418 protein-coding genes, 6 tRNA genes, 1 other RNA gene, 12 pseudogenes and 1 riboswitch (2 of these 438 cut by a window edge) are annotated in these 456,649 nt (G+C 70.0%); of the genes and pseudogenes, 198 read left to right on the plus strand and 239 right to left on the minus strand.

Going from position 1 to position 456,649, the window contains the following annotated elements:
• The 7 genes from OHB49_RS27880 to OHB49_RS27910 form a co-directional block, all read left to right on the plus strand.
• Window positions 1-524: the final stretch of an Rne/Rng family ribonuclease gene (locus OHB49_RS27880; protein WP_329163822.1), read on the plus strand. 3,505 nt of this gene lie to the left of the window's left edge; only the last 524 of its 4,029 coding nucleotides appear in the window; the start codon falls outside the window, past its left edge; its stop codon occupies window positions 522-524.
• Between the two features lie 270 nt (window positions 525-794).
• Window positions 795-1,547: a phosphocholine cytidylyltransferase family protein gene (locus tag OHB49_RS27885; protein WP_329163823.1), complete on the plus strand. Its 753-nt coding sequence runs from the start codon at window positions 795-797 to the stop codon at window positions 1,545-1,547.
• A complete protein-coding gene (locus OHB49_RS27890) occupies window positions 1,535-2,596 on the plus strand; it encodes an iron-containing alcohol dehydrogenase family protein (RefSeq protein WP_329163824.1) in 1,062 nt (353 codons plus the stop codon). Before OHB49_RS27885 ends, OHB49_RS27890 begins: the two co-directional genes overlap by 13 nt.
• A gap of 195 nt (window positions 2,597-2,791) precedes the next feature.
• Complete coding sequence (gene rplU, locus OHB49_RS27895) at window positions 2,792-3,112, plus strand: 50S ribosomal protein L21 (protein ID WP_030921216.1); 321 nt, start codon at window positions 2,792-2,794, stop codon at window positions 3,110-3,112.
• A 14-nt stretch (window positions 3,113-3,126) separates the two neighbouring features.
• On the plus strand, window positions 3,127-3,384 hold the full coding sequence (rpmA, locus tag OHB49_RS27900) for a 50S ribosomal protein L27 (protein WP_028813462.1): 258 nt from the start codon (window positions 3,127-3,129) through the stop codon (window positions 3,382-3,384).
• Window positions 3,385-3,526: 142 nt separating this feature from the next.
• On the plus strand, window positions 3,527-4,966 hold the full coding sequence (gene obgE / locus OHB49_RS27905) for a GTPase ObgE (protein WP_030970117.1): 1,440 nt from the start codon (window positions 3,527-3,529) through the stop codon (window positions 4,964-4,966).
• Window positions 4,967-5,280: 314 nt separating this feature from the next.
• The gene (locus OHB49_RS27910) at window positions 5,281-7,314 is read left to right on the plus strand and encodes a glycosyltransferase family 4 protein (RefSeq protein ID WP_329163825.1); all 2,034 of its coding nucleotides are present in this window, start codon (window positions 5,281-5,283) and stop codon (window positions 7,312-7,314) included.
• A 106-nt stretch (window positions 7,315-7,420) separates the two neighbouring features.
• On the opposite strand, the gene OHB49_RS27915 is transcribed toward OHB49_RS27910, so the two are convergent.
• Window positions 7,421-10,996 carry a bifunctional glycosyltransferase/CDP-glycerol:glycerophosphate glycerophosphotransferase gene (locus OHB49_RS27915; protein WP_329163826.1) on the minus strand — a complete coding sequence of 1,192 codons (3,576 nt, stop codon included), beginning with the start codon at window positions 10,994-10,996 and terminating at the stop codon, window positions 7,421-7,423.
• A gap of 22 nt (window positions 10,997-11,018) precedes the next feature.
• Entirely contained in the window at window positions 11,019-13,250 is a 2,232-nt protein-coding gene (locus OHB49_RS27920) for a bifunctional glycosyltransferase/CDP-glycerol:glycerophosphate glycerophosphotransferase (RefSeq protein WP_329163827.1), read from the minus strand.
• 281 nt (window positions 13,251-13,531) lie between these two features.
• On the opposite strand from OHB49_RS27920, the gene galE reads away from it, so the two are divergent.
• Window positions 13,532-14,503 (plus strand): UDP-glucose 4-epimerase GalE, encoded by a 972-nt coding sequence (gene galE / locus OHB49_RS27925; RefSeq protein WP_329163828.1) that lies wholly within the window; start codon window positions 13,532-13,534, stop codon window positions 14,501-14,503.
• A gap of 68 nt (window positions 14,504-14,571) precedes the next feature.
• On the opposite strand, the gene OHB49_RS27930 is transcribed toward galE, so the two are convergent.
• Window positions 14,572-16,635: a hypothetical protein gene (locus tag OHB49_RS27930; RefSeq protein ID WP_329166644.1), complete on the minus strand. Its 2,064-nt coding sequence runs from the start codon at window positions 16,633-16,635 to the stop codon at window positions 14,572-14,574.
• A 549-nt stretch (window positions 16,636-17,184) separates the two neighbouring features.
• Here OHB49_RS27930 and OHB49_RS27935 point away from each other — a divergent pair.
• The 3 genes from OHB49_RS27935 to rfbD are packed head-to-tail and all read left to right on the plus strand — an operon-like array spanning window position 17,185 to window position 20,131.
• Complete coding sequence (locus tag OHB49_RS27935; protein ID WP_329163829.1) at window positions 17,185-18,255, plus strand: glucose-1-phosphate thymidylyltransferase; 1,071 nt, start codon at window positions 17,185-17,187, stop codon at window positions 18,253-18,255.
• Window positions 18,252-19,238, plus strand: coding sequence for a dTDP-glucose 4,6-dehydratase (gene rfbB, locus OHB49_RS27940; RefSeq protein ID WP_329163830.1), 987 nt, complete (start codon window positions 18,252-18,254; stop codon window positions 19,236-19,238). Before OHB49_RS27935 ends, rfbB begins: the two co-directional genes overlap by 4 nt.
• Before the next feature lie 32 nt (window positions 19,239-19,270).
• Complete coding sequence (gene rfbD / locus OHB49_RS27945; RefSeq protein WP_443079673.1) at window positions 19,271-20,131, plus strand: dTDP-4-dehydrorhamnose reductase; 861 nt, start codon at window positions 19,271-19,273, stop codon at window positions 20,129-20,131.
• 66 nt (window positions 20,132-20,197) lie between these two features.
• On the opposite strand, the gene OHB49_RS27950 is transcribed toward rfbD, so the two are convergent.
• Complete coding sequence (locus tag OHB49_RS27950) at window positions 20,198-20,797, minus strand: dTDP-4-dehydrorhamnose 3,5-epimerase family protein (protein ID WP_030970133.1); 600 nt, start codon at window positions 20,795-20,797, stop codon at window positions 20,198-20,200.
• 377 nt (window positions 20,798-21,174) lie between these two features.
• Between OHB49_RS27950 and proB the strand changes: the two genes are divergently transcribed.
• The 5 genes from proB to OHB49_RS27975 all read left to right on the plus strand — a co-directional run bounded on the left by proB (window position 21,175) and on the right by OHB49_RS27975 (window position 26,327).
• Window positions 21,175-22,281, plus strand: coding sequence for a glutamate 5-kinase (gene proB / locus OHB49_RS27955; RefSeq protein WP_030921183.1), 1,107 nt, complete (start codon window positions 21,175-21,177; stop codon window positions 22,279-22,281).
• Between the two features lie 144 nt (window positions 22,282-22,425).
• On the plus strand, window positions 22,426-22,929 hold the full coding sequence (locus tag OHB49_RS27960; protein WP_030970137.1) for a hypothetical protein: 504 nt from the start codon (window positions 22,426-22,428) through the stop codon (window positions 22,927-22,929).
• 82 nt (window positions 22,930-23,011) lie between these two features.
• A complete protein-coding gene (locus OHB49_RS27965) occupies window positions 23,012-24,295 on the plus strand; it encodes a glutamate-5-semialdehyde dehydrogenase (RefSeq protein ID WP_329163832.1) in 1,284 nt (427 codons plus the stop codon).
• Window positions 24,296-24,361: 66 nt separating this feature from the next.
• Window positions 24,362-24,961 (plus strand): SCO2584 family spore wall biosynthesis protein, encoded by a 600-nt coding sequence (locus OHB49_RS27970; RefSeq protein WP_329163833.1) that lies wholly within the window; start codon window positions 24,362-24,364, stop codon window positions 24,959-24,961.
• Between the two features lie 229 nt (window positions 24,962-25,190).
• Window positions 25,191-26,327, plus strand: coding sequence for an SCO2583 family membrane protein (locus OHB49_RS27975; RefSeq protein WP_030970143.1), 1,137 nt, complete (start codon window positions 25,191-25,193; stop codon window positions 26,325-26,327).
• Here the strand turns inward: OHB49_RS27975 and OHB49_RS27980 are convergent.
• A complete protein-coding gene (locus OHB49_RS27980; RefSeq protein WP_030970145.1) occupies window positions 26,245-27,390 on the minus strand; it encodes a M48 family metallopeptidase in 1,146 nt (381 codons plus the stop codon). The two genes, OHB49_RS27975 and OHB49_RS27980, sit on opposite strands and share 83 nt — an antisense overlap.
• A gap of 111 nt (window positions 27,391-27,501) precedes the next feature.
• Here OHB49_RS27980 and OHB49_RS27985 point away from each other — a divergent pair, with 111 nt between their 5' ends.
• The 10 genes from OHB49_RS27985 (at window position 27,502) to OHB49_RS28030 (ending at window position 33,046) form a co-directional block, all read left to right on the plus strand.
• Entirely contained in the window at window positions 27,502-27,654 is a 153-nt protein-coding gene (locus OHB49_RS27985; RefSeq protein ID WP_037822282.1) for a hypothetical protein, read from the plus strand.
• Window positions 27,655-27,738: 84 nt separating this feature from the next.
• Window positions 27,739-27,903 (plus strand): hypothetical protein, encoded by a 165-nt coding sequence (locus OHB49_RS27990; protein ID WP_030921167.1) that lies wholly within the window; start codon window positions 27,739-27,741, stop codon window positions 27,901-27,903.
• A gap of 38 nt (window positions 27,904-27,941) precedes the next feature.
• Window positions 27,942-28,559: a nicotinate-nucleotide adenylyltransferase gene (gene nadD / locus OHB49_RS27995; RefSeq protein ID WP_030970147.1), complete on the plus strand. Its 618-nt coding sequence runs from the start codon at window positions 27,942-27,944 to the stop codon at window positions 28,557-28,559.
• Window positions 28,560-28,578: 19 nt separating this feature from the next.
• The gene (locus OHB49_RS28000) at window positions 28,579-30,282 is read left to right on the plus strand and encodes an LCP family protein (RefSeq protein ID WP_329163834.1); all 1,704 of its coding nucleotides are present in this window, start codon (window positions 28,579-28,581) and stop codon (window positions 30,280-30,282) included.
• 116 nt (window positions 30,283-30,398) lie between these two features.
• On the plus strand, window positions 30,399-30,830 hold the full coding sequence (gene rsfS / locus OHB49_RS28005; protein WP_030970151.1) for a ribosome silencing factor: 432 nt from the start codon (window positions 30,399-30,401) through the stop codon (window positions 30,828-30,830).
• The gene (locus OHB49_RS28010) at window positions 30,827-31,480 is read left to right on the plus strand and encodes a histidine phosphatase family protein (protein WP_329166645.1); all 654 of its coding nucleotides are present in this window, start codon (window positions 30,827-30,829) and stop codon (window positions 31,478-31,480) included. The genes rsfS and OHB49_RS28010 overlap by 4 nt, the downstream gene beginning before the upstream one ends.
• Before the next feature lie 140 nt (window positions 31,481-31,620).
• A tRNA-Ala gene (locus tag OHB49_RS28015) sits at window positions 31,621-31,693 on the plus strand.
• A 375-nt stretch (window positions 31,694-32,068) separates the two neighbouring features.
• Window positions 32,069-32,611, plus strand: coding sequence for a hypothetical protein (locus OHB49_RS28020; RefSeq protein WP_329163835.1), 543 nt, complete (start codon window positions 32,069-32,071; stop codon window positions 32,609-32,611).
• A 3-nt stretch (window positions 32,612-32,614) separates the two neighbouring features.
• Window positions 32,615-32,848 carry a hypothetical protein gene (locus OHB49_RS28025; RefSeq protein WP_030921150.1) on the plus strand — a complete coding sequence of 78 codons (234 nt, stop codon included), beginning with the start codon at window positions 32,615-32,617 and terminating at the stop codon, window positions 32,846-32,848.
• A 125-nt stretch (window positions 32,849-32,973) separates the two neighbouring features.
• Window positions 32,974-33,046, plus strand: a tRNA-Ala gene (locus OHB49_RS28030).
• Window positions 33,047-33,120: 74 nt separating this feature from the next.
• On the opposite strand, the gene OHB49_RS28035 is transcribed toward OHB49_RS28030, so the two are convergent.
• Complete coding sequence (locus OHB49_RS28035; protein WP_030970156.1) at window positions 33,121-34,698, minus strand: NADH-quinone oxidoreductase subunit NuoF family protein; 1,578 nt, start codon at window positions 34,696-34,698, stop codon at window positions 33,121-33,123.
• A complete protein-coding gene (locus tag OHB49_RS28040) occupies window positions 34,695-36,023 on the minus strand; it encodes a hypothetical protein (protein ID WP_443079570.1) in 1,329 nt (442 codons plus the stop codon). The genes OHB49_RS28035 and OHB49_RS28040 overlap by 4 nt, the downstream gene beginning before the upstream one ends.
• A gap of 519 nt (window positions 36,024-36,542) precedes the next feature.
• On the opposite strand from OHB49_RS28040, the gene leuS reads away from it, so the two are divergent.
• The 5 genes from leuS (at window position 36,543) to OHB49_RS28065 (ending at window position 45,076) form a co-directional block, all read left to right on the plus strand.
• Window positions 36,543-39,410 carry a leucine--tRNA ligase gene (gene leuS / locus OHB49_RS28045; RefSeq protein ID WP_329163837.1) on the plus strand — a complete coding sequence of 956 codons (2,868 nt, stop codon included), beginning with the start codon at window positions 36,543-36,545 and terminating at the stop codon, window positions 39,408-39,410.
• A 152-nt stretch (window positions 39,411-39,562) separates the two neighbouring features.
• Window positions 39,563-40,297: a hypothetical protein gene (locus OHB49_RS28050; protein ID WP_329163838.1), complete on the plus strand. Its 735-nt coding sequence runs from the start codon at window positions 39,563-39,565 to the stop codon at window positions 40,295-40,297.
• Window positions 40,298-40,433: 136 nt separating this feature from the next.
• Window positions 40,434-41,279, plus strand: coding sequence for a DegV family protein (locus tag OHB49_RS28055; protein ID WP_030970164.1), 846 nt, complete (start codon window positions 40,434-40,436; stop codon window positions 41,277-41,279).
• Window positions 41,280-41,720: 441 nt separating this feature from the next.
• The gene (locus OHB49_RS28060; protein ID WP_329163839.1) at window positions 41,721-42,491 is read left to right on the plus strand and encodes a ComEA family DNA-binding protein; all 771 of its coding nucleotides are present in this window, start codon (window positions 41,721-41,723) and stop codon (window positions 42,489-42,491) included.
• Window positions 42,488-45,076, plus strand: a complete 2,589-nt coding sequence (locus tag OHB49_RS28065) for a ComEC/Rec2 family competence protein (RefSeq protein WP_329163840.1) — start codon at window positions 42,488-42,490, stop codon at window positions 45,074-45,076. The genes OHB49_RS28060 and OHB49_RS28065 overlap by 4 nt, the downstream gene beginning before the upstream one ends.
• A 26-nt stretch (window positions 45,077-45,102) precedes the next feature.
• Here OHB49_RS28065 and OHB49_RS28070 read toward each other — a convergent pair whose 3' ends face one another.
• Entirely contained in the window at window positions 45,103-45,558 is a 456-nt protein-coding gene (locus tag OHB49_RS28070; RefSeq protein WP_329163841.1) for a pyridoxamine 5'-phosphate oxidase family protein, read from the minus strand.
• Between the two features lie 101 nt (window positions 45,559-45,659).
• Between OHB49_RS28070 and OHB49_RS28075 the strand changes: the two genes are divergently transcribed.
• Window positions 45,660-46,493 (plus strand): arylamine N-acetyltransferase family protein, encoded by an 834-nt coding sequence (locus OHB49_RS28075; RefSeq protein ID WP_329163842.1) that lies wholly within the window; start codon window positions 45,660-45,662, stop codon window positions 46,491-46,493.
• A gap of 184 nt (window positions 46,494-46,677) precedes the next feature.
• Complete coding sequence (locus OHB49_RS28080) at window positions 46,678-47,562, plus strand: YceI family protein (RefSeq protein ID WP_030970174.1); 885 nt, start codon at window positions 46,678-46,680, stop codon at window positions 47,560-47,562.
• Between the two features lie 33 nt (window positions 47,563-47,595).
• On the opposite strand, the gene OHB49_RS28085 is transcribed toward OHB49_RS28080, so the two are convergent.
• On the minus strand, window positions 47,596-47,841 hold the full coding sequence (locus OHB49_RS28085) for a hypothetical protein (protein WP_030970176.1): 246 nt from the start codon (window positions 47,839-47,841) through the stop codon (window positions 47,596-47,598).
• An 83-nt stretch (window positions 47,842-47,924) separates the two neighbouring features.
• Between OHB49_RS28085 and holA the strand changes: the two genes are divergently transcribed.
• Window positions 47,925-48,911: a DNA polymerase III subunit delta gene (holA, locus tag OHB49_RS28090; protein WP_329163843.1), complete on the plus strand. Its 987-nt coding sequence runs from the start codon at window positions 47,925-47,927 to the stop codon at window positions 48,909-48,911.
• Between the two features lie 223 nt (window positions 48,912-49,134).
• Here the strand turns inward: holA and rpsT are convergent, their stop codons facing one another.
• Window positions 49,135-49,401, minus strand: coding sequence for a 30S ribosomal protein S20 (gene rpsT, locus OHB49_RS28095; RefSeq protein WP_030921110.1), 267 nt, complete (start codon window positions 49,399-49,401; stop codon window positions 49,135-49,137).
• Window positions 49,402-49,616: 215 nt separating this feature from the next.
• On the opposite strand from rpsT, the gene lepA reads away from it, so the two are divergent.
• From lepA to hemW, 4 genes are all read left to right on the plus strand, one after another.
• Complete coding sequence (gene lepA, locus OHB49_RS28100) at window positions 49,617-51,491, plus strand: translation elongation factor 4 (RefSeq protein WP_078852645.1); 1,875 nt, start codon at window positions 49,617-49,619, stop codon at window positions 51,489-51,491.
• A gap of 315 nt (window positions 51,492-51,806) precedes the next feature.
• Complete coding sequence (locus tag OHB49_RS28105; RefSeq protein ID WP_329163844.1) at window positions 51,807-53,696, plus strand: AMP-dependent synthetase/ligase; 1,890 nt, start codon at window positions 51,807-51,809, stop codon at window positions 53,694-53,696.
• A gap of 203 nt (window positions 53,697-53,899) precedes the next feature.
• Window positions 53,900-55,873: an ATP-binding SpoIIE family protein phosphatase gene (locus tag OHB49_RS28110; RefSeq protein ID WP_329163845.1), complete on the plus strand. Its 1,974-nt coding sequence runs from the start codon at window positions 53,900-53,902 to the stop codon at window positions 55,871-55,873.
• 33 nt (window positions 55,874-55,906) lie between these two features.
• Window positions 55,907-57,148: a radical SAM family heme chaperone HemW gene (hemW, locus tag OHB49_RS28115; protein WP_313937220.1), complete on the plus strand. Its 1,242-nt coding sequence runs from the start codon at window positions 55,907-55,909 to the stop codon at window positions 57,146-57,148.
• Window positions 57,149-57,271: 123 nt separating this feature from the next.
• Here hemW and OHB49_RS28120 read toward each other — a convergent pair whose 3' ends face one another.
• Window positions 57,272-58,093 carry a DUF3097 domain-containing protein gene (locus OHB49_RS28120; protein ID WP_030970188.1) on the minus strand — a complete coding sequence of 274 codons (822 nt, stop codon included), beginning with the start codon at window positions 58,091-58,093 and terminating at the stop codon, window positions 57,272-57,274.
• A 25-nt stretch (window positions 58,094-58,118) separates the two neighbouring features.
• A complete protein-coding gene (locus tag OHB49_RS28125; protein WP_329163846.1) occupies window positions 58,119-58,841 on the minus strand; it encodes an MBL fold metallo-hydrolase in 723 nt (240 codons plus the stop codon).
• Window positions 58,842-59,032: 191 nt separating this feature from the next.
• Between OHB49_RS28125 and hrcA the strand changes: the two genes are divergently transcribed.
• The 9 genes from hrcA to OHB49_RS28170 all read left to right on the plus strand — a co-directional run bounded on the left by hrcA (window position 59,033) and on the right by OHB49_RS28170 (window position 69,620).
• A complete protein-coding gene (hrcA, locus tag OHB49_RS28130) occupies window positions 59,033-60,049 on the plus strand; it encodes a heat-inducible transcriptional repressor HrcA (RefSeq protein WP_030921092.1) in 1,017 nt (338 codons plus the stop codon).
• On the plus strand, window positions 60,050-61,186 hold the full coding sequence (gene dnaJ, locus OHB49_RS28135; RefSeq protein WP_030921089.1) for a molecular chaperone DnaJ: 1,137 nt from the start codon (window positions 60,050-60,052) through the stop codon (window positions 61,184-61,186). It abuts the gene before it with no gap.
• A gap of 189 nt (window positions 61,187-61,375) precedes the next feature.
• Entirely contained in the window at window positions 61,376-62,449 is a 1,074-nt protein-coding gene (locus tag OHB49_RS28140; RefSeq protein ID WP_329163847.1) for a nitronate monooxygenase, read from the plus strand.
• Window positions 62,446-63,192: a 16S rRNA (uracil(1498)-N(3))-methyltransferase gene (locus tag OHB49_RS28145; protein WP_329163848.1), complete on the plus strand. Its 747-nt coding sequence runs from the start codon at window positions 62,446-62,448 to the stop codon at window positions 63,190-63,192. The genes OHB49_RS28140 and OHB49_RS28145 overlap by 4 nt, the downstream gene beginning before the upstream one ends.
• Window positions 63,193-63,388: 196 nt before the next feature.
• Entirely contained in the window at window positions 63,389-63,853 is a 465-nt protein-coding gene (locus OHB49_RS28150; RefSeq protein ID WP_329163849.1) for a hypothetical protein, read from the plus strand.
• Window positions 63,854-63,932: 79 nt separating this feature from the next.
• Window positions 63,933-67,175, plus strand: a complete 3,243-nt coding sequence (locus OHB49_RS28155; protein WP_329163850.1) for a S41 family peptidase — start codon at window positions 63,933-63,935, stop codon at window positions 67,173-67,175.
• Window positions 67,176-67,304: 129 nt separating this feature from the next.
• A complete protein-coding gene (locus OHB49_RS28160) occupies window positions 67,305-67,664 on the plus strand; it encodes a histidine triad nucleotide-binding protein (protein ID WP_030970198.1) in 360 nt (119 codons plus the stop codon).
• Window positions 67,665-67,678: 14 nt separating this feature from the next.
• Window positions 67,679-68,590, plus strand: a complete 912-nt coding sequence (locus OHB49_RS28165; RefSeq protein ID WP_329163851.1) for a ribonuclease Z — start codon at window positions 67,679-67,681, stop codon at window positions 68,588-68,590.
• 37 nt (window positions 68,591-68,627) lie between these two features.
• The gene (locus OHB49_RS28170; protein WP_329163852.1) at window positions 68,628-69,620 is read left to right on the plus strand and encodes an adenosine deaminase; all 993 of its coding nucleotides are present in this window, start codon (window positions 68,628-68,630) and stop codon (window positions 69,618-69,620) included.
• Here OHB49_RS28170 and OHB49_RS28175 read toward each other — a convergent pair.
• A complete protein-coding gene (locus OHB49_RS28175; protein WP_329163853.1) occupies window positions 69,584-70,942 on the minus strand; it encodes an MFS transporter in 1,359 nt (452 codons plus the stop codon). The genes OHB49_RS28170 and OHB49_RS28175 overlap by 37 nt on opposite strands.
• A gap of 331 nt (window positions 70,943-71,273) precedes the next feature.
• Here OHB49_RS28175 and OHB49_RS28180 point away from each other — a divergent pair, with 331 nt between their 5' ends.
• From OHB49_RS28180 to era, 7 genes are all read left to right on the plus strand, one after another.
• On the plus strand, window positions 71,274-72,377 hold the full coding sequence (locus tag OHB49_RS28180) for a carbohydrate kinase family protein (RefSeq protein ID WP_329163854.1): 1,104 nt from the start codon (window positions 71,274-71,276) through the stop codon (window positions 72,375-72,377).
• A 148-nt stretch (window positions 72,378-72,525) separates the two neighbouring features.
• Window positions 72,526-73,542, plus strand: a complete 1,017-nt coding sequence (locus tag OHB49_RS28185) for a PhoH family protein (RefSeq protein ID WP_329163855.1) — start codon at window positions 72,526-72,528, stop codon at window positions 73,540-73,542.
• 12 nt (window positions 73,543-73,554) lie between these two features.
• Window positions 73,555-74,052, plus strand: a complete 498-nt coding sequence (ybeY, locus tag OHB49_RS28190; protein WP_030921061.1) for an rRNA maturation RNase YbeY — start codon at window positions 73,555-73,557, stop codon at window positions 74,050-74,052.
• Window positions 74,049-75,341: a hemolysin family protein gene (locus OHB49_RS28195; RefSeq protein WP_329163856.1), complete on the plus strand. Its 1,293-nt coding sequence runs from the start codon at window positions 74,049-74,051 to the stop codon at window positions 75,339-75,341. Before ybeY ends, OHB49_RS28195 begins: the two co-directional genes overlap by 4 nt.
• A complete protein-coding gene (locus OHB49_RS28200) occupies window positions 75,338-75,691 on the plus strand; it encodes an MmcQ/YjbR family DNA-binding protein (RefSeq protein WP_030970205.1) in 354 nt (117 codons plus the stop codon). Before OHB49_RS28195 ends, OHB49_RS28200 begins: the two co-directional genes overlap by 4 nt.
• Before the next feature lie 53 nt (window positions 75,692-75,744).
• Window positions 75,745-76,098, plus strand: a complete 354-nt coding sequence (locus OHB49_RS28205; RefSeq protein WP_329163857.1) for a cytidine deaminase — start codon at window positions 75,745-75,747, stop codon at window positions 76,096-76,098.
• Between the two features lie 173 nt (window positions 76,099-76,271).
• Window positions 76,272-77,246: a GTPase Era gene (gene era / locus OHB49_RS28210; RefSeq protein ID WP_030970207.1), complete on the plus strand. Its 975-nt coding sequence runs from the start codon at window positions 76,272-76,274 to the stop codon at window positions 77,244-77,246.
• Window positions 77,247-77,269: 23 nt separating this feature from the next.
• Here the strand turns inward: era and OHB49_RS28215 are convergent, their stop codons facing one another.
• Both OHB49_RS28215 and OHB49_RS28220 read right to left on the minus strand, forming a co-directional pair.
• Window positions 77,270-77,536: a protealysin inhibitor emfourin gene (locus OHB49_RS28215; RefSeq protein WP_329163858.1), complete on the minus strand. Its 267-nt coding sequence runs from the start codon at window positions 77,534-77,536 to the stop codon at window positions 77,270-77,272.
• A gap of 108 nt (window positions 77,537-77,644) precedes the next feature.
• Complete coding sequence (locus OHB49_RS28220; RefSeq protein WP_329163859.1) at window positions 77,645-78,718, minus strand: M4 family metallopeptidase; 1,074 nt, start codon at window positions 78,716-78,718, stop codon at window positions 77,645-77,647.
• A 293-nt stretch (window positions 78,719-79,011) separates the two neighbouring features.
• Here OHB49_RS28220 and leuA point away from each other — a divergent pair, with 293 nt between their 5' ends.
• From leuA to OHB49_RS28240, 4 genes are all read left to right on the plus strand, one after another.
• Window positions 79,012-80,799, plus strand: coding sequence for a 2-isopropylmalate synthase (gene leuA, locus OHB49_RS28225; protein ID WP_030970210.1), 1,788 nt, complete (start codon window positions 79,012-79,014; stop codon window positions 80,797-80,799).
• A 207-nt stretch (window positions 80,800-81,006) separates the two neighbouring features.
• Entirely contained in the window at window positions 81,007-81,684 is a 678-nt protein-coding gene (locus OHB49_RS28230) for a TerB family tellurite resistance protein (RefSeq protein ID WP_329163860.1), read from the plus strand.
• Between the two features lie 158 nt (window positions 81,685-81,842).
• On the plus strand, window positions 81,843-82,589 hold the full coding sequence (gene recO / locus OHB49_RS28235; RefSeq protein ID WP_030921040.1) for a DNA repair protein RecO: 747 nt from the start codon (window positions 81,843-81,845) through the stop codon (window positions 82,587-82,589).
• 40 nt (window positions 82,590-82,629) lie between these two features.
• Entirely contained in the window at window positions 82,630-83,457 is an 828-nt protein-coding gene (locus tag OHB49_RS28240; RefSeq protein ID WP_329163861.1) for an isoprenyl transferase, read from the plus strand.
• Between the two features lie 267 nt (window positions 83,458-83,724).
• Here OHB49_RS28240 and OHB49_RS28245 read toward each other — a convergent pair whose 3' ends face one another.
• The 4 genes from OHB49_RS28245 to OHB49_RS28260 all read right to left on the minus strand — a co-directional run bounded on the left by OHB49_RS28245 (window position 83,725) and on the right by OHB49_RS28260 (window position 86,916).
• Entirely contained in the window at window positions 83,725-84,165 is a 441-nt protein-coding gene (locus tag OHB49_RS28245; protein ID WP_030921032.1) for a Fur family transcriptional regulator, read from the minus strand.
• Window positions 84,166-84,230: 65 nt separating this feature from the next.
• The gene (locus OHB49_RS28250; RefSeq protein WP_329166646.1) at window positions 84,231-85,145 is read right to left on the minus strand and encodes a metal ABC transporter permease; all 915 of its coding nucleotides are present in this window, start codon (window positions 85,143-85,145) and stop codon (window positions 84,231-84,233) included.
• Entirely contained in the window at window positions 85,142-85,924 is a 783-nt protein-coding gene (locus tag OHB49_RS28255) for a metal ABC transporter ATP-binding protein (protein ID WP_329163862.1), read from the minus strand. Before OHB49_RS28255 ends, OHB49_RS28250 begins: the two co-directional genes overlap by 4 nt.
• Before the next feature lie 38 nt (window positions 85,925-85,962).
• Window positions 85,963-86,916 carry a metal ABC transporter substrate-binding protein gene (locus tag OHB49_RS28260; RefSeq protein ID WP_329163863.1) on the minus strand — a complete coding sequence of 318 codons (954 nt, stop codon included), beginning with the start codon at window positions 86,914-86,916 and terminating at the stop codon, window positions 85,963-85,965.
• Between the two features lie 155 nt (window positions 86,917-87,071).
• Here OHB49_RS28260 and OHB49_RS28265 point away from each other — a divergent pair, with 155 nt between their 5' ends.
• Window positions 87,072-88,454 (plus strand): glycine--tRNA ligase, encoded by a 1,383-nt coding sequence (locus OHB49_RS28265; protein ID WP_030970217.1) that lies wholly within the window; start codon window positions 87,072-87,074, stop codon window positions 88,452-88,454.
• Between the two features lie 89 nt (window positions 88,455-88,543).
• Entirely contained in the window at window positions 88,544-88,747 is a 204-nt protein-coding gene (locus OHB49_RS28270) for a hypothetical protein (RefSeq protein WP_030970219.1), read from the plus strand.
• A 53-nt stretch (window positions 88,748-88,800) separates the two neighbouring features.
• Here the strand turns inward: OHB49_RS28270 and OHB49_RS28275 are convergent, their stop codons facing one another.
• Entirely contained in the window at window positions 88,801-89,385 is a 585-nt protein-coding gene (locus tag OHB49_RS28275; protein ID WP_329163864.1) for a TetR family transcriptional regulator, read from the minus strand.
• 81 nt (window positions 89,386-89,466) lie between these two features.
• A complete protein-coding gene (locus tag OHB49_RS28280) occupies window positions 89,467-90,474 on the minus strand; it encodes an aldo/keto reductase (protein WP_030970223.1) in 1,008 nt (335 codons plus the stop codon).
• Window positions 90,475-90,754: 280 nt separating this feature from the next.
• On the opposite strand from OHB49_RS28280, the gene OHB49_RS28285 reads away from it, so the two are divergent.
• Entirely contained in the window at window positions 90,755-90,973 is a 219-nt protein-coding gene (locus OHB49_RS28285) for a DUF6243 family protein (RefSeq protein ID WP_030921008.1), read from the plus strand.
• 84 nt (window positions 90,974-91,057) lie between these two features.
• Here the strand turns inward: OHB49_RS28285 and OHB49_RS28290 are convergent, their stop codons facing one another.
• Window positions 91,058-92,527, minus strand: coding sequence for an MFS transporter (locus tag OHB49_RS28290; protein WP_443079573.1), 1,470 nt, complete (start codon window positions 92,525-92,527; stop codon window positions 91,058-91,060).
• A 100-nt stretch (window positions 92,528-92,627) separates the two neighbouring features.
• On the opposite strand from OHB49_RS28290, the gene OHB49_RS28295 reads away from it, so the two are divergent.
• Entirely contained in the window at window positions 92,628-93,536 is a 909-nt protein-coding gene (locus tag OHB49_RS28295; protein WP_443079574.1) for an MmyB family transcriptional regulator, read from the plus strand.
• On the opposite strand, the gene OHB49_RS28300 is transcribed toward OHB49_RS28295, so the two are convergent.
• Window positions 93,509-94,999, minus strand: a complete 1,491-nt coding sequence (locus OHB49_RS28300) for an MFS transporter (RefSeq protein ID WP_329163865.1) — start codon at window positions 94,997-94,999, stop codon at window positions 93,509-93,511. The genes OHB49_RS28295 and OHB49_RS28300 overlap by 28 nt on opposite strands.
• Window positions 95,000-95,160: 161 nt before the next feature.
• Between OHB49_RS28300 and dusB the strand changes: the two genes are divergently transcribed.
• The 4 genes from dusB (at window position 95,161) to OHB49_RS28320 (ending at window position 101,962) form a co-directional block, all read left to right on the plus strand.
• On the plus strand, window positions 95,161-96,309 hold the full coding sequence (gene dusB / locus OHB49_RS28305; RefSeq protein WP_030970231.1) for a tRNA dihydrouridine synthase DusB: 1,149 nt from the start codon (window positions 95,161-95,163) through the stop codon (window positions 96,307-96,309).
• Window positions 96,310-96,933: 624 nt separating this feature from the next.
• Complete coding sequence (ppdK, locus tag OHB49_RS28310; protein ID WP_329163866.1) at window positions 96,934-99,672, plus strand: pyruvate, phosphate dikinase; 2,739 nt, start codon at window positions 96,934-96,936, stop codon at window positions 99,670-99,672.
• 607 nt (window positions 99,673-100,279) lie between these two features.
• Complete coding sequence (locus OHB49_RS28315; protein ID WP_329163867.1) at window positions 100,280-101,389, plus strand: ArsR/SmtB family transcription factor; 1,110 nt, start codon at window positions 100,280-100,282, stop codon at window positions 101,387-101,389.
• Between the two features lie 162 nt (window positions 101,390-101,551).
• A complete protein-coding gene (locus OHB49_RS28320) occupies window positions 101,552-101,962 on the plus strand; it encodes a VOC family protein (RefSeq protein WP_030970237.1) in 411 nt (136 codons plus the stop codon).
• 40 nt (window positions 101,963-102,002) lie between these two features.
• On the opposite strand, the gene OHB49_RS28325 is transcribed toward OHB49_RS28320, so the two are convergent.
• The 4 genes from OHB49_RS28325 to OHB49_RS28340 all read right to left on the minus strand — a co-directional run bounded on the left by OHB49_RS28325 (window position 102,003) and on the right by OHB49_RS28340 (window position 107,178).
• Window positions 102,003-102,932, minus strand: a complete 930-nt coding sequence (locus tag OHB49_RS28325; protein WP_329163868.1) for an oxidoreductase — start codon at window positions 102,930-102,932, stop codon at window positions 102,003-102,005.
• 76 nt (window positions 102,933-103,008) lie between these two features.
• A complete protein-coding gene (gene nirD, locus OHB49_RS28330) occupies window positions 103,009-103,368 on the minus strand; it encodes a nitrite reductase small subunit NirD (protein WP_030970240.1) in 360 nt (119 codons plus the stop codon).
• Window positions 103,365-105,953 (minus strand): nitrite reductase large subunit NirB, encoded by a 2,589-nt coding sequence (nirB, locus tag OHB49_RS28335; protein WP_329163869.1) that lies wholly within the window; start codon window positions 105,951-105,953, stop codon window positions 103,365-103,367. Before nirB ends, nirD begins: the two co-directional genes overlap by 4 nt.
• A 1-nt stretch (window position 105,954) precedes the next feature.
• The gene (locus OHB49_RS28340; protein ID WP_329163870.1) at window positions 105,955-107,178 is read right to left on the minus strand and encodes an NAD(P)/FAD-dependent oxidoreductase; all 1,224 of its coding nucleotides are present in this window, start codon (window positions 107,176-107,178) and stop codon (window positions 105,955-105,957) included.
• A gap of 193 nt (window positions 107,179-107,371) precedes the next feature.
• Here OHB49_RS28340 and OHB49_RS28345 point away from each other — a divergent pair, with 193 nt between their 5' ends.
• A complete protein-coding gene (locus OHB49_RS28345) occupies window positions 107,372-108,157 on the plus strand; it encodes a sulfite exporter TauE/SafE family protein (protein ID WP_030970245.1) in 786 nt (261 codons plus the stop codon).
• Window positions 108,158-108,172: 15 nt separating this feature from the next.
• Here OHB49_RS28345 and OHB49_RS28350 read toward each other — a convergent pair whose 3' ends face one another.
• The 3 genes from OHB49_RS28350 to OHB49_RS28360 all read right to left on the minus strand — a co-directional run bounded on the left by OHB49_RS28350 (window position 108,173) and on the right by OHB49_RS28360 (window position 111,043).
• The gene (locus tag OHB49_RS28350; protein WP_030970246.1) at window positions 108,173-108,796 is read right to left on the minus strand and encodes a class F sortase; all 624 of its coding nucleotides are present in this window, start codon (window positions 108,794-108,796) and stop codon (window positions 108,173-108,175) included.
• A 103-nt stretch (window positions 108,797-108,899) separates the two neighbouring features.
• Window positions 108,900-109,808: a hypothetical protein gene (locus OHB49_RS28355; RefSeq protein ID WP_329166833.1), complete on the minus strand. Its 909-nt coding sequence runs from the start codon at window positions 109,806-109,808 to the stop codon at window positions 108,900-108,902.
• A 443-nt stretch (window positions 109,809-110,251) separates the two neighbouring features.
• Window positions 110,252-111,043: an aminotransferase class IV family protein gene (locus OHB49_RS28360; protein WP_030970250.1), complete on the minus strand. Its 792-nt coding sequence runs from the start codon at window positions 111,041-111,043 to the stop codon at window positions 110,252-110,254.
• A gap of 74 nt (window positions 111,044-111,117) precedes the next feature.
• On the opposite strand from OHB49_RS28360, the gene OHB49_RS28365 reads away from it, so the two are divergent.
• Window positions 111,118-111,735, plus strand: coding sequence for an NADPH-dependent FMN reductase (locus OHB49_RS28365; RefSeq protein ID WP_329163871.1), 618 nt, complete (start codon window positions 111,118-111,120; stop codon window positions 111,733-111,735).
• Window positions 111,736-111,794: 59 nt separating this feature from the next.
• On the opposite strand, the gene OHB49_RS28370 is transcribed toward OHB49_RS28365, so the two are convergent.
• Complete coding sequence (locus OHB49_RS28370; RefSeq protein WP_329163872.1) at window positions 111,795-113,444, minus strand: M4 family metallopeptidase; 1,650 nt, start codon at window positions 113,442-113,444, stop codon at window positions 111,795-111,797.
• A gap of 206 nt (window positions 113,445-113,650) precedes the next feature.
• Between OHB49_RS28370 and cutA the strand changes: the two genes are divergently transcribed.
• Window positions 113,651-113,989, plus strand: a complete 339-nt coding sequence (cutA, locus tag OHB49_RS28375; protein ID WP_030970255.1) for a divalent-cation tolerance protein CutA — start codon at window positions 113,651-113,653, stop codon at window positions 113,987-113,989.
• Between the two features lie 2 nt (window positions 113,990-113,991).
• Window positions 113,992-114,459: a gamma-glutamylcyclotransferase family protein gene (locus OHB49_RS28380; RefSeq protein ID WP_329163873.1), complete on the plus strand. Its 468-nt coding sequence runs from the start codon at window positions 113,992-113,994 to the stop codon at window positions 114,457-114,459.
• Here the strand turns inward: OHB49_RS28380 and OHB49_RS28385 are convergent.
• A complete protein-coding gene (locus OHB49_RS28385) occupies window positions 114,419-116,509 on the minus strand; it encodes a molybdopterin oxidoreductase family protein (RefSeq protein WP_329163874.1) in 2,091 nt (696 codons plus the stop codon). The genes OHB49_RS28380 and OHB49_RS28385 overlap by 41 nt on opposite strands.
• Before the next feature lie 133 nt (window positions 116,510-116,642).
• Window positions 116,643-117,356, minus strand: a complete 714-nt coding sequence (locus OHB49_RS28390) for a SanA/YdcF family protein (protein ID WP_329163875.1) — start codon at window positions 117,354-117,356, stop codon at window positions 116,643-116,645.
• Window positions 117,357-117,564: 208 nt separating this feature from the next.
• Between OHB49_RS28390 and OHB49_RS28395 the strand changes: the two genes are divergently transcribed.
• The 6 genes from OHB49_RS28395 (at window position 117,565) to OHB49_RS28420 (ending at window position 125,832) form a co-directional block, all read left to right on the plus strand.
• Window positions 117,565-118,377, plus strand: coding sequence for a Cof-type HAD-IIB family hydrolase (locus tag OHB49_RS28395; RefSeq protein WP_329166650.1), 813 nt, complete (start codon window positions 117,565-117,567; stop codon window positions 118,375-118,377).
• Between the two features lie 66 nt (window positions 118,378-118,443).
• The gene (locus OHB49_RS28400) at window positions 118,444-119,379 is read left to right on the plus strand and encodes a sirohydrochlorin chelatase (protein ID WP_329163876.1); all 936 of its coding nucleotides are present in this window, start codon (window positions 118,444-118,446) and stop codon (window positions 119,377-119,379) included.
• A 36-nt stretch (window positions 119,380-119,415) separates the two neighbouring features.
• Window positions 119,416-120,726, plus strand: a complete 1,311-nt coding sequence (locus tag OHB49_RS28405) for a deoxyguanosinetriphosphate triphosphohydrolase (RefSeq protein ID WP_329163877.1) — start codon at window positions 119,416-119,418, stop codon at window positions 120,724-120,726.
• 446 nt (window positions 120,727-121,172) lie between these two features.
• Complete coding sequence (locus OHB49_RS28410) at window positions 121,173-122,432, plus strand: NAD(P)/FAD-dependent oxidoreductase (protein WP_030970267.1); 1,260 nt, start codon at window positions 121,173-121,175, stop codon at window positions 122,430-122,432.
• Between the two features lie 151 nt (window positions 122,433-122,583).
• A complete protein-coding gene (gene dnaG, locus OHB49_RS28415; protein WP_329163878.1) occupies window positions 122,584-124,488 on the plus strand; it encodes a DNA primase in 1,905 nt (634 codons plus the stop codon).
• A gap of 225 nt (window positions 124,489-124,713) precedes the next feature.
• Window positions 124,714-125,832: an RNA polymerase sigma factor gene (locus OHB49_RS28420; protein ID WP_329163879.1), complete on the plus strand. Its 1,119-nt coding sequence runs from the start codon at window positions 124,714-124,716 to the stop codon at window positions 125,830-125,832.
• Window positions 125,833-125,848: 16 nt separating this feature from the next.
• On the opposite strand, the gene OHB49_RS28425 is transcribed toward OHB49_RS28420, so the two are convergent.
• From OHB49_RS28425 to OHB49_RS28440, 4 genes are all read right to left on the minus strand, one after another.
• Window positions 125,849-127,774 carry an ABC transporter ATP-binding protein gene (locus OHB49_RS28425; protein WP_030970271.1) on the minus strand — a complete coding sequence of 642 codons (1,926 nt, stop codon included), beginning with the start codon at window positions 127,772-127,774 and terminating at the stop codon, window positions 125,849-125,851.
• Entirely contained in the window at window positions 127,774-129,507 is a 1,734-nt protein-coding gene (locus OHB49_RS28430; protein WP_329163880.1) for an ABC transporter ATP-binding protein, read from the minus strand. Before OHB49_RS28430 ends, OHB49_RS28425 begins: the two co-directional genes overlap by 1 nt.
• A 227-nt stretch (window positions 129,508-129,734) precedes the next feature.
• Window positions 129,735-131,180, minus strand: a complete 1,446-nt coding sequence (locus tag OHB49_RS28435; RefSeq protein ID WP_329163881.1) for an FGGY family carbohydrate kinase — start codon at window positions 131,178-131,180, stop codon at window positions 129,735-129,737.
• A 60-nt stretch (window positions 131,181-131,240) separates the two neighbouring features.
• Entirely contained in the window at window positions 131,241-131,546 is a 306-nt protein-coding gene (locus OHB49_RS28440; RefSeq protein WP_329166651.1) for a YtxH domain-containing protein, read from the minus strand.
• 204 nt (window positions 131,547-131,750) lie between these two features.
• On the opposite strand from OHB49_RS28440, the gene OHB49_RS28445 reads away from it, so the two are divergent.
• The 6 genes from OHB49_RS28445 to OHB49_RS28470 all read left to right on the plus strand — a co-directional run bounded on the left by OHB49_RS28445 (window position 131,751) and on the right by OHB49_RS28470 (window position 136,581).
• Window positions 131,751-131,823: transfer RNA gene (locus OHB49_RS28445), tRNA-Asn, on the plus strand.
• Between the two features lie 5 nt (window positions 131,824-131,828).
• Window positions 131,829-131,901, plus strand: a tRNA-Asn gene (locus OHB49_RS28450).
• Window positions 131,902-132,126: 225 nt separating this feature from the next.
• Window positions 132,127-132,203: transfer RNA gene (locus OHB49_RS28455), tRNA-Ile, on the plus strand.
• A gap of 722 nt (window positions 132,204-132,925) precedes the next feature.
• Entirely contained in the window at window positions 132,926-133,120 is a 195-nt protein-coding gene (locus tag OHB49_RS28460) for a hypothetical protein (protein ID WP_329163882.1), read from the plus strand.
• A 264-nt stretch (window positions 133,121-133,384) separates the two neighbouring features.
• On the plus strand, window positions 133,385-135,268 hold the full coding sequence (locus OHB49_RS28465; protein WP_329163883.1) for an ABC transporter ATP-binding protein: 1,884 nt from the start codon (window positions 133,385-133,387) through the stop codon (window positions 135,266-135,268).
• A 44-nt stretch (window positions 135,269-135,312) separates the two neighbouring features.
• Window positions 135,313-136,581 carry an MFS transporter gene (locus OHB49_RS28470; protein ID WP_329163884.1) on the plus strand — a complete coding sequence of 423 codons (1,269 nt, stop codon included), beginning with the start codon at window positions 135,313-135,315 and terminating at the stop codon, window positions 136,579-136,581.
• A gap of 57 nt (window positions 136,582-136,638) precedes the next feature.
• On the opposite strand, the gene OHB49_RS28475 is transcribed toward OHB49_RS28470, so the two are convergent.
• From OHB49_RS28475 to OHB49_RS28490, 4 genes are all read right to left on the minus strand, one after another.
• The gene (locus OHB49_RS28475; RefSeq protein ID WP_329163885.1) at window positions 136,639-137,439 is read right to left on the minus strand and encodes a VOC family protein; all 801 of its coding nucleotides are present in this window, start codon (window positions 137,437-137,439) and stop codon (window positions 136,639-136,641) included.
• A 238-nt stretch (window positions 137,440-137,677) separates the two neighbouring features.
• A complete protein-coding gene (locus OHB49_RS28480) occupies window positions 137,678-139,042 on the minus strand; it encodes a carboxyl transferase domain-containing protein (protein ID WP_329163886.1) in 1,365 nt (454 codons plus the stop codon).
• Entirely contained in the window at window positions 139,035-140,504 is a 1,470-nt protein-coding gene (locus OHB49_RS28485) for an acyl-CoA synthetase (RefSeq protein ID WP_329163887.1), read from the minus strand. The genes OHB49_RS28480 and OHB49_RS28485 overlap by 8 nt, the downstream gene beginning before the upstream one ends.
• Before the next feature lie 175 nt (window positions 140,505-140,679).
• Window positions 140,680-141,909, minus strand: a complete 1,230-nt coding sequence (locus tag OHB49_RS28490; protein WP_329163888.1) for a nitrate/nitrite transporter — start codon at window positions 141,907-141,909, stop codon at window positions 140,680-140,682.
• A gap of 126 nt (window positions 141,910-142,035) precedes the next feature.
• Between OHB49_RS28490 and OHB49_RS28495 the strand changes: the two genes are divergently transcribed.
• A complete protein-coding gene (locus OHB49_RS28495; RefSeq protein ID WP_030925866.1) occupies window positions 142,036-142,467 on the plus strand; it encodes an Lrp/AsnC family transcriptional regulator in 432 nt (143 codons plus the stop codon).
• On the opposite strand, the gene OHB49_RS28500 is transcribed toward OHB49_RS28495, so the two are convergent.
• The 3 genes from OHB49_RS28500 to OHB49_RS28510 form a co-directional block, all read right to left on the minus strand.
• Window positions 142,445-144,034 carry a GAF domain-containing protein gene (locus OHB49_RS28500; protein WP_329163889.1) on the minus strand — a complete coding sequence of 530 codons (1,590 nt, stop codon included), beginning with the start codon at window positions 144,032-144,034 and terminating at the stop codon, window positions 142,445-142,447. The two genes, OHB49_RS28495 and OHB49_RS28500, sit on opposite strands and share 23 nt — an antisense overlap.
• Window positions 144,035-144,052: 18 nt before the next feature.
• Window positions 144,053-145,090, minus strand: coding sequence for a rod shape-determining protein (locus OHB49_RS28505; protein ID WP_030925869.1), 1,038 nt, complete (start codon window positions 145,088-145,090; stop codon window positions 144,053-144,055).
• 130 nt (window positions 145,091-145,220) lie between these two features.
• Window positions 145,221-145,796: a hypothetical protein gene (locus OHB49_RS28510; protein ID WP_329163890.1), complete on the minus strand. Its 576-nt coding sequence runs from the start codon at window positions 145,794-145,796 to the stop codon at window positions 145,221-145,223.
• A gap of 78 nt (window positions 145,797-145,874) precedes the next feature.
• On the opposite strand from OHB49_RS28510, the gene OHB49_RS28515 reads away from it, so the two are divergent.
• On the plus strand, window positions 145,875-146,825 hold the full coding sequence (locus OHB49_RS28515) for an SCO2400 family protein (RefSeq protein WP_329163891.1): 951 nt from the start codon (window positions 145,875-145,877) through the stop codon (window positions 146,823-146,825).
• Between the two features lie 175 nt (window positions 146,826-147,000).
• On the opposite strand, the gene OHB49_RS28520 is transcribed toward OHB49_RS28515, so the two are convergent.
• Window positions 147,001-147,438 (minus strand): MarR family winged helix-turn-helix transcriptional regulator, encoded by a 438-nt coding sequence (locus OHB49_RS28520; protein WP_329163892.1) that lies wholly within the window; start codon window positions 147,436-147,438, stop codon window positions 147,001-147,003.
• Window positions 147,439-147,598: 160 nt separating this feature from the next.
• On the opposite strand from OHB49_RS28520, the gene OHB49_RS28525 reads away from it, so the two are divergent.
• The 5 genes and pseudogenes from OHB49_RS28525 to OHB49_RS28545 all read left to right on the plus strand — a co-directional run bounded on the left by OHB49_RS28525 (window position 147,599) and on the right by OHB49_RS28545 (window position 151,097).
• Entirely contained in the window at window positions 147,599-148,618 is a 1,020-nt protein-coding gene (locus tag OHB49_RS28525) for an NADP-dependent oxidoreductase (RefSeq protein ID WP_329163893.1), read from the plus strand.
• A gap of 88 nt (window positions 148,619-148,706) precedes the next feature.
• The gene (locus OHB49_RS28530) at window positions 148,707-149,135 is read left to right on the plus strand and encodes an organic hydroperoxide resistance protein (RefSeq protein ID WP_030970296.1); all 429 of its coding nucleotides are present in this window, start codon (window positions 148,707-148,709) and stop codon (window positions 149,133-149,135) included.
• 92 nt (window positions 149,136-149,227) lie between these two features.
• Window positions 149,228-149,569, plus strand: a pseudogene (locus OHB49_RS28535) (alpha-L-arabinofuranosidase C-terminal domain-containing protein); the annotation flags it as partial.
• A 109-nt stretch (window positions 149,570-149,678) separates the two neighbouring features.
• On the plus strand, window positions 149,679-150,467 hold the full coding sequence (locus tag OHB49_RS28540; protein WP_329163894.1) for an EI24 domain-containing protein: 789 nt from the start codon (window positions 149,679-149,681) through the stop codon (window positions 150,465-150,467).
• A gap of 21 nt (window positions 150,468-150,488) precedes the next feature.
• Window positions 150,489-151,097 (plus strand): LysE family translocator, encoded by a 609-nt coding sequence (locus OHB49_RS28545; RefSeq protein ID WP_267005318.1) that lies wholly within the window; start codon window positions 150,489-150,491, stop codon window positions 151,095-151,097.
• Here the strand turns inward: OHB49_RS28545 and OHB49_RS28550 are convergent.
• The 3 genes and pseudogenes from OHB49_RS28550 to OHB49_RS28560 all read right to left on the minus strand — a co-directional run.
• Window positions 151,060-151,233: pseudogene (locus OHB49_RS28550) on the minus strand (TetR family transcriptional regulator); the annotation flags it as partial. The gene OHB49_RS28545 and the pseudogene OHB49_RS28550 overlap by 38 nt on opposite strands.
• A gap of 147 nt (window positions 151,234-151,380) precedes the next feature.
• Window positions 151,381-152,379: an aldose epimerase family protein gene (locus tag OHB49_RS28555; RefSeq protein WP_329163895.1), complete on the minus strand. Its 999-nt coding sequence runs from the start codon at window positions 152,377-152,379 to the stop codon at window positions 151,381-151,383.
• A gap of 30 nt (window positions 152,380-152,409) precedes the next feature.
• Window positions 152,410-153,327, minus strand: coding sequence for an SGNH/GDSL hydrolase family protein (locus OHB49_RS28560; RefSeq protein WP_329163896.1), 918 nt, complete (start codon window positions 153,325-153,327; stop codon window positions 152,410-152,412).
• Between the two features lie 349 nt (window positions 153,328-153,676).
• Here OHB49_RS28560 and OHB49_RS28565 point away from each other — a divergent pair, with 349 nt between their 5' ends.
• Entirely contained in the window at window positions 153,677-154,171 is a 495-nt protein-coding gene (locus OHB49_RS28565; protein WP_030970308.1) for a DUF3145 domain-containing protein, read from the plus strand.
• Window positions 154,172-154,327: 156 nt separating this feature from the next.
• Here the strand turns inward: OHB49_RS28565 and fabF are convergent, their stop codons facing one another.
• The 5 genes from fabF to OHB49_RS28590 form a co-directional block, all read right to left on the minus strand.
• Complete coding sequence (gene fabF / locus OHB49_RS28570) at window positions 154,328-155,590, minus strand: beta-ketoacyl-ACP synthase II (protein ID WP_030925891.1); 1,263 nt, start codon at window positions 155,588-155,590, stop codon at window positions 154,328-154,330.
• A 77-nt stretch (window positions 155,591-155,667) separates the two neighbouring features.
• Complete coding sequence (locus tag OHB49_RS28575; protein ID WP_030925892.1) at window positions 155,668-155,916, minus strand: acyl carrier protein; 249 nt, start codon at window positions 155,914-155,916, stop codon at window positions 155,668-155,670.
• A gap of 63 nt (window positions 155,917-155,979) precedes the next feature.
• Complete coding sequence (locus OHB49_RS28580) at window positions 155,980-156,981, minus strand: ketoacyl-ACP synthase III (RefSeq protein WP_030970311.1); 1,002 nt, start codon at window positions 156,979-156,981, stop codon at window positions 155,980-155,982.
• Between the two features lie 13 nt (window positions 156,982-156,994).
• Entirely contained in the window at window positions 156,995-157,909 is a 915-nt protein-coding gene (locus tag OHB49_RS28585) for an ACP S-malonyltransferase (RefSeq protein WP_030970312.1), read from the minus strand.
• An 89-nt stretch (window positions 157,910-157,998) separates the two neighbouring features.
• The gene (locus OHB49_RS28590) at window positions 157,999-159,198 is read right to left on the minus strand and encodes a PucR family transcriptional regulator (protein WP_030970314.1); all 1,200 of its coding nucleotides are present in this window, start codon (window positions 159,196-159,198) and stop codon (window positions 157,999-158,001) included.
• A gap of 193 nt (window positions 159,199-159,391) precedes the next feature.
• On the opposite strand from OHB49_RS28590, the gene OHB49_RS28595 reads away from it, so the two are divergent.
• Window positions 159,392-160,048: a pirin family protein gene (locus tag OHB49_RS28595; RefSeq protein ID WP_329163897.1), complete on the plus strand. Its 657-nt coding sequence runs from the start codon at window positions 159,392-159,394 to the stop codon at window positions 160,046-160,048.
• A gap of 31 nt (window positions 160,049-160,079) precedes the next feature.
• On the opposite strand, the gene OHB49_RS28600 is transcribed toward OHB49_RS28595, so the two are convergent.
• Window positions 160,080-160,904: a serine hydrolase domain-containing protein gene (locus tag OHB49_RS28600; RefSeq protein WP_329163898.1), complete on the minus strand. Its 825-nt coding sequence runs from the start codon at window positions 160,902-160,904 to the stop codon at window positions 160,080-160,082.
• Window positions 160,905-161,016: 112 nt separating this feature from the next.
• Here OHB49_RS28600 and OHB49_RS28605 point away from each other — a divergent pair, with 112 nt between their 5' ends.
• Together OHB49_RS28605 and OHB49_RS28610 are read left to right on the plus strand one after the other, a co-directional pair.
• Window positions 161,017-161,472, plus strand: coding sequence for a MerR family transcriptional regulator (locus OHB49_RS28605; RefSeq protein WP_030970319.1), 456 nt, complete (start codon window positions 161,017-161,019; stop codon window positions 161,470-161,472).
• Window positions 161,473-161,477: 5 nt separating this feature from the next.
• Complete coding sequence (locus OHB49_RS28610) at window positions 161,478-162,494, plus strand: aldo/keto reductase (RefSeq protein WP_329163899.1); 1,017 nt, start codon at window positions 161,478-161,480, stop codon at window positions 162,492-162,494.
• Window positions 162,495-162,777: 283 nt separating this feature from the next.
• Here the strand turns inward: OHB49_RS28610 and OHB49_RS28615 are convergent, their stop codons facing one another.
• The 3 genes from OHB49_RS28615 to OHB49_RS28625 form a co-directional block, all read right to left on the minus strand.
• Window positions 162,778-163,737, minus strand: a complete 960-nt coding sequence (locus OHB49_RS28615; RefSeq protein WP_329163900.1) for a DUF4429 domain-containing protein — start codon at window positions 163,735-163,737, stop codon at window positions 162,778-162,780.
• A gap of 76 nt (window positions 163,738-163,813) precedes the next feature.
• Window positions 163,814-165,034 (minus strand): alpha/beta hydrolase, encoded by a 1,221-nt coding sequence (locus OHB49_RS28620; RefSeq protein ID WP_030970326.1) that lies wholly within the window; start codon window positions 165,032-165,034, stop codon window positions 163,814-163,816.
• 224 nt (window positions 165,035-165,258) lie between these two features.
• Entirely contained in the window at window positions 165,259-165,954 is a 696-nt protein-coding gene (locus OHB49_RS28625; protein WP_052189425.1) for a TetR family transcriptional regulator, read from the minus strand.
• A gap of 240 nt (window positions 165,955-166,194) precedes the next feature.
• On the opposite strand from OHB49_RS28625, the gene OHB49_RS28630 reads away from it, so the two are divergent.
• Together OHB49_RS28630 and OHB49_RS28635 are read left to right on the plus strand one after the other, a co-directional pair.
• The gene (locus OHB49_RS28630) at window positions 166,195-167,682 is read left to right on the plus strand and encodes an MFS transporter (protein ID WP_443079674.1); all 1,488 of its coding nucleotides are present in this window, start codon (window positions 166,195-166,197) and stop codon (window positions 167,680-167,682) included.
• A 197-nt stretch (window positions 167,683-167,879) separates the two neighbouring features.
• Window positions 167,880-168,266: a peptidase inhibitor family I36 protein gene (locus tag OHB49_RS28635; protein WP_030970330.1), complete on the plus strand. Its 387-nt coding sequence runs from the start codon at window positions 167,880-167,882 to the stop codon at window positions 168,264-168,266.
• Between the two features lie 84 nt (window positions 168,267-168,350).
• On the opposite strand, the gene aceE is transcribed toward OHB49_RS28635, so the two are convergent.
• Complete coding sequence (gene aceE, locus OHB49_RS28640; RefSeq protein ID WP_030970332.1) at window positions 168,351-171,083, minus strand: pyruvate dehydrogenase (acetyl-transferring), homodimeric type; 2,733 nt, start codon at window positions 171,081-171,083, stop codon at window positions 168,351-168,353.
• A gap of 499 nt (window positions 171,084-171,582) precedes the next feature.
• Between aceE and OHB49_RS28645 the strand changes: the two genes are divergently transcribed.
• From OHB49_RS28645 to OHB49_RS28655, 3 genes are all read left to right on the plus strand, one after another.
• Window positions 171,583-172,020, plus strand: a complete 438-nt coding sequence (locus OHB49_RS28645) for a DUF3052 domain-containing protein (protein ID WP_030925917.1) — start codon at window positions 171,583-171,585, stop codon at window positions 172,018-172,020.
• 188 nt (window positions 172,021-172,208) lie between these two features.
• A complete protein-coding gene (locus OHB49_RS28650; protein ID WP_030925918.1) occupies window positions 172,209-172,667 on the plus strand; it encodes a peroxiredoxin in 459 nt (152 codons plus the stop codon).
• A 170-nt stretch (window positions 172,668-172,837) separates the two neighbouring features.
• Window positions 172,838-173,413: a TerD family protein gene (locus OHB49_RS28655; RefSeq protein ID WP_030925919.1), complete on the plus strand. Its 576-nt coding sequence runs from the start codon at window positions 172,838-172,840 to the stop codon at window positions 173,411-173,413.
• Here OHB49_RS28655 and OHB49_RS28660 read toward each other — a convergent pair.
• On the minus strand, window positions 173,403-173,549 hold the full coding sequence (locus tag OHB49_RS28660; RefSeq protein ID WP_329163902.1) for a hypothetical protein: 147 nt from the start codon (window positions 173,547-173,549) through the stop codon (window positions 173,403-173,405). The two genes, OHB49_RS28655 and OHB49_RS28660, sit on opposite strands and share 11 nt — an antisense overlap.
• 51 nt (window positions 173,550-173,600) lie before the next feature.
• Here OHB49_RS28660 and OHB49_RS28665 point away from each other — a divergent pair, with 51 nt between their 5' ends.
• From OHB49_RS28665 to OHB49_RS28675, 3 genes are all read left to right on the plus strand, one after another.
• On the plus strand, window positions 173,601-174,176 hold the full coding sequence (locus tag OHB49_RS28665) for a TerD family protein (protein WP_030970334.1): 576 nt from the start codon (window positions 173,601-173,603) through the stop codon (window positions 174,174-174,176).
• A gap of 70 nt (window positions 174,177-174,246) precedes the next feature.
• Window positions 174,247-175,392, plus strand: a complete 1,146-nt coding sequence (locus OHB49_RS28670; RefSeq protein WP_030970336.1) for a DUF475 domain-containing protein — start codon at window positions 174,247-174,249, stop codon at window positions 175,390-175,392.
• Window positions 175,393-175,532: 140 nt separating this feature from the next.
• Window positions 175,533-176,267 (plus strand): TerD family protein, encoded by a 735-nt coding sequence (locus OHB49_RS28675; RefSeq protein ID WP_030925925.1) that lies wholly within the window; start codon window positions 175,533-175,535, stop codon window positions 176,265-176,267.
• A 110-nt stretch (window positions 176,268-176,377) separates the two neighbouring features.
• On the opposite strand, the gene OHB49_RS28680 is transcribed toward OHB49_RS28675, so the two are convergent.
• A complete protein-coding gene (locus OHB49_RS28680) occupies window positions 176,378-177,253 on the minus strand; it encodes a TerD family protein (RefSeq protein WP_329163903.1) in 876 nt (291 codons plus the stop codon).
• A gap of 219 nt (window positions 177,254-177,472) precedes the next feature.
• Here OHB49_RS28680 and OHB49_RS28685 point away from each other — a divergent pair, with 219 nt between their 5' ends.
• The 4 genes from OHB49_RS28685 to OHB49_RS28700 all read left to right on the plus strand — a co-directional run bounded on the left by OHB49_RS28685 (window position 177,473) and on the right by OHB49_RS28700 (window position 182,859).
• Window positions 177,473-178,636: an HpcH/HpaI aldolase/citrate lyase family protein gene (locus OHB49_RS28685; protein ID WP_329163904.1), complete on the plus strand. Its 1,164-nt coding sequence runs from the start codon at window positions 177,473-177,475 to the stop codon at window positions 178,634-178,636.
• 10 nt (window positions 178,637-178,646) lie between these two features.
• A complete protein-coding gene (locus tag OHB49_RS28690) occupies window positions 178,647-181,184 on the plus strand; it encodes a phosphoribosyltransferase (protein ID WP_329163905.1) in 2,538 nt (845 codons plus the stop codon).
• 68 nt (window positions 181,185-181,252) lie between these two features.
• On the plus strand, window positions 181,253-182,146 hold the full coding sequence (locus OHB49_RS28695) for an HAD family hydrolase (RefSeq protein ID WP_329166653.1): 894 nt from the start codon (window positions 181,253-181,255) through the stop codon (window positions 182,144-182,146).
• Between the two features lie 53 nt (window positions 182,147-182,199).
• Window positions 182,200-182,859 (plus strand): O-methyltransferase, encoded by a 660-nt coding sequence (locus tag OHB49_RS28700; protein WP_030970344.1) that lies wholly within the window; start codon window positions 182,200-182,202, stop codon window positions 182,857-182,859.
• Between the two features lie 20 nt (window positions 182,860-182,879).
• Here OHB49_RS28700 and OHB49_RS28705 read toward each other — a convergent pair whose 3' ends face one another.
• From OHB49_RS28705 to OHB49_RS28720, 4 genes are all read right to left on the minus strand, one after another.
• Window positions 182,880-183,095, minus strand: a complete 216-nt coding sequence (locus OHB49_RS28705; protein WP_329163906.1) for an FmdB family zinc ribbon protein — start codon at window positions 183,093-183,095, stop codon at window positions 182,880-182,882.
• A 29-nt stretch (window positions 183,096-183,124) separates the two neighbouring features.
• Window positions 183,125-183,724 carry a DUF4383 domain-containing protein gene (locus OHB49_RS28710; RefSeq protein WP_329163907.1) on the minus strand — a complete coding sequence of 200 codons (600 nt, stop codon included), beginning with the start codon at window positions 183,722-183,724 and terminating at the stop codon, window positions 183,125-183,127.
• Between the two features lie 59 nt (window positions 183,725-183,783).
• Entirely contained in the window at window positions 183,784-185,151 is a 1,368-nt protein-coding gene (locus OHB49_RS28715; RefSeq protein WP_329163908.1) for a hypothetical protein, read from the minus strand.
• Window positions 185,152-185,222: 71 nt separating this feature from the next.
• Window positions 185,223-185,993, minus strand: a complete 771-nt coding sequence (locus tag OHB49_RS28720) for a DUF4097 family beta strand repeat-containing protein (RefSeq protein ID WP_329163909.1) — start codon at window positions 185,991-185,993, stop codon at window positions 185,223-185,225.
• Window positions 185,994-186,193: 200 nt separating this feature from the next.
• Here OHB49_RS28720 and OHB49_RS28725 point away from each other — a divergent pair.
• Window positions 186,194-186,265 (plus strand) — tRNA-Val (locus OHB49_RS28725).
• A gap of 1,114 nt (window positions 186,266-187,379) precedes the next feature.
• Here OHB49_RS28725 and OHB49_RS28730 read toward each other — a convergent pair.
• Window positions 187,380-188,561, minus strand: coding sequence for a helix-turn-helix domain-containing protein (locus OHB49_RS28730; protein ID WP_329163910.1), 1,182 nt, complete (start codon window positions 188,559-188,561; stop codon window positions 187,380-187,382).
• Window positions 188,562-188,693: 132 nt separating this feature from the next.
• Here OHB49_RS28730 and OHB49_RS28735 point away from each other — a divergent pair, with 132 nt between their 5' ends.
• Entirely contained in the window at window positions 188,694-189,221 is a 528-nt protein-coding gene (locus OHB49_RS28735) for a flavoprotein (RefSeq protein WP_329163911.1), read from the plus strand.
• A gap of 11 nt (window positions 189,222-189,232) precedes the next feature.
• On the opposite strand, the gene OHB49_RS28740 is transcribed toward OHB49_RS28735, so the two are convergent.
• The 24 genes from OHB49_RS28740 to OHB49_RS28850 form a co-directional block, all read right to left on the minus strand.
• Window positions 189,233-189,589, minus strand: coding sequence for a hypothetical protein (locus OHB49_RS28740; protein ID WP_329163912.1), 357 nt, complete (start codon window positions 189,587-189,589; stop codon window positions 189,233-189,235).
• Window positions 189,586-189,945: a hypothetical protein gene (locus tag OHB49_RS28745; RefSeq protein WP_329163913.1), complete on the minus strand. Its 360-nt coding sequence runs from the start codon at window positions 189,943-189,945 to the stop codon at window positions 189,586-189,588. The genes OHB49_RS28740 and OHB49_RS28745 overlap by 4 nt, the downstream gene beginning before the upstream one ends.
• A 68-nt stretch (window positions 189,946-190,013) precedes the next feature.
• Window positions 190,014-190,280 carry a hypothetical protein gene (locus OHB49_RS28750; protein WP_329163914.1) on the minus strand — a complete coding sequence of 89 codons (267 nt, stop codon included), beginning with the start codon at window positions 190,278-190,280 and terminating at the stop codon, window positions 190,014-190,016.
• Window positions 190,281-190,282: 2 nt separating this feature from the next.
• Window positions 190,283-191,104, minus strand: a complete 822-nt coding sequence (locus OHB49_RS28755) for a peptidoglycan recognition protein family protein (protein ID WP_329163915.1) — start codon at window positions 191,102-191,104, stop codon at window positions 190,283-190,285.
• Window positions 191,105-191,116: 12 nt separating this feature from the next.
• Window positions 191,117-191,599 (minus strand): hypothetical protein, encoded by a 483-nt coding sequence (locus OHB49_RS28760; RefSeq protein WP_329163916.1) that lies wholly within the window; start codon window positions 191,597-191,599, stop codon window positions 191,117-191,119.
• A gap of 1 nt (window position 191,600) precedes the next feature.
• On the minus strand, window positions 191,601-192,794 hold the full coding sequence (locus tag OHB49_RS28765; protein ID WP_329163917.1) for a hypothetical protein: 1,194 nt from the start codon (window positions 192,792-192,794) through the stop codon (window positions 191,601-191,603).
• Between the two features lie 11 nt (window positions 192,795-192,805).
• A complete protein-coding gene (locus tag OHB49_RS28770) occupies window positions 192,806-193,900 on the minus strand; it encodes a hypothetical protein (protein ID WP_329163918.1) in 1,095 nt (364 codons plus the stop codon).
• A 16-nt stretch (window positions 193,901-193,916) separates the two neighbouring features.
• A complete protein-coding gene (locus OHB49_RS28775; protein ID WP_329163919.1) occupies window positions 193,917-195,335 on the minus strand; it encodes a phage distal tail protein in 1,419 nt (472 codons plus the stop codon).
• A 1-nt stretch (window position 195,336) separates the two neighbouring features.
• Window positions 195,337-198,492, minus strand: a complete 3,156-nt coding sequence (locus tag OHB49_RS28780) for a phage tail protein (RefSeq protein WP_329163920.1) — start codon at window positions 198,490-198,492, stop codon at window positions 195,337-195,339.
• A gap of 13 nt (window positions 198,493-198,505) precedes the next feature.
• On the minus strand, window positions 198,506-198,649 hold the full coding sequence (locus tag OHB49_RS45870; protein WP_383919733.1) for a hypothetical protein: 144 nt from the start codon (window positions 198,647-198,649) through the stop codon (window positions 198,506-198,508).
• The gene (locus OHB49_RS28785; protein WP_329163921.1) at window positions 198,622-199,140 is read right to left on the minus strand and encodes a hypothetical protein; all 519 of its coding nucleotides are present in this window, start codon (window positions 199,138-199,140) and stop codon (window positions 198,622-198,624) included. Before OHB49_RS28785 ends, OHB49_RS45870 begins: the two co-directional genes overlap by 28 nt.
• Window positions 199,141-199,239: 99 nt before the next feature.
• Window positions 199,240-199,806 (minus strand): phage tail protein, encoded by a 567-nt coding sequence (locus OHB49_RS28790; RefSeq protein ID WP_329163922.1) that lies wholly within the window; start codon window positions 199,804-199,806, stop codon window positions 199,240-199,242.
• Between the two features lie 41 nt (window positions 199,807-199,847).
• Window positions 199,848-200,150: a hypothetical protein gene (locus OHB49_RS28795; protein WP_329163923.1), complete on the minus strand. Its 303-nt coding sequence runs from the start codon at window positions 200,148-200,150 to the stop codon at window positions 199,848-199,850.
• The gene (locus tag OHB49_RS28800) at window positions 200,147-200,596 is read right to left on the minus strand and encodes a hypothetical protein (protein WP_329163924.1); all 450 of its coding nucleotides are present in this window, start codon (window positions 200,594-200,596) and stop codon (window positions 200,147-200,149) included. Before OHB49_RS28800 ends, OHB49_RS28795 begins: the two co-directional genes overlap by 4 nt.
• A complete protein-coding gene (locus tag OHB49_RS28805; RefSeq protein ID WP_329163925.1) occupies window positions 200,596-201,051 on the minus strand; it encodes an HK97 gp10 family phage protein in 456 nt (151 codons plus the stop codon). Before OHB49_RS28805 ends, OHB49_RS28800 begins: the two co-directional genes overlap by 1 nt.
• Complete coding sequence (locus OHB49_RS28810; RefSeq protein ID WP_329163926.1) at window positions 201,051-201,731, minus strand: hypothetical protein; 681 nt, start codon at window positions 201,729-201,731, stop codon at window positions 201,051-201,053. The genes OHB49_RS28805 and OHB49_RS28810 overlap by 1 nt, the downstream gene beginning before the upstream one ends.
• Window positions 201,732-201,734: 3 nt before the next feature.
• A complete protein-coding gene (locus OHB49_RS28815; protein ID WP_329163927.1) occupies window positions 201,735-201,995 on the minus strand; it encodes a hypothetical protein in 261 nt (86 codons plus the stop codon).
• Between the two features lies 1 nt (window position 201,996).
• On the minus strand, window positions 201,997-202,227 hold the full coding sequence (locus tag OHB49_RS28820; RefSeq protein WP_329163928.1) for a hypothetical protein: 231 nt from the start codon (window positions 202,225-202,227) through the stop codon (window positions 201,997-201,999).
• Window positions 202,227-203,528: a phage major capsid protein gene (locus tag OHB49_RS28825; protein ID WP_329163929.1), complete on the minus strand. Its 1,302-nt coding sequence runs from the start codon at window positions 203,526-203,528 to the stop codon at window positions 202,227-202,229. The genes OHB49_RS28820 and OHB49_RS28825 overlap by 1 nt, the downstream gene beginning before the upstream one ends.
• 216 nt (window positions 203,529-203,744) lie before the next feature.
• Entirely contained in the window at window positions 203,745-204,371 is a 627-nt protein-coding gene (locus OHB49_RS28830; RefSeq protein WP_329163930.1) for an HK97 family phage prohead protease, read from the minus strand.
• Entirely contained in the window at window positions 204,368-204,712 is a 345-nt protein-coding gene (locus OHB49_RS28835; protein ID WP_329163931.1) for a hypothetical protein, read from the minus strand. Before OHB49_RS28835 ends, OHB49_RS28830 begins: the two co-directional genes overlap by 4 nt.
• A gap of 2 nt (window positions 204,713-204,714) precedes the next feature.
• Entirely contained in the window at window positions 204,715-207,027 is a 2,313-nt protein-coding gene (locus OHB49_RS28840; protein ID WP_329163932.1) for a phage portal protein, read from the minus strand.
• A gap of 11 nt (window positions 207,028-207,038) precedes the next feature.
• Window positions 207,039-208,385 carry a phage terminase large subunit family protein gene (locus OHB49_RS28845; RefSeq protein WP_329163933.1) on the minus strand — a complete coding sequence of 449 codons (1,347 nt, stop codon included), beginning with the start codon at window positions 208,383-208,385 and terminating at the stop codon, window positions 207,039-207,041.
• Entirely contained in the window at window positions 208,382-208,882 is a 501-nt protein-coding gene (locus OHB49_RS28850) for a hypothetical protein (RefSeq protein ID WP_329163934.1), read from the minus strand. The genes OHB49_RS28845 and OHB49_RS28850 overlap by 4 nt, the downstream gene beginning before the upstream one ends.
• Window positions 208,883-209,053: 171 nt before the next feature.
• Here OHB49_RS28850 and OHB49_RS28855 point away from each other — a divergent pair, with 171 nt between their 5' ends.
• On the plus strand, window positions 209,054-209,587 hold the full coding sequence (locus OHB49_RS28855) for a hypothetical protein (RefSeq protein ID WP_329163935.1): 534 nt from the start codon (window positions 209,054-209,056) through the stop codon (window positions 209,585-209,587).
• Window positions 209,588-209,801: 214 nt separating this feature from the next.
• On the opposite strand, the gene OHB49_RS28860 is transcribed toward OHB49_RS28855, so the two are convergent.
• Genes OHB49_RS28860 through OHB49_RS28875 form a run of 4 tightly spaced genes read right to left on the minus strand, consistent with a single transcriptional unit; the run spans window position 209,802 to window position 211,927 of the window.
• The gene (locus tag OHB49_RS28860) at window positions 209,802-210,431 is read right to left on the minus strand and encodes a hypothetical protein (protein ID WP_329163936.1); all 630 of its coding nucleotides are present in this window, start codon (window positions 210,429-210,431) and stop codon (window positions 209,802-209,804) included.
• Entirely contained in the window at window positions 210,428-210,973 is a 546-nt protein-coding gene (locus OHB49_RS28865; RefSeq protein WP_329163937.1) for a hypothetical protein, read from the minus strand. Before OHB49_RS28865 ends, OHB49_RS28860 begins: the two co-directional genes overlap by 4 nt.
• A gap of 7 nt (window positions 210,974-210,980) precedes the next feature.
• A complete protein-coding gene (locus tag OHB49_RS28870; RefSeq protein WP_327246565.1) occupies window positions 210,981-211,115 on the minus strand; it encodes a hypothetical protein in 135 nt (44 codons plus the stop codon).
• A 17-nt stretch (window positions 211,116-211,132) separates the two neighbouring features.
• The gene (locus OHB49_RS28875) at window positions 211,133-211,927 is read right to left on the minus strand and encodes a DUF2637 domain-containing protein (protein WP_329163938.1); all 795 of its coding nucleotides are present in this window, start codon (window positions 211,925-211,927) and stop codon (window positions 211,133-211,135) included.
• Between the two features lie 191 nt (window positions 211,928-212,118).
• Here OHB49_RS28875 and OHB49_RS28880 point away from each other — a divergent pair, with 191 nt between their 5' ends.
• Both OHB49_RS28880 and OHB49_RS28885 read left to right on the plus strand, forming a co-directional pair.
• Complete coding sequence (locus tag OHB49_RS28880; RefSeq protein WP_329163939.1) at window positions 212,119-212,382, plus strand: hypothetical protein; 264 nt, start codon at window positions 212,119-212,121, stop codon at window positions 212,380-212,382.
• 41 nt (window positions 212,383-212,423) lie between these two features.
• On the plus strand, window positions 212,424-212,645 hold the full coding sequence (locus OHB49_RS28885) for a hypothetical protein (protein WP_329163940.1): 222 nt from the start codon (window positions 212,424-212,426) through the stop codon (window positions 212,643-212,645).
• Window position 212,646: 1 nt separating this feature from the next.
• On the opposite strand, the gene OHB49_RS28890 is transcribed toward OHB49_RS28885, so the two are convergent.
• From OHB49_RS28890 to OHB49_RS29020, 27 genes are all read right to left on the minus strand, one after another.
• Entirely contained in the window at window positions 212,647-213,225 is a 579-nt protein-coding gene (locus tag OHB49_RS28890) for a hypothetical protein (RefSeq protein ID WP_329163941.1), read from the minus strand.
• Window positions 213,226-213,257: 32 nt separating this feature from the next.
• On the minus strand, window positions 213,258-213,560 hold the full coding sequence (locus OHB49_RS28895) for a hypothetical protein (protein WP_329163942.1): 303 nt from the start codon (window positions 213,558-213,560) through the stop codon (window positions 213,258-213,260).
• 147 nt (window positions 213,561-213,707) lie between these two features.
• Window positions 213,708-213,854: a hypothetical protein gene (locus tag OHB49_RS28900; RefSeq protein WP_329163943.1), complete on the minus strand. Its 147-nt coding sequence runs from the start codon at window positions 213,852-213,854 to the stop codon at window positions 213,708-213,710.
• 2 nt (window positions 213,855-213,856) lie between these two features.
• Window positions 213,857-214,189 (minus strand): hypothetical protein, encoded by a 333-nt coding sequence (locus OHB49_RS28905; protein ID WP_329163944.1) that lies wholly within the window; start codon window positions 214,187-214,189, stop codon window positions 213,857-213,859.
• Window positions 214,190-214,216: 27 nt separating this feature from the next.
• Window positions 214,217-214,771 (minus strand): WhiB family transcriptional regulator, encoded by a 555-nt coding sequence (locus OHB49_RS28910; RefSeq protein ID WP_329163945.1) that lies wholly within the window; start codon window positions 214,769-214,771, stop codon window positions 214,217-214,219.
• Window positions 214,772-214,809: 38 nt separating this feature from the next.
• Complete coding sequence (locus OHB49_RS28915) at window positions 214,810-215,169, minus strand: hypothetical protein (protein WP_329163946.1); 360 nt, start codon at window positions 215,167-215,169, stop codon at window positions 214,810-214,812.
• Window positions 215,166-215,336, minus strand: a complete 171-nt coding sequence (locus OHB49_RS28920) for a hypothetical protein (protein ID WP_329163947.1) — start codon at window positions 215,334-215,336, stop codon at window positions 215,166-215,168. The genes OHB49_RS28915 and OHB49_RS28920 overlap by 4 nt, the downstream gene beginning before the upstream one ends.
• Window positions 215,337-215,363: 27 nt before the next feature.
• Entirely contained in the window at window positions 215,364-217,166 is a 1,803-nt protein-coding gene (locus OHB49_RS28925; protein WP_329163948.1) for an AAA family ATPase, read from the minus strand.
• 319 nt (window positions 217,167-217,485) lie between these two features.
• Window positions 217,486-218,313 (minus strand): YfdQ family protein, encoded by an 828-nt coding sequence (locus OHB49_RS28930; RefSeq protein ID WP_329163949.1) that lies wholly within the window; start codon window positions 218,311-218,313, stop codon window positions 217,486-217,488.
• A gap of 2 nt (window positions 218,314-218,315) precedes the next feature.
• A complete protein-coding gene (locus tag OHB49_RS28935) occupies window positions 218,316-218,690 on the minus strand; it encodes a hypothetical protein (RefSeq protein WP_329163950.1) in 375 nt (124 codons plus the stop codon).
• On the minus strand, window positions 218,687-218,941 hold the full coding sequence (locus tag OHB49_RS28940; RefSeq protein WP_329163951.1) for a hypothetical protein: 255 nt from the start codon (window positions 218,939-218,941) through the stop codon (window positions 218,687-218,689). Before OHB49_RS28940 ends, OHB49_RS28935 begins: the two co-directional genes overlap by 4 nt.
• Window positions 218,938-219,579 carry a hypothetical protein gene (locus OHB49_RS28945; protein WP_329163952.1) on the minus strand — a complete coding sequence of 214 codons (642 nt, stop codon included), beginning with the start codon at window positions 219,577-219,579 and terminating at the stop codon, window positions 218,938-218,940. The genes OHB49_RS28940 and OHB49_RS28945 overlap by 4 nt, the downstream gene beginning before the upstream one ends.
• A complete protein-coding gene (locus OHB49_RS28950; protein ID WP_329163953.1) occupies window positions 219,576-220,280 on the minus strand; it encodes a 3'-5' exonuclease in 705 nt (234 codons plus the stop codon). The genes OHB49_RS28945 and OHB49_RS28950 overlap by 4 nt, the downstream gene beginning before the upstream one ends.
• Complete coding sequence (locus tag OHB49_RS28955; protein ID WP_329163954.1) at window positions 220,277-221,419, minus strand: recombination directionality factor; 1,143 nt, start codon at window positions 221,417-221,419, stop codon at window positions 220,277-220,279. Before OHB49_RS28955 ends, OHB49_RS28950 begins: the two co-directional genes overlap by 4 nt.
• Window positions 221,419-222,339 carry a hypothetical protein gene (locus OHB49_RS28960; RefSeq protein ID WP_329163955.1) on the minus strand — a complete coding sequence of 307 codons (921 nt, stop codon included), beginning with the start codon at window positions 222,337-222,339 and terminating at the stop codon, window positions 221,419-221,421. The genes OHB49_RS28955 and OHB49_RS28960 overlap by 1 nt, the downstream gene beginning before the upstream one ends.
• A complete protein-coding gene (locus tag OHB49_RS28965) occupies window positions 222,336-222,542 on the minus strand; it encodes a hypothetical protein (RefSeq protein ID WP_327246582.1) in 207 nt (68 codons plus the stop codon). The genes OHB49_RS28960 and OHB49_RS28965 overlap by 4 nt, the downstream gene beginning before the upstream one ends.
• Window positions 222,543-222,595: 53 nt before the next feature.
• Window positions 222,596-222,799 carry a hypothetical protein gene (locus OHB49_RS28970; RefSeq protein WP_329163956.1) on the minus strand — a complete coding sequence of 68 codons (204 nt, stop codon included), beginning with the start codon at window positions 222,797-222,799 and terminating at the stop codon, window positions 222,596-222,598.
• Window positions 222,796-223,029, minus strand: coding sequence for a hypothetical protein (locus tag OHB49_RS28975; protein ID WP_329163957.1), 234 nt, complete (start codon window positions 223,027-223,029; stop codon window positions 222,796-222,798). Before OHB49_RS28975 ends, OHB49_RS28970 begins: the two co-directional genes overlap by 4 nt.
• The gene (locus OHB49_RS28980; protein WP_329163958.1) at window positions 223,026-223,262 is read right to left on the minus strand and encodes a hypothetical protein; all 237 of its coding nucleotides are present in this window, start codon (window positions 223,260-223,262) and stop codon (window positions 223,026-223,028) included. The genes OHB49_RS28975 and OHB49_RS28980 overlap by 4 nt, the downstream gene beginning before the upstream one ends.
• On the minus strand, window positions 223,259-223,513 hold the full coding sequence (locus OHB49_RS28985; RefSeq protein ID WP_329163959.1) for a hypothetical protein: 255 nt from the start codon (window positions 223,511-223,513) through the stop codon (window positions 223,259-223,261). Before OHB49_RS28985 ends, OHB49_RS28980 begins: the two co-directional genes overlap by 4 nt.
• Window positions 223,510-223,932: a hypothetical protein gene (locus OHB49_RS28990; protein WP_329163960.1), complete on the minus strand. Its 423-nt coding sequence runs from the start codon at window positions 223,930-223,932 to the stop codon at window positions 223,510-223,512. Before OHB49_RS28990 ends, OHB49_RS28985 begins: the two co-directional genes overlap by 4 nt.
• On the minus strand, window positions 223,929-224,090 hold the full coding sequence (locus OHB49_RS28995) for a hypothetical protein (RefSeq protein WP_329163961.1): 162 nt from the start codon (window positions 224,088-224,090) through the stop codon (window positions 223,929-223,931). Before OHB49_RS28995 ends, OHB49_RS28990 begins: the two co-directional genes overlap by 4 nt.
• A complete protein-coding gene (locus OHB49_RS29000; protein WP_329163962.1) occupies window positions 224,087-224,467 on the minus strand; it encodes a hypothetical protein in 381 nt (126 codons plus the stop codon). The genes OHB49_RS28995 and OHB49_RS29000 overlap by 4 nt, the downstream gene beginning before the upstream one ends.
• Window positions 224,464-224,865 (minus strand): hypothetical protein, encoded by a 402-nt coding sequence (locus OHB49_RS29005; protein WP_329163963.1) that lies wholly within the window; start codon window positions 224,863-224,865, stop codon window positions 224,464-224,466. The genes OHB49_RS29000 and OHB49_RS29005 overlap by 4 nt, the downstream gene beginning before the upstream one ends.
• Complete coding sequence (locus OHB49_RS29010) at window positions 224,862-225,230, minus strand: hypothetical protein (protein ID WP_329163964.1); 369 nt, start codon at window positions 225,228-225,230, stop codon at window positions 224,862-224,864. The genes OHB49_RS29005 and OHB49_RS29010 overlap by 4 nt, the downstream gene beginning before the upstream one ends.
• 86 nt (window positions 225,231-225,316) lie before the next feature.
• Window positions 225,317-225,544, minus strand: coding sequence for a helix-turn-helix transcriptional regulator (locus tag OHB49_RS29015; RefSeq protein WP_327246590.1), 228 nt, complete (start codon window positions 225,542-225,544; stop codon window positions 225,317-225,319).
• Complete coding sequence (locus OHB49_RS29020; protein WP_327246591.1) at window positions 225,528-225,830, minus strand: XRE family transcriptional regulator; 303 nt, start codon at window positions 225,828-225,830, stop codon at window positions 225,528-225,530. The genes OHB49_RS29015 and OHB49_RS29020 overlap by 17 nt, the downstream gene beginning before the upstream one ends.
• A 265-nt stretch (window positions 225,831-226,095) precedes the next feature.
• On the opposite strand from OHB49_RS29020, the gene OHB49_RS29025 reads away from it, so the two are divergent.
• Window positions 226,096-226,476, plus strand: coding sequence for a helix-turn-helix domain-containing protein (locus OHB49_RS29025; RefSeq protein ID WP_329163965.1), 381 nt, complete (start codon window positions 226,096-226,098; stop codon window positions 226,474-226,476).
• A gap of 722 nt (window positions 226,477-227,198) precedes the next feature.
• The gene (locus OHB49_RS29030; RefSeq protein ID WP_329163966.1) at window positions 227,199-228,134 is read left to right on the plus strand and encodes a tyrosine-type recombinase/integrase; all 936 of its coding nucleotides are present in this window, start codon (window positions 227,199-227,201) and stop codon (window positions 228,132-228,134) included.
• 271 nt (window positions 228,135-228,405) lie between these two features.
• On the opposite strand, the gene OHB49_RS29035 is transcribed toward OHB49_RS29030, so the two are convergent.
• The 11 genes from OHB49_RS29035 to OHB49_RS29085 form a co-directional block, all read right to left on the minus strand.
• Window positions 228,406-229,560 carry a tyrosine-type recombinase/integrase gene (locus OHB49_RS29035; RefSeq protein ID WP_329163967.1) on the minus strand — a complete coding sequence of 385 codons (1,155 nt, stop codon included), beginning with the start codon at window positions 229,558-229,560 and terminating at the stop codon, window positions 228,406-228,408.
• Entirely contained in the window at window positions 229,560-229,748 is a 189-nt protein-coding gene (locus OHB49_RS29040; protein WP_328627921.1) for a helix-turn-helix domain-containing protein, read from the minus strand. The genes OHB49_RS29035 and OHB49_RS29040 overlap by 1 nt, the downstream gene beginning before the upstream one ends.
• On the minus strand, window positions 229,745-231,025 hold the full coding sequence (locus tag OHB49_RS29045; RefSeq protein ID WP_329166655.1) for a replication initiator: 1,281 nt from the start codon (window positions 231,023-231,025) through the stop codon (window positions 229,745-229,747). Before OHB49_RS29045 ends, OHB49_RS29040 begins: the two co-directional genes overlap by 4 nt.
• Window positions 231,026-231,162: 137 nt before the next feature.
• Window positions 231,163-231,375 (minus strand): hypothetical protein, encoded by a 213-nt coding sequence (locus OHB49_RS29050; RefSeq protein WP_329163968.1) that lies wholly within the window; start codon window positions 231,373-231,375, stop codon window positions 231,163-231,165.
• A gap of 89 nt (window positions 231,376-231,464) precedes the next feature.
• Window positions 231,465-231,800: a SpdD-like protein gene (locus OHB49_RS29055; protein WP_329163969.1), complete on the minus strand. Its 336-nt coding sequence runs from the start codon at window positions 231,798-231,800 to the stop codon at window positions 231,465-231,467.
• Between the two features lie 23 nt (window positions 231,801-231,823).
• The gene (locus OHB49_RS29060) at window positions 231,824-231,979 is read right to left on the minus strand and encodes a hypothetical protein (RefSeq protein WP_328920780.1); all 156 of its coding nucleotides are present in this window, start codon (window positions 231,977-231,979) and stop codon (window positions 231,824-231,826) included.
• An 18-nt stretch (window positions 231,980-231,997) separates the two neighbouring features.
• Window positions 231,998-232,189, minus strand: coding sequence for a mobile element transfer protein (locus OHB49_RS29065; protein WP_329163970.1), 192 nt, complete (start codon window positions 232,187-232,189; stop codon window positions 231,998-232,000).
• Window positions 232,190-232,203: 14 nt separating this feature from the next.
• Window positions 232,204-232,881: a DUF2637 domain-containing protein gene (locus tag OHB49_RS29070; RefSeq protein WP_329163971.1), complete on the minus strand. Its 678-nt coding sequence runs from the start codon at window positions 232,879-232,881 to the stop codon at window positions 232,204-232,206.
• Between the two features lie 79 nt (window positions 232,882-232,960).
• Window positions 232,961-233,134 carry a hypothetical protein gene (locus OHB49_RS29075; RefSeq protein WP_329163972.1) on the minus strand — a complete coding sequence of 58 codons (174 nt, stop codon included), beginning with the start codon at window positions 233,132-233,134 and terminating at the stop codon, window positions 232,961-232,963.
• Between the two features lie 78 nt (window positions 233,135-233,212).
• Window positions 233,213-234,493, minus strand: coding sequence for an FtsK/SpoIIIE domain-containing protein (locus OHB49_RS29080; RefSeq protein WP_443079675.1), 1,281 nt, complete (start codon window positions 234,491-234,493; stop codon window positions 233,213-233,215).
• 91 nt (window positions 234,494-234,584) lie between these two features.
• The gene (locus OHB49_RS29085) at window positions 234,585-234,926 is read right to left on the minus strand and encodes an SCO3933 family regulatory protein (protein ID WP_329163973.1); all 342 of its coding nucleotides are present in this window, start codon (window positions 234,924-234,926) and stop codon (window positions 234,585-234,587) included.
• Between the two features lie 359 nt (window positions 234,927-235,285).
• On the opposite strand from OHB49_RS29085, the gene OHB49_RS29090 reads away from it, so the two are divergent.
• Window positions 235,286-236,419 (plus strand): helix-turn-helix transcriptional regulator, encoded by a 1,134-nt coding sequence (locus OHB49_RS29090; protein ID WP_329166657.1) that lies wholly within the window; start codon window positions 235,286-235,288, stop codon window positions 236,417-236,419.
• On the opposite strand, the gene OHB49_RS29095 is transcribed toward OHB49_RS29090, so the two are convergent.
• From OHB49_RS29095 to OHB49_RS29105, 3 genes are all read right to left on the minus strand, one after another.
• Window positions 236,403-237,194, minus strand: coding sequence for an NUDIX domain-containing protein (locus OHB49_RS29095; protein ID WP_329166658.1), 792 nt, complete (start codon window positions 237,192-237,194; stop codon window positions 236,403-236,405). The genes OHB49_RS29090 and OHB49_RS29095 overlap by 17 nt on opposite strands.
• A gap of 792 nt (window positions 237,195-237,986) precedes the next feature.
• Entirely contained in the window at window positions 237,987-239,015 is a 1,029-nt protein-coding gene (locus tag OHB49_RS29100; RefSeq protein WP_329163974.1) for a S66 family peptidase, read from the minus strand.
• A 503-nt stretch (window positions 239,016-239,518) separates the two neighbouring features.
• The gene (locus OHB49_RS29105) at window positions 239,519-240,106 is read right to left on the minus strand and encodes a flavoprotein (protein ID WP_329163975.1); all 588 of its coding nucleotides are present in this window, start codon (window positions 240,104-240,106) and stop codon (window positions 239,519-239,521) included.
• Between the two features lie 142 nt (window positions 240,107-240,248).
• On the opposite strand from OHB49_RS29105, the gene OHB49_RS29110 reads away from it, so the two are divergent.
• Window positions 240,249-241,598, plus strand: coding sequence for an IS630 family transposase (locus OHB49_RS29110; protein ID WP_329163976.1), 1,350 nt, complete (start codon window positions 240,249-240,251; stop codon window positions 241,596-241,598).
• 171 nt (window positions 241,599-241,769) lie between these two features.
• Here the strand turns inward: OHB49_RS29110 and OHB49_RS29115 are convergent, their stop codons facing one another.
• Window positions 241,770-242,498, minus strand: a complete 729-nt coding sequence (locus tag OHB49_RS29115) for a class I SAM-dependent methyltransferase (RefSeq protein WP_329163977.1) — start codon at window positions 242,496-242,498, stop codon at window positions 241,770-241,772.
• A 147-nt stretch (window positions 242,499-242,645) separates the two neighbouring features.
• On the opposite strand from OHB49_RS29115, the gene OHB49_RS29120 reads away from it, so the two are divergent.
• Entirely contained in the window at window positions 242,646-243,995 is a 1,350-nt protein-coding gene (locus OHB49_RS29120; RefSeq protein ID WP_329163978.1) for an IS630 family transposase, read from the plus strand.
• Between the two features lie 62 nt (window positions 243,996-244,057).
• Complete coding sequence (locus OHB49_RS29125) at window positions 244,058-245,179, plus strand: IS630 family transposase (RefSeq protein ID WP_329163979.1); 1,122 nt, start codon at window positions 244,058-244,060, stop codon at window positions 245,177-245,179.
• A gap of 24 nt (window positions 245,180-245,203) precedes the next feature.
• On the opposite strand, the gene OHB49_RS29130 is transcribed toward OHB49_RS29125, so the two are convergent.
• The 11 genes and pseudogenes from OHB49_RS29130 to OHB49_RS29190 form a co-directional block, all read right to left on the minus strand.
• A complete protein-coding gene (locus OHB49_RS29130) occupies window positions 245,204-246,553 on the minus strand; it encodes an IS630 family transposase (protein WP_329163978.1) in 1,350 nt (449 codons plus the stop codon).
• A 160-nt stretch (window positions 246,554-246,713) separates the two neighbouring features.
• Window positions 246,714-247,979 (minus strand): IS701 family transposase, encoded by a 1,266-nt coding sequence (locus tag OHB49_RS29135; RefSeq protein WP_329163980.1) that lies wholly within the window; start codon window positions 247,977-247,979, stop codon window positions 246,714-246,716.
• 80 nt (window positions 247,980-248,059) lie between these two features.
• The gene (locus OHB49_RS29140; RefSeq protein ID WP_329166298.1) at window positions 248,060-248,698 is read right to left on the minus strand and encodes an IS630 family transposase; all 639 of its coding nucleotides are present in this window, start codon (window positions 248,696-248,698) and stop codon (window positions 248,060-248,062) included.
• The gene (locus OHB49_RS29145) at window positions 248,584-249,093 is read right to left on the minus strand and encodes a helix-turn-helix domain-containing protein (RefSeq protein ID WP_329166297.1); all 510 of its coding nucleotides are present in this window, start codon (window positions 249,091-249,093) and stop codon (window positions 248,584-248,586) included. The genes OHB49_RS29140 and OHB49_RS29145 overlap by 115 nt, the downstream gene beginning before the upstream one ends.
• Before the next feature lie 547 nt (window positions 249,094-249,640).
• Window positions 249,641-250,123, minus strand: coding sequence for a 2'-5' RNA ligase family protein (locus OHB49_RS29150; protein WP_329163981.1), 483 nt, complete (start codon window positions 250,121-250,123; stop codon window positions 249,641-249,643).
• A gap of 864 nt (window positions 250,124-250,987) precedes the next feature.
• Window positions 250,988-251,089, minus strand: a complete 102-nt coding sequence (locus OHB49_RS29165; RefSeq protein WP_329163982.1) for a GntR family transcriptional regulator — start codon at window positions 251,087-251,089, stop codon at window positions 250,988-250,990.
• A gap of 528 nt (window positions 251,090-251,617) precedes the next feature.
• Entirely contained in the window at window positions 251,618-252,382 is a 765-nt protein-coding gene (gene snpA / locus OHB49_RS29170; protein WP_329163983.1) for a snapalysin, read from the minus strand.
• Between the two features lie 1,821 nt (window positions 252,383-254,203).
• A complete protein-coding gene (locus OHB49_RS29175) occupies window positions 254,204-254,533 on the minus strand; it encodes a hypothetical protein (RefSeq protein WP_329163984.1) in 330 nt (109 codons plus the stop codon).
• Window positions 254,534-254,867: 334 nt separating this feature from the next.
• Window positions 254,868-255,926 carry a zinc-dependent alcohol dehydrogenase family protein gene (locus tag OHB49_RS29180; protein WP_329163985.1) on the minus strand — a complete coding sequence of 353 codons (1,059 nt, stop codon included), beginning with the start codon at window positions 255,924-255,926 and terminating at the stop codon, window positions 254,868-254,870.
• 377 nt (window positions 255,927-256,303) lie between these two features.
• Window positions 256,304-256,675: pseudogene (locus OHB49_RS29185) on the minus strand (nuclear transport factor 2 family protein); the annotation flags it as partial.
• A 90-nt stretch (window positions 256,676-256,765) separates the two neighbouring features.
• The gene (locus OHB49_RS29190; RefSeq protein ID WP_329163986.1) at window positions 256,766-257,227 is read right to left on the minus strand and encodes a hypothetical protein; all 462 of its coding nucleotides are present in this window, start codon (window positions 257,225-257,227) and stop codon (window positions 256,766-256,768) included.
• Window positions 257,228-257,359: 132 nt separating this feature from the next.
• Between OHB49_RS29190 and OHB49_RS29195 the strand changes: the two genes are divergently transcribed.
• Both OHB49_RS29195 and OHB49_RS29200 read left to right on the plus strand, forming a co-directional pair.
• The gene (locus OHB49_RS29195; protein WP_329163987.1) at window positions 257,360-258,250 is read left to right on the plus strand and encodes a LysR family transcriptional regulator; all 891 of its coding nucleotides are present in this window, start codon (window positions 257,360-257,362) and stop codon (window positions 258,248-258,250) included.
• Between the two features lie 370 nt (window positions 258,251-258,620).
• Window positions 258,621-259,229: a hypothetical protein gene (locus OHB49_RS29200; protein ID WP_329163988.1), complete on the plus strand. Its 609-nt coding sequence runs from the start codon at window positions 258,621-258,623 to the stop codon at window positions 259,227-259,229.
• Between the two features lie 1,017 nt (window positions 259,230-260,246).
• Here the strand turns inward: OHB49_RS29200 and OHB49_RS29205 are convergent.
• Window positions 260,247-261,218 carry a GlxA family transcriptional regulator gene (locus OHB49_RS29205; RefSeq protein WP_329163989.1) on the minus strand — a complete coding sequence of 324 codons (972 nt, stop codon included), beginning with the start codon at window positions 261,216-261,218 and terminating at the stop codon, window positions 260,247-260,249.
• Between the two features lie 137 nt (window positions 261,219-261,355).
• Here OHB49_RS29205 and OHB49_RS29210 point away from each other — a divergent pair, with 137 nt between their 5' ends.
• Both OHB49_RS29210 and OHB49_RS29215 read left to right on the plus strand, forming a co-directional pair.
• Window positions 261,356-261,994: an HD domain-containing protein gene (locus OHB49_RS29210; RefSeq protein WP_329163990.1), complete on the plus strand. Its 639-nt coding sequence runs from the start codon at window positions 261,356-261,358 to the stop codon at window positions 261,992-261,994.
• Window positions 261,995-262,132: 138 nt separating this feature from the next.
• Window positions 262,133-263,056, plus strand: a complete 924-nt coding sequence (locus tag OHB49_RS29215) for an NADP-dependent oxidoreductase (protein WP_030970397.1) — start codon at window positions 262,133-262,135, stop codon at window positions 263,054-263,056.
• A 47-nt stretch (window positions 263,057-263,103) separates the two neighbouring features.
• On the opposite strand, the gene OHB49_RS29220 is transcribed toward OHB49_RS29215, so the two are convergent.
• The gene (locus OHB49_RS29220; protein WP_329163991.1) at window positions 263,104-264,009 is read right to left on the minus strand and encodes a YhjD/YihY/BrkB family envelope integrity protein; all 906 of its coding nucleotides are present in this window, start codon (window positions 264,007-264,009) and stop codon (window positions 263,104-263,106) included.
• Between the two features lie 285 nt (window positions 264,010-264,294).
• Between OHB49_RS29220 and OHB49_RS29225 the strand changes: the two genes are divergently transcribed.
• A complete protein-coding gene (locus tag OHB49_RS29225) occupies window positions 264,295-265,014 on the plus strand; it encodes a hypothetical protein (RefSeq protein WP_329163992.1) in 720 nt (239 codons plus the stop codon).
• 215 nt (window positions 265,015-265,229) lie between these two features.
• On the opposite strand, the gene OHB49_RS29230 is transcribed toward OHB49_RS29225, so the two are convergent.
• On the minus strand, window positions 265,230-265,775 hold the full coding sequence (locus OHB49_RS29230; protein ID WP_329163993.1) for a GNAT family N-acetyltransferase: 546 nt from the start codon (window positions 265,773-265,775) through the stop codon (window positions 265,230-265,232).
• 553 nt (window positions 265,776-266,328) lie between these two features.
• On the opposite strand from OHB49_RS29230, the gene OHB49_RS29235 reads away from it, so the two are divergent.
• The 3 genes from OHB49_RS29235 to OHB49_RS29245 all read left to right on the plus strand — a co-directional run bounded on the left by OHB49_RS29235 (window position 266,329) and on the right by OHB49_RS29245 (window position 268,444).
• Complete coding sequence (locus OHB49_RS29235; RefSeq protein ID WP_030970405.1) at window positions 266,329-266,769, plus strand: DUF7144 family membrane protein; 441 nt, start codon at window positions 266,329-266,331, stop codon at window positions 266,767-266,769.
• Window positions 266,770-266,798: 29 nt separating this feature from the next.
• Window positions 266,799-268,148 carry a DUF1254 domain-containing protein gene (locus OHB49_RS29240; RefSeq protein WP_329163994.1) on the plus strand — a complete coding sequence of 450 codons (1,350 nt, stop codon included), beginning with the start codon at window positions 266,799-266,801 and terminating at the stop codon, window positions 268,146-268,148.
• Between the two features lie 68 nt (window positions 268,149-268,216).
• Window positions 268,217-268,444: a DUF2277 domain-containing protein gene (locus OHB49_RS29245; protein ID WP_030970409.1), complete on the plus strand. Its 228-nt coding sequence runs from the start codon at window positions 268,217-268,219 to the stop codon at window positions 268,442-268,444.
• Here the strand turns inward: OHB49_RS29245 and OHB49_RS29250 are convergent.
• From OHB49_RS29250 to OHB49_RS29265, 4 genes are all read right to left on the minus strand, one after another.
• Window positions 268,431-269,105, minus strand: a complete 675-nt coding sequence (locus tag OHB49_RS29250) for a DedA family protein (protein ID WP_329163995.1) — start codon at window positions 269,103-269,105, stop codon at window positions 268,431-268,433. The genes OHB49_RS29245 and OHB49_RS29250 overlap by 14 nt on opposite strands.
• Window positions 269,106-269,310: 205 nt before the next feature.
• Window positions 269,311-269,769 (minus strand): DoxX family protein, encoded by a 459-nt coding sequence (locus tag OHB49_RS29255; RefSeq protein WP_329163996.1) that lies wholly within the window; start codon window positions 269,767-269,769, stop codon window positions 269,311-269,313.
• 114 nt (window positions 269,770-269,883) lie between these two features.
• Window positions 269,884-271,590: an alkaline phosphatase D family protein gene (locus OHB49_RS29260; RefSeq protein ID WP_329163997.1), complete on the minus strand. Its 1,707-nt coding sequence runs from the start codon at window positions 271,588-271,590 to the stop codon at window positions 269,884-269,886.
• A gap of 120 nt (window positions 271,591-271,710) precedes the next feature.
• A complete protein-coding gene (locus OHB49_RS29265; protein ID WP_329163998.1) occupies window positions 271,711-272,355 on the minus strand; it encodes an HNH endonuclease family protein in 645 nt (214 codons plus the stop codon).
• 216 nt (window positions 272,356-272,571) lie between these two features.
• Between OHB49_RS29265 and OHB49_RS29270 the strand changes: the two genes are divergently transcribed.
• A complete protein-coding gene (locus OHB49_RS29270) occupies window positions 272,572-273,306 on the plus strand; it encodes an ABC transporter permease (RefSeq protein WP_329163999.1) in 735 nt (244 codons plus the stop codon).
• A 52-nt stretch (window positions 273,307-273,358) separates the two neighbouring features.
• Here the strand turns inward: OHB49_RS29270 and OHB49_RS29275 are convergent, their stop codons facing one another.
• Together OHB49_RS29275 and OHB49_RS29280 are read right to left on the minus strand one after the other, a co-directional pair.
• Window positions 273,359-274,024 carry an HAD-IA family hydrolase gene (locus tag OHB49_RS29275; RefSeq protein ID WP_329164000.1) on the minus strand — a complete coding sequence of 222 codons (666 nt, stop codon included), beginning with the start codon at window positions 274,022-274,024 and terminating at the stop codon, window positions 273,359-273,361.
• Window positions 274,025-274,199: 175 nt separating this feature from the next.
• The gene (locus OHB49_RS29280) at window positions 274,200-275,222 is read right to left on the minus strand and encodes a peptidoglycan-binding domain-containing protein (protein WP_329164001.1); all 1,023 of its coding nucleotides are present in this window, start codon (window positions 275,220-275,222) and stop codon (window positions 274,200-274,202) included.
• A gap of 122 nt (window positions 275,223-275,344) precedes the next feature.
• On the opposite strand from OHB49_RS29280, the gene OHB49_RS29285 reads away from it, so the two are divergent.
• On the plus strand, window positions 275,345-277,387 hold the full coding sequence (locus OHB49_RS29285) for an MFS transporter (RefSeq protein ID WP_329164002.1): 2,043 nt from the start codon (window positions 275,345-275,347) through the stop codon (window positions 277,385-277,387).
• 35 nt (window positions 277,388-277,422) lie between these two features.
• Here the strand turns inward: OHB49_RS29285 and OHB49_RS29290 are convergent, their stop codons facing one another.
• The gene (locus OHB49_RS29290; protein ID WP_329164003.1) at window positions 277,423-277,899 is read right to left on the minus strand and encodes a GNAT family N-acetyltransferase; all 477 of its coding nucleotides are present in this window, start codon (window positions 277,897-277,899) and stop codon (window positions 277,423-277,425) included.
• A gap of 426 nt (window positions 277,900-278,325) precedes the next feature.
• Here OHB49_RS29290 and OHB49_RS29295 point away from each other — a divergent pair, with 426 nt between their 5' ends.
• Window positions 278,326-280,305 (plus strand): bifunctional glycosyltransferase 87/phosphatase PAP2 family protein, encoded by a 1,980-nt coding sequence (locus tag OHB49_RS29295; RefSeq protein WP_329166660.1) that lies wholly within the window; start codon window positions 278,326-278,328, stop codon window positions 280,303-280,305.
• Between the two features lie 139 nt (window positions 280,306-280,444).
• Here the strand turns inward: OHB49_RS29295 and OHB49_RS29300 are convergent, their stop codons facing one another.
• Both OHB49_RS29300 and OHB49_RS29305 read right to left on the minus strand, forming a co-directional pair.
• Complete coding sequence (locus tag OHB49_RS29300) at window positions 280,445-281,419, minus strand: AEC family transporter (protein ID WP_329164004.1); 975 nt, start codon at window positions 281,417-281,419, stop codon at window positions 280,445-280,447.
• Between the two features lie 160 nt (window positions 281,420-281,579).
• The gene (locus OHB49_RS29305) at window positions 281,580-282,857 is read right to left on the minus strand and encodes a cytochrome P450 (protein ID WP_329164005.1); all 1,278 of its coding nucleotides are present in this window, start codon (window positions 282,855-282,857) and stop codon (window positions 281,580-281,582) included.
• A 282-nt stretch (window positions 282,858-283,139) separates the two neighbouring features.
• Between OHB49_RS29305 and OHB49_RS29310 the strand changes: the two genes are divergently transcribed.
• Window positions 283,140-284,309, plus strand: coding sequence for a steroid 3-ketoacyl-CoA thiolase (locus OHB49_RS29310; protein ID WP_329164006.1), 1,170 nt, complete (start codon window positions 283,140-283,142; stop codon window positions 284,307-284,309).
• Between the two features lie 121 nt (window positions 284,310-284,430).
• Here OHB49_RS29310 and OHB49_RS29315 read toward each other — a convergent pair whose 3' ends face one another.
• The 8 genes and pseudogenes from OHB49_RS29315 to OHB49_RS29350 form a co-directional block, all read right to left on the minus strand.
• Complete coding sequence (locus OHB49_RS29315) at window positions 284,431-284,859, minus strand: transglycosylase SLT domain-containing protein (RefSeq protein WP_030970437.1); 429 nt, start codon at window positions 284,857-284,859, stop codon at window positions 284,431-284,433.
• A gap of 284 nt (window positions 284,860-285,143) precedes the next feature.
• Window positions 285,144-285,983, minus strand: a complete 840-nt coding sequence (locus OHB49_RS29320) for an ECF transporter S component (protein ID WP_030970439.1) — start codon at window positions 285,981-285,983, stop codon at window positions 285,144-285,146.
• Window positions 285,980-287,689 carry an ABC transporter ATP-binding protein gene (locus OHB49_RS29325; RefSeq protein WP_329164007.1) on the minus strand — a complete coding sequence of 570 codons (1,710 nt, stop codon included), beginning with the start codon at window positions 287,687-287,689 and terminating at the stop codon, window positions 285,980-285,982. Before OHB49_RS29325 ends, OHB49_RS29320 begins: the two co-directional genes overlap by 4 nt.
• Window positions 287,686-288,837, minus strand: coding sequence for an energy-coupling factor transporter transmembrane component T (locus tag OHB49_RS29330; RefSeq protein ID WP_030970443.1), 1,152 nt, complete (start codon window positions 288,835-288,837; stop codon window positions 287,686-287,688). The genes OHB49_RS29325 and OHB49_RS29330 overlap by 4 nt, the downstream gene beginning before the upstream one ends.
• The gene (locus OHB49_RS29335) at window positions 288,834-289,481 is read right to left on the minus strand and encodes an SCO2322 family protein (RefSeq protein WP_329166661.1); all 648 of its coding nucleotides are present in this window, start codon (window positions 289,479-289,481) and stop codon (window positions 288,834-288,836) included. The genes OHB49_RS29330 and OHB49_RS29335 overlap by 4 nt, the downstream gene beginning before the upstream one ends.
• Before the next feature lie 41 nt (window positions 289,482-289,522).
• Window positions 289,523-290,788, minus strand: a complete 1,266-nt coding sequence (locus OHB49_RS29340) for a prenyltransferase/squalene oxidase repeat-containing protein (RefSeq protein WP_329164008.1) — start codon at window positions 290,786-290,788, stop codon at window positions 289,523-289,525.
• 64 nt (window positions 290,789-290,852) lie between these two features.
• Window positions 290,853-291,039: riboswitch (cobalamin riboswitch) on the minus strand.
• A gap of 92 nt (window positions 291,040-291,131) precedes the next feature.
• A pseudogene (locus OHB49_RS29345) lies at window positions 291,132-291,233 on the minus strand (hypothetical protein); the annotation flags it as partial.
• Window positions 291,234-291,251: 18 nt separating this feature from the next.
• Window positions 291,252-292,289 carry an MBL fold metallo-hydrolase gene (locus OHB49_RS29350; protein ID WP_030970449.1) on the minus strand — a complete coding sequence of 346 codons (1,038 nt, stop codon included), beginning with the start codon at window positions 292,287-292,289 and terminating at the stop codon, window positions 291,252-291,254.
• A gap of 219 nt (window positions 292,290-292,508) precedes the next feature.
• On the opposite strand from OHB49_RS29350, the gene OHB49_RS29355 reads away from it, so the two are divergent.
• Together OHB49_RS29355 and OHB49_RS29360 are read left to right on the plus strand one after the other, a co-directional pair.
• Window positions 292,509-293,990 carry an aldehyde dehydrogenase gene (locus OHB49_RS29355; RefSeq protein ID WP_030970451.1) on the plus strand — a complete coding sequence of 494 codons (1,482 nt, stop codon included), beginning with the start codon at window positions 292,509-292,511 and terminating at the stop codon, window positions 293,988-293,990.
• Window positions 293,990-294,223: a ferredoxin gene (locus OHB49_RS29360; RefSeq protein ID WP_030970453.1), complete on the plus strand. Its 234-nt coding sequence runs from the start codon at window positions 293,990-293,992 to the stop codon at window positions 294,221-294,223. The genes OHB49_RS29355 and OHB49_RS29360 overlap by 1 nt, the downstream gene beginning before the upstream one ends.
• Before the next feature lie 79 nt (window positions 294,224-294,302).
• Here the strand turns inward: OHB49_RS29360 and OHB49_RS29365 are convergent, their stop codons facing one another.
• A complete protein-coding gene (locus OHB49_RS29365; RefSeq protein ID WP_329164009.1) occupies window positions 294,303-295,778 on the minus strand; it encodes an extracellular catalytic domain type 1 short-chain-length polyhydroxyalkanoate depolymerase in 1,476 nt (491 codons plus the stop codon).
• Between the two features lie 235 nt (window positions 295,779-296,013).
• Here OHB49_RS29365 and OHB49_RS29370 point away from each other — a divergent pair, with 235 nt between their 5' ends.
• The 3 genes from OHB49_RS29370 to OHB49_RS29380 all read left to right on the plus strand — a co-directional run bounded on the left by OHB49_RS29370 (window position 296,014) and on the right by OHB49_RS29380 (window position 299,954).
• Window positions 296,014-297,000 carry an aldo/keto reductase gene (locus OHB49_RS29370; RefSeq protein ID WP_329164010.1) on the plus strand — a complete coding sequence of 329 codons (987 nt, stop codon included), beginning with the start codon at window positions 296,014-296,016 and terminating at the stop codon, window positions 296,998-297,000.
• Between the two features lie 96 nt (window positions 297,001-297,096).
• Window positions 297,097-297,930: a 3-hydroxybutyrate dehydrogenase gene (locus tag OHB49_RS29375; protein WP_329164011.1), complete on the plus strand. Its 834-nt coding sequence runs from the start codon at window positions 297,097-297,099 to the stop codon at window positions 297,928-297,930.
• 44 nt (window positions 297,931-297,974) lie between these two features.
• Window positions 297,975-299,954, plus strand: coding sequence for a helix-turn-helix domain-containing protein (locus OHB49_RS29380; protein WP_329164012.1), 1,980 nt, complete (start codon window positions 297,975-297,977; stop codon window positions 299,952-299,954).
• 110 nt (window positions 299,955-300,064) lie between these two features.
• Here OHB49_RS29380 and OHB49_RS29385 read toward each other — a convergent pair whose 3' ends face one another.
• The 8 genes from OHB49_RS29385 to OHB49_RS29420 all read right to left on the minus strand — a co-directional run bounded on the left by OHB49_RS29385 (window position 300,065) and on the right by OHB49_RS29420 (window position 307,042).
• Window positions 300,065-300,970, minus strand: a complete 906-nt coding sequence (locus OHB49_RS29385) for an alpha/beta fold hydrolase (protein WP_329164013.1) — start codon at window positions 300,968-300,970, stop codon at window positions 300,065-300,067.
• Entirely contained in the window at window positions 300,967-302,124 is a 1,158-nt protein-coding gene (locus tag OHB49_RS29390; protein WP_030970463.1) for a branched-chain amino acid ABC transporter permease, read from the minus strand. Before OHB49_RS29390 ends, OHB49_RS29385 begins: the two co-directional genes overlap by 4 nt.
• Window positions 302,121-303,008, minus strand: a complete 888-nt coding sequence (locus tag OHB49_RS29395; RefSeq protein WP_030970464.1) for a branched-chain amino acid ABC transporter permease — start codon at window positions 303,006-303,008, stop codon at window positions 302,121-302,123. The genes OHB49_RS29390 and OHB49_RS29395 overlap by 4 nt, the downstream gene beginning before the upstream one ends.
• Window positions 303,008-303,754 (minus strand): ABC transporter ATP-binding protein, encoded by a 747-nt coding sequence (locus tag OHB49_RS29400; protein WP_329164014.1) that lies wholly within the window; start codon window positions 303,752-303,754, stop codon window positions 303,008-303,010. The genes OHB49_RS29395 and OHB49_RS29400 overlap by 1 nt, the downstream gene beginning before the upstream one ends.
• The gene (locus OHB49_RS29405) at window positions 303,751-304,542 is read right to left on the minus strand and encodes an ABC transporter ATP-binding protein (RefSeq protein WP_329164015.1); all 792 of its coding nucleotides are present in this window, start codon (window positions 304,540-304,542) and stop codon (window positions 303,751-303,753) included. Before OHB49_RS29405 ends, OHB49_RS29400 begins: the two co-directional genes overlap by 4 nt.
• A gap of 3 nt (window positions 304,543-304,545) precedes the next feature.
• Window positions 304,546-305,793 (minus strand): substrate-binding domain-containing protein, encoded by a 1,248-nt coding sequence (locus tag OHB49_RS29410; protein WP_030970471.1) that lies wholly within the window; start codon window positions 305,791-305,793, stop codon window positions 304,546-304,548.
• A 208-nt stretch (window positions 305,794-306,001) separates the two neighbouring features.
• Entirely contained in the window at window positions 306,002-306,349 is a 348-nt protein-coding gene (locus OHB49_RS29415) for a DUF4190 domain-containing protein (RefSeq protein WP_329164016.1), read from the minus strand.
• An 81-nt stretch (window positions 306,350-306,430) separates the two neighbouring features.
• Window positions 306,431-307,042 carry a TetR family transcriptional regulator gene (locus tag OHB49_RS29420; RefSeq protein ID WP_030970475.1) on the minus strand — a complete coding sequence of 204 codons (612 nt, stop codon included), beginning with the start codon at window positions 307,040-307,042 and terminating at the stop codon, window positions 306,431-306,433.
• Between the two features lie 228 nt (window positions 307,043-307,270).
• Between OHB49_RS29420 and OHB49_RS29425 the strand changes: the two genes are divergently transcribed.
• The 3 genes from OHB49_RS29425 to OHB49_RS29435 all read left to right on the plus strand — a co-directional run bounded on the left by OHB49_RS29425 (window position 307,271) and on the right by OHB49_RS29435 (window position 310,517).
• Complete coding sequence (locus OHB49_RS29425) at window positions 307,271-308,605, plus strand: glycosyltransferase family 4 protein (RefSeq protein WP_329164017.1); 1,335 nt, start codon at window positions 307,271-307,273, stop codon at window positions 308,603-308,605.
• 62 nt (window positions 308,606-308,667) lie between these two features.
• The gene (locus OHB49_RS29430) at window positions 308,668-309,441 is read left to right on the plus strand and encodes a class I SAM-dependent methyltransferase (RefSeq protein ID WP_030970479.1); all 774 of its coding nucleotides are present in this window, start codon (window positions 308,668-308,670) and stop codon (window positions 309,439-309,441) included.
• Window positions 309,438-310,517 carry a prenyltransferase gene (locus tag OHB49_RS29435; RefSeq protein ID WP_329164018.1) on the plus strand — a complete coding sequence of 360 codons (1,080 nt, stop codon included), beginning with the start codon at window positions 309,438-309,440 and terminating at the stop codon, window positions 310,515-310,517. The genes OHB49_RS29430 and OHB49_RS29435 overlap by 4 nt, the downstream gene beginning before the upstream one ends.
• A 28-nt stretch (window positions 310,518-310,545) precedes the next feature.
• Here OHB49_RS29435 and OHB49_RS29440 read toward each other — a convergent pair whose 3' ends face one another.
• Complete coding sequence (locus tag OHB49_RS29440) at window positions 310,546-310,839, minus strand: hypothetical protein (RefSeq protein ID WP_030970483.1); 294 nt, start codon at window positions 310,837-310,839, stop codon at window positions 310,546-310,548.
• Window positions 310,840-310,992: 153 nt separating this feature from the next.
• On the opposite strand from OHB49_RS29440, the gene OHB49_RS29445 reads away from it, so the two are divergent.
• Both OHB49_RS29445 and OHB49_RS29450 read left to right on the plus strand, forming a co-directional pair.
• On the plus strand, window positions 310,993-311,544 hold the full coding sequence (locus OHB49_RS29445; RefSeq protein WP_329164019.1) for a hypothetical protein: 552 nt from the start codon (window positions 310,993-310,995) through the stop codon (window positions 311,542-311,544).
• Window positions 311,545-311,584: 40 nt separating this feature from the next.
• Window positions 311,585-312,361, plus strand: a complete 777-nt coding sequence (locus tag OHB49_RS29450) for a maleylpyruvate isomerase family mycothiol-dependent enzyme (RefSeq protein ID WP_329164020.1) — start codon at window positions 311,585-311,587, stop codon at window positions 312,359-312,361.
• Between the two features lie 9 nt (window positions 312,362-312,370).
• On the opposite strand, the gene OHB49_RS29455 is transcribed toward OHB49_RS29450, so the two are convergent.
• From OHB49_RS29455 to OHB49_RS29470, 4 genes are all read right to left on the minus strand, one after another.
• Window positions 312,371-313,384, minus strand: coding sequence for an LLM class F420-dependent oxidoreductase (locus OHB49_RS29455; protein WP_030970487.1), 1,014 nt, complete (start codon window positions 313,382-313,384; stop codon window positions 312,371-312,373).
• A gap of 113 nt (window positions 313,385-313,497) precedes the next feature.
• Window positions 313,498-314,337: a DUF5336 domain-containing protein gene (locus OHB49_RS29460; protein ID WP_329164021.1), complete on the minus strand. Its 840-nt coding sequence runs from the start codon at window positions 314,335-314,337 to the stop codon at window positions 313,498-313,500.
• Between the two features lie 198 nt (window positions 314,338-314,535).
• Window positions 314,536-315,477, minus strand: coding sequence for an N-acetylmuramoyl-L-alanine amidase (locus OHB49_RS29465; protein WP_329164022.1), 942 nt, complete (start codon window positions 315,475-315,477; stop codon window positions 314,536-314,538).
• 22 nt (window positions 315,478-315,499) lie between these two features.
• Complete coding sequence (locus tag OHB49_RS29470; RefSeq protein WP_030970492.1) at window positions 315,500-316,144, minus strand: class I SAM-dependent methyltransferase; 645 nt, start codon at window positions 316,142-316,144, stop codon at window positions 315,500-315,502.
• Between the two features lie 244 nt (window positions 316,145-316,388).
• Here OHB49_RS29470 and OHB49_RS29475 point away from each other — a divergent pair.
• A pseudogene (locus tag OHB49_RS29475) lies at window positions 316,389-316,538 on the plus strand (dipeptidase PepE); the annotation flags it as partial.
• On the opposite strand, the gene OHB49_RS29480 reads toward OHB49_RS29475, so the two are convergent.
• Window positions 316,501-318,300, minus strand: a complete 1,800-nt coding sequence (locus tag OHB49_RS29480; RefSeq protein WP_329164023.1) for an MFS transporter — start codon at window positions 318,298-318,300, stop codon at window positions 316,501-316,503. The pseudogene OHB49_RS29475 and the gene OHB49_RS29480 overlap by 38 nt on opposite strands.
• Window positions 318,301-318,549: 249 nt before the next feature.
• Between OHB49_RS29480 and OHB49_RS29485 the strand changes: the two genes are divergently transcribed.
• The 4 genes and pseudogenes from OHB49_RS29485 (at window position 318,550) to OHB49_RS29500 (ending at window position 323,893) form a co-directional block, all read left to right on the plus strand.
• Entirely contained in the window at window positions 318,550-320,724 is a 2,175-nt protein-coding gene (locus OHB49_RS29485; RefSeq protein WP_329164024.1) for an acyl-CoA dehydrogenase, read from the plus strand.
• Window positions 320,721-320,849: pseudogene (locus OHB49_RS29490) on the plus strand (acyl-CoA dehydrogenase); the annotation flags it as partial. The gene OHB49_RS29485 and the pseudogene OHB49_RS29490, both read left to right, overlap by 4 nt.
• Window positions 320,850-320,921: 72 nt before the next feature.
• A complete protein-coding gene (locus tag OHB49_RS29495; RefSeq protein WP_329164025.1) occupies window positions 320,922-322,115 on the plus strand; it encodes a lipid-transfer protein in 1,194 nt (397 codons plus the stop codon).
• Between the two features lie 251 nt (window positions 322,116-322,366).
• Window positions 322,367-323,893 (plus strand): MFS transporter, encoded by a 1,527-nt coding sequence (locus OHB49_RS29500; RefSeq protein ID WP_329164026.1) that lies wholly within the window; start codon window positions 322,367-322,369, stop codon window positions 323,891-323,893.
• A 28-nt stretch (window positions 323,894-323,921) separates the two neighbouring features.
• On the opposite strand, the gene OHB49_RS29505 is transcribed toward OHB49_RS29500, so the two are convergent.
• The 4 genes from OHB49_RS29505 to OHB49_RS29520 are packed head-to-tail and all read right to left on the minus strand — an operon-like array spanning window position 323,922 to window position 327,452.
• Window positions 323,922-324,554 (minus strand): response regulator transcription factor, encoded by a 633-nt coding sequence (locus OHB49_RS29505; RefSeq protein WP_030970500.1) that lies wholly within the window; start codon window positions 324,552-324,554, stop codon window positions 323,922-323,924.
• A 5-nt stretch (window positions 324,555-324,559) separates the two neighbouring features.
• Window positions 324,560-325,780, minus strand: a complete 1,221-nt coding sequence (locus OHB49_RS29510; RefSeq protein WP_329164027.1) for a sensor histidine kinase — start codon at window positions 325,778-325,780, stop codon at window positions 324,560-324,562.
• Between the two features lie 11 nt (window positions 325,781-325,791).
• Window positions 325,792-326,517, minus strand: a complete 726-nt coding sequence (locus OHB49_RS29515) for an ABC transporter permease (protein ID WP_329164028.1) — start codon at window positions 326,515-326,517, stop codon at window positions 325,792-325,794.
• On the minus strand, window positions 326,517-327,452 hold the full coding sequence (locus OHB49_RS29520) for an ABC transporter ATP-binding protein (protein WP_329164029.1): 936 nt from the start codon (window positions 327,450-327,452) through the stop codon (window positions 326,517-326,519). The genes OHB49_RS29515 and OHB49_RS29520 overlap by 1 nt, the downstream gene beginning before the upstream one ends.
• A 283-nt stretch (window positions 327,453-327,735) precedes the next feature.
• On the opposite strand from OHB49_RS29520, the gene OHB49_RS29525 reads away from it, so the two are divergent.
• Genes OHB49_RS29525 through OHB49_RS29535 form a run of 3 tightly spaced genes read left to right on the plus strand, consistent with a single transcriptional unit; the run spans window position 327,736 to window position 330,704 of the window.
• Complete coding sequence (locus OHB49_RS29525; protein ID WP_329164030.1) at window positions 327,736-328,590, plus strand: MaoC/PaaZ C-terminal domain-containing protein; 855 nt, start codon at window positions 327,736-327,738, stop codon at window positions 328,588-328,590.
• Between the two features lie 46 nt (window positions 328,591-328,636).
• Window positions 328,637-329,713, plus strand: a complete 1,077-nt coding sequence (locus OHB49_RS29530) for a Zn-dependent alcohol dehydrogenase (RefSeq protein WP_329164031.1) — start codon at window positions 328,637-328,639, stop codon at window positions 329,711-329,713.
• A 43-nt stretch (window positions 329,714-329,756) separates the two neighbouring features.
• Window positions 329,757-330,704, plus strand: a complete 948-nt coding sequence (locus OHB49_RS29535; protein ID WP_329164032.1) for a 3-oxoacyl-ACP reductase — start codon at window positions 329,757-329,759, stop codon at window positions 330,702-330,704.
• 386 nt (window positions 330,705-331,090) lie between these two features.
• On the opposite strand, the gene OHB49_RS29540 is transcribed toward OHB49_RS29535, so the two are convergent.
• Entirely contained in the window at window positions 331,091-332,473 is a 1,383-nt protein-coding gene (locus OHB49_RS29540) for a hypothetical protein (protein WP_329164033.1), read from the minus strand.
• A gap of 212 nt (window positions 332,474-332,685) precedes the next feature.
• Here OHB49_RS29540 and OHB49_RS29545 point away from each other — a divergent pair, with 212 nt between their 5' ends.
• The 4 genes from OHB49_RS29545 (at window position 332,686) to OHB49_RS29560 (ending at window position 336,684) form a co-directional block, all read left to right on the plus strand.
• Window positions 332,686-333,723: an ABC transporter substrate-binding protein gene (locus tag OHB49_RS29545; RefSeq protein ID WP_329164034.1), complete on the plus strand. Its 1,038-nt coding sequence runs from the start codon at window positions 332,686-332,688 to the stop codon at window positions 333,721-333,723.
• 152 nt (window positions 333,724-333,875) lie between these two features.
• On the plus strand, window positions 333,876-334,721 hold the full coding sequence (locus OHB49_RS29550; protein WP_030970515.1) for a Nif3-like dinuclear metal center hexameric protein: 846 nt from the start codon (window positions 333,876-333,878) through the stop codon (window positions 334,719-334,721).
• Window positions 334,718-335,461: a zinc ribbon domain-containing protein gene (locus tag OHB49_RS29555; RefSeq protein WP_329166662.1), complete on the plus strand. Its 744-nt coding sequence runs from the start codon at window positions 334,718-334,720 to the stop codon at window positions 335,459-335,461. Before OHB49_RS29550 ends, OHB49_RS29555 begins: the two co-directional genes overlap by 4 nt.
• A complete protein-coding gene (locus tag OHB49_RS29560; protein WP_329164035.1) occupies window positions 335,461-336,684 on the plus strand; it encodes a bifunctional RNase H/acid phosphatase in 1,224 nt (407 codons plus the stop codon). The genes OHB49_RS29555 and OHB49_RS29560 overlap by 1 nt, the downstream gene beginning before the upstream one ends.
• A gap of 24 nt (window positions 336,685-336,708) precedes the next feature.
• On the opposite strand, the gene eda is transcribed toward OHB49_RS29560, so the two are convergent.
• Window positions 336,709-337,332: a bifunctional 4-hydroxy-2-oxoglutarate aldolase/2-dehydro-3-deoxy-phosphogluconate aldolase gene (gene eda, locus OHB49_RS29565; protein WP_030970520.1), complete on the minus strand. Its 624-nt coding sequence runs from the start codon at window positions 337,330-337,332 to the stop codon at window positions 336,709-336,711.
• Between the two features lie 66 nt (window positions 337,333-337,398).
• Entirely contained in the window at window positions 337,399-338,199 is an 801-nt protein-coding gene (yaaA, locus tag OHB49_RS29570; RefSeq protein ID WP_329164036.1) for a peroxide stress protein YaaA, read from the minus strand.
• Window positions 338,200-338,385: 186 nt separating this feature from the next.
• On the opposite strand from yaaA, the gene OHB49_RS29575 reads away from it, so the two are divergent.
• The 5 genes from OHB49_RS29575 to OHB49_RS29595 all read left to right on the plus strand — a co-directional run bounded on the left by OHB49_RS29575 (window position 338,386) and on the right by OHB49_RS29595 (window position 344,159).
• Window positions 338,386-339,828, plus strand: a complete 1,443-nt coding sequence (locus tag OHB49_RS29575) for an RNB domain-containing ribonuclease (protein ID WP_329164037.1) — start codon at window positions 338,386-338,388, stop codon at window positions 339,826-339,828.
• Window positions 339,825-339,965: a hypothetical protein gene (locus OHB49_RS29580; RefSeq protein WP_329164038.1), complete on the plus strand. Its 141-nt coding sequence runs from the start codon at window positions 339,825-339,827 to the stop codon at window positions 339,963-339,965. Before OHB49_RS29575 ends, OHB49_RS29580 begins: the two co-directional genes overlap by 4 nt.
• A gap of 194 nt (window positions 339,966-340,159) precedes the next feature.
• Entirely contained in the window at window positions 340,160-340,678 is a 519-nt protein-coding gene (locus OHB49_RS29585; RefSeq protein WP_329166663.1) for a TetR/AcrR family transcriptional regulator, read from the plus strand.
• A gap of 67 nt (window positions 340,679-340,745) precedes the next feature.
• An RNA gene (gene rnpB / locus OHB49_RS29590) (RNase P RNA component class A) lies at window positions 340,746-341,147 on the plus strand.
• A gap of 963 nt (window positions 341,148-342,110) precedes the next feature.
• Window positions 342,111-344,159: a glycoside hydrolase domain-containing protein gene (locus tag OHB49_RS29595; protein WP_329164039.1), complete on the plus strand. Its 2,049-nt coding sequence runs from the start codon at window positions 342,111-342,113 to the stop codon at window positions 344,157-344,159.
• Window positions 344,160-344,290: 131 nt separating this feature from the next.
• Here the strand turns inward: OHB49_RS29595 and OHB49_RS29600 are convergent, their stop codons facing one another.
• The 7 genes and pseudogenes from OHB49_RS29600 to OHB49_RS29630 all read right to left on the minus strand — a co-directional run bounded on the left by OHB49_RS29600 (window position 344,291) and on the right by OHB49_RS29630 (window position 350,348).
• The gene (locus OHB49_RS29600; protein WP_329164040.1) at window positions 344,291-345,190 is read right to left on the minus strand and encodes a MauE/DoxX family redox-associated membrane protein; all 900 of its coding nucleotides are present in this window, start codon (window positions 345,188-345,190) and stop codon (window positions 344,291-344,293) included.
• A 31-nt stretch (window positions 345,191-345,221) separates the two neighbouring features.
• Window positions 345,222-345,836 carry a cell wall protein gene (locus OHB49_RS29605; protein WP_078852651.1) on the minus strand — a complete coding sequence of 205 codons (615 nt, stop codon included), beginning with the start codon at window positions 345,834-345,836 and terminating at the stop codon, window positions 345,222-345,224.
• Between the two features lie 11 nt (window positions 345,837-345,847).
• Window positions 345,848-346,303, minus strand: a complete 456-nt coding sequence (locus OHB49_RS29610; RefSeq protein ID WP_329166664.1) for a hypothetical protein — start codon at window positions 346,301-346,303, stop codon at window positions 345,848-345,850.
• Window positions 346,304-346,477: 174 nt separating this feature from the next.
• Window positions 346,478-347,170: pseudogene (locus tag OHB49_RS29615) on the minus strand (dienelactone hydrolase family protein); the annotation flags it as partial.
• Between the two features lie 241 nt (window positions 347,171-347,411).
• Window positions 347,412-348,839, minus strand: coding sequence for an RtcB family protein (locus OHB49_RS29620; protein ID WP_329164041.1), 1,428 nt, complete (start codon window positions 348,837-348,839; stop codon window positions 347,412-347,414).
• A gap of 4 nt (window positions 348,840-348,843) precedes the next feature.
• Entirely contained in the window at window positions 348,844-349,827 is a 984-nt protein-coding gene (locus tag OHB49_RS29625; RefSeq protein WP_329164042.1) for a CapA family protein, read from the minus strand.
• A gap of 26 nt (window positions 349,828-349,853) precedes the next feature.
• Window positions 349,854-350,348 (minus strand): archease, encoded by a 495-nt coding sequence (locus OHB49_RS29630; RefSeq protein ID WP_324608683.1) that lies wholly within the window; start codon window positions 350,346-350,348, stop codon window positions 349,854-349,856.
• Between the two features lie 278 nt (window positions 350,349-350,626).
• On the opposite strand from OHB49_RS29630, the gene OHB49_RS29635 reads away from it, so the two are divergent.
• Window positions 350,627-351,556: an LLM class F420-dependent oxidoreductase gene (locus OHB49_RS29635; protein WP_329164043.1), complete on the plus strand. Its 930-nt coding sequence runs from the start codon at window positions 350,627-350,629 to the stop codon at window positions 351,554-351,556.
• A gap of 166 nt (window positions 351,557-351,722) precedes the next feature.
• On the opposite strand, the pseudogene OHB49_RS29640 reads toward OHB49_RS29635, so the two are convergent.
• Window positions 351,723-352,181 (minus strand): annotated as a pseudogene (locus OHB49_RS29640) (DNA glycosylase AlkZ-like family protein); the annotation flags it as partial.
• A gap of 649 nt (window positions 352,182-352,830) precedes the next feature.
• Here OHB49_RS29640 and OHB49_RS29645 point away from each other — a divergent pair.
• The 6 genes and pseudogenes from OHB49_RS29645 (at window position 352,831) to OHB49_RS29665 (ending at window position 361,514) form a co-directional block, all read left to right on the plus strand.
• Complete coding sequence (locus OHB49_RS29645) at window positions 352,831-353,310, plus strand: cellulose binding domain-containing protein (protein ID WP_329164044.1); 480 nt, start codon at window positions 352,831-352,833, stop codon at window positions 353,308-353,310.
• A 119-nt stretch (window positions 353,311-353,429) separates the two neighbouring features.
• Window positions 353,430-356,174 (plus strand): glycoside hydrolase family 48 protein, encoded by a 2,745-nt coding sequence (locus OHB49_RS29650; RefSeq protein WP_329166666.1) that lies wholly within the window; start codon window positions 353,430-353,432, stop codon window positions 356,172-356,174.
• A 95-nt stretch (window positions 356,175-356,269) separates the two neighbouring features.
• Window positions 356,270-356,962 (plus strand): annotated as a pseudogene (locus tag OHB49_RS45875) (GH12 family glycosyl hydrolase domain-containing protein); the annotation flags it as partial.
• 27 nt (window positions 356,963-356,989) lie between these two features.
• A pseudogene (locus tag OHB49_RS45880) lies at window positions 356,990-357,745 on the plus strand (cellulose binding domain-containing protein); the annotation flags it as partial.
• A gap of 237 nt (window positions 357,746-357,982) precedes the next feature.
• Complete coding sequence (locus OHB49_RS29660; protein ID WP_329164046.1) at window positions 357,983-360,100, plus strand: glycoside hydrolase family 6 protein; 2,118 nt, start codon at window positions 357,983-357,985, stop codon at window positions 360,098-360,100.
• Between the two features lie 604 nt (window positions 360,101-360,704).
• On the plus strand, window positions 360,705-361,514 hold the full coding sequence (locus tag OHB49_RS29665; RefSeq protein WP_158711161.1) for a hypothetical protein: 810 nt from the start codon (window positions 360,705-360,707) through the stop codon (window positions 361,512-361,514).
• Between the two features lie 131 nt (window positions 361,515-361,645).
• Here OHB49_RS29665 and OHB49_RS29670 read toward each other — a convergent pair whose 3' ends face one another.
• The 3 genes from OHB49_RS29670 to OHB49_RS29680 all read right to left on the minus strand — a co-directional run bounded on the left by OHB49_RS29670 (window position 361,646) and on the right by OHB49_RS29680 (window position 364,754).
• Window positions 361,646-362,548 (minus strand): glycosyltransferase family 2 protein, encoded by a 903-nt coding sequence (locus OHB49_RS29670; RefSeq protein WP_329164047.1) that lies wholly within the window; start codon window positions 362,546-362,548, stop codon window positions 361,646-361,648.
• A gap of 201 nt (window positions 362,549-362,749) precedes the next feature.
• Complete coding sequence (locus tag OHB49_RS29675; protein WP_329164048.1) at window positions 362,750-363,898, minus strand: serine hydrolase domain-containing protein; 1,149 nt, start codon at window positions 363,896-363,898, stop codon at window positions 362,750-362,752.
• A gap of 193 nt (window positions 363,899-364,091) precedes the next feature.
• Entirely contained in the window at window positions 364,092-364,754 is a 663-nt protein-coding gene (locus tag OHB49_RS29680) for a ScbR family autoregulator-binding transcription factor (protein ID WP_329164049.1), read from the minus strand.
• Between the two features lie 131 nt (window positions 364,755-364,885).
• Here OHB49_RS29680 and OHB49_RS29685 point away from each other — a divergent pair, with 131 nt between their 5' ends.
• Both OHB49_RS29685 and OHB49_RS29690 read left to right on the plus strand, forming a co-directional pair.
• A complete protein-coding gene (locus OHB49_RS29685; RefSeq protein ID WP_329164050.1) occupies window positions 364,886-365,869 on the plus strand; it encodes a ScbA/BarX family gamma-butyrolactone biosynthesis protein in 984 nt (327 codons plus the stop codon).
• Window positions 365,866-366,891 (plus strand): NAD-dependent epimerase/dehydratase family protein, encoded by a 1,026-nt coding sequence (locus tag OHB49_RS29690; protein ID WP_329164051.1) that lies wholly within the window; start codon window positions 365,866-365,868, stop codon window positions 366,889-366,891. The genes OHB49_RS29685 and OHB49_RS29690 overlap by 4 nt, the downstream gene beginning before the upstream one ends.
• Here OHB49_RS29690 and OHB49_RS29695 read toward each other — a convergent pair.
• Window positions 366,818-367,693, minus strand: coding sequence for a PhzF family phenazine biosynthesis protein (locus tag OHB49_RS29695; RefSeq protein ID WP_329164052.1), 876 nt, complete (start codon window positions 367,691-367,693; stop codon window positions 366,818-366,820). The two genes, OHB49_RS29690 and OHB49_RS29695, sit on opposite strands and share 74 nt — an antisense overlap.
• Before the next feature lie 217 nt (window positions 367,694-367,910).
• Window positions 367,911-368,684 carry an SDR family oxidoreductase gene (locus OHB49_RS29700; protein WP_329164053.1) on the minus strand — a complete coding sequence of 258 codons (774 nt, stop codon included), beginning with the start codon at window positions 368,682-368,684 and terminating at the stop codon, window positions 367,911-367,913.
• Between the two features lie 318 nt (window positions 368,685-369,002).
• Here OHB49_RS29700 and OHB49_RS29705 point away from each other — a divergent pair, with 318 nt between their 5' ends.
• Window positions 369,003-370,631, plus strand: a complete 1,629-nt coding sequence (locus OHB49_RS29705) for an alkaline phosphatase D family protein (protein ID WP_329164054.1) — start codon at window positions 369,003-369,005, stop codon at window positions 370,629-370,631.
• Window positions 370,632-370,650: 19 nt separating this feature from the next.
• Here OHB49_RS29705 and OHB49_RS29710 read toward each other — a convergent pair whose 3' ends face one another.
• Entirely contained in the window at window positions 370,651-371,652 is a 1,002-nt protein-coding gene (locus OHB49_RS29710) for a Gfo/Idh/MocA family protein (RefSeq protein WP_030970566.1), read from the minus strand.
• Window positions 371,653-371,731: 79 nt separating this feature from the next.
• Between OHB49_RS29710 and OHB49_RS29715 the strand changes: the two genes are divergently transcribed.
• On the plus strand, window positions 371,732-373,036 hold the full coding sequence (locus OHB49_RS29715) for a multidrug effflux MFS transporter (protein WP_030970568.1): 1,305 nt from the start codon (window positions 371,732-371,734) through the stop codon (window positions 373,034-373,036).
• A 52-nt stretch (window positions 373,037-373,088) separates the two neighbouring features.
• Here OHB49_RS29715 and OHB49_RS29720 read toward each other — a convergent pair whose 3' ends face one another.
• On the minus strand, window positions 373,089-374,423 hold the full coding sequence (locus OHB49_RS29720) for a hypothetical protein (RefSeq protein WP_329164055.1): 1,335 nt from the start codon (window positions 374,421-374,423) through the stop codon (window positions 373,089-373,091).
• Window positions 374,424-374,628: 205 nt separating this feature from the next.
• Here OHB49_RS29720 and OHB49_RS29725 point away from each other — a divergent pair, with 205 nt between their 5' ends.
• On the plus strand, window positions 374,629-375,627 hold the full coding sequence (locus OHB49_RS29725) for a small ribosomal subunit Rsm22 family protein (RefSeq protein ID WP_329164056.1): 999 nt from the start codon (window positions 374,629-374,631) through the stop codon (window positions 375,625-375,627).
• Window positions 375,628-375,647: 20 nt separating this feature from the next.
• Here OHB49_RS29725 and ddaH read toward each other — a convergent pair whose 3' ends face one another.
• On the minus strand, window positions 375,648-376,493 hold the full coding sequence (gene ddaH / locus OHB49_RS29730) for a dimethylargininase (protein ID WP_376262961.1): 846 nt from the start codon (window positions 376,491-376,493) through the stop codon (window positions 375,648-375,650).
• Between the two features lie 341 nt (window positions 376,494-376,834).
• Between ddaH and OHB49_RS29735 the strand changes: the two genes are divergently transcribed.
• Window positions 376,835-377,581, plus strand: coding sequence for a bifunctional DNA primase/polymerase (locus OHB49_RS29735; RefSeq protein WP_030970575.1), 747 nt, complete (start codon window positions 376,835-376,837; stop codon window positions 377,579-377,581).
• A gap of 136 nt (window positions 377,582-377,717) precedes the next feature.
• Here the strand turns inward: OHB49_RS29735 and OHB49_RS29740 are convergent, their stop codons facing one another.
• The 4 genes from OHB49_RS29740 to efeO are packed head-to-tail and all read right to left on the minus strand — an operon-like array spanning window position 377,718 to window position 382,052.
• On the minus strand, window positions 377,718-378,653 hold the full coding sequence (locus OHB49_RS29740) for a hypothetical protein (RefSeq protein WP_329164057.1): 936 nt from the start codon (window positions 378,651-378,653) through the stop codon (window positions 377,718-377,720).
• On the minus strand, window positions 378,586-379,557 hold the full coding sequence (efeU, locus tag OHB49_RS29745; RefSeq protein WP_030970579.1) for an iron uptake transporter permease EfeU: 972 nt from the start codon (window positions 379,555-379,557) through the stop codon (window positions 378,586-378,588). Before efeU ends, OHB49_RS29740 begins: the two co-directional genes overlap by 68 nt.
• Before the next feature lie 33 nt (window positions 379,558-379,590).
• Window positions 379,591-380,895, minus strand: a complete 1,305-nt coding sequence (gene efeB / locus OHB49_RS29750; protein WP_329164058.1) for an iron uptake transporter deferrochelatase/peroxidase subunit — start codon at window positions 380,893-380,895, stop codon at window positions 379,591-379,593.
• A 20-nt stretch (window positions 380,896-380,915) separates the two neighbouring features.
• Complete coding sequence (gene efeO / locus OHB49_RS29755; protein WP_329164059.1) at window positions 380,916-382,052, minus strand: iron uptake system protein EfeO; 1,137 nt, start codon at window positions 382,050-382,052, stop codon at window positions 380,916-380,918.
• Between the two features lie 312 nt (window positions 382,053-382,364).
• On the opposite strand from efeO, the gene OHB49_RS29760 reads away from it, so the two are divergent.
• Window positions 382,365-383,051 carry a PhzF family phenazine biosynthesis protein gene (locus OHB49_RS29760; protein WP_329164060.1) on the plus strand — a complete coding sequence of 229 codons (687 nt, stop codon included), beginning with the start codon at window positions 382,365-382,367 and terminating at the stop codon, window positions 383,049-383,051.
• 115 nt (window positions 383,052-383,166) lie between these two features.
• On the opposite strand, the gene OHB49_RS29765 is transcribed toward OHB49_RS29760, so the two are convergent.
• A complete protein-coding gene (locus OHB49_RS29765) occupies window positions 383,167-383,832 on the minus strand; it encodes a biliverdin-producing heme oxygenase (protein ID WP_329164061.1) in 666 nt (221 codons plus the stop codon).
• A gap of 202 nt (window positions 383,833-384,034) precedes the next feature.
• Window positions 384,035-384,892 (minus strand): type I methionyl aminopeptidase, encoded by an 858-nt coding sequence (map, locus tag OHB49_RS29770; protein WP_329164062.1) that lies wholly within the window; start codon window positions 384,890-384,892, stop codon window positions 384,035-384,037.
• Between the two features lie 58 nt (window positions 384,893-384,950).
• Between map and OHB49_RS29775 the strand changes: the two genes are divergently transcribed.
• Window positions 384,951-385,181 carry a hypothetical protein gene (locus OHB49_RS29775; protein WP_030970591.1) on the plus strand — a complete coding sequence of 77 codons (231 nt, stop codon included), beginning with the start codon at window positions 384,951-384,953 and terminating at the stop codon, window positions 385,179-385,181.
• A 53-nt stretch (window positions 385,182-385,234) separates the two neighbouring features.
• On the opposite strand, the gene OHB49_RS29780 is transcribed toward OHB49_RS29775, so the two are convergent.
• Together OHB49_RS29780 and OHB49_RS29785 are read right to left on the minus strand one after the other, a co-directional pair.
• Window positions 385,235-386,527: an MFS transporter gene (locus OHB49_RS29780; protein WP_030970593.1), complete on the minus strand. Its 1,293-nt coding sequence runs from the start codon at window positions 386,525-386,527 to the stop codon at window positions 385,235-385,237.
• A 74-nt stretch (window positions 386,528-386,601) separates the two neighbouring features.
• On the minus strand, window positions 386,602-387,204 hold the full coding sequence (locus OHB49_RS29785; RefSeq protein WP_030970595.1) for a hypothetical protein: 603 nt from the start codon (window positions 387,202-387,204) through the stop codon (window positions 386,602-386,604).
• Window positions 387,205-387,344: 140 nt separating this feature from the next.
• Between OHB49_RS29785 and npdG the strand changes: the two genes are divergently transcribed.
• Together npdG and OHB49_RS29795 are read left to right on the plus strand one after the other, a co-directional pair.
• Window positions 387,345-388,055, plus strand: a complete 711-nt coding sequence (npdG, locus tag OHB49_RS29790; RefSeq protein WP_329164063.1) for an NADPH-dependent F420 reductase — start codon at window positions 387,345-387,347, stop codon at window positions 388,053-388,055.
• A gap of 98 nt (window positions 388,056-388,153) precedes the next feature.
• Window positions 388,154-388,336, plus strand: a complete 183-nt coding sequence (locus tag OHB49_RS29795; protein ID WP_030970600.1) for a hypothetical protein — start codon at window positions 388,154-388,156, stop codon at window positions 388,334-388,336.
• Here OHB49_RS29795 and OHB49_RS29800 read toward each other — a convergent pair.
• On the minus strand, window positions 388,333-389,127 hold the full coding sequence (locus OHB49_RS29800) for a site-2 protease family protein (protein ID WP_030970602.1): 795 nt from the start codon (window positions 389,125-389,127) through the stop codon (window positions 388,333-388,335). The genes OHB49_RS29795 and OHB49_RS29800 overlap by 4 nt on opposite strands.
• 232 nt (window positions 389,128-389,359) lie before the next feature.
• On the opposite strand from OHB49_RS29800, the gene OHB49_RS29805 reads away from it, so the two are divergent.
• Complete coding sequence (locus OHB49_RS29805; RefSeq protein ID WP_329164064.1) at window positions 389,360-392,872, plus strand: AfsR/SARP family transcriptional regulator; 3,513 nt, start codon at window positions 389,360-389,362, stop codon at window positions 392,870-392,872.
• A 13-nt stretch (window positions 392,873-392,885) separates the two neighbouring features.
• Here the strand turns inward: OHB49_RS29805 and OHB49_RS29810 are convergent, their stop codons facing one another.
• The 3 genes from OHB49_RS29810 to panB all read right to left on the minus strand — a co-directional run bounded on the left by OHB49_RS29810 (window position 392,886) and on the right by panB (window position 395,803).
• The gene (locus OHB49_RS29810; RefSeq protein WP_030970607.1) at window positions 392,886-393,737 is read right to left on the minus strand and encodes an ABC transporter permease; all 852 of its coding nucleotides are present in this window, start codon (window positions 393,735-393,737) and stop codon (window positions 392,886-392,888) included.
• Window positions 393,734-394,759, minus strand: coding sequence for an ATP-binding cassette domain-containing protein (locus OHB49_RS29815; RefSeq protein ID WP_030970609.1), 1,026 nt, complete (start codon window positions 394,757-394,759; stop codon window positions 393,734-393,736). Before OHB49_RS29815 ends, OHB49_RS29810 begins: the two co-directional genes overlap by 4 nt.
• A 159-nt stretch (window positions 394,760-394,918) precedes the next feature.
• The gene (panB, locus tag OHB49_RS29820; RefSeq protein ID WP_329164065.1) at window positions 394,919-395,803 is read right to left on the minus strand and encodes a 3-methyl-2-oxobutanoate hydroxymethyltransferase; all 885 of its coding nucleotides are present in this window, start codon (window positions 395,801-395,803) and stop codon (window positions 394,919-394,921) included.
• A 156-nt stretch (window positions 395,804-395,959) separates the two neighbouring features.
• On the opposite strand from panB, the gene OHB49_RS29825 reads away from it, so the two are divergent.
• The 4 genes from OHB49_RS29825 (at window position 395,960) to OHB49_RS29840 (ending at window position 400,941) form a co-directional block, all read left to right on the plus strand.
• Window positions 395,960-397,600, plus strand: a complete 1,641-nt coding sequence (locus tag OHB49_RS29825; protein ID WP_329164066.1) for a DHA2 family efflux MFS transporter permease subunit — start codon at window positions 395,960-395,962, stop codon at window positions 397,598-397,600.
• Between the two features lie 127 nt (window positions 397,601-397,727).
• Complete coding sequence (locus OHB49_RS29830) at window positions 397,728-398,390, plus strand: TetR/AcrR family transcriptional regulator (protein WP_052189474.1); 663 nt, start codon at window positions 397,728-397,730, stop codon at window positions 398,388-398,390.
• 295 nt (window positions 398,391-398,685) lie between these two features.
• A complete protein-coding gene (locus OHB49_RS29835; protein ID WP_443079676.1) occupies window positions 398,686-399,603 on the plus strand; it encodes an endonuclease/exonuclease/phosphatase family protein in 918 nt (305 codons plus the stop codon).
• A gap of 120 nt (window positions 399,604-399,723) precedes the next feature.
• On the plus strand, window positions 399,724-400,941 hold the full coding sequence (locus OHB49_RS29840; protein WP_329164068.1) for an MFS transporter: 1,218 nt from the start codon (window positions 399,724-399,726) through the stop codon (window positions 400,939-400,941).
• A gap of 117 nt (window positions 400,942-401,058) precedes the next feature.
• On the opposite strand, the gene OHB49_RS29845 is transcribed toward OHB49_RS29840, so the two are convergent.
• The 6 genes from OHB49_RS29845 to OHB49_RS29870 all read right to left on the minus strand — a co-directional run bounded on the left by OHB49_RS29845 (window position 401,059) and on the right by OHB49_RS29870 (window position 407,093).
• On the minus strand, window positions 401,059-402,813 hold the full coding sequence (locus tag OHB49_RS29845) for an NAD+ synthase (RefSeq protein ID WP_329164069.1): 1,755 nt from the start codon (window positions 402,811-402,813) through the stop codon (window positions 401,059-401,061).
• Window positions 402,814-402,891: 78 nt separating this feature from the next.
• Entirely contained in the window at window positions 402,892-404,529 is a 1,638-nt protein-coding gene (locus tag OHB49_RS29850) for a multicopper oxidase family protein (RefSeq protein WP_329164070.1), read from the minus strand.
• Between the two features lie 61 nt (window positions 404,530-404,590).
• The gene (locus OHB49_RS29855) at window positions 404,591-405,004 is read right to left on the minus strand and encodes a hypothetical protein (RefSeq protein ID WP_030970623.1); all 414 of its coding nucleotides are present in this window, start codon (window positions 405,002-405,004) and stop codon (window positions 404,591-404,593) included.
• Window positions 405,005-405,085: 81 nt separating this feature from the next.
• Window positions 405,086-405,511: a CBS domain-containing protein gene (locus OHB49_RS29860; protein ID WP_030970625.1), complete on the minus strand. Its 426-nt coding sequence runs from the start codon at window positions 405,509-405,511 to the stop codon at window positions 405,086-405,088.
• 137 nt (window positions 405,512-405,648) lie between these two features.
• Complete coding sequence (locus OHB49_RS29865) at window positions 405,649-406,419, minus strand: DUF305 domain-containing protein (RefSeq protein WP_329164071.1); 771 nt, start codon at window positions 406,417-406,419, stop codon at window positions 405,649-405,651.
• Window positions 406,416-407,093 (minus strand): DUF3105 domain-containing protein, encoded by a 678-nt coding sequence (locus tag OHB49_RS29870; RefSeq protein WP_329164072.1) that lies wholly within the window; start codon window positions 407,091-407,093, stop codon window positions 406,416-406,418. The genes OHB49_RS29865 and OHB49_RS29870 overlap by 4 nt, the downstream gene beginning before the upstream one ends.
• Window positions 407,094-407,333: 240 nt before the next feature.
• Here OHB49_RS29870 and glnA point away from each other — a divergent pair, with 240 nt between their 5' ends.
• A complete protein-coding gene (gene glnA / locus OHB49_RS29875) occupies window positions 407,334-408,695 on the plus strand; it encodes a type I glutamate--ammonia ligase (RefSeq protein WP_030926187.1) in 1,362 nt (453 codons plus the stop codon).
• Between the two features lie 436 nt (window positions 408,696-409,131).
• Here glnA and OHB49_RS29880 read toward each other — a convergent pair.
• Window positions 409,132-409,329: pseudogene (locus OHB49_RS29880) on the minus strand (tyrosine-type recombinase/integrase); the annotation flags it as partial.
• Window positions 409,330-409,404: 75 nt separating this feature from the next.
• Between OHB49_RS29880 and OHB49_RS29885 the strand changes: the two are divergent.
• The 6 genes and pseudogenes from OHB49_RS29885 (at window position 409,405) to OHB49_RS29905 (ending at window position 413,847) form a co-directional block, all read left to right on the plus strand.
• On the plus strand, window positions 409,405-409,662 hold the full coding sequence (locus tag OHB49_RS29885) for a hypothetical protein (protein WP_329164073.1): 258 nt from the start codon (window positions 409,405-409,407) through the stop codon (window positions 409,660-409,662).
• A 49-nt stretch (window positions 409,663-409,711) separates the two neighbouring features.
• Window positions 409,712-410,728 carry an alpha/beta fold hydrolase gene (locus OHB49_RS29890; protein WP_329164074.1) on the plus strand — a complete coding sequence of 339 codons (1,017 nt, stop codon included), beginning with the start codon at window positions 409,712-409,714 and terminating at the stop codon, window positions 410,726-410,728.
• 346 nt (window positions 410,729-411,074) lie between these two features.
• Window positions 411,075-411,162 (plus strand): annotated as a pseudogene (locus OHB49_RS45885) (glutamine synthetase); the annotation flags it as partial.
• 686 nt (window positions 411,163-411,848) lie between these two features.
• Window positions 411,849-412,346 carry a hypothetical protein gene (locus tag OHB49_RS29895; protein ID WP_158711163.1) on the plus strand — a complete coding sequence of 166 codons (498 nt, stop codon included), beginning with the start codon at window positions 411,849-411,851 and terminating at the stop codon, window positions 412,344-412,346.
• Between the two features lie 271 nt (window positions 412,347-412,617).
• Complete coding sequence (locus OHB49_RS29900; protein WP_329164075.1) at window positions 412,618-412,833, plus strand: hypothetical protein; 216 nt, start codon at window positions 412,618-412,620, stop codon at window positions 412,831-412,833.
• Between the two features lie 201 nt (window positions 412,834-413,034).
• A complete protein-coding gene (locus tag OHB49_RS29905) occupies window positions 413,035-413,847 on the plus strand; it encodes a putative protein N(5)-glutamine methyltransferase (protein WP_329164076.1) in 813 nt (270 codons plus the stop codon).
• Between the two features lie 113 nt (window positions 413,848-413,960).
• Here the strand turns inward: OHB49_RS29905 and OHB49_RS29910 are convergent, their stop codons facing one another.
• Window positions 413,961-414,476, minus strand: coding sequence for a pyridoxamine 5'-phosphate oxidase family protein (locus tag OHB49_RS29910; protein ID WP_329164077.1), 516 nt, complete (start codon window positions 414,474-414,476; stop codon window positions 413,961-413,963).
• A gap of 137 nt (window positions 414,477-414,613) precedes the next feature.
• On the opposite strand from OHB49_RS29910, the gene OHB49_RS29915 reads away from it, so the two are divergent.
• The gene (locus OHB49_RS29915) at window positions 414,614-417,604 is read left to right on the plus strand and encodes a bifunctional [glutamine synthetase] adenylyltransferase/[glutamine synthetase]-adenylyl-L-tyrosine phosphorylase (RefSeq protein WP_329164078.1); all 2,991 of its coding nucleotides are present in this window, start codon (window positions 414,614-414,616) and stop codon (window positions 417,602-417,604) included.
• Window positions 417,605-417,686: 82 nt separating this feature from the next.
• On the opposite strand, the gene OHB49_RS29920 is transcribed toward OHB49_RS29915, so the two are convergent.
• Together OHB49_RS29920 and OHB49_RS29925 are read right to left on the minus strand one after the other, a co-directional pair.
• Window positions 417,687-418,619, minus strand: coding sequence for a phosphatase PAP2 family protein (locus tag OHB49_RS29920; protein ID WP_329164079.1), 933 nt, complete (start codon window positions 418,617-418,619; stop codon window positions 417,687-417,689).
• Between the two features lie 72 nt (window positions 418,620-418,691).
• Window positions 418,692-419,759, minus strand: a complete 1,068-nt coding sequence (locus tag OHB49_RS29925) for a LacI family DNA-binding transcriptional regulator (RefSeq protein WP_030970640.1) — start codon at window positions 419,757-419,759, stop codon at window positions 418,692-418,694.
• A gap of 405 nt (window positions 419,760-420,164) precedes the next feature.
• On the opposite strand from OHB49_RS29925, the gene OHB49_RS29930 reads away from it, so the two are divergent.
• The 9 genes from OHB49_RS29930 (at window position 420,165) to OHB49_RS29970 (ending at window position 436,798) form a co-directional block, all read left to right on the plus strand.
• Window positions 420,165-421,439 carry an extracellular solute-binding protein gene (locus OHB49_RS29930; protein ID WP_313936987.1) on the plus strand — a complete coding sequence of 425 codons (1,275 nt, stop codon included), beginning with the start codon at window positions 420,165-420,167 and terminating at the stop codon, window positions 421,437-421,439.
• A gap of 22 nt (window positions 421,440-421,461) precedes the next feature.
• Window positions 421,462-422,475, plus strand: a complete 1,014-nt coding sequence (locus tag OHB49_RS29935) for a carbohydrate ABC transporter permease (RefSeq protein WP_030970645.1) — start codon at window positions 421,462-421,464, stop codon at window positions 422,473-422,475.
• Window positions 422,472-423,377, plus strand: coding sequence for a sugar ABC transporter permease (locus OHB49_RS29940; RefSeq protein WP_443079579.1), 906 nt, complete (start codon window positions 422,472-422,474; stop codon window positions 423,375-423,377). Before OHB49_RS29935 ends, OHB49_RS29940 begins: the two co-directional genes overlap by 4 nt.
• 99 nt (window positions 423,378-423,476) lie before the next feature.
• The gene (locus OHB49_RS29945; RefSeq protein WP_030970649.1) at window positions 423,477-425,153 is read left to right on the plus strand and encodes a glycoside hydrolase family 13 protein; all 1,677 of its coding nucleotides are present in this window, start codon (window positions 423,477-423,479) and stop codon (window positions 425,151-425,153) included.
• Window positions 425,138-426,196, plus strand: a complete 1,059-nt coding sequence (locus OHB49_RS29950) for a LacI family DNA-binding transcriptional regulator (RefSeq protein WP_030970651.1) — start codon at window positions 425,138-425,140, stop codon at window positions 426,194-426,196. The genes OHB49_RS29945 and OHB49_RS29950 overlap by 16 nt, the downstream gene beginning before the upstream one ends.
• Before the next feature lie 419 nt (window positions 426,197-426,615).
• A complete protein-coding gene (locus tag OHB49_RS29955; protein ID WP_329164080.1) occupies window positions 426,616-428,322 on the plus strand; it encodes a carbohydrate-binding module family 20 domain-containing protein in 1,707 nt (568 codons plus the stop codon).
• Window positions 428,323-428,727: 405 nt separating this feature from the next.
• The gene (pulA, locus tag OHB49_RS29960) at window positions 428,728-434,040 is read left to right on the plus strand and encodes a pullulanase-type alpha-1,6-glucosidase (protein ID WP_329164081.1); all 5,313 of its coding nucleotides are present in this window, start codon (window positions 428,728-428,730) and stop codon (window positions 434,038-434,040) included.
• Window positions 434,041-434,304: 264 nt separating this feature from the next.
• On the plus strand, window positions 434,305-436,341 hold the full coding sequence (locus tag OHB49_RS29965) for an ATP-binding protein (RefSeq protein WP_329164082.1): 2,037 nt from the start codon (window positions 434,305-434,307) through the stop codon (window positions 436,339-436,341).
• A 106-nt stretch (window positions 436,342-436,447) separates the two neighbouring features.
• On the plus strand, window positions 436,448-436,798 hold the full coding sequence (locus OHB49_RS29970) for a 5-carboxymethyl-2-hydroxymuconate Delta-isomerase (RefSeq protein WP_030970659.1): 351 nt from the start codon (window positions 436,448-436,450) through the stop codon (window positions 436,796-436,798).
• A gap of 12 nt (window positions 436,799-436,810) precedes the next feature.
• On the opposite strand, the gene OHB49_RS29975 is transcribed toward OHB49_RS29970, so the two are convergent.
• From OHB49_RS29975 to OHB49_RS29995, 5 genes are all read right to left on the minus strand, one after another.
• Window positions 436,811-437,533: a TetR/AcrR family transcriptional regulator gene (locus OHB49_RS29975; protein ID WP_329164083.1), complete on the minus strand. Its 723-nt coding sequence runs from the start codon at window positions 437,531-437,533 to the stop codon at window positions 436,811-436,813.
• A 69-nt stretch (window positions 437,534-437,602) separates the two neighbouring features.
• Window positions 437,603-438,682, minus strand: a complete 1,080-nt coding sequence (locus OHB49_RS29980) for a PDR/VanB family oxidoreductase (protein ID WP_329164084.1) — start codon at window positions 438,680-438,682, stop codon at window positions 437,603-437,605.
• Between the two features lie 3 nt (window positions 438,683-438,685).
• The gene (locus OHB49_RS29985) at window positions 438,686-439,591 is read right to left on the minus strand and encodes a metal-dependent hydrolase (protein WP_030970665.1); all 906 of its coding nucleotides are present in this window, start codon (window positions 439,589-439,591) and stop codon (window positions 438,686-438,688) included.
• A gap of 243 nt (window positions 439,592-439,834) precedes the next feature.
• Complete coding sequence (locus OHB49_RS29990; RefSeq protein WP_329164085.1) at window positions 439,835-440,155, minus strand: hypothetical protein; 321 nt, start codon at window positions 440,153-440,155, stop codon at window positions 439,835-439,837.
• Between the two features lie 378 nt (window positions 440,156-440,533).
• Entirely contained in the window at window positions 440,534-442,504 is a 1,971-nt protein-coding gene (locus tag OHB49_RS29995; RefSeq protein WP_443079580.1) for a hypothetical protein, read from the minus strand.
• A 108-nt stretch (window positions 442,505-442,612) separates the two neighbouring features.
• Between OHB49_RS29995 and OHB49_RS30000 the strand changes: the two genes are divergently transcribed.
• The gene (locus OHB49_RS30000) at window positions 442,613-443,125 is read left to right on the plus strand and encodes a hypothetical protein (protein WP_329164086.1); all 513 of its coding nucleotides are present in this window, start codon (window positions 442,613-442,615) and stop codon (window positions 443,123-443,125) included.
• Between the two features lie 40 nt (window positions 443,126-443,165).
• Here OHB49_RS30000 and OHB49_RS30005 read toward each other — a convergent pair whose 3' ends face one another.
• Window positions 443,166-444,719, minus strand: coding sequence for a DUF1996 domain-containing protein (locus OHB49_RS30005; RefSeq protein WP_329164087.1), 1,554 nt, complete (start codon window positions 444,717-444,719; stop codon window positions 443,166-443,168).
• Between the two features lie 107 nt (window positions 444,720-444,826).
• Window positions 444,827-445,333: a carboxymuconolactone decarboxylase family protein gene (locus tag OHB49_RS30010; RefSeq protein ID WP_329164088.1), complete on the minus strand. Its 507-nt coding sequence runs from the start codon at window positions 445,331-445,333 to the stop codon at window positions 444,827-444,829.
• A 68-nt stretch (window positions 445,334-445,401) separates the two neighbouring features.
• Between OHB49_RS30010 and OHB49_RS30015 the strand changes: the two genes are divergently transcribed.
• Complete coding sequence (locus tag OHB49_RS30015) at window positions 445,402-447,093, plus strand: alpha-L-fucosidase (protein ID WP_329164089.1); 1,692 nt, start codon at window positions 445,402-445,404, stop codon at window positions 447,091-447,093.
• Between the two features lie 22 nt (window positions 447,094-447,115).
• On the opposite strand, the gene OHB49_RS30020 is transcribed toward OHB49_RS30015, so the two are convergent.
• Window positions 447,116-447,763 (minus strand): response regulator transcription factor, encoded by a 648-nt coding sequence (locus OHB49_RS30020; RefSeq protein WP_329164090.1) that lies wholly within the window; start codon window positions 447,761-447,763, stop codon window positions 447,116-447,118.
• The gene (locus OHB49_RS30025) at window positions 447,748-449,016 is read right to left on the minus strand and encodes a sensor histidine kinase (protein ID WP_329164091.1); all 1,269 of its coding nucleotides are present in this window, start codon (window positions 449,014-449,016) and stop codon (window positions 447,748-447,750) included. The genes OHB49_RS30020 and OHB49_RS30025 overlap by 16 nt, the downstream gene beginning before the upstream one ends.
• Window positions 449,017-449,255: 239 nt before the next feature.
• On the opposite strand from OHB49_RS30025, the gene OHB49_RS30030 reads away from it, so the two are divergent.
• On the plus strand, window positions 449,256-451,403 hold the full coding sequence (locus tag OHB49_RS30030; protein WP_329166673.1) for an MMPL family transporter: 2,148 nt from the start codon (window positions 449,256-449,258) through the stop codon (window positions 451,401-451,403).
• Window positions 451,404-451,473: 70 nt separating this feature from the next.
• Here the strand turns inward: OHB49_RS30030 and OHB49_RS30035 are convergent, their stop codons facing one another.
• The 4 genes from OHB49_RS30035 to OHB49_RS30050 all read right to left on the minus strand — a co-directional run bounded on the left by OHB49_RS30035 (window position 451,474) and on the right by OHB49_RS30050 (window position 456,353).
• Window positions 451,474-452,088 carry a winged helix-turn-helix domain-containing protein gene (locus tag OHB49_RS30035; RefSeq protein WP_329164092.1) on the minus strand — a complete coding sequence of 205 codons (615 nt, stop codon included), beginning with the start codon at window positions 452,086-452,088 and terminating at the stop codon, window positions 451,474-451,476.
• Between the two features lie 426 nt (window positions 452,089-452,514).
• Complete coding sequence (gene glnII, locus OHB49_RS30040; RefSeq protein WP_030970687.1) at window positions 452,515-453,549, minus strand: glutamine synthetase; 1,035 nt, start codon at window positions 453,547-453,549, stop codon at window positions 452,515-452,517.
• A gap of 150 nt (window positions 453,550-453,699) precedes the next feature.
• Complete coding sequence (locus tag OHB49_RS30045; RefSeq protein ID WP_329164093.1) at window positions 453,700-454,869, minus strand: ARPP-2 domain-containing protein; 1,170 nt, start codon at window positions 454,867-454,869, stop codon at window positions 453,700-453,702.
• On the minus strand, window positions 454,866-456,353 hold the full coding sequence (locus OHB49_RS30050; RefSeq protein ID WP_329164094.1) for a hypothetical protein: 1,488 nt from the start codon (window positions 456,351-456,353) through the stop codon (window positions 454,866-454,868). Before OHB49_RS30050 ends, OHB49_RS30045 begins: the two co-directional genes overlap by 4 nt.
• Before the next feature lie 199 nt (window positions 456,354-456,552).
• On the opposite strand from OHB49_RS30050, the gene OHB49_RS30055 reads away from it, so the two are divergent.
• Window positions 456,553-456,649: the beginning of a Gfo/Idh/MocA family protein gene (locus OHB49_RS30055; RefSeq protein ID WP_030970694.1), read on the plus strand. 815 nt of this gene lie beyond the right edge of the window; 97 of the gene's 912 nt are visible here — the first part of the coding sequence; the start codon lies at window positions 456,553-456,555; its stop codon lies beyond the right edge, outside the window.

Here is a 456,649-nt window from a genome sequence, read left to right on the forward strand (position 1 = left end):
CCGTGCCGGTCGTCGAGGCCCCGGTGGCCGAGGCTCCGCAGGGCCGTACGCGCCGTCGGGCGACCCGCAAGGCGACCGCTCCGGCGGGCTCGCCGGCCGCGGCCGAGCCGGTCGAGGCGCCGCTGCCCGTAGCGGACGTGGTTGCCGCCGAGGCCGTGGTCGTCGAGGCCCCGGTGGCCGAGGCCGCGCCCGAGGAAGCGGCCGCCCCGCCGCGTGCCCGGCGCCGGGTGACCCGCAAGGTCACCGCCCCCGCGGGCTCGCCCGCAGGTGCGGACGGTGCGGAGGTCGTCGTGGTGACGGGCTCCATCGAGTCCGAGGCCGAACCGGTCCCGGCCGACGCCACCGCGGTCGCCGCGGAGACCGCGGAGGCCGAGGCCCCGGCCAAGAAGACGGCCCGCAAGACCGCCAAGAAGGTCACCGCCAAGAAGGCAGCCACCAAGAAGACGGCTGCCAAGAAGACCGTCGCGAAGAAGACGACGGCCAAGAAGGCGGCGGCGAAGAAGACGGCGGCAGCGGAGCAGTAGTCGCCGCAGGGCATTCAGAGGTCGGGCCTGACCAAGGCCCGACCTCTGCAGCAGCCGACGCAACCGGACCGGCCCCGTACGAGTGGCCGGTCGGCATGCGTTCGGTGCACTGCCGCACCCGCCCCGGTCCACGGAGACTGCGCGGGACCGGACCCGGCCGGGGCGGCTTCGCTCAAGTGACCGAGGCAACTGTCCTCGGGCCGTCGTCGGACGCGCCGCGACCGGACAATGAACTCGTAGAGCACGACCCAGGAAGCAAGGAGAACCTTCATGATCGGCCTGATACTCGCAGCCGGTGCCGGACGGCGTCTGCGCCCGTACACCGACACCCTTCCGAAGGCCCTGGTGCCGGTGGGCCCCGAGGGCGACGAGGAAACCCTCACCGTCATCGATCTGACGCTGGGCAACTTCGCCGAGGTGGGGCTGACCGAGGTCGCGATCATCGTGGGCTACCGCAAGGAGGCCGTGTACGCCCGCAAGGAGGCTCTTGAGGCGAAGTACGGCGTCTCGATCACGCTGATCGACAACGACAAGGCCGAGGAGTGGAACAACGCGTACTCCCTCTGGTGCGGCCGCGACTCGATCAAGCACAGCGTGATCCTCGCCAACGGCGACACCGTTCACCCGGTCTCCGTCGAGAAGACGCTGCTGGCCGCCCGCGGTGACGGCAAGAGGATCATCCTCGCCCTCGACACGGTGAAGCAGCTCGCCGACGAGGAGATGAAGGTCGTCGTGGACGCCGAGAAGGGCGTCCAGCGGATCACCAAGCTGATGGACCCGGCGGACGCGACGGGCGAGTACATCGGCGTCACCCTCATCGAGGGCGAAGCGGCCGACGAGCTCGCGGACGCACTGCGGACGACCTTCGAGCGCGACCCGGACCTGTACTACGAGGACGGCTACCAGGAGCTCGTCAACCGCGACTTCAAGATCGACGTGGCGCCGATCGGCGACGTCCAGTGGGTCGAGATCGACAACCACGAGGACCTCGCCAAGGGCAGGAGGATCGCGTGCCAGTACTGACCCGCCTCATACCGGCGCCGATCGTCGTCGATATCCGCGCGGGTGCCCTGGCCGACCTCGCGAGCGTCCTCGCGGACCAGAGGATCTCCAGCTCGGGCAAGCTGGCGGTCGCGATCAGTGCAGGGTCCGGTCAGGCGCTGCGCGAGCGGCTGTCGGCGAGCCTGCCGAGCGCTTCCTGGTTCGAGGTCGGTGGCGGCTCCCTGGGGGACGCGATCAAGCTCGCCGAGGCCATGAAGTCCGGGCGTTACGACGCCGTGGTCGGCCTCGGCGGCGGCAAGATCATCGACTGTGCGAAGTTCGCCGCGGCGCGAGTCGGGCTGCCGCTGGTCGCGGTGGCGACGAACCTCTCCCACGACGGTCTCTGCTCGCCGGTCGCGACGTTGGACAACGACGCGGGCCGCGGTTCGTACGGTGTCCCGAACCCGATCGCGGTCCTGATCGACCTCGACATCATCCGCGAGGCCCCGGCCCGGTTCGTGCGCTCCGGGATCGGCGACGCGCTGTCCAACATCTCCGCGGTCGCGGACTGGGAGCTGGCCCATGAGGTCAAGGGCGAGGACATCGACGGCCTCGCTGCCGCGATGGCCCGCCAGGCCGGTGAGGCGGTGCTGCGCCACCCCGGCGGCATCGGGGACGACAGCTTCCTGCAGGTGCTGGCCGAAGGCCTGGTGATCACCGGTATCTCGATGTCGGTCGCGGGCGACAGCCGCCCCGCTTCCGGCGCGTGCCACGAGATCAACCACGCCTTCGATCTCCTTTTCCCGCAGCGTGCCGCCAGCCACGGCGAGCAGTGCGGTCTGGGTGCGGCGTTCGCCATGCATCTGCGCGGTGCCCGCGAGGAGTCCGTACAGATGGCCCGGACGCTGCGGAGCCACGGCCTGCCCGTGCTGGCCGAGGAGATCGGCTTCACTGCGGACGAGTTCGTCTCGGTGGTCGAATTCGCTCCCCAGACCAGGCCCGGGCGCTACACGATCCTGGAACACCTGAACCTGTCCGTGGACGGGATCCGGGATGCCTACGCCGAGTACGTGAAGGCTGTCGAGGCCTGAATCAGGGGCCCGGTTTGACCGGCTGTCCAAGGCCCCGTAGCCTTGACCGTCGGCGTTTGTTCGCCACACCTCTGAGCACTGACCTCCCGCTCGTACGGGAGAGGCCGCTCGTCCAATCCGGATCGTCGCGGGTCTTCGGACCCGTGTGAGCGGCTGGCATCAGGGGTTTCCGTTCCGAGCGAGAGTGAGATCCGCGTGTACGCCATCGTGCGCAGCGGTGGCCGCCAGCACAAGGTTGCTGTCGGTGACATCGTTGAGGTTGACAAGATTTCCACTGCCCAGGTTGGTGACACGGTCGAGCTCTCGACCCTGCTCGTGGTCGACGGCGACGCCGTGACCAGCGACCCGTGGGTGCTGGCCGGGATCAAGGTCCAGGCCGAGGTCGTGGACCACCACAAGGGCGCGAAGATCGACATCCTTCGCTACAAGAACAAGACCGGCTACCGCCGTCGCCAGGGTCACCGTCAGCAGTACACGGCGATCAAGGTCACCGGTATCCCCGCGGCTGCGAAGTAAGGGACTGAGAAAAGATGGCACACAAGAAGGGCGCATCGTCCACCCGGAACGGGCGCGATTCCAACGCTCAGCGGCTCGGCGTCAAGCGCTTCGGCGGCCAGGCCGTCAACGCCGGTGAGATCCTGGTCCGCCAGCGTGGCACCCACTTCCACCCGGGCACGGGCGTCGGCCGTGGCGGCGACGACACGCTGTTCGCGCTCGCCGCTGGTGCGGTCGAGTTCGGCACCCACCGTGGCCGCAAGGTCGTGAACATCGTTCCGATCGCCGAGTAATTTCGGCGCTCGTCGAGCGGTTTCTGCGGAGGCGGACCTCACTTCCCGTATGGGAAGCGGGTCCGCCTTTCGCGTGTTTCTCCTAGGAGAGACAGCATGAGCTTGAAACATTTCTGCATGTATGTAACTGGAGGTTTCCACCATGACCACCTTCGTGGACCGCGTCGAGCTGCATGTCGCCGCGGGTAACGGAGGCCACGGCTGTGCCTCCGTTCACCGTGAGAAGTTCAAGCCGCTCGGCGGCCCGGACGGCGGCAACGGCGGCCGTGGCGGCGATGTGACCCTGGTCGTCGACCAGGACATCACCACACTCCTCGACTACCACCACAGTCCGCACCGCAAGGCCACCAACGGCCAGCCCGGCGCGGGCGACCACCGCACCGGCAAGGAGGGCCAGGACCTCGTCCTGCCGGTCCCCGACGGCACGGTCGTGCTCGACAGGAACGGCAACGTGCTGGCCGACCTGGTCGGTCAGGGCACCACGTTCGTGGCCGGCCAGGGCGGCCGCGGCGGCCTCGGCAACGCGGCACTCGCCTCCGCCCGCCGCAAGGCCCCCGGCTTCGCGCTGCTCGGCGAGCCGGGCGAAGCCCGGGACATCGTCCTGGAGCTCAAGACCGTCGCCGACGTGGCTCTGGTGGGCTACCCGAGTGCCGGCAAGTCCTCGCTGATCTCGGTCCTGTCCGCGGCCAAGCCGAAGATCGCCGACTACCCGTTCACCACGCTCGTCCCGAACCTGGGCGTGGTCACGGCGGGCAGCACCGTCTACACCATCGCCGACGTGCCGGGCCTGATCCCGGGTGCCAGCCAGGGCAGGGGCCTCGGCCTGGAGTTCCTGCGGCACGTCGAGCGCTGCTCGGTCCTCGTACACGTGCTGGACACGGCGACGCTGGAGTCCGACCGCGACCCGGTCTCCGACCTCGACATGATCGAGGAGGAGCTGAAGCAGTACGGCGGTCTGGACGACCGGCCCCGCATCGTCGTCCTCAACAAGATCGACATCCCGGACGGCCAGGACCTCGCCGACTTGATCCGACCGGAACTGGAGGAGCGCGGTTACCGCGTCTTCGAGGTGTCCGCCGTCGCCCGTACCGGCCTCAAGGAACTCTCCTACGCGCTCGCCGGTGTGATCGCCGAGGCGCGTGCCGCCAAGCCCGTGGAGGAGGCGACCCGCATCGTCATCCGCCCGAAGGCCGTGGACGACGCGGGCTTCACCGTCACGCTGGAGGAGGACGGCATCTACCGGGTGCGCGGCGAGAAGCCGGAGCGCTGGGTGCGGCAGACCGACTTCAACAACGACGAGGCCGTCGGCTATCTGGCGGACCGGCTCAACCGTCTCGGTGTCGAGGACGAGCTGATGAAGGCCGGCGCCCGGGCGGGCGACGGTGTGGCCATCGGCGCCGAGGACAACGCGGTCGTCTTCGACTGGGAGCCGACCGTGGCGGCGGGTGCGGAGATGCTCGGGCGCCGTGGCGAGGACCACCGTCTCGAAGCGCCGCGTCCGGCCGCTCAGCGCCGTCGCGACCGCGAGTCGGAGCGGGACGAAGCCAGCAAGGAATACCAGGAGTTCGACCCGTTCGCGTAGCGCGGGATGCCGAGGGGCCTGTCCCCGGACCAGGGAAATCCCTGGTCCGGGGACAGGCCCCTCTGTCGTTCCGGGAGCTTTCCGACCGGGTTCCGGCTTGAATCCATACCGGGTCGTGGCAAATAGAGCGTTTTGTCCAAAGAATGGATAAACTTTCGCCCGGTGTGCAGCCTTTTAGAGCTTCTGCGTGTCTACCTCGATGCGAGGACAGAGGCCTGCCCTCGCGCCGACTGAGGGGGTAGGGGGCGCGTGATGACAGTCGCGCGAGGCTGCCCGGGGATTGCTGCGAGCTGCGGCCCGGCCGAAAGACGCTGTTGAAGATTTCATTCCTGGTACGCGACCTGTGCCATATGGGCGGGGTGGTCAGCGCGACGCAGAACCTTGCGGGCGCGCTCGCCTCCCGGCACGAGGTGGAGATCGTCGCCCTGCGCAAGGTGCGGGACACGTCGTACTTCCCGCTCGACCCGCGGGTGTCTGTGCGTGTCCTCACCGACCTGCGGGGGCATTCCCCCGCCTCCGACCTGGAGCACCCGTTGATCGAGGCCTTCCCGAAGGTCTACCCGGTCGACCCGGCAGAGAAGAAGCCGGTGGTCAGCAGACTGGCCGAGCTGCGGCTGCTGGAATTCCTCGCGACCACCGACTCCGACGTCGTGGTGAGCTCCAGCCCGCGGAACACGATCATGCTCTCGTACGCCGAGGGCGACTACCTGCGGGTCACGCAGGAGCACTCGATGCCCTCGATCTACGCGAAGTACTACCAGGGCCGGCTGTTCAAGGCGTACCACTCGCTGGACGCGCTCACCGCTCCCACGCCCGAAGAGGCCGAGAGCATCGGCAAGCAGGTGCCCGGCGTCCGTAACCGGCTGGCCGTCATGCCGAACTGCGTGCCTGCCGCCCCGGTGCAGTCCAAGAGCACCAACAAGGTCATCATCGCGGCGGGTCTCCTCAAGGAGAACAAGAACTTCGCGGCGGTCGTCGAAGCCTTCGCCACCGTCGTACGCAAGCATCCCGACTGGCGGCTGCGCATCTACGGCGAGGGCACGGAGAAGGCCGGTCTGCGCAAGCAGATCGAGAACCTCGGCCTGCACAACACCGTGGCGCTGATGGGACCGGTCGCCCCGGTCGCCCCCGAATTCAGCAAGGGTTCGATCTTCGTGCTCCCGTCCAAGCGGGAGGCGTTCGGCAATGTGATCGTCGAGGCGCTGGCCGCCGGTCTGCCCGTGGTCAGCACCGACGCCGACCACGGACCGCGCAACATCATCACCCACGGCGAGGACGGTTTCATCGTCCCGTGCGGCAACACCGACGCCATGGCCGAGGCCGTCCTCCAACTGGTCGAGAACGACGAGCGCCGCAAACGGATGGGTGAGGCCGCGGTACGCAATGCCGTGCGCTTCCACGAGCCCGCGAGCTGCGAGCGCTTCGAGGCGATCCTGAACGACGCGTTCGCCCGCCGGGCACTGCTGACGACGGCCAGCGCCCAGGTGGACCCGGAGGGCTCGGTCCGGATCGAGGTCGGCGCGCTGCCCCCGGAGGCGCACGGCGCCGAGATCGCCTGCCGCCTGGTCGGCAGGCAGGACCAGGAGGAGCGGTTCGCGATCGACGCCGGAGGCACCGCGGTGGTGCCGTGGCGCGGCGGACTGTCCGAGGGGACCTGGGAGCTGTCGGTACGCACCCCCGCGGGCAACGAGGTGCCGCTGACGGTGGACGGTTACGGCTGCGACTTACGTGATGTGTTCAATGTGCGGTTGCCCCGGGAGGACGGCGCCCCGGCCCTGGAGTTGCTGCTGCCGCACCGGGGCGAGATGGACCGCCTCCGGATCCGCAGCGTGGTGCGCGACGCCCATGTGGAGATCGACGCGCTGGTGGTCAGCACCGAGACCATCGAGGTGGAAGCGGCAGGCTGGGGTGTGGAGTTGGGCCGGGGTGCGGTCCTGGAGGCCGTGCAACGCAAGGACAAGGAACGGGTGCTGACCTTCCCGGTGGCGGCCGTGGAGGGCCGCCGGATCACCGCCCGGGTCGACTGCGCCGCGCTGGTGCGTGCGCACGAGGGACCAGAGCTGATCTGGGACATGTGGCTGCGGCCCGCGGAGGAAGCGGACCGGGTCCAGGTCGGCAAGCTGGCCACCGACGTCCTGGAACCGATCGGGGTGTTCACCTTCCCCCGTCCGGTGGTCCGGGTGCTGCCCGAGCCCAGCAGGACAGTGCTGGCCAAGGTGGCGCGCCGGGTGACCAGGGTGCTGAACGGCGGCAAGCCCGTACCGTCTCCGGTCACCAGGATCGAGATCAGGCCGTACTTCACGGCCCGGTCGCAGCTCGCCTTCAAGACGGTGGACGTACAGCCGTAGGACGGCACCGGCAGGGGACTGAAGGGCGGGCCCGCGGAGAAGATCTCCGCGGGCCCGCCCTTCTGGGTGTGGATCAGGCTGGATCAGCATGATCCGGACGAGAGGCCTAGTTCCCGTCGGAGAGCTCCGCGGTCTGCTCCAGCATGCGGTCCACGACCCGCTGCGAGGCCCGGCCGTCGTCCAGGTCGCAGAACAGGTGGTGGAAGCGGTCGAAGCGCTCGCGGTACTCGGGCCAGACGCTGTCGATGTTCCGGATGGAATCGATCAGTTCACCGGAGGTGCGGATCAGCGGGCCGGGGGAGTCCTCCTCGAAGTCGAAGTAGAACCCGCGCAGGGTGTCGCGGTAGTGCTCCAGGTCGTATGTGAAGAAGAGCATCGGCCGCTTGAGGTGGGCGTAGTCGAACATCACGGACGAGTAGTCGGTGATCATGATGTCGGAGGCCAGATACAGATCGGCGATGTCCGGGTACTCGGAGACGTCCCAGACGAAGCCGTTCCCGGCCCCCGGCACGGCGTCGACCACGTTGGAGTGGCGGCGGATCAGCAGCACGTGGTCGTCCCCGAGCCGACGGCGCGCGTCCTCCAGGTCCAGCCGCAGGTCGAACAGGTACTGGCCGGCGCTGTGTGACTGGTCGTCGCGCCAGGTCGGCGCGTAGAGGACGACCTTCTTCCCGGCGGGCAGACCGAGCTTCGCCTTGACCTGCTCGACGATCTTCTCCTGGTCGGGGGAGTAGAGGTAGTCGTTGCGCGGGTAGCCGGCCTCGAAGATCTCGCCGTCGTACGAGAAGGCGCGCTTCAGGATGGGCGTGCTGAACCGGTTGGACGAGACGAGCAGGCTCCAGTTGTTCGCCTCGAGCGCCAGCCGGTTCTGGTACTCGCGGTCGAAGTACAGCGTCTCGATGTCATGGCCGATCTTCTTCAGCATCGTGCCGTGCCAGGTCTGCACGATCACCTGGCCGGGGCGGCGCACCAGCCACTCGGGCAGGTGCCCGTTCGTGACGATGTACCGGGACCTGGACAGGGCCTCGAACCACTCGCGGCCCCACATGCGGACCTTCTCCGTGGCCGGCGGCAGGACGACCTGCCCGTCCCGGACAGCCCACAGGTGCTTGAGGTCACTGCCGCGGCGCAGCAGCTCCTCGTGGATGGCACGGGGGCTGTCGGAGTATTGCTTGCCGTTGTAGCTCAGGTAGAAGACCTGGTCGAGCAGCGGCTGCTCGCGGCCGGGCTCGTACACCTCGCGGCGCATCTGCAGCTGCCGGTACGGGCCGAGCTCCATGTCGCTCAGCTCGGAACGGCAGTTGAGCTGCGGGAAGTCGCCCCAACGGTGCTCGAACCAGTAGCGGCGGCCGCCCATTTCGGTGTGCAGCGGGAACTGGGAGGTGGCGAGCCGGTCGATGACGAAGGCCGCGTCCGGGACGTCCTCCTCCCCCGACCGCAGGAAGAGGTTCCACCGTCCCGCCTTGAGCGGAACCTGGCCGGAGCCGCCCATGACCGACGGGTCGAAGGAGGTGGTGAAGGTCCCGTCCGCGGCCCATTCGACGGCCGCCACCCGCTCGTCGAAGCGGCTGCGGGCCTTGAGGACCAGCTCGGCGCCGACGAGCCGAGGGCTCGTGCGGCCGCTGACGACGATCCGGCCGTCGCGCTCGGAGATGTCGGTGATCACGGCGCGCCGCGCCCGGCCGATGATCTTCAGATAGCCGTTGTGGCCCGAGACCAGGGCCAGCTCCTGATGGGTGCCCTCCTCGCCGAAGCTCTCCGGCAGGTCGAGGCGGAGGTCGGCCAGGCCCTCCTGGACGACGCTGCTGAACTGGCGCTCCGTGCCGTCGGAAGCCGTGGCGAGCAGGGCCGTGCTCCACAGCCGGCGCTCGGGCTGGGCCTTGTCGTCCACCGCTTCGGCGGCGAGCAGGGCCACCTCGGCGACGGGTACGCGTACGCGGAACGTGGAGGTGTCGCCGGTCCGCTCCACAGTCGCCGGGAACTTCTTGATCTCACCGCTCTTGGGGTTGGCCAGCCGCAGGTCGAGCGTCTCGCCCTGCTTCAGCGTGACCCGAAGCTCACCCCGGATCTCCAGCTGGTCGCCGTCCAGCCGGCGGTCGGTGACGAGGGCGAGGACCTTCTCGATGCGGAGCTTGAGCGCGCTGCGCTCGACGCTGGGCAGCAGCCGGAAGTCCTTGTCGAGCCACTGGTAGGGCGGGAAGTTGGCCGCCGACCCGCCGCGCGCCCACACACCGCTGCGCCGCACCAGGCCCGAGGAGTAGACGTTGATGCCGACGTGCCACAGACCCTCCTGCCAGGCGCCGCCCTTGCGGAACTTGGCGGGGTCGAGTTCGAGCTCCCAGCCGGCCCAGTCGTAGTTGTAGCGCTTCTGGCCGGAGCTGGTGGTGGCCTCGGGACGGTGGACGTTCCTCGCGGGCAGGAACAGCCGGCGCCGCGAGTTGTCCCGCTTGAGCTGGACGACCTTGATGCTGCTGCGCTTCGTCGACATGTCGATCTTGTCGATCCAGGCGTCGCCGGACAGCACCAGCCGGCCGTTCCTCCACTCGACCGAGCGCAGCGGTGCGCGCAGGTCCAGGTCCCGGTCGATGCGCAGCGCGGCCTTGGGCAGCTCGACGGAGCTCGACTCCAGCGGTGCGAAGCTCGCGTACTTGCGGAAGCCGCCGGAGACCTCGACGGGCTCCTTGCGGCGCTGCGAGGCCAGCAGCGCGATCAGCTCGGGCATGGCGTGCTTGCGCACGAGCAGCCACTGCACCCGCAGGTCCGCAGGCAGGGCCATGACGATCTGCGGGTCGATCGTGTCGAGGTAGCGGTTGGCGGCCTCGAGGAACGCCTCGTGGAACTCCGCGGTCGCGTCGGGCAGCACCCGCAGGAACAGCCGCAGGTCGTCACGGAGTACGCGGTCGTCGTACTGCCGCTTGTACTCGGCGAACTCGGGGCCCTGCTGCTGGGAGAGGAAATCGCTGACCAGGCTCACCGCGGTGACCCGGTCCCTGATCGCCTGGGGCTCCCGGCGGCGCTGGGTGATCGACGGGGCGGACTCGCCCTCGCGCAGCCGCCAGAAATACGTCGGCTCACCGATGATGTCGACGGCTTCGGCCCGGTAGTGGGCAGGGAGGACGACGGGGATGTCCTCGTGCAGGATGCCCTCGGGGAAGGCGAACCCGTGCTTCTCCCAGAAGGTGCGCCGGAACACCTTGTTGCAGGCGATGCGGTCGGCGACGAGCTTGGGGTTCTTCGAGATGTGCGTCCGCTTGCGGGCCTCGCCCGCCAGCATCTTGAGCAGCGGCACCTGCCAGGACTTCTCGCCCTTGAGGTGGAAGACGTTCCCGGTGGCGAAGTCGGAGCCGCTTTCGTCGAGGCTCGCGGTCATCAGCCGGTAGGCGTCCGGCGGGATGATGTCGTCGCTGTCGACGAAGGTCAGGAACTCCGCGTCGGGCGATATGTGTGAGATGCCCGTGTTGCGGGCCGCGCCGAGGCCACCGTTCTCCTTGCGTATGAGAGTGAACCGCGAATCGCGGGCCGCGTATTCGGCGGCTATCGCCGCGGAGCCGTCCGGGGATCCGTCGTCCACCATCAGGACTTCGATCTCACGCAGCGTCTGCGACGCCAGCGAGTCGAGGCAGGCCGGGAGATAGCGCTCCACGTTGTAGATGGGAACGATGACACTGAGCCGAGGGGCCATGTCTTTCAGAATTCCTTTCGGGTCAGACCCGCTCGACCGGTTCGAGCGCCTGAGCTGGGGAGGGTGCCGGCTTGCGTTCGGCAAGCGGTACGACGGGAAGGAGGCTCTCCTCGCCCAGGAAGACTTTGCGGACGACGCGCTCCGCCGCGTGACCGTCGTCGTAGTCGCAGTATCGTTCGCGGAACTCGCTGCGGAAGGCGGCGGACTTCTCGCTCCGCCACTCGCCGGATCCGAGGATCTCGGTGAGCTGTGCCTGACTGGTCGCAACGGCGCCGGGAGGCTCGGTCATCAGGTCGAAGTACGTACCCCGGACCGCCTTGTAGGTGTCCCAGTCGTCGGCGAAGATCACGATCGGCCGATCAAGATTCGCATAGTCGAACATTGCTGACGAGTAGTCGGTGATCAGGGCGTCCGAGGCGAGGTAGAGGTCCTCGACACGCTGGTGTGCCGACACATCGATGATGCGGCCGCTGGTCTGGAGCTCGGCCATCCGCCCGTTCGGCTTGTAGAAGTAGTGACCGCGCACCAGAAGGGTGACGTCCTCGCCCAGTTCATCGGCCAGCCGTGGAAGGTCGAGCCGCGGGGTGAAGTCCTTCTGGTACTCGCGGTGGGTCGGCATGTAGAGGAAGACGCTGGAGCCGTCCTTCAGTCCGAGCTCCCGGCGAACCCTTGCCACGTCCGCGGCAGTTGAGTTGATCAGGACGTCGTTGCGCGGGTAGCCGGTCTCCAGGGAGGTGTAGCGGCACGGGTACACCCGCTCCCACACAGTGGTCGAGAACCGGTTGGAGGAGAGACTGTAGTCCCAGCGGTCACAGCGTTTGAGCAGGTCCTCGAAGTCCATGCTGGTGGAAGCCGGGAAGTTCATCTGGTCGAGCCCCATGGTCTTCAACGGGGTGCCGTGATGGGTCTGCAGATGGATCTGGCCCTCGCGCTTGACCACCGCGTTGGCGAAGTTCACGTTGTTGACCAGGTACTTGGCGCGGGCCACCGCCGTCCAGTACGAACGGGAGCCCACGACCGCCACCTCGACGCCCTTGGGCACCCGGTCGACCTGGTCGGCCCTGACCGCCCACACCCGGCGGATGTGCGGGGCCAGGCGGGCCAGTTCGGCGTCGATGGCCGCGGGGTTGCAGGAGTAGCCGCGGCTCCAGTAGGCGGAGAACACCGCCAGGTTGTCGTCCAGTCCCATCCTCAGCTGGGACTGGTAGAACATCCCCATGGCGGCGCGCTTGGCACGGATGACGCGTTCGCGACTGCGAAGGCTGGACCGGTTGCGCAGCCGACGGGCCCGGGTGGCGGCGGCCAGCGCCGGATAGGAGCCCATGCCGAGCAGCGCGTACTTGTAGCCACGTACGCCCGGGGGGCGTACGAAGCCGTCCGGCAGCCTGCGTCTGTACTCCGCGGATGCCCGCCGGAAGAACTCGGACCGTGCGTTGCGCGGCAGCCGGCCCGGCTTTTCCATGATGGTCAGATAGTGGTCGGCCATCTTCCGGAAGACCGCCGTGCGCCAGTGGTCGAGCTCGGGGTGGTTGTCCAGATAGGCGAAGACGCGGTCGTACTGGTCGAAGACGTCGAAGTGCTTGCGGCTGACGGTACGGAGGATGTTGCCGCCCTCACGTCGCTGCCGGTAGAAGACGCACGTGCGGTCGAGCACCGCAAGGCGGTCCGCAGCTATCAGGGTGGAGTACGTCCAGGGGGCGTCCTCGTAATAACCGGGCGGGAACTGGAAGCCGTGCCGGGTGATGAAGTCGCGACGGTATGCCTTGTTCCATACGATCTGCAGCAGGTCCAGCAGCTCGGGCCGGTCCGCCAACGAGAAGACCGCGGGGCCGGTCTCGGCGAGCAGGTCGGCGCGCTGGTTCGGCAGGCGTCGGCCGTCCCAGTAGGTGCGCGTGTAGTCGAAGAGCAGGACGTCGGGATCGTCCGTCGTGTCGAGCCGCCGGGCGATGGCACTGAGGGAGCCGGGCGCAAGGGTGTCGTCGCTGTCCAGGAACAGCAGATAGTCGCCGGTCGCCTGTTCGATGCCGACGTTGCGGGCGCGGCCCAGGCCCACATTCTCACCGAGGTGCAGGACGCGCACACGGGTGTCGCGACGGGCGAACTCGTCCATGATCTCGCCGGAACCGTCCGGCGAGCAGTCGTCGACGGCGACGATCTCGAAGTCGGTGAAGTCCTGCTGCAGTACGGAGTCGATGCACTCCCGGATGTATCCCTGCACGTTGTAGGCAGGAACGATGAGTGTCAGTCGAGGCATCCTTCACCAGTCCAGAGAGCTGTCGAGGGTCCGTGTGGGCACCGATTCATACCGGTCGACCGACAGGGCGGCGCCGAAGTACCCGGACAGAGTAATTGATCGTCATTGGCTCGCTGTCGCACCGCGTTGGCCCGGACTTCACCCGGAGGTGTCTGTCCTGGCACCTCCTCCGCAAGGGAGCATATTGAACGATAGTGCTGATTGGCCCTATTTGCTCGACTCCACTTTTCCCACACGTAGAGTGAAGCCGACGGTAAGACCTCGTACAGGGAGACGCGCAAATGGCCTGGATGGTTACAGGTGGGGCGGGATATATCGGTGCACATGTCGTGCGTGCGATGGTCGCGGGCGGTCAGTCGGTGGTCGTCTACGACGACCTGTCGACGGGAAGCGCCGAGAAGGTTCCCGCAGGGGTTCCCCTGGTGATCGGCAGCGTGCTCGACCGGCAGCGGCTCGACGCGGCGATCCGTGACCACGGTGTGACAGGCGTGGTGCACGTCGCAGCGAAGAAGCAGGTCGGTGAGTCCGTCGAGCGGCCGCTCCACTACTACCGGGAGAACGTGACCGGGCTGGAGACACTCCTGGAGAGCATGGTCGCGTCGGGTGTCGACCGGCTGGTGTTCTCCTCGTCGGCCGCCGTCTACGGCATGCCGGATGTGGATCTGGTCACGGAGGACACTCCGTGTCTGCCGATGAGCCCGTACGGCGAGACGAAGCTCGTCGGTGAATGGCTGATCCATGCAGCCGCTCGGGCCCACGGACTGCGCTGCGCGTCGCTCCGTTACTTCAATGTCGCCGGTGCCGCCTCACCCGAGCTCGCCGACGCCGGGGTGTTCAATCTCATCCCGATGGTCTTCGAGCGGCTGGCGGCCGGTGAGGGACCGAGGATCTTCGGCGACGACTACGAGACGCCCGACGGCACATGCATCCGTGACTACATCCACGTGGAGGACATAGCCTCCGCGCATCTTGCCGCCGTGCGCAGGCTCGACGAGGCCGAGAGCGGTACCGACCTCACGCTCAATATCGGCCGTGGTGAGGGCAGTTCCGTGAACGAGATGGTCGACCGGATCCTCAAGGTGACCGGCCGCGGCGACCTCACCCCTGAGGTGACGGCCCGCCGTCCCGGTGACCCGGCGCGCGTGGTCGCCGGGGCCGACCGGATCCGGACGGAGCTGGGCTGGTCGGCCACATACGGAGTGGACGAGATGATCGACTCCGCGTGGCAGGGCTGGCTCCACCACCACCCGTGACGAAGAGCAACGGCGAAGGGGCCCGCATACCTGCGGGCCCCTTCGCCGTTGTTCCGGTGCGCCGGGCGCTACACCTCGGGCGTTGCCTTCAGCAGGGACTTCGAAGCCTCCGCCGACGTCGTCGTTTCCTCGGTCACCGCCGCACGCGGTGCCGGAATCATGGACAGCAGCCGCTGCGCCATGCGTGCACGGTGACTGTCCGCCGTCGCGCAGAGACTGCGTGCCGCCTCGTTGAAGCGCTCCAGCGACGGCGGATCCGAGGGGCCGAGCAGATGAAGCTTCAGCTCAGCGCGGCTGCGGACCAGCGTGTCGTGCTCGGGATTGCGTACGGAGTGCAGCAGTGCCGTCACACCCTCGGCGTCCGGGGTGAGGATCGTCGCCGCGCGGACCGTCGGGAACGCTTCTCGGAAGGCGTCCTCCGGCAGCTCGGTGGTGTTCGCGACGGCGTACGGCTTCTCGCTCGCCAGGTAGTCGGTGACCACGCTCGACACATCGCTGATCAGCAGATCCGCCTGGTTGAAGCAGGCGTACAGCGCGGGCTGCGGGGTCGTGATGATCTGGTGCTCCCAGTCGGGCAGGGATTCCCAGTAGGCGTCTTCCCAGGCGGCCGTGGCCGCGGCGACCGCTTCGGCGCGGCCCGCAGGCGGTGTGCTCTGGGCCAGCATCCGCTCCGCGTCGTCCGAACCCTTCCGGAAGGAGGAGGCGGTGATCCCTTGCAGCTCCGTGGTCCGCAGGGCAAGCGCGGCCGCGGCCTCGGGGCCGGGGCGGGGGCCGGTGCGCCGGCGGTTGGCCTCGCGGATCAGCTCCTGCATGCGCTCGTTCGCGGCTCCCGCACGCGGATCGACCGAACCCGTCATCGGGTGCGGCTTGTAGAGGAGCCGTACCCCGGGGTCGGCGAGCAGCGCACGGACGATGTTCTCGCCGGCCAGGATCACCGACGTGTTACCGGGGTTGCCGTCCCAGCCTTCCCAGGTCGGGGCGTAGAGCACGGTGGTGTGCGGGCCGGTGGGCGGGCCCGCGTACGGGGCGATCGGCGCCAGCTGAGGGCGGCCGATCTCCACCACGTCACGGTCGTCGATACCGACCTCGGCCTGGGCGTAGCGCTCCCGGGCGGCCGGTCCCGCTACCCAGACCTCGTCGTACGCCTTCGCGTAGGGATTGCAGCTGGAGAGCTTGTCGCTCTCACCGTGGTTGACGAAGGCGTGCTTGATCGTCGGGATGCGCAGGACCTGCGAGGTCTTGCCCGAGTTCGCGGGGTGGATCAGCATCTTGAGCGTCGAGTGCTCGAGGCGCATCAGCTGAGCGACCCTGGGGATGCACACGATGGGGATGTCCGTCGCGCCGATCTTCTGCATCATGAAGCGCTCGCGCAGCACGATGAGCGGGCGGCCGTCGGTCCGGGCCAGCGTGTCGAGCCACATGTTCGCCTGGTAGGCGGACGAGGAGCCGCCCGAGAAGTACATGCCGACGGTCGGCTGGTACTCGGCGAGCCAGGCGTCGAACCAGGCGAGAACCTCTTCCTGCGAGGCGGGACGGCGACGGACGAGCCGCCACAGCAGCACGGCCGGCCCGGCGCAGGCGAGCAGGACCGAAAGGCCGATGCCGACGGCGGCGAACTCCGGCTCGTCGCTCGCCGCCGTCGTCAGCAGGCCCGCGGTCGCGGGCAGACCGAACAGCAGCAGCCGCGGTCCGGGCCCGCCCATCAGCAGCGCGGGGGGTGCCGGGGTGATCCGCAGGGCGGAGGCGTCGATGTTGCGCGTCAGCAGGGGCATGGTGCGGCTGGAGCGCACAAGGATCGCCGTGGCGTGGCCGGCGAAGTGGAGCGCGTAGAAGAAGAGCAGAGCGCAGACGAGGGGGAGGTAGGCCGTCTCCCGCTGCTGGCTGTCCAGTTCGAGCACGCCCACGACGAGCAGCAGGTCGCGTATGACCTGCCGTACCGTGACATCGGCTCTGACCTTGGTGAACTGCGAGTTCAGGCCTGGCTGCCAGCGGTGCAGGGCGGCTTCCGTCGCGAGACCGGTCGCCGTTGCCGCGATGAGCAGGGGGACGTTCGGAAGAAGCGCGGCGGTGGCCTGGGCGACGAACGACGCGGCCAGCACGAATATCAGGAAGGGCTTCGCGGCAGGCCGCATGGTGAGGGGAAGAGGTTGCACTCGGGGGACTCCAAGCAGCTCGAGCTCGCGCAGGGCGCGATTGCGGCCGGATGGCACGGTGATCGGGCCGACTGGTATAGCCAGGGCCGGGGCCCCGGAAGCGGGTGTGATCCGACCCCACCGTAGAGAAACCACGTCATCCACTTGTGTGGCTCAGGTGAGGACTGTGTAACAATATGCAGCTTCGTACAACCATTCTAAATGATGATCATGCGGCTGTGCACATCCCGTCAGTCGGCTGTGTGCTGACAGTCGCGGGCCGGTCCGCACAGATGGGCGCGTATCGGCATCCGGGGATGCCCCGGGTGGCCTCGGGCGGTCGGAAACGCGGTCGGTGCGGAAGGTAATTCCCGCATCCTCTGTCGCGGTGGAAGGAATGTACGAAACAGGAAAATGTTTCCGAGTGTCAATCGGGCGCATCTCGATTCCGTGGGCCCATTCGCGACGGATCGGACAGTGGATCTCAGTAAAATCGCCCCGAAGGTCGCGGTCGCGACATGACCGGAATCTCACCATCGGGCAGGGAAAATGAAAGCTCTCGTACTTTCCGGTGGGGCCGGCACCCGGCTCCGTCCCATTACGCACACCTCTGCCAAACAGCTGGTCCCGGTCGCGAACAAGCCGGTGCTGTTCTACGGCCTGGAAGCCATTGCGGAAGCGGGCATCACCGAGGTCGGCATCATTGTGGGCGACACTGCCGCAGAGATTCGCGCGGCTGTCGGCGACGGTTCCCGGTTCGGCATCGAGGTTACGTACATCCCGCAGGACGAGCCGCTCGGGCTCGCGCACGCGGTGCTGATCGCCCGGCGCTTCCTGGGGGACGACGACTTCGTCATGTACCTCGGTGACAACTTCATCGTCGGCGGGATCGCCGGCCTGGTCGAGGAGTTCCGCGCCGACCGGCCCGATGCGCAGATCCTGCTGACCCAGGTGCCCGACCCGAGCGCCTTCGGCGTCGCCGAACTCGACGGCGACGGCCGGGTGGCGGCGCTGGAGGAGAAACCGAAGGAGCCGAAGAGCGATCTGGCGCTGGTCGGTGTCTACCTCTTCACCCCCGTCATCCATGAGGCGGTGCGCTCCATCGCACCCTCCTGGCGGGGCGAGCTGGAGATCACGCACGCCATCCAGTGGCTGATCGACCAGAAGCGCGACGTCCGCTCCACCACGATCCGCGGGTACTGGAAGGACACCGGCAATGTCACCGACATGCTGGAGGTCAACCGGACGGTGCTGGAGACCGTCGAGCCCTCCGTCGAGGGCGCCGACGTCGACGACGAGAGCGAGATCATCGGCCGGGTCCGGATCGAGGCGGGCGCCAAGGTCAGCGGCAGCCGGATCGTAGGTCCCGCGATCATCGGCGCCCGCTCGGTGATCCGCGGCGCGTATGTCGGTCCGTTCACCTCCGTCTCGGAGGACTGCCGGATCGAGGACAGTGAGATCGAGTACTCGATCGTCCTGCGGGGTGCCTCGATCGACGGTGTCCGCCGCGTCGAGGCGTCACTCATCGGCCATGACGTCGAAGTGACCCCCGCGCCCCGCTCCCCGTCCGCCCATCGACTCGTGCTCGGTGACCACAGCAAGGTGCAGATCTCCTCATGACCACTCGCATCCTGGTGACCGGCGGGGCCGGCTTCATCGGCTCGCACTACGTCCGTACGGTGCTCGGCCCGCAGGGGCCCGGGGGCGTCGCCGTCACCGTGCTCGACAAGCTCACCTACGCCGGCAACCCGGCCAACCTCGACGAGGTCCGCGACCATCCCGGATTCGCCTTCGAGCAGGGCGACATCTGCGACGCGGAGCTGGTCGCCAAGCTGATGGCCGAGCACGACCAGGTGGTGCACTTCGCCGCCGAGTCCCATGTGGACCGGTCCATCGACGGCGGCGCCGAGTTCGTCCGTACGAATGTGGTGGGCACGCACACCCTGGTCCATGCCGCGCATCTGGCGGACATCGAGACCTTCGTGCACATCTCCACCGACGAGGTCTACGGCTCGATCGACGAGGGCTCCTGGCCCGAGACCGACCCGCTGGCACCCAACTCGCCGTACGCCGCGGCCAAGGCGTCCAGCGACCTGATCGCCCTCTCGTACCACCGCACGCACGGCCTCGACGTGCGCGTGACCCGCTGCTCCAACAACTACGGGCACCACCACTTCCCCGAGAAGGTCATCCCGCTGTTCGTCACGAACCTGCTGGACGGCAAGCCGGTACCGCTGTACGGCGACGGCGCCAACGTCCGCGACTGGCTGCACATCGACGACCATGTGCAGGGCATCGAACTGGTCCGCACGAAGGGCCGCGCCGGTGAGGTCTACAACATCGGCGGCGGCACCGAACTGTCCAACAAGGAGCTCACCGGCCTGTTGTTGAACGCCTGCGGCGCCGACTGGGAGACCGGCGTCATCCATGTCGAGGACCGCAAGGGCCACGACCGCCGCTACTCCGTCGACTGCACGAAGATCCGCGACGAGCTCGGCTACGAGCCCCGCAAGGACTTCCGCACCGGTCTCGCCGAGACCGTGCAGTGGTACCGCGACAACCGCGCCTGGTGGGAGCCGCTGAAGGACAGGGCCGCGCTGTGAGCCCCGTCTGGCTGGTCACCGGAGCCGCCGGAATGCTCGGCCGGGACGTCCTGGCCCGGCTCGCCGGCGAGTCCGTCACCGCGGTCGCCGCGAACCGCGTGGCCCTCGACATCGCCGACCCCGCCTTGGTGCATGCCGCCCTGGAGTTCCACCGCCCCGCCGTCGTGGTGAACTGCGCCGCCTGGACCGCCGTCGACGACGCCGAGTCGCAGGAGGAGGCGGCGCTGCGGGTCAACGGCACGGGCCCCGAGGTCCTCGCCGCGGCCTGCCGTGAGCACGGCGTCGTGCTTCTCCAGGTCTCCACCGACTACGTCTTCGCCGGGGACGCCCAGAAGCCGTACCCGGAGGACGCCGCCGCCGGCCCGCGCAGCGCCTACGGCCGGACCAAACTGGCCGGGGAACGCGCCGTGCTGGACACCCTCCCGGACACCGGTTACGTCGTCCGTACCGCCTGGCTGTACGGCGCGTACGGCCCCAACTTCGTCCGTACGATGATCGAACTCGAGGGCGTCAAGGACGCCCTCGATGTGGTCGACGACCAGCGTGGGCAGCCCACTTGGACCGCAGATCTGGCCGACCGGCTCGTCCGGCTCGGACAGGCCGCCCTGGCCGGCGCCGTCCCCGCGGGCATCTACCACGGCACCAGCGGCGGGCAGACGACCTGGTTCGGCTTCACCCGGGAGATCTTCCGGCTGCTCGGGGCCGACCCGGCGCGTGTCCGCCCCACCACCAGCGGCGCCTTCGTCCGGCCTGCACCCAGGCCCGCGTTCAGTGTGCTCGGGCACGACCGCTGGGCGGCGGCCGGAATGGAACCGATCCGCGACTGGCGGGTGGCGCTGGCGGAGGCGTTCCCCGCCCTGCTCGCAGCGGAACGGCACAGCTCGCAGCGATGACCTCGCCCTCCGAGCCCCGCTGAATTCCGCCGGGGCCGCCCGTACCTCCCGCGGTCCCGGCCGGGCTCAGCCTCGGGCGCGCAGCTCCGCGTAGTACGCCTGACAGGCCTCGTACGACGGCAGCAGCCCCTGCTCCTCGGCCTCGGCCAGCGAGGGTGCGGCGGCATCCTTGTCGGAGAGGAGCGGCGTGACGCCCTCGGGCCATTCGATGCCCAGCTCGGGGTCGAGCGGATTGATGCCGCGTTCACGACCGGGCGCGTAACCCTCGGAACACAGGTAGACGACCGCTGTGTCATCGGTCAGCGCCATGAAGGAGTGACCGAGTCCCTCGGCGACGTAGACGGCGTGATGGACCACGTCATCGAGGCGTACCGCTTCCCACTGCTTGTACGTGGGGGAGCCGACCCGGATGTCCACGATGACGTCGAGCACCACGCCCCGTACACATGTCACGTACTTGGCCTGGCTCGGCGGCACATCGGCGAAGTGGATGCCGCGCAGGGTGCCCCGGCTGGAGATCGAGTAGTTGGCCTGCGCCAGCTGCAGACCGTGTCCGGTGGCGTCATCGAGGTCGGACCTCTTGAACCACTCGTGGAAGCTGCCGCGACTGTCCGGGAAGAGCTTGGGTTCATGCACCCAGGCCCCTGGGAAGGAGAGCTGCCGCATGCGATCACATCCTTGTTCTGGCGTTCGAGACAGACCGGAATGGCGAAAGCCAATTTAACGGGAATTGTCGCCGTCCATGGCTCCGGTGAATGAGATGTCCCGATGGCCAATTGGATTGATGCGCAATGATTGAGACCGACCATGTCGGTACGGAGTATGTGAATCATTTGATGTGACTTTCGTTGCCACGCCGCCCGCAGGCTGTGCGGTCATCAATCCGTGGCCGGAAGATGGAAAGCGGGAGTCCGATTATCGGGAACGCCTGTTCGGTCCGGTGTTCCACCCCGCTCGCGTACCCTGACGGCCAGGCAGACGCAGCCGATGGCGATGAAGACGACGAGGGCAGGAACGTGCACGTGGCAGGGGCAAGGCAGGGTGTGACCGAAGCGCGCAGGATCGTGATCAAGGTCGGTTCCTCGTCCCTGACCACCGCGGCCGGCGGCCTCGACGCCGACCGGGTCGACGCGCTCGTCGATGTCCTCGCCAAGGTCAGGAGCGGCGGGGAGAAGGAGATAGTCCTCGTCTCCTCCGGAGCCATCGCCGCCGGACTCGCCCCGCTCGGCCTGCACCGCCGGCCCCGGGACCTGGCCAGGCAGCAGGCCGCGGCCAGCGTCGGCCAGGGGCTGCTCGTCGCCCGCTACACCGCCTCCTTCGCGCGCTACGGCGTACGCGTCGGCCAGGTGCTGCTCACCAGCAACGACACCAGCCGCCGCGCTCACTACCGCAACGCCTACCGCACCCTGGACCAGCTCCTGGCGATGGGCGCGCTCCCGATCGTCAACGAGAACGACACCGTCGCCACCGACGAGATCCGGTTCGGCGACAACGACCGGCTCGCCGCGCTCGTCGCCCATCTCGTCCGCGCCGATCTGCTGGTCCTCCTCTCCGACGTGGACGGCCTCTACGACGGCGACCCCAGCACCCCCGGCACCTCACGCATCGCCGAAGTGACCGGCCCGGCCGATCTGGCCGATGTCACCATCGGCAGCGCGGGAAAGGCGGGCGTCGGTACCGGCGGCATGGTCACCAAGGTCGAAGCCGCCCGAATCGCCACGGCCGCCGGGGTGCCGGTCGTCCTGACCTCCGCGAGCCGCGCCGCCGACGCCCTGGCCGGCCGCGACACCGGTACGTACTTCCGCCGCACCGGACGCCGTTCGGCGGACCGGCTGCTCTGGCTGGCCCACGCCTCCACCCCGCAGGGGTCGCTGACCCTCGACGACGGGGCGGTGCAGGCCGTCGTCGAACGCCACAGCTCGCTTCTGCCGGCCGGAATCGCCGCCGTCGAGGGCGAATTCACCGCGGGGGACCCGGTGGAACTGCGTGACCTCCAGGGCCGCCCCGTGGCCCGCGGGCTCGTCAACTTCGATGCCAAGGAGATTCCGCAACTGCTCGGCCGGTCCACCCGGGACCTGGCGCGCGAACTCGGCCCGGCGTACGAACGCGAGGTCGTACACAGGGACGATCTGGTCATCCTGCACCCCTGACCGGCCCCCTGAAACGGCTGAAAGTCCGGACTTCGGGCAGGGACCTTCATGAAAACCGCCCCACGCCAGGCCCCGGACTGGTCAACTTTGTAACGGGGACACAGCGGGGGTACAGCACAGCAACGCATTCACAGGAGGCCGCCGGTGAGACGAGCTCGCCCGGGGGCGCCGCCCCGAGGAACGGGTGGCCGCGCCTTGACCAGCGTCGGAGCAGGTGTCGGCTTCGACGAGGTCCGGTCCGTCGACCGGACCACCGACGGGACCACCACCGACCCCGAGCCGGTGGTGGCGCAGGAGGAACACACCCGGTCGAAGCTGTGGCACATCACGCTCAGCGTCTCGGGTGCCGAGACACCGCTGAAGGAGGTCAGACGCGGTCTCGAACAGCTCGCCAACGACCATCCCTTCCTGCTGACCAGCCGATACGCCAACGACCACGCGGAGATCCGCTACTGGGAAGAGGCACGGGACCTGCACGACGCAGCGGCGGTCGCACTGCGGCTGTGGGGCGAGCACCGCTCCAGCGCCAAGCTGCCGCCCTGGGAGATCGTCGGCCTGGAGGTCATCGACCGGGAGACGTACCACCAGCGCATCGCGGAAGGATACGGACCGCCCCCGGCGGCCCCGGTCGGCGTGCACCCGTACTGACCGGTCGGCCCCGCTCGGGACGGCCGTCTCGCATCACGGGATACCTGCGGAATGCCCGCAGTGTGCGCACTACTCTGCGGGCATGACCACGCTTTCGCCGTACGACAACATGTCCCCGGTCGCCCAGGCCGCCTACCGGGCCCGCTCCGCCGCCGCCGACATCGCGCCACTGCCGCGCGCGGCGAAGGACGACGCCCTGCTGGCGATCGCGGACGCGCTGGAAGTGCGGACGGCCGAGATCGTCGCGGCCAACGCCGAGGACGTGGCCCGCGCCCGCGAGGCCGGGACCAGCGAATCGATCGTCGACCGGCTCACCCTCACTCCCGAGCGGATCCGGGCCATCGCCGCCGATGTGCGGGACGTGGCGGCGCTGCCCGACCCGGTCGGCGAAGTGGTGCGCGGCTCGACCCTGCCCAACGGCATCGACCTGCGCCAGGTCCGGGTGCCGCTCGGCGTGGTCGGGATCATCTACGAGGCCCGGCCCAATGTCACGGTGGACGCGGCGGCGCTCTGTCTGAAGTCCGGCAATGCCGTTCTGCTGCGCGGTTCGTCCTCCGCGTACGCCTCCAACACCGCACTCGTCCGGGTGCTGCGTGACGCGGTCGGCGGCTCCGGTCTGCCGGCCGACGCGGTGCAGCTGGTGCCGGGCGAGAACCGCGACTCGGTACGGGAACTGATGCGGGCCCGTGGTCTCGTCGACGTGCTGATCCCGCGCGGCGGTGCGTCCCTGATCCGCACGGTCGTCGAGGAGTCCACCGTTCCGGTCATCGAGACCGGTACCGGCAACTGCCATGTGTACGTGGACGCGCAGACCGACCTCGGCATGGCCGTAGACATCCTCATCAACTCCAAGGCCCAGCGGCCGAGTGTCTGCAACGCCGCCGAGACGCTGCTGGTCCACAAGGACATCGCCGCGGAGTTCCTGCCCCGGGCGCTGGACGCGCTGGCCGACGCAGGGGTGACGGTGCACGGCGACGAGCGGGTGCTGGAGTTCGCCGAGGGGTCCAAGGCCACCGTCGTGCCGGCGACGCCGGAGGACTGGGAGACCGAGTACCTCTCGTACGACATCGCGGCCGCCGTCGTCGAATCGCTGGACGCGGCCGTCGCCCACATCCGGCTCTGGTCCTCCGGTCACACCGAGGCGATCGTCACCACGTCGCAGGCTGCCGCCCGCCGGTTCACTCAACTGGTGGATTCCACGACGGTCGCCGTGAACGCGTCCACCCGGTTCACCGACGGGGGGCAGTTCGGGTTCGGCGCGGAGATCGGAATCTCCACCCAGAAGCTGCACGCCAGGGGCCCGATGGGCCTGCCGGAGCTGACCTCGACGAAGTACATCGTGACCGGGGACGGTCACGTACGGTGATCTTCGGTGCCCGGCGAGTTTGCAGTCTCCCTGCCCAAAACGACTCGCCGGGGCTACGCTGAAGCTGTGCCGGACGACGTGGGGGGCAGGCCGTTTCCGGACGGCTGGGAGCCCGACGACGACCGCGGGGGCGCGGACGAGGACTTCGCCTCCGTGGTGTTCGACGAGGACTTCGTCCGGGCTGCCGAGTTCCATGAAGCCACCGCGGTCGAGCGGCTGTTGGCGGCCGCCCAGGCGCGTGCCGAGGCCGAGGCCGCCCGGGCCCGCGCCGGTGGCGGCCCGGCCGACGACGAGCTGTACGACGACGGATACGGGCAGGGCGGCGCATACGGCCGCGGGAGCCCCTACGGCGACCCGCTGGACCACGACGGGCTCGACGACTACGACAACGGCCCGTACGGGCGCCATGGCGGCTCCTTGCGCCCCTACCGGGGTGCCGCGCGATGGCACCGTCCGGTGGCCTGGCTGCTCGCGCTGCTGATGGGTATCGGCATGGTCGCGCTGGCCTTCAGCGCCGTCTACCGGGGCGCCTCGGCCAACCGCCAGGACCAGATCCCACCACCCGCCACGACCGGGGTGGACAGCGCGCCCGGCTCCGGCGTCGCCCCATCCGCTTCCGCCGACCTTTTCCGCCCCACGGTGTCCGCGGTCCCGCGCACGCCCTGATACGCGCAACGCCCTGGCGTGTGAGAACTCGGATCGAGTTCTCACACGCCAGGGCGTTTACGTTCGAGGCAATCGACCTACCCTGAAGGTGTGACCCCTCCCCCGGAGGGGGCTTCTCACTCGTCCGCACACGCGAACTCGTGACGGACAGGCCCTGCCCGAGGCCCTTTCGGCCGAAGCAGAGCGTAGCGTGTCGGCTTCGGCCGGTGACGTGGAGTCGGGAGAAGTCATGACAGGCCGTGGAGAACCGCCAGAAGGAGCACCCGAGGGGCTCCCCGGTGGTGGTGAGGACGAGTACCGGTCCGTCGTCTTCGACGAGTCGTTCGTCCGTGCTGCCCGGCTCCAGGAATTCTCCGCCCAGGAACGCATGGGCGAGCACGCCCGCGCCGTACGCAGCCTCCCGGCCCGGCACTTCCGCACCGGATCCCGGGCCGTCATCGCCCTGATCGTCCTGATAGCCATCGCCTTCGCCACGGCCGTCTACATGGGCCTCAGCAACCCGTACCAGCCACCCGTCGGCAGACGAGCCGAGCCGCTCCGGTCGACCGTCATACCCCTGGCGCCCCGCGTAGCCGTCCCCGGCGGCAAGGCCGCCGACCTCTTCGCCACGAGCCCCGCCGCCCACTTCCGGACAGGTGCCGCAGGCATCAACCTTCCGATGACCCGGCGGACCGAAAACTTCTCGGACAGCCAGGTGACCACTGCCCTGACCACGGTGAAGGACTATCTGGTGGCGTCCTCCCTCGACCCCGACGTCCTCACCGGCGGCTCGGTACGGCCGGTGGGGCTGCTGCTCGACCCGGACCAGGCGAACCAGTTCGACCGGAGCATGACCCGATCGGCCGACGACGGGCAGCATGCCGCGACCGGCTGGCTGGTGCGGTTCGACCCGGCGAAGGTGGCGCTGGCCGACCCGGACATCCGGGTCCAGGGGACTCTGGCCTACTCCGAGGCGGGGTCCGACACCCTTGAGGTGGTGTCGGACCACACCTTCACGTACGCCCTGCGTCCGGCCGTCTCAGGCCCCCAAAAAGCGGGCGGCGTCTCGCTGTTCACCGTACGGCGCGAGCTGCACTTCCGCTTCGACCGGGAGGACCTGCGGCTGCACCGGCTGGAGCTGCGGACCAGCTACGTCCAGGCCGGACCGCAGGCCTGCTCGACGGACACGACCGGCACCCTGCACCCGCTGCTCGCCGGAGAGCGGGCGGCCTCCCGCGGGCCGGCGGGCACCGACCCGTATGCGACGGGCCGACCGACGACGGCGCTCTGCGGGACGCTGGAGGTCAGCTCCCGGCTGTCCCGGGCCCCTGAGGGCTCTCCGGGTCCTCCGTCCCCGACTGCCGGGGCGCCCCGGAGTCATCCGTAGCGCCACCCTTGCCTGCCGCACCACTGCCATGGCTGCCGCCGGTGAACTTGTCGCGGAGCTTGCCGCCCAGGTCGCCGGCGCCACCGGCTATGTCGCCCACGAGCTTCATCAGCGGGTCCTTGCTGGTGCGCACCGAGTCGGCGTAGTGCGAGGCGGACTCCCGGAACGAGTCCGTCACCGACGTGTCCTTGTCGTCTTCGCGCCGCGGGTAGTGGCCGTCCATGATCCGCTGGTAGTCGCGGCTCTCGGACCACTTCTTCAACTCGGCCGCGCGCACCGTGGTGAACGGGTGGGAGCGGGGCAGCACATTGAGGATCTTGAGTACGGAATCGCGCAGGTCGCCACCCTTCTCGTACTCGTCCGCCTGGGCGAGGAAGGCGTCCACATTCATCTCGTGCAGATGATTGCCACCGGCAATCTTCATCAGACCGCGCATGGAGGCCTGCGAATCCTGGCCGACCAGCAGCCCCGCCCGGTCCGCGGACAGCTCCGACTTGCGGAACCACTCGCGCAGCGCCATCACGATCGTCATGATCGCCACATTGCCGAGCGGGATCCAGGCGACCTTCAGTGCGAGATTGGTGAGGAACAGCAGAATCGTGCGGTAGACGGCGTGACCGGAGAGGGCATGCCCCACCTCATGGCCGACGACCGCTCGCATCTCCTCCTCGTCGAGCAGCTCCACCAGCCCCGTCGTCACCACGATGATCGGCTCGTCGAGACCGATGCACATGGCATTCGGCTGCGGGTCCTGGTTCACATACATCGGCGGGACCTTCTCCAGGTCCAGGATGTAACAGGCGTCGCGCAGCATGTCGTTGAGATGGGCGAACTGGGCGTCACTCACCCGTACGGAGTCGGAGAGGAAGAGCAACCGCAGACTGCGCTCGGGCAGCAGGCCGCTCAGTGCCTTGAACACCGTGTCGAAACCGCTCAGCTTGCGGAGGGCCACCAGAGCCGACCGGTCCGCCGGGTGTTCGTACGCCCGGGACGAGATGCCCGCGAAACGCCTGCGCTGCCTGCTCGGCACGTGCTCGTGACTCGCGTGGCTGTTGTCGGTCATGAACTGGGCCCCCTGTTCGTACGAGACGTCGCTCGCCCCCTGACAAGTCCCAGCGTAGGTGCTGGGGCTACGGTGTGTGGGGGGCTGTGGATAACTTAGGAGACGCCCAACATGCCGCACACCGTTGCTCTGCTCGCCGCCGCATCCGACGACCAGGGCCCGGGCAACACCCTTCGGATCGTGCTGCTCGCCGCGCTCATCGGCGCGGCGCTGCTCGCCTGGTTCCTGCTGCGCGGATACCGCAACGACGACAACAACGACTGAGTCGGCGTGAGCGTGCCCGGGGCCCCCGCATACGATGTCCGCGACGTCTTCCTTCCGACTCCCGATCGATAGGTCCTGCCGAAGATGAGCCTCACGAGCACCGCACACCAGCTGGTCACTCTCGCCTCCGAGGGTGGCGAGCACGGTGGTAACCACGAAAGCCTCAGCCCGTACCTCACCGGAGGCGGTGCGTTCGTCACGCTTCTGCTCCTGCTGTGGATCACCACCCGCTTCAACCGCGACCGCTGAGGCGGAGGCGTACAGCTGTGCCAGTAGGCTCTGCACGCATGGGAGAGCAGGAAGTGCCTACCGGCCGCGGCAAACGCCGACTCGGTGTGATGGGCGGGACGTTTGACCCGATTCATCATGGACACCTGGTGGCGGCCAGCGAAGTGGCCGCCCAGTTCCACCTCGACGAGGTGGTCTTCGTTCCGACCGGGCAGCCGTGGCAGAAGAGCCACAAGGAGGTTTCCCCGGCCGAGGACCGCTATCTGATGACGGTCATCGCGACGGCGTCCAATCCGCAGTTCTCGGTCAGCCGCAGTGACATCGACCGTGGCGGACCGACGTACACGATCGATACGCTGCGGGACCTGCGCGCGGTCCATGGCGACGCGGACCTCTTCTTCATCACCGGCGCCGACGCGCTCTCGCAGATTCTCACCTGGCGGGACGCCGAGGAACTGTTCTCGCTGTCCCACTTCATCGGTGTGACACGGCCTGGGCACGTGCTCACGGACGACGGGCTGCCGGAGGGCGGTGTCTCCCTAGTGGAGGTCCCGGCGCTCGCGATCTCGTCCACGGACTGTCGTGCGAGAGTCGCGCAGGGGGAACCCGTCTGGTACTTGGTACCGGACGGTGTGGTCCGCTACATCGACAAGCGCCAGCTGTACCGCGGCGAATGAGCCACGGAGAGGGGCACCGGTGAACGACCGACAGAACCCGTACGACCCGTACTACCAGCAGCCGCAGATCGTCGGCTACGACGAGTACGGGCAGCCGGTGTATCAGCAGCCTGGGCAGCAGCAGCAACACCAGCAGCCCCAGCGGCAGTACGACCCGTATGGACAGCAGGGGCAGGGGCAGGGGCAGGGACAGGGACAGGGGCAGCCGGGGTACGGATACGACCCGTACACCCAGCAGCAGCCTCAGCAGTCCCAGCAGTACGACCCATACGCCTCCCAGCAGCCTCAGCAGCAGTCCTACGGCTACGACGGATACGGCTACGACACCGGCCAGCAACCGGCCGCGGTCGACACCACGGCGCAGTGGAACATCCCGCAGCAGGCCCCCATACCGGCGTCTGCCCCGCAGCAGCGGGAGCCGGAGTTCGAGCCGGAGCCGGTCGTTCCCGAGCAGCGCCGCGCGGACCGTGACTACGGCACCGGGCAGTTCTCCTTCATCGAGGAGCCCGACGAGGACTCCGAAGACGTCATCGACTGGCTGAAGTTCACCGAGAGCCGCAGCGAGCGGCGCGAAGAGGCGCGCCGCCGCGGCCGCAACCGGATGGTCGCGCTGATCGTCGTGGTGGCCCTGGTCGTGGTCGGCGGTGTCGGCTACCTCTGGTCCGCGGGCAAGATCCCGGGCCTCGGCGGCTCGGAGAAGGAGAACACCGCGACGACGGGTCCGCAGAAGCGAGACGTCATCGTGGTCCATCTGCACAACACCAAGAAGGGCGGCACCTCCACGGCGCTGCTCGTCGACAACGTGACCACCAAGCAGGGGACCACGGTCCTGCTGCCCAACTCGCTCGCGGTCTCCGACGACGAGGGCAACACGACCACCCTCGGCAAGTCCGTCGACGACGACGGTTCCAACGGCACCCGCGAGTCCATCGACACGCTGCTCGGCACCGACATCAGCGGCACATGGCGGCTCGACACCCCGTACCTGGAGAACCTCGTCGACCTGGTCGGCAACATCGAGGTCGACACGGACACCGATGTGCCGGACACCAAGAAGGGCGCGTCGCCCTTGGTCAAGAAGGGCGCGTCGCAGACCCTGAGCGGCCGGATGGCCGTCGCGTACGCCACCTACCGGGGCCCCGGTGAGGCCGAGACGAAACAGCTCATGCGGTTCGGGCAGGTCATGCGCGGAGTGCTGCGGAAGATCTCGGACGATCCGAAGGCCGCCACGGTCACCGTGCAGACGCTGGCGCAGATCCTGGACCCGTCACTGCCCGAGAGGGACCTCGGCGCCTCCCTGGCGAAGCTCGCCGAGCACGCCAAGATCGGCGACTACAAGACGGCACTGCTGCCGGTGCAGCCCGACGGCACCCTCACCGACGCGGCCACCGAGAGCGTCGTCAAGGACATCCTGGGTGGCACGGTGAAGGCCCCGGATCAGGACGCGGCCGTGCGGGTCGGCGTCAAGAACGGCACCGGGGACGAGGACGGCACGGAGTCCGCCCGGATCAGGCTGGTCAACGGCGGATATGCCTTCGTCGGCGGCGGGAACACCGACACCGCGGTGTCGTCCGAGGTCGTCTACAAGGCGGCGGCCGACAAGGAGAAGGCGACCCAGGTCGCCAAGACCCTGGGCCTGCCGGCGAGCGCGGTGAAGCAGGGCAAACCTGCCGCGAACGCCGATGTGTCCGTTGTCCTCGGCCAGGACTACAAGATCAAATAGTTGGGGCTCCGTGCCCTGAACGATCTTCGAGATGGATCTTCGAAAGATCGCTGCGTGGGCTGTCGGCGGTCCGTGAGACCCTAGAGGTTGATCTGACCGCCGACGAAAGCCTGCTTGTGACCGCCACGGACCGCTCCATCGAGCTCATCAACGCCGCCGCTCAGGCGGCCGCCGACCGGCTCGCGCACGACATCATTGCGTACGACGTCAGCGACGTGCTGTCGATCACGGACGCCTTCCTGCTGGCCTCGGCCCCCAACGACCGCCAGGTCAAGTCGATCGTCGACGAGATCGAGGAGCGGCTCCAGAAGGAGCTCGGTGCCAAGCCGGTGCGCCGCGAGGGCGACCGCGACGCCCGCTGGATCCTCCTCGACTACGTCGACATCGTGATCCACGTCCAGCACAGCGAGGAGCGTGTCTTCTACGCGCTCGAGCGCCTCTGGAAGGACTGCCCCGAGATCGCGCTCCCCGAGGACGCCGTCAAGACTCGGGGCAAGGCCGAGGAGCACGCCCAGCTCACCGGCAGCACGGAAGGTGACCTGAGCTGAACGGCAGCAACAGCGGCAGGGGCCGCAGGATCGTCCTCTGGCGACACGGTCAGACGGCGTGGAACCTGGAGCGCCGGTTCCAGGGGTCCACGGACATCGAGCTGACCGACACCGGAGTCGGGCAGGCCCACCGGGCCGCCCGGCTGCTCGCCTCGCTGAAGCCGGACGCGATCGTCGCCTCCGATCTGCGACGGGCGGCGGCCACGGCCGCCGAGCTCGCCGCGATCACCGGGCTGGAGATCGCCCATGACGCGGGGCTGCGTGAGACCTACGCAGGTGCCTGGCAGGGCCTCACCCATGAGGAGATCGTCCGGCAGTACGGCGAGCAGTACGCCGCGTGGAAGCGCGGCGAGCCCGTGCGGCGCGGCGGCGGCGAGCTGGAGACCGAGGTCGCCGACCGGGCCGCCCCTGTCGTGCTCGATCACGCCGACAAGCTGCCCGACGGCGGCACGCTCGTCGTGGTCAGCCACGGAGGCACGATCCGCACGACCATCGGGCGGCTGCTCGGCCTGGAAGCGCACCACTGGGAAGGGCTCGGCGGACTCTCCAACTGCTGTTGGTCGGTGCTGGGCGAGGGCGCGCGCGGCTGGCGCCTGCTGGAGCACAACGCCGGCACGCTGCCCGAGCCCGTGCTCGGAGACGATGCCTAGCGCGCCTCTTCGGGGCGCGCCGGTTCCGTGGCCGGAGGCCGCCTCCGGGCGGCGTCGGCCGGATTTCACTTTCTGGCTGGTCACAGGCTAAAGTTCTTCTTGTTCGCAGCGCGAAAACGCAGGGAAACACAGCGAACAGCGGGGCTATAGCTCAGTTGGTAGAGCGCCTGCATGGCATGCAGGAGGTCAGGAGTTCAATTCTCCTTAGCTCCACAATCAGGATCCCGTCCCCACCAGGGGGCGGGATCTTCGCGTTCCCGGGTCAACCCTCGCGGCATGGATGCAGCGCCGCCACCTGCCCCCGCTTTCCTTGTCGGTCGGCGTGTACGCCACGATCCGGCACTCCGGCGGCCCGTGACGGACAGTGACACGGGATGATCACCGGTACCAGACCCGGCAGCCTGCGCGGACCCGGCCAGGCGCGCTTTGCCCGGCTCGCCGTCTGCACCACGTCTCGCTCGCTTGCGGACTGGCTGTGGGCGCCGGGCAGTTGATCGCTTTCCGGCCGCTTCAGGGCGTGGCTGCGGCGGTGATGACTCCCAAAAGGTCCTGGTTCCGGGCGGGTTCGTCCCGGCGGCTGCCGCTTCAGTGGCTGTCGGCCTCGTGATGCGCGACGGCGGGGAGGCCGGAATCAAGCCGTATGCGGCTTTGGTGGTCATGGGTGCCGGGCGGGCGCTGGGCTGCACTCCCACCCTCACGGGCGCGCCGGCCGCCGTACGGCCGGAGGGCGCCGCCGATGCGAGTGATGCGCTGATGACCGTGACCCGACTCGGCCGGTTGATCGGGGCCGCGGCCTTCGGCACGCTCCTCCTCAACCGCCTTGATGCGTCAGGGGCGCACGGGTCCGCGGACGCGCTGTGGGTGTGCGCCCTCGCGCTCCTGGTGGCCGCGATCGAGGTGCGTCGGCAGGTCTCGTGCGACGTCGGTGGCCGGTCGATTCTCCGCAGGGCTGACCCCCTTGCGGGGCCATGGCAGAATCGGACCGCCGGAGGGGGCGACGGACCGAACGGGAGGGAGCGCGCGATGCCTGCGAGCCGCCACGAGGTCGCGGACCTGCCCCTTGTTCCCGAAGTTTCCCGAGTGTCCGAAGCCCTTGAGGCCTCCGAGTTCCCCGAAGGCGGCGTCGGCTGACCCATGGGTGCACACAGGCGGAAGTGCGACTGGTGCGGCAGCGGTACGCCCATCGTCAGGGACATGGACCCGATCAACCTCGAGTACCAGTACTGGTGCGAGGAGTGTGCGCGGGCGCTGATCATAAAGGGCGACCCGATCGAGACATATCGGGAACTGGAGGGGGAGCCGATCTACGGGCGGCTCCTGGAGGAGCACTGCACCCTCAAGCGCTTCTACTCCTTCGCCACTGCCTGAGCGCCACGTCGGCGAGCCTCCCGGATCGGGTCATATCGGCACCGAGGGGAATCGATTTGGTGGTGGGCCGGGGTGACCGTGTAATGTTCTCGATGTCGCCAGGGAGACCGGGCGGAAAACAGCACGGGGCTATAGCTCAGTTGGTAGAGCGCCTGCATGGCATGCAGGAGGTCAGGAGTTCAATTCTCCTTAGCTCCACAGTGAAGTAACAGGAAGCGGGTCATCCGAATCGGATGACCCGCTTCCTGTTTGTCAGGGCTTGTTTGCGCAGGTCAACTACGACCGCTGCCAAGAGCCTTGCGGGCGGATCCCGGCGGCAGTGCGGGACGTTCCGCCGGTGCCTGCTCGACACGGAGGGCCAGCGCGGGGCACCGGCGGACAGCGCGCTGCGCACGTCCCCGCAGATGTACCGGAACCGCGGCGTCCGCGAGCGCGGGGTAGCCGTCGGGGCCCAGCCTGATCAGCTCCGGGACGATGTCCGCGCAGAGCCCGTGGCCCTTGCAGAGCGTCCAGTCCACCGCCAGCTTCTCGCCGCTCGGAATGGACTCCTCCAGGTCCTGGTAGCCGGGCGCGGGCAGGGGCAGGACCCCGACCGTCTCCCGGCCGCAGCCGCCGTCCAGGACGTGCGCGGCCAGATCGTCCGTGAACGCGGACAGGGTCGAGGTCAGGAAGCGGGCCGAGCCGTCCGGATGTTTGCAGGCTCCCCGGCCCTTCACCGCCTGCGTCACCTCGCGCAGCGCCTCCAGGGCCGCGGGACCTCCGCCGTTCAGCAAGTCGGACAGTCCGCCGGCCGCGGCCGGCAGCCCCAGCTTGCAGGGGCCGCACTGGCCCGCGGTCTCGGCGGCCAGCCAGTTCGCGATCCGCAGCGACTCGCCGAGCGGGCAGGTCTCGGGCCCGATCGGCAGGATCGCCCCCGCGCCCAGCGCGCCGCCCGCCGCCGCCAGGGAAGCCCGGGAGACGACGGCGTCGTGCGTGGCCATCGCGTCGATCCAGTTGCCGTGATAGCCGCCGGTCAGCACGCCCTGGGGCAGCGGCGGCGCGCCGGCGAGCTGGAGCACGTACCGCAGGGGCACACCGGTGGGCACCTCGATGACCATCGGGCGCGAGACGGCACCGGAGAGGGTGAGCAGCACCGTGCCGGGCTCGTCGGGCAGTCCGGTGTGCCCGTAGCGGCGGGCGCCGATCCGGGCGGCGACGGCCAGCTGCGCGTACGTCTCGGCGTTCGACAGCAGGGTGGGGGCCCCGCCGACGCCCGACTCGGCCGCCCGCTCGCGGCGGCCCGGCGGCAGCGCGGGGCCACCGCCCGCCGCCCTGATGACCGCGGATGCCTCGCCGGAGACCATCCGCTCGGGGGTGCGCACGACCCGGGCGCGCAACTGCTGTCCGCGCCGGTCGGACAGGCCACGCTCGGCGAGAGCCTCGCGTATGGAGATCTCCGTGGAGTTACGGGTGACCGCGACGATCAGCGTGCGGGCGCCGAGCGCCTCCGCCGCCAGCAGGGCGCCGTCCAGGATCAGGTGCGGTGCGCGGTTCAGCAGGACGGTGTCCTTGCGACAGGCCGGCTCGCCCTCGCTGCCGTTGATCACGACGACGGGGCGTACCCCGCGCCGGATGGATGCCTTGGCGACGGCCCGCAGCTTCTTCCCGAAGGGGAAGCCCGCACCGCCCCGGCCACGCAGCGAGATGGTTTCGGCCAGTTCGGCCAGGCGCTCTCCGGTCATCGGCTCGAGCGGTCCGTGCACCTTCAGATGCATGGCGAGGTCGAGCCGCTCCACCAGGTCGAACCCGGTGGTCAACTGAGGTAGGCCGACGACACGGACTTCGGGCACGTCGGGGAGGGGGAGGTTCACGGTCGGTCTCCTGCGGGTGCCTGCCAGGGTTCTCCGGCAGGGGGCGGATAGAGCGGCCCCGGCAGCGGTGCGGTCTCGTCGACGGCGGGCAGCGGGCCGGTCGGCACGTCGGTTGCGTACGGGTCGTACGGGTGCTCCTGAGCGGGCTCGTACGGGGGGCGGAACGTCTGGGTCTGCGCCTGGGCCGGTGGTGCGGGTGAGGGAGCGGGCCAACGGCCGGCCGGTTGCTGGGGGCCGGGCCCGGGGACCGGGACCGCGTTCTCGGCGGCCCGCGAGACGGCGCGGTAGGCGGCGGAGATCCCGGGGTCGGGGCCTGTACGGGTGGGTCCGGTGCCCCCGACGGGTCCGGTGTCGTGGCTCGTGGTCAGACGGTCGGAGTAGCGGGGCGGAGCCTCGTACGAAGTCTCGTACGGGGCCTCGTACAGCGGTGGGGCGGGTGCGGAGAGAGGCGCGCGCGGGCGGTCGAAGGACGACGGCAGCGGGGTGCCTCGCAGCTCCCGCGCGAGCTCGTCGCGACCCAGCTCGTCCCGGCCGAGCCCGCCGTAGGCGCGTTCCCGGCCCAGGTCCTCCCGGCCCAGTTCCTCCCGCCCGAGCGGAAGTACGCGCTCCGCGCCAGGCAGCGGAGCCTCGCGGAGCGCCGGATCCGGTTCGGAGAGGAGAGCGTCCGGCTTGATCAGAGCGGCGATCAGTTCGGTGATCCGGCGTTTCGTCGGCGGCGGCAGCAGCCGCAGGCACAGGGCGGCGGCCACAGCGACCAGACAGAGGCTGTACATCACGACGACCCAGGTCGCGGGCGGCCTGCCCGCGTACAGACCGTGGACCAGCGCCGCACACCAGGCCGGATAGGACAGTGCGTGCAGCGCGCGCCAGCGGCCCGCTACGCGGCCCGGGGTGGCGAAGGCACTGCGCAGCGCGCCGGTCGCGGCGGCGACGACCATCAGCAGCCCGGCCAGCGAGCCGAAGCCGATCAGCCCGGCCGTGCCACGCATACCGAGGCCGAAAGGTATGAGGGCGCCGAGCAGCGCCACATGCCCGAGCGCGACCTTCACGGTGACGTGCAGGAGCAGGAAGCCGAGCGAGGCGGCGGCAGCGGCCCGGTGGATGCCCTGGCCGAGCAGGCGCTGTCGCGAGGACAGGAACAGCCGGTCGGTGGCGATCAGGCCCCAGGCCACTGCGGCGGTGAGCGAGACCAGTGACAGCACACCGGTGGTGAAATCGAGTGCGGCGCGCAAGTCGTCGCTCCCTGCGACGGCGAGCAGAGGGATGAGAACCAGCACGGCGACGGTGAGCCCGGCCTGTACCGAGCGGTTCGGTCCGGCGCTCAAGGTGGGGGATGAGCGGATCTTGCGATGAGGGTTCATTGGGGCAACTCCGAATTGTTCGGCAAAGCGGTCCCGTTGCGGCATGCTAAGTCGCTCCATACCGGCCAGTACGGGGTTTGAGCGGTTGCCCCAGTAGAGGGCGGTACGCGGAGTAACCCCCGCTTCCCGGACGTTCCGCCGCTGCCTCGCGAAGGCCCGGCAGGGTTCTTCCGGACGATCCGCTGCCGCTTCCTGGTGCTCCTCCCGGGCTTTCCCCAGGCCTTCCTCGGGCTTTCCCGGAGGCTTTCCGGGGCCCCCGCCGTCCGTCGTCGTCCACGGAGCGGTAGCGTCCGGATGCGCTCCGGGCCTGTGCGGTACCCTGACGCCATGCGTGCCGTACGCCTTCTGCTTAGCGAGCCGCGCTGATCAGTCCCGACCGGTGTGAATGCCTGGTTGGAATCGGCGCGGCGTCCCCTCCTGTGCGAGGGGCTTTTTCGTTTCCGTAAGCGCTGGCAGATGACGATCGATGGAGCTTTGAGGATCATGAGCGAGACGAATTCCGCAGCCGAGGCGGCTGCGCCGCACCGCTATACGGCGGCAATGGCTGCCGACATCGAGGCACGCTGGCAGGACTTCTGGGACGCCCACGGCACGTACGAGGCGCCGAACCCGACCGGCGATCTGGCGGACAATCCGGAACTGGCCGCCAAGCCGAAGAAGTTCATCATGGACATGTTCCCGTACCCCTCCGGTGCGGGCCTGCACGTCGGTCACCCGCTGGGCTACATCGCCACCGATGTCTTCGCCCGTCACCAGCGCATGACCGGGCACAACGTGCTGCACACCCTGGGTTTCGACGCCTTCGGCCTGCCGGCGGAGCAGTACGCCGTACAGACGGGTACGCACCCGCGCGCCTCCACCGAGGCCAACATGGAGAACATGAAGTCCCAGCTGCGCCGGCTGGGCCTGGGCCACGACAAGCGCCGCTCGTTCGCGACGATCGAGGCGGACTACTACAAGTGGACCCAGTGGATCTTCCTGCAGATCTTCAACTCCTGGTACGACACCGAGGCGGACCGCGCCCGGCCGATCGCCGACCTGGTCGCGCAGTTCGAGAGCGGTGAGCGCCCGACCCCGGACGGCCGTGACTGGAGCGCCCTGAGCGCCGTCGAGCACGCCGAGGTCCTGAGTCAGTACCGCCTGGCGTACGCCTCCGACGCGCCCGTCAACTGGTCGCCCGGGCTGGGCACCGTACTGGCCAACGAAGAGGTGACTGCCGACGGCCGTTCCGAGCGCGGCAACTTCCCCGTCTTCAAGGCCAAGCTGCGCCAGTGGAACATGCGCATCACCGCCTACGCCGACCGGCTGCTGAACGACCTGGACGGGCTGGACTGGCCCGAGGCGATCAAACTGCAGCAGCGCAACTGGATCGGGCGTTCCGAAGGCGCGCGTGTCGACTTCCCGGTCGACGGCGCAGGGGACATCACCGTCTTCACCACCCGCCAGGACACCCTGTTCGGCGCCACCTACATGGTGCTGGCGCCCGAGCACGACCTGGTGGAGCGGATCATTCCGGCCGCCTGGCCCGAGGGTACCCACCCGGTGTGGACCGGCGGACACGCGTCCCCGGCCGAGGCCGTCACCGCCTACCGCAAGCAGGCCGCCGCCAAGTCCGACGTGGAGCGGCAGGCCGAGGCCAAGGACAAGACCGGCGTCTTCACCGGCGCGTACGCGACCAACCCGGTCAGCGGCGAAAAGGTGCCCGTCTTCATCGCCGACTACGTCCTGATGGGCTACGGCACCGGCGCGATCATGGCCGTCCCGGCGCACGACGCGCGCGACTTCGCCTTCGCGCGCGCCTTCGAGCTGCCGATGCGCTGTGTCGTCGAGCCGTCGGACGACCGCGGCACGGACCCCTCCACCTGGGACGACGCATTCGCCTCGTACGAAGCGAAGCTGGTCAACTCCGCGAGCGACGAGATCTCACTGGACGGCCTGGGTGTCGTCGAGGCCAAGGCGAAGATCACCGCATGGCTGCAGACGAAGGGCCTGGGCGAGGGAACCGTCAACTTCCGGCTGCGCGACTGGCTGTTCAGCCGTCAGCGCTACTGGGGTGAGCCCTTCCCGATCGTGTACGACGAGGACGGCATCGCCCACTCGCTGCCCGAGTCGATGCTGCCGCTGGAGCTGCCGGAGGGCGACGACTACTCGCCGCGCACCTTCGATCCGGACGACGCCGACACCAAGCCCGAGACCCCGCTGTCGCGGAACGCCGACTGGGTCAACGTCACGCTGGACCTGGGCGACGGCCCGAAGAAGTACCGCCGCGAGACCAACACCATGCCCAACTGGGCAGGTTCCTGCTGGTACGAGCTGCGCTACCTGGACCCGAACAACGACGGGCAGCTGGTCGACCCGGCGATCGAGCAGTACTGGATGGGTCCGCGCGAGGGCCTGCCGACCGGTGGCGTAGACCTGTACGTGGGCGGCGCCGAGCACGCCGTACTGCACCTGCTGTACGCACGGTTCTGGTCCAAGGTGCTGCACGACCTGGGGTACATCTCCTCGGCTGAGCCGTTCCACAAGCTGTACAACCAGGGCATGATCCAGGCGTTCGTCTACCGGGACAGCCGCGGCATCGCGGTTCCGGCAGCCGAGGTCGAGGAGCGCGACGGCGCCTTCTACCACCAGGGCGAGAAGGTCAGCCGCGTCCTGGGCAAGATGGGCAAGTCCCTGAAGAACGCGGTCACGCCCGACGAGATCTGCGCCGAGTACGGGGCGGACACGCTGCGTCTGTACGAGATGGCCATGGGCCCCCTGGACGTGTCGCGGCCGTGGGACACCCGTGCCGTCGTGGGTCAGTACCGGCTGCTGCAGCGGCTGTGGCGCAACGTCGTCGACGAGGAGACCGGTGAGGTCACCGTCGTGGACACCGAGCCCGGCGAGGACACGCTGCGCGCGCTGCACAAGGCCATCGACGGCGTCGGCCAGGACATGGCCGGGATGCGCTTCAACACCGCCATCGCCAAGGTCACCGAGCTGAACAACCACCTGACCAAGGTGGGCGGCCCGCTGTCGCGGTCCGTCGCCGAGCGGCTGGTGCTGCTGGTCGCGCCGCTGGCGCCGCACATCGCCGAGGAGCTGTGGCGCCGGCTGGGCCACACCGATTCGGTCGTGCACCAGGACTTCCCGGTCGCCGACCCGGCCTACGTCGTGGACGAGACCGTGACCTGCGTGGTGCAGGTCAAGGGCAAGGTCAAGGCACGGCTGGAGATCTCCCCGTCGATCACGGACGAGGAGCTGGAGGCGCTGGCCCTGGCCGACCCGGCAGTGGTCGCGGCGCTGGACGGGGCCGGGATCCGCAAGGTGATCGTGCGGGCGCCGAAGCTGGTCAACATCGTCCCTGCGTGACGGTCTCCGGCTAGCCGCCGATCGGCTCACGACGGTGTGAGGGCTTTCCCTTACGGGCAGGTTAGGGGTTCCGAAGGAACCCTCGGCCTGCCCGTTCCGTTTACGGTGGAGGGGCCGGTAGTCGGCAGCCGAATCGACATCCAAGGGGCGTCATGGAAGCCGTGATCCTGATTTTGGGGCTGCTCTTCGTCGCGTTCATGGCCCTGGGCGTCTATGTGAGCGTCAAGGTCATCGGCGCGGCGAAGCGTGGCGTGGACCGCACGATCACGCAGGCGCGCCGCACGGTCGAGGAGACCACGCTGCGGGCGAAGAGCATCGGCCAGGTGGGAGTGGCCGGAGAGCTGGCCCAGCTACGGCTGTCGCTGCGGACGTCGATGCGGGCCACCCAGGAGGCCCTGCAGGCGGGCGTCGCCGAGGACGCCTCGCTGTCGGAGTCGCTGGGACTGTTCCAGCGACTCAGCGTGCACGGGCGGGAGCTCGACGACGAGCTGAAGAGGCTGGAGCGCGAGCCCGACCGGGCTACGGTCGCGTCGCTGCTGCCGGGCCTGAAGCAGCGCACGGAGCGGATCACGCACTCGGCGGAGTCGCTGCGGTGGGCCGCACGCGACCGGGCGCGGCAGTTCGCCGACGACGATCTGGCGGCCCTGAACACGCAGATCGATGTGGAGGCGGGGGCGCTGCGGCACTGGACGGTGGAGGAGCCTTCGGCCGGTGCCGGTGCCGGTGCCGGTGCCGGTGCCGGTGCCGGTGCCGCTGGGCGTGGGGGCGACCGGGCGCGGGGTGCGCAGGCCGGCGAGGAAGGCCCGGAGGCGCTCACGGCTCGGGACCCCAGGGCGCAGACCGGTTACCCCTGGCAGAAGGCCGTGCGGCCCGAGACGACCAACTGAGCGGGACGGGGGCCGAAGGCCCAGGCTCGAACCGATGTGATCGGTCGTGGCAGGATGCGGACCGAAGCGATCGGAAGTGATCACTCGGTCGGGGTCGGACTGCCGAGACAGCGCCCCGGCAGGTAACCTCCCGCTCATGTCCCGCCATGTCGCGATCGTCACCGATTCCACGGCCTACCTGCCGCCCCAGGCGATGGAGCGGCATGGCATCACCGCAGTGCCGCTGACCGTTGTCCTCGGCGATCAGGCGTTGGAGGAGGGCACCGAGATCTCGGCCCGCTCCCTCGCGCTGGCCCTCCAGAAGCGGCGCCCCGTGACGACGTCCCGGCCCAGTCCCGAGGTCTTCGCCGCCACGTACCGGGCTGCGGCCGAAGCCGGCGCCGTCGGCATCGTCTCGCTGCACCTCTCGGCCGAGTTCTCGGGCACGTACGACGCCGCGCTGCTCGCCGCGAAGGATGCTCCGGTGCCGGTACGGGTGGTGGACACCGGCATGGTCGCCATGGCCCTGGGATTCTGCGCTCTGGCTGCGGCCGAGGCGGTGGAGGCGGGCGGCAGCCTGGACGAGGCGGTCGTGGCCGCCGAGAAGCGGGCCGCGGGCACCTCCGCCTACTTCTACGTCGACACGCTGGACTATCTGCGTCGCGGGGGACGCATCGGCGCGGCCCAGGCCCTGCTGGGATCGGCGCTCGCGGTGAAGCCCCTGCTCCAGTTGGACGGAGGCAGGATCGAGCTGCTGGAGAAGGTGCGGACGGCCTCGAAGGCGATCGCGCGGCTGGAGGAGATCGTCGCCGAGCGGGCGGGCACCGGCCGGGTGGACATCGCCGTGCACCACCTGGCGGCGTCCGAGCGGGCCGAGCGGCTGGCCGAGAGGTTGCGTGTGCGTGTTCCGGGGCTCGTCGATCTGCATGTCAGCGAGGTCGGCGCGGTGATCGGCGCGCACACCGGTCCCGGTCTGCTCGGAGCAGTGGTTTCGCCTCGCTGATCTCCCTCGTGAGGGTGAGGGAGTTATCCACAACTGGTCGGTTTTCCACCGGAATTGGGCCTGCTCCGCGGGTTCGGCCGAATGTGCCTAGCGTCGTGAGGCATGGCTCCCCGATCAGATCGAGCACATCGAACCCACCGTGCAACCAGTGGAAGTGGACCCGGCCGCGCTGCGGCGTCGGACGTGCGTGCCCGGCGCGGGTCCGGTGCGGGCTCCGGACACGGTCCCGGCTCGGGACCTGCGCCCAGCTCCGGCCCCGGCCCCGGCCCCGGGCGACGACGGTTGTCGCGTGGGCGTGACGACGGGGTCGCGGCGGCTTCGCGGCAGCGCGCGGACGCACTCATGGCCGGTGCGTACGGAGGGCGCGTCGCCCGGCCGGTAGTGGGCCTTGCGCCGCCTCCGGTACCGCAGCCGGCTCCGGCAGAGGAGAACGCGCGGGCGGTGGCGACGGCTCCGGCCGCGCCAGGGCGGTGGGAGCGGCTGGTCCCGGCGGTGCGGGAGCGGCTCCCGATGTGGTTGCAGCTCAGGTGCGGTCTGGAGCCGAGAACCCTCGCCGCGCTCGCAGTCGTCCTGGTCGCTGCCGCGGTCTTCGCCGTCGTCCACTTCTGGTCCGCACGCCCGCAGTCCGTCCGCGCCCCCGATCCGGTCAGCGAGGGCGCGCATGCCCCGGAATCGGACCTGCGCATGGATCGGGGCGTGGATCGGGCCGGCACCCCCGATCCGTCACCCGGACCGCCGCCCACCGGAGGACCGGGCGGACGGATCGTCGTCGATGTGAGCGGCAAGGTGCGCCGGCCGGGCATCTACCCCTTACCGTCCGGTGCGCGGGTCGCCGACGCGCTGCAGGCGGCGGGCGGAGTCCGGACCGGCGTGGATCTCACCGGGCTCAACCGGGCGCGGGTGCTCATGGACGGGGAGCAGGTCGTGGTGGGCGCGCCACCCGGACCGCAGGCCTTCGGCGCCACTGGAGGAGCTGCCGTGGGAGGTGCCGCAGCGGGCGCCGGTGCCGGCGCCACGACCGGGCCGGTCAGCCTCAACAGCGCGACGGTGGAACAGCTGGACACCCTGCCCGGGGTCGGCCCTGTTCTCGCCCAGCACATTGTCGACTACCGCACACAGCACGGCGGCTTCCGGTCCGTCGGTGAACTCCGTGAGGTCAATGGGATCGGCGACCGCCGGTTCGCCGACCTCCAACCGCTGGTGCGGCCATGAGCCGCCCGGATGACCCCCGACCGGAAGGCCGTCCGGATGTCCACCCGGACACCCATCAGGACGTCCATGCGGTGTCGGGCCGGCGGTTGGGTGTCTCCGACCCGCAGCAGGAGGGTCCGGTCGATCTGCGGCTCGTCCCGCCCGCACTGGCGACCTGGGCAGCCGCGGCCCTCGCTGTGGGGGCGCCCGGGCGCTGGACGGCCGTGGGGACAGTGCTCTGTCTCGTCGCAGGGCTGGTACTTCTGGGTGTGTCACGGGCATCGGCGGCCCGGGTCACGTGCGCCCGGCCGGCCGGCGAGGGGGACGCTCGGGACGGCGGGGAGAGCGCCGTACGGAGGCGGCGGCTGAACGCCACCGCGGCCGCCGCCGCTCTGCTGTGCGCGGCGGCCGGGGCGACGGCCGCCGGGCTGCACAGCGCGTACCTGCGGCAGCAGCCGGTTCACGGTCTCGCGCAGCGCTTCGCGAAGGTCGAGGCGGAGGTGACCGTCACGTCCGACGCACGGCAGACCCGGACCCAGGTCCGCGGTGACCGCAGTACCCCGGTCGCCCTTCTCCTGGACGCCGAGATCATCCGGGTGACGGCGCCCGACGGTGCCGTCACCCGGCTCCGTGTCCCGGTGCTGGTGATCGTGTCCCCCGACCGTTCGGCGGCGCAGTGGCAGCGGCTGCTGCCCTCCACGCGGCTACGCCTGAGCGGCCGCCTCTCGCCGCCTCTGCACAGCGGGGAGCGCAACGCCGCCGTCCTGCGGCCGGACGGCAACGGCCCGCCCCGCGTCATCGAGACTCCCACCCTTCTCCAGCGCGCGGCGGGTGGTCTGCGCGCCGGGCTGCGCACGGCGACCGAGGGGCTGGAGCCCGATGCGCGTGCGCTGTTGCCGGGGCTGGTCGTCGGTGACACCTCACGGGTCACCCCCGAATTGCACGATGTGTTCCAGGCAGCGGATCTCACGCACCTGATGGCGGTCTCCGGCGCCAATCTGGCGATTCTGCTCGTGCTGTTAATCGGGCCGCCCGGCACCGCGCTTCGGGTCGAACGCCGTGGTCTGGCACCTCGGTTGGGTCTGTCGCTGCGGATGACCGCGCTGCTCGGCGGGGGACTCACTCTCGCCTTCGTCCTCGTCTGCCGGCCGGAGCCGAGTGTGCTGCGGGCCGCCGTCTGCGGCCTGATCACACTGCTGGCCATCGGTACGGGGCGCCGCCGATCGCTGATTCCCGCACTGGCGGCCGCCGTTCTGCTTCTTGTGCTGTACGACCCGTGGCTGGCCCGTAGTTATGGCTTCGTGCTCTCCGTCCTGGCCACCGGGGCACTGCTCACCGTCGCACCGCTATGGAGTGCCGCGCTGCGGCGGCGCAGGGTGCCGCCCCGGCTCGCGGAGGCGCTGGGTGCAGCTGCCGCGGCGCAGGCGGTATGCGCGCCAGTGGTCGTGGTGCTCGCCTCGCGGGTCAGCCTGGTGGCGATTCCGTGCAATCTGCTGGCCGAGTTCGCGGTGGCACCGGCCACCGTCCTCGGGTTCGCCGCGCTCGCCCTGGCGCCGGTATCCATGCCGGTGGCCCAGCTGCTCGCCAGGATTGCGGGCTGGCCGGCCGGGTGGATCGCCTCCGTGGCCCGCACCGGAGCGGCCCTCCCCGGGGCGGAGGTCGACTGGCCCGACGGCCGGCAGGGAGCGTTGCTGCTTGCCGTCCTCACGGCGCTCGCGGTGCTGTCCGCCCGCCGCATCGCGCGCCACCCCTGGGTGTGTTCGGCCGCGGCGCTGCTGCTGATCCTCGCGGTGCTGCGACCGGTGCCGCTGACCCGGGTGCTGACGGGGTGGCCACCGCCGGACTGGGTGTTCGCGATGTGCGACGTGGGCCAGGGGGACGCCATGGTGCTGGCGGCTGGGGCCGGCGAAGGCGTGGTCATCGACGCCGGACCTGATCCGCGGCTCGCCGACCGATGCCTGCACGACCTGGGCGTCACCCGGGTGCCACTTCTGCTGCTCACGCACTTCCACGCGGATCATGTCCGGGGCCTGCCCGGCGTGTTGCGAGGCAGAGCGGTGGGCGCGATCCAGACGACGAGCCTGGACGAACCGCCGGAGCAGGCCGCGTTCGTACGCGGAACGGCCGCCGTCGCACGGGTCCCTCTGATGCGGGCGACCCCGGGAGAGCGGCGCCGCATCGGTCCGCTCGACTGGCGGGTCCTGTGGCCCGTCGGCGGTGTCACAGCAGCCCCCGAACCGGAGGAGCCCAACGACGCCAGTGTCACGCTGTTCGTCCGGACCGGCGGACTGACCCTGTTGCTCCTCGGAGATCTCGAACCACCCGCCCAGCAGGGGTTGCTGCGCCAGTACCCGGCGCTGCCGCGGGTGGACGTCCTCAAGGTCGCCCATCACGGGTCCGCCCACCAGGACCCCGCGTTGCTGCGCAGTGCCCACCCGCGACTCGCGCTGGTGAGCGTGGGCAAGGACAACCCGTACGGGCACCCGGCGGCCCGTACCGTCGACGCACTCAGGGCCGGGGGAGCTGTGGTGCTGCGCACGGACCTGGACGGCGCGATCGCGGTGACGGGTTCCGGGCCGGGGCTGCGGGCGGTCGGACGCTCATGACTCATGTCCGGCCGATCGCACCCGCCTCAGACCAGCCACTTGCCGTCGGTCATCAGCTCGCGCCCGGTCAGTTCGTTCTCCTCCCGCCATGCCCTGACCGCGTACGGAGTGAAGCGGAGGTACACCCAGGACGTGCGGCCACGCGGGTCCCAGTCGAGTTTCGTCGCGAAGGCGTCGCCCGATTCCGCGGAGAGTTCCGCGCCCTCCGCGACATCGGCGGTCGCGTCGATGAGAACCACATCGCGGGTGTGGCCCAGGCTGATCCTGGCCTGTCCGGTCGGAGTCACATTGTGCGCGGTCGGATTGGTGCGCCGAGTGGCCATCAGGAGCGTCCCCCGGTCCCACACGAACGACAGGGGTACCAGCGTCGGCACGCCGTCGGCCGAAGCGGTCGCCACCCAGGCGTCGGCGTCCTTCTCCAAGCGGTTGAGCACATCCTGCTTGCGCTGTTCCCGGCTGCGCGCCGGCTCCGCATTCGTCATGCTCCGTACGCTAGCGAGTGCGCGCAACCGCGCACCTCGGTCGGCGGTCCTAGGACCACCGGATCATGGCGCAGGGCGGCGCACCGGGGCAGACTGTGGCCATGGACCCGCAATCGCCGCAGACGGTCGACGCCTACCTGGACCGCATCGGCGCCGTCCGTCCCGCGCGCCCCGACGCAGCTGCCCTGCGCGATCTGCAGGTGCGGCACCTCACGACCGTGCCCTTCGAGAATCTGTCGATCCATCTCGGCGAAAACATCGTGCTGGAGGAGAAGGCGCTCCTGGACAAGGTGGTGGGCGCCCGGCGGGGCGGCTTCTGCTACGAACTGGGCGGCGCCTTCGCGGCCCTGCTGCGGGCCCTCGGCTTCCGCGTCACTCTGCTCCAGGCCCGCGTCTACGGGGACGGCGGACAACTCGGAATTCCGTACGACCATCTCGTGCTGCGCGTCGAGACCGACGACGGCACCGGACCCTGGCTCGCCGATGTCGGCTTCGGTGACCACGCCCACTTTCCGCTCGTGTTCGACGACCGTACGGACCAGGAGGACCCGCGGGGTACGTACCGGATCCGGGAGACGCCCGACGCCGCGGACTGTGCCGGGGCCGGGGATCTCGATGTGCTGCGTGACGGGGTGCCCCAATACCGCCTCGATCCACGACCGCGGGCTCTTGCGGACTTCCGGTCCGGTGCCTGGTACCACCGCACCTCGCCCGATTCGCACTTCACCCGTTCTCTGGTCTGCTCCCGGCTCACCGGCGTTGGCCGGGTCACCCTCAGCGGGCGCACCCTCATCACGACGGTGGGTGGCGAGCGACATGAGGTTCCGCTGGCCACCGACGCCGAGGTGCTCGCCGCCTACCGTGAGCACTTCGGGCTGCGGCTCGACCGGCTGCCCACAGTCCGCAAGGCGGGCGTTCAAGGACCGAACGGTTGACGCACACAAGCGGAACGTTCAATTCGGACCTTCGGTAACACCTCACCCCAAGCCCTGTCCAGACCCTCCGTTTGCCTCGAACGCCTCAAGAATGATCGAATGCATGCTCGTCGGCGGGCCGCTGCTCCGACAACGACGTCCAGCCGTCAGGCCCCATGGTGAATCTCCCCCGGGGGTACTGAAGATGCTCGGCCGTTGGCTGGCAAGCAAGAAGGCGACGCACGCGGCGGGCGGCAGCCCGCTCGCCGGACTCGCGGTGCCGCGCACTGCGGGAATGCTGAGCTGCCGTGTGCTCGATCCGGTCAACGTGGCTGTTCAGCAGGCCGAGTTCGTGGTCACGGACAGCGCGGGTCGCAAGGTCGTCGGCGGGGAGACGGACCCGTACGGGAACGTCCTCGCCACCGTCCCGGCGGGCGAATACCGGCTGGCCGTCACGGCGGAGGGCTTCACTCCGTTCCATGGTTCGGCCACCGTCGGCGAGAGCGGCCACGCGAGCCTCGGCGACGTGATGCTCCAGGTCTCCGCGCCCCCGCAGCTGCCCGCCCCCGGTGACTGGGAGATCGAGCCGAACCACACGCAGATCGGGTTCACCGCCCGCCACATCGGGCTGGCCCGGATCCACGGCCGGTTCAACACGTTCGCCGGTGCGGTACGGATCGCCGACCGCATGGAGGACTCCGCCATGCACGTCATCATCGATGCCGCGTCGATCGACACGAACGTGCAGATGCGCGACGACCATCTGCGCTCCAGCGACTTCCTGGACGTCGGGCGCTACCCGACGCTCGAGTTCTACAGCGACCGTTTCGTCCACCGGGGCGGCAGCCGCTGGGGCGTCAGCGGCGCGCTGACCCTGCACGGCGTCAGCCGTACGGTGACGCTGGACACCCAGTACCTCGGCCTGGGCAACGGCCTCGAGGGCGAGACCCGGGCGGCGTGCCGGGCCACCACCGAGCTGCACCGCGAGGACTTCACGCTGACCTGGCAGACCATGCTGGCCCGGGGTATCGCCGTCGTCGGGCCCAGTATCGCCATCGACATGGACATCCAGATCGTCCCCAAGAGCTGAGCCCTGGGGAGTCCTGCCGGCGGGGCGCCGCCGCTAAGGCGCTTCCAGCCAACCCTCGTACTCCGCCGCGAACGCGTCGAGCACCGCGGAGTCCAGCCGGCCGGCCGGGTCCTCGACGACCACCAGCCACTGGGCGTCCTCGGCGTCGTCCTCGCCGGCCAGCGCGTCGCGTACGAGCTGGGGCTCCTCGGCGACACCGAAACGGTCGGCGAGCTCCCCGGCCACCTCCTCCGCCGTATCGCGGTCGGGCAGCACCAGCACATGTCTCACATCGCTCACCTGCCCATTCTCCGGTACGGCGTCGGGTGCGGGGACCGGCGGTCGAGCCGTGCTGTCAGTGGGGCGTGGGATGCTGGACGGCGATGGCCACCAGAAGGAATTCCACCGACGATCCGCTCGTCCCCCTCACGCTCGCCGTGGGCCAGGAGGACCTCCTCCTCGACCGTGCGGTGCAGCAGGTGGTGGCGGCGGCCCGGGCGTCCGACGCCGACACGGACGTCCGCGACCTCACCTCCGACCAGCTCCAGCCGGGCACCCTTGCCGAGCTGACGAGCCCTTCGCTCTTCGCCGAGCGCAAGGTGGTGATCGTGCGCAATGCGCAGGATCTCTCCGCCGACACGGTGAAGGACGTCAAGGCGTACCTCGGTGCGCCGGTCGAGGAGATCACGCTCGTGCTGCTCCATGCGGGCGGCGCCAAGGGCAAGGCGCTGCTGGACGCGGCGCGCAAGGCGGGTGCGCGGGAGGTTGCCTGCCCGAAGACGACCAAGCCCGCCGAGCGACTGTCGTTCGTACGGTCGGAGTTCCGGGCGCTGGGGCGATCCGCGAGCCCCGAGGCCTGCCAGGCGCTCGTCGACTCCATCGGCAGCGATCTGCGGGAGCTGGCGAGTGCGGTGTCGCAGCTGGTCGCGGATGTCGAGGGCACGATCGACGAGGTGGTGGTCGGGCGCTACTACACCGGTCGTGCGGAGGCGTCCAGCTTCACCGTCGCCGACCGGGCGGTGGAGGGGCGGGCGGCGGAGGCACTGGAGGCGTTGCGCTGGTCGCTGTCGACCGGGGTGGCGCCCGTGCTGATCACCAGTGCGCTCGCGCAGGGCGTACGGGCCATCGGCAAGTTGTCCTCGGCACGCGGGGGGCGTCCTGCGGATCTTGCGCGTGAGCTGGGGATGCCGCCGTGGAAGATCGACCGGGTGCGGCAGCAGATGCGGGGGTGGACGCCGGACGGGGTGGCGGTGGCGCTGCGGGCGGTCGCGGATGCGGACGCGGGGGTGAAGGGTGGCGGGGACGACCCCGAGTACGCCCTTGAGAAGGCCGTCGTCGCTGTTGCGCGGGCGGCGCGGAGCGGCCGGTGACCGTGGGACGGCGAGGTGGGTGCCGGTCGTGACCGGCTGAGCTCGAGCGGGTATGCCGAAGGCCCCGGTTCGCCGCCCTGGGGAGGGTGGCGAACCGGGGCCTCGGTTCCAGCTCGGTGCGCCGCACCCGCGTGGCGAACGCAGGTTCGGTGTGCGGCGCGGGGGCCGGGCAGGGGCGGGAGAGAGGGCCCGCTGGTCCGTTCCGGCAGTTACATCAGAAAGCTCAGCCCTGGAGGGCGGCAACCTTGGAGGCCAGCGCCGACTTCTTGTTGGCGGCGGCGTTCTTGTGGATGACGCCCTTCGAGACAGCCTTGTCGAGTGCGCGCGAAGCGTCGCGAACGGCCGTGGTGGCCTTCTCGACGTCGCCCGCTGCGGCAGCCTCACGGGCCTTGCGGATCGCGGTCTTGAGCGAGGACTTGACGGCCTTGTTGCGCAGGCGCGCCTTCTCGTTCGTCTTGTTCCGCTTGATCTGGGACTTGATGTTCGCCACGAAAGAGCCTTTTCAGGTTCGTTGGATCTTCGATGTGCGCCCCGCCGCCCATAGGAGCCACGAGGCACAGCTGTCAACGGTACCAGCCGCGCTCCGACCGGCCCAAACCGGTCTCTGTCCCGCAGCCGTGGGACGATGGAAGCTACGTATCGATCCGACCGACCCGACATCGACCCGAGACACGGCGTTCGGCGTCTCAAGAATCAGGACCCTGCGTGCCCGCGACTCCTACCAACGTGCCCGAGCCGAGCCGTACCGACCCGGCGCTGATCCGCAATTTCTGCATCATCGCTCACATCGACCACGGCAAGTCGACCCTTGCCGACCGGATGCTCCAGCTGACGGGCGTGGTCGACCAGCGGCAGATGCGCGCTCAGTACCTCGACCGGATGGACATCGAGCGCGAGCGCGGCATCACCATCAAGTCCCAGGCGGTCCGTCTGCCGTGGGCGCCCACCACGGGCGAGGGCGAGGGCAGCACCCACATCCTCAACATGATCGACACCCCGGGCCACGTGGACTTCACGTACGAGGTCTCCCGTTCGCTCGCCGCCTGCGAGGGCACGGTCCTGCTGGTCGACGCCGCGCAGGGCATCGAGGCCCAGACGCTGGCCAACCTCTACCTGGCGATGGAGAACGACCTCACCATCGTTCCGGTACTCAACAAGATCGACCTGCCGGCCGCGCAGCCCGAGAAGTTCTCCGAGGAGCTGGCCAACCTCATCGGCTGCCAGCCCGAGGACGTCCTCAAGGTCTCCGCGAAGACCGGTGTCGGCGTGGACGCCCTGCTGAACCGGGTGGTCAAGGACGTCCCGGCGCCGATCGGCAAGGCCGATGCCCCGGCCCGCGCGATGATCTTCGACTCGGTCTACGACTCGTACCGCGGCGTCGTCACGTACGTCCGTGTCGTCGACGGTCAGCTCAACAGGCGCGAGCGCATCAGGATGATGTCCACCGGTGCCACCCACGAGCTGCTGGAGATCGGTGTCTCCTCCCCGGAGATGACCCCGGCCGACGGCCTCGGTGTGGGCGAGGTGGGCTACATCATCACCGGTGTGAAGGACGTCCGGCAGTCCAAGGTCGGTGACACGATCACCTCCCTGAGCAAGGGCGCGACCGAGGCGCTGGGCGGTTACAAGGACCCCAAGCCGATGGTGTTCTCGGGTCTGTATCCGCTGGACGGCTCCGACTACCCGGACCTGCGCGAGGCCCTCGACAAGCTCCAGCTCAACGACGCCGCCCTGGTGTACGAGCCGGAGACCTCCGCGGCCCTCGGCTTCGGCTTCCGTGTCGGCTTCCTCGGGCTGCTGCATCTCGACGTGATCCGCGAGCGCCTGGAGCGCGAGTTCGGTCTGGAGCTCATCGCCACCGCCCCCAACGTGGTCTACCGCGTCGAGATGGAGGACGGCAGCGAGCACATCGTCACCAACCCGAGCGAGTTCCCCGAGGGCAAGATCGACAAGGTGCACGAGCCGGTCGTACGTGCCACCGTCCTCGCCCCCAGCGAGTTCATCGGCGCGATCATGGAGCTCTGCCAGAACCGGCGCGGCACCCTGCTCGGCATGGACTACCTCTCCGAGGACCGGGTCGAGATCCGGTACACCCTGCCCCTCGCCGAGATCGTCTTCGACTTCTTCGACCAGCTGAAGTCCAAGACCCGCGGCTACGCCTCGCTCGACTACGAGCCCACCGGCGAGCAGTCCGCCCAGCTCGTCAAGGTCGACATCCTGCTGCACGGCGACAAGGTCGACGCGTTCTCCGCGGTCACGCACAAGGACAAGGCGTACGCGTACGGCGTGCGGCTCGTCGCCAAGCTGCGCGAGCTCATCCCGCGGCAGAACTTCGAGGTGCCGATCCAGGCGGCAATCGGCTCCCGGGTCATCGCCCGTGAGACCGTCCGCGCCATCCGCAAGGACGTTCTCGCCAAGTGCTACGGCGGTGACATCTCCCGTAAGCGGAAGCTGCTGGAGAAGCAGAAGGAAGGCAAGAAGCGGATGAAGATGGTCGGCAACGTCGAGGTGCCGCAGGAGGCCTTCATCGCCGTGCTGTCCACCGACGAGTCGGGCGGGGAGAGCAAGGGCAAGAAGTAGTTCCCGTGGCGGATTTCCGCTTCTGTCCCGGCTTGAGCCAGGCTGCCCCTACTCGGCGGTAGCCCCAACGGACCCCTGCGTCGCAGCACCCTGCGGCGTGGGGGTCCGTTTGTTATGAAGCGGCGTCCCATTGCCTCTTACGCGGCGGACGCGCGCGCTCTACCCTGATCACGGCTCGTAGTTACTCGCGAGTTAAACAAGCGGAATCACGCACGCAGGATCAGCACGCAGACGGACGCGTAAGCAGGAACAAGCAGCAGCACGCAGCAACCAAACAACCGGTCGTGAAGCACTGCCGCAGGCCCGGAGGATGTCGTGAGCGACACACAGACCCTGATCGAGAACCGACCGCCCTCCGTGGCGACCCTCTTCATCGACCGCGTTGCGGCCACTCCGGACGGGGAGGCCTACCGCTACCCGGTCGCCTCGGCCACCGGACAGGGCGCCGACGAGTGGAAGTCGCTGAGCTGGGCACAGGCCGCGGAGCGCGTGTACGCGATCGCCGCAGGGCTCATCGGTCTGGGGGTGGAGCCGGAGGAGCGGGTCGCGCTCTCCTCCGCCACCCGCGTCGAGTGGATCCTCGCCGACCTCGGCGTGATGTGCGCCGGCGCCGCGACCACCACGATCTACCCGTCGACCAACGCCGAGGAATCGTCGTTCATCCTCGCCGACTCCGAGAGCCGGGTGCTGATCGCCGAGGACGCCGGCCAGCTGGCCAAGGCGCGCGAGCGCCGCGGTGACCTCCCGAACCTCGCCCATGTCGTCGTCATCGACCCGGACGGTGTCGAGCCCGACGCGGCCGACCCCGAGGGCTGGGTGCTCTCAATGGCCGATCTGGAGGCCCGTGGCGCCGATCTCCTGGCGAAGAACCCGGGCGCGGTCAAGGAGCGGGTCGAGGCGATCACCGCCGAACAGCTGGCCACCCTGATCTACACCTCGGGCACCACCGGCCGTCCCAAGGGCGTACGGCTGCCGCACGACAACTGGTCGTACATGGCCAAGGCCACCGTGGCGACCGGCCTGATCACCAAGGACGACGTCCAGTACCTCTGGCTGCCGCTCGCGCACGTCTTCGGCAAGGTCCTCACCTCGGGCCAGATCGAGGTCGGCCACGTCACCGCCGTCGACGGCCGGATCGACAAGATCATCGAGAATCTGCCGGTGGTCCAGCCGACATACATGGCCGCCGTTCCCCGAATCTTCGAGAAGGTCTACAACGGGGTCGCGTCCAAGGCGCGGGCCGGTGGCGGCGCCAAGTACAAGATCTTCCAGTGGGCGGCCGGGGTCGCCCGCGAGCACGCGAAGGTGTCCCAGGACAACTTCCGGCGCACCGGCACGGCCTCCGTCCCGTTCGGCCTCGGCGCCAAGCACAAGGTCGCCGACGCCCTCGTCTTCGCCAAGATCCGTGAGGCCTTCGGCGGCCGGCTGCGCGCCTGTGTCTCCGGCTCCGCGGCGCTCGCCCCCGACATCGGCTACTTCTTCGCAGGTGCCGGCATCCACATCCTGGAGGGCTACGGACTCACCGAGTCCAGCGCCGCCTCCTTCGTCAACCCCGGCGAGGCCTACCGCACCGGCACGGTCGGCAAGCCGCTCCCCGGCACCGAGGTACGGATCGCCGACGACGGCGAGATCATGCTGCGCGGCCCCGGCATCATGCAGGGCTACCACCGGCAGCCGGAGAAGACCGCCGAGGTGCTGGAGGCCGACGGCTGGCTGCACAGCGGTGACATCGGCGAGCTGTCCGTGGACGGCTACCTGCGGATCACCGACCGCAAGAAGGACCTGATCAAGACGTCGGGCGGCAAGTACGTCGCCCCGGCGGAGGTCGAGGGACAGTTCAAGGCGGTGTGCCCGTTCGTCTCCAACATCCTGGTGCACGGCGCGGACCGTAACTACTGCACCGCGCTGATCGCCCTCGACGAGCCGACCATCCTCGGCTGGGCCGCCGAGAACGGCCTGGAAGGCAGGCCGTACGCCGAAGTGGTGGCGTCCCCGAAGGCCGTGGAGCTCATCGACGGCTATGTGAAGCGGCTCAACGGGGGGTTGCAGCGCTGGCAGACCATCAAGCAGTTCCGGCTGCTGCCGCGCGACCTCGATGTCGAGCACGGCGAGCTGACGCCGAGCCTCAAGCTCAAGCGGCCGGTCGTCGAGCGCGAGTACAAGGGCCTCATCGACGAGATGTACGTGGGCGCCCGCGAGGCGTAGGCACGGCACATGGTGCGGACGGGGCGGTCCGCCCCGTCCGCACCGCTGTTCCTGATGCCCGTTCCTGCTCGTCGTTCCTGTGTGTTCTCCTCCCACTTCGGTAACTCGGTGCTTCTGCGGAGGGTCGGTCTGTCACTCTGTCCGTGTCGTCAGCGGCACACGGCGCCAAACAGGCCGTGCGAGAACAGGTCAGGAGCGGCGCCATGGGGCCCATTCCCTTGCAGCGGGACACCGTTCAGCGTCCCGACAACCACGTCGGACGGGCGGACGCGCAGCCGGTCGCCCGGACGAGCCTGCCGGGGAATCTCCTCGCCCCGGCCGCCGCGCGCCGGTTCGTCCGGGCCGCCCTCGCCGAGTGGACCGGGCTCGGGCTGCCCGCGGCGGTGGGCTTCAGCGACCGGCTGGCCGACGACGCGGTGATCGTCGCCGATGAGCTCGTCACCAACGCCGTCGTGCACGCCGGAACCACCGTCGAGCTGCTCTTCCGGCTGGAGGAGGCGGCCGAGGACGAGGCCGCAGCCCTGGTGCTGGAGGTCGCCGACCACCACCCCGCCCGGTCCGTACGCAGCGAACGCCCCGACCCGGTGCCCGCGGCGGACCCGGACGACCCGGCCGAGGTCGGGCGCGGGCTGCAGATCGTCGCCGCACTCGCCGAGCGCTGGGGCATCACGTACCGCACCGGCCTCAAGACCGTCTGGGCCCGGCTGCCCGTCGACGACTGGACCGCGTTGCCCGAGCCGGCCGCGGGGCCGGAACTCCGAAGCGGGCTGCGCACCGCCGAGCTGCTCGCCCCCACCGCCCGGCGCGCTCTGCGCGACGACGCGGACTGGGCGGGCCGCGGTGCGCTCTCGTTCCTCGCCGAGGCATCGGACCTGCTCGCCGGCCAGCTCGACGAGGACATCGTGGCGGCACTCGCCGGGCAGTTACTTGTGCCCAGACTCGCCGACTGGTGCGCGATCTGGCTGGAACCGGAGAACGGCGGGCCCTCGGCCGTCCCCCGGCTCGCGAGCGTCTGGCACCGTGACGAGGCCGAGACCGGGCAGCTGCGCACCGTGTTGGAGCAGGACCCGATCCGGCTGCCGGAGCGGGTGGGCACGGGGCCCGTCTCCATGCCGTGGCCCGGGGCCGACGAGGACGGGGCCGATCCGGGCGCCGACGGGCGCTCCAAGGGCCGTGCGGGGGCCGCGCTCGCCTATCGGATAACCGCCGGCGGCCGCACGCTCGGAGCCGTCCTCCTGGGACGGGAGGGCATCGCCCGTGTCCCCGACGGGGTGACCGCGCTGATCGAGGACTTCGTACGCCGTGTCGGCCTCGCCGTCGGCGCCGCCCGGGCCTACACGCGACAGGCCACCATCAGCCGCATCCTGCAGCGCGGACTGCTGCCCAGCAAGGTCGCCGACATCCCCGGCGTCACCAGCTCACTGGTGTACGAGCCCAGTGACGACGGCGTCGTCGGTGGTGACTTCTACGACATCTTCGCGTGCCCCGGCGACCGCTGGTGCTTCATCCTCGGCGATGTGCAGGGCAGCGGTCCCGAGGCCGCAGTCGTCACCGGCCTCGCCCGGCCCTGGCTGCGGTTGCTGGCCCGGGAGGGCTTCCGCGTCGGCGAAGTGCTGGACCGGCTCAACCGCCTCCTCCTCGACGACGCGATGGAGACCGCCGAGGCCGCCGCTCTCATGGTCGCTGCGGCGGGCGGGCAGCACCTGACGGAGGGCGGCCAGCATCTGCGGGAGGACGGCCAGCAGCTGCCGGACGGCGGGCAGCCCCGGTTCCTCTCCCTGCTGTACGGGGAGATGGTGCCGCTGCCCGGCGGCGGCGTGCGCTGCACGCTGGCCAGCGCGGGCCATCCGCTGCCGCTGCTGCTGCGCCCGGACGGCACCGTGCGGCCCGCCGCCGAGCCGCAGGTGCTGCTCGGGGTCGTCGAGGACGTCGCGTACGAGAGCCAGAGCTTCGACCTGGCGCCGGGCGACAGCCTGCTGTGCGTCACGGACGGCGTGACGGAGCGGCGCTCCGGGCCGCTGATGTTCGACGACGGGGACGGTCTGGCCCGGGCACTGGCCGGCTGCGCCGGGCTGACCGCGGAAGGGATCGCGGACCGGATCAAACGGGCCGTCCACGAGTTCGCCGAGCGACCGCCGGACGACGATCTGGCGCTGGTCGTGCTGCAGGCCCAGTGAGCGTGGGCCGGGAACGGCCGGCGGCGAGTGACAATGGACGGTATGCCTTCCGTACTGCCCGATGGTGAACCCGTGCCCGACGACGGGGCCCTGCCCCGCCATGCCCTGGAAGGCGCCGCCGACCGCCCGCTCGGCTTCTACCTGCATGTGCCGTACTGCGCGACCCGCTGCGGCTACTGCGACTTCAACACGTACACCGCGACCGAGCTGCGCGGCTCCGGCGGTGCGCTGGCATCCCGCGACAACTACGCCGCCCACCTGATCGGCGAGGTCCGGCAGGCCCGCAAGGTGCTCGGCGACGACCCGCGGCCGGTCCGTACGGTGTTCGTCGGCGGCGGCACGCCCACGTTGCTGGCCGCCGGGGATCTCGTACGGATGCTGGCGGCGATCCGCGACGAGTTCGGACTCGCCGACGACGCGGAGATCACCACCGAGGCCAATCCTGAGTCCGTCGATCCGGCATATCTGGCGGAGCTGCGGGAAGGCGGCTTCAACCGGATCTCGTTCGGGATGCAGAGTGCGCGGCAGCACGTGCTGAAGATCCTGGACCGTACGCATACGCCGGGGCGGCCCGAGGCGTGCGTCGCGGAGGCGCGGGCCGCCGGCTTCGAGCACGTCAACCTCGACCTGATCTACGGCACCCCCGGGGAGTCCGACGACGACTGGCGGGCCTCGCTGGACGCGGCGATCGGGGCGGGGCCGGACCACGTGTCCGCCTACGCGCTGATCGTCGAGGAGGGGACGCAGCTGGCGCGGCGGATCCGGCGCGGCGAGGTTCCGATGACGGACGACGACGTCCACGCCGACCGCTATCTGATCGCCGACGAGGCGATGGCCGCGGCGGGCTTCTCCTGGTACGAGGTGTCGAACTGGGCCCGGACGCCGGAGGGGCGGTGCCTGCACAACGAGCTGTACTGGCGGGGCGCCGACTGGTGGGGGGCCGGGCCGGGCGCGCACAGCCATGTGGGCGGGGTGCGGTGGTGGAACGTCAAGCATCCCGGTGCGTACGCGCAGGCGCTGGCGGAAGGGCGGTCGCCGGGCGCGGGACGCGAGGTGCTCTCCGAGGAGGACCGTCGCGTCGAACGGATCCTGCTGGAGCTGCGGCTGGTCGACGGCTGTCCGCTGTCCCTGCTGGCGCCGGCCGGGCTGGCCGCGGCGGGACGAGCTGTGGCGGACGGGTTGCTGGAGGAGGCGCCGTATGCGGAGGGGCGGGCCGTGCTGACTCTGCGTGGTCGGCTGCTTGCGGACGCGGTGGTCAGGGACCTGGTGGACTGATGGGGACGGGTGGAGGCGTCGGCGCGCCCGCACCCCTGCTACCCGAAACCGGGGGCCTCGCCCCCGGTCCCCGAACCCCGGCCGGGCCGAAGGCGCCCGGCCACGGTGGGCACATCGGACCGCCTACCCCGTCGGCGCCGTGACGAAGTCGATCAGCTCCTCCACCCGGCCCAGCAGCGCCGGCTCCAGGTCGCGGTACGAGCGGACCGTGGACAGGATGCGCTGCCACGCCGCCCCGGTGTTCTCCGGCCAGCCCAGCGACCGGCACACGCCCGTCTTCCAGTCCTGGCCGCGCGGGACCACCGGCCAGCTCGCGATGCCGACCGACGACGGCTTCACCGCCTCCCAGACGTCGATGTAGGGGTGGCCCACCACCAGCACGTTCGCGTCCGTGACCTCGCTCGCGATCCTCGACTCCTTGGAGCCGGGGACCAGGTGGTCGACCAGGACGCCCAGTCGCGCGTCCGGGCCGGGGGAGAAGTCGCGGACGATGGCCGGGAGGTCGTCGATGCCCTCCAGGTACTCGACGACCACGCCCTCGATGCGCAGGTCGTCGCCCCAGACCCGTTCGACCAGCTCGGCGTCGTGTCGGCCCTCGACATAGATCCGGCCCGCCCGTGCCACCCGCGCCCGCGCCCCGGGGACCGCGAGCGAGCCGGAGGCCGTGCGGACGGGGCGCACGGGACCGGGCGCGGACGGGCGTACGAGGGTGACGACCCGGCCCTCCAGCAGGAAGCCGCGAGGCTCCATCGGGAACACCCGGTGCTTGCCGAACCGGTCCTCCAGGGTCACTGTCGGGCCCTGGGCCGTCTTCTCGCAGCGGATCACGGCGCCGCAGAAGCCGCTGGAGACCTCCTCCACGACCAGATCGGGCTCGGCGGGGACCTCGGGGACGGGGGCGGACTTCTTCCACGGTGGGGTCAGATCCGGGTGGTAGCTGCGCATCGGACGACGATAGGACGTGAACGGGTCACGACACGCCGAAGGCAGTGGACAGTTGGTCACGTTGCGCACGTACGAACGAGGCGTCCACGAGCGCACCGTGCCCCGGCACGTACACCGCGTCCTCGCCGCCCAGCGCCAGCAGCCGGTCGAGCGCGGCGGGCCAGCGCGACGGGATCGCGTCCGGGCCCGCCTGCGGTTCGCCGGACTCCTCGACCAGGTCGCCGCAGAGCACGACGGCGGGGGAGCCGGGCACCAGGACCGCGAGATCGTGGCCGCTGTGGCCGGGGCCCACGTTCGCCAGCAGCACCTGGTGGCCACCGCCCAGGTCGAGGGTCCACTCGTCGTGCACCTGGTGGTGCGGCGCCACCAGCACATCGGCCGACTGCGCCGCGTCCCCCTCGGGCACCCCGTGGCGCACGGCGTCGGCGCGCAGCTCGTCCGCTCCGCGGGCCAGGAGATCCGTCACTCCGACCGCCCCGTACACCTCGGCCCCGGAGAAGGCCGCGGTGCCGAGCACATGGTCGAAGTGGGGGTGGCTGAGTGCGATATGCGTCACCCTCCGGCCGATCAGTGCCTCGACCTGGGCCCGGATCTCCGCGCCTTCGCGCAGCGTCGATCCGGTGTCGAAGAGCAGCGCCCCGTCCGTTCCGACCACCAGTGCGACCGTCGCGTCCCACCCGGGAAGCCGTCGTCGGCCCACACCGTTGCCGAGTCGCTCCCAGCCGAACTCTTCCCAAGAGGCGTCCATGCGGCGACGCTATCGGCAACGACCTGCGCAGTCTCGGGGTAGCGTGGCCGGTCGCCCTTGCTAGGGCCCTACCCGGCCGCCGTACACTGGCGGGGGATTACTGGCACTCGTACGCATCGAGTGCCAGGGCTCTTCGAGGAACGACGGAAACGACCGGGATCCACCGAGTGACACAGCTGGAGGTGTGCGCCATGCTCAGCGAACGCAGACTCGAAGTGCTGCGCGCCATCGTCCAGGACTATGTCGGCACCGAGGAGCCCGTCGGTTCCAAGGCGCTCACCGAGCGGCACAAACTGGGGGTCTCCCCGGCCACGGTCCGCAACGACATGGCAGTGCTGGAGGACGAGGGCTTCATCGCCCAGCCCCACACCAGCGCGGGGCGCATCCCGACGGACAAGGGCTACCGGCTCTTCGTCGACAAGCTCGCGGGGGTCAAGCCCCTGTCGTCGCCTGAGCGCAGGGCCATTCAGAACTTCCTCGACGGCGCGGTCGACCTCGACGACGTCGTGGGCCGCACCGTACGGCTGCTCGCGCAGCTGACCCGGCAGGTCGCCGTCGTGCAGTACCCCTCGCTGACCCGGTCGACGGTGCGGCATGTGGAGCTGCTGTCGCTGGCGCCCGCCCGGCTGATGCTCGTGCTGATCACGGACACCGGCCGGGTCGAGCAGCGCATGATCGACTGCCCCGCGCCGTTCGGTGAGACTTCTCTCGCCGATCTGCGGGCCCGGCTCAACAGCCGGGTCGTCGGACGCCGTTTCGCGGACGTCCCGCAACTGGTGCAGGATCTGCCGGAATCCTTCGAGAGCGAGGACCGGGGAACCGTGTCCACCGTGCTCTCGATCCTGCTCGAAACCCTCGTCGAGGAGACGGAGGAGCGGCTGATGATCGGCGGCACCTCCAACCTCACCCGCTTCGGGCACGACTTCCCCCTGATGATCCGGCCGGTGCTGGAGGCGTTGGAGGAGCAGGTCGTGCTGCTGAAGCTGCTCGGCGAGGCCAAGGACTCGGGCATGACCGTACGTATCGGGCACGAGAACGCCCACGAGGGGCTCAACTCCACGTCCGTCGTCGCGGTCGGCTACGGTTCGGGCGACGAGGCAGTCGCCAAACTCGGCGTGGTCGGACCGACCCGCATGGACTACCCCGGAACGATGGGAGCGGTACGCGCAGTGGCACGTTACGTCGGACAGATCCTGGCGGAGTCGTAAGTGGCCACGGACTACTACGCCGTACTCGGCGTGCGCCGCGACGCATCTCAGGACGAGATCAAGAAGGCCTTCCGGCGGCTCGCACGCGAGCTGCATCCGGATGTCAATCCCGATCCGAAGACGCAGGAGCGGTTCAAGGAGATCAACGCCGCCTACGAGGTGTTGTCGGACCCGCAGAAGAAGCAGGTCTACGACCTCGGCGGTGACCCGCTGTCCGCCTCCGGCGGCGGTGGCGCGGGCGGATTCGGACAGGGTGGCTTCGGCAACTTCTCCGACATCATGGACGCGTTCTTCGGTACGGCGTCGCAGCGCGGACCCCGTTCGCGCACCCGGCGCGGCCAGGACGCGATGATCCGGCTGGAGATCGATCTCGGCGAGGCCGCGTTCGGCACCACCAAGGACATCCAGGTCGACACGGCTGTCGTCTGTACGACCTGCAGCGGCGAGGGCGCCGCACCCGGCACCTCCGCCCAGACCTGTGACATGTGCCGCGGTCGCGGTGAGGTCTCGCAGGTCACCCGGTCGTTCCTCGGCCAGGTCATGACCTCGCGGCCCTGCCCGCAGTGCCAGGGCTTCGGTACGGTCGTGCCGACCCCGTGCCCGGAGTGCGCCGGTGACGGTCGCATCCGTTCGCGGCGCACGCTCACCGTGAAGATCCCCGCCGGTGTCGACAACGGCACCCGCATCCAGCTTGCGGGCGAGGGCGAGGTCGGCCCCGGCGGCGGCCCGGCCGGCGACCTGTACGTCGAGATCCACGAGCTGCCGCACGCGGTGTTCCAGCGCCGCGGCGACGATCTGCACTGCACTGTCACGATCCCCATGACGGCGGGCGCGCTCGGCACCAAGGTGCCGTTGGAGACGCTCGACGGCCTGGAGGAGGTCGACATCCGGCCGGGCACCCAGTCCGGTCAGTCGGTCCCGCTGCACGGCCGCGGCATCACCCACCTGCGCGGTGGCGGGCGCGGCGATCTGATCGTGCACGTCGAGGTGATGACCCCGTCGAAGCTGGACCCGGAGCAGGAGCGACTGCTGCGTGAGCTGGCGAAGCTGCGCGGCGAGGAGCGGCCCACCGGTCAGTTCCAGCCGGGACAGCAGGGGTTGTTCTCCCGGCTCAAGGACGCGTTCAACGGCCGCTGAGCGCCGTCCGTCGCGTCACCGCCCTCTGCAACGCACCGCCCGCCGGTCCTGGACCGGCGGGCGGTTGGCATATGGCGGTACCCCTTCCGGTCACCTTTCGGATCCCCCTCGGGGCTCGCGCTTCGGATATCTTTCCGGCCGCCTCATGGCTGATTCGGCAGGGTGCAGGCGACGTGGCACGATGCGGTCATGTCATCCGCGTTGACCGATCTCTGCCGGTATCCGATCGTGCAGGCCCCGATGGCGGGCGGTGTGTCCTGTCCACAGCTGGTCGCAGCCGTCGCCGAAGCGGGCGGGCTCGGTTTCCTCGCTGCCGGGTACAAGACGGCGGACGGCATGTACAACGAGATCAAACAGCTGCGCCGGCTGACCGGTCAGCCGTTCGGCGTCAACCTCTTCATGCCGCAGCCGAACCTCGCGGACCCGAGCGCCGTCGAGGTGTACCGGCATCAGCTGGCCGGTGAGGTCGCCTGGTACGAGACCCCGCTCGGTGACCCGGACCCGTGCGGCGACGACGGATACGAAGCCAAGCTCGCCATCCTTGTGGAGGACCCGGTTCCGGCGGTTTCCTTCACGTTCGGCTGCCCCACCCGCGACACCTTCGACGCGCTCGCCGGAGTCGGCACGTACACCGTCGTGACGGTCACCACGCCGGAGGAGGCGCAGACCGCCCAGTGGGCCGGTGCCGACGCGGTCTGTGTCCAGGGCATCGAGGCGGGCGGCCACCAGTCCACCTACCGCGACGACCCGCAGACCGACGGCACCGGCATCGGACTGCTCTCCCTGGTGGCCGAGGTCCGCGAGACGGTCCAGGTGCCGGTCATCGCGGCGGGCGGCATCATGCGTGGCTCCCAGATCGCGGCGGTGATCGCAGCGGGCGCCGAGGCGGCGCAGCTCGGCACGGCCTTCCTGGCCTGCCCCGAGTCCGGTGCCCATCTGCTGCACAAGCAGGCGCTGACCAACCCGCTGTTCGCTCGGACGGCGCTGACCCGGGCGTTCTCCGGGCGCCCGGCCCGCGGCCTCGTCAACCGCTTCATGCGCGAGCACGGGCCGTACGCCCCCGCCGCCTACCCGCAGGTGCACCATGTCACCAGCGGGCTGCGCAAGGCCGCAGCCAAGGCCGGGGACGCCCAGGGCATGGCCCTGTGGGCGGGCCAGGGTCACCGGATGGCACGCGAGCTGCCGGCCGGCCGGCTGACCGAACTGCTCGCCGAGGAACTGGATGCCGCGCGCGCGGCAGTGAGCACAAGGAGCACGCAGTGACCGCACCGGTCTTCGTCGTCGAGCAGGTCCCCAGCGGCCCGCGGTTCGTCCTGGACGGGCCGGAGGGGCGGCACGCCGTATCGGTGAAACGGCTGCACGCCGGTGAGGACGTCGTCCTGACGGACGGTCACGGCCGGTGGGTGGAAGGCGTCGTGGAGGCCGCCGAGGGCAAGGACCGGCTCGTCCTGACGGGCCTCGGCACGGTCCACGAGGAGCCCCGGCCCGCGCCCCGTATCACCGTGATCCAGGCGCTCCCCAAGGGCGACCGCGGCGAGGTCGCCGTCGAGACGCTCACGGAGACCGGTGTCGACGCGATCGTGCCGTGGCAGGCCTCGCGCTGCATCACCCAATGGAAGGGTGATCGTGGCCTCAAATCCCTGGCGAAATGGCGGAACACGGCCCGCGAGGCGGGCAAGCAGTCGCGCCGGGTGCTGTTCCCGGAGGTGACGGACGCCATGACGACCAATCAGGTTGCCGCTCTTCTGGCCACAGCGGACTTCGCGGCCGTCCTGCACGAGGAGCGGGAGTACGACAGCGAGCCGCTGGCCACCGTCGGACTCCCGGTCGGGGGCGAGATCATGCTGGTCGTGGGGCCCGAGGGCGGTGTCTCGCCGGCCGAGCTGGAAGCCTTCGCCGAGGCCGGCGCCCGGACCTGCCGGCTCGGCCGGAGCGTGCTGCGCACCTCCACGGCGGGCACCGCGGCGACGGCGCTGCTGCTGGGGCGTACCGGCCGCTGGGCCTAACCACCTCATACAGCAAGTCCGGTGTGGCCGCAAGCGGTCTACCGCGCGACGGGGGAGTAGTGGGACGCTTCCACGTATGGGGACATTGAGGGCATCAAGTCCATGGGGGCGCGGCCGGACCCGTCGCATTCCGGCCGTACTGTGCCTCGTCGGTGCGACGGTTGCGGGGGCCGTCGCCTGTGAGCCGATCGACGGAATGAACTCCGCGTCCGTCGCCCTGACCACGGACCGGGCGGGCACCGGGGCGCTGGAGGGCAAAGGGGTCGATGTGCGGTGGCTGAACTGCACGGCCGAGGTCGAGGGCGTCGGTGCGACGCCGTCCTCGCCCTCACCCTCCGCGTCCGTGCAGCAGGTGGCGCAGGTCGACTGCCGCGGCCGGACCGTGGGCGGCAAGGACATCACGCTCGCCGGCAAGGTCACGAAGGAGGTCAACGGGACCTGTGTGCGGGGGGACTTGACCGGAAGGGTCAGCGACAGGACCGTCCTGCGGGCCGATGTGCTCGGCAACTGCGACGCCGCCCCCTCGACCCGCGTCGTGACGCCGCCGACGGGAGGCGGAGGTGGCGGGAACGGCGGGGGTGGCGGAAACGGCGGTGTTGGCGGTGCCCGGCCGACGGTCACCGTGACCGTCACGGTGATCGAATATCCCCGGGGCAAGTGAGTGCGTCCGGCACGCAGGTGTGGGCGGACTCCGGCCAACCCCGTTCCCCGGAGCACGACCGCGGCCTAGGGTGATCGATGTGACACAGCCTGCCTATCTCCGGTACCCCCATGTCCAGGGCGAATTGATCGCCTTCACCGCTGAGGACGACGTCTGGCTGGCGCCGCTCGACGGCGGCCGGGCCTGGCGGGTCAGCGCCGACAACCGGCCCGTCAGCCAGCCGCGCATATCGCCCGACGGCACCCACGTCGCCTGGACGTCCACCCGGGACGGTGCCCCCGAGGTGCACCTCGCGCCCGTCGACGGCGGTCCTTCGAAGCGGCTGACCTACTGGGGCGACGCCCGGACGTCCGTACGCGGCTGGACCCCCGAAGGCGACGTCCTGGTCATCAGCACCCAGGGGCAGGTGTCGCTGCGCCGCAGCTGGGCCCGGGCCGTCCCGGTCGACGGCGGGCCCGCCCGGATCCTGCCGTACGGACCGGTCGGCTCCCTCGCGTACGGGCCCGGCGGACGGGTCCTGCTGCTCTCCGCCACCATGGGGCGCGAGGCCGCCACCTGGAAGCGCTACCGGGGCGGCACGGCGGGCAAGTTGTGGCTCGCGCAAGCACCCGGGGAAGTCCAGGGACCGGACGGCGTCGCGGACTTCGTACGGATCCACGAGGGCCTCGACGGCAACATCGAATGCCCGATGTGGGTCGGCGACCGTCTCGCCTTCCTCTCCGACCACGAAGGCGTCGGCGCGCTCTACTCCTCGCTCCCCGACGGCTCCGACCTGCGCCGGTACACCGAGGTCGACGGCTTCTACGCCCGCCACGCGACGACCGACGGCACCCGCGTCAGCTACGCCTCGGCCGGTGAGCTGTGGCTGCTCGACGACCTCGAAGGCGCCGGACCGCGCCGTATCGACATCCGCCTCGGCGGCCAGCGCGCCGACCTCCAGCCGCACCCCGTGCACGCCGGGAGCCACCTCGACTCGGCGTCCCCGGACCGTACCGGCCGCGGCAGCGCCGTCGGGACGCGCGGCGCCGTCCACTGGGTCACCCACCGCGAGGGCCCGGCCCGCGCACTGGCCGTCGAACCCGGGGTGCGGGCCAGGCTGCCCCGTACCTTCCAGGCCGACGGCGATCAGCATGTCGTCTGGGTCACCGACGCGCAGGGCGACGACGCCCTCGAGTGCGCACCCGCCACCGGGATCGCTCCTGGCACCGCACCGCGCCGACTGGCCGCCGGCCGGCTCGGCAGGGTGCTCGACCTGGCGGCGGCCCCCGACGGCAGCCGGTTCGCTGTCGCCTCGCACGACGGCCGGATCCTCATCGTCGAGCGGGAGAGGGGCGAGGTCCACGAGGTCGACCGCAGTGAACACGGCGACGCCTCCGGGCTCGTCTTCTCGCCCGACTCCGCATGGCTCGCCTGGTCCCACCCCGGGCCCGAGCCGCTGAGCCAGCTCAAGCTCGCGCACCTCGCCGACCTGTCGGTCGCCGAGGCCACGCCGCTCCGTTTCCGGGACTACGCCCCCGCGTTCACCGTCGACGGCAAGCACCTCGCCTTCCTCTCCGAGCGGGCCTTCGACCCGGTCTACGACGCGCACGTCTTCGACCTGGCCTTCGTCGGCGCCTGCCGCCCGCACCTGCTGACGCTCGCCGCCACCACACCCTCCCCGTTCGGGCCGCAGCGCCACGGCCGCCCGACCGAGAAGGAGAAGAACTCCGGCGACGGCGACCAGGACAACCCCACCGCGCTGCCCGTCACCCGGATCGACCTGGAAGGGCTCGCCGACCGGATCGTGCCGCTGCCCGTCGAGGCCGCCCGCTACTCCTCGCTGCGCGCGGCGAAGGACGGACTGCTGTGGCTGCGGCACCCGGTGACGGGCGTGCTCGGAACGGCAGGGGCGACGCCGGACTCCCGGGGGCCGGAGACCGTCCTGGAGCGGTACGACCTGGAGAAGCTGCACAGCGACGAACTCGCCTCCGACGTCAGCCGGTTCGCCGTCAGCGGCGACGGCAGGCGGCTGGTCCTGCACACCCGGGGCAAGCTGCGCGTCGTGCCCGCCGACAGCCGTGTCCCGGCGGGCTCCGACGACGACCACGACGGCGGCAGCGACACCGTCGACCTCTCCCGGATCCGCCGGACCGTCGAACCGGCCGCCGAGTGGCGCCAGATGTACGACGAGGCCGGCCGCATCATGCGCGACAACTTCTGGCGGCCCGACATGGGCGGCGTGGACTGGGACGGGGTCCTCGACCGCTACCGGCCGGTGCTGGCGCGCGTCGCCACCCATGACGACCTCGTCGACCTGCTCTGGGAGGTGCAGGGGGAGCTCGGCACCTCGCATGCGTATGTGACGCCGTCGGGTGGCCGGCACGACGACACGAGCCGGCAGGGGCTGCTCGGGGCCGATATCTCCCGTACGGACGACGGCCATTGGCGCATCGACCGGATCCTGCCCTCCGAGACGTCCGACCCGGCGGCCCGCTCGCCGCTCGCCGCGCCCGGCGTCGCGGTCCGCGCCGGGGACGCGATCCTTGCCGTCGACGGGCAGGAGATCGACCCCCTGACCGGGCCCGGACCGCTGCTCACCGGCTCGGCGGGCAAGCCGGTCGAGCTGACCGTCGAGCCGGCGGACGGCGGCAATCTGCGCCATGTCGTCGTCGTGCCCACCGCGGACGAGGAGGCGTTGCGGTACCACGCGTGGGTGGCGGACCGACGGGCGTACGTGCACGAGCAGTCCGGCGGCCGCCTCGGCTACCTCCACGTGCCCGACATGGTCGGCTCCGGCTGGGCCCAGCTGCACCGGGACCTGCGGGTCGAAGTGGCGCGTGAAGGGCTGGTGGTGGACGTACGGGAGAACCGGGGTGGCCACACGTCGCAGCTGGTCGTGGAGAAGCTGGCCCGGCGCATCGTCGGCTGGGATCTGCCGCGCGGCATGCAGCCGTACAGCTACCCCGGGGACGCGCCGCGCGGTCCGGTGGTGGCCGTGGCGAACGAGTTCTCCGGCTCGGACGGCGACATCGTCAACGCGGCGATCAAGGCGCTCGGGATCGGGCCGGTGGTCGGTACCCGGACGTGGGGCGGTGTGGTGGGCATCGACAGCCGGTACCGGCTGGTCGACGGCACGCTGGTCACACAGCCCAAGTACGCGTTCTGGCTGGAGGGGTACGGCTGGGGTGTGGAGAACCACGGGGTGGATCCCGATGTGGAGGTCGTGATGACGCCGCAGGACCATGCGGTGGGACGGGATCCGCAGCTGGATGCGGCGATCCGGATCGCGCTCGAGGGGCTCGCGGAGAGTCCGGCGAAGACGGCACCGGGTCTGCCGGGGTAGCAGGCGGGGGCTCGTTCCCCTGCTCGTCCGTTCTCGAAGCCGGGGCCCCGCCCCGGCTTCGAGAACGGGGCAACCACGCCCGATAGCATGCCCGTGTACGGATCAACCACGCGACCGAGGAGCCCGGCCATGGCGGGAGAACCGCAGCCCGACTGCCTGTTCTGCAAGATCGTCTCGGGAGACGTCCCGGCAACCATCGTCCGCGAGACCGAGACGACCGTAGCCTTCCGCGACATCAACCCCCAGGCCCCCACCCACATCCTCGTCATCCCGCGCGTCCACCACCGCGACGCGGCCACCCTCGCCGCCGCCGAACCGCAGATCGCCGCCGACATACTGCGCGAGGCCGGGCACGTCGCCGCCGACGAGAAGATCACCGACACCGGTTACCGGGTCGTCTTCAATACCGGCGCCGGTGCCGGGCAGACCGTCTTCCACGCGCACGCCCACGTCCTGGGCGGCCGCGGAATGCAGTGGCCTCCCGGATAACAGGCCGCCGCATCATGTCCGTACGAGAACTCGTCGTCCTCGGCACCGCCAGCCAGGTCCCCACCCGACACCGCAACCACAACGGCTATCTGCTGCGCTGGGACGGCGAGGGCATCCTCTTCGACCCGGGCGAGGGCACCCAGCGCCAGATGCTGCGGGCCGGGGTCGCCGCGCACGACATCAACCGCATCTGCATCACTCACTTCCACGGTGACCACTCGCTCGGCCTGGCCGGGGTGATCCAGCGGATCAACCTCGACCAGGTACCGCACCCCGTCACCGCGCACTACCCGGCGAGCGGCCGGCACTTCTTCGAGCGGCTGCGGTACGCGACCGCCTACCGCGAGTCCGTCCAGCTGACCGAGGCCCCGGTCGCCGCCGACGGGATCCTCGCCGAGACGGACGCGTACACCCTGCACAGCCACAGGCTCTCGCACCCCGTCGAGTCGTACGGCTACCGCCTCGTCGAGCCCGACCGGCGGCGCATGCTCCCCGAGCGGCTCGCCGAGCACGGGATCAGCGGGCCGGACGTCGGACGGATCCAGCGCGAGGGCTCGTTGGGCGGCGTAGGACTCGACGAGGTGTCCGAGAGCAGGCGCGGACAGCGCTTCGCGTTCATCATGGACACAAGGCTCTGCGACGGCGTGTACGCGCTCGCCGAGGGGTGCGACATGCTGGTCATCGAGTCGACCTTCCTCGACGAGGACGAACGTCTCGCCACCGACCACGGTCATCTCACCGCCGGACAGGCGGCCCGGGTGGCCCGGGAGGCGGGCGTACGGCATCTCGTGCTCACGCACTTCTCACAGCGGTACGCGGACCCGGAGCTCTTCGCCACCCAGGCCCGTGCCGCCGGGTTCGAGGGCGAACTGACCATCGCCCAGGACCTGATAAGCGTTCCCGTTCCCACCCGCCATCAGCAGTAGTGACAGCAACAGCAACACCATTCGTTAGCGAGAAACCGTGCAACTCCCCAAGGCCGAACTCCACCTCCACATCGAAGGAACCCTCGAACCCGAGCTGGCCTTCGTCCTCGCCGCGCGCAACGGCGTGGAGCTGCCGTACGCGAACACCGAAGAGCTGCGCACCGCCTACCTCTTCGACGATCTGCAGACCTTCCTCGACCTGTACTACGCGCTGATGGCCGTCCTGCGCACCGAGCAGGACTTCGAGGAACTCGCCGACGCCTATCTCACCCGCGCCGCCGCCCAGGGCGTCCGCCACGCGGAGATCTTCTTCGACCCGCAGGCGCACACCGCCCGTGGTGTCCCGATCGGCACCGTCGTCGAGGGACTCGGCCGGGCGCTCGATCGCAGCGAGGAGGAGCACGGCATCTCCACCCAGCTGATCATGTGCTTCCTGCGCGACCAGTCCGCTGCGTCGGCCCTGGAGACCCTCGACGCCGCGAAGCCCTATCTGCACCGGATCAGCGCCGTCGGCCTCGACTCGGCGGAGGTCGGGCATCCGCCCGCGAAGTTCCGTGAGGTGTACGAGGCGGCCGAGGCGCTCGGGCTGCGGAAGGTCGCACACGCCGGCGAGGAGGGCCCGCCCGAGTACATCCGGGAGGCGCTCGACGTCCTCGGGGTCGAGCGCATCGATCACGGGCTGCGCTGCATGGAGGATCCGGAGCTGGTGAAGCGGCTCGTCGCCGAGCGGGTGCCGCTCACGCTCTGCCCGCTGTCCAACGTGCGGCTGCGTGCCGTCGACATACTGGAGGACCACCCGCTGCGGGCCATGCTGGACGCCGGGCTGGTCTGCACGGTGAACTCCGACGACCCCGCCTACTTCGGCGGATACGTCGGAGACACCTTCCACGCCGTCCATGAGGCGCTCGGCCTGGAGCGTGAGCAGTTGCGCACGCTGGCCCGCAACTCGTTCGAGGCGGCCTTCCTCGACCACGACGAGGAGCGCAGGTCGCGCTATCTGTCGGAGGTCGAGGCGTACGCGTTCGACTGACCGCCCGCACCCGACGGACCGGCCGTCCGGAACGCGTTCCTGCCGAGGCGCCTGCGGCGCAGCGCGGGCACGCTGATCTCCGTGACGGCCTGTTCGGGCGACCCCAGCTTCGGCACCGCACCGGACAGCGTGCCGGTGGTGGCGGCGAGCAGAGCCGCGGGAGCGCCGCCCCGACGGCGGACCGAACCGGGCACCAGCGGACGGCCACCGGTGTGCAGCGCGACGGCCGTGACCGGGGCGGCGACCAGCAGCGTCACGGCGCCCAGGAGCAGGCCCATCACCGGATAGCCGGCCACCTCGGACAGCACACTGCCGAGGACCGGGCCGCAGGCCACGCCGACGGACGACGCGGATCCCGCGAGGACCGCCCAGCGGCCGCGTACGTCCAGGGCCGCGGCCAGACCGATCAGATACGAGAGGACCACCGGGTAGACGGTGTTCCACGTGATCTCGCCGGCGGCGAACGAACCGAGGCCGCCCGCCGATGAGCTGAGCACGATGCTGGCCGCGATGATCATCGTGCCGAGGCCGATCGGTACGGCCCGGCCGAGCCGTGCGCCCAGCACCCCGGCACCCATCACACCGAGCAGCCCGGCGCCGAGCGCGGCGGCGAACACCGCGCCGACGGTGACCTCGGAGAGCCCGGCCTGGACCACACCGATCCGGCTGCTGACCCCCCACAGCGCGTTCTGTGCCATGGACCAGACGAGCATGCCGCCCGCCAGCACCAGACCGGAGCGGCGGTGCGGCAGCCGCCCGGAGGCGGGCGCGCCGGCACCGGTGGCCGCCGAGCCGCCGAGCCGTGCGGTGGCGGGCCAGACGAGCAGGGCGACCAGCGCGATCGAGGCGAACGGAAGTCGGTGGCCGCCGCCCAGGTGCGGCATCGTCAGATAGAGGACGCCCGCGGTCGCGGAGACGCTGAGCAGTCCCAGGGACGAGGTGCGGTGCGGATCGCGCTGCGCGGCGATGCCGGCCGCGGCCACCGCCGTCGCCGTACCGGAGCCGAAGCCGCCGATCATCGCGCCCATGACCACCAGCGGCACGGAGGCCGTCAGCGCGGCGCAGCCGTACCCGGCCACGGCCAGGAGCAGCCCGATCCGTGCCGGTCTCTGCAGTCCGTACACCTCGACCCGGCCGGCCAGCGAGAACCCGGCACCGGCGGAACTCAGCAGCAGGGCGCTGCCGACCAGACCGGCCTGGGCCGCGCTGAGGCCCAGATGGGTGGAGAGCCTGGCGACGAGGGTGGGGAGCAGATAGGCGGCGAGGTAACCGGCGGTGAACACGGCGACCAGGGGCCACGCGGCGCGCGGGCGCGAGGACATGGGAGTTCCTGAAGACATGCCGAAGAAGGCAGGGGAGGGCAATGAGGGAAAATGCGGGGGGAAAGCGGCGCACCCGTCCGTGACGCCGACGGCGATGCTCGCGCGCCAATTTGTATCAAGTGCGCACAGCCGACCGAAAGGCACACTCATGTGATCTGAGTCACATTTGTGTTTACAGCCCTGCAGGCCGGGTATCAGCGAATGTTTACGCAGGTCAGCGTGCGTACGCGCAGGCCGGCCGCACGCCCTCCCGGCGCGGCGGCGCGGACCCTCCGGATGTGTACGCGTATCGGGCACACTGGCGGGATCTGCCACGACCGGGGAGTGCAAGGTGAGCACAGACAATCCAGGCATCGACCCACTGGACGGACTGCGCGCCCCGCAGGACCCGGCCTGCGATGTGTTCCTCACCGGCACGGTCTTCCTCGACATCGTCTTCACCGGCCTGGACAGCGCCCCGGTCCGCGGCACCGAGTCCTGGGCACGCGGCATGGGTTCCAGTCCCGGCGGGGTCGCCAACATGGCCACCGCACTCGCCAGACTCGGACTGCACACCTCGCTCGCCGCGGCATTCGGTGACGACCACTACGGGGAGTACTGCTGGGACGCCCTCGAGCAGGGCGAGGGCATCGACCTCTCGATGTCGCACACCGTCCGCGGCTGGCATTCGCCGGTGACCGTGTCGATGGCGTACGAGGGCGAGCGGACGATGGTCTCGCACGGCCACGAGGCCCCGCCGCCCGCCACCCGGGCGAACCGGACCTTCCCGCACTGCCCGCCGCGCGCCCGTGCCGCCGTCGCCTCACTGGCCCCCGGCCGCAGCGAACCGTGGGTGGCCACCGCGGCCCGGCACGGCGCCCGGATTTTCGCCGATGTCGGCTGGGACGAGACCGGCCGGTGGGACCTGGACGCACTGCCCGACCTGGAGCACTGCCAGGCCTTTCTGCCAAACGCGGAGGAGGCGATGCGCTACACCCGCACCGACTGCCCGCGCGCCGCCGCCCGCGCCCTGGCCGAGCGGGTGCCGCTCGCCGTCGTCACGCTCGGTGCGGAGGGCGCGTACGCGGTGGACGCGGCGACCGGCGTCACCGCCGAGGTGCCCGCGATCGAGGTCGAGGCGCTCGATCCGACCGGGGCGGGCGACGTCTTCGTCGCCGGTTTCGTCACCGGCACCCTGGCGGACTGGCCGCTGGCCGACCGGCTGGCCTTCGCCGGACTGACCGCGGCGCTCTCCGTGCAGGAGTTCGGCGGGTCCCTGTCGGCGCCGGGCTGGGCGGAGATCGCCGCCTGGTGGCAGCGGGTCCGCACCTGCGACGGCCAGGATCCGGCGGCGCTGCAGCGGTACGCGTTCCTGGAGGACCTGCTGCCCGCGGCCGCCCGGCCCTGGCCGCTGCGCCGGGCCGTGCCGACGATCGGCTTCCGCAGCCCGGCGTGACACAGGGGTATCGGGGCACGCGTGTTCGCCATGCGTACGAAAAAGCCCTCGGTGTTGTCCGTGCGGAGTCGTACGCTTGGTAATCCAGAGGTTGTCGAGCAGCGAGAACCCTGCAACGGGAGGTATGTGCAGGCCCGAGGGCCGGCCCATGACTCAGACACCCACACAGCCGCAGGCGCGTGCCCAGATCAGGATCCCGGCCGCACACCCCATGGTGATGCTCCTGGGATCGGGTGACTCGCTGCTGCGCGTGATCGAAACGGCGTTCCCGGCCGCCGATATCCATGTCCGGGGCAATGAGATCAGCGCTATCGGGGATGCGGTCGATGTCGCCCTGATCCAGCGCTTGTTCGACGAGATGATGCTCGTGCTCCGCACCGGGCAGCCGATGACGGAGGACGCAGTGGAACGCTCGATCGCCATGCTCCGGGCGAGCGGCAACGGTCAGGGGGAGCCGCAGGGCGAGACTCCCGCCGAGGTGCTCACCCAGAACATCCTTTCCAGCCGCGGTCGCACGATCCGCCCCAAGACGCTCAACCAGAAGCGCTACGTGGACGCGATCGACAAGCACACGATCGTCTTCGGCATCGGACCCGCCGGTACCGGCAAGACCTACCTCGCGATGGCGAAGGCGGTCCAGGCCCTGCAGTCCAAGCAGGTCAGCCGGATCATCCTGACCCGGCCCGCCGTCGAAGCGGGGGAGCGGCTCGGCTTCCTGCCCGGCACGCTCTTCGACAAGATCGACCCGTATCTGCGCCCGCTCTACGACGCGCTGCACGACATGCTCGACGCCGACTCGATCCCGCGGCTGATGGCGGCGGGCACGATCGAGGTGGCGCCGCTGGCATACATGCGCGGCCGCACGCTCAATGACGCGTTCATCATTCTCGACGAGGCGCAGAACACCAGCGCCGAGCAGATGAAGATGTTCCTGACCCGCCTCGGCTTCGACTCGAAGATCGTCGTCACCGGTGACGTCACCCAGGTGGACCTGCCGAACGGCACGAAGAGCGGCCTGCGCCAGGTCCAGGACATCCTCGACGGTGTCCAGGACGTGCACTTCTCCCGGCTCACCTCCCAGGATGTCGTCCGGCACAAGCTGGTCGGCCGTATCGTCGACGCGTACGAGAAGTACGACAACAGAGTCAGCCACAACGGGAAGTAGTCGCAGCGCACCATGTCGATCGACGTCAACAACGAGTCCGGAACCGAGGTCGACGAGCAGGCGATCCTCGACATCGCCCGCTACGCGCTCGCGCGGATGCGGATCCACCCGCTCTCCGAACTCTCGGTGATCGTGGTGGACACCGACGCCATGGAGCAGCTCCACATCCAGTGGATGGACCTGCCGGGTCCGACGGATGTCATGTCCTTCCCGATGGACGAACTGCGTCCGCCGGCCAAGGACGACGAGGAGCCCCCGCAAGGCCTCCTCGGTGACATCGTGCTCTGCCCCGAGGTGGCGAAGAAGCAGGGCGAGGACGCGGAGACCCAGCACTCCATGGACGAGGAGCTCCAGCTCCTCACCGTCCACGGAGTGCTGCATCTCCTCGGGTACGACCACGAGGAGCCGGACGAGAAGGCCGAGATGTTCGGTCTCCAGGCGGCGATCGTCGACGGCTGGCGCGCCGAGCACGGCCTGACCGGTCCGTCACCCGCCCCGACCGTGTCGTGAGCGTCCCCCTCATCACCGGAGCCGTCCTGCTGGTCGTCGTCGGCTGGCTGGCGGCCTGCGCCGAGGCGGGCATCGCCCGGATGTCGAGCTTCCGGGCCGCCGAGGCCGTCCGGTCCGGGCGGCGCGGCAGCGACAAGCTGGAACAGGTCGCGGCCGACCCGACCCGCTATCTCAATGTCGCCCTGCTGGTGCGGGTCGCCTGCGAGATGGCGGCCGGGGTGCTCGTCACGTACGCCTGCCTGAAGGAGTTCGCGGAGACCTGGGAGGCGCTGGCCGTGGCGATGGGCGTGATGGTCCTCGTCTCCTACGTAGCCATCGGGGTCTCGCCGCGGACCATCGGCCGGCAGCACCCGCTGAACACGGCGACGGCCGCGGCGTACGTCCTGCTGCCACTGGCCAGGATCATGGGCCCGATCCCACAACTGCTGATCCTGCTGGGCAACGCGCTCACACCCGGCAAGGGTTTCCGCAAGGGCCCGTTCGCGAGCGAGGCCGAACTGCGGGCGATGGTCGACCTCGCCGAGCAGGAGTCGCTGATCGAGGACGAGGAGCGGCGCATGGTGCACTCCGTCTTCGAGCTCGGCGACACGCTCGTACGCGAGGTGATGGTGCCGCGGACGGACCTGGTCTGCATCGAGCGGTACAAGACGATCCGGCAGGCGCTGACCCTGGCCCTGCGCTCCGGATTCTCGCGGATCCCGGTCACCGGGGAGAACGAGGACGACATCGTCGGGATCGTCTACCTCAAGGACCTCGTCCGCAAGACGCACATCAACCGGGAGTCGGAAGCCGATCTGGTCTCCACGGCGATGCGGCCGGCCGCGTTCGTGCCGGACACGAAGAACGCCGGCGATCTGCTGCGCGAGATGCAGCAGGAGCGCAGCCATGTCGCCGTCGTCATCGACGAGTACGGCGGTACGGCGGGGATCGTCACGATCGAGGACATCCTGGAGGAGATCGTCGGCGAGATCACCGACGAGTACGACCGCGAACTGCCGCCCGTCCAGGCGCTGGAGAACGACTGCTTCCGGGTGACCGCCCGGCTCGACATCGGCGACCTCGGAGACCTGTTCGACCTCGACGAGTACGACGACGAGGACGTGGAAACGGTCGGCGGGCTGCTCGCGAAAGCGCTGGGCCGGGTGCCGATCGCCGGGGCGTCGGCGGTCGTCGACCTGCCCGACGGGCGTCGGCTGCGGCTGACGGCGGAGTCTCCGGCGGGACGCCGGAACAAGATTGTCACGGTGCTGGTGGAGCCGGTGGGGCCGGAGGAGGCGAAGGCGGGATGACTCCGCAGGAGCTGAGGGCGTTCTGCCTGGAGTTCAACGCGAGCGTCGAGGAGTTTCCGTTCGGACCGGAGACCTCGGTGTTCAAGGTGCTCGGCAAGATGTTCGCGCTCAGCACCCTGGACGGGCGGCCGCTGACGGTCAATCTGAAGTGCGATCCGGATGACGCGGTGCGGTTGCGGGAGGAGTACGCGGCGATCGTGCCGGGCTGGCACATGAACAAACGGCACTGGAACACGGTGACGGTGTCCGGGGTGCCGGGACGGTTGCTGCGGGAGCTGATCGAGGACTCGTACGACTTGGTGGTGGCGGGGCTGCCTCGGGCGGAACGGTTGCGGCTGGACCGGGCGTAGTTCTCCGCGGGGGCGGAGCGGGGAACAAGCCACCCGGTTCGTATGCTCGGCACATGACTGAGAGCACCGACCTCGGCCCCGAGGACCGCAAGATCGTCACCCTGGCGCGCAGCGCCCGCGCCCGCAACGGTGTGCCGGAGGGCGCGGCCGTACGGGACGAGACCGGGCGTACGTATGTCGCGGGGACCGTACAACTGGAGTCGCTGAGGCTCAGCGCGCTGCAGACCGCGGTCGCGATGGCGGTGGCCAGCGGCGCGACCTCCCTGGAGGCGGCCGCGATCGTCTCCGAGGCCGACACCCCGTCGGACGCGGACCGTGCGGCGGTACGGGACCTGGGCGGGCCGGCGACCCCGGTGCTGCTGGCCGGGCCGGACGGTGTGCTCCGGCTCAGCGTGACGGCCGGCTGACGCCGCGCCGACATACCGCCGAGCACACCGGGCCGCGGGTTCCGGGAACCGGAAAGCGCCGGGCCTTCATCCCGTATCGGGGCCCGTCGGAGCCGCACCCGTACGGCCTGGGACGACGCCCGGGAAGCCATGCGGCGGCCCGCTGTGCGGCAGGGCCGCCCGGATCGGGGACAATGGGCGCCATGAGCGCTCGACCTAACCCAGAAGCTGCTGCGCAGCAGGCTGAGAACAACGCCCCCCACCGGGCCGGCTTCGCCTGCTTCGTGGGCCGCCCCAACGCGGGCAAGTCCACCCTTACGAACGCTCTGGTCGGCCAGAAGGTGGCGATCACCTCCAACCGGCCCCAGACCACACGGCACACGGTGCGCGGCATCGTGCACCGCGAGGATGCGCAGCTGATCCTGGTCGACACCCCCGGCCTCCACAAGCCGCGCACCCTGCTGGGCGAGCGGCTCAACGACGTCGTTCGCACCACCTGGGCCGAGGTCGACGTCATCGGCTTCTGCCTGCCCGCCGACCAGAAGCTCGGCCCCGGCGACAAGTTCATCATCAAGGAACTCGCGGGCATCAAGAAGACCCCGAAGATCGCGATCATCACCAAGACCGACCTGGTCGATTCCAAGCAGCTCGCCGAACAGCTGCTCGCCGTCTCCCGCCTCGGCGAGGAGCTCGGCTTCGAGTGGGCCGAGATCATCCCGGTCTCCGCCGTGAAGGACAGCCAGGTCGACCTGCTCGCCGACCTGATCGCCCCGCTGCTCCCCGAGAGCCCGCCGCTGTACCCGGAGGGCGACCTCACCGACGAGCCCGAGATGGTCATGGTCGCGGAGCTGATCCGGGAGGCGGCACTCGAAGGCGTACGCGACGAGCTGCCGCACTCCATCGCGGTCGTCGTCGAGGAGATGCTGCCGCGCGAGGACCGTCCCGCGGACAGGCCGCTGCTCGACATCCACGCGAACGTCTACATCGAGCGGCCCAGCCAGAAGGGCATCATCATCGGCCCGAAGGGCAAGCGGCTCAAGGAGGTCGGCATGAAGTCGCGCAAGCACATCGAGGCGCTGCTCGGTACGCCGGTCTTCCTGGACCTGCATGTGAAGGTCGCCAAGGACTGGCAGCGCGATCCCAAGCAGCTGCGCAAGCTCGGATTCTGAGTCGGGTCAGCCGCGCACCGGTCTCACGCGCCCTCCTTGAGGACGCGTGAGACCAGTGCGCGCTGTGCGTCGGTCAGATGCGGATCCGCGCAGTGGACGGTGCGGTCCCCGACCGTGATCCGGTACCGGAAGCCGTCCGGCACCCCGGGCGGCGGGGTACCCCGGCCGTCCGCGAGCGCGGATTCGGCCAGGGCCTCCCAGTCGGCGGCATCGGCCAGTCCCGAGGTGTCGACCTCGCGGTGGCGAGCGATGCCGGCGAAACCGCCGGTGCGACTTACCTGGATGCGCAAGGTCCGACTCCTCTCGGGTTTGTTCCCCGGGCTCTGCCCCGGACTCCGCTCCTCAATCCCCCATGGCCTCAAAGGCGTGGGGGACCTCCGAGGGGCTTGCTCCCGGGGCTACGCAGACGGCACGCCGACCTCCGACCAGGCCTTCCGTACCGCCTCCAGTTCGTCGCCCTCGCCGTAGCGGTCCTTCGCCGCCTCGACCGTCAGGCGCGCGAAGTCCGCGAAGTCCGCGTCCCCGGCCAGTCCGTCGCCCGTGAGCACGTCGAACCAGAGCCGGCCCGCCCGCTCCCACGCGTTGCCGCCGAGCGCCGTGGCCAGCAGGTAGAAGGCGCGGTTCGGGATGCCGGAGTTCAGATGTACACCGCCGTTGTCCTCGGTGGTGTGGATGTAGTCCTCCATCGACGCGGGCTGCGGGTCCTTGCCGAGCACATCGTCGTCGTACGCCGTTCCCGGCGACTTCATCGAGCGCAGCGCCTCCCCCTGGACCCGGGGGGCCAGCAGTCCGGCGCCGATCAGCCAGTCGGCCTGGTCCGCGGTCTGGCCCAGCGAGTACTGCTTGACCAGGGAGCCGAAGACGTCCGACATCGACTCGTTGAGCGCGCCGGACTGGCCGAAATAGCTCAGGTTGGCCGTGTACTGGGTGAGGCCGTGCGTCAGTTCGTGGCCGATCACATCGATGGCGACGGTGAAGTCGAGGAAGATCTCACCGTCCCCGTCGCCGAAGACCATCTGCTCGCCGTCGAAGAACGCGTTGTTGTACTGCTCGTCGTAGTGCACGGAGCCGATCAGCGGCAGCCCGTTGCCGTCGATCGAACGGCGGCCGTACGCCGTGAGCAGCAGTTCGAAGGTGGCGCCGAGCCCCGCGTACGCGCGGTTGACGCTCGCGTCCTGCGTCGGCTGCTCCCCTTCGGAGCGGACCTTGAAGCCCGGCAGCTGCGTGCCGTGCCGGCAGTCGTACAGGATGCGCTCGGGCTTGTCGGACTCCGTCCCCGTCGCCACGGTGGGCACGGAGGGGACGAGGGTGTTCATCTGGCGGCGGGTGCGCCGGGCGGCGTCGCCCTCCAGGGTGCGGCGGGCCGGACCGGAGAGACCGGGGTCGTCGGCCTGCGACAGCTTGTCGAGAACATGGGGCGGCACGATCGTGCAGAAGACGGGGTGGAACCCGTGCTGAGGTCGAGGCTGCATGGGTTCGACTGTTGCACCGCGTCACCGTCATGTCACTGGTTGCCATCCGGATTGACGAAATGGAGTGATTGATCACTGTTTACCCGTTACCGGCACCCGGTCCCGCATACTGATACGGACCGACGTCCCAGGCTCCCCTCGGTTAGTCTCGTTGCATCATGCGTTACGGGCTGCTTCTTCTTAGCTGCCGCGGCGAGGGCCTGTAGTCGTAGGCCGACCCCCTCCCCGCGGAGTCTGGTGCTGCAGCGACACAGTCGGCCGTCCCATTGCTGGACCCCGAGGAGCCGTACGCCATGACCGCCGTGAATTCCGCCCGGACCTCCGCCGAGAACTCCGTAGGCCGCCCCACGCCGATCACCAACGCCACCGCGCTGCAGAAGCCGTCCGGGATGCCGATTCACAAGTACGGCCAGTACGAGGCCGTCGAAATCCCCGACCGCACCTGGCCGGACAACCGGATCACCGTGGCGCCCCGCTGGCTGTCCACCGATCTGCGTGACGGCAACCAGGCGCTGATCGACCCGATGTCGCCGGCCCGCAAGCGCGAGATGTTCGACCTGCTCGTGCGCATGGGCTACAAGGAGATCGAGGTCGGTTTCCCGTCCTCCGGCGAGACCGACTTCGCGTTCGTCCGCTCCATCATCGAAGAGGGTGCGATCCCCGAGGACGTGACGATCTCCGTCCTCACCCAGGCCCGCGAGGAGCTGATCGAGCGAACTGTTGAATCACTGGTCGGTGCGCGACGCGCCACCGTGCACCTGTACAACGCCACCGCCCCCACCTTCCGCCGCGTGGTCTTCCGCGGTTCGAAGGAGGAGGTCAAGCAGATCGCGGTGGACGGCACCCGGCTGGTCATGGAGTACGCGGAGAAGATCCTCGGCGACGAGACGATCTTCGGCTACCAGTACAGCCCGGAGATCTTCACCGACACCGAGCTGGACTTCGCCCTGGAGGTCTGCGAGGCCGTCTGTGACGTCTGGCAGCCCGAGGAGGGCCGCGAGATCATCCTCAACCTGCCCGCCACCGTGGAGCGTTCGACGCCGTCCACGCACGCGGACCGGTTCGAGTGGATGTCGCGCAACCTGTCGCGCCGCGAGCACATCTGCCTGTCGGTCCACCCGCACAACGACCGCGGCACCGCCGTCGCCGCCGCCGAACTGGCCATCATGGCCGGCGCGGACCGGATCGAGGGCTGTCTGTTCGGCCAGGGTGAGCGCACCGGCAACGTCGACCTGGTGACGCTGGGCATGAACCTGTTCTCGCAGGGCGTCGACCCGCAGATCGACTTCTCGCAGATCGACGAGATCCGCCGCACCAGCGAGTACTGCAATCAGATGGAGGTCCACCCGCGCCACCCCTACGCGGGCGACCTGGTCTACACCGCCTTCTCCGGCTCCCACCAGGACGCCATCAAGAAGGGCTTCGACGCCATGGAGGCCGACGCAGCCGCCCAGGGCAGGACCGTCGACGAGATCGAGTGGGCGGTGCCGTACCTGCCGATCGACCCCAAGGACGTCGGCCGCTCGTACGAGGCCGTCATCCGGGTCAACTCGCAGTCCGGCAAGGGCGGAATCGCCTACGTCCTGAAGAACGACCACAAGCTGGATCTGCCGCGCCGGATGCAGATCGAGTTCTCCCGGATCATTCAGGCCAAGACCGACGCCGAGGGCGGCGAGGTCACGCCGACGCAGATCTGGTCCACGTTCCAGGACGAGTACCTGCCCAACCCGGAGAACGCCTGGGGTCGCGTACAGATCCGCTCGGGTCAGACGACGACCGGTTCCGACGGCCGGGACACGATCACCGTCGACGCGACCGTGGACGGCGCGGACACCGTGCTGACCGGTTCCGGCAACGGTCCGATCTCCGCGTTCTTCGAAGCGCTGCAGGCCATCGGCATCGACGCCCGTCTGCTGGACTACACCGAGCACACGATGAGCGAGGGCGCGAGCGCCCAGGCCGCCTCGTACATCGAGTGCGCGATCGACGGAAAGGTCCTGTGGGGCATCGGCATCGACGCCAACACCACGCGGGCCTCGCTGAAGGCGGTCGTCTCCGCGGTCAACCGCGCGACCCGCTGACCCGACGCCCGAAAGGGCGCACACGCGCGTGATCGCCGAACCCTGTCCACCGGTTCCCGGGGGCGGGGTTCGGCCATCTCCCGACGGTTGTGACGATCGAGGTGCTGACGCCACATCGTGACTGTGGTTAACATCACGTCGACACGGCAATGTTGCCGGAGCGTTACGGAGGTGTGCGACGTGCGGTCAGCCCTGGGACAACGCGCCATGAAGCTGCGTATCTGCGGCATCCGCACCATCTGGGACGCCGTCGCCGACGGCGAGTTCTTCTGCCCCGGCTGCGGCGGCGACCGCAACTACCGCCGTCTCACCGGCCGTCGGCGCTTCACCGTGCTCGGGGTGCCGCTGCTGCGCCGCGGCACCGTGGGCCCCGTCGTCGAATGCGCCGCCTGCCGCACGCACTTCGACACGGACGCGCTGGACCACCCCACCACCACCCGGTTCTCCGCGATGCTCCGGGACGCCGTCCACACCGTCGCCCTCGGCGTCCTCGCCGCCGGTGGCACCACATCCCGTACGGTCCTGGAGACCGCGGTGGCCACCGTGCGCAGCGCCGGGTTCGACGACTGCACGGAGGAGCAGCTCTCCACCGTCGTCGAGGTGCTCGCCGCCGACATCGGCCACGGCTCCGCCTTCGACGCCGCGGCCGAGGCGTGCGGCGCCGCCCTCGCCATCGAGCTCCACGAGGCGCTGGAACCTCTCGCCCCGCATCTGGCGCCCGCCGGACGTGAATCGATCCTGCTGCAGGGTGCCAGGATCGCGCTCGCCGACGGCCCGTACGGCCAGGCCGAGCGCGAGGTGCTGACCACGGTCGGTGCGGCGCTGCAGCTCTGCGCGGACGACACCGCCCGGCTGCTCGCCGCGGCAGCGCGTACCCCGTCCTAGCGCCTGCTCCCTGTGCCCCCGGCGCGCCGCCCCGACCGAACGCTCCGCGTGCTCCGGGCGGCGCAGTACGCGGTACCGGCCGGGGGCGCGGCAAAGCCGAACCGTACGGTCTTCGGGGGCGGGCCCGCTCCGGTGCGCGCGTACAGGACAATGGACGCATGAGCTTGTTCCGGGACGACGGCGTGGTGCTGCGCACGCAGAAACTGGGCGAGGCCGACCGGATCATCACGATCCTGACCCGTGGCCACGGCCGGGTACGGGCCGTCGCCCGCGGTGTGCGGCGTACGAAGTCGAAGTTCGGCGCCCGTCTCGAACCGTTCTCCCATGTGGACGTGCAGTTCTTCGCGCGCGGCAGCGAACTGATCGGCCGCGGTCTGCCGCTGTGCACCCAGAGCGAGACGATCGCGCCGTACGGGGGCGGCATCGTCACCGACTACGCCCGGTACACCGCGGGCACCGCGATGCTGGAGACCGCCGAGCGCTTCACCGACCACGAGGGCGAGCCCGCGGTCCAGCAGTACCTGCTGCTCGTCGGCGGGCTGCGCACCCTCGCCCGGGGGGAACACGCGCCGAACCTGATCCTCGACGCCTTCCTGCTGCGTTCCCTTGCCGTCAACGGTTACGCACCCAGCTTCGAGGACTGCGCGAAGTGCGGAATGCCCGGACCGAACCGATTCTTCTCCGTCGCGGCGGGCGGTGCCATATGCGGCGACTGCCGGGTGCCCGGCAGCGTCGTACCCTCAGCAGAGGCCGTCGCCCTGCTGAGCGCGCTGCTCACCGGTGACTGGGAGACGGCCGACGCGTGCGAGGCGCGGCATGTCAGGGAGGGGAGCGGGCTGGTGTCCGCCTATCTGCACTGGCATCTGGAGCGCGGACTGCGCTCGCTGCGTTACGTAGAGAAGTAACCGACACCGGCACAGCAGGCACAGGGAGACGAGACAGCTCATGGCAGTACGCGGGATCCTCGGTGGCCGTAACAGGCGCGTATACAAGACCCCCGAGCCGCACCCCTCCGGGGCCACACCCCCGAAGATCCCCGGAGAGCTGGTGCCCAAGCACGTCGCCGTCGTGATGGACGGCAACGGCCGCTGGGCCAAGGAACGGGGCCTCCCGCGCACCGAGGGCCACAAGGTCGGCGAGGGCGTCGTCATGGACGTTCTCAAGGGCTGCATCGAGATGGGCGTCAAGAACCTCTCGCTGTACGCCTTCTCCACCGAGAACTGGAAGCGTTCGCCGGAAGAAGTGAAGTTCCTGATGAACTTCAACCGAGACGTCATCCGCCGCCGTCGCGACGAGATGGACGAACTGGGCATCCGTATCCGCTGGGTGGGCCGGATGCCGAAGCTGTGGAAGTCCGTCGTCCAGGAGCTCCAGGTCGCCCAGGAGCAGACGAAGGACAACGACAAGATGACGCTGTACTTCTGCGTCAACTACGGCGGCCGGGCCGAGATCGCCGATGCCGCGCAGCGCATCGCCGAGGACGTCGCGGCCGGAAAGCTGGACCCGGCCAAGGTCAACGAGAAGACCTTCGCCAAGTACATCTACTACCCGGACATGCCGGACGTGGACCTCTTCGTGCGCCCCAGCGGTGAACAGCGCACCTCCAACTACCTGATCTGGCAGAGCGCGTACGCCGAGATGGTCTTCCAGGACGTGCTGTGGCCGGACTTCGACCGACGCGACCTGTGGCGGGCCTGCCTGGAGTACGCCCAGCGCGACCGGCGCTTCGGCGGCGCGGTGGAAGCGTCGGAAAAGACGGAACCGACGGCCTGACCCTGCGGGTACGACCACGGCTCCGGCCGGTGCTGCAGGATTGCTCGGCGGCGCTCAACGAGCGCAACCGGACGAGTGCGGCGGGCCGGCGGCAGCAGGTCCTGGGCGCGTGCGCGGGGGCCCGTCCGCCGTGCTCACCCTGGTGGCGGACGGCGACGTCCGCCACCCCTGCTGGTGGCGTCGCTGTCCTGCGGCCCGGCGCTGCTCGCCGGAAAGCTCATCCGGTGAATGAGGAAAGGGGTCCGGGGGCCGAGCCCCTGGAAGCGGTCACCCCGCCGTCGGGCACTCCGCGCACTCCGCACACGTACCGAAGACCTCCACCGTGTGCGCCACGTTCACGAACCCGTGCTGCGAGGCAATCGTCGCCGCCCACTGCTCCACCGCCGGCCCCTCGACCTCGACGGCCTTGCCGCAGACCCGGCACACCAGATGGTGGTGGTGCTCCCCGGTCGAGCACCGCCGGTACACGGACTCGCCGTCGGTGGTGCGCAGAACGTCCACCTCGCCCGCGTCGGCGAGGGACTGCAGGGTGCGGTAGACCGTGGTCAGCCCGACCGAGTCACCGCGGTGCTTGAGTACGTCGTGCAGCTCCTGGGCGCTGCGGAACTCGTCCACCTCGTCGAGCGCCGCCGCCACCGCGGCGCGCTGCCGGGTCGACCGGCCGCGTACCGGGGATGCGTTCGTCCCACTGATCGGCGCCGTCGCCACAGGTGCCTCCTCGTGTCGCCCGTACATGTGTCGGGCCATTGTGCCAGTCCGCCCGCGTGCCGGGGTCAAACCCGGACGTCGTCCGAGGCCGGTCGGGAAGCCGGTACGTCCGGAGCCTTCCCTTCCAGGGTGCACTGCGCCGTGGCCGTTTCGCTGCGGCGGGCGCGCCGTGCGGCCAGCGGTGCGGCGAGCAGGGTCAGGGCGACGAAGACGCCGATGGCCAGCAGCACGATCGTCGCGCCGGGCGGCACGTCCTGGTAGTACGAGGTCACGGTGCCGGCCAGGGTCACCGCCGTGCCGATGACGACGGACAGCACGAACGTCACCTTGAAGGACTTCGAGATCTGCTGCGCGGCCGCGACCGGCACCACCATCAGCGCGCTGACCAGCAGCAGACCGACGACGCGCATCGCGATGGTGACGGTCACCGCCGCCGTGACCGCGATCAGCAGATTCAGTGCGCGCACCGGCAGCCCGGTGACCCGGGCGAACTCCTCGTCCTGACTGACCGCGAACAGCTGGCGACGCAGCCCCAGCGTCACCAGCAGCACGAAGGCGGCCAGCAGACAGATCGCGGTGATGTCCTCGGACGAGACCGTGGACAGCGAGCCGAAGAGGTACGAGGTGAGGTTGGCGTTGGAGCCGGTGTCGGAGAGGTTGATCAGCAGCACACCGCCCGCCATGCCTCCGTAGAACAGCATGGCCAGCGCGATGTCGCCGCGGGTACGCCCGTACCAGCGGACCAGCTCCATGACGACCGAGCCGACGACGGCGACGGCCGTGGCCATCCAGACCGGGCTGGTGGAGAGCAGGAAGCCGAGGCCGACACCGGTCATCGCGATATGGCCGATTCCGTCGCCCATCAGGGCCTGGCGGCGCTGGACGAGGTAGATGCCGACGGCGGGGGCGATGACGCCGACGAGTACGGCGGCGAGCAGGGCCCGCTGCATGAAGGGGGGCTGGAGGAATTCCGTCATCAGGTCAGCAGTCCCGTCCGGGCGGGCTCGGAAGCCGCGTGGGGGTGTACGTGGTCGTGGCCGGGCAGCGCGTGCTGGCCCAGGGCCTTCGGGGGCGGGCCGTCATGCATCACACAGCCGTCGCGCAGCACGATCGCGCGGTCGATGAGAGGCTCCAGCGGGCCCAGTTCGTGCAGCACGAGCAGCACGGTGGTGCCCGTGGCGACCTGCTCGCGCAGAGTCTCGGCGAGGATCTCCTGGCTGGCCAGGTCGACGCCCGCCATCGGCTCGTCCATGATCAGCAGCTCGGGTTCGGCGGCGAGCGCGCGGGCGATGAGCACGCGCTGGTGCTGCCCGCCGGAGAGCGCGCTCACCGAATCCTTCGCCCGGTCGCCGAGGCCGACGAGCTCGATGGCCCGGTCGACGGCGTCCCGATCCGCCTTGCGCAGCAGCCCCAGCTTCGTACGGGACAGCCGCCCGGCGGAGACGACCTCGCGGATCGTGGCGGGAACGCCGCTCGCCGCTGTCGTGCGCTGCGGTACGTAGCCGATCCGCGCCCAGTTGCGGAAGCGGCGCAGGGGGGTGCCGAAGAGCTCGACCGAGCCGCTGGTGAGCGGGACCTGGCCGATGACGGACCGGACGGCGGTCGACTTGCCGGAGCCGTTGGCGCCGAGCAGGGCGGCGACCTCACCGCGGCGCACGGTGAGGTCGATGCCGCGCAGTACAGGGCGCGCGCCGAGCGTGGCCGTGGCTCCGCGCAGGGTGATCACGGGGTCGGGCTTGGTGCTCCGGGGCTCGGACATGAGCGTCTCCGATACTGCTGTGGCGGGTGTTGCGTGGGTCACTTCGCGCCGAGCGCCTTCTGCAGCGCGGCGAGATTGGACTGCATGACCTCGATGTAGTTATCGCCCTTGGACTTGGCGGTGATTCCCTCGAGGGGGTCGAGGACGTCGGTCTTCAGGCCGGTGTCCCTGGCGACGGTCTTCGCGGTCTTGTCGCTGGCGAGCGTCTCGAAGAAGACGGTGGTGGCCTTGCTCTTCTCCGCGATGGTGTGGATGTCCTTGATCCGGGCGGGGCTCGGCTCGGCCTCGGGGTCGATGCCGGCGATGCCCTCCTGGACGAGCCCGTAGCGCTCGGCGAGGTACCCGAAGGCGGAGTGGGTGGTGATGAACGTCTTGGTGGTGGTGGTCCGCAGGCCCGCCTTGTACGACGTGTTCAGCGCGTCGAGCTTCTTGACCAGGGCGTCCGTGTTGGTGCGGTAGGCCGCGGCGTGGTTCGGGTCGGCCTTCTCCAGGGACTTTCCGACCCCCTTGGCGACCTCGGCGTACTTCACCGGGTCCAGCCAGATGTGCGGGTCGGCCCCGGCCCCCTCGCCCTCGTGCGCATGGCCGTGCTCGTCGCCGCCGGTCTCCGTGCCGTGGTCCTCCAGCGTGGTGAGCTTCGCCGCGTCCACGGAGTTCCTGATCCCGGACTGCGCGATCGCGTCGTCGATGGCGGGCTGGATCCCCTTGAGATACAGGATGTAATCGGCGTCGCCGAGCCCGCCGATCTGCCGCGGGCTGAGCTCCAGGTCGTGCGGCTCGACGCCCGGCTTGGTCAGCGTGGTGACCGAGACATGGTTCCCGCCGATCTCCTCGGCCAGGAACTGCATGGGATAGAACGAGGCCACCACATCCAGCTTGTCCCCGTTCTTGCTCTCGGCGGCGTCGGAGGTGGAGCAGGCGGAGAGCGTGGTGAGACCGAGGGCCACGGCCCCGGCGACAGCGGCGGTGGGTATGAGTCGGCGTACGTTCATGACACTCATTTTCAACAAAAGTGGAAACGATTGTCAACAAGCTCGGTGAGAGGCCCTGCTCACCATCTGTCCGCGCACCGATTTGATCCAGGGGGCGTGCCCGCCGGTAATCTGAAGCATTCGCCGTTCGTCGTCGTCGTAATGAAGAGAGCACCGTGGCCGCCGACAAGATCGACTCCATCGTCAGCCTGAGCAAGCGCCGTGGCTTCGTTTACCCCTGCAGTGAGATCTACGGCGGCCAGAAGGCCGCCTGGGACTACGGGCCGCTGGGCGTTGAGCTCAAGGAGAACCTCAAGCGCCAGTGGTGGCGCTACATGGTCACTTCGCGCGAGGACGTGGTCGGTCTCGACTCGTCGGTCATCCTCGCCCCCGAGGTGTGGGTCGCCTCCGGCCACGTCGCCACGTTCACCGACCCGCTGACCGAGTGCACCTCCTGCCACAAGCGCTTCCGCGCGGACCACCTGGAGGAGGCGTACGAGGAGAAGCACGGCAAGCCGCCCGTCAACGGCCTCGCCGACCTCAACTGCCCGAACTGTGGCAACAAGGGCACCTTCACCGAGCCCAAGCAGTTCTCGGGTCTGCTCTCCACGCACCTCGGCCCGACCCAGGACTCCGGCTCGGTCGCCTACCTGCGCCCCGAGACCGCGCAGGGCATCTTCACCAACTTCGGTCAGGTGCAGCAGACCTCGCGCAAGAAGCCGCCGTTCGGCATCGCGCAGATGGGCAAGTCCTTCCGGAACGAGATCACTCCGGGCAACTTCATCTTCCGCACCCGCGAGTTCGAGCAGATGGAGATGGAGTTCTTCGTCAAGCCGGGCGAGGACGAGCAGTGGCACGAGTACTGGATGGAGCAGCGCTGGAACTGGTACACGGACCTGGGCCTGCGCGAGGAGAACATGCGGTGGTTCGAGCACCCGAAGGAGAAGCTCTCCCACTACTCCAAGCGCACCGCTGACATCGAGTACCGCTTCCGCTTCGGCGGCAGCGAGTGGGGCGAGCTGGAGGGCGTCGCCAACCGCACGGACTACGACCTCAAGGCCCACTCCGCCGCTTCCGGCACGGACCTGTCGTTCTTCGACCAGGAGGCCGGCGAGCGCTGGACTCCGTACGTCATCGAGCCGGCGGCCGGTGTCGGCCGTTCGATGCTCGCCTTCCTCCTCGACGCCTACATCGAGGACGAGGCGCCCAACGCCAAGGGCGTCATGGAGAAGCGCACCGTGATGCGCCTCGACCCGCGCCTCGCGCCGGTCAAGGTCGCGGTGCTGCCGCTGTCCCGCAACCCGCAGCTGTCGCCGAAGGCCAAGGGCCTCGCCACCGACCTGCGGAAGAACTGGAACATCGAGTTCGACGACGCGGGCGCCATCGGCCGCCGCTACCGTCGTCAGGACGAGATCGGTACGCCGTTCTGCGTCACCGTCGACTTCGACACCCTCGACGACAACGCGGTGACGGTGCGCGAGCGCGACACCATGAAGCAGGAGCGTGTCTCGCTGGACCAGATCCAGGCCTACCTCGGCGCCCGACTGCTGGGCTGCTGACCCATGGCGAAGCCCCCGGTTCCTTGTACGGAACCGGGGGCTTCGTTGCACACTGGGCACACGCGACAACGCGTCAACAGGAGGCTCGGATGCCGTCCATGACCACCAGCAAGGTCAGCAGATGGGATCAGCATGGCCGTGAACACGTCGTCCATGTACGGAAGTCGGGGATCCAGCGGCAGCTGAGCTGCGACACCTGCGACTGGCGCAGGGGCGTGCAGTTCCTGCCCTGGCTCAAGGCCGAGGAACACCTCGCCGAGGCCCACCAGGCCACGGTCGACCCGACGGCCTGAGCCCGACGGCTGTCCGGCGGCCTGCCCCGTGGCCGGCTCCGTGCGCAGCGCTGCTACGCGCGCAGGCCGCGAAGCAGCAGGTCCGAGACGGCGGTGAACTCGGCCCCGATCGCGGGGTTCTGCCACTCGGCCGCGTACGCCGGGTCGTGGAAGCGCGCCGTCGCGTCGAAGACCGCCTGCGCGGCTACCGCCGGATCGTCGACCGCGAACTGCCCGCCGCGCACGCCCTCCTCGACGATCTCCCGCAGCTGGCCGACCAGTTCGCGGATGTGCGCCTCGACGACCGTGCTCTCGCCGATCAGCACGATGTAGGTGGCGAACAGCTCGGGGTCGTCACCGGCCTTGTGGCGCTTGGCCTCGAACAGCGCCGTCAGCCAGTGCTGCAGTTTCACCGGGGCGGGCTCCGCCGACGTGTTGATGATCTCCGTGAGGGCCACCTCGGTCCGGGTCAGCCAGCGAGCGGTCACCGCCTCGCGCAGCTCCGACTTCGTACGGAAATGGCGGTAGACGCTGCCGTGGCTGACGCCGAGCGCGCGCGCCACGTCGACCACCGTCGCCTTGGCGGGGCCGTAGCGGCGCAGCACGTCCTCGGTGGCCTCGAGAATGCGCTCGGGGGTCAGTGGGTCGGCTGACGGCATGGTGTCTGTGCTGCCTTTCGGACGGCGGCCGGTCGGGGAGCTGCCCGACGGGGGCCGCACCCCGACGACCGTACCCGGAGCTCAGCGCTCGCTGTCGAGGTGGGCCATCTGGTTGTCCGGGTAGCGCGCACCGGCGGCCGCACCCGCCGGGACAGCCTCCTCGATCGCGGCGAGGTCGGCGGCGTCCAGCGTGACATCCAGGGCACCGAGAGCCTCGGTGAGCCGGTCGCGGCGGCGGGCGCCGACGAGCGGCACGATGTCCGTACCCCGGCCGAGCACCCAGGCGATGGCGATCTGGGCGACCGAGACCCCCTTCTGCTCGGCGATCTTGCGCAGGGCATCGACCAGGTCGAGGTTGTGCTGGAGGTTCCCGCCCTGGAAGCGGGGGCTCATGGCGCGGAAGTCGCCGGGGGCCAGCTCGCGGTCACGGCTGAAGTGCCCGCTGATCAGGCCGCGCGACAGCACCCCGTATGCCGTGACGCCGATGCCCAGCTCGCGGCAGACCGGCAGGATCGCGTCCTCGACGGACCGGGAGATCAGCGAGTACTCGATCTGCAGATCGGAGATGGGGGCCACCGACGCCGCGCGGCGGATCGTGTCCGCGCCGACCTCGGACAGGCCGATGTGGCGCACATGGCCGGCCTCGACCAGCTCGGCGATGGCACCGATGGTCTCCTCGACCGGCACATCGGGATCGACACGGGCGATCCGGTAGATGTCGATGTGGTCGGTGCCGAGTCGCTGGAGCGAATACGCGGCGAAGTTCTTCACGGCGGCAGGGCGGCCGTCGTACCCCGTGAAGGCGCCTTCGACCGTACGCAGCGCGCCGAACTTCACGCTGGTCAGCGCCTGTTCGCGAGCGGTGCCGGAAGCGGTGCGCAGCGCCTCGTTGATCAGCAGTTCGTTGTGACCCATGCCGTAGAAGTCGCCGGTGTCCAGCAGGGTGATGCCCGCGTCGAGCGCGGCGTGGATGGTGGCGATCGACTCGGTGCGGTCGCTCTCGCCGTACAGCGCGGACATGCCCATGCAGCCGAGGCCCAGTGCGGAGACCTGTGGGCCGGTGGAGCCGAGCGTGCGGGTGGTGGTCATGAGGGACTCCCATGGGAAAGAGAGGGCGGGTCGTACGCAACTGTGACACGAGGGCTGACAGATTTCAATATCTGTCAGCCCATTGTTGTGATGCTTCACCCGGACGGGCCGAAAACCGGGTGCTGGGCCCGGCGCGGCCGGGGTACCGTTCCCGTATGTATTCGTTCTTCCAGATCTACGAGTGAGAGCGCGGCGGGCCCGGAATCTCTCCGCCCGCCGCCCATCGGATCGATCCCAGGTCGCTCACGACCTCACGACTCACCACGAATGGGAGAACCCCGTGGCCAAGAGCCGCAACAACCTCCTCGGCGTCGGCGGACAGCGCAAGAAGCTGTCCCGCGCCGAGCAGCAGGGCGCGGGCACCGCGCGCAACGCCGACCGCAAGACGGCTGCCGACCAGAAGCAGGAGCTGCTGCGCAAGATGCGGGAGCGTGCGCAGTCCGCCGAGTCCGCACAGTCGGACGACTCCCCGGAGCAGGAGCAGCAAGCCCAGAGCTGACGCCTTCTCATCACCCGTACGAGCGTGGGCCCGGATCACATCGAGTGATCCGGGCCCACGCTCGTTCCTGAACCGTCCCCGCACTCACGCCACCGCGCGCGGCAGCCGCAGGCTCAGCAGCGTCGTCAGCGCCACCGCCGCCAGCTGCACGAGCAGCGCCACGATCAGTGCGTCCCGCATGCCCGAACCGGGGACCAGGGCGAGGAACAGCGTCCCGAGGGTGGCCACCCCCAGGGCCAGCGCGGCCTGCTGTGTCGTCGTCATCACTCCGCCGCCCACCCCGGCCCGCTCGGCCGGCACGTCGGAGAGCACGATGCGGAACAGGACCGGCAGTTGCAGCCCCTGGCCGAGGCCGGCGATCGCGACGCCCGGCAGCAGGGCCGGGAGCCCCAGGTCGGGCCAGCCGAGCCACACGGTGAGCGCGAGCACCGTGACGCCCGCGCCCTGGATCAGCCCGCCCGCCGTCACGACTCGGCTGCCGAACCGCCGGACCAGCCGCGGACCTGCCAGCGAGGCCGCGAAGAAGGCCACCGCCATCGGCGCCAATGCCAGCCCGGCGGCCGCCGGACCCATCTTCAGGCCCTGCTGCAGCGCCACCGCGATGACGAACATGAAGCCGCCGAAGCCGAGCGAGAACGGCAGCACCAGCGCCAGACCGCGCCGCAGCGAGTCCAGCCGCAGCAGGCTAGGCGGGATCAGCGGGATCTGTCCGCGCCGGTCGGCGCGCTGTTCGACCCGGTAGAAGGCGGCCGCGGCGATCGGGAACAGCGCGAGGGAGATCCAGGTCCACACCGGCCAGCCCGCGGCCCGTCCCTCCGTCAGCGGCGCCAGCAGCGTCACCAGCGAAACGGCCAGCAGCAGCGTCCCCGGTACGTCGATGGGCGCGGGCCGGTCCGAGCGGGTCTCCGGCACCGCACGCGCGGCCAGGACCAGCCCCACCGCCGCCACCGGCACGTTCACCAGGAAGACCGACCGCCAGCCCGCGCTCTCGCCGAACACCGACGACAGCGGAGCGGCGGCGACCAGTACGCCGCCGAGGATCTGGCCGGCGACCATCGACAACCCGGCCGTCGCCCCGTAGAGGCTCATCGCACGCGCCCGCCGGTGTCCGGAGGTGGCGGCCTGGATGGTGGCGAGCACCTGAGGCAGCATCAGCGCCGCCGAGGCGCCCTGCGCCACCCGTGCCCCGACGAGCGTCCAGGCATCCGGGGCGAGCCCGCAGGCCAGTGAGGTGAGCGCGAAGGCCGCCATGCCGGTGAGGAAGAGCCGGCGCCGCCCGGCCATGTCGCCGAGCCGGCCGCCGAGGACGAGCAGGACGGCGTACGCGAGTCCGTAGCCCGCCACGACCAGTTCGAGCAGTGCGGGGCCCGCGGCCAGATCCTTGTCGATCGTCGGCAGGGCGACATTGACGATGAAGAAGTCGATGAGCGGCAGGGCCGCACCGATCAGCACGGTGAACAGTCCGAGCGTGCCGAGTACCGGGATGGGATGGTCGTGCCGCACCACACCGGTGGTGAGGGCGGCTGTCTGCGTCCGTACGGTGGATTCACTCACGGTATGACGATCGCCGGAATCGCAGCCTGGTACCAGAGTGTCTTTATCCTGGTACAAGCGGCACCTGGCACAGGGCCGGGTCATTCGGCACGCTGGGAGCATGACGACGATGGTGACCGATGTGCAGCAGATGCCCCACGGTCCCGGGCCGGCCCGTTCGGCCGAGCCGCCGGAGACCGAGGTCCGGCGGCATGAACTCGCGGGCTTCCTGCGCAGTCGGCGCGAGCGCATCACCCCCGAGCAGGTGGGTCTGCCGCGCGGCCGCCGCAGGCGTACCCCCGGGCTGCGCCGCGAGGAGGTCGCCCAGCTCTCCGCCGTCGGCGTCACCTGGTACACCTGGCTCGAACAGGCACGGGACATCCAGGTCTCGCCGCAGGTCCTGGACGCCCTCGCCCGCGCCCTGCTGCTCGACCGGAGCGAGCGCACGCATCTCTTCTCCCTGGCGGGCGCCGTCGACCCCGCTCCGGGTACGGAGTGCCCGAGCATCACCCCGGCGCTGCGCGAGATGCTGTGGCAGCTGGACCCGATCCCGGCCTGTGTGCAGAACAGCCGGTACGACATCCTCGCCTACAACAGGACCTACGGGCGGCTGCTCTGCGACCTGGACGCCGTCGCCCCCGAGAACCGCAACTGCATGCTGCTGTCGTACACCGACGAGAACTGGCGCGCGTCCGTCGTCGACCTCCCCGAGACGAACCGGGTGATGGCCGCCAAGTTCCGCGCCTCGATGGCCGAGCATCTCGCCGAGCCCGCCTGGAAGGCCCTGCTCAAGCGGCTGGAGACGGCCTCACCGGAATTCCGGGAGATCTGGGCGCGCCACGAGGTGGTCGGCCCCGGCGGCCGGACCAAGCTCTTCCGCAACGCCCGGGTCGGACTGGTGCGCCTGGACCACACCGACCTCTGGCTCGGCCCGTCGACGGGTCCGCGCATGGTGACGTACGTCCCCGCCGACGAGGAGTCCCGGGAGCGGCTCGAGCGCCTTCACGCCTTGGCGCTCGCCGAAGCCTGACCTCCGTACCCGGCCCCCGCCCCGGCTGGGGCCTCCAGCCGTGCGGCGGTGCGCCGCGCCGTCTCGCGGGCCCACCGCCCACTGGTCAGCGCCCCCACCACCAGAACGGCCAGACCGCAGCCGGTGATGATCCACCAGGCGGGCTTGCTCGCGTCCACGAAGGCGGTGGCATACCCGGCGCCGTGCGGGGAACCGCTGCCCGCCACCCCCGCCGCCAGCACCGCGCCGATCACGGCGACGCCCAGCGTCCCGCCGATCTGCCGGCTGGTCGAGGCGACCGCCGCCGCCACGCCCGCCTGAGAGCGCGGCATCCCGGAGACGGCGGTGTTGGTGATCGGCGCGTTCACCATGCCGAAGCCGAGACCGAACAGCACATAGCCGGTGAACAGCAGCACGTTCTGCGTCTCCGCGTCGAACGCCGCGAACATCAGCCCGCACGCGGTCATGGCCGCACCCGCCACCAGCAGCGAGAGCCGCGGCCCCCGGCTGCCGACGAGCCGTCCCGACAGCGGGGCGCAGACAAAGGTGAGAGCGGCCATCGGCAGCATGTACAGACCGGCGTGCAGGGCGCTCAGACCGCGCACGTTCTGCAGATACAGCGTGTTGAGGAAGAGGAAGCCGCTCAGGGCGGCGAAGGCGCAGACCGCGATGGCGGTGGCGCCGCTGAACGGGGCGCTGCGGAAGAACCGGAGGTCGATGAGGGGCTCGGCGCGCCGGGGCTCGTACAGCAGGAGCCCGATCAGGGCGCACGCGGCGAGCGCCACGAAGCCCAGGATCCGCGGGGAGGCCCAGCCGGCCGAGGGCGCCTCGATGATCGCGTACGTCAGTGAACCGAGCAGCGCGATCACCAGCAGCTGCCCGACGGGGTCGGGGCGGCGTGGCTTCGGGGCGCGGGACTCGGGGACGTACCGCCAGGTGAGCAGCAGCGCGGCCAGACCGACCGGCAGATTGATCCAGAAGATCGACCGCCAGCCGACCGTGTCCACCAGCAGGCCGCCGACCACCGGTCCCGCCGCCATGGAGATGCCGACGACACCGCCCCACACACCGATGGCCCGGGCGCGCTCGCGCGGGTCGGTGAAGGTGTTGGTGATGATCGACATCGCGACGGGGTTGAGCATCGAGCCGCCGACCGCCTGCACCATCCGGAAGGCGACCAGCGACTCCAGGTTCGGCGCGACGGAGCAGAGCACCGAGCCGAGGGTGAAGAGGACGAGCCCGATCTTGAAGACCTTCGCCCGTCCGATCCGGTCGGCGGTGGAGCCCGCCAGCATCAGCAGTGAGGCGAGGACGAGGGTGTAGGCATCGATCGTCCACTGCATGCCGGCGACGGTCGCGTGCAGCTCCCGCTGCATGGAGGGCAGAGCGACATTGAGGACGGTGTTGTCGAGACTGACGATCAGCAGACTCATGCAGCAGATCGCCAGAACCAACTGCCGTCGGCGGTGGGTGAGCTCAGGCATACATAGATAGTACGGTTAACTAACGACTGCTGCCGCAGGGAGACCCCGACCGGCGCCCCCGGTGCATCCGTCCGGCGTCATCGCGGGTACGGACTGCCCCGCCCGTCGTCCGTACCGCAGTGCCTGCCGAAGCTGCTTCCGCCGTACGCGACAATGGAGCAATGACCACGCTCGCCCCCTCGCCCCCGCTGCTCCGGATCGGCCCGCACACCGTGCAGCCACCGGTGGTGCTCGCACCCATGGCCGGCATCACCAACGCGCCGTTCCGCACCCTGTGCCGGGAGTTCTCCGGCGGCAAGGGGCTGTTCGTCAGCGAGATGATCACGACGCGGGCGCTGGTCGAGCGCAACGAGAAGACCATGCAGCTCATCCACTTCGACGCGAGCGAGACCCCGCGCTCGATCCAGCTGTATGGAGTGGACCCGGTCACGGTCGGCAAGGCCGTCCGCATGATCGTCGACGAGAACCTCGCCGACCACATCGACCTGAACTTCGGCTGCCCGGTCCCCAAGGTGACCCGCAAGGGCGGTGGCTCGGCGCTCCCGTTCAAGCGGCCCCTGCTGCGCGCGATCCTGAACCAGGCGGTCTCCAATGCGGGCGACCTGCCGGTCACCATCAAGATGCGCAAGGGCATCAACGACGACCACCTCACCTACCTAGACGCGGGCCGGATAGCGGTGGAGGAGGGCGTCACGGCCGTCGCGCTGCACGGCAGGACCGCCGCCCAGCACTACGGCGGCACCGCCGACTGGGACGCGATCGCCCGCCTCAAGGAGCACGTCCCGGAGATCCCCGTCCTCGGGAACGGCGACATCTGGTGCGCGGACGACGCCCGTCGGATGATGCGCGAGACCGGCTGCGACGGCGTGGTCGTGGGCCGCGGCTGTCTGGGGCGCCCGTGGCTCTTCGGCGACCTGGTGAGCGCCTTCGAGGGTACGCAGACGCGGCAGGCGCCGACGCTGCGGGAGGTCGCCACCGTCATGCTGCGGCACGCGACGCTGCTGGGGGAGTGGATCGGCGACGAGACCCGTGGCGTGATCGACTTCCGTAAGCACGTGGCCTGGTACCTCAAGGGCTTCTCGGTCGGCTCCGAGATGCGCAAGAAGCTCGCGGTCACCTCGTCGCTGGACGAGCTGGGCGCGCAGCTGCACGAGCTCGACCTGGACCAGGCGTGGCCGGACGGGGCCGACGGGCCGCGCGGGCGCACCTCGGGCAACAACCGCGTGGTGCTGCCGGACGGCTGGCTGAAGGACCCCTACGACTGCTCGGGCGTGAGCGCGGACGCGGAGCTCGACACGTCGGGCGGCTGAGGCGACGGCTCCGGTTCGGACGGGGCCCCGCGGGGGTGTCACTCCACCCCCGCGGGGCCCTTTCGCATCTCCGGTTTTCAGGCACCGGGTGCCCTCGCCTCGCCCCTGCTCATCTGAGCGCAGATCGAGTGCGGGTTGTAGGCGAACCGAGCGGTGCGGGGTGCCGTGTCAGGCGATCGAGGCGCCCTGATCCCAATTTGCTCGCCCTGCGCGGTCGCTCCGTGACCATATGTAGCTCTCGGGGTGTCCGGATGATGACATCTGAGCGCCCGGTGCGGCGTGATTCTCGCCACCCCTGAGGCACTCATTGCTCAGATGAGCGAGATTTTGGGTACTGCATTTCTCAAATGATGGCACTCGGTGCCACTTGACTTTACTTTGATCGATCGACGCATCCACTACACAGCGTGCCGAATATCCATCTTCTTCGGCGCCCTGAGTAATTATGAGTTCAAGAGTCGAATGACTGTGTCCGGGAGGCGGAACCGTACGCAACTTTCGATCTGCTGGCGGACGAGTGGTTAAGGCCGCATGACGCGCAAGTGGACGTACCCAGGCACCTTCGATCTGGGTATGTTCCTGGCCGTCAGGGCAGCCACCCGCGTCCTCGAGGAGTCGAGACCCGTGTCGGAAAACAAAGATCCCCACGTATCCACCCCGGAGCTCCAGGGTCAGAAGTTCGTTTATGACTTCACCGAGGGCAACAAGGATCTGAAGGACCTGCTCGGCGGGAAGGGCGCCAACCTCGCCGAGATGACCAACCTCGGGCTGCCCGTCCCTCCGGGCTTCACCATCACCACCGAGGCGTGCAAGGTCTACCTCGACAGCGGCGATGAGCCGAGGGCGCTGCGCGACGAGGTCAGTGCGCACCTCGACGCCCTCGAGACGCAGATGGGCAAGAAGCTCGGCCAGGCCGACGACCCGCTGCTGGTCTCCGTCCGCTCCGGTGCGAAGTTCTCGATGCCCGGCATGATGGACACGGTTCTCAACATCGGCCTCTCCGACGCGTCCGTCGTCGGCCTCGCCGCCCAGGCAGGCGACGAGCGGTTCGCGTGGGACTCGTACCGCCGCCTCATCCAGATGTTCGGCAAGACCGTCCTCGGCGTCGACGGCGACCTCTTCGAGGAGGCGCTGGAGGCCGCGAAGGAGGCCAAGGGCGTCACCGTCGACGTGGATCTCGACGCGGCCGACCTGAAGAAGCTGGTCAAGCAGTTCAAGAAGATCGTCACGCGGGACGCCGGGCGCGACTTCCCGCAGGACCCGCGCGAGCAGATGGACCTGGCCATAAAGGCCGTCTTCGACTCGTGGAACACCGACCGGGCCAAGCTCTACCGCCGCCAGGAGCGCATCCCCGGCGACCTCGGCACGGCCGTCAACGTCTGCTCCATGGTCTTCGGCAACCTCGGCCCGGACTCCGGTACGGGGGTCGCGTTCACCCGCGACCCGGCCAGCGGCCACGCCGGCGTGTACGGCGACTACCTGCAGAACGCGCAGGGCGAGGACGTCGTCGCCGGTATCCGCAACACCGTCCCGCTCGCCGAGCTCGAGTCGATCGACAAGAAGTCGTACGACCAGCTGATGCAGATCATGAAGACGCTCGAGACGCACTACAAGGACCTGTGCGACATCGAGTTCACCATCGAGCGCGGCCAGCTGTGGATGCTCCAGACCCGGGTCGGCAAGCGCACCGCGGGTGCCGCCTTCCGGATCGCCACGCAGCTGGTCGACCAGGGGCTCATCGACGAGGCCGAGGCGCTGCAGCGGGTGACCGGGGCGCAGCTGGCGCAGCTGATGTTCCCGCGCTTCGACGAGGACGCCAAGACGCAGCTGCTCGGCCGTGGCATCGCCGCGTCGCCGGGAGCCGCGGTCGGCAAGGCGGTCTTCGACTCGTACACCGCCGTCAAGTGGTCCCGCTCCGGCGAGAAGGTCATCCTGATCCGCCGGGAGACCAACCCCGACGACCTCGACGGCATGATCGCCGCCGAGGGCATCCTGACCTCCCGCGGCGGCAAGACCTCGCACGCCGCCGTCGTCGCCCGCGGCATGGGCAAGACGTGTGTCTGCGGCGCCGAGGAGATCGAGGTCGACACCAAGCGGCGTCGGCTGACCGTCGGCGGGACCGTCGTCGAGGAGGGCGACATCGTCTCCGTGGACGGCTCCACCGGCAAGGTGTACCTCGGTGAGGTCCCCGTCGTCCCGTCCCCGGTCGTCGAGTACTTCGAGGGCCGGATGCACGCGGGTGCCGACGACGCCGACGAACTGGTCGCCGCCGTGCACCGGATCATGGCGTACGCCGACCGGGTCCGCAGGCTGCGGGTGCGGGCGAACGCCGACAACGCCGAGGACGCGCTGCGGGCCCGCCGCTTCGGTGCCCAGGGCATCGGCCTGTGCCGCACCGAGCACATGTTCCTCGGCGAGCGCCGCGAGATGGTCGAGAAGCTGATCCTCGCGGACACGGACGAGGAGCGCGAGACCGCCCTGGCCGCGCTGCTGCCGCTGCAGAAGGCCGACTTCATCGAGCTGTTCGAGTCGATGGACGGACTGCCCGTCACCGTACGGCTGCTCGACCCGCCGCTGCACGAGTTCCTGCCGGACATCACCGAACTGTCGGTACGTGTCGCGCTCGCCGAGTCCCGCAAGGACGCCAACGAGAACGACCTGCGTCTTCTGCAGGCGGTGCACAAGCTGCACGAGCAGAACCCGATGCTCGGTCTGCGCGGCGTACGGCTCGGTCTGGTCATCCCCGGCCTGTTCGCGATGCAGGTCCGGGCGATCGCGGAGGCGGCCGCGCACCGCAAGAACGCCAAGGGCGACCCGCGCGCCGAGATCATGATTCCGCTGGTCGGCACGGTCCAGGAGCTGGAGATCGTCCGCGATGAGGCCGACCAGGTCATCGCCGAGGTCGAGGCGGCCACCGGCACCGCGCTGAAGCTGACCATCGGCACGATGATCGAGCTGCCGCGCGCCGCGCTGACCGCCGGTCAGATCGCCGAGGCCGCACAGTTCTTCTCCTTCGGTACGAACGACCTGACCCAGACGGTGTGGGGCTTCTCCCGGGACGACGTGGAGGCCTCGTTCTTCACCGCGTACCTGGAGAAGGGCATCTTCGGGGTGTCGCCGTTCGAGACGATCGACAGGGACGGTGTGGGCTCCCTGGTCCGCAGCGCGGTCGCGGCCGGCCGGGCAACCCGCCCGGACCTCAAGCTCGGCGTCTGCGGCGAGCACGGCGGCGACCCGGAGTCGGTGCACTTCTTCCACGAGGTGGGCCTCGACTACGTCTCCTGCTCGCCGTTCCGGATCCCGGTCGCGCGTCTGGAGGCGGGCAGGGCTGCCGCGGAGTCGAAGGGCAGCGACAGCCGCTGACCTGAACCCACCCCGGACTCCAGGGCTGTCGCCGGCTCACCCGGACCCTCACCGACTCGACGACAACCCCGGACGACCCGGAAGCGGCGGCACCCTGTGCGGGGGGTGCCGCCGCTTCGCCATGTCCGGCAGCCGCCACGGCGGGTGCCGGGTTCGGTAGGGCGGATGGTGTGCGGAAACGGTCGGTCGTGAGTGGCCGTGGGTGAATGGGTCACCCGGCCTCGCACAAAGAAAAAGGCGCGTAAGCGCTTTCGGTGTTCACCGTTCGCTCATCGGCCCATTGCATCGTTCAATACGCAAAGATATAGGCGCTGAACGGACCGGGGTGCGGCCCCTGGATCCCCATCCATGGGCCGCACCCGGCTTACCCCCGTCGGACACGGAGCCGCACCGTCCGCCGACCGCCGCCGAACGAGCAAAACCCCCCACGGCCTTCACTCGCTCTTCCGGTCGGCTCAGGTTTCGTGCCCGACGTCGTACAGCTTTTCCGGTGACGGTGGGGTTCGGCGAGACGTTTCACCTCTGGCCGAAACCCCGTGGTGACGTCCTGTGACGGTGCGCATACCCTTGGGCGGGGGAAATTGCGGATGCAACAGATGGGGGTTCGGTGCTGCGTATCCATGTGTCCGGGATGGACCTTTCCAAGGTGCGGATGGCCACACGGCCGGACGCATTGTGGGAAACCATTCTGAGTTTTCACCGGCTGAGGGACCGGCGCGCTTCCACGGTGTTCGGGAAATGGCGTACGGAAACCCGGCCCCGGTTGAACGGTGAGACACGCCTGCTGGCAGCCCTCGTGCCACCCCGCGGCTATTTCCCGGACTTTCTGACGCCCTCCCGGGACGGCAGTGAGCCGCACGGCTTCGATGCCGGAATGGAGGCGCTGCGCGACACCCCTGCCGAGCGGCTCCACGCCGAACTGGGCCTGCTGCGCGCCGACCGCCGTGAGCCCGGACGGCCGTTGTCGCTGGGCGGGCGACACGGCGGCGGGCACGGCTCCGGGCGCGGGGCGCGGTCCGGTGGCGTACGGCCCGCGGGCGGACGGCCGGGGGACGGCCGGCCGGTGCCGCCCGTCCGGCTGGACGCGCTCTCCGAAGGGCGGACCCAACCTCTCGGGCGGCTCATCACCACCCTGCGCGGCTACCACCGCGCCGCCGTCGAGCCGTACTGGCCGCACATCCAGGCCAGCATCGAGGCCGACCGGGCCGTCCGTGGCCGCGCCCTCCTCGACGGTGGCGCCGACGAACTCCTCGCCTCCCTCCCGTCCATGATCCGCTGGCGGGCCCCGGTGCTGGAGGCGGACTATCCCGTCGACCGCGAACTGCACCTGGACGGGCGGGGGTTACTGCTCCAGCCATCGTTCTTCTGCCGGTCCACCCCGGTCGTCTACCGCAACTCCAAGCTCACACCCGTCCTCGTGTACCCGGTCACCCACTCCGCCGCCCCGGTCTTCGCCGAGCCGGGCCCGGGCCCCTGGCTCGGCAGGCTCCTGGGCAACACCCGGTCGACGGTCCTCCAGGCCATCGGCACGGGCTGCACGACCAGCGAGCTCGCCCGCCGGGCCGGGGTGTCCCTCGCCTCGGCCAGTCAGCATGCGTGCGTGCTGCGCGAGGCGGGGCTCGTACGCACCCTGCGGCACGGCAGCTCGGTCCTGCACACGCTCACCCCGCTGGGCGGCTCGCTCCTCAGGGGAGGCGCACCGCTCGCGCTCTCATGACGGGTGGAGGCGGGCGGCTCGGCGGGTGGGGACACTCCGCCCAACGGGTGGGGCGGAGTGCTCCGGATGATTTCCTCGCCCGTCGCGATGAGTTCCGCGCCGACCCGCCGTCTACCCTTCGACCGCGCTCACATGGAGCGCCGCCGAGGAGGAGAGACGGACATGACCCAGATGATCTTCGTGAACCTGCCGGTCAAGGACCTGGAGAGGACCAAGGGCTTCTTCGGAAAGCTCGGCTTCTCGTTCAACCCGCAGTTCTCCGACGAGACCACCGCCTGCCTGGTCATCAGCGACACCATCTTCGCCATGCTCATCACCGAGCCGCGCTTCAAGGAGTTCACCAAGAAGGAGATCGCCGATGCCTCGAAGACCACCGAGGCGATCATCGCGCTCAGTGCCGAGAGCCGCGAGGAGGTCGACGAGCTGGCCGATACGGCGCTCGCCTCCGGGGGCTCGCCCGCCAACGAGCCCATGGACCACGGGTTCATGTACGGCCGGTCGTTCCAGGACCCCGACCACCACATCTGGGAGGTCGTGTGGATGGACCCGGCCGCAGTCCAGAGCCAGGACTGAGCCGTCCGGGGCCGAGCCGCGGCGCTCGCCCCGGGACCGCTCAGGACTTGAGGCCCGGCCAGGTCACTCCGGTGAGCTGCTCGGACGCCACCCACAGTCGTTCGCCCGCCACGTCGTTCAGCGTCCAGCGCGCCCGCCAGGACGGGGCGGGCGCACCCCGCCAGCCCAGCAGCTTCGGGCCGGTGAACGAGTCGGGACGCACGCCGGGCGCGGTGGCCGCGTACAGCGTCGGCAGCGCACCGGACGACGCGGGCTGGGCAACGATCCGGTTGCCCAGTTCGAAGACCCGTTCCGCCGCCTTGCGGTTCTCCATCCGTACGCCCGCGGTCTGCAGATTGGTCGCCGCGTAGCCGGGGTGTGCGGCGGCGGCCACGATGCCCGAGCCGGACGCCGCGAGCCGGCGCGCCAGCTCATGGACGAAGAGCAGGTTCGCGGTCTTCGAACGGCCGTATGCGATCCAACGGCGGTAGTTGCGCTCGCTGTTGAGATCGCCGATGTCGATGTTGGACGCGGCGTGCATCGCGCTGGACACGCTCACCACCCGGGCCCCGGGGGTGTCGAGCAGCTTGGGCAGGAGCAGGCCGGCCAGAGCGAAGTGCCCGAGGTGATTGACGCCGAACTGGGTCTCGAAGCCGTCGGCCGTCCTCCCGTACGGCAGGGCCATCACACCCGCGTTGTTGATCAGTAGGTCCAGCCGGTCGGACGGGTACGCCGCCGCGAACTCCCGTACGGAGGACAGGTCGGCCAGATCCAGGGCTGCGAACTCCACCCGTGCGCCCGGCACTGCAGCCAGGATGCGCGACTCGGCCTCCTTGCCGCGGCTCTCGTCCCGGCACGCCAGCAGCACCCGCGCGCCGCGGCGCGCCAGCTCCCGTGCGGTGACGAGTCCGATACCGCTGTTGGCTCCGGTGACCACGGCCGTGCGGCCGCTCTGGTCGGGGATGTCGCTCGCGTTCCAGCCCTGGGTCATGGATCAAGCGTACGGCCGGGATCTGTTGGCCGGAATCGGCTGGGGCGCGTTCCTGGCCCGGTCTTCGCGGAACCCGTCAGGCGGCGCGCACCGCGAAGACCGGGACGCGTACCTCGTCGTCGTCCAGGCAGGCGCCCGTCGCCAGGTCGAAGCGCTGCTTCAGCAGCGGCGAGGCGACGAACGGGCGCCCCTCGACGGACCCGACCAGGCCGCGCGAGAGAACGTACGCCCCGGTGAACGGATCGCGGTTGTCGATCGCGTACGCGCGCCCTGCGCGGTCGACGAAGAGCGCGACCTGCCGGCCGTCCGGAAGGAGTGCGGCGATGCCGCGCCCGGGAATCAGCCGCGACAGCTCACAGACCGTGAACCAGTCGGTCCCGTCGGTGAGTTGAAGCACCGGAGTCTGCTGTGCCGTCTCCATCGTCCGTGCGGTCATCGGGAAGAGGTCCCTTCGAGAGTGCGGACAGCGAGCACCGGACCGGCGAGGATCTCCAGGTCGGGCTTGACCTGGTCGCGTTCCGGGACGAACTGCACCGACGGGTCGGGTGCATCGGGTGCGTTGACGAAGGTGACGAACCGCCGCAGCCGCTCCGGGTCGTTGATGGTCTCGGCCCACTCGTCGCGGTAGCCGGCGACATGGTCGGCCATCATCCGCTCCAGCTCCGCGCAGAGCCCCAGTGAGTCGTGGACGACGACGTCCCGTACGTGGTCGAGGCCGCCCTGGATGCGGTCCAGCCAGGTCGAGGTGCGCTCCAGACGGTCGGCGGTCCGGATGTAGAACATCAGGAACCGGTCGATGAGGCGCACCAGTTCGGCGTCGGAGAGGTCCTGGGCGAGCAGGTCCGCGTGGCGCGGTTCGGCGCCGCCGTTGCCGCCCACGTACAGGTTCCAGCCGCCCGCGGTGGCGATGATCCCGAAGTCCTTGCCCCGAGCCTCCGCGCATTCCCGGGCGCAGCCGGACACCGCCGACTTCAGCTTGTGCGGCGAGCGCAGCCCGCGGTAGCGCAGCTCCAGGTCGATCGCCATCCGCACCGAGTCCTGCACGCCGTACCGGCACCAGGTCCGGCCCACGCAGGACTTGACCGTGCGCAGCGACTTTCCGTACGCGTGCCCGGACTCGAATCCGGCGTCCACCAGACGCGTCCAGATCAGCGGCAGCTGGTCGACACGGGCGCCGAACATGTCGATCCGCTGGCCCCCGGTGATCTTCGTGTAGAGGCCGAAGTCGCGGGCGACCTCCCCGATCACGATCAGCTTCTCCGGGGTGATCTCGCCTCCCGGGATCCGCGGCACGATCGAGTACGAGCCGTTGCGCTGGAGGTTGGCCAGGAAATGGTCGTTGGTGTCCTGCAGGGCCGCCTGCTCGCCGTCCAGCACATAGCCGCTCGCGCCGAGCGTCGGAGCCAGCGACGCGATGATCGAGCCGACCGTCGGCTTGCAGATCTCGCAGCCGTCCCCGCCGCGCGCGGCCTCACGGCCGTGCGAGTCGAGCAGTTCCGCGTACGAGGTGATACCGAGGGTGCGGACGATCTCGTACAACTCGCTGCGCATGTGCGAGAAGCAGCCGCACAGGCCCTTGTCCTGGCTCTGCGGCAGCAGCTGCCCGATCACCTTCACACAACTGCCGCAGCCGGTACCCGCCTTGGTGCACTTCTTCACCTCGGACAGTGTGGTGTGCTCGCAGATCGAGCCCTTGGTGACGTTGTGGCAGGAACAGATCACCGCGTCGTCCGGCAGCGCGGACGGGCCGAGTGTGACCGGACCGCCCGCACCGGCCGGCAGCACCAGCTGCTCCGGGGCGACCGGCAGGACCGTCCCGGTCATCGGCCGCAGCGTGCCGTACTGCTCGGCGTCCCCGACCAGCACCCCGCCGAGCAGGGTGCCGTCCCGGCCGATCACCAACTTCTTGTAGACGCCGGTGCGGGAGTCCGCGTACACCACGTCGAGGCAGCCCTCGGCCGTGCCGTGCGCGTCGCCGAACGACGCCACGTCCACCCCGAGCAGCTTCAGCTTCGTCGACAGATCGGCGCCGGTGAACGCCGCCGTCCCGCCCGTGATCACCTCGGCGGCCGTCTGCGCCATCTCGTAACCGGGCGCGACGAGTCCGTACACCCGGCCGTCCGCGGCCAGTGCGCACTCGCCGATCGCGAAGACCGCCGGGTCGGAGGTGCGGCACTCCTCGTCGACGATGATGCCGCCGCGCGGTCCGACCGCCAGACCGCAGTCGCGGGCCAGCTGGTCCCGGGGGCGGACCCCCGCCGAGAAGACCACCAGGTCGGTGGCGAGCGACGAACCGTCGGAGAGTGCCATGCCGGTCACCGCGCCGTCCTCGCCCGCGGTGACCTCCTGCGTACCGACACCCGCGTGCACGGTGAGGCCCATGGACTCGATGGTGCGCAGCAGCGCCGCGCCACCGCCCTCGTCGACCTGCACCGGCATCAGCCGGGGCGCGAACTCCACGACGTGCGTGTCGAGCCCGAGCCCCTTCAGAGCGCCCGCCGCCTCCAGCCCGAGCAGCCCGCCGCCGACCACCGCACCGGTGGTCGCCGTCCTCGCGTACTCCTCGATGGCGAGGAGGTCCTCGATGGTGCGGTAGACGAAGCAGCCCGCGGCGTCCTTGCCGGGGACCGGCGGCACGAAGGGGTACGAGCCGGTGGCCAGCACCAGCGTGTCGTACGTGAAGGTCTCCCCGGAGCGTGCCGTGACCGTACGGGTCTCGCGATCCACGCTCTCGGCAGGGTCACCGAGACGCAGCTCGAAGCCGTGCCGGTCCATGAAGTCGGGTTCGGCGAGCGACAGCTCGTCCGGGGTCCGCCCGGTGAAGTACGAGGTGAGCTGGACCCGGTCGTAGGCGGCGCGAGGCTCCTCGCAGAGCACGACGACCCGGGCGGTGCCTGAGGTCGCGGTCAGTCCGCGGTCGGCAAGCGCCTCCAGGAACCGCTGGCCGACCATGCCGTGTCCGACGACCACGATCGTGGGCACCGGGGCGGTGTGGTCGGTCGGGGGAGTGGACACCGGCATGTCAGTAGCCTCCGTCGTTGGTGAGCAGATGGAGCAGGGACGTTTCGGCGGGGAGCGGTTCGTCGTCCTCCCAGGTCCGGGCGAGGGTGCCGACCGCGGCGAGATCGCCGAGCAGCACACCGCCCGCCAGCCGGTCGCCGCGCACGACGACCGAGCGGTACGCGCCCCGCGTGGCGTCGGCGAGCCGGACGACGTCGTCGCCGGGCAGTGGCCGGGACTCCCCGAACGCGGCCAGATCGAAGGGGCCCGCGGGGCCGGCGGCCGGACCGTGCAGAGTGAGCCGGGTCAGGGCGCGGGTCCCCTCGTAGCGGGCGGGCCGCCCGGCCAGCACCTGGGCGAGCACATCGGCCTGCTCCTGCGCCGGGCCCGCCAGGCCGTACACGGTGCCGCGGTGCTCGGCACAGTCGCCGACCGCATGGATGTACGGATCGGAGGTACGCAGCTCGTCGTCGACGACGATGCCCCGGCGCACGTCCAGGCCGGCCGCCTGCGCGAGCCCGGTCCTGGGACGTACCCCGCAGGCCAGCACCGTGATCTCGGCCGCCAGCTCGTAGCCGTCGGCGAGCTCCACCGCCCGCACCGCGCCGTCGGCGCAGCGCAGCCCGCGCACCCGGCACTCGGTGTGCACCTCCACGCCGAGACTCTCCAGATGGCGCCGGAGCAGCCCGGCCGATTCGGCGTCCAGCTGCCGTTCCATGAGGTGCTCGCCCTGCTGGGCCAGCACCACCTGCGCACCGCCTGCGGCGAGCGCCCGGGCGGCGGACACACCGAGCAGTCCGCCGCCGATGACGACGGCGCGCACACCCCGGGTGTCGGCACGCACCGCTTCCCGCAGCGCAAAGCAGTCGTCGAGCGTACGGAACGCATGCACCCCGTCCGGCATCGTGGTGCCGAGTCCGCGGAGCGGCGGCAGCACCGGGTTCGACCCGGTGGCCAGCACCAGCCGCCCGTACCGCACGACGCTTCCGTCGTCGCAGTGCACCAGCCGGTCCGCCCGGTCGATCCGTACCACCCGCACCCCGCGCCGCACCTCGGCCGGGGGCAGGGCGATGACCTCGGCCGCGTACCGCCCCGCCAGCACCTCCGCCAGCAGCACCCGGTTGTACGGGGCGTGCGTCTCCTCGCCGATGACGGTGACGCCGGGCACCCGGGCGGCGAGCCGCGCGCCCGCCATCCCGGCGCCGATCACCACCACACGTGCCGCGTCCGCCGTCTCTGTCGTCATGGTGAGCAGCCTGTGCGGCGGGTGTTACCCGACCGGATCCTCGCTGTTTCCCGGGAGGAACCTTGCGCTCAGCGTCTCCGGAAGCCGTCTGTGAGGGTGCTGCGGTGCGGGAACCTCAGAGTTGGCTCAACTTTCCGCGGATCCGGACGGGAAAGTTGGACGGGACACGTATCTCGTCCTTACAGTCGCGACCATGCCCGACATCACCCTGACCACCCTTGTCGTCCTCTGCCTCGCCGCTGCCGCCGCGGGCTGGATCGATGCGGTGGTCGGCGGCGGCGGACTGCTCCTGCTGCCCGCGCTGCTGCTGGGCCTGCCGCACGTCCCGGCCGCGCATGTACTCGGCACCAACAAGGCGGTCGCGATCGTCGGTACCTCGGGCGCCGCCGTGACCTACGCGCGCAAGGCGCCGGTGAAGGTCGGGACGGCCGTCCGGATCGGGCTCATGGCGCTGGCCGGATCGATGACCGGCGCCTTCTTCGCTGCCGGGATCAGCAGTGACGTGCTGCGTCCGGTCATCATGGTGGTGCTGCTGGCGGTCGCGGCGTTCGTGATGCTGCGGCCCCAGTTCGGCAAGGAGGCCGCCGGGGCCACGGACCGCAAGGTCACCCGGGCCCGTACCGTCACCGCGATCGTGCTGGTCGGCGGCGGTATCGGCTTCTACGACGGGCTGTTCGGGCCCGGTACCGGTACGTTCCTGGTGCTCGCGCTGACCGCCGTGCTCCACCTCGATCTGGTGACGGCGTCCGCCACCGCCAAGATCGTCAACGTCTGCACCAACGGTGGCGCCCTCGCGATGTTCGCCTACCAGGGCAATGTGATGTGGCAGCTGGCCGCGCTGATGGCGGTGTTCAACCTGGTGGGCGGGCTGCTGGGCGCACGGACGGCGCTCCGGAAAGGGAGTGAGTTCGTCCGGGGCGTACTGCTGGTCGTGGTGTTCTCACTGGTCGCGCGACTCGCCTTCGACCAGTGGTCGTGAGGGTGCGGGCGGGGGTCACCGCACGCCGGTGAGGTGCGCGTACGCCACCACATTGCCCTGGTAGCCGGTGGTCTTCGAGAAGCCGCCGCCGCAGGTGATCAGCCGCAGCGAGGCGTTCTGCGAGGGGCCGTACACCCTCTGGTCGGGGAAGTCCTTGTTCGCGTACACCTCGATGGCGTCGAGCGAGAAGACGGCGGTGTGCCCGTCCCGGCGGTCCACCTCGATGGTGCTGCCCTTCGCCAGGGATCCCAGGTTGTAGAAGACCGATCGCCCCTGCGCGTTGTCGACATGACCGGCGACGAGCGCGGTGCCCTTGGCGCCGGGCGGGGTGCCGTCCTTGTACCAGCTCACGACGTTACGGTTCTCGGCCGGCGGCACGGCGAGACTGCCGTCGGACCTGAGCCCGAGCCGGATCATCGGGGCGTCCACCCTGATGCTGGGGATGCGGAGGCGGACGGGTGTCGAAGGTCGCAGCGGTTCGGCGACCGGTGAGCCGGGCTGCACTTCGGGACCGGCCGCGAAGGCCTGGGCCGCGGTCGGCTGCGGCGGCATCAGCTGGGTTTCGGAGCCGTTCCGGATCAGCCAGATGCCGACGAGCACTGCGGCGGCGACCAGCCAGCCCTTGGCCTTCTGGGGCACAGTTGTCCTCCGGGGTGGAGAAGGTGGGAATGGGTCCCGTCCCGGTGGCGCGAGGCCACCGGGACGGAATCCTGGCGGTGACGGGGGCGTGGATACGCCCCCGTCAGCTGCCGGCCTGCGTGCCGCTCGCCCGACGACGCAGGAGCCAGGCTCCGCCGACGGCGGATGCGGCGAGAACGCCGACGCCCGCCGCGATCTGGGTGGTGTCCGGGCGGACGGAGCCGCCTACACCAGTTTTGACGTGCCCGGAAGGACCGCTGGGCGAGTCGTAGCTGTCGCCGCCACCGTCCCCGTTCCCCGTGTCGCGTCCGCCGTTTCCGTTTCCGTTCCCGGTGTCGCGTCCGCCGTTTCCGTTTCCGTTCCCGGTGTCGCGTCCGCCGTTTCCGTTTCCGTTCCCGGTGTCGCGTCCGCCGTTCCCGTTTCCGTTCCCGTTTCCGTTCCCGGTGTCGCGTCCGCCGTTCCCGTTCCCGTTTCCGTTCCCGTTCCCGGTGTCGCGTCCGCCGTTCCCGTTCCCGTTCCCGGTGTCACGTCCGGTGTCGCCCCCGGTATCGGATTGCCCGCTGGAGGTGCCGAGCCCGAAGGGGTTCGCGTTCCCGAGGAGGTTCTCGCCCCTGGCGGCAAGGTCGTCCAGGGAAGGCACGCTGGACCCGCTGCCCGGGTCGTCACCGGAGGCGTCGTCCTGCCCGGTGTCCGTACTGTCGTCCTGTCCGGTGACCTTTTCCGCACCGGTCTTCTCCGGCACCCTGAACGTGTCGGCGAGCACGTCCTTCTCGGTGGCCGGTGCCAGTGTGAGTACCCCTGCCTTCAGGGAGTTCGCATGCCCGGTGGCCCTTGCGTCGCTCCCGGAGGGCATGGTTCCGACCGGGTCCCCCGAAGCCGCGGCGGCCGGAGATATCTCCGGTGAACCGAGCTCTCCTGCGTACGCTGACGGCGCGGCGGTGAAGAGGCCGATCGCAGCAACGGTGAGAGCTGCGGCGGCGGTGCCGGTCACGAGGCGGGCAGGACGGGGCATGGGGGGTTCCTCCGAGCGAAGGCGCTGGCTGGTGTCTCCTGACTCCGAGCTAACGGGCGGCCCGCCGTCCACGCCTGCTGACGTCGAGTCAGCTTTCACTCGATCGGCCCGGCCCTGCCTCCTTGCCGGGCGGTATATCTGCAGGTCAAATCCCTGTTTGAGGAGGGGGCGACCCGTCCCGCGACACGCCGTGCCGATTGGGTGACGACCTTCGGGACATGAGTGGTGTACGTCACATGCATGACCTCGTCGGCCCCGGGCACACGCACATCACCCCCCACGGGACGGCTTCTTCGGCCGCCCGGCCGCCGTCCCCATCGGACCCACTCCCCCCTGGGTCCGATGGGGACGGCCTCCTTTTCGGGGTGAAGCCGAGCGGCCCGGCGGCCGCAATTGCAGTCGGCCGGGTGGTCGAGCGCCCTGGAGCCGCCGCGTGGGCGACCTCAGACGGTGTCCCAGGGGGCGCCCTCGTACGCCAGCCCCACCTGCTTCATCAGTTCCTCGTCGACGGTGAACTCCGCGTCGTCGATCCGCCGGATCGGTGCGATGCCCTGCGAGTTGGTGAGGAACGCCGATCGGAAGGCGCCGATCCCGTCCAGCGTCACCGGTCGCCGTACGGACGCCAGTCCGGCCCCCGGAAGTTCCTGTTCCAGCAAGGCCATGGTGACGCCGCGCAGCGACGGTGCGGCGGGCCAGACGACCGAAGCGCCGTCCCAGAAGGCGATGTTGGTGATCGCGCCCTCGGTCACCGCTCCGTCCGGCGCGGTCAGCAGTGCCTCGTCGAAGCCGGCGCGTGCGGCGAGCCGACCGTAATACGTCTGGCCGAACTCGCCGGGGCGCTTGATGTGTGGCGCGGTGCGGACGTACGGAACGGACATCAGGCTGTGCGGTTCGGGGGACTTCTGCGCCGGTCCGCGCACCGTGACCATGACCGTCGCCTCCGTGTCGCCGGGCGGCAGGAAGGCGTACACCCGGGTCGAGGCGTCCCGTGCCCCCGCACCGTCGAGTGCGTGCCGGATCAGCTCGCGGATCCGTTCGCCGTCCAGGCGGTGGTCGAACAGTTCCTGGTTCGCGGCGTCCAGCCGGGCCAGGTGGAAGGCGAGGCCACGCACCCTTCCGTCCCTGACCTGCATGGCCGTGAAGTGGCCGTAGTTGGAGAAGGCGGGGATCAGGAGATCCGCCTCCGTTGCTGCGTGTCCGTTGAACTCGGCGTACAGGGGTGCGGCGGTCGTCATGTGTTCCACCGTATGCCGAAGGGGTGGACGATGCGGCTTGACCTCAACCTTGGTTGACGTACGAGTCTCGCTGCATGGACCTCATGACACCTGCCCCGGTCGCATCCGCCACCACCGCACCCCTGAAGGTCGCGGTCATCCTGGCCAGCAACCGCGAGGGCCGCTTCGCCCCCGTGATCGCCGACTGGTTCCTCTCCCGTACCGCGGACCGCCCGGACATCGAGACCGACCTCATCGACGTCGCCGACCTCGTTCTCCCGTACACCCTCTCCCGCCGCCCCGGCCCCGACGTGACCGCGCAACTGGCCGGGGTCTCGCCCCGGTTGGCTGCCGCCGACGCCTTCGTCGTCGTCACCCCCGAGTACAACCACTCGTTCCCTGCCCCGCTGAAGAACCTCATCGACTGGCATCACGCCGAATGGCAGGCCAAGCCCGTCGCCTTCGTCTCGTACGGGGGAGTGTCCGGCGGTCTGCGGGCTGTCGAGCACCTCCGTCAGGTCTTCGCCGAACTGCACGCCGTCTCCATCCGCGACACGGTGTCGTTCCACAACGCGGGCGTCCTGTTCGACGACGACCGCAGGCACAGGGATCCGGCGGCCGTGGACGCGGCGGCGAAGACACTGCTCGATCAGCTCGTCTGGTGGGGGCAGGCGCTGCGCGAAGCCAAGGCGGTGCGCCCATACGGTAATTGACGGTAGATCAAGCCGGTGCAGGTCCCGGAGCGGGCAGCCGCTCCGGGACCTGCGCCAGGTCAGCCGACCGACACTGCCGACCAGGCCGTGGCCACCGCGTTCTGCTCCGCGCTGCCGGCTCCGTACAGGTCCTTCGCCGCGTTGAGCGTCGCGGTGCGGGCGCCCGCGTACTTGGTGGAGGACGTCATGTAGACGGTCAGTGCCCGGTACCAGATCTTGCCGAGCTTGTCCTTGCCGATGCCGCTCAGCGTCGCCCCGTTGCACGTGGTGCCGTTGTGCTGGACGCCGCCGATGGCCTTCGGGCCGCTGCCCTCGGCCAGCAGATACGCGAAGTGGTTGGCGACACCGGATGAGTAGTGCACATCCAGATTGCCGACCGAGGAGCTCCAGCAGTCCGCCGAGTTGCCGTCCTTGGAGGGCTGGTCCATGAACCGCAACGCGGCCTTCCCGAAGCCGGGCTTCACGATTTTCTCGCCGATGAGGTAGTCGCCCGGGTCCTGCGCGTTGTTCGCGTGGAACTCCACCAGTGTGCCGAAGATGTCGGAGGTGGCCTCGTTGAGACCGCCCGACTCACCGGAGTAGGTGAGGGCCGCCGTCTTGGATGTCACGCCGTGCGACATCTCGTGCCCGGCCACGTCCAGCGCGACCAGCGGTCCGAACGTCGAACCGTCGCCGTCCCCGTACGTCATGCAGAAGCAGGTGTCGTCCCAGAAGGCGTTGTTGTAGCCATTGCCGTAGTGCACCCGGTTGTACGAGCCCTTGCCGTCCCCGGCGATGCCGTTCCGGCCGTGCACGTTCTTGTAGTAGTCCCAGGTGGTGTCCGTGCCGTACTGGGCGTCGACCGCCGCCGATGCGCGGTCGGAGGTGCTGCCGTTGCCCCAGTGGTTGTCGGCGTCGGTGAACAGCACCGCGGGCGCCCGGCTCCAGCAGATGGTGAGGATGCAGCCGTCGGTCTTGTTCTGGGCGTCGCCGGAGTAGGTGTTGCCGCGCGTCGCGTCCTTGAGCTGGTACGTGGATCCCGACTGGGTCGTCTGCAGCGGGACCGTACCGCTGTACAGCGACCGGCCGTCGCCGGACGCCGTCTCCAGGCTGTCCCAGGCGTCGATCTGCCGGCCCGTGCGCGCGTCGGTGAGTACCACGCGGGCGACCGGGTTGCCCAGTGAGTCCTTGCCTGCCGCCTCGGTGCGCCAGGCCAGCTTGGGCGCGCCGTGCAGGGCGTCCACGACGAGCTGCGGCTGTGCGGCGACCTTGCTGAGCTTCAGGCCGCGGTTGGCCGAGCGCAGTGCGGCCGCGCCCAGGTCGGCGGCGCCCGACGCGGAGAGGGCCGGGGTCACGGTCGGCACGGCGAGATCGCCGCGGACAGCCCGGTCGGCGCTCCGGTACGCGCCGTCGGGTGCGAGGTGGACGACGAAGTCGCCGCCGAGGACCGGCAGGTTGCGGTAGGTGCGGTCGTAACGCACATGCTGGCTGCCGTCCTTGTCGACGACCACATCGCGCACCGCGGTGTCCTGGGAGCCGGTGAGGCCCAGTGCGGTGGCGTGCCCGGTGAGCGCGGCCTCGGCGTGACGGACGGCGGCGGCGGGGCTCGGGGCCGGGTGACCGGCCGCGGCGGCGCCCGTGGTCGCGGTGAGGGCGGAAGCAAGCAGGGTGGCGCCGACGGCGGCTATGCCGAGCGGGGTGAGGCGCGATGCATGCCGAATCGATCTCATCGGACTCCTCGGAGTGCGGGGGGAAGGGGCGATCTGAGCGGTGCTTCTGAGCTCGCCTCAGATTTAAGGGTTCATGACATGTCATGTCCATACCGCAACGGTGATGAAGGAGGACACGGCACCGAACCGCCCCGACAATCGACGAGAAGGACACGCCACAGGCACAAGATCCGAAGAGCAGATCCGAAGAGCTGAGGAGACCGACGGTGACGACGCCGGCATGGCTGACCGTTCTGACCACCACGGACAGCGAGGAGAAGGCCCACGCCCTCGCCCAGGGCGCGGTGGAGGCGCGGCTCGCGGCATGCGCGCAGATCTCCGCGCCCGTCACCTCCGTCTACCGGTGGCGGAACGCCATCGAGACCACGGAGGAGTGGCAGGTGCTGTTCAAGACGGTGGCCGGGCGCTATGACGAACTGGAGGAACACCTCCGGGCGGCGCACGACTACGAGACCCCGGAGATCATCGCGACGCCGGTGGTACGGGGAAGCGACCGCTACCTCGCCTGGGTGACTGCGGAGACGGCCCCGGTCACGGCCCTCTGACCATGCCGCGGACCGACCCCGAACTGCCCTTCTTCGTCTACGGCACGCTGCTCCCCGGCGAACACAACCATGACCTGTTCCTCCGGGGCCGGGTGATCGCGGAACAGCCGGCCCTGCTGCCGGGCGCCCTGTTGTACGAAGGCCCCGGCTACCCGTACGCGATCGAGGGCCATGGCACCGTGCGCGGCACACTCGTCACGGCAGCGCCCGCCATGTACGCGGAGCTGCTCGTCCTCCTCGACCGGCTGGAGGAGTACCTCGGACCGGGGCACCCGCGCAATCTCTACGAGCGGGTCGCCCTCGAAGTCCGCCTCCCGGGCGCGGTCCCGCCCGCCACCGGAACCGCCCGCGCCTGGGTCTACCTCGCCGCCGCCCCCGTCACCCGCACCCTCCGTACCGGCGGCATCCCCATCCCCGGAGGCGATTGGCTCACCCGGCGGCCGCCTCCACCCGCACCGCGCACACCTTGAACTCCGGCATCCGCGACACCGGGTCCAGCGCCGGGTTCGTCAGCGTGTTGGCCCGGCCCTCACCCGCCCAGTGGAACGGCATGAAGACGGTGTCCTGCCGGATCGCACCGGTGATCCGGGCGGGCGCCACCGCCCGCCCGCGCCGCGAGGTGACCGCCACCGGATCGCCCTCCGCCACGCCGATCCGCTCGGCGAGCCGAGGATGCAGTTCCACGAACGGGCCGGGGGCCGCGGCGTTCAGCTCGTCGACCCGGCGGGTCTGCGCACCCGACTGGTACTGGGCGACCACCCGACCGGTCGTCAGCACCACCGGATACTCCCGGTCGGTCTCCTCGGCGGCGGGACGGTGCGTCACGGGCACGAACCGCGCCCGCCCGTCGTCCGTGGCGAACCGGTCCAGGAACAGCCGCGGTGTACCGGCATGCTGCTCGTCCGGGCACGGCCAGAACACCCCGTTCTCCGCCGCGATCCGCCCGTACGTGATCCCCGCGTAGTCGGCGGGACCGCCCGCAGAGGCGCGCCGGAGCTCGTCGAAGACCTCCTCGGGGTCGGTGGGGAATCCCTTGCCGTGCCCGAGGAGCGCGGCCAGCCCGTGCAGCACCTCCAGATCGCTGCGGACGCCGTCCGGCGGGGTGACTGCCCGCTGCCTCAGCAGCACCCTGCCCTCCAGGCTGGTCGTCGTCCCGGTCTCCTCCGCCCACTGCGTCACCGGCAGCACCACGTCGGCCAGTGCCGCCGTCTCCGACAGCACCACGTCCGCGACCGCGAGGAAGTCCAGCGACCGCAGCCGTTCCTCCACATGAGTGGCGTGCGGCGCCGACACCACCGGGTTGGACCCCATCACCAACAGCGACCGCACGTCCGTACCCAGCGCGTCGAGGAGCTCGTACGCACTGCGTCCCGGCCCTGGCAGCGAGTCCGGGTCGACCCCCCACACCTGCGCCACATGGCGGCGCGCCGCCGGGTCCGTGAGCTTGCGGTAGCCGGGCAACTGGTCGGCCTTCTGGCCGTGTTCGCGCCCACCCTGACCGTTGCCCTGCCCGGTAAGACAGCCGTACCCGGACAGCGGTCTGCCGGCCCGGCCGGTGGCCAGACAGAGGTTGATCCAGGCGCCGACCGTGTCCGTGCCCTTGGACTGCTGCTCAGGTCCGCGAGCGGTCAGCACCATTGCGTCCTGTGCATCGCAGAACATCTCGACGGCCTCGCGCAGTTGCGGCACCGGCACCCCGGTCAGCCGCTCCACCAGCTCCGGCCAGTGCGCCATGACTCCGGCCCTGGCCTCGTCCCAGCCGTTCGTACGCTCGCGTACGAACTCCTCGTCCACCCGGCCGGCCGCCACCACCAGATGCAGCATTCCGAGTGCGAGCGCGAGATCTGTGCCGGGCCGGGGCGCCAGATGCAGATCGGCCTGCTCGGCGGTGCGGGTCCGGCGCGGATCGATGACGATCAACCGGCCGCCGTTCTCCCGCAGTTCGGTCAGAAAGCGCAGCGCGGGCGGCATCGTCTCGGCGAGGTTCGACCCGACGAGGATCACGCATCCGGTGCGCGCGATGTCCTCCAGGGGGAACGGCAGCCCGCGGTCGAGGCCGAAGGCCCGCTGATGCGCGGCGGCCGCCGACGACATGCAGAACCGCCCGTTGTAGTCGATCTGCGAGGTCGACAGGACGACCCGGGCGAACTTCCCGAGCGCGTACGCCTTCTCGTTGGTGAGCCCGCCACCGCCGAACACCCCCACGGCATCCGGCCCGTGCACGGCCCGGGTGCGCCGGAGTCCGTCGGCGACCGCGGCCAGCGCCTCGTCCCAGCCGGCCGGCTCCAGCTCGCCACTGACCGCGTCGCGCACGAGCGGTCCGGTCAGCCGTACCCGTGAGGAGAGAACGGCCGGCGCGGTCCGGCCCTTGCCGCACAGGGCGCCGCGGTTGACGGGGAAATCGGTACGCTCCACGACCTCGACCACCGGGCCGCCGGTGACCGGTCGCAGATTCATCCCGCACTGCAGCGAGCAGTACGGGCAGTGGGTCGCGGTGGGGGCGATCTCGGTGCGGGCCATGGGCTCCAGCGTGCGAGCCAGGTGTTACGCGGACGCCCGCGACCGGTTACGCCGCCGGAACGTGGACCTCAGCCCACCTCCGCCGAGCCCGTGAGGTCGGCCTCCACCGGGCCGGTGAGACCGGTCGGCGTCCTCACCGCCCGCCGGTCGCCAGGGCCTCCCCGACCCCGGGCTCCTCGGGCCCCAGGAAGTGCGGATCCGGCTCGAACATCGCGTCCAGTGCCGCCTTCCCCGCCGCGAACACCTCCCGCGTCCCGCCGTAGTACCAGGTCGCGTCGTGCTTGGCGTCGACCCCGACCCCGTAGGCGTCGATGCCCGCCGCCCGGCACAGCGCGATCGCCCGCCGGATATGGAACCCCTGGCTCACCAGCACGGCCCGGTCGACCCCGAAGATCTTCTTGGCCCGCACACAGGAGTCCCACGTGTCGAACCCGGCGAAGTCGCTGACGATCCGCTTGTCCGGCACCCCGTGCGCCACGAGATACGCCCGCATGGCATCCGGCTCGTCGTACTCCTCCCGGCTGTTGTCACCGGTCACCAGCACGACCTTCACCTTGCCGTCCCGGTACAGCTCGGCGGCCGTGTTCAGCCGGTTCGCGAGATACGGCGAAGGCTTCCCGTCCCACAGCCCGGCCCCGAACACCACGGCGACCTGCTGCGCGGGCGCGTCCGCGGTCGTCCGGACACGGGCGTCGGCGACGGAGTACATCCAGGTCGCGGGAGCCAGGCCCAGCACACAGGCTGCCATCACCCCCTGCACGGCCCACCGCTGACCACGCCGCGTGAGCGGCCGGCGCGGCCGCAGCCGCGCGAGCCACCCCGGCCAATTCGGCCGCTTTCCTCGCATCGGAGTCCCTCGGTCGGTGTCGTTGCGTCAACTGATCGGACGAGTATCAGGTCAAAAGGGTTCTCCACGCCGCGACATTCTTCATCCGGACCGGTCGCGGCCCGGCACGCCTTCGCCGCCGCGCCGGTGGCATGCGGTGGCAACGCGCGCCGTGCGCACACCGGGCGCGGACCCCGCCCAATAACATCGGCCGATGTTGCTTCCCCGGCTGATCGCCTCCGACCTCGACGGCACTCTTCTGCGCCGCGACGGCACCCTCTCCTCCCGCACCCTCCGCGCCCTGCGCTCGGCCGAGAGCGCCGGTGCGGAGATCGTCCTCGTCACCGCCAGACCGCCCAGGTTCGTCGACCGGCTCGCCGAGGCGACGGGGCTGACGGGGACGGCGGTGTGCAGCAACGGAGCGCTGGTCTACGACATCAGGACGCGTACGGTCGTCGCCTCCCGCGTCCTGGCCGTCACCGTCGCCCAGCGCGTGGCCACCGCACTCGCCGCCGTCCTGCCGGAGGTGGGCTTCGCCCTGGAGACCGGCAACCAGATCCTGTACGAACCGGCGTACCGGTTGCGCCTGTCCGAGGACATCGACGCCGAACTGCCCGTGGGGTCCCTGGCGGACCTGTGGCTGACCGACGTACCCGTCACCAAACTCCTCGCCTGGTCCGACCGGCTCGACGCGGACACCCTGCTGGCCGCGGCCCGGCAAGGGGCGGGCCCGGCAGGCAGCGAAGTCCAGTTCACCCACTCCGGCGGGCACGGGCTCCTGGAGATCAGCGCGTTCGGGGTCACCAAGGCGGGCACTCTCGCGGAGCTCTGCGCCGGGCGCGGCATCGACGCCACGGAGGTCATCGCCTTCGGCGACATGCCCAACGACCTGACCGTCCTCGACTGGGCGGGCACCGGATACGCCATGGGCAACGCCCACCCGGCGGTGCTCGCCGCCGTACCGTCCCACACGGTGTCCAACGAGGAGGACGGGGTGGCCCACGTCCTGGAGCGCCTCTTCGGGCCGCCGACCGCGCGGTGAGCCCGTGGCAAAGACCCGTCACCCCTGCGCAACGACCTGGCAACCTGCGCCCGCCACCATCGGTCCATGACGGAGTCGGCATCGGCACAACCCCGTGAGTCCCTGCCTCTCGACAGCACAGCGCAACTGTTGACCCGCATCACCGCCCAGCTCGGCGCCCAGCTCAGCCATGTCTCCCTGAACGGAACGCGCAGACCCATGCCCCACCGCACCGGCGGCTCGGCACCGGGCTCGGCGGCCACCACCCGTGCCCCCGCCCTCGTCGCGGTGGCGCACGGCAGCCGCGACCCGCAGGCGCTGCGCACGGTCATGAAGCTGCTGGACCGGGTGCGGGAACTGCGCCCGGGGCTGGACGTCCGGCTCGGCCACATCGAGCTGAACGAGCCGCTCCTGCCGGCATCCCTGTCCGGCCTGGGGTCCGCTGACGCCGTTCTCGTACCGCTGCTGCTCGGCCGCGGCCACCACGTCAAGCGGGACATACCTGCGGCAGCCGCCGCCGCACCGGCCCTGCGGGCCACGATCGCCGCGCCGCTCGGGCCGCACCCCCTGCTCGTCGAGGCGCTGTACGGGCGGCTCGTCGAAGCGGGCTGGCCGACCGAAGAGGGCGACAGCTGCGGCTCCGCCGTGGTCCTCGCCGCTGCCGGTTCGCGCGACCCCGATTCGGCCGCCGACACCCGCCGCACCGCACGGATGCTCAGCGAACGGCTCGGCGGGGTGCCCGTCGTCCCCGCGTACGCCTCCGCCACCGCGCCCACCGTCCCGGTCGCGGTGCGCGCCCTCGCCGCCCGTGGCCGGCACCGGGTCGCCGTCGCCTCGTACTTCACCGCACCCGGCCGTTTCGCGACGGCCGCCGCCGCTGCCGCCCCCGGCACCGCCGCGGCCCCGCTCGGCGCGCATCCCGCGATGGCGCGGCTGCTCCTGCACCGGTACGACCAGGCGCTGACCGGCGCGCTCCCGGCACATGAAGTCGCGAAGAACGACCATCTCCTGGCGTCCGCCTGAGCCTTCTTGTCGGTTTGGCCGTTTACTGTCGGGACCATGGACGGTACGCGGGGCACACAGGAACACGGCATCACGCCCTATGGCGCGGCCGACACCGAGCGCTGGGACACCGAGCCCGACAAACGACCGGGCCGCACCGCCTTTCAGCGGGACCGCGCCCGCGTGCTGCACTCCGCCGCGCTGCGCAGACTCGCCGGGAAGACCCAGGTCGTCACGCCCGGCACCCGCAGCCTCGCCTGGGACGCCAGCCCCCGGACCAGACTCACGCACTCCCTGGAATGTGCCCAGGTCGGCCGGGAGCTAGGGGCCGCGCTCGGCTGCGACCCCGATCTGGTCGAGACGGCCTGTCTGGCGCACGACATGGGCCACCCGCCGTTCGGGCACAACGGTGAGCAGGCGCTCAACGACTTCGCCTCCGACTGCGGCGGCTTCGAGGGCAACGCCCAGTCGCTGCGGCTGCTGACCCGGCTGGAGCCGAAGCGGTTCGTGCGCGATGTGCGGACCGGTGAACTGGTCAGCGTCGGGCTCAATCTGACCCGGGCGGCGCTGGACGCCGCCACCAAGTATCCGTGGCCGCGCGGTGGCCACCCCACCGAACCCGGCTCCCGGAAATTCGGGGTGTACGAGGACGACCTGCCGGTCTTCGAGTGGGCCCGCAAGGGCGCCCCGTCGCACCGCAAGTGCTTCGAGGCCCAGGTGATGGACTGGTCCGACGACGTCGCCTACTCGGTGCACGACTTCGAGGACGGTCTGCACGCCGGCCACATCGACCCCAACTGTCTCTTCGCGGAGCCGGAGCGGCGCGAGATCTGGGACGTGGCGATCGGGCGTTACGTCCCGCCCGACACCGACCCGCAGGAGCTGGCCGACGCCCTCGACCGGCTCGTCGGCCAGGAGTGGTGGCCGCACAACTACGACGGATCCGCCGTCGCCCAGGCCCGGCTGAAGGACGCGACGAGCCAGCTGATCGGCCGGCTCTGCCTCGCCGCCGAGACCGCCACCCGCCAGGCGTACGGAGCCGGTCGCCTCCGCAGGTACGCGGCCGAACTCGTCGTCCCGCGCGAGGCACGCAATGAATGCGCCGTCCTGAAAGCGGTGGCCGACCGCTATGTGATGCAGCGCGCCGAACAGGAAGCGATCCGTGCCGAACAGCGGATCGTCATCGCGGAACTCGCCGCGGCGCTGACCGCGCGCGGCCCGGACGGCCTGGAACCACAGTTCCGCGCGCTGTACGAGCACGCCTGCGACGACCGGTCCCGCAAGCGCGTCCTGGTCGACCAGATCGCGGCCCTCACGGACGCCTCGGCCCGCTCACTGCACACCTCGCTCACCTCCCCGGGGCGGTGAGCGACCGGCCCCGGGCGGGTGCCCCGGGTACGCCCCGGCCCTGAGCGCCCCGCCATCGCGCGTCCTGCCCGGACGCGGACCGGCCGCCCGCGCGCCGGGCCACTTGTGCGTCGTGGGCGACAGGCGCCCCGATGAGCCGCCGCCCGGGATACGGGTGGTGGCCCCCACACGCGAATTCTCGCCTGGCTGTTCGGCGCCCCGGGCAAGTCCTGCGGCCGTGGGGGCGCGGCGATGACGGTCAGCAACGGTGCAGGTGATGTGCTGGGAGCACATGCCACGCCGGGCGGCCGCGCGGCTCCGCCAGGGGCCCGTTCCGCGCGGCGTCGGCCCCGGCCTGCGGCCACCGGGCGTGACCTGATCGGGGTACACCCTCTTTCGCCATCACGCTGCGTGCGGGACGCTCGCAGGTGGCGGCGGAGCGAAGCAAGCACCGAGGAGGCACCAAAGTGGTCGACGCACATCGGACGTTCGTCATCGTCGGGGGAGGACTGGCAGGAGCGAAGGCAGCCGAGACACTCCGTTCGGAGGGTTTCAGCGGCCGGGTGATCCTGGTCGGCGATGAGCGTGACCATCCGTACGAACGACCTCCCCTCTCCAAGGGCTATCTGGCCGGCAAGGAGGCCCGGGAAAGCGTCTTCGTCCATGAGACGGCCTGGTACGCGGGCGCCGACGTGGAGCTCCACCTCGGCCAGCCCGTCACCGCCATCGACCGTGGCGCGCGCTCCGTGGAGCTCGGCGACGGCACCGTCATCCACTACGACAAGCTGCTGCTCGCCACCGGCGCCGAACCACGCCGCCTCGACATCCCCGGTACGGACCTGGCCGGCGTCCACCATCTGCGCCGCCTCGCCCACGCAGACCGGCTGAAGAACGTGCTGTCCGCGCTCGGCCGCGACAACGGCCATCTGGTGATCGCCGGGGCCGGCTGGATCGGCCTGGAGGTCGCGGCGGCGGCCCGGGGATACGGTGCCGAGGTCACCGTCGTCGAGCCGGAGGCGACCCCGCTGCTCCGGGTCATCGGCCCCGAGCTCGGCCAGATCTTCACCGAACTCCACAGCGACCACGGCGTCCGCTTCCACTTCGGCACCAGGCTCACCGAGATCATCGGTCAGGACGGCATGGTCCTCGCCGCCCGCACCGACGACGGCGAGGAACACCCCGCCCACGACGTCCTCGCCGCGATCGGCGCCGCCCCGCGCGCCGCCCTCGCCGAAGCCGCCGGTCTCGCGATCGCCGCCCGCGGCGACGGCGGCGGCATCGCGGTCGACGCCTCGCTGCGCACCTCCGACCCGGACATCTACGCCGCCGGGGACGTGGCCAACATGCCGCACCCCCTGTTCGGCACCCGTCTGCGGGTGGAGCACTGGGCGAACGCGCTGAACAGCGGCCCGGCCGCGGCCCGCGCCATGCTCGGCCGGGACGTCGGCTACGACCGCGTGCCGTACTTCTTCTCCGACCAGTACGACCTGGGGCTCGAATACTCGGGCTGGGCGCCGCCGGGCTCGTACGACCAGGTCGTCATCCGCGGCGACGCGGGCAAGCGGGAGTTCATCGCGTTCTGGCTGAAGGACCGCAGGGTGCTGGCCGGGATGAACGTCAATGTGTGGGATGTCACCGAGACCGTGCAGGAGCTGATCCGGACCGGCCGGCAGATCGACCCGGACGCGCTCGCGGACCCGTCGGTGCCGCTGGAGTCGCTGATCTGAGCCGTATCAGGACGGTGTTCTGGCGCCTTCCTCCCCACCGTCTTCTCCGTCGCGTGTTCGGTCGCCGGGCGGTCGTGATCAGGGTCCCGTCCGGCGTCCGCGACGACGACCGTGCACTCCTGCTGTCCGCCCTCACCCGTAGACTTCACCCGTGGCAGGCAGGATCAATGACGACGATGTGAAGGCGGTCCGGGACGCGGTCCCGATCGACGCCGTCGTTTCGGAGTACCTCCAGCTGCGGAACGCGGGCGGGGGCAACCTCAAGGGGCTCTGCCCGTTCCACGACGAGAAGTCGCCCTCCTTCCAGGTCAGCCCGAGCAAGGGACTCTTCCACTGCTTCGGCTGCCAGGAGGGCGGCGACACCATCGCGTTCGTGATGAAGATCGACCACCTCTCCTTCTCCGAGACGGTCGAGCGCCTCGCCGCCAAGGCGGGCATCACCCTGCGCTACGAGGAGGGCGGCTACAACCCCTCCCACCAGCGTGGCGAGCGCATCCGGCTGGTGGAGGCGCACAAGGCCGCCGCCCAGTTCTATGTCGAGCAGCTGGACAGTCCCGAGGCGGAGATCGGCCGGAAGTTCCTCGCCGAGCGCGGCTTCGACCAGGCGGCGGCCGCTCACTTCGGCGTCGGCTACAGCCCGGCCGGCTGGGACCACCTCACCCGCTACCTCCGGGGCAAGGGGTTCAGCGACCGGGAGCTGATCACCTCGGGCCTCTCCCAGGACGGCCGCCGCGGTCCCATCGACCGCTTCCGCGGCCGGCTGATGTGGCCGATCAGCGACACGTCCGGCGAGGTCGTCGGCTTCGGTGCCCGCAAGCTCCGCGACGACGACAACGGGCCGAAGTACCTCAACACCCCCGAGACCGCGATCTACAAGAAGTCGCAGGTGCTGTACGGCATCGACCTCGCGAAGAAGGACATCGCGAAGGCCAGCCGGGCCGTCGTCGTCGAGGGCTACACCGACGTCATGGCCTGCCACCTCGCCGGCATCACCACCGCCATCGCCACCTGCGGTACGGCCTTCGGCGGCGACCACATCAAGATCCTCCGCCGGCTCCTGATGGACAACGGCAGCGCCCGGGTGATCTTCACGTTCGACGGTGACGCGGCCGGCCAGAAGGCCGCCCTGCGGGCCTTCGAGGACGACCAGAAGTTCGCCGCGGAGACGTACATCGCGATCGCCCCGGACAACATGGACCCCTGCGATCTGCGGCTCGTCAAGGGCGACGAGGCCGTCCGCGACCTGGTCGAACCCCGCACGCCGCTCTTCGAGTTCGCGCTCCGCCAGATCGTCGGGCGGTACGACCTGGAGACCCCCGCGGGCCGCGGCGCCGCCCTCGACGAGGCCGCCCCCGTCGTCGCCCGGATCAAGAACAGCTCCTCGCAGCACGAGGTCGCCGTCCAGCTGGCCGGGATGCTCGGCATCCTCGACACCCAGTTCGTCGTCAAGCGCGTCGCCCAGCTGGCCCGCTGGGCCCGCGACCGCGGCGACCGAGGCCCCGCCCCCGCGCCCACCCGCGGCGGCCCACAGCACCAGCAGGCCCGGCCCCCCGCCGGCCCGTCGGGCCCGGCGCTCCATCTCCGCAGCCCCGCCCACCGCACCGAGCGCGAGCTGCTCAAGCTCGCCCTGCAGCGGCCCGCCCTGGTCTCCCCGGCCTTCGACGCCTACGGGGTCGACGAATTCACCGCCCCGCCGTACGCGGCGGTGCGGCAGTGCATCGCGGAGGCGGGCGGCGCCGAGCGGGGCCTCGCCGACACCCGCGAGTATCTGGTCGGCGTCCTGGGTGTCGCTCCCGACGACACGGTACGCAAGCTGGTCACCGAGCTCGCCGTGGAGGTCTTCCACGGAAAGTCCATCGACGAGGCGTACGCGGGCGAGCACCTGGTCAAGGTCCGGCTGCGCGCCGTCGACCGCCGGATCAACGACGTCCAGGGCAGCCTCAGCCGCCTCGGCAGCAATGTGGCTCCCGACCATCTGGCGGCCGCGCAGAACGAGGTCTGGGTCCTCCAGCAGTACGCCCAGTCCTTGCGCAACAACGGCGCCGACGCGCTCTGACGCGCTCTGGTTCTGCCCGGCGGAGCGTGGCCGGGGCCGGCCTCCCCGGGTGTAACCGGCCGGTTACGGAACGGACTCAGAAAGTCCGCGCACGCCCCTCGTGGCGGCGATGTGTCTTCCCCCACACTGGGGGGCGGTGCCTGAGTCATCGGAGCGCGGTCGGCCCACTGCACGGTGGACCTCCCATCCCCGCGATCCGGCAGCGATCACCTGGAGGTCGCCCCCGTGCAGACCCGGACCCTGACCACAACCGAGCGTGTCTCGGCCGTCCCCGCGCAGAACCGGGCCATGCGTCATCCGGAGGCAGCGGTGGACCCACTGAGACCCGAACAGTCGGAACCGCCCGAGGCGGTCGTCGCAGCCGACGCCGTCCTGGAGGAGCAGGCGGAGGTGCCCGAACTCCCGGAGCCGCGCGGCCGCCCCGACAGCGGCGGCCCCTCCTCCGACCTCTTCCGTCAGTACCTGCGGGAGATCGGACGCATCCCGCTGCTCACCGCCGCCGACGAGGTGGAGCTCGCCCGCCGCGTCGAGGCAGGCCTCTTCGCCGAGGAGCGGCTCGCGAGCACCCCGGACCCGGACTCCCGACTCGCCGTCGATCTCGACCGGTTGGTGGTCATGGGGCGGATGGCGAAGCGCCGTCTGATCGAGGCGAACCTGCGCCTCGTCGTCTCCGTCGCCAAGCGCTACGTAGGCCGCGGACTGACCATGCTCGATCTGGTCCAGGAGGGGAACCTCGGACTGATCAGGGCCGTCGAGAAATTCGACTACGCCCGGGGCTACAAGTTCTCGACGTACGCGACCTGGTGGATCCGGCAGGCCATGTCCCGGGCCCTCGCCGACCAGGCGCGGACGATAAGGGTGCCGGTCCATGTCGTCGAGCTGATCAACCGCGTCGTACGGGTCCAGCGCCGGATGCTCCAGGAGCGCGGCTACGAGCCGACGCCCGAAGAGGTCGCCGCCCAGCTCGACCTGACGCCGGAACGGGTCGGCGAAGTGCTGCGGCTCGCCCAGGAACCCGTCTCGCTGCACGCACCGGTCGGCGAGGAGGACGACGTCGCGCTCGGCGACCTGATCGAGGACGGAGACGCGGCGTCCCCTGTGGAGTCCGCCGCGTTCCTGCTGCTGCGCGAGCACCTCGAAGCGGTGCTCTCCACCTTGGGCGAGCGGGAGCGGAAGGTGGTCCAGCTGCGCTACGGGCTGGACGACGGCCGGCCCCGCACACTCGAAGAGATAGGCCGGATCTTCGGCGTGACACGCGAACGCATCCGCCAGATCGAATCCAAGACCCTCAACAAGCTGCGGGACCACGCCTTCGCCGACCAGCTCCGCGGCTACCTGGACTGAGGTCGTACCGGGAAGATCAGTCGACCTCGGCGACCGCCTGCGCGAACTGCGCCGCGTACAGCCGGGCGTAAGCCCCCTGCGCATCCAACAGCTCGTCGTGCGTGCCCTGTTCGACGATCGACCCGTTCTCCATCACCAGGATGACGTCCGCGTCCCGGATGGTGGAGAGCCGGTGCGCGATCACAAAGCTCGTACGGCCGTGCGCGAGACGGGCCATCGCCTTCTGGATCAGCACCTCGGTACGGGTGTCGACGGAGCTCGTCGCCTCGTCGAGCACCAGGATGACCGGGTCCGACAGGAACGCCCGCGCGATGGTGATCAGCTGCTTCTCGCCCGCGCTGACGCCGGTGCCCTCGTCGTCGATCACCGTGTCGTAACCGTCCGGCAGGGTACGGATGAAGCGGTCGGCGTGGGCCGCCCTCGCCGCCTCCTCGATCTCCTCCCGGGTGACCTCGCGCGAAGCGCCGTACGCGATGTTGTCCGCGATCGACCCGCCGAACAGCCAGGTGTCCTGCAGGACCATGCCGATCCCCGACCGCAGCTCGTCGCGCGACATCTTCGCCACGTCGACGCCGTCGAGTGCGATCCGGCCGCCCGTCACCTCGTAGAACCGCATCAGCAGGTTGACCAGCGTCGTCTTGCCGGCGCCGGTCGGGCCGACGATCGCGACCGTGTGGCCCGGCTCGACGTTCAGCGACAGATTCTCGATGAGCGGCTTGTCCGGCTCGTAACGGAACGACACCTTCTCCAGCGAGACACTGCCGAGCAGATCCGCCGGGCGCTCACCCGTCACGGGGTCGGGGCCCTGCTCCTCGGCGTCCAGCAGCTCGAAGATCCGCTCGGCCGAGGCGACACCCGACTGCACCAGGTTCGCCATCGAGGCGACCTGCGTCAGCGGCATCGAGAACTGCCGCGAGTACTGGATGAACGCCTGGACGTCACCGATCGACAGCGCGCCCGACGCGACCCGCAGCCCACCGACGACGGCTATCAGCACATAGTTCAGGTTCGACACGAACATCATCAGCGGCTGCATGACCCCGCTGTTGAACTGCGCCCGGAAGCTCGCCTCGTACAGTGCGTCGTTCTGCTCGGCGAAGTCCTTCGCGGACTCCTCCTGCCGCCCGAAGACCTTCACCAGGGTGTGCCCGGTGTACATCTCCTCGATATGGGCGTTGAGCTTGCCCGTCACCTTCCACTGCTGCACGAACTGCGGCTGCGACCGCTTGCCGACCTTCGTCGCCACGACCACCGACAGCGGCACCGTCACCAGCGCGACCAGGGCCAGCAGCGGCGAGATCCAGAACATCATGACCAGCACGCCGACGATGGTGAGCAGGGAGTTGATGAGCTGGCCCATCGTCTGCTGCATCGTCTGAGAGATGTTGTCGATGTCGTTCGTCGCCCGGCTGAGCACCTCGCCGCGCTTGGCCCGGTCGAAGTACGACAGCGGCAGCCGCGACAGCTTCGTCTGGATGTCCTCGCGCAGCTGGAACACGACCCGGTTGATGATCCGGATCGACAGCCGGGTGGCCACCAGCATCAGCAGACCGGCACCGACGTAGACCGCCAGCGCCGTCAGCAGCACGTTGCCCACCGCATCGAAGTCGATGCCGTGGCCCGGGGTGAAGTCGACCCCGGAGAGCAGGTCGGCCAGGCCGCTGTTGGTCTTGCGCAGGCCCTCGACGGCCTGCTCCTTCGTCGTGCCCTCGGGCATCCGCCGGCCGATGACCCCGGCGAACACCAGGTCGGTCGCCCTGCCGAGGATCTTCGGTCCCACCACCGAGAGGCCGACGCTCAGCACGCAGGCCGCCAGCATCCCGTACAGCGAGGCCTTCTCCGTCGCGAAGCGCTTCAGCAGCCGCTTCGACGACCCCTTGAAGTCCATGGACCGGTCGGTCGGCGCCCCGCCCGCCATCATGCGTCCGCCAGGCCCGGCCATTACGCGGCCTCCGCTTCCGTCAGCTGGGAGAGCACGATCTCCCGGTAGGTTTGATTGCCGTCCATCAGCTCGTGATGGGTGCCGGACCCGACGACCCGGCCCTCGTCGAGCACCAGGATCCGGTCCGCGTCACGGATGGTGGACACCCGCTGCGCCACTATCACCACGGTCGCCTCGGCCGTCTCCTGCGACAGCGCCCGGCGCAGCGCGGCATCCGTCGCATAGTCGAGCGCGGAGAACGAGTCGTCGAAGAGATAGATCTCCGGTCGCTGCACCAGCGTCCTCGCGATCGCGAGTCGCTGCCGCTGCCCGCCGGAGACATTGGTGCCGCCCTGCGCGATCGGCGCGTGCAGCCCGTGCTCCAGTTCCTCGACGAACTCCTTGGCCTGCGCGACCTCCAGCGCGTGCCACAGCTCCTCGTCGGTCGCGTCCGGGTTTCCGTACCGCAGATTCGTCGCGACCGTCCCGGAGAACAGGTACGGCTTCTGCGGAACCAGACTCACCGTCTTCGCCAGCAGCGCCGGCTCCAGCGTCCGCACGTCCGTGCCGTCGACCAGCACCTGACCGTCCGTCACATCGAACAGCCGCGGTACGAGGCCGAGCAGTGTCGACTTCCCGCTGCCCGTCGACCCGATGATCGCGGTCGTCTCGCCGGGGCGTGCCACCAGATCCACCGACCGCAACACCGGCTCCTCGGCGCCCGGGTAGCGGAAGTCCGCGGTCCGCACCTCCAGATGACCGTGAGCGCGCAGTTCCCGCACCGGCTTGACCGGCGGCACCACGCTCGAGTCGGTCTCCAGCACCTCCTGGATGCGTTCGGCACACACCTCGGCGCGCGGCACCATCATGAACATGAAGGTGGCCATCATCACGGACATGACGATCTGCATCAGGTAGGAGAGGAACGCGGTCAGCGCGCCGATCTCCATCCCGCCGCTGTCGATCCGGTGCGCACCGAACCAGACCACGGCGATCGACGACACGTTCACGACCGTCATCACGGTCGGGAACATCAGCGCCATCAGACGCCCGGTGGAGAGCGCCACATCGGTCAACTCGGTGTTGGCGCCGCGGAACCGCTTCTCCTCGTACCCGTCGCGGACGAAGGCGCGGATGACCCGGTTGCCGGTGATCTGCTCGCGCAGCACCCGGTTCACCGTGTCGAGCCGCTCCTGCATCGTGCGGAACAGCGGCCGCATCCGCCGCACGATGAGACTCACCGCGATGCCGAGCACCGGCACCACCGCGAGCAGCACCGCCGACAGCGGAACGTCCTGGCCGAGCGCCATGATGATGCCGCCGACACACATGATCGGCGCCGAGACCATCATGGTGAACGTCATCAGGACCAGCATCTGGACCTGCTGGACGTCATTGGTCGTTCGGGTGATCAGCGAGGGTGCCCCGAAGCGCCCGACCTCACGTGCCGAGAACGACTGAACCCGGTCGAAGACCGACGCCCGGACGTCCCGGCCCAGCGCGGCCGCAGTGCGCGCACCGTAGAAGACGGCCCCCGTGTTGCAGACGACCTGGGCGATGGAGACGGCGATCATGATGCCGCCGTACTCCAGGATGTAGCCGGTGTCCCCTTCGACGACACCGTTGTCAATGATGTCGGCGTTGAGGGAGGGGAGATAGAGGGTGGCGCAGGTCTGCAGCAGCTGGAGAGCCACCAACAGCATGATCGGTTTTTTGTACGGGCCGAGATAGGCCCGCAGGAGTTTTATGAGCACGCGTGTCTCTCGGAGTCGGCAGGAGGTCGGGAGTCGACTCATTTTCCGGCAAGGCCCGCCGTGACCGCGAACGTTTTTCCTCAAGCCCAGGTCAAAAACGAGACCCGGTCCACCTGCCGGAGACCGAACCTCCGGCCGGCGGACCGGCCTCAGGACTGTCCCGTGATCCCTGGCGGGCGCGCGACCAGGGATCACGGGACAGCCCTATGTCGCCCGGAGCGGTCGGATCAGGGCGCGGAGTCGAACGCCTCGGGATGGATCTGGTCCCGCGTCGCCCTGTACTGCTGCCGCACCGCCTGACCGACCGGCAGCTCCTCGCCCGGCTCCAGCACCTGCGCCGCCGCGCCCTGCCAGGCCGGCGGGGTGCGCGGATCGAGCGTCCCCTGCGAGACCCCCAGCGCCCAGGCCGCCTGCCGGGCAGCACCCAGCGCCGCGTACTCGGCCGGCTGCGGTACGACGACCTGCGTACCGAAGAGCGCGGGCGCAAGTCCCTGCACGGCAGGCAGCTCGGCGGCCGCACCCAGCAGGAACACCCGCCGCACCTCGACCCCGCGGCCACGCAGCACATCGAGTGCGTCGGCCAGCGAGCACAGCATCCCCTCGAACGCCGCCCGCGCCAGATGCTCCGGCTTCATCGACTCCCGCCGCAGCCCGCTCAGCGTGCCCGCGGTGTGCGGCAGATGCGGGGTGCGCTCGCCTTCCAGATACGGCAGAAGTACGAGCCCGGACGCGCCCGGCGTCGACTTCAGCGCCAGCGCGGACAGCTCCTCCAGACCCTCCAGGCCCAGCATCTCGGCGGTGCCCCGCAGCGCACGCACCGCATTGAGCGTGTACACGACCGGCAGATGCATCCCGGTGGCATCCGCGAACGACGTGATCATCCCGGACGGATCGGCCAGCGCCTCGTGGTGCACCGCCATCACCGAACCCGAGGCTCCCAGCGACACCACCGCGTCGCCGGGCCCGACCCCGAGCCCGAACGCCGCCGCCATCGTCTCGCCGGTCCCGGCCGAGATCAGCAGCCCCTCCGGCGTCGTCCCTGCCGCATCGGCGGGGCCCAGTACCTCAGGCAGCGCAGCCTGGTGCCCGAGCGCGAGCTCCACCAGATCGGGCCGGTACGCACCGCTTTCCGCCGACCAGTACCCCGTCCCCGACGCGGCACCCCGGTCGGTGGTCCGCCGGTTCGGCCGGCCCAGCAGTTGCCAGACCAGCCAGTCGTGCGGCTGCAGCACCGAAGCGACCCGCTGCGCCGCCTCCGGCTCGGTCCGCGCCAGCCATCGCAGCTTCGACACCGGTTGCGCGGCCTGCGGCACGGCCCCGACCGCCTGGGCCCAGGCCTGCCGCCCGCCGAGCCCGTCGATCAGATCGGCCGCGGCGACCTGCGCGCGCTTGTCGTTGCCGAGCAGTGCCGGACGTACGAGGTTGCCCTGCCGGTCGAGCGGCACCAGACCGTGCTGTTGCGCGGACACGCCGATGGCCTGGACGCCTTCGAGCAACCCGCCGGTGGCCGCCTCACCGAGTGAGAGCAGCCACACCTGCGGATCGGCCTCGGTGGCCTTCGCCTCGACGGGATGTGCGGCGTACCCCTGCCGGAGTACGGCACCCGTGTCCGCATCGCAGACGACGATGTGTGTGAAGGCCGAAGAACTGTCCAAGCCGGCGACTATGCCCATGATGAAGATTCTGCCGCACCGCCGGAGCTTTCCCGTACGGAAGGCGGGCGGCCACCCCTGTCACGTGTTGCTGGTGCCCCAGTCGTCCTCGACACCCCGGCCCTGGCTCCGCTCCCGCACCGACCGCACCCGCTCGGCCACCGAGGCGGGCACCTTGTCACCGACCTTGACGCTCACCGCGTGGTACGCCTTGCCCGCGAACTCGCGGCTGCTCTGTGCCGCGGACTCGGCGGTATTGCGCACGGCCGGGTTCTGGGCGATCTGACGTGCGGACTTCTTCAGCTGCTCGTAGCGCTCGCGTCCGGCCCGTGTGCCGATGACGTAACCGAGGGCCAGGCCGGCGATGAACGTGAGCCGGTACCGCATGGCTGCCACCCTTCTCCTGCTCCGTGCTTGCTGCGTATGTGCTCGGTGCGACGTGTGCTGCCCGCCTACCCGCCGGGGCCCGAGATCACCCGGGGCGATACCGATTGGCGGAGCACCCCCCCGCTTGCGCTAATGTATGTGTCGCAGCGAACGCGCGCCGCCCGGCAGCAGCCAGGCAGGTAGGGTTCGGTGCAAACGCAGCAATCCCCTGTAGCTCAATTGGCAGAGCAGCCGGCTGTTAACCGGCAGGTTACTGGTTCGAGTCCAGTCGGGGGAGCGCGATCCCCTGTAGCTCAATTGGCAGAGCATTCGGCTGTTAACCGGAGGGTTACTGGTTCGAGTCCAGTCGGGGGAGCGGAACGGAAGAGGGCCCTTCGGGGTCCTTTTTCGCGTGCCGGGCCGGAGGGTGGTTCGACGGCCGGAGCCGGACTCTTTCGTGTCTACGCCACACCGTCCGGAACCGGGCAGCGAGCAGCACAGTCCTCATGGTCAGGCGAAGCCGACCATCCGGAGCGAGAGATCGTATGACCGGCTATGCTGCGGCAGACGGCGCGCACACATGTGCGCGCCACGCCGAAAAGGGGCGGTAGCTCAGCCGGTTAGAGCAGCGGACTCATAATCCGTCGGCCGTGGGTTCGAGTCCCACCCGCCCCACCACGGCGGCTGCAGCGCAGGAACGTTCCAGCCTTCTGGAAACAAGGATGCACACGCGGCAGCGTCGAATGTGCAAGACACGCTGAAGGCCCTTCGAGGGCCCCCTGTCGGCTCAGCGGCCGACGGATCGGAGCAGGACGGAGCCCCGGCCGCACATGCGGCCGGGGCTCTGTGCGAGGCCTCCCGCGGAGCCCGAACTCCGCACGCACCGACCCGTTTCGTCCGGGCATACGTCAAGTGGGCCGGCTGTCAGCGGCGTTGAGAGGGCGTGCGGGAGCTGTGGCGTCCCGCGTCTGCCCCCCTGACGCTCAGTACGGGCAATTTCCTTTGCGTTAGCAACGCATTTGACTCATCGCGACTCCGCGGCGAGCCCTCGAACGGTAGCGGCCCGCCGTCACGCTCCGGGGCCGCCCCGTCGCGCCCCGCCTGCGCCTGTGGGTATCTGTCGGCCGTGGACCCGGATCTGCGGGGGCGCGGGGCTGCTGCGGCCGGTTTTCGCCAGGGGCGCTGCGGGTGGGCCCCGTTGTGCCGATGAGGCGCCCTGCAGACCCCTTTGTGCCCGTGTGTCATGCAGGGCGATACCTCGAATATTTACCGGGAAATGCGGCTTTTGCCCGAATTCGTACGCGTACGACTTGTTGGTCCCGTTAAGGCGTCGTAGTGTCGGTAGTGCCGCGGCAGAAACAGGGAGCGGCACACCGAACTACTTCCCAAAGGAGGCGAAGATGAACGTTCGTGACATCTTCCGCCATGGGGGTGGCAGGGGTCGTTGGGGCGGCTGGGGCGGCTACGGCGGCTACGGCGGTTACGGCGGCTACGGCTACGGCTTCGGTCGGCGTGGACGCGGCGGCTTCGGACGTCGAGGCCGCGGCGGTTACGGCGGCTACGGCGGCTACGGCGGCTACGGCGGCTTCCGCTAATCCCCGACCACCCAGAATCCCCAAACCCCTTACACGAGGCTGGCCCGCGCGACCGCGCGGGTCACGCCTCGTGGTTTTGGGGCCCGCGCCCCAGGGGCCTCCCGTTCGGATCATGTCGGCCTGCGGCCCCTGGCAGGCGTTCCGCAGGCGCTCTTCAAGGCTTGAATCACGACGGCATCGCAGATCGCGCTGTGATCCCGCCCCGATCCGGGAGCGGGCTCCGGCCGTTGTCCGCATTCCGCACTCCTCAGTGATGTGAGGCCCATGCGCCTTCTCGGCCCCCTCGCGCGCCCCGACGAGCCGCCCCCGGAATCGGTGACGGACGTTCCGATCCGTACCGACCCCATCAGCGTGGTGCGGTCGTTCCGGCGGTTCTGGCCGCTCACCTATGGCGACCGGCGCTGGCTCCTGCTCATCTGCGCCCTCGCCGCCGTGACCGCGGTCGCGGAGACCATCACCATCCTTCTCTTCGCGGAACTGACCGACAACGCTCTGCAGCAGGGATCCGTCAGTGCCTTCTGGAAACCTGCTGGTCAGTGGCTCACCGTGGCCGTCATCGGTGCGATCGTGGGGTATCTGTGCAGCTCGCTCGCGGTATGGACCGCCGAACGCTTCGTGATGCGGCTGCGGGCGCGCGTCTTCAGTCATCTGCAGACGCTGCCGCCCCACTTCTACCAGCGCAATCGCCGTGGTGACCTGGTCGAGCGGCTCACCGGCGATGTGGAAGCCATCGAAGCCCTCGTGGTCTCCGGCATCGTCGGGGCTGCGACCGCCCTCTTCAACACCTTCTTCTACGCTGCCGCCGCCGCGTGGCTGAGCTGGAAACTTGCCCTCGCCACCTTTGCCATGATCCCGCTCTTCTACCTCGTCACCCGCGTGTTCACGGGGCCTCTGCGCGCGGTGTCCCGGCGCGGACGTGCGGCGGACGGTGCCATCACTGCCGTGGTCGAGGAGACGCTGGTCAACGTCGTCATGACCCAGGCGTACAACAGGCAGCACGACGAGGAGGAACGGCTCCTCGGCAAGGCGCGTGCCCGGTTCAAGGCAGCGGTGAGAGGCACCCGGCTCGCCGAGCTCTACGAGCAACTCGTAGAGGTCCTCGAAACCGTGTGCGTCCTGGTGATCATCGGTCTCGGGGCGTGGCAGATCTCCACGGGCGGGATCACACTCGGTCAGCTCCTCGCCTTCGCCGCCTTCATCGGTTCCCTCTACCCGCCGATCCGCTCCCTGGGTCAGCTCGGTCTGACGGCCACCGCCGCGACCGCCGGAGCCGAGCGGCTTCTGGAGATCCTCGACACCAAGCCAACCGTCACCGACCCGGGCGCGTCCGTCGCGGCCCCGGCCCGGCGGCGCGCCGTCGGCGAGGTGGAGGCGCAGCAGGTCGACTTCCACTACCCCGGCAACCCTGAGCCGGTTCTCCGCGGTCTCTCGTTCACTGCGGTCCCCGGCGAACTGCTGGTCATCACCGGCCCCAGCGGAGCCGGCAAGTCGACCCTGGCCGCTCTGCTGCTGAGGTTCTACGACCCGGACGTCGGCAGCATCCGGCTGGACGGCACATCCGTGGACCAGCTGCCGCTGACCTACCTGCGCCGGAACATCACGCTGCTGCCGCAGGACACTCTCGTCCTGCACGACACCATCGAGCAGAACATCGCGTGCGGGCGCACCGATACGACCCTCCGTGACATCGAGGAGGCCGCGCGGGCAGCCGACGCGCACGACTTCATCCGTGCCCTTCCCGACGGCTACAAGACCGTTGTCTCACCAGGCACGTCCCGCCTCTCCGGCGGTCAGCTGCAGCGCATCGCGATCGCCCGTGCCATGGTCCGCGACGCGCCCGTTCTCCTTCTCGACGAGCCCACCACCGGCCTGGACGCACTGGCCGCACAGCGCATCCTCGGCCCGCTGCGACGCCTCGCCGAGGGACGCACCACCATCGTCATCACGCACGACCTGGCCCTCGCCACCGACGCCGACCGCATCCTGGTGCTGGACGAGGGGCGTCTGGTGGAGTCGGGCACGCACACCCAACTGCTGGACCGGAGCGGCCTGTACGCCACGCTGTTCGACGCCAAGCCCTCGCGTCGCAACGGCACCGTGAACGCATACGCCAAGCATGCGCGCCCATCGGGAATCCATTGGAGGTAGGGACCTAGAGGGAACCGGCTCCGGACCGGTCGTTACCATCCGCTGTGACCGAAACGACCGAAGAACCTGTACATCGCACGCGCATACTCGCCGACCTGACGCCGCTGCGTACCTCACCCGACTACCGGCGGCTCTGGTTCGGGAACACGGTCTCCTGGATCGGGCAGGGGATGACGGCGCTTGCCGTGTCGCTCCAGGTGTACGACATCACCGGGTCCGCCTTCTCGGTCGGGCTCATCGGGTTCTGTTCGTTTCTGCCGCTGGTCGTCTTCGGGCTGTACGGCGGGGCCGTCGCGGACACCGTAGACCGGCGCAAACTGGGGCTGGCCAGCTCCTTCGGTTCGTTCGTCCTCGCTGTCGCACTGGTCGCCGCGAGCGTCGCCGGGGTCGAGCAGCTGGGGCTGCTGTACGCGGTCGTCGCGCTGCAGGCGGTCTGCTTCGCGCTCAACTCACCGGCCCGCAGCTCGATGGTCGCGCGCCTCCTGCCGGCCGAGCAGCTGCCTGCCGCAAACGCGCTCAGCTCCATCACCAGCACCACCGGTGCGCTGGTCGGGCCGATGCTGGGCGGACTCATGGTCGGCTGGTGGGGGTACCGGGCCGCGTACACCGTCGACGCCGTCACCTTCACGGCCGCGCTGTACGCGATGTGGCGGCTGCCCTCGATGCTCCCCGAGCGCGGGGTCGACGCGGGGAGCGAGAAGCGGGCGTCCGTGGTGGGCGGGCTGCGCTTCCTGGCGGCGCGTCCCGTTCTGCGGATGACCTTCTTCACCGATCTGTGCGCCATGGTCCTCGCCCACCCGCGGGCGCTCTTCCCGGTCGTCGCCGTGCTCTGGTACGGCGGTGACGCGAAGACCACCGGGCTGCTGGTCGCGGCTCCGGCGCTGGGCGCACTGCTGGGCGGGGTGTTCTCCGGCTGGCTGAGCCGGATCAGACGGCACGGGCTCGCGGTGATCGCCGCCGTGACCTGCTGGGGCAGCGCCATCGCCGTCTTCGGGCTGACCCGTCAGCTCTGGCTCGGGCTGGTCCTGCTGGCGCTCGCCGGCTGCGCGGACACCGTCTCGATGGTCTTCCGGAACACCATGCTCCAGGCGGCGGTGCCGGACGAGATGCGGGGGCGGCTGCAGGGCGTGTTCATCGTGGTGGTGGCCGGTGGGCCGAGGCTCGGGGACTTCCTGGCGGGTTCGGTCGCCGATCTGGCGTCCCCGACGGTGGCGGCCACCGGGGGCGGCATCGCATGCGTGATCGCGGTGTCGCTGCTCGCGCTGAAGTGGCGGGGGTTCGCCCGGTACGACGCCCGGGATCCGCAGCCCTGACCGGGCCGGGGGCCGGTCCTGCGGGCCGACCGGCCCCCGGTGGCGTGGCTCCTCCGCTCAGGCGGTCACGTCGGAGAGCTTCGGCATCTCGCCCTCGGTCGTCTTGACGTCGATCACGGAGAATGCCGCGCCCTGCGGGTCGCTCAGCGCCGCGAAACGGCCGAACGGGCTGGTCATCGGACCGAACCGGAGAATCGCCCCGCGATCCGTCGCCCTCGCGACCGCCGCGTCGCAGTCCTCGACGGTGAAGTACACATTGAGGTACGGCGGTACCTCGGGCGGGAAGTCGTCCGTCATCCTCATCCGGCCCAGGACCGGATCGGCGCCCAGGTCGTAGAGCGCGAAGTCGATCGCGTCGTCCTGCATCTGCTTCACGCGGTACGGGAAGACGGCGGGGAAGAACGCGTCCGACTTCGCCGGGTCCCGGGTGAACACCTCGGCCCAGCAGTACGCGCCCGGTGTGGCCCTGGCCTCGAACCCTTCGTGCTGCCCCGCCTGCCACACACCGAAGACCACCCCGCCCGGGTCGCGGGCCAGCGCCATCGAGCCGAAGTCGCCGACCTGCATCGGCTCCATCAGCACCTCGCCACCGTTGTCACGGATCTTTGCGGCGGTGGCTGCGGCGTCCGGCGACGCAAGGTACAGGCACCATGCCGACTGGCCTTCCTGGCCGGGCATCGGCGGCACGACGGCGGCCACCGCCTTGCCGTTCGCGTACGCCTGCGTGTAGTTGCCGAACTCCGACGACGACTCACCGAACGTCCACCCCAGCACGTCACCGTAGAACCTCTTCGCCCCCTCGAGATCGGTGAACATCGCGTCCGCCCAGCACGGGGTGCCCTCTGGTTCCACAGCCATGGTTCTGCGCTCCTGACTCGCTGATTCGGTACGGTTTTTCACGCTAAGGGCTGTCCCGTGGTCCCTGGTGGATCGGCGCGCGGCGTCGGATGCGGTGCATCGCAAGGCGGAGGGGCGTCCTCGTACCGGTCCGTATTCGGGGGTTCCGGCAACGCGGCGAGATGCTGTAGCCGTCGTCGTGCGTCCGCAGGGATGACGGGACAGCGTCAGCCGGCAATCCCGCAGGCCGCGCGGCGAACTACCCGCCGGCGGCCGTGGCCTCCGGGGCCGCTATGCCGCGGGCGACCCCCAGCTCCACCAGGTCCTGGGGGCGCAGGCGCAACTGGTCGGCCGTGGCGTGCACGGCGTCGGGGGAGCGCTTCAGGATGGCTGCCGCGAGCTCCGGGGCGATGACGGAGAAGTAACTGTCCGGGGTGACATATGTGTTCTCCGGCGCAGCCAGGGCGAGTGCCCCGCCCGAGCCGCCCTCGCCGATCACCAGGGTCGTCACCGGGACCCGGGCCTCGGCGATCGCCGCGAACGCATCGGCGATGGCAGCCCCCGCGCCCGCCCGTTCCGCCTCGGCGTCGTTCGCCGCCCCCGGGGTGTCGATCAGAGTCAGTACGGGCACGCCGAGCCGGTCCGCGAGCCGGATCACCCGGGCCGCGGTGCGGTAACCGGCCGGACGGGTCGCCGTGCCGCACTGGGCGACGTACGCGATCGGCCGGCCGCCGCGCACCCCGAACCCGCAGAGCAGGCCCGGATCCGTACCGCCGCACCGGTCGCCGCTGAGCGGCAGCAGGTGGTCGAAGTACGCGTCGAGATACGCCCCGGCACGCGGCCGGGCCGAGGAACGGGCCTGTCGTACCGCGTCCCAGCCGGTCGCCGGCAGCCCGGTGGCCGCGAGAGCGCCCGGGACCGGCGCGGGGACACCGGACTCGTCGACGCCTGCCGCCCCCAGCGCGCCCAGCCACCGGCCCAGCGTCCGTGGCAGCTCGTCCGCGTGGACGACCGCGTCGATCTGGCCCGCAGCCAGCTGGCCCTCCGCGGCGTACGCCGACGGGTCCGCGTCCACCGGCCGCACCCGCGATCCGGCGAACCCGATCTGGGCCCCCGGCAGCGCCAGGATCACATCGGCGCCCGCCCCCAGCGTGGCCCAGCCGCCGCCGGTCGTCGGATCGCGCACGATCGCGAGCTGCGGCAGCCCCGCCGCCCGCAGCCGTGCCGAGGCACGTGCCACTCGCTGGAGCTGGGTGAGCGCGATCATTCCCTCCTGCATCCGGCTGCCGCCCGTCGCGACGATCGAGACGAGCGGCAGCCGCCGGGTGAACGCGGTCCCGTAGGCGGCTTCCAGCAGGTCCCCGGTGCGCTGCCCCAGGGATCCGCCCAGGAAGCCGAACTCGAACGAGATCAGCACACACGGTCGGCCGCCGACCGTGCCGAGGCCGTGGACGACGGACTCCTCCTCGCCGGTACGTGCCGTGGCGCGGGCCCGGGCGTCCGCGTAACCGGACCAGGAGAGCGGACCGTCCGCCGGTATCTCCGCGCCGGCCGGGGTGTTGGACTCGGTGAAGTCCTCGGTGACCGCCGCGATCGCCTGCCGCGCCGTCAGGCGCCTACGCACCGAGCGACCGCTTCATGATCTTGCCCATGTCGTTGCGTGGCAGCGCCTCCAGATAACGGACTGTGCGGGGGCGCTTGTGCGGGGCCAGCTGGGTCGCCACATGGTCCGCGAGCTCGGCCTCCGTGGGCGGTGCGGCCGGGTCGGCCGGCACCACCCAGGCGACGATCCGCTCGCCCAGATCCGGGTCCGGCTCCCCGGTGACGGCGGCCTCGCGGACGCTCGGGTGGTCCAGCAGCGCGTTCTCGATCTCGCCCGCACCGATCTTGTAGCCGCCGCTCTTGATCAGGTCGGTGGCCTTGCGGCCGACGATCCGTACATAGCCGTCGTCGTCGAGGGCGGCCATGTCGCCGGTGCGGAACCAGCCGTCCTCGGCGAAGGCGGCCGCCGTCGCGTCGGGGCGGTTCAGATAGCCGGCGAAGAGGTTCGGGCCGCGCACCTGGATCTCGCCCACCGCGCCCTCGGCCGTCGGATCGTCGAGCGGGGTGCCGTCCTCCTCGACGAGCCGGAGTTCGACGCCCCGCAGCGGTGCGCCGACCGTCCCGGGGCGAGGCTCGCCGTCCGCCCGGATGCCCGTGTTCATCAGGGTCTCCGTCATGCCGTACCGCTCGATGACCCGGCGGCCGGTCGCTGCCGCGATGCGTTCGTGGTCATGGACCGGAAGCGCGGCCGACCCCGATACCAGCAGCCGGGCCCCGGTGAGCGCCTCCGCCAGCTCGGCCGCGGCCGGTGCCGCCGTACCGAGCGCCTCGGCGATCCGGTGGTACATCGTCGGCACGCCGAACAGCATCGTGGCGCCGGACGACAGCTCCCGGGCCACACCCTCGGTGGAGAACCGCCCCAGGTGCCGCACCGATCCGCCCAGGCGCAGCGGCCCGAGCACGCCCAGGATCAGGCCGTGCACATGGAACAGCGGCAGAGCGTGCACAAGGACGTCGTCGCCGGTCCATTGCCAGGCGTCCGCCAGCGCGTCCAGCGAGGCGGCGATCGCGCGGCGGGGCAGGATCGCACCTTTGGGCGGGCCCGTGGTGCCGGAGGTGTAGACGATCAGGGCGGGGGACTCGGGGGAGGGTTCGGGGAAGACGACGCCGTCGGCCGCCGCTGCCGTGTCGACATCCTTGCGGTCCACCGCGGCGAGCACCGGCGGGAGTACGTCACCCGCCCCGGCCAGCACCGCCGACGGGGCGCTGTCGGCCACGATGTGCGCCAGTTCGCGTGTGCCGCTCTTCGGGTTGAGGGGGACGGCGGGCACCCCGGCCCGCAGCGCCGCCACCACCGCGACGACGGTCTCGGCGGTCGGCGTGGCCCAGACGGCGACCCTTCCCGCGCCCGCGAGCCGCTCGGCGAGCGCGTCGGAGGCCGCGGCCAACTGGGCGTACGTCAGGGTGGTTTCACCGAACCGGACGGCTTCCCGGGCGGCCGCGGGGACGGATCCGTCGTGCAGCGCAGGCAGAAGAGAGGTCACCCTCCGACCCTAAGGGCTGTCCGTGATCCCTGGCGGGCGCGCGACGACAGCGGGGCGCCTCGTCGCGTTGTCGGAGCGCCCGGATACGCGCCCAGTAGAAGGACGCCTCTCCGCCCCGCGACGCGCCGTATCCGACGCCGCGCGCTGATCCACCGGGAGTACGGGACACCCCTCATCAGACAGCCGGTTCGGGCATCCTCTGGTCCCGCTGAATGTTCCGCATCCGTCCGTACGCGTACACGCACCCGGCCAGCGCCAGGTCGGACAGCAGCATGAAGGCGATCGAGTACGAGCCCTTCGCGCTGTAGATCGCACCCATCACCAACGGCGGGACGAAGCCGCCGAGTCCGCCCATCGCGCCGACGATTCCGGTGACGCTGCCCACCTTCGGCTGCGGTGTCACCTGCGAGACGAGGGCGAAGATGCTGCCGCTCGATGTGCCCAGTCCGGCCGCCATGCAGAGCAGTGCGATCGTGCCGCCCGGCGCCAGTTTCGGGTCGAAGGCCTGGATGATCGCCATCAGTGCGGCCAGCCCCAGTGCCGCCGAGGTGACCAGCGCCGGGTGGATGTGGTCCGAGAGCCAGCCGCCGATCGGCCGGAAGACGACGGTGACCAGGGCGAACCCGGCGGCTTTCGTGCCGGCGTCGGTCGGCGAGAGGTCGTACCAGGTCTTCAGATAGGTCGGCAGATAGACGCCGAACGCCACGATGCCGCCGAAGCCGATCGCGTACAGCGCGGAGAGTTCCCAGGTGACCCGCAGTCGCCCGGCCTCGCGCAGCCGGTGGCCGAGCGAGTCGGTCGGTACCTTCCGGTCCGGGTGGTCGCTGATCAGCACCGCGGCCAGTGCCGCGTACACCACCAGCGCACCGGCGACGACGAGGAACGGAAGGTTGTCGCCGTGCTGGGCGATCCGCGGGGTGAAGTAGCCGGAGAGTGCGACACCACCCATGCCCATGCCGAACACACCCAGCGCGAGCCCTCGATCGGAGGGTGGGAACCACGAGTTGACCAGCGGGATACCGATCGCGAACGTCGTGCCGCCCAGCCCCAGCAGAAAGCCCGCGGCGAGCATCGCCCCGTACGAGCTCCTCGCCGGGATCAGCAGCAGAACGGGGACGATGGTCAGCGCCGAGACCAGCGGGAACATGAGCCGGGCGCCGTACTTGTCGGTGAGCGCCCCCGCCGCGATCCGGCCCAGCGAACCGACCAGCACCGGCACGGCGACCAGCAGCGACTGCTCGAACGAGCTCAGCCCGAGCCGCTCCTTGTAGTCCCCGGAGAGCGGCGCGATCAGGTTCCAGGCCCAGAACGTGAGTCCGAAGCCGATCGTGGCCACCACAAGATTGCGGTATGCGGCCGCGGACGGCCGGCCTGTCGGAACGGGGGACTGCTTGACGGCTTCCACCCTGCAAGTCAAGGACGGGTGGTGTCGGTGGGCCCGTCGGCCTACGCCGGCCGAGTCACGGGTCACGGGCCGGGCCGACGCGGGTCTCCGCAGTCGCAATCCGGCACAAGCTGCGACAATCGCGGTATGGACCGTCTGGACAGGGAAATCCTCAGCGTCCTCCAGGAGGACGCGCGGATCTCGTACCGCGATCTGGGGGTACGGGTCGGCCTCAGTGCCAACGCCGCGGCCGACCGGGTGCGGCGGCTGCGCCGCGACGGCGTCATCCGCGGCTTCACCGTGATCATCGACCCGGCCGCCGACACCCGAACGGGTCTGGTCGTCTTCATCGATGTCACGCTGCGTATCGACACGACCAATGAGGTGTTCGAACGGGCGGTTCTCGCCCTGCCCGGCATCACCGAAGTGGTGCACGTGACGGGCGGGCACGACTATCTCGTACGGGCCACGGTCGCCGACACCGCCGCCCTGGACGGACTGCTGCGTCGGCTCAAGCGGGAAGCGGGCGTCGCCCACTCCAGCACCCGGGTAGCGCTCAGAGCGGCGCCTGCCAGGTGAACGTCGTGGAGCGCGAGCCGTCGTCGCCCCGTCCGTCGTCGGCGACCGCCAGCCGGACTGCGGCCCGCCCGTCGGGCAGCCGCGCCGTCGCGTCCACCTCCACCTCGATGGCCGACACGCCGGTCCGCCGGTGCGCCGCCGCGAGCGCGCCGCGCAGTGCCGCGAGGAGCTGCCGGTCCGCGGGCTGCCGCACGAGTGAGTCCACCGCCCCGGTGAACTGCACCGACGGCTGGAAGCCGAGAACGGCGGCCGCGCCCCCGGTCTCCCGGAGCACCCGGCCGCGGAAGGTGCTGGGCGCATCGGTGGGCGGCTGCTGGAGGGCGAAGATCGCGGTCCGTACTTCCTGAATGGTGGAGTTCAGCTCGTCGACGGCCCGGGTGAGCAGCTCGTCCGTCTCCGGGGCGACCGCCCGGCGGCGGGTCGACTCCAGCATCATCTCGGTCGCGAAGAGCCGCTGGACGACGAGATCGTGCAGATCGCGGGCGATCCGGTCACGGTCCTCGTACACCGCGAGCTGTTCCCTGTTGTGCTGGGCGTCCGCCAGCACCAGGGCGAGCGCGGCCTGCGAGGCGAACTGGGAGGCCAGCAGCCGGTCCACGGCCGTGTACGGGCGGCCGCCGCGCCGCCGGGGCAGTGCGAGGGTCCCGATGAGCCTGCCGCCGCTCTGCAACGGCAGCATCATGCTGGGACCGAACCGGGTCCGCACATGCGTCGTCATCCGCGGATCGGTCGCCGAGTCGTCGATGAAGACCGGCTCTCCGCCCAGCAGCTGCACCAGCACGGGGGAGCCCGGCTCGATGGTCGTGCCGACGATGCCGGCCGGGTCGTCGAGCGTGGACGCGGTGACGATCTCCATCCCGCCGTCCTCGGTCGGCTGGAGGATCACCCCGGCCGAGGCATCGGCGAGAATGCGGGCCCGCTCGGCAACGGTCATCAACGCGTCCGTCGCGTTCGTGCCGCCCAGCAGCGCCGTGGTGACGGCCGCCGCGCCCTCGATCCAGCGCTCCCGCTGGCAGATCGTCTCGTACAGCCGGGCGTTGCCGATCGCGATCCCGGCCTGAGCGGCGAGGACCTGCAGCAGCGCCATGTCCGTATCGGTGAAGTGTCCGGTGCGTTTCCCGGTGAGATAGAGATTGCCGAACACCTCGCTGTGCACCCGGATTGGCGCCCCGAGGAAGGAACGCATCCGTGGATGGCCGGGCGGTACGCCGCTGGAGCGCGGGTCGGCGGTCAGATCGTCCGAGCGCAACGGTTCGGGTTCCTCGACGAGCACGCCGAGCAGTCCCGAATGGCCGTCCGGGAAGCGGCCGATGCGCCTGCGTTCGGCATCGGTCAGACCGGAGGTGAACAGTTCGGTGATGGTGCTGCGGTGGGGGTCGAGGACGCCGAGCGCGCCGTACCGGGCCTCGGTGAGCGCGGTGGCGGTGTCCACGATCTGCTGGAGGGTGGCCCGCAGTTCGAGATCGGTGCCGACGCTGAGCACCGCTTCCAGGAGTAGCGGCAGCTTGCGCGGCCTGCTGCTCGGGGGCCCGCCCGCCGCACCCCGGCCTTCGCTCTCGTAAGTCATCCGCCGCCCCGACGGCCGTCAGGCGGCCAGCGGGTTGAGGACCATCGGCTCGACCTTGCCGTCCAGCATGGCGCCGAGCCCCAGGACGGCGCACACATCGGGTCGTTCCGCGATGTGCACCGGCATGCCCGTCGCATCGCGCAGCATCTGGTCGAGCCCGGGCAGCAGCGCACTGCCGCCGACCATCATGATCCCGCAGTCCGCGAGGTCGGCCACCAGATCGGGCGGGCAGTGGCGCAGCACCTTGCCGAGGCCGTCGAGGACCGCAGTCAGCGGGGTGTGGATGGCGCGCCGCACGGCGGCGGTGTCGACCTGCACCGAACGGGCGAGACCGGTCACGACGTCACGGCCATGGATCTCGGTCACGGCCGGGCCGTGCGAGGTCAGGCCGTTGCCGCTGAGGGCCAGCTGCAACGGGCGTACCGACTGGCTCGGCAGCATCAGCTCGTGCTGCTGGCGCAGATGCTGGATCACCGCGTGGTCGATGGCATCGCCGCCGATCGGGATCCGTACGGCGGTCACGATCGAACCGAGCGAGAGCACGGCGATCTGCGTGGTGGCCGCCCCGCACACCATGATCATGCTCCCGACCGGTTGCTCGACCGGGAGATCGCAACCGACCGCCGCCGCAAGCAGGGTGTCGACCAGCTCGACCCGCCGGGCGCCGAGCCCGACCAGGGTCTCGATGGTGGCGCGCTGGGCGAGCGGATCGCTGTCGTGCGGGGTGCAGGCGGCGGCGCGCAGCCGCGGCTTGCGGCGCAGCTGACGGCGGAGCTTCTCGCCGAGCAGATGGCGGAGCATGCGCTGGGCCATTTCGATGTCGATGACAGACCCGCCGGAGACCGGGCGGACCACCCGGATGTAGTCAGGGGTGCGGCCCGTCATCTTCTCGGCGAGCTCACCGACGGCGATGAGCGAACCGCTCCGGGTGTTGATGGCGGCGGCACTCGGCTCGTCGACGACGAGCCCGAGCCCCTTGATGTACACGCGGGTCCGGGCGGCCCCGAGGTCGACGGCGACGTGGCAGCGGCGCAACTGCTCAAGACTGACGGTCACGGCAGGTCTCCCGGGAGCGCTGATGGGCGGTGCCGGCGGCGGCCGGCCCTCTTCGCATCGTGCGGCGCGCGCGCTCCCACCGCCCGCTGGGATGGGCCATCAGGGGGCGGAGGGTTGACGGACTACCAGGTCAGGGCTGTGGTGTGCCCTGGAGCAGTCGCTGGAACAGCCCCCAGGTGAACTCGGCGACATACGGCGCACCCGTCCCGGGGTCGGTGATGGCGAGCGCCCACCGGCTCGGTGCGCTGCCCTCCATCGGGCGGGCCGGTGGGAAAGCCCGGGCGACCTCGTCGACGGTGCACGACCAGGGGTGCAGATCGTCGATCGTACGCAGCTCGGGACCGCTCGCCCCCGGGGCTCTGACCAGCCACTCGTTCCATACGGCCCCGCCGGGTGCGACCATCACCTCGAACCGCAGCCCAGGCCAGAGCGGCACCGGCCAGAGCAGGGCGTCGCACTCCAGATCGCCGATCCGGCGGTGCACGGAGGACTCGGGTTCGCCCAGCACCGAGCGGTAGCGGCGCAACGAGCCGCGGCCGCGGGGCGCCCGCACCATCGCCTGCCAGCGGCGGTTGGCCTCTCGCATCTCGGCGAGCGAGGCGCTGAGTTCGTGCCGGGCGTCCTCGACGAGGCCGGGCTGGTGGTCTGCCATCCGGCGGAGCAGGACGAGCTGGAACTCGAGTGGGCCAAAAGGGGCGGCGGTCATGGAATTAACGTTTCCACACAGGATCCTCACGTGAGCGGCTTTCTCTGTTGTCCTATCGGCACTTAATCTGCGGGCGCCATGGATTACTGCCACCCGTGTCAGCGGCATCTCAACGGCGCCCTCGCCTGCGCCGGGTGCGGAACCCCCGCCGAGGCGCTGAGCCACTACGCCACGCCCGCCCTCTCCGGCCACGAACCGGACGCGGAGCGTGCGAAAGCCCTGCCGCCATCGCCGGGCGGACGTCGCCGCCGGTCCCGCGGCAGCACCGAGCCGGCCGAGGGCGGGCGTGGCGCGCGCGGGTCCGGGAGCAGACGCGGGTCCGCGAATGCGCGCGCGTCGGGTGGATCGCGTCGGGCGCGCCGGGACGAGCGAGGTGGCACGGACGAGCGTGCTGCCGGGGACGAGCTTTTCGCCGGCGACGAGCTTGTCGCGAGGGACCAGCTCGTCGCGAGGGATGAGCGTGGCGGCCGGGAACAACGAGGCGCCAGGGGGCAACGTGGCGGCCGGGGAGGTCGCGGCCGCCGTTCGCACCGCCGCCGTGGCCGTACCGCCCTGCTCGCCTTCCTCGGTGTCGTGCTCGCCGCCGGGGCGCTGAGCCTCGCCGAGCTGGCCATCGAACCGAAGGGTGACGACGGAGCCTCGGACTACGTACGCGAGGCCACCGACGTCACGACCGCGCCGGCGCCGAAACCCTCCTCGAGCCACGACATCGACCGCCCCGGACCGGTGGACAGCCCCTCCACCGTCCCCGTCACCGACGCGCACACCACCGGCACCGGCCCTCCGGGCACCGCGACCGGCACCGGCGGCGGTGCCCCCGGAGGTGCGGGCTCCGCCCCGCCCGCGGCCACCACCACGCCCTCCGGCGGTGCCACGTCCTCCACGGATCCGTCGTCCGGACCGAGTCCTTCCGGATCCCCCCGCGACCCGTCGGGCACCCCGACCGGCCACCCGTCACAGCACCCGAACCCGACGCCCACGCCCAGCCCGACGAAGACTCAGACGTGCTGGCTCTTCTTGTGCTTCTGAGGGCGGTCCCGTGATCCCTGGTGGATCAGCGCGCGGCGTCGGATGCGGTGCATCGCAAGGCGGAGTGGCGTCCTCGTACCGGGTGTATTCGGGCGTTCCGGCAATGCGGCAGGCGCCGTAGCTGTCGTCGCGCGCCCGCCAGGGATTGAGCGGGACAGCCCTTGGTTCCGCAGTCCTAGGACTCCGCGTCCACGCCCAGCATCCGTCGCAGCAGGTCCCGCAGCACCGCACGCTCCGCGTGCGACAGCTCGGCGAGCGGCTCGCGCGCGAAGCCGAGCGACTCGCGGAGCTGCAGCGCGGTCAGGGCACCCTTTTCCGTCGCGGCGGCCAGCTTCACCCGCCGGTCGGCCGGGTCGGGCCGACGCTCCACCAGGCCACGCGTCTCCAGCCGGTCGACGATCCCCGTCACGTTCGACGGCTCGCACTTCAGCTTCTGGGCGATCTTGCGCATCGGTGTCGGCTCCAGGGAGAGCAGCCCGAGGACCCGGGCCTGCGCCCCGGTGAGCGAGTGCGCGGCCGCGGCCCGGTCGTACTCCTCGTAGTAGCGCGCCACGACCGTGCCGATGAGGTCGACGACTTCGAGGGTCAGTGGGTCCGTTCGCGTGGTGGCCATGACACCCAGGATACCCAGTTACTTGACAACATGAAATATTCAGGAGCATGGTTGTTTCACGTCATGAAGCTTTTCTGTGACGCGACCCGGCGGACCGAACCCGGCGGGACCCGGCGGAACGCTTCCCCCACCCGTAGGACATCGAGGAGAACCCGAGCCCATGTCTGCAGCACTTCCCACGTCGAGCCGTGAATGGCACCTTGTCGCCCGCCCCCACGGCTGGCCGAAGGCCGAGGATTTCGCGCTGCGTGAGGCCCCGGTCACCGCTCCCGCCGAGGGCCGTGTCCTCGTCCGCAATCTGCACTTCTCGGTCGACCCGTACATGCGGGGCCGGATGAACGACGTGAAGTCGTACACCCCGCCCTTCAAGCTGGATCACCCCATGGAAGGCGGCGCGGTCGGCGAGGTCATCGCCTCCAACGCCGAGGGGATCGCGGTCGGTGAGCACGTCCTGCACGGTCTGGGCTGGCGCGAGTACGCCGACGTCCCGGCCCAGCACGCCGTCAAGGTCGACCCGGACCTGGCCCCGCTCTCCGCCTACCTCGGCGTGCTCGGCATGACCGGGCTCACCGCCTACGCGGGCCTCTTCGACGTTGCGTCCTTCAAGGAGGGCGACGCCGTCTTCGTCTCCGGTGCCGCCGGTGCCGTCGGCAGCCAGGTCGGCCAGATGGCGAAGCTCAGGGGCGCCTCGCGGGTCATCGGTTCGGCCGGATCCGACGAGAAGGTCAAGCTCCTCGTCGAGGAGTACGGCTTCGACGCCGCCTTCAACTACAAGAACGGCCCGGTTGCCGAGCAACTGCGCCAGGCCGCCCCCGACGGCATCGACGTCTACTTCGACAACGTCGGCGGCGAGCACCTCGAAGCGGCGATCTCCTCGCTCCATGTGCACGGCCGCGCCACCATCTGCGGAATGATCGCCCAGTACAACGCGACCGAGCCCACCCCCGGCCCGCGCAACCTCGCACTCGTCATCGGCAAGCGGCTGCGTCTGCAGGGCATGCTCGTCGGCGACCACGCCGCGCTCCAGCCGCAGTTCGTCCAGGAGGTCGCCGGCTGGCTGGCCTCCGGTGAGCTGAAGTACCGCGAGACCGTCGTCGAGGGCATCGAGAACGGCTTCGATGCGTTCCTCGGCCTGATGCGTGGCGAGAACACCGGAAAGATGATCGTTTCCCTCGGCTGACAGCCGTTCGCCGTCACCGTTAGTCTCATCGGCAGGCCGTCGCGATCGTGGGCGCGAGTTGCGGCGCTACAGCAGAGGAAACCTCAGCATGGCTATTCAGGACATAACCGTCGCGTACACCGCCGTCGCCACCGCGGAGAACGGCCGTGACGGCCGCGTCTCCTCCGACGACGGCCGGCTCGACGTCGTCGTCAACCCGCCGAAGGAACTGGGCGGTAACGGCGCGGGCACCAACCCGGAGCAGCTCTTCGCGGCCGGCTACAGCGCCTGCTTCCAGGGCGCCCTCGGTGTGGTGGCCCGTCAGGAGAAGGCCGACATCTCCGGCTCCACCGTGACTGCCGCGGTCTCCATCGGCAAGACCGCCGAGGGCGGCTTCGGCCTGGAGGTCGCGATCTCCGCGACCATCCCGAACGTCGACACCGCCACGGCTCAGTCGCTCATCGAGAAGGCCCACCAGGTGTGCCCGTACTCGAACGCGACGCGCGGCAACATCAAGGTCGAGCTGTCGGTCGTCTGACCGTCCGCACTGCCCGTACGTAAGTGAGGGCCGCACCCCGGCGGGGTGCGGCCCTCACTTACGTACCGCCCTCAACCGCGCTCGGTACAACGGACGTTGTTCGGAATTCACCCACGTACCGGACGGCGAAGTACGGCGAGACGGACCTGCTGCACGCCACGGCGGTCCGTGATCCGGAGACCGGCGGGGTCACGGTCTTCGCGGTCAACCGCAGCCAGGACGAGGAGCTTCCGCTCGAAGTCGCCCTGCACGGCTTCGACCCGGCGAAGATCGCCGAACACCAGGTTCTCGCGGACAGCGACCCGGACGCCCGCAACACCCTCACCGATCCGGACCGCGTCACCCCGCATCAGGCGCAGGACACGACGCTCGACGGTGCAGTGCTGAGGGCGACACTGGAACCCATGTCCTGGAACATGATCCGCCTGACCTGACCGCGGATCCGACCGCCCGGAGATCGAGGACGGAACGTCCGGAGAAGTCCGGCCCGGCCCCCAACTCCCCGGTCAACACGACCCCTACCACCCCCGTTACGCTGACGCCATGCGCGATCTAGGGGCGGGTTTCAGCTATTTGATCAAGGGGCAACGCTGGGTCGGCCGGCACGGACGCTGGTTCGGCTTCGGCTTGATCCCCGGCCTCATCACGCTCGTCGTGTACGCGGCAGCGCTCGTCGGCCTCGGCTACGGTGCCGACGACTTCGTGGCCTGGGCGACCCCGTTCGCCGACGACTGGTCCTCGCCCTGGCTCGGCCTGCTCCGGGTCTCGCTCACCGCGCTGGTCTTCGCCCTCGGGCTGTTCCTCGCCGTGATCACGTTCACCGCCGTGACGCTGCTGGTCGGCCAGCCGTTCTACGAGTCGCTCTCCGAGCAGGTGGACCGGTCGGAGGGCGGCGACGTCCCCGAGTCCGGGCTGCCGCTCTGGCGCGAACTGTGGATCTCCGCCCGTGACAGCCTCCGCATTCTCGTGCGCGTCTCGCTGTACGCCGTACTGCTCTTCGCCCTCGGGTTCGTTCCGGTCGTCGGCCAGACCGTGGTCCCCGCGATAGGTTTCTGCGTCACCGGCTACTTCCTCGCCGAGGAGCTCACCGCGGTCGCGCTCCAGCGCCGCGGCCTGGTCCTGGCGGACCGGCTCGTCCTGCTCCGCGGCCGCCGCATGCTGACCCTCGGCTTCGGAGTACCGCTGGGACTCGCCTTCCTGGTCCCGTTCGTCGCGGTGTTCCTGATGCCGGGCGCCGTCGCCGGAGCCACCCTGCTCGCGCGGGACCTGACGGCACCGCCCACCGACGACGAGGACGCGGCCCCTTCCCCGTACACCCTCAACAAGGACTGAGGACCGAGGAGCCCCCGAGCCATGACCGAGATCATCGCCGTCGCCGTCATCACCGTCCTCGCCGTCATCAGCCCGGGCGCCGACTTCGCGATGGTCGTGCGCAACAGCTACCTCTACGGCCGGACGACCGGTCTCCTCGCGGCCACCGGAGTCGCCGCGGGCGTCCTCGTCCACGTCACGTACACGATGCTCGGCGTCGGGCTGCTGATCGCGTCCTCGACCGCCCTGTTCACCGCGATCAAGCTGGCCGGTGCGGCGTATCTCGTCTACATCGGGGTACGGACGTTCTTCGCCCGCAACGATCTCGTCGTCGATCTGGAGTCGAAGCCGGCCCTGACCCGGCTCGGGGCTCTGCGCACCGGCTTCCTGACCAACGCGCTGAACCCCAAGACCACACTCTTCGTCGTGTCGACCTTCACCCAGGTCGTCGGGGAGGACACCGGCCTGTGGCAGCAGGCCGGCTACGGGCTCTTCATGTCCGCCGCCCACCTCGGCTGGTTCGCACTGGTCGCGCTGTTCTTCTCGCACGAGCAGCTGCGCACCGCGATGCTGCGGTGGCAGAAGGTCCTCAACCGCGGCATCGGTTCGGTGCTCATCGGGCTGGGCGTGACGCTGGGCCTCGCCCGCTGAGCGACGCCCGCCGGTCAGCCGCTCCGGGGTCGAGCAGCCACTGGTACTGGAGCCCGTCCAGCACCGCCACCAGCAGCGGCGCCGTCCGCTCCGGGGTGAGTCCGCCGGGCAGCGTCTCGCCGTACTCGAACTGGAGCGGCGGGCGTACGAACCCTGGGACGAGACGGCGTACGCCTGACGGCGACCACGGAGATCAAGGAGTAGCGCCCCCTCGGACGGGAAGAGCCCCGGAACGGTAACTGCCCCCGCTCCGGGGCTCTTCCCCTGCCCGTCGTCCGCCGCGTCAGCGCACCGAGAACCCGTACACCGTCGTCGACACGTACTCCTCGCCCGGCCGCAGCACCGTGCTCGGGAACTCCGGCCGGTTCGGCGAGTCCGGGAAGTGCTGCGTCTCCAGTGCGATCCCGTCGCAGGGCCCGTACGGCCGCCCGTCGAAGTGGTCGGCGGTGTACAGCTGCAGACCCGGCTCGGTCGTCGTGACGGTCAGGACGCGCCCCGACACGGGGTCGCACAGCTCAGCCACCGGACCGTCGGCGGCGGCGTCCAGAACGAAGTTGTGGTCGTACCCCCCACCGACGGTCTTCGTCTCCCGGAAGTCGAACCGGGTCCCGTCCACCGGCAGGAACTCACCCGTCGGCAGCGACTCGGAGTCCGTCGGCGTGATCCGCCCCGCCGCGATCCGCAGCGTGTGCCCGACCGCGCTGCCGCTGTCGGCGCCGGCCAGGTTCCAGTACGTGTGATTGGTCAGGTTCAGCACGGTCGGCGCGTCCGTCGTCGCCCGGTATGCGATGCGCAGCGCCCCGTCCTCGTCCAGGGTGTACGCGGCCGAGACCACCAGCCGCCCCGGGAAGCCCTCCTCGCCGTCCTCCGCGATCAAGGAGAGCTCCACGCCGTCGGTGAGCTCCCGCGCCTCCCACACACGCCTGTCGAAGCCACGGGCCCCGCCGTGCACATGGTTGTGCCCCTCGTTCCGGGTCACCAGGTAGGTCTGCCCGTCGAGTACGAAGGAGCCGCGCGCGATCCGGTTCGCGTACCGCCCGACCAGCGCCCCGAAATACGGACCGGAGGGCCTCTCGTACGCCGCGAGATCCGGCAGCCCGAGCGCCACCGGGGCCCGTACGCCGTTCCGTCCGGGCACCTCGACCGACTGCACGACGCCGCCGTACGTCAGGACGCGTACGCGCGTACCGGCCCGTTCCAGCGTCCAGCGGTGGACGGCGGTACCGTCCGCGAGGGTGCCGAAGACTTCCGTACGTATCGCCGTGCTCAAACCCGTGTCCATGATCACGGACCTTAGACCACGGGACAGCGCTTAGGCCGGGGGCTTCCGCGCCGTGACATTGCGGTACGCGATCTCCGCCAGCCGGGCCTGTCCGTTGCGCCCCGGATGGAACCAGTCCCACTGGCTGAGCTGCTTGCCGGTGAACCGGTATCCGAAGACCGCACCGCCGTCGTACCGGCAGCGCAGATCCTTCGCGCACACGTCCCGCAGCACCTTGTTGTAGGCCACGACCCGCTTCTGCACCGCGGCGCGGCGTGCCACGGCCGCGGCACCCATGTCGTCCGCCTCGCCCAGCATCGACCTGCAGATCCCCAGCTTCCAGATCTGCTTGCCCAGTGCGTTGCCGCGCCCCGTCGACCAGAGGCGCTTGAGATCCGGCACGCTCGACACGTAGACCTGCGTCTTCGGCGCCCTGCTGCGCAGCTGACGCATCGACGCCTTGAACGACGCCTGGAAGTCCGCCACCGGCGTCATCATCTCCGCCGAGTCCCTGCAGGCGTCATTGGCGCCGATCATCACCGTCACCAGATCCGGCCTCTGCTCCGCGGCGAGGGCCATCTGCTCCGGCAGCTGGGCGATCCGGGCGCCCGTCTCGGCGTGGTTCCAGCTGTGCGCGGCCGCGCGCGAGGTGCCGAGCAGCCGCACCGCGAGGCTCCGGACGTCGCTGTCCGTGCCGGTCGCCCAGGACACCTCCGGGCAGTCGGTCAGCACCGAACAGGCGTCGAACCCTCGTGTGATGGAGTCCCCGACGGCGGCGACCGACTCGGGACTGCGGTCCCAGACGGGGGCATGCGCAGCGGAGGAGCGGTGCTTCGCGGCGGCCGTCCCCTTCGTCGTCGCGTCCTGCCCGGCGTCACAGCCGGTCAGCGCGGCCGCGGCGATGACCGGAAGCACCGTCAGCACGGCGGCAGCGGTGCGCGAGCGGTGGCTTGCGAAACGATTCTGCATCCCTCGTGCCCTCCCGTTTATGCCCCCGGCAACTCCATATAGCCCCAGGCAGCAGGCCCCGGCGCCCTGCCGGGTGAATGCTGAGCGAATCATGGGCCCAGGACCGACGGTACGTCACACCTTGGGCGCCGCCGCACGGTAGCTTTTCCCCGTCGAACCAGTGCCACGTTCCGCCCCGGCTCCAATTGGGTGGTATCGGAAAATCACATCACGTCACATACTGTCCCTTTTCAGGAGATTCACTCCCGATGCTGTTTACTGATGACAACCTCGGGAGCCGGCCAGGAAGAGGCGGTACGGGCGCGAGGCCGCTGGGGAAGGCGAACCTCGTCCCACACTGGAGGTCCCGGTGACGACACGTGGAGTTCTGTACGTTCACTCCGCACCGCGCGCGCTCTGCCCACATGTCGAGTGGGCGGTGGCGGGTGTCCTCGGTGCGCGGGTCCAGCTCGACTGGATCAGACAGCCGGCGGCGCCCGGCACCTGGCGGTCCGAGTTCTCCTGGAAGGGCGCCGCGGGCACCGCGTCGAAGCTTGCCTCCGCGCTGCGCGGCTGGGATCTGCTGCGCTTCGAAGTGACGGCGGAGCCGTGCGCCACGGCCGAGGGCGAGCGTTACAGCTCCACGCCTGAACTGGGCATCTTCCACGCGGTCACCGGCATGCACGGCGACATCCTGGTGCCGGAGGACCGGCTGCGGGCTGCGCTGGCGCGGTCGGTGCGCGGGGAGACGGACCTGGAGGCGGAGATCGCCAAACTCCTCGGCAAGCCGTGGGACGACGAGTTGGAGTCCTTCCGCCACGCAGGTGAGGGCGCCCCGGTCCGCTGGCTCCACCAGGTGGTGTGAGGGGGCGCCAGCGGCGGGCCTGTTCCCCCGGGCGCCCCTTCCCGAACCGGGACCCCGCGCCTCGAACGCCGGCGAGGCCGAGAACCGAGCGGACGAAGCCCGCCTCCCCGGTCGACCGGGGAGGCGGGCTTCGTCGTACAGCCTGGGCGGTGGGGATCAGACGCTGCGGAACGCCAGCACCACGTTGTGTCCCCCGAACCCGAACGAGTTGTTGATCGCGGCGATCGACCCCTCCGGCAGCGGCCGCGGCTCATCGCGCACGATGTCCGCCTCCACCGCCTCGTCGAGGTTCTCCACGTTGATCGTCGGCGGAGCCATCCGGTGGTGCAGCGCCAGGACCGTCGCGACGGTCTCGATGCCGCCCGCGCCACCGAGCAGGTGACCGGTCATCGACTTCGTCGCGGAGATCGCGACATGGTCGAGGTCGTCGCCCAGAACCTTGCGCAGAGCCTTCAGCTCCGCGACATCGCCCTGCGGCGTCGACGTGGCGTGCGCGTTGAGGTGCACGACCTCCGACGGCTTGAGATCCGTCTGGTCCAGCAGGTTCTGCATGGCGGCGGCGATCCCGCGACCGGTCGGCTCGGGCTGGGCGATGTGGTGGGCGTCCGCGGACAGGCCCTGGCCCAGCACCTCGCAGTACACCTTGGCGCCGCGTGCGGCCGCGTGCTCCGCGGACTCCAGGACGACGACACCGGCACCCTCGCCGAGCACGAAGCCGTCACGGCCCGTGTCGTACGGACGCGACGCCTTCTGGGGCTCGTCGTTGTTCTTGGACATCGCCATCATGTTGGCGAACGCCGCGATCGGCAGCGGGTGGATGGCCGCCTCGGTGCCACCGGCGAGGACCACATCGGCACGGCCGGTGCGGATCATCTCGACGGCGTACCCGATGGCCTCGGCACCCGACGCGCAGGCGGAGACCGGGGTGTGGACACCGGCCTGCGCGTTGACCTCCAGGCCGACGTTGGCGGCCGGACCGTTGGGCATGAGCATGGGCACGGTGTGCGGGGAGACGCGGCGTACGCCCTTCTCCTTCAGCACGTCGTACTGGTCGAGCAGGGTGATCACGCCACCGATGCCGGAGGCGATGACCGAGCCGAGCCGCTCGGGCTGGATCGCGTCGTCCTCACCGGCCTTGCCGGTGAAGCCGGCGTCCGCCCATGCCTCGCGGGCCGCGATCAGCGCGAACTGCGCCGAGCGGTCCAGCTTGCGGGCGAGCGGGCGGGGCAGTACGTCGCCCGGGTCGACGGCCGCGAGGGCGGCGATCCGGACGGGCAGTTCGGCGAAACGTTCGCCCTCGAGAGGCTTGACGCCGGAACGACCGGCCATCAGACCTTCCCAGGTCGACGCGGAGTCGCCACCCAGCGGAGTGGTTGCGCCGATACCGGTGACGACCACGGTGCGATTGGTCGAGTTCACTGGAAAATCTTCTCCACGTGTAGAGGGTCGTGAATCAGCGGCGCCACCGCCGGGTGGCGACACACGAGCCGGCTGGATCAGGCCTGGTGCTTCAGGATGTAGTCGGCAGCGTCGCCGACCGTCTTGAGGTTCTTGACGTCCTCGTCGGGGATCTTCACGTCGAAGCGCTCTTCGGCGGCGACGACGACCTCGACCATGGACAGCGAGTCGACGTCCAGGTCGTCGGTGAAGGACTTGTCCAGCTGGACGTCCTCGACCGGGATACCGGCGATCTCGTTGACGATCTCGGCGAGACCGTTGACGATCTCTTCCTGGGTGGCGGCCATGTTGGCGCTCCTTCGATGTGTTTCAGCAGGGTTCGGACGTCCGGACCGGAAGGTCCGGTGTGCCTAGGGGAGAGTAACGACCGTCGCGGCGTAGACGAGACCCGCCCCGAAGCCGATGACGAGCGCGGTGTCGCCGCTCTTCGCCTGACCGGTCGCCAGAAGCCGCTCCATAGCGAGCGGAATCGAGGCGGCGGAGGTGTTGCCGGTGGTCTCCACGTCGCGGGCGACCGTGACGTGTTCCGGCAGCTTCAGGGTCTTCACCATCGAATCGATGATCCGCATGTTGGCCTGGTGCGGGATGAAGACGTCCAGGTCTTCCGGGGCGATCCCGGCCGCGTCCAGCGCCTGCTGGGCGACCTTCGCCATCTCGAAGACGGCCCAGCGGAAGACCGCCTGGCCCTCCTGCGTGATGGCCGGGAACTTCTCGGGACGCTCGGCGTGGAATTCGTCCCACGCCACGGTCTGCTTGATCGTCTCGGACTTGTCGCCCTCGGAGCCCCAGACCGTCGGGCCTATGGCGGGCACATTGGAGGGGCCGACGATGACCGCGCCTGCGCCGTCGCCGAACAGGAAGGCCGTTGCCCGGTCCTCCAGGTCGGTCAGGTCGCTGAGCCGCTCCACGCCGATGACCAGTACGTACTCGGCCGAGCCCTCGACGATCATGCCCTTGGCGAGGGTCAGGCCGTAGCCGAAGCCCGCGCAGCCGGCCGAGATGTCGAAGGCGGCGGGCTTACCCGCGCCGACCTTGTGGGCGATCTCCGTCGCGACGGCCGGGGTCTGCTTGAAGTGCGAGACGGTGGAGACGATGACCGCGCCGATCTGCTCGGGCGTGATCCCGGCGTCGGCGATGGCCTTCCCTGCCGCCTCGACGGACATCGCGGCCACGGTCTCCTCCTCGGAGGCCCAGTGGCGGGTGGCGATGCCGGACCGGGAGCGGATCCACTCGTCGGACGAGTCGATCTTCTCGAGAATCACCTCGTTGGGCACGACACGGGTCGGGCGGTAGCCGCCGACACCCATGATCCGTGCGTACGCGGCGCCCTGGCTGGGCTTGATCTTCGACATGCTCTCGGGCTCCTTAGGCGTCTGCGTGCTCGGAAATGAGCGCGCGGGCCGCGTCGAGGTCGTCGGGGGTCTTCAGCGCGAGGGTCTGTACCCCGGGCAGTGCGCGCTTGGCGAGACCGGTGAGGGTCCCGCCCGGGCAGGCCTCGATGAGCGCGGTGACGCCCAGCGCCTTGAAGGTCTCCATGCACAGGTCCCAGCGGACCGGGTTGGCGACCTGGCCGACCAGCCGCGAGATGACCTCGTCGCCCGTGGCGACCGTCTTTCCGTCGGCGTTCGAGACATATGTCATGGTCGGATCGGCGACCTTCAGTGCCGCGGCGGCCTCGCGGAGCCGGTCGACCGCAGGGGCCATGTGGTGCGTGTGGAAGGCACCGGCGACCTTGAGGGGCACCACGCGGCGCACGCCCTCGGGCATGTCCTTGGTCAGCGCGGCGATCTGCGCGGCGGTGCCGGCGGCGACGATCTGGCCGCCCCCGTTGACGTTCGCCGGGGTCAGCCCGAGCATCTCCAGGTGCGGGACCGTCACGTCGGGGTCGCCGCCGAGCAGCGCCGCCATACCGGTCTCGGTGACCGCTGCGGCGTCGGCCATGGCGAGCCCACGGGTGCGTACGAGACGGAGCGCGGCCTCGTCGTCGAGAACGCCCGCGAGAGCTGCGGCGGTGATCTCACCGACGCTGTGACCTGCGACGACACCGGGTGACGCGTCAAGCGCGGCGGCGGACAGCAGACCCGCGGCGACCAGCAGCGGCTGTGCCACCGCGGTGTCGCGGATCTCGTCCGCGTCGGCCTTCGTGCCGTAGTGGGCAAGGTCGAGCCCGATGGCGTCGGACCAGGCCGCGATGCGGTCGGTGGCACCGGGGAGGTCGAGCCAGGGAGTCAGGAAGCCGGGCGTCTGAGCGCCTTGGCCGGGAGCGACGAGTACGAGCACCCTCACACTCTCTCTTGTGAACGGTCCGGAACACCCGTGGGGACAGGGACGAAGAACCGTAGGGGGAATTGTTGATGTCCGACAAAAGTCTAGGACTGGGGATCTCTGTCGGCCAGACGCCCCAGAATCAGGGCGATGCGCAGAGTGAACGCGGAGCGGACATCAGAAGGCGACCATCCGGTGACGTCCGTCACACGTCGGAGCCGGTAGCGCACGGTGTTGGGGTGGACGAACAACATCCGGGCGGCGCCCTCCAGACTGCTCGCCTGTTCCAGATACACGCTCAGCGTTTCCAGCAGCGCGGAGCCCGCCTCTTCGAGCGGTCTGTAGATCTCCTCCACCAGTTGGTCACGCGCGGCAGGGTCGCCCGCCATGGCGCGCTCCGGCAGCAGATCGTCGGCCAGGACCGGCCGCGGGGCGTCCTGCCAGGCGCTGCACGCCTTGAGCCCGGCGGCGGCGGCCTGCGCGGACCGGGTGGCCGCCAGCAGGTCCGACACCACCGGTCCGGCCACGACGGGACCGGCCGCGTACGGGCCGATCAGGGCCTTCGCGACATGCAGCGGGTTGTCGCTGCCGCCTGCGATGACGACCAGCCGGTTGCCGAGCACCCCGGTCAGCACCTGGAGCTTGGCGTGCCGGGCGGCCCGACGGATCGCCTCGACGGTCAGTTCGCTGTCGCCGTCGGGGGCCGTACCGAGGACCACACAGACATGTTCGGGGGAGTTCCAGCCGAGTGCGGCGGCGCGCGACACGGCGCCCTCGTCGGCCTCGCCGGACAGCACCGCGTTCACCACGAGTGATTCGAGCCGGGCGTCCCAGGCGCCGCGCGCCTCGGCGGCCTGCGCGTACACCTGCGCGGTCGCGAACGCGATCTCCCGCGCGTAGACGAGCAGCGCCTCGCGCAGCACCGACTCGTCGCCGGGCGCGGCGACCTCCTCGATCGCGGCCTCCATCACCTCGATCGTCGTCCGCACCATCTCGACGGTCTGGCGCAGCGTGATCGCCCGGGTCAGCTCGCGCGGGGCCGTACCGAACACATCGGTGGAGATGGCCTGCGGGGTCTCCGGGTGGCGGAACCACTCGGTGAAGGCGGCGATTCCGGCCTGGGCCACCAGGCCGATCCAGGACCGGTTCTCCGGTGGCATCGCCCGGTACCACGGCAGCGACTCGTCCATGCGGGCGATCGCGTTCGCGGCCAGCCGGCCGGAGGACTGCTCCAGTCGCTTCAGGGTCGCGGCATGCAGGTGGGCGTCATTCGCAGCGGGCTGCTCAGGATCGGGTCGGGGCACGGACACAAGACTGCCTTATCGGACCACGGGCACGGAGGGCCGGGGCGGCCGCGGGTCGTACTGCCGGGTAGTGGATGGCCGGTTTCCGACCCGGGCACGGCCCGTCTCCGACCGGGACACGGCCGGTCCCCGACCGGGATTCGGCCCTCCCGGACCGGGACACAGGGGCGCCCGGCCGGGCTACCGTGGACCCGTGATTTCCGTACAGCGCGCGGACGACCGGTATACGGGCGGCGACGAGGCCGCGGGCATCCTGTCCCGGCACGCCTTCTCCTTCGGGTCCTTCTACGACCCGGACAACCTGCGCTTCGGCGCGATCCTGGCCTGCAACGAGGAACGGCTGGCGCCCGGTGCGGGCTTCGACGAACACCCGCACAGCCACACGGAGATCGTCACCTGGGTCGTCGAGGGCGAGCTCACCCACCGGGACTCGGCCGGTCATGCCACGGTCGTACGGGCCGGGGACGTCCAGCACCTCAGCTCGGCGGCCGGGGTACGCCACGTGGAGCGGAACGACGGGGACATACCGCTGACGTTCCTTCAGATGTGGCTGGAGCCGATCGAGCCGGGCGGCGAACCCTCGTACACGACGGTCCCCGGCATCGCCGACTCCACCCCGTACGCCCTCCCGGAAGCCGGAGCGATGCTGCATGTGCGCAGGCTGGCCGCCGGTGAGCGCACCGCGGTGCCGGACGCGGCGCGGGCGTATGTGCACGTGATCGACGGCGAGGTGCGGCTCGACGGCGAGACGCTCGGTCCGGGGGACGCGGCGCGGATCACCGGGGCGGTGGGGCTGGAGCTGGTGGCCGAGGTGCCGGCCCAGGTGCTGGTGTGGGAGCTGTCGGGCTGAGCGAGGCCCCGGCCGGAGCCGGCTGAGGGCGCTACCCCGCTGAACGTACGAGCTCCGCGAGTACCGCGTCCGTGAACGGCGGCCAGACCTCGGCCGCCCACGGGCCGAAGGCGCGGTCGGTCAGGGCGACGCACGCCGCACCCGCGGACGGGTCGATCCACAGGAATGTTCCCGACTGTCCGAAGTGCCCGAAGGTCGCGGGTGACGAGGAACCGCCCGTCCAGTGCGGCGACTTGTGGTCCCGGATCTCGAAGCCGAGCCCCCAGTCGTTGGGGTTCTGGTGGCCGTAACCCGGCAGGACGCCCTTCAGGCCGGGGTGCACGACCGTCTGCGCGGCCAGCACCGTACGCGGATCGAGCAGCCGCGGGGCCTGCACCTCCGCCGCGAACCGCACCAGGTCGTCGACGGTCGAGACGCCGTCGCGGGCGGGCGAGCCGTCCATCGTCGTCGATGCCATGCCCAGCGGCTCCAGGACCGCCTGGCGCACATACTCGGCGAACGGGATGTCGGTGGCCTTGGCGATGTGGTCGCCGAGCACCTCGAAGCCCGCGTTGGAGTAGAGCCGCCGGGTGCCGGGAGCGGCCGTCACCCGGTGTTCGTCGAAGGCGAGCCCGCTGGTGTGCGCGAGCAGATGCCGGACGGTGGAACCCTCGGGACCGGCCGGTTCGTCGAGCTCCACCGCGCCTTCCTCAAACGCCACGAGCGCGGCATAGGCGGCGATCGGCTTGGTGACGGAGGCCAGCGGGAAGCGGTGCGCGGTCGGCCCGTGACTGCCGACGACAGTGCCGTCCGCTCGTACGACGGCGGCCGCCGCGGTGGGGACGGGCCAGTTCTCGATCATCGCCAGGCTCTGCATGACTACGAGACTAAGACCTGCCGCCGAACGCCCGGCATCCGGCCGGTGGCCGGAAAACCTGTCGCCGGTGGCGCTTGCTTCGAGTGCACTCCAAGGTTCTAGCGTGGAGGTCATGACGGTGATGGAGAGCACTACCGCGACGACCGACGCCTGTGCATCGGCTCCACGGGCGCATCCGCGCCCCGAGGGCCAGGACCACTACACCATCAGCGAGGTCGCAGCCTTCACCGGGCTCACCGCACACACCCTGCGCTGGTACGAGCGGATCGGCCTGATGCCGCACGTCGACCGGTCGCACACCGGCCAGCGCCGGTTCACCAATCGCGATCTGGACTGGCTGGCCTTCGTGGGCAAGCTGCGGCTGACCGGGATGCCGGTCGCCCACATGGTCAGGTACGCGGAGCTGCTGCGCGAGGGCGAGCACACCTTCGAGGAGCGGCAGGAGCTGCTGGAGGCGACCCGCCGCGATGTGAAGACGCGGATCGCGGAGCTCCAGGACACCCTCGCCGTCCTCGATTACAAGATCGACTTCTATGCGGGCGCCCGACGGGCGTCGGAAAGGCCTTGATCCTTATGACCGACAACAAGATCGCAACTGTGGAGCTCGGCAACGGCGGCCCGCAGGTCGGCGTGCAGGGACTCGGCTGCATGGGCATGAGCGAGTTCTACGGGGACACCGACGAAGCCGCCGCCCGGGACACCCTGGAGGCCGCGCTGGAGGCGGGGGTCACACTCTTCGACACCGCGGACATCTACGGCAGCGGTGCCAACGAGACGTTCCTCGCCCCGTTCGTCGGGGCGCACCGGGACGAGATCACGCTCGCCACGAAGTTCGCCATCGAGCGCAAGGAGGACGACCCGCAGTACCGGGCGGTGCGCAACGATCCCGCGTACATCCGCCAGGCCGTCGAGGACAGCCTGCGCCGACTGAACACCGACGTCATCGACCTGTACTACATGCACCGCCGCGATCCCTCCGTGCCGCTGGCCGAGTCCGTCGGCGCGATGGCCGAGCTCGTGCAGCAGGGCAAGGTCAAGCAGCTCGGGCTGAGCGAGGTGACCGGCGCGGAGCTGCGCGAGGCGTACGCCGTGCACCCGATCGCCGCCCTGCAGTCGGAGTGGTCGCTCTTCAGCCGGGACGTCGAGCGCAGCGCCGTGTCGGCGGCGGTCGAACTCGGGGTGACCTTCGTGCCCTACTCGCCGCTCGGCCGCGGCTTCCTGACCGGGGCGTTCGCCGACGCCGCCAAGGACCTGTCCAAGGACGACTTCCGCCAGTACCAGCCCCGCTTCACCGGCGACAACGCGAAGACGAACGCCGCGCTCCTGGAACCCGTCCACAAGATCGCGGCCACGCACGGGGCGACGGCCGCGCAGGTGGCGCTCGCCTGGGTGCAGCAGCGCGCCGGGGTGCACGGTCTGAGCGTGGTCCCGATCCCCGGCACCCGCAAGCGCAGCCGGCTGCTGGAGAACGTCGGGGCGACCCGGCTCACCCTCACGCCGGAGGAGCTGGCCGTGCTGGAGCCGATCGCCGGCCAGGTGGCGGGCGACCGCTACCCGGACATGAGCTCGACGTCGGCGGCGCGCGAGTAGCCGTTTCCGGAGGTCCGGGGCGCCCCGGAGCCGTTCTCCCGGCAAGGGCCGGACGGGCTGGTCCTCCCCGTCCGGCCGGCTGAGGGCCGTCCCGTAATCCCTGGCGGGTGCACGACGACAGCTACGGCACCTCTCCCCCGTAGCCTCAACGGCACGGGGGTACCCCCTCCGTTGTCGGAACGCCCGAATGCGCCCGGTATCCCGGAATGAGGACGCTCCTCCGCCTTGCGATGGACCGCATCCGACGCCGCGCGCTGATCCACCAGGGATTACGGGACAGCCCTTAGAGCTCCGCGAGCAGCTGGGCCTTCTTGGCGCTGAACTCGTCGTCCGTCACCAGACCCGCCTGGTGCAGCTCCCCGAGGTGCCGGATCCGCTCGGCGATGTCCGCCGGATCGCGCCTCACCGCACTCGCCGGCACGGCGACGGGCGTGGACTGTCTCCTGCGCACGGACTCCAGCACGGCGGCGGCGAACGGCAGCGACTCGTGCACCGGGCCGTAGCCGAGCCCGAAGATCACCGCGGCCGGGTCCTGGTCGGCCTGGGTGGGCCGTGGGGCAGACGCCTGGACACCGGGCGCCGCGGTGTCCGTACGGAGCGCCGCCGCGCCTTTGCCCGTAGCGGGAGGCATGCCCGTGCCCGCCCCGTCGTCCGTGTTCCGGGCGCCGCGCGGCACCAGTCGCAGATAGCCGTCGAAGGCCTCCGGCGAGCGCCACTCGACCCCGCTCAGTTCGCTGACCGGGAACGTCTGGTCGCCCGCCTTCCACTTCGCCGTGGAGGCACCCGTCCAGAACCAGCGGAAGGAGATCCGGTCCCCGTCGAAGCTGGCCCTGCCGTCGTACGCCTTGAAGTGCATCGGCGCCTCGGGGGCCGCGACCAGGAATCTTTCGGCGGGCTCGGCCGCGTCCGGGCCGAGCAGCGCGCGCAGCTCGTCCGCGTAGTACTCGGCGAGCGTCTCGCGTTCCGCGGGCAGCACCAGCCGGTACGGATCGCTGCCGTCCTTCAGCTGCCCGGCCGCGGCTTCCAGCAGTGGATCGGCACCGGGTCTCGGCACCGCATGCAGAACCACCGTGCCTCGCTTGCCCGGGGTCAGTGTCACCGACGACAACGCCGCGTGCGGAATGCGGCGTTCACGCAGGCTCTGGAAGAGCCTCGGCGTGCGGATTCCCCGTTCGAAGCGGATGAGCACGGAGTCGGTGTCGAACTCCCAGGTGGCATGAATTCCGGCCAGCACATCACCCATGTGCCTCATCGTATGCGGCACTCGTCCGCACGTCCCCCCTCCGAGCGGACCGCAATTCACCGGCAGTTGCGGTGATCTACGCGCGTCGGACGACCTCGGCACCGGAAATTCCGTCGCGACAGGCGCTGTCGGCGCTCGCACAGGTCACCGAATCGTAGGCACCGACGCCGATGGCGGCGAAGTTGCTGAGGCTCTCGGTGCCCGGCTCGAAATAGCCGCTGTGCCCGATCGCGTCGCCCGCCGAGACGATGCGCGCACCGAAGCCGCGGTCCACCGGATCGGCGCCGTGGCCGAGTCCGCCGACCTCCATGTTCGGTACGTCCTGGATCCAGTCGTCGCGGTCCCGCATCGCCCAGACATCGGCCGTGGTGTGCAGCTGCGCGGCGTTCTTCGCCCGCATGCCGGGGCTGCCCGCGACCGCGATGTCGGCGACCCTGGACGGCAGTTCGTTCGCGGCGACACCGCACAGCACGGAGCCGTAGCTGTGGCAGAACAGCGAGATCTTCGACATGCCGGGCAGGGCGTCGACCAGCGCGGTGAGCCGGACGGCCCCGCGCTCGGCGAGGTTCCCCAGGGCCGCGTCCATCCCGATGCCCGCGGGCGCGGTGTAGTCGGCCCAGGCGATGACCGCGGTACGGGTGCCGGGGCTCGCGGCGCGCTCCGCCGCGTACAGCGACTTCGCCATGCCGACGGGCGCGGCGTTGACCTTGAGCCCGGTCCGTTCCAGCGTCAGCAGGCTGGTGTCGACACCGGGCACGACCAGCGAGACCCGCTCGGCCCTGTCGAGGTCGCCGAACACCTCGGCGGCGTGGCCCTTCCCGGACGGGTCGAAGGCCAGGAAGTGCCGGCCGTGGGCAAGCATCGACCGGAATCGCTCCATCCGGCGGAGCGCGTCGCCGCGGCCGTCGGGGGAGAGCCGGACGTCGTGCATGCGCTGCTGCTCGACCGCCCGCGCCTGCACCAGGGCCCGCCGGTTGGCGTGGTAGCGCAGGGTGACCGGGGCGCCGTTCAGATTGCCGACGACCAAGGGGTACTTGTCGGCGAGAGCGGTGCGCTGCGCGGCGGTGAGCGAGGCGAAGAACTTGGCCAGCCGGTACGGGGACGCATCGGCGTCCGGCAGGGGGTGACCCGCTATCCGGCCCCGCGCCCAGGAGCTGAGTGCGATGTCGCGTGGCTCGTCGGAGCGTTGGTGACGTACGGCGGTCCAGCCTGTGGTCGCCAGCATCACGAACACGACCGCGACGGCGAGAAGTGCGCGCCATGCGGTCAGCGTGGGGGAGGAGTCGAAGGAAGTCACTGCCGCCCACACTAGGAGACGCGCGACGGCAGCTGTGAAGCGGGTGACACACATCACCCGTCCATGGGGAATTGAAGGGGTGCTTCCTTACGCTCCGTGCGCGCTCCGCGCACGCTCCGGCGAACTCCCATGCCTCGCGGACGCCGCATGTGGCAGTCGTGGCACGGCTGTTGTGAAGTCCGTCATGTTCCTCTTTGAGGTATTCGGCACATCGAGGCGCTGATCTACCCGGCGCAGGTGTGAGGTGTCTCGGCAGTCCGTTCGACCGGTGCGTGCCAGTTCCCCACGAGTGCGGCTCCGAGATGGTCCAGGTAGATCTCGGTCAGCGTCCTGAGCGAGTCGACGCTGGTGTCCCGCCCCTGCCCCCACAGCTGACCGGTCACCCGCATCACCCCGGAGAATGCGGCGACGGCGACCCGCGGCCGTGGGTCCGTCGCGATGTCGAGACCCTCGCGCGCGGCGATCACCTCGGCGATCTGGTTCTCCAGATCGATGCTGCGCCGCAGATGGGCGGCGAGCAGGGAGGGGGTCGACTCGATCATCCGGTACGTACGCATGTGGAGTTCGACCGTGACGAGTTCCTCGATCGCTTCCCCGATGCTGTTCCAGGCGCACAGCACCGCGCTGCGCATGGCTTCGAACGGGCTTTCTGTGGCGGGTCGTTGGCGCAGCTCCGAGAGGAAGCGCGACTCCACCATCTCCTGGACGGCGAAGGTGGTCTCCTCCTTGCTGGCGAAGTAGCGGAAGAAGGTGCGCTGGGAGACGTCGACGGCGTCGACGATCTCGTCGACGGTGGTCTCCTCGTACCCCTGGGTGGTGAAGAGCTCGAGGGCGGCGTGCAGCAAGGCGTCCCGGGTGCGTCGTTTCTTGCGCTCGCGCAGTCCGGTCGGGTGCTCCACGGCTCGCTGCCCGTCGGTCACTGAACTGGTCCTCTTTCTGGTATTTTGTCCGGCTCGGTGAACCTGTGAGCTACGAGACAGTTACCGGCTTGTGAAATGGTTTGTCAACTGTCAGTGACTGACACTAATCTCCCGGGCATGACTAGTCAGACCACCGTAGAAAAGGCGTCGCGGGAGCCGCAGGACACCCTCCCTCCCGCCCCGGCCAAGGGGTTGCGCGGCCACCCCTGGCTGACGCTCTTCTCCGTGGCCATCGGCGTGATGATGGTCGCGCTCGACGGCACGATCGTCGCGATCGCCAACCCCGCCATCCAGCAGGACCTGGGCGCCTCGCTCGCCCAGGTCCAGTGGATCACCAATGGCTACATGCTCGCACTCGCGGTCTCCCTGATCACCGCGGGCAAGCTCGGTGACCGGTTCGGCCACCGCCAGACCTTCCTGATCGGGGTCGTGGGCTTCGCCGCGGCCTCGGGGGCCATCGGCCTCTCCAGCAGCGTGGCCCTGGTGATCACGTTCCGGGTGCTGCAGGGCCTCTTCGGCGCCCTGCTGATGCCGGCCGCGCTCGGCCTGCTGCGCGCCACCTTCCCGGCCGAGAAGCTCAACATGGCGATCGGCATCTGGGGCATGGTCATCGGTGCATCGACCGCGGGCGGCCCGATCCTCGGCGGTGTGCTCGTCGAGCACGTCAGCTGGCAGTCCGTCTTCTTCATCAACGTGCCGGTCGGTGTGATCGCACTCCTGCTCGGCGTGGTGATCCTCAAGGACCACCGGGCCGAGAACGCACCGCGCTCCTTCGACATCGGCGGCATCGTGCTGCTGTCGCAGGCGATGTTCTGCCTGATCTGGGCGCTCATCAAGGGCGCCGAGTGGGGCTGGGGCGACTTCAAGACGGTCGCCTTCCTGGTGGCCGCCGTGGGCCTGTTCGCGGTGTTCGCCTTCTCGCAGAAGAACGTCAGGGAACCGCTGATCCCGCTGGCGATGTTCCGCTCGGTGCCGCTGTCCGCGGGCGTGGTCCTGATGGTGCTGATGGCATTCGCCTTCATGGGTGGACTGTTCTTCGTCACCTTCTACCTGCAGAACGTGCACGGCATGAAGGCCGTCGACGCGGGTCTGCACCTGCTGCCGCTGACCGGCATGATGATCGTCGGCTCCCCGCTCGCGGGCGTGCTGATCACCAAGCTCGGCCCGCGCGTCCCGCTCGTCGGCGGCATGGTGTGCACCGCGGTCGCCATGTTCGGGATGTCGCAGCTGGACACCGGCACCGGCACGGCGACGATGTCCATCTGGTTCGGTCTGCTCGGCCTCGGCCTCGCCCCGGTGATGGTCGGCGCCACCGAGGTCATCGTGGGCAACGCCCCGATGGAGCTCTCCGGTGTCGCGGGCGGTCTGCAGCAGGCCTCCATGCAGGTCGGCGGCAGCCTCGGTACGGCGGTGCTGGGCGCTGTCATGGCCTCCCAGGTCGACTCCCACCTCGCCGGCAACTGGGCGGACGCGAAGCTTCCGCCGCTCTCGCCCCAGCAGCTGGACCAGGCGTCCTCGGTCGTCGAGGTCGGCATTCCGCCGGTGGGATCCGGACTGCCCGCGCCGGTCGTGGAGAAGATCACGAACGTCGCGCATGACACGTTCGTGTCCGGCATGAGCACCGCGTTCATGGTCGCCGGCATCGTCGCAGTGGTCGCGGCGCTGGTCGCCACGCTCACCAAGCGCGGTGAGAACGCCGAGGCGGGCGCGGGCGCAGGCCACATCTGACCCCGCCGCCGGTCCTCGCCGGCCCCTCGCGCCGATGACGCCCGAGCGTCAACACAGCGCATACGACAGCCCCGCCGAACCTCTCCGGCGGGGCTGTCGCCTATCCGGGTGGTGTGGCCCGGAGCCCCTTCCGGTGGCGCTGTCCCGCAGGTCAGGGTGCGTGCAACTGATGCACACCACCACGGGGGTTGATTGATATGCGCACGACCGTTCTTGCCGCCGTACTGGCCGCCACCGCACTGATCCCGGCGGCCGCTTCGGCGTCGCAGACCGCACCGGCCGCGCACACGGCGCCGGTACGCCTCGGGACATGCGGGAGCGGTCAGCTCTGCTTCTGGGCGAAGCCGGACTTCACCGGCGCCCGGCAGATCCATGAGCTGTCCGGCACCGACATCGAGAGCTGTGTCCCGCTGCCGCCGGGCAGCAAGGCCCAGGCGCTCGCCAACCGCACCGGCCGTCCCGTCACCACCTATCAGTCCGCGGAGTGCGCCGAGACCGGCGAGTTCGAGACGTATCCGGGCGGCGGGACCTGGGTGCCGCAGTCCCCGTACCAGGTCAGGGCATTCAAGATCTGGGAGAACTGACCGCAGAGCCGGCCGGGGGGATGCCGAAGGGCGGCGGACCAGGAGGTCCGCCGCCCTTCGGCTCGACTCGTACGCCGGTCGTGCCTAGGCGTCGCCGCCGGCCGCGCCGGGATCGGCCGCGGCCACATCCAGGAGCTCGTACCGGTCGATCGCCGTCTTCAGCACCGAACGGTCGATCCGGCCCTCCCTCGCGAGCTCGGTGAGCACCGCGAGGACGATCGACTGCGCGTCGATGTGGAAGAACCGGCGGGCGGCGCCACGCGTGTCGGCGAAGCCGAAGCCGTCCGCACCCAGCGACTGGTACGTGCCGGGCACCCAGCGCGCGATCTGGTCCGGCACGGAACGCATCCAGTCGGAGACCGCCACGAACGGGCCCTCGGAGCCGGAGAGCTTCTGCGTGACGTACGGGACGCGCAGCTCCTCCTCCGGGTGCAGCAGGTTGTACTGCTCCACCTCCACGGCCTCGCGGCGCAGCTCGTTCCAGGAGGTCGCCGACCAGACGTCCGCCTTGACGTTCCACTCGTCGGCGAGGATCTGCTGCGCCTCGACCGCCCACGGGACCGCCACACCGGACGCCATGATCTGGGCCGGGATCATGCCCTTCTCGCCGCTCCTGAAGCGGTAGACACCCTTGAGGATGCCCTCGACGTCCACGTTCTCCGGCTCGGCCGGGTGCTGGATCGGCTCGTTGTAGACGGTGAGGTAGTAGAAGACGTCCTCGCTGTTCTCGCCGTACATCCGGCGCAGACCGTCCTTGACGATGTGCGCGATCTCGTACCCGAAGGCGGGGTCGTACGCGACGCAGCCCGGGTTCGTCGATGCGAGCAGCTGCGAGTGGCCGTCCGCGTGCTGCAGACCCTCACCGGTAAGCGTCGTACGGCCGGCGGTCGCACCCAGTACGAAGCCGCGCGCGAGCTGGTCGGCCATCTGCCAGAACTGGTCACCGGTGCGCTGGAAACCGAACATCGAGTAGAAGACGTACACCGGGATCAGCGGCTCGCCGTGCGTGGCGTACGCCGAACCCGCGGCGATCAGCGACGCCGTGCAGCCTGCCTCGGAGATGCCGTCGTGCAGCATCTGACCGGTCGGCGACTCCTTGTACGCGAGCAGCAGATCGCGGTCCACCGCCTCGTACTGCTGGCCCAGCGGGTTGTAGATCTTCGCGCTCGGGAAGAAGGCGTCCATGCCGAAGGTGCGGTACTCGTCGGGCGCGATCAGCACGAAACGCTTGCCGATCTCCTTGTCCCGCATGAGGTCCTTCAGGATGCGGACGAACGCCATGGTCGTGGCGATCGACTGCTGGCCCGAACCCTTCTTCGCGGTCGCGTACGTCTTGTCCTCGGGAAGGACCAGCGGCTTCGCGCGCACCACACGGGTCGGGACGTAGCCGCCCAGACCCTTGCGGCGGTCGTGCATGTACTGGATCTCTTCCGAGTCGCGGCCCGGGTGGTAGTACGGCGGGTAGCCCTCGTCCAGCTGCTTGTCCGTGATCGGGATGTGCAGCCGGTCGCGGAACCGCTTGAGGTCCTCGACCGTGAGCTTCTTCATCTGGTGGGTCGCGTTGCGGCCCTCGAAGTTCGGCCCGAGGGTCCAGCCCTTGACCGTCTGCGCGAGGATCACCGTCGGCTGGCCCTTGTGGGCCTTGGCCGCCGCGTACGCCGCGTACACCTTCCGGTGGTCGTGACCACCGCGGCCCAGGTGCAGGATCTGATGGTCGGACATGTCCTTGACCATCTCGCGCAGCCGCGGGTCGTCCCCGAAGAAGTGCTCACGGATGTACGCGCCCGTCTCGGTGGCGTACGTCTGGAACTGTCCGTCGGGCGTGGTGTTCAGCTTGTTCACCAGGATGCCCGTGCGGTCCTGCGCCAGCAGCGGGTCCCAGGAGCGGTCCCAGACCAGCTTGATGACATTCCAGCCGGCACCGCGGAACTGCGACTCCAGCTCCTGGATGATCTTGCCGTTGCCGCGCACCGGGCCGTCGAGGCGCTGCAGGTTGCAGTTGACCACGAAGGTCAGGTTGTCCAGGCCCTCACGGGCGGCGATGGAGAGCTGGCCGAGTGACTCGGGCTCGTCCATCTCGCCGTCACCGAGGTAGGCCCAGACGTGCGACTGGGAGGTGTCAGCGATGCCGCGCGCCTCCATGTACCGGTTCATCCGGGCCTGGTAGATCGCGCCCAGCGGACCGAGGCCCATCGAGACGGTCGGGAACTCCCAGAAGTCCGGCATCAGCCGCGGGTGCGGGTAGCTGGACAGGCCGTTCGGCGCCTTCGACTTCTCCTGGCGGAAGGCGTCGAGCTGCGCCTCGCTCAGCCGGTCGAGGAGGAACGCGCGGGCGTAGATGCCGGGGGAGGCATGCCCCTGGAAGAAGATCTGGTCGCCGCCGAGGCCGTCGTCCTTGCCCCGGAAGAAGTGGTTGAAGCCCACGTCGTACAGCGAGGCGGAGGAGGCGAACGTGGCGATGTGGCCGCCGACTCCGATCCCCGGGCGCTGGGCGCGCGACACCATCACGGCCGCGTTCCAGCGGGTCGCGTTGAGGACCTTGCGCTCGATCTCCTCGTCGCCGGGGAAGAACGGCTCGTCCTTCGTGGCGATCGTGTTCACGTAGTCCGTGCTGCGCATCTCCGGCACGGCGACACGCTTCTCGCGCGCGCGCTCGATGAGCCGGAGCATCAGGTAGCGGGCCCGCTCACGCCCGCGCTCGTCGACGGCGGCGTCGAGGGAGTCGAGCCATTCCTGGGTTTCTTCGGGATCGAAGTCCGGGACCTGGCTCGGAAGGCCGCCAATGATGATCGGGTTGCGATCGGATCCGGAAGCCACGCTGTTCCTTCGCTGTTCGGTGGTGCTCTACGGGGCCTGATAACGGGAGGCATGCCCCCGGGATGTATGCATGTACGTCATCACCATCGTGTACCGCGAGGACGCAAACGTCATCTCTACCCAGGGGTAACCGTCAGGTTGTGAGACATCACGTCCGGTGCGCGAGGACGGTTCGGCAGACGGGTGGGACCAAACCGCAACCATACGCCCAACCCGTCCAAGCGTTCCCAAAGGCTGTTCGACTCCGATTGGCGGACCGAAACGGCATAAGCTGTTCAAGGACGTAATGCTGTTCAAGCACGTAAAGGGTGTGGACGGCAGCGTCGGGCCCCGCAAGGGACATGCCGATCGTGCGGCGACGTGGCAGGGAACGTCACCGTTTAGGCGGTCTCGCACGCTGGGTACTTGCGCGATCCGCCGCGCCCGTGTGGACTACGGCCAACGCCCCGCGCACGCGCGTGGCTGAAGCATTTTCCGAAACATGATCAGGAGGCAACCCGTGAGCGCGACCGCGGACCACGCGGAGGAACGGACCAACTCGGCTGCACGGCTGGGGTTCGAGCCCGGACAGGTGGTCCAGGAGATCGGCTACGACGACGACGTCGAGCAGGAGCTCCGTGAGGGCATTGAGGCCACTACCGGCCAGGAACTCGTCGATGAGGACTACGACGACGTCGCTGACGTCGTTCTGCTGTGGTTCCGCGACGAGGACGGCGACCTTACGGACGCGCTGGTGGATGCCATTGGTCTGATCGAGGACGGCGGTGCGGTCTGGCTGATGACGCCGAAGACCGGCCGCGAGGGATACGTCGAACCGAGCGACATCAACGAGGCTGCACAGACAGCCGGTCTTTCCCAGACCAAGAGCATCAATGCGGGCAAGGACTGGACGGGCAGCCGTCTTGTCACCCCGAAGTCGGCCAAAGCCAAGCGCTGAACCGCACTCACCACGAGGCCCCCGCCGGTCGTGCACCGGCGGGGGTCTTCGTATGCCCGGGAGCGGGCCCGCAGGCGTCGGTGCGCGGGCGGCGCGTGGCCCGCGACGGCCCTGCGGAAGGGCTCTGCGTAGGGTGGGAGTCCACCCGGACAGCCCAGCCCGGTGAAGCAGTGAAGGGACGCGTATCCATGGCGATCGAGGTCGGCACCAAGGCCCCGGATTTCGAGCTCAAGGACAACCACGGCCGGACCGTGAAGCTCTCCGACTTCCGCGGCGAGAAGAACGTGGTCCTGCTGTTCTACCCGTTCGCCTTCACCGGCGTGTGCACGGGTGAGCTCTGCGCCCTCCGCGACGAGCTGCCGAAGTTCGAGAACGACGACACGCAGCTCCTCGCCGTCTCCAACGACTCCATCCACACCCTTCGTGTCTTCGCCGAGCAGGAGGGCCTCGAGTACCCGCTGGTCTCGGACTTCTGGCCGCACGGCGAGACCTCGCGGGCCTACGGCGTCTTCGACGAGGAGAAGGGCTGTGCGGTGCGCGGCACCTTCATCATCGACAAGGAGGGCGTGGTGCGCTGGACCGTCGTCAACGGCCTGCCCGACGCGCGCGACCTCAACGACTACGTCAAGGCCCTCGACGCGATCTGATCCGGATTCGGCGGATCTTCCGGCGACGATCCGGGCGATCTCCCGGGCTCCCGGCCAAAAGCCTGTTTTGGCCGGGAACCGGTCACTAGGATCCACTCGTTGATCCGATGCCAACGCACGACGGAGGCGCCGGCACCTGTCGGCCTCTGATGAAACCAATGGGAGGACTCGTGGGAGTCAGCCTCAGCAAGGGCGGCAACGTCTCGCTGACCAAGGCCGCGCCCAACCTGACCGCGGTCATCGTCGGTCTCGGCTGGGATGCCCGTACCACCACCGGCGGAGACTTCGACCTCGACGCCAGCGCCCTGCTGACGAACGCGGCGGGCAAGGTCGGCAACGACGGGAATTTCGTCTTCTTCAACAACCTCAAGAGCCCCGACGGCTCCGTCGAGCACACCGGTGACAACCTCACCGGTGAGGGCGAGGGCGACGACGAGGTCATCAAGGTGAACCTGGCCGGCGTTCCGGCCGATGTCGACAAGATCGTCTTCCCGGTCTCGATCTATGAGGCCGAGTCCCGCCAGCAGAGCTTCGGCCAGGTGCGCAACGCGTACATCCGCGTGGTCAACCAGGCCGACAACAGCGAGCTCGCGCGGTACGACCTGAGCGAGGACGCCTCGACGGAGACCGCCATGGTCTTCGGCGAGCTGTACCGCAACGGTGCGGAGTGGAAGTTCCGTGCCATCGGTCAGGGTTACGCCTCGGGCCTGCGCGGCATCGCGCAGGACTTCGGCGTCAACGTCTGAGCACGGTCCAGAAGGCGTGACCGGGCGGCGCCTGCGAAGGCACTGCCCGGGCCACGTCCAGCACGTCCCCGTCCGGCGCCGCACCCAGTGCGGCGCCGGACGCGCACAACAGACGGTCCGTCGACGGACGGTTCATCGATAGACGGTCACAGACAGACGGTTCATCGACTCGGGGAGGACACACACCATGGGCGTCACGCTCGCCAAGGGAGGCAATGTCTCCCTCTCCAAGGCCGCACCCAACCTCACCCAGGTGCTCGTCGGCCTCGGCTGGGACGCGCGATCCACCACCGGAGCCGACTTCGACCTCGACGCCAGCGCGCTGCTGTGCCAGTCGGGCCGGGTGCTGGGCGACGAGTGGTTCGTCTTCTACAACAACCTCACGAGCCCCGACGGCTCCGTGGAGCACACGGGCGACAATCTCACCGGTGAGGGCGACGGCGACGACGAGTCGATCATCGTGAACCTCACTCAGGTGCCCGCCCACTGCGACAAGATCGTTTTTCCGGTCTCGATCCATGAGGCCGACAACCGCGGACAGACTTTCGGCCAGGTCAGCAATGCGTTCATCCGCGTGGTGAACCAGGCGGACGGCCAGGAACTCGCGCGCTACGACCTCAGCGAGGACGCCTCGACCGAGACCGCGATGATCTTCGGTGAGCTTTACCGCTACAGCGGCGAATGGAAGTTCCGTGCAGTGGGACAGGGGTACGCGTCGGGGCTGCGAGGCATCGCTCTAGACTTCGGGGTCAACGTTTCGTAAAGCCGCGCACGGCGCGGGGGAGCCCCGCACACACCCGGGGGAGACCCGTACTTACACGATGGGGTAGCCAGTGCTTCTGAAAACCTTCGGCTGGTCGTTCGCGATTACCGCGCTCGGCCTGGTCGCAGCGGTGTTCTACGGGGGGTGGGAGGCCCTCGGGGTGGTCGCGATCCTTTCCGTCCTCGAGATCTCGCTGTCCTTCGACAATGCGGTGGTCAACGCCGGAATCCTGAAGAAGATGAATGCCTTCTGGCAGAAGATCTTCCTCACGATCGGTGTCCTCATCGCGGTCTTCGGTATGCGGCTGGTCTTCCCCGTCGTGATCGTGGCCATCACCGCCAAGTTGGGTCCCATCGAGGCGGTCGATCTCTCGTTCAACCAGCCCGACCGCTATCAGGAACTGGTCACGGACGCCCACCCGGCGATCGCCTCCTTCGGTGGCATGTTCCTGCTGATGATCTTCCTCGACTTCATCTTCGAGGAGCGTGACATCCAGTGGCTGCGCTGGATCGAGCGTCCGCTCGCCAAGCTCGGCAAGGTCGACATGCTGTCGGTCTGCATCGCGCTCATCGTGCTGCTGATCTCGGCCATGACCTTCGCGACCCAGGCGCACCAGCACGGCGGCGGTCACGCGGACAAGGCGGAGACCGTTCTGCTCGCGGGTGTCGCGGGTCTGATCACGTACCTCATCGTCGGCGGTCTCTCCAGCTACTTCGAGAACAAGCTCGAGGAAGAGGAGGAGCGCGAGCACGAGGCCGAGGAAGAGGCCAGGAAGACCGGCAAGAAGCTCTCCGCGGTGGTCCTCTCCGGCAAGGCCGCGTTCTTCATGTTCCTCTACCTCGAGGTGCTCGACGCGTCCTTCTCGTTCGACGGTGTCATCGGTGCCTTCGCCATCACCAACAACATCGTGCTGATGGCCCTCGGCCTCGGTATCGGCGCCATGTACGTCCGGTCGCTCACGGTCTACCTGGTCCGTCAGGGCACCCTCGACGACTACGTCTACCTGGAGCACGGCGCGCACTACGCGATCGGCGCGCTGTCCGTCATCCTGCTCGTCACCATCCAGTACCAGATCAACGAGATCATCACCGGCCTCGTCGGCGTCGTGCTGATCGCCTGGTCCTTCTGGTCCTCGGTCCGGCGCAACAAGGCGCTGGAGGCCGGAGGCGGCGACGACAACTCGGGCTCCAAGGCGGAAGTCCCGTCCGGGGTGTGACCCGGTAGGGATTGAGGAACGCTCTCAGCGGGGCGGTTCGTACGGCGACGGTTCTCCGGGGACACCCGGAGCCGGCCCGGGGGCCGCCCCGCAGTGATGCGCGCGGGGCCGGGCAGTACCGAGAGGTGTGGGGGTTGGGGATGGCGTTCTGGGACGGCCTGTGGCCGAGGCGCGAAGCGCAGTTCGAGTCAGGGAACGCGGCGACCAACTCCATCGTGCTCTCCAAGCGGCACGCCACGGTCTCGCTGACCAAACAGGGCGCGCTGACCGGCAACCTCCGGGTCAATCTCTCCTGGCGGATGCGTACGTCCGACATCGAGGGCCGATCGCGGCAGAGCGGCCGGCTGCTGCGGCCGTTCAAGCTCTTCCAGCCCGATGTGGTCCAGGCCCACACCCAGGGCGTGGTCAACGTCGACCTGGACCTCGGCTGCATGTACGAGCTGAAGGACGGCACCAAGGGCGTCGTGCAGCCGCTGGGCAACCTGATCGGCGACCTGAACGGGCCGCCGTACATCAGGCTCAGCGGGGACGACCGCTTCGGGGCGCCGTCGGGGGAGACCGTGTACGTCAACCTCGACCAGCGGGACCAGATCAAGCGGCTGCTGTTCTTCGTCTACATCTACGACCAGACGCCGGCCTTCGACCGTACGCACGCCAAGGTGACGCTCTACCCGGGCAACGGGCCGCGGATCGAGATCGAGCTCGACGAGAGGGCCCCGCAGGCCCGCTCGTGCGCCGTGTTCACCGTGGAGAACGTCAAGGACGAGCTGATCGTGCGGCGCGAGGTGAAATTCGTCTACGGCTTCCAGTCGGAGCTGGACCGGCTGTACGGCTGGGGGATGCAGTGGGGCCGAGGCTACAAGTCACGGGCCTGAGGCCGCCTGTCCTTGACACCCGGGTCTGAGACCTGAGTGCCGGTCCTGGGTCCCGGCTGAGACCGATTGCCGGTCCGCGGACCGGGATCAGGCCCGCGGCGCCGGGCCGGTCAGGACCGGACGAACTGCGGGCCCTGCGGCGGCAGGACGAAATTCGGGTCCGGGGCGGGCTGTGCAGCCGCCGCGGGCTGCGGATACCCGTACGCGGGCTGTGCGGAGGCCGGCTGCGGGTAGCCGTAGGCCGGCTGGGGAGCCGGGACGGGCGCTGCAACCGCTGTCGGCTGCGGGTAGCCGTACGCGGGCTGCTGGTGCTGGACCGTGGCCTGCGGGTCGGGGCCGGGCGCGGGGGGAAACACGGGAGCGGGCGGTGCGGCAGCCGGCACGGGCGCCGGGGCGTGCGAAGGGCTGGGCGATCCGGCCGCATCGGGCTCGGCCGCGGCCTCCGCCTCGTCGACCGAGATGCCGAACGCCGTCGCGAGACCTACCAGACCCGTCGGGTAGCCCTGGCCGACCGCCCTGAATTTCCAGCCATCGCCGCGCCGGTAGAGCTCACCGCAGATGATCGCGGTCTCCTCGCCGGTCTCCGGCCGCACATCGAACACGGCGAGCGGATCCCCGCCCGCCGAGCCCGCGTCGTACACCAGGATGCGCAGATCGCGGACCTGCTGGAAGGCGGCGCCGTCCGAGGACGCGGCGATGACCACCTGCTCGACCGAGGGGTCGAGCGCGCCCAGGTCGGCCTCGATGGTGTCGGTCAACCCCTCGGCGGCACTGCGCTTCGGCAGTCGCCGTACCAGGCCGGAAGGGTGCCTGGGCTGGTTGTAGAAGACGAAGTCCTCGTCGGAGCGCACACGGCCCCCGGTGCCGAGAAGCAGGGCCGAAGCGTCCACATCGGGGACCCCGGCGCCCGGGGTCCAGCGCAGCACGGCCCGTACGGCCGTGGCATCGAGGGGGACGTTCGAGCCCTTCAGCATCGCGTGCGTCATGGCGGTCATCCTGCCTGCTGGCTGCCCGCGCAGACAACGCGGGGGTCGCAACCCATGTCCCGGCATCGCGTCGGAACCACGCCCCCCGCGCCTTCGGAACCGTCGGGAAATGGACGAGTTACCCGAAATTCATGCACGCAGGGAACTCTCGACACCAGTCTTTACGTACTATTACCGGCCATGCGTTGTCCGGTCGGCCAGGCAGTACGGGGGAAATATATGCGGCATTTCGGGCACATCTCGCCCGCTGCGCGGAAGGGCCTGTTCCATCGGGAGCCCGGCGAATTCGGTGCGGGCTCGCCCACCCGCATGCTTTCGGCCGCCCTGGGCGCCACCCTCTACTCCCCGGCCACCCGGCCGCGGCTCGCGGACGACATCATCAAACAGGCCGGGCGCGGTGTCGTCTCGATGGTGCTGTGCCTGGAGGACTCGATCGACGACTCCGAGGTGACGGCGGCCGAGGAGAACCTGGTCAGACAGTTCACCGACCTCGCGGCGCGGGATGCCGAGGTGCCGCTGCTCTTCATCCGGGTCCGTGAACCGGAGCAGATCACGGACCTGGTCAACCGGCTCGGCACCTCCGCCCGATTGTTGTCCGGATTTGTACTTCCGAAGTTCACGGAAGAGCGTGGCGTGCCGTTCATGGAGGCACTCACCAAGGCCGAGACGGCCACGCGCCGGCGGCTCTTCGCGATGCCCGTCCTCGAATCCCCGGAGCTGCTTCATCTGGAGTCCCGTGGCGAGACGCTGCAGGGAATCGCCCGTACCGTGGACAGATACCGGGACCGGGTGCTCGCGCTGCGGCTCGGGGTCACCGATTTCTGCTCGGCGTACGGACTGCGCAGGGCGCCCGACATGACGGCGTACGACGTGCAGCTCGTTGCCGCGGTCATCGCTGACGTGGTCAATGTGCTGGGCCGGGCCGACGGCACCGGTTTCACCATCACCGGCCCGGTGTGGGAGTACTTCCGACTTCAGGAGCGCATGTTCAAACCGCAGCTGCGCCGCAGCCCCTTCCTGGAGGGCCGGGCCGAGGAGCTGCGCACAGAGCTGATCGAGCACGACCTGGACGGGCTGCTGCGGGAGATCGAGCTCGACCGGGCCAACGGGCTGCTCGGCAAGACCTGCATCCACCCGTCGCACGTCGCGCCCGTCCACGCACTGTCCGTGGTCAGTCACGAGGAGTTCACCGATGCACAGGACATCATGCGGCCGGAGCGGGGAGGCGGTGGAGTGATGCGCTCCGCGTATACGAACAAGATGAACGAAGTGAAGCCCCACCGGGCCTGGGCCGAGCGCACGCTGCTGCGGGCCGAGGTCTTCGGCGTGGCGAAGGAAGACGTCGGGTTCGTGGATCTGCTGGCCGCGGGCCTCGCGGAATGAGCGAGTCCCGATGAGCGAGCGCGCAGCAAGGAAAGAGACGGCGAACGTGGTGTGGTCGGGTAGCTGGGTGGCGGAGCGACTGGGCGTCGAGCTCGTCGGCAACGGGGCGCCCGGAGGCGACGGGGAGCTCCGGGAGCTACTCGGCCTCGCTCTGCGCCGCAATCCCAAACGGGCCCATCTGCTCGTCTCCAATGTGCTGGGCAAGCATGTGCCGCAGAGGCCGTCCGTGGTCTACGGGGCGGGCTTCGAACTCGGCCTGAGGGTGCGCGAGCTCCTCGGGGAGGCGCCGGCGCGCCGGTCGGTGGTCCTCGGGTACGCGGAGACGGCCACCGGTCTCGGCCACGCGGTCGCCGACGGACTCGGAGTGGCGCCGTATCTCCACTCGACGCGCCGCCCGGTCGAGGGCGTGGTCCGGGCGGGCGGCTTCGAGGAGTCGCACTCGCACGCGACCTCGCATCTGCTGCTGCCGGAGGACCCGACGCTGCTCGGGACCGGCGGTGAGGGCCGGGCGGGAGAGCCGCTCGTGCTGGTGGACGACGAGTTCTCCACGGGCAACACCGTGCTCAACACGATCCGCGCGCTGCACGAGCTGTACCCACGCGACCGGTACGTGATCGTGGCCCTGGTGGACATGCGGTCGCCGGCCGACCGCGGACGCCTGACCGAGTTCGCCGCGGAGATCGGCGCACGCGTCGACCTGGTGGCGAGGGGAACGGGCACGGTCCGCCTCCCGGACGGCGTCCTGGAGAAGGGGCAGGCGCTGGTCGCCGCCCATGAGCGGGCCGCCGAGGCCGGCGACGGCGTGGCTGCCGCAGCCGGGGCCGGATCACCGGTACCGGGGCGAGCGACCGACACCTTCTGCACCCGAGTGGAGCTGGGGTGGCCGGCGGGGGTGCCCGACGGCGGCCGGCACGGCTTCACCCCCGCACATCGCGCGACCCTGGAATCGGCCCTTCCGGCCATGGCCGCCCGCATCGCCGACGCCCTGGACGGCGACGCCCGCCGCGTACTGGTCCTCGGCTTCGAGGAACTGATGTACGCACCGCTCCGGCTCGGCACGGCCCTGGAGGCCCACACCGACGCCGAGGTGCGCTACTCGACCACCACGCGTTCCCCCGTTCTCGCCGTCGACGACCCCGGCTACGCGATACGCAGCCGTCTGGTCTTCCCGGCCCACGACGACCCGGCCGACGGCCCCGGCGACCGCTTCGCCTACAACGTCGCGGGTGCCGGTTTCGACGCGGTCGTGGTGGTCGTCGACTCCACCGCCGACACCCCGGAGCTGCACGCCCCCGGCGGCCTGCTGGCGGAGCTGGCCGCGCACACCTCCCACATCCTGCTGGCCGTCGTCCCCTCGTACGTCCCGTACGCCTTCTCACCCGCCCCCGAACGGCAGGAACCTCCTATGCTGCCCGAGCCCCTTCGCGGCCCCGTCTTCTCCTCCTACGAGCCGGACGACGTCGGATGGCTGCTCCAGGACCTCTCGGACACCGAGCTGGAGGCGCCCACCGAGGAGCGCGAGGAAGCGATACAGAGCGGTGGCGCGCACTACGCCGAGTCGCTGCCCGTCGAATACCAGCCGTCCGCCGAGTACCAGGACCTGTTCAAGGCGGCCCTGGACCTGTCGGCCGCCCGCATCGCACGGGCCGTCGGCACCGTCACCGAGACGGTTCTCGCCGAGCGCAGCCCCCGTCCCGTTCTCGTCTCCCTCGCCCGGGCCGGAACCCCGGTCGGTGTGCTGATGCGCCGCTGGGCGCAGCACCGGCACGGATTCGATCTGCCGCACTACGCCGTCTCCATCGTGCGCGGACGGGGCATCGACGCCAATGCCCTGCGCTGGCTGGCCGCCCACCACAACCCGGCGGACGTCGTCTTCGTCGACGGCTGGACCGGCAAGGGGGCGATCACCCGTGAACTGTCGGCGGCGCTCGCCGAGTTCGAGGGCTTCGATCCCGAGATCGCGGTCCTGGCCGACCCGGGCGGCTGTGTCCGTACCTACGGCACCCGTGAGGACTTCCTCATCCCGTCCGCCTGCCTCAACTCCACCGTCTCCGGACTGATCTCGCGCACGGTGCTCCGTTCCGACCTGGTCGGCCCACATGACTTCCACGGCGCGAAGTTCTACCGGGAGCTGGCGGACGCCGATGTGTCCGGCCACTTCCTCGACACCGTCGCCGAGCACTTCGACGAGGTCGTCGACGCAGTGGACGCCGAGGTCAAGGAGCTGCTCGCCGCGGACCGCGCCCCGACCTGGGACGGCTGGGCGGCCGTCGAGCGCATCAGCGCGGAGTACGGCATCCACGATGTGAACCTGGTCAAGCCCGGCGTCGGCGAGACCACACGCGTACTGCTGCGACGCGTGCCGTGGAAGATCCTCGCCAAGCGCGGCGCCGGCGCCGACCTCGAGCACATCAGGCTGCTGGCCGAGCAGCGCGGAGTACCGGTCGAAGAGGTCGACGAACTCCCGTACACCTGCGTCGGACTGATCCACCCGAAGTACACCCGGGGAGCGACGGGAGCGGACGGCAAGGCGGTGGCGTCACAGTGACCACCCCGAGCTCCCTGACCACCCCGGGCTCCGTGACCATCCCGACGCCCACGGCCGCCCCGGCCCCGATGGCCGCCCGGACCGCTCCCGCCGGCTCCGTGACGCTGGTCGCCAGCGACCTCGACCGCACCCTCATCTACTCGGCGGCGGCGCTCCAGCTCTCCATGCCGGACGCCGAAGCCCCCCGGCTGCTCTGCGTCGAGGTGTACGGCCACAAGCCGCTCTCCTATCTCACGGAGACGGCCGCCGAACTCCTCGAAGAGCTGGCCCGCACCACGGTCTTCGTGCCCACGACCACCCGCACCCGTGAGCAGTACCAGCGCATCAGACTCCCCGGCCCCGCACCGGAGTTCGCCATCTGCGCGAACGGGGGACACCTCCTGGTCGACGGGGTGTCCGACCCCGACTGGCAGGCGCAGGTGGCCCGCCGGCTCGCCGACGAGTGCGCCTCCCTCGCCGAAGTCCGCGCCCACCTCGCCGCCGCTGCGGACCCTGCCTGGCTCCTCAAGGAACGGGTCGCCGAGGACCTCTTCGCCTATCTCGTCGTCGAACGCTCGCTGCTGCCCGCGGGATGGGTGGGGGAGCTGGCCGAGTGGGCGGACCCCCGCGGCTGGACCGTGTCGCTCCAGGGCCGCAAGATCTACGCCGTGCCCAAGCCGCTCACCAAGAGCGCCGCGATGAACGAAGTCGCCCGCCGCGCCGGCGCCACGCTCACCCTCGCCGCCGGTGACTCGCTCCTCGACGCCGACCTGCTTCTCGCCGCCGACCACGCCTGGCGCCCCGGCCACGGCGAACTCGCCGACACCGACTGGAGCGCCCCGCACGTCGACGTACTGACGGAGAACGGTGTGGCGGCGGGCGAGGAGATCCTCCGGCGTTTCCTTCGGGCTTCCGTCCCGCAGCAGGGCCCCCGGCAGGGAACAGTGGTACCTGAGGCCGTGACCGGTCTGCCCGGCAGGTGACCAGCGTGCCGGGCAGGTGACCGCCTGCCCGGCAGGCACAGAGGGAGTGCGCGATGAGCAAGGGAAACGAAACCAAGATCACGGACGAGCTGTACGCGTACATGCTGGCGCACAACCCGCCGCTCGACGCGGTACAGCGTGAACTCGTCGCGACCACGTACGCGCACCTTCCCGAACAGGCGGGGATGCAGTCCGCCGAGGAGCAGGGCCCACTGCTCGCCTTCCTCGTACGGCTGACGGGTGCCCGGCACATCGTCGAGGTCGGGACGTTCACCGGGTTCTCGGCCCTGGCGATGGCGCAGGCACTGCCCGCCGACGGACGGCTGATCGCCTGCGACATCTCGGAGGAGTGGACCGCCTACGGCCGCGAGGCGTGGGAGAAGGCAGGTGTCGCCGACCGGATCGAGCTCCGCATCGCCCCCGCTCTCGACACCCTGGGGGCCATGCCGTCCGAGCCGCACATCGATCTGGCCTATCTGGACGCGGACAAGGGCAACTACATTCCGTACTGGGAAGAGCTGGTGCCGCGGATGCGCCGGGGCGGCCTGATCGTCACCGACAACGTGCTGTTCCACGGCGGTGTGACCGACCCACGGGCGACCGGCGGAGCGGCGGCCATCAAGGAGTTCAACGAGCATGTGGCCGCAGATCCGCGGATGGACAGCGTGATGCTCACCGTGGCGGACGGACTGACCCTCTCCCGTAAGCGGTAGCCACCGCCCGCCCGGCCGGGTCAGCCGCAGCAGCCCCCACCGCAGCAGCCGCCGCCGCCCGACGGGGCGGCCGGCGCGGACTTGGCCGATGCCCCGCCCACGGCCACCGCGGAGAGGAGCTTCACCGTGTCCTCGTGCCCGGCAGGGCAGGAGGCAGGGGCCGACGACTCGGCCATCGGACGGCTGAGTTCGAACGTGTCTCCGCAGGAGCGGCAGCGGTATTCGTAACGAGGCATGGCCCCAGGCTAACCGGCGGGCACCACGGCTACCGCGTAATACGGCTCCGGCCGGCAACCGGCATCGACGAACTCCGGTCGTGGCGCTGTTCCACGGCGGCCTCATCGGGATGGCGGGCACGCCAGTACGGGTTGTCGTGCGGGAGCCCGCCGCTGACCCTTCCGTACATCCCGAACATCATCAGCATCAGCCCGACGACAAAGCTGAACAGGACGTTCTGCATGCGGAAGGCGAGGAAATTGAAGCCGGTGTCGAGCAGTGCCAGATTGATGAAGCCACTGAGGATGAACGCGATACCCAGGACCATGTTGACCGTCGAGGCGAAGTTGCCGCCGATCACCATCCCGACGAACAGGAGCAGGCCGACGCAGATGGAGAGGACGCTGAGCGCCCCATTGGTGTTCAGGCCCGCGACAGTCGCTTCGCCCGTGTTGAAGAAGCCGATCTTGTCGATGATTCCCAGGATGCCGAAGGCGAGCAGCAACAGTCCCATCAACCCCGCCCCTACGCGATAGATGCTGTTGAGCCGGTGATCGATCGGGAGATGGTCGTCGAGCCGAGCGGCTCTGCTGCGCCGTGCGGGCTTCTGTGCACGTCGCCGCGGGGGATGCACTGCATGGGTAGCCATGGGGGCCTCCTTCGCGATACCACCAGGATCCGCCCCGCGCACGGCCGCGACAACTCGGCTCAGCCGCCGGCGCCCCGCTCCTCACGGATCTCCGAGACCACCCGTGCCGCCGTCTGCCGCACGGATTCGGTCTCGGTCAGGAAGTGCCAGTAGTCGGGGTGGCGACCCTCCAGCCCGGCGATCGCGTGCTCCAGCCGGGCCACGGCATCGTCCAGTGGCCGGGCGTGGCGCGGCTCGGGTGTGTTGCGCCCCGCCATGGCCAGGCGCTGGGCGTCGCGGATGGCGAACCTGGTCCGCTGGATCTCCTGCTGGGGGTCCTTGGCCACGTCGTCGAGGCGGCGCAGCCGGTCCCCGGCCGCGGACACGGCCTCGTCCGTCGCGTTCAGCAGGGCCCGTACGGTGGACAGCCGCGACGTCGCATCGGCCCAGCGCTGCTCGTCCCGCGCCTTGGTGGCCTCCTTGAGCTTCTCCTCGGCCTGCCGCACATTGACCGCAGCTTGCTCGGGCACGGGCTGGAGGTCCTGCCAGCAGGCAGCGGTGAACCGCCGCCGCAGCTCGCTCAGCACCGGCTCCACCGTGCCGGCGCGCGTCGTCAGCGCCTGGGCTCGCGTGCGCAGCGACACCAGCCGGTGGTCGATCTCCGCGGCGCGCTCGGGAAGCTGCGCCGCCTCGGCCCGCACGGCCTCGGCGCCGCGCAGCACCTGATCGGCGCGTTGCAGCGTCTCCGGTACGCCGTGCCGGCCGGCGCCCTGGTTGAGCTTGGTCAGTTCGGGGGCGAGGGCCGCCAGGCGCGCGGCGAGATCGTCCGCCCGCAGTCCGGACGCGCGCGCCGCGTCGAGAGCATTGCTCGCACCGAGGAGCGCCTGTCGCGCCCGTTCGACGGCGGGCGCGAGCCGGGCGAGCTGCGTCTCGGCATTCCCCAGGAGCGGACCGAGTCCCTGCGCGAACCGTTCCAGCTCGCCCTTGACCCGCACGAGCTCGTCCTTGGCGGCGGTCAGCTCCGTCCGGGCACGCGCCGCGACCGCCGGCTCAAGATCGTCGCGATCGAGGTCGTGGGCGTCGACCGCCGTGATGTACGCATGGCTGGCCTCGTCGATCCGCCGCCCCAGCGCGGCGAAATCGTCCACGGCCTTCCGCGCGGCGGGCGAGCTGTCCACCGCGGTGATCGTCTCGATCGAGATCTTCAGATCGCGCTGAGCCGTGTCCAGCTCGTAGAAGGCCTCCGCGGCCGCGTCCTTCGCCGCCTGCGCATCGGCACGCTGGTTCTCCCCGCGACCGCCGAACCAGCGCCGCGTACCACCACCGGCGAAGGCGGCCGGCAACGCCGCGGCGAGCAACGGCACCGGCAGCAGCATCAATCCGAGGACGTCCCTGACGGCGGTTCTGCCACCCGCTCCTGCCTGTGGCCGCGCGTGTGTCGCCGTCACATCCCTCTCCCGTGCCGTATCGCCTTGCCCGGTTCATTCTCCCACCAGGTAAGGACGAACACACGGGCCCGTTAGTTCGCGGTTCGAACCGTGATTTCCCCGTTGTCGCTGCGCGCCTTCACCACATGCGGACTGCTGTCGCTGCGCGGCACCCGCACCGAGATGTCTCCGTTCCTGGCGACGGCGGTCACCGCGTACGCCTGCGACCCCTTCGGCAGCTCGATGGTCACCCGCCCGTTGTCACTGACGGTGTCCACCCGATCCGGCACGGCCGTGAACCCGAGCCGGATCTCCCCGTTGTCCGCCTGCGCGGAGACGGACGTGCTGGAGATCCGCTCCGTGACGACGCCCCCGTTGTCGCTCTCCAACTTCAGCGGCGCACTGGAGTCACGCACGGTCACCTTCCCGTTGTCGGAGCGGAGCGTGAGAGGAGTGTCGAACCCGGAGGCGACGACCCTGCCGTTGTCACCGTCCACCGTCACCGCGACCCCACGCGGCACCTTCACCTGATGCAGGGCCTCGCAGTTGCTGACGACCGCCGTGCACTTCACCCGCAGCGTGAGCCTGCCGTCCCGCATCGTCCAACGCGCGTCGGGCCCGTTCCCGAGCACCACCCACCCGTCGACGCGACGCGTCACCTCGACCTTGTCCACATCCGCCGGTACGAGCTCCACGGCCGTATTGCCGGAGTCGATCGTCAGGGACTTCCCCCCGAACGCGAACGACTTGTGCTCGACCGGTGCGTCATCCACGTCCGCACTTCCGCAACCGGACAGCCCCAGGACGACGACTACGGCTCCGACGGACGCGACGAGTGTGCGAGTGCGGGTATGGAGTGCCACGGTGATCGATCCCCCGTCCAGGTCCGGGGGGCTTCTCCCACCGGTGTGGGACCACCGTAGGGAGCGCGGCAGCCCGGGGTGAATCCGGACGGCTACCGTATGCGGGGTGGGGATATCCCCCGAATCCCCTGCTCCTCGCCGGCCCGGTCAACCGTTTGTGAGCATGGGCCATGCGGCATGTACGCTGTTCCTTCATCCACGGGTGCGTAGCTCAGGGGTAGAGCGCTGCTCTTACAAAGCAGATGTCGGCGGTTCGAAACCGTCCGCGCCCACAGTAGGAAACCGCAGGTGAGAGCCTGAATAGGCCCTCCGGTCCACACGGACCGGAGGGCCTTTTCCATGATCGAGGCCACATAGGGGCCACATCGCCCGGCGGCGAGCACTGCTGATCACTCGATAGAGGGACTGGAAACGTGGCCGGTACACCGTAGAGTGCGGCGCATGGGAGGGGCAGGTGTGTCTCCCCGCGCGCGCCTGACACGCGCCTCCCGAAATTCTGTGGTGTTCCGGCGGGGAGGCCGGGCCCACAGGAGCGAGGCCCCCACCGGGTTTGTCGGTGGGGGCCTTCTGCTGTCCAACGTAGACCGCCCCGCACCCTGGTGGGTACGGGGCGGGACGCCTTGACCAAGTCGTGGCGTCTGTCGGCGCTTTTCGACGGACACGCGAACGTCGATGCACCGCTTGGTGGCCGCTTCGGAGCGCGTCCGGTGCGGCTGCTCGGGGATCGCAGGTGATGCATGTGCCCGAGGCATGGGCTCACGATCGATTGGTGATCACGAATGCACAATGAGTATTGGACTAGTCCACGCGGAAGGGTTGGGCCCCGCACGCGTGGCCGAATTCATGATCGACAAGCCCGCCCGCACCCCGACCACCGCCGGCCTCGGGTACGGGCGGGAGATCAGCTGCGCCACGCGGTGCCGGGATGGTTCCACGACGTGCGGGTGTGGGGGTCAAAGTGGTCCCCCTTGTGGTGGGGGTCCCGTCGGCAGCGTGCTGCCGTTTTGGGGTCCATGTCCCAGCAGACGTGGGTGATGACGTTGCTGGACTCGGTCTTCATGCCCGCCCCCGGTGCAGCGGGTCAGCAGGCCGATTCTCGGTCCGCTCCGTGCACGCCTCAGTGTCGGCGCAGGCGCGAGGGAACCACGAGTACGCGGCCCCGTCGGTCGGCCGGGCGCGCTGCTCGCCCATGTCGATGTCGTCGCCCACCGTGAGGGGGTGTCGGCACCAGACACAACGCCACCCGCGGCGCTGCTGCTCGGTGAGCTCGTTGGCTGGCGGTAGATCCCTCACGGTCATAGCGGTCCCCGGCTCGTCGCTGATCGGTGGGACGAGCGTGCCAGGGATTGATGGTCACAACGCTCACAGTTTTGTGAGCGTGCGGGCCTACAAACCGATCCAGGTGGCCATGGTGACGAGGGACTCCGACGTGCGGCGACTGGTGTGGAGCAGGCCGACGACGGTCTCACGAGTACGCGGGTGATAGCGGGTCTGCTCGGGGGCCGTCCGTCGTGCTGCGACCAGGTGGCGCAACGAGGCGTCCGGGTGTCCGGTCTCCATCTCGACGAGCGCACGGTCCACGAGATACCGGGACCGCCGTGAGGTCAGCGTTGCCGGCGGAAGCTTTACGGCGCGGGCCTGGCACAACGCGTCGTCGTATCGGCGCATGGCAATGGCCGCGCCCATCTCGTGCAAGGTGACGTTCATCTGGCCGAACGACAGCCAGTGAACCTCACGAGCCTCACCACCGACGCGAGTGGCCAGCTCGCGAGCCGCGGCGATGTGCTGCTCCACAGCACTGCTGTTCCCTGCCCGCGCGGCCACGGCCGACGCGCCAAGGTGCAGTTGCCCCGCAACCGCCAGCCCCTCCCGTGACGTCTGGTCGGCAACCAGCCTCTGGCCTGCCTCCACCAGGCGCCGCCCGAGACCAGGCTCCGCCTCCGCATGCCCGAGCGCCCGGCGGTACTGACGGATCGCAGCGAGACACGGGTCAGACGCGCGATCAGCGGCCCACCCCATACGGTCGAGAGCGAGGAGTGCGAGGTCCGGAAACCCCAGCTTCGTCGCAATGTCGTGGGCGGTGCGGTACGTGGAGGCCAGGGCGCGCCATGCCTCTGTGGAAGGCGCTGTGTGGGCTGTGAGGGTCAGGTTCCCGATGACGTCTGGGAGGGCGCGGGCGGCCCGGTGCAGGTGGGTTGCCCGGACCTCCTGACACAGGCGGTCAGCGTCGAGGACCAGCTTGGCTACGGGGCGCGTGGGTGTGAGGCCGCCCGGAGCGAGGTCGTACAGGGCAAGAGACTCACGGATGGGACGTACCAGGGGGGCGAGGCGCCCATGCTGCATGTCGGTCACGTGGGGCGGTCCAGTGAGGAGAGTGACGTCGATCCCGAGGGCGGCAGCCACGGCATCGGTGAACGCGGCGGAAGCGACCCGGGCCCCGCACTCCACCTGATTGAGCAGGCTGTAGGAGTAGGGGATCCGCTCCGCCAGTGCGCGCTGGCTCAGCTGAGCTAACCTCCGCTGCTCCTTGATGCGTTCGCCAGTGCCGCTGCTGCCGAGTGTGGGCATACTGGTACCTCGTTCCTGACTCGTCATCTGGAACGGTACCCGCGCGATCGTGCGCTGGACCTCAATCGCCCCTGATCCAAACAGGATTGGGGGCGGTTGCATGTTCGAACCCAGGCGCGATGGGATGGCGACATGACGACTCTCTACCTTCTCGGCTCCGCCGCACCGCCGGTCCTGGAGATCGCCTCGGTGATCGAGGACGTCCAGTCCCGCGGCTACGATGTGTGCCTCGGTCTGACCCCGTCGGCCGCTCGCTGGCTGGATCCGCAACTGCCGCAGCTGGAGCAGCTGACCGGGCACCCGGTGCGGTCCGAGTACAAAGCGCCGACAGCGTCGGACGTATGGCCCCCGGCGGACGTGGCACTGTTCGCGCCGGCCACGTTCAATAGCCTGAACTCGTGGGCTCTCGGGCTCACGTCGAGCTTCGTCGTGGGCTTTGCGGCCGAGGCGATCGGGAAGGGTATCCCGCTCGTCACGATGCCGTGCGTAAACTCCGCCTACGCGCAGCATCGTGCGCTCGATCGAAGCGTTGCCGAGCTGCGAGGCATGGGGGTTACGGTGCTGTACGGCCCTGGTGGATTCGAGCCGAACCAGCCCGGTGAGCGTCGGCCCTACCCGTGGCACCTCGCGCTCGATGCCGTTGCCAGCTCTACGGCGTGACCTGCGGCTGATTAGGACCCGGTCCGCATGTGCTCACGCACCAGCTCGTGAATGTCCTCGGGCTCCGGGGGGATACCGGCGCGCTCCATGCGGTAGATCAGCCGGTCCACCGTCCAGGAGTAGGCGCGCTGCAATGCGCGCATGCCCTTCAGCTCGGAGCGGATCTCGCCGTTTTCCCGGTCGACCCTGTCGGCCGTCTCTTTGAGGATCGCGAGGTCCACCGTGCGCTGCGCGGGCTCGGCAGCCAGGCGCTGCGCCTCACGCTGGTCTGCCGCCGTACGTCGGGCAGCGCGCGCCGCGACGATCGCGCACACCACCGTGGCCAGTGCCGTGACCAGCGTCCCTACAAATACCGCCGCCCCACTCATGCGTCACCGGTCTTTCTGCTGTGCGGTACGGAATGCTCCCGAGTCCTCGACGACTGGAGGACGGCGGCGGCGAGGGCCAGCCACAAGAGGCCAGCCCACAGACCGCGCGGGTAATCGCCGAGAGCACCCGCGACGAAATACGACATGGACCAGGTGAGTGGGGGCACCAGGGCCACGATGAAACCGGGCCAGTCCCACGGCGGGCGGGCGAGGGACACGGCGGCCGTGATGATGCCGGCGCCGAGCCATACCCATGCCCAGCAGTGGAGGGGGGCGAACTGGAGGAGCAGGCGGAACGGGCGCACATCGGGCAAGGGTGCGGCGACGACGCCGTACCCCCAGCAGATCCACGCCACGGACCAGAGGAGGAGCCATTGCCCGCGGCGGCCCAGACGTGCTCGGAGCCGCCGGGCCGCCGCGCACATCAGACGCTCGGCAGGGTCGAGGCGGAGTTCTTGCTACCGAACGCGCGGGCAAGCATGCCCTTGACGAGGGACCCGGCTGCCGCGATGCCACCCGCGGCTACGGACTCCCAGAACGACGCGTGGAACATGTCGGCGGGGCCGGCCGCGATGGCGACGCCAGCCGCGGCGACGACGAACGTTGCGGAGACGCGCTCGGCGAGGTCCCTCGCGTATGTCTTGCCGGTCTTGAGGACGGTCTCCGGGGTGGGGAGGACGTAGTTGGACATGGTCACTGCTCCTTGGTGTTGATGTTCACGTCGATGACGGCGGACTCGATGGCGGCCTCGACCGCGGTGACGATGGTTGCGGTGTCGGCGCCCTTGCCGACCTGCCCGGCGAGGGCAGTGATCGCGGCGCTCATGGCGGCGACCCGCTTGTCCATGGACCGGACGCGGGCCTGCGTGTCCCGCAGGATGGATAGCGCCTGCCAGTTGGGATTGGTCTTGATGTCGGTCGCATCGGACGGCGCAGCGATGGCGTCGGTCTTCCACACCGCGTTGAAGATGTCCAGCTTGGTGAGGCCTGCCATGGGGTCGTCCTCCTCGGACTTGGGTCGCGGGGCGCCGTTCTGCACCCACGCGTACAGCGGGCCGCCGGGGCACGCGGTGGCGTACCCGTCGCGGTGGCCCTTGATTTCGGCTCCGGCGCCGTGGGCGCGGAGTAGCTCGATGCCGTCTCGGATCGCGCCGAGCATGGCGTCAGTCGGCTCGGTGAGGCCGGATGATCCGACGAGGCCGACGATCGCGTAATGCGCCACGTTCAACGCCTGGTTGCCGTTCGCGCCGGTCCGCTTACCGAGGCCTCGACCCTCCAGCAGGTAGCCGTGGGGGCAGGCCGCGTAGTTGTATGCGACGTCGCTGTAGTTCTCGGTCCTGTTCGCGAGGTGGCTTGCCCTGATCGCCTTCCACTGGCTGATGCACGCCTGGTGGTCGGTGAGGAGCTTGGTGGATACCGGCGCCCCCTCGTAATGGACCTTGACGCCCTTGGCGGTGGCCTGCGTCGGGGCGGCCGAGGCGGGCCATCCGAGCTGCGCCCTCGTGACGAGTTTCAACGTGCTGTCCTTTCAGAGGAGACGTGCGTATCGAGGGGCGATGGCGACAGCGCCGCCCGTGCCGTACTTACCGCCGGTCGTGGCACCGGTCGTGCGGCGTACCTGGATCTGCAACTTGAGCCCGGTGAGGGTCCGGTACGGGGTGAGGTCGATGACCTGCGCTGCGAATTGGTAGCTGAAGGTGGCGGCGATGGTCCCGGACATGACGACGTCGGCGCCGTTGAGCAGCACCTGCCAGGCCCCGCCGGTGTTCGTCGCGCCGACGAAATCCCCGATGAACACGAGGCCCAGCGATAGCGACCCGGTGCGCGGGGAGAGGACGGTCTCCCACGTCGTGATGAACGCGGTGTCGTCCTCGTACGGCATCGCATGCAACGAGGTCGGATACACGGGGAGTTCGTCCCGCTCCCACCCGGTGCGGCGCAGCTGCGCCACCTGGTCCTCCAGCACTGCGAGGCGCTCCAGGAAGCTGCGCGAGGTGACCTGTTGGGCCATGTCACACCCCCACACAGGTGAGGCGGACACGCTCCGGGCCAGCCGCCGCGGTGTTCTCAATGCCGATGATCCGCAGGACCCCGGATCGGCCGGCCGGGCAGATCGGCTCCGGGTCGATGATGAACAGGGCCTCGTCGCCGACGCTGTAGGACCCGAATGCGGGGTCGGTGTCGGCACTGACCTCGAATGTCGGCTGTACCTGCGCCTGCTCGCGGGCGGTGAGCTCGGAGTTCGCGAGGCCGGTGAGCTGCGCCTGATCGACGACTGCGTCATAGCTTGTGACGGCCTCCAGCAGGGGCCAGCCCGAGGCGAGCCGGTCCGTGTCCTGGACCACCGCCGACAGCTTTGCCTCGCCGGTTCCGGCGCCGAGGCTCGAGACCTCGGTTGCGGAGGCGGTGCCGTCCTCGGGCCAGTCGTACGACAGGATCGAGGCGCCCTGCCCGCCCTTGACGAACACCAACCCGGACTCATCGGCGGTGCGACCGCGTCTCGGGTACCAGGTGCGGGCCCGGCGGTAGCGCTTCGGAGGGTTGTTGTTGGTGGTGGCGGTCCACCCGACGTCGATGCCGAAATCGAACCCGTCGTCAGCCGCGGCGAGTTCGCTGATCGCCTTGTAGATCTCCGGCCGCTCGAACCCGTAGTACGTGGCCTGCCTGGTGATGCCGTGCGCGGGAGCCGTCAACGCATCCACGTTGATGCCGGGGTTCCCTCCCGGCTGCACGTGGGCGTACGTCATCAGCGACCACATGATGTATTTCTGGTCGGCGTACAGCACCTGCCCGGCCGGGACCAGCGCCGGGTTAAGGACGGCACTGGAGTCTGTGCTGAGCGTGGTCTTGACGTACCGGTGTTGGTAGTAGGACATGAACTCGGCAGCCTGGATCTCCTTCGCGTACTTACCGCTCGGCTGCCGGGTCCAGATGATGCCCGCCCACACGATGACGCCGTCGCGGTCCACGTACAGGGCGGTGCGGCCCGGCTGTGATGCGGTCTCCGGGTCGAGCGGTGCCGTCTCGTCGGTGTACGGGATCGTTGCCCGTAGCGTGCCGATGCCGTTGAGCTCGGTGGAGTACGAGACATCGGCAAGCGGCAGCTCGGCGAGGACGGTGTCCGTCATGAGGTCGCAGAACAGGTACGTATACGTGTGATCCGGCGTCACCGGGGCCGAGGCCGCGAGCAGCGACGCGAACGCCATCTCCGTCATCGTCAGGCCAGGGGGTACGAGACACCGGCGAGGGAGAACCAGGTCGTCTCCACATCACCGGCTGTCGCGGCGATCAGGGTGACGGCACCGGCGGTGTCGAAATCCACCTTGACGGTGTGGACGACGCTGTTGGAGTTCGCGACGCTCGTGATCGCGGTGGCATTCCGGGCGACGCTGACGGACCGGACGGCGTACGGGATGTACGGGCCCGGCAGGGTTCCGGCGAGGATGTTCGCGGTCTGCGCTCCAGCGACGCGGGTCGCGCCGCCGTCCCACTCCATGTACGGAGTGCCGTCGCGGAACACCTTGCGGTATCGGATCGGCCCATTGCGGTTGCCCGGAGATCCGGCGGTGGTGCCGCCCGTGGTGTAGCCGGTTCCCACAGAGGGCGTGATCCACGGAATGTTCTGGTCCGGGGTGATGGTGTTGGTGGAGCCGTCCAGCCTGCCGTACCTGAACACGTCCAGGTCGGTGAGGTACATGGCCTGTCCCGGATGAGGCCTGTTCGGGGCCGACGCCGAGGGGACCGGGAGGATTCCGCCGGCAGCCACAGAGAACTGCCGGATATCGGTGATGTTCGCCGCGGCGACGGACGTCTGTGACGGGGCAATCGCGAGGTCGGCGAGGATCTGCGCGTTCGGCGGGAGGGAGGGGCGTACGGCGGCGCCTGCCGACGCGGCGTAGGTTCCCTGGATGACCTCCAGCCGCCATTCGCTCGCGGACCCTGCGGTCTCCGCGTCATAGACGGACGCGATCACACAGTCCTTTCGGAACTGGCCTGCGCCGCCTGCGGGCTGGACGTTGAGGATGACGTCGCCGTCGTTCGCGCAGACGTAGGTGCCCTGTCCTCCTGCGTCGTGGTTGTCGATGAACGCGTAACCGCCGGACACGATCACGGTCATGTTCGGCGTGGGTGCGGCGCGCACCTTCAGCTGCTGGTTGAGATACGACGGCTTGACGCCCTGCCGGATCCGCATCGGGGTCGCCTCGTCGACCAGGAAACCGGGGTACCCGAGGAGCGAGGCGATGACGAGCCGGTCCGTGCGGGCCGGGTAGCTACCGGCCTGCATCCACGCCGGGGGGTTGATCAGTGCCATGGGTGGACTTCCTTCCTTACAGGCTCGTGTCGCGCCATGTGACAGTGAGCTGGGATGTTTGGCCGGGGGCACCCGGCAGGGCGGTGCCGCGGTAGGCGATCTCGTTCTCGCCAGGCATGAGGAGTGGCCACAGGGATCCGGCGCGGACCCATGTGCGGCGGGGGCTGCTGCCCATGAGGAGCACCGCGCGGGTGCGGGTGTCGATGATGAGGAATTCACCGGCCTGGAGCGTGCCGTCGAGGGTGATACCGCCGCCTGTGGTGACCTGCTCGATGCTGGGATTGGCGACGGGCCCGTCGAGGCGCAGCACGGGGTACGCGGGGGATGCGCCAAGGTTGATGGCGGTGAGGCGCCCGCTCGTTCCGGCGTCGCCGTAGACGCGGTTGATGCCCGCGATGCGGCGGGACGTCGAGGCGTGGGGCGTGCTGTCCCAGATGCATCCCATCTGGTCGCCGTCCACGTACGGCTGACTGGTGGTGCCAGTGCTGGCCATGACCCCATCGAGGTGCATCGTCGTCGCGCCGGTGGTGGTGAGGCGCACTCCGATGTGGGTGACGATCTGTGCAGCGGCCACGGTGTAGTTGCCCTCGATGCGCGTCCATGTCGCGGCGGGTGGGGTGGTCGCGGCGACCGAGGAGAGCAGCGTCGTGCCGTTGAAGAACATCAGGTTGACCGCACTGACCCCGGTCAGTGACGGCAGGTAGACGTACGCCGAGGCGCGGACTGCGGTGCCGGCCGCGTAGCTGGTGCCGAGGGTGTACCGGGCGCCGCCCGTTCCGGAGGCGGTCCACGTGACGAGGTTGGTGTCCACGCCGAACCGGGCGCCGAAACCGGGGGTGGCCTGCGCAAAGGTGGCTGCAGTGCCCGCCGAGGAGTACGCGGCGATGTTGGATACGTCGAGCTCGGCGGACGGGTTGAGCACGGAGTTGATGAGCTCGGTCACCCCGGCATACGACAGCGGGTACGTGCGGCCGGCGGCCGGGGAGTACGCGGTCGTTGAGGCGATGCGCTCGTCGAGGGAGTACAGGTACGGGTCGGCGCAGTACAGCTCCAGCGCCGCGGTGCCGGTCGACCACAGGTTCTCGGCGTCGTACGGGATCGAGCGCTGCCGCACCTTGCCGTACACCAATGTGTCTTGGTCGAGGAACTGGAGCGGGGCCGACTGTCGCTGTGGCTGCGTCGCCGCCCGCAACGCGAGGGTGAGATCGCGGAGTTCGTCCGGGGAGTCGGCGCGCAGGCCGAGGCCGAGCTGAATGACGCGGGCCCCGGTGGTGTCGGGGCCGGTGTAGTCGCCGTGTTGGTCGGGGCGGTTGATGTCCTCGGCGCGGATGTCGGGCATGTCGTCGAGGCCGTTCACGGCGGTGACGTGGTACCGGGAGCCGGGCCCGAACTGGAGGTCGCCCCACTGGATTCGGCCGATGCGCTGCTGCGCCATGTCATCGCCCCTTTCGTCCGATGAGGCCCTGCCAGGAAAGGGCGCGCAGGATGCCGTCCGGGGTGGCCTCGGACTGGTAGAGGTTGAAGGTGTTGTTCGTCGTCGGGGCCCCGGCGGTGCCTGCGTAGGCGGTGGTGAGCTGGCCGGGTGCGGGGATGCTCGGCGTCACCGTCGCTACGGCGGATGCCGCGCCGGCCGCAGCGTTCGCCACGGACGCGGCAGACCTGGTGACGGCTGCGCGCATGTCCTCGAATCCGAGCGGCATGCCCTGCATGAACAGCTGGCCGATCTGCCGGGCCTTACGGCTCGGAGAGTGCATGTCGAGCGCCTTACGGATGGCCTTGAGCATGGCCTCGGCGATCTTCTTCATTTGCTTCTCGATCGAGCCCTGCTGCTTCTTCAGCCCATCCACCAGGCCTTGCGCAGCCTTGACGCCGGAGTCGTACAGGGCGCCGGCCACGCTGTTGCCGGTGGACGTGGCTGCCTTGGCGAGCTGCGCCTGAAGATCATTGATCCTCTTCAGCTCGGTCGGAGTTGCGCGGGCCAGTGCCTGCGCCGTGGCTGCGCCACCGTCGACACCCGCCGCGGCAATGTCGCCGAGGAGGTCGGACCGGAGCCCGGCCTTTTTCAGCTTGGCGAGGTTGTCGCCGAATGCCTTGGCCTTGGCGACGGCCTGTTGCAGCCCGACCGTGATAGCGGCGACCGAGTTGACGATGCTGTTGCCGGAGGTGATGTTCGCGTCGCCGAGGATGCCGTCACGGAAGTCCGCGGCAGCCTTGGTGCGGGCCTTGACCGCGTCGTCGAGCTTCTTCTGTGCGTCCTTCAGCTTGGCTGCCACAGTGTCGCGCTGCTTGGCCAGGGACAGCAGCCTCTTGTTGTCCTTCTCCACCCGCGAGAGCAGCGACCCGAGACCGCTTTTCTTCTTGCGGTTACCGGAGTTGATGCTGATCGCGCGCTCGATCAGGTTGGTGACGCTGCCCAGCTTCGACTTGAGCGCGGCCGTCGATGCGTCGATGCCGTCGACGAGGCTCTTGATGATCAGCTTGCCCGCCGGGGTCAGCAGCGTGGCATCCCGCTTCTTCGGGCCCTTCCACTTCGGGATCATGTCCGTCAGCCCAGCCAGCACACTCGTCACGGACGGGATCGCCGAGCGGATACCAGACACGAACCCGGCGACCAGCGCGGCGCCGGCCGTGGCGAGCAGGCGGCTGAGGTCGCCGAGCGCGGCCCGTGCCTTGCCGGGTAGTTCGGCCACGCGGCGGACGGCCTCGCCGATCTTGGTCTGGATCGCGGCGACCATGTCGAGCCCTGCTCGTGTGACCTGCTCGCGCAGCTTTCCGCCGAGCGGGGCGAGGGCGTCCCTGGCTTTACCGGGCAGGTCCCGGAAGTTCTTGATCGTGCTGGCGACCATGTTCACCGCGGCCTGCTTCGCGATGTCGAGGGCGCCGCTGAAGTCGCCGGAGAGCAGGGCGGCGATGATCTGGAGGGCGGGGATCACAATGTTCGTGATCGCACCGGCGAGGCCGGTTGCGAGAGCGGCGGCCAGACCGCCGATGACCTCGATCAGGCCGGGCAGGTACGGGGCGATCTCCTCAAGCAGCTTGGTGCTGAAGTCGGCGAAAGCCACGATCAGCGGGGACAGAGCAACGAGGAGCTCACCGCACGCCTCGCCCACCTGCACCAGCGACGGGCCCATCTCGACGAGGAGGTCGCCGAGGAACCCGATCCAGTAGACGAGCTGGTCAGCAATCAGGGCGGCGAGTGGCTCGATGATGCCCGGCAGCGCGGCCAGCACGGGGTTGAGGGTGTCTTGCAGGGTGTCGGCGACGGTCTGCACGACGGGGGCCAGGGCCTTGAAGATGCGGGCGCAGGCATCGAGTAGCGGCGTCAGTACGGGCAGCAGCCCGGCGACCAGTTCCCCGATGACGGGGAGCAGCGGGGCCGCGGACGTAACCAGTTCCCCGATCGCCTTGGCTGCGGATTTCAGGACAGGCCCGAGGGCCTCCATGATTGGGGACAGCCCGTCGCCGAAAGCAGATACGAGCGTGTCGATGGCCGGGGCGAGGGCCGTCAGGATCGGCCCGCCGAGCTCGGCCATCTGGCCGAGCAGGGATCCTAGCGGGGGCAACAGCTTCCCGAAGATGCTGAGGAGCCCGCCGAGCCCTTGGGCGGCACCGTCCGCGCCGCCCGCGATGCCCTCGAAGAATCCGGCCAGCCCGGTGCCGATGTCGCCGAGTCCCTTGCCGAGCGCGTCAATCACGGGTCCGGCAGCCTTCAGTCCCGTGATCAGCCCCGGCATCGCGTTCTTGGCCAGGGCGCCGAACCCGGCGACGAGCGGCTTAAGGAGCGGGCCCGTCGCGGTGAACGCCTCTTTGAGGGCGGGCCCGAGTTCCCTGACGATGCCGGACACCTGCTTGGCGATGTCCTTGAAAACGGGGATCAAAGGGGCGGCGGCGTCGGCGAGCGTCGACTTGATCGACTTGCCCATGTCGGCGAACGCTGCCTTGACCTGCTTGTTTTCCTTCAGCGCCACCGCGCCGAGCCCGGCGAACGCCAGAGGCAGCGCGGCCAGCGCGGCACCCGCACCAACGGAAGACGCGGCGATTCCAGCGATGGCCAGACTCGCCGTGCCGGCGCCCGATGCGGCGGCCGGGCCGAGGCCGTTGAGTGCCCCGGACAGCTCGCCGACATCGTGGGTGCTGCGCTCGGTATCGACGTCGACGTCCACGTCGATTTCGGGTGGCACTGCGGTTGCGGCAGCTCGGAGCTGCTCCAGCTGGCGCATCGCCCCGGCGGTGGCGGCCCGGACGTTGATGTTCGGGTGCGTATGTGAGAGCCGGTCGAGGTGAGGCTCCAGCCGGTCGAGCTGGCGTAGCGCGTCCTCGATGCTGATGTCGACGCCGATGCGCTGCGAGGCGAGCTGGTCGAGTTCCCCGCGGACGCGTGCAAGGTCGCGGTCGAGGTCGCTGCTGTTCGCATCGATCTGGACGTCAGGGATGTTGTTGACGGCGTCGCGGACCTCGCGTTGGATGCCGGCGCCGAGGGCCGCGCCGACGGCGGACCCTTGGCGTGCGGCATCCGCGGCGATGCCGCTGGTGTTCGCAAGGTTGACCTGCAAGTGCGAGACGAGGTTCGGCAGGTTGATGTCATCGGCCACTGCGGGTCACCTCCTACTGCATGGCGGCCATCGCGAGGAGCGACGGTCCGGACTGGTTTGGGGCCTGGCTGCCGCCGGAGTTGTGGGCGGCCTGGTGCTGGTCGGCGAGCGTGACCAACTGCACCTGCGTCATGTCCCAGAACTGGCCGGGTGGAATGTGGAGGGCACCGACAGCGAGGTAGTAGAACTCGGCCCAGGGGTAGGCAGCGACAGCCCCGGCGTCACCGTCTCGACGGTCGGGGCCGGTCCGTTTCCCCGGTGCTCCAGCGCCTTGCCAAGGGCGGACGAGAACGCGGCGACGTAGGCGTCGAGGCGGCCGGGGTCGAGGAGGTCGGCGAGGTCGGCGCCGTCGGTGCGGCGGCGGAACACGATGTCGGAAACGGTGCGCTTGCCCTTGGCGTCGACATGCTCGCGCAGGTGCGGTTCGAATCCGCCGGGGCCGACGATGGCGGCGCCGAGGATCTGATGGAGGGGCCCGAACGCGGCTCCGCCGCCGGTGCTGTCGATGGCTTCCTGTACGGCCCCGATGGATCCGAACCGGGCCTCCAGCAGGGCGAGGGCGCGGAAGGAGTAGCGCAAAGGCACTTCGGTGCCGTCGGTGAGGGTGATGGTGCCGCCCTCGGCGAGCAGGTCAAGTCCAGTGGTCATGCGGGGCTCCAGAGTGAGTGCCGGGTTTCGGCCTGCGGGGAGAGGGTCCGGGCGGGCGGCGGCGTAGACAGTGGTCCGCGCCCGCCCGGAGATCGGGGGTCAGACGATCGCTGCGGCGGTCTCGTTGAGCGCGATGCTGATCCACTTCTTGTTGGACAGCAGCGGGTCCGCGTCCGCGGTGAACGAGGCGATCCGGTAGTCCTCCTCGGCGAACCCGAGGTCGGGGAACGCGGACAGCGTGAGCTTGTGCAGGCTGACGTGCATGTCGCCGCCCACGATGTCGACACCGTTCGGAGGGGTAACCCCTTCGAGCTTGAACGGGGGCATCGTCGCCGTGTCGCCGGTCAGGTCCCATACGGACTTCTGCGCCGGGGTGGTGCCGGTGTCGGTGACGGTGCCGCCGAGGATCGCGGTGAGCACGTCGAGGGACAGCTTGGCGTGGGTGATGGCCACCTGAATGTTCGTGACCGCGCTGTTCGTGGCCAGCTTGGTGTTGTCACCGCGCAGGGTCTTGACCTCGATCTCACCGGAGATCTCGAACGACTTGATGCCCGGCACGTCGATTACGGGCCCGTACGTCGGGGTGCCCGCCGCCGGGTCGGCAGTGAGCGGGCTGATCTTGGCGTCCTGGATTCCGTAGACGCGGGTGAATCGCTGGAGCGGCATGGTGGGTTCCTTCCTGGTGCCGGGGTTCGGCCCGGACGGGGCTACTGGATGGGCGGGGGCTGTTCCGGGTCCGGCGGGGGAGGTACCTCCAGCACCGAGCCCGGCACCAGTGCGGCCAGCTCCTCCGTGACGGGGCCTGCGGCCTGCGGAGGGACGACTCCGTCGATCAGCCACCACATGACGCCGGGCCGGCCGGGAGAGGTGGAGATGATGACGGCGCCGTCGGTCGCCGCGGCGGCCGGGTCGATGCGCAGGAGCGGGGCGTCGGGGCGGGCGGGCCAGTAGTCGGGGCCGAGGCCTGCGATCACGTCGTCGCGGGGGAGGTCGAGGATGGTGGCGGTCATGCGGGTGTCACCTCCGAGGCGAGCAGCTCGCGGTGGATCTCGACGGTGATCGAGGTGCGGACGCGGTTGTCCTTGATCGGGAAGCGGTCCATGTCTGTGACCTTCACCGCGGTGACCTTGGCCGGGTGGGCAGGCAGCGCGTGCCCGTGCAAGGCGTGGGCGATGGCCTCGGCCAGTCCGTACCGCTCGGCGTTGCGCGCAGTCGTTGCACTGGTCTTGATGCGGGCGGTCTGCACCAGGTCGACCGAGGCCTTTTCGATGATGGTGATCGATGCGTCCGGGTCGCCGAAATCCCCGTTGGCGGTGTCGAGGCCGGTGCTGAGCGCGTCGGTGACGACGACGAACGGCGGTGTCTGTCCCTCGCGGGGCCCGTCACGGAACACCGGGACGCCGAACGCCAAGGATTCGAGGCGGGCCTTGATTGCCCCTGCGGTCGTGGCAGCCATCAGCGACGCCCCCGCCCGGCACGTACCTGCGACAGGTTCGCGCGAAAGAAGATCTCAGCCATCTCGACCGCCGGCCGAATGAACGGCCGGGCAGGCATGGCGGGGTGGTGGACCTTGGCCACGGGGTGCCGGGCGCCGGGCCAGTACAACGCTTTCTTGTTCTTGGGGAAGATGTCGTATTCGTCGGTGCCGTACTCGATTGCAGCCGCGTACTTGACGTTGGTGCCGACCACGTAGCCGACGGTGCGCCCGCTGTTCTCTGCGCGGGACACGATCGAGGAGCGGAGGCGCCCTGTGTCGACGGGGGCCCTGCGTCGGGCCTCGTTCTGCACGTCGATGCGGGTGCGGTCCACGGCGCGTTTGACGTCGTCGGACATGCCGCCGAGCGCGCGCCGGAGGCCCCGCTCGTACTGGCGGGTGTTGATGCGGGTGGTGGCCGAGGTGCCGATCCTCATCACACACCGCCGATCAGTGAGTGACCGCGGTTGAGGTAGCCGACGAGGAGGGCGTCCACCTGCGTCGATCCGGTAGACGCCGACGCGGAGACGGGCGTCGTCTCCTCGGCGTCGTCCTCGATGCGGACGTTGTTGCCCTCGTCGTCCACGTCGAGGCCCGGATCCTGTGCGGCGTCGGCATCGGACGGGGCAGCCTGCGCCTGAATGTGCGCGGCGAGGAGAGCGCACGCCTGCGCCACCAGCGGCGGCACCTCGGCATACCCGAACTCCCCGGCGACGCGGGCCTGTTCCAGTCCCCACCGCTCGAACAGTCCGCGGTAGCCGCCGTTGTACGACTCGGCCCCGGCGATCAGGTCGTCGTATCCGCCCCACCGCAGGAGAACGGCGTCCACGCTGCCGAGCACGTCAGACGACGTGACCCGGTACGCAGACGACGGGAGCGACGGGGCGTCGTCGGCGGCGACGACGGGCGTCACAGAGGTGACCGTGCGGACGCGGCGCGGGAGGAGACAGGTCCCGTCCGGCGCCACGTCCGCCACCACCACCATGGTCATCGGCTCGAACTGCTGCTGCGTGTACGAGGTGATCCGCTCCGTGGCAGCGCCGATCCACGCGGCCACCTCGGCGTCAGTGCCGGTGCAGCCCGCGTCTCGGGCCTGGTCCACGGAGCAGTACGCCATGGGTCAGCCCTCGTCGCTCTCGGCGGCGTCGAGCTCGCGCTTGACGCCCTCGGTGACGAGGCCCCCCTTGGCGACGATCTGCCGGGCGTGCCCGCCGGGGTGCGTGTGCACGACCGGGCCGACGACCGTGCTGTGTCCGTCGCCGTCGAGGGCGCGGAAAGCGTCCTCGGGCGCGGTCTGTCCGACGTCCCACCCGGTGCCGGCCGCGTACTCCTGCGTGCGGACCGTGGCCGCGGGAGCCTCGGTGTCCTTGCGTGCTGCCATGTCAGCTACCTCCGATGACGCCACGCGTGCGGAGCGCGGCCAGCAGGTTGTTGTAGGCGGTGGTGACGGCCGCCAGATCGGCGAACGTCGCGCCCTGGTTGTTGATGACGGGCAGCGATGTCCCGTTCAGGAGGGCCGGCGCGTTGCCGATCACGCGGATCGTCTGCGTCTCTTGGCCCTCGATGCGGGCGCCGCCCTTGGTGACGGTCGCCTGGATCGGTACGCCGGCCATTACGGCAGCGCCGCAAACGTGATCTTGACGAACGCCTGCGGGGTGTGGACCGCTACGTTCGCCCGCCGCTCGGCGAGGATGACCAGCGTGTTCGCGGTGAAGTAGTCCGCGTGGCTGTCGGTCATGAGGATCGTGATGCCCTGCCGCTCCCACAGGGTCGCGCCGGTGCGGTAGCCGCCGAGGAGCGCGGTGCCCGCGGTCATGGCCACGCTGGTCACGACGGTGAGGCCCCAAATACGCATGGGCGCACCGGAGTCGGTGACAGTCGTGATGACGCGGAACTGCCCGTTCGCGTCGGTGTCCAACTCGATGTCCTGCCAATCGAGCGGGTTCATCACGATGGCGTCCGGCGGGTACATCGCCAACTCGCCCTGCGTCTTGGCCTTGCGGACGGTGATCAGCTTGGCGTCGGTGTTGCCCGAGGCGGGCTGGTACGCGCCGATCCCGGCAGTCGTGAGGATGCCCTGCATCTCAGTCGACCCGTTGCCGGTGAGGATCTCGCGGTCGAGCTTGTAGTCGAGGCCGTAGGTGAGACGGCCGTTGATGTAGCCGACCAGCTGCGAGTTGTCGTCCGCGGCCTGCCTCGTGATCGGCACCCAATGGGCAACCGTCTTGAGGGTGGTGGTGATCAGGTCGAACGTGAACGGCCCGGTCTTGGGCTTGTCCGCACCTTCGGCGACGACGGCCGCCTTGTTCCATGTGGCCTGCGGACCCGACGTGTCCCGCATGTACTCCAGCGTGGTCCCGTCCGACGTCTGCCGGTCCAGAAGGTTCGCCACCAGGAGGGGGAAGTCCGGGTTGTTCGGGATGATCCCCGGAACGCGGGTGTTCTGCTGCGGCTGCGTGCCCGTGGTGACAGTGCCGGCCGGGGCGACGCGGTGATCGACTCCGAACTGTCCGCGCTTGCCGTTCGCGCGGAACGTCTCCAGCGCCTTGGACCGGACGAACGCCTCGGCAACGCTCACCGGGTGCTGCTGGCCCTGGTCGTCGGGCTGCATGCCCGGCTGCTGCCGGGCGTCGGGCTGCGGGTCACCGGCCGGCAGTGATGCCGAACGCAGCGACCGGAGGCGGGCGTCGCGCTGGTTTGCCTGCTCGATCTTCGCGGCGATGTCGTCGGCGCGCTGGAGTAGTTCGTCGACGTCGCCGTCGTACGAGTCATCGGCGAGGAGCCGGGCGACCTCGTCGCGCTGCTCCAGCAGCGTCGGGGCGCCGCCCTTGATGGGGTAGACCGGGCGTCCGCCGACGATGCCGACGGCGCGGACTCCGGTCCGGGGGTGACGCGGGAGCGAGTTGGTGTTCATCGCGGCGTCCTTCCGGTTCCGTGGACGGCTCGCAGCCGCCCAGATGTCTGGGGGTCTGCGGTCCGTCTTTCACGGCCGGTGGATCGCGCCCGGCGTGCACTGGTCTTTTACGTCCGGTCAGTGCCCCGGATCATGCGGCGAGGGTAGATCGAAACGGCGTGTCCACGTCGAGGAGGTGTGTCTGTGCCGGGCGGCGACGGGCGTCTACCTGCGTCGTCAGACCAGCCGGAGCCGTGCTGCCCGGCGGCGCCGCTCGTTCATCCGCCTGTCGTCGGCCGCCTGCTCCTCCTCGGCGGTGTGGGCCTGCTCGTCGAGGGTGGGGGCGTCTACCTGCTCGTACAGATCACCGAGGGCGGACCGTACGGTCTTGAGCTTGGAGCCGGGGACGGCGGCCATGCGGGCAGTGATCTGGGAGACCTCGACGAGGCGGGCGCCCTTGATGTTCGCGATGGTGGCCTCGCGGTCGTCGTCGCTCATCTCGGCGAGCTTGGACCACTCCGGCAGGTCGGTCCGGACGAACCCGACGGACAGTTCCGACGCGGACCCGGAACGCGCCATGGTCCGGGCGTCGCGTCCGGCCGCGGTGTCGTCGTACCGGCCCGAGATATACAGGCCGTCGTCGCGCTCCTCGGCGGAGAACGTACCGACGGGCTGATACGGGGAGTGCATGAACAACAGGGCGTACTGACCCTTGAGGCCCTTGCGGAATGCCTTGGGGTGGAACGTGGTGCCGTACGAATCGACGACGCCGTACCGGCAGGCGAGGCCCTCGAACGTGCCGTCAGCCCCGTCGTCGAGGCGCCAATCGATGTCCTCCAGGGACCTGAATTCCAGCTCGCTCATCGCTGCTCACCCTTCTTAAGTGCGTGCTCGGCGTAGACCTCGGCCACACCGTCCATGACCCCACGGTGCGAGGGGGACAGGCGCGGGGCGTACCGGTAGACGGCGCGGTGCCGGTTGTCTCGGCCGTCGTATTCGTAGACGACGGCCCCGCCGCCGAACGTCATGTGACGTGGCAACTCGCCGTCCGCGTCCGGCCGTACGACGATGTCGGCCTTGCCATCGAACGGGCCCCGGCGCACCTCGGCGAACGGCACACCCGTCGGGCAATAGGCGCCCTCGTACTGGCTGGTGCCAGCAGGCTGGAGGATCACGGGGACCTCGCCCCGCAGCAGAGTGGCCATGATCAGGACTCCTCGAACTCGAACGTGAGGGCGCATCGGCATTGGATGCTCTGGTTGGCAGGAGCTACCGGGTCGGCAGGCCACCGGGACTCGGTGAGCGTGAACCGCTTGTTCATCGGGACCGTGCTGCCCTGCGCCGCCCGGTGCGTGCGCCGGGTGCGCTTGTCATCGGTCGACAGCCACGTCTTGCGGACCGCGCCCGCGTCGAGCGCGGCCATGTGCGACGCGGCCGAGTAGCCGCCCACCGTCTCCGTGCGGGCGATCATCGTTGCCCGGTAGTCACCGAGGTTGGTGAACACCTGCTGGATACGGGCCCGCAGCTCGGGCACGCTCTCACCCTCGGCCACGCCGTGCGCGAGCAGCTGGCTGCGGAGCACCTGCTCCGTGGTCGCCGTCACCTGCCCGGCAAGTTCGTCAATGCGGTCGGCGAGGGCGCCGGCCACGTCCGGCTCGTCGAGGTCGAACGATGCGGTGATGCTGGCCCCGCCGCGGCGCCATGCCCGCTCGACGAACGGGCGCAGCGCGTCGGCCGTGCGGCGCCGCCAGTACCGAGGGTCGAAGATCTCGCGGGCCTTGATGCGCTCCTCCCACCCGTCCGGGCCGGTGGCGATATCCATGTCGGTGGCGCGGGCGGCCGGCACGACGTCGAGGTCGGGCGGGGCGAGGGTGAGGGCCTGCTCGCGGGCGAGGGCGCACGCCTCGGTGCGGACCTCGCCAAGCCACGCGGCCGAGCGCTCCGGCTTTTTCATCAGCCGGTCAAAGTCCCGCAGCACTCGCGTGGCCTGCTCGCGCGCCAAGGCTCGGACGGCGCTGCGCCCGGCCGCCTCCAAGTCGTCGTATGCGGTGTTGATGTCGTCGAGCGACGGAGGCGACGGGGCGTCGTCGGCGCGGGTGAGCTCCAGACGACGGGGCGTCGCAGGGGCGTCGACCTGCGCCGATGCGCCGACGAGCAGGCGGGCAAGCGCGGACTCGACGGCCCGCTCGACGACGGGCGCGATATCAGGCGACGACGGGGGCAGACGGGACCAATCGGCGTCCCATGACCGGGCCTCATCACCGGACGGCACACCTTGCACCGGGGCGAACTGCGCGCGGTACGGGGTGAGCGTGTTCTGCCCCATCCCGTTGGGCAGCGGATCGTAGCCGAGGACGGCGCGCGCCTCGTCGACCATGGTGATGTCGGCGTACATCGCAGCGCGGGCGCGGTTCGCCTTGGAGTCCTGCTGCTCCTGCAACGCCTCGACGCCGGAGAGGTCGAACTCGGCCTCCTCGGCATCGGAGGGCAGGAGAACGCGGTCGATCTCCGAGCCGATGATCTCCAGCTTCGGTTTGATCGTCTGCGACCACAGGGCGGCGACCGCGGCCGTCTGGTTCTCGTACGTGCTGCCACCGGTGAGGACGTCCTTGCGGACGCCGAACGCCATCATCACCTCCTCTGCGTTCGCGACGCGGGACTCCAGGTAATCCATCTCCTCGGCGGTCAGCCCAACGCGGGCGTACGAGACGGGAGTACCGCCACCGGGCGGCGACGAGACGAGTAGGTTCTTGCCCGCGTTCGACGGGCCCGTCATGCTGCTGCGCCACGCAGCCTTGGCGGCGTTGAACTGCGTCTCTTCCATCTGGCCGAGGTAGACGACGCCCGTCGGCGACGCCCCGTTCTTGTAGCTGGAGCGCTGCCACTCACGGGCGTACGCGTCCATGTCCACCGCGTGCCGCGCAGCTTTCCAGGGGGCGAGACAGCCGAGCGGCTCGAACGGGTGCGGGTACCGCAGCCACAGCATCTCTTCCGGCAGGACAGGGACCTGTACGCCGTCGAGGCGCCGGATCATGAAACCGATGATGTCCGCCGTGGTGGGACGCTGCGCGAGTGGCTTGGACACGATCACGTCGACCGGGTCGAACACGATGTGCGCCTCGGCGACCGGGCCGAGCCCGGTCTCTCCGCGGTCCAGCCATACGAACGACTGCCCAGCGAGCTCGCCCTGTTGGAGGATCAGCGACTTGAAGACGCGGGCGGACATGAGGCTGTTGGGCCGCTTGTTGAACAGGTGGCTGATCGGGTGGCCCTCGATCTCCGACCCGTCCGGCCGGCGCACCGCGAGCGGCACACTGCTCCCGTTGTCGGCGATCGCAGCCACGCACCGGTACGCCACCGCACTGTTCGCGTAGCCGCGGGCCTCGGCGTCGAGGTCGAGGGTGAGGGACTGCTGCCCGCCGATCGAGGCCACGGTGATCGGGCGCCGGTCCCGGAGAGCGTCCATGCCGATGGCGCGCCGGCCGAATGCGACGTTGAGTGCGTCCTTGATACGTCCCATGTGGCGTCCTCCTATGCGACCGCGGCGAGGTTGCCCGCGGGCGCGAGCATCAGTTCAGTGAGGGCCCACACCATCGCGTCGAGCCGGTCCGGGGAGTCGTCACCCGGTACCCACGTGGTGAGCTGCTCCTCCAGCTCGGGCAGCGACGTCACGACGTGCGCGGCAAGCTGATCGAAGATCGCGGCGACGGGCTCGGCGCGGGTGGCCTTGCCTCGGGTCGCGGTAACGGTCTTGTAGTTCACCGTCTGGTCGATCTGCCGGAGCGTCGTCCCGATCCAGTCGCCACCGTTGTTCACCTCGGCCACCACCACGTTCGCTTTCCACGCGTGGTACGCCTGCGCCGCCTTGCGCATGCACTCCTCGGGCGACATGCGCCCGGACAGGTCATCGAGGATGTACCCATGGCGTCGAGCGAACCCGTTGCGGTCGGGGATGTAGGCCTGGCCGATCCCGGCGACGATGATGCCCATCTCGTCCGACTCGTCGCCGCCCTTAGCCGCGGGGTCGATCGCGACGACGATGCGGACCATGGGCGGGGCCGCTCCGACACGGGTGGAGTCGAGGCGGGTGCGGGACCAGAGGGCGCCCTCGATGTCCTCCAGGAGCAGCCCGTCGAGCTCCTGCTTTTCCATGCGGGTGCCGGCGTACTTCTGGATCAGTTTGTCGCGCTGCTCCTGCGGGAGGTGGTGCGCGTCGCGGGTCCGGCCGCGGGTGACGGTGACGTCTGCTCGGCGGGTGAGCTCGATCAGCTCGGTGCGTGGCTTGGGTGTCGTCGAGGCGATGTAGTGCGGGTTCGGGCCGATGCGGAGACCCATCTCCGAGTGCGTGATCGCGGCACCGAGGCGGCGCATCGCTGCGGCCTCTTCCATCCATACGAGGCACCGGTTACCACCAGCGCGGAGGCGCTCGACGTCGTCGGGGGAGTGGGCGCCGAACAGCTTGGCCTCGGCCCCGTTCGGCCACCGGGCGTAGGTGCCGCCGCTAGTGGTGCGCAGCACGACGCGGGGGTCATGGCCCTTCAACCCGGACGGGCCGTTGACACAGGCCTCGACGGCGTCGCCCTGTGTCGGGGCAACAATGGCCATGCGGTGCCCGCCCTTCAACCGGGGGTCGCAGGCGGGGCCGTTGACGTGCTCGACCATGTACCGGGCGCACCCGTCGGTCTTGCCGGTGCCGCGCCCTCCGAGCTGGAGCCACCACCCGAGCGTCTCGATCTGCTGCGGGGCCACCTGCCACGGGTACGGGGTCCACTTGTCCCACCGCTTTTGCCACAGCTTCGCGCGGAGCTTCTCCTCCAGGAGGGCAAGCTCCTCGTCTGTCGCGCCGGAGAGACGGCTCCGCAGGTCGGTTACGGTCACGGCCCGGCCAGCTCCTCGGCCAGGGCCTCGATGGCGGCGACACGCTCATCGGTGAGGGTGAGGTCCCGCTTGACGGGGGCATCGAGGCCGAGGAGCCGGGCGCGGCGCTCCTGAATGCGGAGCAGGCGGTCGATGGCTTGGAGGACGGGCCCGTCGTCGGGGAGCGGCGTCCCGTCGTCGAGGGACACGACGCGGCCGTTGGACACGGTGACGTGCTCGCGCTCCAGTACCTCCATGGCGGCGGCGTACATGCCGTCGAGGCGGTCCAGTTCGAGGGCGCGCAGGTCGTCACCGGCCTCGCGGACGGTCTCGTCGAGGACCCGCTTGACGGCGTTGTACGCGTCGGCCTTGTGGTTGAACCCGAGCTTGGCGGCGATGCGCGGGTACGTCCAGCCGTTCGAGCGGAGGCGGGCTGCCTCGGCGTCGCGCTGCGCCGTGGTGAGGCTGCGCACGAACTGGCCGTCGCCGCCGTGGGGCCGTGCCTTGGGGTCGTCCATGTTCGTACCTCCTCCTGCTCGGGAGGGTACGGATTTCGGACGCGGCTCGATCTTGAGGTCTGTCTGTGCCAGGCATAGGGAGGCCCCACCCGGCGATGACCGGATGGGGCCTTGGGTCCAAGCAACTGCGGGTGTAGTCCGGTGCTCCGGCTGCAGAATGTGCCAATGCGGATGACTGAGACGTACGCGGCAACGATCGCGGCAGTTGTGCCAGTGATTTGGTTGGTGGGGGTGGTGGAAGTTCATCAGATCGCGAAGCTCGCGGTGTCGGGCGCCCGCCAAATTGAGGATGCTGCAAGGGCTGGTGAGCAGATCCTGAAGGAGGCTGGAGACCGACCTTCCTTCGAAGTGGTGGCCAGAGCGTCCCATCAGATGACAGCTCAAATAGACAAGGGAAGCGAGGAGTTGAGGGCCTTTCCGCCACTGCCGTTGGCGTACTTCTGGACGGCCTTTGTCAGCATATTGCTAGCTGCTGAGGCGTTGTCGTTGTACTGGCTGGGCGTTAGCGGTGGCCCGCATCCCGGTTGGGCGTGGTTCTGCTTTCTGTCCACTGTGGTTGGCTTCGGGGCCATCACGGCGGTCCCTGCCGCATTTGCGTACAGGCAGATGACACGATCCGTACGGTTGGGCAGGCAGCGGTACACGGCGGTCCAGACCGCCATGCGGCGGCGACTGGATGAGATCAGCACCGAGCAGGGGGCGTAAAGCGTGAGTGAGGCCCCACCCGGCGCTGATCGGGTGGGGCCTCGGAGTCCGCAGCGCCGCAGCCAGCAGCATGAATAGGGACGATGGCTACGGTACGGGCCGACGCAGACAGGTGGGTCGGGTCAGTGGCTGTGTGCGGGGTAGTGCCCGCCGCACTGCGGGCAGTACGGGAGTTCCTGCTGATCGAACCGGAGCAGGGCGAGGAGGGCGCGGATCATGCGCTTTCCACCTCCTCCCGGTACGGGTGGACGGTGACCTGTGCCCCGCTCGCGGAGTGCACGACGCGGAGGGTAGTTGGGTAGTTGTCGCTGCTCACAGGGGCGGGGGAGGGGTTGGGATCCTCGGCCGGGGGAGGGGTTGTGTGTACGTCCCATACGGCGGTGAGGTCGTCGATGTGGACACCGGTGGATACAGCGCCGCCCACCTTCAGGGAGTCGCGGACGGGGATCCCGAGGCGCTCGACAACGCCCCGGAGGGTGGCCGCGTCCCACTCCTTATGCATGCCGGACTGGTGCAGCCCGTCGAGGAGTTCGGCGATCAGCACGCCGTTGCGGTCGCCGATCCGCCCGTAGATCCACTGGACGAACGCGGCCTCGGCCTGCTCCTCCCGCTCGATGCGGCGGCCGGTGCGCCATGCGGCGATGCACCACACGGTGAGGAGTGCCCACAGGGTGCCGCGGGCTGCGAGGACGATTCCGCCGGCCACCCAACAGCCGACGAGCAGGGCGACGAGACGGGCGGCACGCTCCTTGTTGGGGACGTCGTCCCAGAACGCGCGGCCTGCGCGGCGGGCGTTCGCGGTCGTGCCGCGGCCGAGGCGGGTGACGATCGGGGCGAGGTTCACTGCACCACCCCGGCGTACCAACTGCCGGCCACGTTCACCGCGGAGGCGAGGGGGACGGCGGCGGTGCCTGCCACACCGCTGGACAGGCCGAGGAGGATCCCGGCGAGGATCCCGGCAAGGGACTGGAGCCGGGGCAGGCGCCTCGACCACAGGTAGTTGCCGATGACGACGGCCGTCCAGATCGCGTAGACGGCGTAGCCGCCTGCGGTGAGGACGACGGGCGCAGCGCGGGTGACGTCGGGGCTGGAGCCGCCGACGCCGTAGACGAGGTACAGGGTGCCGATGCCGTCGCCGCCCCACAGGCCGAAACGGGTGACGAGGCCGAGGAGACTGATCGGCCCGGCGGCGAGGACGGCGAGGATGCCGTAGGCGAGGGCCACGGTGAACGGGATGAGCTGCTTCCAATCGCGGCTGCCGCCGTCGTCGCCCTTCTTCCCACCTCCCCCGCCGCCCTTCTTCCACCAGCGCTGAACGACGAGTACGACGATGATCGTGCCGAGGGTGATGCCGCCGAGGCTGACGGCAGTTGTGCCCAGATTCATGGGGTCCTCAATGGAGGATGGCCAGCCCGAGGGCGGCGAGGGTGAGGATGAGGGCGCACGTGCCGCTCACAGGCGGGACGGTGCGAACGTCGACCACGGCGAGGCCGAGGAGACCGACGAGGGCCGCGAGCACAAAGAACACGGCGAACACGGCCGGGCCTACGGGTTCTGCCCGGCGGCGAGCGGGAGCGTGGCCGGAAGGTTCTTCAGGCTCGGCTCGCGCTGCTCGATCTCGGCTCGGATGATGCCGCGGATGGTGGAGTCGCCGACGCGGCCATGTCCGGCGACGATCAGGGCGTCTCGCATGGCGGCAGTGCCGGGCCGCGTCCCTCCGTCGTACAGCGGGCGGACGGCTGCGCACCTCGGGTCGCGGTAGACGATCGGCGCGGGCTGCTGCGCCGCGGCGGGCGGGAGCTGCGGGGCCGGCGCCTGCGCGGGCATCGGAGGCAGCACCGGCGCGGGCTCCTCGACGCGCTCGACGACGGGGGCGTCAGGCTGCGCATCGACGCTGGTCGACGGGGCGACGACGGGCGCCGACAGGGCCCGATAGATCTGCCGCATCAACGCAGTAAAGATCAGCAGCGCCGCGCACGGAGGCACCGCGTGCACGACCTGCGTCATCCTGTCGACCTCACCAGCAGAGGCCACGTTGAGGACGATCGAGCCGATCGAGCCCGAGGCGGTGAGGAACACGGCGAGCCAGTCGACGCGGCGCAGCAGCGACGCGCGGAGGATGAGTACCTCGCCGATGATGATGAACGCGTCGATCGTGGCGGGCCATGCCCATGCGCGTTCGCCCTGGAGGCCGTTGTCGGAGGCGAGGGTGTGCAGGGCCTCGTACGACAGCCAGAACGTGACGGCGGTGAGGCCGATGGTGAGGACGGCGGCGAGGACTGCAAGGCGCAGGATGGTGTCACTGCGGGTGGGGTTGTGCGTAGGCTGGCGCGTAGCCATGGAGGTCACTCTCCGGTGGTCAGAGCCCCGTTTCGGTGTTAGCGCACCTGCGGGGCTCGTTCAGTTGTAGGGCGTCGTCGGGCGTCGTCGGCCCGTCGTGACGCGACCAAGGGGTACCCCCTGGCATTCCAGAGGGTACCCCTTGGGCGGGCGTCTGTGCAGCCCTACGCTCCGGGCGGGAGGTAGCTGCTGTGGCTGACGAGGTGGAACGGGTACGTGAGGCGCTGCGCGCGCTGGAGGCGATCCCCGATGCGGTAGACCGGGCCGCGGCCTGCTCCGAGCTGCTCCGCGAGTGGCCCGAGCTGCACCGGGTGTTGGCCGATGTGCGTCAGCAGGCGGTCATCACTGCCAAGTCGCAGGGGCATACGTACCGGGCGATCGGCGAGCGGATCGGGACGACGGGGGAGACGGCCGGCCAGATCGCCGCGGGGAAGAACAGGGCGTCGTCGGCGTAGCTCGACGTGCGTCGTCGGCCCGTCGGGGCGAGGCTGGCCTCATGGCTGGTTCCCTGCCGATCGTGATCTCCCCGCCGTCGCCGACGGGTGGCCGGCGGGTGCGTGTCGACGGGGAGATCCTCGGCCTTGCGCACGGCCTGCGGGACGTTGTGGAGTTCCTGCGGCGGGCGGGGATGGACGACATCGACGAGGACGACGTGATCCTGTCGAGTCTGATCGAGTGGCGCGGGGGCGGGCCCGACGTGTGGTCCGCCCCCACATAGATCACGAGGTGGTTCGGGCGTGAATGTCTTCGACCAGCAACTGGTTGGAGACTTGAGAGAACCGGTTCCACGCTTGCACCATGTCCGTGCGGGCTTGCGTGAGTTCGGTCGTTACCTCCGCCAGCCTGGGGCCGCCCCCGGACTGGCTTTGGTGAGCAAATAACTGTTGATGATCCCACACTGTCTGAGACCTGTTTTGCAGCTCGCAGGCCTTGGACCATGCCTCGTCCGGGCCGAATAGACGGGTCCCTTGGCACGCGATAGCAAGGAGGGCCCAGGCTTCGAGGGACCGCTGATTCAACTCGTCTAGGGGCTGTTGCTCCTCGACGGCCTTATGGTGTGCCGCGAAAGTCCTCACCATTTCGCCGTAGGCGCGCAACACCTCTCCATAGGATGCCCGCCGCTCTCCTCGAACCCAATGCACATGTTCGTTGCGGCTCTGCTGCTCCACCTGATGCGCAATGGCGTCGGCCGATGCCTTGGCGCCTGCGATGACTCCTTGCTTGGCGAAGTACCCGCCGATCACGGCCCCGGCGAGCCCGGCCGCCCCCGCTATGACCGCCGACCATCCTGCATCCATCGGTTCCCCCCTGCTGCTCCTACCTAATTCGTCTACTGCTGCGGGGGACCGTACTGGCCACCGGGCGGCGGCTGCTGCGGCCCGTAGTACGGCGGGGCCTGGTGCGGCTGCTGCGGCGGATACCCCTGCTGCGGCTGCCCGTACTGCTGCTGCGCCGGCGGGTAGACGTACGTCTGCTGCGGCGGCTGGTAGGTCGGGACCTTGGTGACGGTCTTACGGCCCATGGCGGCGGCGATGGGCCACCCGGTGATGGCCCACAGTCCGCAGGTGAGGAGCGACAGGATCAGGTGGAGCGTGTGGTTCGCGCCGCGCTTTTCGACGTACCGCTGTGACATGGTCGGGCCCCCTTGATGGTGGGGTGAGTGTGCCCGGTGTGATGGGGATGTGTCGAGTCGGTGAACGTGGGTTCGATGACGGGCGTCGTCCGGGCATGGCGACGCCCCGTCACCTCGGGTCGGTGGCGGGGCGTCTGGCCTGCGTCGTCACCGTTCGACGGGTGCAGGGTTGGGGCTCGGCGTGGGTGTGGTCGTGGCGCGGGCGGCATCGAGGCCGGCCAGCAGCGCGTAGGCGCCGATGGCGGCGAGGGCGAGCAGCGCGGTGACGGCGGCCGTGAGGATGGCGCGGCGCATGGTCAGTGCTCCTCGGTGGTGCCGAGGGTGCGGCGGATCCTGGCCAGCTCGGCAACGGCCGGGTGCTCGGGCATGGCGTCGAGGGCAGCGTGAACGGCGTGCCAGATCATCGCGTTCCGCTCGACGACGGTGGTCGGCAGGAAGTCGGTGGGCTCACTGCGGATGTACGCGAGGACGGAGTCATAGGCGGGCTGCCGCGGGGCGTCGTCACCCGTCGTCTGCCGGGCGTCTGTGTCCTCGACGACGGGCGCCACCATCGCCTCGGCGACGCGTCGGACCTGCGTCGTCAGCCTGTCGACGGCCTTGGTGACGTTGCGGTACGGGTCAACGGGCATGGTGCTGCTCCCTGTTCGTGGTGGTGGTCATGACGCCAGTGCCAGCGCAGGCCGCGGCGCCTTGCCTCGCTTCGCTGCGCGCCGCAGCTGGCGGCGTACCGCGTTCTTCGCTCGCTCGGCCCGCAGGCAGCCGAGGCAGACGGGCTCGCCGAGGCGGCGGTGAATCGCGGCCCCGGCCTCCGATCCGCCGGCCGCGTGCTCCTCGGCGAGGCGGGCGCGGCGCTGCGCCTCGATGCGCGCGTCCTGTGCGTCGCGGCACACCTCGCACTGCTCCCCGTATGCGAGGTGGGCGCACAGGGCTTTGTACGAGCCGCACGGCACCCGCACCCTGCCCTGTTCGTCGAGGGTGGTGTCGTCGTCGGGGCGGAGGATGCGGCGGCGTTCCTTGGCGGTGAGCGCACCCCATGTGCCGGTGGGCTCGGGGGCGGTGAGGGCGTAGTCGGCGCACTCCGCCCGGAGAGGGCAGCCGCGGCAGATGGTGCGGGCCTGCTCCTGCGCGGTGGGGTGGGTGGAGTGGAAGAGGTCGGGGTCGGTGGTGCAGGCGGCGCGTCCGTGGTCGAGGAACGCGGGGAGTTCGATCATGGTGTGTCGTCCCTCTCCGGGGTGGGTGGTTGGCAGGGTCAGAGGGTGGCGGGCGGCTGCGACGGCGGGGCGAGGGCGTCGCGGACGGCTGCGGCGCGGACTTGGGCGTGGGGCCAGTCGTGGGGGGCGAGGACGGCCTTTACGGCGTCGATGCGTGCCCGGTATCGCTTGGCGCGTGCTGACTCCTGCTCGCCCCATGCCTGCGTCCGCTCGGCCAGCGCCTTGTAGTACTGGACGACCTCGGTTGCGTCGTTGAGTTGCTGCTCGGTCTTTGCGTCGACCTGGGCATTGATCGCGTCGGATTTCTGCCGCTCGGCCTCCAGCTCGGCTACGCGGTCGTACAGGGCGTCGAGTTGGTCGCTGGTGAGGTCGTCGAGGGGGGTGCGCTGCTCGGTCATGCTGCTCGGTCCTCCGTGGTGGGTGCGGTCCATCCCTCGCGGATGGCTTGGTGGGCGGCGGCGTGGCGGGTGTACCAGCGCTCCAGCCGGCCGCAGAGGTGGGCGGCGAGGAACAGGAGGGCTGCGATGGCGTATTCGTCGGCGTGGGCGAGGAGTGCGGCGGTCATGGTGGGTTCCTCCTGTCTGCGGTCGGGTCAGGCGGCGGTGTTGGGGTGGCTGCCGGTTTCGGGGTCGCAGCCGAGGTGTGTGGTGTAGCCGCGTTCGGCTCGGAGGGGTTGGAGTTCGGTGTCGCAGATGGTGCAGAGGGGGGTGTCGGGGGTGGTGTTTTTCTCGTCCTCCCCCACACCTCCCCCCTCCCTAGAGGGGGAGCGGGGGGAGGGAGGTTTTGATGGGCCATCCCCCTGACCTCCCCCGGTCTGTGGGGGGATGTTTGACCTGGGGTTTTCGTCGAACTCCCCCGGGGTCCCCCCAAGATCCGGGGGAGTTTGGTTGAAAGTTGAAGGGGGGAGGTCTGGGGGGAGGTCATTTCGGGCATCCTGGAGCTCCTCAAAGGAGCCTCGGCGCTTGCGGATTCGGATGGCCTCTTCGATCTTGTCCTTGCGCATCTGAATGCCCCTGCTGCGGCACCACTCGATGACGCGGGGCCCTCCCCAACGCATGTCCACCCGGTCGGTGTCGAGGCGGCGCACCAGCCACTCGGGCGTGCCGATCGCGGGGACGTCGGGCCGCTGGTCGAGGGATTCGAGGACGACGGAGGTGACGGGCCGGCCGTCGGGCTTGTGCTCGCCGTCGAGGGTGACGACCTTCAACCCGAACTGGAGGTCGGCGCCCTCCTCGGAGTCCTTCTGCTTCCCGACCTTCATGGTCACGACGATGTTCTTGGCGTTGTCGCCCTTCTTGGAGACGTGCATCTCGGACTGCAACGCGCCCTTGGCGGCGGAGGCGCCGCGGCCGTGCTCCCCGACGTGCCCGGTGTGGTGGATCAGGAGCACGCAGGCCTCTGTGGCGCGGCGGAGGTCATCCATCCTCTCGATGACGATGCCCAACTCGGTGTTGGAGTTCTCCTCGACGCCGACGGACACGCGGGCCTGTGTGTCGATGACGATCATTGCGGGCTGGAGGCGGCGCATCGCCTCGATGAGGGTGTCCCACTCGGGTCCGCGGGCCTGGACGGGGCGGGGGAGGAAGAGGACGCCGTGCATCTTCTGCCCGTAGTGCTTCTCCCACGCGCGGACGCGCTGGCGGATGCCGCGGGCACCCTCGGCGACGAGGTAGACCACGGTGCCCTGCCGGACGTGGTGGCCGTGCCACTTCATGCCGGTGCCAACATGCCCGGCGAGGTCGATCGTTACGAAACTCTTCATGTGCCCGGACGGGCCGATGATGCGGGCGAGGGTGTCGAGGTGCAGGAGGTCGCCGACGAGGGGTTCCAGGGTGGGCATGTTGTCGAGGCTGGACGCGTCGAGGAGCTCGGCGAGGAGGGCATCAGCGGGGTCACCGGAGCGGCCGGCGGCGCGCTCCTTCTGCCGCTGGAGGTAGTCATCAATGAACGTGACGGCGGTGCCGGGTTCGGCGTCGGGGGCGGTGGCCTGCTGGACGATGCGGCGGCCGAGGTCGGCCTCTGCGCGGAGGTCGGAGGCGGCGCGGACTTTCTCGGCAAAGTAGGCGGGCTCTCCGCCGCCGGTGTGGTCGCCGACCTGGACGAGGTAGGCGAGGCCCCCGGCGCGGGTGAGCTGCTTACGGCTCTCCAGCTCGATGCGCAGGGCGACGGGGGTGATAGGGGCGCCGGTGTCGTAAAGGTGGCCGAGCGCGTTCCAGATCAACTCATGGGCGGGGCGGGCAAAGTCGCCGCCCTGGAGGATGGTGCGGACGGAGGGGATATGCCTGGGGTTGTGCAGGCAGCCGCCGATCACGTCCAACTCGGCTTCCATGTCGTCCCGCATCTGGCCGTGCGGGTCCGCCTGGTCGCGCGGTTCGAGGTGGCGGACGTTCTCCACGGGGCGGGCTCCGATCAAAAGAGGGTGGTCGGCTCGGCCGGCGGGCATTGGTGGTCTGTGACGTGGGGGTGTGGGCAGTCGGTGGGGTGACTGCGCCCGGTCCAGCGGAGCCGTGGTCTGCTGTGGGGTCCGCCGGTCTTGAGGCACCAGATGAGGCGGTTGGGGGTGCGGGCTGCGGCCTGCTGCTCGGGTGTGAGTGACCGGAGATCCGCGGTGACCGTGAGCGCCGCCCGGTCGCCGACCAGCTGCCGCAGTACGGGTGCGGAGCAGGAAGGGCAACGGGAGTCGTCGCCGCCCTTCCTGCTCGCGCGCCCGCTCATCAGGCGGGGGTGCCGTTCATGACGGGCTCGTCGAGGTGCTCGGCGATCGCGTTGACGACGTCCCGGAACGCGGTGTCGCGGATGTCGCCGGGGCGGTCGAGCTTGTAGCCGATGAGGAGCTGGGTGTCGACGATGCGGTACCGGAGGCGGGCGGTGAGCTTGTAGCCCTCGGACCCTTCGAACGGAACGAGGCCGATGGTGAACGTCTCCGGGATGGTGAGCTGGCCCTTTTGCCCGGCCTTGGCCGTCGTCGTCTCGACGTACTCGAACTGCCGCTGTCCGGTGGCCAGTCGGGTGCCGGACTTGAAATCGACCTTCGAGGTGGCCTGGAACGACTGCGCGATCTCCAGCATCTCGGCGGCTGCGGGCTCCAGCAGCTCGGGGAGGTGGTCCTCGATGAACTCGGCGAACTGCTCCTGCTTGATGAGCTTGCCGTCGAGGGCGGCCCACTGCTTCCATGCCTCGGTTTCGCGGAGGGCGAGCTTGAGGACGTGGGAGTTCCAGCGCGGGGCCTCGGGCTGGTGGGCGTCGAGGACCGCGGTGACGGTGAGGCGGTCGGCGTCGGCGTAGACCTCGCTGTGCACGTCGCTGTGCTTGTCGAAGTACGTACGGAAGGAGTCGGCGTCGCGGACGGTGGTGATGCCGGTCTTGCGTGCCGGGGCGTCGCGGTAGTCGTCGCCGGTGAGGTCGACCTTGTGGACTCCGGTCGGGGTGTGGAAGGCGTAGACCCTGCCGGGTTCCAGCTCGGCCGGCGGGGCGGTGCGGAGCGCGGTGTCGACGATGGTCTGTGCCTCGCCGGTGGTGCTGCGGAGGTCGGGGTAGCTCATGGTTAGGCGTCCTTAAAGGTGTTGGTGGCGGGTGCGGTGCGGAAGTCGAGGGCGATCTGTCGCGGGTCCTCGCGGACGGGCAGGCCGTCGTTGTCGAGGAAATAGAGGCTCTTGACGGGGGTGGGCTTGGGCGCCTTGACGGCGGACTCGACACCGATCGGGAGCGGCGCGCTCTCAACGCCGTTGGCCGGGGGCTCGACGACGATGGTGATCGTCATGGAGCCCTTCTTTCCGTGGGCGCGGACGGCGTCGAGGAGGGTGTGAAACTCGGCGGACAGTTCCTCCTCGGTGCGCCCGTTGAGGTGGCTGGCGAGGAACGCGGCGACGGGCGCCGTCTCGGTGATCTCGCCGGACTCGGTGTCGACGTTGCTACTCATGCGGCTTGTGCTCCTTGGTGGCTGCTGCTGGTGGTGGGGTGGCAGTTGGCTTTGTGGGTGGCGCGGATGGTCTGGACGAACGCGGTGACGGCGGCTGCTCCGACGACGGGGCCCTCCGTGGTGCGGCACGCGAGGCACTCGTATTTGGCGCGGGGGAGCTCGGCCCATGTGCCGCCCTTGAGCTGGCGGCCGAACTGGACGGAGAGGGCCCCGGTGATCTGCCGGCCGTCCGGCAGGAGGTAGGCGCTCACGCGGCCAGCGCCTTGCCGAACTCGGTCCAGTCGCAGCCGGGGAGTGACCGTGAGTGGGTGGGCGGGACGTCGGCGAGCGGCATGCCGAGGTGGTCGTACGCCATCGCGAGGAGGACGTACGCGTCTGCCTCGTCGTACCGCCACCGGCCGGTGCAGTCGACGCCGTACCGGGTTGCGACGGCGTCGCGGACCATGCCTTTGACCTGCGCCGGGGTGTGCTTCTTGCCGGTCTCCGCGTCCTTCCAACGGGCCTTGCCGGTGGCGTAGATGGTCCGGTTGTCCGGCGGGACGATGGCGTACGGGATGCCGCGCTTCCACAGTTCCTGGCGGACCATCCACCGCATCGCGGACAGCTGGTCCATGCCTTGGAGGTGAGAGCGGGAGAACGCGGCGCCTTCCATGACGACGCGGTCGGCGTTGCGGATGAACGAGACGATGCCGTCCATCTGCTGTTGGAACCGGCCGTGCAGGGTGGCGGCCGTGGCGTGGATGTAGTCGGTCCAGCCCTGGCCAGCAACTCCAGTTGTCCCGATGGCGACGTCCAGGCCGATGACGAGGGGACGATGGGTCACCGCGGCCGGGCGGGTGGTCGGCCCGGCCGCGGGAGTAGTGGTGTCGAACAGGGTCGGGGCGCTCACCGGGCACCGCCCTGCTGACGGGGGATGAGCGGCCAGGCGCCCTCGACGACGGCGGCCGGGTCCTTCTTTCGGAAGTGCTCCTGAAGAGATGCGGCCTGCTCGGCTGCCCATTCGACCTGCGCCCGGTGCAGCTGTTCCAGCCCCATTGCGGCGAGCGGGGCGTGCATGGTGCCCTGTCTCCAGGCGACGCGGCACGCGGCGATGGCGTCGGCGTCGGCGGAGTGCGCGTCACCGATCGGCACGCCGTAGTGCGCGCAGAGGGCGGTGAGGTTGCGCTTGCCGCTCCGGTACCGGTCGACCTGCTTGTCGATGACGAACGGGTCGACAACCGGCCCGCTCGGCAGCGGGTCGAGGCCGAACCGCTCGGCCTCGCGGTCGAGGAGGGTGAGGTCGTACCTCGCGTTCATCGCGACGACCGGTGTCCCGGCGAGGATGACCTGTGCGAGCCCGGCGAGGATTTCGGCGACGGCCTCGGCGAGCGGGACGCCCTCGGCGTGGGCGCGCTCGGTGGTGATGCCGTGGATTCGTGCGGCCCCGTCGGGGATGGTCTCCCCGCCGACGTCGGTCAGCCAGCCCGCGGACACGACGGGTTGCCCGCCGCCGCACTGGACGATGCACGCGGTCACGATGCGGGCTGCGAGCGGGTCGGGCCCGGTGGTTTCGAGGTCAAAGCCAGCCATGCGGCCGAGGTGCCAGCTCATGCGCGGCCACCCTTCAACGTGGCGAGGAACGCGCGGAGCGCGGTGGCGGTGGCGGTGGCCGGGAGCTGCCCGCCGTTGGACTTAGCGAACTCGGCCTCGACCTCGGCGGTCGTCATGCCATGCACGCCGGCCGCGGCGATGATCCGGAACCACAGATCCTCGACGTCGTCGTCCTCGACCACCTCGACGTCATGGATGACCTCGCCGGGCCCGTCCTGGTGCGGCTCCGGTGCCCACCCGTTCTCTCCTGCCGCGTCGGTGACGTCCTTGACGTCCTCCGGCGTGGGCTTGGGCTTGAGGGCCTCACCGCGGGAGGTGAGCGTCGCGGCCAAGTCCTTGTCCATGTGCTTGGCGGCGACTGCCTGCCGATACAGGTCGGCGACAGCCTCGGAGGTCTTGGCGACAGCAGCCAGTGCCGCGTAGTCCGGGCGCCCGCCGGTGATCGCGACGCGTTCCGGGCCGGACGCCACCGCCGGGGCTCCGGTGATGTTCCCGGCCATCAGCTCGGTCGGAGTGATCTCCACATCGAGGGTCGGGATAGAGAACCGGTTCGGGCCGTCCTCGCCGACGACGAGTTTCTCCTCCATGCCGAGCCACCCGGCGACATATCCGCCGGCCTGCGCGAGGAGTTCGGCGGCGGGCGGGAGCGTTACCCCGGCGTAGAACCCTTTGCTGATGAGGAGCCATTGGCCGAGGGCGGGCACGTCGCGGAGCATGATGTTGACGCGGGTGGTGATCTTGCAGGTGCGCTTGTCCGGGTTGCACATGCATGGCCGGTCGGACTTCTGCTCGACCTGTCCGTCGCATCGGCGCACGCACTTGGATCCGGCGTACATCTCGTACCACTGGGACACGGCGTCACGCGGCGGGATGAGGACGGGCAGCCGGTTCGAGGTGGAGTAGACCTCGAACTCCGACGGGCCGCCGTTCGCCGGGGTCCACGGCTTGACCTCGCCGCCGTACAGCTCGGCGACGGACGCGAGGATCTGGCGGGATGGGCTGGTGAAGCGGAACGCGTTGAGCTTGGCAGGCCGCTTGATGGGCTTGCCGTTCTTGTCGGTGCGGCCGGTGTCGACGGCGTGACCGATACGGATTTCGCCGAGCTGACGCATCCGCATCTGGAGGTCGAGGATGGGCATCAGGCGGCCCTCTCTTCAGTGATGGTGGGCAGGGTGAGCGGCTCGCCGACGACGGACTTGGCAAGGACGCGTTGGAACTCGGCGACCTGCTGAACGTGGAGGAACGCTGCGTATACGTCGTCGCCGCACTTGAGCGGCATCGGCCGGTAACCCTCCGGCCGGAGGTGAAGGACGATGCCGACGCTGTGGGCCAGAGGCATCGGGATCTGTGTGCCGTCCCGCAGCCACGCCACCTCGGCCCGCCGGTACGCCGACATTTGCGCGCCGGCCTCCGGGTAGACACCCTTCTCGTCCAGCTCGCCGCCGGTTTTCGTGTCGCCGACGAACAGGGTGTTGGCGGGTACCTTCAGCGCTGCGGCGATGCGGGGGGAGCGGAACAGGTAGTCGAGCTTCCCGGCCCATCCGTCGGTGAAGTTCCCGACGGTCATCTCCGAGGCTTCGAAGGTGACTTCCCACTCCATGACGAACCGGAGGAAGTTCTCCAGGTACGGGGCAAGTTCCTCGTCGGCGAGCAGCTCCTCCGGGAGCGGCGTGCCGAGGACGTGCGCCTCGATGACGTCGTGAACGGCGCCGCCGATCTCTCCGCGTTCGTCCTTCTTACGGATGTGGCCCTTGCGCAGCCAGTCGTACGCGGCCTCTTTCTCGGCGGGCCGCCGTGATGCCGCGACGAGGGTGGGCAGGGTGTTGAAGGCGTCCGTGGCGGTGAGGTTGGCGGCCCAGAACACGAGCTGTGGCTTAGGGAATCCCTGGCTGAGGATGGTCGTGACACGGCGCAGCTTGATGTCTGTGCCGGGCACGCGGTACCAGCCTTGCGAGGGCTTGGGGATGCGGTCGGGTCCGGTGGGCGGTGCGGCCGGAGGCTTGCGCCTGCGGCCGGCGGCCGGGGCGGTGTTCGCCCCGGCCAGCGCGGTGGTTGTCACAGGGGTCCTCCGATGTAGCGGGCGTGCACAGTGGTGCCCATGTCGGTCTTGGTGGTCCGGGTCTCGAAAGCACCGGCCGGGCCGTAGAACCGGGCGATGAGTGAGCCGGGCGCGGCGCGGGTGATGCCTGCGATGGCCCCGGCGGCGCTGTTGTCCGATCCGTACGTCGTGATCTCCAGCCACTTGAGCGGGTGCTTTCGCATCCACGCGGCTTTGTCGGCGTGCCGGGCACCGGCCCGGCGACCCCGGCGGCCCATCACGCGATCACCCCGGCGGTGTTGAGGAGGGCGGCGAGGATGACCAGCCCGATGACGGGGAGGGCGAGGACGATGAGGCATGACGCTCCGGCGGCCGGCGCCTGGTCGAACGAGGCGCGGTCCTGCAACTCCCGTTGCGAGTGGCCGATGCCGGATCGGGTGGGGCGGGTCCAGGTCCCGCCGAACGTGCTGCGTTCGCTCATGCGGCGGCGCTCCGATCCGTGGGGCGATAGACGCGGCGGCCGTTGATGTCGTCGGCGGCGAGGACTCCGCGGGCGGTCAGTGCCCGCAGGTCCTTGCGTGCCGTGTTCCGGCCGGACGTGGGCCACGGGGATGCGGCGAGCAGCTGCGCGGCGCGCTGTGTGGTGATGGGGGTGGGCTCGGCCGTGACTGCGGTGGCCAGCCATGCCCGGCGGGTGATGAGGTCGTTCACAGTCGGCCTCCGTGGGCGTAGTTGAAGCGGTAGCAGGTACGGCCGGGGTCGGTGGTGTCGCAGATGAGGAGGCCCTGCTCGGCGAGGGTGGTGAGGTCTTGGCGGGCGGCGCGGCGCCAGTCACCGGGGCCGAACTTCTCGGCGTACAGGCGCTGTACGACGCGGGTGGTGAGCTCGCCCTTGTAGTCGCGGGCGGTCGCCCGGAGCAGGGCGAGGCGGTCGGCGGCGGTCACTTGGCACCCCGGTCCGCGTTGAGGAGCTCGGCCAGGTGCGCAGCGATCTCGGGTGACAGGCACTCGATGGCCGGGTTCGGGCAGCAGGGGTAGACGCTGCCGTCGTCCGGGTCGTGGTCCTCGTCGGGGCAGACCGGGGCGATGCCGGTGGGCTCGGCGGTCCCGTCGGTGGTGAACGCGGTGCGCCACTCGGGACGGGCCTCGCCAGTGGCGGCGAGGAGGAACGCGCGGGCGGTGTCGCGGGTCTTCATGCGGCACCTGCCTCACGCTGCGACGGCAGCGCCACGACCGTGCCCGCGCCGTTCGAGGAGAGCAGTAGCTCCGCCACCCGGTGCACCTGCTTCCCGTACAGGTGGAGGTGCGTTCCGCCGACCTGGTCGAGGAGCTCATCGACGAGCCGGTCCCGCTCGTGCTCGGCGTGCGAGTCCTCGCGGGGGTTTGCCAATTCGTCGATCTCGGTGAGCAGTGCCCCGATGCCGTCGGGGTCCTCGGCGAACCGCTCGGCCAGCTCCAGCACGGTGAAGAACAGGAAGTGGTCGAGGTGCAGCACCGCCCCGCCGGGGATGGTGGAGACGTTGACGCGGGTCGGTCCGGTGTACGCACCGCCGAGGATCTGGGGGCGGACGCGGGCCAGAAAGCGGAAGAACCGAGCGGCGCGGAAGATCTTCACTTGGTACCTCCGAGGATGAGGAGCAGCGCAGCCGCCGTGAGCGGCAGGCGGCGCAGGCAGGCGGGGGCGAGGTGGTCGGCGTCGACCAGCAGCAGGAACGGGACCATCGACGCGGCGTAGATCGCGGTGGCCAGGCAGACCATGGCGAGGACAGTCACGAGGTCACCTCCCACCGGACCGGCGGGAGACCACGCTCGACGCGGAACTCGTCGATGGCCTTGTCGCAGCACACGGGCTCGCCCTCGACGCTGTGCTCGTCCTGCCGGTGCGAGGCCATCAACGCCTCGACGGCGGTCAGCACCTCCCACGTCAGGTCGCAGTGCGAGCACGTGTGGACCTCGGTGAACTGCACCTCGACGCTGCCGACGTTGTCGACGTGACGCTTCACCGCGGCGGCGATTTCCTCGCACCGCTCGCGCATGTCCCGGTCGGGGTCGCTGCTGGCCATGCGATCGGACATGGACATCCAGCCGAAGTCACCGAGGCGGCGCGGGGTGACGACGACGCGGTAGTCGTCTCGGGTCGTCCTCTTCACAGCGCACCGTCCAGGTCCCGGCCGAGCTGGTACGCGTGGTGGAGGGGGGAGTCGTGCGGGTCCTCCACCGGGGAACCGAGGTGCTCGAACTGACGGCCCGGCGCCGGGCCGTCGCTCAACGGCCACCCGGCAGGCGCCAGCGTGGTCACGGTCGGGCACGGCCACGGGTCGCTGTCGGCCTCGCAGTGCGACGAGTCCGCGAACTTCACGTGCGGTGCGAGCGCGTGAGCCACAGCCGTCTCCAGCTCGGCGACACGGGCCCGCAGTTCCACCAGCTCGGCCGCCGACTGCAACAGGCCGGCCGCCTCAAGCGCCATGGCGATACCCGCCGCGGTCTGCCGCGTCTTCTGTGCCGCGTGGATCACGCCCGACGCTGCGGTCACTCGGCGGGCGTTCACGCGGCCACCCCGTCAACAACAGCCGCGATGACCTCGGCCGGCATGAGTGCCCACGCCGTGACCCGCACTCCGCGGCGGGGAGCACCCTGCGCCTCGGTGTACACCGACCCGTCGTTACGGGTCTCGGTGCTGACGTTCATCCACCGCTCGTCCGCGAACTCCGCAACGGCGGCCGGGTCGCGGTGGAAGTAGAACCGGATGATGGGATCGGCCGGAGCGTGCTCCGTCACCTCGATGACAAAGCTGGAGGGGATGACGGTCGACTCACTGAGGATCGTCTCGGCCAGCGACAGCGCCGCCATGTAGCTGTTGCGCGGGACCGTGCCGGTGTCGGGCTCGGTCGGGGCGGTAATCTGAGTGCTCACGGTGTCCTCGATTTCTGTGTGTGTTGAGGTGCCGTTGGGGCGTCGGGCCCGGCATGGCTCGGCGTCCCGTTCGTTTTTTTGGAGGGTCAGGCGGTGGCGGCGAGCTGCGGCCCGGCCGCCATCCAGGCGGCGACCTTGTCCAGGTCGAACCGCCGGCCGCGGAACCGAGTGGGCTCGACGGGGCACCCGTCCTTGACCCACTCGTTGACGGTCCAGTTCGAGACCCCGTAGCGGGCCATTAGCTGAGCGGTGGTGAGCAGGGGAGCCAGGCCGACGGTGCGGAGCGTCTCGGTGCGTTCAGCGAGAGTGGCCATTGGGACTAGACCTTTCAACTGTGTCGGTTGAAACTGTGGGCATGTCGAAGTGCTCCTGGAGCGGTTCATCCATCGCGGTGGCCATGAGCCATGCGGTGCGGAGTCGACACTTTGTGGTGGCGGTGCTCCCGCTCCCGGTGACTTTCCAGACCGTTGCTGCGCTGATCCCGCGCCCGGTGACGTCCACCGACTTGGTGGCCGCTGCGAGCTGTTCGGCGGAGAGCCCTTTGCGCTTCATTGCTGCGCGGAGTGGCTTGCCTTCGCCCTTGCGGATCAGGTTGGTCATGTGGGCCTCGCGCCGGGTGGTGACTGTGCGGCCTCGGTGCCGCCGTTGACACATTTCTACTGTGTCAGTGTCAGTCAGGTCAAGTGAGTGGCGGTGAGTCTCGGTGAGTTTCTTTACGGGGTGGCGATCAATCGAACGTCTGTCCTAGTGTCGGCATATGCCACCGTCTACGGGGCGCGACGGGGAGGTCGCGCGCCGTAGCGAGATCCCGCCATGCCTCTACTTTTACTTGCAAAAGTAGAAGATTCGCAGGCAGTCTTGAGCCGTGGAAAACCAGGAGCAGGAGCAGCCCGAGGATCTCGCGCAGCTGATCGCCCGTCTCAAGGACCAGTACAAGGTCAGCGACTCGGAGATCGCGCGCCGCATCGGCGTTGCCCCGGCCACCGTGAACGCATGGGTCCACCGGAAACGCGGTGGCACGCGCGGCCCCAACAAGGAGAAGCTGCGCGCCCTCGCCCGCGAATTTCCCAAGTTCACCGAGGCGCAGATCTTCGCAGCCGCCGGCCGTAAGACTCCGGGCCCTCTCGACCCCGATGCCCGTGAGAGGATCCTCGCCCTCATCGGTGAACTTACCGAGGATCAGCAGGAGATGACCGAGATCCAGATTCGCGCCCTCGTCGAGCGCAACCGTTCGTCTGCGTCGTGAGTCTTCACTAAATGGACTCCGTCACTCCATGCATATGATGATTCGTCAACACGCCTATCGGTAGTCGCGTATTCCACCATCCGGAGGTACGGTCGTTCGTACGGCCGATGCTCCCCCATCGACTCAGGTACTCCACTCGCCTGCGTAAATCGGGGGTCACATGTGCGTCCGTGTCGAATTTGCTCCGTCTGGCACCTCCCGTGATCCATGGGATCCGGAGTCCCGCGTCATCACGCTCCCCGTAACGCTCCCCGCTGCGAGCACGGGCATCGTCGTACGGGCTGTTCTTCGTGAACTCGCCGTCGAGCAGCCCTCTGTCGGTGCAGTCTGCTTCTGCGGGGCACCCGTCTTTTTACTGCCCCGCGTACCCGAGCAGCGGAGGAGCGACGAGGTGATGTTCCGTGGCGCGTAGAGCGACGAACAACCCGCGGCAGATCAGGAGCAAGGAGTGCGGCTGCAAGCTGTGCATCGAGGAGTACCCGCCGGGCCAGCACGGCGAGCGGAAGGCGCGCCGAGACTGCCTCGGTCGCTGGCAGGCCCGGTACCGGGACGCTGACGGCAGGCAGTGCGGACCCCGCTTCGACACGTACAAGGAAGCGGTCACGCACCTCAACAAGGTCAAGGCTGCGCTCGACGCCGGCACCTACCAGGACCCGAAGCGTGGGGCCATTACGGTCGACCAGTGGTACGAGGTCTGGTGGCCTACGGTGAACATCAAGTCCGTGACCACCCGCAACAGGAAACTATCGGCCTGGACGGTCCATGTTCAGCCGAAGTGGGGCAAGCGCAAGCTGAGTTCCATTACCTGGATCCAGGTGCAGGACTGGATCACGAACGAGGTAAAGGGCAGGGCGACACAGCTAAAGGTCCTGGAGCTGTTCCGGCACATGATGGTTGCCGCGCTTCGGGACCGACGAATTCAGGTGAACCCGACTGCCGACATTCAAGTCACCGCGGCAGTGAGTAAGCACCCGGACGAGATGATCCCGCCCACCCGCGAGCAGTGCGCATTGATCCGGCAGCACCTGAACGAGTACTACCAGCCGTTGATTGTGTTCGCGGAGGAGACCGGTACCCGGTGGGGAGAGTTCACCGGCCTCCGGGCTGCCAACGTTGACCTCGGCAGCGCCACGATGAAGGTGAAGGAAGTTCTCATCGATGACCGGGGGAAGGTCTACCGGAAGGCGGCACCCAAGTCGAAGGCCGGTTTCCGCACGGTGCCGCTGACGCCGGCCGCTGTCGAAGCGGTGCAGACCATGATGGAGATGTGGGATCCAGCGACGACGGAGTCCCCGATCGGGGACGGGCGGAACCTGCATGAGGAGGAGCTCGTCTTTCGGGGCCCGCGCGGGGGAGCGCTCACTCGGCCGAACTTCCGGCGCAGCTGGATCCCTGCGATTCAGGCCGCTGGCCTGGCCCGTCTGGTCACGAACCCGGAGACGGGCCGCAACGAGTGGTGGCCGAAGGTGCACGACCTGCGGCATACATTCGCGACGCGACTGAAAGACGCGGGCGTTCCGGAGAAGGATGTTCAGGTCGTGATGGGCCATGAGCGGGGCGGCCGGGTGACGTGGCTGTACCAGCATGCGGGTGCCGAGCTGGTCGAGGAGGTCCGTGCGGCGCTGGTCGCGGGCCGTGCGCTCCGGGCTGTCGGATGAGGCTCGGGGCCACATGCGGCCACTCTGGGGCCACAAAACCCCCTCACCGGTCCGCGCGTCGGCTCATCGAGACTCACTCCGGGGCGGGAGTGACCCTCACACCCCAACTCACCGGGCCTCACCGAGACTCACTGAGCCTCGAAAGACGGACGCGATATCTTACAAAGCAGATGTCGGCGGTTCGAAACCGTCCGCGCCCACCAGTACAAAGGCCCCCAACCGATCACGGTTGGGGGCCTTTGACATCTACTTTTGACATCAACGGGGGCGGTCACTCACGGCCGGGACGCCGCTTCAGCATGCGGTCCAGGTGGCTCACTGCCTCGCGCTGGGTGTCCTGGACGACGTGGGCGTAGACGTTCATCGTGACGGCGATCTGGCTGTGCCCGAGGATCTCCATCACGACGCGGGGAGCCACCCCGGCAGCGGTCAGCAGGGTCGCGCAGCCGTGGCGGGCGTCGTGTAGCCGGATCACGCGGAGCCCGGCGGTCCCGGCGACCCTGGTGAACGAGCGGTACAGGTTGCGCGGCTCGATCGGCCGGCCGGTACGAGTGGTGAAGACGTAGCCGGTCTCCTTCCACTGGCCACCGGCAGCGTTGCGCATGGCTGTCTGCCGCATCCTTTGCCAGCGCAGGGGAGCGAGGCAGATGGCGGGCAGGGGGAGTGTCTGCTTCCTGCGTCGTCCCTTGGGATCGTCTTCGTACGCCTCACCACGGACACGCTGGCGTTGGGTACGGACGCGGATCTCTCGCTTGTCGAGGTCGAGGTTTTCCCAGCGGAGCCCCACGACCTCACCACGGCGGAAGCCGAGCGCGATGGCGAGCATGAAGGCCGCGTACAGCGGGTCCTTTCGGGCAGAGTCGAGGAACGTCAGCGTCTCGTCCAGTGACCAGGGCGACAGCTCCCGAGCCTCGGCCGAGGGCGGTTCGACGAGGGTCGCCACATTCCGCAAGACGAGCTCTTCCCGGCAGGCAGCGGTCAGAGCGGTGCGCAGCACCCGGTGCGATTCCTTCGCGGTTGCCGCGGTGGTCTGCTGCTCCAGGCGGACGAGGAAGCGTCGGACATCGGCAACGCTCAGTGATTCGAGGCGCTTAGACCCGAGCATGGGCACCAGGTAGAGCCGGACGTGAGTCTCGTACTTCGCGTACGTCGTGCGCTTGCGGCGCGGTTTGATGATGTTGTCGAGCCAGTAGGGCAGCCACTCGGAGAGCCGGGCCGAACGGGTGGGCACGGGGACGCCTTGGTCGACCTTGTCGAGCAGTTCGCGGCGCTTGGCGTCGCACTCTGCCCAGGTCTTGCCGTAGGCGAACTTCCGGGCGCGGGTGCCGTCCGGCTGGAGGACGTAGACCGCGGCTTGATACCGGCCGTCCTTGCGCTTGGTAATGGTGCCCGCACCATTCGGGTTGCGCTTGCGCTGGGATGGCATCAGGCCGCTTCCTCGATCTCGTGGACGATGAAGTCCCGCACGGCGTCTGCGGGGATGCGCCGGGACCGGCCGATGGTGATCGAAGTCAGTCGGCGCGAGCGGATCAGGTCGTAGACCGTGGAGCGTCCGAGCTTGAGCCGCGCCATGACCTCGGGCACGGTCAGCAGTTCGGCGGTGGCGGTGGTCATGCTGCGGCTCCTTCCGGGTCGGGTGTGATGGAGGCGGCGAGCCATTCCTCGCCGCGGGTGAGGCCGGTTCCGGCGAAGCTCCAGTGGGCGAGGACGAGGGTGGTCTCGTCACTGTCCGGGTCGGCCGGCACGGGGGTTTCGTCACCGCGGGCGATGACGGCTTGGAGGCGTCGCCATTCGGCGCGGGCGGCGCGAAGGGCGCCGAGGGTGGTGGAGTAGCGGCGGGTCTTGGTGGAGAAGTGGCCGCGGAAGCCGAGCATGTGGGCCCACGCGCGGAGTCGGAGCTCTGCGAGGTCTGTGCGTGCGCCGAGGGTCCAGGCGGTGCGGATCATCTGGCGGGCGTGGTCGGTGAGGGGCATGCGGGCGAGTTCGGCGAGGAACTTGATGGGGCGGTCGAGGGTGCCGGTCGCGGTCTCTGCTCCTTTGGTGGCGTACTTGGCGATGTAGGCCGCGACGGCCCGTTCGGTGAGTTCGGTGCCGCCGTCGAAGTCGGCTGTGCGGATGGGGCGGATGTCGAGTTGCCGGCCGAAGGTGAAGGTGTGGGCGCGGCCGTCGATGACGGGGCCGGGCACGTCGGCAGCGGTGACGGCGGCGCGGATGGCGTCGGCGAGGAGGTCGGAGGTGGCCCAGGCCGGGGGTGGGGTGTCGCCGCCGTCGGGGCCGTCGAGCCGGATCACGGCGTGGAAGTGGATGGCGCCGCGGCGCTGGTACTCGGCGACCTTGGCGAAGGAGACGCGGGCGTGGTCGGCGAAGGCGCGTTGGGAGAGCCCGGCGCGCTTGGCAACTTCACGGCGCAGGTAGATGGAGAAGCGGGACCAGATCTTCGAGGCGTGCGCGTTCCACAGCACGGCTGCTTCGTAGTCGTAGGCGGTAGGAGCGAGCGGGGTGCCTAACTGCGGTGCGTCGTCGGGGTGCTGGGTGCCGCAGCGGCAGCGGCCGGAGGCGGGTTGGTTGTGGACGGGGCCGAAGCTGGGGGCGGTGAAGGTGGCGAACACGCGGGGGTGGGTGGCAACTTGTTCGGGGGTGCCTTTGCCGCCGCGGAGTCCGGCGGTGATGAGTTGGTAGGTGTCGCGTCGGTAGGTCTCTGCACAGGCCGCACAGCGGGTGGCGCGGCGGTTGTTGCAGCGGACCAGGAGGTTCCCGGCGGGCAGATCCGAGGAGTGGAGCTCGCCGAGGATTTCGCCGGTGGCGGGGTGGATGTCGGTGCGCTGTCCGTCGAGGCGGATGGGGGTGGTGCAGCCGCCGAGGCCACGCAGTTGGCGCATGAGGCCGGGCATGGTCCCCAGGCTGGCGAGGAACGCGAGGTCGCCCACCGGGGGCGGTGCGGTCGTCGTGGTCACTTTGGAGTCCTCCTCTCAAAGGGCAGAGGCCGGGACGCCGGGCCCGAAGGCTGGGCGGTGTCCCGGCGGCGGGGTCAGCGGTGGGTGAAGGCGGCGGTGGCTGCGGTGTCGAGGAGGGTGCGCAGGGGCGGGGTGGTGCCGGTGCCGGTGCCGTGGCAGGTGCGGCAGTGGGCGGTGATGGTGCGCCGGTTGCCGTTGCGGTCGCGGCCCCCGAGGGTGATGGCCACGGAGGCGAAGCCGTCACAGGCCGGGCAGATGCGGGCCGGGACATGGCTGTGCTGGGGCATGATGTTGCTTCCTTCCGGTTGTTGGATCGGTGAGGGATGGGCTCTCCGGGCGGCGGAGACTTGGCGGTTGAGGCCGCCTGGAGGGCCCGTTAACGCTGGCGGGGCGGGTTGTTGAGCAGGGAGCGCAGGACGACCGCGCAGACGGCGACCGACGCGCCCGTGATGGCGACGGCCAGCAGCATCGAGACCAGGACCGCGCCGACGACGAGTACGACGGCAGCGCCACCGCCGACTACCGCGAGAACACCGGCCGGGGACAGCCGTACCGTTGGCCCGGAAGCGGCCGGAGCGACGGGCGCCGGGATGGTGTGCTGGCAGGCGCAGGCCGCGGTGGGGTGCTGCTCGACCGGAGCCGGGGCGGTGGTGATGAGCGGGGTCACGATGCCGGTGGGCAGCGGGTTGACCGGGATGCGGGGGCGGATCATGGTGTGTTCTCCCTTCGGGCGGGTTACTTGACGGCGGTGTCGATGACGGGGGCCAGGAGGCTGTCGGCGAGGAGGTAGCCGCCGAGGAGGAGCACGGCGACGAGCCAGGCCGGGGGACGGAAGAGCTTGATGCCGAGCCAGCCGACGACGATCAGGGCGAGCCAGAGAGGGACGTCCATGGGGGGCGGTCCTTTCGGTCAGTGGGTGCGGCAGCGGTGGGTGCGGGCGGCGAGCTGGGCGGCGGACTGGCTGGAGTAGTCGGCGGACCAGCCGCAGTTGTCGTTGCCGCAGGCGGTGGCGTGTTTGGTGCGGCCGTTGCGGTCGCGGTGGGTGCCGATCTGCACCGGGCCGATCCGCATCACGGAGTGGAAGAAGTCACGGGCAGCCATCACGGGCCTCCTTGTCAGGCGAGGTGCGTAGCGAGCTGGGCGGCCATCGGGCCGGGCAGGCCGAGGCGGTCGCGCAGGGTGTCGGCGTCGATCGGGTGGCCGGTCGCGGAGCGGTACGCGTCGGCGAGCTTGCGGGCGTGGTCGACCAGAGCGGGCGGAACGTCCATGGGCGGCGGAGCGGGCAGCGGGGGGACAGGCTCGGCAGCTTCGACCGCGTCCGGGAGCGGCTCAGGTTCGGGTGTCGGTTCGGGGGCGAATTCGGCCGGCACGATTGCTGGGGCCGCCGCGGGACCGGGATCCGGGGCGGTGTCCGGCTCAGCGGCGGGGGTGTGGACGAGGAGGGTTCCGCCGAGGAAGGCGAGGGCGGGCCATCCGGCGACGAGGATGCGGAGCCAGGCGGGGACGTCGGTGAGGTCGAGGAGTCCGGCGGTGGCGATGTTCGCGCCGAGGGATGCGGCCAGTGCGACGGTGAACCAGGTCCATGCGGCGCGGGTCGGCTCGCCGGTGGTGCGGAGGATGCGCAGGCGCCGCCAGGCCGCGACGAGGAGCAGGTCGACGGAGATGGGGTAGGCCCAGGCCTTCCAGCCGTCTTGTCCGGCTGCCGCGGCGATGTCGTGCAGGTGGGCGAAGGACAGGGCACCGGCGATCACGGCTTGCACGAGGACGGCGTCCGGGCGGATCGAGCGGGTCATGTCTTCACCCCCTTCGCTTGGGTGTTGAGGCCGGGGCCGGGCGGGGATCCATGTCCTGCCGCCCGGTCCCGGCGGGGATCTACTCGGGGGCGTGGCCGGTGCCGAAGCAGGTCAGGCACAGGGCTTCCTGCCGGTCGGCGGAATCGCGCTTCTTGCGGCCTCCGACCTGGACGGACTCGGAGACCTGACCGGCCCTCTTGCAGTCCGGACACGGCTTCTCTCGCGCGGTGCGAGTCCGCTTCGCGGCGGGCATGGCGTCCTCCCTTGGGCATGGCGGGGGTAGGGACTTGGCGCGAGAGGCGGTCGCGCCGACCGTGGGGTGAGAGGTGGGTCAGGTCGTGGCGGGGGTGCTGGCCGGGGCCGGGGCCGGGACCTTGACCAGGGACGCGTCCGGCAGGACCGGCCGGAACGCGGCAAGTCCATCGAGTGCCGGCGTGCGGTGCGCGTGCGCATTGCAGGCGGTCACGGCCTGGCGCAGCGTCGTGAAGGGGGTGCGGATGCGGACCCAGCCCCCGGAGGAGTCACCGGCCACGGCCATGCCGGGGCGTTCGATGGGGACCTGTGTCGTGGCCAGCACCGCATCGGGGGAGATGTCGCCGAACGCCATCTTGGCGGAGGCTTCATCGTTGACCCGGTGCGAGACGCGGCCGGTCAGCTGGGCCCGGAGCATGGTGATCCCGTCCCCGAGTTCGGCGCCGAAGCGCTGCCCGCAGATCTCCACGTAGATTCCCGCTGCACGGCCGAGCTGGACGAGGCGGACCAGGGCGGTGACGATCCGCTCCCGCCGCTTCTTCTCCGCCGAGGTGGAGAACAGGGCGAGTTCCGCGACCTCATCGACGAGGAGGACGACCGGGACCGGCCGTAGATCATCCGGGAGCCCCCAGATGTCGGCAGTGATCTCCCCGTCCGGGGTGTCGGCGCTGATGCGCTGTTCGCTGCGGATCACCTGGTATGTGTCGGCCATCCGGGCCACGAGTGCTTCCAGCAGATCGGCAGCATCATCGGGGTTGTCGGCCAGGGCAGAGAACCGGCGGGCGAGCGGAGCGAGTTCTACTCCTTCCTTGCAGTCGATCCCGACCAGCGCGACATTGAGCGGCGCGAGCTCCTTGACCAACTGCCGCTGGTAGACGGACTTCCCGGACTTGGTCGCGCCGAGGTTCAGGGAGTGCGGGACTTCCTGGTAGTCGCGGTAGTGGACTGCTCCGTCCTCCCGGAGCGCGACCGGGACCCGCAGCCCTTCCCGAACTGCCTTGGTGGGCATCTGGACCCGCTTGAGTACGTCGTATCCGGTCATCCGTAACTCGATGACACCCGACTTGATCTCACGCGAGGTGATGGCCTGCAGGGCGAACGAGTGCCGCAGCCGGTCCGTGGACGCCGTGAAGTCGAACGCATCCTGACCGGGACGCATCTTCAGCCGCAGCACCAGGCCGGTACGGGTCGGCCGCATCCGCAAGATCCGCGGCGGACGGGAGTCCGGGGCCGGGCGGTTCGTCATCCTCGCCCACGTCAGCCGCAGCCGGGACGGCGGAACCGTCAGCCCGCACGCATCCATGACCGACGCGTACCGGAAGGACACCCGCACCATCGCGAAGACGACGCCGAATGTCATCCAGTACCAGGCCGGACGCTTCGACCGCAGAACCAGCACTGCGGCGACCACGAGCACACCCACGATCACCAGGGCATTTCCCGACACGGCATCAGGCCTTGGCGTTGGACGGGGTGACCAGAGCGACGGCGCGGAACGCGATACCGAACCGCTTCTCACCGTTGAACGTGTTCTCCCAGTCACGAGCCTTGAGACCGACGACCTTGACCGGCATCCCCAGCGTGACGCCGGCCGGGATACCCGTCTCCGGGATCGAGACGGTGTAGAGGTTTGCCTCACCCTCGTCCGCGATCGTCAGGCCGACCGTCATCATCTTGGCCTTTGTCTCGCGGTCGACCGCGATCTCGCCCGTCTCCTTGTTGATCACCTTGAGCTTCGGCTCCACCGCGACGAACACAACGGCGCTCGAAAGATCAATCTTGAACGATGACATGATGGAAGCTCCCTTGTAGGGGCGGAAGCGGCGACTTGCTTGGCGGTAGGGCGCCGCTTCCTGCGTTTGAGTTCTTCGAGCCCTGCCGGCAGCAGCCGCGGGGCTTTTCGCTTTCCCATCTGGTGCGCACCAACAGGTTGCATCTGGTGCGCACCAGATGTCAAGCGGTTGATGCGGTTGGCCGTCTCAACTCGCTTTGCTGTGACCCTTCTAGAGAAGCGCCTCGCTCAACTGGCCGGTAGCCAACAGAGGTTCACCGCGATCTCGTTAACGTCGGTGTTAACCCCTGCCGACCTGCGCCGACGTGAGGCATGCTGCTGTGAAGAGTTGACGGACCAGGTGCAGGGGCGGCGGTGCAGGTGCTCAACCGGCTACGGGAAGCCAGAGGTGCGCGAGAATGGTCACAAGCGCGGCTCATCCACGAGCTTGAGCAATACGCACGAAGGCATGCGCTCGACATCGGCTCGACCGCCAGCCTGCGCGTCTACGTCTCGGAGTGGGAGAACGGCAGACGCTCGATCAGCGAGCGCTACGCGAAAATCCTGCGGCCGGTGCTGGGTGTCACCGATGAGGAGCTATTCGGCCGGCAGGCTCCCGCAGAGACGCCCCCCGCGGTCGACGGATACGACGACCTGATCAACCGGATCGATTCGGCGCGCAGCGTCAGTCTCACCATGGTGAAGACATTCATGGACCAGACGGAGCTACTACGCACCCAGGATCGCCAGATGGGCGCCGCGTCCCTCATAGATCAGATGACGGGCCACCTCGCGACTCTGGAAGACGCGCTCACGTTCGCAGTGCTCCCCGAGACACGTCGACCCGTCGCTCTGGCGTTGGCCGGAGCTTCCACCCTCGCTGCCTGGCAAGCACTCGACGCCGGGGGAGTCGAACGGGCCTGGCGGAACTACGAGTTAGGGAAGCGCGCCGCTCAGGAAGCTGGTGAGCCGATGTACCTCGCCCATGCCACGGCGGAGCAGGCATACGTACTCAACGAAGCAGGCCGCCCCGAGACGGCGGTAGCTCTCGTACGCGAGGCTCAGCGTTTGGGCGGTCAGCAGATGTCGCCAAGACTGCGGGCATGGCTGTACGCGGCCGAGGCGGAGCTCTGCGCCAAGGCCGGGATGCCGGATGACTGCCGACAGGCACTCGACCGAGCCGCCGCTTGCCTCCCCGAAGGCGAAGAAGCCCGCGACCCAGACATGCTGAGCATCTTCCTGAACGGTGGCCATCTGGCGCGATGGCGCGGAAACGCACTTGCGCTGCTCGGAGACGACGACGCGCTCAGTAGCCTGTACGAGGCGCTGGACAGTGCGGACCCGACGTTCATCCGTGCCACGTCAGGTCTGCGCTGCGACCTTGCCCAGGCGCACCTTGCGCGTGAGGAGCATGCCGAGGCGCAGACGCACCTACAGCAGGCGCGCTTGTTGGCAAACCGGACCGGGTCCGTGCGTCACCGCCGACGTATCGAGCAACTCACGCAGAAGCTGTAGGCGCACCTTCTCCGCGAGAAGCGAGCAGGTGCAGCAAAGCAACCAACGTGCCAGAGCCCATCAGCTCACCCCTCGCCATCAGCCCCGGAATATCCGAGAGCGGCACCCATGCGACGTGCCCGGCTTCCTCGATGTCGGTGGGGTCGCCTACATGCTGTGCGCCCTTGCCGACGTAGATCTCATGTGGCGAGTCGACCATGCCGATCATGGGCTGAAAGGTGACCACGTGATCCAGGGAGTCAGGCCGCCAGCCGGTCTCTTCCTCCACCTCACGGAGCGCCGTCGTCCGAGCGTCCTCGCCCTCATCCACGATGCCGCCGGGAAGCTCCCAGCCCCACTTATCGGCGACGAACCGGTAGCGCCAAAGCATGAGCACGCGGTCTTGGTCATCGAGGACCGCGGCGATCGAGACGTGATGGAGCCGTACGACGTGATGCTCGAAGCGCTCGACACCCGGCGGCTCGACGTCGACAAGCGTCAGCTTCACCCAGCGGTTGTCGTAGACCGTCCGCTCGCCATGAATCTGCCACGGCTCCAAGTCGTCCGGCCGCTCGATGCTCACGTCATGGGATGGCACCCGGTAGGAGCTGCGGGCGTACGACTCAAGCACCTTCTCCGCGACGAGCTTGGCCAGCACCGTGCGGAGTTGGGTCCTGCCGATGTCGAGGTCTTTCTCTAGGGTGCGCTCAGAGGGCAGCTTCTCGCCGGGCTGCAACTTCCCCGACGCAACCCACTCGCGAATCGTGCGGTACACCCGCGCCGACTTCGGTCCCATCCCCTGGCACGCTCCCTGAGTCATCATCTGGCTCGCACCAGCGTAGCCGTCGAAACTGACCATCGACAGGTGACGATCACGCGCCAACTCTCCATGGTGGCGGAGTGAGTAGAAACTTTCTCTACGGGTTCAAGGCTCCTCGCTCCGCTCGTCGCGCGCTCCCCGGCTCACCGCCGGGGCCCTGCGCTCCAGTCTCCGCCCCGCTCTGGGCCCCGGCTACGCCGGTCGCGCAACTAGAGCGAGAGATCCTCGACGAAGGGAAACGAAAGGCACAAGACATGCCTCCGGCGGGGGCGCTCAGACTCCGGGATGGGTCGGGGCGCCGTTCGCGAGTGCCGGCCGGATCGTGGCGAGCGTCGTGGGGCTCCCATCCCGACCACCTTCGACCCAGGCAGAGCCGAGCAGTCGCGGCCCAGGGCGTCAAGGTCGTTCGTACAGTGGCGCGCTCCACCTTGACGCCCTGAACCACGCCCGCTCCACGATGTGTGGGCCGAAGGCGGACGGGATGGAAGCTGGGGTCAGTGGTGGGTTAGGTGGGGGGCGGACAAGTTTAGGTCCTGTCTCTTTGGTCATCGAGCGCGGACGAGGATGACCGCCAGGCCTGTTTTCAACAAGGTGAAGAAGAGCCACTGGGGCAGTGAGAGCGAGAGCCACTGCTTCGGCGGCGAGATTGGGAGCCACCCTGCCTGATGGCGTGTGACATGCCGCTGATGGCGTAATAGAGGCTTTGGGCTGTTTGGCCGGTCACGCTGTGCTGCTCCGAAGCCCACCCCGGGTTATCTCCCGGGCGAGTCAGTCCAGGGTTTGGGTGAGTTCGCTGCGGGTCGAGGTGTGTACGATCCGGCCGCGCGCTCCGTTGACGATGGGCAGGTACGGCGGGACGTGACCGCACTCGACATCGGCGATGATCGGCACGTCCAGCACCCCGAGTGCGTCCAGCACGGCCTGATGCTGCGTGAGGGAGCTGCCGCCGGGCGCGGAGGTTCGACCGACGATGACCGCGTTGGCCTTGTCGAAGAAGCCCGCCAGCCTCATCCCGTGCAGGTTCCGGCAGATCGTGAAGGCGTTGTCTTCTGCTGCTTCGACATACACGAGCAGTCCTTCCGGCGCGTGCGCGCGAGCGAATGCCGTGGTGTCCCCGTAGGGTGTCCCCGCAAGATTGCACAGCGTCTCGATGCAGCCTCCGATGAGGCGGCCTTCGACCTCTACGTCGCCGTCGCCGTCCAGCCTGGTCCACCTGCCGGGGGTGTCGAGGGTGAACTCCCGTACCTCGGGATGGGCCCGGAAGTCGTCCCGGCCCGCAGCTCGGTGGCGTTCGGGCGGAGTCTGGGTGAACCGGTGCCCCAGTGGCGCGGTGGTGATGTCGAGCCACGAGGAGAGCCCTTCGGGCACTCGGTAGGGAGTCTCCATAAGGCAGTTGCCGTGTACGGTCGCCGTCCCGGTGAGGAGAGTGAGCGGCGTGAGGATGGTCGACAGGTCCGAGTAGCCAACGAGCCAAGTCGGTTCGGCCTCACGCAAGCGGTCCCAGTCGAGCAGGGGCAGTAGATCGATTGCTGTCTCTCCGCCCCACGGCGGGACCACGGCCCTGATGTCGGGATCCGTCAGCATCGCCATCAGCTCGCGAGCGCGGTCAGCGGCCGGAGCGCTCACATGCCCAGAACCGTCCATACATTGGCCGACGACGACCTCGTACCCTCGCGCCTCCACATCGTGAATCGCCACATCGAGGCGCTCGCGCATCTCCTTCGCGACTCCGCTCGAGGGAGAAGTGGTGCCTACACGGTCGCCGGGGCGCAGAGGGCGCGGGTATCGAACTGACATGCGCCGGATTCTGCCACGACGATACTCCGACGCGATAACGAGTTACCACGTCGCGCATCAGACCGACCCTGGGGACCACCCTTCCCCGCTGGCTGCTCCCCAAGGCTCGCCCGCTCGAACTCCTAAAGCGGGTGTCGCAGTTCGGTTTCTCCCCGGTCGAGATCATCGCCTGACGGCGTTGCTTATCCTTTCCTCGGGCGAATCAAGGGCACAGACGCCAGTCGCGCCACAGAGGAGACCAGCCCTGGAATGAGGAACCATGCCGGCAGATTATCCGCCGGCATTCCGACGGAGAGGGCCGCTACGGACAGCATCAGCTGCGCCGCTGCCACGAAGCAGCCGAACGTCCGGTTCGGAGGCAGCCAGGGCAGCGCCGCCCAGGCGACGGGCAGCAGTAGCCATAGAACGAGCGCGATAACCATCAGTACCTTCTGTCTTCACCGGCTTCGACTGCTCATGACCGGCAGGCCCTGACAAGCGCTCGCCGTACCTGCACGGCACGATCACACCGCAAACCGGCGAGAAGCATCGGTCGCTACCTTCGGGATGGACTCCATGATCGTGGTCCAGGGCAGCTCTCGAACTTCTGGGCCCTCGCGAGGTTCATACAGTGGCCAGATGTCAGGGCCGTAGACGAGATCCACGTCAGCCTTCCGCAGCGACTCGATGTGCCCTTGCCATGCCGGATGTCTTGCATGAGCTGCGTTGACCCGGGGGAACACCACGACGGGGACGCCGGTCGTGCCGAGCGCCTCGCTCACCTGCGTCAGGGCTTGGTTGTCGGCGATGCCCGTCGCGAGCTTGGCGATGAAGTTCGCACTCGCGGGGGCGACGACGTAGCAGTCGGCGACAGGGTGGGGGCGGGGCTCAGTCGGCAGACGAGGTGTGTCCCGCACCGGAAGGCCGGTCAGTGCCTCCAGCCGGTCCAACTCGCCGTTCGCCCTCAGCCATCGGCCGGCATTCGGCGTCAGGGTCACGGCTACCTGCCAGCCGAGGGCGACGGTTGGCTCGACCAGTCCGGTGCGCAGCGTCTCGATTCCATCGGCTGCCGTGCCTACGACTGCCAGCACTCCGCGACTGCCCACGCTCACCGTTCCACCGCCCCGTATCCGTCCTTCCCAGGGCCAGCAGTACAGCAGAGAAGTACCGCAACCACAGCGACTATCAACAACCGCCGATGGCCCCTAGTGTGATGCGCCAGAAAAGCCGGTCTTAAGTCTGTAGGCTGTTTTTATGTCGCATCGAGGCCCTCGTGCTGTCGAAGTCGTGCTGTCCGCTGAGGAGCGTGCGGAGCTGCTGCGCTGGGCGGGTGGCGGGGTGCCGGCCCGTGTGGCGGAGCGCGCGCGGATCATCCTGGCCTGTGCGGACGGGGCGTCAAATACCGGTGCGGCGGCGGACTGTGGGGTGTCCGTGGAGACGGTGCGCAAGTGGCGTTCGCGGTTCGTGGCCCGGGGGCTGGCGGGTCTGGCGGATGAGACGCGGCCGGGTCGGCGCAAGCCGGACCTGGTGCTCAGCGAAGCCGAGCGGGCGGAGCTGACGCGCTGGGCGCGGCGGGCGAAGACCGCGCAGTTCCTGGCACTGCGCGCGAAGATCGTGCTGCGGTGTGCGGAGGGCGGGACGAACAAGGAGGTCGCGGCCGAACTCGGCATCGCCCATGCGACGGTGAACCGCTGGCGCTCCAGGTTCATCACCCTGCGTCTGGACGGACTGACGGACGAGCCCCGCCCCGGCAGGCCGCCCTCGGTCCTGCTCGACCAGGTCGAGGACGTACTTGTGGCGACTCTGGAGTCCGTCCCGGGCAAGGACACGCACTGGTCGCGTGCCTCGATGGCGAAGCACAGTGGGCTGTCGAAATCGACCGTCGGGCGGATCTGGAAGAAGTTCGACCTCAAGCCCCACCTGCAGGACTCCTTCAAACTGTCCACCGACCCGCAGTTCGTCGCCAAGGTCGTCGACGTCGTCGGCCTCTACCACCATCCGCCGGAGAAGGCGGTGGTTCTCTGCGTCGATGAAAAGAGCCAGATTCAGGCACTGGACCGCTCGCAGCCGGTACTGCCGATGATGCCGGGCATGCCCGAACGCCGCACCCACGACTACTACCGGCACGGGATCACCAGCCTGTTCGCCGCCTTCAACATCGCCGACGGCACCGTCATATCGGAACTGCACCGCCGCCACCGCGCCATCGAGTTCAAGAAGTTCCTGATCCGGATCGACAAGGCCGTGCCCACCGGACTCGACGTCCACCTGGTCTGTGACAATTACGCCACCCACAACACCGCCGAGATCAAGACGTGGCTGGGTAAACACCCCCGCTTCCACGTCCACTTCACCCCGACCGGCTCTTCCTGGATGAACCAGGTCGAGCGGTGGTTCGGCCTGCTGACCGACAAACTCATCCGCCGCGGCGTCCACACCTCCGTGAAAGCCCTGGAGAAGGACATCACCGCCTGGATCGACACCTGGAACGAGAACCCGAAGCCGTTCACCTGGACCAAGACCGCCGACGAGATCCTCAAGTCCCTCGCCGACTACCTCACCAAAATCAGCCCACCCAGCACCGAAAACCAGCAGCAGACTTAAGACCGGCTTTTCTGGCGCATCACACTAGTGCTGCACCGCGCAAGTTCGTGGAGGGGGCAGGCGTTGGGGTGTCGAGGTAAAGGCCGCAGGCGATGAAGCAGGCGACGCGGCGATCGCCTGCCGACCGGAGGGAGCGTGCACACGGTTGGACCTACCAGGGTGCTGCCCCACTCAAGGCAGCGGGCTGAGTGCCTGCTTGACGAACGTCAGGAGCATGAAACGCGGGAAACGGACGCCGTCCGGCAGGAGGGAACCTGCTCCTTGGGCGTCGGCCAGGGCAGGGATATCGGTCAACTTCGTCAGCCGGAGACCGGTGGCAAGGAACGCGTCAAGGTAGTCCTCCAGCGTGCGGTGATGGTGGTAGGTCTTGATCCCCTCCGTCCACATACTGCGGTAGGGGCTGACCGCGCCCGAGTCGAAATAGTCGGTGACGTGTTGGCGGATGACGGCGCCGTAGGGGTTGTTGAACGCGAGGGCTAGCCTGCCGCCTGGCTTAAGCACAGCGGCAAGCGTGGTGGCGAAGCCGCGATAGTCCTGAACGTCATTGAGGACCAGGTAGCTGGCGACAGCGTCGAAGCACTCGGCATCATCGGGCAGCGGCCGGCTCAGATCGCCCACCCGGTACTCGATGCCGCCCTCCGAGTCTCTGTCGCGAGCCATGTCGATCAGGCGCGGTGCGAGATCGACTCCGGTGACACGAGCCCCACGGGCTGCCAACGCCCTGGCGAGATAACCCTCGCCGCACCCAGCGTCCAGCACACGGCAACCAGTGATGCCCCCCAGCCCATCGAGCAGGCGTGGCAATAGGCCGAATGGATCGCCATCCACCTCGCCCAGCTCCCGCCGGGCCACCGCAGCCGCGTACTCCTCGGCGCACGCATCGTAGTCACTGATCGTCACGCGATCCTCCCCTACCACAGAGCCTGGCCACCAATCATGCTCGTTCGCAGCCTTATGAAACAGGGTCCGGGCCCTCCACGAACTTGTGCGGTGCAGCACTAGTGTGATGCGCCAGAAAAGGCGGTCTTAAGTCTGTAGGCTGTTTTTATGTCGCATCGAGGCCCTCGTGCTGTCGAAGTCGTGCTGTCCGCTGAGGAGCGTGCGGAGTTGCTGCGCTGGTCGGGTGGCGGGGCGCCGGCCCGTGTGGCGGAGCGGGCGCGGATCATCCTGGCCTGTGCGGACGGGGCGTCAAATACCGCTGTGGCGGCGGACTGTGGGGTGTCCGTGGAGACGGTGCGCAAGTGGCGTTCGCGGTTCGTGGCCCGGCGGCTGGTGGGTCTGGCGGATGAGCCGCGGCCGGGCCGGCGCAAGCCGGGCCTGGTGCTCAGCGAAGCCGAGCGGGCGGAGCTGACGCGCTGGGCGCGGCGGGCGAAGACCGCGCAGTTCCTGGCCCTGCGCGCGAAGATCGTGCTGCGGTGTGCGGAGGGCGGGACGAACAAGGAGGTCGCGGCCGAACTCGGCATCGCCCACGCGACGGTGAACCGCTGGCGCTCCAGGTTCATCACCCTGCGTCTGGACGGGCTGACGGACGAGCCCCGCCCCGGCAGGCCGCCCTCGGTCCTGCTCGACCAGGTCGAGGACGTACTCGTGGCGACTCTGGAGTCCGTCCCGGGCAAGGACACGCACTGGTCGCGTGCCTCGATGGCGAAGCACAGTGGGCTGTCGAAATCGACCGTCGGGCGGATCTGGAAGAAGTTCGACCTCAAGCCCCACCTGCAGGACTCCTTCAAACTGTCCACCGATCCGCAGTTCGTCGCGAAGGTCGTCGACGTCGTCGGCCTCTACCACCATCCGCCGGAGAAGGCGGTGGTTCTCTGCGTCGATGAAAAGAGCCAGATCCAGGCACTGGACCGCTCGCAGCCGGTACTGCCGATGATGCCGGGCATGCCCGAACGCCGCACCCACGACTACTACCGGCATGGGATCACCAGCCTGTTCGCCGCCTTCAACATCGCCGACGGCACTGTCATATCGGAACTGCACCGCCGCCACCGCGCCATCGAGTTCAAGAAGTTCCTGATCCGGATCGACAAGGCTGTGCCCACCGGACTCGACGTCCACCTGGTCTGTGACAATTACGCCACCCACAACACCGCCGAGATCAAGACGTGGCTGGGTAAACACCCCCGCTTCCACGTCCACTTCACCCCGACCGGCTCTTCCTGGATGAACCAGGTCGAGCGGTGGTTCGGCCTGCTGACCGACAAACTCATCCGCCGCGGCGTCCACACCTCCGTGACAGCCCTGGAGAAGGACATCACCGCCTGGATCGACACCTGGAACGAGAACCCGAAGCCGTTCACCTGGGCCAAGACCGCCGACGAGATCCTCAAGTCCCTCGCCGACTACCTCACCAAAATCAGCCCACCCAGCATCGAAAACCAGAAGCAGACTTAAGACCGCCTTTTCTGGCGCATCACACTAGTGTCCTGCGCCGGAGATCCGTCGTTAGTTCCTGTATGGGTGTTTCTGTGGGTGCGTCCGCACCGCGTCGTGGTCCGAAGCTGGAACCGTTGTTGTTGTCCGCTGACGAGCGTGCGGTGTTGGAGCGTTGGGCCCGGCGGGCGACGTCTGCGCAGGCAGTGGCGTTACGGGCGCGGATCGTGCTGGCGTGTGCAGGCTCTGACGTTCCGCCGATTGTTGTGGTGGCGCGGGATCTTCGGGTAGCGGCGGATACGGTCCGCAAGTGGCGTCGGCGGTTCCTGGCCGGCCGGCTGGGCGGGTTGGTGGACGAGCCCCGGCCGGGCCGGCCGCCCACCATCAGCGTCGACCAGGTGGAGGCGGTCGTGGTCAGCACGTTGGAGGAGATGCCGAAGAACGCCACCCACTGGTCGCGCAAGTCGATGGCCGACCGCAGTGGGCTGTCGAAGTCGACTGTGGGCCGAATCTGGCGGAAGTTCCATCTCAAGCCTCATCTGACGGACACCTTCAAACTGTCGACGGACCCCTTGTTCGTGGAGAAGGTCTACGACGTGGTCGGGCTGTACTTCAATCCACCCGAAGGGGCGGTGGTGCTGTCGGTGGACGAGAAGTCGCAGATCCAGGCGCTGGACCGGTCCCAGCCGGTGCTGCCGATGATGCCGGGCATGCCCGAGCGTCGCACCCATGACTACATCCGTAATGGCCTGACCACCCTTTTCGCGGCCTTCGACGTCGCGACCGGCGAAGTCATCACCTCGCTGCACCGTCGGCACCGGGCAGCGGAGTTCAAGAAGTTCCTCATCAAGATCGAGAAGGAGGTTCCTGGGCACCTCCAGGTCCACCTGATCTGTGACAATTACGGCACCCACAAGACACCGGTCATCAAGGCATGGCTGGCCAAACACCCCCGATTCCACCTGCACTTCACCCCCACCGGTGCGTCCTGGATCAACCAGGTGGAGAGGTGGTTCGGCTTCCTCGCCGACCAGAAGATCCGCCGCGGTGCACACAAAAGCGTGCGTTCCCTGGAAGCCGACATCCGTGCGTGGGTCAAGGAGTGGAACGAAAACCCAACACCGTTCATCTGGACCAAGACGGCCGAGGAGATCCTCGACTCCCTCGCCCGCTTCTGCCGACGGATCTCCGGCGCAGGACACTAGTGTGATGCGCCAGAAAAGGCGGTCTTAAGTCTGCTTCTGGTTTTCGATGCTGGGTGGGCTGATTTTGGTGAGGTAGTCGGCGAGGGACTTGAGGATCTCGTCGGCGGTCTTGGCCCAGGTGAACGGCTTCGGGTTCTCGTTCCAGGTGTCGATCCAGGCGGTGATGTCCTTCTCCAGGGCTGTCACGGAGGTGTGGACGCCGCGGCGGATGAGTTTGTCGGTCAGCAGGCCGAACCACCGCTCGACCTGGTTCATCCAGGAAGAGCCGGTCGGGGTGAAGTGGACGTGGAAGCGGGGGTGTTTACCCAGCCACGTCTTGATCTCGGCGGTGTTGTGGGTGGCGTAATTGTCACAGACCAGGTGGACGTCGAGTCCGGTGGGCACAGCCTTGTCGATCCGGATCAGGAACTTCTTGAACTCGATGGCGCGGTGGCGGCGGTGCAGTTCCGATATGACAGTGCCGTCGGCGATGTTGAAGGCGGCGAACAGGCTGGTGATCCCATGCCGGTAGTAGTCGTGGGTGCGGCGTTCGGGCATGCCCGGCATCATCGGCAGTACCGGCTGCGAGCGGTCCAGTGCCTGGATCTGGCTCTTTTCATCGACGCAGAGAACCACCGCCTTCTCCGGCGGATGGTGGTAGAGGCCGACGACGTCGACGACCTTCGCGACGAACTGCGGATCGGTGGACAGTTTGAAGGAGTCCTGCAGGTGGGGCTTGAGGTCGAACTTCTTCCAGATCCGCCCGACGGTCGATTTCGACAGCCCACTGTGCTTCGCCATCGAGGCACGCGACCAGTGCGTGTCCTTGCCCGGGACGGACTCCAGAGTCGCCACGAGTACGTCCTCGACCTGGTCGAGCAGGACCGAGGGCGGCCTGCCGGGGCGGGGCTCGTCCGTCAGCCCGTCCAGACGCAGGGTGATGAACCTGGAGCGCCAGCGGTTCACCGTCGCGTGGGCGATGCCGAGTTCGGCCGCGACCTCCTTGTTCGTCCCGCCCTCCGCACACCGCAGCACGATCTTCGCGCGCAGGGCCAGGAACTGCGCGGTCTTCGCCCGCCGCGCCCAGCGCGTCAGCTCCGCCCGCTCGGCTTCGCTGAGCACCAGGCCCGGCTTGCGCCGGCCCGGCCGCGGCTCATCCGCCAGACCCACCAGCCGCCGGGCCACGAACCGCGAACGCCACTTGCGCACCGTCTCCACGGACACCCCACAGTCCGCCGCCACAGCGGTATTTGACGCCCCGTCCGCACAGGCCAGGATGATCCGCGCCCGCTCCGCCACACGGGCCGGCGCCCCGCCACCCGACCAGCGCAGCAACTCCGCACGCTCCTCAGCGGACAGCACGACTTCGACAGCACGAGGGCCTCGATGCGACATAAAAACAGCCTACAGACTTAAGACCGCCTTTTCTGGCGCATCACACTAGTAGGGCTTGGTCAGGTCGGTATGACGTTTGGTATGTCGCGGTGGCAGGTGGGACAGGCGCCGGTCCAGGTTGCGAGCAGTAGCTGTAGCTCGCGGACGACCTCGTAGAGGCTCAAGCCGGCGCCATTTCTTTTGGGGCTCTGGCCAGTCGTTGCAGGGTGCAGAAGACGTGGGCGGCGGAGACGAGGGTGACATGGTGGTGCCAGCCGTTCCAGGTGCGGCCTTCGAAGTGGGCCAGGCCGAGGGCCTGTTTCATCTCGCGGTAGTCGTGCTCGATGCGCCAGCGGAGCTTGGCGAGGCGCACGAGCGTGGTCAGGGGCATGCCGGAGGGCAGGTCGGACAGCCAGAACTGGACCGGCTCGGCTTCGCCGGCGGGCCACTCGGCCAGCAGCCAGCACTCGGGCAGTACCGGGCCGCCGGTCGCGCGGACGATCTCGCGCCCGGCGGGCCGGATCCGCAGGACGACGAACCGCGAGTACATCCGCCTGAGGCCGGACCGGCCTTTGCCCAGGCGGGAGCCCTCCCGCCATTGCACGGGCTTGGCTGCCTTCCGGCCTGCCGCGATGACCAGCTGTTTCACCGACTGTGGCGTGTCCGGGTACGTCGGCACCGGCGGCCGTCCTGTCCCGCGGTAGGGCTCGGTCACGGGTACTGCCTCGCCGGGCTGGGCGGACAGCGTGCTGGAGATTCCCACCACGTAGTTCAGGCCCCGGTCTTGCAGACCGAGCCGGAAGGCCGTCGCATCGCCGTAACCGGCGTCCGCGATGGCCAGGGGGACCTCGATCCCCCAGGAGCGGGTCTCATCCAGCATGTCGAGGGCGAGCTGCCATTTCTCGACATGTCCGAGGCCGTCGGGGATGCCACACGCGGCGCGGCGGGCGACCTTGCCTGCATCGGCCTGCGTGGATCCGGGGTCCCAGGTCTTCGGCAGGAACAGCCGCCAGTCGACCGCCGCCGACGCGTGGTCCGAGGCCAGGTGCAGGGAAACGCCCACCTGGCAGTTGGTGACCTTGCCCGCGGTCCCGGTGTACTGCCGCGACACACACGCCGAGGCATCCCCGTCCTTGAGGAACCCCGTGTCGTTGAAGACCACGGCAGTCGGCCGGATCGCTGCCTCCATCATCCACGCCAGCCGGGCCCGCACATGGGCTGGATCCCACGGGCTGGTGGTCACGAAATGGGCCATGGCCTGGCGGTTCCCGTCCTCCCCGAGTCGCGCTGCCATCGGCTCCACCGACTTACGCCGCCCGTCGGTGAGCAGTCCACGCAGGTAGACCTGCCCCCACCGACGCTGATCACCGCGCGCGAACGGCTCGAAAATCTCCGCCGCGAAGTCTTCCAACTCAACACGTACAGAAGCAATTTCATCCGGTGTCACACACACTCAACGCCACACCGAACCCAAAGGACACGCACCACCACAGCCGACCTGACCAAGCCCTACTAGTGCTGAGTTCCTCAAAGGCAGTACACATATCGGCGACGTAAGCGGCGGGTGGGTGGTGCTGGTCTGCCCCAGATCCATGGCCTGGCACGGGCGTTGAGCTGGGCTGTCGCGAGTTCGGTGGCCTGGGTGATTTCGTCCGGGCCGGCGAAGGTCTGTCCGGCGAGGGCGGCCTTGCGGAAGATGCGCCACCAGCCTTCCTGGAGGTTGAGCCAGCACGCGCCGACGGGTATGAAGACGTGTCGGATACGCGGGTGGTCCTCGAGCCAGGTCCGGGTCGACAGGCTGTTGTGGGAGGACAGGTTGTCGGTGACCACGTAGATGTCGCCCGCCGGGTTAGCTTCCTCCAGCTTCCGCAAGAACCGCTGGTAGAAGGCACTGTTGCGGGAGGACGCGGTCATGGTGACCTGCTGCCCGTCCGTGACACGCAAGCCGCCGTAGACCCAGGTCTTCTCCGGTCCGCGGCTGTACTCCAGCTCAGCTTTGATGCGGTGTCCGTCCGGCGACCAGCCCGGCGCCGGCGGGAAAGTACGCGGGATCACCGGCCCGAGTTCGTCGACGCAGACGACCGTCGCGTCCTCGGGCGGGCAGGTGTAGAGGCCGACGACCCGCGTCCTTTTCCCTCGAAATCCGGATCCTTGGAACGGATCCAGGAACGCGTGCGGCGCCATCTGACGCCCTCGGCCAGCAGGATTCTGCGGACCTGCGAGCGACCCACCTCAATCCCCAGTTCCCTTGCCCGACCGGCCAACGCGTCCAGGGTCCACTCCGGCGGTCCGGCCTCGTCCATGGCCTCGAGATCCCCGCCCGGCTGGACCATCAGTCTGCCCGGCGGGGGCTGCCTGACCAGGGCGATGATCCTCGACCGCTCGAGTTCGGTGATCCGCCGCTTGCGGCCCTGCCCGCCCAGATCCTCCAGACCCTCGAGACCGTACCGGTTGAAACGGTGCAGCCAACACCGCACCGTCTTCTGGCTACAACCCAGTTCAGAGGCGATCGCGGGCACCCGAGACCCGGCCCAGCTCAGCTCGACCATCCGCGCCCGCATCACCAAGTCCGCCGGCGCCTTCCGCGCTCGAGCTAACCGCCGCACCACCGATCCCTCACCCGAATCACGGCTCTGTCGCGCCCGCAACACCACCCCGAACCACCCACCCCGATTACCCCAAACAACCCCGCCACCAGCATGTATACCCACTGAAAGCGGAATCCAGCACTAGAGCCCACGTGGACAGGCTGACAGCCCTCAATTAGCGTCGTGCCAGCAGTTCGCATCGAGGGGCAGCCTGACATCCACAGCTGACATCAACGACGGCGCACAGTGACAGCATCGGACGGCCACCGGCAGCGCCGACTGGCGTGGCGAGGGCAGGTATGACAACTGTCCGGCTGAACTTACAAAGCAGATGTCGGCGGTTCGAAACCGTCCGCGCCCACAGTAGGAAACCGCAGGTGAGAGCCTGAATAGGCCCCCCGGTCCACACGGACCGGGGGGCCTATTCCATGATCGGGGTCGCATAGGGGCCACGTCGTCAGACGGCGAGCACTGCTGATCACTCGATGGAGGGACAGGAAACGTGTCTGGTGTTGCACGCTCACCCGAGCATCGAGAACTCCCCGTGGTGCCGCCAGTTTTCTCCGTCGCTCACGAATAAGCTCACTGATGAGATCGTTGCTGTGGCGGGGAGCCGCTTGGCCAGTTCCGCCTCGACCTCGTCGAAGACGTGGGACTGCTGCCCGTGGGCGACGGTCAGGTGCGGGATTACCTCGGCGAACTGTCCCCCGTAGGGCGGCGCCTCCGGCCATCGCGCCGCTATGGTCTCGGTCAGCGCACGAAGCGGCTGGTCCGGCGTCGGAGCGAGGTAAAGCACGTCGGGGAAGCGGCGGCATTCGTCGAACTGGACCGTGAAGGGGCTGTGCTCGCCGATCAGAGTCCTGAGGTCACTGATGACCGCGGTGCTGATGAGATCGACGTCGAGGAACGGGAAGAGCACCGTCACGTGGGCGGGAATCCCGGCCGATGCGGAGGAATCAAATCGGCGTCGCCAGTGCTCGACCAGCGGCTCGGCCTCTGTCACGGTTGCCAGCAAGGCGGTCCGACCTGCTCGGTAACGTTCTGACTCGTCATGAGACACGGCTAGATGATCTCGGACGGCGAGGCGGTTGCGCCACCGGATTCATGCGGCGCCGGTCTCCGTGCGTTCGACGATATGCCGTTTTCGAACCTTGCGCCGGAGCGGACCAGGGCGACGAGGTGGCTCCGGTGATCGCCCGCCAGCGCCGCGGATGGGGTGGATCTCGTACGCGTGGCCGAATCCATGATCAGTGGATCCGCCCGCGCCCCGACCACCAACCGGCCTCGGGTACGGGCGGGAGATCGCATCGGGCGGACCTCACCCCCGCCCCCGGTGCAGCGGACCGCTTCTCGGCCCGCTCCGTGCACGCCTCGGTATCGGCGCAGGCGCGAGGGAACCATGAGTACGCGGCCCCGTTGGTCGGCCGGGCGCGCTGCTCTCCGAGGTCGATGTCGTCGCCCAGCGTGAGGGGGTGCCGGCACCAGACGCAACGCCATCCTCGGCGCTGCTGCTCGGTGAGCTCGTTGACCGGCGGTAAATCCCTCACGGTCATGGTGTCCCCGGTTGTCTCGTCGGCAGTTCACTGACGGTACGAGCGGGCACAGCAAACGAGGGGCAGGAATCCTGCCCCTCGCTCATGGGTTCGAACTATGCAGCGAGCAGCCCGAGTTGGTCAGCCAGCGCCGCAGCCCGCTGCCGTCGAGCCGGGACTCCATCTCCTCCAGCACTATGCGCCGCGCGTACCCGTTGTATTTGATCGTCTCCGGGGCGGCCTTGTGTGCTGATTGAGCTGGAACGCGCGGCGTGGGCCGAGCAGCAGGAGAACCGGCTGACGGTGGAGACTGCCGCCCGGGTGCAGAGGTCTTTCTATAGGCTGCGCTCAGAGGGCAGCTTCTCGCCGGGCTGCAACTTCCCCGACGCAACCCACTCGCGAATCGTGCGGTACACCCGCGCCGGCTTTGGTCCCATCCCGTGGCACGGCGCCCTGATGTCATCATCCCGCTCGCACCGGCGTAGCCGTCGAGGCTGACCACCGACAGGTGACGATCACGCGCCAACAGCCCATGTTGATGGTGTCGAATCTCAGTTGATGGTTGACGGCTTGGCGTCGGGTGATCTTTGACATCCGCCATATGCGGGTTCGATTCGGCACCGCCTGCGTACCGGCAGATGGGACGCGTTCGGCGTCTTGCGCAAGCGAGCATCGGCCCGCTATCCCCACCTCGGGGGTGCTTATTTGGGCGCGGGTGGGTGGCGAGAGAGCCTGCTTCTGCTGATCGTGGCCGGGCTGGCAGTGTTCGCGACCAACCCGGCCCTCTTGGCCACGTTCAAGGTCACCAACCAGTGGGCGGTTGGCTTCATCTCCCGGCTCTCCCAGGACGGCCATACGAAGCACCAGCGTCTGTCAGCCAGCCTGCAAGAGTGCTCAGACGACCGTCTTGAGCATGTGGCTCAAGCCATCCTCGACAGTGAGCCGCTTCCCACTTGGGAACGCAATCATCTCCAGGGCGTGCTGTGGAGCGGACGCCCCGGACCGTGGCCCGGCGCCACGGTCCGTACCGGCGGTGCAGGGCGCAGGTGGTCAGCGGGCTGGTTCACCGTGCCCGGGGTCTGCGCGAGTCCGGTGGCCCACAGCTGGTCGACACGCGAGCGCTCGGTGGCGTTCGGGTAGCGGTTGGTGCAGGACGGGCCGGGGCCGCCGCCCGACATCAGCTCACTGCACGGCCCGCTGTAGTCGTCCGGCAGGCCCAGCACGTGCCCGGTCTCGTGGGTGACGACGCGGACCGAGTCGTTCTGCTGGTTCTGGGCGTAGTCAAGGAAGATGTCGCCGCTTCCGTGGCCGTTGCTGGAGGCGTAGGAACCGCGCGAGTAGTTGCCCTCGTGGTAGGAGAAGTCGGCACCGCTCGAAGCTTCCTGGAGCTTGACGTTGGACTCGGAGCTGTTCCAGATCGAGGCCGCGTTCGATATCTGCGAACGGAAGCTCGGTGCCTGGGAGGCGTTGTAGTAGACGGTCACCGCCTGCGCGTTGGGCTGGGCGGCGCGCTTCTCGGCGACCGATTTGAGCACAGCCTCGAAGAACGCGTTGTTGTTCGCGGCCTCCTGAACCGACCCGTGGTACCGCTCCACGGAGGTACCGGCGGAAGCGGACGGGGTGGCGGCCGTCTGGGCGCTCGCCGGCACCGCTGCGCCCAGCGCGCTGGAGGCCAGACCCAGGCCGAGAGCGAGGGCGAGGAGTCTCGCGGACGTTCGGGACGACTTCATGTGGGGGGCTCCTACTCACTCGGTGACGCCGAGCGCCCGGTGCGCGTCGACTCTGCGTGAACACCGGTTCCGAACTGCAGCGACGTCCTGTGGGTCGCCATTCTTAGAACGGCTCGACAGGGAGCGCAAAGGGTCCCGTCACTAAGTCGCCTCGTAGGTCCCAGGACCTCGCCAGGGCAGTGCGCGGGTCTCCAGTCCGCACATGGCGGCGGGAGGGAAAGCTGTCGCGACGTCAGAAGCCTTACGCCACGGGGCAGCGGGCGTGCAGGCCGGCCGGGCGGAATTCCGGGGCACGCGGCGAGATCTGCATCCGGGTCAAAACGGACAAATCCTTAGATATCCGCCATGTCGCGTCTACTAAGTACGCCGGTCGGTTGCCGGGGCGCTGTGACCGACGTCATAAAATATGGGCTTCCGCTTCTTTCGCGCTCCACGGGCCCCGAGTCGCCCCCCGGAGAGTCACCCTCGGCGCTGGGCGGCATCCCTCACCGCTGAGCCGCCGCTCAGTCCTGATCAGGATGGGAGCCGGGCCCGCCGTGCAGCCCGGCGAGCGGCGTGGGGGAGGTCGGTCGGTTCCTCGCCCGCCTCCAGCAGCGTGTCCGCCGCACCCAGTGGCTTCGGGACCATGCGGGCCGGGCTGTCGTCAGCCACGCAAACGAGGTGCGTGCCCAGTCGTAGGCAGTGGTCGGGCTGACGTCCGAAAGCCGCTGACCGCCGGGTTGCTGCGTATGCGTCCCACTACCTTGATGCAGTTGGCCCGCACGGACCCGGCAACGCGGCTGGGTGAACTGTGGCCTGCGGCGTAACTCCAGCCTGGCGAGGCCCGTCTCGTACGGCATGGGAGACATCGATGCTGTGCTCGTGTCGAAGCCTGGGCCGGCGGTGGTGGAGATTGTTGCGGGAGATGCAGCGACGCTGCACGCGATCGGCGCCCCGCCGCCGACCGATGGGCATCGACCGGTGTCCGGTCGACCACGAGGCGGTGGACGGTGGCGTGGGGTGTCGAGGTGGTTCGGTGCACTCCTCGGTGCTCAAGTACGAATCCCGGGCCCCGACTTGAGTGACCGGAACCCCCGCAGCGACCTCCATGGCCGCGTGATACCGCTGCTCGACCACGCTCAACTCCACCAGCACGGCCCCGGCCCTCCCTGCACACGCCTGTCAGACGCACACAGCCAAGCCGAGGCAAGCGGTGTCAAGCATCAAGTGAAGCCACAACGTCAAGCATCAACCGAGACAAGACAACCCCATGTTGGTGGAGTGAGTAGAAACCTTCTCTACGGGTTCAAGGCGCCGCGCAAGCGTGGCACGCGCCGCCGCCCCCGGCCGCGGGCTGCCTCTGTCTCCGCCCCGGCTGCCCCCGGCCGGGCGCCGGCGCACCGAGTGTGGAGCGGGCGTGGTTCAGGGCCAAGCAGGTCGGTGATGCCTGATATCAACAGCTGACACGAACAGAGGCGGACAGTGCCGGAACAGGCTGAATCTCAGCGAGCCAAGAACGAAGTCGTCTCAGGCTGAACCTCTGGTGCCGGACTCTCTGCGATCGACCTGATAAAGATGAGGCCAGACTTCAAAGCCTTTGTGGCACGCGGGGTGCTGTCCTGAACCGATGTACAGTGCCCCGCTGGTTTGCCCTGGCCATAGAACCTCGCCCTGTGTCATGCACGTCAAACCGTGTTCTATGCCAGCGGCCCCGAGGCCTGGGGGACGTGGCCCGTTCACTCCGACCGCTCCGAGACGTGCGCCATCAACGGTGTCCCGGAGGACGTCAGCGGTTCCGGAGACCATGAGGCCCCGTCATGTCGTGGGCATGAAAGCTCCTCTTCAGCCACGGTCTGCATCGACCGACGGGGCAGCGAAGTACTGGGCGTACCGCGTCCCAGCAAAGTGCTCGCCCAACAGCCGAGAGAAGAGCAGGACCGACGGCAGCGGACGGTGGTTCACCACGAGATGTTGCGTCTGTCCCTTTGCGTTCCTGTAGACGACAGCGATGTTTGCGATCGGCTCACCGCCCACCGTCGACGTGTAGTCCTCGACGAAGTCGTTCTCTCCGTACCCGCCGATGTGGATGAAGTCCTGGTACTCGTACAGAGTGCGCGCATAGGACAGCACCGTGCGAACGTCCTCCGCTCCCCGCACGACCCCGTTCAGCACCGAGCCCTCCATCGTCACATCGGCCGCAAGGTTGTCCAGCCAAGGGGGTAATAGTCCGTGCGCTGCCGCGCCGGGTCGCCGCTGCCCAGATACATCGGTTTCGTCTTGTCAGTCATCTTCCAGCGTTCCTAGCAAGGGGCCGGCTCCTGCTGGGAGCGGCCCTGACGAGTCGAACGAAATAACGTGTTCGGCGAGCCGAACCTGATTGCGGACGCCGGCCTGGTGCCCCTGTCCGGCTGACGAGCGGTGCGGTCTGCCTGGGCTGGGCGACGCCGCGGGCGTTGTCGGCCTTGCCCCGCCGCCGCACGCCGCCAGCAACGGCAGGGGCCGCGTCCTACCTGTCGTCGTTGTCCCGGCCGTCTTCGAAGACGAAGAATGGCTTGGCGCCACGTGCGGGTGTTTCGGCGAGCGCGATGGCTTCAGTGAAGCGTTCGAGTGGGAACGGCTGGCCCTGGGGGATGCTCAGCACTCCATCGGCGACGAGACTGCGAACCTCGGACAGCGCGCGCAAGGCATCCTCAGGTGAGGCAGTGCCGAACCAGCGGTTCAGCCAGAAGCCACGGACTGCTTTGGTCTCGTAGATGACCGAGCGTGCCTGCAGCGGGATCGTCAGCGCTGCCGGGTCGGTCTGCCGGTGGGTGGAGAGCGCGCCGTAGACCACGAGCTCTCCTCCCGGAGCCAACGCCTGTGATACCTGGGCACCCACGTGGCCCGCGACACAGTCGATGGCCTTGTGCACGCCGGCCGGTCCCGCGATCTCAGCCACACGCGGCAACAGGTCCTCGTCCTCAGTGCAAATGACCTCGTCACCACCAAGCGCTTTGATCTCCTCAACGGCGTCGCGCCGCCGCACGACATTGATCGTGCGAATACCCAGATGCCTGGCCAGCTGAATGACGAGCCGGCCGACGGTGGAGCCCGCGGCCGTCTGCAACAACCATTCACCCGGCTGTACATCGAGTTCGCGAGTCAGGAGGAGCAGCGCGGTCAACGGGTTGACGGCGAGTTGACAGGCGTCGGAGTCGCTCAGATGGTCGGGAACCGGCAGGAGCCTTCGTGTATCGGCGACAAGGTATTCCTGCCAAGTGCCGGCCACATGCGGCCCGGGTACCGCCGGTACGGCAGCGACCACCACACGCTCGCCGATCTTTAGCCCCTCGGTATCCGGGCCCAGGGCCTCAATACGGCCCACGCATTCCATGTGACCACCGACAGTGGGAAACTCGGGGAAGAAACCGTATCGGCCACGCAGTACGTGCAGATCGCTGGCGTGAACCGGAGTAGCCTTCACGCGGATCAACGCCTGACCGGCTTCTGGCGTGGGAACAGGACAGGATTCCAGCCGCAGGACATCGGTAGGCTCGCCGACCTTTCCGGCTACGAGCGCGCGCATGGATTGAGGCATCAGTGACCTTTCGCCTCTCAGCGCCCGACGAACTCGGCGGGCGTTCTGGACAAAAACGATTCTGGTGCCGGCATCCTCGTCGGCGCCCAGGCTCCGGACCCTTCCTTCTCGATGGAACCGGCCCGTGCACAGAGTGTCGTCGGCGTCGGGTCCCTCTGGGCCTTTGCCGACTCGCTCGGTATGATCATGTAAGCGTGCTGGGTTCGTGCGGCCTACTGAGGTCCGTGATCAGGACAGGTCGCCGCAGCGCACCACTCTGGTTCAGATTTTGAATCCGCCATTTCACGCTACGCCCGGCCCCGGAAAGATTCTCGGCGGCGGACAATGCCGCGTGGCGCGAATTGCCCGCTGCGCCGGTTCTGGGCTCAGGAGGCCTCCGGGGACACCTGGAGGCCGTCGATCGAGTCACGCCCCTTGGCGGTGTCCGCGTACAGTCGGGCCTCGACGATCAGCCCGTCGTTCACGGTGAACAGCAGACAGTGTTCGTTCTCCAGGGTGCGGCCGGTCTTCACCTTCGCCCTGGCCCTGACGGGAACGACCACGTGCGACCCGGAATCGAGCACTGTGTGTGCGTCGTAGTTGAAGGTCTCGTGGTGGTGATCGTAGATATCCCGGTAGAAGGCGAGAAAGCCTTCAGGCCTATGGAATGTCCCGCCGTAAGGCAGGGAGGTGGGGAAGTCGAAAATCACCTCGGGCGACATCAGGTCCATCAGGTCCGAGGAATCATTCTTCTCGAATCCGGAATATGCGCGTCAGCAAGCGTCCACGATTGCCTGATTGTGCGACACGTTTCCTCCGGATCGCAGCAGAAATGAGTTGGAGTCCGTTCAGCCGCGGTCGGCATCCGACGGGTCGGTACCCGCCGACGGGTCGGCACAGTACTTTGCGTACTCTGTCCCGGCGAAGTGCTCGCCCAGCTTCCGGGAGAAGTACTGGAGCATCGGCAGCGGACGGTGGTTCATCACAAGATGTTGCGTCTTCCCCTCTTCGTTCTTATAGACGACAGCGATGTTGGCGATCGGCCTACCGTCCACCGTCGCTGCGTAGTCCTCGACGAAGCCGTTCTCTCCGTACTCACCTATGTAGATGAAGTCCTGGAATTCGTACAGAGTGCGTGCGTAGGACAGTATCGCGAAAACGTCCTTGGCTCCGTGGATGGTCCCGTTGAAGACCCCGGCCTCCAGCGTCACATCGTCGGCCAGATTGTCCAGCCAAGGGGGGTAGTAGTCCTTTCGCTGCCGCGCGGGGTCGCCGCTGCCCAGATATGTCGGTGGCGTCTTGTAGGTCATCTTGCAGCCTCCTGTGTCGGTTGAACTTCCAACAGAATCGCTGGCCGCAACAGGTGCTGTCCAACGAAAGTCGGAGACTGCCGCCATCTCTCTGATAGATACCTCGGGGGCCCGCTGAGGGATACTCGGAGGGTGGAACTGCGCCAGCTCGAGTATTTCGTCGCCGTCGCCGAGGAAGCGAACTTCACCCGTGCCGCCGCACGGCTGCACGTCGTCCAGTCCGCGGTCTCCACCACGATCAAGAACCTCGAGCGAGAACTCCGCACTCCGCTGCTGGAACGCACCCCCAAAGGCGTGCTGCTCACCGATGCCGGTGCTGCCCTGCTACCGCGCGCCCATGCCGCTCTCGACGCCGCCCGGGAGGCCGCAGACGCGGTGGGCGAGGTCCGCGGCGGACTGCGCGGCACACTGCGACTGGGCGCGATAGCCACGGTTGGGGTCATCGACCTTCCCGTGTTCCTCGGTGAATTCCACCGGCGTCATCCCGGCGTGTTCCTGCAGACCAGCGCCGCCCCCTCCGGCTCCCAGGGCCTGGTCGAAGCCCTCCTCGAACGTCGGCTCGACCTCGCCTTCGTTTCGGGGCCCGGACCGCGCCCGACAGGCATCACGCTGACCGCCCTCGCTTCCTCGGTGCTCGACCTCGTCGTGCCGGCCGCCCATCCGCTCGCGAAACGCCGCACCGTGCCGATCACCGAACTGGCAGGCCTGGACTTCGTCGACTTCCCTGCGGGCTACAGCAACCGGACCGTTGCCGACCGGGCCTTCGCCGCTGCCTCCGTTCCCCATCGCGTCGCGATCGAGATCACCGACCTCACCACCGGCGTGGCCTACGTCCGAAACGGCCTGGGCGTGGCGCTGCTGCCACGGGTCGCCCTCGGCAAGGGACAGGACGTCGCCACGCTGACCGTCGAGGACGCCGACCTGGAATGGCAGTTTTCCCTGGCCGCTCCGTCCGAGCGCACGCCCGGTGCTGCGGCACGCGCCATGATCGCGATGGCGCACGAGTTCCTCTGGCGAGAGTGAGCATCGCCTCGGAGGGCGTTGTCACGTTGTCGGTCGGGTGGACGTCTGACGGTGTGTCGAGGCATGGTGCGGCCGGGACCTGATGGCAGGCCACGAGGCATCCCAGGAGCGATTGTCTCTGCAACGTCTGCAACACGGCGGACCTGAACGGTCACAGCAATGGCAACCAGCGGCCGACAGCGTACGGCTGGGACACGACGAAGCTCCCGGCCCACGCGAATTGTGACCTGCAAGGCCGCGGGCAGCCGACTCCACCTGACATTGACGGGCTCCGGAGAGGACCACGCAGGCACATGAGCCCCCATCGAGAAACCGATGGGGGCTCATGACCGATCGAGGCTCACGATCCAGCGGAGTGCCTACACGGCGCTTGCTCCATCACTGGTTGGTGGTGGGGGTGCCGGTGGTGGTGGTCGGCGTGCCGGTCGTGGTGGTGGGGGTGGTGGTGGTCGGCGTGCCGGTCGTGGTGGTGGGGGTGCCGGTGGTGGTGGTCGGCGTGCCGGTCGTCGTGGTCGGCGTGCCAGTTGTGATGGTGGGGGTGCCGGTCGTCGTGGTCGGCGTGCCAGTTGTGGTGGTCGGCGTGCCCGTCGTGGTGGTGGGGGTGCCGGTCGTCGTGGTCGGCGTGCCAGTTGTGGTGGTCGGCGTGCCGGTCGTCGTGGTCGGCGTGCCAGTTGTGGTGGTCGGCGTGCCCGTCGTGGTGGTCGGCGTGCCCGTGGTGGTGGTGGGGGTGCCGGTGGTGGTGGTCGGCGTGCCCGTGGTGGTGGTGGGCGTGCCGGTCGTGGTGGTGGGCGTGCCGGTCGTGGTGGTCGGCGTGCCGGTCGTCGTGGTCGGCGTGCCGGTCGTGGTGGTCGGCGTGCCGGTCGTGGTGGTGGGCGTGCCCGTGGTGGTGGTCGGTTGCGTAACCGGCCCAGTCCCCGCATTGACGGGGGCATTGATGACGCTGGAATTCATGATTTGGGTCATGTTGGTGGTTGTCTGATTGACGACTTGGGTTATCAGCGTCTGCGGCAACCCAAGGCTTCTCGCCGTGCTTTGTGCCGCTGCTATGCCTTGTGCCTTCGCAGCTTGCGGGGAGGCACCTCTACGTATCGCCGCTTGTGCTGCACTCGTTCCGGCAGCTGTGGCGGCGGCTGTAGCTGATGTGCTTCCTGTCGATGTCGCTGCCGCCCCGGTGCAGGCCGTGGAACCTACGGAGAAGTTGCCCGCCCCCGTAACGGTGGTCGGTCCGATGCGGCCGTCAGAGGAAGAGCGCACCATCGTCCCGGTAGGCGAGACTGCGAACGTCCCATTGGGGGCGAAGTTCTCTCCGGTCAGGCTACTTGCTACCACCCGACAATTCTCGTTCGGGGCAGCGGAAGCCGGCTCGACGGTGATCGCGGCCGTCCCTCCGACAAGCGCAACTGTCGCAGCGGCACTCAGGGCGATCTTTCCTCTCATGGTCTTCTCCTTTTCGGCACTGTGCTTGCGATCCCAGTCGCGTGCCGACGTGAGCGGCGGGCCATAACCACCGCGGCTCCGGCGTGACGCTGACGTAGGGGCGGGACCGGCAGAAGCAACTCCGTGTAACTCCGGGTTGAACCCCCCGCTCCTAACACCTTGCGCGTTCTCCTCGTGGATGTCGCGCGGAAGGATCTTCCGGATTCAACCAGTCATGGCTCAGGAGTTGCCTCCGGCGGCCGCTCGCCGGGCACCACACGGCCGCGCGAGGGGAAACAAGTGAAGAGGAGTCGAAGCATGAGAAAATGTACGCGAAGGCGCCGCGGGAGCTGGGTCGGTGCCGTACGAGATGATGGTTGCCAACTCGCAGCACTCCTACGCGAATCGTCCCCGTCGAGCCATAACGTGCCTGGGGCTTCTGAGGCCCCGGCGCGCCGCTGACGGGACAATTCAGTTCACTCCAGCCTCTGGGCTGGTGAAACATGAAGAAGACGACCTTGCGGAGCGTCGGGCTGGTCCACCCGCACTCCCGGGCGTGGTTCAGGGACTTCGCCCGCTGCTACCCCGTGTCGGCGCGGTGCGCTGTGCTGAAGCGGCGCTGAAAGGCGGCTGGGCTGATCGACATTTTCCTCACGAAAACTCTCCGCATACTCTCGTAACTCGGGAATCCCGCAAGGGATGCCACCTGCGTTGCGGTGTGCCCTTGGTCGAGCAGAGCTTTTGCCAGGTCGAACCGGATCATCTCCACGTACCGGGCCGGCGTGGTGGACAGTTCGTCGTGAAAGAGCCGCGTGAGATGCCGGGGGCTCACATTGATGTGCTTGGCGAGCTCACCGAGTGAGTGATTTCCCGCGGGATCAGCCGTCACCAAGTCGGTGATCCTGCGGATGACCGGAGATCGAGGTGGCGGTCCTTGCAGTGGGGCGGAGAACTGTGACTGGCCGCCCGAACGCTGCAAATAGACCACCAGGGCGCGGGCGACATCGCGGGTCAGATCAGGGCCGTGATCCTCCTCGACGAGTGCCAGCGCCAGGTCGATGCCGGCGGTCACGCCCGCCGAGGTGTACGTGGTGCCGTCACGTACATAGATCGCATCAGGTTCGATGTGGCTGGACCGGCACCGGGCGGCGAGTTCCTGCGCGACCTTCCAGTGCGTGGTCGCACGCTTGCCGTCCAGGAGACCGGCGGCGCCGAGGACGAATGCTCCGGTGCAGATGGACGCGACCCGGTCGGCCCGGAGCGCCAGGGTCCGGGTGGCCTCGACCAGGTCACGGGCGACAGGGCTGCGCGGGTAGAGGTCTGCGCCGGCCACCAGGAAGGTGTCGGGAGCAAGCTGCGAGGCGGCGGCGTCGACCGCGATCCGGATCCCGATGGACGAGGTGACGTCGGTGCCGGTCGGTGACGCCAGCACGATCCGGTAGTCGGCACCGAACCGGTTCGCTTCCGCGAACACCTCCGCGGGGCCGGCGACGTCCAGCAGTGTGACCCCGTCATAGACGAGGATCACGACCCGATGCGTGGCGGAGCCCACGCCCCCGTTCCCGGCCTGTCCGGATTCAGGTGACTCATGGCGGGACCGAGGTGGCGCCGAGGGCCCGGTGGTCGGCAGTGTGGAAGACGGGCGCACCGTCCATTCCTAACACACCGATACCGGAAAGCGCAGAGGTCATGACTGAGATCATCGCAGGGGTAGAGATTCCTGAAACAGAGGCGGTCGCCGAAGCCACCCGCCTCATTCAGAAGATGACCAGTCCCCTCATCTACCATCACTCCCGGCGTGTTTTCGTCTTCGGCGTCATTCATGCTCGCAGGATCGGCTTGCAGCCCAACCCGGAGCTGCTCTACCTGTCCGCCATGTTCCACGACACCGGCCTCTTGACGCCATTTTCCGATGTGGAGCAGCGCTTCGAGGTCGATGGAGCCGACCATGCGCGCAAGTTCATGCTCGACCGCGGTTTCCCGGCCGCCGCCGCCGACGTGGTCTGGACGGCTATCGCGCTGCACACGACGCCGGGAATTCCCGGCCGGATGGGCCCGGAGATCGCCATCACGAATCTCGGTGTTCTGACCGACGTGCTCGGCTTGGGGCTGGACGAGTTGGATCGGGTACAGGTGGAAGAGATCACCGACGTCCATCCACGGGGCGACTTCAAGAACGAGTTCCTGCAGGCCTTCGTCGACGGACTCAAGCACCGACCGGAGACCACGAACGGAACCGTGAATGCAGATGTGCTGGAGCACTTTGTTCCCGGCTTCCGTCGCACAACCACGGTCGAGCGCATCATCGGCGCGCCCTGGCCGAGCTGATCAGCGAGCCATGAAAGACAAGGTGAGGAAACATGCGAGTCGTCCTCGCCCCCGGCCGTCGTCTCGGACGAGGCGCCGCCTCCACCGTGCTCGTGCCCGCCGGCGTGGGTGACACATTTCTTCCAGAAGGGACCCAGCATGCAAGCCATCACCGTTCGAGACCGTGACGCGGGTGTCGGTGGGCTCTCCCTCACGGACATGCCCTACCCCCATGCCGCTGAGAACGATGTCATCGTGCGGGTGCATGCCGCGGGGTTCACCCCTGGAGAGCTCGACTGGCCGGGAACCTGGTCCGACCGCGGCGGCCGCGACCGAACGCCGAGCGTGCCCGGGCATGAACTCTCCGGCGTTGTCGCCGAACTGGGCTACGGAACCACGGGCCTGACCGTCGGCCAGCGGGTGTTCGGACTGGCCGACTGGACCCGAAACGGATCACTGGCCGAGTACGCCGGGGTAGAGGCCCGCAATCTCGCTCCGCTACCGGCGGACGTCGGCCACACGGTGGCCGCCGCCCTGCCGATCTCCGGGCTGACCGCATGGCAGGGCCTGTTCGACCACGGTCGCCTCACGACGGGCCAGACCGTCCTCATCCACGGTGCCGCCGGCGCTGTCGGGTCGATCGCCGTGCAGCTCGCACGCGAGGCGGGCGCCCGAGTGATCGGCACCGGACGGGCCGCCGGCAGGGACACAGCACTCGGTCTCGGCGCGGATACCTTCGTGGACCTGGAGAACGACCGGCTCGAAGAGATCGGCGAGGTAGACCTCGTACTCGATGTGCTCGGCGGCGACATCCTCGAACGCTCGACCGCCCTGGTACGCGCCGGTGGCACCCTCGTCACCGTCGCCATGCCGCCCAGAATCCAGCCCGAGGACGGTCGGGCCGTCTTCTTCGTCGTCGAAGCCGACCGGGTCCGCCTCGCGGACCTCATCCAGCGGGTCCGGGACGGACGACTCAAGCCGGTCGTCGGGGATGTGCGGCCACTGTCCGAAGCGCCCGCAGCGTTCGCCCGCAGCGGCCGCCGCACACGCGGCAAAACGATCATCCAGATCGCGGAGAACTGAATGCGAGCGGCCCGTCGACCCGGTCGGGCGATGGCCGGCCGTGCCCATCAGTGGTTCGAGCCCTTGATCCGATGATGAGCGACCTGTTCCCGTGCCGTGCGCCACCGTGACCGAGTCTGCTCGACCACGCTGTCCCACTGCCGGCGGACCTCATGGTCGGAAGGGCGGTGGCCCTGACGGATCCGGCTGAGCTCGTCCCGTACTTCTCGTCCCAGTGCCGCCGACGCAACCAGGACGAGCATGGCTGCGAAGAGGGCGGAGATCATCGCGAAGACAGCACCGACCACCCCGTAGCGTGCTGCGGAGGAGTTGAAGAGATGCGGCATGTAGATGGTCGCGCCCACTGAATAGGCCGCCGTCAGGACGGCGCCGGTGATGCCGAAGGGAAGCAGGTCCGTCCAGCTGATCCGCTTCGCCGACAGGATCCGGCCGCTCCACACGAGGAATGCAGCGGTCACCAGTACCCCACACACCCAGGCGGCCGCCAGACCCAGCACGCCCCCGCTCCGGAGCCCGGAGAGCAACGTGCTGACCACTACGTAGCCACCGAGAGTGAGGATCCACCACAAGCCGTTGCGCGTGTTGCGCACACTGAGGGGCTTGAGTTCCCATGCCTGTTCGAAGAGTCGCTGTGCGGCTCGCGCGAAACTCAGCACCGAGATCGTCAGAAACACGACGCCGAAGATGCCCACGCTTGCGCTGGTCGCCTCGGCAGGAGAGAACAGCGAGCTGACTGCCGTGGCGCCCGCTCCGGTGAGGTGGTAACGCCTGATGATCCGCTCTGCGGCGTCGAAGTGCACAAGGTTGCCCAGGACAGTGCCAAGGAGGATGGAGAGCGGGACCAATGCTGTCAGGGCGCTGGAGGCCAGGGCCATCGAGCGGTCGAACCCCACGATCTTCTGAAACCGGTTGATGACCCGCAACGCGAAGGCCGGCCGCAGCCAGAACGTCAACGTTCTGACGACGCGCTCTCGATTGATCCCCGTCGTCCTGCCCTCCGTGAAGATCGGGACCTTTGTGGCGACGCGAGCCTAACGGCCGGACGCCTGACCGATGAACGGCGACACGAGAAGCAGCATGCAGCCGCCTCCCTTCCCTCGCCCTTGAGCCTGTGGGCGGCTCTGCCGTCGCCGCGGTCGCCGACCGGCTGGAAGGCGTCGCCCGACGCCGAGCCCGGCGAGAGATCCACTGGCGCGCTTTCGGGACAGCCGACCAGAATGCAGTGGAGGAGGCCTGACATGAACGAGCTGCTCAGCCGGGCGATCGAAGCCCACGGTGGGATCACACGCTGGCAGGAACTGACCCAGGCGCAAGCCACCATCGTCAGCGGTGGCCACCTGTTCGCCGTCAAGGGTCTGCCACAGGATCCCGCGCCGCGCGAGATGACCGTCCGACTCCACGAGGAGCACGCCTCGGTCGAGCCCTTCGGTGCCCCGGACCAGAAGACCGACTTCTCGCCCGGGCGAGTGGCCATCGAGAAGCTCGACGGGCGAGTGGTGGCCGAACGCAAGGACCCGCGGACGTCCTTCACAGGCCACGTCCTGGAGACCCCCTGGGACCCGCTGGACCGCGCCTACTTCAACGGCTATGCACTGTGGACCTACCTGACCACGCCGTTCCTGCTGACCATGCCCGGCTTCACGGTCACCGAGATCGAAGCGTGGCGGGAGGGAGGCGAAGCCTGGCGAGGACTGCGCGCCACCTTCCCGTCCGGGATCGCCAGTCACAGCACCCATCAGGACTTCTACTTCGGCCCCGACCACCTCCTGCGCCGGCACGACTACCACGTCGACGTCGCCGGTGGGTTCGCCGCCGCGCAGTATGTGTACGACTACGCCGAAGCGGACGGCATCGTGCTGCCCACCAGACGCCGGGCCTACCGCCGCGACACCGACGACCGCCCCGTCCTCGATGAGGTCATGGTCTCGATCGACCTCAGCAGCATCCACTTCAGCTGACGGAAGACCTGACCGAAGTCGTCAAGGCTGCGGGCGACCCGCCGCAAGCCTCATGAGGGGCGCCGTCAGGCCGTCGACAATCGTTCCACCCTCTGCGCGCCTCTTTCCCGGCGGGCCGCCCGCCCGCCCGCCTGCTGGGGGTCCAGGCCTCGGGGCCGAGTTCCCTGACCGACGTGCGGACGTCGGGCACGGCAGCTGTCCCGACGCCGCTGAGATCAGAGCGGAGCAAGGATCATCAGGACCTCGTCACGGGTGTCGTCGGGTGCGAGTCGCAGGGCTGCCGGCCAGCGACCGATCTCGCGCCATCCGAGCCGTCCGTAGAAGCCCTCGAGCCCCTCACCTCCCCGGGCTGCGAGGTGCAGCTGTTCGAGGCCCAGCTCATCGCGGGCGATCTTCCGGAGCTCGTGGACGAGGGCGGATCCGATGCCGCGTCCGCGGAAGGCGGGGCGGGTCTGCAGATGGTGGACCGTGCCCCGGTGTCCGACGAGCCGGTGAGGATCGCGGTTGAGGACGACCCATCCGGCGAGGAGTCCGTCGACCCGGGCGACAAGGAGTCTGCTCCGGTGCGGGTCGAGACGGCTGAGGAGCTGGTCCGCGACAGGGGTGACGTCGTCCTCGCCGACGGGCGGGAACGGGAATCCCGCCGCGCCGCCGGTGTTGGTGACCGTGATCCAGCAGTCGATCAACTCCCGCCGGAGTTCAGGGGTGACATCGCGCGGGTCGGCCATCTGTACCACGTCGAGGGCGCTGTCGTGCGGCATGAGGAGCAGGATGCCAGAGAGGTCCGACAGTCCTCGCCGCGGTCAGGGTCTCGTGGTGCGCTCGCCGCCTTCGGCTTACGCGGTTTCCGTGGCCGTCGTATGCGTCGTGACGCTTTCGGTGCCAGGCCGCCGAGGGGGCGGAGCTACACGTGATGGCGTGACCTTCCTGGTGCCCCATGGTGGTGTCTCGCCTTCTCGCCGGGGCTGGGGGCCCACGTCCGAGCGCATCCGGAGCAGTACCAGTGCCACAGATGCGGGGCGGCCGGTGTCGTGCGACTGGTGTCGCGCCAGAGTGCCCGGTGATCCAGGCAGTGGGGGCAGTTCGGTGACTGGTGCACCACGGCGTCCTCCTGCGTCGATTGGTGGTCAGCGTGGTACGGCGGCCGGTGGTTCGGTGTGCTGACCCGCTCTTCCCACTCGTACGGGGGATCCGTGCCGGCAGTCGGGGCCGCGACGCCGTCACCCGAATGGATGCGTACAGGTGGTCGCACGGGAACGTGCCGCGCAAGGTCGGTTCTGTCCGGCTTCATCCCGTTCCGGCCCAGGAGTTTCCATGGCACAGACAGCGCCCACGCCCGGCAGGTCCGCCCGTTCCTCCGGTCCGGGGGACGGCAGCAATCCCTGGGCGGCCGGTGGGGTCATGTTCGCCGGTGTTCTGCTGATGGTGGACGGCGTCCTGGGGGTGATCAAGGGCATTGCCGGTATCGCGTCCGACGATGTCTACGCACGCATCAGGAATTACACGTTCAAGTTCGACGTGACGGGCTGGGGCTGGATCCATCTCGTTCTCGGCGTGATTCTTGTCGTGATCGGTCTGGGCATTCTCAAGGGCGCCGGGTGGGCCCGGGTGCTGGGTATCGTGATCGCGGCGCTCAACATGATCGCCAACTTCATGTGGCTGCCGTACGTGCCGATCTGGGCGATCATCTCCATCGCCATCGACACGTTCGTCATCTGGGCCCTGTGCACGGACCGTTCCAAGGTGCTCGTCTGAGTGCTGGTCGTGACGGAGGACGTGCACTCATGGCTGCTGCATCCGATCCGTCGGAAGAGCTCGTCGCTCTTGCCGCCGAGGCGTATGTCTACGGGTATCCGCTGGTCTTCGACCTCTCGACGGCTGAGGACTTCATGCAGGTGGGTGTCGGCCCGCTGGCGCCGACCCCGTTCAATCACTTCGCGCACCCGGGCCGATCGGCGGACCCCGGCACCCCCTGCGCCTCCGTCGGCGACGACACGCTCTGCTCGGTCGCCCAGCTCGACCTCTCCGGCGGGCCGATCCGGCTGCATGTCCCCGACACCGGCAGTGCGTACTACGTACTGCAGTTCGTGGACACCTGGACCAACAACTTCGCGTACGTCGGCCGCCGCGCCACCGGTACGGATGAGGGCGACTGGCTCGTCGTGCCGCCGGGCTGGGCAGGCAGTGAGCCCGCTGGGGTGCGTGGGGTGATCGACGCGCCGACCTCCGTGGTCTCCGTCGTCGGCCGCATCGCCTGTGACGGCCCCGACGACGTGGAGCGGGTCCGGGCGCTGCAGAAACAGCTCACGCTCACGCATCTCGAACCCGGGACGCACCGCACGGGGCTGCCCGCGCCCGACATCGACGTACCGGAGCAGCTGCGCTTCTTCGAGCAGCTCAGGGTGTGGATGGCCGACTTCCCGCCGGCTGCCGCCGACTGTGCGTACCAGGACAGGTTCCAGCCGCTGGGGCTGCTGGAGGAGGGGCCTTCGCCGTACGTCTCCGCCGATCCCGTCCTCGTACGCGCACTCGTCGAGGGGATGGAGCGCGGCAGGGCGCGCGTGGCGGAGGCCGGGCGGCCGGGTGCGGCGGACGGTGGGCGCTGGGTGATGGATCCGCATCTCTTCGACTACAACCTCGACCGTTTCGGGGTGGGGACGATCGACTCGCCGGAGTGGAAGATGGCCGACCGGGAGGCGTCCTACCTGGTCAGGGCGGTGGCGGCACGCGTCGCGCCGTGGGGGACCCATGGGTACGAGGCCGTGTTCGCACACACCGCCCACGACGCCGACGGTCATCGGCTGAACGGCGCCCACTCCTATGTGCTGCGCTTCGAGCAGCCGCCGCCGGTCGGGGCGTTCTGGTCCTTGACCATGTACGACGCCCCGGACGGCCGCCTCGTCGAGAACCCGGCGCGCCGGTACGCGATCGGTGACCGTACGCCCGGGCTGGTGCGTGCGGACGACGGGTCGCTGACCGTTCACCTGGGGAAGGAACGCCCTGCGGACCCCGCGGCGGCGGCGAACTGGCTGCCCGCGCCCGACGGGGACTTCCGGCCCGTGCTCAGGCTCTACACGCCGGGGCGTGCGGTGCTCGACGGCAGTTACCGGATCCCCGCGGTCGAGCGGGGCTGAGGCCGGTCCGGGTCCGGGGGTGCCCGCTTGCCGGGGGCGATGTCAGTGGGCCGGTACACACTGGAGGCATGTGCCGCAGCATCAAGACCCTTCGCCCGCCCGTCATCCCCGAAGAGGCCACCGAGGAGGACATCCGGGCCGCCGCCCTGCAGTTCGTACGCAAGGTGTCCGGCTTCCGCGCTCCGGCCGCGCACAATCAGGAGGTGTTCGACCGGGCCGTCGACGAGATCGCCGAAGCGACCGCCCGACTGCTGGACGGTCTTGAGGTGCGGGGGGCGCCCGTCAGGACGTCTTAGGTGCCGAAGCCGCCGCTGGGGCTGTCGCGGGGGTGGCTGCTGTCGCTCCGGGGCGGCGCATCAGGTACGCGGCCAGCGCGCCGGCCACGAACAGGGCCAGCACCGAGACCGCCGTGCCCAGCCATGTCGTGCCGAGCCACTGGCCGCCGAAGTAGCCGAGGCCCACGCTGTAGCCCGCCCAGGCCACGCCGGCCAGCGCAGACCAGGGCAGGAATTCCTTCACCTTGCGGTGCGCCGCGCCCGCGCCCAGGGAGACGACCGAGCGGCCTGCCGGGGCGAAGCGGGCGATGACGACGAGGATGCCGCCGCCGCGGCCCAGGGCCGCGCCGAGACGTTCCTGTGCGGTGGTGAGGCGACGGGAGCGGGCGATGGCGCGGTCCAGCCGGTCGCCGCCGCGCCAGGCCAGGCGGTACGCGACGAGGTCGCCGAGCACCGAAGCGGTGGCCGCGCTCAGGATCAGCGCGAGGAGCGATGGAACCTGGGGGACCTCTCCGGCGGAGCCGGCTGCGACCGAGGTCGTGCCGGCGGCGGCAGCTGTGGCCGCCGTGATCACCAGGACCCCGCTGGGCAGCACGGGCAGGAAGACGTCCAGGAGCACCGAGAGGGCGACCACCGCATAGATCCATGGGCTGCCGGTCAGCGCACCCATACTCTCGAGCACCTTCGCGTACTCCCCGTTCGTTCCAACGCCGCGACGTCGCAGGGGAGCGGCAGGGGCGGCAGGGCCAGCTGTACAGCGTACGCCTGCCGTTTACCCGTACATCATTACGCGCGGTGGATGTTGTGCACCTCACGTGTCACATGTGCCGCGCCTGCCCCACGGGGACCGGTGGGGCAGGCGCGGCAGCACGGGACACGCCGGAGGCTCAGGCCGCGACCGCCGGTGCCTGCTCGCGGGTGCGGTCCTCGCTGGGCTCCGCGTCACTCCGCCGTGCGAACAGCCGGTCCACGGCCAGGGAGCCGGGGCCGGTGAAGACCAGCAGCAGGAACACCCAGCAGAAGACCGCGGACGGCTCGCCGCCGTTCTGCAGCGGGAAGAGTGCCTCGGGCTGGTGGACCTTGAAGTACGCGTACGCCATGGAGCCGGAGGCGACGAAGGCGGCGATACGGGTGCCGAGGCCCAGGACGATCAGGGTGCCGCCGACCAGCTGGATGAGCGCCGCGTACCAGCCCGGCCAGGTGCCGGTGGGTATGGAGCCGCCGCCCATGGCGCCGCCGAGCACGCCGAAGAGCGAGGCGGCGCCATGGCAGGCGAAGAGCAGGCCGATGACGATCCGGAACAGGGCGAGAGCGTGGGGTTGTGCACGGTTCAGGCGTGCGTACATGGGGGGAGGGCTCCTTCGGTCGGTGGGGGACGAGAACCGATTGAGCGCCTCAGGTTAGGGTGACCTCACCAGTGCTTGCAAGTTCAACATTTTGCCGACTGGCTGAAAATTTACCTACTCGCCGACGGTCAGTGTCTGCTCCAGCACCGTCTCCAGCTGCGCACCTGTGGCCTTCTCTTTGGCCTGAACCAATGTCAGCGCGGCATTCCGGCCATGCAGCGTCAGCGTCATCAGCTGATTGCCGAACCACGGTCCGCCGGTCTTCCGCCACCGGATCGGTGCCGGGCCTGTCCGGCCGTGCCGCGCCAGCAGCCGGCCGAGCCGCCGCCCTGCCCGGCTCCAGCCGAAACGGAACCCCGCTTTGAGCAGTCCGGGGACCGAGTTGTGCACGGGAGAGCAGGTCAGCTGCAGGATGCGCGCCCCGGGGTCGGTGTCCGGCGCGTCGGCCGGCCACGTGGGCTGCGCGATGTACGCATGGTGCACATCGCCTGACAGCACACAAACCGTCGCCGGGGCGTCCGGTCCGCTTCCTGCCTCCCTGATCAGCTCCGTCAGCCGACGGAAGGAGTCGGGGAAAGCCGCCCAATGCTCCAGGTCGGAGCGGCGCCGCAGATTCTCGCCGAACCGCGCCCATCGTCCATCGGGCCCGCCCCGCTCGCCCCGGCACAGCGCGGCGTTCCACTCCTCCGCGTCATGGATGAGCGGGGGCAGCAGCCACGGCAGCGAGGTGCCGATCAGGAGATGGTCGTACGAACCGGGGTCGGCGAGAGCCTCCTCGCGCACCCAGTGCGCCTCCTTGTCGTCGAGCATCGACCGGCTCTCCTCGTCGAGTACGCGGGCCGCTCGGGTGTCCACCATCAGCAGCCGTACTCGGCCGAAAACACGGCGGTAGCTCCAGCGGGTGCGCGTGGGGTCGGCGTCCGCCTCGGCGGCGAAACGGCGCAGCACCTCGGTGCCGTCCGGATCGGCGCGGACGGCCGCGTAGACCGGGTCGGCGGCCAGAGCGGCGGGGGAGAGGTTGCCGAGGTGCTGATAGACCCAGTACGACGCCAGTCCGCTGACGATCCGCTCGTGCCACCAGGGGGTCGAACGGATGGAGGCGAGCCATGCGGCGCTGGTGTTCCAGTCGTCCACCACATCGTGGTCGTCGAAGATCATGCAGCTGGGGACGGTGGAGAGCAGCCAGCGAACCTCGGGGTCGCGCCAGGACTCGTCGTAGAGGTGGGTGTACTCCTCGTAGTCCGCGACCTCGGCGCCCGGCGGCTCCGCGAGGTCCCGGCGCGCGGCGAGGCGGCTGCGGGTCGCCTTCGACGTCTCGTCCGCGTACACCTGGTCGCCGAGGAGGAGCAGGACGTCGGGGCGTGCGGCGCCGGGATCGGCGGCGAGCCGGGCGGCAAGGGTGTCGAGCGCGTCGGGGCCGGCGGCGTCCCGCTCGCCGATGGGGGGAGCGGCCCAGCGGCAGGATCCGAAGGCGATCCGGACGGGCGTCGGCTCTGCGTTCCCGTCCGCCGCGGAGGGGGCGGGGGATATCGGGGGTGTGGTGATCGTGCTCGCGGGGAATCCGGAGTCCTCGAGCGGCCAGACCTTACGGCCGCCGAGCAGCACCTCGTACGCCGTGGTCGAGCCCGGTGTCAGGCCCGTCACGACCACCAGCGCGTAGTGGTGACCCGCGATCGCGAACGTCCGGGAGGAGCCCGACGCGACGTCCGCGCACCGGACTTCGGCCGTGGTCGGCCGGTCGGCCTCGACCCAGACGGTCGCGGTGGAACCCGTCTCCCAGTCGACGTACCGCAGTAGTGGTCCCAGGCGCAGTCCGGCCATGAGGTGTCCTCCTCGCGTCGTTCCGTACGGACGGGGCCCGTGCACGTACGGACGAAGCCCGTCGCGTGCGAGCGGGCTCCGTACCGTACGGAACGGCGGGGGAGGGGTGAGCGGTTCCGGTCAGCAGCCGTTGAGAACGGACTGGAGCGCGCTCTTCTCCGCCGAGTCGACGGTCAGGTTGTAGTAGTGCTTCACGTGTACCCAGGCGCGCGCGTAGGTGCAGCGGTAAGCGGTGCGCGAAGGCAGCCACGTCGCCGGATCCTGGTCGCCCTTGGACTGGTTGACGTTGTCCGTGACCGCGATGAGCTGCGGGCGCGTCAGGTCGTTGGCGAAGGACTGGCGTTGTGCGGTGGTCCAGCTGCTCGCGCCCGAGCGCCAGGCCTCGGCGAGCGGGACCATGTGGTCGATGTCCAGGTCGGAAGCGGCGGTCCAGCTGGCACCGTCGTACTCCGAGTACCAACTGCCGCTGACGGCCGTGCAGCTGGAGTTCTGCGTCACGTTCGTGCCGTCCCGCTTCAGGACGACCTCGCGGGTGTCGCAGGCGCCCGACTGGGTTATCCAGTGCGGGAACAGGTCCCGGCTGTAGCCGGTCGACGAGCCTTCCGCCTTGACGGTCAGCTGGCTCAGGTAGGTGCGGGCGGTGGACGCGGCGACCGGCGTGGGCATGGCGGCCTGGGCGGTGGGCGCGGTGAGCAGTCCGCTGGTTGCGGCAAGTGCGGCGGATGCGACGACGACGCCGATGCGACGCGCGTAGACACCTGACATGCGAACTCCCTTGATGTGGGGGATCTTGGGCGGGCGACCTGTGGACCCGGCCATCGTGGCGGCGCCAGGTTTCTGTGGGGTGGGCGCCAGGTAACAGAGTGGCGACATGTGCACGTCACATCAAGGGGTGTGACAGGGCTGACGCACCGACAGTTCGGGGCTGCGGAAAACCGATTCGTACCGGATGCCGGAATGGGCCCGACCTATGGTGGCCGCGTGCTGCTTCCGGTCAACATCACGCTCGGCGTCGTCCTCGCCCTGCTGCTCGCGGCGGCCGCCGTCGTCGCCGCCGTGGCCTCGCTCGGCCGCTCGCGCGAGATCGTCCTGGCCGGACTGCGGGCCGCGGTCCAACTCGCCGCCGTCTCCGTGCTCATCGGCTGGGTGGTCCGCTCGCTGCCGGCGCTGCTCGGCTTCGTGGCGCTGATGTACGCGGTCGCGGTACGGACCGCGGGGCGCCGGATCACCGCGAACCGCACCTGGTGGTGGGCGGCACTGCCGATCGCCGCGGGGGTCGCGCCGGTGATCGCCGTCCTGCTGCTCACCGGACTCCTGCCGGTCCGCGGCCTCGCGCTGATCCCGGTCACGGGCATCCTCATCGGAGGTGCGCTCACCGCGACCGTGCTCGGCGGACGGCGCGCCCTGGACGAACTGACCATGCGGCACGGGGAGGTGGAGGCGGGGATGGCGCTCGGGCTGCTCGACCGTGACGCGCGGATGGAGATCGCCCGGCCGGCGGCGTCGGAGGCGCTGCTGCCGGGGCTGGACCAGACGCGGACCGTGGGGCTCGTCACGCTGCCCGGGGCGTTCGTGGGCATGCTGCTCGGCGGCGCCTCACCGGTTCAGGCGGGGGCCGTGCAGTTGTTCGTGCTGGTCGCGCTGATGGCCGTACAGGCGGTGGCCGTCGCGACGGTCCTCGAACTCGTGGCGCGCGGACGGATGTACCGGGACTGAGCCCCTGGGAAAGGCCCCAGGGGCTGGATGTCCTCGGCCGATCGGCCGGACGCTACCGGGGAGCGCCGATGTACAGGTGGATCGAGCCGTCGGCCGACGCCTCCACGCGGATCTGCGTCAGATCCTCGACGTGTGCGTCCGGCGCCAGCGCCGCGGCGCGCGGGCCGACTCCCACGACCCGCATGCCGGCCGCCCGGCCCGCCGCGATGCCGGCCTCCGAGTCCTCGAAGACGATGCAGTCCGCCGGGGCGAAGCCCAGTTCGGCCGCGCCCTTGAGGAAACCCTCGGGGTCGGGCTTGCTGGCGCCGACGCATTCCGCCGTGACGCGGATGCTCGGCATCCGCAGTCCGGCTGCCGTCATCCGGGCCCGGGCCAGCGCCTCGTCCGCCGAGGTCACCAGGGCGTGCGGGAGCGCCGCGATCGCGTCCAGGAAGACGGGGGCACCGTCGATCGGGACCACTCCGTCGGTGTCGGCGGTCTCCTCGGCGAGCATCACGCGGTTGTCCGCGTAGTTCTGCTCCATCGGGCGGTGGGGGAGGAGTACTGCCATCGTGGCGTACCCCTGGCGCCCGTGGACCACCTTGAGCGCGGCCTCCGGGTCCAGGCCCTCCCGCAGTGCCCACCGCCGCCAGCAGCGCTCCACCACGGCGTCGGAGTTCACGAGGGTGCCGTCCATGTCGAGCAGGAGGGCACGTGCGGTGAGGACGGTGGCCGACATCGGCGGTCTCCAGGCGGGGGGGAAGAGGGCAATGCGGGGTGACGCGAACAAGCAGGTGAAGAGAACAAGCAGCCCCGCCCGCCGGTCAGGGAGTGCGGGCGAGGGCTACTTTGTTCCATCACGATACAAAAACCTGCCCGGGAAAGCGAATCCCGTCCGTGGCGAATCCCTTCCGTCAGGACCTGCCGCGGCCCGTCGTCTCCGCCTCCAGCGCAAGCCGGGTGTTCGGACCGTAGACGCCCGCCGGATCGCCCTCGATGGACTTGTACGACTGATAGACGCTTACCGCGTGCTCGACCTGGCCCGTGTAGTCGCCGTCGTCGTGCCCCCGGTACAGCCACACCTCCTGCAGCCGCCGTTGCAGCTCGGCCACCGCGGGGCCGTGATCGCCGCGCTGCAGCGTGCGACCGTGCGGTTTCGCGATCGACGGGGACGACGACGTCCCTGCGGACTCCTCGGCGGAGGCCGGGGCCGTCGGTGCGGCCGGATGCGACGAGGTGGCGGACGGGGAGGGCGAGGCGCTCGCCGACGGCGAGGCGGAGGCGGATACGGATGGCGACGCGGAGGCCGAAGGTGAGGCGGACGGAGACGCCGACGCCGACGTCGACGCATCGGGTGAGGTGGACGCATCGGGGACGGCCGACAGGACGGTGCTCGGCAGGGCCTGCTCGCGGTCGGCGCCCCCCTTGCCGTCCCCGCTGAACAGTCCGCCGACGAACGCCGCGGTGCCCACCACCGTGACCACGGCCGCGCCCACGGCGACCGCCGCGAACGGGCGGCGACGGCGTGGCTGCACCGGGTCCACCCGGCCCACGGCGTCCATGGTGGCAGTGGCGTCCCCGGCCTCGTAGCGGGGCTCCGGCGCTCCGGCGCTCTCCGGCAGTGCGGGCGGCGGCCCCGTCATCGCCTCCCGGTCGAGGAACAGCGGCATCGTCATGGCCGCGTCGTTCCCCGACGGGGTGCCGGCCGCCATCGTGTCGGCCGCCGTTCCGTCGCCCCCCAGCGTCACATACGGCCTGATCCGCAGCGGATCGAAGTCCTCCGCCGCCGCTGTCTCGGCCTGCGCGGCGGCCCGTCGCGCCGCCCGCTCCGCGCATCCGCAGCCGGGCCCGGCCGAGGGTCTCCCCTCCGGTGTCCCGTCCGGTCTCTCCGCCGATCTGTTGTCCGTACCGCACTCCGGGCAGACCTGTCCGGTCATTTCGTGGGTCCCCTCCCCTTGAACTGCCTGCGATTATGCAGCCCGCCGCGATGACGCCCCAACAGGCCATAACGGTCCACTGCGGCCAGGATGGGGATGTAGCGGACCCGAGGAGAGTTTTTATGGCCAACCAGCTGAGCCCCCCGGCCCTGGCCCCCGGCGAAACCCGCTCCCAGCGGACCGTCCTCGTCGCCATCGGCGCCCTGCTCCTCGGCATGCTGCTCGCCGCACTCGATCAGACCATCGTCTCCACCGCCCTGCCGACCATCGTCAGCGACCTCGGCGGCCTCGAGCACCTGTCGTGGGTGGTCACCGCCTATCTGCTCGCGTCGACCGCGGCGACCCCGCTCTGGGGCAAGCTCGGCGACCAGTACGGGCGCAAGAAGCTCTTCCAGATCGCCATCGTCATCTTCCTCGTCGGCTCCGCACTCTGCGGCATGGCCCAGAACATGCCGCAGCTGATCGGCTTCCGCGCTCTGCAGGGCCTCGGCGGCGGCGGACTGATGGTGCTCTCGATGGCGATCGTCGGCGACATCGTCGCCCCGCGCGAACGCGGAAAGTACCAGGGCCTGTTCGGTGCGGTCTTCGGCATGACGAGCGTCCTCGGACCGCTGCTCGGCGGCCTCTTCACCGAACATCTCAGCTGGCGCTGGGTCTTCTACATCAACCTGCCGATCGGCGTCGTCGCGCTGCTCGTCATCGCCGCCGTGCTGCACATCCCGGTCCGCGTGGCCAAGCACACCATCGACTACCTGGGCACCTTCCTCATCGCCGCCGTGGCCACCTGTCTGGTCCTGGTCGCCTCACTGGGCGGTACCACGTGGGCCTGGGGCTCGGCACAGATCATCGGGCTCGCCGTCCTCAGCGTGCTGATGCTGATCGCTTTCGTGTACGTCGAGCGGCGCGCCGCCGAACCCGTACTGCCGCTGAAGCTGTTCCGGATCCGCACGTTCAGCCTCGTCGCCGTCATCAGCTTCGTCATCGGCTTCGCGATGTTCGGTGCGATGACCTATCTGCCGACGTTCCTGCAGGTCGTGCACAACATCACGCCGACCATGTCCGGTGTGCACCTGCTGCCGATGGTCGTCGGCCTGCTCGTCACATCGACCGTGTCCGGCCAGATCGTCAGCCGTACCGGCCGCTGGAAGGTCTTTCCGATCCTGGGCACCGGCATCACCGCGATCGGCTTGATGCTCCTGCACCGGCTCACGGAGTTCAGCAGCACCGCGCAGATGAGCGCGTACTTCTTCGTCTTCGGTGCCGGGCTCGGTCTCGTGATGCAGGTCCTCGTGCTGGTCGTCCAGAACGCCGTCACCTACGAGGACCTGGGCGTGGCCACCTCCGGGGCGACGTTCTTCCGCTCCATCGGCGCCTCGTTCGGTGTCGCCATCTTCGGCACGATCTTCACCAACCGGCTCACCGACAAACTCGGCGCGGCGCTCTCCGACATCACCCTGCCACCCGGCGTCGACGCCGGCCGGCTGGCCGCCGACCCGCGCGCCATCACCCAACTGCCGCCCGTACTGCGACCCCCGGTGCTCCATGCGTTCTCGACCTCGATCACCGATGTCTTCCTGTACGCCGCCCCCGTCGTCCTGGTCGCCTTCGTCTTCGCCTGGTTCCTCAAGGAGGACAAGCTGCGCGGCTCGGTGACGGCCCCCGACAGCACCGAGACCCTGGCGTCCAACCCGGTCGAGCGGTCCTCGTACGACGAATGCGCGCGAGCCCTGTCGGTGCTCGCGACCCGCGACGGGCGACGCGATGCCTATGTGAAGATCACCGAGCGTGCGGGGTACGACCTGCTGCCCGCGGCGAGCTGGATGCTGCTGCGCATCAAACGGCACGGCACCGTCGAACCCGGACTGCTCGCCGACACCATCCCGGTGCCGCTGCGGGTGATCAGCGACGCGGCGCGGCAGCTCGAGGAGAGAGGCCTGGCCCGGCGTGAAGGGGTGCAGTTGGTGCTCACCGACAAGGGCTCGGAGGTCGTGATGAAGCTCGCGCAGGCCCGCGAGGAGTCGCTGGCCGAGCTGTTGGGCGACTGGTGGGGGCCGGAACGGCCGAGCGACCTGTGCAAACTCGTGGCGGAGCTGACCGCCGAGACGTGCGGATCGAGGGAGGAACAGCCGCACGGGCCGGAGCCGAAACGGGATCACGCGGCCTGAGCCGCGCTGCCCGGTCCGGGGCAGCCTCGCCCGGCCTACAGCTCCTTGGCGAACCAGTGCTCCGCGTACGGGTTCCGGTGGAAAGCCGGGACTTCCGCGTAACCGTGCTTGGCGTACAGGCCGCGCGCCTCCACCAGGTCGTTGCGGGTGTCCAGCCGGATCCGCCGTACGTCGAACGCACGCGCCGCGCTCTCGACCGCCGCCAGCAGCAGGCCGCCACCGCCCGTGCCGCGGAACTCCGGGCGTACGAACACCCGGGTCAGCTCCGCCACGTCCGCGTCGATCAGGAGCAGCCCGGCGCAGGCCGCCGGCTTCCCGTCGAACCTGCCGACGACGAATTCCCCGGTCGGCGGGGTGAGCCGGTCGACACCGTCGTCGGCGAGCCCCTCGTCGATCTCCTGGGCGGTCGCGGGCCGCCCCCAGTACCGGCTGGCGACCTCGTCGTAGTAGTCCCGGCGCAGCGCGGTGGAGTCGGGGGAGTCGAAGCGGTCCGGGGCAACAGTCCAGGTCATGTTCGTGATTGTGACTTGTGCATGATCGGAAGCCAAAGGGTTTGACCGGCGGTCCGGCCGACACGGATGGCCCCGCGGACAGGTCGGTGCGGGATCTCCGTACCGCGCTTCACTCTGCGCACAACTGTTCGTGACCGTGCGCCCGTCGGTCACGGGGACAGACGTACGGGCGAAGGGTCCGGTTCCGGCCGCTGGGGCCGGAACCGATCCGCGATCCGAGCGTTCTTTCGGACAAGAGCGGGGTGACAGCCAGGCGAAGAAGGGGTTGATTGTGTCTACCTCATAGCGCAATGCGAAGGTTTCACAACACGTCCTGGGACGAGGACGGCGGATGAACGGTGGGAGGGTCGGCGCAGCGTGGCGAATGCGGAGCACAGTGTGCGCGGAAACGCGGCGACGGGGGCGAGGACCGGGGCAGCCCGGGCCGTGCTCTGGCTGATTGTCGCCTTGCTGGCGGGGCGACAGATGGCGGTGGTGCTGCGGCAGCCGCCGGGTGAACGGCTCACCGATCTGGAGACGTGGATCGGTGAGAACGGTGTCCTGCATGTGACGGGATCGCTCTACGACAGCGACCGGTTCACCGGCACCCCCTTTGCCGGGCTGGTACTGAAGCCGCTGGCCAGGACGGCCGAACAGAGCCTCGGCGTCGCCTGGACCTTCGGTTCGCTGCTGCTCGTCGCCGCACTCGGCCTGGTCGCGGCGCGCGCCCTGCCGGGGCCCGTCTCCCGTCGCACCGCCCTGCTGGCCGCCCCCGTCGCGATCAGCCTGCTGATGCTGTCGCTGCCGGTCCGTAACGCCCTCCACCTCGGCCAGACCAGCATCCTGCCGGTCCTGCTGGTGCTCCTCGGTTGTTTCGTGGCCCGTGGAGAACGCGCTTCCGGCGTACTGATCGGGATCGCGGCCGCGCTCCAGCCGACCGTGCTGCTCTTCGCCGTCCTGCTGTGGCTGACAGGTCGCCGCCGGGCCGCAGTGACCGGTGGCACCGCATTCGCCGCCTGCACCGCGCTGGCCTGGGCCGTGATGCCGCACGACTCGTGGTCGTACTGGGTGCACCATGTCGCGGGCGCCGGACTCGGCGACACCGCGGACAGCCTCGCCAACCAGTCCCTCCACGGCGCGCTGCTCCGCTTCGGCCTGGCGGGCCCGCTCGAGGTCGGGCTGTTCCTGCTGCTGGCCGCCGCCGTCTGCTACGTCGGGCTGCGGCGCGCCGTGCGGTACGCGAACGACGGCCAGCTGCTCCTCGCCGTCGCCGTGACCGGCTGTGTCGCCGTCGCCGTCTCGCCGACCGCCTGGCAACACCAGCTGCTGTGGGTGCTCCTTGCGGTGGTCGGCCGGGCCGGCGTGCGGGCCTCCGACCGGCTGGTGTGGCCGGCCATCGTGGTGCTCGTGATCACGCTGCCCGGAAAGATACTTCTGCCGAACACCCCGGTCGCCTTCCCGGTGCGGGACAACGTGCTGCTCCTCGCTGCGCTGGGCGCCGCCTGCGCCGCGCCGTTCCTGACGCGCACCTCGCCGTACTGGCAGCGGCCGATCCCCACGGACTACGCCCTCCCGGTTCCGGCCCGTTGGAGCCGCGTACCGCTGCTGCCGTTCTGGCGACGGGTGCTCAGCCGTCCCAACCTGCTGCTCGAACTTCTGCTGATCCGGGTCGTCTACTCGGGGTATGCGCACGTCAGGCTGGCGGCGACGGCCGGCCGCGGCACCGCCGAGGCGCACGGCCGGCAGATCCACTCGCTCGAGAAGTGGCTGCACATCGACATCGAGCACTGGGCCAACCACGCGGTCGTGCACATCGGCTGGCTGAAGAGCTTCTTCGACTACTACTACTCGACGTTCCACTTCATCGTGCCGCTGGCCATCCTCGGTGTGCTGTACGTACGACGCCCCGCGGACTACCGCTGGGCCCGCTCCACCCTCGGCTTCGCCACCCTGGTCGCGCTGCTCGGCTTCTGGCTCTACCCGCTGGCGCCGCCGCGGCTGATGCCGGGGCTCGGCTTCATCGACACGGTCCATGGTGTCCAGGACTTCGCGAAGCCGGACTACGGGACGCTCACCTCGATGACCAACCAGTACGCGGCGATGCCCTCGCTGCATTTCGGGTGGTCGCTCTGGTGCGGTGTCATGATCGTGATGCTGGCCCCGAAGCTGTGGATGAAGGCGCTCGGGCTGCTGCACCCGCTGTTCACCGTCTCGGCGATCGTCGCCACGGCCAACCACTGGGTGCTCGACGCGGTGGGCGGGGCGCTGGTCATCGGGCTCGGCTTCGTGCTCACCTACGTCCTCGCGGGACCGCGGAAGCTGCAACCGGCGGCGGACCGGGCAGCCGGGGCGGAACGGAACCCGCCCGCGGCGGATCGGGCCGCTTCCGCGGAGGCGACCGGCGAGACGGTGGGCAGCAAGACCTGAGTGGCGACCGGCCGCACGTGTGCCGAAGGGGTGCCGGAACGACCTGTGTCGTCCGGCACCCCTTCGGCGTGGATCGCCGCCTACCCCGGGCGGCCCGCCACTCGAACAGCCCACCCCTCACTCGAACAGCCCAAGGCGGTCAGTGGGACGGCCCGAGCGCCCAGGCGGCGAACGACAAGGTGGCCATGGAAGCGACCGTGGATGCGACGACGGAGTTGCGGGCGAGCTTGGTGTCCAGACCGTACTGGCGGGCGTAGATGAAGGCGTTCTGGGCCGTCGGCAGCGCGGAGCACACCACCACGGCCAGCAACTGATGGTCCGGCAGCCGCAGCAGCGGGCCGCCGACGAGGAACGCGATCAGCGGCTGGACCAGCGTCTTCAGCACGACGGCGACTCCCACCTCCGCACGCTCCCCGGAATCCGCCACTCTCTCCGAAGATGCGCCGGTCGCCGCCGGGCGTCCGTTCAACGACAGGCCGAGGGTGATCAGGGCCGTGGGCACCGCTGCCGCGCCGAGCAGATCGCAGGAGTGCGTGAGGGCGGTCGGCAGTCGCAGCCCGATCGCGGAGACGGCGACGCCGAACATCGAGGCCATGATGATCGGGTTGCGGACCGGCATGGTCAGCATCCGCCGGAAGGTGACGCCCTTTCCGGAGCCGGTCCCCGTCCCCGTGTCCAGCAGTGTCAGGATCACGGGGGAGACCAGCAACACCTGGAACAGGATGATCTGTGCGACGAACGACGCGTCGCCCAGCACCTGAACCGCCACCGGGATGCCGAGATTGGCGGAGTTCACGTAGCCGGACGCCATGCTGCTGATCGCCTGGTCGGCGGTCTTGCGCCCGAAGAGGCGCCGGGCCAGGACGAAGCCGAGGGCACTGACGAGCGCCGTACCCGCGGCGAAGGCCACCATCGAGGAGTTGGCGAAGGCGTTCAGCCGTGCGCCGGAGACCATGATGAACAGAGCCGCGGGCATGGCCACGTGGAAGACGAACCGGCCGAGCACGGCTTCCGCCTGTTCTCCGAGGAGGCCGCTGCGGCCGACCACGTAACCGATGCCGGTGAGCGTCCAGATGGGGGCGAAGCCGGAGAGCAGGGCGTGCATGGACGCCATGATCCTCGTGCCCCCCTGCGCCTCCCGGAGCGGGGGTGCGTGCGGGCAGGCCGTGGGGGACGGATGGGCAGCGGCTGCGGACAGGTCGCGGGGCGCGGACGGGCGGCGGGGGCCGGGGCGTAGGGGGGAAAGGCCCCCGCCGCCCGAATCCGCGAGCCGGTCAGCCGGTGGGCGTACCGGCCTTGTCTGCCGTGCCGGCCGCGCTGACCTGTAGTTGCTTGATCCCGTTGAGCCAGGCGGAGCGCAGCCGCCGCGGGTCGCCGACCAGCCGCAGGTCCGGCAGCACGTCCGCGATCGCGTTGAAGATCAGGTTGATCTCCATGACGGCGAGGGACTTGCCGAGACAGAAGTGCGGTCCTCCGCCACCGAAGCCGAGATGGGGGTTGGGGTCCCGGGAGATGGAGAAGGCCTCCGGGTTCTCGAAGACCTCGGGGTCGTTGTTGGCGGAGGAGTAGAACAGCCCGACCCTGTCCCCCTTCTCGATCCGCTGCCCGCCCAGCTCGACGTCCTGGGTGGCGGTCCGCTGGAAGGAGACCACGGGGGTTGCCCAGCGCACTATCTCCTCGGCGGTCGTCTCCGGGCGCTCGCGCTTGTACAGCTCCCATTCGTCGGGGTGGGTCAGGAAGGCGTGCATGCCGTGGCTGATGGCGTTGCGAGTGGTCTCGTTGCCGGCGACGGCGAGCAGGATCACGAAGAAGCCGAACTCGTCGGAGGAGAGGTTGCCTTCGCCCTCCGCGGCGACCAGCTGGGAGACGATGTCCTTGGCCGGGCACTCCTTGCGATCCGCGGCCAGGTTCATCGCGTACGAGACGATCTCCATGGCCGCCTCGGTGCCGACCTCTTCGGTGATCGCGTACTCGGGATCGTCGTACGCGGCCATCTTGTTGGACCAGTCGAAGATCTTCGACCGGTCCTCCTGCGGTACGCCGATGAGCTCGGCGATGGCCTGAAGCGGCAGTTCGACGGCGATATTGGTGACGAAGTCGAAGGAGCCGTCGTCGTCGGCGGTGGCGAGCGCCGTCTCGACGATCGAGCGGGCGCGGCTGCGCAGAGCCTGCTCCAGGGACCGGATCGCACGGGGTGTGAAGCCGCGCTGGACGATCTGGCGGACCCGGGTGTGCTCGGGCGGGTCCATGTTCAGCATGATCAGCTTCTGGACCTCGATCTGGTCGCGGCTGATCGACTCGTTGAAGCGGATGACTGCCGTGTTGGTGTGGGACGAGAACAGTTCAGGGTGCGTGGAGACGTACTTGACGTCCGCGTGCCGGGTGACCACCCAGTAGCCCTCGTCGTCGAATCCGGAGATACCGGCCGGCTGGGTGCACCACCAGACCGGGGCGGTCTCCCGCATCCGGGCGAACTCCGGGTACGGGATGCGGGCTTGGAGCAGGTCGGGATCGGTGAAGTCGAACCCTTCGGGCAGATGAGGGCAGGGCATCGGCAACTCCAGGTCGGTCCGAGGGCCGCCCGAGCCATGCCTGACGACCCATCAGAAGTTGCCGGAAAGGTAGTAACGAGTTCTACAACCCGCAAGGGCCATGGCCGGATCTGTTGCGTGAAGACTGGGTGCGCCAGGCAGGGAGTGGGTGCAAGGTGCGTGCACGGCTCTTGCGTACCGGGGGTAAGCCTCATAAGACTGCTTGCAGAACTAGAACGCGTACTAGTTCCTTCCGTGGGCGCCGGGACGCCCCCTGCGGAAGTGCGAGGAGAGGACGAGCTCATGGCCGCGGAACCCGTCATCGTCGAAGCCGTACGCACCCCCATCGGCAAGCGCGGAGGCGCGCTCGCCAATCTGCACCCCGCCTATCTGCTGGGCGAGACCTACCGTGAACTCCTGGGCCGCACCGGCATCCATGCCGACTGCGTCGAACAGATCGTCGGCGGTACGGTCACGCATGCCGGCGAACAATCCATGAACCCGGCGCGCAACGCCTGGCTCACCGTCGGACTCCCGTACGAGACCGCCGCCACCACCGTGGACTGTCAGTGCGGCTCCTCGCAGCAGGCTTCCCACATGGTCGCCAATATGGTCGCCGCCGGAGTCATCGACGTCGGTATCAGCTGCGGTGTCGAGGCCATGTCGCGCGTACCGCTGGGCAGCGGCTCCAAGCACGGCCCCGGTAAGCCCTGGCCGGACGAGTGGAACGTCGATCTGCCCAACCAGTTCGAGGCCGCAGAACGCATCGCCCGCAAACGGGGCCTCACTCGGGAGAACGTCGACTCGCTCGGGCTGATCTCGCAGGAGCGGGCAGCCGTGGCCTGGGCCGAGGAACGCTTCAAACGTGAGACGTACGCGGTCCAGGTGCCGACCACCGAGGAGGAACAGGCGGCGGGGCAGGGCATGTGGCGCCTCGTCGACCACGACGAAGGGCTGCGGGACACCACCATGGAGGGGCTCGCCCGGCTCAAGCCGGTCATGCCCACCGCCATCCACACCGCGGGCAACTCCTCGCAGATCTCCGACGGTGCCTGCGCGATCATGTGGGCGTCCAAGCGGATGGCGCGGGCGCTCAAGCTCAAGCCGCGCGCCCGGATCGCCGCCCAGGCACTGGTCGGCTCCGACCCGCACTTCCACCTCGACGGCCCGATCGACGCGACCCGTGCGGTGCTCGGTAAGGCCGGGATGTCACTGAGGGACATCGACCTCGTCGAGATCAACGAGGCGTTCGCGTCGGTGGTGCTGAGCTGGGCGCAGGTCTTCGATCAGGATCTGGAGAAGGTGAACGTCAACGGTGGGGCCATCGCGCTCGGCCACCCGGTGGGCGCCACCGGGGCCCGGCTGATCACCACGGCACTGCACGAACTGGAACGCAGGGACAAGGAGTTCGCACTCATCACCATGTGTGCGGGTGGGGCGCTGGCCACCGGCACGATCATCCAGCGGCTCTGAGCGCGACCCCGGCCGGGGTGTTGCCAGGTGCGCCCCGGCCGGGGGTCACGCCGTCCGGGCAGGGCGAAGGCCCCGACCGGAACCCGGTCGGGGCCTTCGTGTGAAGCTGCTTGCCACCGGCTCAGTACCAGTGGTTGGCCTGCCAGAACGTCCAGGCGGCGCAGGGGCTGCCGTAGCGGGAGTTCATGTAGTCCATGCCCCACTTGATCTGGGTCGTGGGGTTGGTCTTCCAGTCGGCGCCGGCCGAGGCCATCTTCGAGCCGGGCAGCGCCTGGACCAGGCCGTAGGCGCCCGAAGAGGCGTTGGTGGCGCTGGGGTTCCAGCCGCTCTCGTGCGAAACGATGTTGCTGAAGCACTGGAACTGAGCCTCGTTGCCGATCATCGCTCGCGCCGTGCCCTGTACGCCGGTGGCGGCGGACGCCGGTGCGGCCATGGCCGGGGTGACGCCGAGGCCCAGACCGGTGGCGCCGAGGACCGCGGCGGCTCCGGCGACGACGGCCTTGCGGCGAGCGGTGCGGGGCTGGGCGAGGAAGTTACGGACGAACGACACAGGCGAACCTAACCGTTGGGGACGGGGGAGTCGCGGACCGGGTCCAACAGTGCGGGGACCGGTGCTGGTTGACCGCGTTCCGTTCCGGTGAACGCTTGCGGTGCTCGGCGACGTGACCAGTGTTAGCCGCGGCGTTCAACCGTGGCAATGACCCCTGATACGGCCTTGCCTCGCATCAGGGACCAAAGGTCCTCAACCACCCCAAACGGTTCTATAGCAGGTCGGAGGGGGTGAAGCGGGTTCTATGTGCGGCCGGAAACCCTACTACTCACGGTAGTGGAGGACTAAGGTCCTGTGGGCGCCTTCACGCCTTCGGGACCGTCGAATGTGACCTGGACCTCGAAGGATGCGCGGCGCGTGGCCCGTCGCAGCGCCTTCAGCAGCGTGGAGCCGATGGTGAGGGTCAGTGCCATGGTCAGCACGGCCCGGCCCAGGTCCCAGCCCAGTGAGGTGGCCAGGCAGTACGCGAAGAAACGGACCAGATTCTCGGGCAGCGGGTCACCGGGGTGGAACGAGATGCCCGATCCGAGGCCCGGCACGATCGTCCAGCCGTACAGGTTCATCACCGTGCCGTACGCGAACGCCGCCACACCGCCGTACGCCGCGAGCATCAGCAGCTCGGCCCGCCCGCGCAGCCGGTCCGGGGCCGGCAGCAGGCCGGCGCCCATCGTGAACCAGCCCATCGACAGCATCTGGAACGGCATCCATGGGCCCACCCCGCCGGTGAGCAGGGCGGACGCGAACATCGTCACCGAGCCGAGCACGAAGCCGAAGCCGGGGCCGAGCACCCGGCCGCTCAGCACCATCAGGAAGAACATCGGCTCCAGGCCCGCGGTACCGGCGCCGAGCGGACGCAGCGCGGCACCGACCGCGGCGAGCACACCCAGCATCGCCACCGCCTTCGCGTCCAGGCCGGAGTCCGCGATGGTGGCGACGACCACACCGACCAGGAGCGGAAGCAGTGCGGCAAACAGCCACGGTGCGTCCTGGGAGTGGGCGAGACCGGAATCCGCGTCCGCGAGCAGCGGCCAGCCGATGGAGACGACGCCGATCGCGCTGACGAGGAGGAGTGCGGCGATCGCACGGGGGCCCAGTCGTACGGGACGGCTTCGACGGTCGCTCATGCGCCTGCCTCCAGCGCCCCGCGCACCTGCGTCACGGTCAGCCACTCCTGCGGGGCGAGGATCTTCGCGGTCTGCGGCGCGAACGCCGGTGACGAGACCACCACCTGCCGGGTCGGCCCGTCCGCGACGACCTCCCCGTCCGCGAGGATCACCACCCGGTGGGCCAGCTCGGCAGCGAGCTCCACGTCGTGCGTGGCCAGGACGATCGCATGGCCCTCGGCCGCCAAATCGCGCAGCACACGTATCAGCCGGGCCTTCGCCGCGTAGTCCAGACCGCGGGTCGGCTCGTCCAACAGCAGGAGCGGGGGCCGTGCGGTCAGCACGATGGCCAGCGCCAGGGCGAGGCGCTGCCCCTCGGAGAGATCGCGGGGGTGGGTGTCGTCCGGTACGTCGGGAAGCAGCTCGGAGACCAGGGCCCGGCAGCTGCCCGCCGCCGCGCCCGCGTCGGCGTCGGCCGCCGCGCACTCGGCGGCGACCGTGTCCGCGTACAGCAGATCGCGCGGTTCCTGCGGTACGAGCCCGACCCGGCGCACCATGTCGCGTGGATGTGTGCGGTGCGGGGCCCGGCCGCCGACGAGGACGGTGCCGGTCGTGGGCCCGACCAGGCCGACGAGGGCGGCGAGCAGCGTGGACTTGCCCGCGCCGTTGCGGCCCATCAGGGCGACGGTCTCGCCCGGTGTGACGGAGAGCGTCACCCGACGCAGCGCCTCGACACGCCCACGCCGCACCCCCAGGCCCTCGACCCGGGTGGTCGCTTCCACCACACCTTCGGGAGCGGACCGGGGAGCGGGCGTGCGCAGGCGCCCGAACAGACCGCGGCGTACGGGAGCGGCCGCGGGCAGCGGCGCCGGGGCGGCGGGCGCCGACGGAGCGGGCGACGGCGGTTCGGCCGAGGCCAGCCGCTCCCGCAGATCCGTCGCACGGCGCCGTGCGTCGCGTACCGAAAGCGGTAGCGGCACCCAGCCCGCCAGCCGGCCCAGGGCCACCACCGGCGGGTGGACCGGGGAGACGGCCATGATGTCGGCGGGGGCGCCCATCACAGGTGCGGCACCCGGCGACGGCAGCAGGACGACCTGGTCCGCGTACTGGACGACGCGTTCCAGGCGGTGCTCCGCCATCAGGACCGTCGTGCCCAGATCGTGCACCAGCCGCTGGAGCACCGCGAGGACCTCCTCGGCCGCCGCCGGGTCCAGTGCGGACGTCGGTTCGTCGAGGACCAGGACCTTGGGGTGCGGGGTCAGCACCGAGCCGATCGCGACCCGCTGCTGCTGGCCGCCGGAGAGTGTGGCGATCGGCCGGTCGCGCAGTCCGGCGAGGCCCAGCAGGTCGAGGGTCTCCTCGACCCGCCGCCGCATCACGTCGGGGGCGAGTCCCAGCGACTCCATGCCGTACGCCAGCTCGTCCTCGACGGTGTCGGTGACGAAGTGGGAGAGCGGGTCCTGTCCCACGGTGCCGACCAGATCGGCGAGTTCGCGCGGTTTGTGGGTACGGGTGTCACGGCCGTCGACCATCACCCTGCCGCGCAGCGTGCCGCCCGTGAAGTGCGGTACGAGACCGGAGACGGCGCCCAGCAGCGTCGACTTGCCGACCCCCGACGGGCCGACGAGCAGCACCAACTCGCCCTCGGGGACGGTCAGATCGACCCCGGACAGGGTCGGGCGCGCCGCCCCCTCGTACTGCACCGAGACCTGCTCGAACCTGATCACTGGCTCTCCTCGGAGTTCGCGACGGCCACAACGGGTGGCGCGGGCGCCACCACCGCGGGCAACAGCCCGATCAGCACCGCCGCCGCGGGCCACAGCGGGAACACCGGCGCCGTCAGCGGTACCACTCCGGGATGCAGCGCCTCCGTGTCGGCACTGCCCGCCCAGATCATCGCCGCCGCGACCACCGCACCCGACCCGGCCACCAGCCAGGCCCTCGCCCCCCACCGGTCGGGCCGGTAGCGGGTGCGGACCGAGCGGGCACCGCCGAGCCGGAGCCCGGCCATCGCGGCGACGAGCCCGGCGAACAGCAGCGGCAGCCCGTACACCGCACCCTGCGAGGCCAGCAGACCGTACGTGCCGGCGCAGACCCCCAGCAGCCCGCCGAGCGTGAGGACGTTCGTGGTGTGCCGCACGGCACGCGGCACCTGGGCCGTGCGCCCGTATCCGCGCGCGTCCATCGACGCCGCCACCGCCACCGACCGCTCCAGCGCACCCTCCAGCACCGGCAGCCCGATCTGCAGGACGGCCTTGATGCCACCGGCGGGGCGGCCCCGCAGCCGCCGTGCGGTGCGCAGCCGCACCACATCGGCAACCATGTTCGGTGCGAACGTCATCGCGACGACGACCGCGACGCCCGCCTCGTACAGGGCGCCCGGCAGCGACTTCAGCAGCCGGGCCGGGTTGGCGAGCGAGTTCGCCGCCCCGATGCAGATCAGCAGGGTGGCCAGCTTCGCCCCGTCGTACAGCGCGAAGAGCAACTGTTCGGCGGTGACCCGGCCGCCGATCCTGACGCCCTGCGCCCAGTCGGGCAGCGGCACTTCGGGCAGGGTGAACACCGGGTGCGTACCGGGGATCGGCGAGCCGAGAAAGACGGAGAACAGCAGCCGCACGCCTACGACGAACAGCCCGATCCTGATGAACGCCCCGTACGAACGGGCCCACGGCGCATCCGTCCGGCGCGCCGCCACGACGTAACCGGCCACCCCCACCAGCAGCCCGAGCAGCAGTGGATTGCTGGTCCGGGAGGCGGCGGTGGCCAGCCCGAGCGCCCACAGCCACCAGGCCCCCGCGGGCAGGGCGTTGCTGCGGGTCGCCTCGGGGGCACGCAGGGCACGGCCCGGCCGGGCCGTGCCGGCGGAGACGGTCATCCGCGGCGGCGGCGGGCCTGCACGACCGCGGCGACGCCGAGCAGAAGGACGGCGGCGACACCGGCGAGCACCCCGGCGGACGGACCGCCGCTGCCGCTCCCCGGGTGGGCCGAGGCGGACGGGCTCGCGGGCTCCTGCGACGTGGTGTCGGCGTGCCCGGTGCCGGAGACCTGCTCACCGCAGCCCGAGGCCGGATAGCCGGAGATCGCGCAGAGCAGTGCCTCGCTGCTGTAGCGCAGCGGCTTGGCCACGGAGGCGAGGGCCTCCGCGGCGCTCGCGTCCTCGGCGACCTGCGCGCACGCGGTACGCGGCGCGGGCGGCGTCTCCCCGTCAGGGGCGTCCGCCGCCGTGCCGGGGTCGATGACGAGCGCGACCCGCTTGCTGCCGTCCTTGGCGGGGGTGTCCGCGCAGATCGCCGCGAAGTCGGGGGCGCGGCGTGGCTTCGCCGAGTCCTGGGAGTCCTCGCTGACCGAGAACCGGAAGCCCTGCACCGCACCGTCGTCGGGCCGGACCAGCGACGGGCCCTGGGTGGCATACGCCCAGCCCGTCCCCTTGCCCTCCCAGAACGACCAGTAGCGGTAGCCGGCCGCGTGGGCGGTGCCCGCGCCGAGCACGGTCAGGACGGCGCCGAGAACGAGCAGCAGGGCGCCCGCCGTCGGCCACCCGGATCGATTCCCCGCTCGGTTCACAGCTGCGGGGTCTTCCGGCGGCTGCTGATGAGGAAGCCGACACCGGCACCGGCGGCGAGACCGATACCGACGAGCCACCACACGCCGAGACCGGCGTCGTCGCTCGTGCCGTCCTGCGCCGCGTAGTCGCTGGTGGCCGGCGAGGGTGTGTGGACGGCGGCCGGCTTCGGCCCGGTCGCGCTCAGCCGCTCGACCAGGTCGACACCGCCGAAGTCGCGGGCATCGGCGCCGGTCGTGTGCGCGGCCACGACCAACTGGGCGTAGGCGGCCGGGCCGTTCTCGGCCGCCCAGGGCGCGGCGTGCTTCTTCAGCCAGCCGAGCGCGCCGGCCGCCTTGTCCTGGTGGCCCGCGGCGGCCAGGGCGACGACCGCGTCCGCGGTGTTGCCGAAGTCGGGCTGCTCGGTGGTGTCGGTGGCGCCCGGCATCGGCGGCTGGTTCAGGTGGCCGGTCTTCGCGAGGGCACCCGCGAGATAGTGCGCACCGTTCTGGGCGGCCTGCTCGGGCTTGACGACGGCGCCCTTGTGGCAGGTGGGCGCCTTGTCCTCGGACGCGGAATTGTTCCAGGCGGCCAGCCCCTTGCCCATGGAACCGAGCACACCGGCCGCGGTGGCGTCCGCGTTGGCGGCGAGCTTGCCGCCCTTGTCGGGCTGGTACGCGAACGCGCCGCCGTCCTTGCCGCCGCACGGGATCGCCAGCTCGAGCAGCGCGTCGTACGGCGTTTTGCCGCCCTCGGTCGTCACATCGCCGAGCCGCTGGCCCCGCTTGGCCAGGGCGCCGATCACGATCGAGGTGGAGTTGGCGTCGCTGGGCGAGCCCGGGTTGTAACCCCAGCCGCCGTCCTCGTTCTGAACGGACTTCAGCCAGGCGACCCCGTTGTCGACGGCATCGCCGTGCCCGCCGACCTCGGCGAGCGCCTGGACCGCGGCGGCTGTGGCGTTGGTGTCCGTCATGGTCTTCGCGTCGCACGGTTTGCTGACATCCGCGCGGTACGAGGCGTAGGCGCCGCTGTCACACTGCTGGGCGACCAGCCAGTCGACGGACGCGGCCGCGGGGGTGACCCCTTCGAGCCGCTGGGCGATGAAGGCCAGCGACTGCCTCCAGACCCCGTCGTACGTCGGGTCCTTGGTGCCGTACAGCCCGGACGGCAGCGCGACGGACGGGGTGGGCGACGGAGACGGCGCCGCCACCGCGGCCGGGGCAGCGGCCGCACAGAGCACGGTGGCGGTGGCGGCGAGCGTTGCTGCGGTGCGGCGAACGGTCATGGTGGGCTGGGCCTCTCCTGCGGTGGGAACCGGGCACAGGCACACTCAGGCACCAGGCTCCGGCCCCGTATGCCTCGACGGTGCCGGTCACCGGGGTTCCGGTGACGCGAGCCGGTCACGACCGCGGACAGGGCATTCCGACTCACCGCTGTGTCAGCGGCTCACGGTTGCGTGGTCAGTGCCGGATTCGCACCGGCTTCCCCCTGAACGGGCATGATGACGACGCCCACACTCTACCGGGGCCTAGCCCGCCGCTTCGGGCGGAGGGGCGCCCGGAACAGCGACGTACGTCACCCGTGAGGTCGGGCCGGGTCGGGCCGGGTCGGAGCGGTGGGAGAGGAGGTCAGCCCCTGATGACGGCCGGTGCCTCATCGCGAACCGTGGCCATGGTGGCCTTGTCGCGGGCTTCGTCGTTCAGGCGGAGGAGCGGCTCGGTGTTGGAGGGGATCGTCGGCGAACCCCCTCACACCGCGATGTACGTCACCGGATCGCTCCCTGTCATCGCCTCCGCGCGCCCCAGCTTCACCAGTCGGCGGACGTGGGCCTCGGCCTCCGAGACCGCAATGTTCCGTGAGCCGTGCGGGATCTGTTCCCACGGCCGGTTCCACTCCATCCGCTCGGCCAGCTGCCACGGCGTGAGCGGGGTGGCGAGCAGCGCGAGCAGGCCGGTCAGCCGCTCCTCGTGGTGGTCGAGGAGTTCCTGTACGCGCCGGGCCGCGTCCGGGAACGCGTGCTGGTGGGCGGGCAGCACCTCGGCGACGCCCAGCCGGCCGATGCGCTCCAGCGAGTCGAGGTAGTCGCCCAGTGGGTCGGTGGCCGTCGCGTCGTCCGGGTCCTCGTACAGCCCGATGTGCGGACTGATCCCGGGCAGCAGATGGTCGCCGGAGAAGAGCCGGCCGCGGCCGGGCAGGTTCGCCGGGTGGTCCTCCTCCAGATGCAGGCAGACATGGCCGGGGGTGTGGCCCGGCGTCCAGACCGCGCGGAGCCGGCGGCCCGCCAGGTCGAGCAGCTCGCCGGGGACGATCTCGCGGTCCGGGAGGGCGGCGCGAAGGCCGGGCAGGGTGCGCATCCGGCCGGTGGCGCGGGCGGCGCGCAGTGGGGCGAGGTGGTCCTCGGGGGCGCCGACCGCGGTGAGTTTCGCCGCCAGGTAGGCCAGCCAGGTGCCCGGTTCGGACTCGCGGGTGCGGCGCACGATCGCGGTGTCCGCGGCGTGCATCGCGATCCAGGCCCCGGATGATTCGCGGACCTGGCCGGACAGGCCGTGGTGGTCGGGGTGGTGGTGGGTGATGACCACGCCATGGATGTCGGTGATGCCGACTCCGATGGCGGTGAGGCCCGCGACCAGGGTGTCCCAGGCCTCCGGGTCGTCCCAGCCGGTGTCGATCAGGACCGGGCCGCGGCCGGTGTCAAGGACGTGAACCAGGGTGTGGCCGAGCGGGTTGTCCGGGATGGGGACCTTGATGGACCACACGCCGCCGCCGTGCTCGGTCACCTGTGTCATGAGATCCCCATCTCTCGTCCCGGCATGCGGCCGTGCTGCGCCGCAACCACTGTAACGAGAACTCGTTCCAGTAGTAGCCCTGGTCGACTATTCGTCCGAGGTCGATCGCCGTCGGATCCGTGGACTCCTGGAACTGGAACTGGTATCAGTTCTGACACGGAGTCAGGTATGGAGTCAGGTGCGGAGTCGGTACGTGCCGGGTCGCGGGAGGCAGCAGCCATGACCGAGCTTGTCGAACACGGAAAACTGTTCATCGGCGGGGAGTTGGTCGATCCGCTCGGCCAGGACGTCATCGAGGTGATATCGCCCCACACCGAGCAGGTCATCGGCCGGGTGCCGCACGCCTGCGAGGGGGACGTGGACCGGGCTGTCGACGCCGCCCGCCGGGCCTTCGACGAAGGGCCCTGGCCGCGGGCGTCCCTCGACGAGCGGATCGAGGTGATCACCCGGATCAAGGACGCGTTCGCCGTGCGGTACGAGGAGATCGCCCGCGTCATCAGCTCCGAGAACGGAACCCCGTACAGCTCCAGTGTGATGGTGCAGGCACTCGCCGCGATGATGGTGTGGGACGCGGCGATCACCGTCGCCCGTACCTTCCCGTACGAGGAACGGCGCGACGGCGTCCTCGGGCCGCTGCTGGTGCGCCGGGAGCCGGTCGGCGTCGTCGCGGCCGTCGTGCCGTGGAACGTCCCGCAGTTCACCGCCGCCGCCAAACTCGCGCCCGCGCTGCTGTCCGGCTGCACGGCCGTCCTCAAGGTCTCGCCCGAATCGCCCCTGGACGCCTACATCCTGGCCGAGATCGCCGCCGAGGCCGGGCTCCCCGAGGGCGTGCTGTCGATCCTCCCGGCGGACCGCGAGGTGAGTGAGTACCTGGTCGGGCATCCGGGCATCGACAAGGTGTCGTTCACCGGCTCCGTCGCGGCCGGCCGCCGGGTCATGGAGGTCGCTTCGCGCAACCTCACCCGGGTCACCCTGGAGCTGGGCGGAAAGTCCGCCGCCGTCATCCTCCCGGACGCCGATCTCGACGCGGCCGTCGCGGGCATCGTCCCGTTCGCCTGGATGATCAACGGCCAGGCGTGTGTCGCCCAGACCCGCATTCTCGTCCCGCACTCCCGCTACGACGAGATCGCCGAGGCGTTCGCCGCCGCGGCGGGCGCGCTGAAGGTCGGCGACCCGCTCGACCCCGCCACCGAGCTCGGCCCGCTGGTCGCGCGGCGTCAGCAGCAGCGCTCCCTCGACTACATCCGGATCGGCCAGGAGGAAGGTGCCAAGATCCTTACGGGCGGCGGCCGTCCGGCCTCCCAGGAGCGTGGCTGGTACGTCGAGCCGACCCTCTTCGGATCCGTCGACAACTCCATGCGCATCGCCCGCGAGGAGATCTTCGGCCCGGTCATCTGCCTGCTGCCGTACGGCGACGAGGCGGAGGCGGTGAAGATCGCCAACGACTCGGAGTACGGGCTCAGCGGCAGTGTCTGGACCGCCGACACCGAACGTGGCATCGACATCGCACGCCGGGTCAGGACCGGCACGTACAGCGTCAACACGTTCAGTCTCGACATGCTCGGCCCGTTCGGCGGCTACAAGAACTCCGGCCTGGGACGGGAGTTCGGCCCCGAGGGGTACGGCGAGTACTTCGAGCACAAGATGATCCATCTGCCCGCCGGGTACCAGCCCGCGCAGCCCGGACCGCAGGAGGCGTGATGGGGGACCGCTGGCAGGTGGAGGTCGACCGGAGCGTCTGCATCGGCTCCGGGATGTGCGTGAACCACGCCCCGGACGGCTTCCGGCTGGACTCCGCCCGGCAGTCGCATCCGGACGCCCCGGAGACCGACGCCAACGAGCAGGTGCTCGCGGCGGCGGAGGGGTGTCCCGTCGAGGCGATCACGCTGACGCTGCTCGACTCGGGCGAGGTGGTGTTCCCGCCGGAGGACTGAGGCCTCTGCCCCGCGGGAACGTGAGCGCGAGGTGCGGCCCGACGCGGGACCGTCGGGCCGCACCGTCGACGGACGGGGACTACGCGGTGCAGCCGGTGTCGGCGATCACGAAGTAGCCCGCCGGTGACTCCCGCAGGGTGTGCGTGACGAACACGTTGTACAGCCCCATGTTCTGCTCGGACCCGTTGGCGTACACATAGCCGCCCGTGGTGTGCGCCCTGCCCGCCGCCACCTGGGCGTAGTTGGTCGCCGTGTAACAGGCGCCGCCACCCGTCCCGCCGGTCGTGGTCGCCGTCACCGCGGCCGAGACGGTACCGGCCGCGCCCGATCCGTCGACGGCCGCCACCGTGTAGCGGTACGCAGTCCCGGCGGACAGCCCCGTGTCGGTGAACGCCGTCGACGTGGGCCGGCCGACCTCGGTGCCGTTGCGGTAGACGGCGTACGAGGAGGCTCCCGTCACTGCGCTCCAGGACAGCACGGCACTGGTGCCCGTGACACCGGTGACCGTCAGACCGGACGGGGCCGGGAGCGGGTTCTCGCCGCCGCCGGGTGTGCCCTGGTCCAGCCCCCAGAAGACACCGGTGTAGTACGACGAGCAGATCGAGTTCAGGAAGTACGCGGCCGTGGACCCGCACCGATCGGTCCCCGAGCCGGGGGAGACGGCCAGGCCGTGGCCCATGCCGGAGATGGAGTACGTCTCCACCGCGGGCTTCCCGGAGGCGTCGTTGTAGACGCTGCGGGTGGTGTTGCCGGGAAGGGTGTCGGTGCTCGACGGGGTCTGGCCGATACCCCACACATCGGTCCACTGGTCACGCAGCGCGGTGGCGTTGGCCGGGTAGACCGTGTAGTCGGACGTGCCCTGCCAGATGGCGACCCGAGGCCACGGGCCGGTGTAGCCGGGGAAGCCGGCGCGGACCTTGGCGCCCCACTGGGCGGGGGTCAGCTTCTGCGGGCCCGTCTGGCAGCCGGAGGCGGCGGCCTGGCTGGTGGCGCACTGCGCGGGCAGACCGGACGCCACGGAACCGCCCGCGAACACGTCCGGGTACGCGGCCAGCAGGTCTGCGGTCATCCCGCCGCCCGCCGACAGGCCGGTGACGTACACCCGCCGCCCGTCGGAGCCGTACTGCTGCTTCGCGTGCTCCACCATCTGCACGATGGAGGCGGCCTCGCCCTTGCCCCGGGTGTCCTCGGCCGGATCGAACCAGCCGAAGCAGGAGAGCGAGTTGTTGGCGGACGTGGTCTGCGGGAAGACCACGGCGAACTTCCACAGGTCGGCGTATTTCGGCCAGCCCGAGTTGGTGTAGTAGTCGTTGGCCGTCTGCGTACAGCCGTGCAGGGCGATGACCAGGGGTGCGCCCGCGGGCAGATCGGCGGGGGCGTACTCGTACATCTGCAGGTTGCCGGGGTTCGTGCCGAAGCCGGTGACCTGCTGCAGGCCGCCGGCGGCAGCGGCGGGCTGCGTGGCGCCCACGGTGCTCAGCGTCGCCGCGACGAGGCCGAGGACGGCCGTGGACGCGACGCGCCGTAGCAGGCGTCGCAGGATCGATGGGCGCACGGGGGGCCTCCCTGTTCGGAACGTGCGGGCGTGCGGACTGTTGCCGGAACCTACGAGTCCGGGCCGTCCCCGCCCATGGGGCGGGCTGACATCCCTCGGTCCCCGCTGTGTGCGGCGCCGCCCTTGCGCAGCGAGCACCGGCGAGGAGCGGAGGTTGACATCGAGTGCGCTCGAGGATGCAGACTCCCGGTCAGCAACGCCCTTATCCGCCAGGGCTGTTGAGAGGGAGACAGAAATGCGCTACCGCACGATCGGCACGGACCCGAAGACCCGCCGCAAGGTGAGCGTGCTCAGCCTCGGCGCGATGCTGATGGGCACGCTCACCGACGAAGCGACCTCGTTCGCCGTCCTCGACCGGTACGCCGAGGCCGGCGGCACCTTCATCGACACGTCGAACAACTACGCGTTCTGGGTCGACGGCAGTCAGGGCGGGGAGAGCGAGCAGCTGCTCGGCCGCTGGCGCCGGAGCCGTGGCGTCGGCGACGAGATCGTCATCGCCACCAAACTCGGTGCCCGGCCGAACACTCCCGCCACCGGCTTCACCCGCGACATCGAGGGACTCTCGCCGAAGGTGATCCGGGAGTCCGCGGAGCGGAGCCGGGAACACCTCGGCGTCGAGAGGCTGGACCTGCTCTACGCGCACGTCCAGGACCACGGCGTGCCGATGCGGGACACCGTCGAGGCGTTCGGAGAGCTGGTGACCGAAGGGACCGTGGGACTGCTGGGCGTGAGCAACCACTGGGCGTGGCAGGTGGAGCGGGCCCGGGCCCTTGCCGAGGCCGCCGGACTGCCGGGGTACGAGGTCCTCCAGTACCACCACACCTATCTGCGGCAGCGCACGGACCTGCCGAGCCTGCGCTCACCGGACGGCCAGGAGGGCGTGGCCGCCGGGGATCTCCTCAGCTACCTGCGGGCCGAACCCGCCCTCGTACCGGTCGCCTACTCGCCACTGCTGGCCGGGGCCTACGTCCGGGCGGACAAGCCGCTCGGCCCGGAGTTCGACCACCCGGGCGCCCGGGCGCGGCAGGCGGCACTGCGGACGGTGGCCGAGGAGACCGGGGCGACCGTCAACCAGGTGGTCCTGGCCTGGCTCATCGGCGGCGAGGTCCCTGTCGTCCCGCTGGTCGGCGCCTCGTCGGTGGCGCAGCTGGACGAGAGCCTGGCGGCGATGGACCTGGAGCTGACGACGGAGCAGCGGGCGACACTGGACGCCGCCCGCTGACCACCCGCACCATGTACGCCGCCACCATGGCGACGTACGACGGTGTGTGCACCGACCCCGTGTGACGTGGGCTTCGACCTCCTTACGGTGACGACCATGGAGACTCCCCAGAGCCCGGTCCACGGGCCCGCGCCGCTCACCGTTCCCCCGCCCCGCGCCGCCGCTCCGTCGCCGCCGCCCGCAGATCCGTTCCTGGCCGGGCGCACCGCCCTGGTGACCGGAGCGGCGAGCGGCATCGGGCAGGCCTGCGCCGAGGCCCTCGCCGCCGCGGGCGCCCACGTGTACGTGGTGGACAAGGCCGCCGACGCGGCCAAGAGCCTGGCGGAGCGGATCGGCGGAACGGCCTGGGTGGTCGACCTGTCCGTACCCGAGGCGGTGGACACGCTGCCGGACGACGCGGACCTGGTGGTCAACAACGCGGGGCTGCAGCACGTCGCTCCCGTGCATGAGTTCCCACCGGACCGGTTCGCGCTGATCCACCGCGTCATGGTGGAAGCACCGTTCCGCATCTTGCGCCGCACCCTGCCCGGCATGTACGAACGCGGCTGGGGGCGCGTCGTCAACATCTCGTCCGTCCACGGGCTGCGCGCCAGCCCCTACAAATCGGCGTACGTATCGGCGAAGCACGCACTGGAAGGACTCAGCAAGGTGGTCGCTCTCGAAGCAGCACCGCACGGGGTGACCAGCAACTGCGTCAATCCCGGCTACGTGCGCACGCCGCTCGTCGAGAACCAGATCGCCGACCAGGCCCGTACGCACGGCATCTCGGAGGAGGAAGTGGTGGGCAAGGTGATGCTGGAACGCAGCGCCATCAAGCGCCTCATCGAACCCCGGGAGGTCGCCGAGGCGGTGCTGTGGCTGTGCGGACCGCACACCGGTCACATCACCGGCACCTCGCTCGCGATGGACGGCGGCTGGACCGCTCACTGACACTCTCCAGGTACACATCGAATCCCCGACGAACGATGGCCGCCATGTCTGCACCGCCCCCCTCCGCCGCGCCCCACCTGCGTCGCCTCCTCGACCTGCTGACCGAGGACGCTCCCGCCGAGGCACTGGGCGCCGTCTCCTCCGAGGCGCGGGCCGCCGGTGTGCCCGCGGGCGACCTCGCCGAGGTGGAGCGGGCCACCGCCACCGCGCTGCGGATCAGGGGCGCCCTGCGCCAGCACCGGCGCCGCGAACTCCAGCTCACCGCGCTCTTCGACACCGCGGGCGATCTGGCGGCCTCCCGCGATCTGGACGACGTACTGAAGGCGATCGTCCGGCGGGCCAGAATGCTGCTCGGAACGGACACGGCGTATCTCACCCTCCCCGACGAGGAGGCAGGGGACACCTACATGCGGGTCACCGACGGTTCGGTGTCGGTCCTCTTCCAGCGGCTGCGGCTGGAGCTCGGCGACGGGCTCGGCGGTCTGGTCGCGCAGACCGCGAGCCCGTACGCGACCCCCGACTACCGCACCGACAACCGCTTCCGCCACACCCGCAACATCAACGCCGGGGTCCTGGACGAGGGGCTCGTCGCCATTCTGGGTGTGCCCCTGCTCCTCGGCTCCAGCCGCGGCGGTACGGGGAAGGTCATCGGAGTCCTCTTCGCCGCCGATCGCGCGCCGCGCGTCTTCAGCCCCGACGAGGTCGCTCTGCTCTGCTCGCTCGCCGCACACGCCGCAATCGCGATCGACACCGCCCGCGCCCTCGCCGACACCCGCGCGGCCCTCGACGAACTCGCCGGCGCCAACGCCGAACTGGCCGAGGCCAACGCTGCGGTACGGGAGCACTCGGCCGCCATGCAGCGGGCCGAGGAGGCGCACGACCGGCTGACCGACCTGGTGCTGCGCGGCGGTGACGTCAAGGACGTCGCGACGGCCGTCGCGGGGCTGCTGGACTCCCCGCTCACCATTCACGACCCGGGCGGGCGCCCGCTGGCGGCCGTCCGGCCCGACGGCGCCGGCCTCGCCGCCGACAGCATGGACGCCGGATGGCTGGCCGAGACGGCCGAGGAGTCCCGCACCGGAGCGCGCGCCGTGCACCGCGACGGCCGGTGGATCTGCGCCGTACTGGCCGGGCAGGAACTCCTGGCCCAACTGGTTCTGCACCAGCGCCGACGGCTCGACGACTCCGACCGGCGGCTCTTCGAACGCGCTGCCGTGGTCACCGGCCTCCTCCTCCTGCTGCGGCGCACGGTCGCCGAGACCGAGAACCGGATACGCGGCGAGCTGATCACCGACCTGCTGACCGACGCGGAACGCGACCCGGCCGGTCTCGCCGAGCGCGGCCGCCGCCTCGGCATCGACCTGGACCGCCCGCATCTGCTGCTGGTGGCCGAGGCGGGCGCCCGGGAGAAGCTGTGTGCCGCCGCTCTGCGCTACCTGTTCGGCGGGGACATCCACGGGGTGAGCGCCGAACACGCGGGCACGGTGGTGCTGTTGGTCGCGTGCGACGACGAGGAAGCGGGGGCCGGTGACGCGGCGCGGGCGGCGGCGGCCCAGCTCGGCCAGCTCGTCCAGGCCCCCGTCACCGTCGCCGCCACCGGGCCGGCCCGCGGCCCGCGCGAGCTGGCCGCCGCCCACCGGGAGGCCGCCCGCTGCCTGCGCGCGATGCGGGTGCTGGGGCGTACGGGTGAGGGTGCCTGCGTCGACGAACTCGGCTTCCTCGGCGTGGTGCTGGGCAACGCGCAGGACGTCGACGGTTTCGTCGACGCGACGCTGGGGCCGCTGCTGCGGTACGACGCCCAGCGTGGCACCCATCTGGTGCGCACGCTGAGCGCGTACTTCGGTGCCGGTGGCAGCCTCATTCGCGCCAAGGACGAGCTTCACGTCCACGTCAATACGGTGGTGCAACGGTTGGAGCGGATCCAGGTCCTGCTGGGGCGGGACTGGAACGAGCCGGACCGGGCGCTGGAGCTCCAGCTGGCGCTGCGGCTGCATCTGTTGGCGGGGGGCCAGGAGCGGGCGTGAACCGGGGTGGCCGGTTGTCGCCGCTCTGTCCTCGAGCGCCGGACGGGCCCGAAAGATGTCCTCGAGCGCCGGACGGGCCGGGTTGTGTCCGGGAGGGCCCGAGGGCGTCCTCAGGCGTTGTCCGGGACGGGTGTGTTCGCCAGTGCCACCAGGCGTGTGGCGATCTCCTGCGCGCCCGCGCCACCCGTGAGCACCGTGTAGTGGTTGACGTCCGGCGCCGCCACCGGCTCCACCCGCGTGTCCCCGAGGCCGGCCGCAGCCAGTCGCTTCTCGTCGTACAGCCCCTGCTCCTCGTCCATCAGGCCGCGCGCCGCCCACAGCAGCGTCGCCGGTACCGGCAACTTCCGTACGGCCGAGAGCACTTCGTCGTCGAAGAGGCCGATCCCGTCCGTGCGTACCGCCTCGATCCGGCAGGTGGAGTGCATCGCCGGCTCCTCGCCCGTCAGGTCGCGCTGGATGTACGCATCGACCTCCGGTGACCAGGCGTCCCCGGCGAACGCGGGGTGCGCCTGCCAGAACGCCCGGTAGGCGACGCGGTCGGCGAACGTCATCGACAGCCGGTCCATGGCCGGGCCGATCACCGCCGTCATGAGTTCGTCCGGGGACAGATGGGTGGGGGCCGGGAAGCCGACCCCGCCGTCGACGAGCAGCAGCGGACCGAAGCGGTCCGGATGCCGTACGGCGGCCAGGGCCGCCACGAACGCGCCCATCGAGTGACCGGCCAGCACCACCCGGTCCAGGCCGAGCCCCTCGGTCAGCGCGGCGACGTCATCGGCGTGTGCCGCGATCCCGTACGGGCCGGGCAGCCCGGCGCTCGCCCCCCGGCCGCGCAGATCAGGGGCGATCAGCGTGACCCGTCCGGCCAGCATCCGGGCCACCGTGCCCCAGGAGAGCGCGTTGGCCGTGATGCCGTGCAGGGCCACGACCACCGGCGCACCGGGCTCCCCGGCCGGCCAGCGCAGCGCCGCCAACTGGCCCCCGGTGACCGGGACACGTATCTCTTCGTACGGGGTCATGAGTGCGGGTTCTCCTTCCGGGCTGCTGCGCCCGCTCTGGTTGCGCCTCTTGGTGCACGGAGTGCGGAGCCCAGCCGGGAAGGCAGCCGTGCCAGCCCGCCCGGCAGCAGATGTACCACGGCCACGAACAGCACACCGAGCAGGAACAGCGGCTGGGAGAGCGGCACCCGCAGCACCGCGGGCAGGTCGGCGACCGCACCCGAGCCGGCGAGATCGCCGAGCCGGTGATCGGCCCACGTGTACAGGATGCCGCCGACCATCGGCCCCCAGCGGGTACCCGAACCGCCCAGCACCACCATCACCAGCAGCGACAGTGTGAAGTCCGAGGTCGTCGTCTGGGGTGTGGAGCCGCCGGTGAGCAGCAGATGGACGAGTCCGCCGAGCGCCGCCAGCGCACCGGCCAGGACGAAGGCCGTCAGCTTGAACCCGTACGGCCTCAGCCCCAGCACCTCCACCCGGCGCTCGTTCTCCTTGATGCCCTCCCAGACCCGCCCGGTCGGGGAGCGGACCGCCCAGTGGACGACGGCCAGGGTGAGCACCAGATAGCCGAGCGCGACCCAGTACAGGTTGGCCGTGTGCTCGATGCCCACGAGCCCGGACGGCAGCAGCTCGGCGGGTGCGGCCCGGCCCTCCTCGCCGCCGGTGAAGCCACCGGGGTTGCGGGAGACCAGGATCGAGCCCGCCTGGGCGAAGGCCAGCGTCACCATGGAGAAGCCGATACCGGTGACCCGCAGGCTCACCGACCCCAGCACCAGAGCGAGCGCGATCCCGAAGCAGACGCCGACCAGGGCCGAGACGGCGAACGGCAGACCTGCCTCCAGCATGATCGTGTTGGTGGCGTAGCTGCCCGCGGCGAAGTACAGCGCATGGCCGAAGGAGAGCAGCCCGGTACGGCCGAGCAGCAGGTCGTAGCCGGTGGCCAGGGCCCCGAACAGCAGGCAGGTGGCAAGGAGTTGCAGGCTTCCCGCACTTCCGACGGGGCCGTCGAGCAGGCCCGGCAGCGGCAGTGCGCTGTACGGCGCGACGATCAGCACCACCAGCACGGCGGCCGGCCACCAGCGCAGCAGCCGGGCCGTGTCGGCGCCGGCCGGTGCGCCGGACGGCGCCGCCGGTGTCCCGCTCGTGCGGTCGGGTGTCCCGGTCACGGTGCTCACGCGAGCCTCCCCGTCAGTCCGCGCGGCCGTACGAGCAGCAGCGCGGCGAGCAGGACGACGACGGCCAGGTCGCCGAGCCCCGCTGCGGTGTAGTAGTTGGCGAACTGCTGGACCAGGCCGATCACGACGGACGCCGCGGCGGCGCCGGTCACCGAACCCATGCCGCCGGTGACCACCACGACGAACGCGAAGATCAGCAGCGAGGTGCCCTGCCGGGGATCGACCGAGCCGAAGTACAGCCCGCCGAGCGCCCCGCCGAGCGCGGCGGCCGAGCCGCCGATCGCGAAGACGAGGGTGAACGCCTTCCGTACGTCGATGCCGAGCGCGGTAACCATCGCCCGGTCCTCGACCCCCGCCCGTACGACCAGTCCGTGCCGGGTACGCCCGAGGAAGAGCCGCAGCGCGACCAGCACCACGACCGCGGCCGCGATCAGCACCAGGCGGTTGACCGGAACTTCCGCGCCCAGCAGGGAGAACGTGCCGGACAGTGCCTCCGGCCCGGGGAAGCGCAGGGCGTCCGAGCCCCAGATGCCCGACAGCAGCGCCGGGACGGCGAGCCCCACCCCGACCGTGGCGAGCACCTGCTCGCGCGGCCGGGTGTACAGCGGGCGGACGACGGCGAGCTCCAGGACCACGGCGGCGACCGTGCCCACCGCCGTACCGAAGAGGACCGCGAGGACGAAGCCCGCGCCGCCGGGGCCCGCACCCGGCAGGTTCCCGGACGCCGCCCACCAGGTGCCGTACGCGCCGATGGAGAGCAGCGCGCCGTGCGCGAAGTTGAGCACGTCCATCAAGCCGAAGATCAGCGAGAGCCCGGAGGCGATCAGGAAGTAGAGCGCTCCCAGACCGAGTCCGGTCATGGCGAGCAGAACGACGGTGGACATCAGGAATCCGCCTCCACGGAAGGTGCTTCGGTGGCCGGGCCGCGCCCCACGCCCAGCAGCCGGCGTGCCGCCTCCGCGTCGCCCAGCAGCTCACCGGCCGGGCCCTGGTGGGCGGTTCGGCCGTCGGCGAGCACGGTGCAGTGGGTGGCCAGGCGCCGTACGACGGCGAGGTTCTGTTCCACGAGCAGCACCGGCACCGCCTCGGCGGCCCGCTCGAGCACCTCGGCGACCTCGGTGACCACCTTGGGCGCCAGTCCCTTGGTGGGTTCGTCGGCGATGATCAGCCGGTTGCCGTTGAGCAGGGTGCGGCCGATGGCCACCATCTGCTGCTGACCGCCGGACAGTGTCCCGGCCAACTGCCGCTCACGGAGCTTCAGTTCGGGGAAGAGTTCATGGACGAGCGGGTACGCCGGCTCGCCCGCCCCGCGCCGCTCGGCCAGCCGCAGGTTCTCCGCCACGGTCAGCCCGGCGAAGACGCCGCGGTCCTCGGGGGCGTAGCCGATGCCCCGCCGGACCAGCGTGTGGGTGGGCAGCGCCACGGTCTCCTCGCCGTCGAGCCGGACGCTGCCGGTGCGCGGAACGAGGCCGAGGATGCCGCGGACGGTCGTGGTCTTCCCGGCGCCGTTCCGGCCGAGGAGCGCGGTCACCCCGTGCCGGGCGACGTCCAGGTCCACCCCGTGCAGGATGTGCCGGCCGCCGATGAGGACCCGCAGGTCCCGTACGGCGAGAAGTGTTCCGGTCGTCACAGCCCCTCCCCGAGGTATGCCTGCTGCACGGTCGGGTCGGCGGTCACGGCCTCGGGGGTGTCCAGCGCCAGCAGCCGGCCGTGGTGCATCACGGCGAGCCGGTCGGCCAGCCCCAGCAGGACGTCCATGTGGTGCTCGACCATGAGGACGGTGCGGCCCTCGTCCCGGTGCAGGGCGCGGATCAGTTCGGTGAGCGCAGGGACCTCCTCCGCGCTCACCCCGGCCATCGGCTCGTCGAGCAGCATCAGCCGCGGCTCTCCCACCAGCAGCACCGCCAGCTCCAGCTTCCGTTTCTCGCCGTGCGACAGCTCGGACGCCAGGGCCCCGGCGCGGTGGCCGAGCCCGGTGCGCTCCAGTACGCCGTGTACGTCGTCGGTGTACGGGGAAGCGCGCCGCCACACGCGGTACGAACCGCCCCGGGCGGCCTGCGCGGCCAGCCGGACGTGGTCGGCGACGCTCATCCCCGGCCAGAGGCTGGACGTCTGGAACGTCCGGCCGATCCCGCGCCGGGCCCGGGCGTGCGCGGGCCGGCCGGTCATGTCCGTGCCGTCCAGCGCGATGGTGCCCGACGTGGCCGTGGTCAACCCGCTGATCAGGTTGAACAGTGAGGTCTTGCCCGCCCCGTTGGGGCCGATGAAGGCGAGGAACTCGCCCTCGCGGACGTCCAGCGTGATGTCCTCGACGATGGTCGCCCCTCCGACGCCCCAGCCGAGGCCGGTCAGCCGGAGCACGGGAGCGGTGCTCCGCGCCCCGCTCCCGTGTTCCGTCGTGATGCCCGGTGCGGCCATCGGTCAGCCCGCCGAGGGCTTCGCGGGCGGCGCCACCTTGTCCATCGGCTCGGTGGTCACCAGTTTCGGCTCGGCGGTGGCACCCTTGCCGGTCAGCTTGGCCACGAACATCGGCTGAATCAGGGCGTGGTCCTCGGCTCGCACCTGCTCCTTGCCCTTCACCCCGTCGAAGGTCCAGCCCTCCAGGGCCTTCGCCATGGCGGCGGGATCGGTGGCGCTGCCCTCCTCCACCGCGTGCACGATCATCTGCGCGGCGGTGAAGCCGTCGGGGGTGAACAGGTCAGGGGTGCCGCCCGCCTTGGCCACCGAGTCCAGCATCGACTTCTCCACGGCGTTGCCGCCGCCCGCACCGGGGAAGTAGTGCGCCAGGAACGAGACCTTGGAACCGGCGGCGCCGAAGATCGGGTACGAGGCCGTGCCGGCCAGCCCGGTGACGACCTTGGACGCACCCAGCACACCCTGCTGGTCCAGCGCGGTCCACAGCGCGGGGGCGGTGGAACCCGCCCAGGCCACGAAGACCAGATCCGGTCCGGCGGCCTTCACCTGCCGGGCGAACGGGGTCAGGTCCGTGGCGCTCGGCGGGGCCAGCACGGAGCCGACCTTCGCGCCCTTGCCACCGAGGACGGCCTTCACCGCGGCGACGTTGGCCTGGCCGAAGGTGGAGTCCTGGGCCAGCACGGTGACCTTCTTGCCCTCGGCCTCGCCGAGCATCGTCCCGGCGGTGAGGATGTCCTGGTAGGACTGCCGGCCGGAGCGGAACGTGTAGTCGTTGATCCCGGTCACGGCGTCGGTCGCGGCGGGCCCGCTGACGTACAGGACCTTGTTCTGCGCGGCGAGCGGCGCCATCTGCAGGGCGACCCCGGAGTCCGTGGTCCCGGCGAGCACCTTGTAGCCCTTGCCGATCAGGTTCTTCGCGGCGGAGACCGCCTTGCCCGGGTCGCCCGCGTCGTCCTGCTCGGTGACCTCGATGCGGTGCCCGGCGACCTTGCCGGTGCCGTTCGTCGCGTAGTCCAGGCCTGCCATGAACCCGTCGCGGTACTGCTTCCCGTAGTCGGCGAGCAGCCCGGTCCGGGAGTAGACCAGCCCCACCTTGACGGTCTGGGCCTTCGCGCCCTTGCCGGACGCGGAGTCCGCCTCACCCGCCTTCCCGGCGGCGGTGCAGCCGACCAGCAGGAGTCCTGCGGCGGCCAGGGTGACGACGGCGGAGAGGGATCTGCGGTGGTGGACGGTGCCTGTGGCTCTGCGACGCATGGTGACCGGCTCCTCGGCGGGATTCCTGTGATGTCGCCGAACCGTATGAACACCGTGGCGCCGTCGACATGGTGCAGGACGCCCCACCTGAGGCGGTGCGCATGTGCGGGCCGCACATGGCCCGGGGCCGGGGGTGAAGGGGGGCGGCCCCGGCCCCGGCCCCGTCAACACCCCGTCACCTACGGGGACATGACCCGGCCTTGGCCCGTCAGTACCAGATCGCCTGGACCGTGGCCATGACGAATCCCGTGCCCGCGAACACGCAGCCGACGATCCCCATCACCATTCCGGCGGTCGCCTGGCCGTGGCCGCCCCCTTCGCCGCGGTCCGCCATGCGCCGCGCCGAGACGCCGAGGCACAGCGCGATGATCGGCAGCACGATCGGTATGAGCAGCAGCCCGAGGATGCCGAGCACCATGGACGCCGTCGCCTTGCCGCTGGGCAGCGGGGCGTTCCCGGGGTACGCGTGGCCGTACGCGGGCTGAATGCCGGGGGCGAACCTCGACGCGTCCCCCGTGTTCGCCGTGCCGCCTGCCGCACCTGATGTGTCAGCCATGTCTTCCTCTCCTTCTTTGCTGGTCATGACCATGCTAGGAGAGATCTGCGACCCTTTCGGACAGGGCTGCGGGGACAGCCCTTAGGACGCTTCCGGGGGTGCCGTCACGTCGATCAGCCGGCACACCGTCTCGATGTCTATCTTCACCTGGGCGATCGACGCCCGTCCCGACAGCCAGGTGATCAGCGCCGAGTGCCAGGTGTGCTCGATGACCCGGACCGCGGAGAGCTGCTCGGGCGTCGGGTGCTCCAGCCCCATCGAGTCCAGGATGATCGCCGTCGTGAGCCGCGAGACGGTGTCCACCTCGGGGCTCACGCTGCGGTCCGCGAAGGTCAGCGCCCGCACCATCGCGTCCGCCAGATGCGGTTCGCGCTGCAGCGCGCGGAACGCCCGCATCAGTGTGTCGGCGACCCGCTGGGCCGCGTCGTCCCCGGCCGGAGGCCGTTTGCGCAGCGTCCCGTGCATGTGCTGGAGCTGGTCCTGCATGGTGGCGACCAGCAGATGGATCTTGGACGGGAAGTACCGGTACAGCGTGCCCAGGGCGACCCCGGCGGCCTCCGCCACCTCGCGCATCTGCACCGCCTCGAACCCGCCCCTGCTGGCGAGCTGGGCGCTGGCGTGCAGGATGCGGCGGCGGCGGGCCTCCTGCCGTTCCGTCAGGGGCGGCGATGCCGGCTTGGCTTCCGCTGTCATGTGTCCCCATCCATGGCTTCTGTCCGCAACCGGAGGAGGCGCGTGGGCTCCCGGCGGCGCACAGCATGCCAGGGTGCCGGTCGTGGCGCGAATCACCTGATCCGGCCGTTGCGCCGACGCTACCTGCCGGTAGATTCGTAGCTCATTGAACGATCCAGTCTGAAACTTGTTCTAGATTAGCGTGAGCGGTTACGCTCCGGCGAACACGCAGTGAGAAGGGGGCCGAGTGTGACCGCTGAGGCCATAGAGACGGGCCCCCGCACGGGCAGTGACACGTCGGCCGCCGCCGTCGGCGGGCGACCGTTGCGCATCGCACTCCTCACCTACAAGGGCAACCCCTTCTGCGGCGGCCAGGGTGTCTACGTACGCCATCTCGGTCGCGAGCTCGCCCGCCTTGGCCACAGCGTCGAAGTGATCGGCGCCCAGCCCTATCCTGTGCTCGACGAGGGCGTCCCGCTCACCGAGTTGCCGAGCCTGGACCTCTACCGCCAGCCCGACCCGTTCCGCACCCCGAAGCGCGGCGAGTACCGGGACTGGATCGACGCCGCCGAGGTCGCCACCATGTGGACCGGCGGCTTCCCGGAACCGCTCACCTTCAGCCTGCGTGCCCGCCGCCATCTCGCCGCCCGTCGCGGCCAGTTCGACGTCATCCACGACAACCAGACCCTCGGGTACGGGCTGTTGGCGGACCTCGGTGCCCCGCTCGTCACCACCATCCACCACCCCATCACCGTCGACCGGCAGCTGGAGCTGGACGCCGCCGGCAGCCGTCGCCGCCGCGCCTCCGTACGCCGCTGGTACGCCTTCACCCGCATGCAGAAGCGGGTGGCACGCCGGCTGCCGTCGGTGCTCACCGTCTCCGGCTCCTCCAAGCAGGAGATCGTCGACCATCTCGGCGTGGGGCAGGACCGGATCCATGTCGTGCACATCGGCGCGGACACCGACCTGTGGTCGCCCGACCCGTCGGTCGCCGAGGTGCCCGGCCGGATCGTCACCACCTCCAGCGCCGACGTCCCGCTGAAGGGCCTTGTCCACCTCGTCGAGGCGCTCGCCAAACTCCGTACCGAGAACCCACAGGCGCACCTCGTGGTCGTCGGCAAGCGGGCCGAGGACGGACCCGTCGCGCACGCCATCGAGCGGTACGGACTCCAGGACGCCGTCCGGTTCGTCAAGGGCATCAGCGACGCCGAACTCGTCGACCTGGTGCGCAGCGCCGAGGTCGCCTGCGTCCCCTCGCTGTACGAAGGGTTCTCGCTGCCCGCCGCCGAGGCCATGGCCACCGGCACCCCGCTCGTCGCGACCACCGGCGGGGCGATCCCCGAGGTCGCGGGTCCGGACGGCGAGACCTGTCTGGCCGTGCGGCCCGCCGACGCCGGGGCCCTGGCCGCCGCGCTCGCCCGGCTGCTCGGCGACCCGGAACTGCGGGCCCGGCTCGGCGCCGCGGGCCGCGCCCGGGTGCTGGCCCGGTTCACCTGGAAGCAGGCGGCCATCGGCACCGCGGAGCTCTACCGGCAGGCGATCGCAGCCCGCGCCGTCACCACGCAACCCGGCGGCCGACGGTGACCCCGCAGCCCGCCCCCGCTGTCCCCGCCCCCTGAACCCCTCGACCGCGAAAGCAGGCACTTGTGCTGACCGTGGACTTCACCCGCTTCCCGCTCGCCGCAGGCGACCGAGTGCTCGACCTGGGCTGCGGCGCCGGACGCCACGCCTTCGAGTGCTACCGGCGCGGCGCCCAGGTCGTGGCACTCGACCGGAACGGCGAGGAGATCCGCGAGGTCGCGAAGTGGTTCGCGGCGATGAAGGAGGCCGGAGAGGCCCCCGCGGGCGCCACCGCCACCGCGATGGAGGGCGACGCGCTCAACCTGCCGTTCCCCGACGAGTCCTTCGACGTCGTCATCATCTCCGAGGTGATGGAGCACATCCCCGACGACAAGGGCGTGCTCGCGGAGATGGTCCGGGTCCTCAAGCCGGGCGGCAGGATCGCGATCACCGTGCCGCGGTACGGCCCCGAGAAGGTCTGCTGGACGCTCTCCGACGCGTACCACGAGGTCGAGGGCGGCCACATCCGCATCTACAGGGCCGACGAGCTCCTCGGCAAGATCCGCGGCGCCGGCCTCAAGCCGTACGGCACCCACCACGCGCACGCGCTGCACTCCCCGTACTGGTGGCTCAAGTGCGCATTCGGAGTCGGCCGCGACGGCAAGGACGCAGCGCTGCCGGTCCGTGCGTACCACAAGCTGCTGGTCTGGGACATCATGAAGAAGCCCGCCGTCACCCGGGTCGCCGAGCAGCTGCTCAACCCGGTCGTCGGCAAGAGCTTCGTCGCGTACGCCACCAAGCCGCACCTGCCCAAGGCCGCTGCGGCTGCCGCGAATGACCTTTCGAAGGCCGAGGCGTGACCACTCCCGAGCAGACCGAACACCTCGTGCTGCCCGGAGTGCTCACCGCGGAGCAGGCGACGGAGACCGTCGCCGCGCTGCTCGCCGTCCAGCGCGAGGACGGTGCGCTGCCCTGGTTCCGAGGCCACCACCTCGACCCGTGGGACCACACCGAGGCCGCCATGGCCCTCGACGCCGCGGGAGAGCACGCCGCCGCGGAACGCGCGTACGAGTGGCTGGCCCGGCACCAGAACAAGGACGGCTCCTGGTACGCCGCCTACCACGACGGCGACCCGGACCGGCCGACCGACCGGGGCCTGGAGTCCAACTTCTGCGCGTACGTGGCCGTCGGCGTCTGGCACCACTACCTCGCCACCGGCGACGACGGGTTCATCGACCGGATGTGGCCGACCGTGTACGCGGCCGTCGAATTCGTCCTGCGGCTCCAGCAGCCCGGCGGCCAGATCGGCTGGAAGCGCGAACCCGACGGCACCCCCGTCGACGACGCACTGCTGACCGGCAGCTCCTCCATCCACCAGGCACTGCGCTGCGCACTCGCCATCGCCGAGCAGCGCGAGGAGCCGCAGCCGGACTGGGAGCTGGCGACCGGCGCGCTCGCGCACGCGATCCGCAGCCACCCCGAACGCTTCCTCGACAAGAGCCGCTACTCGATGGACTGGTACTACCCGGTCCTCGGCGGCGCGCTCACCGGAGCGGCCGCCAAGGAGCGGATGGAGGAAGCCTGGGACCGTTTCGTCGTCCCCGGCCTCGGGGTGCGCTGCGTGCTGCCCAACCCTTGGGTGACGGGCGGCGAAAGCTGCGAACTCGCCCTGGCCCTCTGGGTGATGGGGGAGTCCGACCGGGCCCTGGAGATCCTCCAGTCCATCCAGCATCTGCGCGCCGAGGGCGGCATGTACTGGACGGGGTACGTCTTCGAGGGCAACCGGGCGTTCTGGCCGGAGGAACTCACCACCTGGACCGCCGGATCGCTGCTGCTCGCCGTGGCCGCCCTGGGGGGCGACGAGGCGACCGTCGCGGTCTTCGGCGGCGAACGGCTGCCGACGGGCCTGGAGCCGGACTGCTGCGCCGCCCCCTAGGGGCGGGCCCAACGGCCGGGCCGTGGGGTCACGGACGCCGGATCCGGCCCGCCACCGCGTGTCCGATGAAAAGATAGACGATGGCTGCGAGGCCGTATCCGGAGACGACCCGCGCCCAGGCCTCGTCGAACGTGAACAGGTCGTACGACCAGCCGGCCAGCCAGCGGGCGGCGTTCTTGACGAAGGCCACGAGGTCGTTGCCCCGGTTCGCGTCCAGCAGGTACATCAGGATCCACAAGCCGATGATGAAGGCCATGACATCGGCCACCACGGCTATGACACGTGCGGCGGTGCTGCTTCTCGTGCCTATTCCAGGAGACATGGATATCGGGTTGCCGTTTTCCGCGGTCCGAAACCCGGTCGGCACCCCCTGAGTGGCGCGGCACACGGACCCGGGTGAGCCTGGCAGGGCGTGCCGCACTGCGGCACCCACCGCCGAACTCGCCGTTGATGTGCCCCGTCAGGGAGGCCCGCTGTGCCCAGTTCCGTACCGCTCCGCCGTCTGTTCGTGGCGCTGCTGTTGTCCTGCACCGTACTGGTGAGCGCCACGGCGTGCGGCAACGACTCCGGCACCGGCGCGAGCGCCTCCGCGTCACCGAGCGGTACGGCGTCGGCGCAGAAGCAGAAGCTCGCCAAGACGCGGTTCGTAGCCAACGCCGGGCTCGCTGCGGGCGCGACCTACCAGTGGATCATCAAGCCGTACCGTGCGGGCAAGTTCAAGAAGGGTGCGGACGGACGGACGTTCGCGCTGGTCAAGGCCGGGCTCGCGGGCGGCTTCGCCTACAACAGGCTCAAGGCGGCAGCGGAGAACGCCAAGGGCGATCCGCTGCTGTCGAAGGCGGTCGCACCGCTGACGGCGGGCATCGAGTCGCTCAAGGGGATGGGCACCAAGCTGCGCAGCGGCCAGGCGGGCGCGGGGGATGTCGGCGCCTTCGAGGACGTCATCACCAACATCAAGGACGCCGGCAAGAGTGCGGGCGCCGAGGTGAAGGACAAGGTGCCGTCCGCCTCCCAGCTCGGTGGATAACCGCATGGGGGAGGCGTCACACGAGCAATAGGGTGCCGTCATGACGCTTCTGGCACACGACCACTACTGCGAAGAGATCCTCCGTCAGACCGATGGGCTGAGAGCCGTGATCAGCGGTGCGGACCTCGGTGCGAAGGTTCCGACCTGCCCCGAGTGGACGCTGCGCGACCTCGCGGTCCACGTCGGTGGCGCCCACCGCTGGGTCTACGAGATCGTCCGTACCCGGGCGACCGAGGCGGTCCCGGACGAGCGGGTGCCGCAGTTCACGCCGGACGGCGACGACCCCGCGGTGCTCGACGCGTGGCTGGCTGACGGGGCCGCGAAGACCGTCGCCGCCCTGCGCGAGGCCGGTGCCGGGCAGCCGGTCTGGGCCTGGGCATGGGACCGGAGCACCGGATTCTGGGCGCGGCGCATGGCCCACGAGACGGTCGTCCACCGCGCGGATGCGGCCGTCACGGTGAACGCCGACTACACGGTGGCGCCCGAGCTGGCGGCCGACACGATCGACGAATGGCTGGAGATCGTCGCCTTCGCGCAGTCCGAGGGGGACAGGGAGGCCGTGGAGCTCCGGGGGGCCGGAAGGTCCCTTCATCTGCATGCCACGGACACGCCCGGGGCGGAGTGGCTGATCGAGTTCGGCGACGACGGGTTCACCTGGCGGCGGGCGCACGAGAAGGCGACGGTCGCGGTGCGCGGGACGCTGACCGATCTGATGCTGGTGTTCAACCGGCGGGAGGGCGTGGACAGCGGTCGCGTCGAGGTGCTGGGGGAGCGGGAGCTGCTGGACTTCTGGCTGGAGCGGGCGACGTTCGCATGAGGCGGGCGCTCAGGCGTTGTTGAGGTCTGCCAGTACGCGCAGCGTGTGGGGATCCGGTGCCGTGATCAGCAGGTCGGTCACCGGGCCCTTGCGCCACAACTCCAGCCGCTCCGCGATCCGTTTCCGTGGTCCGACGAGCGAGATCTCGTCGGCGAACGCGTCCGGCACGGCCAGCACCGCCTCCTCCTTGCGGCCCTCCAGGAACAGCCGCTGGATCCGCCGCGCCTCCTCCCCGAAGCCCATCCGGGCCATCAGATCGGCATGGAAGTTGCGGGCGGCATGACCCATCCCTCCGATGTAGAAACCGAGCATCGCCTTCACCGGCAGCAACCCCTCCGCGACGTCGTCACAGACGTGCGCGCGGGCCATCGGCGCGATCATGAAGCCGTCGGGGAGACCGGCCAGCGAGGCCTCGTACACATCGGTGCGCTGCGGCGACCAGTACAGCGGCAGCCAGCCGTCCGCGATCCGCGTCGTCTGCGCGATGTTCTTCGGCCCCTCCGCGCCCAGCAGCACGGGCAGCCCGGCTCGCAGCGGATGGGTGATCGGCTTCAGCGGCTTGCCGAGGCCGGTCGCGTCCGGACCGGTGTACGGATGCGAGTGGAAGCGTCCGGCCAGTTCAACAGGGGCCTCACGCCTGAGCACTTGCCGGATGATCTCGACGTACTCGCGGGTGGCGGTCAGTGGACTCTTCGGGAACGGGCGCCCGTACCAGCCCTCCACCACCTGCGGCCCGGAGAGCCCGAGCCCGAGCATCATCCGGCCGCCGGAGAGATGGTCGAGAGTCAGTGCGTGCATGGCGGTCGCGGTCGGGGTACGCGCCGCCATCTGCGCGATGCCGGTGCCGAGCCGGATGCGAGAGGTGTGGGCGGCGATCCAGGTCAGGGGGGTGAAGGCGTCGGAGCCCCAGGCCTCCGCCGTCCACACCGAGTCGTAGCCCAGCCGCTCCGCCTCGCGGGCGAGCTCCAGATGGGCTGGGTTCGGGCCGCGGCCCCAGTAGCCGAGAGCGAGTCCGAGCCGCATGACGGTCCCTCCGACCATGTATGACGATGCGTCAGTTCGATCCGCACGGACGGAGGGTACGACAGCGGCCCCCCGCCCGGAAGGGGCGAGGGGCCGGTGGAAAGTGGCTGCGGTCAGCCGCGCTGAATGCCCGTGGTGTCCTGAAGCACACCGCGACGGCCGTCCTGGGTCTGGGCGATGAGGCCCGGACCACGCTGCTCCACCGCGAGGTACCAGGTGCCCGGCGCCAGTTCGGCGATCGGGCTCGGCGAACCGTCCTCGCCGTACAGCGGACGGGCCACCGGCACCGCGAACCAGAACGGCGTGAAGTCGCCGGCCGGCGCCGAGCCGCCCTGCGGGGCCTGCTGCGCCTGCGGCGCGTGCGCCATGGCGGGATCGGGCTGACCGGGCTGCGGCTGCGCACCGTACGGCTGCGGCTGACCCGGCTGGGCACCGTACGGCTGCTGCTGGGCGCCGGGGTAGCCGTAACCCTGGCCCGGCTGCGGCTGGCCACCGTACGGCGACTGCACGGCCTGCGGACGCGGGGCGCCCATCAGGGGAGCCTTGAGCGCCGGGACGAGCGGCGTCGCGACCGCGCCGCCGGCGAGCACGATGGTCGCGAGCAGGCCGAGGATCAGGCCGGTACCCGCGTCGCTGGCGTCGATGGTCGTCCAGAAGGCCGTCCACAGCGCGAAGACGCAGAAGGCGGCTCCGAATTGACCGAGATCGAGGCCGACAACCTTGCGGCTCGGCATGGCGCGGCCCACAACCACCAGCACCGCACCGATGATTCCGGCCAGGAAGACGCTCATGAGGACCCCGAGCGCGTCCCAGGCATTCGGGGCGTCGAAGCTGGAGCAGTTGAGGCCCGCAGGGCAGTCGATGCCGGCGAGGTCGAGGAAAGAGGCGATGAACAGCACCACCGCTGCGCCGATCACCACGCCATCGCCTCGAGTGAGGGAGCGGATATTCACGTGAAGGTCCTTAGTCGGTCGTCTCGTCGGGGCGGTCGTCGCTGCCGCCGGTACGGCGGGCACGGCGCGAAGCTCGGAGGCGGCTCCCCACCGTACGGATGAATCTATCGTCTGCCCGGACGGGTTGTGTCCCGGCCCGGACGTTGCGCGGTCATCCCCCGTAATACCCCCGCACAACTACCGCACAACTCCTCTGCTTTACCCGTTGAAGTAGGAAGTGATGCCATCGGCAATGCCTTGTGCGGCCTTCTGGCGCCAACCCGCGCTGGTGAGCAGAGCGGCGTCCTTCGGATCACGCATATTGCCGCACTCGATGAACACCTTGGGCACGGTCGACAAATTCAGCCCGCCCAGATCGCTGCGGGTGTCCAACCCCGTATTGCCGCCGACGTAATTGGAAGGCGCACTTCCGGTGGCGCGGACGAAGAGCCCCGCGATACGGGTGCCGAGATCGCGCGACGGATCCACGATCTTCGAGGTGTCGGCGGCTCCGCCGCGCACCAGTGCGGGAAGGATCACATGGAACCCCCGGTTACCGACCGCGGAACCGTCCGCGTGCACCGAGACGACCGCATCGGCCTCGGCGTTGTTGCCGATCCGGGCCCGCTCGTCGACGCACGGCCCGTACGGGCGGTCGTTGTCGTACGTCAGGATCACCTTCGCGCCCTGCGCCTGGAGCAGCGCACGCAGCCGGTGCGACACATCCAGCGTGAACTGGGCTTCCGCGTACCCGGAGTTGGTGGACGTGCCGGTGGTGTCGCACTCCTTGTGCGTGGTGCCGATGTCCACCTGCCGGCTGATCTCGCGGGTGTGCAGATGGTTGTTCGGGTTGTGCCCGGGATCGATGACGACGGTCTTCCCGGACAGCGGCCCTGACGCCCGGCCTCCCGAGGTCTTCGAGGGCGACGCGGACGGCGGCGATGCGGACGTCCTGTCCGGCGCCGGAGCGCTCCGGGACGGCGAGACCGACGGCGGCGCGGCGGAGGTGGCGCTGCTGCCCTGCCGGGGCCGGGCCTGCGCCTCGCCGCTGTCCCCGCCCGCGCCGCAGCCCGCGGCACTCAGGCACACGGCTGCGAGCGCAGCGGCGACGAGCAGGGGCCGGCGGTGCGGGGTGGGGGAAACGCTGTCGTCGTACGGCACGCCGCGATGCTATCGGGGCGGCTCAGATCCCCGTTCCCGTACGGCGCAGGACGCGCAGCGAGTCCGTGACCGATACTTCGCTGAACGCCCCGGACTCCAGTGCCCGCAGATACACCCGGTACGGGGCCTGGCCGCCGTGCGCGGGATCGGGGAACACGTCGTGGATCACGAGCAGCCCGCCCTCGGCGAGATGCGGCGCCCAGCCCTCGTAGTCACCGTTCGCATGCTCGTCGGTGTGCCCGCCGTCGATGAAGACGAAGCCGAGCTTCCCGCCCCAGACGGCCGCGACCTGCGGGGACCGGCCGACGAGCGCCACGACATGGTCCTCGAGCCCGGCCGCGTGCAGGGTGCGGCGGAACGTCGGCAGTGTGTCCATCCGGCCGACCTCCGGGTCCACGACGGTCGGGTCGTGGTACTCCCAGCCGGGCTGCTGCTCCTCGCTGCCACGGTGATGGTCGACGGTGAGCGCCGTCACACCGGCCGCCCGGGCGGCGTCGGCGAGCAGGATCGTGGACCGGCCGCAGTACGTCCCGACCTCCAGCAGCGGCAGACCGAGCGCGGCGGCGTCGGTGGCGGCCGCGTGGAGGGCGAGCCCCTCACCCACCGGCATGAACCCCTTGGCGGCCTGAAAGGCGGCGAGAATCTCGGGCTTGGGCTCGGCGGCCACGGGGTTCCTCCTGGCGGTACGGGGATCGAACGGCGCCCTATGGTGCCGTACGGCCTGGTCGGCGGTGTCGGTGGGGGTGCTGCCGCACGATTTCCGGGATCGGTCCGGCGCTCGCACGGAATGCCGTATGCCTCCGCCGGAAGGAGTTCGGCGGAGGCATACGCGGGGTGAGCTCGGGTCGGGGCGGCCCCCGGCGGAGCTGCTGGATCGACTCAGCAGCTCTGCCAGAGCCTGGTCATGAGGGCTGCGGGTCGACGGTCGTCAGGCCCGGGTGCAGGGCGCCCGCCCCGCCAGGCTGTCCACCCGCGGCGCCGAGCCGAGGGAACTCCCGGTGGGGTCGGACGTCTCTCATCTGCTCACGACGGCACCGCGGTTCGACGCTCCGGTGCGCTGACCGTCAGCACGAGGTCGACCTCGGCCGACAGGCCGTTCGCCGGGTACGTCGCCGGGCAGGCGCGCGGCGCGTATCCGGTGGCGGAACCGGCCAGGACGAAGGTGCCGGTGGACGGGGCGGCCAGGGAGTACCGGCCGGCTTCGTCCGTCACGGTGAGTCCCGCCTGCCGCCCCATCCGGTCGATCAGCGTGACGTTGGCGCGGGCCACCGGTGTGCCGTCCGCATCCAGCACCCTGCCCTGGAAGCCGTCCGATCCGGCGACGGGACGCGAGGCCTCCTGGGCGGGCTCCGCCCCGTCCGTGCTGCTGGCCAGCAGTACCGGCCGCAGCGCGTCGCGCTGCGACGGCAGGAAAGCGGCCAGTACCAGGCCGATCAGCACCGCACCCGTCGCGATCATGAACGAGGTCCGGAACCCCTCCATCGAAGGCACCTGCACCGGACCCATCCGCACCGAGGTGTTGGCCAGCACCATGCCGATCACGGCGCTCGACACCGACGTACCGATCGACCGCATGAGAGTGTTCAGACCGTTGGCCGCGCCGGTCTCCGACGGGTCGACGGCCCCGATGATCAGCGCGGGCAGCGAGGAGTACGCGAGGCCGATACCGGCCCCGAGCACCACCGCGATCATCACGGTCTGCCAGGCGGCACTCATCAGACCGAGCCCTGCCCCGTAACCGATCGCGATGATCAGCATGCCGAGCATCAGCGACACCTTGGGGCCGCGGCGGGCCGACAGCCGGGCGTACAGCGGGGCGACGAACATCATGGTCAGACCGAGCGGTGCCACGCACAGCCCCGCCACGACCATCGACTGCCCGAGTCCGTACCCGGTCGACGCCGGCAGCTGGAGCAGCTGCGGCAGGACGAGCGAGACCGCGTAGAACGCGACGCCGACCATCACCGAGGTGAGGTTGGTGAGCAGTACCTCGCGCCGGGCCGAGGTCCGCAGATCGACCAGCGGCGCCGGGCTGCGCAGCTCGAAGAGCCCCCACAGCACCAGGATCAGCAGGGACGCGGCGATCAGTCCGAGCGTGGTGGCCGAGGTCCAGCCCCAGTCGCTGCCCTTGGTGATCGGCAGCAGCAGGCAGACCAGGCCGAGCGAGAGCCCGAGCGCACCGGGCAGATCGAACCGGCCGGGCGCCCGCAGCGAGGTCTCCGGTACGGCGAGGACGGTAAGCACCATCGACAGCACCCCGAGGCCGGCCGCGCCGAAGAACAGCGTGTGCCAGTCGGCGTGCTGGGCGACCAGTGCGGCGGCGGGCAGCGCGAGGCCGCCGCCCACCCCGATCGATGAGCTCATCAGCGCCATCGCCGAGCCGAGCTTCTCGCGCGGCAGCTCGTCGCGCATGATGCCGATGCCCAGCGGGATGGCGCCCATGGCGAAGCCCTGGAGCGCCCGCCCTGCGATCATGACCACGAGTTGATCGGTGAAGGCGCAGATCAGCGAGCCGATCACCATGACGGCGAGGCTGGTGAGCAGCATCTTCCGCTTGCCGTAGAGGTCGCCGAGCCGGCCCATGATCGGTGTGGCGACGGCCCCCGCGAGCAGGGTCGCGGTCATCACCCAGGTGGCGTTGGACGGATCGGTGTGGAGAAGGGCCGGCAGGTCCTTGATGACGGGGACGAGCAGGGTCTGCATGACCGCGACGGTGATACCCGCGAAGGCGAGAACGGGGACGACACCGCCACCCGCACGGTGGGTCCGCGGATCGGGGAGCGACTGCTCCCCGGCGTGCTGATCGTGCGTCGCTTGTGGCATTCGTGCGGCCTCCGGGCAGCGGAAGAAGGGGGGTGGAGGTGGAGTGCGGTCCGGCGGCGGGCAGCAGTGACCGCCAAGTGCGTGCAGGTTGAACACTTCCGGATGTCGGCCGTATTCCTGTGAACGCCGGGCGAATGGGACACGACGCGATACTCGGCGGGAAGCGTACGGTTGTCCGACCTTCCATCGGATTGGAACGTGTTCTACTCTTGCGCCGTTCCAGTGGCCGCGACCGGCGAGGATCCGCACATGGGCATCGCAATCACCCAAGAACAGAGGGAGCTGGCGCAGTCCGTACGGGGGTGGCTGGCGCGCACCGTGCCGCCGGAGGAGATCCGCAAACTCCTCGATGCGAGCGCCCCTTCTGCGCCCGGCGTGCGCCCCGGTTACTGGGACGGGCTCGCGGAACAGGGTCTGCTCGCCCTCCATCTGCCCGAGGGGTACGGGGGAGGGGGCGGCGCACTCCTCGACCTCGCCGTGGTCCTGGAGGAGACGGGGCGGGCCGCGCTCCCCGGCCCCTACCTGGCGACCGTACTCGCCTCGGCGCTGCTCGGCGGGGCAGGCGCGAGTGATCTTGCACGCGCCCTCGCGGACGGCACCCGCATCGGCGCCGTCGCCCTCGGCCCAGGCACCCTGACCGCTGTGGACAGCGAGGGCGGCCACCTCCTCGACGGCGTCGCCCCGGTGCTCTCCGGCGCCGAGGCCGACCTGCTTCTGCTCCCCGCCGCCGCGGCAGGCGGCACCCGCTGGTTCGCCGTCGACTCCGCTACCGAAGGGCTGACCGTATGCCCGCACCGCGGCGCCGACCCGACCCGGCCCACCGCCGAGGTCCGCGCCGGCGGCGTACTCGTCCCCGCGGCCCGTGCCGTACGCATCGGCTCCGGGACCGTCCGCGACCTCGCCGCCGTCCTGTTCGCCGCCGAGGCATGCGGCACCGCTGCCTGGGCGCTGGACACCGCCGTCGCGTACGCCAAGGTCCGTGAACAGTTCGGCCGCCCCATCGGACAGTTCCAGGGCATCAAACACCTCTGCGCCGACATGCTCGTACGCGTCGAGCAGGCCCGCGCACTGGTGTGGGACGCCGCACGCGCGGCGGACGAGGCCCCGGAGGCACGCGCACTGGTCGCCGCCCTCGCCGCGGGCACCGCTCTCGACGCCGCCTACAGCTGTGCCAAGGACTGCATCCAGATCCTCGGCGGTATCGGCTTCACCTGGGAGCACGACGCCCACCTCCACCTGCGCCGGGCCGTGGTGGCGCGCCAGCTGCTCGGGGCCGGGGACGCCCACCGGCTGCGGGCCGCCCGGCTGGCCGAAGGCGGAGCTCGCCGCGAGCTCTCCCTGGAACTCCCCGCCGAAGCCGCCCGTCACCGCGCCGAGGCGCGCGAAACCATCGCCGCCGCCCGGAACCTGGCCCCGGAGGCGGCCCGCCGCGCCCTCGCCCCGACCGGCTACGCCGCCCCGCACCTGCCCGCCCCGTACGGACTGGACGCCGGACCGGTGCAACAGCTGGCCGTGCAACAGGAGCTGAAGGAACAGGGCGTGAAGGTGAGCGGCCTCGGAATCGCCACCTGGGTGGTGCCGTCGCTCCTCGCGTACGGGACACCGGAGCAGCAGGACCGCTATCTCCTGCCCACCCTGCGCGGCGAACTCCTGTGGTGCCAGCTGTTCTCCGAGCCCGGCGCCGGCTCGGACCTCGCCTCGCTCCGGACGAGGGCCGAGCGGACCGCCGACGGCTGGCGGATCAACGGCCAGAAGGTGTGGACGAGCGCCGCCCAATGGGCCGACCACGGCATCCTGCTCGCCAGGACCGACCCGGACGCCCCCAAGCACCAGGGGATCGGCTACTTCCTCGTCGACATGAAGGACACCGCAGGCATCCACATCCGCCCGCTGAAGGAGATGACCGGCGACTCCCTCTTCAACGAGGTGTACTTCGACGACGTCCTGCTGCCCGCCGACGCAGTCGTCGGCGACGTCGGCGACGGCTGGCGGGTCGCCCGCAACACCCTCGGCAACGAACGCGTCCACATGGCCGACCAGATGACCTTCGACACCGGCCTGGAAGCGCTGATCGCCCGCTCCGGCGAACTCGACGGCACGCACCGGGCGCGGATCGGCGCACTCGCCGCCGAGGCGCACGCGCTCGCCTGCATCGGGCTGCGGACCACCATGCAACAGGTCTCCGGCCTGGAACCGGGCGCCGGGGCATCCGTACGCAAGCTCGTCCAGACCTCCCACCAGCAGAAGGTCGCCGAGCTCGCCCTGGAACTTCTGGGACCGGCCGGGGCGACCGACGAGGGCCCCGGGGCGCGGGCCCTGCACGGCTTTCTGATGTCCCGCTGTCTGACCATCGCGGGCGGCACCACCCAGGTCCAGCTCAATGTCGTCGCCGAGCGCATCCTCGGCCTGCCACGGGACCCGTGACGCTGGAGTACCCGGTGATCCGGCACATGAACAACCTGGAGTCCGTCCTCACCTACGAGGGCACCACGGAGATGCACACCCTCGCTCTCGGTCAGGCGCTCACCGGTCACGCAGCCTTCCGCTGACCGGACCCCGCTGCCATTATCTGACGCATCGTCAGACGAGTCGAAGCGTGGCAGCGGACCGGGAGGAAGACCATGAAGGCCTACATCGTCGGTGTCGGGATGACGAAGTTCGAGAAGCCCGAGACGCGTGACTGGCAGTACTGGGACATGGCGAGGGAGGCCGGGAGCGCGGCGCTCGCCGACGCCGGGGTCCGCTACGAACAGGTGCAGCAGGTCCCCGTCGGCTACTGCTTCCAGGCCTCCACGGCCGGTCAGCGCGCCGCGTACGAACTCGGACTGACCGGCGTACCCGTCTACAACGTCAACAACAACTGTGCGACCGGCTCCACCGCGCTGATGATGGCCCGCCAGTTCGTCGAGGGCGGCATCGGCGACTGCGTGCTCGCGCTCGGATTCGAGAAGATGGCGCGCGGGGCACTGGGCGGCGGCGGATCCGACGGCGGCGCCGACTTCCGGACGTCGCCCGTTGCCCGGCACTACGGGATCATGGCCGCCGCCCACGGCTTCGAGATGTCCCCGCCCACCGCCCAGATCTTCGGCAACGCGGCCCGCGAACACATGGACCGGTACGGGACGACCGAGGCGCAGCTCGCGGCGGTCGGCGCCAAGAACCACCGGCACTCGGTGAACAATCCGTACGCCCAGTTCCAGGACGCGTACACGGTCGACGAGATCCTCGCCGCCCGGACCATCCACCGCCCGCTGACCAAGCTCCAGTGCTCGCCCACCTCCGACGGAGCGGCCGCCGCCGTCGTCGTATCGGAACGGTTCGTCGAGAGCCACGGGCTGGGCGACCGGGCCGTCGAGATCGTCGCCCAGGCCATGACGACCGACACCGGCGAGTCGTTCGCCTCCGGCACCTGCATCGACGCCGTCGGCCCGCCCATGTCCCGGGCCGCCGCCCAGCAGGTGTACGACACCTCGGGGCTCTCGGCCGCGGACCTCGACGTCATCGAGCTGCACGACTGCTTCTCCATCAACGAACTCCTGACCTACGAGGCGCTCGGCCTGTGCGGCGAGGGCGAGTCCGGCAAGCTCGTCGAGTCCGGAGCCACCACCTACGGCGGCCGCTGGGTCGTCAACCCGTCCGGCGGGCTGATCTCCAAGGGTCACCCGCTCGGCGCCACCGGCATCGCCCAGGCCGCCGAACTCACCTGGCAGCTGCGCGGTGAGGCGGGCCCCCGGCAGGTCGCCGATGCCCGGGTCGGACTCGCCCACAACATCGGGCTCGGCGGCGCGGCGGTGGTCACGCTGCTCCGTCGCTAAGGGCTGTCCCGTGATCCCCGGCGGGCGCACGACGACAGCTACGGCACCTCTCCCCCGTAGCCTCAACGGCACGGGGGTACCCCCTCCGTTGTCGGAACACCCGAATACATCCGGTATGAGGATGTTCCTCCGCCTTGTGATGCACCCCATCTGACGCCGCACGCCGATCCATCAGGGATTACGGGACAGTCCTTGGTCGGAGGCGGGGCCCGACCATATACCGATGTACGGGGCGCAGGGCGCCTGCGAGTATGACGCCCATGGCAGACGTCACGACACCCGCGCATGTGCAGAACCGGCGAACACCCCGGACCTGGGCGGTGGTGCTCGCCGCCTGCGTCGGCCAGTTCCTCGTCGTCCTCGATGTGTCGGTCGTCAATGTGGCGCTGCCGTCCATGCGGTCCGACCTGGGGCTGAGCGCCGCACAACTGCAGTGGGTGCTCAACGCCTACGCGATCGCGTTCGCCGGCTTCATGCTGCTCGGCGGGCGGGCCGCCGACCTGTACGGCCGCAAGCGGATGTTCCTGGTCGGACTCGGCCTGTTCACCGCGGCCTCGCTGGCCGGTGGATTCGCGCAGGAGGGCTGGCAGCTGCTGGCCGCCCGCGCGGCGCAGGGGCTCGGCGCCGCCGTGCTGTCCCCCGCCACCCTCACCATTCTCACCGCCGCCGTCCCCGAAGGCCACGCCCGGACCAAGGCGATCGGCACCTGGATGGCCGTCGGTGCGGGCGGCGGCGCGGCCGGCGGGATGGTCGGCGGAGTGCTCACCGACGTCCTCAACTGGCGCTGGGTCCTGCTGATCAACGTGCCGTTCGGTGTGCTCGTCCTGATCGGCGGCGCCGCCTGGCTCGCCGAGAGCCGGGCGCGCGAGCGGCACCGTATCGACCTGCTGGGCGCGGTGCTCGTCACGGCGGGCCTGGCCGCCGTCGCCTACGGCATCGTGCAGACCGAGCAGGAGGGCTGGGCCGCACCGGCCACCCTGGTGCCGCTGCTCGGCGGACTCGCGCTGCTCGCGCTCTTCGTCCTGGTGGAAGCCCGGACGGCGGCGCCGCTGATGCCGCTGCGGGTGCTGGGCACGCGGGCGGTGGCGGCGGCGAACGTGGCGATGATCGTGATGGGGTCCGCGACCTTCTCGATGTGGTACTTCATGACTGTGTACGCACAGTCGGTGCTGGGCTATACGCCGATGCAGGCCGGATTCGCCCTGCTGCCCACCTCGTTGGCGGTCGTTCTCGGCTCGACGTTCGCGCCGCGGATGATGGCACGGGTCGGCGCGAAGAATCTTGTCCTGATCGGTCTGGCGGTCACCGCAGCGGGCTTCGGGTGGCAGTCCACGATGGGCGCCGACGGCTCGTACTTCACGTCGATCTGCGGGCCCGGCGTCCTGATGATGGCCGGAGCGGGATTCGCGTCCACCCCGCTCGCCTCCCTCGCCACCTCGGGCGCGGCGTCCGGAGACGCCGGGCTGGTCTCCGGGCTGGTCAACACCTCGCGCACGATGGGCGGTGCGCTGGGGCTCGCAGTGCTCTCCACCGTCGCGGCGGCGCGCACCGGGGGCGGAACCGGGGCGGAGGACCTCACCGCGGGGTTCGCGCTGGCGTTCCGCACGGCGGGCTCGGTGCTGCTCGGCGGGCTGCTGCTGATGACGCTGTGGCTGCCGCGTCACCGCTCGCCGCGTTCCGGTACCCCGAGCGTGTCGGGTGCATCGAGCCCGTCCCGGACGTCGAGCCCGTCCGGCACGTCAAGCGCGTCGGACATGTCGAGGACGTCCGGCGACTGAGACACGGCAGCCGCCGGCCGCCGGCCGCCTACAGCCAACCCTGCTGCCGTGCCGCCCGCACCGCCTCCATGCGATTACGGGTCCCCGTCTTCCCGATCGCGGACGACAGATAGTTGCGCACCGTCGACTCCGACAGATGCAGCTTGGCCGCGATGTCCGCGACCGTCGCCCCGTCCACCGAGGCGTTCAGCGCGTCCCGTTCCCGCGCGGTGAGCGGGCTGGGCCCCGCGCTCAGGGCCGCGGCGGCGAGGGCGGGGTCGACGACGGTCTCGCCGGTCAGCACCCGGCGGATCGCCTCCGCGAGTTCCTCGACCGGGCCGTCCTTGACCAGAAAGCCTGCTGCCCCGGCCTCCATCGCGCGGCGCAGATAGCCGGGCCGGCCGAAGGTGGTGAGGATCAGCACCCGGCAGTCCGGCACCTCCTCGCGCAGATCGGCGGCGGCGTCCAGTCCGCTGCGGCCCGGGAGTTCGATGTCGAGGAGTGCCACATCGGGACGGGACATCAGCGCCGCGTCCACGATCTCGTCCCCGGCGGCCACCTGGGCCACCACCTCGATGTCCGGTTCCAGACCCAGCAGCAGGGCGAGCGCGCCGCGCATCATGCCCTGATCCTCGGCGAGCAGCACACGTACGGCCTTGGTGGGCCGGTGATTCCGGGGCATCTCGTTCACCGGCCCAGCGTAGGGGGTGGGACCGAGCAGTCGGCGGTATCCACTCCGTCCGCGGCGTCCGTCGCGTCCACCGGCAGTTCCGCCGTGACCACGAAGCCGCCGTCCGGACCGGGGCCCGCCGTGAGCGAGCCGCCGGCCGCCGCGAGGCGTTCGGTGAGGCCCTTCAGACCGGTGCCGCCGATGCCCGGAGCGGGCGGCTCGGCGGCCTGCCCGCGGCCGTCGTCGGTGACGGTCAGCCGGACCCGCTCGGTCGTGCCGTCGACCATGAACGAGCAGGTGGTCGCATCGCTGTGGCGTACGACGTTGGTCACCGCCTCCCGTACCACCCAGCCCAGCAGTGCCTCGGCCTGCGGGGCGAGCGGCGGTCCCGATCGGCGCACCAGCGGTTCGGTCCCGGCGGCGGTCAGCGCGGACCTCGCCCGGTCGAGTTCGGTGGCCAGACTCCCCTCGCGGTAGCCGGTGACGGCCTCCCGGATCTCGGTGAGGGCCTGGCGGCCGACGGACTCGATGTCGGCGACCTGGAGCAGCGCCGCGTCGATGTCGCGCGGGGCCAGCCGGCGCGCGGCCTCCGACTTGACGACGATCACGGAGAGCGTGTGCCCCAGCAGGTCGTGCAGATCGCGGGAGAACCGGAGCCGCTCCTTCTCCACGGCTGTCCGGGCCAGTTCCTGCCGGGTGGCGCGCAGTTCCATCACGGTCTCCGACAGGGTGAGGATCGCGGCGGTCACCGCACCGGAGATGAAGGTGCCGTATCCGATGGCCCACGGTTCCGAGACGTTGTCCCCGCGCCAGACGGCGACGAGACTGGCCACGGCCGCCAGACACAGCAGGCCGAGCAACAGCTGCCGCTGACGCAGCACGGTGCCGCAGGCCAGCGAGAGCAGCGGGAAGAACAGCAGCCAGCTGCCGCCGTAGCCGATCGCCAGGCCGAACGTGACCACGGCCATCGCGGCGAGCAGCCAGTACGACCCGGGGCTCTCGCGCTTCTCCTTGACGAACGCCCGGAACACCACAGAGATGTAGAGGGAGTTGAAAGTGAGCAGACCGAGACCACCGATCCAGGGGTTCGGCGTCTCCCCCTGGAAGAGGTTGGAGAAGGCGCCGAGGCCCATCAGCAGCCAGGGCAGCAGAGCGTACGGGCCGGGCGGCCCGGGGCGCCCCTCCTCGCGGTGCCGCCGGCGCCGTTCCCGCCACGATCCTGATCCGTTCCGGGCCATGCCGACTCCCGTCACGCCGTCCTCGCGGACCGACGGTACGAGACGACCGCGTACGCACCGAACAGCAGAAGCCATCCGGCGAGCACGGTGATCGTCCCCACGGACGGCGCGTGGCCCTCCGTGGCCGCCCAGCCCAGGTCGGCGAACCGGTGGGCGGGGGTGTACGCGCCGATGCTGCGCACCCACGACGGGAACAGGGAGAGCGGGAACCACAACCCACCGACGATCGCGAAGCCCATCAGCGCGGCCACGTTGACCACCCCGGTGGCCTGTGGGGTGAGCCGGTAGCCGTTGCCGATGCCGAGCAGGGTGAACGGCAGTGCGCCGATCCACAGCAGCAGCGTCAGGGAGATCCACTGCCCGGCCTCCAGCCGTACGCCGTTGACCAGCGCCCCGGCGAGCAACACCGCCAGGACGGTGGGCAGCACGGTCACCGAACCGCTGATCGCGCGGCCGGTGACCACCCGGGACGGGTCGAGCGGGGTGATCCGCAACTGCTGGAGCCAGCCGAGGGACTTGTCGGACGCGACGCCCGTACCGATGGACATGGCTGCGCCCAGTGCCCCGTACGCCGCCATGCCGACCATGGACATGACCTTCCATTCGGCCGCGTCGTCGCCGCCGGCACCGATGTTGGTGAAGAGCAGATACATCAGCACCGGCATCCCGATCCCGAAGATCATGAAGAATCCGTCGCGCAGGGTACGGCGGATCTCGAGCACGATGTAGGGAAACATCAGACGGTCTCCTTCTCCGAGATGGTGGCTGGGGTGGTCAGCGAGAGGAACGCGTCTTCGAGCGTGGGCCGGGAGACCTGGAGATCGCGGACCCGGCCGAGGCGGGCCAACTCGATCACCGTGGCGTCCGAGTCGTCCGTACGCAGCAGGGCACGGTCCCCGCGGACCTCGACGGCGTTGACGCCGGGCAGCAGTTCCAGGCCCTCGGTCGGTCCTCCCGCCAGGTCGAAGGAGACGCGGCTGCCGCCGACCGACTCCTTGATCCGCTCGGCACTGCCGTCGGCCACGATCCGGCCGTGGTCGATGACGACGATCCGGTCGGCGTTCTCGTCGGCCTCCTCCAGATAGTGGGTGGAGAAGAGGACCGTGTTGCCGCGCCGGGCGTAGGCCCGCATGGCGTCCCAGAACGCCCGCCGGGCCTCGACGTCCAGGGCGGCGGTCGGCTCGTCCAGGACGATCAGTTCCGGGTTGCCGGCCAGCGCGACGGCGAACCGGACGCGCTGGACCTGCCCGCCGGAGAGCTTGTCGACGCGCCGGTCGGCGTACGCGCTGACGCCCGCCAGGGCGAGCGATTCGGGGACCGGCATCGGGCTCGGGTAGGTGGAGGCGACGAAGGCGATCAGTTCGCGGACCGTCACCCGGGGGATGGGCTGCCCGTCCTGGAGCATGGCGCCGACCCGGCCGGCCCGTACCGCCTGCTCGGGGGTCCGGCCGAGCAGCTGCACGCCACCGGAGTCCGGCTCGTCGAGTCCGAGCAGAAGGCTGATGGTGGTGGACTTGCCCGCACCGTTGCGGCCGAGCAGGGCGACGGTCTCGCCGCGTTCGACGGTCAGGTCGATCCCGTCGACGGCGCGTACGGTCTGTGCCGCCCGGCCGAAGGTCTTGACTGCCCCGGTGAAGATCACCGCGGGCCCGCTCCCCGTTGTCTTTTCCATGACCCCGACGTTACGGAGTCGGGTGGCAGTCCCGGCAGAGGCGCATGTACGAACTCCGGGATGACAAATGTCATCGCCGGCCCGTCGTCATGCGTTGCCCGGTACGGCTTCTGACGGAATGTCAGCAGTCTTCACAACTGCTGGGAGCTGCGTTATACATAGGGCCAACCGGCTAGAACGCGTTCTAGAACGAGCGCGCCGGCCGGCCCCGCACGACCTCGGTGCGGCCGACGGTGCGGACGGCCGTGCCGAGGTCTTCCCACCATCAAGGAGCAGCTTTCCCATGCCCATTGATGCCGCAAAGGCGGTCGCCGCCGAACCCCGGACCGCCGAGATCTCCTGGGACCACAAGGACGTCCAGCTCTACCACCTGGGACTCGGTGCGGGCGCCCCCGCCACCGACCCCGCCGAACTTCGCTACACCCTCGAATCCCGGCTCCATGTCCTGCCCAGCTTCGCCACCGTCGCGGGTGCGGGCACAGGCGTCGTCGGCGGGCTGTCCTCGCCCGGGATCGACGTCGACCTGGCCGCCGTGCTCCACGGCGGCCAGGCCGTAAGGGTGCACCGGCCGATCCCGGCCGAGGGCAGGGCCGTCCAGACGTCGAAGGTCGCGGCGGTGTACGACAAGGGCAAGGCGGCCGTCCTCGTCCTGCGCACCGAGGCTGCCGATGACGAGGGCCCTCTGTGGACCAACGACGCCGAGATCTTCGTCCGCGGCGAGGGAGGCTTCGGCGGCGAACGCGGGCCGTCCGGGCGGCGCGCCGACATGGCCGCTGTCCCGAACCACACGGTCGAACGGCCGGTCCGTGAGGACCAGGCGCTCCTCTACCGGCTCTCCGGGGACCGGAACCCGCTGCACGCCGACCCCGAGTTCGCCCGGAAGGCCGGCTTCGACCGGCCCATCCTGCACGGGCTGTGCACCTACGGCATGACGCTCAAGGCCGTGGCCGACACGCTGCTCGGCGGTGATGTGGCCCGCATCCGCTCGTACCGCACCCGATTCGCCGGGGTGGTCTTCCCCGGCGAGACCCTCCGCATCCGGATGTGGACCGGGGACGGCCGCGTCCGGGTCGTCGTTACCGCCGTCGAGCGGGACGAGGCACCGGTCCTGGCCGACACGCTCGTCGAACACTCCTGAATCGCCCAAGGACCGACACACGCCACGACGTGAGGGGAGCCGCACCATGCGCGCAGCCGTACTGCACGAGATAGGTCAGGACAAACTGGAAGTCCTCGACGACGTCGAGGCGGTGGGCTTCGGCCCCGGCAAGGTCAAGCTCCGAGTCCGGGCCACCGGACTGTGCCACTCCGACGTCTCGGCGATGAGCGGCGTGCTGCCGCAGCCCGCGCCCTTCATCCCCGGCCACGAAGGGGCCGGCGAGGTCATCGACATCGGCGACGGTGTGACCGGGCTGAGCGCGGGGGACCGGGTGCTGGTCTGCTGGCTGCCCGCCTGCGGGACATGTCCCGCCTGCAGGCGCGGCCAGACGCAGCTCTGTCTGGCCGGCTTCATGAATGCGGGTACGCCCAACTTCAAGCGCCCCGGCGGCGATGTCTTCGGCTTCGCCGGGACCGGCACCTTCACCGAGGAGGTCGTCGTCGACGCGGGCTGCGCGGTGCCGATCCCTGACGACGTGCCCTTCGAGATCGCCGCGCTGATCGGCTGCGGAGTCACCACCGGACTCGGCGCCGCGATCAACACGGCGCAGGTGGAGGCCGGTTCGTCGGTGGCCGTGATCGGCTGCGGCGGTGTCGGCATCTCCACCATCCAGGGCGCCAGGGTGCAGGGCGCCGCCCAGATCGTCGCGGTCGACCCGGTCGCGTCCCGGCGCGAGGCGGCTCTGCGGTTCGGTGCGACCGAGGCGGTCGCACCGGACGGACTCGCCGACGCCAAGCAGCGGATCACCGCCGGTGAGGGTTTCGACTACGTCTTCGAGGTCGTCGGCAAGTCGGTCACGGCCCGCACGGCGTACGAGAACACCCGGCGCGGCGGCACACTCTGCATCGTCGGCGCGGGTGCGATGGACGACAACTTCCAGGTCAACATGTTCGAGTTGTTCTTCGACGAGAAGCGGATCCTGCCCTCCATGTACGGCGGAGGGGACGTGCTCCGGTCGTACGAACGGGCCATCGCACTCTGGCGTGCGGGCCGGATCGACCTCGAATCGATGATCACCCACCGGGTGCAGCTCGCCGAGATCAATGACGCCCTCGACCAGATGAGGACCGGCGAGGCGCTGCGTACCTGCATCGAACTCTGACTGTCAGTCAGTCACCGTGCCCCGAGAGGACTCCGAGGTTCCGATGTCACAAACCCTTCCCCTGGACGGGCTGTCCGCGGTCGTCACCGGCGCGGGCCGTGGGCTCGGGCGCGCCGAGGCGCTGGAACTGGCCCGGCTCGGCGCGTCCGTCGTCGTCAACGACTACGGGCAGCCGGGCCGCGACGGCTCCGGTGAGGCGTCCGCGGCACCCGCCGAGGAGGTCGCCGAGGAGATCCGCGCGGCCGGCGGCCGCGCGGTCGCCCACCTCGGCGACGTCTCCGACCACGAGCAGGCCCGCGCCCTGGTCGAACTGGCCGTCAGCGCGTACGGCAAGCTCGACATCCTGGTCAACAACGCGGGGATCCTGCGCGACCGGATGGTCTTCTCGATGACCGAGGACGAGTGGGACTCCGTCATCCGGGTCCACCTCAAGGGCCACTTCAACACCACCCACTTCGCCGCGTCCCACTGGCGCGCCCGATCCAAGGAGTCCGGCTCCCCGGTCTACGGCCGGATCGTCAACACCTCGTCCGAGGCGTTCCTCGCGGGCTCGGCGGGTCAGCCGAACTACGCGGCGGCCAAGGGCGGCATCGTCGGGCTCACCACCTCCACCGCCCTGGCCCTCGCCAAGTACGGCGTCACGGCCAACGCGATCTGCCCACGGGCCCGCACTCGCATGACGGAGGACGTCTTCGCGGGCTTCGAGAAACCGACGGACGGCCGGCTCGATGCGCTGGCCCCCGAGCATGTCTCCCCCCTGGTCGGCTATCTGGCCTCGCCGGCGGCCGCCAAGGTCAACGGACAGCTGCTCGTGGCGCACGGCGGGATGGTCGCGATCGTGGAACGCCCCAGGGTGGCGGCGAAGTTCGACTCGTCCAAGGAGACCTTCTCGTTCGACGAGCTGGACGAGCTGATCTCCCCGTACTACGAGGACCGCCCGGCGAACGAGACGTTCGCGGCGGCGGAGGTGCTGGGACTCAAGCGGGACTGACGCTTCCGGGCCAGCGCACGAGGAAGGGCCTCCGCAGCACATGAGGGTGCTGTGGAGGCCCTTCCTTCCCTCGTCGTTTTCGATGCGGTCAGGCCGCCCTGCGGCCCCCCTCGGAGGGGCGCCGGTGGCGACCGTGCGGCTGCGCGTCGGTGCTGTCCATCGACACACCGCCTCGGTGCTTTCCGGAGCCGCCGGCTTCGGCCCGTTCGGCGTCCGCCCCCGGCGGGCGCGTCTGGGTCGTGTCGGTTCGGGCTTCAGACATGTGGGAAGTCACCCCGTTGTGATCGCTTACGTGTGTGTCACCGGGACCATCGCGCCACCGCCACCCGAAGCGGTCACCGTCGGCAACCGCGCCGATTTGCTGTGTAGCCCCCAGGCCCGGAATCTTAACCAGGAGCCGTACGCCCCACGAGAGGCGCCTGCCCCAGTGGAACCGGCTTGCACACTGCAGGAGGCGTGGCAGCCGCGGACGGTTGCATACCGCTTTCCGTGGCCGCCGCCCATGCCGGCCCGACGCCGCGTTCCTCGTCCACCGGTGCCTCCACCAGGGCCACCCCGCACGGCACGTCCCCGTTCGCGTACGGAAGCTTGAGCACACCGTCCCTGGTCCACAGCCCGGACCCGGCCAGCCACCCTTCGGGAGCGGCGAGTTGATGCAGCCGGCGTCCCGTCGGCCGCCACACCCCGACCCAGCTGCCGGCCGCACCGTCGATCCGCAGCGCCACCGCACAGCTCTCCGGCATCAGCATCTGCCCCGGCTGCACGGCGAACGGCGTCACCGCCACATCCGCCGGACGCAGGCACTCGGGGAAGCGCACCGGCAGACAGCTGCCGAGCACCCCCCACCCGAGCCGGTCGTGGCCCGGCGCGTCGGAGCGGATCAGCAGCAGCCCGCTGTCCGCATCGGCGAGCAGCAGCCGGTCGTTGCTGTCCGGCGCGATCTGCAGCAGCGGCGTCACCTCGCCGCCCCGTCCCAGGTCCACGGCGACCGCCTTCACCGGACCGCCGCCCACGGGCTCCCGGTCCAGAGCAAGCAGCCGCCCGGCCCGGTCCAGCCAGACCCCGCCGGAACACCGCCCCGGCACGTCCGCGACATGAACCGGTCCGAACGCGCCGCCCGCCACCAGCCAGACGGCGGTGGAATGTTCCCCGACCGAAAGGGCGTACGCACTCGCACCGTCCGGCGAGGGCGGCAGCAGAGTCAGGCGCGCGCCGTCCGCGCACTCGAGGGCGCCGAGCGGCAGTTCGCCGGTGCCGGGTCCGGTCGGATAGAGCAGCGAGAAGGTGTGACGGTCCGCCACCTGGCGCCGGATCAGTACGCGACCGTCGGCGAGCGGCAGCACATCGGAGTCGAGCTCCTCCGGCTGGCCGAGCGGAAGCGGCACGGCGTACGGCTCATGCCCGTCGAGCGTCCAGCGCTCGGGGAACCAGGCCGCGGCGTCCACCGCTCCGGAGAGCGTGAGCCGTGCGGCGTACGAACCGTCGGCGGCGATGGTGAACGCGGCCGCGCCTGTGGTGGCCCTGACGCCACCACCCGGCTCACCGGACTCATCAGGCACGAGCGGATCAACGACCCCGTGGGACTTCGCCGGTTCGTACGGCACCCAGACGCCCTCCGGCCCCCGGGCTGCCTCCGGCCTCTCGGGTTCCTCCGGCTCCTCCCGGCCCCCGGGTCCTTCCGCTTCTCCCGCTTTTCCCGCTTCTCCCGGCACGGGGTTCACCGTCGCGGCGGCCCCGGTGGTGTCACCTTCGATGGCACAGGCAGTCATGGACTCGTCACCTCCAGCAACCGAAGCTAGTTTTCGCACTTCCTGCCGAACAACACGAGAACCGTCACTTCACACATAAGGGTGGTGATGCCCGGATTCACCTGAGGGGGTGGGGGCGGTTGTGCTCCCCGTAAAGCCCGCAGCTAAGGTTAGGCATCCCTAAGCGTTTCCTGTGGGGCCCTATTCCCTCAACTGGAGCAAGTGAGTACGTGATGTCCATACGACGCCGCAGCACCGCCGCCGTCGGCCTGGCAGTGGCCGCCGCCCTCTCCCTCTCCGCCTGCGGCAGCGGGGCATCGGACGACTCGGCCGAGTCCGGGGCCGGCAGCGACAAGAAGGCAGCCGTCGCGACCGGCGGCAAGGACTTCGCCGACGCGGCCAAGAAGACGGCCGCGTACGGGACGGACGCCAAGGCGGGTCAGTTCCCCCGGACCCTCACGCACGCCATGGGCACGACCGAGCTCAAGTCCGCGCCGAAGCGCGTCGTCGTGCTGGACGTCGGCGAGTTCGACAACGTCGTCTCGCTGGGTGTGAAGCCGGTCGGCTACGCCCCTTCCGAAGGTGACGCGGCCATCCCCTCGTACCTGAAGAAGGACGCGGGCAACCCGAAGAACGTCGGCACGATCAACAACCTCAACCTCGAGGCGATCGCGGGCCTGAAGCCGGACCTGATCCTGGGCAGCCAGCTGCGCGCCGCCGACAAGTACGACCAGCTCTCCAAGATCGCGCCGACCGTGTTCTCCATCCGTCCGGGCTTCACCTGGAAGGAGAACTACCTCCTCAACGCCGCGGCGCTGGACAAGACCGCCAAGGCGAAGAGCGAGCTCGACGCGTACGAGAAGAAGGTCGCGAAGCTCGGCGAGGACATCGGCCCCGACAAGCCGACCATCTCGATGGTCCGCTACCTGCCGGACCGCATCCGCCTCTACGCGAAGGCGTCGTTCATCGGCACGATCCTTGAGGACGCAGGTCTGCCGCGGCCCAAGAACCAGCAGATCAACGACCTCGCCGCCGAGATCAGTCCGGAGAAGATCGACGAGGCGGACGCCGACTGGATCTTCACCGGCGTCTACGGCGACCCGAAGGCGACCAAGCGCGACACCGCCCAGTCCAACCCGCTGTGGAAGAACCTCAAGGCGGTCAAGGAGGGCCGGGCGAAGGACGTCCCGGACGAGACCTGGTACCTCGGCCTCGGTGTCACGGCGGCGAACCTGGTCCTCGACGACCTGCGCGCGGACCTCGTCAAGTAGCGGACCGGATCAGCAGGGCCCGGGCCGGACAACGGCCCGGGCCGAACTGCGTGTAAGGATCCGTGACCGGCTGTCGCCGGTTGTCCAGTGAGTCCTCACAGGTCATCGCAGTCATGGGCGGCGGGGCACGGACGGAAGGTAGCCTTTCCTCCGTGCCCCGTCTGTCTGAAGTCCTCGCCGCGCTCGACGCCCTCTGGCCTCCCGAGCGGGCCGAAGGTTGGGACGCGGTCGGCACGGTCTGCGGAGACGTCGACAACCCGGCCGCCGAGGTCGACCGTGTGCTCTTCGCCGTCGACCCCGTCCAGGAGGTCGCCGACGAGGCGATCAAGCTCGGCGCCCAGCTGATCGTCACCCATCACCCGCTCTATCTGCGGGGTACGACGACGGTCGCCGCCACCACCTTCAAGGGCCGGGTCGTGCACACCCTCATCAAGCACGACATCGCCCTGCACGTCGCGCACACCAACGCCGACACCGCCGACCCCGGCGTCTCCGACGCCCTCGCCGGCGCCCTGGACCTGCGCGTCACCGGACCCCTCGTACCGGACCCGACCGACCCCAAGGGCCATCGCGGCCTCGGCCGGATCTGCGAGCTGGACCACCCCGAGACCCTCCGCGACCTCGCCGCCCGCGCCGCCGCCCGGCTGCCCGCCACCGCGCAGGGCATCCGCATGGCGGGCGACCCGGACGCCGTCGTCCGTACGGTCGCGGTGAGCGGCGGCTCCGGCGACAGTCTCTTCGACGCGGTGCGTGCCGCGGGCGTCGACGCCTTCCTCACCGCGGATCTGCGCCACCACCCGGCCTCCGAGGCCGTTCAGCAGTCCGCGATCGGCCTGATCGACGCCGCGCACTGGGCCACCGAGTGGCCCTGGTGCGAGCAGGCCGCCGCGCAGCTCGACGCGATTTCCGACCGCCACGGATGGGGCCTGCGGGTCCATGTCTCGAAGCAGGTCACCGACCCCTGGACCACCCACCACTCTTCTGGAGCCCCCAACTGAACGCCGCGCCCGCCGACCAGATCCGACTTCTCGACGTCCAGGCCCTCGACGTACGGCTGTCGCAGCTTGCGCACAAGCGCAAGTCGCTCCCCGAGCACGCCGAGATCGAGTCGCTCACGGCCGACCTCGCACAACTGCGTGACCTGCTGGTCGCGTCGCAGACCGAGGAGAGCGACACCGCCCGCGAGCAGACCAAGGCGGAGCAGGACGTGGACCTGGTGCGCCAGCGCGCCGTCCGCGACCAGCAGCGGCTGGACTCCGGCGCGGTCAGCTCGCCGAAGGACCTGGAGAGCCTCCAGCGCGAGATCGCCTCGCTGGCCAAGCGCCAGGGCGACCTCGAGGACGTCGTCCTCGAGGTCATGGAGCGCCGCGAGTCGGCGCAGGAGCGCGTCACCGAGCTCACCGCACGGGTCTCGGCCGTCCAGGCCAAGGTCGACGACGCGACGGCCCGCCGGGACGCCGCGACGCAGGCTCTCGACGACGAGACCGCGACCGTCACGAAGGAGCGCGAACTCGTCGCCGGCTCCGTGCCGGCGGACCTGCTCAAGCTGTACGACCGGCTCCGCGCCCAGTCGGGCGGGGTCGGCGCCGCGCGCCTCTACCAGCGCCGCTGCGAGGGCTGCCGGCTGGAGCTGAACATCACCGAGGTCAACGACGTGAAGGCCGCGTCCCCGGACACGGTGCTGCGCTGCGAGAACTGCCACCGCATCCTGGTCCGTACGGCGGAGTCGGGCCTGTAATGACGCAGCCCCGCCAGTTCGTCATCGAGGCCGACGGCGGGTCCCGGGGCAACCCCGGGCCCGCCGGTTACGGCGCGGTCGTGATCGACCCGGTGACAGGGGAGACGCTCGCCGAAGCCGCCGAGTACATCGGTGTCGCGACGAACAACGTCGCCGAGTACAAGGGCCTCATCGCGGGCCTGAAGGCCGCGAAGGCACTCGTGCCGGACGCGTCGGCGGAGGGCGCGCTGCAGGTGCGCGTCCGGATGGACTCCAAGCTGGTAGTGGAACAGATGTCGGGCCGCTGGAAGATCAAGCACCCCGACATGAAGCCGCTCGCGGCGGAGGCGGCGCGGATCCTGCCGGCGTCCGCGGTCACGTACGAGTGGATCCCGCGCGAGAAGAACAAGCACGCGGACCGGCTCGCCAACGAGGCGATGGACGCGGGCAAGAGGGGCAGGCAGTGGGAGCCGTCGGCATCGACGGCCGCCCTCGACCTGCCCCCGGTCTCCGGTCCGCCCGGGGACGCGGCGGCGGGCGCCGCGAAGGCACGGGCGGCGATGTCCACCCGCGGGGAAACCGCGGCCACCCCGCAGGTCGGCTGGGGCGCCGCCGACCTCGGGGCGCCGGCCACATTCGTCCTGCTCCGGCACGGCGAGACGGCCCTCACGCCCGAGAAGCGGTTCTCGGGCAGCGGCGGCAGCGACCCCGAACTCTCGGCGGCCGGCCGCCACCAGGCCGAACGGGTGGCGGAGTCCCTCGCCGCCCGGGGCACGATCCAGGAGATCATCAGCTCCCCGCTGCGCCGCTGCCGCGAAACAGCGGCGACGGTGGGTGCCCGCCTGGGTCTGCCCGTGCAGATCGAGGAGGGGCTGCGCGAGACGGACTTCGGGGCCTGGGAGGGTCTGACGTTCGCCGAGGTCCGTGAACGGTACGGCCCCGACCTGGACGCCTGGCTCGCCTCCACGCGAACGCCCCCCACCGGCGGCGGAGAGAGCTTCGCCGAGGTGGCCCGCCGGGTCTCGGCCACCAGGGACCGCCTGACCACCCGCCACGCGGGCCGCACGGTGCTCCTGGTCACCCACGTGACCCCGATCAAGACCCTGGCCCGGTTGGCCCTGGGCGCCCCACCGGAGTCCCTGTTCCGCATGGAACTCTCGGCGGCGTCGCTGTCGGCGGTGGCGTACTACGCGGACGGCAACGCGTCACTGAGACTGCTGAACGACACGTCGCACCTGCGGTAGGGAGCGGAAGCCCCCGCGGGGAAATCAGCCGCGCAGTGCCGCAGCCTCGCCCGCCAGCCGCTCCACCCGTACCCAGTCCTTCGCCGCCACCGCATCTCCAGGAACCATCCAACTGCCGCCCACGCAGCCGACGTTCGGCAGCGCCAGGTACGTCGGCGCCGACGCGAGCGTAATGCCGCCCGTCGGGCAGAACCGGGCCTGGGGGAGCGGTGCGGACAGTGCCTTGAGGTACGCCGTACCGCCCGCCGCCTCCGCCGGGAAGAACTTCATCTCGCTGACCCCGCGCTCCAGCAGCGCCACGACCTCGGACGTCGTCGAGACCCCGGGCAGGAACGGCACCTCCGACGCCTTCATCGCGTCCAGCAGCGGATCCGTCCAGCCCGGACTGACCAGGAACCGCGCCCCGGCCGCCACCGTGTCGGAGACGTTCCGCGCGGAGATCACCGTGCCCGCCCCCACCACCGCACCCGGCACCTCCGCCGCGATCGCCTCGATCGCATCCAGAGCAGCAGCCGTCCGCAGCGTCACCTCGATGGCAGGGAGCCCGCCCGCGACGAGGGCCCGGGCGAGCGGCACCGCGTCAGCGGCGTCCTCCAGGACGACAACGGGCACAACGGGGGCAAGGTCCAGCACGGAGGAGGAGGTCATGGCCTCATCTTGCCGCGCCCACCGCACTGCACGCAACGCGCGTTGCGCATGTTGCAATCGCCTCGGTCAGTGGATCTCCGTCACGACCACATCGAGTGCCCACGGCCGTCCCGGCCGCCCGGGAGCCTCCGCCTCCACCACGTACCCCAGCCCCCGCAACGCCTCCACCAGCTCCGCGGGCCCTTTCGGCCGGGCCCCCGACTGCAGCAGGTCGCGGACCATCCGCCCCTTCGTCGCCTTGTTGAAGTGGCTGACCACCGACCGCTTCTCCACCCCGTCCACCATCTGGGAGTGCAGCACCCGCACACTCGCCGTGCGTTCCGCCACCGCACCCTTCGGCTTCCACGCCACCGCGTACGCGGACGACCGCAGATCCAGTACCAGCCCGTCCCCGGCCGCCTCCGGCATGACCTCGGCCATCGGCGCACGCCAGTACGCGCCCAGTGCACCGAGACCCGGCAGCTTCACCCCCATCGAGCAGCGGTACGACGGAATCCGGTCGCCCACCCGCACCGCGCCCCACAGCCCGGAGAAGACCAGCAGGGACTTCCCGGCCCGCCGCCGGGCCGCCGTGTCCAGGGACGCCAGGTCCAGCGCGTCGTACAGCACCCCGGTGTAGATCTCCCCGGCGGGCCGCGTCCCCGCCGTCCGCAGCTCGACGTTCTTCGCGATCTCGCCGCGCAGGCCCTCGCTCAGGCCGAGCGTCTCCCGGGCCTTCTCCTCGTCCGCCACGCACAGCTCGACCAGTTCGTCGAGGACCGCGGCCCGCGCCACGGCCAGCCCCGGCAGCGACAGCGACTCCGGCTTCAGGGGTGCTCCGCGCCCCGAGGCGGCCTTTCCTTCGGAGGGCGGCAACAGCACGAGCAAGGCGGTTCTCCTTCGTACGAACAGGGAAAGCGGCCCCCACAACTGCCCAAGGCCCCGCCTGCCAGCGTACGGGGACACCCGGACCGCCCGGGCCCGGCACCCGGTCCGCAGGACCACCCGCCCCGGGTCCGCAGGACGACCGGCACCCGGGATGCCGGTCGCCCCGCCCCGCCATACGCTCGGTCCATGCCCCGCCGCCATCTCCACATGACCGGCGCAGCCGACACCCCGCTGCGGGCGGCCCTGCGCAATCTGCGCACCTCGCTGGCACTGCCCGCAGACTTCCCGCCCGAGGTCCTCGCCGAGGCGGCACAGGTGGCGAAGTCCCTCGTCCTGACCGGACACCAGGATGCGACCGACCTGCCCTTCTTCACCATCGATCCGCCCACGTCCACCGACCTCGACCAGGCGATGCACCTCGAACGCCGCCCGCACGGCTTCCGCGTGCACTACGCCATCGCCGACGCCGCCGCCTTCGTCCGCCCCGGCGGCGCACTCGACACCGAGGCCCACCGCCGGGTGACGACCCTCTACTTCCCCGACGGCAAGGTGCCGCTGCACCCCACCGTGCTCTCCGAGGGCGCCGCCAGCCTGCTCCCCGGGCAGATCCGCCCCGCCCTGCTCTGGCGGATCGACCTCGACACGGAGGGCCGCGCGGTCGCCACCGACGTACGCCGGGCCCTGGTCCGCAGCCGGGCCAAGCTGGACTACGCGGGCGTCCAGCGGCAGATCGACGCGGGCACCGCCGAGGAACCCCTCGCCCTGCTGAGGGACATCGGCCGGCTCCGCGAGGAGCAGGAGGTCGCCCGCGGCGGGATCTCGCTCGACGTGCCCGAGCAGGAGATCGTCCGGCGTGACGGCGCATACGGCCTGGAGTACCGCGCCCCGCTGCCCGCCGACGGCTGGAACGCCCAGATCTCCCTCCTCACCGGCATGGCCGCGGCCCATCTGATGACCGAGGCGGGCACCGGCATCCTGCGTACGCTCCCGGTCGCCCCGGACGGCGCCGTCGCCCGTCTGCGCCGCTCGGCCGAGGCCCTGCACATCGACTGGCCGCACCACGTCCCGTACGCCCAGGTGGTCAGGTCGCTCGACCCGAAGAAGGCGAGCGACGCCGCGTTCCTCCAGGAGTGCACCACCCTGCTGCGCGGCGCCGGCTACACGGTCTTCGACCACGGCGAACTTCCCACCCCCGCCGTCCACGCCGCCGTCGCCGACCTCTACACGCACTGCACCGCGCCGCTGCGCCGCCTCGTCGACCGGTACGCGGCCGAACTGTGCCTGGCGGCGGTCGCGGACCGGGAACCGCCCGAGTGGGTGATGGCCGCGCTCCCCGGTCTCCCGAAGGAAATGGCCGAGGGAACGCGCCGCGCCAACACGGTGGAACGCGAGTGCGTCGATCTGGTCGAGGCGGCACTCCTCAGTGACCAGGTGGGCGAGGTCTTCGACGCGTACGTGGTCGACGTGCAGGACCAGGAACCCACCATCGGCACGGTCCACATCGAGCACCCGGCCGTCGTCGCCCGGATCGACGGCGGCACGACGAAGCTCCCGCTGGGCGAACGGTTCCGGGTGCGCCTCACCCAGGCGGACCCGGGTGCGGCGAAGGTGCTCTTCGCCCCCGCGTGAGCGCGACGACGTCGGCGCGCGGCCCGTGGCCCCGCGGCGCACAGCCGCCGCAGGACGACGGCCTGCACAGCGAGCGCGGCCGGAACAAGGGCCTCGGCGCTCCCTTGGACCGCACCCCGGCAGCGTGGGAACCCTGACGCGGCCGCAAGGCGGACACGCCCGGACCGGTTGCCGCGCCGGCCCCTCCCATCTCGTAGGATCACGCCTTCGGATACGGGCTCCGACGGCTCCACGGACTTCCGGCGCACCCCGGCGGACTCCGTACGAAGGAAGGCTTTCCAGCGTGACTGAACGTGTCACCGCCCCCACGACGGACCGCGTCACGGGCCACGTGACGGACCGGGCCCGGCAGATCATCGCCGCCGCCCGCACCCTCCTGGAGACGGAAGGCCCGGAAGCCCTCACCATGCGCCGGCTCGCCGACAGCATCGGGATCACGGCACCGTCCCTCTACAAGCACTTTCCGGACAAGTCCTCCGTGCTGACGGCCCTGGCCGGCGAGGTGCTGCGGGAGACGGCCGAGACGCTGGAAGCGGCGGAGTCCGTGGCGCCCGGGTCGTTCCCGGCCCTCGCCACCGCGTACCGCGCCTACGCCATGGCCCACCCCCATCTGTACCGCCTCACCACCGAGCACCCCGTGGACCGGACATCCCTCCCGCCGGGCCTGGAGCAACGTGCCGCGGCCCCGCTCTTCAGGGCCGTGGGCGGTGACCAGGAGCGGGCCCGGGCCGCCTGGGCCTTCGCGCACGGGATGGTGGTCCTGGAACTCAACGGCCGCTTCCCTCCAGGAGCCGATCTGTCGGCAGCCTGGTCGGCCGGCATCGCCGCCTTCGGCACGGTCCGCCTCTGACCTGCCCGCCGGTCGGGCCTCGTCCGACCGGCCCCGCTCCGCCGGGTAGCATGGTCGACACGGCAGACGAGCCGGCCGGACGGCCGCGTGAGGATCTTCGGATCCTCCCGAGGAACGTCCGGGCTCCACAGGGCAGGGTGGTGGCTAACGGCCACCCGGGGTGACCCGCGGGACAGTGCCACAGAAAACAGACCGCCAGGGACTTCGGTCCTCGGTAAGGGTGAAACGGTGGTGTAAGAGACCACCAGCGCCTGAGGTGACTCAGGCGGCTAGGTAAACCCCACCCGGAGCAAGGTCAAGAGGGGCCGTCGTAAGACGGTCCTGCGCGAACGCTCGAGGGCTGCCCGCCCGAGTTCGCGGGTAGACCGCACGAGGCCGACAGCAATGCCGGCCCTAGATGGATGGCCGTCTCCCCGGCCGCCGCGAGGCGACCGGGTGACAGAACCCGGCGTACAGGCCGACTCGTCTGCCGTCTCTGACTGCCGTAAGTCAGGACGCGTTTCTTCCGGGCAATGATGGGCCGTCAGACCGGGCCGGGCTGCGCGGCCTTCCGGGCCGGCCTCGGAGCGGCAGCCTGCGCTGAGCCGCTCCGTGGCCAGGGGCGGCGTCGGAAACGGTGCGCGGGCGAGACTCCCGTCGGCGTTGTCGAGCCGCAGGACGTGATCAGCCCCCCACGGCCACGTACGGACGGCGCACGTCCAGCCCCTCGATTGCTCGTCTTCGGCCGCCGCCGGACCCTGCCTGACAGGCGGTCAGGAAGCCCTTTCGCGGCTCGTCGCCTCCTCGCCGAGCGGGCGTGACCAGTCCCTGGCGAGGATCTCCGGAGGGGGTGACCGGCCTCGCGCCCGAGCAGCCGCTGCGTCGTTGTCGTGCCCCTGGTGCGGGGCGCCGTTCCGTACGCGTGATGATCGCGCCGGCGGCGGCCGGATTCGTGGCTGCCAGGTCCTGCTGACGGCGGACCAGGTCCTTCTCCCCTGTCGGCGCATCACCACCTCGATACGCCTTCGTCACACCTTCGTCGTCGACTTCACGGGTGACGGTGGGGATCACCTCGGCGGTGTCGGGACGTCGATCGGGACGCTTTACCTGTACAAGGGTCATGGCGTCGGCGCCATCGATGGCGGTTCCCCCTTGGGGAGATCGGTTCCGGTGGCTGGAACGGGATCTCGGACTGCGCCGGCGGTGACTTCACCGGTGACGGTACGGGTGACCTGGCAGCCGATCGAGTTCCAGCCGGGCGCCACCGGAAAACCCCTACCTCTACAAGGTCGACGGCACAGCGGCTTCAACGTCCGCATCGAAATCGGCATCGGCGGCTGGTGGCGCCCCACCAGGCGGGTCCGAGTTCACTGCGGCCCTGCCCCGCCTCTGTGCGCTCCCGCGCCCCGACCGCGCCGGCCGTGCCCCATCGGCCCAACTCCGGGAAGAGAGAATGAAGATCCGACATCTGCGCCGTTCAGCTTCTGCCTTCATTGCCGCCATCGGACTGACCGCCATGTTCCAGCACTCCGCTACCGCTACGGCAGCGGAGTCGCGGACCCACGTCGAGTACGGGGGACTCTCCATCGACGTCCCGGCCGGGTGGAGGCTGGTGGACCTGGAGAAGGAACCGAACGCCTGCGTACGACTCGATCAGCACACCGTGTACCTGGGGCATCCGGGAGCCCGCCAGTCCTGCCCCACCCACCTGGTCGCCGCGAAGACCGAAGCGATCGTGCTGGAGCCGTTCACCGGAGCTGCGCCCCGAGAGGATGTGCCCACCCTGAACGTCCCGGCGGGCTCCCCCGCTCCCAGGACCCTCCCGGCCGGGGACTCCCGCGAAGTACGGCTGGCCTTCGAAGGCGCAGGCGTCTACGCGACCGTCAGTTACGGGTCGTCGACGGCAGCGATCGAGGAGATCCTGGGCTCCGCCACCACCGGAAGCACGGCCGAGCCGCAGACGGTTCCGACGCCCCGGGCGCCGACTTTCACGGCAGCCCCTACCGCCATCCCGAGCACCGGCTACACCGGCAAAGCCTTCGATGCCTGCTCGGCACCCTCCTCGGGCGCCATGGCGGACTGGGCTTCCTCTCCCTACAGAGGGGTGGGCATCTACATCGGCGGACCGAGCAGGGCCTGTTCCCAGCCGAACCTCACCGCTTCATGGGTGGCCGAGCAGAGCAGCCGTGGCTGGCATCTGCTCCCCATCTACACGGGCCTCCAAGCCGGGAGCATCTCGTCGTCGAGCGCGACCAGCCAGGGCCGGTCGGCCGCCGATGCGGCTGTGGATCTGGCACAAGCGCTCGGATTCGTCCCCGGCACGGTGCTCTACATCGACATGGAGGCGTACTCCTCGGGCTACCGCACCAACGTCCTCAACTACCTCTCCGGCTGGTCCGCCCGTCTGCACGAACTGCGGTACCGGTCAGGCGTGTACAGCTCCTCCTCCAGTGGCATCAAGGACCTCGCCTCCGTCTACTCGTCCACGACGCTGGTACGTCCGGACGTGGTCTGGGTCGGCAACTGGAACGGTGTGGCCAACACCGCCGACGTGAACATCCCGGCCGGGTACTGGGCCAACCATCAGCGTGTTCACCAGTACTCGGGCAATGTCACCGAGTCGTACAGCGGGACGACGATCAACATCGACCGGAACTACGTCGACGTCGGCGCCGCTGCGACCACGGGCGACCCGGGTATGACAAACCTGACGGCCGGTGACTTCAACGGGGACGGCAGGAAGGACCTGGTGGCCGTTCAGGTGGCGACGGGCAACCTGTGGCTGTATCCCGGTACGGGCACGGGCAATCTGACGTCGCCGCCGCTGCTGATCGGCAAGGGCGGCTGGAACGGCATGGCGAATCTGGCCGTCGGTGACTTCAACTCGGACGGCAGGGACGACATCGTCGCCACGGAGAAGTCGACCGGGAAGCTCTACCTCTACAAGGGCCACGGCAACGGCACCATCGACGGCGGCCCCTCCCGGACGGAGATCGGTTCCGGCGGCTGGAACGGGATGAGCAACATCTTCGTCGGTGACTTCACGGGTGACGGCAGGGATGACCTCGGCGGTGTCGAGAAGTCGACCGGGAAGCTCTACCTCTACCGGGGCCACGGCAACGGCACGATCGACGGCGGCTCCTCCCGGACGGAGATCGGCTCCTACGGCTGGAACGGCATGGACAAGATCGTCAGTCCCGGTGACATGAACAGGGACGGCAGGGACGACATCGTCGCCACCGAGAAGTCCACCGGGAAGCTCTACCTCTACAAGGGCCACGGCAACGGCACCATCGACGCCGGTCCCTCCCGCACCGAGATCGGCTCCCGTGGCTGGAACGGCATCTCGGACTACGCAGGCGCCGACTTCACCGGTGACGGTACGGGTGACCTGATGGCCGTCAAGTCCGAACCGGGTGCCACCGGGAAGCTCTACTTCTACAAGGGCACCGGCAAGGGCGGCCTCAACACCCGCGTCGAGATCAGCTCGGGCGGCTGGTGAGGGATCGGCCTCTCGACGAAGGCAACCCGGGGGCAGCCCGGAGCAGGCAGCGCCGGACCCGGCATTCGGTCCGGCGCTGCCGCCGCGCTGTGCTCCGGAGGTCTGCGCGGGCCGGCGAGCCGGCCGGGGCGTCAGCCCGCCATCGGCAGGATCCTCCGCGACGGCGCCGCGCGCAGTTCGTCCACGGCCACCGCCTCCCCGCTGTCCGCGTCGACATAACTGACACGGACGATCGGGTCGTCACCGGTGTCGCGGCCCGCCGTGGCGTCGAGTGCGAACACCACCGCGACCGGGCGCGCGTTCTCCCGGTCCCCGTACACCCCCGAGTACTGGAGAATGCGCCAGCCGTCGTCCTCCCAGTGGTCCAGCAAGGCGGACCGGACCACTGGTGCGGCGGCCTGCCAGGCGAGGGAGTTCTCCAGGAGTTCGACGCTCGCCGCGACCGGCACCTGGTCGGTGGCGGTGCCGAGGAGCGGGTGCCCGAAGACACGCAGCCTCGTCCGGCGCAGTGGCAGCAGCCACCACCGGTCGAGGTCGGCCGAGAGGGCGACCAGAACCGCCGCCGCCCCGGCCAGGAAGGCCAGGGCACCGGCAGGCCGCTCGGTGACCGCCGGCCACCAGGTGTCCTGTGCCACCGCCACCGTGGCCCCGCCGATGAGCACGACCGCCGCCCGCGCGAACGCCCGCCAGGTGATGGGGGTGTCCTCACTTGCCGAGCAGCCGCAGGAGGACTCCGGTGCCACGGCCCGGCCGTAGCCGAGGTAGCCGAGGAACCCCGCCCCGAGGACCGCGGCGGCCGCCCCCGGCACCGGGTTCGCCGGGACGACCAGCAGACCCGCGGCGATCAGGAGTTCACCTGCGCCGGTCGCACGCAGTACCGTCGTGGCCCGCTCACTGCTGCGCAGCATGCGGGCCAGCGCCGTCTTCGGCGCCTGCTGTGCGGTGCCCCGGCTGAACACCTTGACCGCACCGGTCCACCCGAGCAGGCCCGCGAGGACCAGCGGGGCGAGGCCCGTTGTCAGTGACAGCATCTCTACCTCTCTCTGTGTCCTTGGGCCTGTATCAGTGCCCGACGGAGATGCGGACGACGTCCACGGAGTTGTCGGACGGCCGCCAGGCACCGAGCACCTGGGCGCTCTGCCCGATGCGCAGCCGGGACAGGTCGGACGTCAGCGCGCGGCCCGCGTAGGAGGCGCTGGCGTCCGGGGCGACGTGGCCGACCAGTTCGTGCTGCCCGTGGGCGAGGTGCAGCCGGTTCTTCGCGATGCCGCGGATCTGCGTGTCCAGATTCACGATGTTCACCCACACCGCGTCGGCGGCCACGGTGCCGTCCGGCATCTTGACGCCGCGTGCGTAGAGCCCGTCGCCGACCTCGATCACTTCGGCTGTGGTGGCGCGCACCTTCCACACGCTGGTGACGTTGGTCATCTGCACCCGGGAGTGGCCGCCATTGGATCCGGCCACCTCCAGGATGCTGCCGGTGATGCCCGTGATGCGGCCCTCCACGAAGGTGGACTTGGCTATCGCGGGGTCGAGCGAGGGTTCCGCGGCGAAGGCGGCCTCGGCGTCGAGGCCGCCGAGCGCGGTCGCGCCGATGATGGTCGCGCCGCCCAGGGCGGCATTGGTGAGGAAGCGCCGGCGGCGCATCCCGTCGGCCCGGTCGTGTCGTACGGTCATGTCGGTCCTCCTCACTCGTAGATGTAGACCGGCAGCTTGCCCGAGCTCAGGTTGCCGATCGCCGAGAAGGCGGCCGGCGTCAGGTCGAGGACGCGGTTGGTGCGACAGGTGCCGTTGCAGCAAGTCGCCTCGCCGCACCAGTCCTTGGTGCGCGGGCCGCAGTCGGTGATCGTGATGCACACCGTCGCGCCCGAGCACTGGTGCTTGACGTTCATCACCGCGCCGCAGCCGCGTCTGGGGATGTTCTCGCCGCAGAGGTCGGGCCGGGTGATGTTCCAGCACGCCTGTGAGGCATTGGGCCATGCGCCGTGGTGTGCGCTGGACTGGCAGTTGCCGCAGGCGCCGCCGCCGGCACTGGAGCATGGCCCCCAGGCGTTGCCGCAGCAGAACCAGCTGGTTTCACCGGCCCACAGGCTGGTTGATCCGCAAGCCATCGTGTTGCCCCTCCTAGGAAGTGACAAGTGCATGACAAACACTGGACCGGCCGTCGACGCGCACATGTGAAGCGGGGATGCCCGTGTTGCGGCCGGGGATGGTTGTGCGAGCGAAGCAACCCAATGATGCGCGTAGACAAGCGGGTTGCATAGATGGCCTCGTTCCGCATCACCGATGGCCTCGTCGGCCGGATGGCGAGCCGGTGATCAGCCTTCCGGCCCTGCTCGATGACCCAGGTGTCCGGCGAACCACTCTCCGGCCAGCTCCGCCACCTTCCCGAGAGCACCGGGCTCCTCGAACAGGTGAGTGGCACCGGGGACCACGGCGAGCCGGTTCTCGCAGCGCAGCAGCGCCTGGGCCTGGCGGTTGAGGTCCAGCACCACCTCGTCATCGCCTCCGACGATGAGCAGCGTGGGCGCGGTCACCGCCGGCAGCCGTGGCCCGGCCAGATCGGGCCTGCCGCCACGCGAGACGACCGCCACGGCCGGGGAGTCCGGCTCCGCCACCGCCCACAGCGCGGCCGCCGCACCGGTGCTGGCCCCGAAGTAGCCGACCGCGAGGCCCTGGGTCTCGGGCCGGTCGAGCAGCCAGCGGGTGGCGCCGGTCAGGCGGCCGGCCAGCAGGGCGGTGTCGAAGGTGTTGGCCCGGTCCAGTCCCTCCTCCGCCGTGAGGAGGTCGAACAGCAGGGTGGCCAGCCCGACCGTGTTCAGTGAGGTCGAGACGGAGCGGTTGCGCGGGCTGTGCCGACTGCTGCCGCTGCCGTGGGCGAACACCACGATGCCTGTGGCCCCTTCGGGGACCGTCAGCTCCCCGCCGAGCCGGACCGGTCCGGCGTGCACGACGACATCCGCGGCCGCCATCCCCGCTCCTCCCGCAGCTCCCACGGTTGCTGCGTTTTCGTGCCGCTGCTCGATTCCCTCGAGAAGGTGGGCATTCCGCCCGACATTGTTCGCAGGCCAGGACGTCCAGCTGTCGTCACCGCTCGCGGCTCACGACCGGACTCCCCGACAACATTGCACCTACGTTCCACGCTACTCGCGTTCAGCCGTGGTGCGAGCGCCGGACGACTTCACCGCCGGAGCCCACCGTGGCCGCCGTCCCGGCCCCGGAGAAGCTGCGCCTCTCTCGCTCCGTACCGGCTCATCCTTTGACGACGCCCAGCGGCACCAGTCGGGCGACCAGCCGGGCGAGTCCGGCGCCCTCGGTGACCGCGGTGACCGCGTCGACATCCTTGTACGCCTCCGGCGCCTCCTCGGCGAGACCACGCCACGAGGACGGGCGTACGGCGATGCCCCGAGCCTCCAGCTCGCCGCGAAGCTGCTCCCCGCGGACCATGCGCAGCGCGTGATGGCGGCTCCAGACCCGGCCGGCGCCGTGGCAGGCGGAGTGGAAGGCTTCGTTTCCGGGCAGGCCGACCATCACGTACGAGGCGGTGCCCATCGTTCCGGGGACCAGTACCGGCTGGCCCGCCCGGACGAGGTCCTCGGGCAGGCTCGGGTCGCCGGGCGGCAGCGCCCGCGTCGCGCCTTTGCGGTGGACGCACAGTGGACGTGCCACACCGTCCACTTCGTGGGTCTCGAGTTTGGCCGTGTTGTGCGAGATGTCGTAGACCAGCTCCAGGCCGACTCCCGCAGCCGTCGCGAAGGCGTGGCGGGCGGCTTCGGACAGCAGCTGGCGGTTGGCCCGGCCGTAGTTGGCGGCTGCCGCCATCGCCCCCAGGTAGGCGTGGCCCCGCGGCGACTCCACCGGCGTGCAGGCCAGCTGCCGGTCCGGGACCTGGATGCGATGCCGGTGCAGTTCCTGGTCCATCAAGCGGACGTGGTCGGTGCACACCTGATGTCCCAGGCCGCGTGAGCCGCAGTGGATCATGACGCACACCTGGCCCACCCGCAGCCCGAAGGCCGCCGCGGTGGCCGTGTCGAAGATCTGGTCGACGGCCTGGATCTCCAGGAAGTGGTTGCCCGAGCCGAGGCTTCCCACCTGGTGGAGGCCGCGTTCGACGGCGCGCCTGCTCACCTGCCCCGGGGCCGCGCCGTCCAGGACGCCGTAGTCCTCGCAGCGCGCGAGGTCGCGCGGCACACCGTGCCCGTGCTCGACCGCGTACCGAGCGCCGCCGACCAGCAGCTCGTCGATCTCCCCGGCGCCCGAGAGCTTCCACAGGCCGCCGCGCCCCATGCCGCGCGGGATGGTGCCGTCGAGGATGTCCATCAGCCGCCGCAGCCGGTCGTGGCCGAGCGCCTCATGGTCGATGTCGGCGGCCAGCAGCCGTACGCCGCACGAGATGTCGAACCCGACGCCGCCGGGCGAGATCACCCCGCCGTGGGAGATGTCGGTGGCGGCCACTCCGCCGATCGGGAAGCCGTAGCCCCAGTGGATGTCGGGCATGGCGAAGGAGGCGCGGACGATGCCGGGCAGCGTGGCCACGTTCGCCACCTGCTCCAGCGCCTTGTCCCCGGCCGCCTGTGGCAGCAGCGCCCGTGAGGCGAACACCATCCCGGGTACCCGCATCGGCTCCCGCTGCTCGATACGGAAGCGGTACGGGCCCTTCTCCACCAGTGCGATGTCCACGTCCTCACCTCCAGTCGACCGTCAGCCGACCGGTCCGATCGGCGACGGCGGTGCCGAACTCGGCGCAGGCGGCGGTGAGCCGCTCACGGATCCACTCCCGGTCCTCGCCGCGCGCCAGGCGGGTGTGGCAGTAGTCCAGGGTCAGCGGCATCACCTCCACCCGGGCGGGAACCAGGTGCGCGGCATCCGGGCCGTCCAGGGTCACCAGGAAGAGGAGCCCCAGGTCGTTGCGGAGGACCGGGTCCACGGCGTAGTCGTCGACGAAGTCGCCCAGGTCGTACAGGATCCGGTCGGCGATCCCGTGGAACACATGGGCGGAGTGCCCGGCGACGAGCGTCGCTCCCGCCGCCAGCAGCTCAGGGGCAGCGGCCGAGACGTGACGCGGCGGCCGCGAGGTCATGTTGGGGCCCCAGTGCGGAGTGACCAGCACGACATCCGCCGCCGCCGCGGCCCGGCCCACCGACTCCGTCAGCCAGTCGGGCACCCCCGAGTAAAGATCTGCCCAGGCCGCACCGGGACTGTCCGCCCCGGCCGCGTACTCCTGCGGGTGGTCCGTGACGCCCACCACCGCAAGCCGCACACCGCCCGCCTCCAGCACCGCGAACTCCCGGGCCGCGCGTGCGTCCGCCCCGGCGCCGACCACGTGCACCCCCGCCCCGGCCAGCAGGGTGCGGGTATCAGCCATGGCGTCGAACCCGTAGTCCAGAGCGTGGTTGTTGGCGAGCGTCACACAGTTCACGCCCAGTTCGGCCAGCACCATCGCGGCGGCGGAGGGGGCGCGGAAGAAGAAGGCCTTCTGCGGGTCGGGCCAGCGGTGCCCTCGGTCGGAGACACAGCACTCCAGGTTGAGCACGAACAGGTCCGCCTCCGCGATCGCCTCCCTGACCCCTGCGGAGACCAGCGTCCCCGGCGTCGGCGAGCGGCGCAGTTCCTCGGCGACGCCGCGCCCGAGCATGGTGTCGCCTGCCAGTGCCACCGTGAGCGCCATGATCCCGTCCCTTCCCCGTCCCGCACTCAGACGTCGAGGGTCACCCGGCAGGTCCAGCCGCCGGGGCCGCCCCGCAGGTGCAGGTCGTGCAGTGAAACGGCCTTCGGCACCGCACCGACCGGCACGGCGGTGCCGGCGTCGGCCATCCGGAAGCGGACCGATACGCCCCGGCCGGCCCCCGCCGACCGGATGGACCCCACCTCCACATCGAGCGGGATCTCACCGTCGGCGTCCATCCGGTAGACGACCTCCTCCAGGACGGACACCAGCAGATCCGCGTCGGACTCCGCCGTGACCACGTACGCGCGTTCGCCGACAACCGCGGTCCCGGACGTGTCGGCGAAGCCCTCCACCATGGCGCGCACCGCCTCGCCGATGCACCCCTCGGCCGTCGGCGACCACGCCTCCAGCTGCATGTCCGCGGTGTGTGGCACAGCCCGGTGTCCGCTCGCGCCAGGCTGCTTCCCCACGGGTTCCCGACCGTCCACGGGCCGGCGCCTCTCCGTCGTCTCCGGATGCACAGCCTGATACCGGGTTTCCCGAGCCGCAGGCGATGCCTCCTCCAGAGTCGTCCCGTACACCGCTCCGGGGCAACCTGCGCGAGGCGGCGCACGCTGTCACCGGGCGCGGGGCCATCGGCGACGGTGTCCGGGTTTCGGCCATGAAGGCCTCGAGGCCACCTGTCGGCCACGGGTCGGCGCCGCACACTTTCAGCCGCCGATGCCGGCCTCATTGACCACCGGCAATCGAAAGGTGACATACGGTAGTTGCCTCGCCGTCCTCGTGAAGGAGTGCACGCATGCCGGTCTCGCTCGGTCTCGGTCTTCCGCAGATGAAGCAGTACGACATCGGCCGCGACGTGGCCACGGTGGCACGCGCGGCGGAGGACGCCGGGTACGAGAGTCTGTGGGTCTTCGAGCGCGTGCTCTTTCCCGAGCCGGCCACCCAGGGGCTGTACGGCGTACCGGGGCTGCCGTGGCCCGATGAGTACCGCAGCGTCGCCGACCCGCTGGTCACCCTCACCCTGGCCGCCGCGGCCACCGGCCGGGCCCGGCTCGGCACCAGCGTCCTGATCGCCCCGCTCCACGTACCGTTCCAGCTGGCCCGTTCGCTCGCCTCGCTCGACGTCGCGAGCGGCGGCAGGGTGGTCGCGGGCCTCGGAACCGGCTGGTCACTCGACGAGTACGCGGCCGCCTCGGTCGCCCCCTTCGAGAAGCGCGGCGCGGTCCTGGACGAACTGCTGGACGTCTGCGCGGCCGTCTGGGGCCCGGACCCGGTCTCGTACCGGGGCGAGCTGACCACCATCGCACCGGCCGAGGTCGGCCCCAAGCCCGTTCGCCCCATCCCGGTCTATCTGCCGGCCAACAGCCCGCGCTCCACCCGCCGCCTGGTGGACCGGGCGGACGGCTGGATGCCCGTCGCCATGGGCGCCACGACACTGGCCGAACAGTGGCGGAAGGTGCAGGACGTGGCTGCCGAGCGCGGCAGGGACCGGCCGATCGGCGTGTGCGTCCGCGCCAACGCGAGGTACAGCGCCAAGCCGTTCGAGGGCGCGGACCGGCAGCCTTTCCGGGGCAGTGTGGCCCAGATCGTCGAGGACCTGGTGGCACATGCCGCAACGGGCGTGCCCGAGATCCTGCTGGACTTCCAGGCGACGACGCGTGACGCCGCCGAACTCGTCGACGTGGCGGCCGAGGTGTATCAGGAGGCCCGAGCGGCGGGCGTCTGACGGTCGCACCGGAGGAGTACCGGTCCGCCGTCCGGCGGGACCGATCGCGGCGGCCGACAGCACGCCGCTGCATCCCCCTCATCAGTGCCGGTCACCTGCGCCCGGTCCGTCCATGTCCGCCGCGGACCATGGGGGGACCGGCGGACCGCATGTACGGGGCGCCGCCTCATTTTCCGGGGAGCAGTCGAGCCTCCGCGCTCGGCAGCTTGCTCCACCAGTGGCCGTAACGGCGATAGACCTCCGGTTCGCGGTCGGCGAGGAAGGCCGTCAGTGACCGCGCCTCGGCGGCGAGTTGCTCCCAGACGCCGTCCGGCAGGTGGTGGAAGGCGGTCGCCTCGACCCCTCCCTCGGCCGGACGCCATACGCCGGCGACGTACCCGTCGACCAGCAGGGTCGGCAGCGCGTCTCCGTTCCTGCGGATGACGAGCGTGCGGTAGTCCGGTGGGATGACACGGCTGCGGTCGGAGAAGGCCAGCAGGATGCTGTCCCACATGGCCATCAGCCGGGGCGGTGCCGTGACCGTCTCATTCCCCATGTCGTGAACCCGGCGCCGAGGATGCCCGCGGAGTACCCGGCCGTGCACCCCGACCTGTACCCCGGCGCCTGATCGAGTGCTGACCGCGTCGGGATTCTTCCACGCGAACTCTTGTACGTGAGCGAAGCTGTCCGGCGTCGATCTCGCTCGAGCGCGGCCGGTGACCGGTGGCGCATTCCGGTTGGTGTGCGGACGGCGTGCGCGGTGGTCTTCGTCGGGCGATTTTCGGCCAGTGGGTTGTCGCGGTCCCGGGCCGGGTGGCGACCTCCGGAAGGAGCTGTTCCGGTAGTGGCGTTCCGGGGCGGGGCGCACGGGTCCGGGTGGGTGGTCACCGGAGAGGGGAATCGTCCGGTCGGAATGCGGTGCAGGCGGCAGTCGCCGGCCGCACGGTGGCGGCGCAGGTGATTCCGGATCGCCGACCCGGGCGGGACCTGCTGTTGTGTGCCGTGAAGGGCCCGGCGGCGAGCGTCCAAGTTAACGAGTACGTAAGGCAGTTGTGATTCAACACTTGACAGGTGCCTATCACCACGCCACTTTGGGAGCGCTCCCACCATCAAGACTTGCACGCTTCCTTACCCTCCGCTCCCCACACCTTCGAGACGTGAACCGGAGGCATGGGCGCTGTCGCGCACCCATGTCCCCGGCTGTTCTCGGCCGAGGAAAGCGAATGTCATGAGTCTGGTAAAGCGCTCCATGCACGGCTGCCCCGGCGGGCTGCCGGTCCTGTCACTCACCGCATGTGCAGTCGCCGCATCCCTGGCGGGAGCGCCGGCCGCGGTGGCCGAGCAGAGCACCCTGCACGACCTGGCCGCCACCCAGGGGAAGTACTTCGGCTCCGCCACCGACAACCCCGAACTTCCCGACACCGACTACGCCGCCACCCTGGGTTCCGAATTCGGTCAGATCACTCCGGGCAACTCGCGACAACGGGGCGTCCTCGTACGGCACGTGGTGCGACCGGTCCCCACTCGGTTGCGCCACCATCACCCACCGGGTGGCCGCCGCGAGTGCGCCGAAGGCCGGCGCCGACCACTACCTGGAGGTCGGCTTCGGCAGCGGCAGTCCGGCGACGGGTGCCCCCACCGGTGAGATCCAGCTGCGGCTGAGCAGGGCCGACTGGTCGAACTTCGACGAGACCGACGACTGCAGCCGCACCACCGTGTCCTCCTACGCGGACGCCCCGAAGGTCGCGGTCCACATCGGCGGCGAACTCGCCTGAGGCATCGAGCCCTGACGATCCGCACCACCTGCACAGCCCTCCCTCCCCCTACGACACCCGCCAACGGAGGATTTGTGTCGATATCACGTAGAACATTCAGTACTGCCTTGAGTGGCAGCCTGATCGCGATGGGTCTGACCCAGGGCACCGCCGTGGCCAAGCCCACCACCCCGACGGGCGAGGGCGCCCGTGCCGCGGCTGCCGACGACCCGTACACCCAGGCGTTCCTCACCCAGTACGGCAAGATCAAGGCGGCGGGAAACGGCTATTTCAGCCCGGACGGCCTTCCGTACCACTCGGCCGAGACGCTGATGGTCGAGGCGCCGGACCACGGTCACGAGACGACCTCCGAGGCCGTCAGTTTCTGGATGTGGCTGGAGGCCGCGTACGGCCGGGTGACAGGGGACTGGGGCCCCTTCAACGAAGCCTGGGCGATCGCTGAGCGCACGATCATCCCGCAGCACGCCGATCAGTCCACCGCCGACGCGTACAACCCGAGCTCCCCGGCGACCTACGCGCCCGAATGGCCGCTGCCCGACAACTACCCGTCCGCCCTGAACAGTTCGGTGCCGGTCGGCTCGGACCCCATCGCCACGGAACTGGCCTCGTCGTACGGCACGATGGACGTCTACGGCATGCACTGGCTGATGGACCTGGACAACACCTACGGCTACGGCAACAAGCCGGGCACCGGCGGCGAGTCGGGACCGGGACCCGGACCGTCGTTCATCAACACCTACCAGCGCGGCGCACAGGAATCGGTGTGGGAGACCATCCCGCAGCCGACCACCGATCTCTTCAACTACGGCGGGCCCAACGGCTTTCTCGACCTGTTCGTCGACGACGCCAGTTATGCCAAGCAGTGGAAGTACACCAACGCCCCGGACGCCGACGCCCGCGCGGTGCAGGCCGCCTACTGGGCATACCGCTGGGCCTCCGCCCAGGGCAAGGAGGGCGAGATCGCGGCGTCGGTGGCCAAGGCCGCCAAGATGGGCGACTACCTCCGCTATGCCATGTTCGACAAGTACTTCAAGCGGATCGGCAGTTGCACGGATCCCAACTCCTGCCCGGCCGCGTCCGGCCGTGACTCCCAGCACTATCTGCTGTCGTGGTACTACGCCTGGGGAGGCGCGGCCGCGGGCAGCGGCGGCGGCTGGGCCTGGCGCATCGGTGACGGCGCCTCCCACCAGGGCTACCAGAACCCGCTCGCCGCATGGGCTCTTTCCAATGTCCCGGCGCTGACACCCAAGTCGGCGACGGCGCGCACCGACTGGGCGAAGAGTCTGACCAGGCAGCTGGAGTTCCTGCAGTGGCTGCAGTCCGCGGAGGGCGCTTTCGCCGGGGGCTGCACCAACAGCTGGGACGGGAAGTACGGAACCCCGCCGGCCGGCACGCCGACGTTCTACGGCATGGCGTACGACTGGCAGCCGGTCTACCACGACCCGCCGAGCAACAACTGGTTCGGCTTCCAGGTGTGGGGCATGGAGCGCGTCGCCGCGTACTACTACGTCACCGGCAACGCGACCGCCAAGGCCGTGCTGTCCAAATGGGTCGCCTGGGCCTCCGGGAAGACCACCGTCGGCGCCGACGGCAGCTACCGCTTCCCCTCCACCCTCAACTGGACGGGCAAGCCGGACACCTGGAACCCCACATCCCCCGGGAACAACTCGGGACTGCACGTCTCGGTCGTGGACTACTCCAACGATGTCGGGGTGGGCGCCGCATACGTCAAGACACTGACCTACTACGCCGCCAAATCGGGCGACGCGGCCGCCGGAGCCCTGGCCAAGGCCCTGCTCGACGCGATGGCACTGAACGCCGACGACAAGGGCATCGCGGTACCGGAGACCAGGGCCGACTACAACCGGTTCGACGACGAAGTGTTCGTACCCGACGGGTGGTCGGGCGAGATGCCCGGCGGCGACACGGTCGAACCGGGCGTCACCTTCATCGGCATGCGGTCCTGGTACCGGGACGACCCGGACTGGCCGAAGGTCCAGGCCTACCTGGACGGCGGACCGGCACCCACCTTCACGTACCACCGGTTCTGGGCCCAGGCGGCGCTCGCGCTCGCCTTCTCGATCTACGCCGAACTGCTGGTGGAGGGGGACGGCGGCGGTGACACCGAACCACCGACGGCGCCGACCGGGCTGACGGTCACCGCTACGACGAACAGCAGCGTGTCGCTGTCGTGGTCCGCATCGACCGACAACGTCGCCGTCACCGGCTACGACGTGTACCGCAACGGGGTACTCACGGGCAGCGCGACGACGCGAGCGTTCACGGACCAGGGCCTCGCCGCCGCCACCGCGTACAGCTACGCGGTGGCGGCGCGCGACGCGGGCGGCAACACCTCGGCGCTCTCCACGGCCGTGTCCGCCACCACGAAATCGGGCGGTGGTGGAACAGGCTCGGTGAAGGTCCAGTACAAGAACACCGACTCGTCGGCCACCGACAACCAGATCCGGCTCGGACTGCAGATCGTCAACACGGGCAGCGCCCCGGTCGATCTGTCCACGGTCAAGGTCCGGTACTGGTTCAGCTCCGAGGCCGGTGCGAGCACCTTCTCCACGTACTGCGACTACGCCGCACTCGGATCGTCGAACATCAACCACACGGTGGTGACGGTCAGCAGCCCGAAGACCGGTGCCGACCACTACCTGGAGGTCGGTTTCACCGGCGGCGCGGGCAGCCTGGCCGCGGGCGCCTCGACCGGGGAGGTCCAGTTGCGACTGAACAAGTCCGACTGGTCGAACTTCAACGAGGCCGACGACTACAGCCGCGCCACCAACACCGCGTACGCCGACGCACCCCGCCTCGCCGCCTATGTGGGCTCGGCTCTCGCCTGGGGAGTGGAACCGTGAGCGGACTCCTCACGAACACGGCGGCCCGTCACCGCAGCCGCTGGTTCCCGCCCCTCGCCGCCACCGCCGCGGCGCTGCTGCTCGCCGCCGCATCCATGCTCACCGGCGCCGCTCCGGCCGTGGCCGCCCCGGTGACCGACTGCACCGCCTGGGGGACGACCGAGCTCCAGGGTGGCGAGTACATCTACCAGCAGAACGAGTGGAACTCCACGGCCCGGCAGTGTGTGAGCGTCGACCCGGAGACCGGGGCCTGGAGCGTCACGGAGTCGTCCTTCGCCCTCCCGACCAACGGCGCCCCGGCCACGTACCCGTCCAGCTACAAAGGCTGCCACTGGGGTGCGTGCACGACGGACAGCGGACTGCCGCTGCGCGTCGACGAACTCGCCGGTACCCGCACCTCCTGGTCCACGACCCAGGTCGCCTCGGGTGCGTACAACGTCTCGATGGACCTCTGGTTCAACTCGACTCCCGTCACCGACGACCAGCCGGACGGGACCGAGGTGATGATCTGGATGAACCACCGCGGCGGAGCCCAGCCGATCGGGTCCCGCACCGGCACGGTGCAGCTCGACGGCAAGGCGTGGGACGTCTGGACGGGGCCCGGTGCCTCCGGCTGGAAGGTCATCTCGTACGTACTGCAGCAGGGCGCCACCGAGTTCGCCGATCTCGATGTGAAGAGCCTGATCGACGACGCCGTCACACGCGGCCAGATCGATCCCGCGCACTATCTGATCGACGCCGAAGCCGGGTTCGAGATCTGGCAGGGCGGCCAGGGCCTCGGCACCAAGAGCTTCTCCTTCACGGCGAGCGCGGACAGCGGCGGCGGGGGCGACACCGTCGCCCCGTCGGCGCCGACGAACCCCCGGGTCACCGGGACGACCAGCACCACCGCCGCCTTGTCCTGGACACCGTCGACGGATGACACCGGCGTCACGGCGTACGACGTCTACCGGGATGGCGTGAAGGCCGGCACCACGGCCATCACGTCATTCACCGACACGGGGCTCACCGCCTCGACGGCGTACAGCTACACGGTCAGGGCCCGGGACGCCGCCGGGAACACTTCGGCGGCCTCCGCCGCGGTCGCGGCGACGACCGGGCAGGGCGGCGGCACCGGGAGCGGCACGCTGAAGGCGCAGTACAGGAACAACGACTCGGCCCCCGGGGACAACCAGATCAGGCCCGGCCTGCAGCTGGTGAACACCGGCACGCAACCCGTGGATCTGTCGGACGTCACCGTCCGCTACTGGTTCAGCGGCGAGTCCGGCGCCACCACGTACAGCACCAACTGTGACTGGGCCGCGATCGGCTGCGGCAGTGTGACGCATCGCGTGGTGTCCTCCGCCGGCGCCGGACAGGGCGCCGACCACTACCTGGAGGTCGGCTTCGGCAGCGGCGGCCTGGCCGCGGGCGCCTCGACCGGTGAGATCCAGCTGCGGCTCAACAAGACCGACTGGTCGAACTTCAACGAGGCCGACGACTACAGCAGGGCGACCAACACCGCCTATGCCGACGCCTCGAAGGTGGCCGTGTACGTCGACGGAACGCTCGCCTGGGGCACCGCCCCCTGAGCCTCCACCGGTCACGCACAGCACAACCGCGCACTCCCGATGGCGGGATGCCCACCCCGCTCCTCCCGTCATCGGGGCACCGTCCCGACCACGCACCTGCCCAGGAACGTCCTCCCAAGCTCCCCTGACGAGAAAGGGACACCGAGCCGCAAGTACCGCGGAGCCCCCGGAACAACCCCTGAACCCGCCCCCGGGGAGTGCCCGGAGGCGTATGTACGAAAGGAATACGGAGCCGCAATGAGATCACGAAGTTCCACGCTGCACGGGATACGCAGAAAGTTCGCCGCGCTCTCCGCGCTGGCGATCGGAGCGGCCCTGGCCGTGGCCGTCCCCACCCCGGCCTCCGCCGCGGCCGGCGTCGACAACCCGTACGTCGGCGCCAAGGCGTATGTGAACCCGCAGTGGTCCGCCAAGGCCGCCGCGGAGCCGGGCGGCAGCGTCATCGCCGACGAGCCTTCGTTCGTCTGGATGGACCGCATCGCGGCCATCGAGGGCGCGGGCGACGCGATGAGCCTGCGCGAGCACCTCGACGAGGCGCTCGATCAGGGCGCGAACCTCTTCCAGGTCGTCATCTACGACCTGCCTGGACGTGACTGCGCCGCGCTGGCCTCCAACGGTGAGCTCGGTCCCACCGAACTCGACCGGTACAAGACCGAGTACATCAATCCCATCGCCGACGTCCTCGACGACCCGGCCTACGCGAGCCTGCGGATCGTCGCCGTCATCGAACCGGACTCGCTGCCCAACATCGTCACCAACGCCGGCGGCGAGGCCGGTGCCACCGAGGCGTGCGCGGTGATGAAGGCGAACGGCAACTACGAGAAGGGCGTCGGCTACGCCCTGCACACCCTGGCGGCCATTCCCAACGTCTACAACTACATCGACGCGGCGCACCACGGGTGGCTCGGCTGGGACACCAACCTCGCCCCGGCGGTCGACGAGTTCAAGAAGGCCGCCACCAGTGAGGGTGCGACCGTCGCCGATGTCCACGGTTTCATCGTGAACACGGCGAACTACTCCGCCCTCCAGGAGCCGTACGTCAAGGTCACCGACTCGGTGAACGGTACGACCGTGCGTCAGTCGAAGTGGGTCGACTGGAACCAGTACGTGGACGAGCTGACCTACGCCCAGGGACTGCGCTCGCTCCTGGTCAGCCGCGGCGGCTTCGATTCCGGGATCGGCATGCTCATCGACACCGCCCGCAACGGCTGGGGCGGCAGCGCCCGGCCCTCCGGCGCGGGACCGACGACCAATGTGGACGACTATGTCAACGGTGGACGCATCGACCGGCGCATCCACGCGGGGAACTGGTGCAACCAGAAGGGTGCGGGCATCGGCGAGCGGCCGAAGTCGGCCCCCGCGGCCGGCATCGACGCCTACGTCTGGGCCAAGCCCCCGGGTGAGTCGGACGGCAACAGCCAGCCCATCGAGAACGACGAGGGCAAGGGCTTCGACCGGATGTGCGACCCGACGTACACGGGCAACGGGCGCAACGGCAACAACCTGACCGGCGCGCTGTCCGGCTCGCCGCTGGCGGGCCACTGGTTCTCGGCCCAGTTCCAGGAGTTGGTACGTAACGCGTACCCGCCCCTCGACGGCGGCGGCAGTGACGACGACACCCAGGCGCCCTCCGCACCGACCGGCCTGACGGTCACGGGGAAGACGAGCGGCAGCGTCTCGCTGTCCTGGTCGGCCTCGACCGACAACACCGGAGTGACCGCCTACGACGTGTACCGCGCAGGGGTGCAGGTGGGCTCCTCGGCCACGACCTCGTTCACCGACACGGGGCTCACCGCCTCGACGGCGTACAGCTACACGGTCAAGGCCCGGGACGCGGCCGGGAACGTCTCGGCGGCCTCCGCCGCCGTCTCGGCGACCACGTCCGCGGGCGGCGGAACCGGCACCGGCACCCTCAAGGTCCAGTACAGGAACAGCGACTCCTCGGCCACCGACAACCAGATCCGGATGGGCCTGCAACTGGTCAACACCGGGAGCACCGCGGTCAACCTGTCCACGGTGAAGGTGCGCTACTGGTTCACCCCCGAGGCCGGCGCGAGCACCTTCGGTACCGCTTGCGACTACGCGGTGCTGGGCTGCGGCGGTGTGACCACCGGCGTGACGGCCTCCGGCAGTTCGGCTGCCGGGGCCAGCCACTACCTGGAGGTCGGCTTCGGCAGCGGCAGCCTGGCGGCGGGAGCGTCCACCGGGGAGATCCAACTGCGCCTGAACAAGAGCGACTGGTCGAACTTCAACGAGGCCGACGACTACAGCCGCACCACCAACACGGCCTACGCCGACGCGTCGAAGATCGGTGTCTACGTGGGCTCCACCCTCACCTGGGGCACCGCCCCCTGACCCTGCCCGCCACCCCTTGCGCCACCAGTTCCGTCGCTCCTGTTGCCGCTTCCGTGTCGCGGCGGCGGGAGCGACGGGCGTCTCGCCGCATCACACTTCATCTGCGCAGCATGTCGGGGGCGCGGTGGGGGCGAAGGTCTCTGAGGACCGACTCGACCTCACGGAGGAAGGACTGGTAGGAAGTCAGGCGTTGCCATTCGGAGTCAGGGATGCCGGGTACCGTAGCGGAGCTTGCGGTCCAGCTTGCGACCAGTTCGGCGTACAGCGGTGTCTCGCTCGCCGCGTCGGTGTACGTCTGACCCGCCACGAACGCGCCGGCAAGCTGCCCCCGTGAGGTGCGTGCTCCGTGCGGCGCATCCAGCTGGGGCCGCGGACGCGGCCGGGCATGAGATGCGCGGGGGGCCTGCGAAGGGTGCGGAACGGATGTCGCGGTGCCTCTGCCGGTAGCGGTGGCGGATGTGGGTGCGTTCATGACGGTGGTAACGATCAGCACCCATATGGGTAACTAGAGCGCAGCACAGAATGATTAGATGGCGTTTCACCTTTCTTGATGCCTTTAGATCGAATATCGCTTCAAATCCGTAACAGAGACGTTGCTCCAGGCATGGAACCGAGGGAGATGTGGGAGCGCCATGCCGTACTGGCGCGGGCCTATTTCGGGAATGACGAGGATGTACGCCGTGCGCAGGGGGACCTTGACGAACGAAATGCGGACCGCATGCGGACGCTGGCCGCGTTCGCGGTGACGCTGGGCAGCGACGGGACCGTCGCGGAACTCCTCGGCCTCCATGAACGCGAAGTACGGCTGGCCCGCCGCACCGTGGGCAAGGACGACGCCCGGGCCATCGCCAAGGCGCTCCTGGACCATCACGCTGCCGATGCGTACAAGCCCCCTCCCGAAGACCCGGACGGATGCCCGCCGTACCCGGAACCGGAGGAAAGACATGTCTCCCACGAGGCTCCGGCCGCACCTCCAAGTCCCCCTCATGCTCCAGTCGTTGACGAACCGGTCCACGTGACGGCGTCGTCGACAGCCGTGGACGCGGTCCTGGTCGGAGCGTGGAGCACCGGGACCGACCTTGCCGTGCTGGCAAGCGAGCTCGGTCTCGATCTCCCCCGCCTCGTCGCACGCACCCGGTACCTGGAGGCACAGGGCCGCCTCACACATGCCTCGCCGTCGCTGGACCGTTCCGGCCGGCATCGCCGCGTCGACGGCGCGGAGGCGCCCGCCATGCCCCAGCCCCGGCAGTGGTACTACCCCAGCCAGCCTCGCCCGCCGCACCAGGAAGCGGTATGGGACCAGCAGTCCTCATCCACCACTTTCGGCTCCGCGCCGATGCACGACTGGGACGGCATCCTCGACCAGTGGCAGGTTTCGACCGCCCCCGCGGCCTCCTGGCAGGGATTCGCATGAGAGCGCCCGCCGGCCGCGAGTGCGCCACCGGCGTGGGGATTCCGGCGAGCAACTCGTAGCCGGTCCGGCGCCCGCGCCTACGTGCCGGAAGGCTTCGCCCCCACGGGGAGGGGGCGGGCCCGCGGCGCACATCAGATGACCGGCGGCCGCCCCAGCATCGTCATGCGCCACACCGTGCGCCACCGCATCGGCTGCCGTCGGCCGCACGGGGTGCGGACGCCTTCGGCGAAGCCGCCGGCCCAGGCGCGCAGGCCCGCGGCCGAGCGGGTGCGGGCCACGGTGAGGAGGGTCCAGATGCCCAGGTAGGCCGGGACCAGGGGGAGAGGCAGGTTACGGCGGGCCAGCCAGACCCGGTTGCGGGCCGTCATCCGGTAGTAGACCGAGTGCCTGGCCGGGGACGTCTTGGGGTGCTGGAGCAGCAGGTCGGGTTCGTACAGGATCTTCCAGCCCGCATCGAGGGCCCGCCAGGACAGGTCCGTCTCCTCGTGCGTGAAGAAGAACTCCGCGGGCCACGGGCCGGTTTCGGCAAGCATCCTCATGGAGAGGGCGTGACCACCGCCGAGGAACGCCGTGACCGGGCCGCGGCGCATCGGGTCGGTGGAGCGCAGCCGGGGGACATGGCGGCGCTGCGTCTCGCCGTGCTCGTCGGCGATGCGGAAGCCGACGATGCCGAGCTTCGGGTCGGCGGCGTACATCTCCTGGACCTTGCGCAGCACACCGCTGTCGACGAGGAGCCCGTCGTCGTCCAGCTCGACGACGACGTCCACGTCGCCGAGTTCCGCGAGTCGGCGGATGGCGACGTTACGGCCGCCGGGGCAGCCGAGGTTCTCGTCGAGCTCGATCGTGGTCACACCGCCGGCCAGGCCGGACAGGCCGGGGACGGCGGTGAAGTCCGGCAGCGAGGTGCCGTTGCCCACGATGACCAGGCGGGTCGGCAGGACGCCCTGTATGGCGATCGAGGCCAACAGGGCTTCGACCTGCTGCGGGCGGTCGCCCATGGTCACGATGGATACGCCGATGCGTGGTTCGGACAAGGTCAGCACTCCTGGGCTCGCTGCGGTGCCCGTGATCGTAGTCGCTTGGTGTTCAGGTTCCGGCTGCCGCCCTGTCACGGCGGGTTGACCGGTGTCCGGTACATGACGTCGGGCCGTCGGGAGCCGGGCGTGGCGTCGGGCATTCGTCGCCGCGAAACGCCGGCGCCCGGTCCGTCCGGGCGACGCACGCGGCCGGCGGCCTCAGGCGTCCGCCGCGTACTGCCAGAAGTCCCGCATCAGCGCGGGCGGCTTGGGCCCCGTCATCTCCAACTGGCTGAGCATGATCATGACCGTTCCGGTGGACGGGACGAGGTGTCCCGTCGTGCCGGTGCCGCCGATCCAGCCGTAGCGGCCCGCTACGTTCCACGGCTCGGCCGTCCCGATATCGACCGAGCCGCCGAAGCCCCACCCCTGCCCCTCGATGAACAGTCCACTGGCCTCGCGCTGGGCCGGGGTCAGATGGTCGGTGGTCATCCGGCGCACCGATGCGGGTGACAGCAGCCGGCGGCCGTCGAACGTCCCGTCGGCGAGCATCATGCGGGCGAAGGCCAGCCAGTCGTCGAGGGTCGAGACCAGCCCGCCCGCGCCGGACGGGAACGCGGGCATGCTGCTCCACTGGCCGCCGGGGGCGTCCACCAGCTGGGGATCGCCGTTCGGATCGATGCGATAGAGGCTGGTGAAGCGGTCGAGCTTCGCGGCCGGCACCGCGAAACCGGTGTCCACCATGCCCAGTGGCTCGAACAGCCGCTCGTCCAGGAACTCAGGCAGCGAACGGCCCGAGACCCTGGCGATCAGCACACCCTGGATGTCCGAGCAGGTGTTGTACAACCAGGCTTCGCCCGGCTGGTTCAGCAGCGGGATACGGGACAGCTTCGCCATCCATTCGTCCGGCGCCGGGACGTCCGCCGGCTCCGGTCCCTGCTTCAACTCGCTGAAAAGCGGGGCGACTCCCGGAAGCGCGAAGTCGGACGGGAAGCCGTACCCGGCGCGGAAGGTGAGCAGGTCGAAAACGGTGATGGGACGGGTCGCGGGGACCACGTCGTCGAGCGGACCGGACGGGGTGCGGAGCACCTTCGGCGAAGCCAGTTCCGGCAGCCATCGACCGACGGGTTCGTCCAGCGCGATCCGGCCCTCCTCGACCAGCATCATGACCGCGGCGGCGACGATCGGCTTGGTCATCGAGGCGATGCGGAAGATGGAGTTCCTGGCCATCGGGGCTGTGCCCTCGACGTCGGCCGAGCCGGCCGCCTGCACCTCGGTGCGGTCGCCCTTGACCACCAGGCCCACCGCGCCCGGCACCGGCCCCTTGCTGACGTGCGCGTCCAGAATCCCGTGCAGGTCGGTCGTCATGGGTCCACCTTCTCGATTCGTGCGGTCGCAACCAAGACTTCCGCCGCCGCCCCGAATCATCGGACCGTTCACATCGATTACGCCCGATCGGCCCTGTGAGGTCGGTGCCGGGACCGTTCCACCGGCTCTGCCGTCGGCCGTCATGGACGACCGTCCGGTACGGTTCCGGGCCGGACGGGCCAGTTCCGGATGGTCAGCCGGTGGCGGCGGCCTGGCCCGGTACGGACTCGAGAGAGGCGTACAGCCGTTCGCCGCGGTCCTCGGCCATGTCGAGGGTGGCCAGCACGGCGGGCGTCGAAATACTCGGCAGGATGTAGTGCAGCAGGACGGAGATCCGGTGCCCCAAGTCCTCGCGGTTGCACAGGACCTGGGACATCACCTGCACGCCGGAGAAGGCGCCCGCCAGCAGCTCCGCGGTCTCGCCCGGCTGGACGTGCGGCAGGAGCTCGCCCTGGTTCTTCGCCGCGCTCAGCAGATGTTCGAGCCGATCTATCCAGGCCCGGAACGGGGTGCCCCGGTCGAGGCCCTCGACCCCCTGGTCCATCGCCAGTCCGACACTGGCCCGCACCAGCGGTTCATTTCGGAGCTGGTGGGCGAGCAACATCCCCTGGTCGACGAGTTCCTGGAGTTTCGTCAGCTGAGGCGGCAGCGGAACGATGTCCAGCTGGAGGTCCATCACGCCGAGCGCCAGCTCTTCCTTCGAGTTGAAGTGGAAGTACAGCGCGCCCTTGGTCACCCCTGCCCGCGCGAGGATCTCGCTGATGGTGGCGCTGCTGTAGCCGCGCTCGTCGAAAACGGCGGCGGCCGCCACCAGGATCGACCGTCGAGTCTGGATCGCGCGCGCCTGCTGTGCCATCAGCTACGTGTCTCTCTAGTCGTGGCGTGGTCAGCGCCACAGGGTTCTGGCTGGAAAGGAAAACCGGGCTGTCAGTATCTTACTGCGGGGGGTGATCGGCCTCCTGCATGGATCCTCTGGGGGGGAACTTCATGGTTCTGCTCGTCTCACGCACCGCTTCGGTGCCACTCAAAGGCAGACAGGCGGCATTTCCACGGCAGTTGGTCCACCGGTCCGATCCCGAGGACGTCTTCCCGACCGGCTGGACCAGACAGACCGACACCCAGTTCTCGGTGTCGGCCCGCTGGCCGCGTGCGCACCGCTTCTTCGCCCCCGTGACGGGCCGCTACCAGGACCCACTGCTGATCGCGGAAACCATGCGGCAGACGACGATGCTCCTCGCTCACGCGGAATTCGACGTTCCGGTTGGGGATCAGTTCGTGATGTGGGAGCTGGGATACATCTCCTCGCCCGAACGCCTCGCCCTGGGCGCGCGCCCCGAGCACCTGGACCACCCCGACGGATCCTGGGACATCACCGTGGACGTCTCGTGCTCCCGGATCAAGCGGCGGGGCCGGGGGCTCGGCTCCATGAGCCTGGAACTGCTCCTGCATCGCAGCGGCAGCCGGATCGCAACCGGCGGCGGCCGGATCAGCTGCACGTCGGCCAAGGTGTACGAGCGGCTGCGGGGAGACCGCCGCGCCGGGATGGGCATACCCGTACCCCTCCTTCCGTCCGTCGCACCGCGCGAGGCGGGCCGGGCCTCGGAGCGCGACGTCGTGCTGGCGCCGACTCCGCGTCAGGGTCTCTGGCGGCTGCGGCTCGACACGGGACATCCGACCCTCTTCGGCCGGCCCAACGACCATGTGCCGGGAGTCCTGTTGCTGGAGGCGGCCCGGCAGGCCGCCAATGCCGTCCGCCCTGGGCGCGACTTCCTGCCGGTGTCGCTGGAGGCCGCCTTCCTCCGCTACGTCGAGCTCGACCGCCCCTGCTGGATCGAGGCCTGGATCGTCCCGGCGGACACCCGGTCGACGACCAGGGTGCATGTCCGGGCCACCCAGGACGGCGAACCGGTCTTCACCAGCACGCTCGACTCGCCGGACCGCACCGAAGAGGCGCAGGGCATACGGTCGTGACGGCGCCGCGCATCCTCATCACCGGAGCGACCGGATTCATCGGCAGCCATGTCGTGGCGGCCGCGCGCCGGGTCCCCGGGGCCCGCCTGCGCCTGATGACGCACCGGACGGCGTTCGACGGTGGTCGCGACTTCGTGACCGGCATCGGGGCCCGCGTCGAGACCGTGTTCGGTGATCTTGCCGATCCTGCGTCCCTGCACAGCAGTTGCGACGGTATCGACGCCGTGATCCACTGCGCCTCGCAGATCGGCGGCGACGCGGGGACGGCCACGACCGTCAACGACCACGGCACCCGCGCCCTGGTCGAGGAGGCCGTCCGCAGCGGCGTCGCCCGGATCGTCCACCTGAGCACCGCATCCGTCTACGGGCGCGGCCCGTTCACGGAGTTGATGCCGGGCCGGGTGGCGCCGGCCCCCGCCTCGGCCACCAGCCGGACCCGTGCCGCCGCCGAGCAGCACGTCCTCGCGGCGGGCGGCGCCGTACTGCGTCCGCACATCGTGCACGGCGCCGGGGACCGCTGGGCGGTGCCCGGACTCGTCGCCCTGCTGGGGAAGTTGAGGGCAGGACTGACCGGGTGCGAGGCGCGGCACTCGCTCATCGACGCCGAGACGCTGGGCAGAGCGCTGCTCGGCGCGGCGCTCTCCCCGAAGGAGCCGACAGGCGTCTACCACGTCAACCATCCGGAGCCGGTGGCCTGTTCGGAACTGCTGTCGACGGTCATCGACGAACTCGGGCTGCCCTGGGCGGGTACGGGCATCGGTGTCGACACTGCCCGTACCCGGACGGCTGGAGACCCCTACGCCCTGCACCATCTCGACATGCTCGCGGTGGACCACTGGTTCGCCGACGAGCGGGTCTGGCAGGACGTCGACTGCGAGCCGGACGCAGGCTTCGCCGCCACCTTCGCCCGGCACGCCCCTTGGTACCGGCAGTTCCTGGGGCGGTACGTCACTCCGCCGGGATCCGCGTCCCCGTCCCGCTCACCCTCACCCGTGCGTCGCCCGCCCGCAGTTCGACGGTGAGCGTGCCGGGACGGCCCATGTCCTCGCCCTGGTGGAGGGTGACAACCGCGGCGTCCGGGACGAGGGCCTGCTCGCGCAGGTATGCCCCGAAGGCGGCGGCCGCCGCGCCCGTCGCCGGGTCCTCGACCACACCGCCGACCGGGAACGGGTCGCGGACGTGGAAGACGGTCGGCGACTCGCGCCACACCAGCTGAACCGTCGTCAGCTCGAGTCGGTGCATCAGCGCTTCGAGGCGCGCGAAGTCGTAGTCCAGGTCGGCCAGCCGCTCGCGGCTTGCTGCGGCCAGCACCAGGTGGCGGGCGCCCGCATAGGCGATACGGGGCGGCAGCGTCGGGTCCAGGTCGGCGGCCGGCCAGTCCAGGGCGGCCAGCGCCTCGGCCAGGTCGTCCGGAGCGACATCCGTGACGTGGGGCTCCACGCTCGTGAGGGTGGCGCGGAGCTCGGCGCCCTCCTGGGCGACGGTGACCGGGACGGTGCCCGCCTGCGTGGTGAAGACCAGATCGCCGAGGCCGTTGCGCTCGGCGAGGGCGATGGCCGTGGCAACGGTTGCGTGGCCGCAGAACGGGACTTCCGCCTTCGGGCTGAAGTAGCGGATCGTGTAACCACGACCGGTCGATCCGCCCGATTCGCCCGGCCCGGTCAGGAACGCCGACTCGCTGTAGCCGAGCTCGGCCGCGACGGCGAGCATCGCCGCGTCGTCGAGACCGGATGCGTCGAGGACGACACCCGCCGGGTTGCCGCCCTCCGGGTCGGCGGAGAACGCGGTGTAGCGCAGGACCTCGGTGCCTGAAATCTGAGTCATGACGCAGGTCAACCCCGCTGCGGTTCAGGGCATTCCCGGCCGGGACGGCCGGCACCGCGAACCGCGGCCGGGGCGCCGGCCCAGTGGCAGTTCTCGATGCCGTCACCCGCCTTCGTCCCAGCAGGAGCGGGTGCAGGTGGGTGGCAGCGCACACCCGCCCGTCCGGGTGGTGCCGAAAGCGGTCGGATGCGGCCCAGCGTTCGATACGCGTCGGCAGTCAGCCGCGGCCCACATACGGCATCGTCGTCGCCAGGACCGTCGCGAACTGCACATTCGCCTCCAGCGGCAGCTCCGCCATGTGCAGCACCGTCCGAGCCACGTCGTCCGCCGCCATCACCGGCTCCACGGCCAGTTCGCCATTGGCCTGAAGGGTGCCCCTCTGCATCCGCTCGGTCATCTCGGTCGCCGCGTTGCCGATGTCGATCTGGCCGCAGGCGATCCGGTACGGGCGCCCGTCCAGCGACAGCGACTTCGTCAGCCCCGTCATGGCGTGCTTGGTCGCCGTGTAGGCCACCGAGTGAGGGCGCGGCGCATGGGCGGAGATCGAGCCGTTGTTGATGATCCGGCCGCCCTGCGGGTCCTGCTCCTTCATCTGCCGGTACGCCGCCTGCGCGCACAGGAACGCCCCCGTCAGGTTCACCTCGACCACGGTGCGCCAGTCGTCGTACGACAGGTCCTCCACCGGGACGGAGCGCGGGCCGAACGTGCCCGCGTTGTTGAACAGCAGGTCGACCCGGCCGATCCACTCCCGTACGGAGGAGAACAGCGCGGTCACGTCCTCGGGGCGGGAGACGTCGGCGGGGACGGTGATCACCCTGGCCTTCTCCCCGGCCAGTTCCGCGGTCTCGGCAAGGGGTTCGGGGCGGCGCCCCGCGAGCGCCACCGACCAGCCGGCGCCGGTCAGGGCGAGAGCCACCGCACGGCCGATCCCGGAGCCCGCGCCCGTGACGACGGCCGTTTTCGCATCGGAGTTCAACAGTTTGTTGCTCATGGTGCCGCAGCGTACGCCTCCCGGGTCAAAGGTCCCCGGCGGGCGGCCGGTTCGGGTTCGGCGGAATCATTTCTTGATCATTCTTCGGCGATTCCAGCGCCGCCGGGACCGCTTGACGATGATCATGTTCCTGCGACTGCGTACCTCTCTGTCTGCGTACCTCCGTGTCCGCGGTACCCCAGCGCAATTCGTCCCCCGAGGGGCGATCCCGCCGCACTCCTCATCAGCGCGATGCCTGCGCGACGCCACCACGACAGCCACTCGATGTGCGGGACCGGTGGACTTCCACGCGTACACCGCCAGTCAGGGGAGGGACAGATGACGTACTCATCGCACCAGCAGGAGATGCGCGACGCCGCACGCCACGTCGGCCGCCGCCGCTTCCTCACAGTCACCGGTGCCGCCGCCGCGCTTGCTTTCTCGGTCAACCTGCCGGCCGCGGGCGCCGCGAGCGCCGCCGAGCTGGACGCCAGGAAGATCAGCGAGGACCCGTTCACTCTCGGCGTCGCCTCCGGTGACCCGCTGCCCGACTCGGTCCTGCTGTGGACGAGACTCGCGCCCCGCCCGTACGAACCGGACAGCGGACTGCCGAACGCCCGCGTCCAGGTGCGCTGGGAGCTCGCCCGCGACGAGCGCTTCACCCGGATCGTCCGGCGCGGCACCGCCACCGCTCACCCGGAGTTCGACCACAGCGTCCACGTCGAGATCAAGGGCCTCGACGCCGACCGCGTCCTCTACTACCGCTTCCGCGCCGGGAAGTGGGTCAGCCAGGTCGGCCGGACCCGCACCGCTCCCGCCCGGCACGCCCGCAACAGCGCGCTGTCCCTCGCCGCCGTCTCCTGCCAGGCGTACCACGACGGCTACTTCACCGCGTACGGCCACCTCGCGCAGGAGGACGTCGACGTCGTCTTCCACCTCGGCGACTACCTCTACGAGTACGCCGTGACCGCGACCGGCGGAGCCCGCAACTACACGGACCGCACACTCCCCGCCCACTTCAACCGGGAGACGGTCACCCTGGAGGACTACCGCCTGCGGTACGCCCTCTACAAGTCCGACCCGGATCTGCGCGCCGCGCACGCCGCGCACCCCTTCGTCGTCACCTGGGACGACCACGAGACCGAGAACAACTACGCGGGCGACACCCCGGAGAACGACGTCCCGCCGGAGGAGTTCCTGCTGCGGCGCGCCGCCGCGTACCGCGCGTACTGGGAGAACCAGCCGCTGCGCACCCCGCAGCGGCCGACCGGCCCCGACATGAGGCTCTACCGGCGCCTGCAGTTCGGCCGGCTCGCCCAGTTCGACATCCTCGACACCCGTCAGTACCGCAGCGACCAGGCGTACGGGGACGGCTGGCAGAAGCCGGGACCGGAGTCCGAGGACCCGTCGCGCACCCTGACCGGTGCCACCCAGGAGCGCTGGCTGCTCGACGGGTGGAAGGCCTCCCGGGCCACCTGGAACGTCGTACCGCAGCAGGTCACCTTCGCCCAGCGGCGGGATGTACCGACCGACGCCTTCAAGCTGTCCATGGACTCCTGGGACGGCTACCCGGCCTCCCGCGACCGGATCCTGAAGGGCGCGGAGGCCGCCGGGATCGACAACCTGATGGTGCTGACCGGCGACGTCCACGTCGGCTACGGCTTCGACCTGAAGAAGGACTTCAACGATCCGTCGTCGCGCACACTCGGCACGGAGATCGTCGCCACGTCGATCGCGAGCGGCAAGGACGGCTCCGACAAGCCGGCCAGCTGGAACAACCAGATGCAGGCCAACCCGCACATGAAGTTCTTCAACGGACGGCGCGGATACGCGGTCGTCACGCTGGGCCAGGACCAGGCACGCGCCGACTTCCGCACGGTGTCGGCCGTCACCACGCCCGGTGCGCCCGTCGCGACGGCCGGATCGTTCGTCACGGAGGTGGGCAACCAGGGCCTCACGCCTGCGTGAAGCCCTGCCTCCGTCCCGCTCAGCCGATGCCGTCCACGGGGTAGCGGACGCCGATGCGGTCCCGTACCGCATCGAGCGTCCGCATCACCGCCAGCGAACCGTCCAGCGGCACCAGCGGCGACTCCGTCTCGCCCGCCCGCAGTGCCCGTACCACCTCGGCCTGCTCGAACTGCATACCGCTGAGCCCCTCGCCCGACGACCCCGCGGTGAACTCCTCCGGGTCGTGTCCCGGCCGGTGCAGTACGAACCGCTCCGGGTAGAAGAAGCCGCGCGGGAAGTCGATCCGGCCCCGGGTGCCCGTGATCGAGGCGGTCTGCGGGGTGTCCGCGACCAGCGAGCAGCTGAGCAGCGCCGTGGCGCCCGATTCCCAGCCCAGCAGCATGCCGGTGTTCAGATCGACGCCCTCCGGGGAGAGCAGCGCATCGGCCTGGATCCGGTCCGGCTCACCCAGCAGCAGCTGCGCGAACGACACCGGGTACACCCCCAGGTCCAGCAGCGCACCGCCGCCCAGCGCCCGGTCCCGCAGCCGGTGGTCGGGGTCGAACGGGCCCGCGAGCCCGAAGTCGGCCTGCACGGTGCGGATGTCGCCGATGGCACCGTCGGCGATCAGCGCGGTCAGCCGCCTGATGACCGGGTTGCAGTACGTCCACATCGCCTCCATCAGGAAGAGGCCACGGTCCCGGGCGAGCGCCACGAGTTCTTCCGCCTCCCGGGAGTTGAGCGTGAACGCCTTCTCGCACAGCACGTGCTTCCCGGCCTTCAGACAGAGCGCGGTGGCCTCACGGTGCGCGGAGTGCGGGGTGGCCACGTACACCACGTCGACCTCGTCGTCCGCGGCGAGCTCGGCCCAGCTGCCGTACGCCTTGGGTATCCCGAACCGCTCGGCGAACGCCTTGGCCGACGTGTCCGTGCGCGAGGCCACGGCGACCACTTCCGTGCCGGGCACCGCCTGAAGGTCAGCGGTGAAGGTCGCGGCGATGCCACCCGTAGCCAGCACGCCCCAACGCACGGTCCTGCTCATGCCTGCTCCCAAAAAAGGTCTCGACCACTCCGGCTGAGCTGAGAGCATAGAGGGCGGATTCAACTATTTGGAGATGAGAATGCCGGAGAGTGGCGTGAGCCGAGCCCAGCACACCCACATACCGACCGACCGGACCGGCATCCCTGCCGCGACCGGTCCGACCGCCACCGCCGCGGCCCGGCGCACCGGACTCCTCGTCACCCTTGTCCTCGGCGGTCTCACCGCACTTCCGCCGCTCTCCATGGACATGTACCTCCCGGCACTCCCCGCGGTCACCGACGCCCTCCACGCCCCCGCCGCCACCGTCCAGCTCACCCTCACCGCCTGCCTCGGCGGCATGGCGCTCGGCCAGGTCGTCGTCGGCCCGATGAGCGACCGCTGGGGCCGGCGCCGGCCGCTCCTGCTCGGCATGGTCGTCTATGTACTCGCCACCGCGCTCTGCGTCTTCGCGCCCACCACGGAACTCCTCATCGGCTTCCGGCTCCTGCAGGGACTGGCCGGTGCGGCCGGCATCGTCATCGCCCGGGCCGTGGTCCGTGACATGTACGACGGCGTGGAGATGGCCCGGTTCTTCTCCACCCTGATGCTGATCTCCGGCGTCGCACCGGTCGTCGCGCCACTGATCGGCGGACAGGTGCTGCGGTTCACCGACTGGCGGGGCATCTTCGCCGTCCTCACGGTCGTCGGCGTGCTGCTCACCCTGGTCGTCTGGAAGTGGCTGCACGAGACGCTGCCGCCCGAGGAACGGCACACCGGCGGGGTCGGCGACGCGCTGCGCACCATGCGCGGACTCCTCGGCGACCGCACGTTCACCGGCTACATGGTCGCGGGCAGCCTCGCCTTCGCGGCCCTCTTCGCGTACGTGAGCGCCTCGCCGTTCGTCGTGCAGGAGATCTACGGTGCCTCGCCGCAGACCTTCAGCCTGCTCTTCGGCATCAACTCGATCGGCCTGATCACCGTCGGTCAGATCAACGGCAAGGTACTGGTGGGCCGGATCAGCCTGGACAAGGCGCTCGGCTTCGGGCTCGGGGTCATCGTGCTGGCCGCGACCGCGCTGCTGCTGATGACGTCAGGGGCCTTCGGCGACGTCGGTCTGGTGCCGGTCGCCGCCGGGCTCTTCGTACTGATGTCGGCGATGGGGCTGGCGATGCCGAACACCAACGCCCTGGCCCTGATGCGTACCAAGCACGCCGCGGGTTCGGCCTCGGCGCTGCTCGGTACGTCGTCGTTCCTGATCGGGGCGATCGCCTCACCGCTCGTGGGGATCGCGGGGGACGCGACGGCCGTACCCATGGCGGTCGTCCAGCTGGTGTGCGCGGTCGGCGCCATGGCGTGCTTCCTGGGCCTGTGCCGGCCCTGGCAGCGCGGTGGCGCATGGGCTTGAGCACGGATCCCCGGGCCCAGGGGGTGCCCGGCCAGGATCCGCCCGGCGGACCCTAGCGGTCGGCGCGCGGGTAGCCGAGCAGATGCAGCCGGTCCAGCTCGTCCGTCCACCGGAACACGCCGACGCCCTCCGCGGCCTCCGTGGCCGGCAGCCGCACATTCGTGGGCAGCGCCTCCGGCACCCCACTGGTGACCTCGACCTGGACCGGACGGCCGCCGCCGTCCAGCACGTCCGCCGCGTTGCGTCCGGGCGTCGCGCCGTACGCGATGCCCTCGTCCGTCACGGAGACCAGGGTCAGCGGCTTCGAGCCGTCCGTCGCCTCGAGACAGAACCCCTTCTTCGTCTCCAGGTCGAAGGCGAGGTTCCCGGCCACCAGGTACGTCCGCGAGGGCGACATGACGGCCTGCGGATACTGGCCAGGCTTGATCGCCACCTTGTGGCACTCCACCGTGGCCACCGGCTTCCCCGTCTCCGCGTCGTGCACCGCCCACAGGTCATGGGTCGTCGCCCGCTTCTGGCCCTTTGCGAGGTGCCACTTCGCCAGCACCCAGCCGGGGGCCACCGTGGTCGGGATCCCGCTGGAACGGTCGGTGCCCTTCGGGGCGACGTTCCGGCTGAACCAGCCGCCCTGCACCCAGAACTCCCGTGCCCCGCTGACCAGCAGGCCCTTCGTGGTCAGTCCGAACACCTCGGTGAGCTGCCTGCAGGACGGGCAGCCCTTCGGGTACTTCAGCGCCGTGGGGGCGATCTTCGTGATCCGGCCGCTCGCCGGATCGACCAGCACGCTGTTGGTGCGGCCGTCACTGATCAGGATGCCGGGTCCGCTGGTGTCGACGGTGGGTGCGGAGTTCCACGGCACCTCGATGCGCTGCCGGGAGCCGTCCGTCGCGTTGTACACATCGAGGGAGACGATCGTGTCGGCCGGGGTCAGCGCGTTCACACCGACCTTCCCGTACGCCCACGTGACGAAGTACTCCACGTCGTCCTTGGTGACCAGGAGCAGCTTAGGGAAGTGCTTCGAGGCCGGCGGCCGCCAGTTCGCGCCCTTCCAGCCGGCCTTCCCGGTCTCCGAGTCGATGGTCTCCAGCCGGTACTGGGTGTCGGAGACCCGCAGCAGATAGGCGAGGCGTCCCGTCGTCCGGGAGATCGCGTAGTCGGGTGAGGTGTTGATGAGCTCCCAGCCGCGCCGGGTCGTGTACGCGGGCGGAACGGTGAGCTGTGTCGCCGGGCCCGCACCCGTCCGGACCGGCTTCTTCGGCCCGCCGTCGCCCTTGCCCCCCTCGCCCTTCTTCCCGTTCCCCCCGGCACCGCAGGTGGCCAGCAGAAGCAGCAGGGCAAGCACCAGCACCCCGGCGACCAGAGTCAGGCGCACGATCTTCTGTCGCATGGTCCCCTTGATGAGCATTCCCGACCTCACGTGAGCATTCCTGACCTCGCGCCGATCAGCGTAGCAACTGGCCCAGGCGCCCCGGCAGTTCAGCTCGACGGTCGTGGTGCAGGGGTCGACTGCGGGCGACGGTGTGCCGGACGGGACGGGCACCGGCCGGAGAACGGCCGGAGAACGGCCGGTCGGGTCCGCCTACAATTTATCGGTGAACGTCACCCTCTCCACCGCGGAAGCCCTGCGCGCGGCGCTGGCCGGACTCCTCGACGGACTGCCGCCCAAGCAGGCCGCCCAGGCCGTCGACCGGCTCATCGCCAATTACCGGGGGACCACCCCGACCGATGCCCCGGTGCTCCGCGACCGCTCGGACGTCGCCGCGTACGCCGCGTACCGGATGCCCGCGACCTTCGAAGCGGTACGGTCCGCCCTCGCCGGGCTGCGCGAGGCCGCTCCGGAGTGGGCACCCGCCACCCACACCGACATCGGCGGCGGCACCGGAGCGGCGAGCTGGGCCGTTGCCGGGGCCTGGGAGGGGCACCGGACGACCGTCCTCGACTGGGCCGAGCCCGCCCTCGTCCTCGGCCGGGAACTGGCCGGGGCCTCCGGTGTCGAGGCCCTGCGCACCGCCGACTGGCGGCGGGCCCGGATCGGTGCGGGCCTGGAGCTCGACCCCACGGACCTGGTGACCGTCAGCTACGTGCTGGGGGAGCTGACGGCGGCCGCCCGCACCGCCCTCGTCGACACGGCCGCGGCCGTCGCACAGGCCGTCGTGATCGTCGAGCCCGGTACCCCCGACGGATACGCCCGCATCATCGAGGCCCGCGACCGGCTGATCGCCGCCGGGCTGACGGTCGCCGCACCGTGCCCGCACAGCGAGGCGTGCCCCATCGAGCCGGGCACCGACTGGTGCCACTTCTCCGCCCGGGTCAGCCGCTCCTCGCTGCACCGGCAGGTGAAGGGCGGATCGCTGCCGTACGAGGACGAGAAGTTCAGCTATGTCGTGGCGACCCGCTTCGCCACCGAGCCGGTACTCGCCCGGGTCACCCGCAGGCCGCAGATCCGCAAGGGACAGGTGCTGCTGGACCTCTGCACCCGCGACGAGGCACTGAAGCGCTCCACGGTCACCAAGCGGCACGGCGAGCTGTACCGGGCCGCCCGGGACACCGCGTGGGGCGACGCCTGGCCGCCCCCCGTCGACGATGCCTAGAAGAGCCTCTCTCTTCCGGATCAGACCTGGCCGCGCAGCTCCTGGGTGCAGCACTTCACGCTGCCGCCGCCCTTGAGCAGCTCGCTCAGGTCCATCGGGACCGGTTCGAAACCGCGCGCCCGCAGCGGGTCGAAGAGGCCTGCGGCGCCCTGGGGCACCAGCACATGGAGGCCGTCACTGACCGCGTTCAGCCCGAGCGCCGCGGCGTCCGCCTCCTCGGCCGTCAACGCGTCGGGGAAGAGCCGCCTCAGCACGGAGCGGCTGCCCGGCGAGAAGGCGCCCGGGTAGTACATGATCTCGTCGCCCGCCTCGTCGAGCACACACAGCGCCGTGTCCAGGTGGTAGTAGCGCGGGTCCACCAGATCGAGCCCGATCACCGGCCGTCCGAAGAACTCCTGTGCCTCGTCGTGCGAGAGCGGACTGGACCGGAAGCCGCGCCCGGCCAGCAGGTACGACGAGGTGACCGCGAAATCGCCCTCGCCCTCGTTGACGTGGGCCGGCTCATGGATCTCGGTGAAGCCGTGGTCCCGGAACCAGTCCCGGTGCGCCTCGGCCTCGGGGTACCGCTCCTGGTAAGCGAACCGGGCACCCAGCACCCGGCCGTCCACGACGGTGGCGCCATTGGCGGCGAAGACCATGTCGGGCAGGTCGGGACGCGGGGTGAGCAGCTCGACGGTGTGGCCGAGCGCCCGGTAGCGGTCGCGCAGGTCCTCCCACTGGGCCTGGGCCAGCTGCAGATCGACCGGCTTGCTCGGGTCCATCCACGGGTTGATGGAGTACGTGACCTGGAAATGGGTCGGGGCGCACATCAGATAGCGGCGCGGGGTCGCTTCACGAAGCGATGAGGGTGTGGCTTCACGAGGCAATGGGGGCTCCTCACGGACAGCAGGGGTGGCCTGCGGACAGTCGGGGCTCGCACGGGTCTGTGCGTGAGCCCATGGTGCGCCGTCCGGGGCGACCGCGCAGTGAACCGATCGGGTGGTTGTACGGGCGGCTCGGTAACGACTACGCAGAGGCGTCGAGGTGCTACGTCCCGTCCCGCTGCACCGACGGACACTTCCTGAGCCACACCTGCCATTTCAGCCCAATTATCGGCATAGTGCCCAGCTCAGTGCGCCGGTCCTGGCACCCCGCTTGAGAACTCTGGCCACCCGAGGCGCAGGATGGTGGGACCATAGGCAGGGGCAACGCTGAGGTAAGGGGATTGATGGGCGCCGATTTCGGCCGTTCTCGCGGCACAGAGAGCAAGTTTTCCCAATGGCTTCGCCGACGACCCAAATCGCAGCACAGCGAGGTCGACGACACCGCCCGGGAGGCGCTGCTCCTGGCTGTCGCCGAAGCCGGAATGCCCATCTCGCCCGCCGCCCACCCGGTCGGCTACCGATGTTCGTGCGAACGCATCGGCTGTCCCACCCCCGCCCGCCACCCCATCTCGTTCGCCTGGCAGACGCAGTCCACCACCGACCGTGCCCAGATCGAGCGCTGGGCCCGCAGTCAGCCGCAGGCCAACTTCATCACCGCGACCGGCATGATCCATGACGTTCTCGACGTGCCGTTGACCGCGGGCAACCAGGCTCTGGAGCGGCTCCTCGCCGCGGACATCGACGTCGGCCCGGTGGCCGTCTCCGGCGACGACCGGATGCTCTTCTTCACCGCCACCCGCGGTACCCCCGAGGACGAGGACGAGTGGTGGCCCTGCGAGCTGGACTGCCATCCCGAGACCATGGACGAGCATCCGGGGATGCGCTGGCACTGCCGCGGAAGCTATGTACTCCTGCCGCCCGCCATGCTCCCCGGTGAGCTGGACGTGCACTGGGTCCGCGGCCCGGAGAACCCGCTGCCGGACCCGCTGACGCTGCTGGAGACGCTCACCGACGCCTGCGCGCAGTACGCCGACACGGCGGACCAGAGCGATCTCGACCACGACTCGGTGGCCTGGCCGCTCAGCCGCTGAAATCCGCTGCGGCGGAAGAACGGGCGAGCCCGGGATTCGGGGCCCACGAGCCCTGCGCCACGAGCAGCGCGAACCCCGCACCCACGGGCGGCTCCCGGCAGAACGGGACGCCGCCCACGGCAGCGCAGGACCCCGCCTAGGAGCCCTTCGCCGCCGTGAGTCCCGGCAGCCGGTTCAGCACGATCACCTTGGCGCGGTTCCCGGCGCCCTTCTTCGGGACGTACACCAGCTGGCTGGAGACCCGCTCCTTGGTGAGGGTGGTCTTCACCTCGCCGGTCAGCAGCGCCTGCACATCCGAGTTGACCGGCGGGCGCAGTCCCTTCGCCGCGGTCTGTTGCTCGAAGTGCTTGCTGCTGAAGAAGACCAGCGCCCCGCCGTCCTCCGTCTCCAGGCCGAGCGGACCGAACGTACCGCCGTCCAGCGGCTGGTCGATGAACTGGAAGGAGAAGCCCGCCCGCCGGCTGTTCCTGCGCTCGACCCGCCAGGCCGAGGTGGCGACCCCGGGGGCGAACACGTCCGGCGTGCCCTTCTGCAGGTACTGCGTGTACGACGTGCTCAAGTCCTTCGGCGCCACGGACAGTTCCGCACTGTCCGCGGTGACCGGCCGGGCCCGCCCGTCGGTGTCCTTCGCGAACGCGGGCAGCTCGGACGGCGTCACGACCGCGAGATACGACGCCTTCCAGACCGCGTCGGGACCGGTCCGGACGAAGGCGATCAGCCAGCTGGTGTCCTGCTTCCCGCTGTCCTGGTCGCGGTTGGAGTCGGTGTTCGCGAGGAACCAGCGCGGCCAGCCGGCCTTCTTCGGGATGAGATACGTGGCGTCGGTCAGCTCCAGCGGCCGGTGGTTCGCGTTGCCGTCCGGGTTGTTCTTCTGCCGCGCTCGCAGACCGGCCTGGTTGATCGCACCGAGCGCCCCGGTGACCCGGTCCGCGTCCAACGCAGGGTCGTAGGCCTTGTCCGCCGCGTTGTACGCGGTGGTGAAGTCCGTAAGGGCCTTCGCGGCCTCAGACTTCGTCGCCGCCGGTACGACTTCCAGCTCGCCGTGCACCGTCACGCAGCCGCTCGCCGTCATGCTCAGCACCATCGCTGTCGCGAGCCCCGTCGCCAGCCGAATCGGCCTCAGGCTTCTCATCCGTTGCTTTCTGCGCCTTCTGATCCGTCGCCCCCACTGACCGTCCGAACCCTACCGGGGCGAGGAACAGCGCGAGAGTGGGGATCAGATACAGCGCCCACACCGTGACCTGAAGAACGGTCGGATCGGGCTGGAAGTTGAAGGTGCCCTTCAGCAGCGTTCCGTACCAGCTGTCCGGCGGGATCGTGGCGCTGATGTCGAACGCCCGGTTCTGCAGACCGCCGAGGAACTCGGCCTCCTGCAGATCGTGGACGCCGTATGCGAGCACGCCCGCCGCGACGACCACCAGCATGCCGCCGGTCCAGGTGAAGAACTTCGCCAGGTTGATCCTCAGCGCACCGCGGTAGAACAGCCAGCCCAGCACCACGGCCGTGGCGATCCCGAGCAGCGCGCCGATCATCGGATGCCAGCCGTCGTCCGCGGCATGCACCGCACGCCAGACGAACAACGAGGTCTCGAGCCCCTCCCGGCCGACGGCGAGCAGTGCCGTGGCGACCAGCGCGCCGGTGCCCATCGCGAGAGCCGCGTCGAGCTTGCCGTGCAGCTCCGCCTTCAGATGCCGCGCGGTGCGCCGCATCCAGAACACCATCCAGGTGACCAGGCCGACCGAGACGATCGACAGCGAACCGCCGAGCGCCTCCTGCGCCTTGAACGTCATCTCCTGCGAGCCGAATTCGAGACCCGCGCCGAACGCCAGGCTGACGACGACCGCGATGGAGACCCCGAGCCAGATCGGCAGCAGCTTGCTCCGGTTGCCCGTCTTCACCAGATAGGCGACGAGGATGCAGACGACCAGGCTGGCCTCGAGGCCTTCGCGCAGGCCGATCAGGAAGTTGCTGAACACGTTTCGGTTCTCCTTTTTCCGCTTCGAGTCCCGTTACGAGAACAGCGCCCGGCCCCACCAGTCGTCCTTGGAGCGGACGCCCGGCGGGACGGCGAAGTGCGCCGAACCCACGTGCTGGATGTACTCGTTGAGTGCGTCGTGCGCCGCGAGGCGGCGCTGCAGAGGAATGAACGCCTTGCGGACATCGCGCTGGTAGGCCAGGAAGAACAGCCCCGCGTCGAGCCGGCCCAGGCCGTCCGTGCCGTCCGTGAAGGAGTAGCCACGGCGCAGGATCTTCGCACCGTCGTTGCTGTCCGGGTGGGCGAGCCGCACATGGGCGGTCGGCAGCATCGCCTTCAGGAACGGCTCGTCGCGCTCCTTCGCCTTGCCGACCGGGGCGCCCTCGCCCTTGTCCCGGCCGAAGACGTCCTCCTGCTCCTGGAGTCCGGTCCGGTCCCAGGTCTCGATGTGCATGCGGATGCGCCGGGCCACCAGGTACGAACCCCCGGTCATCCAGCCGGCGTCGTCCTTCTCGCCGGCCCACACGTGCTTGTCGAGGGCCGCGGTGTCGGTGCCGGAGATGTTCCGGGTGCCGTCCTTGAACCCCATCATGTTGCGCGGGGTCTGGGCGTCGGGCGTGGTCGACGACGTCTTGCCGAAGCCCAGCTGCGACCAGCGGATCGCGGTGCGGCCCATGCCGATCCTGGCGAGGTTGCGGATGGCGTGCACCGCGACCTGCGGGTCGTCCGCGCAGGCCTGGACGCACAGGTCGCCGCCGCTGCGGGCCGCGTCGAGATTGTCGCCGGGGAACTTCGGCAGATCGACGAGCGCCTCCGGGCGCCGGTCCTCAAGGCCGAACCTCCCCTTGGCGAACAGGGAGGGACCGAAGCCGATGGTCAGGGTGAGCCGGGAGGGCTTGAGTCCCAGCGCCTCGCCGGTGTCGTCCGGCGGTGCTTCGGCGAGACCGCCGTACGCCCCGTCGCCGACCGCGTGACCTGCAGTCATCCGCTCGGCCGCCCGCGTCCACTCCTTGAGCAGCGCGATCAGCTCGGCCCGGTCCTTCGTGGTCACGTCGAACGCGGCGAAGTGCAGCCTGTCCTGGACGGCGGTGGCGATACCGGCCTGGTGCACACCGTGGAACGGCACCGCGGCGCCGCTGTCCGCGGCCGGCACGGCGTCGTTCTCCGTGCGCACCGCGGCGACCGCGCCACCGGCCGAGACCGCGCCGAGCGCCAGCCCGGCACCGCCCCAGCCGAGCAGCGCACGGCGCGACGGGGCGCGGCCGCCGGTGGCGTCCGGCTCGGCGGCGCCCGCGTCGGCGATGTCCGTCCCGGTGGTGTTCTGGCTCTCCTCGGACATGACCGGTGCCTCCCCGCCCGTTACTTCGTCACTGCGGCGGCGAGCTGCGACAGCGGCTCGGCCAGCGCGTTGACGGCGTCCGACAGCTCCTTGCGGTCCGCCTTGCCGACCTTCTCGTACGAGGTGAACTCGTAGGAGTTCTTGTCCTCGCGGTACTTGTCCAGCAGCGTGTTCAGCGCCGCGAACTGCTTGTCCAGGGTGGTGGTCAGCGCCGCGTCGTTCTTCGACGCGATCGGCTTCAGGAGCTCGTACGACTTCTGCGCGCCCTCGACATTGGCCTTGAAGTCGATCAGGTCGGTGTGGCTGTAGCGCTCCTCCTCACCGGTGACCTTGCCGGTGGCGACCTCGTCGAGGAGCTCCTTGGCGCCGTTGGCCATCGAGGTCGGGGTGATCTCCGCCTTGCCGACCCGCTTCTGCCAGTCGACGAGGTCCTTGTAGAGGACCGGGGCGAGGGCCTTCTCCTCGGCGCCGAGCTTCTTGTCCTGCCACAGCGCCTTCTCCAGGCGGTGCCAGCCGGTCCACTTCTGGCCGTCCTCCAGGCCGTCCTCGCGGACGTCGACCTTCGGGTCGATGTCACCGAACGACTCGGCGACCGGCTCGGTGCGCTCCCAGCCGATGCGGGAGTCGGCGTACGCCTTCTTCGCGGCCTCGATGTCACCCGCGGCGACGGCGTCCGTGAAGACCTTGACCTTCGGCAGCGTCTCGTCGGCCTGCGCCTGCACATAGGTGCGGTAGCCGGCGACGGCCTTGTCCATCTCGGGGCTGCGCTTGACCGCGGTGCCGCCGGTGACCTCGATCTTCTGCCGGAAGCCGGCGCCCTTCATGCCGGGCTTGCAGACGACGTCGTACGAACCGGCCTTGACCTCGGCGGTGATGGTGGCCTTGGTGCCGGGGCCGATGTTCTCGCGCTCGGCGACGATGCGGTCGTCCGGGAAGAGGACGTAGACCTCGGTGACCTTGGAGCCCTTGTTCTCCACGGCGAGTGCGATGTGACCGGCCGGGAGCTTCGTCTTCGTCACCGCGCAGGAGTCGTCCTTCGCGGTGACCTTCACCGCGCCGTCACCCTTGCCGTCGCTCTTCTCGGCGCAGCCCGTGACGGCGGTCAGAGCCGCCGCGGTGGCGACAGCGGTGACGACGGAGAATCGAACGGCTCGCATACGGGCTCCACAAAGGCTGAAGAGGATGAACAGGGCCGGAAAGGGGCGGGTGAGGCGGACCTAACTTAACCGAGGCTTACCTCACCGGTACCCACCCGTACAGTGATTCAGCTCTCACCTGCGGCGCCGGAGAACAGGGCGATCACGGACAGCCCATGGGTGCCCCATGGGCGGGTCAAGGGATGGTCAAGCGCCGCCTGGTGGTGCGAACGAGGGGCGCCTCGGTACCCGAGTCGTCACCGCGGCCCCGCCGCCGTACCGCCCGATCCGCTCCTGCGGCACCCCCGGGCCGCACGGTGCTTGAATGCGCACGTGAGTGACTACGACGTACCCGCAGGCATCGACGTACTGCACGTGTTCTGCGGCCCGGACGGACGGCACGGCAACGCCCTCGGGGTCGTACGCGACGGGCGCACGTACCCCGACGAGGCGTCCCGGCAGGCGCTCGCCGAGAAGCTCGGTTTCAGTGAGACCGTGTTCGTCGACGATCCCGAGCGCGGGCACGTCGACATCTACACGCCGGGACTCCGCCTGCCGTTCGCCGGGCATCCGCTCGTGGGCGCAGCCTGGCTGCTCGACCTGGAGATCCTGGAACTGCCGGTCGGCGACATCTACACCCGTCAGGACGGCGAGTTCAGCTGGATCGCGGCCCGCCCCGAGTGGGTGCCGCCGCGCACGCTGGAGCAGTACGCATCCGTCGCAGAGGTCGAGGCACTGACCGGGCCGCCCCCGGGGGAGGGCTGGCTGTACGTATGGGCGTGGGAGGACGAGGCGGCGGGACGGGTGAGGGCGCGGGCCTTCCCACGGCGGGACGACCGGATCGTCGAGGACGAGGCGACGGGTGCGGCGGCGCTGCTGCTCAGCGCGCAACTGGGCCGGGCCCTCAACATCAGGCAAGGGCGCGGCTCCCAGATCCTCACCGCACCCGCGCCGGACGGCACGGTGGAAATCGGGGGGCGCGTCCTGCTGGCGGGTGCAAGCCTGTCACCGGCGCTGTGACGTCGGACGGGCGGCTTCGAGCCCGTCCGGCCGGCGATCGAGGACGAAGCGGCACGGGTGACCGGGCCCACCGTCGGAACCCCCCGGTCACCCCGCCCCCCGCACCGCCGGGGCCCTACGCGCTGCGGGGGAACGCCTCGCCCAGCTCCCGGAACACCGCCGTGTTCAGCGCGAACGCGCGCCGGCACTCGTCGACGATCCGCTTCTTCTCCAGCTCGTCCGCGTCCACCGCGTCCAGCAGCTCGCGGTAACCCCGCTTGAACAAGGCGGGGTTGGCTATCTCCTCGAAGACATAGAACCGGACACCGTCGCCCTTGCGCGCGAAGCCCCAGGTCTTCTCCGCCCTGTCGCGGATGATCTGGCCGCCGGAGAGATCCCCGAGATAGCGGGTGTAGTGGTGCGCGACGTATCCGGCGGACCAGGTGTGCGCGCACTCGGTGACCCGGTCGGCGTACGCGGCCGTCGCGGGCAGTGGCTCCAGGCCCCTGCGCCAGTCCGCACCGCGAAGATGCGCCAGATCGCGTTCCAGCTCCGCGGTGCGCATCAGCTCCGGCTGTATGAACGGACCGGCGACCGGGTCGGTGCGCAGCGCCTCCGCGCCTTCCTCCAGCGCCCGGTAGACGAACCACAGTTGCTCGGTGTAGCGCGTGTACGCAACCACTCCGAGCCGCCCGCCCAGCAGGTCGCTCATGAAGGTCGAGGTCTCCGCCTCGGTGTGCTGCTCGTGCGACGCCGTGCGGATCAGTGTCGAGAAGGGCGTGGTGGCGGCTGTTGCGTCCAAGGCGGGCCTCCGGGGACCGAGGAGGGAGGGAAGTCCGGAAGAAGACGGAAAAGCCGACAGCAACTGCGCTCGGCAGCCACTGTCGACATCTCCGATCCTCCAACTTAGGCTTACCTAAGTCAACAGCTTCCCGACGGTCCGTCGGTAAAACGATACGCCCGGTTCCGCCCGTTCGCCGGGGTTGCAGATCTCGTACGAAAGGTCAGGGAAGGGTCAGGATCTCGGCGCCCGTCTCCGTCACCACCAGCGTGTGCTCGAACTGGGCGGTGCGCTTGCGGTCCTTCGTCACCACGGTCCAGCCGTCGTCCCACATGTCGTACTGGTGCGTCCCGAGCGTCAGCATCGGCTCGATGGTGAATGTCATGCCGGGCTGCATCACGGTGGTCGCGTGCGGGCTGTCGTAGTGCGGAATGATCAGACCGGAGTGGAACGACGAATTGATCCCGTGCCCGGTGAAGTCCCGGACCACGCCGTACCCGAAGCGCTTGGCGTACGACTCGATGACCCGCCCGATCACATTGATCTGGCGCCCGGGGCGGACCGCCTTGATGGCGCGGTTCAGGGACTCCTCGGTGCGCTCCACGAGCAGCCGGGACTCCTCGTCCACGGCACCGCAGAGATAGGTGGCGTTGTTGTCGCCGTGCACACCGTTGATGTACGCGGTGACGTCGAGGTTCACGATGTCGCCGTCGCGCAGCACCGTGGAGTCCGGGATGCCGTGGCAGATGACCTCGTTGAGCGACGAGCAGAGCGACTTGGGGAAGCCGCGGTAGCCGAGTGTCGACGGATATGCGCCGTGATCGCACATGAACTCGTGGGCGACGCGGTCGAGTTCGTCCGTCGTGACGCCCGGAGCGATGTGCTTCGCGGCCTCGGCCATCGCCTGTGCGGCGATCCGGCCGGCGACGCGCATGCGCTCGACGGTGTCGGCGTCCTGGATTTCCGGGCCGGTGTACGGCGCAGGAGCCGGCTTGCCCACGTACTCGGGGCGCCGGATATTTCCCGGTACGGAACGGATGGGAGTGATCTCCCCTGGTGCGAGCAGCGACTGGCCAGACATGTCAGCGAGTCTAACCAGCGAGCTTGGGGCAGCATGGCTCAGAGGAAAGGAGCCGATGATGGCCCTGTTCAAGAAGCGCACGGTCGGCAAGCCGGGCGAGTGGTACTACTGCCTGGTGCACCAGAAGGTCGAGGAAGGCCCTGAGTGCCCCGCGAAGGACCGGTTCGGCCCCTACGCCACCCGTGAGGAGGCGCAGCACGCGATGGACACGGCGAAGGAGCGGAATCTGGAGTGGGAGACCGACCCCAAGTGGCACGACAACGCCACGCCTCCGGAGGCCGACGCGTAGGGTTCCGGCCCGTCCGGCAGCTGCCCCGGGGCTCCGGCCCCGGACCCTGCTCCTCACACACCGGAGGGGCTGGACTGCCGGCGCCGCACCGCGTCCGCGTCCGTCTCGGAGTCGTACGTGAGGAGCTTCGGCAGCGCCGCAGCCAGCAGCGCGACCGAGGCCACGCACGCAACCCCGCCCGTCCAGATCGCGGTCCGCGTGCCCGTCCAGCCCGCCATCGCGCCCGCCCGTACCTGGCCCAGCTGCGGTCCCACGCTGTACGAAAGCACCTCGATGCCCGCCAGCCGGCCGCGCAACTCCTCCGGGATGGTCTGGTTCCAGATCGTGGAGCGGCCCAGACCGCTGAGCATGTCGCCCGCGCCCGCCACCGCCAGGCAGACCAGCACCAGCCACACATTGCTGAACCACCCGGCCGCCGCGATAGCCAGCCCCCAGGCCGCCGCCCCGAACACCACGAACAGCCCGTGCCGCCGCACCCGTGACGTCCAGCCGCTGGTCAGGCCAAGCACCAGCGAGCCGACCGACCCCGCCGCGTACATCAACCCCAGTGACCATTCGGCGTCCAGCTCGTCCGCCAGGAACGGGAAGATCGTGTTAGGGAAGGCGAAGAACATCGCCGCCAGGTCGATCGCGTACGTCCCCAGCAGCACCGGCCGGCTCCAGGCGTACCTCGCCCCCTCGGCGATGCCCCGCAGCGACGGCTTCCGTGCGTGCTCGGCGGGCGGCGCGGGCGCAAGCCGCAGACAGAGGAGCACGGAGACGGTGAACGTGACCACGGTGACCGTGTACGCCGTGGCGTGCCCCGCATAGGCCACCACCAGACCCGCCACCGCCGGGCCGGTGATCGCGCCGAACTGCCAGCGCAGCGAGTTCAGCGCGGCGGCCGCGGTGAGCTGGTCGTGCGGCACGATCCGGGCGATCAGGGAGTCCAGCGCGGGCCGCTGGAGCCCGGCGAGCGCGGAGACGCCGCCCGCGACGAGATAGAGCGGCCAGAGCATCGGGTCGGGCATCGCGGCATTCACCAGGAGGACGAGCGCGAGCAGCCCCAGCCCCGCCTCGGTGCCCAGGATCACCTTGCGGCGGTCCGCGGAGTCGGCGAGCGCCCCGCCGTACAGACCGAAGACAACCAGCGGCACCAGCTCCACCGCACCCATCGCGCCGACGGCGAGCGGCGAACCGGTGAGCTCCTTGATCTGGAGCGGCAGCGCGATCAGCGCCATGAAGCTGCCGAAATAGGTGACCAGGCCCTGGACCCACAGCAGCCGGAAGTCGGCCGAGGAACGCCAGGGCGAGAGATCGGGCAGGAGTGCGGAGAGCCTGGCGGGCAGGGCGGTGGCAGAGGTCACGAGGGGTCATGGTCCGGCGCCGTACGTGCCCTCTGCAACCGGTTTTACCGGGGGCTGCGCCGGCCTCGTCCTCGTCACCAGCGCGCGGGCGGCGGCGCGGTCAGCTGGTCGGCGAGCCGGGACAGCCGGTCCCGGAAGCGATGGCGGCCGCGTGGTGCGGGAACGCTGTTCTCCCCGGCCGCCGCGCTCACCAGATGCTGCACGGTGTCCAGGTCCACATCGTCTCGGCAGGTCACCGCGAGGGTCTCATGGGCGAGTCCCCGCACCTCCGGATCGCCGTTGTCCAGCGACAGCACCGTCGCCCCCGCCCGGCGCGCGTCGTGCACCCGCTCCAGCAGCCCGTCCCCGGGCCGCTCCGGAGCCACCAGGAACAGCGTCTCGCCCCGCCCGGCCGCCTCGATCCGGCCCAGACCGACGGCCAGATGCGCCGGATCGCCCGGCTCCACCCGGTGCCGGACCAGCGTGGGCGTCAGCTCCGGCAGCCCGGACCAGGTGGACTCGTCGACCAGATGGGCCGCCAGGTGCCACGGCTCGTACGCCGCCGTACCCACCAGCAGCAGCCCGCCGCCGTGCGGAACGACGGACGACCGGAGGGCCCCCGCGAACCGGCGGGCCGCCGCCGGCCACTCGGTCCCGGCGAGCACTTCACGGAGCAGGGCGACGCGTACGGCATCCATGGCCCGGCATCATGCCGCAGGACCCGTCCCCCGCACCGGCGAACGGCACCGAACCAGCCGAACGGGCGCAGGCGCAGTGACGGATGTCGCAGGGCTGACACGCTGCGTTCCCCTCCATGGCGCGCAGTAGTGTCGGGCCCATGACTACGAATGACAGCGGCAGCGCGCCCAAGCCCCCCGCCAAGGACCCCTGGGACCTTCCCGACGTATCCGGGCTGACCGTCGGCGTGCTCGGCGGCACCGGCCCGCAGGGCCGCGGTCTCGCCTACCGGCTCGCGCGCGCCGGGCAGAAGGTGATCATCGGCTCCCGCGCCGCCGACCGCGCCCGGACCGCCGCCGCCGAGCTGGGCCTCGGCGTCGAGGGCGCCGACAACGCCGAGTGCGCCCGCCGCAGCGACGTCGTGATCGTCGCCGTGCCGTGGGACGGCCACGCCAAGACCCTGGAGTCGCTGCGCGACGAGCTCGCCGGGAAGCTCGTCATCGACTGTGTCAACCCGCTCGGCTTCGACAAGCAGGGCGCGTACGCCCTGAAGCCCGAGGAGGGCAGCGCCGCCGAGCAGGCCGCCGCCCTGCTGCCCGAGTCCCGGGTCACCGCGGCCTTCCACCACCTCTCGGCGGTGCTGCTCCAGGACGAGGCGATCGAGGAGATCGACACGGATGTGCTGGTGCTGGGCGAGGCCCGCGCCGACACCGATCTCGTGCAGGCGCTCGCCGGCCGGATCCCCGGCATGCGCGGCATCTTCGCGGGCCGGCTGCGCAACGCCCACCAGGTCGAGTCGCTGGTCGCCAACCTGATCTCGGTCAACCGCCGCTACAAGGCGCACGCCGGGCTGCGCACCACGGACGTCTGAGCCCCGGGGCGCCCACGGCCGAACCCTGCGGAGAGCGGAACGGGGCATGAGGGACACTGGACGGGACCACGCGCCATCCCGGACAGGAGCCGCCCCCCATGCCCCGCCTCGCTCTCTACGCCCTCGCCGTCTGCGTCCTGGCCGTCGGTGCGGCCGTGATCTCCTTCGTCCAGGGCACCTGGCTCGGGATCATCTGGGTGCTGCTGGCCGGACTCTCCTCCAACATGGCGTGGTACTACCTGCGCAAGCACCGCGCGGAGACCGCCGCCGGACACCTCTAACCGGCGACGCAGGACGGATTCGACTGCTGCCAGAACTGGTAGGCGTCGAAGCCGCAGTACGTGTCGAACTCGCTGACGCCCAGCGACTGCAACAGGCCGTGGATCGCATCGAAGAAGACGGTGTTCACCTCGGGGATCCACAACAGCCCGAACACCGCGAACAGGCCGAACACGGCGAACGGCTCGACCTGGCGGCGGATCCGGTGCGACAGCCATGGCTCGATCACCCCGTACCCGTCCAGCCCCGGGACCGGTAGGAAGTTCAGGATCGACGCGGTGACCTGGAGCAGCGCCAGGAACGCCAGCGCGTACCGGAACCCCAACGGGACACCGTCCAGCGCGTGCAGCCAGAACGGCGCCGTGCAGACGACCGCGAACAGTACGTTCGTCAGGGGGCCAGCCGCCGAGATCAGGCTGTGCTTCCAGCGGCCGCTGATCCGGCCCCGCTCGATGAAGACCGCGCCACCGGGCAGCCCGATACCGCCCAGGATCACGAACAGCACCGGCAGCACGATGCTCAGCAGCGCATGGGTGTATTTGAGGGGGTTCAGCGTCAGATAGCCCTTCGCCCCGATCGAGATGTCCCCGCTGTGCAGTGCGGTGCGCGCGTGCGCGTACTCGTGCAGACAGAGCGAGACGACCCAGGCCGCCGTGACGAAGAGGAAGATCGCAAGCCCCGGCGGCTCGGCGAAGTCCGTCCACACCGCCCAGCCGGAGACCGCCATGACGGCGGCGATCCCGAGGAAGATGGGACTGATCCGCCGGTCGCTGCGGGCAACTGCGGTGGTCATCAGCGGACTCCAAGTGGCTCGGCGGCAGAAGGTGGAGCGCGTCACGGGCAGGACGAGTCCCGACCGTACAGGCGACACGGCGGAAACGACTCGCATCCGGGTGGTGGTTCCGGACAGGGTGGATACATGACGAGCGATACCGGAAAACCGTTGGGCGACGACGAGGGCCGGAACAGACCGCTGCTGCCGGGCGTCTGTCCGATTCCCGATTCCGGTCACGGAGAATAGGGGCGTGCGCTACAGCATCCTCGGCACCACGCAGGCACTCCACGACGACGGCACGACCGTCGCCATCGGTGGGGCGCGGCTGCGCGCCCTGCTGACCGTTCTCGCGCTGAGCCCCGGCCGTGTGGTCCCGGCCGCGGTGCTCGTCGACGAGGTGTGGGACGGCGAGCCGCCCGCCGACGCGGTGGGTGCCCTGCAGGCGCTCGTCGGCCGGCTCCGGCGGGTTCTCGGCCATGAGGCCATCGCCTCCGCCGAGAGCGGCTACCGGCTTGCCGCCGATCCCGACGCGGTCGACCTGCACCGCTTCGACCGGCTCACGGGGGAGGGGGTGCGGGCCCTGGACGCGGGCGATCCGGCCGAGGCCGTCACCGTCCTCGACGATGCGCTCGCCCTGTGGCGGGGCCCGGTCCTCGCCGATCTGCCCGACCGCGGCGCCGTCGCCGCCCGCTGGACGGCCCGCCGACTGGACGCCCGGCGCACCCGGCTCGCCGCGGCGCTGGCGCTGGGCCGCGCCGACGAGGTCCTGCCGGAACTGGTCGCGCTCTGCGCCGACCACCCGATAGACGAACCGCTCCAGGCGCTGCGCCTGCGGGCGCTGCGGGACGCCGGACGTACGGCGCAGGCATTGGCGGCGTACGAGGAGGTACGCACCGTACTCGCCGACCGCCTCGGCACGGACCCGGGCCCCGAACTGCGGTCTCTGCACGCGGAGTTGCTTCGCCAGGAACCGGCGCGGGCGCCGTCGAACCGAGCGGCCGGACAAGGCCGGGCGCCCGCGCCGGGCCGCACGTCCGGGCTCGATCGGACGCCCGGACTGCGTCCGGCCGCCGCGCCGCACCACGCGCCTGCGCCGAACCGGTCGCCGCTGGCGGACCCGACTGCCGTGCCGAACCGTGCCCCCTGGCCGGCCCGTACCCCCGCGCCCGCCGCTGCCCCCGCCCACGACGGCCCCCCCGCCCCGTACGCACCCGCCGCCCACCACGGCAACCTGCGCGCCAGGCTCACCAGCTTTGTCGGGCGCGAGGCCGATATCGAGGCGCTTCGGGACGACCTCGCGCAGGCCCGGCTCGTCACCCTTCTCGGGCCCGGGGGCGCGGGCAAGACCCGGCTCTCCCAGGAGGCCGCCGAGTCCGCCGGGCTCTCCTGGCCGGACGGCGTCTGGCTTGCCGAGCTCGCCCCTGTGGACGACCCCGAGGCCGTGCCCGAAGCGGTACTGACCGCGCTCGGCGCGCGCGAGACCGTGCTGCGCGGCGCCGGCGCCGAGGAGCTGCGGGCCGCCGAGCGGGGCGCCGGCGATCCGCTCGTCCGGCTCACCGAGCACTGCTCCCGGCGCCGGATGCTGCTCCTCCTCGACAACTGCGAGCACGTCATCGCGGCCGCCGCGGCGCTCGCCGACCATCTGCTCGTCCACTGCCCGGACCTCACCGTCCTGGCGACCAGCCGTGAACCCCTCGGCGTACCGGGCGAGTTCGTCCGCCCCGTCGACCCGCTGCCCGACCCGATGGCGCTGCGCCTGCTCGCCGACCGCGGTGCCGCCGCGAAGCCGGGCTTCCGGATCGACACGGACGACGAGACCGCGGCGGCCGCCGCCGAGATCTGCCGCCGGCTCGACGGGCTGCCGCTCGCCATCGAACTCGCCGCCGCCCGGCTGCGGATGCTCAGCCCGCGCCAGATCGCGGACCGGCTCGACGACCGGTTCCGCCTGCTGACCAGCGGCAGCCGTACCGTTCTGCCGCGCCAGCAGACCCTGCGTGCCGTTGTCGACTGGTCCTGGGACCTCCTCGACGCTCCCGAACGCGCCGTCCTGCGCCGCCTGTCCGTCTTCGCGGGTGGCTGCACGCTGGCCGCGGCCGAGGCGGTCTGCGCCGACCGGCCGCAGGACGCGCGCGAGGTCGCCGGGGTGCTCGGCTCGCTCGTCGACAAGTCCCTCGTCGTCGCCGCGCCCGCCGACGGCGGTGAAATGCGCTACCGGCTGCTGGAGACCGTCGGCGAGTACGCCGCCGAGCGGCTCGACGAGTCCGGGGAGCGGGCCAACGTCGAGCAGCGCCACCTGGTGTACTTCCGGGAGCTGGCCCGTACCACCGACCCCCTGCTGCGCGGCGCCGGGCAGCGGGCCGCCATCGACCTCCTTCAGCGGGAGTACGAGAATCTGCGCACCGCCCTGCGCCACGCCGTCGCCGCCCGCGACGAGCAGGAGGTGGTCTGCCTGGTGCTCTCGCTCGCCTGGTACTGGCAGATGCGCGATCTGCGCGCCGACGCCCTGCACTGGGCCGACGCGGCCGCCGCGCTGGGCCCGGACCCCTTCGCCCCGCCGGCCCGGCCCGCCCCCTCGATCCGGGAACGCTGCACCGACGCGCCGCCGCCGATGGGTCCGGAGCTGCTCCAGGAGGCGCGGCGCGGGATCGCACTGATCCAACTGGTCAGCATGGACCATGCGTTGGACGAGTGGACCAGCGAGAAGAGCATGGAGCGGCTGCGCGTCATCGCCTCTACCTACCGGGCGGGCCAGCCGCAGACCTGCCGTGCCCCGGCGTCGCTCTGGTTCTTCGCGGTCATGCTCACCGGGGGTGTCGAGGACCTGCGCGAACTGCTGAACGAGACGGTCCGTGCCTCCCGAGAGCTGGGCTACGAGTGGGAGCTCGCCGCAGCGCTCCAGATGCGCGCCAATGTGCTGGCCAACCGCCCCGACTGGTCCGGCGAGGCCCGCGTGGACGCCGACGAGAGCCTGAAGATCTTCAGTCGGCTCGGTGACGACTGGGGCGCCGCCGAGTCGCTCTCCTCCCGCGGGGAGGCCAACGAGCGGCGGGGCGATTACACCCGCGCGGCCGACGACTACCAGGCCGCCATCGGCTACGCCGAGCGGCTCGGTGCCCAGTCCCAGGTGGCGGTGCTCCGTACCCGGTACGCCTCCGTGCTCGCCGAACTGGGCCGCAGCGCTGAGGGCGAGGCGATCCTGCGCGAGGTGCTCGCCGAGGGGCGGGCGGCGGGACACGAGGCGATGCCCTTCGCGCGTCTCTTCCTCGCCATGCTTCTGGGCAGCGCCGGCCGCCTCGCCGAGGCGCGCGAACAGTACGCCCTGCTGCGCGAGGAGTTCAGATCCGAGACCCTGGCGATCTTCGAAGGGTTCGTGCTGGGCGGGGAGGCCTGGCTGGACAACCAGGAGGGGCTGTACGCCGACGCCCTGGCCCGGAGCCTGCAGGGGCTGGAGCGGTCCGGGGACCCACTGTCGCAGATGGTGGCGCCCCAGATGTCCGTCATCAACCTCGTCACCCTCGCGCGGGCCCTGGCCGGGCTCGGCGGCGAGCGCCGGGCGGCCCTCGCTGCCCGGCTGCTGGGCGCGGGCAGTGGTCTGCTGCCGAACGGCCACGTGCCGACGACGATAGAGCGGAGGAACTACGCCGAGGCGGAGGCGGCGGCCCGCGCCGTTCTCGGCGACGCCGGTTACGAGGCCGCGTACGCCGAAGGCGATGGCCTCGCACTGGATGAGGCCATCGCCTTGACGGAGGCGTTCCGGGAATGAACCGGAGCGGCCGTCAGGTCTTCTTGCGGAACTTGGAGACCGCGAGCGGCGCCGTCACCAGGGTGATGGCCGCGGCCCAGCCGAGCGTCAGCCACACCGAGTGCGCCACCGGACCGCCGAGCATCAGCCCACGCGCCGCGTCCGCGAGATTGGACAGCGGGTTGTAGTCCGTGAACGACCGGAGCCAGCCGGGCATCGTCGTCGGCGGCGCGAAGATCGAGGAACCGAACTGCAGGGGCATCATCACCAGGAACCCCATTCCCTGAACTGCCTGGGGCGTCTTCAGGGACAGCCCCAGCAGCATGAAGATCCACATGATGGCGACGCCGAACGCCGCCGAGAGACCGACGGCCGCGAGCAGACCGAACACCGAGGTCTTGAGCTGCATGCCGATCAGGAAGCCCATGCCCAGCAGGATCACCGTGGCGACCATCATCCGGCCGAGCTCGACCACGATCTTCGCGATGAGGACCGAGGAACGGGCGATCGGCATCGTCCGGAACCGGTCCATGACGCCCTTGCGGAAGTCGTCATTGACACCGGTGCCGACCGCCATGGCGATGTTCATGCCCATCATCGCCATCAGCCCGGGGATCACGTAGTTGATGTACGTCTGCCGGTCCCCGCCCAGGCTCGCGCCGACGGAGCCGCCGAAGACGTACACGAACAGCAGCGTGAAGACGACCGGCATCAGGAGCGCGTCGAACATCGACTCCGGGTCCTGCTTGATCTGGAGCAGATTGCGCCGCACCAGCGCGCCGATGTGCCGCAGATTGCTGCGCAGCCCGATCCGGCCCTCGTCGTGGAGGACCTTCGCCGGGGCGGAGCCGGTCGGAGCGTCGGGGGTCAGAGTCGCCGTGCTCATGCCGCGACCTCCTCGGGGATCGTGTCGGTCACGGACGGTGAGGTCTTCTCACCGGTGATGGCGAGGAACACCTCGTCCAGGCTGGGCAGCGCGGTGGCGATGTGCGCGATGGAGAGACCCCGGGCAGCGAACAGGCCGATGACAGCGGTCAGTTGGTCGTCGCTGAGGATCGGTACGTACAGCATTCCCTCGTCCGGGACGGCCTGCGAACCGGCGATCCCGTCGAGACCGGCCTCCGCGAGCGCCTGGACCATGGCGGGCAGCTGGGCCGGGTCCGTGGGCCGGATCTGCAGGGTGCGGCCGCCGACCTTCGCCTTGAGCTCGTCGACCGCGCCGTTGGCGATGATCCGGCCCTTGTCGATGACGGTGAGCTCCTTGGCGAGCTGCTCGGCCTCTTCCATGTACTGGGTGGTGAGCAGCACGGTCGCCCCCTCCGCGACCATCCGCTGCACCTCGTCCCAGACCTCGTTGCGGGTCCGGGGGTCGAGCCCCGTCGTCGGCTCGTCCAGGTACAGCACGGCCGGGCTGCCGATCATCGAGGCGGCCAGGTCGAGACGGCGCCGCATGCCGCCGGAGTAGTTCATCGCGGGCCGCTTGGCGGCTTCGGTGAGCGAGAACCGCTCCAGCAGCTCGTCGGCGCGGGTCCGCGCGGTCTTGCGGGGCAGATCGAGGAGGCGCCCGATCATGTAGAGGTTCTCCCAGCCGGAGAGCTTCTCGTCGACCGAGGCGTACTGGCCGGTCAGGCCGATGATGCGGCGCAGCTGCCGGGGCTGCTTCACCACGTCGTAGCCCGCGACGGTGGCGTGGCCGGCGTCCGGCACGACGAGGGTGGAGAGGCAGCGTACGAGGGTGGTCTTGCCGGCGCCGTTGGGGCCGAGCACACCGAGGACGGTGCCCTCGCGCACGTCGAGGTCCACGCCGTCCAGTGCCTTGGTCTCGCCGTAGTGCTTGACCAGCCCCCGCACCTCGACGGCGTTGCCGCCGGTCCTGGGGTTCTTGTCGATTCGCGTCATGCCCACCATGGGAACATCCGCCACCGACAGTCCACCGACATTCTGCCGACAGGGGGCCCGCGGTCGCACCTGCAGGCCACCGATAGGCGCCGACAGCCCGCCGATGGGGGAAGTCGGCGGGCTGTCGTGGTGCGGGCAGTGGTCAGTGATCCCCGGAGGGGACGGGCCCTAGTGGAAGGTGTGTTCCGGCGCCGGGAACGTGCCGCCGACGACCTCGTCCGCGAACTCCTTCGCCGCGTCGCCGAGGACCTTGCGCATGTTCGCGTACTGCTTGGTGAAGCGCGGCACCTTGCCGCCGGTCAGCCCGACCATGTCGGTGTAGACCAGCACCTGGGCGTCGGTGTCCGGACCGGCGCCGATGCCGACGGTCGGGATCTGCAGACTGCGGGTGATCTCGGCGGCCACCTCGGCCGGTACGAGCTCCAGGACGACGGCGAACGCCCCCGCGTCCTGTGCCGCCTTGGCGTCCCGGATCAGTCGGTGCGCCGCCTCGTCGCTGCGGCCCTGCACCCGGTAGCCCATGGTGTTCACGGACTGCGGGGTCAGCCCGAGGTGCGACATGACCGGGATGCCGGCCGACACCAGCAGGTCGGTCTGCGCGAGCGAACGCTCGCCGCCCTCCAGCTTCACCGCACCCACGCCGGCCTCCTTGACCAGCCGGGTGGCGTTGCGCAGGGCCTGGACGGGCCCTTCCTGGTACGCCCCGAAGGGCAGGTCGCCGACGATGAGGGCGCGCTTGGTGCCCCGTACGACCGCGGCGGAGAGGATGGCGATCTCGTCCATCGTGACGGGCACGGTGGTCTCGTAGCCGAGATGACAGTTGCCCATGGAGTCGCCGACGAGCATGACCGGGATGCCGGCCTCGTCGAAGACGGATGCGGTCATCGCGTCGTAGGCGGTCAGCATGGGCCACTTCTCGCCACGCTCGGTGGCGGCGGCGATGTCATGGACGGTGATGCGGCGGGTGCTCTTGCCTCCGTACAGCGCCTTGCTGCTGTCGGTGGGGGCCCCTGCGGGGGTTGCGGGCTGGTTCTGCGCAGCCTGAAGCGTCATTGCCAACGGCTCCTTCGTCATCTCGAGGCGCCCTGACGGCGTCCCCGGACCGGTTCCATGGTGGCATCCCGGGCCGTCCTCGGGAAGTGGGCCCTCTCGGCAAAGACTTTCCAATACGAGACGGTCTCGTATCGAAAAAGGGCTAGGCTCCCTGTCATGTCGATACCGTCCGGCCCTCCCGCGGCCGCGTCCCAAGTTCCCGAAGCGATCCACCGTCGCCGCTGGGCGATCCTCGTCGTTCTGATGTTCAGCCTGCTCATCGTGGTGCTGGACAACTCGATCCTGAACGTCGCGGTCAAGACCATCGCATCCCCGGCGCCCACCGGGCTCGGAGCCACCCAGAGCGAGCTGGAGTGGGCGATCAACTCCTACACGCTCGTCTTCGCCGGACTGCTCTTCACCGCCGGTCTCCTCGGCGACCGCATCGGACGCAAGAAGGTCCTGCTCTTCGGCATCCTGCTGTTCGGTATCGGCTCGGCCCTCGCCGCGATGTCCGGCTCGCCCGGCGAACTCATCACCTGGCGCGCCGTGATGGGCTTCGGCGCCGCGTTCGTGATGCCCGCCACCCTCGCCATCCTGATGAACGTCTTCGAGCGCGACGAGCAGCCCAAGGCGATCGGCATCTGGGCGGGCAGCGTCGGCCTGGCCATCGCCATCGGCCCGATCACCGGCGGACTGCTGCTCGAACACTTCTGGTGGGGCTCGATCTTCCTGGTCAACGTGCCCGTGGTGATCGTCGCGCTGATCGCGATGGTGGTGCTGGTGCCGGACTCCAGGGATCCGAAGCCGGGCCGGATCGACCCCCTCGGTGTCGTACTCTCCATCGTCGGCCTGGTCCTGCTGGTGTTCGGCATCATCCGCGGCGGCGAACTCGCCGACTTCGCCGACCCCGTCGTGCTTCTGTCGATCATCGGCGGCCTGGTCGTCCTGGCCGGCTTCGTCTGGCACGAGAAGCGCAGCAGTCACCCGGCCATCGATGTCTCGTACTTCAGGAACGGGGCGTTCTCCGCCGCTGTCGCCGCCGTGGCGCTGGTCTTCTTCGCGCTGATGGGGGTGACCTTCTTCTCCGCCTTCTACCTGCAGAGTGTGCGCGGCTACACCGCCCTGCAGTCCGGGCTGCTGATCGTGCCGCTGGCCGCCGCGCAGATGATCTTCGCGCCGCGCGCCCGGCTGGTCGTCCAGCGGTTCGGCGCCCGTGCGGTGTGTACGGCCGGGATGCTGCTGGTCGCGGCCGGACTGCTGGCCTTCACACTGTTCGACGCCGATACGCCCGTCTGGGTGCTGTGCGTGGTCTTCTTCGTCCAGGGCACCGGCATGGCGCACGTCATGCCGCCCGTCACCGTCGCCGTGATGCAGGCGCTGCCGCGCGAGAAGGCCGGCTCCGGCTCGGCCATCAACAACACCTTCCGGCAGGTCGGCGGGGCGCTCGGGATCGCCGTCCTGGGCTCGGTGCTGTCCACCGTCTACCGCGGTGACATCGAGGGCCACCTCGGTACGCTGCCGGCCCCGGCCAGGGACGCGGCGGGGGAGTCGATCGAAGCGACGCTCGGCATCGCCGACAAGCTCGGCCCGGCGGGCCGCCCGCTGGTCGCCGCGGCGAACGACGCGTTCCTCGGCGCCATGCACGTCACCGCCGTCGGTTCGGCCTCCGTCGCGCTGATCGGCGCGCTGGTGGTCGGCCTGTTCCTGCCGGGCAGGCCGCCCGCCGCCGAGCAGCCGTCCGGCGAGGGCGAGGGCGAGGGTGAGCGCACTGTGCCCGCGGGCGGACCGATGACGACCACGGCCGCCGACAGCTGAGAACGGCCGCCCCGGGCACCCAGGACACTCCCGGGTGCCCGGCGCGTCGAGCGGGACACCGCCCGCGTCGGCGAGAATCGGGGTGGGGGAGGCGGACGGGTGCGGCGAGAGGTGGAACCACGTGCAGATGCAGGACGAGGAGCTGGAGCCGCGGCGCGGCCGACCGCGCAGCGTGGCTGCCGAACGGGCCATCCTGGACGCCGTCGTCGAACTGCTGGAGGCCGGTGAACCGCTGGCCGGCCTGTCCATCGAGCGCATCGCCCGGACCGCGAAGGTCGGCAAGGCCACCATCTACCGGCGCTGGAGCGGCAAGGAAGAGCTCTTCGTCGACGTACTGCGCGACATCGAACCCCCGGAACCGACCGTCTCCGGCACCGCCGGGCTCACCGATCTGCGGCTGATGCTGGAGTCGCTGCGCAGACGCGGACTCGCCCAGCGCTCCTCGGTCTTCCTGCACAACGTCTTCGTGCAGATGAAGAGCCACCCCAAGCTGTGGACCGAGTACCACTCCACGGTGATCGAACCCCGCCGCGTCGCGATGCGGGCCGCCGTACAGCGGGCGGTCGACGCGGGGGAGCTCCGGGCGGACCTGGACGTGGAGCTGATGGACGATCTGTTCGTCGGCCCCATGCTGGTACGGACCATTCACCGGCCCGATGCGCCACTGCCGGAGGATCTCGCCGACCGCATCATCGGGGCTCTGGTGGAGGGCCTTGCGCCACGGCCCGCCGTTGTCCCCGAACCCGCACGGGCCCCCGCCACATCCGGTAAAAGCGCAGGCCACGGCTGACTCGCCCGGATCCGTCCGAGTGTGCGCGTTCTGTCACAAGGCCCCGCAGAGCCCTTCCGGCCGGAACCCGCCGGTCCACGTCCTTCGTCCTCGTGGCAGTACAGCCGTCGTCGACGGCAGGAAAGACATCGCTCATCCCCTAGGGTCAGGGGCGCGGCGATGTGCACGGCAAGGCAGTGAGGACAGCGCGATGGTGCAGGCGTACAGGGCGGACACCGAGAACGGCAGCGCGGAACCGCAGCGCACCGGATCCCGGTTCCAGGGCCTGCGCGACAGATGGACCGAGGGCAAGGGCATGTGGCGGCGCGGCATCGTCCTCGCCGTCTGCGCGGTCCTGCTGACCTTCGTGATGATCTTCCACGCGGAGATCCCGAACACCATCGGCAACCTGGGCAGCCTCTCCGAGACGTTCCTGCCGTGGTTCGGCCTGTTCATTCCCCTGCTGCTGGTCCTGGGGCTGGTGCGCCGCTCCGCGACCGCGCTGATCGCCCTGCTGCTGCCGGTCGTGGTCTGGCTCAACATCTTCGGCGGGCTGCTCACCGACAAGTCGGGCAGCGGTGGCGACCTCACCGTCGCCACCCACAACGTCAACGCGGACAACCCCGACCCGGCGGGCACCGCCCGGCAGGTCGCGGGCTCCGGCGCGGACGTGATCGCCCTGCAGGAGCTGCCGCCCGGCCAGGTTCCGGCGTACGAGTCGGCGCTCGCCGCCCGCTATCCGTACCACTCGGTCGAGGGGACGGTCGGCCTGTGGAGCAAGTACCCGATGAGCGGCACCAGGCCCGTCGACATCAGGATGGGCTGGACCCGGGCGATGCGTTCCACAGTGACGACACCCGAGGGCGAGGTCGCGGTCTATGTGGCCCACATGCCGTCCGTACGGGTCAAGCTGAACGCCGGATTCACCGCCAGTCAGCGGGACGACAGCGCGGACGCGCTCGGTGAGGCGATCGCCGACGAACAGCTCGACAGGGTGATCCTGCTCGGCGACCTCAACGGCACCATGAACGACCGCTCGCTGAACGCGGTCACCTCCCAGATGCGGTCCACCCAGGGCGCGGCAGGAGACGGCTTCGGCTTCAGCTGGCCGGCGGCGTTCCCGATGGCCCGGATCGACCAGATCATGGTCAAGGGCGTCGAGCCGATGTCGTCATGGACGCTTCCGGCGACGGACAGTGACCACCTGCCGATCGCCGCCCGCGTCGCACTCTGACGAAACGGTCCGTTCACCTCGTGGCACAAACCGTCTGAGAGTATTTGTTCCAATCGGGAACAAGGACCTGCCGGCGAGAGAGCCGGCGGGCCGGGATCCCCTGCGGAAAGGTCTCTCCTCATGCCACTGGCTCTTCTAGCGCTGGCCATAAGCGCCTTTGGCATCGGCACCACGGAGTTCGTGATGATGGGCCTGCTGCCCGAGGTCGCGGACGACCTGGGCACATCCGTGCCCACCGCGGGCTATCTCGTATCGGCGTACGCGCTCGGCGTCGTCCTCGGCGCCCCACTGCTCACCGCCGTCGGCTCCCGGGTCCCGCGCAAGCGGATGCTCCTGCTGCTGATGGCGCTGTTCACCCTCGGCAACCTCGCCTCCGCGTTCGCCCCCGGCTTCGGCTGGCTGGTCGCCGGCCGGTTCCTCGCCGGGCTGCCGCACGGCGCGTTCTTCGGCGTCGGCGCGGTCGTCGCCGCGCGGCTGGTCGGCGAGGGGCGGCAGGCGAGGGCCGTAGCGACGATGTTCCTCGGCCTCACCGTCGCCAACATCGTCGGTGTACCGGCGGCCACACTGCTCGGCCAGCACCTCGGCTGGCGCGCGACCTTCCTGGTCGTCGGCGTGATCGGGCTCTGCTCGATGGCCGCGCTCGCCCGGCTCGTTCCGCACATACCGGTCGACGCGCAGCAGGGCCTCGGCCGCGAACTGCGCGCCCTCGGCAACCGGCAGGTGCTGCTCGGCCTGCTCACGGCCGTCCTCGGCTTCGCCGGGGTCTTCGCCGTCTACTCGTACCTGTCGGCCATGACGACCGAGGCGATGGGCTTCGGCGAGTCCTCGGTGACGCTGGTGCTCGCGCTGTTCGGTATCGGCATGACACTCGGCGCACTCGCCGCCGGACCCCTGACGGACCGCGCGCTGCGGCCCACGCTGTACGGCTCCCTGACCGCACTTGCGGTGGTCCTGGTGGTCTTCCCGTTCGCCGTGCAGGTGAAGTGGGCGGCGCTGGTGATGGTCGTCCTGCTCGGCGGGGTCGGGTTCATGACCACGACGCCGCTGCAGATGCTCGTCATGAAGAAGGCGAAGGACGCCCCGACGCTGGCCTCCGCCTCCAACCACTCGGCGTTCAACCTCGCCAACGCGGGGGGCGCCTGGCTGGGCGGCGCGGCGATCGCGGCGGGCTGGGGCTGGACGTCCCCGGCGCTGGTGGGCGCGGTCCTGACGGTGGCGGGCCTGGCAGTGGCGGTCACCGCGGGCGTGCTGGACCGTGGCGGGCGGGGCGAGTCCCGGGTGGTGACGGGCGCCGGTACGCGGGGTGCGCGGGAAGGGAACCACGCGGACGTGGCCTGAGGGCGGCGCTCGGCCGGGATCAAGCCGTGGCCCCATGCCCTTCGGGGCAGGGGCTTGGGGACGAAACAGCTGCCGGGACGGCCCGGCTCTCATCGAAACCGGCCCGCCCCGCCCCGTTCACGCCGACTCGCGCCACCGATTCGTGATCGGCAGCCGCCGGTCCTTGCCGAACCCCTTGGCAGAGATCTTCGTACCCGGCGGGTACTGCCGCCGCTTGTACTCCGCCGTGTCCACCAGCCGCAGCGTCTTCGTCACCAGCGCCTCGTCGAACCCGGCTGCCACGATCGTGTCCAGCCCCAGGTCCCGGTCGACGTACATCTCCAGGATCCGGTCCAGTACGTCGTAGTCGGGCAGTGAGTCCGTGTCGACCTGGTCCGGCCGCAGCTCGGCGCTGGGCGGCTTGGTGATGGAGGCCTCCGGGATCGGCGGCGTCTGGCCGCGTTCCTCCGCGGCCCGGTTGCGCCACTTCGCCAGGCGGAAGATCGACGTCTTGTAGACGTCCTTGATCGGCCCGTACGCGCCCACGGAGTCCCCGTACAGCGTCGAGTAGCCGACCGCCAGCTCCGACTTGTTGCCCGGCGCCAGGACGATCTGGCCCTCCTGGTTGGAGACGGCCATCAGCATCGTGCCGCGCAGGCGTGACTGCAGGTTCTCCTCGGCCAGACCGGTGAGCCCCAACGACTCCATGTACGCGTCGAACATCGGCTCGATCGGCACGGTGCGGAAGTTCAGCCCGGTGCGCCGCGCCAGTTCCGCCGCGTCGCCCTTGGAGTGGTCCGAGGAGTACTTCGACGGCATCGAGATCCCGTACACGTTCTGCGCACCCAGCGCGTCGCACGCGATGGCGGCGACGAGCGCCGAGTCGATCCCGCCGGAGAGCCCGATCAGCACACTGCTGAAACCGTTCTTCGCGGCGTACGCGCGCAACCCCACGACGAGTGCCGAGTACAGCTCCTCGTCGTCGTCGAGCCGCTCCGCGTAGCCGCCGGTCAGCTCCGCCTCGTACGCCGGGACGGGCTTGTCGGAGAGGACCGTATGGTCGATCCGCAGACCGTCGTTGACCACCCCGGACGGCGCCTCGGGCGCGGCGGCCGGCAGGTCCAGGTCGAGAACGACGCTTCCCTCGGCGAACTGCGGGGCCCGGGCGATCACCTCGCCGTCCTTGTCGACGACGATCGAGTCGCCGTCGAAGACCAGCTCGTCCTGGCCGCCGATCATCGCCAGATAGGCGGTGGTGCAGCCGGCCTCCTGGGCCCGCTTGCGGACCAGGGCCAGCCGGGTGTCGTCCTTGTCCCGCTCGTACGGCGAGGCATTGATGGACAGCAGCAGCCCGGCCCCGGCGGCCCGGGCGGCCGGCACACGGCCGCCGTCCTGCCAGAGGTCCTCGCAGATCGCGAGCGCCACATCGACACCGTGGACCCGCACGACGGGCATCGAGTCGCCCGGCACGAAGTACCGGAACTCGTCGAAGACGCCGTAGTTGGGCAGGTGGTGCTTGGCGAAGCTCAGGGCGACCTGGCCGCGGTGCAGCACCGCGGCGGCGTTCTGCGGCGCCCCGGCGGGCTGGCCGTAGCGCGGCTGGGCCTTCTCGGAACGGTCGAGATATCCGACCACGACCGGCAGCTCTCCGAAGCCCTCCGCGTCGAGACGGGCGGCGAGCGCCCGCAGCGCGCCCCGCGACGCCTCGACGAAGGACGGCCGCAGGGCCAGGTCCTCGACGGGGTAACCGGTCAGCACCATCTCGGGGAACGCCACCAGGTGGGCGCCCTGTTCGGCGGAGTGCCGGGTCCAGTGGACGATCGCCTCGGCGTTGCCGGCGAGGTCACCGACGGTCGAGTCGATCTGGTTCAGTGCGAGGCGTAGTTGAGGCACGCGGCTCAGTCTAATCGTCTTTCTGACGCGATGTGCTGGCGGGCCGCTCCACCGCAGCCGTGGCCCGCCAGGGCCGGGTCAGCGGCGGTAGCCGAGTACCGTCATCATGTTCGCGTTCGAGTGGTAGACGTTGTGGCAGTGGAGCATCCACAGCCCCGGGTTGTCCGCGTCGAACTCCACGGCCACCGAGCTGTTGGGCAGGACGACCGCCGTGTCCTTGCGCGCCCCGGGAGCCCTGTCGAGCACCGAACGCGGTCCCGCAGATCCCGCGAGGGCGAACGTGTGCCCGTGCAGGTGGATCGGATGCCACATCTCCGTGATGTTGTAGAACTCCAGCCGGACCCGCTCGCCCGCCTTGACCGGATGGCGCCAGTCGGGGTCGTACTTCCTGTGGTCGAAGCCCCAGTCGAACGACCTCATGTTGCCGGTCAGCTTGATCCGGATCGTCCGGTCGGGCTCCCGGGCGGCCAGTGCCACGGACGTGTGTGCCTTCAGCTCGGAGGCCGACACCAGCTGCCCGTTCAGCTCCTTCGGCCATACGGAGGCTTTCGGCGCCGCGCCACCGCCGGTACGGAGCAGGGCCAGTGCCGACATGTTCCTCCCCTCGGCGACCGCCGTCAGCGGGAACACCCCGTCCCCGGCGGTGACCAGCACGTCGTACCGCTCGCCCATGCCCAGCAGCAGTGCGTCCGTCGTGGTGTGCCGGACCGGGAAGCCGTCCGCGTGCGTGATGGTCATCCGGTGGCCGCCGAGCGCGACGCGGAAGGGGGTGTCGCCGCCCGCGTTGATGATGCGCACCCGGATCCGGTCGCCGGGCTTCGCGGTGAATGTGGTCGGGTCCTTCGGGATGCGGCCGTTGATCAGGTAGTGCGGGTAGGCGACATCACTGGCTGCGCCGCGGAGCAGTTCGCTCCTGGCGCCCATCAGCACCCGTGAGGGACCGGACCCGGAACCGGGCTTGTCATCGGACCCGGAGGACCCGTGATCCATCCCCTCCATGTCGGCCATGCCGTGGGAGAGCTCTTTGAGCACCGCGTCCGGTGTGGAACCCTCCACCCCGTCGACCCAGTCGTCGAGCATGACGACCCACTCCTTGTCGTACGACAGGGGCTCCTTGGGGTCCTCGACGATCAGCGGGGCGTACAGGCCACGGTCCTGCTGCACGCCCACGTGCGGATGGAACCAGTACGTACCCGTCTGTCGCACCGCGAAGCGGTACGCGAACTCCGCGCCCGCCTTGACGCCCGGCTGTGTCAGGCCGGGAACGCCGTCCATGTCGTTGCGTACGTGGAGTCCGTGCCAGTGCAGGGTGGTCGGCGTCGGCAGGTGGTTGGCGAGAGTGACTGCCAGAGTGTCACCCGCGGTGATCCGGATCTCCTTGCCGGGCAGCCGGTCCCCGTACGCCCACGAGGGGACGGTGAGACCGCCGCCCAGATCGAGGCGGGCCGAAGTGGCGGTGAGGTGGAACTTCCGTACGGGACCGGAGCCCCGCTTGGCCTCGACGGCCGCGACCTCCTCGCCGTTGGGCGAAACGTACTCACCGTGGCTCTTCACCGGGGACGACGGCTTCCGGGTCATGTCGTCGTGGTTCATACCGCCGGGGTTCGCGACGGGCTTGTCCACGTCCTTGCCACTGGAGCAGGCGGCCAGGACTCCCGTTCCGGCCAGGGCGATTCCGGCGCCGAGCACGGCGCGTCGAGTGTGCTGAGTGCGCATGACTGGCTACACCTCATGGTGTCGTCGGGGTGCTGGGGAGGGATGCGGAGCGCGCCGCTCCTTATATCCGCAGCACCGACGACCTGCCGTGCGCAGTCATTGCGGGTGAGGAAGGGGGCCACAGGAAGCGCGACAGCGGCGCCCCGGCGGTCCGGAGGAGATGATCCGCTGGCCGCAGCGCCATCAGCCAGACGGCCAGCAGGGTGACACCCCAGGTGCCCAGCACCGCGACACAGACCCCTATGGGGGCCATGCCCTCGCCCGTCGTCGCGGGCAGGACGGAGGCGTGCCCGGGCGAAAGTTCAGCCGCAGAGCCTGCCCCGTGAACCCCGTGAGGCCCGCTGTCCATCGTCACCACGGCGTTCCGGCCGTGGTGTTCCGTCGGATGACCGACGGTATGCATGGTGAAAATCCCGAACAGCAGCGCAGCGAACAGCAACAACTGTCCGTACGTCGCACTCCACTTCGGGCCCATGTCGAGCACACTACCCCCGCCGGGTATACCCCGCACGGCGGCCCGACCCCCCGTCGTCCCGGGCGCCGGGCCGCCGGTCGATCAGCTGGTGGCGTACACCTTCTCGACCCAGAGCGCGATCTGGTCCTCGGAGAGGTGCTGTGCCAGATCCGCCTCGCTGATCATGCCGATCAGCTTCTTGTTCTCGACCACCGGAAGCCGGCGGATGCGATTGCTCTGCATTTCCTCCAGAACCTGGTCCACGCCGGCGTCGGCGTCGATCCAGCGAGGCGTGCCGTGAGCGAGATCGCCGGCCGTCACCTTCGACGGATCGTGGCCAACTGCCACGCAGTCGAGCACGATGTCACGGTCCGTGAGTATGCCGATCATCCGGTCCTGCTCGCCGCTGGCCGAGATGGGCAGGGCACCGACGTGGTGCTCGCGCATCAGCTGGGCGGCCCGGTCGAGCGTTTCGTGCGCCGGGATCCACTGGGCCCCGGTGTGCATGATGTCCTTGGCGGTGGTCATGGGGATTCCTCCTGGTGCCGGTGGGCATGCCGTTGCGACCCCGAGAAATCCATCGTCATGCGGCCGTTCGGGTTACGCGACCGCTGTCACCCGTTCGGGCGCATCCCCCGGCGCCACGGGCGCCGGGGGACCGGTGACTACCTGGGCTCGGCCCCGCGCGCCGCCAGCATCTGCGCCATCGCGTCCAGCTCGGACTGCTGGGCCTCGACCATGCCCTGGGCGAGCCGTCTCTCCGCTCCCACCGTGCAGAGCTCGGCGCAGCCCCGCGCCATGGCGACGCCGCCCTTGTGGTGGTCGGTCATCAGCTGGAGGTAGAGGATCTCGGCCTGCTTGCCGTCGGCCTTCCTCAGCCGGTCGAGCTCGGTCCGGGTGGCCATGCCGGGCATCAGAGCCCCGTCGTGCGCCGTGAACCCGCTGCCCGACCCGGCCGTCATGTCACCCATGCCGGCCATGCCATCCATACCGGCCATGTCGTGGCCGTCGCCTCCGCTGCGCCCACCGTGCTCATCGTGGGCCGCCATCCACGCCATCGGCTCCTGCCCGGCGACCGCCACCTTCGGCAGCTCCCACAGATCCAGCCAGCCGAGCAGCATGCCACGCTGGTTGGCCTGCGTGTTGGCGATGTCGTACGCGAAGCGGCGTATCTCCTCGTCCTGCGTACGGTCACGCACGATGAAGGACATCTCCACGGCCTGCTGATGGTGGACCGCCATGTCGCGCGCGAAACCGGCGTCGGCAGAATCGGTGGCAGGCGCCCGGACCGCCGCCGAGGCGGCTTGCGGCTGCTTCCCGTCCGCCGCGTCGCCCCGTGCCGCGGCGACCGTCGCCACGCCCGCGAAGAGCAGCGCGAGCGCGACGGCGGAACCCGCCGCCCACTGGGTGCGGCGGGTATCCTGCGCAGCGGTCACTGGGCTCCCAGCCCGCCCGTGCACGCGGCACCCGGCTCAGGTGTCTGTGCGCCCTGCACGAACTTGGCGAAGAACTGGTCCACCCGTCGGTCGGCGGCACTGTCCACGGTGACCTGGTTGCCCCAGGCGCTCAGCGTGATCGTGCCGGCCTGGTCCTGATACGGACTCATCAGCGTGTACGGCGTCTTCCCGACCCGCTCCGCGAGCGCGGCGACGTCGGCGGCCGACGCCTTGTCCGTGTACGTCACCCACACCGAACCGTGCTCCAGCGAGTGCACGGCGTTCATATCGGGGATCGCCTTTTCGTATACCTCGCCGTCGCAATTCATCCAAACGGGGCTGTGGTCACCCCCGACCGGAGGCTTCATCGGGTACGTCACCGTCGTGGTGACGTGGTTACGGGTCAGCTTCTTCGCGTCCCACGTCTTCAGCCCCTTGATCGGCTCGGACGCCAGCTTCTCCTTGTCCGTCGCGGCCGCCTTCGCGTCCTGCGCCGCGGCCGCCTGCTTCTTCTCCGCGGCCTCGGACTTGTCCAGCAGCACGGACGTACCGAAGCCGACCAGACCTGCGACGACGACGATGCTCAGCCCTATGACCAGGACACGGTTGCGGCGGTCGCGCGCCCGGTCGGCGTTGCGCATCTGCTCTATGCGGGTCCTGCGGTCGAAGCTCATGTCGTCAGGTCCTTCTGCGAAGGGGAGGGGGCAGGAACAGGTCAGGAAACGGGTACACGCGGGGCAGTTGCGAAGCCGCTCCGCCCCTCGGGATCCATGGGCGCAGATCGTAGTGGGTGGCCGAGTGCTCCATGTCACGTCGAGTGCGTAATCTGGGTGAAATCCCGGGTCGTGATACTGGAGTCTGTCCCCTACCCCGGGCGGTGGTGCACAGACCGTCTGAACTGCAAGGATGTGGCTATGGACAAGCAGCAGGAATTCGTCCTCAGGACACTCGAGGAGCGCGACATCCGCTTCGTGCGCCTGTGGTTCACCGATGTGCTCGGCTACCTCAAGTCCGTTGCCGTGGCGCCCGCCGAGCTCGAACAGGCATTTGACGAGGGCATCGGCTTCGACGGATCGGCCATCGAGGGCTTCGCCCGGGTCTACGAGTCCGACATGATCGCCAAGCCGGACCCCGGTACCTTCCAGATCCTGCCCTGGCGTGCGGAGGCCCCCGGCACCGCGCGGATGTTCTGCGACATCCTGATGCCCGACGGCTCGCCGTCCTTCGCCGACCCGCGCTACGTCCTCAAGCGCATCCTCGCCAAGACCTCCGACCTGGGCTTCACCTTCTACACCCACCCGGAGATCGAGTTCTTCCTGCTCAAGAACAAGCCGGTCGACGGCAGCCGGCCCACCCCCGCCGACAGCTCCGGCTACTTCGACCACACCCCGCAGAACGTCGGCATGGACTTCCGCCGCCAGGCGATCACCATGCTCGAATCCATGGGCATCTCGGTCGAGTTCAGCCACCACGAGGGCGCTCCCGGCCAGCAGGAGATCGACCTGCGGTACGCGGACGCGCTCTCCACCGCCGACAACATCATGACTTTCCGTCTGGTCATGAAGCAGGTCGCGCTGGAGCAGGGCGTGCAGGCGACCTTCATGCCGAAGCCGTTCTCGGAGTTCCCCGGCTCCGGTATGCACACCCACCTCTCCCTCTTCGAGGGTGACCGCAACGCGTTCTACGAGTCGGGCGCCGAGTACCAGCTGTCCAAGGTCGGCCGTTCCTTCATCGCGGGCCTGCTCAAGCACGCCGCGGAGATCTCCGCCGTGACGAACCAGTGGGTCAACTCGTACAAGCGCATCTGGGGCGGCTCGGCCCGCGCAGCGGGCGCCGGCGGTGAGGCCCCCTCGTACATCTGCTGGGGCCACAACAACCGCTCCGCCCTGATCCGCGTCCCGATGTACAAGCCCGGCAAGACCGGTTCGGCCCGCGTCGAGGTCCGCTCCATCGACTCCGGCGCCAACCCCTACCTGACCTACGCGGTACTGCTCGCCGCGGGCCTCAAGGGCATCGAGGAGGGGTACGAACTCCCGGCCGGCGCCGACGACGACGTCTGGGCGCTGTCCGACGCCGAGCGCCGCGCGATGGGCATCGAGCCGCTGCCGCAGAACCTGGGCGAGGCGATCTCGCTGATGGAGAAGAGCGAACTGGTCGCCGAGACGCTCGGTGAGCACGTCTTCGACTTCTTCCTCCGCAACAAGAAGCAGGAGTGGGAGGAGTACCGCAGCGAGGTCACGGCCTTCGAGCTGAAGGCACTGCTGCCGGTGCTGTAACCGCAGGTCAGCCGCATCGCGGCGACGCAGTGACGATCCGGGCCGGAGGCAGTGTGCCTCTGGCCCGGAGTCCGTTCAAACGCTCTGGGCCGTCTCTGGGCCGTCAGGCGCGGAAGCGGTGGCGTCGTACATGCTGTCCACGGCCTTCCGGGTGCGCCCCTCGCTACTCGGCATCAGGTGCGTGTACGTCCGGAGCGTGAAGCCGGGGTCAGAGTGCCCGAGGTAGGTGGAGAGGGCCTTGATGTTCCGTGACCCACAGCGCTATTCGATGCAGACGCACAGGAAAACCTTCTTTGTCTCCCCGACAGGACGGATGGAGCACGTACGCCCAACAGCTTTGCGGGCGAAGATTCGCTGCGCGCGCCGGGTTACGGCAGTCAGGCGAGCGTTTCGACGCTCAGCACCGCATCTGACGCCACGCGCTGATCCACCAGGGACGGCACTGCACTGAGCCGTCCTCGTGGCCCATGCGTTCGGCCATGAGCTTCGGCGGGGCTCCCACTTCTCTCATGAGGGTCTTGTGAGTGTGGCGCAGCCCGTGCGGTGTCAGCCCCGGCGCGATCGGCAGCCAGCACGCCTCAGCCCGCTTGGAGGCTCCTCGCCCGCGTGCCGGAATCCCGGGCCACGGCTCGCCCTGCTCACCATCCTCGCCGCGGCCACGGCCGACCTGCCGCCGCACCAGGCCGCGACCGGGTCCGCGGTGGTCGACATGAGTCGGCAGATGGGCACCGCTCTCGGCGTCGCCGTGCTGGTCGCCGTCCTCGGCACAGCCACGGCTTCCGACGTCCGTGCCGTCTACGCGTCCGGGTGGTGGATCATCTCGGGCTCGGCGATCCTCGGCGCGCTGGCCGCCTTCGGCATGACACCCTCTCGACGCCCCGCCGACACACCGGCGGCCGGCGGCGAACCGCACGGACCGGCCGCATCCGACCGGTCCACCGCACCCGACCAGTCCGCGGCGCGCTGACCTCGCGCGCCCTCACCGCCGGAGGCACATCGAAATGTCCCGTCCCGCCATGACCGCACACACCCTCACCACCCCGTCGCACACCACGTCCTACCTCGCGGCCGGCCCGGCCGGGGGGCCGCTGCTGCTGTTCGCGCACGGTTGGCCCGCCCTCGCCGCCACGTGGCGGAAGCAGCTGACGCACTTCGCCGCCCTGGGCTACCGGGTCGTGGCACCCGACCTCCGGGGCTACGGCCACTCCACCGTGTACGGCTCCCCGGACGCTTACCGCCAGGAGAACGTCGTCCACGACATGCTCGAACTGCTCGACCACCTCGGGCGCGAGCGGGCGGTCTGGATCGGCCACGACTGGGGAAGCCCAACCGTCTGGAACCTCGCCAGCCACCACCCCGACCACACAGCGGCGGTGGCCGGCCTGGCCGTTCCCTACCGCAGCCTGGAACTGGGCCTTGGGGCGCTGCTGCCGCTGGTCAACCGCGACCTGTACCCCGAAGTCACCTATCCCATGGCGCAGTTCGACTACATGGCCTACTACGAGGAGCATCCCGAGCGGGCCACGGCGGTGCTGGACGCCGACCCGGGCAGCAGCGTCAGGGCGCTGTACCGGCGCGGCGACCCGATCACGCCGGGCACGCGGGTCTCCCCGCTTGCCACGCTACGGCGGGACGGCGGCTGGTTCGGCGGGGCCGACCGCGCCCCCGACCTCCCGCTGGACACGGCCGTCCTCACCGAGGAGGACGCCGAGGTCCTCACCGAGTCGCTGGCGCGCAACGGCTTCGCGGGACCCACCGCCTACTACCTCAACCACGAGGCCAACGCCGTGTACGCCCGGCAGGCGGTCAACGGCGGCCGGCTGGACCTTCCCGTCCTCTTCCTGGGCGCCGATTACGACGCCACGGCCGACGTCGTGACGACGCGCCTCGCCGAACCCATGCGCGCGTACTGCTCCGACCTCACGGAGGCGCGCGTCCCGGCCGGCCACTGGCTCCAGCTCGAACGCCCCGACCTGGTGAACGCGCACCTGGCCGACTGGCTGAGCCGCATGGGCATCACCCCGGCCCCGTAGCACCCACGCGGTGGCGGGGCCTCGCCCCGGCCGCCCGGCGCGCCTCGCGGCGTCCACGCGCCATGGTCTGGATCTCGCCTTGACCTTATTCGGGACGAAGAGGTCGTGGTCTCAATCGCTGCTCATTCCGGGGCAGTCCGCTGGCGTCCGCCGAAGTCGCGCAGACCCTGTGACCAGGCGCGCGAGCTGTCCGGCGGACACTCGTGGACGGCCCCGCTGTTCTGAGCCGTCGCCGACACTGGGCGGGATGTGAGGCCGTCCAGTCGTTCTTGCCGTCTCGCCGCGGAGTCAACCTCGGCATCACCTATCGGCGATGAAGGATGCGTGGCCATGGACGCCTGCCCGCTTCCTGCGCAACAAGAAGCAGGAGTGGGAGGAGTACCGCAGCGAGGTCACGGCCCTTCGAGCTGAAGGCACTGCTGCCGGTGCTGTAGGGGCCGTCGGTGGCCCGTCGGGTGCTGAATCGGCGGCTTCGCACATGCTGTCCAAGCCGACTTTCACCAAGGGTTGTCCCTTGGTGGGTACGCAGGCGATGCGGCAATTTTTCTTCGAAATTGTCTCGACGAACAGGAATCGGCGCAGAGGGATACTCGCGGTCCCAGTCAAAACTGGGATAAGGGCCGCGCCTCGAAAGTCTTCTCCCTGGAGAAAGACCAAGAATGCAGCTGCAACCGGCGGTGGCTTTGCAGCACGCTCATGTGCCCCGGGCCAAAGCGTGCGCGCAGACCATGGAGCGCAAGGCGGGTGGTCCCGAAGTGGTCCCGCCCGAAGTCGCTGAGTCAAGGCCGTATCGGCCGTACGGACCCATGCGCCAGTGCTCTGGTTGCCGTAACGAGATGGGCTGGTCGGGTGCTCGGGAAGCGTGTACGGCCAATGCGAGCAGTGCGCGGTATTTCTAAAAGGTATATGTACTTGCGCCCCAGGTTGCCGGATTCCGGCCTGCGGTTCCCGCACCTTGCCATCTCCGCTGCGGCGGCTCGGATCCCGTGTCCGAACCGCCCGGGAATGCAGTGGCAGGGGATGGCCGACAGCTCCTCAAGGAGACAATATGATGCAAAATTCCCGACGACGGCTACTGGTCGCTTCGTTTCCAGTTGTGATGGCGGCCGGGTTGTCGACCGTGCTCGTTGCGCCTGCCCATGCCGATACCGGGCCCTCGCTGACCATCGCCGAGTCCCACCAGCAGGCGTTCGTCGCAGGTGGGACGGGGACCTACACCATCACTGTCGGCAACGCCGGGCCCGGCGCGACCGACGGGACCGCGACCAAGGTCACCGGTACCCTGCCCGCGGGCATGACCGCACTCGCTGTCGGCGGAAGTGGCTGGAGCTGCAAGACGTCACCCAGCCTGAATTGCACCCGCTCCGATGTTCTGGGACCTCGGCAGGCATACATGCCTATCACCCTGACCGTGGGTGTCTCGCCCTCGTTGGCCAGGAAGACCGTTGCGAGTACCTTCCGCGTCGCCACGGGTGGCCCCACCACCTTCCAGGACCAAGGCTCCATCGCCGTCAGCGACACCATCACCCAGACCCAGACCCAGACGCAGACTCAGACCCAGACCCAGACGGTCAACGTGAAGTGCCCGAGCGATCACAACAAGCGCGCTGCGGCCTGACGAGGAGCTGGAACTGACATCGGTGGACGATGAGCCCGTGGTGGATCCAGCGGCACCCGTTGCTCGTGTGCTCGGCCATCATGACCTGGGCCGTGGCTAAGCATTGCTTCGAAAACGTAGGTGGGCTTCGGGCCGACGGTCTTCGTGCCGTCGGCCCGAAGCCGTCTCGCTCGCCCTGGGCCGTCTGTGGGCCCGGGACTCTGGACGAGGTGTGTCCTGCGGGCGACAATGTGGCCAGGGCCGGGGAGTGGGCCCGGACACGGGGGGTTTCATGACGAGCGTGTTGGTGCTGCTCGGTGGGCTGCTGGCGCTGATCGTCGCGCTCGTCGTCAAGCTGCAGCTGAAGGCGCGGCGCAGGACCGAGAACTTTGACGGGCTGGAGATCGAGCGGCAGGCCCGCGATGCGATCCGGCACACCCGTGCGAACAACACCTCGGCGGCGGTCCACAACCGGTTCCTCGACGGCGGCGGCGACCGCCGCTCGTGACCGGCCGTCCACGCGTCCGGCCCGTGGCAGGCACCGCGACGCGATTCCGGTAGTGTTGCCGACCCCAGCACGGGGACGTACCGAGGAGGTGAGACCCATTACCGCTGTATCAGGCTGGGTGCTCACCTCTCGCGATTGCGTGGCCGGACCGGCATAGGCGGACCGCGGAGCACCCATCGGCTTTCCGAAAGGCTCCGCTCCATGTCGCTTTCCTCAGCACCGCTCCCTCACTCCGTCATCGTCACCAGACTTCGCGCCGCCGGCTGTGTATTCGCCGAGGACGAGGCGGAGTTGATCCTCTCCACGGCCGGGGACCCGGCCGAACTCGCCGCCATGGTGGACCGTCGGGCAGCCGGACTGCCCCTCGAACACGTCCTCGGCTGGGCCGAGTTCCACGGTCTGCGGATCGCGGTGGACCCCGGTGTCTTCGTCCCCCGGCGCCGTACCGAATTCCTCGTCGACCAGGCCGTCGGCCTCAACCGTCCTGCGGACGGACCCGCCGTCGTCGTCGATCTGTGCTGCGGTTCAGGTGCGCTGGGCGCCGCGCTCGCCGCCGCCCTGGACCGGGTCGAGCTGCACTCCAGCGATGTCGAACCCGCCGCGGTGCGGTGCGCGCGCCGCAATGTCGCCGGTGCGGGTGAGGTGTACGAGGGCGACCTCTTCGAACCGCTGCCCGCCTCGCTGCGCGGCCGGGTCGGGATTCTGCTCGCCAATGTGCCGTACGTCCCCAGCGAAGACGTCGAACTCCTGCCCGCGGAGGCCCGGGTGCATGAACCGAGGGTGGCGCTCGACGGTGGAGGCGACGGGCTCGATGTGCTGCGCAGAGTGACCGCCGAAGCTCCTCAGTGGCTGGCGCCGGGCGGACATCTGCTGGTCGAGACGAGCGAACGGCAGGCGGCACGGGCCGAGGAGGCCGTCGCCCGGAGCGGGCTGATGGCGCGGGTGGTCACTTCCGACGAGCTGTACGCGACCGTCGTCATCGGCACCAGGCCGGGTACCGGGGACGGCAGGTAGCCCGCCCCGGGGCGGCCGAGCGGCCCCCGCTCAGCCGCGGTGCGGAGCCGCGTCGGCAGGGTTCGCGGGGGACGGCGGTGGTACGGGCCCCGGCACACCGCGCTGGACACCGTTCAGCCGAGGCGCCAGCGCGTCTGGCTGTACGGTTCGCCCTTGCCGAAGCCGAAGACCGTGCGCGGGACCACCTCGAACACCTCCGCGCGGCCCCCCGCAGCGTTGGCGAACGCGCCCGCGCGGACCTCGAAGTGCCAGTCCGCGCCGTACTTCGCCTCCCAGAGTTCGGCCAGCCGGGTCAGCCGCGCCTCGTCCGTCACCCGGTCCGCCCGGCCCTCGACCACCACGTCGAAGCCCTGGTGCAGCGTGCTGGTGCCGGTCGTCACCACGACTTCCGGGTTCGTCGCCAGATTCCGTGCCTTGCGCTCGGCCGGGCCCGTGCAGAAGTGCAGGGCGTCGTCCGACCAGAGCCCGATCAGCGGCGTGACATGCGGGCGGCCGTCCGGGCGGACCGTGGACAGCCAGAACACCTCCGCCCGCGTCAGCACGGCAACCGCCTCCGACCACGGTCGGGCCGTCGCGTCCTTGTCGCTGTAGCCGGGGTGCAGCTCGGCGATGGGCTGGTGTCCGGACACGGTGACCTCCTCCTGAGCGAGTCCTGAAAGCGATCGTGCCTGCGAAGTGTGGACCGCGCACACGCTCCGAATTCATCGGTGCGGGGCTAGGCTCGGAAAGCTGGAAAGTGATCGGGCGGCGAGCAGGAGAGCGCGGAATGACGACGGTGCCGGGGCGCAGAAGCAGTACGTTCACCAGACTGCTGCGGCACGGTTTCACCGACCCGTCCGCCGCCGAGCGGCTGCTGGACCTGCCGGCTCTGTCGACCGTTCGTACCGACTCGGTCCTGCTCGACGCGCTCGGGGCGACCGCCGACCCCGATCTGGCGCTGAGGGGGCTCGTCCGGCTGGTGGAGGCCGTGGACGCCGACGAGCGACGGGTCCTGCTGGACACCCTCATCACCGCCAAGCCGCTGCGGGACCGGTTGCTCGGGGTGCTCGGGGCGTCCGAGGCGCTCGGCGACCATCTGGCGCGCCACCCCCGCGACTGGCACGCGCTCGTCACGTACGAGGCCACCGATCTGCACCCCGGAGTGGCCGAGTTCGAGCACGAGCTCGCCCAGGCCGGCGATCCGGATTCGCTGCGCGTCGCCTACCGACGGTGCCTGCTGGCCATAGCGGCCCGCGATGTGTGCGGTACGACGGATGTCGCCCAGACCGCCGCCGAACTCGCCGACCTGGCGACCGCGACGCTGCGCGCGGCGCTCGCCATCGCCCGCACGGCCGCCCCCGAGGACGCCGCCGTGTGCCGCCTCGCGGTCATCGCGATGGGCAAGTGCGGCGGCCACGAACTGAACTACGTCTCCGACGTCGACGTGATCTTCGTGGCGGAACCGTTCGACGGCGCCGAGGAGAGCAAGGCCGTGCAGGGCGCCACCCGACTGGCGGCGCACATGATGCGGATCTGTTCGGACACGACCGTCGAGGGCACCATCTGGCCGGTCGACGCCAACCTGCGCCCGGAGGGCCGCAACGGGCCGCTCGTACGGACACTGTCCTCCCATCTCGCGTACTACCAGCGCTGGGCCAAGACGTGGGAGTTCCAGGCGCTGCTCAAGGCCCGGCCGGTGGCCGGCGACCCCGAGCTGGGCGCGGAGTACGTCGACGCCGTCTCGCCGCTGGTGTGGCAGGCCGCGGACCGGGAGAACTTCGTCGGTGACGTACAGAAGATGCGCCGCCGCGTCGTCGACAACATCCCCGCCGACCGTGTCGACCGGGAGATCAAGCTGGGACCGGGTGGACTGCGGGACGTCGAGTTCGCCGTGCAGCTGCTCCAGCTCGTGCACGGCCGCAGCGACGCCTCCCTGCACAGCGGCTCGACCCTGGAGGCCCTGCGGGCGCTCGCCGAGGGCGGATACGTCGGGCGGGTGGACGCCGCGCAGCTCGACGACGCGTACCGATTCCTGCGCGCCATGGAGCACCGCATCCAGCTGTACCGGCTGCGCCGCACCCACCTCGTCCCCGAGGACGAGGCGGATCTGCGCCGGCTCGGGCGCTCCCTCGGGATGCGTACGGACCCCCTCACCGAGCTCAACCAGGAGTGGAAGCGGCACGCGTCCGTGGTGCGACGGCTGCACGAGAAGCTGTTCTACCGGCCGCTGCTGGACGCCGTCGCCCAGCTCGCGCCCGGCGAGACCCGGCTCAGCGCGAAGGCTGCCGGGCACCGGCTCGAAGCCCTCGGGTACGCCGATCCGGCCGCCGCGCTCCGGCACCTGGAGGCGCTGTCCTCCGGGGTTTCCCGCAAGGCCGCCATCCAGCGCACCCTGCTGCCGGTGCTGCTCGGCTGGTTCGCGGACTCCGCCGACCCGGACGCCGGGCTGCTCGGCTTCCGCAAGGTGTCCGACGCGCTCGGCAAGACTCCCTGGTACCTGCGGCTGCTGCGCGACGAGGGCGCGGCCGCGGAGAATCTCGCCCGCGTCCTGTCGGCCGGCCGGCTCGCCCCCGATCTGCTGCTGCGGGCCCCCGAGGCGGTGGCGATCCTCGGCGACCCGCAGGGGCTGAAGCCGCGCAGCCACGCCCATCTGGAGCAGGAGGTGCTCGCCGCGGTGGGGCGGGCGGACGGCGCCGAGTCCGCGGTCGCGGTGGTCCGCGGGGTGCGGCGACGCGAACTGTTCCGTACGACCGCCGCGGACCTCATCGGCTCGTACGGCACGGAGGAGAACCCCGCCGAACCCGACCCCGGCGCACTCGTCGACCGGGTCGGCAACGCGGTCACCGACCTGAACGCCGTCACGCTCGCGGGTGCGCTGCGTGCCGCCGTACGCGAACAGTGGGGCGACACCCTCCCGACCCGGTTCGCGGTCATCGGCATGGGCCGGTTCGGCGGCCACGAGCTCGGTTACGGCTCCGACGCCGACGTCCTGTTCGTGCACGCGCCGCGCGAGGGCGTCGACGAACAGGAGGCCGCCCGGGCCGCCAACACCGTCGTCGGCGAGATGCGCAGGCTGCTGCAGCTGCCCACCGCCGATCCGCCGCTGATGATCGACGCGGATCTGCGGCCGGAGGGCAAGAGCGGCCCGCTGGTACGGACGCTGAAGTCGTACGAGGCGTACTACCGGCGGTGGTCGCTGGTCTGGGAGAGCCAGGCCCTGCTGCGCGCCGAACCGATGGCGGGCGACGCGGACCTCGGCAACGAATTCATCGAGCTGATCGCCCCGCTGCGCTACCCGATGGAAGGGCTGGGGGAGGACGCGGTCCGCGAAATCCGCCGCCTCAAGGCCCGGATGGAGTCCGAACGGATGCCGCGCGGCGCCGACCCGACGCTCCACACGAAACTGGGGCGTGGCGGGCTGAGCGACGTCGAGTGGACGGTCCAGCTGATGCAGATGCAGCACGGCTGGATGGAACCGGGCCTGCGCACGACCCGCACCCGCGAGGCGCTGGCAGCCGCGTGTGCGGCCGGACTGATCCCGGGTGAGGACGCGCAGACCCTGGACGAGGCCTGGGTGCTGGCGACCCGGGTCCGCAACGCGGTGATGCTGGTTCGCGGCCGTCCCGGGGACACCTTCCCGTCCGGCCCGCGCGAGCTGACGGCCGTGGGGCGCTATCTCGGATACGAACCGGGTCATGTCGGTGACATGCTCGACGACTACCGGCGGATCACCCGGCGGGCGCGGGCGGTGGTGGAGGAGCGGTTCTACGGGGCGTGAGGGCGTCGGTGAACCACGTCAGGCGACGAATCCAAGGGCCGTCGGCCATGCCGGCCGGTCCGGCGGCCGAGGAAGTAGCCGGTTACCGGCGCGCTGGTGCCTCCGCGGCCGGCTGCCCGACCCTGATCGGCGCGCCCGGGCCGAGCGCCGAGAGTCTGGCCCCGGCAGGGCGCGTGACCCGCTTCTGAAGGTGGTGCGGCAGCGATCCGTACCAGGCGAACGACACCGCGTAGCCGAACGCAAGGCAGGTCATGCCGCCCACCGCGTCGAGCCAGAAGTGGTTGGCGGTCGACACGATCACGATCAGTGTGGTCGCCGGGTACAGCAGGCCCGCGATGCGTGCCCAGGGCGCCGACGCCAGCGCGTAGATGGTCAGGCCGCACCAAAGCGACCAGCCGATATGCATCGACGGCATCGCCGCGTACTGGTTCGACATGTTCTTGAAGTTGCCCGAGGCCATCGAACCCCAGGTGTGGTGCACCAGCACGGTGTCGATGAAGTGGCCGCCGTTCATCAGGCGCGGTGGCGCCAGCGGATACAGGTAGTACCCGAGCAGCGCGACGCCCGTGGTCGCGAACAGCACCAGGCGCGCCGCCGCGTAACGGCCGGGATGGCGACGGAACAGCCACATCAGCACACCGATGGTGACGACGAAGTGCAGTGTCGCGTAGTAGTAGTTCATCGAGACGATCAGCCATGTCACGGAGTTCACCGCGTGGTTGACCGACTGCTCGACGGCGATGCCCAGGTACTTCTCCAGCGACCAGAGCCAGTCGGCGTTGCTGAGTGCCGCGGCCTTCTGCTCGGGGACGGCGTTGCGCACCAGTGAGTAGACCCAGTAACTCACCGCGATCAGCAGGACCTCGAAATAGATGCGCGGCCGACGGGGGGACCGCAGCGAACGCAACCATGCCGGCCTGTCGTCCCGCTGCGTGCCGGGAGCCGCCTCGTCCGCGATGGGTGACGGGGTGGCCGCCGGTCGGCCTTCCTGTGACTGCACGCTCACTTCACCCATAGGCGTCGATTCTTTCAGTTGCGTCCTCTTCCCGATCATCCTCCGGTCGGGTTCCGGTTGCACATCATGCCCTTACAGGCGGGCGTGCGACCCTGATTCCGTCCCGGAAGCAGAGGCCGGATCGGGGCCGGGCCCCGCGGCCGTCGAACCGCGGACGACCAACTCCGGCATGAAGACGAACTCGCTGTGCGGCGCCGGTGTGCCGCCGATCTCTTCGAGCAGGGTGCGCACGGCGGCCTGGCCCATCGCCGTCACCGGCTGACGGATCGTGGTCAGCGGCGGATCGGTGAACGCTATGAGCGGCGAATCGTCGTAGCCGACGACCGACAGGTCGCGCGGCACCTCCATCGACAGCCGACGCGCGGCCCGGATCGCACCCAGCGCCATCATGTCGCTCGCGCACACCACCGCCGTGCACCCGCGCTCTATCAGCGCCGAGGCGGCAGCCTGGCCGCCCTCCAGTGTGAACAGCGAGTGCTGGATCAGCGGCTCCACCTCGTCCGAGGTGAGGTTCAACTGCTCCTGCACGGTGGAGCGGAACCCCTCGATCTTGCGGAGCACCGGAACGAAACGCTTGGGGCCGACCGCGAGGCCGATGCGCTGATGGCCGAGCGAGACCAGATGAGTCACCGCGAGCCGCATCGCCGCCCGGTCGTCGGGCGAGATGAAGGGCGCCTGCACCTTCGGTGAGAAGCCGTTGACCAGCACGAAGGGCACACCCTGGGCGCGCAGTTGCTCATACCGCTGCATATCGGCCGATGTGTCGGCGTGCAGCCCGGAGACGAAGATGATGCCGGAGACGCCACGGTCGACGAGCATCTCGGTGAGTTCGTCCTCGGTGGAACCGCCGGGGGTCTGCGTCGCCAGCACCGGTGTGTAGCCCTGCCGCGTCAGCGCCTGGCCGATGACCTGGGCGAGTGCCGGGAAGATGGGGTTCTCCAGCTCGGGCGTGATCAGACCGACCAGTCCCGCACTGCGCCTGCGCAGCCGTACCGGCCGTTCGTAGCCGAGGACGTCGAGCGCCGCGAGGACTGATTCGCGGGTGGCTGCAGCAACACCTGGCTTGCCGTTCAGTACACGGCTGACCGTAGCTTCGCTGACCCCCGCCTGAGTTGCGATATCGGCAAGCCGTGCGGTCATGGGAGTGGACTGTACCGGGCGCGTGTCGGATTGCCCACCATGCGCGGGAATCGGGCGACTGCGGTGCTGTCCGCGGAGTGGCGGTGACCGACGGTGTGCGGGGCGGTACGTACCGCCGCAGGCCGATCTGCGGTGCCGCCGCAACATCTTGCAAGGTCTTGCGAAGCCGGGCTGCAGGCTGCGGTCGGATCGTCGCACTGCGAAGTCACGACCGGCCCCTCCTGCTGCCAGGGATGAGGCACTCCCGTCAAGAGGCTTGACGGCAACCGTGAGGACACGCGAATGTAACGATCGTCGAAGCTTGCAGAAATCTTCCGCAAACTCTTTCGGCCATCTTTCATCCTTGTTACGTTCCTCGTCGACCCGGCGCCGCGATGGAGCGGTACGGCAGTTGAAGGAGTTCAGATGCGACGTGGCATAACGGCCACCGCCCTGGTCGCGGCCCTGGCGCTTGCGGCGACCGCCTGCGGCAGCGATGACAAGTCCGACGGCTCGAGCAAGAGCTCCGGCGAGCTCTCCGGGACCGTTACCTGGTGGGACACCTCCACCGTGGGCAGCGAGGACAAGGTCTTCAAGAAGATTGCCGAAGACTTCGAGAAGCAGCACCCGAAGGTCGACGTCAAGTACGTCAACGTGCCCTTCGGTGAGGCGCAGAACAAGTTCAAGAACGCTGCCCAGTCCGGCTCCGGCGCTCCCGACGTGATCCGCTCCGAGGTCGCCTGGACCCCCGAGTTCGCGGACCTCGGCTACCTCGCCCCGCTGGACGGCACCCCCGCCCTGCAGAAGGCGGACGACTTCCTCAAGCAGGCCGCCGCCTCCACCAAGTACAACGGCAAGACGTACGCGGTGCCGCAGGTCATCGACTCCATGGGCATCTTCTACAACAAGAAGATCTTCAAGGAGGCCGGCGTCGAGGTTCCCACCACCGTCGACCAGCTGAAGACCGTCTCCAAGAAGATCAAGGAAAAGACCGGCAAGACCGGCCTGTACCTGCGCGGCGACGACGCGTACTGGTTCCTGTCCTTCCTGTACGGCGAGGGCGGCGACCTCGTCGACGCGTCCACCAAGTCCGTCACCGTCGACAACCCCGAGGGCGTCAAGGCGATGAAGGTCGTCAAGGACCTCGTCGACTCCGGTGCGGCCAAGACCGACGCGACGGACGGCTGGGAGAACATGCAGTCGTCCTTCAAGGACGGCAAGGTCGCCATGATCATCAACGGCCCGTGGGCCGTCGCCGACACCTACGCCGGCACGGAGTTCAAGGACAAGGCCAACCTGGGCGTCGCCCCGGTCCCGGCCGGCTCCGCCGCGCAGGGCGCCCCGCAGGGTGGTCACAACCTGGCCGTCTACGCGGGCTCCAAGAACCTCGACGCCTCCTACGCCTTCGTCGACTACATGACGTCCACGAAGACCCAGGCCCAGGTCACCAAGGAGCTGAACCTCCTGCCGACCCGTACCTCCGCCTACTCGGAGGAAGCCGTCGTCGACAACGAGATCGTCGGCTTCTTCAAGCCGGTCGTCGAGACCGCCGTCGAGCGCCCCTGGATCCCGGAGACCGGCAGCCTCTTCGCCCCGCTCGTCACCGAGTACACCAAGGTCCTGACCGGCCAGACCACGCCGGAGAAGGCCGCCAAGGCCACCGGTGACTCCTACCGCAAGCTCCTCAAGGGCTGGAAGTAGCCAGAGAAAGGCAGGCCGACTGATGGCTGTCCACACCAGCCAGTCGGTGGCGACGGCCGCGGGCGACAATGTCGCCCGCGGCCGGAGCCGCGGTACTGGTACCCCACCACCGAGCAGGTTCCGGCGGACTCTGTCGACCCACTGGTACGCCTGGACGATGGTCGCCCCGGTGGTCGTCGTGATCGGCGTGATCATCGGCTACCCGCTGGTCCGCGGCATCTACCTGTCGCTGACCGACGCCAATGAGCGCAACGTCGAACGGTCCATCGGCGTCAACCACATGCCCGCGACGTACAAGTTCGTCGGCCTGGACAACTACGCCGACGCGCTCACGGGCAACCAGTTCCTCGGCACGCTCGGGTGGACCCTGGTGTGGACGGTCTCCTGCGTGAGCGTCACGTTCGTCCTCGGCATGGCCCTGGCGAACATCCTCAACCGCCGGATCGCCGGCCGCTCCGCCTACCGGATGGCGCTGATCCTGCCCTGGGCCATCCCCGGCTTCGTCTCCGTCTTCGCCTGGCGCTTCCTCTACAACGAGGACCGCGGGCTGCTCAACAAGATCCTCTCCGGTGCCGGCATCGACGGCATTCCGTGGCTCAACGACCCCACCTGGGCGAAGTTCTCCGTCATCGCCGTCAATGTGTGGCTCGGCGTGCCGTTCATGATGGTCGCCCTGCTCGGCGGTCTGCAGTCCATCCCCAGCGAGCAGTACGAGGCCGCCGAGATGGACGGTGCCACCGCCTGGCAGCGGTTCCGCCACATCACCCTGCCGGGGCTCCGGCCGGTCTCCACCACCGTGATCCTGCTGTCGACCATCTGGACGTTCAACATGTTCCCGGTGATCTTCCTGCTGACCCGCGGCGGACCGGGCGAGGCCACTCAGATCCTGGTCACCCAGGCGTACAAGTTCTCCTTCGAGATCAGCCCGCGCGACTTCGCGCAGTCCTCCACCTGGGGCGTGCTGATCCTCGTCCTCCTGATGCTCTTCGCCGCGGTCTACCGGCGAGTCCTCCGCACGCAGGGAGATAACTGGTGACCACCGCACCCGCACCCGCACCCACCGCACGCCGCGTCGCCCCCGCCGCGCGCCACTCGGCCCGCAAGGTCCGGCTGCGCGGAGAGCGCTCGCCGCTCGCCTCCGTCGGACTGCACCTCACGCTGATCGTGGCGTCCGTGATCGCCGTGTTCCCCGTGCTGTGGGTCCTGCTGACCTCGCTGAAGCCCGCCACGTACGCGACGACGACGGACTTCTTCAAGGACACGACCTTCGAGAACTACACCGACCTGATCAAGGACACCGAGTTCCTGACCTGGTTCGGCAACTCGTTGATCATCGCCGGGCTCACCACCGTCCTCGGCGTCTTCGTCTCCGCCACCACCGGCTACGCCGTCAGCCGGTTCCGGTTCCCCGGCAAGCGCGGGCTGATGTGGACGCTGCTGATCACCCAGATGTTCCCGGTCGCCGTCCTCATCGTGCCGATCTACAACATCATGTCGAGCCTGGGCCTGCTCAACCAGCCCGCCGGCCTCGTCATCACGTACCTCACCATCGCGGTGCCGTTCTGCGCCTGGATGATGAAGGGCTTCTTCGACACCATCCCGCGCGAGATCGACGAGTCCGGGCAGGTCGACGGCCTCACCCCGTTCGGCACGTTCTGGCGGCTGATCCTGCCGCTCGCCAAGCCCGGCCTCGCCGTCACCGCGTTCTACTCCTTCATCACCGCCTGGGGCGAGGTCGCGTACGCCTCCGCCTTCATGGTCGGCGACGAGAACCTCACGCTCGCGGGCGGGCTGCAGAAGTTCGTCAACCAGTACGGAGCCCAGTGGGGGCCGATGACCGCCGCGTCCGTGCTCATCGCGATACCCGCGGCCCTGGTCTTCCTCTTCGCCCAGCGACACCTGGTGACCGGCATGTCCGCCGGGGCCGTCAAGGGCTGACGCACCCAGCAGCACGACCCGCACGCACCAAGGAACGGCGGCGCCGGATCCCCGACCCGGTCCCGGCGCCGCTCCCCACCCAGACACCTCAGGGACGACATGACCCAGCACCTCGCTGCCCCCTCCACCGGCACGTCCGACGCTGCTCCGGGCCACCGCACCGGCTGGTGGCAGGACGCGGTGATCTACCAGGTCTATCCGCGGAGCTTCGCCGACGGCAACGGCGACGGCATGGGCGATCTCGCAGGCGTACGGGACAGACTTCCGTACCTCAAGAACCTCGGCGTCGACGCGGTCTGGCTCAGCCCGTTCTACGCGTCGCCGCAGGCCGACGCGGGCTACGACGTCTCCGACTACCGCGCCATCGACCCGATGTTCGGCACGCTGCTGGACGCCGACGCACTGATCCGGGACGCCCACGACCTCGGCCTGCGGATCATTGTCGACCTGGTGCCCAACCACTCCTCCGACCAGCACGAGTGGTTCAAGCGCGCCCTCGCCGAGGGCCCCGGCTCCGCACTGCGCGAGCGCTACCACTTCCGCCCGGGCAAGGGCACGGACGGCGAACTGCCGCCCAACGACTGGGAGTCCATCTTCGGCGGCCCCGCCTGGACCCGGACCACCGATCCGGACGGCACGCCCGGCGACTGGTACCTCCACCTGTTCGCGCCCGAGCAGCCCGACTTCAACTGGGAACACCCGGCCGTCGCCGACGAGTTCCGCTCGATTCTGCGGTTCTGGCTCGACATGGGCGTCGACGGCTTCCGCGTCGATGTCGCCCACGGCCTGGTCAAGGCCGAGGGCCTGCCCGACCTCGGCGCCCACGACCAGCTCAAGCTGCTCGGAAACGATGTCATGCCGTTCTTCGACCAGGACGGGGTGCACGAGATCTATCGCTCCTGGCGCACCATCCTCGACGAGTACCCCGGCGACCGCATCGCCGTCGCCGAGGCCTGGACCCCGACCGTCGAGCGCACCGCCAACTATGTGCGCCACGACGAGATGCACCAGGCGTTCAACTTCCAGTACCTGTCCACCGACTGGGACGCGGCCGAGCTGCGCAAGGTCATCGACGTCTCGCTCGACGCGATGCGCCCGGTCGGCGCCCCCACCACCTGGGTGCTCTCCAACCACGACGTCACCCGGCACGCCACCCGGTTCGCCAACCCGCCCGGCCTCGGCACCCAGATCCGCACCGCGGGCGACCGCGAGATGGGCCTGCGCCGGGCCCGTGCCGCCAGCCTGCTGATGCTGGCGCTGCCCGGCTCCGCGTACGTCTACCAGGGCGAGGAACTCGGCCTGCCCGACGTCACCGACCTGCCCGACGAGGCCCGCCAGGACCCGTCGTTCTTCCGCGCCGACGGGCAGGACGGCTTCCGCGACGGCTGCCGGGTGCCGATCCCGTGGACCCGCGACGGCAGCTCCTACGGCTTCGGCGACGGCGGCAGCTGGCTGCCCCAGCCCGACAGCTGGGGTGAACTGAGCATCGAGGCCCAGACCGGCACGGCGGGCTCGACACTGGAGCTGTACCGGGCCGCGCTCGCCGCCCGCCGGGTGCACCCGGGGCTCGGCGCCGGGACCGCCGTGGAGTGGCTGGACGCCCCCGAAGGGCTGCTGGCCTTCGCCCGTCCCGGCTTCGTCTGCACCGTCAACACGACCGGCCGGCCGGTTCGCATCCCGGTCCGCGGCCAGGTGCTGCTGTCCAGCAGCCCTGTCGTCACCGACGGCGCCGAGATCGAGCTGCCCGCGGACACCACGGTGTGGTGGACGGTGTGACCGTCCCCCTGCCCAGGACCGGCGGTGCGCTGAGGCTCTCGGACATCGCCGGTCAGGCCTCGGTCAGCGAGGCGACCGTCAGCCGGGTCCTGAACGGCAAGCCGGGCGTCGCCGACACCACGCGTCAGCGGGTGCTCGCGGCGCTCGACATCCTGGGCTACGAGCGTCCTGTACGGCTGCGGCAGCGCAGCGCCGGGCTGATCGGACTGGTGACCCCTGAGCTCACCAACCCGATCTTCCCGGCGTTCGCGCAGTCCGTCGAGCAGGTCCTGGCCGGGCACGGCTACACCCCGGTGCTCTGCACCCAACTGCCCGGCGGCGCGACCGAGGACGAGCTCGTCGAGCAGCTCGTCGAACGCGGCGTCGGCGGCATCGTCTTCCTCTCCGGGCTGCACGCCGACCTGTCGGCCGACCCTTCCCGGTACGCCGCACTCACCGACCGAGGCGTGCCGTTCGTCCTGATCAACGGCTACAACGAGCGGATCAGCGCCCCCTTCGTCTCGCCCGACGACTCCGCCGCCGTGCGGATGGCCGTCGGACATCTCGCCGAACTCGGCCACCGCAGGGTCGGCCTGGCCATCGGACCGCAGCGCTATGTGCCGTCCCGCCGCAAACGGGACGGCTTCGTCGACGCCGCCGTCAAGCTGCTGGGCCTGACCCGAGCCGAGGCGGAACTCCTCGTCTGCTCCACGTTGTTCAGCGTCGAGGGCGGCCAGGTCGCGGCCGGGGCGCTGCTCGACCAGGGGTGCACGGGCATCGTCTGCGGCAGTGACCTGATGGCCCTGGGCGTGGTGCGTGCCGCCCGGGACCGCGGGCTCGACGTGCCGCGCGACGTGTCGGTGGTCGGCTTCGACGACTCGCAGCTCATCGCGTTCACCGATCCGCCGCTGACGACGGTGCGGCAGCCCGTACAGGCGATGGCGGCGGCCGCGGTCGGCGCGCTGCTGGAGGAGATCGGCGGCAGCCCCGTGCAGCGCACGGAGTACGTGTTCCAGCCGGAGCTGGTGGTACGGGGGTCCACCGCCGCGGTCCGTCCCGCGTGACGGCCTGACCGGGCAGACAGCGGCACGCACAGGAGAGGCACCAGGAGTCGGCCCTGGACAGGGCCGGCGGGGAGTGAGTGACTCCGGGTGCCTCTCTTGCCGTGACCGGCCCGGCCGGCCGGGCGCGTGGGGCCCCTGGGGTGCCGGGGCCCCCGGCCGACCGGGCCGGAGTCGGGATGAACTTAACAGTGCCGCAACATTTTGCGTAAGTCCTTGCAGGAAGAAAAATGCAAGATTTCGTGGATGTGAGCGGGTCGTGTCCAGGGGGTTGACCCGGATGGGGCGGGCTCGTACGGTCAGCTCCGCGGCAAGCTTTGCATTCTTGCAGCAAGAACCTTCAGGAGCCTTGAGGGCAGGACGCGTTGCCACGTGAGGCTGCACCGTCATCCCCGCATTTCCCCCACCGCAGGAGGAAAGACATGGCACGCAGACCCCTGTCTGCAGCGCTCGCCCTGATAGCCGGCGCCGCCGCCCTCGTCCCCACCGCCACCCCCGCCCAGGCGTCCGCACCCGGCAACAAGGACGTCACCGCCGTGATGTTCGAGTGGAAATTCGACTCCGTCGCCAAGGCCTGCACGGACTCCCTCGGTCCGGCCGGCTACGGCTACGTCCAGGTCTCGCCGCCCCAGGAACACATCCAGGGGAGCCAGTGGTGGACCTCGTACCAGCCGGTCAGCTACAAGATCGCCGGACGGCTCGGCGACCGGGCCGCCTTCGCCGCCATGGTCAGCACGTGTCACAGCGCGGGCGTCAAGGTCGTCGCCGACTCCGTCATCAACCACATGTCGTCCGGTTCGGGCACCGGCACCGGCGGCTCCTCGTACACGAAGTACAACTACCCCGGCCTGTACTCCTCGTTCGACATGGACGACTGCACCGCACAGATCAGCAACTACCAGGACCGGGCCAACGTCCAGAACTGCGAACTCGTCGGGCTCGCCGACCTCGACACCGGTGAGGACTACGTCCGCGGCAAGATCGCCGGATACCTCAACGACCTGCGCTCGCTCGGCGTCGACGGCTTCCGCATCGACGCCGCCAAGCACATGCCCGCGAGCGACCTCGCCAACATCAAGTCGCGGCTGACCGACCCCGGCGTCTACTGGAAGCAGGAGGCGATCTACGGGGCGGGCGAAGCCGTCTCACCCGACGAGTACGCCGGCACCGGGGACGTCCAGGAGTTCCGCTACGCCCGCAGCCTCAAGCAGGTCTTCAACAACGAGAACCTCGCCGAACTGAAGAACTTCGGCGAGGGCTGGGGCTTCATGCCGTCCGCGAAGGCCGGGGTCTTCGTCGACAACCACGACACAGAGCGCGGCGGCGACACCCTGAACTACAAGGACGGCGCCAACTACACCCTCGCCAACGTCTTCATGCTGGCCTGGCCGTACGGCTCGCCCGACGTCCACTCCGGCTACGAGTGGTCGGACAAGGACGCGGGTCCGCCCAACGGCGGCACGGTGAACGCCTGTTACAGCGACGGCTGGAAGTGCCAGCACGCCTGGCCGCAGATCTCCTCCATGGTCGGCTTCCGCAACACCGCGCGCGGCGAGGCCGTCACCGACTGGTGGGACAACGGCGGCGACCAGATCGGGTTCGGCCGAGGCTCGAAGGCGTACGTCGCCATCAACCACGAGGGCTCGTCGCTCACCCGCACGTTCCAGACGTCGCTGCCCGCCGGTGACTACTGCGACATCCAGTCCGGCAACGGGGTGACCGTCAACGGCTCGGGACAGTTCACCGCGACGCTCGGCGCGAACACCGCCGTGGCACTGCAGGTGAACGCGCGTACCTGCACCGGCAGTGGCACCACCGAGCCCGGTGCGGGTACCTCCGGAGCCTCCTTCGGTGTCGACGCGACCACTCAGCTCGGCCAGAACATCTACGTCACCGGGAACCAGTCCGCGCTCGGCAACTGGAACACGGGCAGCGCGCTCAAGCTCGACCCGGCCACGTACCCGGTCTGGAAGCTGGACGTGAGCATGCCCGCCGGTACGTCGTTCGAGTACAAGTACGTCCGCAAGGACGCGAGCGGCGCCGTCACGTGGGAGAGCGGCGCCAACCGCACGGCGACGGTCCCGTCGTCGGGCAAGGTGACGCTGACGAGCGACGTCTGGCGAAGCTGAGGTCCTCCCCGGACCGGGGCGGCTGACCACGTCGCCCCGGTCCGGGGGCTGAACCGGGGTCCGGTGCCGCATCGGGGCGTCTCCTCGGGTGCCGCAGACTCCCCGACACCGTGCGCGAACCGACCACTTACTGCGTCACCCTGCGGGGATCGCCCCGATACGTCCCCTCCCGGCGCACCGCCGCCGACCGGTGGGCGTCCAGCGCCGGAGGCCCCCGGGTGCCCGGGGCGGGGGTGTACCAGGGCGATCCCCGCAGGACGACGCAGTAAGGGCACGGCTTCCCTGCGGTGTGGGGGAGTCTGCGGCGTCCGAGGAGACGCCCTGGTGGACCCCCGCCCCCCGGCCCACCCCACTTGTCCGTCCACTCCGAGAACCCCTGCAACACCGATCAAGGAGACCTCACCCGTGTCCCGTACCACCCTCAGGCGGGGAGCCGTCGCCGCTCTGTGCGCGGCGCTCATACCCGTCGTCCCGGCGGCAGCCACCTCCGCTGCGCCGAGGCCCCCGGGCCCGCCGTCGGACGCGGCGCTCGCCGCCCAGTCCGCCCGGCACGATCTGACCCGTGAGCAGTTCTACTTCGTCATGCCCGACCGGTTCGCGAACGGAGACACCTCCAACGACCGCGGCGGGCTCACCGGTTCACGGTTGGAGACCGGCTACGACCCCACGGACAAGGGGTTCTACCAGGGCGGCGATCTCAAGGGCCTGACGGACAGGCTCGACTACATCAAGGGCCTCGGCACCACCGCCATCTGGCTCGCCCCGATCTTCAAGAACCGCCCCGTGCAGGGCACCGGCAAGGACGCATCGGCCGGTTACCACGGCTACTGGATCACCGATTTCACCCAGGTCGACCCGCACTTCGGCACCAACGCCGACCTGTCGAAACTGATCGACAAGGCCCACGGCAAGGGCATGAAGGTCTTCTTCGACGTCATCACCAACCACACCGCGGACACCGTCGACTACGCCGAGAAGAAGTACGGGTACAAGCCGAAGGGCGCCTACCCGTACCTCGACCGGGACGGCCGCCCGTTCGACGACAGCAAGGGCCTGGCGAAGGTCGACGCGGACTCCTTCCCGTACACGCCGAAGAACACCGGGGAGAAGGTCCCGGCCTGGCTCAACGACCCCACGATGTACCACAACCGCGGCGACTCGACCTACGCCGGAGAGTCCACCACGTACGGAGACTTCTCCGGCCTCGACGACCTGTGGACCGAGCGCCCCGAGGTCGTCTCCGGCATGGAGAAGATCTACGAGAAGTGGGTGCGCGACTTCGATATCGACGGGTTCCGGATCGACACGGTCAAACATGTCGACCTGGACTTCTGGACCCAGTGGGCCACCGCCCTCGACACCTACGCCGCCCGGCACGGCCGCGACGACTTCTTCATGTTCGGCGAGGTCTACTCCGCCGACACCGCCCTCACCTCCCCGTACGTCACCCGGGGCCGGCTCGACGCGACACTCGACTTCCCGTTCCAGGAGGCGGCCCGACAGTACGCCTCGCAGGGCGCCCCGGCCGCGAAGCTCGCCGCCGTCTTCGGCGACGACTACCGGTACACCACCGACAAGGCCAACGCCTATGAGCAGGTGACCTTCCTCGGCAACCACGACATGGGCCGCATCGGCGCGTTCCTGAAGCAGGACAACCCGAAGGCCGACGACGCCGAGCTGGTCGACCGGGCCCGCCTCGCCAACGAGGTGATGTTCCTCAGCCGCGGCAACCCCGTCGTCTACTACGGCGACGAGCAGGGCTTCACCGGCGCGGGCGGCGACAAGGACGCCCGCCAGACCATGTTCGCCTCGCAGACCGCCGACTACCTCGACGACGACCAGCTGGGCACCGACCGTACTCACGCCTCCGACGCGTACGACACCGGCCACCCGCTGTACCGGAACATCGCCGAGCTCTCCGAACTGACCAGGAAGAACCCGGCCCTGCGCGACGGCGTCCAGACCGAGCGGTACGCGGAAGGTTCCGTCCACGCCTTCTCCCGTACGGACCCCGAGCGGTCGAACGAGTACATCGTCGCCACCAACAACGGCACCGCTGCGAAGACCGTCGAGCTGCCCACCGCGTCGGCCGCCATGAACTTCCGTACGCTGTACGGCGGTTCCGGTACGGTCCGCAGCGGCTCCGACAAGAAGATCACTGTCACCGTGCCCGCCCTCGCAGGCATCGTGCTGCGCGCCGAGAAGCCCCTGGGCGCCCCGGCCGCCAAGCCCTCGATCACACTGACGGCACCCGCCGCCGGAGCCACCGGCACCGTGGAGATCTCCGCGGACGTCGACGGAGGATCGCTCAACCGGGTCGTCTTCGCCGCCCAGACCGGCAACGGCACATGGGCCACCCTCGGCTCCGCCGACCACGCCCCGTACAAGGTCACCCAGCACCTGGACAGCAAGGTGGCGGCGGGAACACCGCTGCGCTACAAGGCCGTTGTCGTCGACCGTCCCGGGCGGACCGCGAGCGCCCTCGCCTCGACGACCGCGGGACAGGCCCCGGCGGAAGGGAAGCCCGTCGCCGTCGAGCGCGACTACGCCGTCGTCCACTACAAGCGCGCGGACGGCGACTACGACGGCTGGCACATCGAGTCGGGCGACAGGTCCGCCGATTTCACCGGACGCGACGCCTACGGTGCGTTCGCCTGGATCAAGCTCGACGAGGGCGTGTCCTCCGTCCCGTACACCGTCGAGAAGGACGGCACAGCCGACGGGCCGCAGCGCACCCTCGACCTCGCGAGGACCGGGCAGGTCTGGATCGAGCAGGGCAAGGACGGCCAGGCCGACGAGGCCCCCGAGGGCGCCTACCCGGCGCAGGACAGGACGAAGGCCGTCCTGCACTACCACCGGGCCGACGGCGACTACGACGGCTGGGGACTGCACACCTGGACCGGCGCCAAGGAACCCACGGACTGGGCCAAGCCGCTCCAGCCGGTGAAGAAGGACGCCTACGGCGTCACCTTCGAGGTGCCGCTCACCGACGGCGCCACCTCGCTCAGCTACATCCTTCACAAGGGCGACGAGAAGGACCTCCCCAGCGACCAGTCGCTCGACATCGCCACGTACGACCACGAGGTGTGGATGATCGCCGGACAGCCCGGCTATCTGCTGCCGCAGACCGGCGGTGTGCCCACCCCCGACCTCACCAAGGCCGAGGCACAGTGGATCGACTCCGACACCGTCGTGTGGAAGGTGAAGGCCACCGACGCCACCAGCCAGCAGCTCGTCTACGCGAAGGACGGCGGGATCTCCGTCGTCGACGGGGCGCTCTCCGACGAGGGCCGGTGGCTGCGGCTCACCCCGTCCGCGCTGACCGACGCCCAGAAGGCGAAGTACCCGCACCTCAAGGACTACCCGGCGTTCACCGTCGACCCGCGTGACCGGGACAGGGTCCGCGAGGCGCTGCGCGGCCAGCTGATCGCCACCCAGCGCGCCGCCAACGGCGCTCTGCTCGCCGCCACCGGCGTACAGAGCGCAGGTGTGCTCGACGACCTGTACGGGAGGAGCGCGAGCACCGCGGCGCTCGGCCCGGTCTTCGGCCACGGCCGTCCCACCCTCTCCGTCTGGGCTCCCACCGCGCAGACCGTCGCCCTGGAACTCGACGGGAAGAACATCCCGATGCGGCGCGACGACCGCACCGGTGTCTGGTCCGTCACCGGCACCGCGCAGTGGACCGGCAAGCCGTACCGCTACGTGGTGAAGGTGTGGGCGCCCACCGTCCAGAAGATCGTCACCAACAAGGTCACCGACCCGTACTCCACCGCCCTGACCACCGACTCCGCCCGCAGCCTCGTCGTCGACCTCGACGCCCCGGCACTCGCGCCGAAGGGCTGGACCGGACTGAAGAAGCCGGCCGCCGTCCCGCTGCGGGACGCCCAGATCCAGGAGCTGCAGATCCGCGACTTCTCGATCGCGGACCCCACGTCCGAGCACCCGGGCGAGTATCTCGCCTTCACCGACACCCGCTCGGACGGGATGAAGCACCTCAAGGAGCTCGCCGACTCCGGCACGAGCTACGTCCATCTGCTGCCCGCCTTCGACATCGGCACCATCCCCGAGAAGAAGTCGGCCCAGCAGAAGCCGGCCTGCGACCTGTCCGTGTACGCCCCCGACTCCGAGGAGCAGCAGGCGTGCGTGGCGAAGGCCGCCGCGAACGACGGGTTCAACTGGGGCTACGACCCGCTGCACTACACGGTTCCCGAGGGCTCGTACGCCTCCGACCCCGACGGCACCCGGCGTACCGTCGAGTTCCGGCAGATGGTGCAGGGGCTGAACGGTGCCGGACTGCGGACCGTCATGGACGTCGTCTACAACCACACCGTCGCCTCCGGCCAGGACGACAAGTCCGTCCTCGACCGGATCGTTCCCGGCTACTACCAGCGGCTCCTGGACGACGGCACCGTCGCCACCTCCACCTGCTGCGCCAACACCGCGCCCGAGAACACCATGATGGGCAAACTCGTCGTGGACTCGATCGTCACCTGGGCCAAGGAGTACAAGGTCGACGGCTTCCGCTTCGACCTGATGGGCCACCACCCGAAGGCGAACATCCTCGCCGTCCGCAAGGCACTCGACACGCTGACCGTGGCCAAGGACGGCGTCGACGGGAAGAAGATCATCCTGTACGGGGAGGGCTGGAACTTCGGTGAGATCGCCGATGACGCCCGTTTCGTCCAGGCCACCCAGAAGAACATGGCCGGCACCGGCGTCGCCACCTTCTCCGACCGGGCCCGCGACGCCGTCCGCGGCGGCGGCCCGTTCGATGAGGACCCCGGCGTCCAGGGCTTCGCCAGCGGCCTCTACACCGACCCCAACACCTCGACCGCCAACGGCACCCGCGCCGAACAGAAGGCCCGGCTGCTCCACTACCAGGACCTGATCAAGGTGGGCCTGACCGGCAACCTCGCCGACTACACCTTCACCGACTCCTCGGGCCGTACGGTCAAGGGCTCGGGTGTCGACTACAACGGGGCCCCCGCCGGATACGCGGCGGTCCCCGGCGACGCCCTCGCCTACGCCGACGCCCACGACAACGAGTCGCTGTACGATGCGCTCGCCTTCAAGCTGCCGACGGCCACCTCGGCTGCCGACCGGGCCAGGATGCAGGTCCTGGCGATGGCGACCGCCGCTCTCTCGCAGGGGCCGTCGCTCTCCCAGGCGGGATCGGACCTGCTGCGCTCCAAGTCCCTGGACCGCAACTCGTTCGACAGCGGCGACTGGTTCAACGCACTGCACTGGGACTGCCGGGACGGCAACGGCTTCGGCCGCGGACTTCCCCCGGCAGCCGACAACGAGTCCAAGTGGTCCTATGCCAAGCCGCTGCTGACCTCCGCCGTGCTCAGCCCCGGTTGCGCGCAGATCAACGGTGCGTCCGCCGCGTACCAGGACCTGCTCACCATCCGCACGACGGAGAAGGAGTTCGACCTCTCCACCACGGAGCAGGTGCAGTCCACCCTGTCGTTCCCGCTCTCCGGGAAGGACGAGACGCCCGGCGTGATCACGATGCGGCTCGGAAAACTGGTGATCGCCCTCAACGCGACCCCCGGCACCGAGCACCAGCAGATCGCGGAGCTGGCCGGGAAGGACTACGCCCTGCACCCCGTCCAGGCCGCGGGGGCGGATTCTACTGTCAAGAAGGCCTCGTACGAGAGGAGTTCGGGAAGCTTCACCGTCCCGGGACGCACGGTGGCCGTGTTCTCCCTGAGGTGATCCGGACAGGACTACGTTGAGGGCAACCGCCGGGGAGTGAGCCACATCCCACGCTCCCGGGCGCGCCCCTCCCACCACATGGACCGGTCACGGCCCGCTGTCCCGTACACACAGGCGTTGGGCGTATGCCCGCGTCGTACGGGCCGGCGGGCCGGTTCAGCCCGCCCCGGCCGTCCGGGCAGAAGGAGCAGGGCGTCCCGGCACTCCACCGGCGGAGCAGGTTTGGATCGTGCCGCGTGCCGGACAGTGACAGTGACGGTGACCATGGTGGGAAACATTCCCGAGGAGACGACGAGCTTCGTCGGACGCACGGCGGAACTCGCCCGGCTCGAACACACGCTTGGTACTTGCCGGCTGACCACACTCGTCGGCGCCGGCGGCGTCGGCAAGACCAGACTCGCGGTCCGCGCCGCCCGGCAGGCCGCACCCGTCCATCGCGACGGAGTCTGGTGGGCGGATCTCTCCCCGCTCCAGGGCGACGGGCCGCTCGTCGCGACCGTGTCCGACGCCGTCGGGCTCTCGGACCACACCCTGCGCATGCCCATCGACGCCCTGTGCGAATGGCTCACCGACAAACAGCTGTTGCTCATCCTCGACTCCTGCGAACATCTGCGCCCCTCCTGCGGCCATCTGCTCGGGGAGATCCTCACCACGTCGCCCGGCCTCACCGTGCTCGCCACCAGCAGACAGCCCCTCGACATCAAGGGCGAGCAACTCATCGAGGTGGCACCGCTGCCGGTCGAAGGGGCGGCCGACGCACTCACTCTCTTCCAGGACCGGGCCCGTGCCGCGGACCCCGACGTCACCTTCGACGCACCCGGGGACGCCGAGGCCTCCGCCGAGATCTGCCGCCGCCTCGAAGGCATTCCGCTCGCCATCGAACTGGCTGCCGGAGGAGTCGGCCGGCACACCGTCGAGCAGGTCGCCGCACGGATCGGCTCCCGCTTCGACGTACTCACCGACTCCTCCCTGTGGCCGCCGCGCCACCGCACCCTGCGCACCACGATCGGCTGGAGCCACGAACTCTGCACCCCGCTGGAACGGCTGCTCTGGGCCCGGCTGACCGTCCTGCGGGGCGACTTCGACGAAGCGGCTGCCCGTGAGGTGTGCGCCGAAGAACCGCTCACCGAGGACGGCGTGGACACCGCGCTGAGAGGACTGGTCGCCAAGTCCGTCGTCAAACGGGACGGGGGGCGGCACCGGATGCTCGACACCATCCGTGAGTACGGCCGGATGTGGCTCGCCGAGCTCGGCGAGGAACGCGCCGCCGCCGACCGGCATGCCGCCTGCTTCCTCGGCCTGGCCCGTAGCGCCCACGCCGGCTGGACCGGCCACCACCAGATCTTCTGGTACCACCGCATCGCCGAGACACACGCCGACCTGTGCGCCGCACTCGAGCACCTGCTCGTCCACGACGGCGCCGCCGCCCAGGAGATGGCGGGCCGGATCGGCTTCTTCTGGTGCTGCTGCGGCCACCTGCCCGAGACCCGCAAGTACGCCCAGCGGGCCCTCGACGCCGGACCCTCCGAGGGCCCGCACCGCACCCGCCTGCTGTGGGTGCTCGGCGTCTGCGCCTTGCTCCAGGGCGACTACCCGACCGCCCGGCGCCTCGGCTGCGAATGTTCCGGCGCGGCGGCCCACGACGGAACAGACGAGGGCATCCTCGCCGCCGCCTACCTGCGCGGCCTCACCGACCTGCTGACAGGCCACCCCGAAACCAGCCTTCGCGAAGTCGCCCGCGTACTGCGGATCACCGAGGGCACCACCCCCGTCGACTCGGCGTACCGGCTGCGCTGCCACCTGATCACCGTCTTCGCACTGACCGGCCTCGGCCGGCTCGACGAGGCCGCGGAGGCGGCCACAGCCCTGAGGTCGGCCTGCGAAGCACAGGACGAATGCTGGACCCTGTCGTACGCCGACTACCAACTGGCGCTGATCGCCCTGCTGCAGGGACGCCCCGAGGCGTCCGCGGCGCACGCCCGGTCGATGCTCGTCGGCAAGCACCGGCTCCGCGACCGCTTCGGGATCGCCCTCGGCCTGGACGTCCTTGCCGCGGCGATCGCCGCCACGGGCGCGGGCGCCCGCGCCGCCCGGGTGTACGGCACCGGACAGTCGTACTGGCGCATGGTCGGCCACCCGTTGCGCGGCACCCCCGAGCTCGGCCCGGTCCGCGAGACCTGCGAACGTCAGGCCCGCGCGGCGATCGGCGACGCCGCCTACCAGCGCGCCTTCGAGCAGGGCCGGGCCGAGAACGCGGAAGTGGGCCTCGCCGCGGCGCTCCAGAGCGAACTGCTCGGCTAAGGGCTGTCACGCAGATCACGGCCGGGGCGAATCCCCTTGTGCGGTCGTGCTGATCACCGTAAGGGTGAGATCCGACAACGGCCCGTACCGCACCCTGGAGCGCTTGATGCCGCAGATCACCGTCGACTACTCCGCCGAACTCGACGACGCCTTCGACCGCCGCGGCTTCGCACAAGCCCTGCACCCGCTGGTCGCCGAGACGGTCACCACGAAGATTGCCGCCTGCAAGACCCGCTTCCGCCGGGTCGACGAGTCCGTCGTGGCCGACGCCGTCACCGGTGACGCCATCCTGCACATCTCGATCGGCCTGCTGCCCGGCCGCTCCGGCGAGATCAAGGCACAGCTCACCGAGTCCGTACTGGAGCTGCTGACCGCACACATCAAGCCCACCGACGGCCTCACGGTCCACGCCTCGGCCGAGACCCGCGACCTGGACCCGTCCTACCGCAAGCGCTGACCCGTACCGTCGTCAGGACAACCGCTGCGAGGGCACAGCCGGCACGGCGGGCGACAAGGCGGAGAGCCGCGTCAGTAGATCTCCGAACGGCCCGTCGACCGGCTCCTCAGCGAGGACCCGCAGCATGATTCCCGCCATCTCCGTGTCGTACGCCGCACTCACCGCGGCCAGCGCCGCGAAGTCGTGCACCAGCTGCATCTCCAGCTCCGCGCGGGGAATCCGCCGCCCGTCCAGCCAGATCAACGCCGTCGACTCGGCGAGCGACACCCACGACCGCACGACCAACTCCAGCCGTGCCGGGGGCTCCTCCACCCCCAGGTGGACGAGGATCTGCTCGTACGCCGCCTGCCGTACCCCGTCGATCATCGCGTTCGCCGTCGACGACCCGACCGCGGGCCCGCCCCGCATCAGCGCGGAGAACCCGGGCCCGTGCTCGTCCACGAAGTCGAAGAACCGGCTCATGACCCGCAACAGCCGTGCCCCCAGGGGCCCTTCATGCGGTTCCATGAACCGCCCGGCCAACTCGTCGGCCGCCCGACGCAGCGCCGCCTCGTACAGGCTCTGCTTCCCCGGGAAGTAGTGGTAGACGAGCGGTCGGGAGATTCCGGCCGCCGCGGCGATCTCGTCGATGGACACCTCGTCGGGGGCGCGGTGGCTGAACAACTCCAGCGCGACACCGATCAGCTGCTGCCTGCGCTCATCGACGCCCATCCTGCGCCGCACCCCGGTCGTCATGCCACCAGCGTACCGACCGGGCCGGGAAGGGGGCTCGGCGGTGTCCGGGCGGCCTGCGCCCGCGCCGGCCTACAGATCCAGCACCAGCCGTTCCCCCCGGCACCGCGACACGCAGATCAGCATCGAGTCGTCGCGTTCCGAGTCCGTCAGGAGTTCGTCGCGGTGATCTATCTCGCCCTCCAGGACGCGCTGTTGGCACGTTCCGCAGAAGCCCTGTTCGCAGGAGTACGAGACATACGGAAGTTCCTCGCGGACCGCTGCCAGGATCGACTGGCCGGCCGCGACCCGGACCGTACGGCCGGCGCGGTGCAGTTCCACCTCGAAGTCGCCGGAGCCGGCCGGTGACGTGGCCGCCGCCGTGAAGCGTTCCAGGTGCAGGGTGCAGTCCGTGGGAAGTGCGGCCGTGACCGCGTCCATCAGGGGTTCCGGGCCGCAGCAATAGACCGCCGTGCCGGGCGCGAGGCCTGTGAGGGCTGCCGCTGCGTCCGGGTGGCCGGATTCGTCCTCCGGTACGACCGTGACGCGGTTGCCTTCCGCGCCGAGCTTCTCGATCTCGTCCAGGAACGGCATCGAGGCGCGCGTACGGCCTCCGTAGAGCAGCCGCCAGTCGGTGCCGGAGGCGGCAACCGCCCGCAGCATCGGGAGGATCGGGGTGATGCCGATGCCGCCCGCGACGAAGACGTACGCGGGGGCTCCGGTGATGAGCGGGAAGCGGTTGCGGGGGCCGCGGATCTCGATCTCCACGCCCTCGTGCAGCTGGGCGTGGACCTCACGCGAACCGCCGCGGCCGTCCTCGGCCAGGCGGGTCGCGACCGTGTACGTGTCGGGCGCGGCCGGGTCGCCACAGAGCGAGTACTGACGCACCAGGCCCGAGGGGAGGACGAGGTCCAGGTGGGCGCCGGGCTGCCAGGCGGGGAGGTCCGGGCCCTCCAGGCGGAGTTGGACCACGCCGTCCGCGGGCGTGGTCCGCTCGGTGATCAGCAGGCGGCGGGTGGTGGTGGAGCGGCGGCCGGAGTGACCCGAGACCGGTTCCTCCAGGGCCGGCAGTGGCCACAGCGGGGACTTCTCGATGCGCCGGTGCAGGGCGCGCTTGGCGAGCAGCGCGGCGCCGGCCACGAGGACGACGGTGCGCAGGCGGGGCAGGGCCATGGGTCAGTGGGTTCCCGTCGTACGGGCCTCGGCTGCCAGGGCCGCGGGCGAGTGGGCGAGATAGTCGACGGCCTGCGCCGTACTGCCCTCCTGGGAGGGGTGGTAGGAGTGGCTCAGATAGCGCGGGATGGAGCGCAGCAGGGCAGGCGTGGAGGGCAGGGTGCCGCGCTTGCCGCTGTCGTAGAACGCCTTGAACGACGCCTTGCCGTCCAGCAGACTGGGGTCGTTCTCCATGAAGAAGCGGACACCGCGCTGCCAGAGGAAGACCAGGGCGGAGAAGGCCAGCCCCCAGGTGCGCACCCGGCGCCGGTAGCCGCCGTCGACATGCATGAAGACCTCGAAGGCCACCGAGCGGTGTTCGACCTCCTCCGCGCCGTGCCAGCGCAGCAGGTCCAGCATGGTGGGGTCGGCCCCCTTGCGGTCCAGGGCCTCGGAGTTCAGGATCCAGTCGCCGAGAAACGCCGTGTAGTGCTCGATCGCCGCGATGATCGCCACCCGCTCCATCAGCCACCACCTGCGGGCGCGCCCCGGCGGCAGCGTCCGGTCGCCGAGCAGCTTCTCGAAGAACCAGTCGACCTGTGCGGTGTACGGGGTCGGGTCGAGCCCGAGCTTCTTGAGGTGGGGGAGCACGTCGTCGTGGGCCTGGGAGTGCACGGCCTCCTGGCCGATGAACCCGATCACGTCGCGTCGCAGCTGCTCGTCATGGATGTACGGAAGCACCTGCCGGTACACGTGGATGAACCAGCGCTCCCCGGCCGGGAGCAGCAGATGGAGCACATTCATCGTGTGCGTGCTGAAGGGGTCGCCCGGCACCCAGTGGAGGGGAGTCTTCTCCCAGGCGAACGAGACCTTGCGGGCCTTCAGCTCGGTTCGCTCCGACGCGACCGCCGCTGGCTGCGTGTTAGACATGTTGTCAATGTACTGACGGGTACGCGGGGGGAACAGGGGCGTGCAGCGAATTCCTGCAGGCGCGGACCGGTGGGTGACGGAGGGCGTTGTCCGTTGCGTTCGTCCCAGCGGCTGCCGGTAGTTCGCCCCGGACCGTGCCCGGTCGGCGGTTCGGCCGAAGCCGACGCGTACGCGTCGGGCCCGTGGCGGTCCTCCTCGGTGGAGGGCGCCACGGGCCCGGTTCAAACTGCGGTTCGGATCGGATCAGCGGTGGTTGTGGCCCCAGCGGTCGTGGCCCCAGCGTCCGTGGTTGCGGTTGTCGTGGCCCCAGCGTCCGTGGTCACGGCGGTCGTGGCCCCAGCGTCCGTGGTCACGGCGGTTGTGGCCCCAGCGTCCGTCGTCCCAGCGGTTGTGGCCCCAGCGTCCGTCGTCCCGACGGTCGCCATCCCCGTGCCGACCGTCCTTGACCTGCACGGAGTGGGCAACGCCGACAGCGCTGGGGGCGGCGGCCTGAGCTGCGCCGGCACCACCCAGCACGACGACGGCGGCCACACAGACGGCGGCAGCGAAGCGTGGAACATGCATGGAAATCTCCTGTCGCAGCAGGCGGCGAAGCGCCTGCTCGGATTTGACCTCGCAACCGTCGCCCCCCGACGACCGATAACGACCGCGCCACGCGCTCCAAGACACCCGATCTGCTGCAATGCAGCCGGTAGTGGAACCGGGTCCTGTAGGCAATCCGTGGACCTCCGTTCGCCTCCCCCGTCCCCTCCCGTGTCCGTCGCCATCCGCCCTTCGGCACCCCGCCCCACCTGCTGGTTCTCGCCGAGGTATCGGGGGTGCGCCCGTGCGGCGGCGACTGCGCGCCCCGCTCTGCGGGCGCGCCGGACGGTCCGCCGCCGCGCGCCATTCGGCCGAGCAGAGGATCACGGCGTGCAGCACGGGAAGGGCACGGCGGCATGGTCAGCGCAGGGCGCCGACCCGGCTCCCGTTCGCCAGCAGTCCGCTCAGCTGCGCCCGGTCGCCCGCCTGTGCCGGTACCGCGAGCAGATGCCCCTGCGCCCGGCCCCCCACCCCGCCGGACGTCGTCAGCGACGCGAACTCCTCGCTGCCCGCCGCCAGTACGTACCACCGGCCGCCACGCGACTTCCACAGCACACCCGCCAGCACCCGCGGATCCCGCGCCCCGCAGGCCGGTGAATCCTCGGCGCGCGCCGCGACGGCTCCCGGCGACACCACACCGCCAGCGGCGGGCAACGTCGACGAGGCCTGGAACTGGGCGAGAACCCTGCTCCCCGTGCCCCGCCAGGTCTCCGCCCGGGTGCACAGCCACTGCGCGTAGCCGTTGCCCTCGGGCAGCCACTGCCGGGCGTACGGCCAGGAGTTCACCGACCGTACGCCGCGCGACCGGACCGCCGTCAGCAGACAGGCGGTCCGCGCCCAGCTCTCCCGCTCCGCCCGCCCGGACACGTCGTGCGGCGCCGACGGCGACCCCGAGGTCAGCCGGGCCGGGGCGAGTTCGCCGAGGTCCGTCAGCAGCCGGGTCGAGGTACCGGCGTGCATCTCGACGGCGGGCCAGGAGCGGCAGCGCGTGGCAGTTGCCGGGCTCGGCAGGGCATCCGTGACGCCGTTGCGGTCGCGGTGCAGCGCCCGTGCGGCCCGGGCGGGAGCGAGCAGATTCCGTACGGACACCCTGCGTACCCAGGGCGCGGTCAGATAGCGGACCGTGCGGGGCCCACGGCTCACGATCAGGGCGTCGGCGGAGGTCGCGTCCGCGCTGTCGACCCGCGCGAAGTCGAGCGCCGCGCCCTGCGCCGGATCGGCGTTGCGTGCCTCCGCGTACCGCACGATGCGCAGCCCGTCGTAGAACAGCACGACGGAGGCCGTCCCCACCTCGCCGGCGTACAGCAGCTGCGGGGAGCCCATCGGTGGCCCGACCGGCGTGCCCGGCGTCGTCGACGACCGCACCGCTGTGCCGGGACGCGCCCAGACGGAGAGTGCGCGCCGCAGCAGTCGGGCGTCGTCGGTGCGGTCCCCGCGGGTGGGCCAGGCGGTGAAGTCGGTACGGGGCGAGCGCTGCCAGAAAGCCGGCGCCACACGTCGCAACGCCGCAGGTTTCAGGGCCTGTTCGGCCGCAGGGTTACGGGCGTACAGGGGCGCGGACGTCTGGTCCCGGCCCCAGCCGTTGCCGGGCAGACCCAGCAGCGCCCCGCACACCAGCAGTGCGGCGACCGCCGCCAGCGCAGCCTTCGCGTGCTGGCGGCGGCGCAGCAGATCCGGCGGGCGGGCCTGAAGGGAACAGGGGTCGAACTCCGTGGAGGCCAGCAGCGCGTACGGCGCCGCCACCGTGTCGGCCTCCATCAGCGCCGCCTGCGGGTCCGCCACTCCGGCGGCGGCGAGCACCCGCCGTACCTCGCCGTCCGCGAGACCCTCCAGGCCGCGCAGGACGTGCGCCGCGCGCGCCGGTCCGGACAGCGCCGACAGTGCCTGGTCCAGGGCGAGTTCGTCCGCGCCGCCGGAGTGCGGGAACAGTCGCAGACCCCAGACCAGCGGCAGCAGCGGCGGCAGTTGGGCCCGTCGCGGCCACGCCGGCCGGCGCAGGGGGAGGCCCGCCTGCAGGGCGGTACGCAGTACCCGTTGCCGGATGAGCGCATACCCCGGGTCGACCCCGGTCGCACCGACGGGCCGGCGGGGGAGCGGGATGCCGTCCCCGGCGGCGAACGCCGTCCGGCGTCCCAGCGGCAGGGACCGCTGGGCGAGTGAGTGGGCGGTCAGCACGCGGCGGTTGCGGCCGAGGGAGGGCGGCAGTACGAGATAGCCGAGCCGGACCAGCCGCGGATAGTGCTCGACGAGCGCCGCTTCGGCCTGCTCCACATCGACCTGCTCGCCATCCACCGGGGCGGCGGCGGAAGGTACTTCTGGCAGTGGGCGCACGTTCAGCAGAACGAGCGAATCGTGCGATGGTCACTCCGGCGTACGGCCGCTGCTGTCCGATCCGGCCGTTCGGCCGCGCCGATGGGAGCGAAGGGGCACGATGGCCGGATGGTGACGCAGTTGGAGATGCGACGAGGACGTGGTTCCGGGGCCGGTGGGTTCAAGGCCGGCAGGCTCGGGATCCGGGCGGCCGCGGCCGCCCTCGCGAGCCTGGCCCTTCTCACGGCCTGTTCGGCCGGCGGGAACGGCGACGACAAGCCGGACGTCCCGCCGACCGCGACCGGCAGCCTGGAGCAGCTGGCCACGAAGGCGCAGTGCAAGCCGAACATCCAGACCGACGCGCAGGAACTGCGCCAGGCCAACTGCACGACGGACGACGGACGTTATGTGCTGGCCACCTTCGCCACCGACCGCGGGCAGCGCGAGTGGATCAACGAGGCCAACGACTACGGCGGCTCGTACCTCGTCGGCCGGAAGTGGGTCGCCGTCGGCGAGCCGAACGTGGTCGCAGCGCTGCGCGGCCGGCTCGGGGGGACGGTGGAGACCGCCTCGCCGCACCACTCGGGGAGTAGTGGCAGTGGGGGGAGCGAGGGAGGGCACTCCGGTCACCACGGGAGCTGACCGCGCAGGTTGGAGGGGGTGGGGTGCTGCAGAGGGGGAATCAGCGGCACTTGCGCCCGCCGTTGATGCAGCTCACCACCTTCTTCATCAGGTTGTCGTCGAAGACGTTGATGAAGTCACCGTGATCGGTGACGGGCTTGTGCAGCTGCTCCGGGAAGGAGTCGACGGCGAAGCCGGGGCCCGGCGGCACGTCGTACACGATGCGCTGGACCAGCTGCGGAATGGCTCTGAAGCCGTTCGGGCACCGACCGTTGTCCTGGGCGAAGGCGACATGGGTGCGGTGATTGGCGGAGTCGGTGTTCTGCCCGTCCCAGCAGCTCTGGAATGCGAACGAGCGGACCACCTGGCTGCCGTCCGGGCAGATCGGGTATTTGTCCTTGAGCTGCCGGTTCTCGAATCCGGTGCAGCTCCATGAGGCATTGGCGTTGGCGTCGCCGTTGGTGAATGCCTTGGCATCCCCGGTGATGATCCGCAGGAAGCGCGGCATCGCCGTGACCTTCCCGGTGGGATTGCCGACGAATTTCAGCGTGACCTGGGACGGAGTCTGGATCTCTCCGATGTTCTGGTCCTTGCCACCGCCGTCCGCGTCCGCGTCGTTCTCCGCCGTCCCGTTCTGCAGACGCAGGACAGGCCAGTAGTAAGTGGACCTGTCACCCTGGTTCCGGCAACTGGTATCGCCATTGGCCAGATCGTCGTCGCTGGCGAAGGCGTCGTTGGCCTGATTGCCGACGTAATCGTGCATATGGTGAGCGCCGTTGCTCACGCCGGGCGCGACGATGACATTGTCCGGGTTGAATTTGCCGTTCTCGTTACGCCCGCAGTCGGTGGTGAACGTACCGCGCGAGGCACCGCGGCGTTGGCGTGGCCTGTCGACATTCGGCTGCACGGACTGGATGTCGACGAAGTCTGACGCCTCGGGGCCGTTGCCCTGCTGCTCCTGACCGTTGTCGCCGTCCTGTCCACCGTCCTGGCCCTGACCCTGATCGTCGCCCTGGCCCTGGTCGGCACCCTGATCGCCGCCTTGGCCCTGGTCGGCACCCTGATCATTGCCCTGGCCGGCGTCCTGGCCGGCGTCCTGGCCCTGACTGTCGCCGGCCCCGTAGCCACCACCGTCATGGTTGCTGTCGTCGGCGCGCAGGCTGCACGGAGCCAGCCCGTCCAGTCCTTGCGGGCGGTCCGCGTTGCGCTCGACGGCGGTGGCGATGCGGTCGATACTCGCCGTCCGCTCGGCCTTCAGCGGACCCAGTACGGCATTCTCGGCAAGGTTGGGATCACGGGAGATCTCGTCCTTCCGATCCGCGAATTGCTGGTAGGCATCGGTGATCTGGGTATCCATGGCGGCCAGTTCGCGGTCGACCTCCCAGCGCGCCTCGTCGGGCACATCGGGAAGTTCGTTACCCACGTCGGGGCAGTCGATGGTGGACATCTGGGTGCCCGTATTCCACGTGCGGCCGGGAGGCGAGCCGGACGCCCCTTCTCCCGCCGAAGCGTAGACATTGACCGCGATCAAGCCACCTCCACCCAGAATCAATGCGGCCGAGGCGACAATCGCCCGGTTGGCCAGCGTCGAACGTTTGCGTGATGTGCGTCCCATGGAACTCCTCATGCTTCGAGGGAGAAGCGTGACGTTCCATACGGGTGTGGTTCGGGGGGTGTTCAGTGAAAGGGGAAGTTCGTAGAAATCTCCATTCGCAAAACGGGTCACATGGGGGCGGGAGTGAACGGGGCGAGCTGTGGGTCCATGGGTGCATCGACCATCCGGTTGGCCGGTGTCGACATCGTGTAGGCGCCGATACCGAGGACCACTTCGAGGGTGTTCTGCGGGGTGTACCCGTGTGCCAGGAAGCCCTGCAGTGCCTCGTCGTCGACCGTGCCCGCCGTCGCGACGACGGCAAGGGTGAACTGCCTTACCGCTTCAAGCCGTTCGTCCGGGAGCGACAGCGGCTTCTCCTCGCGCAGCGCGGCGATCAGGTCGGCGTCCGCGCCGATCGTGATGAGTTTGGCGGTGTGCATGGCCAGGCAGATGTGACAGTCGTTGCGGGTGGCGACCGTCATGATCAGGGTCTCGCGGGAGAGTTGGTCCAGGGTGGCCGACTCGAAGATCGCGCTGATCTTCAGGAAGCCGTCGAGCAGACGGTTGAGGCGCTCCCCGGATGTTCTGGCAATAGATGGGACGTATTTCGTAGGCGCCCTTCCCGCTGGCCTCATCGTGCGGCAGCATGCGCACGTCGACACTCAAGAGATCCGACCAATGAGGTCGAGAATGGGAGGGAACCATGGCACGACGTACCCGCGTGCTCAGTGCGCTCGCACTGGCTGCCGCGGCCGCGCTCGTTCCCGTGCAGGCCACCGCTCAGCAAGCCGCGCCGGCGGCCGGGCAGCAGCCCGGACACCGGGCCGCCGCACCACCGGGCACCCCGTGCGCCGCGCCCGTGAAGCCCGCTTCACAGATGGCCGTCGAGTCCTGCGACAGCCCCGAGCGGATCATCGAGAAGGCCGCGAACATTGTCCCCACCTCCGGCCAACTCGCGTGGCAGCAGCGGGAAGTCACCGCCTTCACCCACTTCGGCATGAACACCTTCACGGGCCGCGAATGGGGATCGGGTACCGAGGACGAGAAGCTCTTCGCCCCGAAGAGCATCGACGTCGACCAGTGGATGCGCGCCTACAAGGCGGCCGGTGCCGAGCAGGTCATGCTCACCGCCAAGCACCACGACGGGTTCGTCCTGTACCCGTCCCGCTACACCGACCACTCCGTCGAACTCAGCCCCGGCAGCCCCGATGTCGTCGGCGCCTACGTGAAGGCCGCCCGTAAGGCGGGCCTGAAGGTCGGCCTCTATCTCTCGCCCTCCGACGGCGCCGAACTCCCGCACGCCTGGCATGCCCAGTGGGTCGAGTCGATCCGCAAGAAGCAGACGGAGGGCAAGCCGCTGAGCCTGCCCGAACAGATGGCGTTGGAGGACGGCGACCGGGCACCCGCGGGCGAGGGCAGGTTCGGCAACGGCAGTGCCGTCACCGAGCGCACCATCCCCACCCTCGTGCACGGCGACGACCGCGCCGCTGCGGTCAAGCGTCACAAGCTCCCCACCTTCACGGTGATGGCCGACGACTACGACGCGTACTACCTCAACCAGCTGTACGAAATCTTCACCCAGTACGGGCCGATCGAGGAGCTCTGGCTGGACGGCGCCAACCCCTGGTCCGGCTCCGGCATCACCCAGAAGTACAACGTCAAGCAGTGGTTCGACATGGTCAAGGCGTTGTCGCCGAACACCGTCGTCTTCCAGGGCCCGCAGGGCGTGCGCTGGGTCGGCAACGAGGGCGGCACCGCCCGTGAGACCGAGTGGAGCGTCACCCCACACGCCACCGACCCGTGGACCGGGCTCGGCAGTCTGCCCAACGACTCGACCGACGCCGACATCGGCTCCCGCGCCAGGATCCTCGACCCGACGACCAAGTACCTGCAGTGGTACCCGGCCGAGGCGGACGTCTCCATCCGGCCCGGATGGTTCTACCACCCGGAACAACAGCCCAAGACTGCAGCGCAGTTGATGAATCTGTACGAGAAGAGCGTCGGCCGGAACGCCGCACTGCTGCTGAACGTGCCGCCCGACCGGGACGGCCGGATCGCCGATGCGGACGTCGCGTCACTGACCGCCTTCGGCAAGGCGGTGCGCAGCACCTACGGCACCGATGTGCGACGCACGCAGGCTCCGGGGCCGTACACCTTCGACCGGGTCGCCGTCCGCGAGGACATCCGGCACGGGCAGCGGGTCGAGAAGTTCGCCGTGGAGGCCAGGATCGACGGCAGCTGGCAGCGGATCGCCGAGGGCACCACGATCGGCAACCGGCGTATCCTGCCGCTCGCCTCACCCGTCACCGCGACGGCGGTACGGGTCAAGGTCCTGGAGTCCCGGGCCACACCCCACCTCGGGGCGACCACGCTGCACCTGAGTTCGACCGGATGAGCCGCCGGCCGGGGGTAGGGGCTCACCCCCGGTCGAGATAGGCCAGCACCGCAAGAACGCGGCGGTTGTCGTCGTCGGACGGCGGCAGGCCGAGCTTCCCGAAGATATTCGAGGTGTGCTTGGCCACCGCCCGCTCCGTGATCACCATCTTCGAGGCGATCGCCGCGTTCGAACGGCCCTGAGCCATCAGCTCCATGACCTCCAGCTCGCGCGGCGTCAGCCCGCCCATCGGCTTGTCCTGCGCCCGTCGCGACAGCAGCTGCGAGATGACCTGCGGGTCCATCGCCGTGCCGCCGGCCGCGACCCTGCGTACCGCGTCGATGAACTGGTCGGCGTCGAATACCCGGTCCTTGAGCAGATATCCGATGGCCCCGTTGCCGTCCGCCAGCAGCTCGCGGGCGTACAACTGCTCCACATGCTGCGAGAGCACGAGCACCGGCAGCCCCGGCCGGGCCCTTCTGGCCGCCAGTGCGCACTGCAGGCCCTCGTCCGTGTGGGACGGCGGGAGCCGGACGTCGACCACGGCGACGTCCGGCTCCAACTCGGCGAGTGCCCTGGTCAGTTCCGGCCCGGTCTCGACGGCTGCCGCGATCTCGAAGTCGTACGCCTGCAGCATCCGGACCAGACCGTCACGCAGCAGGAAGAGATCTTCGGCTAGGACAACTCGCAAGGGATCTCCATGGTCACCATGGTGGGACCGCCCGCGGGGCTGCTGACGGCCATGATGCCGTCGAATGTACCGAGTCGGCGTTCGATTCCGCTCAGTCCCGAGCCCGGTCCGATCGTCGCGCCGCCCCTCCCGTTGTCCGTGACGGAGATCCGCAGCATCGAGTCGGCGTGGTGGATGTCCACCCAGAGACGGTCCGCCCCCGAGTGCTTGGCGGCGTTCGTCAGGGTCTCGCTGACCGCGAAGTACGCGGCCGACTCGACCGGCGCCTCGGCGCGGCCGGCCAGCTCGACCTCGACCTCGGCCGCGATGGGCAGTCGCAGCGCCAACGCCTTGACGGCGTCCCCGAGTCCGCGTTCGGCCAGGACCGGCGGGTGGATGCCCCGTACGAGATCGCGCAGCTCGGTGAGGGCTTCCGCCGAGGACTCGCGGGCCATCGCGAGAAGCTTCTTGGCCTGCGCCGGGTCCTTCTCGATCAGCGCCTCGATCGTGCCCAGGTTCATACCCATGGCGACCAGCCGGGCCTGCGCGCCGTCGTGCAGATCGCGCTCGATCCTGCGCAGTTCGGAGGCGGCGGTGTCCACGGCCTCGTGCCGGGTCTCGGTGAGCCGGTCGATCCGCCGGGCCAGCTCCTGCTCATGGGTGGGTGCCAGCAGCGAGCGGGCGATCACGAAGTGCAGCCGCAACAGCGGACTGCTGACCTTCAGACCCGTCAGGAAGAACATCACACCGAGCGCTGCGGCGGCCAGCGCCGTCGCCTGGCTGTCGACCGGCACGAACGCGTACCAGTACCGGTCGTCGGTGAAGACCCGCCACAGGCCCGCCGCCAGGACGAACCCCTCCACCGGATAGAGCAGCAGCGCCGAGGCGAGGACCGACACGAAGTAGCCGGCCGTCATGTCGACCAGCAGCCACTGGATGTCCCGCCAGGTCGCCGGATCCTTCAGCATCAGCGTCGTCCGCTCCACCTGCCCCGTGAGCCCGCCGCGCAGATCCTTCGGGAAGGGCCGGTAGGGGACCGGGATGCGGACGTCCGACCAGGTCGCCGCCAGCAGCCGGCGCTGGTTGGCGTGCCTGCGGACCGCGTCCAGCACCTGCGGGGTGGTGAACAGGCCCAGACCCAGCGGAATGAAGGCGATCGAGAGCACCGCCAGGACGAACAGGGTGATCGACCCGGCGAGACTGGCGATCGACAGTACGATCCCGCGCCCGGCGGCCAGTAGCGCGGACCTTGTCCGGCTCTGCATCGCGTTCATGATGGTCCCTCTCCCCTCGCCGGGCCCCTCATGGCAGGCCGCGGTCCGAGGACAGTCTCACCCGGCGGTCAGGCGTGACGTCAGCCGTTTCGCCACCCGGGAGGGGTGTAGCCAGCACCACCATCGAGCCCTCGCCCTACGCCTCGGGGAGAGGGGGTTCCGGCGGCTGGGGCGGCATGCACCCTGTTCCTAGGTTGATGAGCGACTCATTCGACGTCAACTTCTGGGGGCGAAACGCCATGAGGCGCAATCTCGCGGCACGCATCGGCGTGTGGAGCGCACACCATCGCAGGACGGCCATCCTCGGCTGGCTGCTCTTCGTCGTGCTCGCCACGGGCATCGGCGGGGCATCCGGCATGGTCGAGATGACCGACGCCGAGAACGCCACGGGCGACTCGGCGCGGGCCGAGCAGATCCTCGACGACGCCGGCCTCGCCCATCCCGCGGGGGAACTGGTCATGGTGTCCGCCGCGAAGGCGGGCGACTGGCAGGACGCGGCCCGTGAGGTCTCCGCCGCCGTGGAGCGGACCGGCGAGGTCCGGAACCTCGCGGCGCCGATCCCCTCCAAGGACGGCAAGGACGCCCTGATCACCTTTGACATGAAGGGGGACGCGGCGACATCCGCCGACCGGGTGCAGCCGGTGCTCGACGCCGTGTCCGGGGTCCGGGAGAGGCGGCCGGACATCACGATCCATCAGTTCGGCGAGGCCAGCGCCGGGAAGTGGCTCGGTGACCTGCTCTCCGAGGACTTCAAGAAGGCCGAGTTCACCGCCGTACCCCTGGCCCTGGGCATCCTGCTGGTCGCCTTCGGCGCCGTGGTCGCGGCCCTGCTGCCGGTCGGGCTCGCACTCACCGCCTGCATGGCCGCCTTCGGTCTGCTGTCGCTGGCCAGCCACCAACTGCACCTCTTCCAGACCACGTACTCCGTGATGTTCCTGATGGGCTTCGCCGTCGGCGTCGACTACTGCCTCTTCTACCTGCGGCGCGAGCGCGACGAGCGGGCCGCGGGGCGCGACGCCGAAACGGCGCTGCGGATCGCGGCGGCGACCAGCGGCCGGGCCGTGCTGGTCTCCGGACTCACCGTCATGGTCGCGATGGCGGGCATGTTCCTGTCCGGACTGATGCTGTTCAAGGGCTTCGCCCTGGCCACGATCACCGTCGTCCTCATCGCCGTGCTCGGCTCGGTGACCGTGCTTCCCGCGCTGCTGTCCTGGCTCGGGGACCGGATCGACGCGGGGCGGGTGCCGCTGCTGAACCGGCGCTCCCGGCGGGGCGCGCGGGCCAGTGGCTCCTTCGCAGGCACGATCCTCGGGCCCGTCCTGGCCCGGCCCAAGGTCTTTGCCATCTCCTCGGTCGTCGTCCTGCTGGCCCTGGCCGCGCCCGCCCTCGGCATGAAGACCGAGTCGCTCGGCCTGGAGAAGCAGTTCGGCTCGGACTCGGAGCTCTCCGTGGCGTACCGGAACATCGAGGAGACGTTCCCGGGCGGCCCCGCCCCCGCCCTCCTCGTGATCGAGGCGGACGATATCGACTCGCCCGAACTGCGCAAGGCACTGGCCGAGTTCGGCCCCGACAAGGTGACCGTGCACCGGGCGCAGAACGTCGCGGAGATCGAGGTTCCGCTGCCGGACGGCAAGGCCGGCCTGGCCGAGCTGCGCGACAAGCGGGTGCCCGCCGCCTTCGACGGGACGGGTGCGCAGGCATACGTCACCGGGGAGCTGGCGGGGTCCGTCGACTTCAACGATCAGCTGAAGCGCGGCATCGTCCCCGTCTTCGCGTTCATCACGGCGGTGACCTTCCTGCTGATGCTGTTCTGCTTCCGCTCGTACGTCATCGCGGTGACGTCGATCCTCCTCAATCTGCTCTCCGTGGGCGCCGCATACGGAGTGATGGTCGCCGTCTTCCAGCACGGCTGGGGCGCTTCGCTGATCGGCTCGGAGGGGGTAGGGGCGATCGAGGCATGGATGCCGTTGTTCGTCCTGGTGGTGCTCTTCGGCCTCTCGATGGACTACCACGTGTTCGTGGTCTCCCGGATCCGCGAGGCCCGGCAGAGCGGTCTGGACACCCGGGCGGCCATCGACACGGGCATCCGGCGGACGGCGGGAGCGGTGACCGGTGCGGCCGTGATCATGGTGGCGGTGTTCGCGGTCTTCGGGACGCTGTCCATGCAGGACATGCAGCAGATGGGCGTCGGCCTCGCCGTTGCGGTGCTGCTGGACGCCACGATCGTACGGATGGTCCTGTTGCCCTCCGTCATGGCGCTGCTCGGCGAGCGGAACTGGCGGACCCCGCGCGGACTCTCCAGGCTGCCGAGTCCGGACCACGGTGAGGCGGAGGCGGCGGGCGCGGTGGCCGAGCCGGTTCCTGCCGGACCTGGGATCCACGGCTGACGCCCCTAGGAAGAAGCCCTGGCCCACCGGGTACGACCGGTCGGCCAGGGCTTGTCGCGTGCGTCCCCGGTCAGGGGGCGTACTTGTAACCGACGCGTCGCACCGTCTGGATCGACCGGCGGTGCTCGACGCCCAGCTTGCGGCGCAGCCGGGCGATGTGGACGTCGACGGTGCGTCCGTCGCCCACATGCCCGTAGCCCCAGACGGTCGTCACCAACTGGTCGCGGGTGTGCACCCGGTGCGGGTGCGCCACGAGATGGGCGAGCAGCTCGAACTCGAGGAACGTGAGGTCGAGCGTGTTCCCGTCCACCACCGCGGTGCGCTGCACCGTGTCGATGCGCACCGGACCGGCCGAGGCCGGCGTCGCCACCGGCTGCGGCACGATCCGCTGGGCGGCGGCCGCGGCGACGGCGGGCTGCTGATCGGCCGGTACGAGCACCAGGTAGCCGATCATCGGCGGTTGGCCCGGCAGCGCCGGAAGGGTGTGCTGCGGTGCGGGCAGCCAGGTGGCGCCCGGCGGGAGGAAGTCGGCCACATCGGCCAGCTGGACGACCTCGTCGGGGTCGACGGCGCGCAGCCGGTGGCGGTTGGGGGAGACGGAGCGGGCGGAGGGTGGGGCCGCAGCGGTCGCCGACGGTGCTGCGGTGACAGCGGTTGCGGCGGAGAAGGTGCGAGTGTTCGCCATGAGGGTCAGCTCTTTCGCGCGAAGGAGTCGTCGAGGGACGGACTTGCGTCGTGCGCGCGGACCGAAGACCGGGGTGAGCGGCTTTAGAGGGCCTGCGCGTTCCTCACGCGACAACACACCCGGTCGAAGTCGTGGTGCTGACGAGAAGGCCAGAACGGCTCGAGGTCGCTGCGACCCGGCGCAATGTACTGGAAGCTGGCCATGCCCCTATTAGACCAGACAAGGCGGCGCCGCTGCAGGTCTCTCACCCGTCGATACGGACCCTTTGCCTTGCGTTCCTCACCTCGCACCTCACTTCGTGGGCCGCCCCTCGTGCTGTCCGGACCGTCTCGGCAGCAGGCGAGATGTTCCCGGTGGGGGCCGGGTACGCCGAAGGGGCATCCACCGTTTCCGGCAGGTGCCCCTTCGTACGGAATCAGATGCGGATCAGATCTGGTCGGCCTTCTCCAGCGCCGTGCAGCAGGTGTCGACGATCAGCCGCGTGACGACGTACGGGTCGACGTTGGCGTTCGGGCGACGGTCCTCGATGTAACCCTTCTGGTCCTGCTCGACCTGCCACGGGATACGGACCGAGGCGCCGCGGTTGGAGACGCCGTAGCTGTACTCGTTCCACGGGGCGGTCTCGTGCAGACCGGTCAGGCGGTCGTCGATGCCGGCGCCGTAGTTCTTGACGTGGTCCAGCGGCTTCGAGCCCTCGCCCAGCGACTCGCACGCGGTGATGATGGCGTCGTAGCCCTCGCGCATCGCCTTGGTCGAGAAGTTGGTGTGCGCGCCCGCACCGTTCCAGTCGCCCTTGACCGGCTTCGGGTCCAGGGTCGCGGAGACGTTGAAGTCCTCGGCGGTGCGGTAGAGCAGCCAGCGGGCGACCCACAGCTGGTCGGAGACCTCCAGCGGGGAGAGCGGGCCCACCTGGAACTCCCACTGGCCGGGCATGACCTCGGCGTTGATGCCGGAGATGCCCAGCCCCGCCGTCAGGCAGTTCTCGAGGTGCTTCTCGACGATCTCGCGGCCGAAGATCTCGTCGGCGCCGACACCGCAGTAGTAGCCGCCCTGCGCGGCCGGAAAGCCGCCCTCGGGGAAGCCGAGCGGCCGGTGGCCGTCGAAGAAGGTGTACTCCTGCTCGATGCCGAAGATCGGCTCCTGGCCGGCGAACTGCTCGGCGACCGGCCGCAGGGCCGCACGCGTGTTGGACTCGTGCGGCGTCATGTCGATGTTGAAGACCTCGCACAGCACGAGCACGTCGTTGCCGCCGCGGATCGGGTCCGGACAGGAGAAGACCGGCTTCAGTACGCGGTCGGAGGCGTGACCCTCGGCCTGGTTGGTGCTGGATCCGTCGAAGCCCCAGATGGGCAGCTCCGCGACGCCCTGGGAGGCATCCCCTGCCATGATCTTCGTCTTCGAACGAAGCTTGGCGGTCGGCTCGGTGCCATCGATCCAGATGTACTCAGCCTTGAACGTCACGGAAGCCATCCTTTGCGGGTGCTGCGATGCTGCGGTCTGCGGTCCAGGTCTCTGCATCGCAGCTTCGCAAGACGCGATTTCCCGTCCGTTGCCCGAGTGTGAACCCCGTGTTACCGAGGTTTCCTGCGTTATACGCGGGCGTTGAGGAGGCTATGCGCGGGCCTTGAGGAGCGCCTCGAAACCGGCCGCGCGGATCCGTCGTACCAGCTCGTCCGTGGTGGTGCCCAGTGCCGCCGCAGCCGCCGCGAGTTGCCAGTCGGCATCGGCGAGTGTGTGCAGCAGATGTCCGCGGCGCACCTGTGCGTCGGACAGCCGGAACGTCTTCAGGTAGGCGACCTGCCCCTTGTGGTCGGTGATCGTCTCACCGATGTGCTGTCCGCCCCGGTTCCGTACGAACGGCGGCAGGAACCGCCAGAGAGTGAACGGCCCCATCCGGTGGACCCGGTCGAAGGCGTACGAGGTGTCCAGCAGTTCGCGCGCGAACAGCGCGTCGTGCGCCTCGCTCCACTCCCGCTCCTGCGCCTGCGCGGCCGCCCGCAGACCGGCGAGCGTCCGCAGCTGCCCGCTGTCGCGGATCCGCGCACCGAACTCCGGCACCGGACCGCCGTAGAGCGCGTACTGGTGGACCAGTTCGCCGTACAGATCCTGGACGAGCGAGGCGTGCAGAAGCCGGTAGTCGTCCGGGCGCGGCAGAACGAAGGCGGCGGCGAGCGCGTCGGCCGCGTACACCATCACCCCGCACTGGCCGGGATGGATCTCGAAGACCCGCAGCGCGTCGTCGAGCCCGCGCACGGACCACCCCATGTACGCGTCCTCGGCGCGCGGCGAGAGCCCCTCGCGCAGCGCCTGCCGCGACCACTCCTCCCAGGCGACGGAAGGGCCGCCGAAGTGCAGCGCGAGATAGCCCTCCAGGGCGAGATGGAGCGGCAGGAAGCGCAGCCGGTCGCCGGGCTGACGCTTGGCCATGCGGTGGTGCCGGTGGCGCGGCAGCGTCACGGTCCGGGGCGGGACGGGGCCGCTGTCGGCGAGCTGCGTACCGTACGCGGCACTCCGCGCCCCCGCACGGTCCGGCTCGGCCCGTGAGCCCGACCAGTCCGCGACCAGACCGTGCGGGATGTACGAGGTGTAGTGCGACCGTGGTCCGACGTCGACGACGCTGCTACCGGAGCCCGGGCCGGGGTCGGTACCGAAGCCCCGGTAGACCTCCTGATGCAGCCGAAGCCCCTCGACGGGCGCCGCGCGCACCAGCGGTACCAGCCGGATACCGCCCCACACCTGGGCGGGCCGGACAGTGAGTCCGGTCAGTTCGAGCCTGTTCACCGCTCTCGCCCTCCTTGTCCGTCCGTCCCACCGCTGTTCACGAATCGTGCGACCTGACGGTCCAGATAGGCGTGCAGTGCCGCCGGCCCCGTACGCCCCTCCGCGAACTGCGCGATCTCCACCAGCGCGGGCAGATCCTCGGCGTCGCGGATGCCGGCGGTCGGCACGCTCGGCGCCAGCCGGCGCACGTCGAAACCGTCGGCTTCGTATACGGGGTTCAGATGGACCGCAGCAGTGCGCCGGTGCGGATCGATCCTGGCCCGCCACACCCGCAGCACCTCGCCCGCAAGCCCGGCCGGCGCGTTGTCCCAGCCGTCCGACACGATGACCAGCCGGTCCGGCCCGTGCTCCAGTGCGTCCAGAATCCGGGTGCCCAGCGGGGTGGGGCCCCAGGGCCGTACCAGAAGCGGATCGTTGCCGCCCGAGGTCCACAGCGGGGTGTACGCACCGGGCGCGGCCAGCGCCTCCAGCAGAAAGTGGCAGGCCAGCGCCACGGCCAGCGGACGACGCCGCTTCTCGCCGGACCCGGACGACGAGTAACTGTCGTCCAGCACGGCGGCGACCCGGCCCCAGCTCCCGGCATGCGGACCGGCGGCGCGGCGGGCAGCGGTACGGAGCGCCCGGGTCAGCCCCGCGCGGTGGATGCTGCGGCGCTCGAAGTCGAACGTCAGGACGTACAGGGCGAGCCGGGTCAGTGGCATCGCGGCCGGATCGACCCCGGCGGGCAGCGTTCCGCTGTCCGTGGTCCGCTGCTCCTGGGTGCGCAACCGCTCCAGCCGCGTCATGCGCGGCACCATCCGTTCCAGGAACGCGTCTCGCCTCATCCCGTGTTGCGCCGCGAAGCCCTCGGCGACGCTGAACGGCAGCTCGTCGACGGCCCCCTGCTCATAATGGGCGCGGCGCCAGGCGTCGAGCAGCCGATGCCGGTAGCGCGGAGCCCGCCCGGGCCGGAACAGGAAGTCGCCGAGCTCGCGCGGTGCCTCGGAGGTCCCGTCGTCGAGGGGGAGGTGGACATGCCGGGCGGTGGTCTTCAGCCCACTGCGGTACTTCACCGCGTCGTGGGCCAGATCCGGCCGACACGCCAGCCAGTCACGCATGATCGCGCGGGTGCGCCGGTTGTTGACCTTGGCGTCACGCAGCGCCCGGAACAGCCGGTAGACGCGCTGCGGAGGAAGCTTCGCCAATCGGGCCGCGATCAGCCGGCCCTCGGTGCGCTTCTCCTCAGCGGTCGCCTCGGCGGCGGTCTCCAGCAGTCCCCGCACGATACGGACGGCGTTGTGGTCATTGATGTCGAGGGCCAGCGAAGCGGCGTACACCTTGCGGTAGTTGACCCGTACGTACTCGTGCAGGAAGTCCAGCGAGAGCTGCTGCTGGTACGCCTCCGAGTGGAACTCGCGCTGTCCGGTCCCGGTGATCGCCGCATTGACGAAGAGGAGCACGTCCTCGGCGGCGACGAGGTCGGCGTACGTGTCCGTGTCGGTCATCCTCTTCCCCCCGTGACGTTCCGCCGCCGGGTGCGGATATGCGGAAGCCGGCCGGGGAATGGGGGCGCGATCAGCGAAATCACTGCTTCATAGGCAAGTCCCGGAAGTCGCAGCCGGAGTCCCGCGGCCGGCTCCGCCAACGTAACCGCGGACCGTCGTACGCCGCCACCCGATATGCGGACCGGGCAGACTGGTACCCATGACGACACCACCCGCTGCCCCTCTGCGTATCGGCCTTCTCGGTACGGGCCCCTGGGCCCGGAACACCCAGGCACCCGCCCTCGCCTCCCACCCCG

The sequence above is a fragment of the Streptomyces sp. NBC_01717 genome, from assembly GCF_036248255.1.
Classification (GTDB): Bacteria; Actinomycetota; Actinomycetes; order Streptomycetales; family Streptomycetaceae; genus Streptomyces.

Bases quoted from the DNA above. Each gene is read 5' to 3' on its own strand.
- OHB49_RS27885 (WP_329163823.1), top strand. From the start codon at position 795: ATGATCGGCCTGATACTCGCAGCCGGTGCCGGACGGCGTCTGCGCCCG.
- rpmA (WP_028813462.1), top strand. From the start codon at position 3,127: ATGGCACACAAGAAGGGCGCATCGTCCACCCGGAACGGGCGCGATTCC.
- obgE (WP_030970117.1), top strand. From the start codon at position 3,527: ATGACCACCTTCGTGGACCGCGTCGAGCTGCATGTCGCCGCGGGTAAC.
- OHB49_RS27915 (WP_329163826.1), bottom strand. From the start codon at position 10,996: ATGGCCCCTCGGCTCAGTGTCATCGTTCCCATCTACAACGTGGAGCGC.
- OHB49_RS27920 (WP_329163827.1), bottom strand. From the start codon at position 13,250: ATGCCTCGACTGACACTCATCGTTCCTGCCTACAACGTGCAGGGATAC.
- galE (WP_329163828.1), top strand. From the start codon at position 13,532: ATGGCCTGGATGGTTACAGGTGGGGCGGGATATATCGGTGCACATGTC.
- OHB49_RS27930 (WP_329166644.1), bottom strand. From the start codon at position 16,635: ATGCGGCCTGCCGCGAAGCCCTTCCTGATATTCGTGCTGGCCGCGTCG.
- OHB49_RS27935 (WP_329163829.1), top strand. From the start codon at position 17,185: ATGAAAGCTCTCGTACTTTCCGGTGGGGCCGGCACCCGGCTCCGTCCC.
- rfbB (WP_329163830.1), top strand. From the start codon at position 18,252: ATGACCACTCGCATCCTGGTGACCGGCGGGGCCGGCTTCATCGGCTCG.
- rfbD (WP_443079673.1), top strand. From the start codon at position 19,271: ATGCTCGGCCGGGACGTCCTGGCCCGGCTCGCCGGCGAGTCCGTCACC.
- OHB49_RS27950 (WP_030970133.1), bottom strand. From the start codon at position 20,797: ATGCGGCAGCTCTCCTTCCCAGGGGCCTGGGTGCATGAACCCAAGCTC.
- OHB49_RS27965 (WP_329163832.1), top strand. From the start codon at position 23,012: ATGACCACGCTTTCGCCGTACGACAACATGTCCCCGGTCGCCCAGGCC.
- OHB49_RS27975 (WP_030970143.1), top strand. From the start codon at position 25,191: ATGACAGGCCGTGGAGAACCGCCAGAAGGAGCACCCGAGGGGCTCCCC.
- OHB49_RS27980 (WP_030970145.1), bottom strand. From the start codon at position 27,390: ATGACCGACAACAGCCACGCGAGTCACGAGCACGTGCCGAGCAGGCAG.
- OHB49_RS27985 (WP_037822282.1), top strand. From the start codon at position 27,502: ATGCCGCACACCGTTGCTCTGCTCGCCGCCGCATCCGACGACCAGGGC.
- OHB49_RS27990 (WP_030921167.1), top strand. From the start codon at position 27,739: ATGAGCCTCACGAGCACCGCACACCAGCTGGTCACTCTCGCCTCCGAG.
- nadD (WP_030970147.1), top strand. From the start codon at position 27,942: ATGGGAGAGCAGGAAGTGCCTACCGGCCGCGGCAAACGCCGACTCGGT.
- OHB49_RS28025 (WP_030921150.1), top strand. From the start codon at position 32,615: ATGGGTGCACACAGGCGGAAGTGCGACTGGTGCGGCAGCGGTACGCCC.
- leuS (WP_329163837.1), top strand. From the start codon at position 36,543: ATGAGCGAGACGAATTCCGCAGCCGAGGCGGCTGCGCCGCACCGCTAT.
- OHB49_RS28050 (WP_329163838.1), top strand. From the start codon at position 39,563: ATGGAAGCCGTGATCCTGATTTTGGGGCTGCTCTTCGTCGCGTTCATG.
- OHB49_RS28055 (WP_030970164.1), top strand. From the start codon at position 40,434: ATGTCCCGCCATGTCGCGATCGTCACCGATTCCACGGCCTACCTGCCG.
- OHB49_RS28065 (WP_329163840.1), top strand. From the start codon at position 42,488: ATGAGCCGCCCGGATGACCCCCGACCGGAAGGCCGTCCGGATGTCCAC.
- OHB49_RS28070 (WP_329163841.1), bottom strand. From the start codon at position 45,558: ATGACGAATGCGGAGCCGGCGCGCAGCCGGGAACAGCGCAAGCAGGAT.
- OHB49_RS28075 (WP_329163842.1), top strand. From the start codon at position 45,660: ATGGACCCGCAATCGCCGCAGACGGTCGACGCCTACCTGGACCGCATC.
- OHB49_RS28080 (WP_030970174.1), top strand. From the start codon at position 46,678: ATGCTCGGCCGTTGGCTGGCAAGCAAGAAGGCGACGCACGCGGCGGGC.
- holA (WP_329163843.1), top strand. From the start codon at position 47,925: ATGGCCACCAGAAGGAATTCCACCGACGATCCGCTCGTCCCCCTCACG.
- OHB49_RS28110 (WP_329163845.1), top strand. From the start codon at position 53,900: ATGGGGCCCATTCCCTTGCAGCGGGACACCGTTCAGCGTCCCGACAAC.
- hemW (WP_313937220.1), top strand. From the start codon at position 55,907: ATGGACGGTATGCCTTCCGTACTGCCCGATGGTGAACCCGTGCCCGAC.
- OHB49_RS28120 (WP_030970188.1), bottom strand. From the start codon at position 58,093: ATGCGCAGCTACCACCCGGATCTGACCCCACCGTGGAAGAAGTCCGCC.
- OHB49_RS28125 (WP_329163846.1), bottom strand. From the start codon at position 58,841: ATGGACGCCTCTTGGGAAGAGTTCGGCTGGGAGCGACTCGGCAACGGT.
- hrcA (WP_030921092.1), top strand. From the start codon at position 59,033: ATGCTCAGCGAACGCAGACTCGAAGTGCTGCGCGCCATCGTCCAGGAC.
- OHB49_RS28140 (WP_329163847.1), top strand. From the start codon at position 61,376: ATGTCATCCGCGTTGACCGATCTCTGCCGGTATCCGATCGTGCAGGCC.
- OHB49_RS28150 (WP_329163849.1), top strand. From the start codon at position 63,389: ATGAACTCCGCGTCCGTCGCCCTGACCACGGACCGGGCGGGCACCGGG.
- OHB49_RS28160 (WP_030970198.1), top strand. From the start codon at position 67,305: ATGGCGGGAGAACCGCAGCCCGACTGCCTGTTCTGCAAGATCGTCTCG.
- OHB49_RS28165 (WP_329163851.1), top strand. From the start codon at position 67,679: ATGTCCGTACGAGAACTCGTCGTCCTCGGCACCGCCAGCCAGGTCCCC.
- OHB49_RS28175 (WP_329163853.1), bottom strand. From the start codon at position 70,942: ATGTCCTCGCGCCCGCGCGCCGCGTGGCCCCTGGTCGCCGTGTTCACC.
- OHB49_RS28185 (WP_329163855.1), top strand. From the start codon at position 72,526: ATGACTCAGACACCCACACAGCCGCAGGCGCGTGCCCAGATCAGGATC.
- ybeY (WP_030921061.1), top strand. From the start codon at position 73,555: ATGTCGATCGACGTCAACAACGAGTCCGGAACCGAGGTCGACGAGCAG.
- OHB49_RS28200 (WP_030970205.1), top strand. From the start codon at position 75,338: ATGACTCCGCAGGAGCTGAGGGCGTTCTGCCTGGAGTTCAACGCGAGC.
- OHB49_RS28205 (WP_329163857.1), top strand. From the start codon at position 75,745: ATGACTGAGAGCACCGACCTCGGCCCCGAGGACCGCAAGATCGTCACC.
- era (WP_030970207.1), top strand. From the start codon at position 76,272: ATGGGCGCCATGAGCGCTCGACCTAACCCAGAAGCTGCTGCGCAGCAG.
- OHB49_RS28220 (WP_329163859.1), bottom strand. From the start codon at position 78,718: ATGCAGCCTCGACCTCAGCACGGGTTCCACCCCGTCTTCTGCACGATC.
- leuA (WP_030970210.1), top strand. From the start codon at position 79,012: ATGACCGCCGTGAATTCCGCCCGGACCTCCGCCGAGAACTCCGTAGGC.
- OHB49_RS28230 (WP_329163860.1), top strand. From the start codon at position 81,007: ATGAAGCTGCGTATCTGCGGCATCCGCACCATCTGGGACGCCGTCGCC.
- recO (WP_030921040.1), top strand. From the start codon at position 81,843: ATGAGCTTGTTCCGGGACGACGGCGTGGTGCTGCGCACGCAGAAACTG.
- OHB49_RS28240 (WP_329163861.1), top strand. From the start codon at position 82,630: ATGGCAGTACGCGGGATCCTCGGTGGCCGTAACAGGCGCGTATACAAG.
- OHB49_RS28255 (WP_329163862.1), bottom strand. From the start codon at position 85,924: ATGTCCGAGCCCCGGAGCACCAAGCCCGACCCCGTGATCACCCTGCGC.
- OHB49_RS28260 (WP_329163863.1), bottom strand. From the start codon at position 86,916: ATGAACGTACGCCGACTCATACCCACCGCCGCTGTCGCCGGGGCCGTG.
- OHB49_RS28270 (WP_030970219.1), top strand. From the start codon at position 88,544: ATGCCGTCCATGACCACCAGCAAGGTCAGCAGATGGGATCAGCATGGC.
- OHB49_RS28275 (WP_329163864.1), bottom strand. From the start codon at position 89,385: ATGCCGTCAGCCGACCCACTGACCCCCGAGCGCATTCTCGAGGCCACC.
- OHB49_RS28280 (WP_030970223.1), bottom strand. From the start codon at position 90,474: ATGACCACCACCCGCACGCTCGGCTCCACCGGCCCACAGGTCTCCGCA.
- OHB49_RS28295 (WP_443079574.1), top strand. From the start codon at position 92,628: ATGACGACGATGGTGACCGATGTGCAGCAGATGCCCCACGGTCCCGGG.
- OHB49_RS28300 (WP_329163865.1), bottom strand. From the start codon at position 94,999: ATGCCTGAGCTCACCCACCGCCGACGGCAGTTGGTTCTGGCGATCTGC.
- dusB (WP_030970231.1), top strand. From the start codon at position 95,161: ATGACCACGCTCGCCCCCTCGCCCCCGCTGCTCCGGATCGGCCCGCAC.
- OHB49_RS28320 (WP_030970237.1), top strand. From the start codon at position 101,552: ATGACCCAGATGATCTTCGTGAACCTGCCGGTCAAGGACCTGGAGAGG.
- OHB49_RS28325 (WP_329163868.1), bottom strand. From the start codon at position 102,932: ATGACCCAGGGCTGGAACGCGAGCGACATCCCCGACCAGAGCGGCCGC.
- nirD (WP_030970240.1), bottom strand. From the start codon at position 103,368: ATGACCGCACGGACGATGGAGACGGCACAGCAGACTCCGGTGCTTCAA.
- nirB (WP_329163869.1), bottom strand. From the start codon at position 105,953: ATGCCGGTGTCCACTCCCCCGACCGACCACACCGCCCCGGTGCCCACG.
- OHB49_RS28340 (WP_329163870.1), bottom strand. From the start codon at position 107,178: ATGACGACAGAGACGGCGGACGCGGCACGTGTGGTGGTGATCGGCGCC.
- OHB49_RS28345 (WP_030970245.1), top strand. From the start codon at position 107,372: ATGCCCGACATCACCCTGACCACCCTTGTCGTCCTCTGCCTCGCCGCT.
- OHB49_RS28355 (WP_329166833.1), bottom strand. From the start codon at position 109,808: ATGCCCCGTCCTGCCCGCCTCGTGACCGGCACCGCCGCCGCAGCTCTC.
- OHB49_RS28360 (WP_030970250.1), bottom strand. From the start codon at position 111,043: ATGACGACCGCCGCACCCCTGTACGCCGAGTTCAACGGACACGCAGCA.
- OHB49_RS28365 (WP_329163871.1), top strand. From the start codon at position 111,118: ATGGACCTCATGACACCTGCCCCGGTCGCATCCGCCACCACCGCACCC.
- OHB49_RS28370 (WP_329163872.1), bottom strand. From the start codon at position 113,444: ATGAGATCGATTCGGCATGCATCGCGCCTCACCCCGCTCGGCATAGCC.
- OHB49_RS28380 (WP_329163873.1), top strand. From the start codon at position 113,992: ATGCCGCGGACCGACCCCGAACTGCCCTTCTTCGTCTACGGCACGCTG.
- OHB49_RS28385 (WP_329163874.1), bottom strand. From the start codon at position 116,509: ATGGCCCGCACCGAGATCGCCCCCACCGCGACCCACTGCCCGTACTGC.
- OHB49_RS28390 (WP_329163875.1), bottom strand. From the start codon at position 117,356: ATGCGAGGAAAGCGGCCGAATTGGCCGGGGTGGCTCGCGCGGCTGCGG.
- OHB49_RS28400 (WP_329163876.1), top strand. From the start codon at position 118,444: ATGACGGAGTCGGCATCGGCACAACCCCGTGAGTCCCTGCCTCTCGAC.
- OHB49_RS28405 (WP_329163877.1), top strand. From the start codon at position 119,416: ATGGACGGTACGCGGGGCACACAGGAACACGGCATCACGCCCTATGGC.
- OHB49_RS28425 (WP_030970271.1), bottom strand. From the start codon at position 127,774: ATGGCCGGGCCTGGCGGACGCATGATGGCGGGCGGGGCGCCGACCGAC.
- OHB49_RS28435 (WP_329163881.1), bottom strand. From the start codon at position 131,180: ATGGGCATAGTCGCCGGCTTGGACAGTTCTTCGGCCTTCACACACATC.
- OHB49_RS28440 (WP_329166651.1), bottom strand. From the start codon at position 131,546: ATGCGGTACCGGCTCACGTTCATCGCCGGCCTGGCCCTCGGTTACGTC.
- OHB49_RS28460 (WP_329163882.1), top strand. From the start codon at position 132,926: ATGAACGTTCGTGACATCTTCCGCCATGGGGGTGGCAGGGGTCGTTGG.
- OHB49_RS28465 (WP_329163883.1), top strand. From the start codon at position 133,385: ATGCGCCTTCTCGGCCCCCTCGCGCGCCCCGACGAGCCGCCCCCGGAA.
- OHB49_RS28475 (WP_329163885.1), bottom strand. From the start codon at position 137,439: ATGGCTGTGGAACCAGAGGGCACCCCGTGCTGGGCGGACGCGATGTTC.
- OHB49_RS28495 (WP_030925866.1), top strand. From the start codon at position 142,036: ATGGACCGTCTGGACAGGGAAATCCTCAGCGTCCTCCAGGAGGACGCG.
- OHB49_RS28500 (WP_329163889.1), bottom strand. From the start codon at position 144,034: ATGACTTACGAGAGCGAAGGCCGGGGTGCGGCGGGCGGGCCCCCGAGC.
- OHB49_RS28510 (WP_329163890.1), bottom strand. From the start codon at position 145,796: ATGACCGCCGCCCCTTTTGGCCCACTCGAGTTCCAGCTCGTCCTGCTC.
- OHB49_RS28515 (WP_329163891.1), top strand. From the start codon at position 145,875: ATGGATTACTGCCACCCGTGTCAGCGGCATCTCAACGGCGCCCTCGCC.
- OHB49_RS28520 (WP_329163892.1), bottom strand. From the start codon at position 147,438: ATGGCCACCACGCGAACGGACCCACTGACCCTCGAAGTCGTCGACCTC.
- OHB49_RS28525 (WP_329163893.1), top strand. From the start codon at position 147,599: ATGTCTGCAGCACTTCCCACGTCGAGCCGTGAATGGCACCTTGTCGCC.
- OHB49_RS28530 (WP_030970296.1), top strand. From the start codon at position 148,707: ATGGCTATTCAGGACATAACCGTCGCGTACACCGCCGTCGCCACCGCG.
- OHB49_RS28540 (WP_329163894.1), top strand. From the start codon at position 149,679: ATGCGCGATCTAGGGGCGGGTTTCAGCTATTTGATCAAGGGGCAACGC.
- OHB49_RS28545 (WP_267005318.1), top strand. From the start codon at position 150,489: ATGACCGAGATCATCGCCGTCGCCGTCATCACCGTCCTCGCCGTCATC.
- OHB49_RS28555 (WP_329163895.1), bottom strand. From the start codon at position 152,379: ATGGACACGGGTTTGAGCACGGCGATACGTACGGAAGTCTTCGGCACC.
- OHB49_RS28560 (WP_329163896.1), bottom strand. From the start codon at position 153,327: ATGCAGAATCGTTTCGCAAGCCACCGCTCGCGCACCGCTGCCGCCGTG.
- OHB49_RS28575 (WP_030925892.1), bottom strand. From the start codon at position 155,916: ATGGCCGCCACCCAGGAAGAGATCGTCAACGGTCTCGCCGAGATCGTC.
- OHB49_RS28580 (WP_030970311.1), bottom strand. From the start codon at position 156,981: ATGTCGAAGATCAAGCCCAGCCAGGGCGCCGCGTACGCACGGATCATG.
- OHB49_RS28600 (WP_329163898.1), bottom strand. From the start codon at position 160,904: ATGCAGAGCCTGGCGATGATCGAGAACTGGCCCGTCCCCACCGCGGCG.
- OHB49_RS28605 (WP_030970319.1), top strand. From the start codon at position 161,017: ATGACGGTGATGGAGAGCACTACCGCGACGACCGACGCCTGTGCATCG.
- OHB49_RS28610 (WP_329163899.1), top strand. From the start codon at position 161,478: ATGACCGACAACAAGATCGCAACTGTGGAGCTCGGCAACGGCGGCCCG.
- OHB49_RS28615 (WP_329163900.1), bottom strand. From the start codon at position 163,737: ATGGGTGATGTGCTGGCCGGAATTCATGCCACCTGGGAGTTCGACACC.
- OHB49_RS28630 (WP_443079674.1), top strand. From the start codon at position 166,195: ATGATGGTCGCGCTCGACGGCACGATCGTCGCGATCGCCAACCCCGCC.
- OHB49_RS28635 (WP_030970330.1), top strand. From the start codon at position 167,880: ATGCGCACGACCGTTCTTGCCGCCGTACTGGCCGCCACCGCACTGATC.
- OHB49_RS28650 (WP_030925918.1), top strand. From the start codon at position 172,209: ATGGCGATCGAGGTCGGCACCAAGGCCCCGGATTTCGAGCTCAAGGAC.
- OHB49_RS28660 (WP_329163902.1), bottom strand. From the start codon at position 173,549: ATGAACCGTCCGTCGACGGACCGTCTGTTGTGCGCGTCCGGCGCCGCA.
- OHB49_RS28665 (WP_030970334.1), top strand. From the start codon at position 173,601: ATGGGCGTCACGCTCGCCAAGGGAGGCAATGTCTCCCTCTCCAAGGCC.
- OHB49_RS28675 (WP_030925925.1), top strand. From the start codon at position 175,533: ATGGCGTTCTGGGACGGCCTGTGGCCGAGGCGCGAAGCGCAGTTCGAG.
- OHB49_RS28680 (WP_329163903.1), bottom strand. From the start codon at position 177,253: ATGACGCACGCGATGCTGAAGGGCTCGAACGTCCCCCTCGATGCCACG.
- OHB49_RS28685 (WP_329163904.1), top strand. From the start codon at position 177,473: ATGCGGCATTTCGGGCACATCTCGCCCGCTGCGCGGAAGGGCCTGTTC.
- OHB49_RS28690 (WP_329163905.1), top strand. From the start codon at position 178,647: ATGAGCGAGCGCGCAGCAAGGAAAGAGACGGCGAACGTGGTGTGGTCG.
- OHB49_RS28695 (WP_329166653.1), top strand. From the start codon at position 181,253: ATGGCCGCCCGGACCGCTCCCGCCGGCTCCGTGACGCTGGTCGCCAGC.
- OHB49_RS28700 (WP_030970344.1), top strand. From the start codon at position 182,200: ATGAGCAAGGGAAACGAAACCAAGATCACGGACGAGCTGTACGCGTAC.
- OHB49_RS28705 (WP_329163906.1), bottom strand. From the start codon at position 183,095: ATGCCTCGTTACGAATACCGCTGCCGCTCCTGCGGAGACACGTTCGAA.
- OHB49_RS28710 (WP_329163907.1), bottom strand. From the start codon at position 183,724: ATGGCTACCCATGCAGTGCATCCCCCGCGGCGACGTGCACAGAAGCCC.
- OHB49_RS28730 (WP_329163910.1), bottom strand. From the start codon at position 188,561: ATGCCCACACTCGGCAGCAGCGGCACTGGCGAACGCATCAAGGAGCAG.
- OHB49_RS28735 (WP_329163911.1), top strand. From the start codon at position 188,694: ATGACGACTCTCTACCTTCTCGGCTCCGCCGCACCGCCGGTCCTGGAG.
- OHB49_RS28740 (WP_329163912.1), bottom strand. From the start codon at position 189,589: ATGAGTGGGGCGGCGGTATTTGTAGGGACGCTGGTCACGGCACTGGCC.
- OHB49_RS28750 (WP_329163914.1), bottom strand. From the start codon at position 190,280: ATGTCCAACTACGTCCTCCCCACCCCGGAGACCGTCCTCAAGACCGGC.
- OHB49_RS28760 (WP_329163916.1), bottom strand. From the start codon at position 191,599: ATGGCCCAACAGGTCACCTCGCGCAGCTTCCTGGAGCGCCTCGCAGTG.
- OHB49_RS28765 (WP_329163917.1), bottom strand. From the start codon at position 192,794: ATGGCGTTCGCGTCGCTGCTCGCGGCCTCGGCCCCGGTGACGCCGGAT.
- OHB49_RS28770 (WP_329163918.1), bottom strand. From the start codon at position 193,900: ATGGCACTGATCAACCCCCCGGCGTGGATGCAGGCCGGTAGCTACCCG.
- OHB49_RS28775 (WP_329163919.1), bottom strand. From the start codon at position 195,335: ATGGCGCAGCAGCGCATCGGCCGAATCCAGTGGGGCGACCTCCAGTTC.
- OHB49_RS28785 (WP_329163921.1), bottom strand. From the start codon at position 199,140: ATGACCACTGGACTTGACCTGCTCGCCGAGGGCGGCACCATCACCCTC.
- OHB49_RS28790 (WP_329163922.1), bottom strand. From the start codon at position 199,806: ATGCCGCTCCAGCGATTCACCCGCGTCTACGGAATCCAGGACGCCAAG.
- OHB49_RS28795 (WP_329163923.1), bottom strand. From the start codon at position 200,150: ATGACCGCCACCATCCTCGACCTCCCCCGCGACGACGTGATCGCAGGC.
- OHB49_RS28800 (WP_329163924.1), bottom strand. From the start codon at position 200,596: ATGGCTGCCACGACCGCAGGGGCAATCAAGGCCCGCCTCGAATCCTTG.
- OHB49_RS28805 (WP_329163925.1), bottom strand. From the start codon at position 201,051: ATGAGGATCGGCACCTCGGCCACCACCCGCATCAACACCCGCCAGTAC.
- OHB49_RS28810 (WP_329163926.1), bottom strand. From the start codon at position 201,731: ATGGCGTACTGCTCCGTGGACCAGGCCCGAGACGCGGGCTGCACCGGC.
- OHB49_RS28815 (WP_329163927.1), bottom strand. From the start codon at position 201,995: ATGGCAGCACGCAAGGACACCGAGGCTCCCGCGGCCACGGTCCGCACG.
- OHB49_RS28820 (WP_329163928.1), bottom strand. From the start codon at position 202,227: ATGGCCGGCGTACCGATCCAGGCGACCGTCACCAAGGGCGGCGCCCGC.
- OHB49_RS28825 (WP_329163929.1), bottom strand. From the start codon at position 203,528: ATGAACACCAACTCGCTCCCGCGTCACCCCCGGACCGGAGTCCGCGCC.
- OHB49_RS28830 (WP_329163930.1), bottom strand. From the start codon at position 204,371: ATGAGCGAGCTGGAATTCAGGTCCCTGGAGGACATCGATTGGCGCCTC.
- OHB49_RS28835 (WP_329163931.1), bottom strand. From the start codon at position 204,712: ATGGCCACTCTGCTGCGGGGCGAGGTCCCCGTGATCCTCCAGCCTGCT.
- OHB49_RS28840 (WP_329163932.1), bottom strand. From the start codon at position 207,027: ATGGGACGTATCAAGGACGCACTCAACGTCGCATTCGGCCGGCGCGCC.
- OHB49_RS28850 (WP_329163934.1), bottom strand. From the start codon at position 208,882: ATGGACGACCCCAAGGCACGGCCCCACGGCGGCGACGGCCAGTTCGTG.
- OHB49_RS28855 (WP_329163935.1), top strand. From the start codon at position 209,054: ATGACTGAGACGTACGCGGCAACGATCGCGGCAGTTGTGCCAGTGATT.
- OHB49_RS28865 (WP_329163937.1), bottom strand. From the start codon at position 210,973: ATGAATCTGGGCACAACTGCCGTCAGCCTCGGCGGCATCACCCTCGGC.
- OHB49_RS28875 (WP_329163938.1), bottom strand. From the start codon at position 211,927: ATGGCTACGCGCCAGCCTACGCACAACCCCACCCGCAGTGACACCATC.
- OHB49_RS28885 (WP_329163940.1), top strand. From the start codon at position 212,424: ATGGCTGGTTCCCTGCCGATCGTGATCTCCCCGCCGTCGCCGACGGGT.
- OHB49_RS28890 (WP_329163941.1), bottom strand. From the start codon at position 213,225: ATGGATGCAGGATGGTCGGCGGTCATAGCGGGGGCGGCCGGGCTCGCC.
- OHB49_RS28895 (WP_329163942.1), bottom strand. From the start codon at position 213,560: ATGTCACAGCGGTACGTCGAAAAGCGCGGCGCGAACCACACGCTCCAC.
- OHB49_RS28900 (WP_329163943.1), bottom strand. From the start codon at position 213,854: ATGCGCCGCGCCATCCTCACGGCCGCCGTCACCGCGCTGCTCGCCCTC.
- OHB49_RS28905 (WP_329163944.1), bottom strand. From the start codon at position 214,189: ATGCCCGTTGACCCGTACCGCAACGTCACCAAGGCCGTCGACAGGCTG.
- OHB49_RS28910 (WP_329163945.1), bottom strand. From the start codon at position 214,771: ATGATCGAACTCCCCGCGTTCCTCGACCACGGACGCGCCGCCTGCACC.
- OHB49_RS28915 (WP_329163946.1), bottom strand. From the start codon at position 215,169: ATGACCGAGCAGCGCACCCCCCTCGACGACCTCACCAGCGACCAACTC.
- OHB49_RS28920 (WP_329163947.1), bottom strand. From the start codon at position 215,336: ATGACCGCCGCACTCCTCGCCCACGCCGACGAATACGCCATCGCAGCC.
- OHB49_RS28930 (WP_329163949.1), bottom strand. From the start codon at position 218,313: ATGAGCTACCCCGACCTCCGCAGCACCACCGGCGAGGCACAGACCATC.
- OHB49_RS28935 (WP_329163950.1), bottom strand. From the start codon at position 218,690: ATGAGTAGCAACGTCGACACCGAGTCCGGCGAGATCACCGAGACGGCG.
- OHB49_RS28950 (WP_329163953.1), bottom strand. From the start codon at position 220,280: ATGAGCTGGCACCTCGGCCGCATGGCTGGCTTTGACCTCGAAACCACC.
- OHB49_RS28955 (WP_329163954.1), bottom strand. From the start codon at position 221,419: ATGCCCATCCTCGACCTCCAGATGCGGATGCGTCAGCTCGGCGAAATC.
- OHB49_RS28965 (WP_327246582.1), bottom strand. From the start codon at position 222,542: ATGCGAAAGCACCCGCTCAAGTGGCTGGAGATCACGACGTACGGATCG.
- OHB49_RS28970 (WP_329163956.1), bottom strand. From the start codon at position 222,799: ATGAGCGAACGCAGCACGTTCGGCGGGACCTGGACCCGCCCCACCCGA.
- OHB49_RS28985 (WP_329163959.1), bottom strand. From the start codon at position 223,513: ATGAAGACCCGCGACACCGCCCGCGCGTTCCTCCTCGCCGCCACTGGC.
- OHB49_RS29015 (WP_327246590.1), bottom strand. From the start codon at position 225,544: ATGGCCACTCTCGCTGAACGCACCGAGACGCTCCGCACCGTCGGCCTG.
- OHB49_RS29020 (WP_327246591.1), bottom strand. From the start codon at position 225,830: ATGACCAACCTGATCCGCAAGGGCGAAGGCAAGCCACTCCGCGCAGCA.
- OHB49_RS29035 (WP_329163967.1), bottom strand. From the start codon at position 229,560: ATGCCATCCCAGCGCAAGCGCAACCCGAATGGTGCGGGCACCATTACC.
- OHB49_RS29040 (WP_328627921.1), bottom strand. From the start codon at position 229,748: ATGACCACCGCCACCGCCGAACTGCTGACCGTGCCCGAGGTCATGGCG.
- OHB49_RS29045 (WP_329166655.1), bottom strand. From the start codon at position 231,025: ATGCCCGGCCTCATGCGCCAACTGCGTGGCCTCGGCGGCTGCACCACC.
- OHB49_RS29050 (WP_329163968.1), bottom strand. From the start codon at position 231,375: ATGCCCCAGCACAGCCATGTCCCGGCCCGCATCTGCCCGGCCTGTGAC.
- OHB49_RS29055 (WP_329163969.1), bottom strand. From the start codon at position 231,800: ATGATCCGCCCCCGCATCCCGGTCAACCCGCTGCCCACCGGCATCGTG.
- OHB49_RS29060 (WP_328920780.1), bottom strand. From the start codon at position 231,979: ATGGACGTCCCTCTCTGGCTCGCCCTGATCGTCGTCGGCTGGCTCGGC.
- OHB49_RS29065 (WP_329163970.1), bottom strand. From the start codon at position 232,189: ATGGCTGCCCGTGACTTCTTCCACTCCGTGATGCGGATCGGCCCGGTG.
- OHB49_RS29070 (WP_329163971.1), bottom strand. From the start codon at position 232,881: ATGACCCGCTCGATCCGCCCGGACGCCGTCCTCGTGCAAGCCGTGATC.
- OHB49_RS29075 (WP_329163972.1), bottom strand. From the start codon at position 233,134: ATGCCCGCCGCGAAGCGGACTCGCACCGCGCGAGAGAAGCCGTGTCCG.
- OHB49_RS29080 (WP_443079675.1), bottom strand. From the start codon at position 234,493: ATGACATTCGGCGTCGTCTTCGCGATGGTGCGGGTGTCCTTCCGGTAC.
- OHB49_RS29085 (WP_329163973.1), bottom strand. From the start codon at position 234,926: ATGTCATCGTTCAAGATTGATCTTTCGAGCGCCGTTGTGTTCGTCGCG.
- OHB49_RS29095 (WP_329166658.1), bottom strand. From the start codon at position 237,194: ATGGGACCGAAGTCGGCGCGGGTGTACCGCACGATTCGCGAGTGGGTT.
- OHB49_RS29100 (WP_329163974.1), bottom strand. From the start codon at position 239,015: ATGTCAGTTCGATACCCGCGCCCTCTGCGCCCCGGCGACCGTGTAGGC.
- OHB49_RS29110 (WP_329163976.1), top strand. From the start codon at position 240,249: ATGTCGCATCGAGGCCCTCGTGCTGTCGAAGTCGTGCTGTCCGCTGAG.
- OHB49_RS29120 (WP_329163978.1), top strand. From the start codon at position 242,646: ATGTCGCATCGAGGCCCTCGTGCTGTCGAAGTCGTGCTGTCCGCTGAG.
- OHB49_RS29125 (WP_329163979.1), top strand. From the start codon at position 244,058: ATGGGTGTTTCTGTGGGTGCGTCCGCACCGCGTCGTGGTCCGAAGCTG.
- OHB49_RS29130 (WP_329163978.1), bottom strand. From the start codon at position 246,553: ATGTCGCATCGAGGCCCTCGTGCTGTCGAAGTCGTGCTGTCCGCTGAG.
- OHB49_RS29145 (WP_329166297.1), bottom strand. From the start codon at position 249,093: ATGCGGGCGCGGATGGTCGAGCTGAGCTGGGCCGGGTCTCGGGTGCCC.
- OHB49_RS29165 (WP_329163982.1), bottom strand. From the start codon at position 251,089: ATGGGACCAAAGCCGGCGCGGGTGTACCGCACGATTCGCGAGTGGGTT.
- snpA (WP_329163983.1), bottom strand. From the start codon at position 252,382: ATGAAGTCGTCCCGAACGTCCGCGAGACTCCTCGCCCTCGCTCTCGGC.
- OHB49_RS29180 (WP_329163985.1), bottom strand. From the start codon at position 255,926: ATGCGCGCGCTCGTAGCCGGAAAGGTCGGCGAGCCTACCGATGTCCTG.
- OHB49_RS29190 (WP_329163986.1), bottom strand. From the start codon at position 257,227: ATGACCTACAAGACGCCACCGACATATCTGGGCAGCGGCGACCCCGCG.
- OHB49_RS29210 (WP_329163990.1), top strand. From the start codon at position 261,356: ATGACTGAGATCATCGCAGGGGTAGAGATTCCTGAAACAGAGGCGGTC.
- OHB49_RS29215 (WP_030970397.1), top strand. From the start codon at position 262,133: ATGCAAGCCATCACCGTTCGAGACCGTGACGCGGGTGTCGGTGGGCTC.
- OHB49_RS29225 (WP_329163992.1), top strand. From the start codon at position 264,295: ATGAACGAGCTGCTCAGCCGGGCGATCGAAGCCCACGGTGGGATCACA.
- OHB49_RS29230 (WP_329163993.1), bottom strand. From the start codon at position 265,775: ATGCCGCACGACAGCGCCCTCGACGTGGTACAGATGGCCGACCCGCGC.
- OHB49_RS29235 (WP_030970405.1), top strand. From the start codon at position 266,329: ATGGCACAGACAGCGCCCACGCCCGGCAGGTCCGCCCGTTCCTCCGGT.
- OHB49_RS29240 (WP_329163994.1), top strand. From the start codon at position 266,799: ATGGCTGCTGCATCCGATCCGTCGGAAGAGCTCGTCGCTCTTGCCGCC.
- OHB49_RS29245 (WP_030970409.1), top strand. From the start codon at position 268,217: ATGTGCCGCAGCATCAAGACCCTTCGCCCGCCCGTCATCCCCGAAGAG.
- OHB49_RS29255 (WP_329163996.1), bottom strand. From the start codon at position 269,769: ATGTACGCACGCCTGAACCGTGCACAACCCCACGCTCTCGCCCTGTTC.
- OHB49_RS29260 (WP_329163997.1), bottom strand. From the start codon at position 271,590: ATGGCCGGACTGCGCCTGGGACCACTACTGCGGTACGTCGACTGGGAG.
- OHB49_RS29265 (WP_329163998.1), bottom strand. From the start codon at position 272,355: ATGTCAGGTGTCTACGCGCGTCGCATCGGCGTCGTCGTCGCATCCGCC.
- OHB49_RS29275 (WP_329164000.1), bottom strand. From the start codon at position 274,024: ATGTCGGCCACCGTCCTCACCGCACGTGCCCTCCTGCTCGACATGGAC.
- OHB49_RS29280 (WP_329164001.1), bottom strand. From the start codon at position 275,222: ATGACCGGACAGGTCTGCCCGGAGTGCGGTACGGACAACAGATCGGCG.
- OHB49_RS29285 (WP_329164002.1), top strand. From the start codon at position 275,345: ATGGCCAACCAGCTGAGCCCCCCGGCCCTGGCCCCCGGCGAAACCCGC.
- OHB49_RS29290 (WP_329164003.1), bottom strand. From the start codon at position 277,899: ATGACCTGGACTGTTGCCCCGGACCGCTTCGACTCCCCCGACTCCACC.
- OHB49_RS29300 (WP_329164004.1), bottom strand. From the start codon at position 281,419: ATGGCGTCCATGCACGCCCTGCTCTCCGGCTTCGCCCCCATCTGGACG.
- OHB49_RS29305 (WP_329164005.1), bottom strand. From the start codon at position 282,857: ATGCCCTGCCCTCATCTGCCCGAAGGGTTCGACTTCACCGATCCCGAC.
- OHB49_RS29310 (WP_329164006.1), top strand. From the start codon at position 283,140: ATGGCCGCGGAACCCGTCATCGTCGAAGCCGTACGCACCCCCATCGGC.
- OHB49_RS29320 (WP_030970439.1), bottom strand. From the start codon at position 285,983: ATGAGCGACCGTCGAAGCCGTCCCGTACGACTGGGCCCCCGTGCGATC.
- OHB49_RS29330 (WP_030970443.1), bottom strand. From the start codon at position 288,837: ATGACCGTCTCCGCCGGCACGGCCCGGCCGGGCCGTGCCCTGCGTGCC.
- OHB49_RS29340 (WP_329164008.1), bottom strand. From the start codon at position 290,788: ATGACCGTTCGCCGCACCGCAGCAACGCTCGCCGCCACCGCCACCGTG.
- OHB49_RS29350 (WP_030970449.1), bottom strand. From the start codon at position 292,289: ATGACACAGGTGACCGAGCACGGCGGCGGCGTGTGGTCCATCAAGGTC.
- OHB49_RS29355 (WP_030970451.1), top strand. From the start codon at position 292,509: ATGACCGAGCTTGTCGAACACGGAAAACTGTTCATCGGCGGGGAGTTG.
- OHB49_RS29360 (WP_030970453.1), top strand. From the start codon at position 293,990: ATGGGGGACCGCTGGCAGGTGGAGGTCGACCGGAGCGTCTGCATCGGC.
- OHB49_RS29370 (WP_329164010.1), top strand. From the start codon at position 296,014: ATGCGCTACCGCACGATCGGCACGGACCCGAAGACCCGCCGCAAGGTG.
- OHB49_RS29375 (WP_329164011.1), top strand. From the start codon at position 297,097: ATGGAGACTCCCCAGAGCCCGGTCCACGGGCCCGCGCCGCTCACCGTT.
- OHB49_RS29380 (WP_329164012.1), top strand. From the start codon at position 297,975: ATGTCTGCACCGCCCCCCTCCGCCGCGCCCCACCTGCGTCGCCTCCTC.
- OHB49_RS29385 (WP_329164013.1), bottom strand. From the start codon at position 300,970: ATGACCCCGTACGAAGAGATACGTGTCCCGGTCACCGGGGGCCAGTTG.
- OHB49_RS29395 (WP_030970464.1), bottom strand. From the start codon at position 303,008: ATGTCCACCGTCGTTCTGCTCGCCATGACCGGACTCGGTCTGGGAGCG.
- OHB49_RS29405 (WP_329164015.1), bottom strand. From the start codon at position 304,542: ATGGCCGCACCGGGCATCACGACGGAACACGGGAGCGGGGCGCGGAGC.
- OHB49_RS29410 (WP_030970471.1), bottom strand. From the start codon at position 305,793: ATGCGTCGCAGAGCCACAGGCACCGTCCACCACCGCAGATCCCTCTCC.
- OHB49_RS29415 (WP_329164016.1), bottom strand. From the start codon at position 306,349: ATGGCTGACACATCAGGTGCGGCAGGCGGCACGGCGAACACGGGGGAC.
- OHB49_RS29420 (WP_030970475.1), bottom strand. From the start codon at position 307,042: ATGACAGCGGAAGCCAAGCCGGCATCGCCGCCCCTGACGGAACGGCAG.
- OHB49_RS29440 (WP_030970483.1), bottom strand. From the start codon at position 310,839: ATGTCTCCTGGAATAGGCACGAGAAGCAGCACCGCCGCACGTGTCATA.
- OHB49_RS29450 (WP_329164020.1), top strand. From the start codon at position 311,585: ATGACGCTTCTGGCACACGACCACTACTGCGAAGAGATCCTCCGTCAG.
- OHB49_RS29455 (WP_030970487.1), bottom strand. From the start codon at position 313,384: ATGCGGCTCGGACTCGCTCTCGGCTACTGGGGCCGCGGCCCGAACCCA.
- OHB49_RS29480 (WP_329164023.1), bottom strand. From the start codon at position 318,300: ATGCCACAAGCGACGCACGATCAGCACGCCGGGGAGCAGTCGCTCCCC.
- OHB49_RS29485 (WP_329164024.1), top strand. From the start codon at position 318,550: ATGGGCATCGCAATCACCCAAGAACAGAGGGAGCTGGCGCAGTCCGTA.
- OHB49_RS29495 (WP_329164025.1), top strand. From the start codon at position 320,922: ATGAAGGCCTACATCGTCGGTGTCGGGATGACGAAGTTCGAGAAGCCC.
- OHB49_RS29500 (WP_329164026.1), top strand. From the start codon at position 322,367: ATGACGCCCATGGCAGACGTCACGACACCCGCGCATGTGCAGAACCGG.
- OHB49_RS29505 (WP_030970500.1), bottom strand. From the start codon at position 324,554: ATGCCCCGGAATCACCGGCCCACCAAGGCCGTACGTGTGCTGCTCGCC.
- OHB49_RS29510 (WP_329164027.1), bottom strand. From the start codon at position 325,780: ATGGCCCGGAACGGATCAGGATCGTGGCGGGAACGGCGCCGGCGGCAC.
- OHB49_RS29515 (WP_329164028.1), bottom strand. From the start codon at position 326,517: ATGTTTCCCTACATCGTGCTCGAGATCCGCCGTACCCTGCGCGACGGA.
- OHB49_RS29520 (WP_329164029.1), bottom strand. From the start codon at position 327,452: ATGGAAAAGACAACGGGGAGCGGGCCCGCGGTGATCTTCACCGGGGCA.
- OHB49_RS29525 (WP_329164030.1), top strand. From the start codon at position 327,736: ATGCCCATTGATGCCGCAAAGGCGGTCGCCGCCGAACCCCGGACCGCC.
- OHB49_RS29530 (WP_329164031.1), top strand. From the start codon at position 328,637: ATGCGCGCAGCCGTACTGCACGAGATAGGTCAGGACAAACTGGAAGTC.
- OHB49_RS29535 (WP_329164032.1), top strand. From the start codon at position 329,757: ATGTCACAAACCCTTCCCCTGGACGGGCTGTCCGCGGTCGTCACCGGC.
- OHB49_RS29540 (WP_329164033.1), bottom strand. From the start codon at position 332,473: ATGACTGCCTGTGCCATCGAAGGTGACACCACCGGGGCCGCCGCGACG.
- OHB49_RS29545 (WP_329164034.1), top strand. From the start codon at position 332,686: ATGTCCATACGACGCCGCAGCACCGCCGCCGTCGGCCTGGCAGTGGCC.
- OHB49_RS29560 (WP_329164035.1), top strand. From the start codon at position 335,461: ATGACGCAGCCCCGCCAGTTCGTCATCGAGGCCGACGGCGGGTCCCGG.
- eda (WP_030970520.1), bottom strand. From the start codon at position 337,332: ATGACCTCCTCCTCCGTGCTGGACCTTGCCCCCGTTGTGCCCGTTGTC.
- OHB49_RS29575 (WP_329164037.1), top strand. From the start codon at position 338,386: ATGCCCCGCCGCCATCTCCACATGACCGGCGCAGCCGACACCCCGCTG.
- OHB49_RS29595 (WP_329164039.1), top strand. From the start codon at position 342,111: ATGAAGATCCGACATCTGCGCCGTTCAGCTTCTGCCTTCATTGCCGCC.
- OHB49_RS29600 (WP_329164040.1), bottom strand. From the start codon at position 345,190: ATGCTGTCACTGACAACGGGCCTCGCCCCGCTGGTCCTCGCGGGCCTG.
- OHB49_RS29605 (WP_078852651.1), bottom strand. From the start codon at position 345,836: ATGACCGTACGACACGACCGGGCCGACGGGATGCGCCGCCGGCGCTTC.
- OHB49_RS29610 (WP_329166664.1), bottom strand. From the start codon at position 346,303: ATGCACTTGTCACTTCCTAGGAGGGGCAACACGATGGCTTGCGGATCA.
- OHB49_RS29625 (WP_329164042.1), bottom strand. From the start codon at position 349,827: ATGGCGCTCACGGTGGCACTGGCAGGCGACACCATGCTCGGGCGCGGC.
- OHB49_RS29635 (WP_329164043.1), top strand. From the start codon at position 350,627: ATGCCGGTCTCGCTCGGTCTCGGTCTTCCGCAGATGAAGCAGTACGAC.
- OHB49_RS29660 (WP_329164046.1), top strand. From the start codon at position 357,983: ATGAGATCACGAAGTTCCACGCTGCACGGGATACGCAGAAAGTTCGCC.
- OHB49_RS29665 (WP_158711161.1), top strand. From the start codon at position 360,705: ATGGAACCGAGGGAGATGTGGGAGCGCCATGCCGTACTGGCGCGGGCC.
- OHB49_RS29675 (WP_329164048.1), bottom strand. From the start codon at position 363,898: ATGACGACCGACCTGCACGGGATTCTGGACGCGCACGTCAGCAAGGGG.
- OHB49_RS29680 (WP_329164049.1), bottom strand. From the start codon at position 364,754: ATGGCACAGCAGGCGCGCGCGATCCAGACTCGACGGTCGATCCTGGTG.
- OHB49_RS29685 (WP_329164050.1), top strand. From the start codon at position 364,886: ATGGTTCTGCTCGTCTCACGCACCGCTTCGGTGCCACTCAAAGGCAGA.
- OHB49_RS29695 (WP_329164052.1), bottom strand. From the start codon at position 367,693: ATGACTCAGATTTCAGGCACCGAGGTCCTGCGCTACACCGCGTTCTCC.
- OHB49_RS29700 (WP_329164053.1), bottom strand. From the start codon at position 368,684: ATGAGCAACAAACTGTTGAACTCCGATGCGAAAACGGCCGTCGTCACG.
- OHB49_RS29705 (WP_329164054.1), top strand. From the start codon at position 369,003: ATGACGTACTCATCGCACCAGCAGGAGATGCGCGACGCCGCACGCCAC.
- OHB49_RS29710 (WP_030970566.1), bottom strand. From the start codon at position 371,652: ATGAGCAGGACCGTGCGTTGGGGCGTGCTGGCTACGGGTGGCATCGCC.
- OHB49_RS29715 (WP_030970568.1), top strand. From the start codon at position 371,732: ATGCCGGAGAGTGGCGTGAGCCGAGCCCAGCACACCCACATACCGACC.
- OHB49_RS29720 (WP_329164055.1), bottom strand. From the start codon at position 374,423: ATGCGACAGAAGATCGTGCGCCTGACTCTGGTCGCCGGGGTGCTGGTG.
- OHB49_RS29735 (WP_030970575.1), top strand. From the start codon at position 376,835: ATGGGCGCCGATTTCGGCCGTTCTCGCGGCACAGAGAGCAAGTTTTCC.
- OHB49_RS29740 (WP_329164057.1), bottom strand. From the start codon at position 378,653: ATGACGGCGAGCGGCTGCGTGACGGTGCACGGCGAGCTGGAAGTCGTA.
- efeB (WP_329164058.1), bottom strand. From the start codon at position 380,895: ATGTCCGAGGAGAGCCAGAACACCACCGGGACGGACATCGCCGACGCG.
- efeO (WP_329164059.1), bottom strand. From the start codon at position 382,052: ATGCGAGCCGTTCGATTCTCCGTCGTCACCGCTGTCGCCACCGCGGCG.
- map (WP_329164062.1), bottom strand. From the start codon at position 384,892: ATGTCTGGCCAGTCGCTGCTCGCACCAGGGGAGATCACTCCCATCCGT.
- OHB49_RS29775 (WP_030970591.1), top strand. From the start codon at position 384,951: ATGGCCCTGTTCAAGAAGCGCACGGTCGGCAAGCCGGGCGAGTGGTAC.
- OHB49_RS29785 (WP_030970595.1), bottom strand. From the start codon at position 387,204: ATGGATGCCGTACGCGTCGCCCTGCTCCGTGAAGTGCTCGCCGGGACC.
- npdG (WP_329164063.1), top strand. From the start codon at position 387,345: ATGACTACGAATGACAGCGGCAGCGCGCCCAAGCCCCCCGCCAAGGAC.
- OHB49_RS29795 (WP_030970600.1), top strand. From the start codon at position 388,154: ATGCCCCGCCTCGCTCTCTACGCCCTCGCCGTCTGCGTCCTGGCCGTC.
- OHB49_RS29800 (WP_030970602.1), bottom strand. From the start codon at position 389,127: ATGACCACCGCAGTTGCCCGCAGCGACCGGCGGATCAGTCCCATCTTC.
- OHB49_RS29810 (WP_030970607.1), bottom strand. From the start codon at position 393,737: ATGAGCACGGCGACTCTGACCCCCGACGCTCCGACCGGCTCCGCCCCG.
- OHB49_RS29815 (WP_030970609.1), bottom strand. From the start codon at position 394,759: ATGGTGGGCATGACGCGAATCGACAAGAACCCCAGGACCGGCGGCAAC.
- panB (WP_329164065.1), bottom strand. From the start codon at position 395,803: ATGACGCTTCAGGCTGCGCAGAACCAGCCCGCAACCCCCGCAGGGGCC.
- OHB49_RS29825 (WP_329164066.1), top strand. From the start codon at position 395,960: ATGTCGATACCGTCCGGCCCTCCCGCGGCCGCGTCCCAAGTTCCCGAA.
- OHB49_RS29830 (WP_052189474.1), top strand. From the start codon at position 397,728: ATGCAGGACGAGGAGCTGGAGCCGCGGCGCGGCCGACCGCGCAGCGTG.
- OHB49_RS29835 (WP_443079676.1), top strand. From the start codon at position 398,686: ATGTGGCGGCGCGGCATCGTCCTCGCCGTCTGCGCGGTCCTGCTGACC.
- OHB49_RS29840 (WP_329164068.1), top strand. From the start codon at position 399,724: ATGCCACTGGCTCTTCTAGCGCTGGCCATAAGCGCCTTTGGCATCGGC.
- OHB49_RS29850 (WP_329164070.1), bottom strand. From the start codon at position 404,529: ATGCGCACTCAGCACACTCGACGCGCCGTGCTCGGCGCCGGAATCGCC.
- OHB49_RS29855 (WP_030970623.1), bottom strand. From the start codon at position 405,004: ATGGGCCCGAAGTGGAGTGCGACGTACGGACAGTTGTTGCTGTTCGCT.
- OHB49_RS29860 (WP_030970625.1), bottom strand. From the start codon at position 405,511: ATGACCACCGCCAAGGACATCATGCACACCGGGGCCCAGTGGATCCCG.
- OHB49_RS29870 (WP_329164072.1), bottom strand. From the start codon at position 407,093: ATGAGCTTCGACCGCAGGACCCGCATAGAGCAGATGCGCAACGCCGAC.
- glnA (WP_030926187.1), top strand. From the start codon at position 407,334: ATGGACAAGCAGCAGGAATTCGTCCTCAGGACACTCGAGGAGCGCGAC.
- OHB49_RS29885 (WP_329164073.1), top strand. From the start codon at position 409,405: ATGAGTCGGCAGATGGGCACCGCTCTCGGCGTCGCCGTGCTGGTCGCC.
- OHB49_RS29890 (WP_329164074.1), top strand. From the start codon at position 409,712: ATGACCGCACACACCCTCACCACCCCGTCGCACACCACGTCCTACCTC.
- OHB49_RS29900 (WP_329164075.1), top strand. From the start codon at position 412,618: ATGACGAGCGTGTTGGTGCTGCTCGGTGGGCTGCTGGCGCTGATCGTC.
- OHB49_RS29905 (WP_329164076.1), top strand. From the start codon at position 413,035: ATGTCGCTTTCCTCAGCACCGCTCCCTCACTCCGTCATCGTCACCAGA.
- OHB49_RS29915 (WP_329164078.1), top strand. From the start codon at position 414,614: ATGACGACGGTGCCGGGGCGCAGAAGCAGTACGTTCACCAGACTGCTG.
- OHB49_RS29920 (WP_329164079.1), bottom strand. From the start codon at position 418,619: ATGGGTGAAGTGAGCGTGCAGTCACAGGAAGGCCGACCGGCGGCCACC.
- OHB49_RS29925 (WP_030970640.1), bottom strand. From the start codon at position 419,759: ATGACCGCACGGCTTGCCGATATCGCAACTCAGGCGGGGGTCAGCGAA.
- OHB49_RS29930 (WP_313936987.1), top strand. From the start codon at position 420,165: ATGCGACGTGGCATAACGGCCACCGCCCTGGTCGCGGCCCTGGCGCTT.
- OHB49_RS29935 (WP_030970645.1), top strand. From the start codon at position 421,462: ATGGCTGTCCACACCAGCCAGTCGGTGGCGACGGCCGCGGGCGACAAT.
- OHB49_RS29945 (WP_030970649.1), top strand. From the start codon at position 423,477: ATGACCCAGCACCTCGCTGCCCCCTCCACCGGCACGTCCGACGCTGCT.
- OHB49_RS29955 (WP_329164080.1), top strand. From the start codon at position 426,616: ATGGCACGCAGACCCCTGTCTGCAGCGCTCGCCCTGATAGCCGGCGCC.
- OHB49_RS29965 (WP_329164082.1), top strand. From the start codon at position 434,305: ATGGTGGGAAACATTCCCGAGGAGACGACGAGCTTCGTCGGACGCACG.
- OHB49_RS29970 (WP_030970659.1), top strand. From the start codon at position 436,448: ATGCCGCAGATCACCGTCGACTACTCCGCCGAACTCGACGACGCCTTC.
- OHB49_RS29975 (WP_329164083.1), bottom strand. From the start codon at position 437,533: ATGACGACCGGGGTGCGGCGCAGGATGGGCGTCGATGAGCGCAGGCAG.
- OHB49_RS29980 (WP_329164084.1), bottom strand. From the start codon at position 438,682: ATGGCCCTGCCCCGCCTGCGCACCGTCGTCCTCGTGGCCGGCGCCGCG.
- OHB49_RS29985 (WP_030970665.1), bottom strand. From the start codon at position 439,591: ATGTCTAACACGCAGCCAGCGGCGGTCGCGTCGGAGCGAACCGAGCTG.
- OHB49_RS29990 (WP_329164085.1), bottom strand. From the start codon at position 440,155: ATGCATGTTCCACGCTTCGCTGCCGCCGTCTGTGTGGCCGCCGTCGTC.
- OHB49_RS30000 (WP_329164086.1), top strand. From the start codon at position 442,613: ATGGTGACGCAGTTGGAGATGCGACGAGGACGTGGTTCCGGGGCCGGT.
- OHB49_RS30005 (WP_329164087.1), bottom strand. From the start codon at position 444,719: ATGGGACGCACATCACGCAAACGTTCGACGCTGGCCAACCGGGCGATT.
- OHB49_RS30010 (WP_329164088.1), bottom strand. From the start codon at position 445,333: ATGAGGCCAGCGGGAAGGGCGCCTACGAAATACGTCCCATCTATTGCC.
- OHB49_RS30015 (WP_329164089.1), top strand. From the start codon at position 445,402: ATGGCACGACGTACCCGCGTGCTCAGTGCGCTCGCACTGGCTGCCGCG.
- OHB49_RS30025 (WP_329164091.1), bottom strand. From the start codon at position 449,016: ATGAACGCGATGCAGAGCCGGACAAGGTCCGCGCTACTGGCCGCCGGG.
- OHB49_RS30030 (WP_329166673.1), top strand. From the start codon at position 449,256: ATGAGGCGCAATCTCGCGGCACGCATCGGCGTGTGGAGCGCACACCAT.
- OHB49_RS30035 (WP_329164092.1), bottom strand. From the start codon at position 452,088: ATGGCGAACACTCGCACCTTCTCCGCCGCAACCGCTGTCACCGCAGCA.
- OHB49_RS30050 (WP_329164094.1), bottom strand. From the start codon at position 456,353: ATGACCGACACGGACACGTACGCCGACCTCGTCGCCGCCGAGGACGTG.